Raw genomic sequence first — 461,373 nt, forward strand, 5'->3', positions numbered from 1 at the left:
TCTTTGATTCCTCCAATAACAGAACCTGCATAACTTCTACGTTTCATAATAAGTGGAAATGGATGTATTGCTAAAGGTTCTTCAGGAACTCCAACAGAGACCAATGTTCCATCTAGTTTTAAGAGATTAAAATAATTTCCCATATCTATTTTATTACTAGAAACAGTATTAATAATAAGGTCAAACTTTTCGGCGTTCTCTTCAAAAACTTTCTCATCTCCCGTATAGAGGAATTTATGCGCTCCTAATTTTGAAGCATCCTCTTGCTTATTCTTTGTATGACTAAGAACTGTAACTTCAGCACCTTTTGCGGCCGCTATCTTAACTCCCATGTGCCCTAGTCCCCCAAGCCCCATAATAGCAACTTTTTTGCCAGGGCCAGCTTTCCAATGAGTTAAAGGAGAATACAGCGTTATACCTGCACACATAAGCGGGCCAGCTTTTTGTAAATCAATATTGTCAGGAATCTTTAAAACGAAGTCTTGGTCAATTACGATAACATCAGAATAGCCACCTTGAGTATGGCCAGTACCATCATCAACTTCCGAACCATATGTCTGTGTTGCCCCTTGCTCACAATATTGTTCAAGATGATTTTCACAAGGAGAACAACTACGACAAGAATCAACAAGACATCCAACTCCAACACGATCCCCTATTTTATATTTTTTTACATTTGCACCAACCTCTCGAACAACACCAGCAATCTCGTGCCCAGGAACTAGAGGAAAAGGTGTACCTAGTCCCCACTCATCTCTTACCATATGAATATCAGAGTGGCAGATACCACAATACTTAATATCGATCACAACATCATTAGGTCTAGCTTCTCTTCTTTCAAAATTATATGGTTCAAGTGGCGCTTTAGGACTCTTTGCCGCGATTCCTTTTGATCTAATCATTACAGTCTCCTTGTTTAAGATGATCGCATTATACAAGGTAAGTGCTACCTAATAGATTAATGATTTTCTTAAATTTTATTCTTCGGATATAATTTAAACATGGCAAAGCTAAATGTATCAATTGAGGGTGTTAGGTATAATCTGTTTAATGATTTATACTATCGAATGATCAGAACATCCTGGTCTCGTTTTTTTCTAACTGCGAGTTTAATATACTTGATCATTAACTTTCTTTTTGCGTTACTTTACTTTTACTCTCCAGCAGAAATTTCAAATACTAATAGTAACTCGCTTTGGGATGCATTTGTCTTCAGTTTTCAAACAAGCTCAACTATCGGCTATGGTTACTATCTTCCTAAAAATGACCCTGCCCACTTCTTAGTGATAATCGATGCCATGACTGGTATCTTCTACGCTGCAATTATAACAGGTATGGCCTTTGCTAAATTTGCAAAACCTTCAGCTAAGATTATTTTTACAAATAATATTATCATCGCTACGTTTGATTCAGTACCGACTCTAATGTTTAGAATTGCCAATAGTAGGGATACACATATTATCGATGCATCAGTTAAGGTTGGGGCCTTAATTCCCTATGTTTCTAAGGAAGGCCATCATATAAGACGTACATGTAACTTAAAGTTGATGAACACAGAAAACCCGACATTTCTTCTAACATGGACAGTTATGCATCCCATCGATACAGAAAGTCCACTCTATGGCCTAACGTTAGATGAAATAAAAGAGAAAAGAATATCTTTTTCAACTTCATTTACTGGAATAGACAAAGTACTTACTCAAACTGTTCACTCTAACCACATCTACCTTGCAAAGGACTTACTCAAGGCAAAGAAGTTCAAGGACGTCCTCAAGCATGATCAAGAGGACTCCTATCAATTAAATTTAGATAATTTTCATTCGATAGAAGACTAGAATCTAATCCCAGCTCCAATGTAAAAATTGAATCCACTTTGATCAATTTGTTGTGAAACACCACTTTCATGTGCCATTGGTGCAAGCACGTAATCTCTTTGCTCTACTCCTACTTGTACAAAGAAATTATCCCAAAAAATGGCCTTCGCCTCAAGCGAGACACCGTAAGAATAGCCACCAATATCGTTAAAGTGATTTTCTTCATACTCTGTACCATTGTAGTAAGTTTTAGTATCAGATTGGACATGAACTAAACCTGCACTTATACCTGGACTTAACTCAAATCTAAAACGGGGAGTATCAACAAGTCTAATGGCATATTTCATACCAATTTGGATATCATTCAATATCGTAACATTTTTAGCTTCATAGACATCATATTGATCATCCTCTAGAAAGCCTCCTTCAGTTACACCAACATGTCGACCAGACATATTATAGCGACGATACGTATCGGCCAATTCAATACTAAAAGTTTGAGTAACAAGATACTCAATTGTTACTTTATGACCTTCTTTAAATTTTAAATTTTCATCTAATATTCGATCGAATTCATCATCATATAAATCGTAAAGAGAATCTCCATCATTTGAAACATTATAAGAGGTATCCATATCTGAACGATTTATCTTAGAATATGTTATAACAAATCTTTTTCTAATTCCGTCAAGGAGCGATTCCTCCTCTACTTCAAGCTCCTTTATCGCAATAGGCTCAAAGACAGCTTCGTTATCACCAGTTAATTCATTTAAGTGTGCGTGATTGATATTTAAGCTCTCACCAAAAACCTGAGGAATAAATAATAGAAATGATAAAAATATTTTTTTCATCTAATGCCTTGTTTTAAAATATTAATAGAATTCTGGTAGATCTAACTCTTCCTCAACGTATTCGTCATATTCTTTATCACCTTTTTTTGTATCAACTTCATATGACTTACCAAAAAAGAACTCTTCCATATCAAAACGATATTGATAAGTGAGCATAAACTGTGTTTCATCGAAGCTCTTTTGACCACGACCGAAATTCTCATTGAATTCGTTACGCTTTACTTTTAGCCCAAAAGTATGCTTCGACTTTTCACTTGGTCGATATTCAATACCTGCTCCATATTCGTTTTTCTGATAAGAGTAATTAAATTTTTTATCTTCAGTTTCAAAATTTCTTTCATCACCTTGTTTGTAGTAGGCATAAGCACGGGCCCTACCATCAACAATTTTGAAATGGATTTCACCAGTTGCTTCGATATCTAAATTGACCGAGTCTTGATTATAGATTCTCTTATAGGAACGACCGAGATTACGACTATCTTCTTCATTAAACTGATGAACACTCCAAGTATCACTTGCTTTTGCAACACCTGATAGAATTAATGTCGCACCATCATCTAAGACAAATGCTTTTCTAATTACTAAGTGCGCATATTGAATACTACCGTGCTGCCCGATAGAGTCATGGATCTTTTCATATTTTGCGCCAAGGGCCCTTAGAGCGATCTCAACACCACCAAATTCTTCTCTTTGATACCTTTTTTCAAATTGCATCCAGTCCAACTCTGCAAGCTCTAAATTACCGTTACTATCGGCCCTAAAAGTGAGTGTAACTGGCCCTTCATCAAGGCTTGAGTCTTTATACCAATTGCCAAGATTTGTCTTAACACCGGCCTCGGCCCCATATAAATTATCGGCCGCAAAAGACGTTGAACTAGAACAAATTAACAACGTACTTATAATAGATAAGCTTTTAAGTGATTTAATCATATGATTGATAAAGCAAGTAAAATGCCAATAAATCGCACAATAAATGTAGTATTTTAGCTTAGAATTGATCAAAAAATAGACGGCCGTCTGTTAATCTAAACAAAATACGAGCAGATGATACGTAATAACTTCGAAAAAATGGCACCTTCTTTGCTGTGTATATGACATATGCATATGAAATATAAAATTCTATTTATCTATACTCTTGGCCTATCATTTTTTGTCAATGCAGATCCATATACAGATATATTGCTTGGTAAGAATGTCGATAGCTACAAAATAAACGAGTATTATAAGAAGCATTATATTGAAGATAAAGAATCTCTTGTCGTGATAGGTTCTCATTATAAAGAGAGTGAAATGCCGATTGCCGGAACAGGTTTCACCATAGAAAGTGATAATAGGAAGTTTATTATCACAAATTCACACCTGGTCGACGGTGATAATAAATTCTATGTCTATCGTGGAGAGCTTTTTCCTGTACAAGAAGATAACACACTCTCATGTGCAAACGATGATGTTGCAGTCGTTGAAGTTAATAATAATATAAAAGAGATATTTGGAAGATATGATCTACATAAGAATTCTCTTTATACTCATGGAAAAAATAATTCGCCAAGAGGTCAACAAAAGTCTGAGTTTCATTTTGGAGAAAACAGAGAAATAAATTACAATAATAGACCACTCTTTGAAAATTCACTATCAGGAGAAACTCTCTCTTACGTACAGATCGGTAATATGTATGATCTTTCATGTAACTTCTATCCAAGCTCGCCTGAACACTACAAGGGCAATGCACTCTTTGTTCCTATTTCAGAAGCAATCAAGTCGATAACGACTGAAGCGATCCCATATAAGCAAAATCATCACAATCAAATTGGAATGATGAATTCAATTATGGATCTGATAACACATAATGAATGTCGAATAAATTTAGATTCAAAAGTAAAAGAGCATGAAAAAAGCCGTCAATCATTTTTAAGTAAAGCAATAATCACTCCCTCAAGCATTGTTCCAGGAATGAGTGGGTCACCACTATTACAAAATAACAACTTAACTCAAAGTAAGTATCAAATTGCAGGCATTGCCACTTCTTATGATCGAATCATGCAAAGATCGATCTTTACTTCGCATTCTAATATTAAAAGTTGTATCAAAAACTATTTAAATGGGAAAAGAGGACACTTAGATTCGGTAAGATTTAAGTATTCGACAAAGTATCAATCAACTTATCGTCAAAAGAATCAGGATAGACTAATTGAAGAAATCCCAAACACGCATGGTAAGGCCAATGGAGATCTAACTGATACAAAAATAAAAGAACTTTACGACCTATACCTAGAGAAAAAACAGAAGGATTTAAATATTGATCAAGATAATAGGTCAAATATACAAACAATTGAAATGTTAAAAGAATTTAAAGGTAAATTCAAAGACAATATAATTATAAGAGGTGGTAATGGTTACGGAAATGGTGGCGGGCCACTTGTATATAATTCATTAGAGTTTAGAGAGAGAATAATTATTCCAACGGGATTATCAATTGCAGGAAATTTAGTAATTGGCTTCAGGTGCAAAAATTCACATGAAAAAAGTGATGACAATTATATCTTCGCAAATTGGGAAGGCCTTGCATACAGTGAAATAGCAAAGTGTAAGGAAATCTACAGTAATGATAAAGTCGACTTAATAAAAATATTGAGAAAAAAGATTAGGAACTTTAAAAGTAATAAGGATCAAAACACAGAAGAAACCTTCTCAATTAGATCAGTCATTAAGCTTAAGAATGATAAGATAATACTAACGATATCTGGAAAGAATCATAACAAGAAATTTAAAGAATCAGTTGTCATTGATAATGATATTGAAAAATTTGTCCCAAGAATTGAAATCATATTAGATGAAGACAATACAATTATAGCTGATATAAAAGAACTCTTCTTTACGGATATGCTAAACGTCTCTAGGACAAGCAAGAATCAGAGCATTGAAGATGCTCTACTTAGGCATAACAAAGCTAGAGTTTTTTATAGCGTAAAAAAGAAAAACAGCAACAAAGGTAGTATACCTCTAATTAATAGCTGGAACTAATGAGTATAACTATTCACCCCTCACATTTAATCGATGCTGATATAGCACAATTAACGAAACTTTTTTTTGAACTAGAATATAAATCTGAGGATTCTTTATATACTCAAATCATGATGGCCTATTATCTAAACGATAAAACTAAGCTTCAGCGCTTACAAAACGAAGTAAAACCAAATTCTTTTTTACATGTTTTCTGCCTTTGCCGTATCGCTATTTTAGAAAATAAGTCTTATGAAATCGAGAATATTGAAATATATAAAAACTCTCCCTATATCGGTGATCTCTATTTTGCCATGGCCTTAATAGCAGCTCAACAAGACAATCATATTCAGGTAAAGAACAACTTTCTAAATGCCTATAACTGCTACACAAAAATCGGAGCAAATAAAAAATCACTAACGGCCCAGATGAATACAATAACAGCAGAAGGTAATATTGATCTAAGAAAAAGATTACTAGCAAATTATATCGAATCAGTTGATAAACTAATTGAACATGAATCCATAACAAGTGCAGCAAATATTTGTGTTAATATCGCTGATGAGTTTCATAAGATTGGTGCCCAACGTTCGGCCTATCGCTACAATGAAAAAGCATTAATGATTTTAGCTGATCAAAAGAACACTCTTCAATATGCACAAGCATTAACTCATCTTTGTGAATCGATGTTTTGTCTTGGGCAAAATATTAATGCGAACAAGGTTCTTGATGAGCTTCAATGTTACGACTTTATTGAAATCAAAGAAGCAATAAAGGCCATTGAAAATGTATATCTCAGCAAGAATAATACAATTAACAAAGCTCAACTCACAATGGCGTGGAGAATCAGACTAGAGAAAAAGACTTCTCCTTACCTACTTGGAGAAATAAGTGACCAGTTAATTCACCTTTTAGCTTACGGCCCATGTGACTTTAAAGAGATTATAGAGGAAATTTATCCGAATACAGATGAGCTTGATGCAAGAAATCGCTTAACGACCTTAGTATCTAGAATAAATAAAAAAATAGAAGGACTTATCATTTTCGATCAAAAGAATCAGCTGTTTTCTTTATCAAATAATGAAAAGATCATATTTGCTACACAGGAGTCTTTATCATGATCGATGCACTTCTTAGCAAAATTGATAAAGAAATATTAAATATTATCGATATAAAGTCTCTATCACATAAACAATTAGCTAATCTTCATTCGATAATTCGAAGCAAAGATAATAATTTATTAAACCGTACATTATTTTATCTTTTATCTGCTAAACTACATGGAGAAGATTTTTCAAAAGAAATTGAAGTCGATATAAACTCTTCATCAGATGATCCCAACCATGGACTAATCTCAAGTCTATTATTAAAAAACAAAGTCCCGCATGAAATTGAGATTAATGGAAAATTAAGTAAGAAAGAGAATGTTCTTTTAGACGCTTTAAAAGAAGCTAAGTCCAATAGACAGCAGCTAATAATAAAAATCTATGGACAAGATTGTGATTACCTTAAGGCCGAAACAAGCTTTAAATCATTATTATATCGTTTTAAAAAGAAACTCAATGGCGAGATCATCATATCAATAGATGGAACATACTCGATATCTATATAAGTACACTGAATATATAATATTAATGTATCATTGTACTTGTATTGTCTTGAGCAATGTATTCATTATTTGTCGTTGCCACCAAAGAAGTCGGAATAATTACCTTAAAAGTAGTACCTTGATCAGAAGAAGTAAAATCAATAGTTCCACTTAAGTAATCAACAGATTTTTTAACAATATACATTCCTATACCAGTACCTATTGACTTATCCTCATTGAAACGAACAAATTGCTCATAGACTTGAGACTTACTTTCACATGGTATTCCAACCCCATTGTCTGCGACTGTGATATAGAGATTATCAATATCATCATGAATTTCAACATTTACAAATGGAACATCTTTTTTAACATCATAATACTTAACTGCATTGATAATGATATTACTTAAAATTTGAAATACTCTAACTCTTTGGGAAGAGTGCCCACGAGATAGGTCGACATCAGTTGAAAAACGAATATTATTCTTCTCTATTAAGTATTCATTTGAAATTACGATATCAGAAATCATTGTCTCAAAATCAAGTTCTTCATTAGGATGTGTTGATACGTCTAGGCGTGCCAGTTCTAAAAGACTTGATATCAGCTCGGCCAAATGATTAACACGACTTCTAATCTTTTCAACCTTAAGTTTAACGTCTTTTTCGTTAAACCTGTTAGTTTCAATACTTCTTATGATCAAATCTGATAAAATACTTATTGTTGTCAAAGGTGATCTCAGGTCATGAGATGTACGGTAAGAGAACTGAAGAAGCTCTTCATTTGTTTGAGTAAGTTTCTTATTTGTTCGATCCAGTGCCAATAAATCGAAATAGTACATCGACGCCATTGCAAAAATAAGAAGTACAATCGCAATAACACTAAATCGAGAGATATCCTGTGAAATATTATTAAGCTGAACCTCTTTACTCTCCAATATGCGAATAACTTCCTTGGCCGCTAAATCGGCCTGTGTGTCATCAACACGTACCAGATAATCCCTTTCTTCGGCAGAAAGGTTCTTGTCACTATTTTTTAAAATTTCAAGATTGTTACGATATTCTTGTGCTGTTGAAAATAAATTTTCGAGAGACTCTCTTTCTGTATCGGATAGTTTATAATCTTTTGAACGAAGATAAGCTTCTTCGATTTCATTAAATTTTATGACAGCTTTTTTGTAATATGCTTCATTAGATCGATTTACATAGTTTTTAAAATTATGAATAAGGCCATTATATCCAAAATTGCCGACGACAGAAACGAAGAGGTCAATTCTCTGATTTAACTCAACTACGGCCTTACGGTTTTTACTAGAGAAGTAATAAGCACAGCTAATACCAAGAAGAATAAACATCAGAACTGACGCTAGAAACAACTTCTTTTTAAATATATTAGCGTTAATTAACAAATCCACTACCTTTATAAATTAATCATCTAAATGATAGATTAAGAATCAACCCATGTAAAATAATTCACTTAGATTTGAATCATCAAACAAATGGTTACTGCACAGAATTTTTGTTGCTAATAAAGGCATATTATTTATCCCTCTATCACGTACCTACTTGTGCAGCATTGTATGACTGAGCGCTTAAATGATACAATAGATGGAATCTAGAGTTAGGAATGATTTGAATGAAGAAGTACTTTTCCCTCCAAAATATCGCACTTGTCATTGCTTTGGGAGTGTTTATCGTAAAGCAGGCCCCGATAATTGCGAATAGTTTTAAAATTAAAGAAAGAAAGATCCAAACAAGAACTGTAAAGACAATTGAGCTTAATTCGAAGGCTTTAGAATTTCCTCCACAAAATAAAGTAGTAGCGTTTTATTGGATGACAACATGTGCTCCATGTAAGCTTGAAATGCTACGATTAAAAAAATCTGTCGAAAATGGTATAATTGCAAAGGATTCGATCTATGCTATCAACCCATTTGAAAGTACTGAAAAAATAAGAAAATACCTAAAGAAAAGTCCATATCCTTTCACTTTTATTGAAGATAATGATCTAGGTTATGATTTAGGAATACAGGTTACACCAACAACAGTTTTCTTAGATAAAGGAATAGTTAAGTCCTTCTCAACAGGAATAAGCTTTCTTGGAATCTATGAAGCAGAAAAATTTCTAACTAATTAAGCTTCTTTAAAGTGAATTCCTCTCCTTGTGTAAAGATAAGGATCTCTCCATTATCTTTGAATTCAAGTTTGATATGAGCACGCTGAAACTTAAATATCGTATTAGAAAATGCTTCAAAAGGGATCTCATTTTGAGCATCACTTGATGCTTCCCCTAGAAGAACTCCATCTTCATTTCTAAAAGTAAGCTTAATTGGAAAATCATTACTTCCGTATGTTCCATTATACTGATCAAGTATTTCTTTCTTAACTAAGATTGACTCTTGAATGACAGGAATATCAAAATCGTCGCCATAAAATCCGGCCAAAAGTGCAAGAGACATATCGTTAAAGTTAAATGCCAAGGCATTTGTTAGGTTTACCATAGCAATATCATCTTCAATATTATAGGCGGCGATAGATGCATAACCATCGACTCCACCTGTATGTCCAAAGAAGTATTTGTCAGCATATGGAAACTTCATTAAACCTAATCCATACTCTCCCTCGCCGATAAATTCTTTCATTTTCTTAAGAGAGCTTGAATTGATTATTTTTTCTCTAAATAATCCTCTAAGAAATGTTGCAACTTCTAGTGGTGTGGAAGCAATGGCACCAGCACCAAGAGGAACATTCTGATGAGTATTGGTTGCTTCTTCCCAGTTAGCTCTTTTGAAGTAACTAGTGACTTCATTAGATCGACGACTTTTAGCATCATAGACAAAGGTCTCCTGCAAAGAAAGAGGATTAACAATATAACTAGTTAGTAAGTTTGCATAAGTATCATTTCCTGCCTTTTGAGCAATATAGCTTAAGATGACATAACCAGTATTTGAATACTCATACTTTTCACCAGGCATAAACTCCAACTGATAGCGATAGAAACGCTCCATCATCTGACTTTCAGATTGGGGAGTTTGAGAGTATTCCTTGTAATCAGCAAGATCTGTCATATTTGGAATACCGGTACGATGGCGAAGCAAGTCCTCAATAGTGATCTTATCTGCCTTATCTATCTTTGGATAATAGAGAGAAAGCTTATCTGAAAGCTTTAATTTCCCCTCTTCCTCTAACTTTAGAATAATTGTAGCAGTATATATTTTCGAAACAGAACCTATGCGATAAATAGGATTCTTATTATTTTTATCAAAATTATAATTTTTATTATAAATGGACTTACCATCTTTTACTAATATAGCACTTCCTGAAACTACTTTCTTATTTTCTAAAACAGCAAAAAACTTATCTAATTTTTCAGTATTAATATTAGACTCCTGACCAAATTGACATGATAGACAAAAAATAAAAGTGACAAAAAGAATTACTTTTATGAAGACCTCTATTGAAATTGAAATTGAAATGCAAACACTATATCGGTCTAAAATTATTGATCTTTAAATATTAAACTCTAATCTAAATATTTATAATTATATAAAACGAAGATAATAAATAGCATTCTTTCTCATTTTAAATTTGACAGACTGCTTAGAAATCCGTACTAAATAATTCTCCAAGCAAAACTTTTTTCTTGGAGAACCTAATGAAGAATTCCCTACTTCTACTTATTTCACTTGTATTTACTTCTAACACTTCATTCGCATCTTATGACGGATACGATGATTACTATGGCGAAGACATTAACACAGTTGTCGAAACGATAACTTCTTGTCACGACAGAAATTTCAACAAAAAACTTATCGTTAAAAAAGTGTACTCAGATGTATCTGGAGAATCTCTATTTAACGAAATTTCAATTGATGGTAAAGCACTTGAAAAAATTGACTACAAATTCGAAAGTAAGAACTTTGTCGATCCATTAACTAATCTAACAAAAACAGGATATCTTCTAGAACTAAGACATCAGTCGGTCGACAATTCTTCGACACTGAGTCTAATTGCTTCAAGCTTAGATGCTCACCTCTACAACCCAACTTGGGAAAACTATGACCTAAGAGGAACGCTAAAAATTGCTTCAGTATACAATAACGAAACGAGCTACGATGTTCGTTGTAGTATTAAATCTGAAGTTCGTTACGGGACACCAGAAGAAATTGACGTACTTTTTGAAAACTTTGATTACGATTCTTACAATGACAGAAGATAGTAGTCACAATGCTTAAATATATCATTCTAACGATATTTATCACATCAATGTCGAGGGCCACGGTCCTCGACAAAGATGCTTTTCTCAACTGGGTCAAATCAAATGACTTTCAAACACTTACACAAGTTATTGAAAGTATCCCGGAGGAAGACTATCAAAATATGACATTGGCCTATAAGTCAGGGGCGCTACTACCAGCAGCACCAAATAAGCTAAGGCCTGTGATTTGGAATGAGAAAAATTCATTTGTTATTACCTTTTCAACATTTGAAGCAGATCAACACGAAGAAGATTCGATTGAGGCCATCGCTTGGAATCAAGAAGATCTCCGCTATGAGCTTCTTGTCTTAGACCTTAAAAACAAAAAGTGGCTCATAAATCAAGCCAAGTGCCTTGAGTGCCACGGGCAGCGTCCAAGGCCATTGTGGGGAGAATATCCAACATGGAACGGTTTTGTTGGCCAACGAAATGACTTAATGAATATCAGAGATCGTAAATATCTGAGTAACTTTTTAAAGAGCTCAGAGCCTCGCGGCGAGGCAGTAAGAAGAAAGATAAAGCGCGAAGGTGCACCATTTCCATATAGAGTTGCCACAAAAGAATACTTTGACCACAGAGAACACTCGCAGGCCGATCACAGGCCAAATATGCGCCTTGGACAATTATTTGCAAGGCACCATACTCTATCCATATACAATGATCTAAGAGATGCCTTAACACATACTGAATTGGATGCGCTCTTTAGAATAATTCAATCAAAAAGATACTGGTTAGAAGAAGAAAAGCTTAATTATTACTTTAATAAAGCAGGCCTTACTCTATCTGATCTGGACATTGCTCAAGTTGCCAATCAAGAAATAAAGACGACATGGGAGCATATCTATTTTGATGGAGATGCAGAGATTCTAGAGTACCTTACATGGCAATATTTGAATGATTCAAAAATGACCCTAGGAAATGAAGTTTCATTAGAGAAAAAATATCCTTTTCACTTCCCAAATAATCTGGATGTAAAAGAGACAATCAGCCTATTCGATACAATTACTAAATGGATACAGCTTGATTTTGAAATGACAGACAGAAACAAGAAGAGAAAGCGCCATCGTGTTGAATGAGTTAATTGTAACAAATGTATTTCTAACAACTTAGCTCTTACCACCACCATTAAGTAAGAAATAAATTCATGATTTTTAAAAACGTCACCTCATGTAAATGAGATAAATTCTGATATCCATTACCTTGCCTCCATAACAAAAAAAATAAAAATGGAGACGAGAAATGAAAAAATTAGCACTTACTTTATCACTACTACTTGCAACTCAAACTTTTGCCTTTAACTGTAAAAATGAACTCGCAAGAGATATTCAAATTAGAACAAAGTCTACAAGCTATCTCCCATCAAAAATACCTGGAGAGATGATTAAAGAGTGCTTCTCAAAGCAGAAGAACTTAAAAGAGAATCTTATTTATTGTGGATTTGCTGCCTATATCCCGGGTTCAATTATTGGTGTAGCAATAGGTGCAGGATTACCAATTCTTGCTCCAATATTTGCGGGAATTGTACTCGTGATGGAAAATGGAAATAAAGATAAGAATGGGATTTCAGGTATTGATCACAAGCGCCAACTTAAATTAAGTAGTCGTCTCTACAGTGTACTTTCAGGTAACACAAGAGATCTATGGTTAATTAAGAATTATCTTCCGGCCTATAAGCATGTTTCAAATGAAGACTTAATGTCTATTCTTACTAAGATGGATGAAGATGGAAGTCTTTGTAATGAGCAAGGCTTTAGAGATAGAGTTCACAAAATATCAGAAGCAGGACTTAGAGAACTTGAAAGAAAAAGTGTCGAAGTAGGAGTTAAGCTTAATTGGATGGATCTTCTAACAATTGATGGTGTTGATTCAGTTTTAACACAAGAATACAAAGAATGGTTTTTATACCGTTACACTTACTTTGATTATACGACTTTTGGACAAGTAATCGATAAGAAGAAACTAAAAAAAGCATTAAAAGAAGAATTTAAGGACCTAGGTTATCGTCCTAGACACCAAGGTCACTCAAATAGATAATTAAACTAATATATTGGCCCCTGTTTAAACTGGGGCCTTTCTTATTTCTTAGCAAGCGAATAGATATAATTCTCAAGATCTTTAATTTCTTTTTCAGTTAAGACATTCTTCCAACCAGGCATCTTCTGTTTATAACTAGAAACCAATAAGTAGAAATTAAAGTTAGGGATTTCTTTAGATAATTTTTGAAGATCAACTTTATCAACACCCCTTCCATTTTCACCATGACACTGAGAACACTTATTCATATAAATACGCCTGCCCCTAAGAACTGATTCGGCACTATAAATACGAGTCACAGGTGTTTTATTTTCACTCTCTGCCACTGGAACAACTCCATGCCTCATGCTCTTATTCTCAAAATGCTGACGAGACTCAGTGTTAACACTTGAGCATGAAGAGTAAGCTAGAAATAGCGTAAATAATAATATCAAATTTCTCAAAATCACCTCTTATTTCTTTTCACGTAAAATCATAAGACGACAAGGCGCGTGGCCTACCATGTATTCCGCAAATGAGCTTGAAAACAGCGCGGCCACTCCATGCTTACCTCTTGTTTCAATAATCATTTCGTCAATATTATTATCTTCAGCATATTCCTTCAGGGCAACCTTTGCTGAGCTAGCAAAAAGACATTTACCAAAGACCTTTCCCTTATAATCTTCGGAAACAATTTGATTAGAAAGACCCAGTAAGAGATCTGAAACAGACTTTTCAATATCACCCATTTGTCCTTCAAGCGGATAAGAAGCAAAATAGAAAGTATCTGCATAGACTAGTGTTTCAAAACCGTGCACGAGATGAACTTCATCCCAGCGATTCCAGTCGAAATCCTTTAATTGATTCTTATAGGCATTGATTGACTCATCAGTTATATCAACACAAATCATAAGCTTACTCATGGAACCTCCCTTTGTTCTGATATCGATATTATCTCTTTATACAATAGTACTCGAATATGACATACGTCACATTATAGATAAGAAGATCTTAATCTTTATTAATAAAACATAAACCTGAGTATTTAACTGATAGTAATGCCCAAGTATTTTCTCTTCATTAGTAAATGAAGAAAAAATACCTGGACAAATAGATATCTAACATTTGTCTATCGAGATAGTGTATTTAGCACTTCTTTATAGACATAAGGATTAGACTTAAGCTCAGAAATGACTTTCTGTCTAAGATTTAAAAGTTCACGACTCTGATTTGACCAGAAGAATTTATTATTAGAGACTTCATCAATTTCTGCAAGAGGTAGACGAATTTCTTGTTTATCTGCACTCACGAATACAATTTCTCTTCCATCAATAATAAATGGGAAATCAAAATTTTTGATAAACTTAGACTTACAACTTGTTGGATATTTTTTCTCTTTGAAATCGTAAAGACAACTTTGAAATTCTTCTGAAATATATTCATTATAAACTTGGAGGTTCTCATTCAAAGTTTCACTATAACCAATTTCCTGTGAATCACCTCGCTTATACTTAAGTATTTCATGAAGGATATACACTGAAAGATTCTTAGAGGCATGTCCATTACTTGAAATGAACTTATCTATTGCAGGCCATGTTTCATCATTAGACACGTTATTACCATAAAGATAGTTCTTGATATAAGGGAGTAACTGAGTACCAGATAACAATGCCTGCTGTCTTAAGGCCGTATCAATAACCTCTAAAACATTTAGAAATATTGACTTCACATAATTATTTTCACGCTTCTTACTGCTCGTTAGAAATTCCATAACCTTTTGCTTAGGATATGGTTTTTCATTGATTTGATCATAAATGTAGTAGTAATAATAAGTCTCTAAAAAGTAAGAGATATACTGATTAAGAGCTTTAGTATGATAGAGATTTAAAAGTTTTTCATTTAAAAAATTTCGACTCTTTGAAAAATCAAACTTTTTGTTTGTATCAAAAATGTTAATTTGCTTTGTTGGCAATGCGTTCTTAGCACCCACATCAGTTACATCTAATGCGTAATATAGAGAACTAAATGCTCTATCCTCATCTTTTGCGTTCGTTGATGCCGAGCTAAAAAACTTATTATACAGTTGTAACAAAGGAATATACTCACTATTAATTACGGAATCATAAGCAGTTTTAAAGTCATCATTTCTATCAATATTTGTTTTAGAAAGAATGTATTTATTATTTGGAACGAGGATACTTCTTAGCCCAGCTAGACAAGGTGCCAGTTCTTCCTTTGCTCCACCATAGTAGAGGTTTTCAACAATCCCCTCATAACTGTCATAACTACCACCAATTACAACATCAAAGCTACCTACATCATTTGGCTTAAATGCTTCTTCATTTCTTCTAATATCATCAACACAGTTTTGAAGATTACTATGACGGTAGCGAAAATCATCAGCAAGACAAGAGCTTAGCCTTGAATTTAGAAAGTTTTGACATGAGATCATTTTTTGAACTTGAGGATTATTATCCCTAAGAATATCTAACGCTACGGCCTGATTTCCTAAAACCTTATCAAGCTTTGTATCAAAATTTTGATACCAACTCTCATGTTTCTTATAATACTTTGCCAGGTCATCTCGTATAGCAATAACTTGTTTGAATATTTTCTCTTGGTTTTCAATCATTAGTTTTTGGTTTTGAAATACCTTTCCAAATGCTTCCATTATCTCGGCATGTCTTTGAGCATCAGGATCCATCCCTCCCCCACCAAGTAGTCCAGTGATTGCAGCAGTAGCATTCATAATAGACATTGGATCACCTGAGAAGGCAGCAATAACACTAACTGTCGCTTGAGAATATTTTAAAACATTATTTGCTCTTTCGAGATCTTTTCCCTTAAGACCAAGGTTTGTAGCAATTGTTAATGATACCTCAGCATATTGATAAGCCTCTACTGCAATATTTTTCCATTTCTCAACTGACGCCTGATATGAAGATTGAGAAACAACGACAACAGCGCCACTATTATCACCATTAGATGATGACTTAAGATCCTCTTCAACGGAGGCGATTGATCTCGATTTTGTTTTACTTGCTAAATCAGATAGAGACTCAACTAATTCATCAATTTTCTTGTCTCTTTTATGTAGGGCCTTTGCAAAGCTTTTAAGATTACTTTCAATTTTTCCTACACGACCTTCCAAATTATTGTATTTGTCTTTAAGATCGCCAATATCTGCTGCATTATTATTAATTTCAGAAGCAAGCTCAACTGTATAATCATGTAGCTTAACAATAGCTGGCTGTGCAATTTTTATGAATACTTCAGGCTCTAGATCCTGTTTTAAGGAGCTAAAAAGGTCATCATTTTTAATTAAATTCCAAAGCTCCTTTGTTCTCTTTTCATCATTTTCAATTAGAAAAACTTTACTTAAGCGCTCTTCATTAACAACAGCAAGTTTAGATAAAGACAACTCAATTGCTTCAAACATCGTTTCAGAGTCGAGACCCTTAATATGGTTATTTAATTTTCTAAGTTGGTTTGCACCATCGACAGCAAAACTCAAACCCGTCGCCGCTAAAGACAACGGTACAACTTGAACGAGGCCAAAGAAAGCACCTGCCTTAGATAAACCGCCACTAACTGTCTTAAAACCATTTTCAGCTTTACTATTTACTGAAATCTGATGATTAAATTTACCAATTAGATCTTTGAAAGATACAGTATCTTCACTTGCAACAACCTGCATAAGCTTTTGAGAAGCATGGATCTGTTGAAAGAATAATGCATAAGAAATGATAAATATAAGAGACTTCTTCATTTAGACTCCTCTTATTTGCAATTTTCTACATTATCGAAAGCATTACAACCAATAACTTTTACATAGAAATTAACTGCAATATTCTTAGGTCTAGTTTCAGTAGAAGTTCTTGCCACCAGTGATGCATCAAACTTATAACTTTGAGCTCGACCACCACCTTGTGCATTTCCTCGGTTTCCTTGACCAATATGTTGAAATACACCTGAACCAGAACTACCTACATCTCTACCGTGCGCAATCTGTATTAGAGTACCTGTAATATTTTGAAAAGCATCTTCTTGATATGAGCCAAGAACACGCCCCTCTTGAGCATCAAAAGAGCAAGCTTCATTTTCTTCAGTACACTTTGCTCCGTTATTATGCATTCTTAAAAATTTTCCTCTAGCATCAGGGATTCCATGTCCCAATAATTGATTTAGAGATAATTCCGGAAATGATTCTCTTAATCTTTGAAAGTCTTTTCCGCCGTCCATAAGTACCCATGCTGGCCCATGTATCGATCGGAATTCTTCTGGAGAAAAAATACTTGTTTTAATATCGCCGACAGAAAAAACTTCGACATTATTAGAAACTGAACTTAGAGAACGTCCATTAATAGAACCTCCGTTACATGATATAAGTAGAGCACACAGACTTGTAATAGTTAACAGCGAATTAAACTTCATTAAGACCTCCTTAGTTTATAGCCACTTATCGACAAGCGACCAATAAACTTTATTAACAATTAAATTAATAGATGAGATAAAATTGATGAGCCTTTTACAAATTCAATGGAAAACAGAATGATCTTAATAAAATACTGAGACTCGATTGATAAGCCTCTGAAATCACTCTACAGAAGGATTGGCACATGAACTAACAATCTTTAAAAATGTTTTATAGTTGAGTGTATGAACAAAAACACAACGTTGGACAAGAAGGAAGTTTATTGAATATTTATATAGAATCATCGAGGTAAAATACTCTTCTTTATAAAATTCCTACTCCATCATTTCCTCTCACACATATTGATATAAAAAATCTAGCAATTTCTTTTCATCACAACTATCAATATGGCCCAATGGAAAATCATATTTTCGATTTGTATAAGTTTGAAATACTAAGACTTTATTACCGTAAATACTTTTGATAAAAAAAGAGTCTAGATCCTCTAGTAAGAAAGTGTGTTTTTTAAAAAATGTTCCATTAAAAAATGTAATACGAAGATCATCCACTTCGATATAAAATTCTTTTTTTCCATATAAAAAAATATGAAAAGCTGTACCCAGTAATACAGCAAAAGAAAGAAGCGATAAGCTAATGACACCAGCTTGTTGAATTCTACTTAAGCTCTCATCATCTACAAGGAGAAAACAAAAGAGTAGCAATGTCATGCACATCGGTAACACAAAGACGAAGTATATGAGCCACTTTAGCATTATAGATTTTTTATAAAAAATTCTCATATAAATATCTTCCTAAAAAACCTTCATCTATAGTTTTAAAGTGTCATCCGCACTACCTGTTCTTGCAAAACGAACTTTCAGTTCCAGGTGTCTTTACGCATGACCAATGAAGAAGCACTTGTAATCTTATTTATCTTTTATTTTTAATATGACCTCTTTGAGAATATACTCCCACTTATTTCTAATCATATAATTCTCTCTAAGGTTAACACCTTCATATCGACTCGATGGAAAAAGCCAAAATAACGAAGATGAGATTGCTCCGTAGTTTTCTGTATATTGAATTTTTTTAAAATTGATTTGATCTTTTTTAGAGTAGATTCGAATGTCGTAATCACCTTCATATGTCCAATATGATGGAATAATTCCGAGAGTTAAAGCGCTAAATACAAGACCATACATTCCAGTCCCACTGCCATGGTAATAAAATGGCGAGAGAACCCTGACATCTACATAATAATCTGTATCAAATTCTATAGGATGCTCTCTATCAAATTCCTCTATCGACGTATAGCTTGCAGCTACTTTATCAAAATTTTCCTCTATATCACATTTTACAATATTGAATAAATTGATCTTTTTAACTACATCACATTCGTAACTATTTTTTACAGTACTCTTAATAAACCAGTTCTTATTATGCCAGGAGCTTTGATCACTAACATCATGTAATTTAACAAAACGAAATGTTACTGAACTTTTAACTTGTTCGATGTCTGTTAAATCAACAGACTTATATTCATCACCAGTATAGATAGTCGCACAACTTAAAAGTATTTGAGAAAGTAAAGAGAGAATAATCAAACGCATTATTTAATTATAACGTAGAACTGAAGTTGTTCACTAAATTTTATTTTGATCAATAGAGATAGGAATGGGTTAGTTTCTATGCATAGGATTTGCCCGACTCCTCCCATCCTGGTCGTCGCTGGATAGTTCGGCATTAAATACCGTCGTGGTATTTAACGCCTCCCAAACCGGGAGAATACATGTTTAAATCGAGCTTATCTTCAGGTAAAAAAAGAAAACCCAGGACAAGCCTGGGTTTTTCTTTTTGAATTTGGAGGACGAGACCGGATTTGAACCGGTGAAAAACAGTTTTGCAAACTGCCCTATTAGACCACTCTAGCACCCGTCCGCAGAATGATTTTAGATTTCCTATAATATGGATATTTTTTAATAAGTCAATTTAAATGCTTAAAAATATTGACCTGCCACTGATGCGGCAGGCCTATACTTAAGTATTAAAAAAACAGGATGCGTGGCCGTTAAGCTTCGCGGATAACGTACTTGTCTTTACCCTCATCAACCATTTCTCTTAGCTCTTTACCAACTTTGAAAAATGGAACCTTTTTTGGTGGTACTTTTACTACCTTACCAGTCTTTGGGTTACGACCTTCGTACGCTTTATAATTACGATTGGCGAAAGATCCAAAACCTCTGATTTCGATTCTTTCATCATTGAATAAAGCATTGATCATGTCATCAAAACAAATATTAACAACAGTCTCGGCCTGCTTGTGCGTTACATTTGCTTGCTTTTCGATTGCTGCAATTAAATCTGCTTTTGTCATTTTAATCTCCTCTCGATATGAGAACTCTTTCGAGCACAAACTCAATCCTATGATTTTTAGTTACCTCACTTATCGTCCAAGTCGCTAAAAACATTAGGAATATTTATTGTGCCACAAAAACTTTACTATCATTATACACTAGATTTTATTTCCTAACAGTATAACTACTTAAAATTACGTTTATTTTTACAGAATTTCAATGAAATGTAAGAAATTAACCTAAAATTAAAGAAGTCAACGAAAACTGGCGATTAAGTAAGTAGAAAATTAAGGAAATAGGCCAATGAAGGTAATATATTTAATTGTATTCTTATTTATCACATCTTCCTGTGTTCCACAGGTTGCGCGTCCAGATGGATTCTTTGACGACGTCAATAATATCGATACTTGTGAAGACCTATTCTTTCTTTTGAACGAAGGAAATGTATGTGCAAGTTCATGTGCTGAAGGAGAAGTCGTTGCAGACGAAGCGCAATTAGAAGAAATTCTGGCCGATGAAACCCTTGATGACTTTACTCGAGAAAATATTGAGGCCTCTGCAGGTGTTTGTATTACAGCACCAGAAGTGATTGCTCGTCCAAGTGACTCTGTATTCATTGATGACGACTTTTGTATTTGTAAGAATCAAAAAGTTGCCTCGGTAACAAGTGGTGCTTCATGTGCAGCTACTTGCCAGGAAAAGACGGCCACAGTTGCTACCCTATACGGAACAGTGACAGTTGGGCCAAAAATTAAAGACGACACTAAACTACAAAACCTCTTTGGTTTTTGTAACAACTCAATTGAAAATGGTGCTCAAAATCCACCTTCATGTAAATTAGTTGCAACAGATATTGATGGACGCCGTTACACGGCCGATCTTAAGACTTATCAAGGAACAAATATTTTTGAAGCAAATCTTGAGGCCACAACAGTAAACTTTGGTGAAGCTTATACTTTTCATATTGAAGAAACTGGAAGTGGTGTTGAGAATGCAAAAAGTGATTACGAGCAGTTCAAATTATTTGAGCCAGGTGATGATGACGAATACGAAGGTAATCTTAAGATAAAACTTATCTCACAATACACTTGTATGATTCGTGCGACGGCCACAAGCTCTAACTACGATCCAAGAGATCAAATCTACTTAGATACTGTTAGAAAACACTTCTACATGCCTGTTGACTACCCGACTCCATATCTTCCACCAGGTGTTTCAGATACAATCTTTTGTCACGACTATATTAAGACAGGGCAAAACGATGATGCTCCACAATTTCCACGTTTAGAGCTAGTGCCTGATCACTTTTCTCTGTGGGATATAAATGATGTGCGCTTTATTGCAGATGGTGAAAACCGCAAGGTTGATTTCCTAATTAAAGATCGCATGATTGAAATGGGCGCCAACGTTAGCGGGACTAAATCATACTTTGCACCTCTTGAAACATGTGTGGCACCAAATGTTAGCGTTGAAGACGGAGGCTTCCCTGAAGCCTGTTCAGGAGCTGAGTCAGGGCTAATTCAATCAGGGCTTGCTATGATTCCATTCTTTACTGACAATAGTGGACGCGCAATTTGTCCAGGATATACTGAATACAATTCAACAAATATTGAATTTAAGGCCCTTGGTGAAATTATTGGAACGCCAACAGAAGGCCTCTACTTTGCCAAAGGCCCTCGTGAAGTAATAGATCTTGGTGATGGTAATAAGCAAGAGATTAAGCCAGCTGACGTTATGTTTATTAGAGAAGGACAGCTGAAAAAAATCTGGTTTCATTTAACTAATGATGGAATTCACTACAAGCCTACAAGTGATACTCAGTCGCAACCAACTTACTTCTACTGGCCAGCGGATGAAGATGCACCATACGTTCAAAAACGTGGGTACCAGAAGCTTTATCAGGTAATGCACTCAAGTGAGTTAGCAAGTAGTGGTTACACGACATCAATTCCTACGACGATCAAACCACTTGATCGTAAGATGGGCTGTATTCCAGTAACAAGTAGTAATTAGAAACTAGAGAACTCTTTTAATGAATACATCAACACTTGGATCTAAGTAATCTTTATAAATAAAGTAAAGAACACCTGCTTTGAATCCAGTCGAAAAAACAAAGAAGATGAGCGACTTTACATAGCGAAAGACAAAGAATTCATCTTTTTTGATAAAGGCCCTCTTAAGAAAGAAGCTTAGAATGAAAAGAAAGATCACAGCGCCTAAAGCAAGCTTTAGCACATCCTTATCTTGAGTTAACTCAAATAAGTAAAGCAGTGCCTTATCATCTTTTACAAGACCAACAGCAAAGTTTACAAACCTATCGCTACTAGTAAAAAATTGCATCATTTGGTTTTGAGAGGCACTGTCACGAATCATTTGTGCCACTTGTGCATCAGGAACATTCTTAAATTGTGCATTAATCATCTTAATTGCACGTCTCATCATTTCGGGGTCGGCCTTTCCATTTTTAAGAGTAAGGCCTTGTGTTGGCATCGAGACAATATTAACCCCTTGCCCACCATTTTTTTCAATTTCTTGATTAAGAGTCTCAATTGACTCTTGAAGATTTTCGACGTCTTGAGATGAAGATGTTTTATCACGACTATCGTAATCTTCATCTCCATACGCAAAAACCCCATGTGTACTAAGAAGTACACACAGGGCAATTAAATATTTAATAAAACTAAACTTTGAATTAAGCGTTTGCATCTGCAGTTTTCGCCTGCTCCCCTCTAAATTTATCAAATAGAAGTACAACTGGTGCTGCAACGAAGTTAGATGAGTAAGTACCAACAACAACACCAAGAGTGATTGCCATAAAGAAATCACGAATTGCAAGACCACCTACAAAGAACATCGTTGCCGATACGAAAAGTGTCGTACCAGAAGTAAGGATTGTTCTTGATAGTGTTTCGTTAATTGCATTATTGATGTGTTCTTTAATATCACGTCCAACAAACTTCTGCTCATGCTCACGTACACGGTCATAAACGATAACTGTATCGTTCACCGAGTAACCGATAACCGCAAGGATTGCAGCAACTGTCTGAAGAGTAAACTCTGTTCCAGTTAGAGCAAATACACCTAGAATGATAGTTACGTCGTGGAAAAGAGCAACAATTGCACCTGGTGAGTATTTGAAGTCAAAGCGTAGACCAACATAGATCATGATTGCAAGAAGTGCCCAAAGCATTGCTAGGAAACCAGATTTTCTAAGTTCAGCACCGGCCTTTGGACCAACGATATCAACTTTTCTGATTTCAACACCATCTTTTTCGTACTTAGTTGTTAGAGTTTGAGAAACTTTTTCAGTAACTTCATTAAGGTTACCTTCGTTTGCACTAACTTTAAGTAGATATTCATTCATTTGAGGCTCACCAATCGTTTGGATTGTAACCCCGTTGAAGCCAGCGGCTTTCATTTCACGACGAAGCTCGTCTAGGTTTTCAGTTTTTTGGAACTTAACTTGGATCTCAGCACCACCACGGAAGTCTACCCCGTATTTCATTTTAGTACCGATTAAAACAAGAGAACCAATAACTAGAATTGCAGAAATAACCCCTGCAACTCCGAATTTATTAACAAAATTGAATTTTGTATTACTTTTTATAATTTCAAACATCTTAAACTCCAATCCTTAAATGCTTAAGTCCTGACCTTCAACTTTATTCATATAGAATTCAAAGAAAAGCTTTGAAACAAAGTAAGAAGTGTAAACAGTTGCAAAAATACCAATTAATAATGTAACAGCGAAACCTCTAATTGGACCTGTACCAAAGTTTAGTAGACAGATACCAGCAAGAGCTGTCGTGATGTTTGCATCAATAATTGTCCAGAAAGCAGAGTTAAATCCGTTTTCAACAGCTTTATAGAAACCAACGTTATTTCGAATTTCTTCTCGAATACGCTCGTAAATAATGATATTGGCATCAATGGCCATACCAACAGTAAGAGCGATCCCTGCAATACCTGGAAGAGTCAGAGTTGCCCCAAGACCAACAAGCATAGCTAGAATAATAAGAACGTTTAGCGCAAGTGTTGTAACAGCGAAAACACCAGAGATTCTGTAGTAAACAAGAATGAAACCAAATACTAAAACACAACCAATGATTGCAGCAAATCTTGCTTTATCAATTGAGTCAGCACCAAGTGATGGACCAACAGTTCTTTGCTCAAGGAAGTCAAGCTGAACAGGAAGGGCACCAGCACGAAGAACAAGAGCTAAGTCTTTTGCTTCTTTAAGTTGCTCATTGTAACTCTTACCACCAAGAGAGATCGTTGCACGGCCACCAGCAATTTTACCATTGATACGTGGAGCAGAATAAACGTTACCATCTAGAGTAATCGCCATTAAACGTCCAACGTTTTCACCAGTAACATCTGCAAAGATTTTTGCACCACGAGACTTAAAGTTAAGTCCTACTTCTGGGTTGTTGTTATTTTGTGGGTTAAATTGAACTCTCGCATCTTCAAGGTCTTCACCTGTAAGACGAGCAACAGATTCGATTAAGTATGGAACAAGCTGAAGAATATCACCTTTAGCGTTTGTAACTCTTTCAAATGCTAGAACGTGACCTTTTGGAAGATCAGAAGCAACGATTTCGTTAACTTTAGAAACGTAGTCAGAGAACCTGTCACCTTTCTTATAATCAACACCTTGCTCTTTAGCTTTTGATACCCAACCTTGAATTGTAATAGGAGCAACTTCAGAGTTTACCATTTTAAATTCAAGCTTAGCTGTTTTACCGATTAGCTCTTTTGCTCTTTCGATATCTTTAACACCTGGAAGCTGAACAACGATACGGTCTTTACCTTGAGAGATAATCTCTGGCTCAGTAACACCGAATTCATCAATACGGTTACGAATAACTTCGATTGATCTTTTTACTGATTGATCTTCGATATCAGTCTTAACTTTTTTCGTTAAGGCAACAGAGATTGAATTTCCAGTATCCTTAGTTACTCTTAGGAATCCATTGTATTGCTCATGAATAATATCCTTTAGTGTCTCAACATCAGTAGCTGATCCTAGGATAATCTCTTGGCGTGGATCCAGTTCATCAGATGAATCTAGGTCACCAATCTCAAAACCGTTACCAGTTTTGTCTTTGAAGCTAAATTCTAAACGGCGCGCGTATCCTTTAACCTCGTCTTTGTAGACCTTTTTGAAGTCAATTCCTAAGATCATGTATAGACCACCTTGAAGGTCTAGTCCTAAGTTGATCTTAGACTTAACTGGAAAATTGTCCGTTTCTTTAAAATTGAATGCAGTAGGTACAATCGAAATACCTGAAATGATCGCTACGATAAGTAGAAATACGAAGCGATACCACCAGCCTCTTCTCATTAGATTCTCCTAATCCTTGGGTTTCTTTTGGTTTTCTCGAATAATTGAGTTAAATAAACTACAAAAATTATATGAGATTAACTACTTAAAAACAATATTAAGAGAATATTAATTTCAAAAACTTACGATTGCTTCGATTTTCCCGACTCAATTACTTGGTCTTTTTCTTCTTCAGAATTATTAGAATTCTTAATTTCGGCATCACCTTGCGCTGCAACGCTAGCTTCTGGTGACTCTGTGATTTGTGATGCCACAGATTCCTCTTTGTGAGAATTGGTCTCTGCAGCATCGTTGACGTGATCCATTAAATCATCTTTGGCCTTTTGAAATTCGCGTAGTCCCTTACCTAAACCTTTTGCAAGTTCAGGAAGTTTTTTAGGCCCGATAAAAATCAGGGCAAAAACTAAAATAATAAGTAACTCACCAGCTCCAAAGCCACCAAACATAATTACGCCTCTTTTTTATTAGAAAGGATACTTTCTTCAAGTCCACCAAGTTGTGAACGTAGGATTTTAATACGTGTACCTTCAGCAACTTCAAGGTCCACAACTTTTTCAGTCATCCCTACGATTGTACCAAAGATTCCTGATTTTGTGTAAACACGATTACCTTTTTCAAGTGTATCAAGCATTTTCTTTTCTTCTTCCATTTGTTTCTTTTGTGGTCTGAAAACAAGGAAATAAAAAATAGCAACAACAGCAATAATTGGAACAAAGTTCATCGCTGAGTTAGCTGGAGCAGCAGCTGCGCCACCTTGAGCATAAGCATTTGATATAAAAAGTTGTAACATTTGTTTCTCCTAACTTTTATTTTTTCTTTATTGGCCTGAGGCCCATTTTCGTGAAGTGTATCTGTTATAAAATTCTTTATAATAATCGTCAAACCTATCCGCTAGAATTGCTTCTCGTGCATCTTGAGTCATCTTAATCATGAAATAAAGATTGTGATAAGTGATCAGGTTACCAGAAAGAAACTCTCCAGTTGTGTATAGGTGTCTAATGTATGAACGTGAATACGTTTTACAAACTTTGCAATCACAACTTGGATCAGGCGGAAGTGTATCCTCTCTAAAACGAAGATTCTTAATATTAAGAGGTCCATCGTGTGTTAGAAATTGTCCGTTACGTGCATTCCTTGTTGGAAGAACACAGTCAAACATATCAATACCGGCGCGAATCCCATTAAGAATATCAAGAGGCTTTCCAACACCCATTAAGTATCTTGGTTTTTGATCAGGCATAGTGTGAACAAATCCATTTAGGAAATCAACCATCTCTTCGTTCTTTTCACCAACCGAAAGTCCACCTAGAGCAAGACCAGGAAAGTCCATTTCTTCAAGGCGCTGCATACACTCAGTACGAAGATCATGATGTAGGCCACCTTGAACAATACCAAAAAGTTTTTGGTAGTCGCGAAGCTTATAATCAATACAACGCTTGGCCCATCTAAGAGTTAACTCCATACTCTCGCGAAGAGTTTCTTTCGTTGCAGGAAGTTTAGGGCACTCATCAAATGCCATGACGATATCTGAGCCAAGGCCCTTTTGAATCTCCATACTCTTTTCTGGAGAGATTAGATGTTTTGACCCATCAATATGTGAAGAAAAAGTTACTCCTTCTTCTGTGATCTTATTAATGTCTGAAAGGGAAAATACTTGAAACCCACCTGAGTCTGTAAGAATTGGACGATCCCAATTCATAAAACCATGAAGGCCGCCACCTACTTTTTCAATTAGCTCATGCCCAGGTCTTAGGTATAAGTGATAAGTGTTACCAAGAATGATTTGAGCATTCATCTCGTAAAGATCTTCTTGCCACATACACTTAACAGATGCACGAGTTCCAACAGGCATAAAAATTGGTGTTTTAATCTCACCGTGCTCTGTTGTTATTGTTGTTGCGCGGGCCTTACCGCTATAACCTTCAACTTTAATCATATTCACTTACCTTAAAATTAACATCGCATCACCATATGAAAAGAAACGATATCCCTCTTTAACTGCAATATTATAAATCTCTAATGTTTTCTCTCGGCCAATTAGCGCACTCACAAGCATAAGTAGCGTTGATTTAGGAAGGTGAAAGTTAGTTACCAAACCATCAATACTCTTCACATCAACTCCAGGGTGTAAAAAGATTGAAGTATCCTTCATCTCTCCCGGAGTATAATTATCGACTCCATTTTGCCAAATTGTTTCAAGAGTTCTTAAACTCGTCGTCCCAACGGCAATGCGCTTATTAGCATTTTTTATTTTTTCAAAATTAACTTTATCAACAAAGTAATTTTCAGAGTGCATTTTGTGATCTTCTAAATTATCAACTTTAACTGGAGCAAAAGTACCAAGACCAACATGTAAAGTAACTTTGGCAATGTCATGGCCTTGACTTTTAATCTGCTCTAATAGCTCATCAGAAAAATGCAGTCCGGCCGTTGGAGCAGCAACACTTCCTAATTCATTGGCAAAGACCGTTTGATAATCTTTCTTATCTTGTTCGTCTGACTCTCCCCCACGAATATAAGGAGGAATTGGAACAAGTGCATTTGCATTTAAGTAGTCAATAAGATCATTGCCAACAATTGAAGGAGCGATCAAGAACTCACCTTCAATATTATCGACAATTGAAATCGTCAGACCGTTAGCGAAAATATACTTGTCATCGGCCTTCTTCTTGCCACGCGCTTTCACAAGTGCACGGTAGTGGCCATTATCATCGGCTTCAACTGTTAGAAAGAAAACTTCAGCGTTACCACCACTTTCCTTGTGACCTTTTAGACGACAAGGGAAGACCTTGCTTTGATTTAAAACCAAAGTTGTTTCTTTCGGTAGAAAGTTAATTAATTCATTGAACTTATGATGAGAAATTGTATCTGTTTTACAATTGTAAACTAATAATCTTGAGTGATGACGTCCCTCAATTGGGCGCTCAGCAATCTGTTCTTTAGGCAGATCGTAGTCGTAAGATGACAGCTGCAAATCGTCTCTATTTACTTTATTTACTTGATTCATAGGTCCCGATAGTAGCGTGAAATTAGGTAATCGTCATCATGTAAGTTTTTCAAATCACAACTTTCTTATATTCAAATGTAAAGAAAACTGCAAAAACTTACAAAAAGCAAAAGAGAGGGAAATTTGAAGTTAAATCTTACGCAAATCGCATTATTTTCAGCGCTACTTTCAACAAATTCGATGGCCATTAATAAAGTTATTTATGGAAACGATAACAGAGTTGATGTTCACGAATCAAATAAAGAATTCCTAGTTGATAGTGTTGCAGCAATGGTTCCAAGCTATGCTTTTTTGAAAGATGAAAAAGGAAAGGTTGCAGATACAAAACTTCTTAGATTTCCTACATTAAAATACCATAGAGGTTACCCTACTTGTGGTGACATGAGATTTAGAGATCAGCCTACGATTGCAAGTTGTAGTGGCTTCTTAATAGGAAAGAATCTTCTTATGACGGCCGGACACTGTATGATCTCAGGTGGAACAGAAGTTTCTGACCAAGTAACATCAAAGTGTAGAGATAATAAATGGGTATTCAATTATAACTCAACATCAGTAAATAAAGATGGGCAATTAGAAATTAAAAAGAATGACGTTTATGGTTGTAAGCGCGTTGTAGCGGCATCTTACACAGGTACACTAGATTATGCAGTTGTTGAACTTGAACGAGAAGCGACAGATAAGAAGCCACTAACTCTAAACATGTCAACGAATGCAACAGCAAAAGGTACAGATATTTATGTGGCGGGCTACCCTACGGGACTCCCTCTTAAAGTTGCAGACGGAGCCAAGATTATCTCAAACCCAATTTACAGCAAAGAGATCATCACAGACCTCGATACTTTTGCAGGTAACTCAGGATCTCCTGTTTTAAATAAGAAAGATGAGGTTATTGGTATATTAGTAGCTGGTGAAATCGATTATGCCTTTGATTTTGACAAAGGTTGCTATAAAGTAAACGTATGTAAGAAGCAAGGTGGAAAGTGTGAACGTCAATCATCTCCACTTGGAGGCAGTGGCGAAACTGTTACAAAAGTTGTCTCTGCTTACACTGATTACAAATTAAAAGAAGCTTTAGGGCCTTATATCTTTGAAGAAGGCGCTAAGAGCGAAGAAGAAGTGGAAGAAGTCATTGAAGAATACGAAGAAGAATACGAATAATATTAAAGCTAGAATTACTAAAGAAGAAATCAACTCTTTCGAGATGATTGATTACACGGGCCAGATTCATTTAATTGATACTGAACAAAAGGCCCAAGATATTTCTAAAAGATTTCAAGAATTAAATCAAAAATACAATTGCACGGGCCTTGATACTGAATCAAGGCCTTCTTTTAAAAAGACCGACAATTTTCGCATAAGTCTTATTCAAGTTTCATTTGAAGATGAATGCTTCCTTTTTCGTTTAAATAAGATTCAATGCCCTGACTATCTAGTCGAATATTTAGAAGACGAGAATCTAATTAAAACAGGGGTTGCGGTTAAAGACGATTGTCGTGATCTTAAGAAGCAATACCATATCAACGCAAAAGGCGTTGTCGATGTTCAAGACCTTGCAAAAGCGCAAGGCTATATTACTCTTGGTCTACAGTCCTTAACGGGAATTCTCTTAGAGAAGAAAATCTCTAAGAAGGCAAAGCTAACAAATTGGGAAAATAACAAATTAACAGATGCCCAAATTCGCTACGCTGCAACTGATGCTTGGATTTCATTAAAGCTCTATCAGGCCCTTGATAAGAAAGACTAAAATAAATAAGAATTTCTATTCACAGTCTTTCATTAAAGATTCATCTTCTTTGGTAATGATAGACTGTATGAAACTTCTAAGGATATTGATTATATCACTATTATTCTCTAGTGCTTATGCACAAGAAGACTCAGACAATCAAAGCGGCCCATACCGTATGGATAGCTTTGGAACAACAAACCCTTATGAAGAAGCGGCCAATCAAGATGAACGAAAAATTCGAAGGCCATCATCTGAAGAGATCTATAAATATAAGTACGAATTAGAGCAAAATCCCAAATGGCAGGACATCGAAGAACATTGTGGAGACCGTTGCATCTATCCGGACTCTCGTGGTAAGTAATTTCAACAACTTAAACTAGGTAAATTATTTCCTAAATTAATTAAAGATCATTCATTCTATAATTTATTTAGAATGAAACTTGTTAAGTCCGCAATAATATTAACATCTCTTGGCCTCATCCTAACTTCTTGCTCAGGTGGAGCAGAAGGTGCAGATGGTATCCAGGCAGCTCCTGTTGGTCAGGCGGCTCCCAGCGCAATTTCAACGGCCCAGGCCGTGATTACGGGCGCCTTACCGCAAAATGCTCCAGCAGTCTCATGGACTAATCCAGCAAGTTTCGATCATATCGACTACACTCTAGGAACAACATCGGCTGGTTCCGAGCATACGGCCTGGACAAATATTGGCACAGTAACAAATTACACGCACACAGGTCTTGTTGGATTAACAGAGTGCCAAGCTTACTACCCTTCGGTGCGTGCAGTAAGTGCAACAGCACAAACCTCGACGACTCTAGCAAGCACTAGCTTCTATTGGGACAACACGGCACCAAGTGCTGTTGGTACACCAGACGTTTCAGCAGATGACGCCACGGCCGCATCGTCTACGACAACAACTTGGGTAGCAGCAACAGATAACTGCCAAATCGATCATTATGAAATTGCAATCGGAACCAATCCGGGCTTCACAAATATTCAGAACTGGATCAACATCGGCAATGTTACAAGTTATAAGCTAGTTAGTGGTGTTGATGGCGCTAGCTTCTCACTTAATGAAGCAACTAATTACTATATCTCATTAAGGGCCGTTGATGGTGCAGGTCTAAGTATCACACAAAACTCAGTGGCCTTTCAGGTTTTCAATCCAGCAACATCCCTCCCTAATATGGTTGCAAGACTAGATGCTAGCGACTTAAGCTCCATCCTAGACAACACGGGAAAAATTGCGAGCAATGGTGCATTCAATGGAGTTGTCGAAGATTGGCTTGATATTTCCGGTAGTGCCAATACACATAATTTTTATCAAAATGGAGGCGCTCCAACTTTTGATGGCGTGGATAATCATGTTGTTTTTAATGGAACTAATCAGTATCTAACTGTTGCAAACCATGCAGAGCTAAATACGGCCACGACTAATCAAAGAAATATCACAGCGTCTATTGAGACCTCTGCCGATATCACAAGTCTGCAAATTATCTACGAGGAAGGCGGGGCCAGTCGTGGAATGAATATCTATATTCAAGGCGGAAATCTGTACTGTGGATTCTGGAATATAAACGATGACGGAGACGGTAGCCAGCCATTCATTTCTGTCAGCGCGCCGATAGCAATAAATACCATTTATCATATTACTTGGGTTTTTGATTACACAAATTATACGGGAGCGGCCGGGCCTGATGGTGATCTCACTTGTTATATAAATGGAAGCTCAATCGGCTCTACAACTTCAACTTCACTCCTATATGCTCACTCGGGGGCAATCTCTTTAGGTTCATACCTTAGTGATAGCTACACCCATACAGGATCTCTTAGTGGAAATGGTGGCTATTTTAACGGTGATGTTATGGAATTTATGCTCTTTAATGATCCACCTGATGCAGCAACAGTGAACACAATTCATACATATCTTGAAGATAAGTGGAACTAGGCTAGCTCAAATCATAATCATCTGATATAAATTCCTCATGAATTTAAGTGTTTTTGATATCTACTCAATCGGAATTGGGCCTAGTAGCTCGCATACAGTAGGGCCTATGAGGGCCGCTAAAGAATTTATGGATAAACTCGTTTCAATGGGTTTATTTGATGAGACGCAAGTCGTTTCGACAGCACTCTATGGATCTCTTGCCTTAACAGGTAAAGGACATGGCACAGACAAGGCCGTCATTCTAGGACTTAGTGGTTACACTCCTGAAGATATCTGCCCAGATCAAATTGATCGCATCTTAAATCTAGCTCACGACCAAGAAAAGCTTACTTTCTTTGAAGGTAGAGATAACGCAAAAGTGATCTCTTATATTCCACGTGAACATATCTTATTCCATCGCAAACAAGCTCTCGACTTCCACTCGAATGGAATGTGCTTCCAGGCCATCGATAAAAATGGACGTGAGTTATATAAGAAAGTCTACTTCTCAATTGGTGGTGGCTTCATCGTAGCTGAAGGCGAAAATAACGAAGGCGATATTTTCTCTCAACACACAAGCAAGGTTAAATATCCATTCACATGTGGAGATGAACTTCTAGCAATCGCTAATGAAAATGATATTTCAATTTGTGATTTAATTAAGACAAACGAAACATCATGGCGAAGTGAAGAAGAGATTAATAAAGGCCTTTTAGAAATTTGGCAGGCAATGGATAATTGCATAAGTAGGGGCCTTAAAGCAGAAGGACAACTTCCAGGTGGCCTTAAAGTAAATAAACGAGCAAAGAAGTTATACGAAGCTCTTTCGAAAAAAGACTGTGAGAAGAACCTTGATCCCCTAACGATTATGGATTGGGTAAATCTCTTTGCTATTTCTGTTAACGAAGAAAATGCTTCTGGTGGAAAAGTTGTGACAGCACCAACAAATGGAGCGGCCGGAATTATTCCAGCAGTTATTAAATACTATCTTAAATTTGTTAAGGACGCTTCAATTGATAAAGTTGTGGACTTCCTTTTAGTCGCCGGTTGTGTCGGGATTCTCTATAAAAAGAATGCTTCGATTTCAGGTGCAGAAGTTGGTTGTCAGGGCGAAGTTGGTGTTGCTTGCTCAATGGCGGCAGCAGGGCTTGCACAAGTACTTGGTGGAACAAACGAACAAATCGAAAACGCCGCAGAAATTGCAATGGAACATAACCTAGGACTAACTTGCGATCCAATCGGTGGCCTTGTGCAAATTCCATGTATTGAGCGAAATGCGATGGGTGCAGTAAAAGCAATTAATGCGGCCAGAATGGCCATGCGTGGGGACGGAAGTCATTTTGTGAGTCTTGATAAAGTTATCAAAACCATGAAAGAAACTGGTGCTGATATGCAAACGAAGTATAAAGAAACAAGCCGTGGAGGCCTTGCTGTTAACGTCACTGAGTGTTAATTCAGCTAGTTAGACAGGTTACTTCTTTCACACGTCAAGATAAACACTTTCATTTTAGTGACCCTCATCATACAAAGACCTACTTTTATATAGAAAATTAGGGAGAGAGTCATGAAAAAATTCTTAATTCCTCTTATGCTACTTACACTGTTTACAGGTTGTAAGGAAGTTAAAGAGGCCATCAAAATGCCAGAAAAAATGGATAAGCTTGGTGAGACGACTGACGGTATGAGTGATACAACATCACAGCTATACTCACAGCTTCGTTCGGCACAGTCTTCAGTTGAAAGACGTGATGCTTTCGCACTTATCTTAAATGACAATATTGAAATGGGTCAAAAGCTTACAAATGCTGCAAAATTCTTTATGGCATTTGAATACAACCTTTATACAGGAATTAAGCCTTACGATAATTTAGAAATTCGTGACATGCTTTTCTATGATGCAGTAGAAGAGTTTTACAAGAATATGGCCTCTGTTTATGAAACAGATATTAAAGGTGAATTCAACGTTAAAAAAGCAATGAAGAAAGGTAAGATGACTCCAATCCATACAGGAAAGTGGTCACTAAAAAAACGTAACTACGAGCAATCTTTCTATGCTGTAGCTGCGGCCCTTCACAAGGTTCACCACCGTCAAACTTTCAATGCAAAAAATAATGGTTTTGCTGAAATGTCGATGTACACACTTATGAAAGATGCACTTATTAAAGACTCTCAAGGTGCAACACTAAGTAAGTCAGAAGAATATATCGTAGCAGGTCACAACCGTGAAATTTCAATCGCGCTTTTAAAAGCACGTATTGATATCATTCTTGCTCTTGCAATCAATGATTCTATGGATGCTGACGAAGCATCTTTTTGGCCAGGACTTCTTCACGTTATCTCAGGTGGAAAACTTGGTAAGTTAGAACTTCCTTCAACTTTTGAAACTTCAAATGCAGCAACGATGCACGAAGCGAATAAGAAGATCGAAGAAGCACTTAAGTGTTATGACTTCCTTCTATCAATTGGTGTTAAGCACGAGATCGATAAGAAAGTTAAAAATATCTTCGATAACGTTGAACTTCCAGAGCTAGATAATATCCAAGCTCAAAATGATAATATTCAAGAGTACAGAGAATATATTCAACAAATTCAAAAAATTGATTAATTCAAATAAAAGAAAAGGCCTCGTTTGAGGCCTTTTTTATTTTTTAAGATATGCTCTACTTAATATATCTCTCATCACTTTCTTACACTCAGGCTCACTTGACTCTCCTAAGGTATTAAAAAGCTCACTCTTATCCTTATCATTTTTTATTAAGTCTGAATCTAGAATAGATGCAATAGACCTTCCCTTACAATCCTTTGCGGCCAATAAAAGATTATGACTAAGAGTATGATCTTCAATTTTATACTCATTATTCTTTAAGAGATAAGTTAGAAACTTCTGGCTATTCATAACCACCATAAAGTTTAATAAACTTCCTGGGTGACATTTTTTGTCTTCATTTAATTTACAGATATAACTATCATATTCAGAAATCTTACTAGGAAGAAGATGAAGGATAATATCCTTTCGATCAAACCTTGTCGCAAAATCAAAAACGACCTTTTCATTCAGCCATGCGTACTGCTTATCATCAGGCATTCCACTATCGTAATATTTAATAAACTTACTCGAATCTTTATCTCTTAAAAGTGTTATGAATTTTGCTTCTTTAATAAATCCAAATCCAGAATAAACGATATATGAATTATAATTTATGTGATTAAAGCTTGAGATAAAGTAGAAAAGTAAAACAGTACCTATCCCAAGACTTGATGAGAGCTTTAAGTTAAGGATCAGCTGCTTCTTTAAACTTGTTTGTAATAAGCGAAACTTCTTATGCTCGTTATATGGCCTATCATCTTTATAAACTCTTACAAATGTATGAATGATAAAAAAGCTTAGAAATAGTGGTAAAATCCAAACTGCTCTATCTTCAGAAATAAAAACACCTAGGAGAAGCATCGAAGTACCAATAAATATAATATTTAGAAATAAAAAAGGAATATTAGTTAAAGAAATAAGAGGATTTCTAAAAAGTCGATTAAATTGATGACGCTCTTGAAAGGCAAAAGTTCTTACAATAAATGAATTAGCAAAAAATATAAATAATAGGATAGTAGATAATATAACCTTTTCATCCTTCATATCGTTTTGAGAAGAATTTAATAAAAGGTAATTGGCCATATAAAGACCTGCTATGATGCTATAAAAATAAGAGAAGATAAATCCAAAAGCTTGAAGCAACATTTTGTGAAACAGACTAATTGGTAGAGTTAAATTGTATAGACTCCCAGTCAACTTATGCGGCGACCTAATGGTCTGAGAACGACTCTTATTTAAAACAATCGAAATAAAAATAACTGAAAATGCAGTAATTGGTAGAATATTTAGTTCAAATTTTAAATAAACAATCCAAGATGAAAATAGACAAAGAAGAAAGAATAGAGTTTTAAGAAAAAAGACATTCTTATTCTCTTTGATATTATTAATAACAAGATTTCCAAGAACACTATGCTGCTTCATAATCGACAATCCCATGAGACCTAATTGTAAGAACTCTATTACTGTTTAATGTCGTATCTTCAGGTATATTTGTTGCCATCACAACACTTCGCCCAGATGCACATTCTTTTGATAAAAGCTCCCCTAACATCTTACGTGCCTTTCGATCAAGAACGGCAGTAATCTCATCAATTAAGATAAGAGGTGTTCCAGATGCGATGGCCGCAATGATTTGAACACGAACCTTCATTCCAGTAGAAAGCTCATGAATGCACTTATCTCGATCTAACTCAAAATCAGCTAATAGTCTTTTTTCTTTATCGATATCATAATCAGGATAAAGAATTTGGTAATTATCTAAAATGAAACCAACACGAGAGTTTTCATCAAAATCAAAATCATGTGAGTTAAAGAACATTTTCTTGAAGATCTTTGAACGATTGTGTGTTGGGGCCATATTAAAAACATTCACATGACCATTTAGTGGATTGTAGGCACCTAGAACAAGATTGATAAATGTACTTTTACCGGAACCATTCTTTCCCAGTAAAATAACAAACTCACCGGCACCAACTTTTAAGGAAACATTCTTAAAGATAACTTCGCCATCAGGGAAAGTATAATCTAAGTTCTTAATCTCAACTAATGGACTATTTAAATAAGCGTCCATATGCCCTCCATTCAATTATAAATAATAATTGTACTGGTGGTTCAAGTAGATACAAAAATCAACTAATTAGCGTGGTATGACTTCCTCAAATTATAGGCAGCCTATTTCTTAAAGTGGTCAAGAAAACCCTGTGGGGCCTTGGCAAGCTTGCGCTCTTCATAGTCAAAGAAGACTAGGCCATTTTTAGCATAAGCGATAAGACGATCACCGCATGTGAATTTATATAGAAGGTCAAAGCCGTACTCACTAATATCTTCGACAAACATTTCAACCTCTAAAACGTCCCCATGGAAAGCCTCTCCACGGTACATATAAGCAGCATCAGCTTGAATTAGTGACTTACCAAAGCAATTTAGTTCATCATGACCAAGGGATTTAAGAAAGCGCAGACGCCCTTCATGACAAAGTGTTGCCACAGCATCATTTCCCATATGATTTCCATAATTGACGAAGTTAATTGTTAGCTCAATTTTAGTTTTAAAATCAGCTTCTCTTTGAGGTGTCGATAATTTTATACGTGCCATGGATAAATTTTAACTAATTAAACTTACTCACACAAGATATAAGAATTTACTATTGGGCCGAAGAAATATTATATCCTTCTTTTTTAGAGAGAAATTTTGCCAAAAGCTCATGCCTATTATTAACGACCATTGCCTTAATAAGCACTTGGTCATTAAGCCAACGGAAGTCTCTATCCAGAGGCATTCCTTTATCATAATAAGCTAAAAAATCATTTGGACGATGCTTGATAAAAACAAAAGCATAGACAGGTTTTGCCATATGAAAATACGAAAGGAGCTGCTGCGTATTCATTGATGAATAACGAAAGTACCTGAGCATAGAAAGACAGAAGAAGGAAATAATGAGTGAAAGACAGCAGATCATAAAGCTTCTTTCAAACCACTTTTTTAGTGCTTTAGTAGGAAATAGAAAATCACCAAAGAGCTCTCGCGAATCGCCAGTAAATCGAAGCTGATATACTAATAGTGAAACAACAAGCACAATGCTTACATTTGGTGAGTAAGGAATATAATCAAGTAAGACGATAGTAATTAGAAGCGCAAGACTAATAAAAAAGAAAAGAGAAATTAACGTAACCAACATAAGCAGGCCCTCGAAAGAAACCAACTCTCCTAATGCTAAGTGACGTCTGTAGAAACCCAATTGAGCTTTCATAAAATCCTCTCTAATAAGAGTTTATCGCTACTCAACAAATGTTCTAAATACACCTATTTATCGTGCTTTTGAATCCTTATAAGTCAAAATTATGGCCATTAAAGTGGCCATCTCGATAGAGCTTATTTGAGAAAGATTAGATAATTCAGGAATCTACGAATCTTTGATTTCAGTGAAGATTTTTGCTTTTGCATAATTTAGAAGTTCTTCATTCTCAAGGATATGATTCGACCAAGCATGAAATCCATGTGAGAACTCTTTGAAAGTTACATCAACTCCTTCTCTCAATAACTTCTCATAAAACATTAAACTGTCATCGTAGAGAACATCATACTTAGCGGCATAGATAATTGTTTTAGGAAGGGCCTCAAGCTCATCACTATAAAGAGGAAAAATCGCAGGGTCTTTCATATGCACTTCACGATTTGAGATTGCATAATCCAATAGCTTTAAAAGCATAGATTTAGATAAACCACTTTCTTCGCCACTCTCATATCGATTTGCCGACGTCGTTTCAAAATCACTTTGATAATGACCTGTTAAGAGATGTAAATCAGAGATTTTAAATGCATTACTACCTAAATGATTGTTTGCCAATGTAACTAATGTCGCAAGATTTGCACCAGCAGAAGTACCAGTTAACGTAAAACTCTTTATACCTTTAAGATGAAGATCATTTAAAAGAGCGAGGCACCAATTTGTGATTTCAGGAATACTTGATTCTGGAGATAAAGGGTAATCAGGACAAACGATATAGGAAGAGTGTTCGTGGAAATCGAAAAGGGCCTGACAAAATTGAGCACTAGTATACTCATGGCCAGTAACATAGCCTCCTGAGTGTAGATGAATAATACAATGAGCTTTAGGCTCGCCCCAAACTAAGCAAGTATGGTCATTGAGCTTTTGAATAGAGCAATTGACAAGATTCTTATACTCGCCTTCAATAAGATCCATGGCCCGACGAAGCTCATCCAGCGTAATGCGAGAGAAGCGTTTAATTCCCACATCAAAGAATGATTGCATTGATGAGAGTCGTTTTTGATGAATGAATTCAGCTATTGATTTGGACAAGGTCTAACCCATTACATTTACAAGGAAAAGTATTTATTAAATAAAGTATATAAATAAAATTCCGATAGTTAAAATTAGTAAAACTATGATCAGCATTTTAATCAAAGAAAGGTAACAAGGCCAATGAAAGCAATATCCTTACTCATTTTGTTCTCTATATTAATGGCCGTAAAAGTAAGTGCCTACGACACCTTAGCTATAGAGGGACAGTCGCCTAATAAGACTCAGACACAGGATTTGAAGGCAAAAATCTTTGAAATTGATGATGACGGAATGGGCCCAATAATCCCAAAAGAATATGAACGCAGTCGCTATCCAGCAAGCATTCCAAGCGATGATGAAAATGGTCATACTCATGATAGTGATGGAAAATATAAGCGTCCATTCAAGTAAAAAAAATATCAAACAATCTCCACAATAATTACATAAAAAAACCAAAGTACAGTTTCATAATCAACCAAAGAGCTTAGAAAAGCCTAAACACAAACAAGAGGTATGATATGAAATTGATTCCTATGACTTTAATCGTTCTACTGCTTAGCACGTCTACATTTGCAGCGAGAGATAAGGGCGAGAGAAAGTCAAAAAAGACAGAAAGTCATCAAATGAGTAAAGAAATGAAAAAGGATAAGAAATCCAAAATGAAGCATCGTATGGAGCGTACACCTGCCTCAAGCGATGCAAAAGCAGATGCTTCTCTAAACAACATGCACTACTTAATCTACGAGTAAGAGCAAGGTTAAAAGAGAGGCAAAAAGAGTTATAAGATGAAGACACTCACATACATTATAATCACACTTGCAATTCTTGCTTTCGGCTTTGAAGTTTATGGAGAGCGCTATACTGCTATTGTTGATGAAAATGATCCTTCAGTTCAGCGATTGATTCACGGAGAGGAGCAAAATGCAACTCAGGACCGAAAACAATCTCGTGAAGAGAAGAAACAGAGAAATCCAGCGTCTGAGCAAGAAATACAAGAAATGAATGATGATGATTACAGAGGAAATGAATACATGGAGCGCCATGCCAGACCTCCTCTATATGATCGTCAATATAAATAAGATATTGAAATCTTTTCAATATCTTATTTTTTACAATTAGGTTGTGTACAATATAGTTTTGTGATACATATTACTTATCAAATAAATCAAAGGAGATTGAAATGAGTATTTATGATTACAAAGCTATTGATATTAGAGGTAATGAAAGATCACTATCTGAATTTAAGGGAAAAAGCTTATTGATCGTAAATACAGCAAGTAAGTGTGGCTTTACTCCTCAGTATGAAGGACTTCAAAAGCTATACGATAAGTATCAAGGAAAACTGGAGATCTTGGCCTTCCCATGTAATCAATTTGGCAAACAAGAGCCAGGAAACTCAGAGGATATTCAATCATTTTGTGACTTAACTTTCAAAACTTCATTTCCGCTTTTTGAAAAAATTGATGTTAATGGAGATAACACACACCCACTATATCAATATCTTAAAGATGAATTACCAGGACTACTTGGTAGCAAGAAAATAAAATGGAATTTCACAAAATTCTTAGTAGATAGTGAAGGCCATCCTGTTAAGAGATATGCACCAATTGATAAACCAGAAAGTTTAGAAAAAGATATCGAAAAGAGCTTTAAATAATGAATGATGAAGTTCTATTAATCGACAATCAGATTTGTTTCAGCCTCTATCGACTAAGTAAACTCATTACTAGTCAATATAGGCCATATCTCGATGAGATCAATCTTACATATCCACAGTACCTTGTCATGCTTGCCTTATGGGAAACTGACAAAGTGAATATGTCTCAGCTTGGAGAAAAGCTTTCTCTTGATAACGGGACTCTAACTCCCCTGATTAAGCGCCTCATTGAAAAGGGCCTAGTTGAGAAAAAGAGATGTATTGAAGATGAAAGGATTGTCTATATCACAACAACGACAAGTGGAAAGAAACTAAAGAAAAAAGCAAAATCTATTCCGCAAAAGCTTCTTTGTTCAAATAATGTTGATCTAAAAGAAATACAGAAGCTAAAGGCCGAAGCAGATAAAATATATAACCAGTGGAGTACACATGAAAAATGAAGAAATTATAAAAGCACTTAATTGGCGTTATGCCACAAAAGTTTTTGATAAAACAAAAAAAATTACAGATGAGGACTTACACGTTTTAAATGAATCTTTAAGACTTGCGGCCAGTTCATTTGGACTACAACCTTGGAAGTTCATTTTAGTAAATGATGAGGCTACACGCCAAAAGCTAAGAGAGCACTCTTGGGGCCAATCTCAAGTAACTGATGCCTCTCACTACGTTGTTCTTGCTTACCTTACAGAGTTAGATGAAGAATATGTTGAAAAGTTTGTGCAATCAATTGCTGAGCAAAGAAATGTAGAACGTGAAAGTCTACAAGGATATTTTGATGTTATGAAGGCGGCATTAATTGATGGGCCACGTTCAAAAACGATTCCAGAGTGGTCACAACGCCAAACATATATTGCAATGGGACAGCTTCTAATGACTGCGGCCATTCAAGGTATTGATACATGTGCAATCGAAGGGATCGTTCCAGAAGAATACGATAAGATCTTAGGGCTTGAAGGGACAAAGTATAAAACTCTTGGAACAGTAGCGCTTGGTTATAGATCAGATGAAGACAAGTACAAGGATCTTGAAAAAGTACGTTTCTCTTTTGATGAAGTATTCAAAGTAATCTAATTAATAAAAATCAGCATCATTTGAGCTATACGGGTGGATTCTCTTATAGTTTTCACCCTGCTCAATATGCGCCTTAATATTTTCAAGATTCCATTTAAAAGTATTCGTTACACTTCGCTTAGTGATGAAGTGAAAGATTTGTTCCCATAAAAAGAACTCAAATTTTGACGGAGCACTTGCAAGTTCATGGCGACGAATATAGCCAGAGCGAAAAGTTAATGACGTCTTATTGTCACCAAGCTTCTTGTAAAATTGTTCAACAAGAAACTCTCCCTTCTCGTTGTAATTCATAAAATCCATAAATTCGTTGAAGTTATAGGCCCTGATCTGCTTGTAGTATTCGTTTTCACTTTTTGAAACCATTGTTGTCGTTTCGTCCCAAAAAGTCCCCTGCTCACTCTCTCTTCGATAACAGCGTCGAGTGAAACCAATATCACTTTGCTTTAACTTCTCATTCCACGGACACTGCGAATTTGGGCAAGAAACAATCTTATAGAAGTAGGTCGACCACTGACGTGCGTGTTCATTTTTTGAGTTATAGTCCCACACAGCTTCAATTGGAGCGTTAATCTCAACTGTATACTCAGCGTAATCAATAGGCCTCGTATACTCTTTAGCATTCAGGGTAAATGATAGTGCAAAGTGCACAAATATTAGAATAATCCTCACTGAACTAGTTTACTGGACGATGCCACAGCGGGTCAATATCGAGCAAGATTTTTCATTGCCAATCAAATTCTAAGTGATTAATATATCTAAAGAATTCAAGTGATTTCAATGTGCCTAGGTGGTGAAATTGGTAAACACGCACGGTTGAGGGCCGTGTGCTTTCGAGCTTGCTGGTTCAAGTCCAGTTCTAGGCACCATTTCCAAGACAAATCCAAATATCATTTTTTAATACATAACTTGCTTAGTTAAAAGCAAGCGTAGCTTGATGGTTTTGGAGGCGTCAATTGCCACGATGGCAAATTGATGCCGAACAAATTCGAGGGGTCAGGAGACCCCGAAGAACAAGGCCAGTGCATACCACAAAGAGAGCTACAGAAGCAGGAGCCGAGAGTCGGCCAAGTCCAATGCATACTAAATAACAGTGTACCGACATAACAAAACCAATAGTGAGCTTCACACTACTCTAAATTAAAAAAAGGCAGTGAATGTATAAAATTATTACTTGTTATAGCAGCATAGTTCTTAACTCTAACTTTACAACCATCCTCATGACACAAATAAGATAGACCAATCTTACTAGATCCTCCAAGTTCCTTAACAACATCTTTTAAAAAGTCTGAATTTACTTTTACACCAAAAATGACTTTTGTAAGTTCAACACCGAGTTCGTCAAATGTTACATATGTATCAGACGTGCTTGAGATATATCGATATTCTTTTTCATATTCCCACTCAATACTTTTAACCAAAGGATCAAAAGAGAAATTATCCCCAAAATCTTTAACGTATTTTACTTTCTCTATTTTAGGAGGTTCATTAATATCGAACTCCAAACAAATCCCCTTAAAAGAATTTGCGTAATGCGCCCACATCAAAATACTTTCACAATCTTCAGTTAAACAAAGTATACGATCACTAGAGTTACTATCTACAGGCTTATTGTCATTTATAACGATATTCCCACCTTTATCTTTATATATAGTTTTATCTGATCTAAAGGTTCCCTCAAAGGGATCATTTAACTGACAATACGTAGATAGGTATATTTTTTTTTCTTTTATAATGTCTATAATACGATTTTTCTTTATACTAAAATCATCGGCACAAGAGTCTAAACCAATATACTTATATAGCTTCATAATTCCTCCAATCTTATTAAAAATAAGTAGACATCATTATAAATGTACATTGAAAGATTAGAGGTAACGATTTTTTACTAAATTAATTTTTGATATTAAATAGAATCATACTTATAATTATCTCTACTAAAATTATTAGATAATTATAAATTCATTCAAAATAATAGCTAAAGTAAGATAGTGACTTAATTAAGCAATACGTAAGTGAGTTCAAAAGATAGTATCAAGTATGACACTATAATTTATGAGAACGAAACATGGCATAATCTATGCGGTAAGCATAGATCATGTGGTTCCTTTTAGACTTTTCTATTAGCAGTCCCAATATCTTCAAGATAGAACTTTAGTCTTTGCTCAATTTCCTCAAGGGCAGCAAGGCGAATTTCAATGGCCGTATTACATGAGCGGCGAGTTTTGATAGATTCAATCCCCTCCTTAGATGGGATATTCATGACTGGTCTTTTTTCTTGTTCTTTTTGTAAAGCGACCTGTTCTTCGAATTCTTCGATAAGCTTATTTAGAGGCGTTGGTGCTTTAGCTGTGCGCTCTTCTTCTACTGGAAAATTTTTAGCAGCAGGGAACATCACTAGAACATCGTTTTCTGATTGTGGATTTGTATCAATTAGTTTCATTAAATTTAATTCCTCATAATAAGCATTTATAGCGTTCAATTGCCGTCGCTATTTATAAAGCATAACCTAGGCCAAGAATAATTGGGATAAGCTATGTAAATTTGGAAGGTTACAAAAAATGAACGTCAATTATTTGGTCAGGCAAGGTGTTCATTAGACAAATTTCTCTCGCAATATCAAACACTTAGTCATATTTTATTTAGTCCCCAACTTGCGAGATATCATGAGCGTGGTACAATATTGGAGTGAAAAGAATCAACTGTATGCAATGCAAATATTATTTTAGTACTTGGGACAAGGACGCTCCTCGTGGATGTCGTAAATTTAATATGAAATCCACAAATATGCCTTACATCCTCGTTCGCCAATCAAGTGGCTCGGATTGCAGCTTCTTTGAACAAAAAGAACACTTGAAGAAGAAAAAGAGTAAATTAGACGATCTTAATGACCCAAGCCTGTGGTAATCGACATATATCAAATTAGTATAACAACTATTCCATAATATTATTTCTAATATAAATAAAAACATCATATATAAGCCTCATCAATCAAGTATGTGAGGTGCAAAATGAAAAAAGAGATCCTATTAACGTCATTAATTATGATGAACCCTGTAGCAAACCTACAAGCAAAAGAGATTACTGAAGTCAGAACACAAATGCTTTCAAGTTATGAAACCCTGGCCAATTTATCATTTGAATCTAATAAGTCTTTCGACGGTCATTATTGGACATATAACGATGAACTAAACGATGCCACTAAACACTATCGTAAATTTAAATGGGCAATCGAAATTAGAGACAATAGCGATGAGACGATGACTCATACTGAAGATGAATTAAAAATGGAGTATTTTTTAGTTCTCCATCAAGTATTTGAAGATGGATATATCCTGAGCTCTGAAAATGACTACCGTGTTGATCGTTTAACAAGTAAAAGGTTCAAGCTATATAACTGTGACTCATCACTTAATTGCCAAAGTGATTACGCCAATACAGAAATGATTCTTGAGAATATCGGCGGTGAGAAAGTTCTTCTCATTAAGAATCTTAAGAATGTATTTTCACAAAATAATTATGAAGACGTTTTCTTCGTTCAAACTAAGTAAGTAGAAAGAAATTTGTGAATTCAAAAGAAGTTCTAGAATATTTGTTAACTCCCCTTGATCAATCTCAAGGGGATGTCTTTAAAGAAGTTATTTGTGAGATCGAGCAATTAGAGATTCGTTTAATTGCATCGATGAATCCTAATTGGGCCAAGCTTGCTAAATCTCGTCTGCTCTCTTCAAACACTGCTTCAAAAGCAATTGATAATAGCTTAGCAAGATGGGATGAGGCCAATCGTTACATCAGCGAATGTATACAAGATGAAAAGACGCTTAGCTTTGAGATCATCACGAAAATTAACTCCATCTACAATGCTAAGAATTCACAAATCAGAGAAACTCCTATCTACGGGGGTGGTATCGAGTTTATAAGGCCACAGTATCTAAAGGAAGCAAAAGTGCTCCTTATTGATAACCTGTTAAATGATGTCGATATGTGCTTTTATGAGAAGGCCTTTCACCTGTATCAATGGATCGTAAGTCTTCATTTCTTTGATAACGGAAATGGTCGAACTTCAAGGCTATGCGCTGATTACATACTCATGCAAAACGGAAAGCTTCCTATATGCTTCCAGTCGAGTGTACGCTCTCATGTGGCCCAAATGCTTGAGGACAGGAAGGTGAACAAAGAAGATAAATTTCTTAGTTTCTTAAAAGCAATAAAGAGAAGCTATGAAATTGTCTTAGAGATTTGAGTCTGGCAGCTCAATACCTTGCTCATAATAAGTTGGCCCGGCCTCTTGAATCATTCCACCGCCAAGACACACTTCCTCACCTTCTAAATTCGTATAAAAGACAATTGATTGGCGTTTGGCAATAGCACGCTGAGGAGTATCAAAGTCAACTCTAACAAAGTCTTCAGAAACTTCAGTGATCGTACACTCTTGATCTTTTTGACGATAGCGAATCTTGGCCTTAAGCTTCATTCCAACTTCAGGCATAAATTCCTCATCAACCCAAGATAGATCTGTGGCAGTAAGATAGTCAGCATAAAGTGCACCGTGTTTTTCGCCGCGTTCAACGATAACGACATTGCGCTCAGTATCTTTACCAACAACAAACCAAGGCTCACCTGGCCCACCAAGGCCTAGGCCCTTTCTCTGGCCAATTGTATAAAAGGCGCTACCACTGTGGCGGCCAACTTTAGTTCCATCAAGAAGTTCGAAGTCGCCTTCTTTGATATGGATATAATTTGAAAGGAAGTTTTTAAAATTTCTCTCACCGATAAAACAGATTCCTGTTGAATCTTTCTTATCATGAGTAATAAGGTCATACTTCTTTGCAATCTCTCTTACCTGTGGCTTTTCAATGGCACCAACTGGGAAAAGAACCTTATCTAGAACTTTTGATTTGATTGTGTAGAGAAAGTAAGTTTGATCTTTGTTATTATCAAGGCCTTTAATAAGTTTAGACTTACCGTCAATCTTCTTTGTCTGGCAGTAGTGCCCAGTTGCAAGAAAATCTGCACCAAGCTCCATGGCCTTATTGAAGAAAACTTTGAATTTAATCTCACGGTTACAAAGAATATCAGGATTAGGTGTAAAGCCCTGTTCATATTCCTCAAGAAAGTTTGCAAATACGTTGTCACGATACTCTTTTACAAAGTCCACAGAGTAGTATGGAATATCAAGCTTTTCACAAACGGCAACAACATCTTCAAACTCTAGAGATGCTTTACAATTTCCGTTTTCGTCCTGCTCTTCCCAATTTTTCATGAACATGCCAATGACGTTATAGCCTTGCTCTTTTAACAAAGCTGCACATACAGAAGAATCGACTCCTCCGCTCATTCCGACAATGACTGTTTTACCGTTACCTACATTTTCCATGTGCCTTATTTAGCACATTTAGGGGTTATAGGTCTAGTGCCCATGAAGCAATGGCCATAGCAATATTGTTAGTGGCGTGATGTAAAGTCTTAATATTGAGTGCGTTCACATGATCTGCCGGAGTATGGATGCGAGAAGCATTTGAATCACTCTCCCAATTTTGGGTAAAGACCACACTTGGGATATTAAACTTTTGAAATGACGTATTATCACCGTAGACGAAATCATATGGCGTTATGCTAAAATCCACACGAAATGTCCCCTCGGAAGACTTCGTATAGAATCTTTGAGCAATAGACTTTTCGGCCTTATGAAGACCTGAGCTAGCAGGAGAATAATAGAGTCTCATATTCCCAAGCTTCTGCTCTTTATCTTGAGTGAGAGTATCGTAACCAAGCATAACCAATTCTACATAAGAATAGACCCTGATGCCCTTTTCAAGATTTAGGTTTTTTACATAGTCATATGAACCTAAGAATCCATTTTCACCATAATCGAAGAAAACCACTCGAACTGTTTTTTCAAGATCGAGCTCGGCAAGAATATTGATTAAACTCAAGGCCGCAACAACTCCAGAAGCATTATTATCAGCACCTGGTTGACGTCCTTTATTTACAACTGCAAAGTTTTTTAGATCATAAGCGGCCGTATCGTAATGGGCCCCGATGACAATAACATCTTGAGGATTTTTTAGCCCCTTCTTTTCCCAAACAATATTGTATCCATTAACAGACTTAAGGCCATCCACCTGCTGAACTCTTTCATTCGTAAGCTTTTGCCACTTTCGTAAATCTTTTGGACTAAGCTTATCTTTTGTGGCCTCTAAATCCTTTTTAAATAGGGATTTTGCATATTCAACATCTGGAACAAATTTAATTGTCTTAAGAGATGTATTTGTTTTTCGAACATTAGTTTCAATATAGCTAATAATATAATCCTGTGCCGTTTTATGACCACTAGTTCCCACAAAACGATTAGGTCTTGTCTCTTTAACAAAGCTATTAATTAGGGTATCGATATCTTTTTCTGAATTTTTAGATACGGCGTAATAAAGAGAGCGTAATTTCTTAGGAGACCTTTTACTTTTAGAAAGTTTATACGTGTCTTTAAAATTTTTAAATTCTTTTGCTGTCACAGAAAGTGACATCGATAATGCAATAATAAAATACTTCATTTAAAACCCTAGTTCTCTTTTTTTCGGACGAGATTGCGCTTCTTCAAGCTCTTCTTTTTGCTTCTTATTTAGCGGTAGACGGTAGAATTCACCATCGATGAATTGTCCAGTTTGAAAAATTTTTGCGTGACCAATTACCTTAGCACTTGGTCCATTTTTTGTTAAAAAGATAAAATGATCTCCTCTAAACAATATGCCTTCTGACTTGTCATCGAGATCAAAATATATATTTCCATTATTTAAAATATAGAGATTTCCTTTATATCCTTTACCTGTCGAGCTAATTCGACAATAACATTCCACAGGCCTAGATGTGTCAACGACTTCATAATTAACAAAGTGATTGCCAACGATACGCTCAAACGTTAATTCCTTTGCCTTTGCAACGTAAATAAAACCACGAGACATATTGATAGAAACAATTTTACTATCTGGAAGCTTTGGTTTGTTATCAAAAGTTTTATACTGTGTTTGTCCAAGATAATATTGATGCTGGCCTTTATGCTCACCAACAACACTATCGTCATCGTGAAGATAGATAGTGTTCTCTTTGATAAAACTTCGAGCAATATAACGATCAGTTAACTCGATAATTTCTTCATTTGAATAAGCTTGTGAGCGAAGTACTGCTCTTTTTTCAAGTTCAACTCGTGAAATTGTTTTTGAATCCACAAGTTGGCCAATCTTATCAACCTCTGCAGTCTTTAGATCTGCCAAAGGAAGTTTCAAATGAGACATTACCTCATTACTAACCTGAGTTAAGAGATGACAGTCATTTTTGACAGTATCGTTTGGTGCACTTAGCACAAATCGATTTTGAACAGGGATTACCTTACTAAAATGTCCTGTCGCAATCTTTGTGGCCTTAAGAACAGATAATTTTGAATAGAGAGTCTCAAGAACGAGAGTTGCTTTATCAATTGTTGGATTACACCAAATACCTGCAACACGACTCTCTAACAATTTAGAAATAACGCGCTCTTCAAAGGCTCCAGAAGCACTCGTAACATAAAAAGGAATTCCAATTAGTCGACAGATATCCCTGATTTTCTCTTCTGATTCACTTGCCCAAGGACTAAAAATTCTATTGATCTTCTTATTCCACGAAATTTTCTCATATTGTCTAAAGGCCTCTAACTGTTCCTCATCGCCCCTTAGCTCTTCTAGCAATTGCCCTTCAGGAGTAAGCTTTGTTTTAAACTGCTCCAGTAAAGCTTCATCTTCACTAGTGATTTTTTCAAAAAAAGAAATATTGACTCCAATACACTCATGCCCCTGCTTTTTTAAAAGCAGCGCAGTAACGGCCGAGTCAATACCGCCATCCATCCCGACGATAATCCTCTCTTTTTTCATATCTTTCTTAGCAAATTGCATAATTAAATTATAAGTGATTTTAGAAATTTAAACAGGGTAAATTTAAATTTATCAAAAACTTTATCCCACCAAAAGGCTCATATATTCATTGACATAACTCAACGCAAAATCAGATAATATTCATTCACGACGCAATAACACACGAGGACACAACACAAATTATGAAAACGAGTAAGGGTAATAGTAAAAGAAGCAAGAAGCTAAAATTTATTGATATCTTTTCAGGCGCAGGAGGATTTTCTTGTGGACTTGAAATGGCAGGTTTTGAGTGTGTCATGGGAATTGACTTCAACAAACACGCCATGGATACATTTGCACATAATCACAAAAAGGCCTATCCATATTGCGGCGACATTTCAAAACTAAGTAACAAAAAAATTAAAGAAGTTCTTGGTGACACTGAAGTTAATCTTGTTGTTGGTGGACCTCCATGCCAAGGTTTTTCAACTGTTGGCCCGGGAAACCCAGACGATATTAGAAATAAACTTTTTCTTGAATTCGTAAGAGTTGTGAAACTAACTAATCCAGAATTCGTTGTTATTGAAAATGTGACAGGACTACTTGCTAAGAAGAATGAATCAACATTAAAGGCAATCTTTAAGAAATTCAATTCCCTTGGATACAACCTAGACGTTAAGGTTATGAGTTCTCAAAACTATGGTGTACCTGAAAAAAGACGCCGTACAATCTTTATTGGAAGTCGAGTTAACGAGAAAGTAGAATTTCCAAAAATTACTCACGATACAATTGTAGCAAAAACATATCGCCCACCAGTTACTGTTGGTGAGGCCCTAAGTGATATTGAAACGAAAGCTGGCCATGTTTTAAATCATGACCTAGATAGTGCTAAGATCAAATCTAAACTAGATTTAAAGCGCATCAAACGTATTCCAGAAGGTAAAGGAATTCGTTACGAAAAAGACGAAAAAATGTATCTTACTCCATCGCTAAAACTAGGTGTTGATTGGAAAACAATGCGCGAGGGGCGATTTAGACAAACAAAGTACCAGAGACTTGATTCGAGAAGTGTATCTCCAACAATCATGACTCATCGTCATAGTTATTACCACCCTACAGAGCATCGCTACCTAACTCAAAGAGAAGCGGCAAAAATTCAAAGTTTTCCAAATGACTTTGAATTTTGTGGGCCAATCTCTGCTCAGTGGAGACAGATTGGAAATGCTGTTCCTCCGTTAATGGGTAAAGCAATTGGTACAGCAATCAAGAAGATGCACAATGCTCACCTTAAATCGACAGAAGATGGAAAAGTAAAAAAGAAAACAAAAGTAAAATCAATTATTGAAGATGTTCGAGGAGGAGCATTTGTCTATCGCTAGAATCTCGACACTACTTTTAATTCTACTAACCATATCATGTGCGACAAGCAATGATTCAACAAAAGTAGGCCAATCTAATTGCCACGTCAAAAGGGCCGCAATTGATCTTGGCTCAGGTTCGACAAAACTAGTTGTAGGACTCGTGGATACCTGTCGAGCGATGGTAGAAGGAATTCTCTTTGAAGCACAAAGAGCAGTACCTCTTAAGGATCAACTACAATCTTCAAAAGACAATAAGTTTAATGAAGAGATGCAAAATCGTCTAAGAGATGTTTTTGATGAGTTTAAATATCTAGCAAAAAATGAAGGCGCCGAAGATATTAGAGCTGTTGCGACTTCAGCATTTCGAACATCAGCAAACGGTGATGATGTTGCAGATCAATTAAAAGAACAAACAGGTGTAGACTTAGAGATTATCTCTCAAGAAGATGAAGCCAAGTTTGCTTACTCTGCAGCTCTTTCAAAACTTAAGTCAATGAATGTTTCACAAAATCCTCCGATTGCCATCTGGGACATTGGTGGTGGAAGCATGCAAATCACAAAGCCAATTGATAAAAAAGGTGAACAAACACAGGTGGCCCTTTTAAAAGTTGCATCTGTTACTTTTAAAAATCTTGTTTTAAAAGAGTTTTATCCAAAAGGGACTAAGACGCCAAACCCACTAAAAGAAGAGCGCGCTCTTAAAGCGATGGATCTGGCCAGAGTAACAGCAAAAGAACAATTATCTGACTTTGGAAATCTAAAAGACTATCAGGTTTATGGAGTTGGTGGTGTTCACTACTTCAGCATTGGTGGCCAATTTAAGAAAGCGAATCGCGTTTACAACCAGTCAACTCTCCTGGCCAAACTTCTGGAAAGAGCAAAGCTTACTGATAAAGAGATAGACAGCAAGTATGCATCGACAGACGTGACAAATATGGCACTAGTTCTAGGTTTTATGCAGACTCTAAAAGTTGATGAAGTAAAGCCTATCAAAGTAAACATGGCCCATGGACTTCTAATCAACCCTACTTTCTGGGAATAACTCTAATAACGATTTGTAAAAATACATAGATTGCCTTCATCGATAATAATCGGCGAAGGCCATTGCTGCTCCTTAGCAATATCCATCAACCATTTATTTGCATTACCTTTTGTGACAATTGTAATTTTTTTCTCATAACTAATTTCTAAGATTTGATTTAATACATAGTCATAAGTTTCTTTAGAGAAAGGATCGTACAGATAGTAAATATCTGCTTTCGGTATAGAAAAAGACTTTAAAGACAAATCTTGAACTTTAAAGGTTAAGCTCTCATCTAAACCTAAATTTTGGCAGGCATTATTTGAAACCTCTACTCTGTGATCTACATACTCATAGCCAACAAATTCAAGATCAGGTCTAAGAAGAGAACAAACAAGCCCTACTCGTCCATAGCCTGAGCCAAGATCAACAACAGTATCTCCAGCACTAGCATCAATTCCCTCGAGTGCTAAGAGTATTGTAGAATAGCCCGATTGAACTCCTACTCCGGCCCTTTGATATAGACGTTCTTTCGTGGTTGAATCATAGGTCATTTCTTGATCCAATTGATAATTAAGTTCAAAAATGTCATCGAGATTATCAAAAGTACGGTATAAATTAGGACCTTGATGGCCCATCTGCTGTATTCGGCCTTCCTGATCTTTTTCTTCTTTAATAAAGTGTGTACTCATTGTATTCAAAGATTGAATCAGAAATTCTTTTTGTTCATGGCCTCTTTTATCAATGATTGATTCGATTACGTGTGCTTCAATCGACTTAGAGCGCTTCTTAATTTCTTTTATTTTCTCAGCTCCACTCTCAACAAGAAATTCTCTTAAAAAAGAAACTGCCTCCAGTTCATCTTCAAATAATGGAGAGATAAAATCTTTATAAGAAGTCTTTTGTCCATTTCGCTTATCTTCTTGTTTCTTGAGCCAGAGCTCATCTTTAAGAAAGTCCATAATGGTGACTAAGAGTGCCGAATTAGTGTAGAGGCCAGCTAATTGAGTTGGCGTAAAATCACTTGTATCACCTTTCTTGCCTTTTAATAAATGTAAGAACATTAACTGAGAAACTCTCATGTTGCCTCCAATGTGTTTAACTGAAACGATCATGGTTGCAAAGCATGAGCTAATTAAATTAATTTAATGATAACTTTATAATGGCCCTAAGTAAAATTAGTGGCCATTACTAGAGTTTGTCGCTTGTGTGAGATTGTAGAATATACCCCTTTGAAGTATTAAATTTTCAGGAGTATCAAATTCAGCAAGTTTAGCATCTTTGAAAACAAGAATTCTATCACACTCTTTAATTGTATCGAGCCTGTGAGCGATAAAGAAAGACGTTTTACCTTCCATTACATTGTGAATTCCATCGTGTAGAATCTTTTCAAAGTAAGGATCAACATGGGCCGTGGCCTCATCAAGAATAAGAATATTTGGATTCTGTAGGCATACACGAGTCAACGAAATAACCTGTTTCTCGCCCGCTGATAAATTCGATCCACCATCTTTTAAGACACTATCAAGAGAAAGCTTCGAGTAATCCATAACCTTACTCATTCCTGTTTTATCACAAATTGAAAGAATGTCTTTATCTGTCAAATCAGGGTTTACCGAAAGATTTTCTCTAAGAGTCCCATCGAAGATAATGACATCTTGAGAAACAATTCCAATCTGATCACGGTAGTGATCGATATCTAAATCTTTAAGATTTTGACCATCAATTAAAACATCACCTTTTTGATAGTCATAAAGGCGAGAAAGAACTGCAACCGCCGTCGTTTTCCCTGAGCCAGTTGGCCCAACAATTCCAATTTTTTCACCTTTATTGATCTTGAATGAAACATCATTTAGGGCCGTACTAATATCATTATAGCCCATCGTCACGTTCTTAAATTCTACTTCACCGTTTATTGTATGATGTCTATCGTTTCGTTGATCAAAGACCTCTCTCTCTGTTTCAACATCAATAAAGTTTGCCACACGATTAACACTTGTAAACGCTGTAATAATATTTGCCATTTCTCTAAAAAGAGAAAGAACAGGCCAAAAGAAGCGCTCACAATAACGTAAAAGAGCAATAAACAGGGCAAGAGAAAGCGTTCCATCTAAGTAAGCGCTTCCACCAAACCAAACAAGAATAAGAAGTGGTAGTCCACATAAGAATGATAGCATCGGCATTGTAAGCGCATAGTATGTATTGGCACTTAGCTGAACTACTTGCTGTTCATTTACTGCTGATTTGAAATTGTCATAAGACCAGTCCTCGACACCAAACGATCGAATCACGTGAATACCATCAATATACTCAGAAAGCTTTGAGTTAATATTTGAAGAGTACTTACTGATGGCCCTATTTAGAGAGCCAATTTTATCTCGCGTAACAATTAGAAAAATAACTGCAGGAATCATTCCTGAAATAACCATTAAACCGATTTTGAAGTCAGTGATAAGCATCGCTGTTGCCGATGAAATAATCATTAAGATCGAGATGGCCAGGCGCCCTAGAGAGCTTGTAAAAAACTTCTCAATCCCTTCCACATCATGAGTCATTCTCGTTACAATTCTTCCCTGAGGCCAAGAATCAAAAAATTTAAGTGGTAAGTGAGAAAGCTTTTGAAATAGTCGATCTCTAATCTTTAAAATAACATAACTTGTTTGCACGATTAGATAACGACGGCCAATATAGTGAATAAGGACACCACCTAGCTCAAGTGCTAAAACATAAAGGGCCCACTTTTTTGCAAGTTCCCACTTTGATTTTGCTAGACCTTCACCAACAAGCACCCCTAGTGCATGACCAGAGAGCATTGATATAACAGTAAACATAATTAGCATCAGTATTGAGACAAAGATCTTAAGACGATAACCTTTTGCAAATCTGAAAAGAAATGCTGTCGTCTTTAAGGCCGAATGTCCTTGTTCCTTATGCTTAGCTTCATCTTGATCATCTTGTGCTAAAAATTGTTTTGCATCACTCATTATTTAGTCCCTGCTTCTGCACGATCTAAGTTAATCACCTTCTCGCAATATTTGAGAGTCGATTCTCTATGGGCAACCCATACGAGAGTTGATTCAGGCAGGTATTTATTAATATTTGATAGAATAGTTTCTTCGGTAACTGTATCAACCGCAGAAAGACAATCATCCAAAAGAAGTATCTCAGGCTTTCTAACAAGTGCTCGAGCAAGAGTTAGTCTTTGCTTTTGACCACCTGAAAGATTTACACCCCACTCTCCAAGTTGTGTATCTAGTCCATCATCGAAGTTTTCAATATCACTTTTTAAACCTGCAATTTCTAAAACTTGCCATAAAATTTCGTCATCAAAATTTTGATCCATTAAAATATTATTACGAATAGAGTCCGCAAAAAGGAATGACTTCTGATGAACCATTGTAATATGTGATCTTAGAAATTTATGGCCATACTCAGTAAAAGGACGTCCAAAAAAGGCGACATCTCCCCTTACATCTCTCTCTAGTCCACTAAGTATATTGAGCAGAGTTGTCTTTCCTGTCCCAATCTGGCCAATAATTCCAATACGCATTCCACGCTTAACTTCAAGATTAATATTAGAAAGGATGTCATTTCCTTCTTCATATCTAAAGCTTAGATTCTTTAAACTAAATACCGTATCACCAGTAAGTTCAGGCTCAACTTTCTTATCAAGTAAATACTCTTCCTTAAAGTGAGTATAAATCTCTGCAAGACGTCTTAGAGAAGTAAAAGACTTTCTCCAATCAGATATAATGTAGCCAAGCTCCATCAATGGCTCTTGTAAAAGATGAACAAGTCCTTGGATTGCAACGAACTCTCCTACTGTGATTTCGCCTTTCATAAGAATAGTGAAACCATAAGTAAAAAGAATAACGTATGTTGCCAACGAGGCCATTCCCGAAGAAGGAATATAGAGCATTGAAGTGTTATTGGCATCGAGTCTCATTTTTCGATACTTTTGTGCACCAGCAAATAATCTCTTATACCAAAAGAAGGCCGTATTCCCTAGCTTCTGTAGTCTTACTGTAGAGATGGCCTTTGATGTTTCATCATTAAAATATGAAAGATAATCTTGTGCAACATCGTAGCGCTCCATTTCGATAGTCGAAATATAGCGAACAAGAATTGGAACGATTAATAGTGCTAAGAAAGAGATAATCGTGATTTGTACATTAATTAAAAATAACGAGATAATTGTAAATACACCTAAAAAGAGCACATCTGCAGCTCCTACAAGTGTAAACCCAAAAACAAAGCGCGCTTGACCAACATCACTATTGGCGGCACTCATTAGAATTCCTTTTGGATATTTATTAACAAGAGTATCCATTGAAAAATATTGAGCATTTTGCCAAATATCGTCTTTTAGAAAACCACCTGCATGATGAGTCTGGCGACCTAAAAAAATACGCCAACCAACACGGCCAAAGTAGAGCATAATTCTAGAAAATAGAACAACTGTAAAAATAAAAAAGAATTTATGCTTTAGATCGTCACCTGTAATGAAGTAATCAATTGTCCAAGAAGGCATGGTTTTATGCGTGAAGAAATCCACCACATCCCCCATGGCACGTGAGTAAAATACCTGACAAAAGTTACAGACTACTATCGAAATAATCCCTAGGAAGTAAACTGATTTTTTGCGGCGTAAATAATTCAACCAAATTTTATAATGCATAGTCATTGCAAAGTATTATATGATTTATACATGAGATTTCATATTCTTTTATTTTTAATATTTTCTGTCACAGCAAACACTTATGCCGAACTCGCAGAATTCGACTCTGGCCCAGGTAACGCTAAAATATTTAGAATTGATGCTCTTGAGAATTACGTTAAAAAGATTAGAGAAGAAATCACTCGCATTGAAAGTGGCATGGATGACAAAATGGGCAAGGAGCTAAAGTCTCTTAAGGCCCAGATCGAAGAACTCAAAAATAAAGAAACTAATTTGGATGGGCTTAAAGTTATTGAAGAGCGTCTAAATAAACTTGAATTAAAACATGCTGACGATGTAAAGAAGATGCAGGCAGACTTTAGAAATCTGCAGCAGAATATTGATCAGTCACTCTTAGATCTATCAAACAAAATTCTTCAACGTATTCAGGTTTTTGAAAAGTACCTTCAAAAGCCTTAGAAAAGCTAGTGAGAACAATGACGGTATTCATTCTCTGTTATCTTTAACTTCTTAGCAATTGTAGGTTGAGTTAAATAAATTGAGGTTAATCTTCTTTCGTTAGAAATATAGGAAGATCCTTTTCTTAATTCTTTATCTAAACATAATTCACTTCTTAAACTATCAACGTCAATACCACTATGGGCCACCACTTCTGCACTAAACCAATCTGCGAATACCTCATCAAGTTGATCGCGCTGTTTTCCAGGTAGAGGATAAAGAGATCGATTGCATGTAGGGTTTGCCAAGAGATTGTCTCCAACTTCTTTTGTTAGAACCTTATTTTGAACTAAGAAATTTAATTGAGAATCATCTCTAAAGAGCGCTCCTGCACTCGTTGAATTTCTTAAGCATTTCTGAATCGAATCAAAAGGATTTTTACTCTTATAAAAACCAGAGAAACGACAGCTATCAAAAGAATGAGCAATCTCGTGTGCCATTAAACTCACTAAGCTTGCACGATACTTGGGAAAAGCAAAATTTAAGCCTTCAAGGCCGATATTAATTTCATTACTCTTTGGATCATAGGCAAATCCCCACTCTAAAAAATCGCGAGGAGCTTGGGCAACTTTAGTGCCAAGGACTTTTTTGGGAATGAAAATCTTAATGTTTTCCACTTTCTCTTTTATTTCTTTGAATGCCTTAGTATCACCCAATTGAATTTTCAAAACAGAAAGTGCACTCTTTTTAGCTCTTCTAAAACTATCTTCTAAAAGGAGAATTTTCTTCTTTGTATAAAGCTGTGAAAAGACATCAGTTAACTCTTTATCCAAAAGATCTTGAATGGCCTTTGGCCTTTCATTAAATGTTCCAGAAGATAGAACAATATTTTCGATATAATAAAAACGCCACTGTTTCGCGACATTTACAGGATCGTTAATATCGAGTTTTCGACGTTTGATCCAACTTGTAACAACAGGACTCTTCTTAGCAATTAAACTACCGAGGGCCTCATCTGCAACTGCTGCTATTGGCCTTGAATTAGCAAGATCAACTTTAAGTTTTGCGATTTCATTATAAATAGATTCATCTTTTTCAAAGCTAACCTTCTTACAATATGATTTGAAGGTTGGGTTAGCATATAAACTTACAGCAATAAAAAAGGGGAATAAAAACTTCATTCCCCTATTATAACTTAAAAAAATTAAATCGATTGTATGGACTTATTTACCGGAAACCACTGATTGATCAAAGTGATTAGAGCGCATTCCACAGTCGACTAAAATCCCTGCAGCATTAATTCCACTTGATACATTAGATAGTAAGAAAACAACTGTATTTGCTACTTCTTGAGTCTTAAGTGCTTCCTTTCTCATCGTTAGCTTTTCAGCAAAGATATAATTATCAATATAGCCTGGAATCCCTGCGGAAGCAGAAGTCTTTAATGGACCTGAACAAACGCTATTAAATCGTACACGCGAAAACTCACTAAAGCTCTTAGCTAAATATGAACAAGTTGTTTCAAGCATTGACTTGATTGGTCCCATGTATCCATATGAAGTCGCTTTTGTGTCAGAAATCGAAATTGTTACCACCGATGCATCTTGCTCAAAAAGAGCAGAGAGTTCATTTGCTAGTTGCACTAGTGAAAAAGAAGAAATCTGTGTTGCCTGTGCAAAGTCTTCCCATGAAGTTTCATGAAATGGCCTTGGCTCAGTAAGATTTGCAAAAGCAATTGAGTGAAGCATTCCATCTAGTTTTACTTCATCATTTTTTAAGTTAATTGCTAATTCTTTGATTTGAGCTTTATCAGTCACATCAACAATATAGCTTTTTGAATCAGGAAAAAGCTTTGTAAGTTTTGCTTGATGCTCTTCACTTTGAACAGTGAATACGCAACTTCCTCCATTATCAATTATTGTCTTAGCACTGAAATAAGCAACACTTTTCTTATTTGCAACACCAGTTATTAGAAATAATTTATTTTCAAAATTTAAAAAACTCACTTTATACCTTTATACTTTTGCACATGTAAATTCGATTGAAAGAACGGCCTTACCAGCAACCTTAGTCTTTCCCTTGAAATAGAAAGCGTTAGAGATTTGTTCAATAAGCTCAACTTCCATCACTAGCTCATCACCAGGACGAACCATATTTTTGAATTTTGCATTTGAAACTTTAGCAACAACACCAAGCCCACCATCAGCACCAGCGGCCATTAAACATGCACCTGATTGAAAAATTGCCTCTTGTAAAAGGACACCTGGCATAATTGGATTCCCAGGGAAGTGACCTTTAAAAAAGTCCTCTTCACCAGTCACCTGATAACTTGTTACGATCTTATTGCCTTCTTTTTCGATAATCTTATCAACAAAAAGAAAAGGTTCTCTTTGAGGGATTAAGTCCTTAACATTTAAATCACTCATTAAAGTCCACCCGTTACTTCTAGAGAAGCGCCAGTGATATAGGCAGCTTCACGTGAAGCTAAAAATTGAACTGCATGTGCGACTTCAGAGACTTTTCCAAATCTCTTTAAAGGCACTTGTTTCTTATACTCTTTAACTTGTTCAGCAGGAAGGTCAGCAATAAGCTCAGTTTCGATAAAACCAGGACATACGTTATTAATTGTAATCCCCTTCTTACCAACCTCTTTTGAGATTGATTTACTCATTGCAATTTGCCCCGCTTTCGATGCAGCGTAATTGGCCTGCCCAGGAAGACCAAGACTACCACCAACAGAGCTCATATTAATGATTCGCCCGTATCTCTTAGATAAGTAATGGTTAACTGCTCTCTTTGTCATTAAGAAAGTTCCAGTTAAGTTTATATCAAGTACTCTTGCCCAATCTTCATCAGGCATAATTGGAGAAAGATTATCTTTCCTAATACCAGAGTTATTAACAAGAATATGGATTTGCTCGAATTGCTCGTTCATGCGGTTCCAGAAAGCTTCAACATCTGTAGCATTAGATACATCAAACGCTTCAAGAAAAAGGTTTTCTCCTAACTCTCCAAGCTCTGCTTTGAAGTTATTTGCAGCATCATGATTTCCAGCATAAGTAGCAACAACACGTGCCCCACTTTTTAAGAAAGCTTCAGTGATCCCACGGCCAATTCCGCGTGTTCCACCAGTAACAATTGCAACCTGATCTTTAAAATCAAACATATAATTCCCTTTTTATTCTTTTGAACTATCTAAATAAGTATTTAAGTCATGTCCTACGATAACACCGTAGTTCGCGGCCCCAAGCCAACCAGACATGATAATTCCAACTGAACCTGCATGAAATAGGCCCTTTATTTCATTTGGAAGTTCTTTAGAAACAGCAAGTCCTTCAAACTTTGTTCCAAACGAAGACCCAAAGTGGTGATGTGTATACTTCTCTACAGTACGCGGAGAAGAAACATTCACATGCTCTATCTTATCTTTAAAACCTGGGACTAATTTGTCCATTGTATTAATAGCATTTTGAGCAAGATATTCTTTGCGTTCTTTATATTCATCATCTGTTAAATGCATCCAATCTTCATATCGAGCATTGATACTTGATACAACCGCATACTTCTGCTTCATATGTTTTCTCATATCTGGATAATAGATAGAGAAAGTCTGAGAGTAAGCTTTAGGAGACAACAGAAGATCAGTGTCAAATTTGTCAGAGCTTGAATAGAAAATCAGCTCACCAATATTTGGGATCGACTCTCCTTCTTTTAGTCCCATAAAGACCTGGCAAGAAGATGAGTTAACTCTTACGGCCTTCGCGTCCTTTGCAAACTTTTCTGAGTATTTAGCATTTGGAGTCATCTTGAAGATCGTATTATAAAGGGCCGAGTTAGATAGAACGGATCTTGAAAGAACGCTCTCCTCACCGATACGAACACCTTTTGCAATATTGTCTTCGACTAGGATTTCATCAACTTTTGCATGAAGTTTAATATCCACTCCATTGGCAAGAAGTTCATCTTTCATCATACCGATAAGCTTATCAGTACCACCTCTAAAGATATATGCACCTTTATTCATGAAATTTGAAAATACAATCCCGAATGTAATGGCCTCATCTTCAAGAGTCGAACCATTCGCGTATGCAATGGGCTCAAGCAGGAAGCGAACAACATCATTTCTTCCCGGAAAGTATTTTTCAAATAACTGGCCGTTTGTCATGGCCTCATCATCATAGAAATTCATTGCACGAAGCTCATCAAAGAATCCTACAACGTACTCACGATCAAGATTGAATTTCTCAACCATGATGTTGATATAGTCTTCTTTCGTGAAATCTGTATCAATTTCAAATTGTGGATTGATAAAACGAATTTTATCAACACGCTCAATACAATCGGCGATATCTTTTGACCAATAACGACGACAAGTCTTAATCATCCCAACAGGAAATCCGTGAAGAGAAATATCAAAAATATGCCTTTCACCTTCATTCGTTGGTCGTCTAAACCAAGTAGCAAAACCACCTAGTTTGTTATGGGCCTCAAGAAGAAGAACTTTTCTTCCATCCTTGGCCAGTTTATTAGCTGCCGTCATCCCCGCAAGCCCTGAGCCCACGATGATGACGTCATAAAATTTTGTAATCGGATCTTTCTTTTTCAGTAATGCCATTTTAACTTTCTTTTAATAAATTATTTTTTTAGTACCATTGTTGATAATTTTTTTGTTTTTGGATTTATTACATAAACGATAAATGCGATAGTTCCATTATCATTGATACGTGGAGCATGAACAAATGGAGATGTTGTTGCATCAACAACTTCGTAATCAACACCATTGATAGAAAGAGCATCTCCTTCTCCAATAAGCTTAGACCACTGTCCATTTACATATTTAAAGATTGCAGCAACACCTGCTTTATCATATCCACGAATAACGATGTCACCATTAGAGTTCATTGCTGGTGCAAATCCGTCAAATTTAGAAACCATCTCACCTAGAGATAGAATTGGCATAATGATTCCATTAGTAGAAGCAAATAGCTTTACACCTTCATTTGTTTGCGCCCATACAGCAATGTCACCTTTTTTATTAACTGTGTATTGGTTTTGAATCGCTTTAATTTTTGATGAAGGTTGTCCATCTCTATCTTGCATAACAATTTGACGACTACCTTTTTTGATATTGTATAAGTAAAGGCGATCTGGTTGAGACTCAGCAGTTGACTTCCCCATTCTAACTTTTGTTAAAACATAATTGCCAGCTGTCACAGGAGAGAAGATATAACCCATATCATTTGTAAAACTTGTAAACACATCTTTTTGCTCATCTAAAGTTTTAATCACAACTTTTGCTTTACTTGTCCCAAAAGAATGACGGTAGATAAGTGTGTCTTCACTATTCATTGCGACACCAGAGACACCAGTAAACATTCCTTCAAAGTTTTCGTGCTCAAGTCTTTTACCTGTTTCAAGGTTAATCGTATAAATTCCTGTGTGCTCATAACCATTATTAGGTGCAAACACGACATGATCTTGACCAGAAGCTGCATCATTGAAAAGATAAAATTCGCTAATGGCCTCATCACCATTTCCTGCAAATAATTTTACATTGTCACTATTGTCACCACATAGAATTCCATATTTTGAAATTCCATTATCCGCACCACTTAGAGAGAAACAAACCTTGCCTGAATTCTCTAGTCTTAGTGAAGTACTAATCCAAAATGTTTGATCAGGTAGGTTAAGATTTAACTCACCACTACTTGCTAGTAATTGATAATTTGCTTGTGCACTGAACATTCCAAATGCGGCCAATGCTATTTTAAATAAATTCTTCATAATATTTACCCCGAGATATGTGAAAGTGTGTGTTATTAAAGGCATTATCATACCTAAGAGGCCACATTTCGGCTAGAAAATGGGCGAAATTTTTTGGGCCAAATGACTAAAAATAGGTTAGATTTGACACATGTCGATCCTTTGTAACTTAAAAAACATCAATCTTGCCTTTGGGCAGAAAGTCATTTTCAATAACGCACAATTCTATATTGAGCATGGTGATAAAATAGGTCTTATTGGCCTAAACGGAATGGGAAAATCTTCGTTGCTAAAGATTATCAATGAAGAGCTTACACCGGATTCGTGCACTCCACCCTTCACATTTGAAAAAGCAACACAGGCACAAGGGCCGACCTTAGAATTTAATGTTTTCAAAGTCGATCAAAACTTCACAATTCCAAGTGATGATATCACTATTGCTGATTATTTTTATTTTCAATATCGTGATCTAAAAAAACTAAATGATGACTTAGTCTCTCTCGACTTAGCTACTGAAGAAGGACTAGCGAAGCAAAACAAAATAATGGAAGAGCTTGAGCATAGGAACTACTGGGAGCTTAAGAATAATTTTGAAAGTTATATCAAGGCCTTTGGCCTAACAGATCTGCATGCCAAAGTAAAAGGTCTCTCAGGTGGAGAGCAAAAAAAGATTCAGCTTAGTCTAGGCTTAACAGCAAAAGAGAACCTCATTCTTTGGGATGAGCCCACAAACCACTTAGATTTTGAAACAATCGAACAATTTGAAGATGAAATCATGAAGTCAAATAAGACTCACGTTATCATCTCCCACGATAGGTACTTGCTTTCAAAAGTTACAACAAAAATTTTCCATATTCACGCTGGAATTGTTTCTCCATTTAAGGGAACATATGCTCAATATCTCGAGTTCACAGCGGCCCAGGAAGAATTGAGAGTCAACTCTTTAACAAAGTTAAAAAATTCTCTTAGGCGTGAGACTGCGTGGATGCGCCAAGGAATCAAGGCCCGTGGTACTCGTTCAAAAAAGCGTGTCGAAAATTTTAACGACCTATCAAAAGCAGTGCAAAAATTAAAAGATCAGGCACGTAGTCAACTTGATCTTGCAATGAATGATAGTAATCGAAAAACGAAACAACTCGTCCAATTCAAAGATGTCTCTTTTGGTTTTGAAAATCATGAACCACTCTTTAAAGACGTAAACCTATCTATTTTTAAAGGTGATAAAATTGGTGTCCTTGGAGAAAATGGAGTTGGGAAATCGACTCTCATGAAGCTTGTTGCTGATCGCTTAACAAATACTTCAGGAACAATCAAAAGAGCTGATGATTTGAAAGTTTGTCTTTTTTCACAAAAAAGAGATGAATTTGATTTAACAAAATCACCATTTGATCTACTTGGTGAAGGTGAAGACTTTATTCATTTCAAAAGTGGCCGCTCAATCCACGTCGCAAGTTATTTTCAAAACTTCCTTTTTGATCGTGGAGAGCTGTATCGCCCACTTTCAAGCTTTTCAGGTGGTGAGCTGAATCGTCTTCAACTCGCGCTAAATCTAAAAAATGAAGCCGATATTTGGATTTTTGATGAGCCAACAAATGACTTAGATATTGAATCAATTGAAATTCTCGAGCAAAAACTTTCTGAATTTCAAGGTACTGTAATTATCATATCTCACGATAGATCTTTCTTAGAAAATATCACTAATCGAGTGTGGTTAATTGAAAATCAATCAGTGACTAAATTTTCAAGCGGATTTACATTTGTTCGTCCTTATCTTGAGGCACGAGAAATTGAGAGAAACCTTGAAAAACAACAACAAGAAGAAACAAGGCCTAAGGCCAACCAGGTAATTGAAACACAAGTTATCAGTGAAATAAAACCAAATGTTGATACTGATAAAATTGAAAGCGAAATTATGGATATTGAGGAGCAAATTGCTAAAATTGATGAGCTTCTTTCTCGATTTGATTACTCTAATATGGATGATGAGAAGAAACAACTAATTGCAGGCCTTAACCAAAAAAAGAGTGTTCTCAATGAAAAAATTGAAGAGCTATTTGAGCTATTGTCTTAGATATTAATCCACTGCCTTACAAGCTTGGCTATTTTCTATAGGAAGTGGCCAAAAGAGCTACCTAACCTACTGAATTCTTTATGATTTAATTGATCTGCTATGATCAAAAAGTACTAAAAAAGTAAGTAAATTAACCGATAAGAACTTGGCTAATAAAGCGGAACGTAAACAGGATAGGAACAAGTTTGAGACTAAAGGAAATTTCGGCCATCGTCATATTAACGTTGGTCTTAATATTAACAAATAAGAATTCCAAAGACGAAGGTCTTATTAGCTCAAACAACCCGACATCAACAAATAAAATCGTAAATGATCAAGAAAAGAATTCAAAACGTACATTAGCATCCACTAGCTCAAAAGTTTCAAATACAGGTCAAATTAAGAATATTGAATCAGCTAAGGTAAAATTACCAAACACACCTGAATATGTAAGTGAAGAAGCAGAAATCGCTTACATCAACAATCGCCCTCAGGACCAAACAAATACTTCTGTTGGTTATACAGCGCTTAATTCAGAATCAGTTAAAAGCTCTCCATCAAAGAGCACTGGTACATATGACTCGAATTCTTTTGACTCTAGTCCATCTTATGACAATACAACCAAACAAGAAGAAAATGAAAATGACTCTGGTACAGTAAGCTTTTACAACCAAGTATCTACGATGGCCCAAAGCGAAGACACAGAGACAAAGGCAAGCTCTAGCTCGTCGTCTTCTAGTAAATCGAAATCGAATCCATATATTCCACCAACTCCAAGACTACAAGGACTAGTTCCACCACTTAATGGAGTCATTACACATACGACTTTCTTTACACGACAATTTAGTGCGTATGCAGCAACAACATGTACGGATCCAAAGGTTGCAATATTTGATACGGTAACGATGTCAATTCTAGAAGATAATCCAATTGATCTAGAGACAATATCAACTTCGACTCAATTTGAATTTAATATAAGTGAACTAGAGTTAGACCTGACTGCTCCTGCTCGTTATAAGATCAAACTACTAGGCTGTGATATTGAGCTAGAAAAGATTGTAACAAGTTTCTATAAGAATCAAAATATTACTGCTGCGACAACAATTTTGGCACAACTACCTGCAACGAGTATCAACTATTCAACTGATGCAAGCTTTACTAAGAAACTAGAAGCAGCAGAAGAGGCCCTAGCAAATACGCTTGCTGATAATCTTACTAATTTGGAAGATGCCTACACGCAGATTGAAAGTGATACTGAAATACAGTCGACTTTTAACGAGTTAACAGAGGGTGAAAACTTAGATATTTTAAAAAGCTCTAAGCCTAAAATAAAGAGTATTTTATACGCAACATTAATGGATGAAGGCCTTTCTTCTGAATTCTCGGCCCTTGCTGAACACTGGGATTCGACTTATCAAATTGCTTACGAATGGTTTGTTGACGGCGTTTCAAGTGGAACAGGAAACGTATGGAATTACACTCCTCCATCAAATACACTTCCTAAAGCAATTATTACGTTAAAAGTTGGAAAAAAACAAAGTGATAACGATCGCGTTGATACAACTCTACCATTCCATGAGAAAAGTTACGAGATCGACATAAATCAAGTTAATGATGCGCCAACTTTAACAACGCCTCAAACAATTAATACGACAGAAGATTCTGGCCTCGATTTTAGTCTAACTGAAGGTGTTGATCCTGATTCGTTCTCGCTAACTTATTCAATAGTGTCACGGCCGACAAACGGAACTCTGACTTGTGATCCAGGGACTACGAGTTGTACATATACTCCTAATTTGAATTTCACTGGCATAGATAGCTTTACTTATAAGGCCAATGATTCCGAGCTTGATTCTAATATTGCAACAGTAAATATAAATGTTGCCAACGTTAATGATAGACCGACAATTGCTGCAAATGAAATTTTTACTGCAACAGAAGACACTGCTTTAAATTTCACATTAAGTGATTCAACTGATATCGACAACTCAAGTGCACAACTAAGTTATAAATTAATCACACCACCAAGTAATGGTATCCTTTCAAACTGCTTCACGACGGGCAGCTATACTGCAGACTTAACTTGTACATATACACCAAATGCAGATTTCAATGGTAGCGATACATTTACTTATATTGTCAATGACGGTCAATACGACTCAGTTGGGCAAGCAACCGTTACGATTAATACAACTCCAGTAAATGACGCTCCTACTCTGAGTTCAACACAGTCCCTAGCAACAGCTGAAGACACACTAGTGGCCTTCACATTAAATACAGGTAGTGATATTGATGCCGACACACTCACTTATAGTATCGTCTCAACAACATCAAACGGTGTTTTGACTTGTACTGGTGGTATTTCAAGAGATTGCCAGTATATGCCCGCATCTAATTTCAATGGTGTTGATTCTTTCACATATAAAGTAAATGACGGAAATCTTGATTCAAATATAGCAACCGCTACAATCACAATATCATCGGAAAACGATGCTCCACTTATAGGTAATGATCAAACGATTTCAACTAATGAAGACACACTTGTAAGCTTCACACTAAACAATGCTACTGACATTGATATGCCTACACAGACTCTCCAGTACAAACTTATTACAGGACCAACAAATGGTACTCTTTCAAATTGCTTAACGACTGGAAGCTATACAACAGATATAACTTGCGATTATACACCAAACTTAAACTTTAATGGTACTGACACATTTACATATCGAGCAAACGATACATTAGTTGACTCACCAACAGAGGCAACAGTTACAATTAATATAACTGCTGTTAATGATGCTCCGGTGTTAGTGGCAACTCAAAGCGTTTTAACAAATGAAGACACACTAATTAACTTTGATCTAAATGCAGCTACAGATATTGAAAACGATGCTCTTACCTATACAATCGTTTCAACGACTGCTAGCGGAAGTCTTGTTTGCGACCAAGGAAGTTCAAGATCATGTACTTATACACCAAGTACAAACTTCAATGGCCAAACGACATTCACTTATAAAGCAAGTGATGCCACTGCTGATTCAAATACTGCAACAGTAACAATTGATGTGAATTCAATCAATGATGCACCAGTGATGGCGGCCAACCAGAGCTATTCAACAGATGACAACACTCCACTTAGTATTACTTTATCGAATGCGACAGATGTGGATGGTGATAGCTTAACTTATAAGATTGTCTCTCTCCCTACAAATGGAGTACTTTCGGATTGTATTACGACAGGAAGTTATGGAACTGATCTGACTTGTACATATACATCTAATGTGAATTTCAATGGTACAGATTCATTCACATTCATTGCAAATGACTCAACTACGGATGCTCTAAGTACTGCAACGGTATCAATTACAGTTTCAGATAAAACACCTTCAGCGCCACCTTCAATAGCACTAAGCTCGGCCCTTTATACTTCTTCTACAAGTAATAATCTAACAGTAAGCTCATGTAGTGATATTAACTTTGTCCTAATAAATGAAGGAACTCAGCCTACTGAAGCAGATAGTGCTTGGCAGTCTTGTACAACGACGGCCTCAGCAATTACATACACACTGGCCAATACAAACCAAGGTCTACACACACTTAAGGCATGGTCAAAAGATGTGAATGGTAATGTATCAACGACATCAACTGATATCTCTGTTTTTTATGATACACAGGCCCCAGCGATCTCAATTGCGACAATAGCGAATCAAGCTGGATCAAATAGCGTAACACTTTCTTGGGATGTAACTGAGGATAATATTTCTGCGGCCCAAACTCATACAATCGACTATTGGAATGGAAGTAATTGGGTGAATATCACTTCATCACTAAATGCAAGTGTAGGCCCACTTACAAATACAACATTCACTCAAGCATGGAGTGTTCCAAACCTAAATATTGAAGATGCTAAAGTAAGAGTTTCTCTAAGTGACCTAGCGGGTAATACGAATACAGTCGAATCTAATATCTTTTGGATTGACTCAACGGCTCCACAGATTGCGCATGACTCATTTACATCGTATGGACAAAATTCAACAAAAACATTCACATGGACACTTACTGAAAAGCATATTGATTCTGTTGCAAATAATTTTTCACTAAGATTTTACGACGGTAGTGCTTGGCAAAATCTGACAGCGGTAACAGCTGTTACAAGTGAGAATATTTCAAAGAGCTACTCTGCTGATATTAACTTAGGTCCAGAGGTCAATAATGCAATCTTTGAAGTTAGTTTCACAGATGCGGCCGGACATAGCACAACGGTTCAGAAGAATTTTGTTATTGATGGGAGCGCTCCTACTGTCTCTTCAATATCATTAAATGGTGGTGCGACGACAACAGGAAATAATAATATTCAAGTCGATCTCGTTGCTACTGATACTGCTTCAGATATCACATATATTTGCCTTAAATATGATGATACAACTGCACCATCAAGTATCAATGATGAATGTTTCACAACACTTCCAGAGGCCAAAAGAGCACAAAATATAACGATTACAAGCGCTGATAATTTATATGTGAGAATCGGTTTTGTTACAAATAGTTATAGTGTTTACGCTTGGGCCGCCGATGCGGCAGGAAATATTTCAACAAATACACAAGTTGTAGGTGTTGATACTGATTCAATTAATTATCTGCCTGGTACACCTCCAGAGATTTTCAATATCATTGCAACAAATACAAATACACCTAGCTCACCTGCAAGCTTATCTCAACTTCAGGCCCCTAAAGATAGCGATATTTATGTAAAATGGAAGGCCATCGATAATGAAGGACTAGCAACTAACCCTATCAGTATCTACTACTCATATCTTGATGGAACAGAAGAAAAGTACCAGCTTCTTATGGACAATATTGCAAATATTCAAGGAAGTGGTTGTACAATTACGGCCCAAGAAACAGGTTGTATCAGACTTACAGGACTTTCTCCTACGGACGCTGTTTATAAGATCAGAGTTGTTGCCCTTGATAGCGATGGTAGTGAAACCTTTATGACATCTGCACCTCTAAATGAATCTAATTTTAGAATCATTGCGGGAAGTACAGAAAAAGGTATTGGCGGAAGTGGGCGTTCTGTTATTTTTAAAGATGGAAATTCAACATATGAGATTGATCTATTCTCAACGGTAGTCACTGATCGTGGAGATATTTTCTATCGTGACATTGATGCAGGCCTATTATGGGTAGATCCTGCCACAGGAATTATTAAAGAATTATTACCAACAACAGGTACACCAAGTGGAGATGGCGGATCAATTGAGAATGCCACAATTGGCTTTGCAAGTGCCATTACTCTTGACTACAACAATGGGCTTCTCATTGTCGATAAGGGCAGCATTAGACGAATTGATATGAATACGACTCCTTGGCAAATATCGACTCTAGTAGGTGGAGGATCGAACTCTAATCCAGGAACAAGTTTTGCACCAAGTGCTATCGACATTGCAAGCTTTCATCGCTTTCTAGGTACTCTAGTTCCTCTACCAAATGGCGACCTCTACTTTAGAAGTACTTCAAGTAATACTGATCGCAATTGGTTTCACTTTGATGCAAGCGAAAATATAGTCAATCGTATCCAAATCGATGGTGTCGGTATCTACAATGAAGACACTTATAGTTGGTCAGGAAAAAGTGTGACGAATATGGCCATCGCCTATAATGCGGTAAACTCGGCTCTTGAGCATATGCATGTAAGTGTTCATAAGCCTGTCACAGGAAATACGCATTACCGTGTCGCTAGACTAGACTACGCATCGGGTACACCAACAACGACATATAATGCCACAGCACCTTATGATATCTATACAGGTTATCGCTCAATTTACAAAACAGGCCTTGATGGAAAAATCTATTTTGATTACAACCATGGCCGCAACCTAATGCTCTATGATCATGTAACAAATACGTATACGAGAGTTCTTGGTACTGATTCAACATCGAGCACACCATGTGCAGATGGAACGGCAGCGACTTCATGTCCAATAGACCTTCAAGGTTACTTTGTTAACCAACAAGGTAAAATCTATTTTAATGATCACGGGCTAATTAGAACATTAGATGACAGTGGTAATATCGTTACCCTAGCAGGTCAATTTTCTTCTTCAGGTGATGGTGAAAGTGCTCTATCAGCTCGTATTTCGGCTTCTTGGCAAATTGATTGGGGTAAGGATAATGGCCTAGATAATACAATAGTTGTCGGTGATTACGTTTCAGGAACATACAGAGAATTTACAATTGGTGGAACCATCGAAACTATTGTTGGTGGCTATTCAGCGAGATCTTATAGCTTCTCAGTTGATCGAACAACAGGAGATATTTTTGATGATGTTGGTTCAGGTGTAAATCGCTACAGCAGAACAACATTAACCAATACTCGAGTTATTGGAAGTGGTGCCACTTGGTACTTTGATGCTGCATCCGATGGACTAGTCGGAACAGATATTAAATTTGACTGGTATAATGAGCAAATTCTTGGGGTGGCAAATGGCGAGCTTATGCTTCACAAGTCACGTTATAACGGATCAACGACTTCTGATGCATTTATAAAGCTATACGATATGAATGATAGCTACCGTCAGTCTCATTTTGCAGGTATGCCAGATACGGAACGTGGAAATTTCTATAGTGCAGCTACTCCTCTAGCAAGCTCACGTGTACCAACATATGGTGGTATGGTAAACTCACATTATGACTCAACTCTTGGTTGGATGTTTAAGCAAACAAGTTCTGCTCGAGTTATGATAAAAGGTGGTGACGGAAATATCGTTGACTACACGATGTTACCAAGAACAACTAATGGTTTCACACACGTTCGCTATAATTCAAAAGAATACTACTATTACTGTGCAAGTAATAAAATGTGGCAATATAATTTTACGGATGATATCGAAACTGAATTAAGTTGGGATGCGCAAGTTGATTGCTATACATCACAGAGAAAAATTCTCTACAACCCAACTAATCATTCTGTACACTTCTTAGTCGTTCAAAATGGATTATTTGCAGTTGCAGAGTATTTTCTTTAGATATTTTTTTCTTTACGAATCATTGCCATTGCAACTTTAACACCATCAACGGCAGCAGATGTTATACCACCTGCATAACCAGCTCCTTCACCACAAGGGTATAAACCTTTATGAGAATCTGATTCAAAAGTCGCGCGACTTCTTTTTATAGTTACAGGTGCCGAAGTACGAGTCTCCGGTGCCAATAAAAGGGCATCATTATTTACAAACCCCTTCATTTTCTTATCAAAAGACTCTAGTCCTTCACGAAGACCTTGAGCAATAAACTCTGGAAGAATAGTTGTTAAGTTATGTGAAAAGATTCCTGACGGACAAGATGTCTTTGGAAGATCTTTAGAAACACGGCCATCAAGAAAGTCTTGTACTCTTTGTGATGGAATCTCTTTTCCAGATGCATTAGCAAGCGAAGCTTCATAGGCTTTCTTTTCAATTTCACGTTGAAAATAATGACCATTTAATACATCATCAAGACCAAAATCTTTTCCTGCATTTACAGAAACAACAAGTGCAGAGTTTGACCAAGGCGAGTTTCTTGCAAAGTTACTCATTCCGTTTACAACAATCCCATCAGCATCAGTTCCAGAAGATAAAACGTAGCCACCTGGACACATACAAAAAGAGTATGTTCCTTTATCAACGTTCTTGTTGTGGTATGTAAGTTTATAGCGAGCGGCACCTAGATCTTCTTGAACAAAGCGCCCATACTGAAGAAAGTCAACTTGCGAGCGGCGATGCTCAATACGCACACCAACAGCAAAGTCCTTGGCCTCCATCGCAACTTCTTTTTCTTTTAAATGATAATAAATTTCTTTAGCAGAGTGACCTGTAGCTAGAACAACGTTATTACTCTCAAGTATTCTTCCATCACTCAGTTTAACACCGGCAACTTTCTTATCATCCTCAAAAAGTATTTCATCCACCTTCACATTGTAGTGAATCTCACATCCTTTTTCTTTAAGATGATCAGTGATTTGTTTGATTAGCCCACGAATCTTATTAGATCCTAAGTGCGGGTTAGATACATAGGCCGTCTCAGGAGGCGCACCAAAATCAACAAAACGATTCATGACATATTGTACGTAAGGTGACTTAATACGCGTGATTAATTTCCCATCAGAGAAAAGTCCCGCTCCACCTTCACCAAAACAAACATTATTATCATCGTCAAATTCATTGTATCGCCAAAAACGAGCAATATGCTTCATACGATTATGAGCACGATCTCCTCTTTCGATAATGATCGATTTAATTCCATATTCCGCTAAGCGTAGTGCACAAAATAGGCCAGCAGGTCCTGCACCAATAATAATTGGTGTCTTGGAAAAGTTATCAAGAAAGTTAAACTGCTCTCGATACGCAGCAAACTCTTCACCAGGATAAATAATTTCAACTTTAAAATTATAGATTGGTTTTTTACCGCGATTAGCTCCACGAGCATCAAGGGCCTTGTTATGGATTCGATAATCAGCGAAACCAGGAAAGTTTTTGTTTAGATAAAACTCTAGGTCTTGATCGTAGTCTAATTTAAAATTCGTAATTTTACTCATTCGTACTCTTTCTTTCTCTATATGATAAAGTTATGTGTTAAAATAATCAGCGTATATTATAACCTATCTTGCCCAAATTAAAGGATTAACATGGCCAAAATTTCCCAAATAATCATTGGTGACGAGCTGCTAAATGCAAAAATTAATGATCTTAACCTGCAAATACTTGCAAAAGAGATCGCTCCTCTAGGCTTTGACTTCAATAAGTGCACAATCCTAGGTGACAAATTTGATCAAGTAACTCAAGAAATTAAGAAACAGGCCGCTGAGAATGACTTTCTTATCATCACAGGTGGGCTTGGGCCAACAAAAGATGACTTAACAAAATCCATTGTGGCAAATGCACTAGGTGTTGAACTCGTTGAAAACCTCGAAGCAGAAAAGATAGCAATTAGGCAATACGAAACATTTGGCAGAACGTTTTCACGTGAAGTGAGCAACTATCATATGCTGCCAAAAGACACCTCTCCTATTTATAATCCATCTGGCCTTGCTCCAGGAATTCATGCAAAGTTAGGAAAATGTGAGATTTTTTGTACACCGGGTGTTCCTCGCGAATGCCAAACGATGGTTAGAGATAGTATTGTGCCACTTCTAAAAAACCGAGCTGAAAGTGGTCACGAACTTTTTGTGTGCCGTACTCACAGCATTCCAGAAGAGACAATCTTCTTTAAGCTTTGCCCTACACTTTGGGAAGACTTGGAAGAATTTGGAAAAGTTAGCTCACTTCCAATCGTCTCAGGAGTTGATATTACAATTAATCTTAGGCCACAATTTCAAAATGAAGAATCACGTCAAAGAATTAGAGATATCATTGAAGCAACAGAGTTAAAAAATAATATTTGGACTTATGGCCTTCGTACAATCGAAGAAGTTATTGTTGAAGAAGCAAAAGCGAAAGGACTCACAATTGGCTTTGCAGAAAGCTGCACAGGTGGACTGGCCAGTTCAACAATCACAAATGTATCAGGGTCATCGTCTGTCTTTTTAGGTGGAGTCGTAAGTTACGCTAATTCAGTAAAAGAAAATATTATTCACGTTAAAAATGAAACACTAAAAAATCATGGTGCCGTTAGTAACGAAACAGCAACGGAGATGGCCGCTGGTTCTCGCAAGGCCCTAGGTGTTGACATTGCAATTTCGTATACTGGAATTGCCGGCCCAGGTGGTGCGACTCCTGGCAAACCTGTTGGAACAGTATGTATCGGCGTTGCCACAAAAGATGGTGTATCAGCGCAAAGATATGAGTTTCGCGGAGATCGAACTCGTTTGAAAAATAAATTCTGTCAGCAAGGTTTGATCCTACTACTTGCAAAGGTACGCGACCTTTAAGGTACGCGCCACCTTTTCAGGATTTCAACATCTTGCGATCATGAGTACTTACACTAAGTGGGATTTCAAAAACACTCCTTTTTAAAGAAGTGCTAATAATATTAGTTAAATTACTTGAAAACCTTTGTTCATAAAAAGACACCTCATCTGTATACATAAAGTGTGGCCTATAGTTTAACAAGCGAGCTTCAAAACTTGTAAAGTGTAGAGAACTATATGGATAATCAATACATCTTTCTACAATATTTACTCGAAGAGGATTTTGATAAATATAACGATATACATTTTGTAAATAGTCCTGATTGGAGACGATGGTCCACTTATAGCGATTACTGAATTTATGATTTATTACACTAGCATTTCGACTAATTAGCTTTGAGAGTTTGAGATTAAAATACATCATAAACCTATCAAGATTCTCATTAGGAGTTGTAACGAGTAAGTGATAATGATTATTCATTAAAACGAAACAATTTATTTCAACATTAACATTTTTCCGAGCATAAATTAATGCCTGCTTAGCTAAATCCCAAACATGATACATTGGTAGAGGAAAAGGAACTTTATTATTAGTTCGAGATGTTACGTGATAAGGAAACTCATTTTGTCTTATTAATTTAGGTCTAGGCATTCAAACGTTCTGACGTATCAGACATGACAAATAAATAAAAACGACAACATTTTATTTTTTAATTCAATTACGAAACTTGGTACGCGCCACCTTTTCGAGATTCTAGAAAGTTATCTATTAAAAAGGAGAAATCTTCGTCAAAAACCTCACAAGAATTAAAATTACTAATATAAAAAGATTCATTCAATAATCAATACTAATTAGAAGCAACGAAATATAAAGTTTAGGGTTAAGTATAGAAGAAATTAGAAACTAAGTGATTAAAATCTCGAAAAGGTGGCGCGTACCAAAAAGGGGGGCAGCTCAGTGAACTGCCCCTCCCCCCATCTCAGCGCTAGCTTTAGGCAGCTTTCTTAATTTCTTCCATTTCCATGATTAGGGTTGAAATTCGTTTACCTGCGCCCTGTAAACGTCCGGCCAGTAACCTTGATAGATTGAGTATCAAGAGTGAAAAGATTCGAGGATTGGTTTTGTACAGGCCGAATATGTCCGAGTAGTTCATGACGAGAACATCTGTATAATTATCTGATTGAACAGTTCCATAACGTTTATTTTCTTTAAGAAGTACCATCTCACCGAAGAGGTCTCCCTTTTTACAACGAGCAATTTCTTTATCGTCAGCATTAAAAACTTTTGCTGAACCATTTAAGATAAGGAACAACTCCTCACCACTATCGCCATGTTTAAAAACATAGTCGCCAGGTTTTAGCGTAAGCACCTTACAGTGCTCACATATTGTCATAATTTCGTTGTCATATAGGTCAAAGAATAGCGGACAACCTTTAACGATTGATAAAACACTCATTTCTCTTCTCCAAATTTAAAGTCAGCTTAAAATTCTTAGCTTTATTAAGCTACATTCTTCTTATCAGAATCAACTTTCTTAATAGGAGCGTCTTCACGCATGTATCTCTCGATACTTTGAAGAACTTTTAGTACACCTTGCATTGTACTCTGCTCCTTAGCATTACCACGTTGAAGGTGATACCAAAGGTTCTGCATTGAAGTTTCAACTTTCTTAAAAATCTTGTAACGCTTTTCCGGTAGTGGGAAAAGAGTGTTTAGGAAAGTTAAAATTAGAGAAAAGAAAATCCCCGCAATCGATGTCTTCATCGAGAAGGCAACGTTGATAACGAAACGAGTAAGGTTATCTGAAGATTTTTCAATATTATTAAAGTCAATGGCCGCAATCTCAGGAAGGGCCATGGCAATACCAATGAACGTCCCGAAAACCCCAAATACAATAAAAAGGTTTGGAAGAATATCGATCATACGTGAAGCACCATCAATAGGGATCTGTCCGTAAAGCTTAGTCCAATTTCTATCATCACTCATGATACGGTCAGTAAGCTCTGTATAATTAGGAGGAACTGTTGATTTAAAAACCGAACTCTCCCCATGAATTGAAGCAATTAGACCGTGCTTAGAACCAATATACTGGTTAAGCGAAATACTTGAACCTTCAGAGCTATCGATCTCTTTATCGATTTCTCTTTGCTGTTGTTGCATGGCCTCTTTTCCATCATAGTGACGATTTTGAATATTTGCATTATTACTGAAACGAAGAGCGTTATCAGGAAGGGCCGCATTTACTCGTCCTAGAAGATTCGACATATAAGAGTCGATATCATCAATTGGTATATTTTTTTGCTTATCATCATCAATGGCCGCATCAAGCTCGCGAGTAAAACGAGAGTAATAAGCATCATCGTCCTTACTGTGGCGATAAGCTAAGTAGCGGAATACTAGGGCACAAACTAAAAGCCCCATCATAAATTCGATAAGATATGTACCGAAAAACCCTAAAACTATCTCAATCATACGTACCTCTTTGTTAGGTCTACCAATCCTCGACTATTGGTATTCTATTTTAGTTCTGGAGACAATTGTAATAACCTCTCCATCGCTTTTGGATCATCTTTAAGTGTAAAGCTCAGCTCAACACGTTGTGACTGTTTACAACTATAGTCACCACACTTCATGTCTTCGTTTGCAAGTGGAACTGCGTAGCTTGCAGGTTTTCTCTCTTCGACGATGAAACCTTTTGGCTCAATAAGTTCAGCTGCAATCGACTCACGTTGTCTCTCAATAACCGTATCTAATAGAACTGGTCTTGAGAAACCATAACCAATCGACTTCGTCACATTTCTCATATAGAACTTATATGGATAGCTCATTCCATCACTATAGATATAGTTAGAAATTGCTAGTGCACGTCGTGACGACAGGTTTAAGTTATAGTTATACGAATAAGCTTCTGCCATCATAGGATCTAGTGCCTTACCAGCAAATAGTGGTGAAGCGTGACCTTCTACGTTGAAACTATCAAGCTGCTCTCTAACTGTATCATCAGCAAATAAAACTTCTGAGTACAGTGGGATTAGATCTTTTAGCTTCTTCTTCGCATGAACACTCAGTCTTGAAGAACCAGTTTCAAATAGTAGGTTCTTATCCATTAGAAGTGTTACGTTACCAGTTTTAGGATCAACCGCTGCATCAATATTATTATTTCTAAATTTATCAGCTAGGTTTCTCGCAATATTTGCACGTAGATTCTTCTTCTGATCTTCAACTTTCTTCGCAATTTTCTTAACTTGTTTCATGAAGTCTTTCTTATCGTTAACTTCAGCAAGACATGAGTTAAGTTTCTTGTTAGCACCATCAAGCCCGTTACCAAGTTCAGTAACCTTCTTATTAAGCGCACTTGAACCAGTCTCACAAGCATTTAGGTCTTCACCAAGAGATGCGATTTTACGGCCAAGATTTCCATTTTCATCATTCTTATTAGCAAGGGCATTTTGTAGATCACTAACTTCTTTTCCAAGTCCTGCAACCTTCCCTTTTAAGTCTTTATTTTCGTTATTAAGTCCAGCAAGCTCACCTTTTGCTTTACCAAGGGCCTCTTTAAGTCCACCGTTCTCTTTTCCAAGACCTGCAAGTTTACCTTGGGCCTTACCAAGAGCTTCTTTTAGGCCACCGTTCTCTTTTCCAAGACCAGCAAGCTCTCCCTTAGCTTTTCCAAGAGCGTCTTTTAGACCACCGATCTCTTTACCCATACCAGCAAGTTTTCCTTGTGCCTGACCAAGAGCTTCTTTTAGACCACCGTTCTCTTTTCCAAGACCAGCAAGTTCCCCCTTGGCTTTTCCAAGAGCGTCTTTAAGTCCACCGTTCTCTTTACCAAGACCAGCAAGTTCTCCCTTAGCTTTTCCAAGAGCTTCTTTAAGTCCACCGATCTCTTTCCCCATACCAGCAAGTTTTCCTTGTGCCTGGCCAAGAGCTTCTTTTAGACCACCGTTTTCTTTACCAAGACCAGCAAGCTCACCCTTAGCTTTTCCAAGAGCGTCTTTAAGTCCACCGATCTCTTTACCCATACCAGCAAGTTTTCCTTGTGCCTGGCCAAGAGCTTCTTTTAGGCCACCGTTCTCTTTTCCAAGACCAGCAAGCTCACCCTTAGCTTTTCCAAGAGCGTCTTTAAGTCCACCGATCTCTTTACCCATACCGGCCATCTTACCTTTAGCTTGACCTAGGGCCTCTTTTAAACCACCGTTTTCTTTACCAAGACCAGCAAGCTCACCCTTAGCTTTTCCAAGAGCGTCTTTAAGTCCACCGATCTCTTTACCCATACCGGCCATCTTACCTTTGGCCTGTCCAAGTGCTTCTTTAAGACCACCGATTTCCTTACCCATACCAGCAAGCTTACCTTGAGCTTGTCCAAGGGCCTTCTTAAGTCCACCGATTTCTTCACCCATACCTTTCATCTTACCTTTTGCCTGACCTAGAGCTTTCTTAAGCCCTCCATTTTCCTCAGACATACCAGCAAGCTTACCTTCAGCTTGGCCAAGTGCTTTCTTAAGGCCACCAATTTGTTCGCCCATTCCTTTCATCTTACCTTTGGCCTCACCAAGAGCTTTCTTAAGCCCTCCGTTTTCTTCTGCCATACCAGCAAGTTTACCTTGAGCTTGTCCTAGTGCTTTCTTAAGTCCACCATTCTCTTCAGACATTCCCTTAAGTTGACCCTCGGCCTGCCCTAGAGCATCTTTAAGTCCACCATTTTGTGCCATAAGAGATTTATTATCACCTTCAAGTTTACCAACCATCGCCTTAAGACGATCAACTTCACCAGCAAGCCCCTTATTCTTAGCGTCCCCTTGTGCAAGTTTTGATTGAAGGTTTTTGATATCACCTTTTAATCCTTGATTGTTCTGCTGAGAACGAGCAAGGTTTGATTTAAGTCCATTAACATCATCGTTAAGACCTGCGATTTTTCCATCACGAGCGGCAACATCAGCATTAAGTTTTTTGATTTGAGAATCTTTTTGTGCTGTAAGTGAATCCATCGCTTGCGCATGCTTACCTTTTAGATCTTTAATTTGATTGTCATATGCAAGCTTCTGATCTGACTTACTTTTTTCAAATTGTTTTGTAAGATCAGTAAGTTCACGTTTGTGATCAGCGTTAAGCTTTGCAATCTGTGACTGCGCATCTTTTTTAACACCTGCTAATTGCTTTTCTTTTGACTCCAGCTCCGATTGGAACTTCTTGTTTAAATCAGCAATTTTAGACTCATATCCAGCTTTTTGTTTGGCTTCAGATTTCTTATGCATTTTCTCTAGATCAGTAATTTTCTTAGCATGATCTGAGTTAAGCTTTGCAATTGTCTCTTGTGACTTCTTGATTGTTCCAGCAAGTTGAGCTTCTTTAGTATCAAGTTCTGACTGATGCTTTTTATTAAGATTTGCAATCTGAGACTCATAACCCATTTTTGTGTCTTGTTGTTGCTTCTGGTGAGACTTTGTTAAGTCATCAACCTTCTTAGCATGATCCGAGTTAAGCTTCGCAATTGTCTCTTGTGATTTCTTGATTGTACCAGCAAGTTGAGCTTCTTTAGTATCAAGCTCTGATTGGTACTTCTTATTAAGATTTGCGATTTGAGTCTCATAACCCATTTTCGTATCTTGTTCTTTCTTCTCATAAGCTTTCGTTATATCTGTAACTTTCTTTGCGTGATCTGCATTAAGCTTTGCAATTGTCTCTTGCGACTGTTTCTTTTGTCCTGCTAATTGTTGATCTTTAGAAGTAAGCTCTGATTGGTATTTCTTATTTAGGTTAGCGATCTGGGTTTCGTAACCCATTTTTGTATCTTGTTGCTTCTTTTCATACGACTTAGTAATCGTATCTACTTTTTTAGCGTGATCAGAATTAAGCTTAGCAATCGTATCTTTTGATTGTTTAATCTGACCATCTAACTGTTGTTGTTTAGATGTAAGCTCTGATTGATGTTTCTTATTAAGATTTGCAATTTGAGTTTCATAACCCATTTGCGTATCTTGTTGCTTCTTTTCATAAGATTTAGTTAAGTCATTAACAGTCTTTGCATGATCAGAATTTAGCTTTGCAATCGTCTCTTGCGACTCTTTCTTTTGACCTGCTAATTGTTTTTCCTTAACATCAAGTTCACCTTGATATTTCTTATTAAGATTAGCAATCTGAGTTTCATAACCCATTTTAGTGTTTTGCTGCTGCTTTTCATAAGTCTTTGTAAGGTCAGCAACTTTTTTCTGGTGATCCGAGTTTAGACGAGCAATCGTCTCTTGAGAGTCTTTTTTCTGACCCGCAAGTTGCTTATCCTTTGTATCAAGTTCTGATTGAAACTTTCTATTCATATCAGCAACTTGTTTCTCATAACCTGCTTTTTGTTGCTGTTTTTGTTGCTCATAAGACTTTGTTAAGTCCGCAACCTTATTCTGGTGATCAGCATTAAGAGTTTTAATTTCATGCTCTTTTGTTGAGATGATATTTGCATACTTCTTATTTAGGTTATCAACCTTAAGCGTGTGATCTTGATTAAGCTTTTGAACTTCTTGTTGCTGTTGCTTTTTCTGTTCAACAATTTCTTTCTCTAGCTTTTCTTGGGCAATAATACGCCCTTCAATCTCACGATTGGCCTTAGCAATTGCTTCTTCATTTTTGCGCTTAACTTGTTGAAGCTCTTGAATTTTCTTTGTATCTTCTGTTACTTTTTGAAGAGTATTTGCTAGTTTTGATCTTACTTTTACAATCTCATTATTAACAAGTTTGTTTTCAGCTTGTTGCTCCTGAACTTTCTTTTGTTCAACTTCTAGCTTTGTTTCAAGCTTTGACTTAACTTGAGTAATCTTCTTAATATCTTCAGTTTGCTTAGTAATTTCTTGTTCAAGCTCTTTAAGTTTCTTTTCTTGTTGAGTTTTAACTTGCTCTACACTTGAAAGAGTTTCTTCGATTTTCTTCTTCTGCTCTTCAACTTGTTTCTTTTTCTTATCTAACTCACCAACTTTTGAGTAAAGAATATTATTCTTATCTTTTGCTTTTGCAAGCATCGAGTCGCGTTCTTTAATTTGTTCTTCAAGATCAACTAATGATTTTTCTTTGAACTCTAAAACAGTTTTAATTCTCTTTTGCTCTTCTTCTTGCTCTTTAATCTTCTCTTTTGTTTGCTCAAGATTCTTAGAAAGCTTTTCATTCTCTTGAGACTTCTGCTTCATCTCTTTAACGATTTGCTGAATTTTCTTCTCAAGCTCTTTTTCTTCCTTCTTTTGACGCTCCATCATTTTTGATAGCTTATCAAGTTGGGCCTCTTTAGAACGTAGATCATCTTGATTCTTACGAATTTCTTCAAGACGCTTCTTCATTTCTTTTGCTTTTTCGTTGATTTCTTTCTTTAATTCAGTATTTTCACGAGAGATCTTTTTTGACTTATACTTTTCTTTATCAAGTTGTTGTCCAACTTTTTCAACAATTGACTCTTTCTTTGTTTGGTTCTCAACCATTTCTTCCATGATCTTTTTATTCTTTTCAAGTTTCTCAACAAACTTAGAAAGCTCGACCATTTTTTGATTGATCACGTTCTTATAATCAGTAACCTCAGTGATTGATTGCTCAATCTCATTCTTGGCCTTCATTTCTTTGATTTTTTGCTCTTTGGAAACCATTCCTTCAAGTTGTTCTTCGTGTTTCTTCTTTTCCTGCGCTTGCTGCAAAGATTTAACACCAACTTTAATCATGGCGAAAACGAACATAACTAGGAATACAACCGCAACGGTTGTAAACATATCTGAGTATGAACTCCAGATTGACCCGTCGTCTTTTCTTTCTTCTCTTTTCATAATCCTACCCTCGAACAGCTATTAGAATAGCGATTTCTAAAGTTTATTAAAGAGAATGGCCTCTAAGCCGTTTAAATTTCTGTCTATCTTAAATATTTACACGAACTTAGCTTAGTCTATGAGCATTTTTGGGGCCAAAAACCAACTTGCAAGATGAACACCAAAAGTGACAAGTATTGTGGCCAACATAAATAATTTTGGCCATTGCCAAGTATCTGAGTCAAATGCTCAGATGGATTTTAGAGATTTTCAGCTCTAACCTCCTAATAACTCATTTTATTATGATTTTACTGCGGCATATTTTAACCTTACTTTATATTAATCTTAAGTAGTTACGTGATTGAGACGATAACTATTTGGGATAGTAAATGAAGAAATACACGGAACAGTTTAAATTCATTCTGATGTTTACGCTAATGCTTATGATGGCAAGTTCATGCGTACCTCAGGCAGCTAATAATCGCTCTACATCTAGCAGTGAAAACGATGGTGTGGAAACAGAGATCAACGATCCAACGTTCGCTGATTCAAGGGCCTATATTCAATATGCAGGTAATGTCTATGATGGCGTATTTGAATTGGATAATTACTTTGATGATAAGCTGACATTAAGGGGCCGTGGAATTCATAATTATGTGAAAGTAAATCTTAATAAGACTTACTGTGCTGTCGTTAACTTCCCAGGTATTGAGAGTGGTACACCACTAGTGGCAGTTGGTTTTCCACAATACACAATTAACGTTTCAGAGAATTCAAAAGAATACTTCTTAAGATTTACTTATCGCTCAATTGATAAGTCTATTACTCAGAGCTATTGTGACAATATTGATGTTCAGTCATTTATTGTAGGTAAGGCCCTAAATTCAACGAAAGTAAAATACGATATTGATGAAATTTGTCCAACTTGTTCAAATATAACAACAACGTCAAGTTCACTTCTATTAACCACAAGTTCAGGGGATGACCTTACAACGGCCCTTGGAAATAATATTTCTTTCAAACTATTCTTCACTTATATAGGAACACCTGACACAGGAAATTTGTGTTCACAAGATTCACAATGTAGTGGAAATGGTAGTGACTACTGTTGTCTTAATGGACAATGTGTTCAGGATTTATCGGAAAAAACACAGAATATTCCAAGTACTGTTTTAAATGAGATTGATCTTAACCCATCTGCTATCTATAACTATCCAAATTACTATAATATCTGTACGACAGGTTCTGTACCTGGAACTGACCCAGATGAGGATTATACGCCAGATGAAGAAGCGGCCATTCGCTTTAATCGCCTAAAGCAACTATTTCAATGTACCACTCCATTTGATGGTGAGCGAGGTATCTGTACAACAATTTATGAAGGTGCTCGTACTGATCTAGAAGAAAACTACGAGACAAATATTGATGATACAAATTTTGCTTCTACCTATAAAGGAACAAAGCCTTTTGCAAACTCTGTTCATGAAGTACGTTATCAAAATGGAATCATCTATAAAGAAGGTGCTGCTATTGTTCCTGGAACAGTGACAATATCAGGAGAGAATGACAACTTAACAGATACAACAAAACTTAAAATTACAACTCCATATAGTGAGACGAATAAGTACAAGAACTTAGAGATTGATGCCTATACTGATGTTTCATGTAAACGAATCAATAACTTCCAAGCACAATGTTATAAAGTATATAAGCAGGGACAAAATGAAGGGATGGCAACAGACCACTACCCTGGTACACAACGATTCCAAATTCCTTATTATGCAAATTTAGGAAATAAGCTAGTTGTTCAAGTTGATGAAGTCACAAGAACACAGAATTCTTCATGGACACTTTCAATTGGATCAATCAATGAAGTTGTCTTTGGAGACAATTATATTGTTCAGGACTCACAGACTGTTAAGATTACATTTTATGTAGACCTTAGCACTTATCCTACCATTCTAACTTCAAAAGAAGCTGCTCAACAAGAGATTGCGACATACTGTAAATGTTCACTTTCTCAATGTGCACTAGAAGAAGTAAGAGATACAAATGACGTGGTTGTAAACTACCAATGTTACCTAGTTTCAAATCAACCACAAGCTCCTTTACAACAATCATTCTATCTCTCTGCAAAGACGGCCCCGCAAAGGTATTTTGACAGCAATGGTGTTTCTAAAAAAGACCTAACGCTTACTGATGTTATTCTTGAACCAAACCTTGCTCAAGAAGGAACAGCATTTGCCTATGCTAACGGTGATAAGTCAAAGCCAAACAATCTAACGGATTACGTTGGTTTTAGTGAGATTTATGGAAGCTTTGATCTGACAAGTACAGCTGCCAAAGCAGCAAAAGAAATCCAAGTAAATGAAGGTATAACTTATGATATCTTCGTTTCAGGTGGAAACTACTCTAGTTGTTCATCATGTGGAAATGATTACTACGCTTCAAGTTTAAAGTATCTTTCAAATGAATTTATAAATGGCCCAGCAGGATATCAACCGGACCTAACAACATCATCGCGTACAAAAACAACAAAATATCGCTCTGATGACTTTTTATTTGGACGTGCCTGTTTTGTACCAGCAACAATGCTTGCTTGGACTCATCAGCCATATGAAGATCAGCAAGATCAAAGATTAAATCGCATGAAGGCACAGCACTTTATGGTTGCTAATGGCTATGACCGCGACTGGTATGGATTCAACTACGGATCTGTTATTGGATCATTTGATGGAGTCAAGTGGTTCGCAGTTGGTTCAAAAAGAAGAATTAAGGCCACAAGTAATAAACTATTCTTAGCAATTAATGCTAAGTTTGCAGATCAAACTGTTGAAAACAGCTACTCTGTAACAGTACAGGATTCAGTTATTAATGGTAGTTCAAATATTCCAACTACTGACTATGCAACAGATGGTGCAACTTGCCAGCAGGTTCATGCCTGTAACACAGATAATGAATGTGTCTCAGCTCTAGGTTGGGATTACGCTTGTGAAAATATATCAACTCTATCGTCACCTTTTCCAAATTTTGACGTTAACGGAAATGAAATCCCACAAGAAAGTGATATTGATCGTCTACTATCTTTAAGTGGAACTTTTTCTGGTGGAGTTAAAAGATGTGTATACAGAGGACGTGGAGCAGCTTGTCTACCAGAATATAATAATGTGAACAACTCGTCTCAATCTTACACGACAGTCGGTTCGAAGAGACTTCACGGTTGTTCATTCAACAATCATTGTCAGCCACTAGAAGGTGCCAATAATGAAAAGTTCAACAATCGTCTTTCTCGTAAGGCAACTTCCCTAGCATTTCAAAATGGTCAAGTTGATTCAGATGAAGATCTTGTTTCAACAGTAGGTCTTGAAGCACCAGCACTTGGCCGTCCATTTAACTATATTGGTAATGAAGCACCTAATTCTAATGCAAAGAAGAATCTACTTCTTAATAATGTTCAGGGACTATGCCTTCCTGGACGTGATGCAAATCTAGAAGATGTTGTCGTTTCAATGGATCGCGAATCAGTTCTAGTACCAGACTTTATTGGGAATATGGGGAACACTGTTACAGATCTACAAAATAATGTGAATCTTAATACTTACCTAAGCTGTCCAACTTTCGATACGACAGGAGACTATGTTGCCTTTGACCGCATTAATAATGTGAGTACAAGAACATCTGACTTACAACTTCTTTCTCGTTCTCAAAACCTAAGTACTTACTTCTTAGAGATTTTTAATGGACTGACAAATAATAATTTACTGAAAGATCTTGAAGATGAAGATGCACCATATGTTGACTCACAGGCACTACCTGTTAATGCATGTCTAAGAGCACCAGGTTCAACTTGTTTTACAGATTTAGATTGTTCAGCTTCTAAATTTGTAACAGATAATACAAAAGGTGTATCAATCGATGATCTAATCACGGCCACAAGTCAGTATGAACTTTCTTTCTGGCAAACAGAACAAGTATGTTCACAACCAGCACGTGTTGGTGATGATGACTATGACATAAGAAATAATCGTTGCTGTACTCAAATGGGAAATACATTTAAAGTCCCTACTCTTGATATCTTTGGAAGACCAATTTCAAATGATTCAACAATCACAAATAGTGATGGTGTTGATCTTACAAGAGTACCTGGGGCAGAAATTGGAGCAAAAACTTCAACACGCTTCTCAGGAAATGTTCTAACAGAATATGAGAGAGAAACAGACGGGCTAAACACAATGACGATGGCCACAAAGGATGCAGGAATTCCAGAAGCTAGTGCCTACTCACAATTTAAAGCACTTTCAACATATGGAAAGAAAATGTGCTGTAGCGAAAACTGGGTTCGTAGTTTCAATAAAGAAGTTAATGGTGGTGGCCATGAGTGGGGACCAAATAAAATGCAAGCACACGGCCAGGACTCACTTGAAGATTTCAAATGTTACAACTACGCTGATCAGTCAAAGCAAAACTGTAGTGCAACTCAAGCGCAAAATACATCAAGTTGTTCTTTAGTAGATATTCCAGACGCAATCGGTGAAGATATCACAAAGTGGCTTGGATATTTTGAACTAACAGGTATTCCAAATATTGTTATTAAAGATCATATCTCAGGTGTAGTTGATATGAGTGATAACAAATGTAGTAAACCTATTTACCGTGATGATACAGCAGCTCCTGAATATGGTGTTGACGGTTATATGATTGCAGATACTCTTGACTACGAGCCACTATCAAAAGCTAACGAATTTAAGCCAGTATTTGAAAGTGATGAGTTTGCTTGTTGTATGCCAGCGGGAACACAGATGCAGGCCGGTGATGATGCTAATCTATGTTGTACAGGTTATATCAATCCGCAAAATAACAAGTGTCAGCTTAAAAATTATTCGAACGTATCAGCATATACAAATCGTTTTGTATCAAGTGAGCTTCAAAATCTACCAGATTCAGATTTTGAACCACTAACAGGACATATGAAAGATCGTGAAAAGTTAGCAATCGTTGCATGTCAGCAGAGCATGTGTGCTGATGGTTATGTTGGTTTTGGTCTTGCTCATGGACAGTATGGACTTCCAGAAGAGACACTGGCAGATGCAGATGCCGCTGGTGTTGGTAACGTTAAGCGATTCATGCAAAACACTGACAATGATAATGAATTAGGTCGAGTGGATTATTTCCTAGAAGGTCTAAAGTGGAATGCACACGTGTATTGTCTACCGGCCAACGTGGCAGCTGAGCTACAAGGCTCAACACCAGCTGTTCAAGTTCTTAACTGTAATTAAATTTAATATCAGCAATAATCTTAGCGAGGAGTGCCTTGGCCGCTCCTCTATTATCTTTTGCTATATAAGGATGAATTTTTAAGCTGAGACTTAATTGGCCATTAAACTCCATTGCAACAATTCCTACTGGAAAATTTTTAGATCCAGGAGTCGTTGCAAACCACACTTCATCTTGACCAAGAGATTTATAACTTTCATCACTAACATCCCAGGCGCCAATATTAGAGAATGTTCCTAGCCAGAAATTTTTAGTCGCTGAGTTTCGTGAAAGTTTTGCCATGTAATTACGGCCAAATAAAACACCAATATGATGAACCCACCATAGGCCAATGTGATTTAAAGTTTTTACTTTTTGCGAAAAGCCATTTCTAATTTCGTTATAATCAGAGTTCGCATTTAAGCGTAGTTGAACAAAAGAAGTATGATTCTCGTAAGGACTCTTCTTATTTACAATCCCTCTAATATTAATTGGCAGAAGCCATGAGTATCTTAACTCTTGTGCATCATCTTTTATGAGAGAAAAAACGTGGTGATTAATTAATTCTAGAAGAACAACATTTTGCGAAAGTTTCTTCTCCTTTAAGAAATCATTAAAGGCCTTAGTTTCCTCATGGTTAAGAACGCCTACCTCAAATTCATAATTATCTTTAGGTCTATTATCATTTTTCTCCTTCCAATCAGGAGCACTTGCAGGTGAAATATCCTTTGCTTTTAAAGCAAGCATCAGATGTTTCCAAAAAGATATTTTCTTATGATAATTAGAATAGACTGGAGTTCTCTTTGCTCCAAGCTGAGTTAAATAATAAGGAATTGAGGCACTTCCATCCATCAGAGAATGAGAGTATTCAAAGTACTCTGGTGAAAGAAGGTTACCGTCATGCCACTTAGCACGGCCAATCACACATTGATCGTTCTCTCCCCTTTCTTTTAATAATTCATACCAAACACCTACCCAGTCACGGCCAAAGTAACGTTTAGAAATAATATTAAAAGGCCATATCACAGAAGACTTCCTTCAAAACGAAAAGATCTCTTAGGCCATAGGCCCTGATTCTCATCACTGTGAATTTCAAACATATGTCCTGTGCTTTCCACAACAACGCCGTCAATTAGTGGCGAGAAGTGAATCTCATCCTGTCCCGTATATAAGTTACAGATATGATAATGACTCAACAGATGAGAATCTTTTAAATATTTAATCATAGCAGATATGATATCTTTTTTTGTATCGTTACTCATAGCAGACTTAAAACAGAGGTATTGAACCTCTAAGGTTTTTAAAATACCATTATCAACTTTGGGCCTTCCCATCATTTCAACAATATTAGTTAAAAACTTCTTTGCAAACTTTAAGTTATATAGCTTGTAAGATCGTCCAAGATCGCGATTGGCAATCATAAAGATTGAGACTAAATCACTGCCATCAAATACACCGTAATAGGCATTACCTTCTTGATCATCGAGCTCCTCCATAAGGTCTAACTCATGGGCCTCTTGTGTATAGAAAGTTGAAAAATCAGAAAAAGGGATTTCTCTTACATCAAAAAACGTTGGATTAAAGACTGCAGGAATCACAACAGAATAGACGTGATAATTATTGATATAGCGGTAGTTATAACCTCGCCCTCCCTTTGTTAAGGAAGCTATGGCCTTTTCATTATCCGATAAGATCGCGGTGTAGGCCATTTCACATCGAAGATCTTCGGCCAATTTAGGAAGAGCAGCAATGACATCAGCAAAACATTTACGCCACTGTACCTTTGCTCTTCTTCCTCCTTGAGGAGAAACTCTTAAATCACAAAAATATGCAACAGGTCGATAGTCACCATCGATAAATCGTAAGTGTCTTACAATTGTACCAACACCACAAATACTTAAGTCTTCATTTAGAAATAAGAAGGTCCAGAAATGGTTTCCTTTTCTTTCGTAAAACTTGAAGAAGTCACTGCCACGATCAAATGACAATGCTTCATCACCAGTTTCCATATGAATATCTTTATAAAAGTTTAAGATCCCTTCGTTATCTTCTTTAGTCGCCAGCCTAATATGTGAGTAAGGGGCAACGACCTCTTCCAAGGTCAACATACAAACGCTCCTTGCTAGCCAGACTAGCTATAAGATTTAACTTTTTTAATTGAGCGAGCTTTTAGTAGTCTCTTTAAAAGGAACATTACGATGCGACCAAATGATAAATGGACATTCATCATTGTTCCATACTCAATAACTTCATCATCAGGCTCACTCATACCAGGTAGCATTTTAGTATAGCCTTTATAAAGTCTAAACGGGCGTATTGTATTATAGATCTCACCAAGTTTTGGCTTGGCACTTGAGTATGCATAAATATAAAAGTTACGTCCCATGCGTGATGCTTCAATATACATCATAAGCCAGAAGTAAACTCCTAGCAGTCGACAACGTTGATAGCGTGACATCCAAAGTGCTGTGGCTTCGAATAAATCATTTTCAAAATCTGGAACATCTTTTTTTAATTTTGCTAGGGCATCATCAGGTAAACTTTTTACGACACGAGAATCACTACCTAGTGCGAAAGTAAAACCACCACACATTAGCCCGTGTTTATTAAACAGAGCAAATGTCTTATTTCTAGCAAGAAAATCTAAAGGAAATTTAACACCAATTCTTTGGTAAGCGAGTTGTTGAAACTCTTGTAATTCATCAAGTTCGTTAATGCATCTTAGTTCCGAGCGATAAATACGCTTAACTCGGCGCCCCGTTCCAACAATAACACCTGGCAAAACAGCTAATTGTCTAATCATTACTCTCTCCTGTTAGAGTTGATGGGGACATCTTAGGAATAAGCTTAAGCATCAGTAAAATCTCAAAAGATTATTAAAATTTCCCCAATTTCATCCTGCGCACTAATAATACCTATAAAATTGCGCGCTTAGAAAGGGCCATGAGAAATCTTATTCAATTTCTAACAACATTTTTGGCCATTTCCGTCAAAAAAATATTATTTGCAATAATTATTAGTGTCATAGTGCTACCTTTCGAATTTGTACAAGTGTGAATAATTTCAATAATTAATGCCAAGTACCATGACTTGCGCAGGCCTCATTGCTATTTTTCTCCATTCACAAAAGGAGCCCAATGAAGACAATAATGTCCCTACTACTATTAAGTTTCATGGCCGTTTCAAGCTATGGAATGCAAATTAATAAATCTGCTTTTTCTGGCAAGAATTTCTGGTACATCGATCAAATCGATCGAGTTGAGATTATTACAGATCTATACAAGCAAACAAAAGCTGAATACGCCCTGTGGGAAGTGAAGAAGAAGCGCATCGGTGTTGACGGAGATAAGATATTTAAAGAAGCAATTGAAGCTGAGCAAACAATTGCTGACGTTGATGATGCTGTTTCACAAGCAAGAAGTAATATGGAGTTCTACGATCGTGCAAGAAAGTTAATTGCTAACTTTCAAGATACACACTTTGGACTAAGTACTCATATTGCAGCTCCATGGATTGTATCAGGTTTTAATACAAAGTTAGTTGAAGCTAGCGGAAAAGTAATCATTGCCTCAAAATACGGTAAGGTTATTGAAAAATCAGTTATTGAAACACAAAACTACTACATTAATAAGATCGAATTAGGTGATGAGCTAATCAGTGTTGACGGTGTAAAAGTAAGTGATGCAATTGATGCACTTATGCCTTACATTGACGCATCAAGTCCTGCCTTTGCAAGATCAAGAGCTGCTGCAATGTTAATTGAGCGCTACTTTCTATTTCCAACAAGGCCATATTTTGACATTGAATTTAGAAGTGCAAAAACACAAGAGACTCACAAGGTTCGCCTACCTCTATACTACTCTGGTGATACTAGTATCGTAAGAAAGAAAGATATTTCATTCTACCTTGATCAAAAAGGTTTCTTAAAGTTAAAAGAGCTTCGTTTTAAATGGGATAATCAACAGAGAACTTTTGTAAAAGACACAAGTCTAAAAGTAGATACTTTACCAGAAGGCCTTCCAAAAGGTGCTATTGAATTAGAAAACTGGACATCAGCAAATGGTGGTGGAAGCCCTATCGTTCACTCTGCTCTAATTCTTAAAGATGCAAAAGCATATGCTTATATGCAGGTAAACTCTTTTTCAGTATCAACAGTATACTTTAAAGGTGAGCAGCTTTCTTTTATCGAAGCACTTAGAAAAAATATTAAATTCTTTAAAGCACAAAACTTAGATCTTATTTTAGATATTAGAAATAATGGTGGTGGTAATGGTGGCTACCCTGCTCAACTTCTTTCTATGCTAACAGAAGCAGATAAAACATACCCAAATGCTACTTGGGCCTCAGCAGTTACTCGTTATATGAGACAACTAATTGAGTACTACGGTGTTGAAGAAATCTTTAAAGACATTGATGGAAGTGATTGGACAATGCAATCTGATGCTTTCTTTGAAGCTGCAAGTGAAGGAAGAATGCTTTCTCGTGCAACTCAGAATATTGATATTACAGCTGACCCACAAGTAGGTGGATATGATGGAAAGATCGTTGCTCTAGTTTCACCAAATTGTATTTCAGCGTGTGATATTACAAGTATTCTACTGCAAGGCTCAAAAAGAGCGAAATTAATAGGTACTCATGCAAACGGTACTGGTGCAGGATACCGCTCAAATGACGTGTATAACACGCAATTTAAGGACCGCTATAACGTGTTTTCAACACAGATCCCAAATATGCTATTTGGATACGGTGTTGAAGGTCACCAATTTGGTAATCTCTTAGGAATTGACTCTGCTTATGAGTTAAATTCTGAAAACGTTCCAGTTCAGGCCGATATTAATTATGTTGAGACAAAGAAAGACTTAACTAATTACATGTCAGGTTGGATTGAAAAAGCAATTGAAGTTTTAAACCAATAAAAAACATAGGCCACGCTATTTGCGTGGCCTTATAAACATTCCGATTTCTCTTCGATGCGAAGGAAGATGACAGACAGAGACTTCATACTTCTTATCAGCAGTAAATACCTTTATCCAATCATCAACCTTTTTAAGATCATTAATTACAGGTGTCTTAATAGTTAAGAAAGCACCTTTAATATTCTTATAAAAGTCCATTATACGACGCGACTGATTCGTATTTAAATCTCCATTCAAGTTTAAATCTGAAATGAGCCAGTCACAGTGCTTTGGTAGCTGTGCCCTAGTCACATCAAAGACACTCTTTTTAATATGTGAGAATTGATCTCCAAATTTTTCTGAAATAATTGGATCCATAAGCGCCGGATCAACTGAGACAAGCTTGGCCCCTTTTTCGAGGACATAGTATGAGATTCCACCTGGAGCACTTCCTATTTCCACAATCTGATCTTGCGCACTAATCTCTTCTTTATAAAGCCTAAATGCTTGGCACGCCTTATGATAGGCCCTAGCAGGAACCTCATCAGAAATTTCACTCTCCGTTAAAGAGAAGGTATCGACAGGAGTGATAATAGTATCAAAGTGCCAAAATTGATTTTCCCCCACTCGAATATACTCACCATCAAGAGGGATCTCATTATATTTATCGATAAAAGTCGCCTGTCTACGTGCAAAGGCAACAGGCTTTTTAATAAGCTGTGTTTCGTAATTATCTGGCCCCTTCATGCTAACAAACTCTTTGTTAGAAAAGCTTAGGTGAAGCTTGGGGTGCTTTAGCTTAATTTCTTCTAAAAGAAGATCTTTAAGTTTTGGATGATAGAAGAATAAGTAAAATGTGTTCATAAAAGCTATAGTAGCATGAATAGATAGCTTGGGATAGAACAACTGGCTTCTTAATAGAATTCTAATAAATAGGCATCTTCTCGATTTTTAAAAATGTGGCATAAAATGCCAAGAAATTGGGACGCCCAAAACAAGGGCGTCCACAACGTTATACATCTTATAAAGATGCTGGTGATCTTAGATTTTCTTTAATTTGAAACTGCGTAAAAATATTCTCTTTATTAACACCTTCAGAGTAGAAGTTTTGATAAGGAATATTCCCATTTAAATTTGCACTTACACTACCTTTATTAGGATGTGATCCAAATAGACGTGTCAAAAGATGATCATTTTTAATCTGATTATTTACATTATATGCAATATCTTTAAAACGCCACAGCGGTAGTTCATGCTTATATTTTGCAAATAACTGTTTAGAACCAATTTCCATACATGCTGCAATCATTGACCTTCTCTTAGATGGCCTAAAAATATATTTCCAACGATACTTCTTCTCACACTTCTTTTTAATCTCAGAAGTGTAATTGCCAGTCGACCACTCCTTTAAAAAGTCTGCATACGAGTCATATAATTTATGACGACAGCTACTAAATAGTGAGCGAAGCTTCACGAAAATATTTTTCGATTTTCCTCCACACGCTTCTTTGAAGACATTGTAGATTTCATCTGAATTACGATTTAAAAAATTAGCTATATTTGAATTATCCATCGTAATAGTTGATGTAAATTCCGCCGGAGCTCGGACTTGATAATTATCAAACATCGAGACAAAGTTTCCATAGCTATTTGTACGGGCCCTAACAAGATCCCTCATTTTATCTTCTGTCTTTGACACTGCCCAACTATAGTCCTTATTAACCTTACTTTGCTGATCAAAAGTCATCGTAAATACGTTACTGCTGAAGATATCAAAGTCTCGTCTAGCATGAATCAGTTCTTCTTCTGACTGATAATTTATATTCACTTTCTTCGATTCAACACGGTCATTAGAAACTAATTGATCGTAACCAATAAGCTTACCTAAGACGGCCCCAAGTAATTTAGAGAAAATATTTTGAGTATAAGATAGTCTTTCATAACGATGAGAGAAGAATTTATAAACTCTCCCATCCTTAACAACCTCAGTTGACTCAGTTTGAGAGTTCTTTACTCCACCAATGATGAAAGCAAGATACTTCGATTCTTTTAATTCCTTCTTACGGTTTTCATAAGAAGTAATATTACTCGCAAGTGTTGAGTAATTAAATTTACCAAAACGCACAACGCCTTTAAGCTCATTTAATTTCTCACTATTGTTTAAATCATCAACATATAAAGACATATATGCTTTATATGACTTCTCAAAGCTATAATTAAAGTCATAACGAAATAAAGTAAGTCTAATTAGATTTAAGAAATCGGCCATTAAAGTAATATTGGCACCTGCAGAGATTAACTTTGAATCCTCAGCGCTTAATCGAATCATCTCATTGGCCTTAGCATTATCAGCTGGCCCTAGACGTTGAATCTCAACAGTTGATTTTCTTTCGTACTTTGCAAGAGCACCAGCAGCGACACCAATTCCTTGATAAGAAGCAGTGGCGGCTGCACCAGCAGCAAATGTAAGCGCATCTTCCTTTTTGATAAAATCATAATCACCAAGTTTAGAAAAATTCTCCGGCCTTAAATACTTATACATAAAAAAGAGACGATCAAATTTTGTTTGAAGTGCATCCTCTACATTATTTGCAAAGTGATTAAATCTCATTGTTCTCTTTAGGGAAAGATTACTATAAGACTTTAAGACAGATGGAGATATATTAATGATCCCCTTTTGTTGTAGTGCACTTAAGAAGTTTCTAGCTGAAATTTCAATAACCATCTCATCATTAACGAGGTAGCGATCTTCATCAAATAAGGAAGGTGCCGCACTTCGGTTAAAGAGAACTTTAAAACCATGAAAATCTCCAGCATGGCGCCAACCGACAAGATTAACTCCACCAAAGAAGCCATTGGCATCATGACTTAGACGATCACCTATTGCCTGATAATTGGCCTGGTAATTATCATAGATTTGTCGGTAAATTGGCGAGATATCGGCCAAGTCCGTACTTGAAAATTCTGTTTCTAATTTATGATTATCAACCGAAAAATTAGAAAAAGTAACAGCTTCAACGACATCATCTTGCGCAAGAGCAATCGACGTCTTTGTATTAAATAAAAATGTGAAAATTAAGAGAATAAGTGTTTTCTTCACTCTGTCCTCTGTATTACTTTTTAAGTTCACCACGTCCCCCTTTAGTGATTACCCAATACCCAAGGCTCACTAGCGGAAAAGAAACGGGAACGAACGTGCAATACAGATTCTTTTAGCCTAAAAGGGATTCTACGTTCATTATTCGACACGACGCAAGAAATTCTTATTATTTATTGTCATTCATCAAGTTTTGAATAGTTACCCAGAATTTTTAATAGATTTTACTTATCTTAAGTTAATTTTAATTTAATAGAATTATTAGGAGATAGTGCCGATAATAAAGACAAGACAAAAGTGATGACCTATTGCTATGGTCAACTTAAGTAAACTAAACAAAAACAAGGAGAATTATAATGGCATTTGAAAGTATTGATGGAAAGCAGGTTCCAAAGACTTCTTTTAAAATTTTTAAAGATGGTGGCCTAGTTGACCTAACATATGATGAAGTATTTAAAGGTAAGCGAGTTGTGGTTTTTTCACTACCTGGTGCATATACACCAACGTGTTCATCAACTCACCTTCCTCGTTACAATGAGCTTGCTGGTGCAATAAAAAAAGAAGGTGTTGATGCTATCTACGTCCTATCTGTAAATGATGCATTTGTTATGGATGCTTGGATACAAGATCAACATGCAGATGAAATTGGTGTCTTACCAGATGGAAATGGTGAGTTCTCTAAAGGAATCGGACTATTAGTAGATAAGTCTGATATTGGATTTGGGGCAAGAACGTGGCGCTACTCGATGGTGGTAAATGATGGTGTTGTTGAAAAATCATTTATTGAACCTGATAAACCAGGTGACCCATTTGAAGTGTCAGATGCTGATACAATGCTTAAGTACTTAAACCCAGAGGCGAAAGCACCAGAGGCAATTGCTATTATCACACGTCCAGGTTGTCCACACTGCCACCGCGCTAAAGAGCTTCTAACAGAAAAAGGGCATAAGTATAACGAGATCATACTTGGGCAACATACTTCTAACCAGTCACTATTTGCTATCACTGGGCAAACGAAGGTTCCACAAATCTTTATCAATGGAGAAAGAATTGGTGGACGAGATAAATTAGAAGAATTAAATGAGCAAGGAAAGCTTTAAATAAAAAAGGCCGCCTATTGGCGGCCTTCTACATTATTAAATCAAAAATAACATTTCAAAATAAGTTGGCACTGGCCATAAATCATCCGGAATAATACTTTCAAGACGTCCACAGTGATCAGCAATCATCTCACTAATAGGCATTAACTCATAAGCTAATGAATGGGCCACTTTTTCTTCATCATGTACATCACTTAAACCTGCCAAGGCATTCTTAAGATTTCTATTTTGCTCAAAAACAGCTTCTAAAGAGAATTGTAGATCTTTTAGAATTTCTGTTTCTACTGACGCTTCGACTTTAATGGCCTTTGAAGCAGCAATTGATGCGGTTAACTTGGCCTTGTAATTAAGTGCCGCAGGGATAACTAATTGGTTAACCATATTTGAAAGAGTACCAAATTCGATATTACGTTTCGTGATATATGTTTCCAGAAGTACATTGTAGCGAGTATCGAGTTCTGATTCACGATAAATACCATGCTTCGTTAGAAATGCTGTCTCTTGTCTATCGACAAGAACATTTAAGCTATCAGCTGTTGTTTTTAAATTAGGAAGTCCTCTTTTTTGGGCTTCTTCAAGCCACGCTTGAGAGTAGCCATCACCGTTAAAAATAACATCCCAAGACTCATTGATAAATGTGTGACAAATATCAAGGAGTGCTTGATCGATAGAAACACCATCACGAATCTTTGCTTCTAGAAGATTATTTGCTTCTTCTAAAACTGCAGTTACGGCACCGTTTAGAATTGTCAGAGGAAAACCAATTGATTGGTCTGAACCACAGGCACGGAATTCAAATTTATTTCCAGTAAATGCAAATGGTGAAGTACGGTTTCTATCAGTGTTATCCTTTGGAAGCTTAGCAAGTGCACCTGCACCTAGATCAAGAATCGTTTGTGACTCAGGAGAGAATTCCTCACCTTCTTTAATTGCTTTAAAGATTCTTTCAATTGTTGAACCAGTAAAGACAGAAATAATTGAAGGAGGGGCCTCATTAGCACCTAGGCGGTGATCATTACTGTGAGAAGCAATTGCGGCCCTTAAAAGTTTAGCATGGCGATGTACTGCTGCAATAACAACAGAAGTAAAAGCCAAGAAACGATAGTTTTGATGTGGTTCACTTCCTGGGTCAAGAAGATTAATTCCCGTATCACTTGCTAGTGACCAGTTAAGGTGCTTTCCTGAACCATTGATACCGGCAAACGGCTTTTCATGTAAAAGCGCAACAAAGCCATGACGAATGGCCACATTTTCAATCATGGCCATTACCATGTGATTATTATCAGCTGAAACGTTAGCATCTCTAAAGATTTGAGCAAGCTCAAATTGTCCTGGTGCAACTTCATTATGACGAGTTTTTGCAGGAATTCCTAGTTTATGAAGTTCATAATCTAGCTCTTCCATAAAAGCGAGCACACGCTCATTGATGGCCCCAAAATAGTGATCATCTAATTGTTGATTCTTTGTTGAAGGAGCTCCAAAAAGAGTACGTCCTGTCATCACAAGATCTTCTCTTAAATTATAGTAATTCTTATCAATTAAAAAATATTCTTGTTCTGCACCACAAGTTGCAATGACTCGTTTAACATTCGTTTCACCTGATAGGTGAAAGAATCTCTTTGCAGTTTCACCCAGGGCCGAAACTGAACGAAGAAGTGGTGTCTTCATATCAAGGGCCTCGCCGTGATAAGAAACAAAGGCAGTTGGGATACAAAGAGTTTTTGATTCACCTGTACCAATTAAAAACATTGGAGATGTTAAGTCCCAAGCAGTATAGCCACGAGCTTCGAAAGTAGAGCGAGATCCACCATTTGGAAAAGAAGATGCATCTGGCTCACCTTGAGTTAGCTGAGACGCTGATAACTTTTCAATAGGTCTTCCAGTTGAGTAGTCAAAATCTAAGAAAGCGTCGTGCTTTTCAGCAGTTGATCCAGTTAAAGGTTGAAACCAGTGACAAAAGTGAGTTGCACCTTTATCAAGGGCCCACTTTGTAACGGCCTTTGCAACGATCTCGGCCTGGGCCTTAGAGATATGAGAGTTTGAATGTATCGCCTCGTTAATTTCTTCTTTAATTGAATCAGGGATTTCCTCTGCCGTTTGAATATCAAACGTATTTTCACCATAGTAGTCTGTTACTTTTTGGTGCTTACCTGATTTGTCTCTGGGACGTAGAAAATTTAAACCTTGAATTAGATTACTTGGGACACTCATTTACTTCCTCTCCGTGGCAGTATAGATGGATAACTCCCTATATTATAAGGACTAAAGAGGATTTGTGTCCAATGAAAATTTATTTCTTGATTGTGATTGCTTGAGAGTAAACTTGCGTTTTAAACACCTGATTATGATCAATTTCGGCCGCCTTGATTTTGGACATACAAAGTACACATCCTGCCATTAAAACAAAGATCATTTTTACGATTGCTTCATATGCATCCGGTGGTAACATTGCTAACTCCAAAAGTTTAGGCTAATTTAATTGACTTAATATTAGAGCATAATGGCAAAAGAAATGCTGATGAGCAACAAAAAATTCATGCGAAGTACATTTTTATACCTTGGCCAAGAGGAGCTACCAGAAGGCTTCATGGCCGACAAGCGCAATGACTTTAGACTGAGTCGTTATTGTTTATCTTCATTAACTGGCCTTAAAGATATATCTATTATCAATCACTTACATTTAGATAATCATGACAATATGCTAGTCTCAATTAGTCATACGAAAGAGCTTGCGGCTTGTGCGCTATGCATAAATAAAGATGTTAAGTCAGTCGGTATTGATATTGAGTGGTCTGATCGAAAAATGCGTGAAGGAACTTTTAAGTATTTTGTCTCACATGAAAGAGAACTAAATATACACTCTCCTCTTGAGATCTGGTGTATTAAGGAAGCGGCCTTCAAGGCCTACTCACCTTTTCATGATGATGAAAATGAGAAGATATTGGTCTTAACTGACTTTGAGATTTTAGAAAAGGGAGTTCTTAAAGGGCCCAAGGACAATAAGCTTGTCTATGAAATCATCGAAGAGAAATATCAGGGCAGGCCCTTTAAGCTTGCCCTGAGTGAATATTAAAATAAAAAGCTTTCTAATTTCTTTTCATCTTCGATATTAATTTCTTTAATCTCTCTAAGACCGTTTCCAAGAGTAACTCTTAAAGTCATCAACTTCCCTGTGCGAGCAATTAAGAAATCAACTTGATCATTTTCTTTATACATCTCGGCCATTGTATCGTAGGCCTTCTTATCAAGTCTTAATGAGTTAAGAGCAATAAGTTCATCTCCTGCATTTAGTCCTGCTTTATACCCACAACTTTCTTGGCGAATTGACTTGATGATAAGCTTTCCACCTTCTTCGGCCACTGTTGCACCAATATCTAGCTTAGGAGTTGTCCACTCAACACTAGCACCCATGCGCTTTAAGTAATCTTCAAAATCAATTTCTTCAACACCTTCAACAAGAAGTCTAAATTCATCGCTAATATTTTTAGAAACAAGTCCTTCTAGGATTTCGAAGAAGCCTTCTTTTGTAATTCCCACAGCAGGTCTTTCTTTATAATCCGCCCATAGAGCACGAACAAGATCGTTGATTCCCTTTCCTTCATTCTTCATCAGTGTATTAAGAATAAAGAAAACGAGCCCACCTTTTAGGTAATAGCTAACAGATGAGTTTTTAAAGTTTTCACCAGCACGGTAAAGTTTAATCCAGGCATTGAATGATGAATCTTCAAGAGAGTGATAACCACGCCCAGGAGTGCCAAGGTAATTGTTAATATTCTTCTTCATACACTCTAAGTATTCTTTTAGAGAATAGAAGCCACTGCGATAAGTGATAAGCTGATCAACAAAGCTAGTCATCCCTTCCGTTAACCAGTGCATACGAGTGTAGTTTTCATTTTTATAATCAAATGGCCCAAGCTCAACTGGACGAATTCTTTTTACGTTCCAAAGGTGAAAGTATTCGTGAGCAACAAGTTCCATATACTCTTTATAGCCTTTCTCTTTTGCTAAATGGAATGGACAAAATTGTAGTACCGTCGAGTCTAAGTGCTCAAGTCCACCAAAGCCACTTGGACTTAAGTGAGTGATAAAATAATAGTGATCGTAAGGAAGCTCGTCCCCTACTATCTTTGCAGTCTCTTCAACGATCTTCTTAATATCATCATTAAGCTTATCCATTACTTCTTGTGAAGATTGAGCATGAGCAAAATCTCCATAGAAAGCAATATGGTGTTCTTTATTTTGGTGCATGAAACCATAAGTCTCATGGCATCCAATTTCAATTGGAGTATCAAGAAGCTCATCAAAGTCTTGCGCTTCATAGATAAAATGATCTCTTTTTTCAGAAATATCTTTTAAGGCCGTTGTTACTTTTGACCAAAGTGGATTAATTTTAATTTCTACATGTGACTTACCACTTTGCCCCTCAATGCCAAGAAAAACACTTGGCCCATGTAAGAAGGCATGTGTGTTATCAACATGAGAAGTACGCACAGTTAATTCATGACAATAGATACTATAGGCAATTCTTATTTTTCCATCTTCACCAAATGAAGTCGATTTAAAACTTGGGTGAGTAAGATCAACTCTCCACTCATTCTTTGAAACTTGTTCATGGAAAAGACGTTGTCCTTTCGAATCTTCAACCTTGATTTCTTTAATATGACGAGAGTACTCTCTCATTAAATAAGAGCCTGGCGACCAAGAAGGCATAAAGAAGCGAACTTCATTTGAATTTGCATCCAGCACTGCATCTAAAGAAATATTAACTAAGTGAGTGTGGGGATTTGGAATATCGATTATATATTTAAGCATTTATCGCTCCTTTCATAAGCTTTCGTATTCTACCAATTTATTTCAAGAAAAACCTCTTGAAAAGGATTCGTTTAATTGCTAAAAGCCCTCTAACAACACAATTTAATGGAAAATCTAATGGAAAATCAATCTGACAACGCACAGCAGTCTGAGCATTATAATATTGACCGCTCACAAGTTGTACTACCACAACTTACTTTTACTCAAGTAGCACAAGATCAACTCAATCTTATGCTTGAAAATGATTTCACACTACAAGGAAAGTACTTAAGAATCCTTATTAGTGGTAAAGGTTGTGAGGGATTTAAGTATTCAATTGGGTTCCATAACTTAAATGATGATGATTTTCTAATTCCTGTCCCTTGTATGGATATCGAAGTTATTATTGATCCATTTACGGCATTTTATCTTGGTGAAACTTTAATTGATTACCAATTTAATTATATCAATGACGAAGAAGGTTTTGTTGTAACTAATAAGCAACAAGAAGAATTCCAAGGCAAATTCTGGCGTAAAGATAAAACAAAGATTCCTCCTAAGGCAGAGGCCCTGTAAGCAATGGACTATCGTTACCTAAAGGCGTTTACTCTTACGGCAAAATACTTAAGCTTTTCAAAAGCTGCCGCAGAGTTGAAGATTGCTCAATCAGCAGTTTCAAGACAAGTAAAACTCCTTGAAGAATCGATGAATGAAGAGCTTATTATTCGTTCAAGTAAGAAAGTTATTTTAACAAAGAAGGCCAAGCAACTTCTAAAGTCTATCGACCAATTTGAAGATAGCCTTGGTAATATCTTTGAAACCACTCAAGAGCGTCCTGTACATATCGGGATTCTTGATGGACTACTAGTTAACTGGTTTAACCCTATCCTTGCAAAGTATGCAAAGAATTATAAAAGAGATATTTTCATTCACGTTGCCGATAGCCCAGCACTTAGACGTGGGATTGAGGATGGTATATACGATATTATCTTCTCAACAGATAATTTCCAATCAGACCTAACGTCATCTTTAAAATTATTTGAAGAAAAATTTGTGATCATCTCAAATGAAGTAATCAATAAGAGGAAGCTTCACGAGTATACGTGGATTGTTTTTAGTGAGCTTGACCACCTTCATAAATTATCAACAAAGGCGCCACCAAAGAAGATCGTTGTGGACTCTCTAGAGAGTATCAAGGCACTTGTAAAGCATGGTGTGGGGATTGCTGTTGTACCAGATCATACATTATCGAAGCACGATAATTTTACGACAGAGCAAGTAAGTGGACTAAAGAATATGAATATCTATATGACTACTTTAAGCTACAAGAATCAACCGGCATTTCTAAAAGAATTTATTAAGATTTTAAATACGAAATAAAAAAGGCGAACATTTAGTTCGCCTTTTTTTTATTTTCTTTTGATGTCTTTGATTCCAACAACACCAATTAGGAATACTTTGTTTGAGATGAAATGAAGAGTTTTAGTTCTTCTATTTTCAAAATTAAAGAGCCAATCTTCACCAACTCTTTCTACAGATGCAGAATACTTTTTACGACTATCATTTACTCCACTATAAAGAGTATCGATTTCGATATCACCACCATCAGAAGGGTTTAAGTTACTAACAGTGATCTTAACAACATCGCGATCGCTTCTTCTTACAAGAACAACACCTTTCATCACTTGTTCGAGAGAATATGTTTCATTTCCAATGATTTTTCCCTTATCAGAGAATTCTTTTTTATAGACTGATGTCACCTCTCCCATTTCTTCATCAACGTTAACACCTAGATGATAGAAGCTCTGATCCTCGTCATTTGTGATATGAACAAGCTTAACCTGAGCGGCCATTAGTGATGTTGTTGTGACAACTGTTAAAAGAAGTAATTTCATCAATGATTTCATATTCATCTCCCTCTCAAATTGATACGGCATATTGCCATTAATCACTTGTTAATGGGAGAGAAAATTTTACAACTATGTAAGAAAGACAATTCTTCAAACATTAGCCATAACTAATAACACGTATTAGACTAACTTAAGGTGTTAAAAATAATAGGCCCACCAACGTGCTTAAACTCATCATCACGAAGATTTTCAAATTCGTAACCCGTTAAATGGTCGTGTAATATTTTCAGGATATACTCATTAATATTCTCAATTTGATCAAGTCCAAAGGTTTGAGCAAAGCCTGCAACCTTTTGGGTAATGTAATCATTTTGAAAAATACCTGAGCTAAGGTTAGATTTCTTAGAAAATTCTCTAAACTCTTCAATTGAAACACCCATTTTGCGAGAGTCATCTTTGTCAAACTTATCAAGACTGTAGTTAATAAGAGTTGAGAGGATGATGGCCTCAAAATCAATTGAGTTAATATCGTAGTTTAAATAGAAGTTATCAGAAAGCATGCCATCGTCTTTAAGAGATAAATAAGTCTCTTTAAGTGTTTTAATAAAAGGCATCAACTCAATTAGAAGCTTACACTTGCTTTGTAACTTTCTCCAGACTTCAACATTGTTAACAACAACAATCTTATTGTCATTGTCACGATACTTCACAAGATCACTAAAGAAATCATCTAGAAATAAATCAAAAGAAGCACCTAAAAAATTCTCTTCAGTATCTTCAAAGAGATGATTTCTTAGCGCCTTTTTCACATCCTTTTGCAGAATGCGAATGAGCGAATTTCCAATCTTATAAATATCAGTAAAATCAAAGTACTCAAAAATACTTTCATCAGCAAAGTTTCGGATATCTTTAATATAAGACATTCCAAGAAGGATTAATTCTCGGTTCTGATTCCCAATACGAGTCATAGCAACAGGGCCATCTTTTAAAACCCCATAGTACTCCATACTTGCATTAAGCATGCGAATAAAGTTGAAATGTAGGTAGCTAAAGCGCTTCTCATCTTGAACCTTATTCAGCTCCTCGTGAATACTTGCAGCATTCTTTTCAAAGGCAATAATCGAATTTTGGTGAAGTGTTTGAAGTTTACCTTTTGTCGAAATATTACCAGTTAGAGGCTGTTTTTTGTTAATGAATAAATCAATATGGCCAACAGAAGGAAATGGGTTAACCACTTGTAGGGCCTCGAAATAATCAACGAAGCCAAAGTCTCTTAGCCTTTCTTTCTTATCTTGATACTGATTCTCATTGTAGATCATATAGTCTTCAGAAATCATTTTAAAAAGATGCTGGTAAGCAGCTTCAACACCAACTTCAGTATAAAGGTCTTTGATAAGTTGGCGTACTTCATCGACAACTTCATTATCTTCATCAAATTCGAATAAAAGAAGATTATCTTCAGTTAGAAAGTAGTTGTCGTGATCATCTGGATAGAGAGGATCTTCAACATCGAAAGTCCAAACATTGAAGCGTCCCTTAAGAAATAAAATGAACTGATCTGATTTTACAAATTCATAACGAATTTCTTCATCAGGACACTTAGCAACTGTACTTACCCATGATGTGAATTCATTGATATCAAGTTCATCTTTTGTCCAAAGGTCAATATCATAGAAAGTTTCTCTTTGCTCTTTAGACAGAAGCTTAAGAGCGTGAGATTTGACTTCAACAGGCAGGGCCTTAATTGAGACATAAAGTGGCTGAACAGGTAGCTTTTCAAGGCTTTCTCCTTTAGAGATGTAGCTATTAACTAACTCCATCGAAGTATAGGCCTTAGACTCTTTAAGAATTAAAGAAATAACGTCAGTAGTCGCTAAATTATTACTCTTATTGTCTTTCTTATTGTCGCTCATTTTGTCCACCAATATTGTCAAATAAGCCTTTAATTTAAGCTATTTAACTTAAGTTGTTAACCTAAATCTAAAGTTTGTACTGCGATACAGTAAATTACTAAAAATATTAAGAAGAAAAACACCTTCTAACACGAAAACATGATATTCGTCATATTATTTCCCCTATAACTTATTTAATTTAGATATATGAAGTGATAAGATTGGTTTAACCAAGAAAAGGTATAAATTATGGAAAAGAAACAGTGTGTAGATTGCCCATCAAGAGAGTTAGGGATTTTCTGTGGGTTATCAAATGAAGAAGCCGCTAAAGTATCACTTACTGCATCTTCATTAAGGTTTAAACGTGGTGAAAAGCTGTTTTCGCAAGGAAACCGCCCAGCAGGTATCTACTGTGTACAATCAGGAAATATCAAGCTGACAAAAACAGGCTCCGATGGAAAAGAGACAATTGTGAGAATTGCTCAACATGGAGATGTTATTGGCCACAGATCACTATTTACTGCTCAAGACTTCAATGGAACAGCAACGGCCATTGATAATGTTTCCGTATGTTTTATTGATAAACCAAGTTTATTAAAACTAATCAATGATAAACCAGCAATTGCGCTAGAACTTATTAATAAGTTAAGCCGCGACATGGGAATTGCAGAAGAGCGCTCAAGTGCTTTCCATCAAAAAAATGTTCGCGAGAGAATAGCTCAACTTCTACTCGATCTTGCTAAGACTCATGGTAACGTGCTTATCAATGGTGAAATTCAAATCGAGCTAAAGCTTACAAGAGAAGAGATGGCCACAATGATTGGAACGGCCAATGAAACTCTAATTCGTATTATTTCTGAATACAGAAAAGACGGTCTTATTGATCAAAATGGTAAGTTAATCATTATCAAGGATGCCGCTGAATTAGAGAAGAGAGCTGAAGGCGTTTATTAAAGTTTTACTATTTTAAGTTTATAAAAAAAAGATAACTAACAAGAATGTAGAGATGGATATCCAAAGTATCACAAGCAAGAGACAGGCTTGCGAGGCACAAGTGTGCCTTCACTGCTCTGAAGAAATTGCCCCTGGTGAGCTCATCACTAATGAAAGAGATGGCAAATTAGAAAAGTTTTGTTGCTATGGGTGCATGAGTGTCCACTCTCTTCTTCTTAGTAATAACCTTGAAGATTTCTATCGCTATCAAAATGAGCAAGGCTCTCAGGCCAATAGCCTAAAAGAGCGCCCTACGACATCTGCCAATAAATTTGAATACATGGATAGCGAAGCTTTTATTCGCGAATACATTACAATTGAAGGAGATAAGCTTAAAGTTCACTTTCTACTTGAAGGTGTCCACTGCTTTGCTTGTATCTGGTTAATTGAAAGAATCTCAAAACTTGAAAACTCAGTTATTGAGGCCCAGGTTAATATTGGAAATAATTTAGGTAGTTTCACAATTGATACAAAAAGACCGTATTCAATTGCAAAGCTTGCTGCAACTCTTGCGCAACTTGGCTACACTCCTCACCCGTTTAATATTGAAAAAGATCAAGAAAAGAAATTAAGTGATCGTCGCGATATTCTTCAAATTGGAGTTGCAGCTTCGGCCATGAGTAATATCATGATCTACGCTGTTTCAAATTACGCCGGGGCAACTGGAGATTACGTAAAATTATTCGATGGAATAAGCTTTGCATTTTGTCTTCCAGTGATTCTTTATAGTGCTAGGCCAATCTTAGTTAATAGTGTCAGTGCTATTAGACTTAGAAGTACTAATGTCGATATTCCACTAGCAATGGCAATTGTCTTTGGCTTCATACTGTCGGCAATTAATTTCTTTAGAGAATCTGGACCTGTATACTTTGATTCAATCACAACACTTATATTTCTGATTTTACTGTCACGCTACTTTGTAAAGATGTTGACTCAAAAATCAATGTCGACAAAAGGCATCTCCTCTCTATTTCTAAACACTGGAGTTAAGAAGATTGTTGGCGATACAATTAAACATGTCTTCTCTAATGAAGTTGAGGTTGGTGATCAAATTCTTTTTGAAGAAGACGAAAGAATTATCTACGACGGAAAGCTTGCAAGTGAAAAAGCACTAATTCTAAACTCAATTAATACAGGAGAGAGCCGCCCACTTGTTGTTAATAAGGGAGACTTCATAGCAGCAGGTGCTGTAAGTTTGAGCAATGACCTCAAACTTGAAATTAGTGCAATTGGAACGCAAACAAAACTAGGTAAGAACCTATCAGCAATTGAGAATAATACAATCGTAAAAAACCCTGCCAATGTATGGGCACAAAAAATTTCACGCTACTTCACAATTGGAATTATCGTTCTAAGTATCGTGGCACTTATTCAAGGTCTTTATACTGGAGACGTTTCAAAATCATTTGAAGTCATCCTAGCAATTTTAATAGTTGGATGTCCCTGTGCCTTTGCTATGGCCACACCAATTGTTGTTGCGACTAGAATTAATAAGCTTAAGTCGTATGGTATCTATGTTAAAAACGAGCTAAGCCTAGAAGAGTTAAATAATGCAAAGAATATTATCTTTGATAAGACTGGTACTCTTACAAAAGGAAAGTTTGCAGTAAGTAGTTTTACAAATCAATCTGATCTAAGTGATGAAGAAATCCTTGCTTTAACATTTACTCTTGAAAGAGCGGCCCAACACCCTATTGCTTTTGCACTAAAGAAATATTCAAAACAAAAACTATCAAATACTGATCTCTCTAAGTACGAAGATATAGTTGCTGAGGTGATTACAGGAAAAGGTGTTAAGGCACAAATCGAAGACACAACTTACTTTATTGGCAAGGGCATACTTGATGCAGAGATTGCCCTTTTTGCTGATGAAGTGATTATTGCCACTTTTAAAATTGAAGACAGCATCAGACCTGAATCAAAAGAGCTTGTGAACTTCTTGCAACAAAGAAATATTGATATTCACCTATCAACTGGTGATGCTTCAGAGATGGCAAAAAAGATAGCGAGAGAAGCTGGCATCAATGAGGCAAGTCTTTATATTGAACAAAGCCCGGAACAGAAGCTAGAGCTTGCTAACAGACTCGAAAATGTTGTCTTTGTGGGTGATGGTGACAACGATGCTCTTGCCATGATTAAGTCTAATGTATCAATTGCAATTGGTGCACAAGCAGACATTGCCCTTAGAAGCTGTGACATTTATATGCCACAAGAAGACTTAAACCTCATAAAGGTCTTATTTAAAGTTGCACGTAATGTGAAAGGTACTTTACGCCGTAATATTATGTTTGCAGTTACTTATAATATCGCAGGAATAACATTGGCGCTAATGCATATCATTACTCCACTGCATGCGGCGATTTTAATGCCAATCAGTTCATTAACAGTTCTTCTTTCAAGTACACTTCCGTTAATTGGATTTGATAAGAGAATGTTAAAAAATAAAGGAAAAAGCTGATGGAAGTCATTATCGTTCTACTACCGATTGCAATATTCTTAGCAGTAGGATTTCTGTTGTTTTTTATTTGGGCGACTAAAACGGGTCAATATGATGACTTAGATACGCCTTCTATTAGAGTTTTATTTGAAGAAGAGAAAAATAATATTGTTCACAACCAAAAAAAGGAAGAATGATTATGAGCATGAGTACAAATGCCAATCTAGAAGAGTTCTCGTATAACGATAAGATATCGAAAGCTTTTCTTATGGCGACAGTTTTCTGGGGGGCGATTGCACTATTTATGGGTGTCTTTATTGCTTTCCAATTGGCCTATTGGAAACTTAACCTAGGTATAGAATGGACAACTTTTGGCCGTCTAAGACCACTTCACACAAATGCTGCGATTTTTGCATTTGTTGGAAACGGGATGTTTCTGGGAGTTTACTATTCAACTCAAAGATTATGTAAGGCAAGAATCTTTTCAGATTTCTTATCTTGGGTACACTTTTGGGGATGGCAGCTGATTATTGTTTCAGCAGCTTTAACTCTACCTCTAGGGATTACAACAGGGAAAGAGTATGCCGAGCTAGAATGGCCAATTGATATTGCCATTGCAGTTATTTGGGTAGTCTTTGCTGTTAACTTCATTGGTACGCTAGTTAAAAGACGTGAACGTCATATGTATGTGGCCCTTTGGTTCTACATAGCAACAATTGTAACAATTGCTGTTCTTCACATCTTCAACTCTCTTTCTGTTCCAGTAAGTTTTTTAAAGTCTTATCCAATTTATGCTGGTGTACAAGATGCGATTGTTCAATGGTGGTATGGGCACAACGCTGTTGCCTTCTTCCTAACAACTCCGTTCTTAGGGATCATTTACTACTTCTTACCAAAAACTGCTAATCGTCCAATCTATTCATATAGACTTTCGATTATTCACTACTGGTCTCTAGTATTTATTTATATTTGGGCAGGTCCTCACCACCTTCTTTACTCATCTGTTCCAGATTGGGTTCAAACACTTGGTATGACTTTCTCAATTATCCTATGGATGCCTTCATGGGGTGGGATGATCAACTTCCTTCTAACACTAAGAGGTGTTTGGGATAGAGTTAGAACTGAGCCAATCTTAAAGTATTTTGCTACGGCCGTTACTTTCTACGGTATGGCAACTTTTGAAGGTCCACTACTTTCAATTAAATCGGTTAACTACATCGGTCACTTCACTGACTGGGTTGTTGGTCACGTGCACGCTGGTACAATTGGTTGGAACTACATGCTAATTGTTGGTGTTCTATACTACTGTGTTGAAAAACTATGGAAGACAGAATTATATTCTAAGAAAATTGCTAACGCTCAATTTTGGTTAGCAACAATTGGTCTTCTACTTTATATGATGTCAATGTGGGTAGCTGGTATTACTCAAGGATTAATGTGGCGTGCAGTTGATGCTACAGGGAAACTTGTTTACCCTAACTTCATTGAAACTGTAATCAAAGTTATTCCAATGTACTGGGTACGTGCATTTGGTGGTGTATTCGTTCTACTAGGTTTCTTCTTAATGATCTTCAACCTATGGATGACTTATAAGAAATCAAAGTATGTAAACAAAGACAAAGAAGAATCAGAAGAAGTATTTAAAGCGGCACCTATTTCAGCTCACCCTGAAGATGCAAATGCTGAAACTCACAGAAAGCTTGAAGGGCTTCCTGTTACTTTTACTGTTCTAACTTTAGTTGCAATCCTTGTTGGTGGAGCAATTGAAATTATTCCTTCAATGCTTTCAAACAAATTTGTCGAAGTAGACCCTAGAGTAAAACCATACACTCCACTAGAGCTTCTTGGTCGAGATATCTTTGTTAAAGAAGGATGTTACGTTTGTCACTCTCAACAAATTCGTCCAACTGTTTCTGAAAAGCTACGTTATGGAAATCCTTCAACTGCAGCAGAATCTGTATACGATAGACCATTCCAATGGGGATCACGTCGTATCGGTCCAGATCTTGCACGTGTAGGTGGAAAATATAATGATATGTGGCACTACCGTCACATGATTAATCCACGTGAAGTGACAGCAGGCTCAATCATGCCTAACTACGACTGGCTAACTAAGAAGAAAGTTAACTTCAAAATGCTTCCAAAGAAAATGGATGTTATGGTTGCACTAGGAACTCCATATAGTGAAGACGAAGTTTCGAATGCTATTGATCTTGCAATGGAGCAAGCAACTCAAATCACTAAGGGATTAAATGAGTTTGGTGTACCAATGAAGATGCAAGATAAAGAAATCATCGCACTTATTGCGTATCTACAAAGACTTGGAATTGACACAAAAGAAACTAAGTCAGAGGAATAGAGATGAAATCTGAAGTAATGCAAAATATGCCGTGGGAATGGATGCCAGCAGTGTCGCTATTCATTTTTGCGGCCATCTTCTTAGGGGCCTTCTTCTGGTCAATGAGACCGGGCTCAAAAGAGCTTTATGAAGAAGTTGCCAACAATGCACTTTCTGACGGCGAAGCAGTCGTTAATGAAAACAAAGGAAGCAACAATGACTAACGAAAATAATAAATCGAAACAGGAAAATATCGTACTTGAGGATGAGAAAGATCTTGTTATGGATCATGAGTACGATGGTATTCAAGAGCTCAACCACCCGCTTCCAAGTTGGTGGACTGGGGTTTGGGCCCTATCATTCATTTTCTCGATACCTTACTTTATGTACTACGTACTAATGGATGGACCAACACTGTTGGATACATACAAGGTAGAGATGGCTGAAATGCAAAAGATCATCGATGCAGAAGCAGCAAACACTGCCAACTTCGATATTCAAGCATACGACAGCTACGTGGCCACACCTGCAGCAAAAGAGCTTGGTAACACTGTTTTTATTGAAAACTGTGCTGCCTGCCACTTAGATGATGGTGGTGGGGACATCGGTCCAAACTTAACAGATAAACATTGGATTAATATTACTAAACTTGATCCAGAACAAATCTATAAGTTTGTTGTTCATGGTAATGAAGATAAAGGGATGCCTGCTTGGGGAGATATCTTAAGCAAGGAAGACATCATGGCCGTTACTGACCACGTATTAGCACTGCAAGGAACTACTCCTGCAAAAGCGAAAGAGCCACAAGGTGAGCTACTTAGCGAATAAAATTAGAATTTGAAAGAGAAAGAAATGGCAAAGAAATCACAATTTGAATTACACGAATCAAGACTTGGTACAACTGACGACAGTGGACACAGAGTCTTCCTGTTCCCTGAAGAAGTTAAAGGGATCTGGAAAACCAGGCGTGAGATATTCTATTGGTTTCTTATTTTTGTCTATCTAGTCTTGCCGTGGATATATATTCAAGGAGAACAAATGATTCTCCTTAATATCCCGGCCAGAGAATTTTCATTCTTTACATACAAATTTTATGCCCACAATGCGCCTATTTTAATATTTGTGATACTCGGTTTTCTTTTCTTTATCGGGTTTATCACAAGTATTTTTGGGCGCGTTTGGTGTGGTTGGGCATGTCCACAAACAGTCTTCATTTCATCAATTTTCCTCAAGCTCGAGGCCCTAATTGAAGGAAAGCCAAGAGCGAGAAAGAAACTTGCTGAAGGCCCTTGGACAAAAGAGAAACTTATTAAAAAATCTCTTAAGTGGATTGCTTTTCTTGCAGTCTCACTACATATCTCACATACATTTTTGGGATATTTCGTAGGTACTCATCACCTACTATCAATAAGTTTTCAAAACCCAGCTGAGAACTTCACACTATTTACGATCATGCTTCTCATCACAACAATTGTCCTTCTAGACTTTGGTTGGTTTAGAGAGCAATTTTGTATTATCGCTTGTCCATATGGAAGAATGCAGTCTGTAATTATGGATGAGAACTCACTAGCAATTCTTTACGATGAAAGACGTGGAGAACCAAGACGTCAGCCAGGAATGAAACCTGAAGAGCATGGTGATTGTATCAACTGCTATGCTTGTGTAAAGGCCTGTCCAACAGGAATTGATATCAGACGAGGTGTTCAACTAGAATGTATCGCTTGTACAAACTGTATTGATGCATGTGACGACATCATGTTAAAAACGAATCGCCCGACAGGACTCATTCGTTACGACACTCAAAGTAATATTGAAGGAAAAGGGCGCCATATTTTCTCAATTCGAAATATTAGCTACCTAGTTGTTCTAATTGGTCTACTAATTGGATTTGTTTATAGTGTTTCAATGTCACAAGGAATCACAACAACAGTCCTTAGAGGTCCAGGAACACCATTTACAGTAAGTTCACCAACGACAACAAGAAACCACTTTCATATTGTAATTGAACAAAGTGGTGAGATTGTTGAAAGAAATATTGAAATTGCAGTTGAAGGGATTAAAGAAGGCTCTTACGAAATGAAGATGCCGAGAAATCCATTCATCTTCAAATCAAACCACGAAAGAAAAATTGTCTTCATTGTTTTTAATAATGATGTACTAACTAACGGAAGCTTAAAGTTTAATTTCATTATAAAAGATCTCGACACAAATGAAGAGATCAAAAAAGAGGCGGTTTTAGTTGGACCAACTAAGTAGTCTGCAGGGAATTTCACCTTATGTAATCATAAGCGCAGGTCTGACAATGGGACTTGTTGCAAATTTCCACTGTGTGGGAATGTGTGGTGGAATTACCATGGCCGTCTCTAAGTCCTTTAGTCAAAATATGTCCTACCAAGTAGGCAGACTATTGGGCTACATGGCCACAGCACTGGTTATTCCGGTGCTTGGCTTTACAATCCTTGATATAAAATCAAATCCATACCTCATGCTCTTTTCAGGGCTAAGTATTGGATTGATCTTAATCTGGATGGGACTTAAAAGACTTTTTAAATTTTCAAATTTCAAATTAGCTCAAATAGCCTCTCAAAAATTACACAATCTAAATGCAAGGCTTTGGCCAAAGATATCAAAGAAAGTAGGAAATAAACCTCACCTCTTTAATTTTTCAATTGGAGGTATTAGTGTTCTACTTCCATGTGGGCTATTATGGGCGATGTTAGCACTTGCAATAAGTGCGGCCTCTCCAACACTTGCGGCACTCTTTGTGTTCTTCTTTTGGCTAGGAACACTACCAGGACTTCTCCTTGGGCCAAGTGCGATTAGGAAAATAAAATTTCCAACTCGTATTCAAGCTGGAGTCCCTTACTTATTTTTAATTATTGGAACTGCCACAATTGTCTATCGTGTGTATATGATGTGGAGTCCAGCGGCAGGAGCGCCAACATGTCACTAAAAAAAATGATAACAAAATTCTTTCAAGACCCAGAATACTATGCATTTAACTTTCTGATCTTTACAGTCATCATCTTATTTCCATGTCTACTAGTTGCTTTAACTATTAAATACTGGTCTTAGTATACGTATCCAATACATATATTTATGGAATGACTGTATAGTCAATGCTACCGACTCCACCATTACGACTAGCATCGGCACCAAGACCACCTGATGCGTCAGCTAAACCGAGCCAATTATTCGTTCCACAATTTACATGGATGCGACCACCACCGCCACCTGAACCGCGGAAGCCAGTCGTATTTGATCCACCAATTGTTGATATATTTCCACTACCATCACAAGTAAGGCCCTTTACATAAACCGAACCACCAGCACCAGAGCCACCTGTTGCACCAGAGAGATTTCCGTTAACACCATTTGAATCGACTGCAGCAGAGATATTTACATTAGCATCTGAAACTAACCAGATGACACCACCACCAGCACCACCACTGTAATCTCCCGAGTCATCACTTCCACCACCAGAGCCCGGAGTATTTGGCTCAGTTGCACTACCATATGTAATTCCACTATTGGTACAATAACCATCACCACCGGCACCAGCGTGTCCTCCCGCTCCGGCCGGATTATTTCCACTAGAACAGGCAAGTCCACCTGCCACTCCATATCCATTATGACCAATTCGGCCAGGAAGCTCCCCTTTACCAAGAGAAGAAATAGAAGCATTCACATTAATATCACCAACAGCGTAGACATCAGGAAGACCAGCTTCAACAGCTCCATCAAAAGTGACAACACCACCTGAATGGATTTGAGTAATATCCTTACTTGCAGAAATTAAACTAGAAGTTGCTGTTGAGAAATTCCCACTAATATCAAAACCTACATCAGTATTATTTCCATAAACTCTAAGAGTCATCGCTGTATCAAGAATAAAGTTTCCGGCACCAGTAAAGCTTTGTACACCACCTAGAGTTAGGTCGTTACTAACGGTACAAGTTGAGGCAAAGTCACCTGTTGTACAAATTGAGTCCTGATCCATTAATGATACATAGAATGAACCTTCATCAATTCCACGATCATTATTTTTCATATCAATTGTTCCACCATATTGATAGACACCACTAATGTCTGTCATCGTAATAGCAATTCGACCCGCGCCACCATGTCCACTTGAAGATCCACTTGCAGAACCACCTTGAGCGGCCATTGATCCATTTCCAGTAATTGAACCAGTATTGATCCAAATTGAACCACCAGAACCACCTGAACCATAGTTTCCTGATATATAAGTACCATTTCCACCATTAGATAAAATAGCGCCCGTAAAATTTGTTAAGTTTGAAATAGAAAACTTAACGGCACCACCACCGTCACCACCGGCAGCATGAGCATGACGTCCACCACCAGAACCGAAATCAGTTGGTGCAGTTTCATCTCCATAAAGATTACCCCAAGTGTTGGCACTATAACCTTGGCCACCAATACTTCCGTAACTAGCAGCACCGCCATGATTATTTCCACCACTAGAGTCTTTACCTCCACCAGGTCCAGATGTACTCGTATAACCTCTTTGTGAAACATCAACTGTTCCTGCAAGATCGAGATTTGTTGCAATAAAATCTGCAAGGTTAACCTTCATCGTGGCACCGGCTTCAATCGTTGCATTTCCAGAAATATCAAAAGTGTACTTGTCACGATTTTGAGATTGAATCGTTGCACCAGATTTTACAAGCAGATCTCCAGTAACGTTAATATTTGTAGCGCTATCATAGAGATAAATATCATTATTTATAGTTAAGTTACCTGCAAAGAGATCACTCGGTAGCCACTTGGCATTGTTAATTTCACAAGTCGTTCCACTTGTTCCAACATCACAGAATTGGTCTAATGTTGTATAAGCTAAATATAAAGTTCCAAAATCACCTGGATGAGTTGAAGTACCAGGCCCATAGTTGAATATTCCAGAAAATGTATTACTTGAAGTAGTGATATCAACTGATAAGCGACCACCTGATCCTGAACCAGCACCACGTCCACCAGAGTTACCACCTTTGGCCTGAATATCTCCTGTACCAGTAAAGCTTGTGTTAGCAGTAATCCAAACGGAACCACCCGCACCACCACCACCAGCGTAAATACTTGCACCTGCACCAGCATTTCCGTCGGCCTTAATCTCACCATCGACATTAACAGTATCAGCAATAATTTTGATGGCACCACCACCATTACCACCTCGGTAATTTCCAGATGAACCACCACCTGAACCAAAAGTGATTGGAGCAGTTAAGCTACCATATGGACTATTACCACCAGCAGTTGATGTTGCGTTTTCACCATTACCACCATTTCCACCGTGCGCCCCGCCCCCAGCTTCATCATTACTATTTGTGAGTCCAGGCGATGGCCCAAAACCTTCTTCAAGGCGATTTCTAGAACCATAGTAACCGAGTCCAACAGCACTTATTAGGCCACCAGATTGAAGATCAAAAGCAGATGTTTCAAGAAGAGATAGGTTCGCATTAATTGATGATCCATTCGCAATTGTTATGGCCGTGTCGGCCGCAATTGAAATCGATCGAAGATATTCTGTATAAGAAATACTTGAGCCAGCTTGAAGGCTTAGACTTCCAGTTAAATCGATTGAGAAATTTCCATTATGGCCTTGAATTGCAAGCCCTGCACTTGGAGATAGAATAAGATTCGCACCAATAAGAGAAATATTATTTCCTAATGGCTTAGTTGCAGCAATTGTACAAGTAGTTGCAAAATTACCACTATCACAAATAGCATCATTAGTTGAAAGTCCTAAGTGAAATGTTCCAGGGCCTCCGTGCTTACTACTAGAGCCACCATTAGTATTAACAACACCTGTTAGGTTATAGTTGCTACCTGCAAGTTCAATTGAAAGCCTTCCACCAGAACCACTACCACTTCCGTAGTAATACAATTTACCTTCACCACCAGAAACAAGAATATTTCCACTACCAATAATTGAATTGGCCGCTTGAATCCAAACAGAACCTCCGGCACCACCACCTGAAGCATAAATAGAAGTAGTTGCTCCGTCATTTCCTTGTGCCAGGATATTACCATTTAGAATAATATCGTTGGCCACAATCTTAATGGCCCCACCACCATTACCACCAGAAATATTCTTAGAAGCTCCACCACCTGAACCATAGTCAACAGGATTAGTTTCACTACCATATGGAGATTGTCCACCTAGCGTTGCTGCTCCTTCTCCGTTTCCACCAACAGAGGCGTGAGCACCACCACCAGCTTCATCTGTATTATTTGAAAGTCCAGGAGAGATCCCAAATCCTTCTTGATAACCAAGACCGGCACCACGATAACCAAGCCCTTTTGCATTGAGGCTTGATCCTGCTTGAAGTTCAAGTGTTTGGGCCTCAAGATTTGTGAGATTAGCTAGAACCATTGCATTTGCTTCTAATGTCACATTTCCATCTGCAAGCAGTTCAATACCACGAGCATTGGCAATATATGTAATACGAGAATTTGGCTTAAGAGTTAAGTTACCAGTTAGATCAACTGCGATACCAGGGTTAAGGCCATCAACAGAAAGCGAGACACTATCTGCGATCTCTAAGTTATTTGCAGTAATCGTATAGTTTGCACCAATCGTCTTATTTTCATTTATATAACAAGTTGAAACCAGATCACCACTATCACAAATTGAAGAAGGATTTCCTAGAGCTAAATAAAATGTTCCATCTCCGGCCCTTTTCTTTCCAATACCACCTGACGTAAAAACATTTCCAGAGAAGTCATAAGAAGAACCATTATACTCAATGGCAATTCGGCCACCAGAACCACTTCCTGCACCAAAGCTATAAACCTTACCAGCACCACCAGCAGCAGTAATCATCCCCGATCCAGTAAAAGAATTGCTTACTTGAAGCCAGATTGAACCACCAGCTCCACCACCTGCCGCATAGATTGAGCCAGAAGCACCGTCTGTACCATTGGCCGTTAATGAGCCATTAACCGTTAGATTATCTGTAATAATTTTAATGGCACCACCACCATCTCCACCATCGTAACCATTTGATGCCCCAGCACTAGAACCATATTCAATTGGAGCACTAGCTACACCGTAGATAACGCTACCACCAGCTGTTGAAGCATTCTCTCCGTTTTCTCCAACAGAAGCGTGGCCTCCACCACCTGATTCGTCAGTACCATTGCCTAAACCTGCAGATGGCCCCTTCCCATCAGCACCACCATCACGTCCACCAGTGTATCCTCGACCATCTAGATTAATCGCACCACCAGTTTGGATATCAATAGATGTGGCCGTAAGTTCTGTTATATTGGCCGCAAGTGTTGCGCCAGATTCAATCACAAGATTACTTCCAATATTAAGTTCAATACTTGTAGCATCAGGAGTTTGAACAAGAGCACCACTTTGAAGAGTTAAGTTTCCTAAAATCGTATAAGTTACATTGGCCATGAGTGTTTGAGTATCATTGATATAACACGTTGTTAGAACATCACCGCCACCACTACAATTTGGATAAATATTTGGGATATTTACATAGGCCGTTCCCTCTGCAACTCCACGTCCAGCAAGGTGGCTAACATTTGCATTAACAGTTGCCTGATTTGCAATAATTGAAATTCGTCCTCCAGCACCATTGGCAGCGGAGTTGGTATGACCAGAAGTTCCACCAGTTGCCGTTAGTGTTGCAGCTAAAATTAAGTTATCAGCAATTAGCCAAATTGAACCACCTGCACCACCACCTGAGATATCACTATTTTCTTGGCCATTGCCACCATTAGCAGAAATTGTTCCAGAAATTTCTAAAGTATTTGTAACGCTTAACTTAACGGCACCACCACCGCTTCCACCAATACGTGAACCACCAGCACCTCCACCTGAACCATAATCGACAGGAGCACTGATTGAACCATATGCAGGAGCACCGGCCGTCCCTGCGTTACCATTGAAACCATCTGTAGCATGACCACCGCCACCACCATTATCATCTGTTCCAATACCGCCAGCAGGTCCTCCACCATTGCCCATAGCACGACCACCAAAGTAGCCTTTACTATTTACATTAATGGTACCAGTGATCGTTGCATTAGAAATAGTTGAATCTGAAATATTAGCGTTTAGCGTTCCGGCCATATTAAAATTATTAGCAATAATATTACTAATGGCCGTCATTGCATCCATTGATAAAAGCCCACCAGTAGCAATTGTGAAATCTCCGCCAGCATTATTAAAAGTGAAGTCAGAGTCAAGGCCCTTAACACTTACGTTTCCGGTTGTATCAATTGTTAAATTTCCGCTTGTGAGATTTATGTCTCCACCAATAACTTTAGAAGTATTGATAATACATGTTGAAGAAAAATTTCCACTATCACAAAGTTGATCATTGCTTGTAAGACCTAAATAGAAGCTACCATCTGATGCGCGAGTACCGACACTTCCGCCAGAAACACCAATGGTTCCATTAAATGTATAAACACCAGTGTTTTGATAAATTGCTAATCGTCCAGCTGCTCCAGCACCTGTCCCTTGTGCACCATCGATTGCACCAGCAGATCCACCATTAACAGAAACACTACCGCCACCAGTAATTGTATTTTGAGAAATAATCCATAGCGACCCACCAGAGCCACCAGCTCCTTGGTCACAACAAGTTTGAACACCTGCTCCACCTTGAGCAAGTATATTTCCATCAATATTTAAATTTGTTGTTATTATTTTTACGACACCACCACCGGCACCACCTGATTGATCATCACCAGCACCACCGCCAGAACCGAAATCAACAGGTTCAGTTCTTGAACCATAAACAGTTGTCCCACCACTTGAGCGGCCATCTCCACCAGCTCCAGCGTGTCCAGCACCACCTGGATCAGCACTTGTATTTGAATGTCCTAGACCACCTGAAGGCCCACTTCCATTTGCAGCACCACTTGCTCCACCAGCATAACCTTTACTTGAAACATCAATACTTGCACCTGCCTGGATATCAAGAGTAGTTGTACTTAGAAGAGTTAGGTTTGCAGAAATTTTTCCACCAGATTCAATTGTGACATTTCCATCAACTTGCATAATTATTTTTTCAAGAGCATTTGAAGAGATGTCTCCTCCACTTTGAATAACGAGATTTCCTGGAATATAAATAACTGTTGAATCCGCCATTGTTTGTAGATCATTTACATAACAAGTTGTGTTTACATCTCCTCCACCTGAACAAACAAGGCCAGTTCCAGATGAAGCGATTGCTGCTGTTGTGAATGTCTGGGCCTGCTGCCCGATCGTATTATTTGAAGTATCAATATAACAAACCGTTAAACTATATTGAGTCGAAGGATTAAGTGACGATATATTTTGAGTTAAGTTTGTATTACCAAAGTCAATTCCTGCAGAACAATCACTAGGGGCAATTGCTCCCGTCACAAGGTGATACTTATATGTTTGTAGATTTGTTGTATTGATAACAGCGTAGCTTAAAGCAATATCATAACTATTAATTGTATCGAGATTTAGTGAGTGTAAGTAGCTGGAAGTTTTTGAGAAGTTTTTAGATTCAGCACTTGAGGTATTTCCGGCACTATCAGTAACTGTTGCACTTACGGTTACAGCTCCATCTGCTTGAGAGCTAAAATCAAAGGTATCGCTCCAATTGCCTCCTGTACATGCAGTTGTCTTGGTTACGACATTTCCACTTAAAGTCACGCTACCATCTTCTGTACACGTTCCTGATAATGTAGCACTTGGGCCAAAGACTTCACCTGCTGTGTTTGTAATAGTCACACTTGGAATTGAAGTATCATAATTTATTGTCGCACTAATGGGATTATCATTAATATACTCACCAGTTGTAGCGGTCCAAATATAAACAGTTCTTGATCCATCTGCTCCTGCTGAAAAGGTAAAATCAGTAGGCTCAGTCGTCACCCAACTACCGCCACTACAAGTAGAAGTATCCGCTGGCTTTGTAGACTGTGATTCAGATAAACACCACATCGTTGCATAAGTATCATTACCAATGCTAAGGCTTACTGTTAAATCATTTGAGTCACTCGTTGCCATCGTGATTGTAGGATCAGGCATCGAAACATTTTTTGTCAGAGTAATCGTTTCTTGAGCAGAGGAGTTTCCAGCGCTATCAGTATAGACAACATCAAAATCCAGACTGCCATTAGGGATTGCTGATGTATCGACATCAACGCTCCAACTCCCACCAGAACAAGTAGTTGTTGCTGTTATTGCATTTGATAAATGAACTTCACCACCATCTTCACTACAAGTTCCCGCTAAAGTAAAATTCGTTTGATTCGTTTCATCAATAACAGTAGCGGGAGGAGTTGTGATTGCAGTAGATGGTGCTACGGTATCAACTTCAATGGTTCCAATAATAGGATCTTCTGAAACTTCATCACCACTATTTGCTGTCCAAACATACAGGTCGCGACTACCTTCTCCAGGAGAAAATGTATAAGTCGCAGGAGGGGCAGGTGTCCACGCTCCTCCGTTACAAGTTAGTGTATCTGTAGGCTGAGTTGTCTGAGATTCTGAAACACAATACTTTGTAGCGCCACTTGTGTTGGTGATATTAAGCCCAACAGTTAAGTCATTACTAATTTCGGGGCTACTAGAGTCTGAATCCAATAAAGAAACTGTCGGAATTGTGATTGCTCCATCACCAACGATAGAGTACTTAATTTTCGAACAGGAGCTAAAAGCTATTGCTAATAGAAGGAGAAAAACGTGCATCGATATCAAACCTGTTAAATAATTTTACTTACTCAAACAAGTTTATCGACATAAAGTTAATTTTCTTAACAATTTTTAGTATTTAGCAGAATAAACTCAAGAAGCCATTCATAAAGTCCTGTAATATTAAGCTCTTACAAAACTACTCTATTGAGAAGTGAAATTCTTGCCATGGCCTTGATTTGACATGGCGTAATTCCAAACTGCCAACTTCGAAGGCCAGCTAAACTACTTACACTCTCGCATGCGCTGAAGTAGTTCACTATCCTGTTCTTGAATTCGAGGTCTTAAATACTCAACAATTGAAGAGTTTTCTTGAAGGATACGAACTAAGCGACATAGAAAGACATTATCTTCTGGGCTCTCAACAATTGACCAGCCATCAACGACATTATTTGTTTCATAGAAAAATTTAAAAAAGAGTTCTTTGTACTCAAGTTTTACATTCTTTCCGGCCTGAGCAATTAATTGTTCGCCAAGCGCTTTATCATGAACAGAAAATCCCCACGTCAGTCGATCACCACTTCCAAGATCTAGCGTTCCTTCATAAGTTTTAAAGAAGACACCTTTCTTTGTGATTCGCACTAATTTACCCGAGCGAGTCCCATCAGACTTTGGATAATTTAAAATTCCCCAACCTAGAAGACCTGCAATAATTGCGAGAATAAAAAGTGTGAAATAGATTTTCTTCTTCAAATGAACAACCTCGTTAAATAATTGATAGCTCTATTGTAGCCATTTACATCCTTAGTTGTAAAAAACTTAATATTATTAACGCATCTTTATACCTCTTAAGTTTGATCTAGCGTCTGTGTGCGTTAAATTTCAACAAAGCCAATGAGCGAGGTTAAATGTGTTCGACTTCATCGATTTAACAGATACCCAGGCCGTTATTCCAATTCTAGGCCTGTGCCTTCTGTTATGTCTTGTGGTAGCACGTTTTACTAAATTTATAGGAATCCCTAAGGTCAGTGGTTTTATTATGCTAGGGATTATTCTAGGGCCATATGTCACAGGCCTAATCACTCACGAATTTCTTGAAAAAACTAATTATCTTTCTGACCTTGCTCTAGGCCTTATTCTCTTTAATATTGGCGGGGAATTTAATAAGTATCTCTTAAGGCGCTTAAGCAATGAAATCATTAAGGAAACTCACCTTAAAGTTTTTCTGATGTTCTTGATTAGCAGTGTTCTCTTTGCCACTTGTCTTGCTATTTTTACCGGACTGTCCTTTACAAATATTTTTATAATATCCTCCATGCTTGGAATTATAAGTATCGAAGCGGCTCCCCCTACAACGGTACTAGTAATGAAAGAATACAACACACATGGCCCAATTACTGATGCTATCATGATTCACTTGGCCGTTGTCACTGGACTAACAATTGTAGGGAGTTTATTTTTGACTTCAATTTTTGAAGCAACAGACCTGTGGCCTTCCTCTGCCTCTGCTTATCAGTCACTACTTTCCATGGCCAAAGAAGTGATCGGATCAATTGCAGTAGGAGTTGTACTGGGACTTCTTCTTACTTGGCTTGAAAATTTTGAGAATAAGATTGGTAACTTTCTCTTTTCCATCATAACAATGATTCTCTTTGCTCAAACACTCGCTTATTTCTTAAAGTTGAATGTTCTCTTAATATCGCTAGTTTTAGGTTTTACTGTCACCCAGGCTTCTTCAAAAGGTCGCCTCATTCATACGACAGTTAGAGATATTGGAAGTTCACTCTATGCCATTTTCTTTGTCTTTGCTGGCACCCATATCAATATTGCAGGGCTTATATCTGATGACGCACTCTTTGTGATCATGTACATCGTCATTCGAACACTATCTATTTTTGTGGCCCATCGCTTCTTTGCAAAGCGAGTAAAAAGCAATGATTACAGTATGTTAGGTCATTGCCTCTATTCACATGCTGGTACGGCCATAGCTATTGCCATGACTATTCAAAGAATCCCCCATATCACAAGTGGTATAATCTTTCAGACCATCATTTCCAGTATATTCATCTTTGAAATTGCAGGGCCACTTATCCTCAAAGAGGCCCTTAAACGCAGTGGAGAGGTCTCTTTAGAGTCCCTGAGTGATGGGCAGTATAGTTATGGACAGGATCGCCGATCAATCTTCAAAATCACCAAAGATTTTATCTCGAACAGTCTGTCAGGACTAAAAAAATAGTTTTGTCAGGATTAACAACCTGAGTTAAGATGCACATATGGATACGACAATTGCAAATAATGAAAAAAACGATGTGGAAACATCGACTAAAGATATAGCTGAACAAGTTTCACAAGAAGAAAACGATACAAAAGAAGAGATAACGAAAACAAGAAAAGACCTACATATGCCACGTAGGATTTTTCACTTTTCGATGGGCCTTATTGCGGGAATGATCTATAAGCATTTTCTTACTCACGCCCAAGCTGTTCACATCCTTGGTATTGCTACATGTGTATTCTATATTCTTGAACAGATAAGAATTAACTATCCAGAAAATAAATTAATGAAGCTAGGTAGCCGCTACCTTTTACGTGCAGAGGAACAACTTAAAGAGTCAGCTTCCATGCCGTATCTTATGGGCCTACTTCTTACAATCTTAACTTTTCCAAAAACGATTTCACTAGTGGCCGTCTTCACTCTTGCTGTTTGTGACCCATTAAGCGCAATCATTGGAATTCGTTTTGGTAAAACTAAATTAAAAGCGAATCGCTCCCTTGAGGGAACTTTGGCCTTCTTAATTGCCACACTTGCCATTCACCTAATGGTGCTTATAAATGTCTATGAGTTTAATATAAAGATAGCACTCGTTTCAATCTTCAGCTCCCTTGTGGTAACAGCAGTAGACTTTATGGATTTTAAAATTGATGACAACCTAACGATTCCACTTTCAACAGCTGGAGCGCTTTGGTTATTTATGGCAATTTTTCTTTAGAAAGGTAAATAGAAAGGTAAATAGAAAGATAAGTAGAAAACTACTAGAAGAACTTTAAAAATTTCTTCTTCTTTATTTGCACGCGACGATAGAAAGCTTCATTCTTAGCCTCATGCTTCACTTCCACTAGTCCTTCTCTAATAAACTCATTGAGATAGGCTTCGAGGACTTCCATATTTACATCATCAAGAAGGCTTAGATCTTCACTCTTTATTGAAATGAGAAGATTTTCCATATTCATCCATTCAAAGAATGATATATTCTCCAGAATAATCTCTTTTGCTAAATCGATTTCATCGTCCTTGAATGTATGCTGCATTTTAGAATTCACTTTTAAATTCTCCTCGCTCCATCTATTATAAAACATATGGAAAATAATACTAGTCGAACAAATGTTGGTACAAATCTCCCGATTGATTCTATTGAAGTCGGCAATCCTAAAGCGCAAAAAACTCTTTTAGTCCTACACGGTTTTGCCCAAAACAATGAACAAATAAAAGAAAATATTGTCGATAAATTTTCATCAGAGATTATACAGAACTTTCGTATTCTTATTCCAAATGGGATTTTTCCAATTCCTAAAATTAGACCTAAAGAAATTACTTATCGCTATAGTTGGTATTTCTACGACCACACAAGACAGAAATATTATATTGATATGAGTACACCAATCCAGGCCCTTGGAAACTATCTTAAGGCCAACGCAATTGACTTTAAGGATGTCATAATTATTGGATACTCTCAGGGAGGCTACCTTGCGCCAATTATGGCAAGCTACCTCCCCGGAATAAAAGCTTCAATTGCAATTAATGCAAATACAAGAGTTGATAAGCTTGGAGAAAACCTAAGCTTTGATCATCTTTCAATACATAATGAAGGTGACCCCGTTGTTGAATTTCAAAACTCTCATAATAGCTTTATTGAGCTTAAAAAGAAGATTTCTAATGCTCAATATGTAAGCTTTAAAATTAACTCTCACGAAATTGCGCCTGAGAATATTAGAGCTATTGAGACCTTCTTATTAGAAATCAAATAGTAACTTTAAGAACTCTTTTCGTGAATTGATATCAACGGCACGAGATGTATTGAAGACAACGTGCCCTTCTCCCTTATGAAATTTAATATCCCACATGGCCTGTGATGAATAAGGAAGAATACTGTAGCGTGAATCCACAATTGTATTATCTTGGCCCCAATGTAGATAACCGCTAGTGAAGCTTCTAAACCTCTCATAGTCATAAGGAAACTTCTGAGACTTATAGTGCTTTAAAAGGTTTTTAATCTCATTTTCTTTAACAATCGATGCACTCTCACTTTTTGGATAAAGCTTAATCTTACCAAAAGGAATACTTTTAACAGCATAAAACTTTGCTTGATCTTGATCGACGACAATTCCTCGCCATATGACATTATTAAAAATTGTCGGCTTAATCATCTGCCTTTGTGTTTGTTCATTAATAAGGCCCTTAGACGTTAGGAAATTAGTAACTCGCTCACGTTGATAAAAACCAAGTGACATAAAAGCAATGACATAAATAATGGCGGCATCATTAAATTTTAAATTCTTTGTTCGAAGACAAAGAATAACAAGAATAACGAGCGGGATAGTACAAAGTGGATCAATGACAGCAACGGTATTTAGCGCCACTCTTGTTGAAGAAAGTGGCCAAAAAAGCTGAGTTCCATAATTTGTGAATGAATCAAGAAGCCCATGGGTTGCATAAGCACAAAACGTATAAAGGTAACTTCTTTTCACTGGCACACGAAATAGTTTAAGAAATAAACTAACGATTAAGGCCCCTATTGGTATAAAGAAGAGAGAGTGAGTGAAATGCCTGTGAAACTGAACATGAAATAGAGGATCAGAGGATGAACGAATTAAGACATCTAGGTCAGCGGCCATCCCAGCAAGAGCACCCCATAGAGCTATCACCTTTAAACTAGGCGTTTCTTTAGATTCATTAGAGTCACTACTATCTTTTGTTTTTTGACGCATTTTTGCTTTAACTTTGGCCGCTCCAAGAGATGCCATCGAACCGAGCACTGCCTGTGATAATGGGTCCACTAAAATCCTCACTTTATGTATTCACCAAGAGTATGTTACCATAAATTAATGAAATTTTTAAAAGACCAAGCACTCCTTGCTGGCATAAAAAATATTTGTATACTAACAGGCGCTGGCATCTCTAAGGAGTCGGGATTAAAGACTTTTCGTGACCAAAATGGGCTCTGGGAAAACCACGACATCTACGAGGTAGCCTCCCCCTTGGCCTTTAACAATAACCCCAATTTAGTTCACGAATTCTACAACCAAAGAAGACGACAGTTACAGTCAGGTGAAGTTCACCCAAATGATGCCCACATAGCACTTGCGGAGCTTGAAAAGACAGGAAGTTTTCATACAACGGTTATCACTCAAAACGTCGACAATCTTCATGAAAGGGCCGGCTCAAAGAATATCTTTCATATGCATGGCCAACTTCTAAAAATTCGCTGCAAGAAAACCAAGAAAATCTATGAATGGACTAAAGACCTTACCATCGAAGATCGCTGCCAATGTTGTCATACCAAAGGAAATCTTAGGCCACATATCGTTTGGTTTGGTGAAGTCCCGCTTTTCTTAGATGAAATTCAACAGGCACTACTCAATTGCGATCTATTTGTCTCAATAGGTACTTCAGGGCTAGTCTACCCGGCCGCAAACTTTGTTGCTATTGCAAAAAGCGCTGGTGCTCATTGTTTAGAGATTAATCCACATCCGACAAATAATGCTGAGCTCTTTGATGAAACAATCGCAGAAGTTGCAACGCAGGGCGTACGTCACTTCGTGGAATCCATGCTTGCCATCTAGCATGCAGAAATTACATATCTCATAAAATCACTTTAATTTTCGTTTTCCCTTGGCTATAAGTGGGCACTCAATGCTATTGGAGAGATAAATGAAATCAGTGATTTTAACACTAGCGATGCTGTTTGCAGTTACATCAAACGCACAAGCTTCAAGTAATATTAGAGAAATTTGCGAAAATGCTTACTATGCCACTGGCTATACTAAGCTTCATCAATATAATCTCATCGTCAACTGGGCCCGTATTTCGGATCACGCCCTAGTTGATCTTGAGAATATTATCTACTCAGACTACTTCAAAGTTCTAGCTGAGAAAGATCTAGGTAATAACAAATCAAAATATACTTTAAAAGAAAATGGAAAACTAAATTCATATCAATATGAAGCGGCCCTTAGTGAACTTGCAAAGATCACAGGAAATAAAGCTTCATGTGTTTATGATCTTTAATCATTAGAGGGAAAAAATATGAAAAAACTATTACTAGCAGCGACTCTTTTTATTTCAGTAAATGCAAGCGCAAACCAAATCAAAATTTGTGCAATGGAAGCTCAAGAAACTTGTAAAGAGTTAACAAACAAAGAAGACTTCTACACATGTTTCAATTCAGTACGTGACTACTGTATTGATAACTACATGTACCAATCAGGTAACAAGTCAATGCCATGGTGTTTTGATGAGTGTGCTCTTGTTCAAGACGAAGCTCAAAGAAACCTTTGCTACGAAACTTGTACTGAAAAATAATTCATACAATAAAGTATAAATAAAGAAGGCACCCAATGGGTGCCTTTTTTTATTCAATTTTATCTTTCAACGATAGCAACAACGCCCATCCCACCTGCTGTACAGATTGAGATTAGTCCACGTCCGCCGCCTTTTTCTTGAAGCATTTTAGCAAGGCCTGCAACAATTCTTGCACCAGTTGCACCAAATGGGTGTCCAAGAGCAAGAGAGCCACCTTTAACGTTTAGCTTTGAGCGGTCAATTGACCCAAGCGCTGAATCTAGGCCAAGCTTTGTTTTACAGAACTCTTCATCTTCCCAAGCTTTCAGTGTACAAAGAACTTGAGCAGCAAAGGCTTCGTGAATTTCATAGAAATCAAAATCTTGAAGAGTAAGTCCTGCACGCTTTAAGAGCTTAGGAACGGCATAAACAGGGGCCATTAAAAGACCTTCTTCTTCGATGAAATCAACTGCTGCCGACTGACAAGTAGTAAAGTATGCTGAAACCTCAAGGTTATGCTCTTTTGCATATTCTTCTGAACATAGGAAAACACAAGAAGCACCGTCTGTTAAAGGAGTTGAGTTGGCCGCAGTAAGAGTTGCCTTCTCAGACTTTTCAAATGCAGTCCTAAGAGATCCCATCTTTTCGACAGTAGTGTTAGCTCTAAGAATTCCATCGCGCTCTAGGCCTTTAAAAGGCACAACAAGATCATTATAGAAACCTTCATTGTATGCACGCTCAGCATTTTGATGAGACTCCCACGCAAGTTGGTCTTGGTCCTTACGAGCAATATGCCAACGCTGGGCCATAAGCTCACAACTTTGTCCCATTGAAAGACCTGTGCGAGGCTCCTTAACCGCAGGGAAAGATGGTTTTAGATCGGCCGGGCGAATACTTAGTAAAGCCTTCACGCGCTCACCTGTTGAGCGAGCATAATTTGCACGGCTCATAGCATCTGAGAATTTTTTTGAAAACTCAACGGGGATATCACTATTCGTATCAACACCACCAGCAATTCCACACTCAATTTGTCCTGTAGCAATTTTCATTGCAATAATATTTGATGCCTCAAGTGATAGGCCACACGCTTTTTGAATATCAGTTGCAGGAGTGTGAAAAGAAAGTCCTGACTCAATTGTACACTCACGTGCAAGAGAGAAATCATAAGCATGCTTACTAACAGCTCCAAGAACGACCTCACCTACTTCTTGGCCTTTTAGGTTCATCTTATCTACTAAACCTTTAAGAGCAGCTGTCATAAGTTCTTTGTTAGATACACCTTGATATGTCGTTCCAGACCTTGCAAATGGAATACGTGATCCCGTGATAATACAAACTTTTCTTTGTTCCATTAGTTTTCCTTTTTATAAATTTGCCTTTTCAATTTATTAGGCTTTTTAGTTCGAAAATTATTTTACGATAACTGCTCAAATGAAAAAATTCATCAAGCTCTAGGAGTATCGAATTCAATTTAAGTTTTTCTTTTGCCTCAATAGACTTGAGGATCTCAACAACATACTTTTCAATGACTATAAAACATATCGCTAGAGGAGATAAATTTGATGTGTACACATCAGGAAATCCTACACCATTTAGAGAACCATGGTGCTGGCGAACTATAACATCAATTCCAGTTGGAATCCCTGAAATCTCCTGCAAGAGAGTTGTCGTCATATTAGCGTGCTCTAACACAAGCTTCTTTTCTTCATTTGTTAAATCCACGAAGGCCATATCATCAAGAGAGTGAATCTTTAAAAGTTTCTCTTCACGTAGAAGGATGTCGTGGAAAAAACAAATATAACAAACTTTATCCATCGTTTGCTTTAGTTGTTCTCCTCGCCCCCATCCTAGATTTGGAATGATTTGATAAAAGAATAAACTAGTTAGATAGTTTCTTTTAAACGCATAAGTCGTTTCATTCTCTAAAAGAGAGCGAAGAAGTGTTGAAAGTTTCTTAGAGCCGCTTACAGTCTTTGTCATAGCTACAATAGAAGTCTTAGCAAGCTTTACTGTTTGTGGAGTGATTCCAATTTCATTTAGAAGGTTTTGTGAAATTTCAAAAGTATCACTACTAATTTCCATGATTTTCTTATCTTCTTTAAAGGCCTTCACAACCTTTGTTAAAGACTGAGATAAGATTTGTCCCATTAATTTCTCGAAATCTTCTTTTTGTACAAAGAAGTGCGAAAGATTATTATTTTCATAACGTCTTACGATATCTTTATCAAGAACGTCATTGGCATAGATTCTTTTAACAAAATGATCCACACCAGTTTTTGTCATTTTAATATAAATATCACAGCATGGATTTGAGAGCTGATAGAAATTTGCAATTTCAACACTAACAAAATCAGGCATCTTTAAATGTCTTAACTCCTCATCTGTAATATTTAAACTCTTAATTAGTTGAAGACTAATATCTCTGAGAGAAAATCTCGATGGTAGAGAGACAAAGCTCCCATAATCAATTTCCATCTCACCTAAGATAACAACAGGCTTTTTTATCGAGTGATCAATGATAAAATTTATCAAATTTTGACCGCCAACAATATTACGTCCTTCGCTATCGACATAGCGATTCTCACAAACGATCCCGTCATAAGTTGCTAATTCATCCGCATTCGTAATTAGTGATGAGTTAGCAAGACAATCAATTTCAAAAGAGTACTCATTTGTTAAGTACTCTCTCACACTTGATTGGATGCGCTCATCTGAATGGATAATTAGCAATTTTCTCATTAAAATGATCTTCTTTTAAAAATAAAGTTAAAGATTAGTCCCCAAATCCCAAGAGTTGCCACTAAGTGAACAAAACCGAAGACAAAGCTTTTTACAATTTCTAAATTAAGTTCGGCCCCAAGCGATAGCATATCTGCAAGGCCTGAGATTTCACCAATTCTTGGAAGCATCCAATAAAAGATAAAACCGAATATTGAAGAAAGGTTTAGCCCCGAAAGAGCTGGATTTCCCGCCTTGATATAAGTATAAACACCAACAGATGCCAGAACATAAAAACAAGTTAGTAGAAGTGTTCCAATTTTATTAAAGAATAAACTGAAGAAACAACTCACAAACATAATAATCAAAATCTGTAAGAAGTGAGGAATTAGTGAAGCAACCATCTTCACCATTGAGAAATCCACACCCTTTGGCACAAGATCATTTGATAGAAGAATAACAACCCCAATTATCAAAATGAAGATCAGATAAAGGAAACTTAAAACGGCTCCACCAAGCATACGATTGATAACATATGAAGAGCGCTTAATTGGCAGTGCTAAGATTTGAGAAATTACTCCACTTTCTAAATCACTACGAAAGATATTTGCCGAAATAAGAGCTGCGACAAGCTTTGCACTAAGACTAATAATCCAAATAACAACTGTCATACTTGCGGTTGCTAGATATGTACTAAAACCAGATTCTTGAATTTCAATTTGAAGGGTATTACTTAGCACTCCTCCTAGATACATTACAATAACAGTCATAATGAATAGAAAGATTACTGATTTATTTCGAACTTCTTTTTCAATTGTATTTTTAATAAGCGTTAAATTAAACATGAACTTCCCCACTTTCCTCTTTAGTCCCTTTAATAAGAGTATAAAAACGATCCTCTAGAGACATACCACCACGTACTTCATCAATAGGCCCCTGGGCCTTAACTTGACCGTGATTTAAGATAATCACCTTCTTTGCAAATTTCTCAACTTCAGAAAGGATATGAGAGTTAATTAAGATCGTCTTACCTTTGCTCGAAAGCTCAAGGCAGATATCCTTCACATCTTTGATACCGATTGGATCAAGCCCAGAGAATGGCTCGTCTAAGATAATCAAATCTTTATCAGCAACAATAGCAATACATAAGCCTACTCGCTGCATTTGGCCTTTTGATAATTCACTAAGCTTTTTCTTGCCTAACTCTCCAATTGATAGTTTTCCTAAAGCTTCTTGAATTCTTTCTTTTACAAGAGACTTTTCAACTTGGTGAAACTCAGCAAAGAACTTAAGAGTTTCTTCAACAGTGAAGTAGCTATAGAAAGTAAATTTTTCAGGTAAGTAAACTAGACGAGATCGAGACATAGGATCATTTGAATCAATATCATAAATCGAAATATTGCCACTATCTGCACTTATAAGATTTAGCATACACTTTACAAAAGTTGTTTTTCCAGCACCATTTGGCCCTAAAAGAGCAACGACATCTCCATGTTCTACAGTAAGAGAGAAGTCCGATAATGCCTTTTGGTCTCTATAACTTTTAGAGACATTCTCAACGTTAATTACGCTCATATAGAAATCCTTATTTTTCGAGAATTGTTTTTGAGTTAATACTTCTTGGCCTTTTATTTTCATCAATGGCCACGTATGTGAAAATTCCATCCGTCACTCTAACTCTTTCTGTTTCAAACTTGCGAATAACCCAAGCTTCAACTTTAACAGCAAGAGATGTATTTCCTTCTCTTACAGTTGAGCAGTAACAGCATAAGATATCCCCAACTCCTACTGGTTGGATGAATTTCATTGCTTCAATTGCGATAGTTGCCGTACGGCCATTACAGCGCTTTCCAGAATAGATTGCACCGGCGATATCCATTTGCGAAAGAACCCAACCTCCAAAGATATCACCATTGTGATTTGTATCACAAGGCATCGTTAGCGTGCGAACACATAGTTCTCCTACTGGCTCATTTTCACTATTTTTTCCCACCATTTATATCCTTTTAAAGTCAGTTATAATAATTAAAAATATATCTATAATTTTAGAGTAAAAGGTCATTCAATGCTAGAAAAGAAAGAATTGCAACTCATTGGACAAGCTGTTGTTATAAGCAGTGTTATTGTGGCGGTATTAAACGGAGCGTATCTGTCTGGTATTTTCCCACAAGATGGAATGGTTTCAAGATTGCTAATTCTCTTAGGCGGAAATTTCATCAAAGGTGGCTACATTCAGTGGCTAACTTACATGGCATTCTTCTGGTCAATTTCAGAAATAAAAGAACTAAAGGCCCAAATTAAAGCTGAAAAGTCTTATTTTAAGGCCAATCTCCTTCCTACTGATGAAAAACATTTACTCATGTCTGACGATGTCATTCAAATCGGACAAAAAGTTAAGGACTTTGAAAAGAAGTATTCGAAAACTTTACTCACACAGCTCATTAAAAATTCTTGTGCTAAGTTTCGATCAACGAAAAATATTTCCGAAGTTCTAGAGGTCATTAATATTATAACCGACCTACATCGAGACAACTCAGAAACTGAACAGTCTAATATTCGCTATCTCCTATGGGCCATTCCTTCTCTTGGCTTTATTGGTACTGTACTTGGTATCTCAAGTGCTTTAATGCTAGCAAACTCCAAAGACATGCAACTGATTACTTCAACTCTTGGTGTTGCCTTTGATACAACACTTGTTGCACTAATCCTAAGTATCATTCTTATGTGGCTCTTTCACGATTTGCAAAAAGCAACTGATCAATTTCATATGAAAACAAAAGAATATGTAATTGAAAACTTAGTTAATAAGATTGAGATGTAGGAAAGCAAATAATGCGCCAAAGAAAGTCCATAGACGTTTTTAATATTTCATTTCTTGATTTACTTTCAGGAGCACTTGGAGCGGTGATTATCCTCTTCATCGTTGTTCCAAAGAATGAAGCACCTACAACAGTAGAAACTCCAAAAGAAGTTTGCGTTGATAATTCACAGGCACTTTCTCAATGTGAAAAGCTTGCTCAGGATCAAAAGAAAGTGATTAAAGAGCTAACAGCTCAAATTACCCCACCGCAGGCCAAGCCAGAACCAAAACCAGAACCAAAACCGACTCCAGCTCCAACGGTTAAGAATGCTGATGTAGGTTTTAATTTCAAAGGCAAGAGAGTGGCCTTTCTCATTGATGTTTCAGGATCAATGGCAACAGATGATCGTATTGGCCAAGTTAAGGCAGGCCTTAAGATGCTTATTGCTTCAATGGGAAAGGACTACTACGTCGATATCATCTACTTTCCAGGAAAGAATCGCAGTTCTCAGTATGCCCTATGGGGCGTTCTCCAAGATCTTAGAGATTTAAAAATCAAAGAAGAAGTCTATGAATTTCTAGCAGGACTTAGGCCACTTGGCGCTACCCCGACAAGAGCGGCCCTAAAATATGTTATCGACCAATATCCACAACTTACAGATATTGTCTTATTAAGTGATGGCTCTCCAACAAAGTCAGGCCGAACAACTTCACCTGATAGTATTGAAGATATTGTTAGGGATATCACCGACAAAAATAGACTTCGAAAAGTCCAAATTAACGCTATTGGTGTGGGGGCCACTAACTTCAGTAAGTCCTCAAATTTATATAAATTCTTAAAGAATTTAACAGATGCCAATAACGGTTTTTTCTATGGCTTCTAAAGTTGGCAAAAATTGCTAATTTTGCTAACCATAGATTTTATCGGATTTTTTAGCTAAGTAGTTGATATAAAAAGATTAACTACCTAGCAACTTCAGCTACTTACCCAAAATTGTCATAATAGTGTCAATGAACATGGCACTTAAACCAACATTTCGTCAGCACATTGTCAGAGTCTTGTTAAGAGCAAGCTTTTCGGCACTCTTTTTTGGAGCGACTCTCCTCTTCACTTCATGTGCTGGGCCAATGAACCCATTCGGAAGTGACACTCTTTCAATAATTAATGATGGGGATACATTCGAAAATCTCGAGGCCTTTACTAATATCTTAGATAACCATTTAAATTTTGATAATGTTGGAACAAGTACAATTGGAATTGAGTTCTTTCCTAAAAAACAAAATCGTCATGCTGTTTATGATCTTTATATTAAGATAAATTCTACTCGTGGAAAATTGAATCCAGAAAATATCGTTATCTTTTGGAATGGAAGAAATATTACTTCAAGCTTTAAAAATAATAATAAAGTTATCTATGAAGACGATCAAAATATCATCTATAAAATCAATCGCCTGAGTCTTCCAGCAAGACTTGAAACTGATATTAAAATTGGTTACCAATATCGTGGAGAGATTCGCTCTCTATACCGTTATGAAGAACCATCATGTAAGCAATTTACAACAGCAAATAACAACACAACAATTACAACAACAGATCCATTCAATGTTAAGGATAGCTTCATTGATCTTGTAAAAAATGAAGCTAAAAAAGTTCATACAAACCCTTCAATGCTACTTGGAATTATTGCCCAAGAATCAGGGTTTAACTATCGTTCAGTAAGTTCTGCAAAAGCAATTGGGCTTACACAAGTAACAGATGCAGCAAGCCAGCACGTTGTTAAGAAATACGATAAGTGGAAAGTTGATAAGAGAATTGAAAAGCTTCCATATGGACTTGTAAAATTCATGGTTAGGTCAGGAAAGATTAATCAAAGAAATGACTGGCGACTTAATCGTAAGAAGTCTGTTATTGGTGGCCTTGAGTATATTGAATATTTAAAGAAGTACTGGCGTGGAAATATCGATCTTGTACAAAAGTCATATCCAAAAATCAAAGACCTTAAATCATTTGAGAAAAGCCAACTTTTCACAGACCTAATTCTTGCCAGCTATAACTCTGGCCCATTTAGAGTTAAGTCACAACTAATCAAATTAGAAACAAATTGGCGTAACTCTGATCGCCTACAAGAAGCAAAGAATTATATTAATCGCGTAAATAGTTATTGTTATCACTTTACTCAAAATGACACACAAGGAGTCATCAATGAAGATCAAGCCATTAATCTTTAATATTTATGCATTTGTATTTATTGCAATTGCAGTTAGTATCCCAGTTCAGGTCATGTTCCTTTATGGTCATGGTGCAACTGATATTGGTGCCATCTGGTCGAAAATGACAGTCTTTAACTTTATGGTTATGGCCTCTTGTTTTCTAAATGCGTACTTTTCATTTACAGCGCAAGATGACATCAAGTGGAGCTTTCCATTATCGATTGGCTTTGTTTGTTTAAATAACTCGATTGTCCTAGTTTATGGAAATGACTTTGAAGCAGCTTCAGTTATTCTATCAACTTTTGCATATATCCTAATGACTTCATATTTTATTCTTAGTCATGAAACGAATGTTATTAATTCTCCTGCTGCTCAGTGGTGGAAAACAGCAATTCGTTACCAAGCACCACTACCAACAAAGGTATCATCAACTGATATTCCAATTAATCTTGGAGAAACTTTTGATATCTCAAGAACAGGTGCTTATATTTCGTATAATACGCCAACTCAAAAAGATATCTTCAATTGTGGAGACACTTTTACTTTTAATATCGGAACAGATTTAGAACTAAAGGCCAAGGTCGTTAGAAAATCGAATGCTGTTGGACGCTACCCAGAAGGAATGGGGGTACAATTTGTTGAGCTTGGAGTTAGCGAAAGACTTCAATTAGAGAAGCTTTTAACAAGCCTTAGACAAAGTGTAGATGAAGAAAATATGGATAGTGATAACGATTACGAAGAGTATAATAAGGCCGCTTAGTCGTCCCCTAAGTAGCTAAAATAACGAGCTTGATTTTTAAATTGGCAGGACCTCACCGAGGTCCTGTTTTTTTATTGGGACTATATTTCGGGTAAATTCTACAATCTCCTACCATCTGTTCATAAATTACCGTAAAAGCTAATTATGTTACGTACCACTCTAATAATTTTAGCAACATCACTCACTATGGCCCAGGCAATAAACCTCAAAGGCCACGGTGATACGAAAACACAAATCGATCAAGCAAAATTCAGAAAGCGTCTTTCTGATTTGATGAAAAAAGGAAAGAGAACTCTTTATTATAAAGAAGCACGCCTTTACCTTTTTAATAATATCTACGCCTATAATAAATCTGGATCCGATAATAAGTTTCTAAAAGACCTTTACTGCGGAAATGAGTACGAAAATAATGTCGATATTCAATTAGACTCTGAAAACCTACCTGATGGTAATATCATCAACACTGAGCATACATGGCCGAAGTCTCGATTCTTTGACTATGGTGAAACTGTTGAACACGGTAAGAACGAATACGATGATATGGTTGCGGATATGCACCACCTTTTCCCAACAGACTCTTTTGTTAATAGTATGAGGGCCTCATATCACTACGGTGAAGTTGACGACAATAAACTTCAAGACTGTGGTGAATCTAAATTTGGAAAGAATAAGAAGTATCCAAATATGCCGCTTTTTGAACCACCTAATGAAGTAAAGGGTGATATCGCTCGTGGGCTATTCTACTTTGCAGTAATGTATGAGCTTCCAATTGATGATCGTGAAGAAGCATTCTTGAGAGCTTGGGACAAGTTAGATCCTATCGATGAATTTGAGAAGTTTAGAAATGATGAAGTTGAGAAGTATCAGGGCAACCGAAATCCATTTATCGATTACCCTGAATTAATTGAACTACTGACGGACATTTAATTTCTTACTTGATCTTCGCTGCCATCTCGCTAGCAGGATCCTTAGAGTTTCCATTTAAACGACGATCTAAGATCATTTTGAAATGAGAATATGGGTATGCGCCTTTAACAGGGACACCGGCCACAACAAAACCAGGAGTGCCACTAAAGCCCAATTTATTTGCACTTGCTACGTCCGCAGCAATCTTATTCTCGACACGTTTTGAGTTTACTAATTCCTTAATTTTCCCAATATCTAATTTCATTTCTTTAATTAAACTAAGGAAATATTTTTCACCATGACGAATCTTATTTTGATTCTTTAAAATTGTTTCATGAAAGTCGAAGGCCTTTTGGCCATATTCAATTCTAATTGCTTCATAGTATTTTGCGGCCAATCTTGCATTTGGATGAATTGAATCAATTGGCAGGTGGCGATAGACAAAGGCCACATCATCTTTATACTCATCAAGAACTTGTTTTACTGTCTCAAGGGCACGATAACAGAATGGACACTGAAAATCAGAGTATTCATAAATAACCACTTTCGCATTAGGATTACCAATGATTAAATCTTCACTATGCTTTTCGACTTCAATAGGGTCTTTAAATGCGGCCTCTAAGATTTCCTGTTCTTTCTTATTGCGATCTTCAAGGGCCTTCTCTCTCATTTGAGATGCCATCTTCTGAAGTGTTTCCATAAACAATTGCGGGTTCTTCTTCATCACTTCAGTTAAAATCTGCGGATTTTCCTCAAGAGTTTTTTGCAGATCGCTCGCCGATTGCTTCGACTGACATGACGCTAAAAAAAGTGCCACGCAGGCAAAGAGAAGTGGAATGGTTATACGCTTAGACATAATGGCCCCTTAGTAGTTGTTCATATTAACTAACCTTTCGTTATATTATGGCCAAGCTTTATTCAATCTTCGTTAGAGTTATGTCAATTCTTTGAAAAAAAAAGGGCCTTTGAAAGGCCCTTAAATCATTTTTTATTCTTATTGAGCAAATTGTGGACGCAGCTTATAGCCGATACCTCGAACCGTTTCAATTAAATTTTCATTAAATTTCTGACGTAATTGAAGAACGTGTGTATCTACGGTACGAGTTGATGGATAACACTCATAACCCCAAACCTTATTTAAAATCTCATCACGAGATAGAGCGCGATTTGGATTTTCCACAAGAAGCTTTAGGAAATCAAACTCCATTTTAGTTAGTTCGACTAAGTTTCCATCCCAAGTAACTTCTCTTGTATCATTATCAATCTTAAGTTTTCCAAGAGTTAAAACACCTTTAGTATCAAGATCCTTAGCTGTAGCTCCTTGATCTCCAATACGAAGTTGCACACGAATACGAGCAAGTAGTTCACGAGACTCAAATGGTTTAGTCATATAGTCGTTTGCCCCTGACTCAAGGCCAACAACTTTATCAATCAGATCAGTCTTAGCAGTAAGAATAATCATAGGTGTATTATTATTGTTAGAACGAATCTCTTTTAGAAAATCAATCCCCTGTCCATCTGGAAGCATCCAATCTTGGATAATAAGATTAAAACCTTTTAAATCAATCTTTCTTGCTTCTTCTAAAGTTTGTGCCCACGTCGTATCAAAGCCTTCCATTTTAAGAAAATCAAGAATTCCCTTACCTAGTGAAACATCATCTTCAACTAATAGAATCTTATCCATAATTACTTCCTTTTAGGTAGAGTGATAATAAACTTCGTCGGCTTCTTAACCAACTCAATTTTTCCACCCCATTCATCAACTATATTTTTAATAATATTTAAACCTAAGCCTGTACCTGAACTTTTAGAGCCCTTAACAAACTCACTTGTTAGAGTATCAAGGTCTCTTGTAATCTCTCCACCATCACCGACTTCAACAACAAAGAATTTATCTTTTTCATAAATCTTTAAGTAGTGCTCTGGCGCACCATGAATAAAAGAGTTCTCAACGAGATTTTTAATGAGAATTTGAAACCAATAATAATCGACAAAGATCGTATCTTTCACATCAATCGATAGTTCTATTTCCTTATCATAAGTTTCCTTAATAGGAATAATTGTATCATAGATAAGATCTTCTAAGTGCTCTAGCTTTTCATAACTAAAAGTTAACATTCCTGAGGCATTAGAGCCTTGCAGGTAGTGCTTAGACTTTTCTGTTAGACGTTGAAGGCGATATACTTCTCCAGCAATTCGAAGAAGATCTTCTTGCTGTTCTTCATCCAATTTATCAATTGAGCGGTTCATTTTTTCAACAATTAAAAGAAGAGAACTAACAGGAGTTCTAAACTCGTGTGTCAAAACTTGAAGTGCCATTTTCTTACGACTCTCCTCAACCTTATCATCCTTGATCTTACTGAATAGTAGCCAAAGAATAATGAAGAAGATAACCATGATCCCGGTAAATGATGTCAAAGTCGAAGTAGAGACAGTCTGTAAGAGATGTCTTGTGTTCTGTCGCCAACAAATTGGACCGTCGTTGTAGACACACCACTTACCTGCACGTGCTCTTGATATTTGATAAGGCGTTTGATCGAGAAATCTTTCAATGGAATCATTTGAGTAAAAGCGATACTCGAGAACATTGTATTGGCGTGGATACTTTATTCGTGCCAATAAAAAGTTCTTTGCTAGAATAGTTCCTTCCTCATTAATAATATCTTGTAGAGTTTCCTGAGAAAGACTTGCAAGTAGACCGTAGATTCCACCGAGTGGCCCGATTTCACGTTGAAGTTGTGCAAGTTCTGAAACATGGAAGTAAGAAAGTCTACGCCTTACCCATGACGTCTGAGACGCCTGGCCTGTGGCCAATTGATATTGAAATAAGAGGTATGCGTAACTAACACCAGATTCATGAATATAAGGTGGAGATTTCACAAACCAGTTAGGAATATTTCGAATTCTTCCACAGCGGATTTGTTCCCAGACACCTTTTTTACGTGTTCCCGTAAGCTGAGATTGAAGAATCTCGATATTTGAACAACCTTTTGAACTTGAAAGTAGAGATGCATCAAATTCTTCAATAGCAAGTGAAGGATTAAGTAGCTGGAACTGCTCATCTGAGTAATACAATGATGAGAAGTTAACGATGGCGTATGGTGTAATTGTAGTTTGCATCTTAACTTTTAGCTCATTGATCTCATCAATTTGATACTGGCTAGCAAATCGAGGAGCGAAAGTTTTTAAAACAAAACTTCCTGAAAAGAAGGCCACAATTAACGCCGTGAATATAAGTACAATATAAGGTTTCATTAAATCTAAGTAATCCCAGCATTTACAATATTAAACGTATCGTTAATAATTGTCCTAAATAAGTCAGAATATTGTCAATTAATCTTATGGCACACAGCAAGACCAACAAAAGGACGTCAAATGCTCATTCTTGGAGTTGATTTAGAAGGTATTAACGAAAATCTAACGCAAAAAGGTGTAAACCTTGAAGTTGACCGCGTTACTGAAATTGGAGCAGTCCTTTGGGATACACGCATCAACTCTCCAGTTAGAATCTTCTCTGAACTAATCGACGAGAAAGACCGCTTAAAACTTACGGAAGAAGTTATTGAGCTAACAGGAATTGATGAGCAATTACTCGCTGAATGGGGCCGTAAAGGTGATGAAATCAAGATGGCCCTTGAAAGAATCGCACTTCTGATGAAGAAGGCCGACTATATGATGGCCCATAATGGTGCAAAGTACGACAAGCCAATGCTTACGGCCATGTTTAAAAGACATGGTATTGAGATGCCAAATAAAGTTTGGATTGATACTCAAGAAGACGTTGAGTACCCAAGAAAAATTACTCATAAATCAATGGCGCTTCTTGAGCACTCACATGGATTTATTAATCCATTCCCTCACCGCGCCGTAACTGATGTTTTAGCGATGTTAAAGATTGCTTCTCACTACGATTATGCACGTATGGCAAAGCTTGCTAGTGCACCTAAAGTTAGAATCGTAGCGGAGCTTAAGGCACCGAATTGGAAGAATCGTCAAGAAGTTGAAAAATTCAATACGATCAAGCACAAGGTTGCTCGTGCAAGATTCCAGTGGGACCCAAATGAAAAAGTTTGGTCAAAGATAGTTTCTCAAGTTCATATTGATGAAGGAAAACTTCTTTATGACTTTGATTGGAGACTTTCATAAGATATTCCACTCGAGCACTACCATCATATAAATTTCGACCGGGAGTGAATCCACATCCCTTGAAGTCTGGTGGCCATATGGAAGAAAGCGGCGAGCCTCAAACAGCTCGCCTAAGTTCTAGTGAAGCTTTTAAAGATAGTGAAGATTATCTGTATGCGATTGATTTGGTAAATCAAGGATATTTCTGGGAGGCCCATGCCTACTTAGAATCCTTATGGAATGAGCATAATCGAACTGATGACTTTGCCATTTTATTTAAGGCCATCATTAAAATAGCAGCAGGGCTATTAAAATTAGAAATGAAGCAAGAAAGTGCATTTAAAACTCACTTTGAGCGCTGCCTTGAGCTACTTAATGAATTAAATTACGAAGTTTTTTGCGGAATAGAAATCGAAGATCTAAAAGTCTTGGTTTCTCATATGCTCGGCGAATCTTTCGAAAGCACCCCAGAGTTCTTTATCAAACTCAGGCTTTAAGTTCTTATGATCCATGGCCTTTCTCATACAATAAAGCCACTCATCTCGCTCAGCAAAACCAATCTTAAATGGAAAATGACGCTTTCTCATACGAGGATGGCCGTACTTTTCAATATAAAGACTAGGGCCACCTAACCAGCCAGATAGAAACATAAAAAGTTTCTTATTAGCACTTTCAAGTGAGCTTGCGTGAATAGCGCGACACTTGGAAGCCTTTGGGTCAGTATCCATGATCTCATAGAAGTTATTAACAAGTTCTTGAACGCCCTCGGCGCCACCTAATTTATGATAAGGAGTCATTTTTAATTTTCGAATAAGGAATTCTGGTAGTTTGATTTTCATAAATAAAAAAGGGAGTCGCTAATACGACGACTCCCCTCTTTATATATCACTAGTTTTGGATATTGTTAAGTAGGCGATAAGCTTCAATACGTCCAGACTTAGCTTTTGTGATAAGTCCTGCATTTGGTACTGAAGTTGAATAAATTCTTTCTTTAATTTGAGAGAAAGTTAGCCCTTCTTCTTTTGATAGTAGAAGTCCAAGTACCCCAGAAACCATTGGCGTTGCCATTGAAGTTCCAGACATCTTCTTATAACGATCACCTGGTACAGTTGAAAGAATATTTGAACCTGGTGCAAATACGTGAACTGTATCTTGTCCGTAGTTAGAAAAAGATGAACGGTTACCTTTACCATCCATTGCACCAACAGTGATTACGTTTTCAACATCGTAATTTGCTGGGTAAGTTGGTCTTGCATCGTTGTCAGCTGAAGAGTTACCAGCAGCAGCTACGAAAAGAACACCTTTATCACGTGCATTTTGAATCGACTCTTTAAGTGCTTCAGAGTACTCTCCTCCACCCCAAGAGTTTGAAAGAATTTTTGCACCATTTGCAACAGCGTAGTCAATTGAAGAGATTGCATCAATTGTTTCCCCTGAACCACTGTCACTTAGGAATTTAATCGACATAATTTTAACATTTGCCATAACACCCATGATACCAGTTCCATTGTGACGAGCACCAATTACACCAGCACAGTGAGTACCATGAGAGTGACCGTCCATTGGATCACCGTCTTTATTTGCAAAATCGTATCCATAAACATCATCAACAAATCCGTTTCCATCATCATCAATTCCGTTTCCAGCGATTTCACCTTCATTCTTCCAAGTGTTAGCTTTTAGATCAGCGTGAGTATAATCAACACCTGTATCAATAACTGCAACAACTAGATCGCGATCACCTGTTTCAACATTCCATGCAGCAGTTGCATTGATGTCTTCACCAGCTTTTCCTCTTGAGAACCAACCACTAGAGTTGCGTCCGTCATTCATTAATCCCCATTGCTTAGAAAATTGCTCATCGCGATTTTCTGTTAATGAAGCATCATCATGTTGAGGAGCTGAAAAATCATTTAAGTTAATGATCCAGTTCTTCTCAACATACTCAACTGCTGGGTCTTGAACAAGGCCTTCAAAATTTTGCTTAACAACAGCAAAAGTACCAAAGCTTAGTTTTCTAACCTGAGCATCTGCCATATTCGTGTTAACAAGAGACTCGAAACCTGGCTTTAGTTTTACAATGTAACCATTGAAGTTTTGAGCTGAAGCGCTCAGCGCACATGTCATACCAAGTGCAAGAAATAATTTTTTCATGAGTTATCCTTATGTTCATCCGTGATCAAAAGTAATTCGGTAAAAAAAATGATTTCATTTTAATTTTCTTAAGACAAGTTCAGATTACAGGGTGTAAGAAGTTGTTACAATACCCGACTTTTCACATTGGTCTTTTAAACCTTTTCCTACTTTATTGATTTAGGTATTATGAAGGGCAAATTATAAAAGGATTATAAATGTCAGATTCGACTGAAACGAATAACGTTCAAAATAAAAATGAAAACCCGTTCATCAACATTCTCTGTAATGTTGTTATTCCATCGGTGATACTTACAAAATTTTCAGGGCCTGAAAAACTAGGCCAAGTAAATGCTCTGATCATCGCCCTTGCCTTTCCTCTTTTATATGGAGCATGGGACTTTATCTCTAAAAGAAAGTTTAACTGGATTGCGGCCATTGGTCTTGTGAGCGTTCTTCTAACAGGAGGAATCGGCTTATTGGAATTAGATCGCACATGGATGATTGTAAAAGAAACTGCTGTTCCACTTGTAATTGGACTTTTTGTACTTGCTTCTCAATTCACAAAGAAGCCACTTATTAGAACTTTATTTGAACAAATTTTTGATATGGAAAAAATCCACATGGCCTTTGAAGCAAGAGGATTACACGACGACTTCAAACAAAAGATTCACATTGCAGGATTCTACTTTTCTTCAACATTCTTTCTGTCAGCATTTTTAAATTATGTTCTTGCGGCCATCGTCCTTAAAGGAGCACCAGGTACAGTTGAGTTTAATGAGAGCTTAGGAAGAATGACAGCACTTAGCTTTCCTGTGATCTCTGTGCCAACTTTAATTGTAACAGTTATTATTATTTTTACTCTAGTAAATTACATCAAGAAACAAACACAGCTTCCATTAGAAGAAATGGTAAAGCAGCAATAATAAATATAAATGAGGGATTATGAAATTTAATCAACTTGGAAATACAGATATAAAAGTTAGTGAAATTTGTCTTGGAACAATGACATGGGGTGAACAAAATACCATTGAAGAGGCCCATGAACAACTTGATCTAGCGCTCGACTATGGAGTTAACTTTATTGATACAGCAGAAATGTATCCAGTTCCTGGTCAACAAAGTACATACACAAAGACAGAACAATTCATTGGAAAATGGGATAAGATGCAAACTCATAGAGACAAGTTTATTCTTGCTTCTAAAGTTGCTGGCCCTGGATCAATGGATAGCTACATTAGAAATAGTGACATTAGAAAGATCGCCTTTTCAAAAAGTGATATTAAAACAGCTTGCGAGGCCTCTCTAAAAAGACTTAACACTGAATATCTAGACCTCTATCAAATTCACTGGCCATCGCGTGTGACAAATTTCTTTGGCCGTCTAAATTACGAGCATATCACTCCTGAGATTGAAGTGAGCTTCAATGAAAGAGTCGAGGCCATGGATGAGCTTATCAAAGAAGGAAAGATTCTTCACTGGGGATTATCAAATGAATCACCATGGGGAGTTATGAAGTATCTTGAAGCGGCCAAAGAAACAAATATTGCACGCCCAGTTTCAATTCAAAATCCATACTCTCTACTTAATCGTTCATTTGAAGTTGGTCTTGCAGAAATAGCAATTCGTGAGAAAGTCGGACTACTTGCTTACTCACCACTTGCTTTTGGCGCGCTCTCTGGAAAGTATCTAGATGGAAAGAGACCTGCAAATTCTCGCCTAACTGAATACGGTGAGTACTTCACACGCTACTCTTCAGAACATGCACAAAATGCAATCAGAGCTTATGTCGAACTTGCTAACGATGTTGGACTCTCTCCTGCAACTCTTGCTCTTGCCTTTGTGAACAAGCGTGAATTTAATACATCAAATATCATCGGTGCTACGACAATGGAGCAATTAAGAGAGAACCTTGCCACAAGTGAAGTGACTCTTGATAGCGACACTCTGAATCGCATTGAGGAAATACACAAGGTGTTTACTATACCTTGCCCATAAGACTGGCACTTTCTGCCACTCACTCCACTAAGTTCTTGATTTAATTTAATTTGATAAAATCTAGAACAAGAACTTATGTGGAGGCGTTCATGTTTTCAAAATTTAAGCAAAAGAGTGAATTCGATCTTGGCAAACAGGAGCTTGCAAAAATCTTCTTTGAATTAGAAGAGTTTGAAGATGCACCTCTTAAGATGGCCCTTGCTAGTTATGAAAACTTAAAAGCAGGAACAAAATCCACAGAAGACTTCTTCTACTACCTAATTGAAGACTCAATTTTTACTTCCCTATACGCTACATTCTATGAACGCATTTTCATGGCCATCAATCAGTACCCAGAACGTGCACTTGAATTAGTTGAGAGCTTTAGTGCAGATGCAGATGAGAGGGAGCAAGTTATTGCAACTCAAACTCAGCAGCACCTGGCCTTTGTTGAAAATTTTGGTATGTGTAGCGGATGCGGTTCATGTGAATACCACCAAGACGTTGCCGAATTAATCGCCTATTATCAAAAGGGTGATATCGACTTCTTTACTGAGTTATATATCGGCATGCAAACAATCCAATTTGCCATGGAATACTTTCTTTACGATTATATTCCAAGTGATCCTAAACTTGTTAAGCTTACGGCCCCTGCCCTAATGCAAAACTGGCGTGAATTGATCTACAATTACGCTAAACTTAAGGCGCGTGAGCTTTAGGCCATAAACTTACAAGTTCTATCTTTAAGCTAGATAAAATTGCATAAACTAAAACTCCTTAATATCATTAATAGGATTATAAAAAGGAGTTTATAATGAAAGTACTAATTAGTTTACTAATGCTTCTGCCTGCTTTCGGTGCAGGACTTCAAATTGGAAATGATCTAGCTTCCAACCCTGTTGAAGGGAGTATCCGCTTAACATGTAATGACAGAAATCAGCACCAAATTCGCTACGTAAATTGTAGTGCAAATTACTTAAGCCCATCTGAGTTTTCAAGCTTTGTTCTAGACAAAGGTGAAAGAGTTGATGCAGATGAAGTAACTCTATACTACAAGGACCACAAGGGACGCAAAAAATCGAAGTCATCTTCATTTGATGCTGAAAAAGGTGAAAGTTCAAAGAAGTTCAATCTTTGGATCTACACTCTACTTCAAAGGCCACTACTTAACTACTACGGTGAAAATGAAATCGAGTACAAGCTAGAAAAAAATGGACGCGAAGTTGCTACTGGAAAGTTCATTGTTAATGTTGAAAAACAAGACACAAAGTACTGCCAAAGTGCAAGCTACTGGTCAAGCAATATGGATGACTGTCGCTTCCCACAAAACTTCTGTGCTCGCTACTTCCGCGACTACAACTACTGCCAATAAGCAAGCAAAATACAAAGCCTCCAGTCCGGAGGCTTTTTTTATTCTATAATTTCAATTTTAAGTTTTGAGTTTTTGATATTCTTAATCTTATCGACATTCTCAGTAATCTCCCCCAGCTTTATGAGGCCAGCAGAGTAAGAAAAATCTTTATAGAATATCGCAACATTCCCCCATGGAGCATAGTAACAGATATCCCCAACACGAGGCTTATACCCCGCAGGCTCACCTTCCACAGAAAGCTTCTTTGGGAGATAGAAGATCTTCTCATTAGAAGCATAGTCTTCAACATCGACTTCAAGAGGTAGTTGATTAACTACTTTAGTGTTTTCAAGAATACCTTCAAATTCAAGGTCATCCACTTTGATTCGTATCTTCACTTTACTTCTTACTCCTAATGCTCCTAAGCCCATCCTTATATTGCTTATCACTAACTTTTTCCATCCAAATGACATTTTTACCATTCTTCTTTTCTTGTAAAGCCAAGTGAGTGACTGTATTTTTATTATCTGCTCCATGCCAATGCTTAACTCCTGCTGGAGTCCATACAATATCACCGGCCTTCATGACTCGCGCTTTTTCACCCCATTGCTGAACAACTCCCTGTCCCTTTGTGACAACAAGAAGTTGTCCTTTTGGATGAGTATGCCAAGCAGACCTTGCATTTTTTGAAAAAGTCACTTCACCGCCAGTTAAATCTGAAGTGTCATGAGTTTCAAAAAGAGGTCTAAGAAGTACATTACCAGTAAAGACAGGAGAGCTACTATCAAACTTAATGGTCTTATTAGTTGGTGTGATTTCCATAAGTTTCTTTTCGCCTTGAGCTTCTCCATTGGCATTTGTAATACCTGAACAGCTCACAAGCCCTAGAGACAAAATTAAAGTTAAAACAAATCCATTTTTCATGACTGACCTCCAAGATTATTATGCGATGACATTTTCAACAACTTCATCTTCATTTTTATTAAAAACGGTTTTTACAAATAAGAAAGTAAGTATTGCAGAGACAAACCAGAACAAACTACTCATTGAAAAGACTACAAATGAACCACTTTTATCGTAAAGAATTCCTCCTGCAAAAGCTCCTATTCCAGCAGCTGTTTGCACTGAAGCAACATAAAGACCACCGATTGATTCCGTATCATCAGGTGCAATCTTTGTCCCCCATGTCGACCAACCGACAGGAATGGGAGCAAAAGAAATACCCAATAAGAAAATTAATACTCCGGCCTCGATAGCACTGGTTTCATTAAATGCGAGGGCAAGTGAAGCGAGTGCAAGTAATAATGGAAAAACACTTAATGCAAAAGTTAAACTTCTTTTTACTATTTCAGCGGCAATAAATGTTCCAATAAAATAGGCAGCATCAAAGAGAAGGAAGACTAACGAAATCCCCTTTACATCAAGGCCTATTGTATTTTCAAGATAGGGTCTCATATATGTGATCGTTGCAAATCGCCCACAAAAAGTTAAAGCGACAGCAAGTAAACCGACTTTGACCGACGGCCTTGATAAAGTTTTAAAAATTGTTTTGAACTTAACCTTAGAATTTGCCGCCAGAGTTGGCATACTATTAAAAAGCCAAATCATTGAGATAATTGCTATTAATGAATCAATGAGAAAAATCGTACGCCAGTGCAAGTATTGGCCAAGAAAGCTTCCAAGAGGTGCGGCCAGCATCGTTGAGAATGAAGCTCCTCCAAAAATAATTGAGAGGGCCTTAGGAAGATTATCCTTGGAAACAAGACGTGTTGCAAGGGCAGCGGCCATTGACCATATTCCACCGAGAGAAATCCCTAAAAGTCCTCTACCGAAAAGAAGAATCACAAGATTAGGGGAAAGCGAAACGATAGCAGATGAAATAGCAACTAGTGCTGATAAGCTTATCAGTAAGTTTTTACGGCCAACCTTTCTAGTCACATAAGATATCGTTAAACTCGTTAAAACTGCAAAAATTGAAGTAACAGTAATGGTTTGACCAGCAAAACCTTCACTTATAGCAAGATCCTTGGCCATAGGAGTTAAGAGGCCTACAGGTAGAAATTCTGCAATCATGACACTTGAGATCCCAAGAGTCATGGCCCAGATAGCTCCCCATGAATTTTTATTTTGATTTAACACGAATAATTGATCTCCACATTGAATTATTATTTAAATCAATTATGGGATAAATTATTGTTTCAATAAATGACACTATAGTTTATGAATCATTAACTATCACTTACTAATCTTTCATTAGAAGACGTGGCCCAGTACCTTCCTCACCAAGTTCATCATCAGGGTTACGTAAAGGACAATCTTTTAAAGACAAACAACCACAACCAATACAATATCCAAGCTGTGACTTTGTTCTTTCAATTAACTGAAGACGTTCGTCTAAAACCTTTTGCCAACTACGGCCAAGTTTCTTCCAATCACTAGCTGTGAGATTCTCTTTATTCTCAATGCTTTTAAATGCTTCTCTTATCTCTTCTAGACTTAGACCAATACGTTGTGCAACCTTTAGATAACTAAGAATACGAAGCTCACGACGATGAAAACGCCTTTGATTACCTTTATTACGATGGCATCTTAGTAAGTTCTTTGACTCGTAAAAGTGAATCGCAGAAATAGAAACTCCACTTCTTTTACTGAGTTCTCCAACAGATAAATATTCATTTAACTCGGCCATAAAATCTCCTATTGACCTCAAGCTAACTTGAGGTTTTAGAATATTAACACAATTTAACGTCAATATGAAATAAAAGGAGATTGAATGAAGAACGCACTAGTAACAGGTGGAGCTCGCGGGATCGGAGCAGCGACTGTAAGAGCTTTAGCTGCTGATGGACACAGAGTATTTATCAATTATGTAAATAGCGAAAAGATCGCGCAAGAGCTTGCAAATGAAATCATTTCTAAAGGTGGCGAAGCTTACCCAATTCAAGCTGACGTACGTGACGAAGCTCAAATACAGGCCATGTTTGATAAAATTGAAAAGGATCATGGACCGGTTTCAATTCTTGTATCAAATGCAAATATGAACTTTACAGCAAAGCCATTTCTTGAACAAAGCTGGGATGAGTTTGCTCAAAAACTTAATGATGAAATGCGTGCTTCTTATATCACAGCAAAGATTGCAGCAGCACAAATGAAGAAGAATCGCTTTGGACGCTTGATCTTTATTTCAAGTACTCTCTCTGAATCACCTATGCCTTCATTCATTGCACATGGTTCAGCAAAAGGAGCACTTGATAGCTTTAGCAAATATCTAGCACAAGAGCTTGGGCCTCATAAGATTACATCTAATATTGTAGCTCCAGGTTTTGTTGAGACTGAAGCGACAAAAGATGCGCCAAGTGACTTTAAAGACTATCTAGCTTCTTTAACGCCGACACAAAGAAATGCTCAGCCAGAAGATGTTGCAAACACTGTTGCTTTTCTAGCGAGTGAGAAAAGTTCACACATAAATGGCACATACCAACCGGTTTGTGGTGGCGCATACCTACCATAACTTCCAAATAAAAAGGCCCTTGTTATAAGGGCCTTCATTTTAATTAAAGATTAGAATTTACAAAATCCCAATTAACGAGATTCCAGAACGCATCAATATATGATGGCCTTGCATTTCTGTAGTCCACATAATAAGCATGTTCCCATACATCAATTGTAAGAAGAGCTTTTAGACCTGAAGTCATAGGAGTCTCAGCATCATCTGTATTTACGATTTCAAGTTCTCCACTCTTGTTCTTCACTAACCATGTCCAACCAGAGCCAAAATTGGTTGCAGCAGTGTTAGAAAATTCTTCTTTAAATTTATCAAATGAACCCCATTTTGCATTAATCGCTTCTGCAACAGCACCACTTGCTTCTCCCCCAGCATTTGGTGCAAGACAATTCCAGTAGAATGAGTGATTCCAAACTTGAGCTGCATTATTGAATAGTCCACCTTTAGAGTTCATAATGATTTCTTCAAGTGACATATTTTCAAACTCAGTTCCAGGGATGGCCGCATTAAGTTTTGTTACATATGCGTTGTGATGTTTGCCGTAATGAAAATCAATTGTTTCGGCCGAGATATGAGGTGCTAGTGCATCTTTTGACCATGGTAATTCAGGTAACTTATGTTCCATTTTAACTTCTCCTTGATAATGTACGTTTAAGCATACGTCATAATAAGACCTCAACCTAGGTTGAGGTCAAGAAGTCTGGAGACTATTTTAAATTATCCTGAAAGAATTTTGTGATTTTTTCAAACGGGATAATATCTTTCTTATCATAAAGATCAACGTGGTTCACACCAGGCATAACCATAAGCTCCTTTGGTTCAGCGGCTGCCGCATAAGCGTCCTTACTGAAGTAAAGTGAGTGTGCCTCTTCCCCTGCAATAATGAGAATTGGACGAGGTGAAATCTCATTAACATAAGTTAGCAAAGGAAAGTTCATAAATGACAGTGGTGAAGTTGCTGACCAACCAGTTGTCGAGTTAATTGATCTAGCGTGATAACCACGATCTGTACGGTAGTAATCAAAGAATCTCTTTATAACAATATTATCATCTTTAGAAAGAGTCTCTGGTAAATTACGTGGACCAACAGTTGGTGCATCTTTTTCAAAGTCAGCATATCTTTGATTGCTTAAGGCCTCTAGTGCCTGAGTGCGAGTTTCTTTTGTTAAAGTATTCCCAACTCCATTTGCCATGGCCGCCGACATATCATACATACTTGTTGTTACAACCGCTTTAATTCTCTTATCAACGGCCGCAGCACTTAATCCGAAACCACCAAAGCCACAAATTCCTATCACACCTATTTTTTCACGATCGACGAATTCTCGCGTACCAAGAAAATCAACAGCTGCACTAAAGTCTTCTGTGTTAATTTCTGCTGATGCTAAATTACGTGGTTCACCACCACTCTCCCCTGTATATGAAGGATCAAATGCAAGAGTGACAAAACCCTTCTCGGCCATCTCTTGAGCATAAAGTCCAGAGGACTGTTCTTTGACAGCACCGAATGGGCCACTAACAGCAAGTGCTGGTAACTTTTGAATTTTAGTATTCTTTGGAATATAGAGGTCTCCAACAAGTTCAATATTATAGCGATTTTTAAAAATCACCTTCTTATGTTCCACAAGTTCACTCTTTTTAAAGGTCTTATCCCATTCTTTAATTAAGTTCATTTTATCTCCTTTCTTAATTTTTTGGTTTGAGCACGCCGCCAAGAAGGCCAAGCTGCCAATAACCATAAACTTCGATACATTCTTTAGATTCAAGACTTCCATCATCAAGCTCCTTTTGTTTATAAATGGATTTTAGGCTAGAAAATTGTTTCGATAAATGGCACAATACTTAAAGAATCATTAACTAAGGGTTACTAATGAATAAGGACCAATTTGACGGGCTCATTGCTCTAAAAGTCGTTGCTGAAAAGAGAAGCTTTAGTGCGGCCGCTGAAGAACTACAAGTTTCTCCCCCAGCAATTAGTAAAATGATTTCAAGTTTGGAAGAAAAAATGGGAGTAACACTTCTTACTCGAACAACAAGAAGTGTTAGTTTATCTCAAGCGGGGCGAATATTTCTTGATCAAGCAGGGCCAGCGATGGAGCAGATTATTACTGCCCAAGAAAATGCAAAGAGCTTTGGTAAGTCGACAACTGGTACACTTAAGTTAAATATGCCTGGAGTTTTTTATCCTTATTATATTTCTAAACATATAAGTAGCTTCTTAAAAAAATATCCTGATGTCACAATTGATATCTTCTCAGATGATCAGGCCACAAATATATTCGATGAAGGTTTTGATGCAGGAATTCGCATTGATGATATCTTAGCTAAAGACCTAATTGCTTTAAAACTTTTTGGGCCAATTGAGTTTGTCGCCGTCGCTTCACCAAAGTACTTAAAAGAAAATGGAACTCCGAAGCACCCTAAAGATCTTTTAGAACATAATTGTGTTCGCCACCGTTTTGGAAGTGGTAATAGTATTTATGAGCGTTGGGAGTTTGAAGAAAAGAATAAAGAATTTAGTGTAAAAATAAATGGGAATATTATTTTAAACAACTCGGAAAATATTAGAGAAGCGGCACTTTCAGATGTGGGAATTATCTACACTGAGCGCGGTAATGTTCAAGATTATATCAATAAAGGAAAGCTTGTTTTACTTCTTGAAAAATATATCGCAACAAGCTCTGGCTACTACCTCTACTATCCACATAGAAAGCATATGTCCCCGACCCTTCGTGCATTCATTGACCATATGAAAGAATTAAAAAATAAGAAATAAAAAAGCCTCCAGTACGGAGGCTTTTTTAGCAGTTGCGAAACCAAAGGTGCATGGCACCCTTACACGCGGTAGAGAGAAGCGGCCCAAGTAAACCCAGCACCGAATGCAGCACTTGCCACAAGCATCCCTGGCTTTAGAACACCTTCTTTCATTGCATCGTGCATTCCCAGAGGAATTGTCGCAGCAGTTGTATTTCCATATTTTTGAATTGTATTGAAAACTTTCTCTTCAGGAATTCCCATCACCTCTGCAACTTTAGAATTGATTCTTAAGTTTGCTTGATGGAATAAGAAAACATCAACATCATCAACTGTTACACCATTTTTGGCCATAAGTTTTGAAAGTGCTTCAGTCATTCTTTTTACAGCATGAACAAAAACTGTCTTTCCATTCATTTGTGGATAATGAAGTTTTTCATCAAACATTTCTTGAGAAAGTCTCTCTGTTGAATCAAAACCAGTTCCTGCAGCAGGAAGCCAAAGCTCCTTAGCATATTTTCCTTCACTATGAAGAGAAGCATCGATAAAACAAGGCTCAGTCTTCTTATCATTAACTTCTGTTGCACTCATAACAATTGCACCAGCACCATCACCAAAAAGAACAGAAACATTGCGTCCATCTGGAGTTTGGTCTAGACCTTTTGAATGCACTTCTGCACCAACAACAAGAATATTCTTATTTGATCCACTAACGATAAATTTATCAGCAACAGTCATGGCATAAAGAAAACCAGAACACTGTTGACGAATATCGATCGCAGGAATTTCTGAAAGACCTAGCTTATCTTGTAGAAAACAACCTGTTCCTGGAAAGTCAAAGTCAGGAGATAAAGTTGCTAAAATGATCATGTCGATATCTTCTTTTTTGATACCAGCATTTGCGATGGCCTCTTCACTTGCCTTAAGTGCAAGATCTGAAGTTGAAGTCTTTGCATCAACCCAGTGACGCTGCTCAATTCCTGTTCGCTGAACGATCCATTCATTAGAAGTATTCATCATTTCTTCGATATCTGAGTTTTTAAAAACTTGCGGTGGTACGTAAGAACCCACACCAATAATTTTACTTGCCAAAACACCCATAGTATTTCCTTTTCATAAATTTTCTTACATCTGAACTGGTGAATGATATCTTTTCAATTTAACACAAGATTCGCATATGCGATAGAGAGCAGACTTACAATTTTATTTTTCTTAAATTGCCCCGATACAATTTTTATGGGCCAATTCTTGCTCGGTTTTTTTATTGGCCAAGATATGTTTTCTTGTTAACATAGAACTATTCCAAGGAAGGAATTAAAATGACTAAGCTTAGTCACCTTATGGTGTTTATTTACATTCAAATGAGTTTTAGCGCATCTGCTGCATACAACTCAACCCAACTGACGAATCACTCTTACTACCCAGAGGATACAGCGCAGTTCATCTCTAATACTCTTAAAAAAGCCAACAAGAACAGTTTAAATACTTCTCTTAAGATAAAAGAAAAGCTTAGAGAAATATTGGTTTCTGCTCATATTAGAACACCAAATAAAAATGACTTACTTGCAGCTGATTGCTCAGGTAAGAAAAATTGTTATCTTCAAAGAACGCCAAGAAATTACAAAGAAGCTAGAAAGTATCTTTTTGGTGATATCTATTTACAGACTTCATCAAGAGGTCTCTATGTAAAAGATGTTTACTGTAACCAAGATGTCACAGAAAGAGATGGTGTTGGAAAAATGCAAATTCCAAATCATCAAGTAATCAACTGTGAACACAGCTGGCCACAATCAAGATTTAATCCAAGAGAAGATAAGAATACGCAAAGAAATGATTTGCACCACCTTTTTCCAGCAAACTCACGTGCTAACTCTTCTCGCAGCAATCACCCATTCGGTGAAGTAATTGGTAGAGTTGTTAATTCAAATTGTCAGGATTCTCACATTGGAGAAGTAAACTACGAGAATGAGACAACGACTTCATTTGAACCACCAGAAGAAATCAGAGGTAATATTGCAAGAGCACTATTCTACTTCTCAACTCGCTATAATCTTCCAATTGATGAGGCCCAAGAATTCTATTTAAGAAAATGGCACAAGGAAGACCCTGTTGATACTTTTGAAGAAAGTATTAATAACAGAATCTATGAAATTCAAAATAGTCGCAATCCATTTATTGACGACGAAAACCTAGTTGATGCAATTAAAGATTTTTAAATTTTCCATTATCGCATTAGTACTCACTTCATGTGCTACGAAGCAAAAACCAGTGAAGCCTCTCACTCAAAGAGAGAGGCAGCTACTCTATTATAAGAAACTTCGTGCGGCAAAATGGGAAGAAATCACTAAAAAGCGCAAACAGCAAGAGCGCAGCTATCACAGAGACACTAAAATCACGATTAAAACGAAAAGGCAGAAACCTGCTCCTAAAAAAGTTTCACCAGTAATTCCTGTTGATCCCAATGAGCAGAGAATCGAGATTGAACAACTAATTTCATTCCATTGTATTAAAGAGAGAATGGATAATTGTGATGAATTATCGACTAAAATTTATGAGAATTGCCTCCAAGAGTTTAACCCTGGAGACAAGAGACTTACATACTGTGTAACAAAAGCACTAAAGTAGAGATTAGTTACCTACCTTCTTATCAGAATTATCTCCAGACTTTTCAAATTCTTCTAACTCTTTTTCTGCTTTCTTTCTAAGTTCTTCTTGTTTTTTCTTTAAGGCCTCTTTCTGCTTACGTCTCTCCGCGAGATCACGAACTACATTTACTCGTTCAGCACTAGGCCCACCTGCTTTCCCAGCTTTTCCTCATCATCCTCATTTGTCTTTTCTGTTTTCTTTGGCTTTGGCCTTGAAAAATGCCAATAAGCCTTCACAAGCTCTTTGGCCTCTTTTTCTTCTAGCTTTAGTCTTTCTTTTAAATTCATTATTACTCCTTGCCAAAATATTTTGGTAGTCATCAGTACTTATATTTGGCCATATGAATCAATTCACATCAACTTAAGTTAGTTATAGATTTCCAAACTCAGTTAAAATTAACTTTGTGTTAAGTTTTTCAATTATTTTTAAACATTAGAGTCTGCTTATTGAGTAAAATAAAGATCAGATGTATAATTCTAGAACATGAAGAGTTTAGTTATAAATACCATTGTAAATGCGAGTGTCGATGAAATTCTGAATAATTTCAATGCAGATACTATGCAAGAAGCAACACCTCCATTTATCAATTTGGAAGTCCCACGCTTTGATGGTAATTCAGTTTCTGATCAGACTCATCTAATTACTTCGATCCTTGGCCACTACCAATCTTGGGTAATCGAAGTCACTCAAAAGAAAGAAACTTCTGATGGGATCATTATTCGAACAGAGGCCATCGAAACTCCATTTCCTTTCACAATGTGGATTCATACTTATCATATTCGCGATATTGGAAATGGGAAAACTAAGATCACTGATAATATCAAATATAAAACAGAAAATTTTGCATTTGATTTACTCATTTACCCAATTATCTATTTCATTATGTACTACAGAAAGCCAATCTTAATGGATAAGTACAATAAAGAACTAAATATCTAAACTATGGCCAAGAGAAATCATTGTCAAAAATGCCAACGTCCACAAGGGCTGTGTCTATGTCACACAATTGAAAATGTGACATTAAAAAATAAATTGATTATTTTCCAAGATGAAAAAGAGGCCCTTCATCCGTTCAATACAGCGAGGTTGGCCAAGCTAGTTGCACCTGATATTGAACTTGTCTCAAGTGAAAATATCACAGAAGAACGAATCCAAGAAATAAGAGAGACAAGGCCATTTCTACTTTTTAAAAATGAAAATTCAATCCCATTAAATGCTGAAAATATTCACTTACTTCAGAGCAAGAATATCGTCGTTCTTGACGGTACGTGGAAGAAGGCCAGAAAAATCTATCATACTTGGCCGGCCCTAAGTGAGCTACCATGCTATCACCTCGAGCTAGATGATCAGAAAACAATCTATCAAAGTATTCGAAAGTCATGTGGTGAAACTCACCTCTCTACACTTGAGGCCATCGCTGTAACTCTTGAAGTCCTTGGTGAAATAAATGAAGTACAAGTTAAACAATTTTTAGCGCCATTAAAAGAGCTTATAAAACAGCAAGAAGCCTTCCATCAAAGACCTAATTAATGCTATCATGATTCAATGAAAATGATTCTAAGCCCTCGAATTAGCGATCTTGATCAATGTCCATATTTAAAAGAAGAGATGGAACAACATGAGTTCTTCTTTAGTTCAGAGTTAAGTGATACCGAACTAGACTTTCTACTTGAGCGCGGCTGGCGTAAATTTGGTCAATTCATCTTTAGACCTTTATGCCCAAATTGTCAGAAATGTATTCCAATACGAGTCGAGTTAAAAAAATTTTCCCTCACAAAAAACCAGTCAAAATTTTTAAAGAGAAATCATAACAAAGGTTTACAGGTTAAGTTTTCGCCGCTGCTATATAGACAAAAGCATTTTGAAATCTATCGTCTGCATGGACAAAACCGCTTTGTCGACAGTATCGATGCTACAATTATTGATAACGAGCTACTATTTAAGGAAACGTTTTATCGCTTTACAGGAACTCAACTTCTTAGCGAAATATTTTTCGAAAATAAACTCATCGCTTTTGGAATTTTGGAGCAATCCCAAAATGCTTTAAGTAGCGTTTACTTTTGTTACGATCCGAGTTTTGAAAAAATGAGTCTTGGGCATCTAGGCGCCCTTGCTGAAATTATCCATGCAAAGAATATGGGACTTGAATATTACTATCTCGGTTACTGGATTGAAGAAAACGAATTTATGAAATACAAGTCTCGATACATGCCTTATCAGCTCTATGACTGGAGTTCGAAAAGTTGGGAGAGCTAATCGACGATATAGCGAAAAGTTAAGTTTATTCTTTCATCAACTTGCTTTGCCGTTTTATTGAGTTGATGTTTCCAATTATGTTGAAGTGCTCCTTTCATAATCAAAAGACTTTTATCTTCCAAATTAATTTCAACTTTTTCTATAGACTTATCAAAACGATGCTTTAAAACAAACTTACGAGACTCTCCGAAAGATGCCGATGCAATTACTGGATTTCTTCCAAGGCTTGCCTCATCGTCACTATGCCAAGCTGCATAGTCGGATCCATCTCGATAAAGGTTACAGAGACACCCATTGAATTGATGCTTCGTTATCTTTTCGATCTCTTCTTTCAAAACACTAAGTTTGTCATTCCAGTCGATACGGGGAAGCTTTACACCAGAATAACTATATTTCTTACCATCACTATACCAAGCATGGAGCCTTGGTATTGCATGTGTTTTTCCATATAGTGTGATTTCACCTTCTTGCCATTTAATTGAATTTCTCAAGTCATCAAATTCAATCTTAGTCTTTGCAAAGAAATTAGGATAGTAAATCGCAGTACCGCCTTTTAGATCGTAAACGACTTCTTCATTTTCATTTGTACCAAAGAGATCAAATTGATTCATCTATTTCCTAAAATTACCTAAAATTCACTAGAACTCACTAGAACTCACTAGAACTCAAAGTTAAGCAACCCTAAGTAAGCCGTGGCCGCATCAAACTTATACCCATCAATATTATATAAAGAATAGCCTAATGTTAAGTATGGGTTCCATGCTGCAATCTTAAAATCCATTCTCACACCAAGATCACTAATTGTTGTATCTAAATTATAGCATTGGCCACCATCACAAAAATCAGTCTCTCCATAGTTGAACGAAGAATAAGCACCAAGACCAAACCCACGAGTAAGCATATATGTATAAGATAAATTCACTCCTGCACCCGAATATTCAATCTCATTTAAAATATCATAATCAAAACCATCTTCTAATGTAATAGAATCTGCTTCCATTGTACGGATTGAAAGGCCAATACGAAATTTATGATTATTTATTTTTTTAACGCCACTAACAGCAAGCTCACTACCAACTAAGTGTAAATCTGCGCCATAATAATCAACAGTCGAAGAAATAGCACTGATTCCTAGTTGAACCTTTAGGTTATCTTTACTGCTTTCAAGCTCAGGGGCAATCATCACTTTAGTACTATTAATATCATTATGTAGCTGTTGAGTTGTTGCATCTAACTCCTGCTTTGGTGCTTCGACAACTACTTCTTGTACCTGCACTTCCTCTTTTTTAGGACTGAGTGATTTTGCGATTTCCTTTGCAAGCTCTTGCTTTACAAGCGAACGCATCTGTTCATCTTTGATTGTCGCATTGATTTTTTCAACTTGAGTATTATACTCTTCTAAAGATAGGCCAAATGTTTGAGTAGATAATGCCAAAATAAATATTAAAGATAAAACTCTCTTCACTTCTTCCCCCATGCTCTTATTTCCATATATATAAGCAACCTAGAGGCCAAAAAATTTCATACAATTCTAGCAACTTAGAAATAAGCATTGCACATTTTCTAAACAAAAAGACTAATCTTAGAACAATTTTAAATATTGAGAGCGAAAAGATTCTAAACGCCACGAAAAAGACACGGCCAAAAAAGCGTAAAAGATGCCTAAGTATCTAAAATTGCAATAAATCTTATATAATACTAAGGGTATGAACTTAATTTCGATAAAATACTCTTATAAGCTGAGGAGATCGCTATGAAAATGGCAAGCGGACATTTTATAACTATAAAGAAGTTAATTATAACTCTTGTATCATGGTCGATGCTTTTGACTCCGATGGCCTATGCGCAAGAACAAACTGAAGTAAACACACAGGCCCAGTCACAAGAACAAGTCCAAACTCAAGCTGAACAAGAAGACGGCCGCACAGAAGTTCAAAAAAAATCTGACCCGAATTACTGTTATCACGATGGTACAAATCAGAAGTGTGATGGAGGTAATGTTTATAATTGTCACCTTGAACAATGTGTAAGCGCTAATGATAATAAGAACTACAATATGGAATACCAAAATTGTGGGATCGATGAAAAATGTCAGGAAGATCTAAAAGCTGATGCAAAGCTTTTTACAAATCATAAGACAAGTGGACCAAAAGGAGCATCTGATACGATGAGCTACCTTGCTGCCGCTGCACAAGTAGGTCAAGGATGTGTTCTGCTTTTTGGTGGAATGTGCCAGTCAGATGGAATTGGGGCCATGCTTTCAGGTGCAATAATTCTTGCGGTAGCTCTTATGTCGGCCATGGGTGATGGTTATAAGAAAAAATTTAAAAGTTATAAAGATGCTCTTGCTAAACTTGATGAGAACGATGAAAAAGCATGGAACCACCAAACACAAAGAGTTGCTCTAGAAACAGAAGTTCAACTTTTAAAAGATATGGAAAAGGCGGCCCAGGATAAAATGAAGCATCATAAGAGAATTATGATGATGATTACAATCTCAACAGCGATTGCGGCCATCTGTGCTGCACTTACAATTTTTGGCTGTCCAGCTTCAAATCCGTGTACCTACTGGGTACTAGGGCTAGGAGCAGTGGCCCTTATGCTAGAAAACCAGGCCCTATCGACAGCAAAGAAGGCCCACAAAAGTGCAAAGAGCGCCAGAGAAAAGACAGAGGTTGTTCTTAAGAAGCTTATGGCCCGCTATAATAACCAATACAACCCTGCTTCAAGCCAGAAGACATCAGTTGCTAGTGCTATGGCCACACCAGGTGCTCAAGGACTTGGAATGAATAATAACCAAGAAACATTTGATGTTGATGAAGTGAAGTCAGAAAAACTTAAAACAATTCCAAAGCTTGATATTAAAATGGGATCTCTTGGAACGACTGGTGAAACTTTTGCAAATACAATTGGACTTAGTGAAGTACAAGGCGGATACAACAAAACAAAGAAGACTGGAAATTCTAAATATGTAAATGAGGCCCTTGATAATAATGCCGCTAAAATTAATAAAGCAGCTAATCGCGTCCTAAAAGCACTGGCAAAATCAGACAAGACAAACGATAAGGCCAAGAAGGCAATCAACGCGATTCTTAATCCAGCAGCGAATAAAAGATATCTTGCCGATACTCTTGCTGGACACGTATCCCCTGTTCAAATGGCACTGAATTACAGAAGGGCCGGTGGGACAAATGCATCAAGAGATATTGCAAAGAACTCTCAAGAGCTTGAAAAAGGAACAGGAGAAGGACTTGCTGTAGCTTATGACCCAGCCTCTAAAGACTATCTAAATAAACTTAAAAATCAATTAAATGGTTTTGAGAACTTACTTGATAGTGATGATGGTGTTATGGCGCTTTCTAATTATGACCCTACAGTAAATGAAGACGCTGTTGAACAATTAAATGACGACGAGATCATTGAAGATAAAGGAACAATCCACAAGGACTCAAAGCTGTCCCTGTGGAAAATTATTTCAAATCGTTACAATGTAATTAAATTAAAAAAGACACTAGAATAATTGATTAGGCTTCACAGCAGCTGTCATCTCTTAGAGACTGTTGTGAAGCTTTACTAGCTTCTATCTCATCACTTATCCTCTTAAATTCCTTTAAAAAGATATGCTTAAATTTTACCATTTCGTAATTAGCTGAAACCCCATGGCGCTTCTTAGGATCTTCATCAGGAATCCCTACTTGTACAGGGTATCTAAGTGATAAGTAATCAGCAGGAAGCTCATGAACTCCTACACCAAATGGTAAAAACTTATTTCCATTTGTAAGAACAGGTCTTCCACAACTTAACGCTTTCAAAGAGAAGTGAGGAAATTTATCTGTTGTATCGATCAGATACTTAGTACCTGCTAAAAGAGGAGCTAACTCACCTGAACAACGATCTCCAAAGAAAAGCTCCGGATGCTTTTGCGCATACATCCCTAAGTGATCATGCTTTCCGATAAACTTAAACTTCTTATCACCGTAAATATCGATGATCTTATAAACTTCAGAGCTCGTCAGAGGCTCACAGTTAATTAGAAAGTAGTCTCGATTAAACATTCCTTCAGGAAGGATCTTGTAATCTTTTAATGCAATTGCCGGTGTAACCTGAGTAGCATTTGGAAACTCTTCTAAAATAGCTTCTTCATTAGACCAAAGAGTATTGGCCCTTTTTAAATATTTTCTCTGCTTAGTACGAGTGAAGGCCTTAAAGAAGAATTCCTTGAATGAAGACTTCTTTTTAATTGAATTGATATCTTCAACAAAATAAGTGAATAAATAAGTGTCATCACACATTTTGATTTCTTGAGAAAACCCACGAGAAAGATTAACGACTAGATCAACACTACATGGAATAAAAAGTCCTCTTGCAGCTCCGTGAACAAGGTGAGATTTATCAACTAAATCTTCCCAAGACTTAACAAAGCGATTTAAGAATGTTGAATGAATCTTTCTTTGTTCAACAGGTCCTAGAACTTGACCTTGTCTATGAACAAGAGTGTAGAGCTCAACGTTATCACCGATAACACCCATGATGGTTTCTAGACACTCAATATAATAATCTCTTTCAATGACAGCATCACAGCTAACAACAACTTTTAACATATATTTTCTCTATACCTATTTTTTAATATCTCTAAAGTATTTTGCAGTTTCTTCAATCCCTTGCGCAAAAGTAACTTTTGGCAAGTATCCTAGTTTCATAACACGATTAATATCTGGTCTTCTACGTTTTGGATCATCTTTTGGTAATTCTTGATAAGTAAGTTTTGAAGAAGACTCAAGTGCATCAACGATTAACTCTCCAGTTTCCTTAATTGTATACTCATCAGGGTTTCCAATATTATATGGCATGTGATCCCCAAGCATTAGAACGTGATCGATTGCATTTGCAAGATCAGTTACATAACAGAAAGAGCGAGTTTGACTTCCATCACCATAAACAGTGATATCTTCTCCTTCAAGCGCTTGGTTAATAAAGTTTGGAATAACACGTCCATCATCAGGGCGCATACGAGGTCCATATGTGTTAAAGATACGAATGATTCGAGTATCGACTTCGTACTTTCTGTAATAAGTCATAGTTAAGGCTTCAGCGTAGCGTTTTGCTTCATCATAACAGCTTCTTGGCCCAATTGGATTAACATGACCAACATAGTCTTCAACTTGTGGGTGAATCTCAGGATCACCGTAGACTTCAGAAGTTGATGCTTCAAGAAATCTTGCACCATGATCCTTAGCTAGCTCTAGCAAATACTGAGTTCCAATAGAGTTTACCATCATGATTTCAAGAGGAATGACCTTGAAGTCAATTGGAGAAGCAGGAGAAGCCAGAGATAGGATATAATCAAATTTCACATCACCAAAGTCAGGAAGACCCTTGATAATATCCCATTCTGTGAAGTGAAAGTTTTCATACTTAGATAGAAGCTCAATATTTGACTTTGAACCAGTAATAAAATTATCTAACCCATAAACAGTTGCACCTTTTTCAAGATAAAGCTGAGCGACAGTTGAAGGAACAAAGCCAGCAGCACCTGCGATTAAAAAATTCTTCCCCTTATGGTCCATTGGTAATTGGTTCATCTAAACTCCTGATATATTTAATTTACTTGTACATTTAATTCGTGTTTTCTATTGGCCAATTGTAGCATCGTCGATCCGAGCAGTAAAAATGCTCCACCTAAAAGCTGAACGACAGTAAGTCTTTGATCAAGGGCTACCCAGTTGATTATGACTGCAAAAAATGGAAATGACATCTCTGCAATTGTACAAACCTTAGCTGAAACTTGGCCAAGCCCTTTGTAGTAGAAATACATTCCAAAGATCCCCGAGATCAGGGCCAAGATACTAACTTTTCCCCATAGCTCAATTGGAAAATTGAGCCCTGTGCCACTTGCTATCATAAAAGGAATAATTGCCATTAATCCTACGACAAAGCGCAAAGACATAACTTCTTTTTCAATCCAATTGCTCTTCATAAGATACTTGCCAAAGACAGTCGCACTCCCCCAACTAATAACAGAGACGAGGGCAAGACAAAGTCCATACAGAGACGAGCGATCAAAACTAACCTGGCCAGCTTTAATTAAATTAATGGCACTATTAATGTCTTGATAACTAATAAGTATCGCACCAAATAAAGAGACAGCTGCCCATAATAGAAAACGCTTTGTGATGCGCTCTTTTAAAATAAGATAAGCAAGACTTATCGCTATAAATGGTTGAAGTTTTTGTAATAGAATAACAAGCGATGGATTTAAAAGAGCAAATGACTTTGTAAAAGTTAGTGTTGCGATTGCCGAGCCCATGGCACCAATCATAAAAAAGCAAAGCATTTCAAATGGCTTCATTTTCATGATCTTCTTTCTGGCCATATAAAGTGTTGGCAAGAAGAGGATTGTTAAGAAAAGGTGCTCACCAAATACAATGATCTCACTACTATTGTACTTATAAAGCAGTGGATAACGAATAAGCGTATCCAGCGCCCAAATAAAGCAAGCAATGAGAATAAAAACTAAACCTTTCACTTCGTAAAGTACCCACTCATGAATTCATCAAAAACTAATTTTGCGCGATCTGCGGCCAATTGCTTCTTAACTTTCTTGCGGTTTTTTCGATCACGTCTTTGTTCCTTTGTTAAAGTAACAGGAGGAAGAAGTCCAAAGTTAATATTTGAAGGCGTAGGTTTTGGTACAGTCATAATATAATTAACTAAGGCACCTAATCCAGTCTCAACAGGAAATTGTTTAACTTCCTCACCTCTTAACTTCTTTAGTAATTGAAGTGCCACATACTGTCCCATTGATGCAGATTCAGTATAGCCCTCAACACCAGTGATTTGACCAGCAAAGTAGATATTTGGGATTTTCTTAACACTTAAATCAAAATCAAGCAGCGTTCTTGAGTTGATAAATGAATTTCTATGAACAGAACCTAGGTGCAGGAAACTTGCATTTTCAAAACCAGGAATCTTTCTAAATACTCTTGTTTGCTCAGGGTATTTTAGACGAGTTTGGAATCCAACCATATTAAAGGCCGATCCAAGAAGATTCTCACGTCTAAGCTGAACACATGCATATGGAAGAGATCCATCTGGAAGCTCAAGTCCAATAGGCTTCATGCATGAGAAGCGTGCTGTATCAACTCCACGCTCTGCCATGATATCAACAGGCAGGCATGATTCGAAGAATTTATAATCTTCAAAATTTTGGGCAGGAACTTTTTCAGCAGCAACAAGCTCAGCAACGAATGCTTCATACTGCTCTTTATTCATTGGTGCGTTTAAGTAATCAGCTTCCTCTCCTTCTTCCTCACTAACCGGCTTGTGGCGGTCTTTGTAGTAAAGTTTTGAATAATCGAGGCTGTCTCCGTCAACAACAGGTGCAATAGCATCGTAGAAGTAGAAATCATCATTTGAAATATTCTTTACAATCCAATTAGAAAGACCTTCTGTTGTCAGAGGTCCTGAAGCGATAATACACGCATCAGCTTGATATTCGGCCATAAGGGCCTGTGGATCAGAAGCATCTTGAGCTACAATAGTTATTTTCTCATTTGCGTGAAGACGCTCAGTTACTTCGGCCGAAAAACCTTCACGATCTACTGCAAGAGCATCTCCAGCAGGCACGGCGTGCTTTCTTGCAGAATCAAGAATGATTGAACCAAGGGCATCCATTTCATATTTTAGAAGTCCATGACCAGAAGCTGGACTCATTGATTTAAGTGAGTTTGTACAAACTAATTCGGCAAAAGAATCAATTTTTTGTGCTGGGTTTTTCTGGATCGTCTTGTTTTCAACAAGAATAACTTCAACCCCATGACTAGCTAAAAAGTTAGCAGATTCACTACCTGCCATACCCGCACCAATAACAATTACTTTATGTGAATTAGACAATTTCAACCTCTTCAATATACTTAAATGATGATATAGACCTTATATATGCAAACATGCTATAAAGTCCATTAATTACCAGTATTTAACTAATATTATTAACATAGAGACGACGCAATGCAAATAGTCATTCATCAAACTGATCACACCATTGGCAACTTTACACAAATTTACAAATACATAGAGAATCTCGTTCATTCTCAGGACTTTCAAAACAAAATTCACATCTTCCCAGAAACGTATTTAACAGGCTATCCGCTTCAAGATTTAGTTCTACAAAAAACATTTATTCGCGAATATCACGAATTACTTGATGCCCTTAAGCAATTATTTTCTAAGATCAAATTTGAGGATCAAACAGCTCTTCTAATTGGCGGAATTCGCTATGACTTTGATGAAAAAACACAGATCCCTTCACATATCTACAATGTGATATTTGAGGTCACAAAAGATGCCAACCTGAATGATATTTATAAGAAATGTCTTCTGCCAGCGTACGATATTTTTGACGAAACAAAATACTATACACCTGGAGACTCTGCGACAATTTGGAGTCTTGGTGACTATAACTTTGGTCTATTAATCTGTGAGGATATGTGGCACTCGAAACAGTATTCGATAGACCCACTTCAACTCCTTATGGATAAAGCTCAAGGTAAATTTCTAAATGGTGTTATCAACTTAAGTGCTTCACCTTGGAATATTGAAAAGGAGCAAAAGCGCCTAAAGCGTGCAAGCGAGATATCGAAAGTCTTCAATGTGCCTTTTTACTATGTCAATAAAGTTGGAGCAGAAGATGAGATCATCTTTGATGGTGCTAGTTTTGTTGTTAATGAAACGACTGTTGTGGCCAAGGCAAAGTCTTTTGTTTCGGATGTGATGGAAGTTGAAGTAGGGCCAGCAGTAGAAATGAAAAATCTTGGAGATGCACCTCAAGGTGCCCACTCTTGGGAGTCTCTATTTGGTCCTCAGATAGAAGAAACTGTAAATGGAGCAAGGCTAAGACCTCTTACAGAAGAAAATTTAGATGCTATTTTAGGAGCAATTAATTTAGGTCTTCAGGACTATGCCAGAAAGTGTGGTATGAATAAATTCCTAGTGGCCCTTTCTGGAGGGATTGACTCTGCACTTGTTCTAACACTAGTGAAATTATTCCTTCGCCCAGGTCAAGAAGTTGAGGCCATTTACATGCCTTCTAAGTTCTCAGCAGGACTTAGCTGGGAAATCAGTGAGGAGCTATGTAAGAATCTTGGTGTGAAGCTTCACAATGTACCAATCAAGTTTCTTCACTCATCAGTGCAAAATTTATTTCAAGACTCTCTAGACCCATTAACAGGGCTAGCTGATGAAAATATACAGTCTCGTTTAAGAGGGGCACTACTCTATGCTCGCTCAAATCAGACAGGAGCAATGGTAATCAATACTTCTAATAAATCAGAAATTGCTGTTGGCTACTCGACTCTATATGGTGACTCAGTAGGTGCCTTAAGCATTCTTGGGGATCTGTATAAAAGTGAAGTATTTGCTCTTTCAAGACATATTAATAAAAACTTTAATAATATCATTCCAACGGCAGTAATCGAACGCCCTCCAAGTGCGGAGCTTAGGGAAGAACAAAAAGATGAAGATTCTTTACCTCCATACGATACCCTCGATATGATATTGGAATCATACCTTTCTTATCGCTACGATATGGAAGATCTTCTTAAGCTTGGGTTAAACAAAACTGAAGTTGAAAGAGTCATCAAACTAATATTAAATAGTGAGTATAAAAGGCAGCAGTTCTGTCCTATTTTGAAACTTAAAGATAAAAGCTTTGGTTTTGGGAGACGCGTGCCGATATGTAAGAAGGTTGATTTTAATTTAGTCTAATAGGTTTAGGGAGATAAGAGAAAATGAATAAGACTTTTGAAAAGGTAATGAGTTCTTTCGACGATGTAAAAGCAATGGTTGATAATGTTATTACAAATAAATCGGTAAAAGAAGTGGAAAAAAATGTGATGAACTTTATTGGTCAAGTTGAGAAAGAAGCTCGCAACGTTGTTGATAAAGACGTTAGAAAAGTTGTTCTCACACTTCAGAAAGAAAAGAAAAAAGTTGAAAAATTTGTGGACACAACAATTCAAAAAGAAGTTAAGGCCGCAAAGAAATATCTCGATGGACACATCAAAGATGTTCAAAAGCTTCAAAAGAGCCTTGATAAATATCTAAAAGATGAAATGAAAAAGGCCAAGAAGACGGCAACTAAAAAAGTGAAAGAAGCCGAGGCAACAATTAAGAAGAAGGCCAAAACGGCCAAGAAAGTAGTTAAGAAAAATGTTGCTGCTAAAACAGCGGCGGCAAAGAAAGCTACAACAAAAAAGGCAACGACAAAGAAAGCTGCTCCTAAGAAAGCCGTTGCAAAAAAAGCTGCCCCAAAGAAAGCAGCTGCAAAAAAAGCGGCCCCAAAGAAAACGGCCAAGAAAGCTACACGTAAATAGCACTCGACACATATGAGGGAGCCTAATGCTCCCTCACATAGCCCACAAGGTGGATGTCATGGAAAAGAGTCTCAATTCTCATATTCAAAAACTACTTCCGAAGTTTAAGGCATCTAAAAAAACTGAAATTGACTACCTCTTGCCAAAAATTGCAACGATGCAAGAAAATGAACTCCGTCAGGTCCTTCACAAGATGGCCGGAAGCTTCTCTTGCTATAATTTCCTTAAAATTGGTGCTTCTTTAAAGGCTTTTGAGCTAGACCAAGATCTTGACTCAAAGCGCGACCTTGTAAAAAAAGCTCTTGAAGAGATCCTAGCTGAACTATAGTCCAAATACCTATTTTTATTAACAATCCCTTTCTTTTTTGTGATAATGCCCAAATACTAAAATTTGAATAAGGGAATTTAATTGAAGAAACTTGAAAGAAACTTAGGACTCTCGTCAGTTATCTCTATCAGTATTGCCTCAATGCTTGGATCAGGGATCTTTGTTCTTCCAGGACTCGCATTTGAAGTAACAGGCCCATATGTTTGGATCTCATACTTACTAGCTGGACTTTGCGTTCTTCCGGCCGCTCTATCTAAGTCTGAACTTGCCACGGCCATGCCAGCTTCAGGTGGTACATATATCTATATAGAAAGAACATTTGGCCCTATGGCCGGAACAATTGCAGGTCTTGGCCTTTGGATCTCGCTGCTTCTTAAAGCAGCTTTCGCATTAATGGGTTTTGGTGCCTATCTAGGGGCCATTAGCTCAGGATTTGACTTAAAAAACTTTGCCCTTATTCTAACGGCCATCATCACGCTCCTTAATATTGTTGGTGTTGGTAAAGTCAGTGGATTACTGATTGCCGTCGTCATTCTTTCGACAATAGGCTTAACAGTTTTAAATATTGGAACCCTTTCAACGGCCCAGGTTATTACAGGGATTCCATTTTCGTTTACACATATTGATACGATCTTAGCAGCAGCTGGTCTTGTTTTCATTTCATACGCGGGTGTAACTAAAGTTGCAGCAATTGCGGAAGAGATAAAGACGCCAGAAAAGAATCTCCCAAGAGGTATTCTTCTGTCACTTTTAATTGTGACACTTCTTTACTGTGTTACAACACTTGCCCTAGCTAAATACTTACCACTAGAGCAACTCAAAAATAATTTAAGACCAATCTATACCCTAGCATATGAATTTGGTGGGAAAAATTTCGGTCTGGTTATGGCGATTTTGGCCATTCTAACGATGACTTCAATGGCAAACGCAGGCCTTTTAGCAGCTTCTCGTTTCCCTTTTGCCATGAGCCGTGATCACCTTATCCCAAGGCTATTTGGACATCTTCATCGAAAATTTCTTACACCAGTATGGAGTATTTTGGCCTCAGGACTTGTCATCGCCTGTGCCATCTACTTTTTAAATATTGCTAAGATCGCAAAGCTTGCTTCAGCATTCATTCTAACAATTTACATGATTGAAAATATTGCTGTTATCGCTCTAAGAGAAACACATATCCAGTGGTATAAACCGACTTACAAATCACCACTATATCCGTACGTCCAAATTTTCGGAATTCTTTCAACTCTATACTTACTTGTAATGATGAAAGACTTGGCCGTGATTGGGCTGGTTTCAATTTCAGTTCCAGGAATTTTGATTTATCTCTTCTACGCTAAAGGACGTGTTAACCGAAAAGGAGTTCTTGGTATCAGAGGAAAGAGAACGGACCTAGTAAATGAGGCCCAATTTCCTGCTCCAGCAATGTCGGAAAAATTAAGTCTTGATCAAGACGCTAATGTTGTCGTGGCCCTCATTGGAAATGAGCGATCACCAGAGATGCTCATTGATATGGGGACATCACTTGCGGGTGGAGAAAATATTGAAGTTGCTCACCTGACAGAGGCACCTGAGCAAACTGATCTTAATGACTTTACTGATGAAGACCCAAAACTTAGGTCTTTAAGACGTCGAGTTATTGCCATGGCCATTGAGAAGACAACACCAATTAACTTTGATCCAATTGTTACCCACGATCTATCAAAATCAATCTTTGAAATTGGCCAAAGACTACACTGTAATTGGCTATTCATGGAGTGGAAAGGACGCCTACGTGATACATTCACAACACAAAGTCCCGTAGCATGGCTAAGGTCTCATTTAAATTGTCACCTCGTTATCTTTAGAGACAATGGTGTGAGGTATATGAGAAAGATTATGGTTTTAATTGACCAAAACTCAAATGATGTCACACTAATTCAGGCGGCCCAACAAATTGCAGAGGCCCATAAAGCAGAGATCACATTTATCTACTTAACCGACAAAGACCTTACAATTGAAGAGACCTCTCAAGTTGAGAAGTATATTCGCCTTATTAGTGGTGATATGAATGTTAGAACAACTGGACACATTATAAAGTATCACGACAAAGTCGATACTCTAGAAACGATTACAGTTGAATATGACCTGCTCGTTTTCAACTCAAATAAGAAGCATCGTTGGTTTCATGTCTTTGGTACAGAAGATGACCAAATTATGGCAAAGGCTTCATGTTCAGTTCTTGGGATTCATACAGGAAACGCGAATTAAAGTAGCTCAGACTTTGGAAGGCTTATAGAGAAAGTCGTATATTCAGAGTCTGGGTCATACGTTAAACTTCCACCGTGATCCATAATAATTTCACGGCTAATATTTAGGCCAAGACCTGTTCCCTTTTCTTTACTTTTAGTTGTATAGAAACGATTAAAGATTTTTTGAGCTATATCTTTTTCAATCCCTTGCCCACTATCTAATACCTCAAGGATAACGTGTTGAGCATCATCTAGAAGATTAATTTCAATCCATTGCTCTTTAAGTCCAGCAATCGCATCGTGAGAGTTGTTAAATAAGTTGATTAAAACTTGAATAATCTCTGATGAGTTAATATTCACGAGATCCGAATCAGCATCATTTGAAAAAACGATGCGAAGACTTTCGTCAACAAGCCCTGTTTTAAATAATGCAATAGAGTCATGAACAATCGATGACAAGCTTGTCATCTCACGCATTGAGCGATCATCTTGAGAATAAATATTGAGAGAGCTAACAATATTTGCAATTCGATTTTTTTGCTCACCAATTGAGCGAATTTTCTCTAATAATTGCTCTGAACTAATCGTTTCACCACGTCGCTCAATGGCCTGAACCTGCAGTTCGATGATTGCTAATGGATTATTCACTTCATGAGCTATATTGGCGGCCATTTGTCCGAGGGCCGTCCACTTACTCATTTTATCAATTGTTGCTTTTTGAGAATCAATTTCGCGGTTACGACGGAAGCGTTCCGTAACATCGGCCGTACGATCAAGAAAGTAGTGACCTAGCTGATTGAAGTCATGATACTCCATTGAGCATTCAAAAACTGACTCCTCATCATCTCCCATTTCCATAAAAACAGTATCAGTGATAATTTCACCGACAGATTCTTTTGCTCGATCAGCACGTTGATAGAATTTCTTAAGATTTTTTCCACTTACAACATCTTTAATATTTAGCCCAACGAGAGGCTTTCCATTCCAAGTCGCATCCGCTTTTGAAACGTAGACAAAGTTATAATCCTTATCAAAGACAGTGAAAATATCAGAACTTTGCTCAACCATTTCTCTAATAAAGAAATTTGTCGAGCTAGTAGTAAGATTAACTTCATGCGGGCGAATCTTAGATAAAACTCTCTTATTGCCTTCATCGTCAATAAAAGGATTAAATTCGACATCCCAAGTAATAGCATCTCGATTAAGTCGATTCGTAAGTATAATCTGCTCTCGGCCAAACTCTCCGTTTAGCGCTCTTGCAAAACAATTCTTAACTTTTAAAACTTCAGATTCGCTTAAGTGACCTTTGTAGTAATCATAAACACTCATTCCAAGATAATCTTCAGAGAATCCAAAAAGAGTTGTTGAAACAAAGAGGAAACAAGCATTTTCATCAAACACAGCAACTCGAACATTTTGCTCTTCAAAATTTCCAAGCTTTAATAAATCGATCAGTTGCTGTGTGTTCATATAGTTTCTGTTTGTTTTCTAAACGAATTTTACCACACAATAATTCTTCTTCCCCTTCTTTAGAATTAAGCAAGACTCACTTGCCAAATCTGAGGTAGTTATCACGTGATCAACATTAGCATTCTTAATGTTATTGATGGCAACACCGTTTTGAGTGACCATTTTTCTTGCCTCTCCCTTTGATTTAAACAAAGGAGTTGCAGCAAGCATATCTAAGTAAGTAATTTCACCTAATTGCGATTTTTCAAGCTCAATCGAAGGAACATCATCAAAAATACCCGCTAACTCTGCATCAGTCGTATTTTCAATAACCTTACCAAAGAAGAAGTCTGTTGCTTTCTGTGCCGCTTCTATCCCTTCTTTACCGTGAACTAAGCTTACGATCTCTTCGGCCAGTCTTTTTTGTGCTGCTCTTAAATGAGGCTCTGTTTCAACTAACTTCTCGTATTCAGCAATTTCTTCTAAAGTTAAAAACGTTAAAGTTTTTAGATATCTAATTACTGAAGAATCATCTGAATTAAGTAGGAATTGGTACATCTTGTATGGAGATGTCATTGTTGGGTCAAGATAGATTGCTCCACCTTCAGACTTACCAAACTTCTTTCCATTGGAATCAGTTAGAAGTGGAATTGTCATACAAAATGCAGGCTTCTGGTGCATCTTACGAGTAAGATCCATTCCTGCAGTCATATTCCCCCACTGATCTGCTCCACCAATTTGTAAGCTTACATCATATTCTTTATTCAGGTGAGCAAAGTCATAACCTTGAATAACTTGGTATGTGAACTCAGTATAGCTAATTCCAGCTTCTGAGCTAATTCTCGACTTTACAGAGTCCTTTGCAAGCATTTCACCAACACGAAATCTCTTACCAACATCTCTTAGAAACTCGAGGAATGAAAACTTTCCAATCCAGTCAATATTGTTAACCATTGTGGCCGCATTCTCACCTTCAAAATCTAATAGCTTTTGAAGCTGTGCCTTTTGACCTTCAAGGTTTTGAAGAACTTGATCTTCTGATTGAAGATTTCTCTCATCACTTTTCCCAGAAGGATCACCAATCATTCCTGTTGCACCACCAACTAGAACGTAAGGCTTATGACCTTGTCTTTGAAGACGCATCATTGTAACAACTGCAAACAAATTCCCTAATTGAAGAGATCTTGCCGTTGGATCGTAACCACAATAGAATGAAATTTTCTTATCATTTAAAATTTCTTTTAACTCTTCGTGTGAGTATTGATTAACAATTCCTCTTGCTTCTAATTCTTCAAAAAAATTCATTACGCTAGTCTCTCTTTAATAATTGATACTGGAGTAAGTGCCACAACAGTTTTTAAATCTGGCCCATGAGCTCTACCTGTTAGGCATACTCTCGTTCCCATAAAAAGTGGCTTCCCTTTAATTTTTAATTCTTTCTTTAAGTAATCCATCCACTCACCAACTTGCTCTTCAGTAACGTTAGTCGTTTGATCTGCTAGTTGTGCCTTTAGGTATTCCTTAATCTGTGGAGTTGTCTCCCACGAAATCGCTTCTTCATATTGTGGATCTGCATCGACACCAGCATCAAAGAAAATTGGCAGGTGCTCATTAATATTGCTAAATAGCTGGACCTTGTCTTTCATAAGTCCTGCAAACTTAATCTTCCAAGCTTCATCTTGCTTATGGTATTCACTTCCTTCAGCAATGAAGCGATCAAAACCAGCAGCAATATCTTTGTCATCTAACTTTCTTAGCCACTGCTCGTTGAAGAAATTTAACTTTGCAATATCGTACATTGCTGAAGACTTAGAAAATCTTTCGTAACCAAATTTATTACCAAGTTCATTTACATCAAAAATATCTGTCTCTTCAGGATGTGACCAACCAAGAAGACAAAGGTAATTTGCAAGTGCCGCAGGAAGATAACCTTGATCCTTATACTGAGTAACCGAAGTTGCCCCATGGCGCTTCGAAAGCTTTTGACGATCGTGACCAATAAGTAGTGAGACGTGACCAAACTGAGGAGGTGTCACACCCATTGCATCGTAGATCATAAGCTGGCGACATGTATTGTTTAAGTGCTCTTCTGCACGGAATACGTGAGTCATCTCCATCTTTGCATCATCAACAACACAACAGAAGTTATAAACAGGCATTCCATTCGCTCTTAAGATAACGAAGTCCCCTACCATATTTTCTGGAAATTTAACGTGACCCTTTACAAGATCAGTGAACTCCCAAGTTTTTCCAGGGTTCTTAAAACGAATTACATATTCTTCACCCGCATCAATTCTCGCCTTAGCTTGGGCCGGGTCAAGATCACGATATTGTCCGTGATAAGCATGTGGGTCTTTATTTTCACTTGCTGCTTTTTCAGTTAATCGCTCTAATTCAATACTTGTTAAGAAACATGGATAAGCTAATCCACGATTAATAAAGTCCCAAGCAATGTCTTTATAAATATCAAGTCTTTCAGACTGACGGTATGGACCAAAGTCTCCACCCTTATCAGGACCTTCATCATGCTCGATTCCCATCCATTTAAGGTCAGCAATTTGCGCTTCTTCATACTCACGCTTTGATCTTTCAAGGTCAGTATCTTCAATTCTTAAGATATATTTTCCACCATTTGCCTTAGCAAAAAGGTAGCTGTAAAGAGCAGTACGAGCGCCACCGATGTGAAGGTAGCCAGTTGGAGAAGGTGCAAAACGAACACGAACAGTCATGTAAATTCCTTTGGGTAATTAAATGTATTTTAAATTAATGTAGTTGAGCGATATTATAGCTTTTTAAATAGGAAAAGACACTTTCAAAGTCGCACTTTTTGGGGAAAAACACTTGATATTATAGACTATTTAGAATCGAGTCCACGTGGTCAACATTCTTTAAACGCTTGGACATGGAACGTGACACGATGCAATTCTCGCCATAACAAGTATTCGTAATATTTTTGAAGCAAGAACTAAGTAGTTGAAAGTAACGTGGCGTTCCAACAACAATACGGCCAGAGCCATCTTCCTTGGAAACGATCTTATCCGCATGAAGCTTAAGACACTCATCGACACCGAAAGTTGTATACTCAAGCAAATATTGTTTACGTGCCTTTAGGTATTTATTCGCAAGCTCAACTTTGGGATGTGAAGCATAGGAGCTTAGTCCAAAGAGCAATTGACAGGATACGAATAAACTCATTAACTTAGTCATAAATTGATTCTAACAATATATTTTCCTTTAGCAATGAGAAATAAATGCGCAGAGAAATTGAATTAAATTCCAACGGACTTGATACACTTGATGATTACTTAGTTGAGTGCGGCCGCTTATTTGATTTCCCAAGTTTCTATACGAATAATATCGACGAACTCTACGAATTTATCCAAACTTATACTGATAAAAACTTAAGTTTATATTGGTCAAATACAAAAGATGCGCAAAATAAATTAGGCCAAGATTTCTATCGTTTAAAAGAAGTTTTTGACTTGATTAGTTCACAATATAGCGAATTTCGATTTTATGTTAATGAGTAAGATAACTCGTTTGTCCTGAATTAACTTCTATCACTGAAGTCCTATTTCCATGTGAAACAATAAGCTCAGCGCTTGTATCACCATCTATTAAATACCCTTTATAAAAGTATAGGTCATCTCTAATATGGATAAAGCTCAAACGTAAACCACGCTGAATATTATTTGAATGAACCCAAAAAGGGCCTTTTTCTTTAGTTCTTAAATAAACTGCAAACGTATTAATATCTTTTGCATAATTAATTTTTACTTTCTGATTACCTAGAAATTCTTTTTCAAAAATCGCCAAACTTGAGTTTTCACAACGAGCAGGTGAAATAAGACAGTACTTTGATACAAGGGTTGTAGCAGGTGTTCCAAAAAGGCGAAATCTTAAATGAACACCGTCGATATTATAATGAGTCGAAACCTCTTGTTCATTTTTTATATTTGGATTTGAACTAAAAGGGGCCACGGCAAAATCCCCTTCAATATCAAATATACTCGGTGCCAGCGTCGCTGAAATCGTGACAAAGTTTTTATCAGAAATAATATCCTTAAAATGAGAACTCTTGAAGAACTCCAATGTTTCAACAACTTTCTTAGAGCCAATTTTCATATTTTTTAATTCTTTCTTACCAAGAATTGGCAACACAAATGTCCCTAAGGAATAGCCTAGGTTTGCTATAATCGCTCCATAATAAGGTGTCGCCATTGTCATGATATTCTTTACTCGATGACGAATCGGATCTTGGGCCTCATCCATACTCTTAAGCCAAAACATCGTAATAAGGCCACCTTGGGAGTGGGCAACGATTGTAATTTTTGAATTACTATGTTCAAAGTTCTTATGCATGTAGGAATCAAAACTTTGGATAAAGTCTTCAAGATTTAATTTATTATTTCCTGTGTCGTATTCAAAAAAATGAGAGTTGATACACTCATTGGGGTGATATTTTTTTAAGTACTCGGCCCAATGGCCAAAAGCACCCTTATTGCTTGCGATCCCATGGATAAAGACCACATCGTGACCTTTATGAGAGTCACTAGTGCTACAAGTAGCACTAGCATTAATTGAAAATAGAAATAAAAAAGATAATACTAAAAATCTCAATTTACTCCATACCTTCTGGGTAGATCTGAATTGCATGATTTAGAGTCGTTTGTACCCAAGCATATTCTCTTGCAATAAGTGGTGCATTTAAGAAATCTTCTTCACCTTCTTTCACAAGATCATAGTCATATTTTGGCATATTTTCATTTGGATAAATTGAATCACGAACGTAGAATACACCTTTTGAAGCGCATCCAACTTCCTCGTAACGTTTTTGAACAGCATCTCCCTTTTCCATCACTTTTTCAGCATTGGCCAAGTACTTAGCACGCCAAGAATCAGATTTTGTTTTCTCGGCCTTCTCTAACCAGTAGTCACGCTTCTCTTCCATAAAAGGTTTAAAAGATGAAACAAATGGACATCCCTTTGTATCAGCATTGTCATTGTAGCCAAAAATATAATTAGCGTGCCAGAAACCCTTATGGTTATAAATGACAAGAACTGGAGCATTTCTTTTATGAAGAGCTTTTTTAATTCTTTCAACAATATCTGCTGGAGCTTTTGCAACAGACCACTGGTCTTTATCAGCATCAACATGAAGGACTTCTCTTTTAAACTTTGGAAGCTTGTACTCAACAGCATTTTTCCCAATAGTATCTGTTAAATCAATCCAATTAAATTGTGTCCCATAAGATCCATCTTCATCATTTACATCTGTTACAACACGCTTGCCATCAACTTTCTTAAAGTTACCTTTTGTAAAACGGTAATCCTTATTTGAGAACATCACAGAACTTTTATTAATTCTTCTGATATTATCCGTTCTCCAGTTATCAATTTCGTCTTGATTAGTTTTATTAGTCTTTAAAGACATATAGTAACGTTCAGCAAAATCAACTTTATTATCACCTTCAAGATTATTTAGGCGGTTGTACCACCACTCAACAACACCAGTATGTGACATATATAGACATGAGCCAGCATCCTCTTGTGAAGGTGCAGCAACAACATATTTCATTAATTCGTTAAAACCACCAGCAGTCACTTCATCTTCAATGAAAGAATTAGGATTAATTGTACCTACATAATCCTTTGGAAGTGATTGATAAGTTGAGATTTCGGCCTGAGCTGACAATGTAGAAATGGCCGCAGCAATTGCGAGTAAAGTTTTAAACATATTCCCTCTTTTAAATTTAACTTTTTTCATGTGTGAAGAGTGAAATGCTAGCAAACTTGAATCATAATCACAAAAATTAAGACGAAATGAAGCGATGCGCATGCATTAGCTGCGCATCAAGTATTGAATATTTTGTTTTAATATTTTTTATTCGTTTGCTTGCTACTATGAAAGATAAATAACAACGGATGCACCAATTGCAGTGACCGCTATAAGAATCCAAGTGTTCATAGCAGAGCTTCTCTTCACTTCTTTACGATTCGTTACATACTTCTTATTGCGTTTATTCTTATTAGACTTACCCATTACATCCTCCATAAATAATCACAGGCAAAGTATTTTATACAAATTTTATAGCGTTAGCATAGACCGAGTGCTCCACTCGGAGAACAACACTTTAAAAAAGTATTTTCTACCTAGCGACAAAGCGAGTTAAATCACCAAAATAACTATGATATTATAGTTCTATGACGGGAAGAAAATTACTTGATCAACTTATTATTGCATTCTTGCTACTGACAACGATGGCCACAGTTGGCGTCTTCGTTTACACCAATGTTATCTACAAAAAAGAGCTACCAAATAGTGCTACAGAAATGCAGGCGCTTAAAGATGACTTCAAACAAATCAATTTCCCAACAACTTATGTTCTAGATAAGATTACAGTCAACCTAGACTCGGCAACTCGCCGTCTTAGATTTCTTGATGTACAAATCAACCTTGTCCTCTTCACTCAAGACGACTCTCAAATACTCGATACGATCAAACCACAAATTTATGACATCATTATTGATGTCGCAGCATCAATTGAACCTGATGAACTAAACTCTCTTTCAGGGAAATTAATCTTTGAAGGACGAATCAAGAAACGTATCAATCAATTAGCAAAAAAGAGCGTCGTTAAAGAAGTATTTTATTCAAAATTCGTTGTTCAATAACCACGAATTATTTTTCTATGCTATAGTGTAAAAATCATGAATCTATAATCACTTAGAAATCCATTTCTTTATTTCAATCGACTAACCGAGGTGATTATCGTGAACACTTCTCACATTTAAAATTCATTTTTTTCATTCACAAATTTTTAAATTGAGAGGTCTCCATGCGATCTTATCTACTACTATTCTACCTAGGATTAGGACTTCCTGCATATGAAGTACGATTTCTAGCGAGAAGAAAAAATATCGAAAATGTTTCAACAGAATATGACTTAGCTGAGCGTAAGCAAAAACTTAAAAAGAAAACACGACTTTATAAGAAAGGTAAACGTCGAAATAATCAACACTACCGTCAAAAGCATTTTGCGCTTAAAGGCAGCCATTCGAAGGATGCACGTTATAGTAATGGAAATAAATTAAGAAGAATGTTTATTAATATGTAGCTCTAAAATGTTATAAGGCCCGCGAGGGAAGCGGGCCTTAAGACAACAACACATGGGAATTTAAAAAAGGAATTTTTAAATTACTCGCAACGGCCTTCATTTACATAAATGGCCTTTGCACGATATAGTTCACACGAATTTGGAAAGCTAATAAACGCATCACCGTCGATACCGCTAATGGCACCACAAACAGGAGCGAAGACTTCAGGGCATACGTTAAGCTGTCTAGGCTCATCTACCCAATTCTTACAGTTAAGAACTGCTTCAAGCTTGTACTTACCTAGTCCAGCTTGCTTAAGAGCAAATTGTCCATCTTCACAGCTTTGAGCTTCAAAGTACTCATTTACTAATTCGATTTCTTCATTTTGCTCAGTGATAATAACTTTGAAGATTCTTCCTCTAAATGATTGAGAATCAATAAGATCACCATTAAGAATAATTTCTTTTGCACTTACATTCATTGCTAATACTGCAAGAAAAATAATTGAAACTAATTTACTCATAATCCTACTCCCTAAACCTTCTAAAAAAATTCAAAGTCTTATCTTGTGAAAGGAGTTATAGAACAAAGAATAAATTAGTAGAAATTATATATAATAATCATTATCCATAATTATATGTTATACTTGATCCTATAGAACCACCTAAGGTACTGAAATTATGAACATAGACTATATTTCTATTCCTACACTGCGTGTTTTCATCGAAGTTTATGAGACAATGAATATGTCTCAAACAGCAAAAAATCTTGCGATGACCCAACCTGGGGTGTCTCAGCACATCAAATCCCTTGAGGGACTACTGCAAATCTCCCTTTTTGATCGTATTAATAAGAAGGTCTTACCAACGGAGCAGGCCCACAGGCTCTATACGGAGTGTCGCCAAATTCTTGAGAATCTTGAAAGCGCCCTCGCAGACGTTTCGGCCAAAAAGAATGTTTTAAAAGGTACTTTACATATTGGGATGCCAATTGAGTTTGGTAATAACAGACTTATTCCAATCATTGCTGAATGGCTTAAGTTACATCCCGAAGTCTCCTTGCAAATTAACTATGACCACGCCGCTAGACAAAGCCAGCTTCTTTTAAATGGTGGCCTAGACTTTGCGATCACAGACAGTTTCAACTTTCCAAAACAAATTGCGACACGAAACCTATCAAGTGAAAGACTTATTCTTTGCTGCTCAAAAGAGTATGCGAGCTCTCACGGCCTAAGCGAGAATACGAAATTTAAAAAGGCAGATGAATTAGACTTTATTGCATACCTAGAAGGCTCACCTGTTATCACAAGCTGGTTTAAATACCACCTTAACAAGAACTTTAACAAACATCCAAAAGCGCAATTAATGGACGTTCAAGGTGTTCTGCGCCTAACTCTTGCGGGAGTAGGAATTTCCGTTCTTCCCCTACACGTTATCGAACGCTCAGATAATAAATCAAAGCTCATGCTCTTTAAGGGAACAAAAGATCACATGATTAACGAGCTAAACCTTGCCTTTTTAAATGCTAGAAAATTAGGGCCAGTGGCCTCAAGTTTGTTTGAATTCTTAACGGAGAATATTTAGGAATAAAAAAAGGCCGCTAAAAAGCGGCCTTGATATAAAAAATTTTGGTTTGAATTATTGATTCATTCCTGGAGCTGTAGACTCGTCAGTAGTCGTAACGTTTGACTCTTCGTCTTTTAATCCATTTAGGTATTCTTCAACCTGAGCCTTAGTTACTTTACCCTCAGCGATAAGCTTATCTCTTAATCTTAGGTCTAAAATTTTCTCTTGTAACGCTCTTGAAAGTCTCATTGAATTTCCTTATTTAAAAAATTAACGATTGATATATTTATAATAATGTAGCTTTATATCATGTGTTATTTGCTTTGGAAACCCCTAAAAATATCAGGGACTTAAAAAGCTTATTGCCAAAACCTTGGTTCATCTGGATTTGGACGCTCCTCATCATCAACTAATCTTAGGTGACTTTTCTTTTTCTTGCTTGTCGATTTCCCACCTTGCTTAGTTGCAATACGAGAGCCTTGAGAGCGTACGTAATGACCTAGGGCCCTAAAACCTAAAACAAATACAGCACCGAAAATCATAGAAGCAATATTTGCAAAGGCCTGTGCACCACCTGGAGTGAAAAAGCCTTGGTACACATTCATCCCCGCAAGGATTAAACAGAAGTACTTGGCCTTTACCGGAATGATCATAAAGAATTGAAAAATACGATCAGGGTAAATACATGCGTAACTCACACACATTGCAGATGATAAGAATGCCATTCCATGAAATGGATAATTTATCGTTGCACCACCCATAAAGAGTGCAAAAATAGTGTATGCAAAAGCGTTAACAAGAGCTGCAATCACAAGATACTGTAGGTACCTCTTTGCTCCCCAACGCATCTCAAGATCACTTCCAAGAAACCAAAATAGAAGCCCTGTAAAGACAACATTAAAAAGACCAGTATTCACAAAAGGATATGTAAATAACTTATAAATGAGACCGGCCTTTAGCGCTGAAACGTTGAGCCCTAAAGTATTAACTAATGAGATATTAAGAAATTGTGCAAAGACTGCGCTTATAAGAAAGGATGCGACAATGATCCCGATGAGATACTTGTTTACCTTTGTTAATGGCGGCAGATAAATATTTTGCATTCTTTCTCCTTACATTTTTTGAGCAATCTCGATGAGAACTCCACCAGTTGATTTTGGATGAATAAAGTTCACTAAACAATTATTCGCTCCAGGGCGTGGCGCTTCATAGAGAAGATTATAACCTAAGTCCCTAAGCTCTTGTGACTTTTTTGCAACATCAGGAACGCGGTAACACATATGGTGAATCCCTGGACCTTTTTTCTCAAGATACTTGGCAATTGGGCCTTGACCATCAATCGGCTCAAGTAATTCAATATGAGCATTTTCATCAATATGAGCAAAAGAAGTCGTCACTTGCTGATCTTCAACCACTTCTCGGTGGTTAAATTCTAAACCTAAGTCACGATAAATTTTTTCGGCATTATCTAGATTCTCAACTGCGATCGCAATGTGATCTAGGAAACAATCTTTATTAAACATGATTTCTCCACTTTTCTTACTTAGTAATTTTCAAGCATTATAGAAAAGTCCGAAGGCTTGAGCAACCTTACAAGTTACTATTAATAACTAAAGATCGCTCAAGTTAAATGGTGGTGAATCCAGAACATCCTCACCTGAACAGTCTGCAGGAGTCGTTGGAGTAGCTGGCTCTTGAGGTGTAATTGGTGGCTTACAAAGACCGTTTACACAATCACCAAAAGTTGGAACTGAATAACATCTCTTCTCACAAGAAAGAGCATTATTCGGGTCGTTGACACGAATGAGGTAACACTGTCTAACGTATTCGATACGACAGAACTCTTTCGAGACACAACTTTGATTTGGAACCTTTGAACAAAGAACTTGTTCGAAGTCATTATTAATATGATCACGACATGTATTAGTCGTTCCATCACAACAAAGTGACGCACAATCAAAATCTGAATTACAACTATTTCCAGTAGGAAGATTTCCTGTTGAATCAAAATCATCACTACACTGCCCTACAATTGAGCGAGAAAAACAACGATTATTAAAACAACACTCTCCTGAACCACATTCACGATTTGCACTACATGACTTTAGAGAATTAAAATCATAACCATCTTTAGCACCAAGGCCTGTCTTTAGTAATTGAAGCTTAATCTCTTTTGTTTCAGCAATTTGAACTTCAAAACCATCTTCCATTGTAAACAGCTCAATTGTCCCTGTTACGTTACAACTTGAAACCGTCTCACCAGTTGATGCGTTATAATTCTTAGCTCTAATATTACAACCATCCATATAGTACGTATCACCAGCAGCATTTAGAGTTTGAACAGAACGGTTAGAAAATGGAGATTGAGAACCTAAGTATTGAATCCCAGTTGTTTGATAATTAATCTTTCCTGCACGTGGGAACAGGTATGCCTGAGTTCCTGAAGCAATATTCGTAAAATCTGCAGCACCAGAAAGTGGTGCTTTAAAAATTGCACTTGGAGTCGTTCCCGACTGATAAACAGCTGCACCTTTAATTTCCCACTCATCTTCGTTATGAATACGATATGGGCCACGGTAATCATAAGCTCCCCCACCTAAAGCAAGAGCAGTGCCTACGGCCGCAGGATGATTCACACCAAAAAGGCTTTGAAACATCGCTGAGTCTTTCTTATCAGGAAGACACTTATATAAATTAGTCTCTAAAGATTCATTTGCAAGAAGATTACCTTCAATATCAATTTGCTCAAATACAGGTGTATTTGTTTTAGAAACTGTTTCAGCATTTACGATTTCATCGTACCAAAGAGTTTGATCCTTAATTTTTGCATATGAGTAAAGGCACACATCCCCTGCTTGATTACAGTAAGGATGACTAATAGAAGATGTAAAAGTTGGATCGTCTTCTAAACGTAGACCACGACAGTAAAGACCTGCATTAGTTGCATCACCTTCAACATCTTCGGCCGTATCATTATCATAATCATTGTAGTCAAATAGATCATAAAGAAGTCTGATGTCGTTAAACTTCTTATCTGCTAAATCAAATGTAATAACATTAATAGTTGAAAACTCAGTAATCCCTGAACCAGGAACTTGACCAACAACACCATCTAAAACAATTGGTGTTCTCTCTCGTCCAAAATAGAAGCGTCCTTTCACAACACGATTCTTAAGGGATGAAATATTTAAACCAGTAAGGTGGAGCTTCCCTCTAAAATCTTTAGGAATTGAAACTTTCTTTTTAAAAGATCCAGTATTTGGGTCAATGATTTGAGTAATTTCAACGGCAGTTGTATTAGGAATACTTGTGATAGTCTCATTATCTCCATCTGTTGCATTATTTCCACCAGATGATCCACCACTTCCGTTATCTCCACTTCCAACTTCTTCAGATGGATTCTCTACAATGTCACGCACAGAACGTGGCTGCTCCATACAAGAAACAAAAAGTGAAAGTGTGAATAGGTAGACTAAGACATTCTTCATCATTAATTTGGCCTTAAGTTAATAATCTTCACTCTACTTATCGAAATCAGAGAAAATTAAGTTAACCCTAAGTAAATATTAACCTCGAACTTGAAAAATCTGCCGATAAAGCGCTAAGGAGCTGAATTTACGAATAAACTCGTAAATCAGCTGCCTTAAATATGTGCAATTTGGAATTAGATAATGAAGAATCTAGGCTTTTCTAAACAAGGAAACAAGAACCCCTGTTAGCACGTCTTGAATCAGAGTTAATAACAGACAAATTATATAAATTAATTCAATCGCTATCCCCGTCCCTGGCGCGTAATTAGTAACGACTTGAGCAATCCCTGCAATAATGAATGTCAGAACAAGAAATCCTAAATATATAACGCCCAAAGATGAAACCTTATTCTTTGTAATAGTAAAGTTAGACTCACCTTCTTTATCAAAGAGAATTGCTGTCATGGCCACGTAGCTATAAAAGTAAGTCACATAGAAAAATGGAATAATGAAAAAGGCCAGACCAAGAATCATAAGAATCGAAGTTAAGAAGCCATAGAACATATAAGTCGGGATATCCCACAGTACTTTTGAAACTCGGTATGGTAATTTTTCGAAAGCAAAGAAGAAGAAATTAAGAATAAAAACCGACTGAATAATTGTACCAAAAACATTTACCGCGGCCACCGTAATTACCGTCATGTCATCTTGAGCATTAAAATATGCTAGGCCATAAGCCTTTAATGCGAATGATAAAAAGAATAGTGGTAAATAATGAGGAAGATTCCCCTTCATTGCGCTTACTGCTTCATACATTGAATCAATAAAAGAAAGGTCCTTACTATCTTCGTTAGTGACTTCTTCATGATGCATATCCATTTGCATCCTCCCTATAAGTTAGTCTTGAATATATTCAAACGTACGCTTTGCATGATTCTTTCTCACACCAGGAACTTTAAAAAGTTGCCCGTGAAAAGAAATATACACACCTGCTTCTACTATTTTAGCAGCATATAGACTTTCTGTAACATTTTGAAAGGCATCACTATCAACAAAGCCCATAGGCTTCATCGCTCCAGTGAAAATGATTGGAACTTGCAAGTTTTTTGCGCCGTCAAGAGCGTCATAAACAAATTGTGCAGACTTTGCCATGGTATCAGTTCCATGCAACACGATTAGAGGAATATTTTTCTCCAACTGCGCCTTTATTGTCTTAAGCAAAACCTGACGATCATAATCAGTGAAATACAGCGAGTCTTTATTGATAATATTCATTATGTGAAGCTTCGTATAAGGAAGCCTTAGACGGTCAATGATAGTCTGGCGAATAAAAGAATCTCGATTCTTTAATGAACCATCGCTCTCGCTATAGGACTTCTCTATTGTTCCACCTGTTGAAATTAATTGAATATCTTGAACATGGTTTTCCATGTACTTCCCTCGCTATAAAAATGAATTCCTATCTTATACCTAATTTTTTCAATGATTTTAAGAATTTAAGTAATTTTTTTACTCTTAACCCTTGACGCTCATCATTTTGCTCCCATCTTTGGGTCGTAAGAACAATTATCTACTTGATTATATATGAAGGAGTATCAATGACTAATCGCACAGGACAAATCTCTGTTGCAACAAGCGACATTTTTCCAATTATTAAGAAATGGCTTTATTCAGAACACGATATCTTCATCCGCGAGCTGATTGCCAACGCAAGTGATGCCATCACAAAGCGCGCCACACTTGCACGTCAAACGGGAGATGAGCTTCCTACTGGAAGAATTTCTGTAAAAGTAAATAAAGACGCTAAAACAATCACGGTTACTGATAACGGGATTGGAATGAGCGAAGAAGAAGTTGAAAAATACATTGCTCAACTGGCTTTTTCTGGAGCTGAAGAGTTCGTAAAGAAAATGGAAGAAGTTGGCGGCGAATCAGATAATGATATTATCGGTAAATTCGGACTTGGTTTCTATTCAGCATTTATGGTTGCAAAAAAAGTTGAAGTTGACTCTCTTTCAATGACTAAAGGCTCAACAGCAACAAAATGGTCTTGCGAAGGTGATACAGAATACACTTTCTCTGACTCTGATAAAAAAGAAGTTGGTACAACGATTACACTTCACATTGCTGAAGACTCTGAAGAGTTTCTAAACAAGTGGAAACTAAATGAGACTCTATCTAACCACTGTGATTTTATGCCATATGAAATTGCATTATTAGATGAAGCAAATAAAGAAGATACTGAAACAATTGTAAATGACACAAAACCTATCTGGAAGCGTGATCCTAAGGAATTAACTGATGAGGACTACAAAGGTCTCTATCGTAAATTATTTCCAATGGACGGAGAGCCCCTATTTTGGATTCACCTAAATGTTGATCACCCATTTACATTAAACGGGATTTTATTCTTCCCAAAATACAACCCAATGAAGCCAGTTGGTGATAAGAATATTCGTCTATACTGTCGCCAAGTATTCGTTTCTGATAACGTAAAAAATATTATTCCAGAGTTCTTAGGACTTCTTAAAGGTGCTATTGACTCTCATGACATCCCACTTAACGTATCAAGATCATCTCTACAAGGTGATCCAAATATTAGAAAGATTTCAAATTATATTGTTAAGAAAGTTGCAGAGGCCCTAAAACTTCTTAATAAGAAAGATAGAGCAAAGTATGAAAGCATCTGGAATGATATTGGGCTATTTGTAAAATACGGTTGTGTTTCTGATGAGAAATTTGATGATTTAATGCGTGAGCGAGTACTATTTAAAACTAATGAAGGACAATTTGTTACACTAAACGAATACCTTGAATCAGTACCTGCTGACTACGCTGAGAAAATGGCCGGAAAAATTCTCTACTTTGAAAAAGATGCGGCCAACCAATCTCTTCTAGCTCAACTTAAAGAAGCTGGAATTAAGGCCTTAGAGACAGATAATCATATCGATCCACACTTCATCCAACACTCGGAAATGAAGAAATTCAAAAAGGGTGAAGAAGAAGTTGAAATCAAATTTGTAAGTGTTGATTCTGAAATAGAAAACCTACTTGCAAGTGAAGCAACTTCTGAAAACGACATTAAAGTTAAAGAGATGTTTGCGAAATTCCTTGGTATTAAACTAGAAGAAAAAGAAGGTGAAGCACCGGCAAGTAAGGGACTTGAAATTGGCCGCATGGCAAATGCTCAAACACCTGCATATTTTAAAGTTGATGAGTCGATGAAACGCTTTGCTCAAATGACTCAGTCAATGGGTGGCGATCACCAATTCCCTATTAAGAAAACACTTGTCGTTAATACGACAAATCCACTAGTTCAAAGTGCATTCAAGATCCACACAAGTGGTAAGAATGAAGACCTAGCAAAGAAACTTTGTCAGCATGTTGAAGACCTAGCGGGTATCTCAAGTGAAGGACTAAAACCAGAAGAGCGCGATCTATTCGTAAAGCGTTCTCAAGATCTTATTAGCGAATTATCAAATCACATAAACTAAAAGTACACGCCACCTTTTCGAGATATTAAGAAGTTAAGAGCTTAATATTTAGAAAAGGTGGCCTTTCGCTCTATATAATTTTCAAAACTTGCCCTATCCAGACTCTTTTCGTTTATAGTCGGCCAGACAAAATAATAAAAGAGGATGACGAAATGAAGAGATTACTTCTTACAACGATCACTTTTGCAACAATTGTAAATAGTGCACAAGCAATGCCAAGTCTAATGAATGAAGATATGCCATCAACATCTGTTGCGACAGCTTTCACAGTGGCGCCAATCGGACTAGCAATTCAAGCAGTAGGTTCAGTAACTCATGCTACATTTTTAGCATCACTTGCGGTTTTTAATCCGTCAGAAGCAGTTCAAATGACTAAAGAATCTTTAGGAATTTATAACAGAGAAGAAATCGAGCGTGCTATTGAAAGAAATGACCTTGATATCATCGACTCTTTGAGAGAGATGGTAAGAGAGGACCTAAAAGCTGGTGGACAAATTGAAAGCCTTGATCAACTTTCAGATAGAGATGTTGATCAACTTATTAATGTAGCACTATATATACCAAACGAATCTGAAGAATAATTTGAGGAAAGCAATGAAGAAACTAACTTTATCAATTCTAATGGCATTAACAATCTCTAATCCGGCCAATGCCCTGGAAACAACAAGAGATTTTCTAGACACAAGCTCAATGGTAACAACTGGTTGGGTTTATGCAGCAGGTTTATATACTGAAATGACTGCAACATTAGGTTTTCAAACTTCTTTTGCAGCAAGTGTATCTTCTCTACAGGTTACAGCAAGAGCGATTAACAATCTTAATCGTGAAGAAGTTGAAAGAGCAATTGAAAGAGATGATCAAGATACGCTTGATTCAATTAGAGATCTAATTAGATATGAATTAGAAGAAGCTGGTGAAATCTCTTCAGGAGATGAACTAAGTAATGAAGAAGCAGACATTCTTCTTTATGTTGTTTTAACAAAATAAAATTTCAAATAAAAAAAGGCCAGTTCGAAACTGGCCTTTTTTCTATCTATCCTCTGCTTTAAGTTATCTTTTAAAATGCTGCATTCTTCTCATCAAAGCTTCTTGCAAAAGTTTCAATTGAAACAACATTTGTACTTTCATCCATACCGTCTGCATGTTTAAATGCTACGTTCTTATTATGTGCACTCATTGCATTTCCGTTTGTATGTGATCTCTTTTCATATGTACGAGAATTTTCTTCTCTTTCAAGCTCTTCTTTACAAGAGATACAACAAGTAGCGATTGGTCTAGCATGTAATCTTTTGATAGAGATTTCTTCTCCACACTCTTCACACTCTCCAAAAGTACCGCTTGCAATTTTTTCTAGAGCACGATTAACTTTGTTAAGTAGAAATTTATCTCTTCCCATAAGCTTTAGCTTTAGTTGAGCATCTCTCTCATTAGAAGTTTGGTCGATAATGTCACCGCTAGTCTCGTTAGTTAATACTTGCTCGACACTTCCTGTAGTACTGACCAGCTGATTTTTAAGATTAATGAATAAGTTTTTGAAGTGTTCTTTTTGTTCAATGTTCATAGTATCTCCATTCAATCTAAAAATAAGTAGTCCATTACGTCTTACCTAAAGTTTTCTTCCTGATAACTTTAGAGAGATTCCTTTCTCTGCTTATTATAAAGCAATGAGCGTGCCAATTTTGAAGGCCTTAATTCGGATAAATTTTATGGAATTCGTGGTGTAAAAATGAATTTTGGGGCCAGACTGACTTTTTAAGGCCAGTATTGGCACCGTCAGAACGCACCAGTCCTCAATTTTAGTTGAGTTTAAACGAGTTTATCGTCTCGAGAGATAATCAAGCGTTCATCATCGATCATCTTTGAATAGATTATCATGACTTCCTGGTGTGCTTCTAGGGCCTGAGACTTTGGAACTTTTTTCTGGATAAAGAAAAGAATATCTTCTCGGATGCTTTTAGGAAGTTTTGCAAGAATCCCCTGTCGGTCTTCTTCCCTTTCTAGCTTTAAGGCATTTCCTAAGCTTTCAACTTTTACTTCTCTTAAGAACTCGCTCATCATCTGTGGTGTGATAAATTGCAGATCTTTTAAACGATACATACTCGCACGTAATTTATCTGCTAATTCAAAGTCCATCTTTGTGATATTAGAAATAAGAGTTTCCTTCTCTTCTTTATTCATTAAAGAGATGGCCTCAAGAATTGCTTCAAAGCCCGACTCTTTAGAACCTTTCGACATATGGATTATCCTTCATTAAATGATTCTTTACATAGTCGGCTACACCATCATCTACGATACGAAATTCGAAGTTTGGAAGTATTCTTCTAAACTTATCCATATCTGCTTGAGTGTAGTATTGATATTGATTACGAAGATGCATAGGCATATCGATAAATTCAACGTTTGGCTCACGTCCCATTGCAATGAACGTTTGATTCACGAGATTAAGAAAGCTATCGGCTCGACCTGTTCCAATATTATAAATACCAGAGTGCTTCGCCATCTCCTTCTCAGATAGCTCAATCATGGCATTAACAACATCTTTAACATAAACAAAGTCACGAAGCTGCTTACCATCCTCATACCCTTCTTTGTGCGACTTAAAGAGCTTAACCTTTCCAACTTCATTTATCTGTTCGTATGCTTTATGGACAAGAGAGCGCATCTCTTCCTTATGATACTCGTTAGGGCCATAGACATTAAAAAATTTAAGGCCAAACCAATGTTTTGGACGATCAGTTTGATTTAGAACCCACTCATCAAATAATTGCTTAGAGTAACCATAAGGATTTAGAGGGCGAAGCTTTCCAAGCTCCTCCTCTTTGTCTTCATAGCCAAGCTCACCGTCACCATAAGTGGCCGCAGAAGATGCATAGATATATGGAATATTTAAATCACATGCCAGGTCAAAATAGAACTTTGAATGACCAACATTATTAGTCATCAGATAATCCATATCCATCTCAGTTGTGGATGAGCAAGCACCCATGTGATAGATACAAGAAATCTGCTTATGAACTTCTTCTAATTGAATGTCGATAAACTCATCAGCATGAAAATATTCAGCATATTTAACGCCTTTTAAATTCTTCCACTTCTGATCATGATCAAAGCGGTCGACAATAATGATATCATCACGTCCGAGCTCGTTAAGCTTTGCAACAAGAACACTTCCAATAAATCCAGCGCCTCCTGTAACTAAGATCACGCCTCACCTTCTTTGCTCTCTAAACGCATTAGACTCGTTAGTGAAATTCCGCACATTGTAAGAAGAGCTAGAAGTTTATAACTATCAAGTCGTACATAGAGTTTATGATAACCTCTAAGCTTCTCTTCAAACACCTGATACTCTTCATCAGTGTGAGTGTAATTTGATTTTGCAATCTGAGAGTCGCGAATACCTGGTGATAGTTTAGTTGTATAAACGATGGCCAAGACAAGTGTTGTTAGGGCAATAAACTTCATCACCATTGAAGCCTTCCCTTTTTTCTTATAAAGAAAAGCTGCGATGATCAAAAGAATAGCAAAAATCATTTCAATAATATTGAACGATGTGAAGATAATTCCACCAAGAGTTCCTGCTTCTTTTAGAGAGCTAACATTTCTAAAAATACTTGGAGCTGCAATGAAGTCGATAAAGACGGTTGCAAAAAACCATGAAAGGCAGACGCCAAAAATTAAACTTAATAATACGTGTTTCTTTAGTAGTGATTTCATAAAGAAATCATACCGTCTATTTCATGTGATGACGAGAAAGATATGGGTGAACAATTAACGCAACAGCTAAAATACCCAGTTCAAAAAGTACGACTAACGGCAGCCAAAGTCCCATCATTGTAATGACATCAGGAGGAGTTAACATAGCAGAAACGACAGCGAAGCCAACATAAACATAACGTCTCATATTAGCTAGGGACTGCTTTGTTACTAGGCCCATAAAGCCTAAAATAAGAAGTACATTTGGTAGTTGAAAAATAAGGCCAAGGAAAACAAGAACCTTACTTGAAAGAACGAGGTAATCTTTTAGACCGATTGTTGCTTCAACATTTTGTACACCAAAGCCCATGAGGGTTTGAAATGTTAGTGGAAAAACGATGAAGTAACCAAAGCTTACGCCTATAGCAAACAGGAAGAGCCCAATAATAAGAAATGGCCTAACGGCCTTTTTTTCATGATCATAGAGACCTGGAGAGATAAATTTCCAAACCTGATAAAACCAAAGAGGACAAGAAAGAATAACACTTGAGTAAAATGCTACTTGAAATTGAGAAAGAACCTTATCAAGTAGTCCAAGATAGACAACCTTTCCCCCTCCAAAATCACCAAGAGCATCTCGCAGAGGCTTCAATAGAACTTCCTGGATGAGGTCACCATAGGCGTAGCAGGCCACGAAAGATATCAAAATTATGATTAATATCTTTATAAGTGCAGAGCGTAACTCTTCTAAATGGTCAATTAAACCCATCTCTTTCAAAACTTACCCTAGTTTTCCATCCATACTTAAAGTAAAATAAATTAATACTAATAATTTAACACAGTTAGAACGAATGAAATACCCATTATTAATTTTTATTGTTAATTTTATGATAGCTCTTCCAACACAGGCAAAGACGATCTTGCTCTGTCTTGGACAAGAAGAAAGCTACTATGCCAAAAGGTTTGAGACAGGGCCCCGCTATCACTTAAATCAAATTATGATTAATGAGATTTCATCAGTTGGTAATCCGCAATTTTCTAAAGGTTACTACAATAAGTTTTGTTCTGATCCGAGTAAATCACCGACGCTTAAATTACTTAAGGCCATGACAACTGGCCAAAGAAATATTTTCGACTTCAAAGAAGAAGACGGTGGAATTGGTGTTAAGTATTCGATGTCGACTTATAATGAGTTTCGTCTAAAGTCGATTAAGATCCTAATGGATTATCTCGCAAAGATTCAAATCCAAGCAAGTAGTGCCGATTGCCTTGAGTCTAATATTCCTGGCCTAAAAGAGTTCTATGCTCGCTATCGCTATCTTGAAGGAGAAGTAAGCTTAGAGACTTTAAAAGGATCTAAAGAATCTCTTTTAAAGATTTATGATGCTTTAGAGAATGTCGATGCTATCTTAAAGAAATGCCAAAAACCTAAGCAAACTCAAACTAAATAAAGAATACACTAAGCTGAGAATCTAGCGAAGAGACTTTACTAATGAAATCTTGCGCCTCAGGAGTTTGTTCATCACCAATGACATAGAGGTGGTGACCAATTAGGCCTTCGACAGATATCTTTCCGAGTTTTTCAACCATTGGATAAATATCCTCTAAAAGAAATTGATATGGTCTTTTTCCAGCAATCTTATCTTTTTTGAAACCATTAAAGGTAACTGCGGGAATAACCTTTTCCTCACGATTTGATTTAAACATCGGAACAATATCGGCCAGGCACGAACCACAGCCACCAGCGGCCTTTGACAGGTTTGTAATCGTAAGAGGATCACTTGCTCCCCTTTCAATTAAAGCTGCGACTTCTTGGCGACTAACACCAAAACAGCGACAAAGTGTATTTGTCGTATCAATGGCCATAAGTTGATTAGGAGAGAAATAATTTAAAACTTCTTTGAAGAAGCTAAATAGCTCAAGAGAATGACTCGAATTTTCACTTAGAGCTTTTTCGATTTCAAGTATTAGTTGTGACTTTGTATTCTTCGTCTTTTCAAGAATCGTCATGATGACATCTTTTAGTGCACTATCATCACTTTCAACAAAGTACTCTCTTACTTCATTGAGCTTAGAAAACCTAAGCTCAACTCGACAAGGATCATTAATTTTTAAATCTGGTGCAATTAGGCTTGTATTCACAATTAAGGATGAACCTCGTAACTTCTAAGAGTAAGAATCTCAAAGCCACCTTCAGTAACTAAGATTGTGTGTTCAAATTGGGCAGACCATTTCTTATCTCTAGTCAGAACTGTCCAACCATCTTTAAGAACTTTACAGTCCTTTGTTCCAAGGTTGATCATTGGCTCAATTGTAAAAGTCATACCAGGCTTCATTTCTGCGCCCTTACCTCTTTTTCCAACGTGAACAACTTGTGGATCTTCATGGAATTCTCGTCCAATACCATGTCCACAATAATCTTCAACAATACCGTATCCGTGATCGTGTGCGATCTCCATAATTGAAGCACCGATATCACCAATATGGCCACCTGGACGAACTTGCTTAATTCCTTCCATCATACATTGGTAAGTTACATCAACAAGTTTCTTCACTTCATCAGAAACATTACCAACTAAGAAAGTCTTATTAGTATCACCGTGGAATTTATTTAAGTATGTTGTCACGTCGATATTTAATATATCACCGTCTTTTAAAACATCTTTTGTACTTGGAATTCCGTGGCAAACGACTTCATTAAGTGAAGTACATACCGACTTTGGAAAACCGTGATAATTTAATGGCGAAGGATACGCACCATTTTTAATAATATACTCGTGACAAAGATTATTAAGCTCTTCAGTGCTTACACCTGGCTTTACGAATGGTTCAATATACTCAAGAGTAGAAGCCGCTAATTTCGACGTTGCTCTCATTAATTCAATTTCGCGTTTCGACTTGATCGATATCATGGTTTTTCCTTTCGCTTATTCTAAGTACTTAAATATACATTCCTTTTAACATAGTTTGACCCACTAAAGAATAGACAAAGTTAAAAATTTTACAATTTACAACACGCTAAGTACCTAAAATGGCATAATGACGCGAAAGAATTCAGAAATTAGGACTAATAAATGAAACAAATTATCGCCATTTTCCTCTTAACTGTGAACGTATTCTACGCTCATGCCCAGAGCAAAGAAGACAATAGGTTGTTCCATTCTACAATGACTCAAATCAATGAGATTCAAGAAAGAATAAACGATACTGACTATGACCCACAAAAGCTTGGGTACAATATTCGTGAACTAGAAAAATTAATCAATGCAAGTAGTGATCTCGTAAATGTGACTATCGATTATAGCAAACTCATTTATCGACAATCAATTGATCATAAGCCAATAAAAGGTTCTGATTTATCAATCATTGGTAATCTAATGAATACAGTCGCACTCATTATGGAGAAATCGAGTCTTTATACTGTAAAAGACCTTTCTAATAAACGCTCGTATTCTGAACTTGAGTATGCACAAATCAAAGTGACAAACCTACTTGCAAAACTAAACTACGTGAACCTCTACTTAGTAACTCACAATATTTTTTATGAAATCAAAACAATCAAAAAAGTTACGAAAGAGATTATTAAGATTCTCGACAATGAAAAACAAGTTGAGATTCTTAAGCAATTTACAAAAATTGCAAAGAGTGAGAAATTCCATGAGGAGTTACAAGAAGACCTTAGAAACTTTCTTGATTATCACTACTACTATCTAAAACTTTTAAATCCTGACCTAACAAGAGGTGTTGTTCTTGTAGAGAAGTTTGAGATCGAAAAACATTTACTTGGAAAGAGACTCCCTGCAATTGAATTTAGCAGTATTGGCGATTGGTTTATTGAAATCTTTAATCGTACGACAAACTTTATCTCAGGGCTATTTGGTAACCTTGTTGGAAAACTGCGTTTTCGCCATGGTCATATGTATGCTAACGAACGAGCACTTGATTACCTAGAGACGGTACTAAAGCCGCTAGATATTATTGCAGAAAAAACACCTTTTGCTGCAACAGACTTTTTTATTCCAGGACACTTTGGTCATATTGCCATTTATCTTGGTACAGAACAAAAGCTTAAACTAGCAGGACTATGGAATACACCATTTATTAAAAAGTATCATAATGATATTCGCAGAGGAAAAACAATTGTTGAGTCGATTCGACCAGGAAGTCGCCTTGTTTCCCTTGAAGACTTTTTAGAAATTGATGAAATCACAATTATTCGTGAAAAAGGAATTCTAGAAAATAAGTGGGCAAGAGAGATGGTGTCAAAGGTTGCACTAGAGCAACTTAATAAGAAGTATGATTTTAATTTCGATGTCACAACTCTTGATAAGGTCGTATGCTCAGAGGTTCCATACCATGCTTATGGACACAAGAGATGGCCAACAAGTTATATCTTAGGAAGAAATACTATTTCTCCAGATGAAATTATCGAAAATGCTTATCGTAAAGGATCGGGTATTGAATTTGTTGCCTCAATTAAGGCCAATAAGAAACATCAGCTATTTAGCATTACTAAAAAAGAAATGGGAGATAATCTTGGTTTTATCTACGATGAATCAAGAGATATGTTCAGAAAGAAGATAAAGTCATGTCAGTTAATTAAAGTTGTTGATCATGATCAGCGCTCAACGATAAATGGCCGTTATCGCACTTATAAGAAGTGTAAAACGATCAAGAAAGACTTAATTTACAGCGGATTCTAGCAAAGCAAAGAAAAAGTTGATAGATTAAGGGTATGAACTATTACTTTTATCGACCAGAAATTTCGAGCTATCAAGGTGAGGCCTTTCGCGTTAAAGAAAGGCAGTCACTAGGCCAACTTGGTATCAAGTGCGTGGACACACCTATTGAGATCCCAGAGGGCGAAAGCGTCATTGTTATCTCAACGAGCTATACGAATAATGAGAGTATTGTTAAATCACTAGAGCACGCCAATATTGTCCTCTGGATTCATCCAAACTCGGGCTATGATAACTTCTCACTTGAGTTTGTGAAAAGAGCAAAATTCCCAATTGTTTTAGGAAATGAGATTAGAGCAAATGCAGTAGCGCAATTCTACCTTCAAGCATTACTCAATCATCAAGGACAAATTCCTTACAGACGCCAATGGGATGAAGCACGAAGCTATAATCGAGAACTCTTGCACACAAAGAAAACTCTAATCATCGGACGTGGACCAATTGGTGCAAGACTTGGCAATGCTCTTGAAACATTGAATGTAAAAGTTAGCTATTACGATCCATACCAAAATAAGCAGCAAAATAACAAATACCTAAAAGAAGAACTGACAAAGTCAGATATCATCATCATGGCATGTTCATTGAATAAGACTTCTTACCATATTCTTAATGAAGAGATGTTTACTTTATTAAAAAAAGACACTCTTATTATGAATGCGGCCAGAGGAAAATTAATTGAGCAACAGGCCTTAATAAACTTTCTAAGTAATAATAAAGATGCTCATGCAATTATCGACGTCTTTGAGAAAGAGCCAATAGACTTTAATCAATTTAAGCAACTTTCTAATATAACTCTAAGTTCCCATATTGCAGGAGTGTACAAGGGAATTAACGATGCTATTATAAAGTTTGAAAAGCGTGTGATTCGTGATTACCTACACGATCAAGACCTTGACCTTTACAAGACAGCACTACTAAGCTCTCGTGTTAAAGGCGATTTTTTAATTTAAATTTAAGGGAATATATATGAGTGACAAGAATGAAACATTATTAAATGACTACCTTTGCCCTCCAGGCTTTGGTGTATTCACAGTTAACACAGCAAAAGAGAGAAAAGATAAGCTAACTCAAGTGCTTTATAAAACGACTGAAGATGCCGCAATCAGATCGGCATGGAGTAATGAACTTAACAAACTTTCTAACGTAAAAGGTTGTGCAATTCTTGGTGTCGCATCCGACTGTGGAGGAGGGATCCAAAGAGGTGCAAACTGGGGACCTTTATTCTTAAGAAACACATTAATCGAAGACCATTTAGATACTTATAAGCAATGTTTTGACCTAGGTGATATCAGAGTTATTCCTCACCTTCTGCATGACAAGTACTTAAATGATGAAACAATAAAGAGTGCACAAAATGCATTGTACGGTGGAAAGAACTTAAGTGTCTCTCCACTAAGTATTGCCAAAGCAAGTGTTGATGAAGTCTTTAAACATAATAAGGATTTAAAAATCTTCAGTATCGGTGGAGATCACTCAGTAAGTTTTCCACTAGTAAAATCATGGATCAACAATAGAAGATCACTTGGAAAGAAAGTAGGCCTTATTCACTTTGATGCACATACTGACCTGTTAAGAGAAAGACTTGGTATTGATTATTGTTTTGGTTCTTGGCTAACTCATGTTCTGGATGATCTTGAAACACCAAAGCATTGCTATCAATTTGGCATTCGTTCAACTGGAAAATCAAAAGAACACTGGGAAAGTGAATTTGGACTCAATCAGTATTGGGCAAAAGACGTTAAGGAAATAGGAGCAAAAGAATTAGCACTTAAAACAGTAGCAGAACTTAAGGCCCAAGGAATTGAAGAAATTTATATTAGCTTTGATATTGATGCCCTCGATGAAAGTGTTGCCAGCGCAACAGGCACACCTGAACCAGAGGGACTGATGCCACACGAATGTGCTATAATGATAAAAGAGTTTACTAATGCCTTTAACCTAACTGGTGCAGACATGGTTGAAATTGCTCCACTTGTAGGCTTAAGCGAAGAAGGCTCTCGAACAACACTTGAAGTAGGGGCCGCAATGAGTGCTCTTATGATGGAGGCCATGATTAGTGCCAATAATTGAATTCCCACCAGTCGAAGTCGCAGATGAGCAAGGGCTACTAGCTATTGGTGGAGATCTCCACCATGACTCCCTTTTATTGGCGTATCAAAATGGAATCTTTCCATGGCCAATATCTCAAGAGTATCCCCTAGCTTGGTTTTCCCCTCCACAAAGAGGAGTTATTCGCCTTGAAGACATTCAAATAAGTCGTTCTCTTATTAAGTTTATAAAAAAGTGTGACTGGACTGTTACCTTTAACAAAGACTTTCTATCTGTGATCAGAAACTGTCAGCAGATTCACTCAGACTCCATTGAAGGAACTTGGATTACTGATGAAATCGTCGAAGGCTACTTTAATCTTTTTCATCAAAACCTTGCTTATAGTGTCGAGGTATGGAATCAAGAAAAAGACCTAATTGGAGGACTCTACGGCGTAAGCATGGGACACTTCTTAAGTGGTGAATCAATGTTCTACAAGGAATCAAATGCTTCAAAGATCGCATTATTAGCAATTCTTCATGTCGTCAAACAATACACTATTGCATTCTTAGATACGCAAATGGTGACTCCAATTACAAAGTCCTTTGGTGCAATCGAACAAGACCGAAGTCTATTTATCAATCAAATAGCTCCGCTATTTGCACAAACACCACTTGTCTTTTCAGAAAATGAAATTTTAGTACGTGACCTACTGAAGTCTTTTTAACTTTATATACAGAGCAACTCTTTTGATAAAAATTGCAAGGCGCCATCTATTTCTATAAATATTTTTTGAAAGAATCATTTTATAATTTCCTCTTCACTAATTCCTAAAGCATTCCACTCACAAGCAATTTGTGAAAGTGCAAATTTCTTCAATCTTTTAGAGAAGTATTTTAAGTTTGCCATTGTTGGTGACATTAAGTGAAATCGATCTAACATACCATCTTCTTTAATATACGATAGGATTGAAACTTCACCAGATGAAACCTGAGTTGTAGCAAGAAAAATTCCAGATTTAGTTATATTTGTATCAGTATCACTTTCATTTCTAATAATAGGATACTCTTCACAAATTTTTATAATATTTGAATATGTATTTTTTAGTTCTTTTAATCGAATTAAAAGTAATTCGTAAGTTGTTCCCTTTAGGGCCAAGAATTCCGCTTTTGCCAGATCATTGTACTCATAGAAAGGCTCATACTTTTTGATATTGTATTGATAACCATAACTTTGTAGTGGCATAGACTTAAGAGAGAAGCCTAAAGCAGCAAGATTAGAATTAAAATAATTATCTAAATTGAGAAAGAATTTATTCCCCTCAACTGTCGCTAAAATATCAGTAACGACATCTTGATAGTCATGAATACGATCTCTAACATCATAAACCCATTTGCGATCTTCAGTATTAATAAGTTTTACAAGATCTTCTTTCGTTTTAATATCAGTTATATTAATTAAGCCTGAAAGAGTTTCAACTTGATGATTTAGGATCTGATAAACTTCATTGAAAGAAGAGCGATTAAATACTCTTTCTAAACATTTTAAATTTTCAAGTGCACAAAAAATTTCATAAATAAACATGCGATGAATTTTCACAGCACTACTATTAACTTTGCTTGTAATGTACTCGCAGAGTTCGAGAGCAAGAAGAGATGTAATATTCTTTAGAGGAAGATCAGACTCTAATAAAAGCGAAATAGCCTCATCAACTCCCTTACCTTCGATATTCTTTTCTATTGATTTTGATTTATTAAAATCAAAGTCAAACGCAACATCATCGATATGATCTTCATCTATATTAAAACGAATTTTAGAATCTGAAATTGACGAGTCAAATTTTCGAATAGGAACTTCAATTTCTTCCCCTGTAACACTTAAAGGCGCAAAGTAATCAGAGCAAAGTTCGACCTGAGATTCATCTAGAAGATGATTATCCTTCTCTAAATAGTACTTTGCTTTAGGAGAGACAATCTCATATTGTATGCGATCTGTTTTGCGATAAAAATGTACACCATAGTTACGACTAACTTCTGCTTCAAACCAAGTCATTGACTCAAATAAGTGTCCAAAAGATTGTGCCGTTTGCCCATAACTTAAAGCTAGTGCATAAAAAATTCGTTTATGATCATTTAGATTTTGAAATTGATAAATTAATAAGAAACGAGAATTTAAAAGATTATATTTATCCTTTAAGTCGTTAGCATTTAGAAGATCAATACAAGATAGGCCAGTAAAGACAATATGCTGATCATCAAAGTGTGCCAGCATTAACATTGAAAGCTCGGCCTTTGACTTAACTTGAACTATATCTGTTACTTCAAAAATATTCATCTATTTAGTTTTCCAATTACTCTAAAGTGAATCTTACATCATAAGGAAAAATCGGCGCTGAATTCTCTTCTTTAGGAGCACAGCTTTGTTTCTTTCCATTTGACCACACCCAATTATATATCTTTTGATTGAATGTGTCTGCCCCACTATCATATTCAATATAACGATAATATGGTGCTCCCGAATTGGATGCACTAGATAATAATGTTATCGCTGCAGGAAATGAAGCAGCAATTTCATTATCTCGACAACCTCCAATTAATTTTCTTTGATCCACAACGAATTTACCTTTACTATTTCTCACGTTGCGAACCCATGTCTTTAAGCGACAATCAAAATAGTAACCTGTATGAACAGCATTTTCAAAAGCAGTTAAGAACTCAAGTTTCCAATGTTTATCTTTCTCTTTTTGTATATTGAAAGGTCGAACATATTTACGACATAGACTGAATCGATCAAGGTGATTACGATAAAAGTCGATAAAGCGTTTCGAAAGCCCTTCTTCTTTTTGAAAAATATCAAGAGCATCATCATAAACTTTTCGGCAAGATGTTTTTAGTGTTTGAAGTTCATCATTAGAAAATAGATGACCAGAGTTTATAACATACTTCAGCGCGCGATTTGGAAGAATTGGAGACTCAAGACGATAAGCACCCTTTAATTTTCGGCCGACATCATTTCTTCCCATTGAGTTTTCAATAAATGCTTTGGCATATCCCCAATCCACATATTTTTTTAGAGTATTTAGGCCCTGTACTTCTTGAAGAGACTCATCAAGCATACTTTTTGCAACAAGAATAACTTCAGACTCCCAGTCATCATTTAGGTCGCATAGTCCTGTTAAACAAGACTTCAAGATATACCCTCCGATTATTTGTACCTGAACAGTTTCTTCTCGTGGAAAACTTCCATCAACAAGGTATTTTAGATCACCAAAAACAGCTACACGTTGAGGTTTTCCATTACGCCCAAGAAGTCTTGGAATCACGGCCCAAGAAAAATTTGGAGTATGAACTTTAGAAGTATAATCATTCCAGATGTCTTTTTCTTTACATAATTTTCTTTCTTTAAAAATTCGTCCACTAACTAAATCGAGCTCAAAGTTAACTTCACTATCACGGGGCGTCGTAATAAAAACGTCTACAAGTTTAGTACGCATATCCATACGAGGTGCAAAGTCGAAGAATAAGTGAGGAACAACTCTACCTTCATAAGTTAGATAATTAAAATTCCCCTCTCCTGCAAACCAAGTAGGCTTAACTTGCGATGTGGGAAGGACAATTTTTTTTGTTGCACAACCTACAATAAAAATTGCAAGTAAAAGAAAAATGAATTTAGTAGTTTTTTTGAATTGACAAATATACACGTTATAGTCCAAAATCGTTAAACACAAATAGCGGTTCGGTGTTGGAATTGGTAGACAATCTGGATTTAAAATCCAGTGGGGGCAACCCCGTGCGGGTTCAAGTCCCGCCCGAACCACCATTTCCTTTTCTTAATTATCAACGGATACATTTATTTTTTCAAGAACTTAGACTGATCTAGTCTGTTTTTTTAATGTGCATTGCGAAATAGTTGATTAAGCTGCTTTTTTTGCTTCTTCATTATCGTTGAGAATATCAATCATACACTCTCCGATAACTTCCATAATTGCGTCTGAAACAGACTCAAAACGAAGACCAAAGCCTCTTGGACGATTCTTAGATGCCCTCATGATTGTGAAGTCAATAGCGACAGCGCGGCCAAAAATCCCCTCTGAGATATAAATCGTTCCACGAGTATTTTTGTCAAATTCTTTCTCAAACTTAGTCACTTCAACAAAGCCACCACTTAGTGATAAGTTAGTAAGGTATCCCTTATACTCTTTTTGAACACCAACAAGCGAGAATGAAACTAGTTCTTGTAATTCGACACGATACTCAGTTCTTTCGATTTGATACTTATTATTTTCAGGATTTTCTTTATCTTCAAATATTAGTTGTGCTTGTGTATTAAGCTCAAGACAGTCTTTTGCTGCAACCCAAGGTGCACCTGCCTTCTTTTTAACAAGAGTGGAAGACGTAACAATCTTCTTTTCAAAATCAACAAGCATTTCATCAAAACGTAAAGGACCGACAACGCCAGCTCCTGTATCGTATTGCCATGTTTTCTTATTTGAAATTTCAAACGACTTACCGTTCTTAAGGCCTTCTATATTCAAGCGATCAAGTTCTTCATCATCAGCTTGTGCACGTGTTGCAATTTCAAGCCCTCCACTAGAGATATCAAACTCACCAGTGGCCTCTTCACTAAGATCAATTTCAACCGTACGATCTTCGTCTTCTAGTACAAGAGAGTCACGAGGAATGAGGTTAATCCTTGGAGTACTTGGAGTGTTATCTTCGCTAACAACTTCTTCAATTTCAACTGAATCATTTACGGCCGAAATTCCAATCTTGCTATCTGTGTATGATTTAAAATTTGCTAACTCTTGTTCAGCGACTTCTAACTTAGCATTTAAGGCCTTGGCCTTAGCAATAACCTTTGAAAGATTCTTTCTTGCTAATTTATTTTCAACTGCAAGATTTTTATATTTTATTTTAAGAGCATTAAACTTTGATTGATATTCTTGAGTATTAGTATTTCCATCCTCAAGTTCACGCGTTGTTGATAGAACTTTTGTAATCTTACGATTTACATCGCTAATTAAACTTGTTTCATCTAACACAGACTCTAATTTTGTAAGAATGGCCTCACTACGATCACCACTCGAAGAGCCAACAAGTTGCGTGATATCACCGATTCTCTCTTCTACAGAGGAAATTTTCTCACTAAACTCTTCTCGAAGTTGTACACCAATTGCAGAAACTTCTTCTTTTACAATTTTTGAAATTGCATCTAATAGATCATTATTATGATTATTCTTAATTTCTAATTCTTCCAATTTAATACTGTATCCATTTGGTGCCGAAGCTGGTTTTTCAAATGTCTCAGGAGCTTGCTTAAGAGCATCTGTAATTACACGAGGTAAACTCATCTTAGACAACTCAACCCATTGAGACTTTTTAACGTCAAAACCAAATTGGTTTGAAAAAACGATTCCAGAAAGCGCTTCAATATAGAGATCATTAAGATCGATCTCTCTAAAAGTTGTGAATGTGTCTGCAATGAAAAGTTTCTTCAATACTTCCTCTACTATTCTTTCTAGTATATCGGTAAGATTTAAACTAAAATTTAATAATATTAGCTATTTACTCTGTTTTTGTTTACAAACTTCTATTTGAAACCAAATAAGGTATTGATTTTTGGATAATTACAATAAAAACCACTTACAAAAAAAAGAAGAAAAATTGGCCGATTTAATAGGCTTTCAAACAGAAGTTATTGAAATCATCGAAGAACTTTTAAATAAGAATAATTTAAAATCTTCCGAAGAACTCTACCTATGTGGCCTAAAAGAAGAGGCCATTAATACCTCACTCTTAGACTTTTATGAAATTCTACAAAAGCTAAATGAATTAGAGAATTATAAAGAATTCACAGTATGTGATATTGGCGCATCCTATGCAAAGATGGCATTCGTGGCCAATCACTTCTTTCCAAATATTAAAGTCATTAGTATTGAACCAGTCAAAGAGCGCATCGAATATGGCCTCGACAAACTCAAAGACACAAAACATATTTTTATCAACGATGTCTTTAAAGAGGAATTAATTAAAAACCATAAAATTGATTACTTCTTTCTCTATTTTCCAGTTGGTAAAATTCTTGATGATATTATCACCCAACTTAATGCTCCTGTCGTTGCTATTGAGTCGCATGGCGAACTTCTAAACCGTTTAGGACATAGCTTTTCTCAAAAAGAAGTCCTAACAAAACTAAACTTTGCCCGTCACAATCCTCATAGCTATCTTTTTACAAGGCCATCAGAATCAAGCTTATATAAGGCATTTAAAGCGTTTCAAAAAAAAGAAGATGAAGTTATCATCATCAACGATCAAAGGCCATGGTTAGCAGACTCAGAAGGCCTAGCCCACTACTTTGATGAGAAAGATAAAATTACCCTTGAGCTTAAGTGTCCACTTCGAACAATTTTCTTTAATGAAGATTTAGAGACGGCCAACTCTTGTAACTTCTCAAAACCGATACAACTTCTCATTCAAAAGCGTCGAGCAAATGAAAAAGTTGATGGTTATTTAATTCGAAAAATATTTTTGGATGGGAGTTTTGAGCTGTCTTCAGGTGAAATAAAAAAGGCACCCTAAGGTGCCTTTTAAATATTTGCTTAGATGTTAAGTGGTTTTTTATCAAAAGCATCAAGAGCAGCTTCTTTGAATGCTTCAGAGTAAGTTGGGTGCGCATGACAAATACGTCCAATATCCTCAGCAGCAGCTCTAAATTCCATTGCCACAACTGCTTCTGCAATTAAGTCAGCAGCACGAGGACCGACAATGTGTACTCCTAAAATCTCATCTGTTTCTTTACAAGCAAGTACTTTTACAAAACCAGCTGATTCGTTTGAAGCACGAGCACGTCCACTTGCTTTAAATGGAAACTTCCCTGCTTTATATGGAGTCTTATTAGCTTTTAGCTCTTGTTCTGTTACACCAACTGAAGCAACCTCTGGCCAAGTATAAACAACACCTGGAATTAGATTGTAGTTAATATGTGGTTTTTGACCAGCAATGATTTCAGCACAAACAACACCTTCTTCCTCAGCTTTGTGAGCAAGCATAGCACCTGTTGTAACATCACCAATTGCATAGATATGAGAAACGTTAGTTCTTAAATGATCGTCAGTGATAACACGCCCACGCTCATCAAGATTTACACCAGCATTTTCAAGACCAAGATTGTCAGTATATGGACGACGCCCAACTGCCATTAGACAGTAGTCACCGTCTAATTTGATTTCTTCATCGTTCTTCTTATTCTTAGCTTTTACGATTACTTTTTCGCCCTTTCTAACAACTTCAGTTACACCGTGACCAGTATAGAATTCCATACCTTGTTTCTTAAGAACTTTAGTCATCTCTTTTGCACAGTCTTTATCCATTGTCGCAAGAATTGAATCTGCATACTCGACAACAGAAACTTTAGAACCAAGTCTTAAAAATACTGAACCAAGCTCTAGACCAATAACACCACCACCAATTACGATGAAGTGCTTTGGAAGTGTTTCAAGCTTTAGGGCCTCAGTTGAAGTGATAATTCTTTCTTTATCAATTTCAATCCCAGGAATTGTCGCTGGCTTTGAACCAGTTGCAATAATGAAGTGTTTGGCCTTAAGAGTTTCCTCTTTCTCACCTGAAACTTTAAGAGTGTGAGCATCAACGAAAGATCCAAACCCATGGAAAGTCTCAACTTTATTCTTACCCATTAAGTAAGTAATACCACCAGAAGTATCTGCAACAACACCAGCTACACGCTCTGCCATCTTCTTAATATCGGCCTTTACTTTACCTGTTGTGATTCCGTGTGCTTCAAATTCATGAGTTGCTTCATGAAATTTCTCACTTGAATCAAGCCATGCTTTCGATGGAATACATCCAACGTTTAAGCATGTTCCACCAAGTGTATTATATTTTTCTACAATTGCTGTCTTCATACCAAGTTGCGCGCAACGTACGGCACTGATATATCCACCAGGGCCTGAACCAATAACAACAACATCAAATTCTTTACTCATATATAATCCTTAATCTTCTTTAATATACTTATTAGATGTCCAGTAGCATTCTGGCCGGATCCTCAATCATCTCTTTAACCATCTTAAGGAATGTTACTGATTCCTTACCATCGATGATTCTGTGGTCATAAGAAAGTGCTAAGTACATTACAGGGTGAATAACAACCTGACCGTTTACAGCTACTGGTCTTTCAACAATATTGTGCATTCCTAGAATCGCTGATTGTGGAACGTTAATAATTGGAGTTGAAAGCATTGAACCGAAAACACCACCATTTGTGATAGTGAATGTACCACCAGTCATTTCATCTACTGTAAGCTTTCCATCACGCCCTTTAAGAGCAAGTCTTCTTACTTCTTTTTCAATTTGAGCAAGGCTTAAGCTTTCTGCGTTTCTAATTACTGGAACAACAAGACCTTTTGGAGTAGATACCGCGATACCAACATCTGCATAGTCGTGATAGATGATATTTTCACCATCAATTTGTGCATTAACACCTTTGATTTCCATAAGTGCTTTTGTACATGCTTTTGTGAAGAAAGACATGAAACCTAGTCCGATGTCGTGCTTGTCTTTGAAAGCATCTTTATATTTCTTACGAAGCTCCATTACATTGAACATATCAACTTCGTTGAAAGTCGTAAGCATTGCAGTCGTATTCTTTGCTTCCACAAGACGCTTAGCAATTGTCTTACGAATACGCTTCATTTTTACTTCTTCTTTTGCTCTACTTGCACCACCCATTGGAGCTTGAACAGCAATTTCCTGTGCAGGAGCAGGCTTTGCAGCGGCAACTGGAGCAGCTTTTGGAGCAGCACTTGCGTTCATTGCATCAGCCTTAGTGATACGGCCATCTTTACCTGAACCAGCAACTGAACCAGCATCAACACCTTTTTCTGCAAGAATTTTAGCAGCTGCTGGAGATGGATAATTCTTATCCCCACCCGAAACAGGAGCACTTGCCGGTGTATTTGGAGTTTCAACTGTTGTAGGAGCATCATCACTTGAAGCTTGTGTCGGAGCTGCAGATGTATCTAACTCAGCTACAACAGCACCAATTTCAAGTTCAGCACCTTCTTCTGCGATAATTCTAATGATACCACTTTCTTCCGCAGGAAGAGGAAGTGTTGCTTTATCTGATTCAACTTCAACTAGTTCATCACCTTCACTAACATAGTCACCGTCAGCTACTAGCCACTCACCTAGAGCAACTTCTGTAATTGATTCACCAATTGGTGGAATAGTAATTTTTACGATTGCCATTTTCTTTTCCTTATTTATTTAAATGCATTCTCTACAATTGTTTCTTGTTCTTTCATGTGTACTGAAGCGTATCCTGTCGCAGGAGATGCCGAAGCTTTTCTTGAGATACAATCAATATCTCTAAAAGTATCGCGCCAGCGATTTAAGTGCATCCATGCTCCCATATTTGAAGGCTCTTCTTGTACCCAACGATGTGTTGCGTTTGGATACTTATCAAGGATCGCCTTAATTTTTTCAGTTGGAAGAGGATATAATTGTTCAAGACGAACAACTGCAACATCTTTACGATCATTTTCTTGTTGGTACTTAAGTAGATCGTAGTAAATCTTACCTGTACAAAGAACGACCTTCTTAACGTCTTTTGGGTTCACCCAAGTATCATCAAATACTTCTTCAAACTTACCAGTTGTGAAGTCTTCAACTTTTGACTGACATAGAGGATGTCTTAAAAGTGACTTCGGAGTGAAAACAACAAGAGGCTTTCTAAACTCCCACTTAAGCTGACGTCTAAGAGCATGGAACATATTTGCTGGAGTTGTAATATTACAAACAACCATATTCTCTTCAGCACATTGCTGTAAGAACCTTTCTGGACGACAAGAAGAGTGTTCAGGTCCTGCTCCTTCATAACCGTGAGGCAGAAGCATTACTAAGTTACACATTCTTCTCCACTTACTTTCTGCTGCTGAAATGAACTGATCAATTACGATTTGAGCACCGTTAGTGAAGTCACCAAATTGTGCTTCCCAGATATTAAGAGCGTGAGGTGTTGCTTGCGAGTAACCATATTCAAATGCAAGTACCGCATACTCAGAAAGAAGTGAGTTATAGATATAGAAGTTTCCTTGACCTGTCGTAAGGTGCTCAAGGCCACAGTATGCTTTATTTGTTTTCTCATCAAAAACTTTTGCGTGACGGTGTGAGAATGTCCCACGAATAACGTCTTCACCAGAGAAGCGTACATCGTTACCTTCAGTTAGGATTGAGCCGTACGCAAATAACTCAGCAAGTGCCCAATCAATTTGACCATTTTCAAAAGAAGCCTTTCTTTGATCAAGAAGCTTTTGTGCTTTTCTTAGAGTTTTAAATCCTTCAGGAGTCTGCGTGATTGATGAAATAATATTCTCAAGTGTCTTCTTATCAACACTTGTATCAGGTGAATTAGTAAAATCCTCTAGAGTTGAAAAACGAACGTTCTTCCACTGCTGGTGAGGCCCTGGAACTTTCTTAGGAATTACATTTTGCTTAACATTGTTAAAACGATCCGAAAGAAGGTTTTTGTATTCTTCTTGCATTTCTTTTGCCACGGCCTTATCAACTGCACCGTGACTAGCAAGCTCTTCAATATACATTTCACGAGGATTCTTATGCTTTGAAATCATCCCGTATAATTCTGGTTGAGTATACTTCGGCTCATCACCTTCGTTGTGTCCGTGCTTACGGTAACAAACCATATCAACGAAAACATCGCGCTTAAATTTTTGTCTGAACTTAACTGCAAGCTCACATGCGTAAACAACGTCTTCTGGACAATCACCATTTACGTGAATAACTGGAATATTTAGCATCTTAGCAACAGATGTTGAGTAGTGTGATGAACGGGCATCTGTAAAGTCAGTAGTAAAACCAATTTGGTTATTAATAACAAAGTGAAGAGATCCACCAGTGCGGTAACCTGGAAGCTCAGACATTTGAAGTGTTTCGTAAACAATCCCTTGTCCCGCAACGGCCGCATCACCGTGAATAACAATTGGGATAATCTTGCTCTCATCTCCATCGTAAGCAATATCAATCTGAGCACGAGCATAACCAGTTGCTACTGGTGAAACTGTTTCTAAGTGTGATGGGTTTGGAAGAAGCTTTAAGTAAACTTCGTTATTATCTTCAGTCTTAGTTACTGAAGTGAAGCCCATGTGATACTTAACATCACCATCACCTTGACCAGCAAGTTGCTCAAGAGAGTTTCCTTCAAATTCAGAAAAGATATACTCATAAGTTTTCCCTAGAGTATTAGCTAGAACGTTTAGACGTCCACGGTGTGCCATACCAATAATAAATTCTTTAGCACCTAGTCTTGCACCTTCGTTAATAAATGCATCAAGCCCTGGGATTGTCGACTCTCCACCTTCAAGTGAAAATCTTTTTTGTCCCGTATATTTTGTTTGAAGAAAGTTTTCAAAAACATTTGCTTCATTCAATTTGTGTAGGATTCTTTTTTTCTTATCAACATCGAAATTTTTGTTCAGGTAAGTTGTTTCAAACTCTTCTCTAAACCAACGTCTCATCTCAGTATCAGTTGAGTGCATATACTCAACACCGATCTTTCCACAGTAAAGCTTCATCATGTGGTCCATGATATTTTTTAGAGTCGTAGCACCAAGGCCAACAAACTCACCACAAGTGAATACTTCGTTTAAATCAGCATCTGTTAGATCATAGTCTTGAAGAGAGATACGTGCATGACGATCTAGTCTTGGACGAATTGGATTTGTATCCGAAAGAAGATGTCCTCTTGATCTAAAAGATTGAATTAGCCTGAATACGTTGAATTCTTTACGTAACTTCTCATCACTTACTTCACCACCGGCACTTGTGCTACCTTTACCGGCACCGAATTCAAAACCTAGAAAAAAGTTGCGCCAACTTTCTTCTACTTCCATCGGGTTTGATTCGTATTGTTCGTAGAGAGAGTCAATGTAAGAAATGTCTGAACTTGATAGTGTTGAAAAGTCGAATTTATCCATTTGATTTAAATCCATTTTACCGCTTTGCGGCTATTACAAAATTAATAATTTAGGCACGTTAATATACCTTATATCTTAACAGTTCGTGAAGTTTTCTTTTTGCACAGGCAAGCTTTGACTAGATAAAAATCAAAGTGATAAAGTTCGATCAACTACCCAACTTTTCACAGGAGAAATTATGGACTCACAAAAATATATGAGTGATGCAATTAGAACAGAATCAAGAGATTTTGATGCGATGAACACACGTCTAAATGACGATGGAATTAAGAGACTTCTTCACGCTGGAATTGGTCTTTCGACGGAAGCTGGAGAATTCCTCGATGCTCTAAAGAAGCATATATTCTATGGTAAGGAGCTTGACCGAGTAAATCTAGCAGAAGAGCTTGGTGATCTTTTCTGGTACATGGCCATCGTTGGTGATGAACTTGGGATTAAATTTGAAGATGTAATGGAGCGCAATATCACAAAGCTTAAGGCGCGCTACGGCGAAAAATTTAGTGAAGAAAAGGCCGACAATAGAGACCTAGATAGCGAAAGAAAAATTCTTGAGGAACAGGCGTTTAATTAATGAGAATTAACAAAATCTTTATATTTGGAATGGGCCTTTTATTAGGCCTGTTAACTTCATGTCAAAGTGAAAAACTGCAAATTTATAGTGCCACTGGCCCGACCATGGGTACGACATACCATATCAAGTATCTTGCACCTAATGGATTCGACGAGGATTCGGTAAAAAAAGATATTGAGATAAGATTAGATGAAGTCAACAAGGCCATGAGTACTTACATCAATGACTCAGAAATTTCACTCTTTAATAAAATGGCCAAGAGTGAAAAATTCTATCCAGGCCCAGACTTTAGCAGAACTCTAAAGCACGCCCTAGACGTTGCAAAGAAGACTGATGGTACATTTGATCCAACAATCGGAACGCTTGTAAACCTTTGGGGATTTGGTCCAACTGGAAAACGCAAGATTCCTTCAAAAGAAGATATTGAAGAGGCCAAGAAGAAAGTTGGTTACGAAAAGATAATCTTTAAAGATGGCGTCTTAACAAAAAGTATTGATGGTGTGTATCTTGATTTATCTGCTTCGGCCAAGGGTTACGGTGTTGATGCACTAGTTGAACTTCTACAGGCCAAAGGAATTAAGAACGCTCTTGTCGAAGTTGGCGGTGAAGTTAGAACAATGGGCGAATCTCTAACACGCCCGTGGCGTATTGGTGTTGAGTCCCCTAGTAATAAAGATGGTAATCCAGTTGTGAAGGTTGTGAAAATCAAGAATGTTGCCTTAGCAACATCTGGCGACTATCGAAATTTTTTCAAAGAAGGTGGCAAGCGCTACCAGCATACAATAAATTTCAAATCAGGTTCACCTGTTGAATCTCAACTTGCTTCGGTTAGTGTTATCTCTGAGACTTGTATGGATGCGGATGCTTGGGCAACGGCCCTTATGGCCATGGGTGCAAAGAAAGCAATTGCTTACGCTAAAGAAAATAACTTGAAGGCGTTCTTCATCTATCGTTCTGACGATGGTTCAGCAAAGTATTTAGAGACATCAACGCCAGGATTTGATAAGGTGACAGAGTAATCTAATCGGATATTTTTCTATTGGAGAATTTTATGGATGCTAACATTAAACTATTCCTAATTACTTTCGCTGTTCTTGCTCTATCAATTACAGGAATGGCCGTTGGTGTAATTATTTCTAACCGTAAGCTACAAGGCTCATGTGGTGGACTTGGAAAGCTGATTGGTGAAGATTGCCAATTCTGCGACAAGAAGGATGAGTGTACAGAAAATCCAGAGCAGGCCGAAGACTGTCTAAAAGCTTAATCTAAAATACAAATCAAATATGCATAAAGGCCCCATTTTGGGGCCTTTGTTGTTCATAGATAGGGCCAAAAAGCGCCCCTTTCCCATACGACACCACCCACAAATCTCTAAGTAGCTGATTGTACGTGTTCAATTTTTGGCACAGTTCATGCTTTTACTATAGCAACAAAGCTCTTAAACAGGATGTTTAAAGCTGAAGGCTTCAGGAAGAACGAACTTAGCGGAAAAGAGGCCATTATGAAAAGTACATTAAGGAGAGCACTTTACATCACTTTAGGATTAGTTATGTTATCGATAACAATCCAAGAGAAAGTTCACGCAAGAACTATGAAGAGAATCACGCCAGAGCAGATCCAAAAACTAGATCGCGCTATGGCAATTGAGACCTTCAATGGTGAATTCCTCGACATCACAAGTGTTGCAAAAATTAAAAAGACTTTTGGGAATCTAGAAGGATTTAAAGATGGTGCACAAATCCAATTAGCAAATGGAGATGTACTAACTGCAAGAGATATTCGTTTTCTATATGTAGAAAGACTCAAGCAACAAAAGGAGAAAAGATTAGAAGTGGGGCGTACTCCACACGACGAAGAATAGTCGGAAATATTTTGGGAATCTGTAACTAATTTGCTACGTCTTCCTTAGTAGCAATGACCAGTAAGACATCCGGGTCGCTCGAAAGAGCGGCCCTTCTTTTTTTATCTGCAATAATTTTACGCCCATTTGGCAGCATCAAATAGATAATGCGAAACCCTGCTTCAGTCACGATCTTCTCATATTCAAGGTAGTCGAGAACTGTAACTGATAGGTCAGTAAGAAGCATCTCTTTGCTCTTAACCATCGCTTCAAAACAAAAAACTCCCCCACTATTCAAACGCTTAAAGACATTTCTTATATACTGAGAAATTTCATCTTTAGATTGTAAGTAATGAATTTGGTGAGCATCTAAAATAAGATCAAATGAGCGCTCGATCTGATCTAACTTGAGACTAGATAAACACTGAAATTCGAAATTGTTAAAATTTTGGCGGGCCTTATAAATGGCCTCTTCAGAAATATCGATGCCTAATAATTGAGAGAAATTGAAATTGGCCAAATTTAGACCTTGCCCACATCCAACCTCAAGGACTTCAATTTTATCGCTCTCAAACTTTACAAGAGTGAGGGCCTTTTGAACTAAGTCAATAAGAGTCTGAGATTTGAGAAAGTGATCGCTTTCTTTATGGGCCTGATTAAATTGATTCACAATTTAATATAGCGGCCCCATATCTTTAAAGTCACCATCAAAACCAGTTGAGAAAAAGAAATCATTAGGAGAAAGCCCTAACTTTCCACTAGGAGGAAGTTTTCCACCGAAATAGATTTGCCATCCCTTAGGATTTTTATCATAGGTCATTGGAGCTGGTTTAAACTTCTCAATAGCATAAACGCTTTTAAGAAGCTTGTAGATGAACTCCGAACAATAAAGCTTATCATCATCCCAAAGATAATCGTGATCAAAGTCCATTCCAAGAAAGATTGACTTGTAATTTTCAATTAATTTTCTTTTCTTTGAGAAATTAATATGCTTTGGACGAATAACGTGTGGGACCTTATTCGAGTATGCTAGAAATGATTTTAGTGGCAGGTGGTGAACGCTTCCAAGAGATTGAGCAACATAAACTTGAGAACCTAGTTTTAGAACAATTCCAGAGTGAGAAAATGGGCCACCAGTTTCATTTTCGATCAGCTCACAACTGAAACAGTCCATATCTAACAAGATCACATCACCTGTTTGCAGATCACTTAATGGCAGTGCCACAGTTTTAAGGCTTACAAAAATAGAAATTAACACCAACAAACGTCTAAAATTCACAACCAAACCCCTGTAATAACAGAAACTTAAACGATAAAACAGCAATTGCCCTACTATTAAAAACTTAGGCTTTGCTGTTATACTAAGTAAGTAACTAGATTGATAGCCTAAAAAAGCAGGAAAAGTAAAAATGAAAGGCATTATTTTAACACTCATATTTTTAAGTTTTGCACTTGGACACTTCGAAGTCTTTGCGACGACAAACTGCCCGACAGGACAGGTTTTCAACGCTAGTTTGAATCGTTGTATGTATACAGAGGGTTCAATAAAGAATCGAGATGAGTATCAGGATTGTGACTCTAAATCGAGTGAGAGTGAACGCAATGCTTGTATGAAAGCAGCGGCCGATGCCAGACAACAAAAAACAATTAATGAGCTAAATGCTGGACGAGTTTCCGATAGTGATGTTGAAAGTAAAGGTAAGGGTAATTTAATAACTGGCTTTGCAGAAGCTTGGGGGATCGTTACAGGAGTTACGGCCCTAGTAGTTCCTAAGTTCTTTAACGGAGAAGATGCTGCCAAATCAACAACAAATGAGTCGGCTCCAGTAGACCCAAAGGTAGAGCCGAAAGTAGATGCAAAGGTAGAACAATCAAGTGGCGCTGATACAAATTCATCAGAAGTATCAAAAGATGAAAACCGTTCAAGCTGTAAGTCTTGTATGCTGGTTGGTGCGATCTCGGCCTATAGCTTCTATCAAACAAAAATCAACAAAGAAGACGTAAAGAAGAAAACAAAAGAGTTTAAAGAAGAATACGAAGAAATCTCAAAAGACCCTGAAACAATGAAGAATGCTCAAATTGCGGCATTTGATATGCTAGAAAAAGAACAAGAATATTTAGCAGATGTTTCTTCAAAACAGGCAAAACAATATAAAACACTGGCCCTAGGATATACAGCGGCAGCAGCTGTTGCAGTTTATGAGACATTTTCATCATTTGGGACAAGCTGTATGAACCAATCCCCAGGTGAAGCTGGTGGCGCTTCGAAGTGGAATTTCAGCGATATGGCAAATGGCTTTCGCTCGATCACTAATAATCCATGTACAGTTATTGTGGCCTCAGCAGTAACAGTCCCTGCGGCACTTACTGTTTCAAATCAAGCAAAGAAGAATAATAAAGATGCCAAATCGAATGTTGAGCAGATTAAGATTTTAAAAGAGAAGTATGTAAAGAGTGTTGCTTCATTTTGTCCAGATGGAAGAGATAGCTTAAGCAACCCTGCTTGTTACTGTTATACAGCACAAGGAAATAAGAATCCTAACCGCGAGAAATCTAAGACATGTCAGGACTACTGGAATAAGTATTCTGGATCATATGTAGCATCAGCTGACTCATCACGAGCAGCTCAAAGTACGAATCCACAAGGCTGTTTCTATGTTGATGGAAAGTTTGATCGCGAGTGTAATTGTCGTAAGCTAAAAAATAATAAGGGAGAAAATGCTTGTAAGAAGATTACGGTATCCCCTACTGCTTTAAGTTCACTTGGTGGACTTGATGTTACGGAAGCAATCAAAGCGGCCAATGCAACAACTCAGGGTAATGGTGGAACTTACAATGCTTCAACGACTGATGCACAAGCTGCCATGGCGGCCAAGGCGATGGATGCAATCAAAAAGAAGCTAGAAAATCCATTTAAGAAAAGTACAGGACTTGGACTTAGTAAGATTAGTGATGAGCTTGCAAAACAAGCGGGCCGCTATGGTGATAACAACAATGTATCAATCTTTAATGGTAACGGTGCAAGTGAAGCATTCGCTCGCTTAAGACCAACAGAGCCTTCATTTCAAGACGCAGTTGAAAATGTCTCGGCCAAGCTTCCAGCCAAGGGACTTGCAGCACCAGCAAAGAAAACTGTTAGAAAAACAACAAATAATAATACTAATCGATGGAAGTTCGATGACAACTCTAGCTCACAAGTTTTAAGTTTTGGAGCGGGAGCTGGTAATGGAGAATCGAACAAAAAATATGACTATGGTGATAACGATATTATCAAAGATAAGTCTGTTTCAATCTTTAAAGTTATCTCACATCGCTATGTTCAGTCAGGACTAAAGAAATTATTCTCTGAATAATAATTGGAAAATATATGAACAAGGTAGACAAGGAAGTCTTATTCGGAATGACAAAAGATCATCTCATTTATGATGAGAGCATCAATCGCTACTTCCACAAAGATTCATTTGAAGACTTTAAACGTTTCAAAGAAGATGCGCTAAAAGATGGTGTCGATTTCTATGTCACAAGCTCTTTTCGATCTTTCGATGACCAACTCAGAATCTGGAATGAAAAGTGCGCCGGCAAACGCCCAATCTATGATCGCACGGGAAATGAACTAGATCACACAAAACTCTCCCCTTCAGAAATTGTAAACGCTATTATCAACTGGTCGGCACTTCCAGGAACTTCTCGTCATCACTGGGGAACAGAGCTTGATGTTGTGGATGGCAATAGCTGGCCAGAAGGTTATCACATTCAATTAATTCCAGAAGAGTTTACACAGGGTGGACCATTTGCTGATTTTAGTAAGTGGCTAAATACAAAAATTGAAAATAACGAGAGTTATTCTTATTATAGGCCATATGTAGAAGATCTTGGTGGAGTTGCTCCAGAGGCATGGCATATAAGCTACAGTAAGGTTTCATCCGAGTATCATCAAGTTTACACTTACGAGCTATTTTGCGAATTATTAGAGCATGAAAAAATGAAAGAGCTTACTTTCTTAGATGAAGTAAAAGCAAGCTCTGAAAAAATTTTTCATCATTTCTTTAAGCTTTTAAACTAAGCCCTACCGCTTTTAACCAATCAGGATCATGGCCCATAAGTTTTCTTTCTTTTAGATCAAACAGTCCTGCGGTCATTTTAAATTTTGTATACACCTTACCTGTATCATCAAACATCTCTTGCTCGAAAGTTAGAACCTTACTATTAACAAAGCTTGTGGCCTTTGAGCGAATCTTTACATTTTGTCTTAGACGAAGTTCAGACTTAAAAGTGATGTTGATATCTAAAACGACAGGACCTCTTTTTTCACGCATAATGCGATCCATACCCCATCCATTCTTTGTAATCATGTCCCAACGGGCCTGCTCAAAGATAGTCAAATAGGTTGCATTATTCATATGACCAAAAGTATCGAGATGCGTCTCTTGTACTTGAAATTCGTAAATTCCCTCTTCGATATTAAAGTCTTCGATTGTATGTGCTCGTTGTGAAGTCATTTATTACACCCCTTATATACTGCTAAGTTGTTAATTTCTTTTCAATGGCCACAATCATGGGCGATCGTAAAATATGATTTTACATGGCCCGCCCCTAAAAATGAACATATTTTTAAGCACTTATCTTGTGCAACACCCCTCAAATCCCTAAATCATGCTTAAATACTCAACTTTTCGAAGAATTTAACCGATTAGAACTTATAATTTAAGTAAGGCAAACCTAACTTTCGAGTCACTTATGAGCAAGAAAACAACTATTTTAAATACTTTTACCTTAACTCTTCTAGCGGCTGCGCCACTTAATATGAGCTACGCAGGCACTGTGAATGTTGATTGTCCTGATCCAAGCACTGGTCAAATGGTGCCATTTGATATGCCATCGGATGGGCGACAAGAGATACCACAGGAAGAGATTGATAACTTTTGTGGCCAAAAGCTAGCAGAGTTTCAAAAAGATAAAGAACTTGCAAATGGTTTGGCCAATGACGGTTCTGAACCAAATCAGCCAACTTCTCCTCCACAAGATGAAGGTGACGTAGCAAGTGATAGCGCAAAACATAAAGACTGGAATGGCTGTTTACAAGAAATGATGGCCAAAGAAAATAAATCTAAGATCGAGGCTTTCAAAGCTTGTTCTAAATCTGTAACAACTCTTGATTTTAAAAATGTTGAACCTGACTTTATTGGTAGTAGTGGTGCAATTAAGTGTCAAAGGGCCTTTAAGGTTTCAGGAACAAATGGAAATGCGAATTGGCAAGATGTTGCTCAAGAGGTTTACCGAAGTGGTAAAGCAAATTCAATTGACTATACAAAGGCCGTAGCTGTTTTCATCTATGCTAATAATTCATCTGAGGTTGATGGCAATGTTATTTCTGCCGCAGTTAAAAATGTTACAGCATGTAACCAAATTGCCGCTGCATTTGGAGAGAACCTTGAAGAGGATCGTCAATCAGAAGATCAATACTCAAATCCGGAGAAACTTACTTCAATTGATGGACGTATCACTTGTCGCCTATCAGGACTTGAAACCATTGACTATGACGAGTGTTCTAACTTAGTTCTTGCTCATAATGCTGCACAACTTGGAAAGACTGCAAATGCAACTTTCCAACAATTTCAAGCGCAAGACTTTAGTACAAAACAGCAAAATAAACTAATGAATATGGATGCGTCGGAAAACGTGACAACAACTGCCCTTAAGTCACAAAAAGATGGTCTGGCCAAGCAACAAACGATGGCCGAAACACGTCGTACAATTGAAGTTGCAAGACTAGGAACGATCTTAACGATGACTTCTAGTATTCCGACTAGTGAAACATATTTTGAAACAAATGAACTTTGTAAGAGACCAGTTGAACAGGCACTTTCAGGAATTGCAGAATATATAATTAATGACGGTGGTGCAGGATCAATGGGCTCACCAGAACAGATTTGTAAGCTAAACTTTGGTAGTAAGAAGTTTTCAATTCTAAGAAACGGTGAAGCGAAAAGAGCTGGTAACCAAATCGCAGCTGAAGCTGGGGTTGATGTGGCGAAAGAACAAATGGCCGTAAGTCAGCTTGGTAAACAACAAAAAATGATTTCAAGTGCTATTGGTAAAATTGAAGGAATGGAGACAATGGAGCTTCCAGAGGACTTCTTTGAAAACCAAGATGTCTATATGGAGTTTTGTCAGGCCAACCCTGCACATGCACAATGTCAGTCAGGTTGGGCAAATACAGTTAATGTCCCATCATTTGGTGACTACTCGGTAGGTGGATTTGGTACAAATCAGGCATACCAACACACAGAACAAGATCAAGCGGTAGCTGCAACTGCCGCAAGTACAGATGACCCAACATCAGCAGGTGTGGATACATCAACTGTTGTGAATAAAGCGAAAACAGGCGGAGGACTAAAAGGTAATTTTGGGCCTGTTGCAACCGTATCAGAAGGTGGTCAAATCGCTCAAGGTGCCGGTGGTGGAGGTAGTTCACCAGGCGGTGGAGGCGGTGGCGGAGGTTCATCTGCTGGAGGTGCTGCGCAACCAGAAGCTCTATCTGGAGCTGGCGGAAGCGGGCTTAAAGGTATCAGCTATGTTGGAGGTCGTGGACCAAGCTTTGTTGGTGGAAGAGGAACGGCTTCAGTTAAGAAAAAGAATAATGGTAATCCATTTAGTAATATGTTTAAGAAGAACCAAGACCGTAATCTAAGTTCACTAAACTTTAAAGGTAAGTCGGCAATTGGTGCAAAGACAGATGATATCTTCCAGAGAATTTCGACGGCATACGACAAGGCCAACGATGCTGGAAATCTTCTGAAGTATGAAACAAAAACTCTTGAATAAAGAACACTTAGAAAACTCATAAAGTTACATATTCTAGACACTGGGGCCAATTTTTTGGCCCCATCTTATTTTCCTCTATTAGATTTCAGTCATTTAGAAACAATAAATTTGGCACGAAATGTGTATATGTATAAAGTAACCGGTCGACGAGATGTTGATGCGTCACAACGTAGACAAGATGAATTATAGAGTGCATATTTCAGGGACGAGATATGATTATTCAAGGGAAGAAACCACTAAAATGAATACAATTCAAGAAATTCTATTAAGCGAACTTACTCAATCAAGAAGCTACTTAGAAAGGATTCTACATGCTGTATGTGAATTGAGTGAAACACACCTCGATGCTAAGGCACGCCTTATTATTGAAGAGTTTAGTACTGAATACGATAAATTAGTAAGCGAATTACTGATTCCATCTCACTTTGGAGACCTTAGTCTTCTCCACCAGAATAATTTTCGCCAAGGTCGAGAAAACCTAAGGCTTATGAATAATTTGATCGAAAGCTTCATTGCTCTCGCTCCAAAAAATGACGATGAAGTTGTTGGTGTGATCACTCGCCTAATCAATCTTTCATATAAATACACTAGAGAACTACACCTTATCTTAATTGAGCGCTCGTCACTTGATGTCGCCACACCTCGTATGGGGCTTTTAAAAGCAATTGATATAAAAGAGAAGAAAGAAATCATTGTTGCAAAAGAGATTATTAAAAAAGGTCCTTTCACACTTATTGAAGGTGGAAGAATCGATGAAGATGATGATGAAATGGAGCTTGAAGAAGACTTCACTCCACCACTATACTTTCTAGAATCACTTGAGATTCTAAATCTTGCCCACTCTAAAACTGCACCAATTCTTGGAATGAATGCTAAAAGAGAAGAGAAATACGAACAGTATATTACTGAAGCACATGTCTTAGTTTCTAAAAAAGATCTCGCTGGTGCTCTTGAGTTATTCGATAAGGCCCGTGGTCACAAAGAAACAGCGGAAGTACTGACTCTTATGGGTTGGGTAACATCTCAAATGGGAAATATTGAAGATGCGAAATCACTTTGTCTAAAAGCAATTGAAATCGATCCAGAATATGGTGCTCCTTATAACGATCTAGGAACACTTCTATTAAATGAAGGTCATATCAATGAATCAATCAAATGGTATGAACTTGCAAAAAAAGCACCAAAGTACACTAATCGCGAATATCCATATATCAATGCAGGGCGCGCTTACATGCAGCTAAATAACTTTGATAAGGCAATGGAAGAATTCGAGGTTGCTCTAAAGCTAGTTCCAGAAAATCAGGAACTGCGTCATACAGTAAGCAAAATTCGCTCTAGTGTAACGAAACAAGAAAATGTCGAAAAGAGTCACGGTTTTGAAAAGTTCAAAGTTGATTTCTCTGGCCGCCAAGGGGATAATGATAACCAACCAACACAATAATTTTTAACGGTATGGATATCACTTATGGCAACAGTTTCAGCAAAAGAGCTTGGAAAATTCTTAGCAAAACACCTTAATACTTATGAGTATAACGACTATGGCCCAAATGGCCTACAAATCGAAGGTCGCTCAGAGATTTCCAAAATAGCATTTGCTGTTTCGGCCCAAAGAGATTCAATTGCAAAGGCCTGTGAATTTGGTGCAGATGCAATGATTGTTCACCATGGATTATTTTGGAAATTTCATGGCGTCAGAACTATTACAGGAAGTTTCGCAAAAAGAGTAAAGCCTCTTATTCAAAACGATATCAATCTATTTGGCTACCACTTACCTCTTGATGCTCATCTCGAAGATGGAAATGCAGCAGGTATCGCCAAAGCAATCGGACTTAAAGACTTAGGTCCATACGGTGACTACAAAGGCATGCCTACAGGTGTTCAAGGTAAATTCGAAAAACCATTAAAACCAAACGAACTAAAAGAACTATTAAAGAAAGTTCTTAATCACGATATCATTCACAGTGAGCCTAATGATGATGAGATTTCATCAATGGGAATAATTACAGGTGGAGCAAACTCTGACTGGCGCTACTGCGTGCGCGAAGGGCTTGATGCTTATCTTACAGGTGAGATGAGCGAGCACGACTGGCACGAATCACGTGAAGAAGGAATTCACTTCTTCGCTGGAGGCCATAATGCGACAGAAAGATTTGGTGTAATTGCTCTTAAGAAATTAATTGAAGAAACATATGGGCTAGAGTGTATCTTTATTGACTCCCCTAACCCTGCTTAAGCATCCGCGAAATTGTTTGCCCAAAGGCAAACTATAGTTCGCGGTGCTAGCTCCCCACTCTTTAGCTGAAAAACTAATCGAGAGCGAGGGTCCACGCCCGAGCAGTTCGCCTCAGGAGCAATTATTTTCTTTTTAAAGAAAGAGTAATCGTAAACTTTGCAACTGGCTCATCACCTGAAACATCAGGACAAGTTGCAATAATATCTAGTGGTAGATTGTGACGCTCTTCACTTGCTAATACTTTTTCAACAAAAGCATCAATTTCTTTTCCCTGAGAACAAGTAAAGACCGTATCCCCTTCTGCTCTTTTTAAGAACTCTGCATGGAACTCTTTGAAAGCAAGTGACACTCTCTTTCCCTTATCCATCGTCTTCTTCATTGCTGCAAAACCGCCAGCAAGGTCTGCCCCACAAGCAAGGGCACCAAAGTACATACTATTTAAATGATTCTTAGAGCGACGAGAAAGAGGAATCTTGATAGCTGTAACTTCATCACTAAGCTCAAGTACTGTTGGTCTTAGCCAAAAAATCATTGGTACTTTTGTTAAACCAAAGAGTCTAACAAATGCAGTATTTCTTAAACCTTCAGGTAATTTATCTAAAACCTTTTTCATTACTTATTTCCTTTTAATTCAAGTGTTCTCTGATAAGCACGCTCTATTGCACGATTAAACATCTCCTCCATTCCCGATTCTTTAAAAGATTCAAGGGCCTCATAAGTCACACCATTTTTTGATGTGACATTATTGCGAAGAGTTTGCGCATCATTGTTTTGTGAAAGCATTCGACCAGCACCTTCTATTGTACCCGCAATCATTCTATGTGCAAGCTCGCCGTCAATTCCACGTGCCTTCATATCCTCAATTAAGATACGTGCAATTTCAAAGAAGTATGCAGGGCCAGAGCCAGAAAAAGGAGTAATCGTATCGATATCGTCTTCATTGTCGAAAACGGTGTTAATCCCACTTGAGTTAAAGGCCTGCCAGAAAGCATTCCACTTATCTTGATGAACACTCTTTGACTTATAAAGTGCATTTACCCCAAGACCTACTTGGGCAGGGGTATTTGGCATAATTCGAATAATTTGATCAGATAACAAATTTTCAGTTAGGGCCTGAGAATCACTTCCCGCTAGGAGTGAGACAATCGTTAGATACGGATGTGTTAAGAAGTCAATTTCAAGGGCCACTTGCTTAAGTTGTTGAGGCTTAAAACAGGCCCAAAGATAATCAATATGAGTATTTCGTAACTCCTCTAGGTCTTTTATCCAAGTAGCACCAAAATCCAGTGCAAAGCTCTTTGCCTTATCACCACTTGGTGTAAAAACAAGGAATTCACAATCATCAGAATTCTCGATGAAACCAGGGATTAGAGCGCGGGCCATATTACCCGCTCCTAAAATTAAGTGACGATACTTCATTACGAGTCTAACTCCATCGGTGCTCCATGCCTCATGATATTTACAGCGTAGCTTCTTTCACATGAGAATAGATGGAAAAGATCAAAATATGATCCATTAACATAATCCTCAAGTGGTGAAATAAAAGATGTCATAACAAATTGGCCATTTTTTTCACCAACAGCAGAGTTAAACTCTTTAATTGATTCAAGATCACCGTCACAAATAACAACATCAAAATTTTCATTTAGCAGAGTGTGCATCTTTTCTTTGCTAACGTGATAACAATCAATATTCTTTTTAGAGAAACGATTCTTCTTAAGAATATCTATTAGATAATTCCACCAACGATAAGCTTCAGCATTTGAACAAAGAATTGTTACACCTGTACCAGTTGTTAAAGACATAAGAACAGCAAAGAATGTTTGCATATTAATTTCTTCATTTAAACTCAAATAAAGTGCACGGTCTTTATTACAATCAAATACAGAGTAATTGATTTGTCCTGGAATATAACGGTTATCGCGTCCCTTATTTAAGAAATCAAGATAGTCAACTTCAAGCCATTTCTTAAGATCTTTAAGAGCATGTCTCTGTTCTCCAAACGTCCCAGGAAATAATGGACCAAAATTACTAATGATTTCGTCTAGTGCTGAAAGCATTTTTTCACGTCTAACAAAGTGGTCAGAAGAAGAGCTACGAGATACAACTGGTTCGTAATCACTTCCGTTATCAAAAGTAGAAGTCTTAAGTTCTTCAGAGTTACTTCTTACAAAAAGACTTCTTAGGTAATCAACTCCACCTGCCTTTGGCCCTGTCCCCGACATCTTGAAACCACCAAAAGGCTCAATAGCAACGCGAGCACCTGTAATAGGTCTATTAATATAGTTATTTCCGATAAGCATTCGCTTTGTTAGGAAATCAATATCATCTTGTGATTGAGAGAAAACACCACCTGTTAGGCCATACTCAACACTATTAAAGATATTCAACGCGTCTTCGTAATCATCGTATGCAACGACATGGATAACTGGAGCAAATAACTCACGAGAAGCAAAACTATCTTTTTCTAAAGCACGTGACTTTGGAAGTTCGATAATTGTTGGGCCTACACAGTAACCTGGAAGATTTTCTTCTGAGCGGTTAACGTGGACAACTCCACCGTATTTATTTGCCTCTTCACTTGCTTCTTTGACTTGAGCAATGAGACGATCTTTTTCTTCTTGGCTCACTAGTGGATTAATGAAACTTGCAAAGTCCGTTGCTGGCCCAACGTAAATATCGTTAGCAGCTTGCTTAAGGCGAGCAACTAATTTGTCTTTTACTTCTTTATGAACAAGAACACGTGAAGCTGCAGAACATTTCTGACCAGCGTGCGCAAAGGCAGAATAAAGAATACCTGATACTGTCTCATCGAGCTCAGCATTATTTGTTACAATAACAGCGTTCTTGCCACCCATTTCAGTGATAACACGAACTGGATAGCTCTTGCCTGTGTTGCGATTCTCATAAAGTCTTTTTGCACAAGTCTTTGCAATATGAACACCGACAGGTTTTGAACCAGTAAAGATAACACCTGCAATACGCTTATCCTCAATTAGTTTCTGACCAACAGTCTCACCAACTCCAGGAAGATGAATTAGGGCATCTTTAGGAACACCCGCTTCATGAAATAGCGCCACAAGCTCACAAGTGATAAGAGGAGTTTGCTCTGCTGGTTTTAGGATAACAGTTGATCCAGTAAGCAAGGCCGAAGCTGTCATCCCACACGGAATTGCTAGAGGGAAGTTCCATGGAGCAATAATGGCAAATGGGCCACGGGCCTTAAACTCTTCATTATCTCCTACTTCAGCTAGCCTTCTAATATAGAAGTTTAAGAAGTCGATTGCTTCATCGACGTCAGCTAAAGCTTCACCGATGGCCTTACCTGATTCATGCATAATTAGTGCAGAATAGTAATTGCGACGCAGATACATCATCTCTGCAGCTCTTGCCATGACGGCCGCTCTTTCTTGCCAAGAGGCCTTTGACCACTCACCTTCGTAGAAAGAATTATCAATTGTATCGATTGCTCTTTCAGTATCGTCTAAATTGGCAAAAGTAATTTTACCAACGACACTCTTTCCATCAGATGGAGAAAGAACAGATTCAGACTCTCCACTTAGAGCAAAGTCTGTTGCATAGTCTTTACCTAGTTCAAACTTTTCAAATTCACTTCTAAAATACTTCAGTTCTTTTTCAAGGTAAGTTTTTAGAGGTGGACAGTTACTAAATTGCCCATGAACCTGAGTTAGAGTTGAGTCTAAATTTAGAAGACCTTCATTCTGGTGCTTTTTAAAGATATCATTTGGCGCCATAAGCTTTGCATTCTTCTTATGACTTCTCATGATTGTTAAAACTCCTACTTGTGAAGAGTTTTCCATAATACGACGAACAAGGTAGGCCATCCCTACGATAAGTGAACCAATTGGAACATAATTTCTTACGGCCCATCCCATCTTTGCCATAGCTGTCGAAAGTGCTTCATAAGTCATGTGAAGACATTGGTGCTCAATTTCATCAATTTCTTTAAACTTAATTTCTCTTAAAGCTTCAGCGTATGAGTGATCCGCAAAGTTGTGAGAAGCAATACAAAGCTTGATATGTGGGAAAGCTTTGTAAATCTCATAAATCATCTGTCTAAAATTAATATCTGTTTCTTCTTTGTTTAAGAACTCTGGAGCATTATGTCCATGGGCCTCGGCCTCTACAGTTTCAGCATCCCAGTATGCACCCTTAACAAGGCGGATTGGCATAATCATGCCACGCTCTTTTGCAAGCTCAACAACGTCTTGAAGATGGTCATAACAATCACGAAGATACGCTTGAACAACAATCCCTGTATCTGCATAATCTTTAAGCTCTTCAGTCTCAAGAAGAGCTTTCTTATAAATTTCAAAAACGATATCACGATAGTGATAATGTTCAGCATCGATATTAATAAATACCTGTTGCTCTTTAGCCGTCTTTAAAATTTTAATAAGCCTTGGGGCAACTAAGTTATAAGTGTAATCAAAAGCTTCAGGTTTGAAGTCTGAGCAAAGGGCAGAAACCTTAATTGAAACGTGTGCTCTTAGGATACCTGCTTTATTGCGACTACCTGGAGTAATGTGCATGCTAAAACCATTAACAAGATTTAAAACCTCATTCATATAGTTATCAGCTTCTGATTCAGAAACAACTAATTCTCCGAGTTGGTCTAGAGTTACATCTCTTCCCGTATTAAAGATTGCTGCAAAATTCTTTTGTGCGCTTTCAATTGTCTCACCAGCAATAAATCTCTTTGCCATAAAGCGAACTTTGAAACGTACAATATTGGCCAGCGCCTTGGCCGGAAAAATGCGAACGGCCAGAAGAACAAAATAAAATAGAACCACTAACTGTGGAGGAAGAGGTTGGCGATCCCCCTTCAAGTCTAATCTTTTTGCTTTCTTAGAATCAAGAATAAGTCTTCTCAGAGACTCTCTTAGAATTCGCTTTACCTCTTTTCCTTCTTTATCATGATCTAGAGAAGGAAGAATTGCTAAGAACTTAAGCAGGTGAATTCTAAGAAGTGCATAATTTGCAGTAAGACCAAGAGCGAAGTCAGAAATCTTTTCAAAGAAAACGGGTTTGTAATCATTAAGAAAAGAAAGAAGCTTCTTAGTGATCGTATCTGACATTTCAGAAACAGGCTTATCTTCAATTTCACTTAGTTTAGTTAGTCCATAACGGTGAGTTATAATATTACTTACACCTGGAAAATCAGCAATTTTAACACTCATCACTTTTGTAACGTGTGCTTTAAACTTTTTATACTCCTCACTCTCTTCACCAACAAAGTTATCGAGTAAAAATATCTCATTTGCTAATTTAATATTACATAGACGAAGTACTTTTTCGTCCTTATCAATTCCCAATAAGAATTGAACTCCTTCAAGACCAATTTGAAACTTGAATGAAGAATCAAACTCTGTCCAAAATAGTAAATCTTTCTTAATCGATTCTTTGATTTGTTGGCCATCCAGTATAAGAGGCCCAAAATGATCATAATAGTCTAAGCGAAATGTATCATTTAATTGTGTGCTTTTAACCACAGGTAGCTTCACATTAACTCCAAATTAAAGTGTGTTTCTTAACGAAAAGTTGATTTCTTTTGTCATTTAATTATCAGCGGGTATAATAAACTAAAGTAAAGGTTTAAAAAACAAAATTCACACATTTAACCCATAGCAATAAATTACTAAAAATTACTTTTGAAATGACCTTAAATTTGGGAAAATAAATATATGAATGAAGAGATCTTATTTATCGATGACGATGAGAATATTGCTGAGCTCTTTGCTCTTACCCTAAGCCAAGGTGGCCATGAAACTTTAGCACTAAGCGGCGAAGTTGACGTAGAGCACTACTTTGAAAATATTAGCGACAATCTTAAAATCGTCATTGCAGACAAGAATATGCCAGTAATTAATGGTGCAGAAGTTGTGCGTCGTTTTGAAAGCAGTCCGAAGGCCGGTACTTTAAAGTATATTATCATCTCTGGTGATGAAGAACTGGATAATGACGAGCTTCAAGGTAAGGTTCACTTCATTAAAAAGCCCTTTAAAAAAGAAACTCTATTCTCAGTAATCGAGGACATTATTTAAATGCGCAATTTGATTTGTTTATTAATCACACTTCTTTCTGTAAAGGTATCTGCCGTCACTTATACGATGGATGACCTACGTGTGCTTTATAAAGACAAGTCTCACCGTGAATACATGAAGCACTTCTTAGACGTAAGGCCGTCTCAAAGAGATTTTGAGTGGAAGAAGATGACACGTGAAATGGCAACTTCTTACGTTGAAGACTTAATAACAAAGAATGAAATTAATAGTACTCAGTTCAAAATTATTACTAAATATATCGAGAATAAAAACTTAAAGGCCTATGCCTTTTTCACTCTGGCCTATTCAAAGTATGCCAGACTTTATTTTCAAAAGTGTAATGACTGCCAAAAGGATTTAGATACATATATATCTCACTCTGCACGTTATCCTGATATTGATTTTGATATCTATAAAACACTCTCAAACTCTTTACAGAGTAAATACGATAACCTCGTTAAGGCACCCTTAAAAAGTAACGATTCAATTTATTACTGTCGAGAGGAGCAAGGTCAAAAGGCATTCTTACAAATTATTGTTAAAGAGATTTCACGAACAGATACAAAGGCTTCAATTATTGAGAAGGCAAAGGATATCTTTAATCCGGACTGCTTGAATGGATTCGCAAAGAGTGATTTAGAATCTCTACTTAAACCTAGTGACTACAATAGTGAAATCATATTTCTTACATTCAATGCATTCGACAAAATTGATGAGCAGCTAAAATCTGTTTTTCTAACAAACTATCTCCTAACAAATCCAATTCCTGGCCCGGTGATGAATATGGCCTGGAACAAAATGGAAGAGCTATCGGCCAATTACGACAGCAGAAAGAAGGTTTTAACTGATCTTCTAAAATACCACCCCCTAAGAGGTGAAATTTTTCATCGCAGAAATGGGAAGGCCAGCACCAAAACGAAAGTTATCATCAAGAGATTCGCAAAGAATTTTCCAGAGTACATTGAAAACTATGCTCAGATCTGCCTCAGTTTTTACGACGGTAAAAAGAAATTTCCTCGTGGAAATCCTGCTAGATACTGTGATGACTTCATGAATGAGGACGTTGCAGGCCAGTGGCTAAGCGATGAAGTCCGACTTCAATACTCTGGTGCGAAGAAAATCAAGTAGTTATATCCAGTACATTCTACAACTCGCCGCACAAAGACTTGCCTGATAAGGCCAATTATGGGAGGATGCCCATATCAACAAATAATATTAGGGAATTAGGGAAATGAAAAAAACAATACTAGCACTACTACTTGCATTGCCGATATTTGCAAATACTGGTGAGCAAGACCAACAACCTGCTCCTCAGCCATGCCTTGAGTTAACTCAAGAAAAGCTTATTGGGCTAGAGAGTAAGCCAGGAAATGAACTAGTGTTTATCTCTAATAAATGTTCATATGCAGACTTCTCAAAAGAGCTAAAAGAGAAGCTACAAAGTGCTATTGTTGGTGATAGTGAAACTAGACTTCAACTTCTTTTAAAAGACGAAAAAATCAATATCATCATGGACACACTTGCCACAGATCATGTTGGTTCAACTCGTTTCTCATATGAAGACACAAAGAAGATCGAAGATTTCTATTCTTCGACAAAAGCTGACTCATTAAAGCAGTCTGGAAATCTAGAATCTTTTAGAGAAGAACAATCTGACGACTTTTACTTAGTGTTATTTTTTAATGCCGAAAAAGATCGCCTAATTGTTATCTACAAGAGACTAACAGAAGCTCCTGTTAAGCCAGGGCCGACAGAGCCTTCTGAACCAAATGATGGTTCATCAGACGATCTTCCTTCTGAAGAAGTTCAATAAATCAAAAGGCCCTTGAAGTCATTTTCAAGGGCGCAAAATTTCATAATATAAATTTAAATAGAATTATAGAATTAAAAATTTCTTGGCATAGAGACTTGCGGCCAAGTCTGCATTATTACGATTTCGATTTTCAACTCGGTAGCCGATAAAGACACGCTTTCCAGCTTGAAAGCGATAAGCTGGAGTAAGCCTTACAAACTTATCCATATCACCTTTGTAGACAATAAATTCTTCACCAGGCTTTAGGTCCTTGGCATTGATAAGAAGTGATCCGAGATCGATACTCTCAGCACCCCAAGAAACCTTGATCTTTTTAACCTCACCTTTTTCACTTGCAATACTTCTACCCTTTTCATCTTTCTCATAGGCAAGGCCATTGAACATTTTTGAAATCTCAGATGCATCTGGGTGATTTGTAATCGAAGCCGGCAGAGTTGCTCCAGAACTTTGAAGATTATTTAAATCAATATTAGGCGCTGAACGTCCAGTGATATCAACAACTGTTGCTTTTGCTTCAGGTTGTGTAAAAGTAGAACTACCTGTTGAAGAAGTTCCTGCGCCACCTGTGGCAAAGTTTGATCCACCACCAGATCCGGCACTTGCAACATTTGCGATCGGATAATTAGCTGCTCCGTTTGTACCTCTTCCTCTTCTACTTCTTTCAATTGGCTCTAGAGTTTCAGCATCATAACGTTGGTACTTATCTTGATTTTCACGCGCTATCTTTTCTCTCTCTCTTTTTAGTCTTTTCTTTTGTGCTTCTAGAGCACTTGCAAGAGAGCTCCCCGCTTCTCTTAACGCCTTAACTGAAGCAACGATATCTTTTGTTGCCTTTGAAGCATTATTAGACTTTCCACGACGTCCAAAAGTTAGAGCACGATTTTGACTCGGCCCTATGGGCTGAGTTGAGCTATTCATGGCCGCCTGTTGTTCAGGTACGGCATCCATCATTTGTTGTTGAATTTGCTGCACTGACTGCTCTTGTGGAGCAGCTGTAGGTTGAGCAGGAGCTGGTTTTGACTTGTCATTAGAGGCAAGACTTGTTGACACAGCTTCGGATTTTTCCGTTGCAAAGAATTGAGAAACTAGTGAGTCTTGTTGATTCACAGATGCCTGATTTCTTCCAGTTTTTACAATTTGAACGATATTATTGTAATCATCGTCATCAAGATTTTTCTTAAAATACGCTAGATCATCGTCATTGATTTTACCTTCAATAACATCATTGGAAACTTGGTTTCCAATAATTTCTTTTAAAAAAGTTATTTCCTCATTATTAACATTTTCACTAGCGATCAATCTTTTAAGGGCCACAATCGCTTTTTGAGTATCAACTTGACAGCCTCTAACAGAGTATGGTGCTTCATCAATACAGACTTCTTTACATAAAGGAGACACTTCTTCGTCTTTCTTCTCATATGCTAAGAATAGATTTGATAATGTATTATTATCGGTATTGATATCTTTTATTGGACGATCTTTTATTTTACAAAAGTAATTAAAAGAATCGACATTTTCTAATGTTGGTAAATCGAAATCAAAATTATCATATTCAACACCAGTTAATGATTCATTTTGACATAGGCCAATAACTTGGCTCGTAAACTGTTCACACGATTTATCTAGTTCGGCCTGAACACTTGCTGTATTACCCTCAATTGAGCTCTTTCGAACAAAAGTAGACGAACACGAATTTGAGCGGAAGTGATCAATTGTTTTCTTTCCACCACCTGAGTTTGTATTAAAGATTTCTAAATAATCCGCAAACATTTCTTGTGAAAAATTTGTTCCCTCATATTCAGGAAACATTTCACTAATCATTTGCGCATCACAATTATTGACTAAGGTGTCATGAAGTTTACAATTAAGAGTAAGATCTGGATTATCATTTACCGCGATAGTTTCAGCAAGATCAAAAATAATACTTTTTAAAGCTTTCCCATTTTTTTGGCGAAACATCTTACGACTAACATCAAAGTCAGTGTCTTGATTTTTTGAAATACATTCACAATACGAATCAGAGTTTAATTCTAATCCAATTGAGCTCTTACAAGACTCACCTACCTTTGCCTTCACTCCGCCAATGCTTTGTGAAATTTCCTCAATAGTGCTTGATTTAAAAATTGCGACAATTCCACTTCTACACTCACTGTGAGCATTAAGAGTAAATAAGAATATTAAAAGAATTCTAAATATTTTCAATGTCTAAATCACCTTATTGATATCGGCATATTTGGTTCTTCTTTCTTTATCTGATTAAGTGATTTAACTGGATATAATTGATAGCGAGAAGACTTTAGTCTTTTCATTGCAGCTATATATTCATTCGAAGACTCAGATTTATTTTTATAATTCTTCTCTAAATATTCATAAACATGATACATTGGCCCCTCAAAAACTCGACCTTCTCTTTCAATTCGAATAAATGCATTTGGATCAAGCCCACCATATGGAGACTTCATAATATTTCCCATCGCATGACCAACATTTCCACCTTTAATCATATAGGCGAAGAAGTTCTCACGAAATGGCCAACAGTTCATAGATAAAACGTATCTAAAAAAGAAATCTTTATGATCACCATCTTTATAAGTCTTATCAATATGTTTCATAACTGAACGATACGATGGATCGATTTCGTTCGGAACTGCATAGGCATCGCAAACCGTTCGTTTATCAGGCTTTAAAATTTCATCGATATTATCAGGGAATATAGGATAATTAGGATTTGCTCCATGACTTCTTACATTTTGTAATTCGACAATTTGTTCAATATTATTCGTATTTTTAGAATCAAGAGTATTTGGAATAGCATTCTCTAAACAATCAGGTGTTGCCTCATTTGCAGAGTCCTTTCCACTTGCAGCAAATATACTTAACTGCGTTGAAAGTGCTAAAATAGAAAATAAAATCAACTTCCTCATAAACTAATCCTTTGTGAACTAATCGGAAGCAAAATATTTGACTTTAGGGTTTAGTTCACAAAATCTTGCATAATTTCAATAACTTACTTGAGTGAACCTATTCACTAAGTAATTGAAAACACGTCATTACTAGAGATAACGCCTCAGCTATTATTATAAATGAACTAGAAATTAAGAACAAAGAGAGGGCCTAAGCACTTGATTGCTCATAAATTGGGCCCCAATAAAATTTGGCAACTCGATTAGCTTCTACGGCATTGGTAATGTTATTGGCATATCAGGTTCTTCCTTTTTAATTTGCTCTAGAGATTTTTTCGGAAACTTTGCAATATACCTAGGATGTTTAAGTCGTTTCACAATTGGCAGATATTCAATTTTAAAGCGCTCAGATTTTGAATAATTTTTTAGAAGATGATCATAGACAATATACATTGGCCCTTCAAACATCTTCCCCTCACGCCAGATACGTATAAAAGTATTTGGATCAGCTCCACCAAATAATGGATGCATCATATCACCAAACAAGAGCCCGATACCTGCCCTAGTATTAGCTTCATTACCAGACGTAAAGTAATCAAACATATTTTTAGAATAGTGCCAGCAAGGTAGAACTAAAAGATACTTAAAGAAGAAATCAGTATCATCACCATCTTTATATTTCTTTGTAATATTGTCACGAATGTCTTGAAAAAATGGATCCGTAGGATTGGCCTTAGCATAGAAATCGCAAACAGTTCTTAAGTCAGGACTTAAAATCTCTTTTATATTTTTAGGTAGCTTTGGATAGTTATAATCATAATTGATAATAGGCCCAATCGATTGAGAATTTGATGAGGCAAGCTTTCGTACATTCTTAACATTTAGAGCATCAAGTGTTTCGAAACTTCCACCTAAGCATTCAATTGAATTTGGACTTTCAGCTTGAATGATTGCGCAATTAAGCGCAAGAAATAGATAGATAAAATTTCGCATGATATGTCCCCTCTTTGTACTATCTATGCTCATCGGGTGTTACGCCAATGGCCAAAGAGGAAATTTACAGAATCAAATAAAATCAATTGCCTAGAAAGCTTAGAGATTTGTGAAAAAATCCAAAGTCTCAGGATTTGCCACGGCCTGAACATTATCAAGAGCACGGCCATTGATAAGACGACTTACGGCCATCTCCATCTTCTTTCCAGAGCGAGTATATGGAATTCCCTTTACTTGGATTACACGTCTTGGCATATGCCTCGGTGTTGTATTTTCTCGTATGCGAGTTTTAATAAATTTACAATCTTCCTTAGTAAGTTCATGTCCATCTTTCGTTACGACAAAGAGCCATACCTCAACATCGCCGTCGACATTCTTTCCAACACAAACTGAATCTTCAATAAAGTCAATCGTCTCCGTTTGACGGTAAATCTCAGCAGTACCAATGCGGACACCTCCTGGATTAAGAGTCGCATCAGAGCGGCCAAGAACCATCGCACCACCAGCCTCAGTGATCTTAATAAAGTCACCGTGATGCCACACTCCCTTAAACTCCGAGAAGTATGCTTTGTTGATACGCTGACCATCATCATCGTTTAGGAAGTAGATTGGGCGTGAAGGAAAACTTTGTAGACAAACTAACTCACCTTCTTCACCAGCAGGGACTTCCTTTCCGCGACTATCAAAACAAGTAACATCCATTCCTAGACCAGCACATTGTAGCTCCCCTCTAAAGACAGGAAGGATTGGGTTTCCTAAGAAAAAACAACCTATAATATCTGTACCACCAGAAATACTTGAAAGTTGAATGTCTTTTTTAAACTTCGTATAAACATAATCGAATTGTTCAGGAAGAAGAGGTGCACCTGTAGAAAGAATCGTTTCAAGAGATGACATATCATATTGTGAAAGATCAATTCCAGTATCTTCTAGGGCCTTTAAGAATTTTGGGCTTGTTCCAAAAATATTTAGCTGCTCTTTTTCAATAATTGAAATGAAATCACCAAAAGTTGGATAGCCCGGCGAGCCTTCATAAAGAACAACAGTAGATCCAAAGTAAAGAGAAGAAACAAGCCAGTTCCACATCATCCAACCACAAGTGGTGAAGAAGAAAATTGATTTGTCTTCCTTAAGATCCGAGTGAAGGCCAAGCTCCTTAATATGATTAACGAGAGTTCCACCGACACTATGAACGATACACTTAGGCTTACCTGTAGTCCCAGAAGAGTACATAATATAGAGAGGGTCGGAAAAGTCACACTCAGTATACAATATCTCTTCTTCAATTGGTCTAACCACATCAGACCAGCTAACGCCTTTGTGTATTGAACTTGCATCAAGGCCTTTCCCCTTGAAGTCAACAACGATTACTTTTTCAATTGAGTCGACAGCTTTAACAACAGCATTAATCTTATCTGTTAAGTCAAAATACTTTCCACCATATTCGTAACCATTAACAGTAACAAGAACTTTTGGTTTTGATTGTCCGAAGCGGTCAATCACACCTTCAACACCAAAGTCACATGAAGTCGATGTAAAAACACCACCCAGTGAAGTCGTCGCAAGCATTGAAACAACAGTTTCGGCAATATTTGGCATATAGCAGGCCAAGACATCACCTTTTGCAATATGTGGTTTAATCACATCTTGCAAACCCGCCACTGTATTTTTTAAATCTTTATAAGAAGTTTTTTGAGTTTGGCCGCTTTCTCTCACGCTACTTAAAGCGATAGATATGTCACGGCCATTTTTTAAAAGATTTTTAGCGAAGTTAAGTTTAACTTTTGGAAACCAACCGTAACTTTCGAAACTCAAATCAGTACATACTGGTTCGAGATCTCCCGTATAGTCGATATCAAAAAACTTAACGAGTTCTTTCCAAAAACTCTTTGGGTTTTCGACAGAATATTTGTGAAGTGAGTAATAAGACTTACAGTCCAAGCCTTGGGACTTATTAATTTGTCTAATAAACTCCATCATATTTGATGATTGGATACGTTCACTACTTGGCGTATATAAAATTTTATTCACTTCTTAAAACCTCAAAAAGTTTTTAAATAAACTAAACTAGTCCCTTAAGGATTTCAGCACTCTCTGCTTCAACTTTTGCGTGTAGAGAATTACCGTGAGCATCCATTGTTACAACAACAGGAAACTCTTCTACTGTTAATTCCCAAATCGCTTCAGGAGAACCAAGGTCACGCCAGTAAACATTGTCTACTGATTTGATTTTTTCAGCTAAAACCTGTGCTGCTCCACCAATACCATGGAAGTATACACATCCGTACTCGCGACAACCGTCAAGAGTCTTCTGCCCCATTCCACCTTTACCAATAACACCAAGGATTCCGTGGTCACGCATTACTTCCCACTGGTATGGTTCCTCACGGATTGAAGTCGTTGGTCCTGCGGCCTTAACTTCATATGTACCATCTTTGTTTTCTAGTACAACTGGACCACAGTGATAGATAATTTGGTTATTTAAATCTACTGGTGGCTTTGTTCCTTCGTGAAGACGTTTGTGAACAGCATCGCGTCCAGTAAACATCTTTCCTGAGATTAAAACCATATCTCCTACTTTAAGTTCTCTAATTTGTTCTTTTGTAAATGGATAGTCTAAACGTTTCATGTTCTAACCTCTTCCTAGTATAACCATTTATTGATTGTATTATTTGCTTTAAGCGAAACGCCCTGTCTTCTAAATGCCCAGCACATATAAGAAACTGAAACAAAGAATGAAGCAGGAAGACGGTTAAGGTCTGTTACTTTACATCCTAGAAGAGTTGTTTTTCCACCAAATCCCATTGGCCCAATACCAAGTTTATTTGCTGTTTCAACGATGTCTGCTTCAAGTGCAGCAAGCTCAGGCTTAGAGTTTTTATCATCTAGCTTTCTTAGGAATTGATCCTTAGCGGCCACATGTCCAGTTCCTCTATCACCACCGATACATACACCTAGAACACCTGGTCCACATCCCTTACCTTGTGCTTTTTGAACACAATCAAGGATTGCTTTTCTTACACCATCAAGGTCACGGCCTGCATTTAATTCAGTATTTGGAAGTGAGTATTGTGCACCAACGTTCTCACAACCCCCACCTTTAAGCATAAGCTTAACGTCAAGATTCTTTGACTTGTGTTGCTCAAACTTAATTACTGGGTGTCCACCACCAACATTCATACAATCGTTCTTACCAGTTAGTGAATCAACAGAGTTTTGTCTTAGGTATCCAATCTTAGTTGCTTCAAGAACGGCTTTTTCACATACCTTTCTGAATGCATCCTGATCAAAGTCTCTTGGATGATAAACCTTGAATACAATTGTTCCAGTATCTTGGCATAGTGGCTGAGATTTTTGCTCTGCCATTTTAATATTTGCTTGAATGATATTCATTGCATATTCGGCCGTAGTATTCTTTTCTTCTCTATGAAGAGCATCAAGAACAACACGTTGAATGTCGTCAGGAAGAACAGTTGAAGTAACTCTAATCAGTTCAAGTAGTGAGTTAAAAAGGTCCTTAGTTGGGTTTGCTTTTTTTGCTACTTTCTTAGTCGCTTTCTTTGCTACTTTCTTAGTCGCTTTCTTTGCTACTTTCTTAGTCGCTTTCTTAGTCGCTTTCTTTGCTACTTTCTTAGTTGCTTTCTTTGCTACTTTCTTAGTTGCTTTCTTTGCTACTTTCTTAGTTGCTTTCTTTGCTACTTTCTTAGTCGCTTTCTTTGCTACTTTCTTAGTTGCTTTCTTTGCTACTTTCTTAGTTGCTTTTTTCTTTGCTACTTTCTTAGTTGCTTTCTTTGCTACTTTCTTAGTTGCTTTTTTAGCAACTTTCTTCTTTGCTACTTTCTTCTTGGCCATGGCCATCTCCTTAATCTATATAGAAAAAATTTCCAAAATCATGTGCATATTTTTGAGTAATCATTCCATAACCTGGATAGTTTACTTCATCTAACTTAAACTTCTTCCCAAAGCCTTTAACTCCCCAAGAATTCTTAAAGTAATAAACACCCTTATATTCGAATTCCTGCCAAGAGCCATCTTCCATCTGCATTCTAGTCTTCACAACAACATCATCGTCATAACCAACAAGAATCATCGAATGGCCCCCGCCTTTTTCTCCCGAAATTCGACGATCACGTGTTCCAACTTCAGGATAGCCAACAATGCCTGCATACCATTTGCTCTTATCACGTTCTTGAATCTCAAGAGTCTGAGTCTTTTTTGCATTCCAAGATCCATAGTACAACTTAGTTCCTAGAATAACTGACTTTCCTTGACTTAACCATTTCTTAATTTTGGATAAGTCTTTCGACATGTAAGACTTCTTTCTTGAATAAAGATCATTCACTAAAGTGTCTCTTAAATAAATTGCCTCTTTTCTAATTGGAATAAAATCAGGATCAATTTGAGCAATATCATAATCAGTCATTTCAAATAAACGAGGATCACGCTGCCCAAGTAAACAAGACTGTAGATACTTTGGAAGCTCTACTAAATGGCCACAAGTTTGTTTGGCCATAGTGATTTCAGGATAGTCATCTTCAAGAGATGGCCATTTCTTGCGAGAGTAAGGCCAAGTTTTTTCGTAAACAACTCCCCAATCAAGAATAGCACGCATATTTTTAGATGTTGTTGAACCTTCCCAACTCTTATCCTTCATTATGAGATATTCCATCCACTGCTCAGACAAATCGAGCTCAACCGGTAGAACCCCATGCTTACGAATTAGTAAGTGCTCAACAATTCCAATTGCACTAAACATAGTGCATGTACCACGGGAGCCTTGAGACTTAACGGAAGTCTGTTGGCCAATTAATGCATGGATATCACTTCGCGATGGAAGCTCAGATGCTTGGGTGTATAGTGCACCAAGTAGAATTATTAAATTCAATAAAATCGATCTAAGGTGTGTTGTGTTCATGTATGAAATTCTGACTCTTTAGCTCGGCTTTATCAAGATGCAATGCAAGGTTCCTGGATACTTTTCGGGATGCGTGGCATGAAGTAATTATGCTAAGCATCCCGAAAAGTATCCAGGAACCCATACCAACAAACAGATTGCCTAATCGCCTTTCTAAAGGCACATTATACGCATGATTTCATTGGCAGGATTAAACGACAAACAACGCGCGGCGGCTGAGACCATCGAAGGCCCAGTACTAATTTTAGCAGGTGCTGGAAGTGGTAAAACACGTACAATCACCTACCGAATTGCGCATATGGTTGATAACCTGCATATTCCTGGAAAACAGATTCTGGCCGTTTCATTTACAAATAAGGCCGCAAAGGAAATGAAAGAAAGAGTTCACGGCCTGCTTGGAAAGAATAAATCTAAAGGAATGACTTTAGCGACTTTTCACTCACTAGGTCTGAAAATTCTTAAGAAAGAAATTACTCATTTGGGTTACCATAAGAACTTCTCGATCTACGACCAAACAGATCAAATGAGTATCATACGTGAAGGTCTTAGACTTTATCACGATAACAAGGGCTCATTTAAGAAAGAAGTTATTCAGTCTAAGATTGGAAAGCTTAAAAACGAAGGGATTAAGCCTGAGGACTTTGCTGATTCGCCATTCTTTGATGGAGAAGATCCTTATGATCACGCAGTTAATTTTCTCTACGAATTTTATCAAGAGAAGCTTAAATTTTATAATGCCATCGACTTTGATGATATTCTTCTTCTAACAGTTAGGCTCTTTGATGAGAATCCCGAAATCGCTTTAGAATATTCAAATGGATTTAAGTACATCATGGTAGATGAGTACCAAGATACAAATCCACTTCAATTTAGACTTATTCGACACTTAACTTGTGCCCACGATAATCTGTGTGTTGTTGGTGACGATGATCAAGCAATCTATTCGTTTCGAGGTGCCGATATTTCAAATATCATTGGCTTCGAAAGAGATTACTCTCGTGCAAAAGTTATCAAGCTAGAGCAGAATTACCGCTCAATCTCACCGATCCTAAAACTTGCTAACGCTGTTATTCAAGAAAATACAGATCGTCGAGACAAGACACTGTGGTCAGATAAACCAAGTGATCACAGGCCTATCCTTTGGGAGCTTGAAGATACAGAACACGAGGCGGAAATCATTGTTGAAGATATTATCTCTCACCAATCTAAAGGTGGGCATTTAGGTGACATCGCAATTCTTTACCGTTCAAATACACAAGCAGCACCAATTGAAGAGCAGCTAAGACTTTCTCAGGTTCCCTATACAATTATCGGTGGCCAAAAATTTTACGAGAAAAAAGAAGTAAAAGATATCATGGCCTATCTTTCGGTCATTAAAAATCCTGCCGATCAAATGGCGCTTCGAAGAATTCTAAATGTTCCAAATCGTGGAATCGGAATGAAGACTTTAGAGAAATTTCTAGAAGAAAGTGAGGCCCATCAGATCGATCTGTTTAGTGCAATGAAAAATGCACCTGAACTTGCGGGTACACGAGCGGATAAGATTACAACATTTATTAATTTTATTGAAAGTGCAAAAGAGTATTTTGGAAGACTACCTCTTAGTCAGGCAATCACAAGTCTTACGGATGATCTAAAGTATTTTGAATATATCGACAAATGCTATGACCAAGTTAAGCAGGCTTCACGTAAAAAAGACGATATTCACTTCTTCATAGAATCAGCGGCGCGTTTTACAGAGAATTTTAAGGAGCAAGCTACCCTAGATAAATTCATGGAAAAGCTTATGCTTCAAGATTCTCAGGATACAAAAGATGAAGACGAAGATGATGATGTAAGAAAGAATGAAGTTACGATGATGACTCTTCACTCATCAAAGGGGCTTGAGTTTAAACAAGTTTATATGGTTGGAGTCGAAGAAGAAATCCTTCCGCACAAGAAAACAATTGTTAATGGCGAAGGAGACGCAGAAGAGCGTAGACTTTGTTATGTAGGGATTACTCGCGCTCAAGAAAAGCTTATCATGACAGTGTGTAAGCAAAGAAAAATATACGGCAATATGCTAACACGCCATCACTCACGCTTTCTATGCACTGATGATGCAAAAAAATACTTTGTTAAACAAGACCGTCAAAACTTCGGTCACCTTGAAACTCAAGAAGAAGTCGACGCCTATAAGAAAGATTTCTTTTCAGGACTTATGAATCTTCTAGATTAAAATCAATGATAACAGTATTGGAAGAGTAACCTGGGATAAGGCTAAGTAGTGTTTCAAAAAATCCCTGTTTAATCGTCACACGCATCTTACTTACCTTGCGACAATCATAACTTCTTTGCTTAAAAATATCTCTAATTCTACGCTCTTCAATACCAAAGCCAGAAATATTTTTTGAAACACGATAATCAAGCTTATCGTCTGCTTTTGCCCAAATACCATTTGGAGAAGCACAAAATTGACTATTGAGCTTAACTCCACTTGATGCACAAGAAGTAATGAACAGTATAAAAGGGAGAATGACAAATCTAGTAAACTTCATACTCATTCTCTCCAATATCAGTGGCCGCCTTAACTTCAATTTGCTTTTTGGAAAAAAGGCCAAAACTTAAAAATTTTATAAATTGATCAAGTGGAGATTCAATCTCTTGAATTTCAACACGTGAAACATACTCACTTCGACGACGAAAGAAATCATTACCTAGTTTTATATGATGCTGTTTCGGAAGTGATCCATAAAACATATTTTGAATTTCGTGATTTGCTTTTAACGTAATGGCCTCTCGATTTGCATGTTTTGAAATATGCAAAAGCCTCTCACCATCTCCACTATAGAGGGTGCTAGAGCAAGACGAAAGAAAGAAGGCAAAAAGGCCCATTACGATTATATTAATATTAATTTCCCTTGAAGTCTGGGTTTCTCTTCTCTTTTAGAGCTGAAAGTCCCTCAAAGTGATCATTCGTTCTTTGTGCAATTCCTTGGTATGCACTCATTAAATTGAGATGAGACTCAAGATCATCGTGCGCAGCACGCTTCATTGCTGTCTTTGTCAATTGTACTGCAACTGGAGCATTAGCAGCTATTTCATTTGCAAAAGCAGATACAGCAAGCTCAAGGTCCTCACCTGTTACGATATTATTAACAAGGCCCATTTGCATGGCCTCTTTAGCAGTATAAATACGGCCCGTTAAGTACATCTCCATTGCTTTTGTGTAACCAACTTTTCGAGTTAAAAAGAATGGCCCACCATCTCCAGGAACGAGAGAGAGCTTACAGAAAGTCTCACCAAATTTCGCATCATCGCTTGCGACGGCAAGATCACACATCGCTACAAGATCACATCCAGCTCCAATTGCACCACCGTGAACCATTGCTATAATTGGTTTTTGAAGCCTTTCAATAACTCGAGGAATATTTTGAATTCCACGTGAGTAACGATTTCTGAGCTCAAAAGACTCACCTGCAAACATTCCTTTGCGAGCAATCATTGCTTTAATATCACCACCGGCACAGAAGTTGTCGCCTTCGCCTCTAAGAACGATCACGCGAATATCTGGATCACCATCAGCGAATGTTAAAACTTCAGTAAGAGAAGCAATCATTTTATTAGTGATAGCATTTGCCATCTTAGTATTATCAAGACTTACCCAAAGGGTTGCGTCTTTCTTTTCAATTTTTAAGTGTTCAAATTCGTAGCCGTAAATAGACATTACTTCCTTCCTTTATAAGCTTGAAAAAACTTAGACGGTGCAGTGTGACCGATTTTAGAAATAATAAAAGAGCTAGCATCATGGAGTTTATCCATATCCACGCCTGTATCAAAACCAAGTTTATGTAAGAGATTAACAACGTCATCTGTTGCCACATTCCCACTTGCACCTTTTGCATATGGACAACCGCCAAGACCTGCTGCAGATGAATCAAAAACCTCAATCCCCTCTTCTAAAGAAGCGTAGATATTAGCGAGGGCCATCCCCTCTGTATCGTGAAAGTGCATTGCCATCTGTTTTAAACCAAAGTGATCTTTAATTAGTTTTGTAATTCTTCGCACTTGGTTAGGGTTAGCGACACCAATAGTATCCCCTAATGATATTTCGTAACACCCTAGATCTAATAATCTTTGGATTCCATCAACGATTGATTTATCTTTTATTTCTTTTTCATAAGGGCAACCAAAAACTGTTGAAAGATAGCCTCTAACTTTCATTCCTTCATCAAGAGCGGCCTTTGCCACTTCAATCTGTCTTGCATGGGCCTCTTCAATAGTTGCATTGATATTCTTCTGGTTGAAAGTATTCGATGTTGCAGTAAACATACTAATCTCTTTCACCCCAAGACTCTTTGCAAGCTCTAGTCCCTTTAAGTTGGGTACTAAACAAGGAGTTGCAATCCCCTTATCTTCAGTGATTTTTAATACCTGAGGATACAGCTCTGCTGCATCCTGCATTTGAGGAATCTTATCAGGACGAACAAAGCTTGTTACTTCAATTGTTGAAAGTCCTGTCTCACTTAAAAGCTTGATAAACTCGAGCTTATCTTCTGTGGCGACAAAACTTTTTTCATTTTGTAATCCGTCGCGAGGTCCAACTTCAACAATCTTAATTTTTTTAGTCATAGTTAATCCGAATTAGTTTAATTCTACGAGGTCAACTCCACCATCAATTGTTTGGCCTTCTTGAACTAGTATAGCATCAATCTTACCATCACGAGATGCCTTTACAGTATGTTCCATTTTCATGGCCTCCATAACAACTAGAGCATCACCAATTTTAACTTCTTGTCCTGCTTGAACAAGAACCTTAAGAATTTTCCCAGGCATTGGCGAGCTCATTTCATGGGCCTCACCTGTAGCAGCCCCAGAGCGCTTCGCAACACTTCGTGAAAGTTCAACACGCTTACTATTTACAATATAGGCATTCTTTTGCGTTAAGATATGGAATGGAACTTCGTTAATCCAAAGAGCATCTTCTTCAATATCAACAGTACAAGTAAAGCCTTCAAAACGTACAACAAGAGTACTCACACCTGAGAACTTGAAGAAAGCTTCAAAAGTATTTTCTCCAAAGTCATAAATTCTCTTTTCACCTTGGTCACCGCTCATTCTAAAAGAATCAAACATGATATCATCTTTTAAGAAATCGTGAGCAAGAGCAGCAGCAATCTCTTCTGCATAAACTTCAGCAGGTGCAAGATCTGCTTCATAAGTTTTTACAAAGTGAGTATAAGTGTTACCAGCAAGGAATGCCTCATGCTTTAAAATTCTTACGAGATAGTCATTATTTGTTGTTAAACCTTCAAATGGAAGGTGATTAAGACCTGCAATCATTGTTCCTACAGCTTCATTTCTTTCAGCTCCCCAAGTAATAACTTTTGCAATCATTGGGTCAAAGTTAACAGTGATTGAGTTTCCATTCTTATAACCAGTGTCTAGACGAATCCCCTCAATTGCATCCCCAATATATTCAAGGCGACCAATTGCTGGCATAAAGTCATTATCAGGATCTTCTGCATAGATACGACATTCAATAGCGTGCCCGACTTGCTTAATATCATCTTGAGTAAACTCAAATCTCTCACCACTTGCTGCCATAAGCTGTAATTCGACAAGATCATATCCTGTTACCATTTCAGTGACAGGGTGCTCAACCTGTAATCTTGTATTCATTTCAAGAAAATAGAAGTTTTCACCGTCAAGAATTAATTCAACAGTACCAGCACCATGATAATCGATGGCCGTTGTAATCTTAACAGCTGCATCAGTCATCTTTTTACGAAGCTCATCACTTAGGGCCAAAGAAGGAGACTCTTCAATAATTTTTTGGTGACGTCTTTGAATTGAACATTCTCTTTCAAAAAAGTGAAAGTGATTCCCGTGAGTATCACTCATTACTTGAATTTCAATATGGCGTGGACTTGTTATGAATTTTTCAATCAAGACAATATCGGAACCAAATGAGCTTAGGGCCTCTCGCTTACAACTTTCAAGTTCAGCAAGAAAGTCTTTCGAGTCATTAACAACTCTCATCCCTTTTCCACCACCACCGGCAGATGCTTTAATCAGTACAGGATAGCCCATTTTATCAGCTTCAGACTTTAAGAATTCAGGTTCTTGATTTTCACCATTGTATCCTGGAATAACAGGCACACCGATTTCAATCATCTTGTCTTTAGACCCTTTCTTATCTCCCATAAGAACAATATGCTCAGGAGTTGGTCCAATAAACACAAGACCTGCATCAGTTACTTTCTGAGCAAATATTGCGTTTTCAGATAAGAAACCATAACCAGGGTGAATTGCATCACATCCACTATCTTTTGCAATTTGAATGATCTTATCCATATTCAGATATGTTTCACTAAGAAGTTTTCCTTCTAAGTAATAAGTCTCATCTGCAAATTCTCTTTGAGGAAGATTTCTTTCTTCAAAAGTGTAAAGAGTTACTGTTTTAATTCCAAGAGTGCGACAAGTTTTGATAACTCTTAGTGCAATCTCAGCGCGGTTGGCGATTAATACTTTCTCAATTTTCTTTATAGTTGCCATATATAACTTACTTCCAGTTTGGTTTTCTTTTTTCAAGTAATGCTGTCATACCTTCCTGACCTTCATCAGAAATTCTCTGCTTAGCAATAACTTCACAAGTGTAATTCATTGTTGCTTCATCATTTCCAAGACGCTCTTTAACACCAAAAATTAACTTCTTTGCAACTCTCTGTGCATTTGGTGCAACTTTAATGAGTTCTTTTGCCATATTGACGATATCTGCATCATAGTAGCGATCAAGAGAAACTCTATGAATAAGGCCAATTTGTAGAGCACGTTCTCCATCAAATCTCTCACCAGTAAGAAATAGGTGGCGAGCATTTGACTCTCCAATTTTTGCCATAACAAATGGAGAAATTACCGCAGGAACAAGTCCAAGATTAACTTCCGTAAGACCAAATTTTGCACTCTCACTTGCGATGACAAAGTCACAACAAGCAACAAGACCAACTCCACCACCAAGGGCAGCGCCATTTACTCGGCCAATGACTGGCTTAGAAAGATTGTTAATGGCATGAAATAGTCCCGCTAACTTTTTAGAGTCCGCAATATTTTCTTCCATTGAATAGTCTTTCATTTTTTTCATCCAATTTAGATCAGCTCCTGCGCAAAATGATTTTCCGGCACCAGTAAGAACAACAACGCGGACGCTATCATCATTTTCAAGTGCTAGGAACTCTTCTGTAAGTGCTGCAATCATCTCATCATTGAATGCATTATGTACTTCTGGGCGATTTAGTGTGATGAAACAAATCCCACTTTCTTCACCTGTTTTTATCTCTTTTGTATATCCTGTCATAAAAAATCCTTCTTCTATTTCACTACATTCTAAAGACACCAAACTTAGTCTCTTCAATTGGAGCCTGTTTGCTTGCTTTAATTGCCGCACCTAAGATATCACGAGTTTTATGAGGTTCAATCACACCATCATCCCACAGTCTTGCTGTTGAATAATATGCGCTTCCTTCATTTTCGTATTTATCTAAGATAGGTTGTTTAAACTTCGCTTCTTCTTCGGCCGTCATCGGCTTTTCACCTTTTGCAACAAGCCCGTCTTGACGAACAGTTGCAAGTACACCTGCTGCTTGCTCACCACCCATTACTGAGATACGAGCATTAGGCCACATCCATAAGAAACGAGGAGAATAAGCACGACCACACATACCGTAGTTACCAGCACCAAAAGATCCACCAATCACAACTGTAAACTTTGGAACATTAACAGTTGAAACGGCCGTAACCATTTTAGCACCATGCTTTGCAATTCCTTCAGCTTCATATTTAGAACCAACCATGAAACCAGTAATATTTTGTAGGAAAACTAATGGAATATTTCTTTGTCCGCAAAGCTGAATAAAGTGAGAACCTTTAATTGCCGATTCAGAAAAGAGAATACCGTTATTAGCTACGATCCCAACTCTTTCTCCACAAATCTTTGCGAAACCACAAACCAGTGTTGGCCCGTATTTCTCTTTAAACTCATGAAAGCGTGAACCATCAACAAGGCAAGCAATGATCTCTCTAATATCAAATGGCTTCTTCGTATCACGAGGAAGAATTCCGTAAATATCTTCGGCATCATACTTTGGCATTTCAAAATTGAAGTCATCTTCGTTTTGCTCAAAGTTTATATTTTCAAGAATTGATCTTGTAATTGCAAGAGCGTCGTCTTCGTCTTCAGCGAAGTGGTCAGCAACACCAGACTCACTAGTGTGAACCTTTGCCCCACCAAGAGTTTGAGCATCAACTTCTTCACCTGTTGCAGCTTTTACTAGAGGAGGTCCTCCTAAAAAGATCGTCCCATTATCTTTTACAATAATTGATTCATCCGCCATCGCAGGAACGTAAGCTCCACCAGCAGTACATGAACCAAGAACAACAGCAATTTGTGGAATCCCTTGGGCAGACATTTGGGCCTGATTAAAAAAGATTCTTCCAAAGTGTTCTTTATCTGGAAATACTTCATCTTGCATTGGTAAGAATGCTCCACCAGAGTCCACAAGATAAACACATGGAAGGCGATTTTCCCTTGCCACTTCTTGCGCTCTTAAGTGTTTCTTAACTGTCATTGGAAAGTAAGTTCCACCCTTAACAGTTGCATCATTGGCCACGAACATACACCAAACACCGTGTACTTTACCAATACCTGTTACGATACCAGCACTTGGAATATCCATTCCATACATGCCGTTTGCAGCAAGAGACGATAATTCGATAAATGGAGATCCTGCATCGAGGATTTTATCAATACGCTCACGTGGTAATAATTTTCCACGAGAGTGGTGACGAGAAACAGATTTTTCTCCTCCACCCATATGAGCATGTTTAACTTTGTTTCTTAATTCTTCTACATTTGAAAAATGAAAATTGAAATTCTCTCTAAAGTCATCACTTGATCGATCGACCTTAGAAACGATAGGTAGCGTCCCTGAAATTGTCATAGAAATTGCCTCTAACTTTTGTAATAAAAACTGAGCAATTTTATCTATTTATGAGGGATTTTGACAAGGCAAGGCACGTTATAACGCGCCTTGCATCGGCTTATTCTAAGAAATTATTCTGATATTTCTGCTGCATTGAGAAATTGAGAGTAGATACTATCCTCAGAACTTACTTCTGAAGCCTCCGAGGCAATTGAGCGACCTGCGTTATCCAGTTTTTTAATCTGATCTGCTTCTAACTGGGGCCCCTCTAATTCAGGAAGCATTGCTACCTCAAATAGTGCATCTTTTGATTGTGAAAGGATGACGTTCCCATCATCATCATGGCCAATGAAGTATGTCTGACCATCTGCTAGGACAACGCGATTGCTACCTTTTGAAATTGCATCAGCAACTAGCTTACGATCTTGCTTTCCTATTCGATTATCTGATACCGATAGTACATCTGATCGTGTATTACTAGATAAACTAAGTCCTGATACCATATCTGCTGCGCCAAGGGCAGCTGAGATTGAAGATGCTGATCCAGAAGTTCCAGCACCTGCTATTGATGCTCCACCACCACGGCCAGAAGTTGAACCAACAGAGGCCCCTCCTCTTACACTAGATGGTGCTGCACCAGAGTGAGAATATGCAGAAGAACTATTACCAAAGTGACCTAATGCTCGCTCATCAGCAAAATTTTGCTCACTAGCAATACTTCTTTCTTTTCTCTTTGCGCTTTCTTCATTAACTGCAAGTGCATTTTTTGCAACATTGGCCAGTTGTTCTTTTAACTCTTTAAGTTGCTTTCTAAGCTCTTGCGCTTCTTGATCGTCATTAACACTTGATGCAAGTTGATTTTCTATTTTCTCAACTTGATTTTCGATCTCTCTCTCGACTCTTTCATGTTTTGTTTCATTTACTTGAGAAGCAGTATTTGTTTGCACCTGAGCAACTTGGGCCTGTCCCATCGTAGTCATTTGCGAGCTTTGTGCCATCCCAGTATTTTGTGTATTTGTATACTTCTTATTTAGGTACTCTGCCGTTTGAGAAAAGGCTCCATCATCGATAGCATCTGCAGATACATTTTCTATATTCGAATTTGATTTAGAATTATTATTAAACGCATTTGCTAGGCCACCCTTCTCATAGGACTCTCTAACTGAAGCAATTTGCTGTCCGTGACTTCCACGAACTTCATCAAAAACGAGTGCAGGGTCATAAGTTGAAGTAAAGTTACCATACCCACCCGCAATAGTTTGTGGGATCTCTCCTTTATTAAAAGCTGAACAATAGAACTCTGCTGTTTCAATATCATTTCCACCAAATGACTCATTCGCCTCAGTAAATTCAACTGCAGATACACTTTTCATTACATCATCAAAATTTGAAGGATCACAAGTATACTCAAGTTCTTCAATACGACTCTCACACTCACTAATTACTTCTTCTTTCAAATCTGTTAAGTGATTCATAAGAGAATCAAAGATAAAGCTCTTAGTATCAACACCTTGATTTTTAATTTCTTTTAAGGCCTTAGTTACTTGCTCAAAATCATCTGCGTCACGAACCATTGATTTCATAAATTTTGAACCAAAGAAGGATACGTATTGAATTAGAAATTGATCCTCTTCTTCTGCAGTAAAGACTTGATTAGCATAATCAAGTCGACCTTCTTTACCATCAGTTTGATAATAAAGGGAGCGACTTAACTTATCTGACTTTGCAATTTCTCTTTCTCTAAAACTATAAAATTCACGACTAAAGATTTTGTTATTATAAACATAAGCTTTAAGATCATCTTTATAATACTTCGAATATCCTTCACCACTAATTCTTTGTTCATTGAATCTTACAATGAAAAGATCAATGAATTGGTTTCTTTTACTACCGCCATTACCATCGAGGGCAACATTTTCTGCTGCAATTCTTTCATCGAAATATTCATCGATATCAGTATTAGACCTCGTAAACAACTGGTTAAGGCGCTTCTTAGCTTCTCCTTCAGCATTTGACTTCAAGAGGTTATCTAAATTATAGCCAATCTTCTTATCAATTGCGTTTCTAACCTGCGGGCCAAAGCAAGATTCGATCTTCTGACTAATTTTATCGATATCACTCTTTGAACATGTGAATCGATCAAAGTTTTGATCTGTATCGGCCAGCTTACGACGATAACGCTCTAGTCGGCTTGCATTATCTCTAATGAGATCAAGTAGGTTATAAACTCGACTTGCAACGATGGCAGAATGAAACTTACTCTTATATGCTTCATCTGAATTAGGTACTAATACCTGTTCTTGAGTTACAGTAGCTGTAACGTTACTTACACAACCACAGTATTGTTCAACATTAATTTTCTCTTTAGCACCTTCTTGAAGGTCAACACTATATAAAGTGTCTCGACATGCATTACCATAACGAGACATACTGATTTCCATTTTTGTCACTTGATCAATTTGATTATCAGCTGGAGATGAACTCTTACGATCACCAACACAGCCAGACTTTGCAAGAGACTTCTCCATTCCCACAAATGGATCACTTGTACCAAGGATACGATTCTTTCTAATCTCATTGAATGTATTTTCGTTGTGATCTACCTGTTCAAGAAGATAGATACCAGCATCAGCAATAACCGTATCGACCTCACTTAACATTAGTAAGTTTTGTTGAAGTGGTGTAGAAAACGAACCTCCAGCGACTCCTAGGATAGCGGCTGCTTGAGTTGTGTTCTGTAGTGTAAACAATGTCGTAGTAATAAATATTTTAATTAATTTCATTTCCGTCCCGGATACCTGATCCAATTTGTCTATCGGTGGCATTAAGAATTCTCTTAAGTGACCAAAATTTATTGTTCACCTTCCTTTCTTCAATATATTATGGACGCTAAAAATATATTTTCTAAACACACTACAAATAACTTAATTATGAGGTGAGCAAACTCACTGAATTCACGTGTACAACTGTTTAAAAATAAATAAATAGCGACTAAACAACAAAATCTCCTTGCGCCAATAATAGTCGTCGTTTCAACACTTTCTATTTTCAAAAAAAAGTAAAAAAAAAAAAAAAGACCAGCTATTGCTGGTCTTTTCTATATGTGAATTTATTGATAATTCTATTCGTTGATTTCTGCGGCATTTAAGAACTTAGTATAAATACTATCCTCGCCAGGAACTTTTACTTCTTCACCTTCAGAAGCAATTTCACGCTTAGGACCGTCTTCGGCCTTAGGAGTAGGAAGTTGAGGTCCTTCTTGCTCAGGACTCGTCACACCAGCTAATACTTCTTCTGCTGTTTCAGAAAGAATCACATTTCCATCTTCATCATGACCAATATAATAGACACGGCCATCGGCAAGAACAACACTGTTATTCCCTTCAGCGATAGCTTTTGCAACTAAGCGTTGATCACTTTTAGCAATATTATCACCTGCTACTGCTCCTGAAGAAGCACGTGAAGAAGAGCCTGCTGTAAGTCCTAGTCCACCAGTTGCACCTAGTCGATTGATCGCACTAATTCCTGTACCGGCCGATGAAGAACTGCCTCCAGCTCCAGCAGAAAGATTTGAAGGAATACTCGATCCACTAGACGCCTGCTGTACAGCTCTAGTATTTCCTGCAGGTGCCGCATCTCGACGACCTCCACCAAAACCACTACTTGCAGCTATATTAGACATTACTTTATTTCTTTGAGCTGCAATACGCTTTTCTCTTTCAGGATCATCTTCATCAATAGGTTTTTCAGACTTTGCAGTTATAGCAGTATTAAGCTCTGCTATTTGTGCTTTAAGTGCAGCAAGCTCAGCTCTAAGCTCCGCACTCTGACTCGCTTCATCAGTAGAAACAGCTGTAGAGTTTCGGTTCTCTTCAAGCTCTTTCGCAATTGCCTCGGCTTCATCCTCAACTCTTGTTTTCACATCTTCAAGAGACTTAACAGATGTTGACGGATTTTGAATCATTGATTGCAGAGAGTTGTTATCAATAACATTCGAACTTGCAAAACTATTAGATGGTAATGAAGAGTTTGAACTATTGTAGCTTTCAAGAAATTGCGCAGCTTCATCAAAATTATACTCGCTTGAACTTCCATCATTTGCGACACCTGAGTCTTGTCCATTATTAATAATATCACCAGCAGTATTAGCTCTTTCAACAAAGCCTCCGAGGCCTCCATCTAATTTTGAATCGTCGTCACTCTTTACTTTATTAGTCCCAAGGCCAGTCGTTGGATCATATGAGCCTTTAATTTGCTCTAAGACTTTTTGTGAGTCCGAAACAACAGAGCTAGCAAGCTTGGCCGCATTCTCATTGGTAACACCCATATCTAGGGCAAGACAATACTTTCTTGAATTCAAAGAAACGTCTTCACTATTTGTATCATTAATCGCAACGAATTCTTCTAAAGAAAGAGAAGACATAATCTCTTTAGGACTACTGTTACAATCCTTTTCAAGGGCCTCAATTTTTTGACGACATGTTGCTCTTAATTCATCTTCGTGCTGATTTCTAATTACGTTATACATATCTCCCATCACTTTAGCGCCTTGATCATTTTTCGTTTCAAGAGCATTTAGAGCGTTTGAGATTTCAGATAGAGATGCCTTTGAAGAACCATCAAGTAGTCGTGGTAATGTTTGACTGGAAATTGATGTTGCAAATTGTAACATTAGCATATCTTCCTGAACTTGAGAGATATACATATTATCGACAAAAGAGCTTCCCCAACCATAACTTTTATTTTCTAAATTGGCCTTTGCTCTTAATGTTTTATCCGTTACATCAAGTTCCTGCTTTCTAAAATCTTGATAAGCTCCATACATAACAGGATCACTATAGATATACTTATTTAAGCGTGCCACATATGAACGAGGAAACCCTAAAGGTCCTCTTTTATGCTGGCTATATTCTAAGATAAAAATATTTGCGAATTCTTTTAGCTTTTCTTCATCAGTTGTGAACATCTGTCTTTGTCCACTAACATTTTTATCAATGTCTTCAAAGATTTGCTCGAAGCGATTCTTAGCGCGAGACTGTCTAGACGAGTTACCAAGAGCTGGAATCGTTGTCATAAAGTGTAGGCCAATCATATCATCCGAAGAATCAAGTTCCAGTTTCTTATCAATAGCATCACCAAGCCTTCCTGCAAAACAAGACTTAAGCTTATTACTTAGGTTTTCAATATTCTGCCCAGAGCAACTATACGGGTCATTCACATAGCTGTGCTTGTCAAATTCATCAAAACGAACTCTTGCGCTCTCTAAGAAGTCTTTAAATTCTTTGACTCTGTGAGCGACAACTTTTTCATAAATATTATCAGAGAAGTTATCAATAACATCCTTCTGACCTAGCTCTTCTTCTTGTTCATCAGAATGAGTTATCTTATTTGCGCAATTACAGAATTTTTGAGGGTCAACTTTTGGTGTTATACTAAATGGATCTTCATCTATTGTTAAATAGTCATCAGAACAGCCTTTAAAACGGCTATCAAGCTTAAACATAAATGACTCAAGGAACTCACCATTCGTCCCTAGACGATTCTCAGAAATTGAATCATCACCAGTACAAGGCCTGTAGGCTTCATCAAAGCGAAAAGCAGTCGCATTATTCCAAGGATTGCCTCCAACGGCCACTGCAGAACTATGTGGATATTGTACTTTTTGCTTAAAAATGAAAGGAGAATTCGATAATCCCTTTAGTGATTTGTCACCATCGTCATAATTCAATTCGATTAGATTATCATAACTAAAGTCGTCCATTGGATCTTCAATACGACTCATAAGACCAGTTTGAAGGAAGCTTGCACTGTAAAACATCGGAGGAACTTTACTTCTAATTCCATCCCCACCTTCAAGCTCTCTAAGCTGTAGACGCTTAAGACGAATCGACTTCTCAAAATCATTATTCGTTTCAGCGATGTTATAGACTTGTTGAACAAGGACTTGTTGAACAGGGTCCACAGCATTGAATTGCCCACTTGCATTCACAACCGCATTACCAACCGCAGCGCCAAGCATGTCACCACTTTGATCAGCCACTCCACTAATAAGACCTGATTGTCCATTAGCAAAGCTTGAGTTAATCGTGAATAATAGGATAATCGATGATTTAACAACTTTCATTTCTTCCTCACATAGATTAATCTTCTTAATTTATCGGTTAATAAGTTTTATTTCTTTACTTAACCGACAATAAAGTTGACCACTCCCCTCTATCATTTTCACTTGAGAAAGGGTGTGAGTGAATAATTTTAATAAATTAGGTGCAAGATAATTTTTAGACCGACTTTAACTAGCTGATATCAAAGAATAATTTTCAATTGTAAAATTACTATTCACCAAAAACTGTGCAATTAATTGTGCCAATAAAATTTGCTTTTTAGCAAAGTCCTGGCCCAAACTCTTCCAATTTGTTTAAGTGAGAGTCAATCGTCGCATAAGCATACTTGTGTAGTCTATCAGGAAGATCAGGATATATTGATTGAAAAATCTCTTCACGACTCTTGCCTTCTTCCAAGCAAGCACGGATTTGGTTTTCTCTTTCGATTCGATGATCAAGAGTTTGCTTAATTTTATTTGTTCCACCAAGACAAATTCCATGTGAAGGCATTACAACTTGTGGATCTAGATTGATTACATTAGTAAGAGAGTGAAAATATTCTCTCATATCAGAGCCTCGCCCACTTATTGTAACTGTTCCAATCGTTTGGATTAGATCAGAAACAATCATCCATGCCCCGTCAGCTCTTAAAAGAGAGCTCTGACCAAAAGCATGGCCACCAGTCGTAACTAGCTTTACTTCATGGCCACATGACGTTGTCACAATATCGCCATCTTCATAGAACTTTACTTCATGGCCATCAAAATAATCCTGCCCAAAGTCTCCTAAAAGATGTTCATAAGTACCTTCGGACATAGAAAAAGGTAGTTTTAATATCTTTGCTAATTCACGACTAAACTCGTGATGATCAGGATGGTGATGAGTAAGAAATATCTCACTAAGATCATGTTCCTTTAGCCCATAAATTAGCTTTTTTAGTTCTTCTTCATTCTTAGGAGATGGATCGATAACAATTTTCTTTCCATTATCATCTCCAATGACAAAACAATTCGTACGATTTGCTGGAGGAAAAGTATGTGAAAGAGGCATGTATTGACGTAGGCCAAATAAAGGCTCAATCATTGGAACCTGCAAATCTCCATCATACTTCAAGTTAGCATCAAGGAAATCGACAGAATTAATATCGCGATCAAGGTCTTTAAGAATTGTAATCATAGGAGGAACAACTAAGAGATGTCCTTTCTTATATTCAGTAAAGGCCTCGTGACAATTCATCCACGTTGCCTTGGCAATTTCTCCCTCGTCAAAGTGAAAATTAATTTCTTCAAGGGCACTCTTATCTTTAATAAAAACCTTGAAGTAATAATTCTCAAATCGATGTGGATTAAAGTCAGGAGTGACTGCTAAAGCGTATTGCTTAACATCAAGTATGTGACCTGACTTTAATAGTTCATCAATATTTATATGAAGCTCCTCTTGGATCTCTCTTTTAAGAGCAAAGAGAAGGTAATCATCTCCACCATTGAGCACATCCTCTTCATCAACTTTTCCTCCAGGAAAAGAAGAATAGCCGGGAAATGCTCTCAGATAGTTTTGTCTCTTCATGATAAGGACTTGGTCCTCACAGATAAATATTGCTGAAACTGATTGCTTCAATTGATCTCCAACTCTTTAAATACTCTTTGCGCATTAGTATAGCGAACTTCTCTGTAACCTTTAATATTATCGAGAAGCTTAAGAGCGTGATATTGACTATTCTTAGCTTCAATTTTTTGAATACCGTTAAATAAGTAATTTCTTACCTTAGAACCAATCTCTCTTTCTTTTGCATGCCAAGCAGGCAGCACAGAACGTAAGATTCTAAAGTGTCTCATAATTTTTAATTGCCAATCTTTTGGCGAAATATCAAATTCAATCTTCTTTCCAAAGATATCAAATGAAGGACGGTTTATTCTCTCTTTAGTATAAGACTTTCCAAGGAAGCTATAGATACTCTCTTCCATTTGCTTTAAAAAAGGTGAAAGCATTAAGTGAGCAACCATGACTTCATCTTTAACGATAAATGTCTTAGCAAGAACACGTGTAGCAAGAACTTTATTTTCTTCATCAACAATAGTTCCCACTGCTCTGGCCCCAGAAATAAACTCAGTCGTCTCTTTACCGCGATTATAAATATACTGATCGTGAATGATCTGAATTAAGTCCTTGCGACTCATCCAGTTAATATCAACAATTGCTTGATCAAGATGTTGTCTAAATTTATTAATAATATAAGTAGAATTATGCCAAGGAAGTAGTGACTCCCTTACGGACTCGATTGCTAAATCGAGAGGGTCCTTATTCTTTACGACAAGATTCTTATACTTAGCTTCAAAAGCTTCAGTTCCAAGAGACGCCATTTCTCGTCCAAGCTTAAACGAAGCGATATTATTTTCAATTTCAGCAGGCTTCATCGACTTCTTTAAGGCCCCAAGAAGATCATCTTCACCAAATGGAACAAGACCTAATTGAAATGCATAACCGAGAATCATACTTGAAGCATAGACCGCTTTACCAAAGAAGAGGTCACACCACTTCTTAAGAGGAACCAGAATAATTCTGTCATCACCTTTACTTCTAACTTTTTCAATAAGCTTAGCTCTAGTTAAACTTTCTTCACTCTCCCCCTTATCAAGAAGAATTGAAAGAGGCACTTGATACGAATCATCAAAAATTGCAACAGCATTCTCAGTCTTTAAAAATCCCAGTTGCCCAATACCATCTAAAAGGTCAGGACTTAAAAGTACATCAGAACCACCACGAGGAGTTACGGCCCCCATTGATTTATCTTTATGACAAATTGACATATGTCCCGTTACATTTCCATTTCTTTGAGCAAGGCCCTTTTGATCCATAAATTTAAAATCCAGATCATCACGGCCGGCCATTTCAACACATGCATTTGCAATAATTTTAGAGATCGTTGTAATCCCCGATCCACCGACACCAGTTACAACCATTCGCCAAGTGTCACCACTAGCAATTACATCAAATGTTTTCTTCGTTTCAAATTCTTTCAGATCATATGTTAAGTGAGAAAGATCACTGTCACGATACATTGTTGGGTGATAACCTTTGACCACAACTTTTTCAAAACTTGGACACGCCTTCATTTTTGTACAATAACTATCGGCCACACAAATAGTAGGGTCAATTGCCATCTTAGTACCATATGCATCCATAACCTGAGTTAGGCCAGGACAACCTGTCTCTTCAATACAAATACGGCAGTCTTCACAGGCCGAAGTATTAATTTGATAAAAAGTCTTTTGCGCTAGCACACCCTTATCTTTAATTTGTCCTCTCTCTTTAGCTCTTACCTTTGCTTGGTAAGTAAGAGAACATTCTTTATTTGAAATAATAATCTTAACGCCTTTTTGTACAACAAATTCACGCATAAGGTTTTGGTAAAAGTAGCGATCAGAAGGGTTAACTTCCTTGGCCACCTTAACACCAAGATTTTGCACGATGTTTAGCATATCTTGCTTAGGTCTCTTACTTCCCTCAACATTAATTTGTGATGCAGGAGTCATCTGATGTCCTGTCATGGCCGTATTATCATTATCTAAAAGAATGTAAGTAATATCATGATCAGCTTGAACTGAGTTTGAAATATCAGTTAGGCCAGAGTGAAAGAAAGTTGAGTCACCCATCAAGACAACAGAAGGGTTCTTTGTGAAAAGATCCATCCCCGCACCAAGAGCACCACCTTGCCCCATTGCTGATAAATTATGCATTTCTCCAAATGGCGGTAAAAATGAAAGTGAATAGCAACCAACGTCACCATGAGTGATAAGGTCAATATCTTGGGCCTTAAGCCAGCGACGAAGGTCTTTTAAAAGAGAAAGAGTCTCACGGTGAGGACAACCTGGACAAAAAGTAGGAAGTCTCTTTGGAAGAATCTCTCCGAAATTTCTTTCTTCGAATGCCAATGATTTACATTGGCCAACTTCAAGATAGTCTTTCAGTGTTTCAAGTTTTTCACTGATGATTTCATAGCTAAGCCCACCAAATGCAGGAAAGCCATCACCATTTTTAAAGTCCTTTCCTACGATATCAAGAATAAGTCCATGTTTCTGACAAAGAGAGCGAATCTCCCCCTCTAAGAAACCTCGCTTTTCTTCAACCACAACAAGCTTCTTCAAGCCCTTTAAGTAAGGTACTAAGATGTCATCAACAAGTGGAAATGAAGAAGCAACTTTATATAAAGAGAAGTGATCAAGATACTCACCTTCTTCTAGGCATTGCTTAAGGGTTTCGAAAATCACACCGCTTGAGATAAAACCAATATCAGCGTTAACATTTCCAAAAACTTGATCAAGGGCCATCTCTTTAAGTACACTTTGAAGTTTTGGAAAGCGCTCTTTAATCATACTCACATCAGCAAGTAGAGAATTTGGTGGAACCATTACATTTTTTTGAAGATCAAAAGTTGAAGGATCGATATCGATTAAATTGCCATCAATCGGGGCCTCGTCAAAGCACTCAACTCTTCCACCACCTTCAGCAAGAAAAGTCGTTAGAAGTAATCCTTGATATAAACTTGTTTTAGAAGAAATTTCTTTTGCCTTAGCAATCCAGTCTTTTAACTCTTTAGGATTTGAAGGTTCTAGAAAAGACATATGAAGATGCTTAAAAAGATATCTTGAATCAGCTGCAGTTGAAGTGGACATCGACCAAGGGTCATCGCCAACACAAATAACAGTAGCAGGATAAACTTCCTTTCCATCGACTATCTTAGGTCTTGCAGGATTGGCAAAGTTACCAACGGATAAAGCATCACTTGCAACATGAAGTCCCATTGATTTCATGGCAACAATACAGTCACGTCCCGCTTGTTTTACTCCACTGGCCATAGCTGCTGCATTGGCCTCCGAGTTTGCAATAACAACACGGATACCTTTTTCGTGAAACTCTTTTTTCTTGCTATATAAGATATTAAAATAATCTGCTAACGGTGATCCTGGATATCCAGTATAAAGATTAAAACCAGCTTCAAGAGCACCTTGAATGATTAGCTCATTCCCATTGAGAATTCTATATTGACTCATAATTCCTCTAAATTTAATTGAGGTGCAAGTATAGAATTTTTATTATGTTTTTTGACGAACCAAAGCGTCATTACTCAATAGTAAACACGATTTTTTTAGTATAAGTATTTTGAATCTTCTGAGGCTTGAATTGCCATTGTTTTGCAACACTTAGTACTGCTTCATTGAAAGCTGTGTAATCAGCAGGTTTTAAAATTTTGACATCCACAACTTTCCCGTCAACACCAACAATAAGGGAGATAGTCACGGAGCCACCAATCGCAGCTCTTCTGGCAGATCGCGGATAAATAGGGGCCTCGAAATGAACTATTTGGTTCTCAAAAGTATTATTTGTCACAACCTGTTGCTGCTCAGACTTAGAGGACTCCTCTTTGGCCTGAACACTTTTTCGTGGCTTTTGTTCAATCTTTTCAACTTCTTTTTTATTTTGCTTTTCTTGTTTTATAGCATGGGCCTTAATCTGGACATCAATACCAATGCGCTCGCGCCTCATCTGCTGCTCACCTTTTCTTATATTTGAAAAGAATATAACAGCATGAGTCACTAGACTTAGTGCAAAAAAGAAAAACCATAAACGATGCTTCATGCACATATCATAATGCATCTTGCTCCATTTGGGAAAAATCGTTAGTATCTTTCATACACAAATCAAACAGCTAATATAAAGAAGGAAGTTTTTATGAACTCAAAAATTTCTCCAGAAAACCCTCTTGGGGTCCTGGCCATTGATCATCTCGAATTCACATGTGATTCACTTGATACGGCCACAAAAGATTTATTCTACACATTTGGTTTTTCTAAAACATATGAAAAGCAAAGTGAAAGCAAAGAGCTATTCACTCAGGGACAAGTTAGATTTCTTTTAACGGCACAAAAAGGTGGCCATGCGCAAGATTACTTCAAGGCTCACGGTGAAGGTGTTTCAACAATCTCATTCTTAGTTGAAGATTGTGAGCATGCTTATAGGACAGCAATTGAGCGTGGTGCTGAGTCACTTCAAGAAGTTGTTATCACTGAAAATGAGCATGGTATCTACAAAAGTGCTCGCATTAAAGGCTTTGGTGATGTTGCCAATGAGTTCATTGAAAGACCTCGCACATTCTTTCGTCCAGGGTTTACGAAACTTGAAGAAGATCCAAAAGCGCGCCCTCTAGGTTCACGTGTTGCTCGTATTGACCACTTAACGAATAACGTTCCAAAAGGTGAAATGAAGAAATGGGTTGAGTTCTATGACCGTGTTTATGGTTTCAAAGTAACTCGCTACTTCGATATTAAAGGTTCAAAAACTGGACTTAACTCAGAAGTTGTTCAACTTCCAAAAGGTGAAGTCATTATTCCAATTAATGAGCCAAAAGAAGCTGGTGGAAAGGATCAAATTCAAGAGTTTCTTGATCGTCACAACGGTGCTGGAGTTCAGCACATTGCTTTAACTTGCGGTGATATTCTTACAACTGTTAAAGACTTAAGAGAAAGAGATATTAAATTTCTTGATATCCCTCATTCATACTACGAAGGTATTGCTGGGCGTGGAATTAATGTTACAGAAGATCTAGTAGAGCTCGAAGATCGTCAACTTCTAGTTGATGGTGATGAGGAAGGATACCTAATCCAAAACTTTACTGACACTTATATTGGTCCACTATTTTTTGAATTTATTCAAAGAAAAAATCACAACGGTTTTGGTGAAGGAAATTTCCAGGCCCTCTTTGATGCTATTGAAAGGGACCAAATCGCAAGAGGATACCTGGATTAGAATTTAATTACTTAATACAATTGAAGATGCTTTGTTTCTCATAAGACTTCGAGGCAAAGCATCTTTTATCAATTGTCATATCTGACCAAGCTTTATAAGCACGATCGCGAATTGAGTTAATCACATCTACAAATCCTTGAAGGACTTCATACTCTGACTTATCAGAGCACTCGAATAAGAAGTTTGAACAAATAACTTCTTTAGAAATGATAATATCTTCTCGCTCTGTATTGATTACGATATGGGCCTCATGAAAAGGGCGAAAAGATTCAATTACGTGCGCACGCACATCTCTTGGTGAAACTTCTAGAGCAAATGACACTTGCAGCACCATTAATACTAGAATTACTTTTGTTAATATTTTCATTTTCCACTCCGGGATTAAATTTTTAAGATGCGGCAATATAGACGAAAAGCTAAAGGCAATGTTTATTATTGAAAGTATTTCACGTAGCGTCATTGGAAACTGATATTTTCCATTAGATTAAACTAATATATTGATTTCCTTTATCTAAACTACTGATAATACGTCAAAAAATGACTCAACTAGCCTATTCAAAGGGCCCCTCATATCCCTACAATATTGGTTTAATTAACTAAAATTTAAACAACACGACACAACTTCAAAGAAAGGATACTTATGTACAAGTTAATCGCCATTTATAAAATTCCAAACGATATCGATGCATGGGAAAAGCACTATGCGCAAGTTCATACTCCACTTGTAAAGAAAGTTCCAAGTATGAAAGAGCTTCGCTTAAATCGCATCACAGGGACTCCTCGTGGAGCAAGTGATCTACATGTAATCGCAGAAATGGTTTTTGAAAATAAAGATGACTTTAAAGTAGGAATGAGTTCTGAAGAAAATATGGCGTGTGGAAAAGATCTATTTAATTTCGCTAAAGAGATTGTTTCAATTCACTTCGCTAAAGAAGAAGTAATCACTCTTTAATAAGGAAAGCTTTAATGAGTAATATACTTTGTGAATTTCCATATAACGACCACGAGCATATCGCCCTAGTTAAGCTTAATCGCCCAAAGGTTTTAAATGCTCTTTCAACAGACCTAATGCGAGAGTTAGTTGATAAGCTTTTCGAACTTGATGATAACCCACAAGTTCGTGTCATCATCCTTACTGGTGATGAACGCGCATTTGCTGCTGGTGCAGATATTGCACAAATGGTTGAAGCGACTCCAATTGATCAAATCAATGACAACCGCTTCCGCTCATGGCAACAGCTTGCTCAAATAACAAAGCCAATCATTGCGGCCGTAAATGGTTACGCTCTAGGTGGTGGATGTGAGTTAGCAATGCACTGTGATTTCATTATTGCTGGAGATAGCGCAAAATTTGGCCAACCAGAAATTAGCATTGGCACAACTCCTGGTGCAGGTGGAACACAACGCCTAACACGAGCTCTAGGAAAGTCGAAGGCAATGATGCTTTGTATGACAGGTGAAATGTTTGGTGCAAACCAAGCACTTGACTGGGGCCTAGTTGCAAAGGTTGTCCCTAGCACGACTCTACTTCAAGAAACTTTTGAAACGGCAAAAGAAATCGCAAATAAGGCACCAGTTGCAATTAAGTTAATCAAAGAATCTGTAAACAAGGCCTTTGAAATGTCACTTAGTGATGGTGTTGATTTTGAAAGACGCAATTTCTATTTAACTTTTGCAAGTAGTGACCAGAAAGAAGGTATGCGTGCCTTCTTAGAAAAGCGCTCACCAGAGTACAAAGGAAATTAGAATGTCTGAATTTAAGAATATTATTATCGAAAAAGAAGCCTTCACAGGTATGATCACAATTAACCGTGAAGAAGTTTACGGCGCACTTTCTCGTGAAGCAAAACTTGAAATCATCAAGGCCATCAGAGATCTAAACCGCGACAGTGAAGTTGGCTGTATTATCCTTGCTTCAAAAGGCAAAGGATTTTGCACTGGACAAGATTTAAATGATCGCACAGTGCAAGCTGGAGAAAAACCAGTTGATCTTGGTGTAACACTTGAAACTGAGTGGAACCCACTGGTTAATGCAATTAAGTCATCTAAGAAACTAGTAATTGCTGCAGTTGAAGGTGTCGTTGCAGGAGCCGGTGTTTCCGTAGCACTTGCATGCGACTTAATCGTAGCAAAACCAGGAATAAAGTTTGTTTCAGGTTTTTCAAAACTAGGTCTTTGCCCAGATGCTGGATCAACTCATATGTTCACTCAAGCACTTGGCCCTAAAAAAGCAATGGAATACTTCCTTTTTAACGCTCCTTTAACAAGTGAGCAATTAGAGAATGCAGGACTTATTAATAAAGTAAGTGAAGAAGCATTAACAGATGCAAAAGCATGGGCCGGGCAAATTAATGCCATGGCACCTCTTTCAGTAAAAGCGATAAAAGAGAATATCAATGTTGCAATTGATAGCACTTCAAAAGAATCGATGGAGCGCGAAACAGCTTACCAAAGATTCTTGGGAAATAGTGAAGATTATAAAGAAGGCCTAACGGCATTCTTTGAAAAGAGACAAGCAAAATTTTTAGGAAAATAAGAAGGAGGCCATATGGCAGCAAGAGAATACACTCAAGAAGAACTACAATTATTTGAAGACATTCAAAATGGTAAGAAATTTGATAAGGGAGATGAGCTTCCTCCACTATACAAGAAGGCCCTAAGAAACCTTCTATGGATGCAACACGATTCAGAATATTCTGGGGCGCTTGGATATGCACCATGGATTGAAAAGGCACCAACGATGCAAGAAAAAGTTGTTGTTGCTCAAATCGTTAAAGATGAAATGAGACATGCTTCAGTTTGTTACAGACTTCTAAAAGGTCTTGGTGAAGATGTTGACTCACATATCGAAAAGTCAGAACTTGGATTCAAAATGCCAGAAGACGAAGCACAAATTGGATTCCAAAGATTAAAAGATGACTACCGTGTAAATATCTTCTACTACGGTATCAATTTCTGGGAAGACTTTATTCTATTTAACTTCCTAATGGATAGAGCTGCTGGCCACCAACTAGAAGATACTCTTGATTCAAGCTACCTTCCTTGGAAAAAAGGAATCGAAGGAATCTATAAAGAAGAAATCATGCACCTTGCTCACGGTGACAAATGGATCAAAATCCTTGCCGAAGGTGACAACAAAGAATTCCTACAAGAAAGACTAAATATCTGGTGGCCAAGAGTTATGAACGTATTTGGTTCAACAAAAGGTCGCTCAAATGACCTATATGTTAAGTTAGGACTTAAGAAGAGAACAAATGCTGTTGTTCGCGATGTTTTCGTAAAAGAAGTAGAAGAGCTTTGTGAACAAGCGGGCCTAGTTCTTCCTATCTACGACGAAGATGCACAACCACAAAGGCAATAATTGAATGAATATAAATAGTGTACTAGTTATTGGTGCAGGAACTATGGGGCGAGGAATCGCCCAATGGTTTTGCCAACACGGTGTGAAGGTTGAATTAGTAGACCAGCACCTTGAAATGGCCCAAGCAAGTGGTGATCTTATCACCTCTTCGTGGGACAAACTTGAAAGCAAAGGTAAATTTGACTCCGCTGAAATCACGGCTTTTAAAAAGAATTTAAATATCGTTGAGATGAATGAGCACCAAATCGATCACGACCTTGTGATTGAGGCCATTGTTGAAAACTTAGATATTAAGAAAAAAGTTTTTGCTCGTCTTGATGAGATCATGAGTGAAAAAACGATCTTTGCATCAAATACTTCATCTATTCCAATTACTAAAATGGCAAAAGACTTATCAAAACCTCGTAAAGAAAAATTCTTAGGTCTACACTTCTTCAATCCTGCAACTTTAATGAAGTTAGTTGAAATTATTGAAACACCATGGAGTAGTAAAGATCAGGCCCATGCCCTTTATGACTGGTTTGAGCGCTATGGAAAAAAGCCTGCATTATGCAAGGATTCTCCTGGTTTTATCGTTAATCGTGTTGCCAGAAATTTTTACGGCGAGAGCTTTCACCGCCTAGAAAACTATAATCAAGAGCAGGTCGCAGAAATTGATCGTGTCATGAAAAATGTAGGTGGATTTAGAATGGGCCCATTTGAGTTAATGGATCTTATCGGAATTGATGTCAACTATGATGTCACTCAATCTGTGTGGGCGTCATACTATTATGAACCACGTTTTAGGCCACACAAGATTCAACGTGAAATGGTTGATAGTGGCCGTATTGGACGCAAAGTTAAAGAGGGGTTCTATCGTTATGAATAAAACTATTTTAGTAAGTGATAACCACCCTCTGTACAAGAATGTTCTTGGAAGTGAATATCCTTCAATTGTTGTTGATCCGTATAGCATCAACACACTAGATGGTGTTGATTTTGATGAGACTGATTTAATTGTTGATCTTACTTGTTTTGATCGCAACTCAAAGATGGACCTATACGAACACTTAGATATTGTCTTTGATGGCCCAATCGTTTCAGATCTAACGGTCAACTGGGGCGAGTATTTAATTGGTCAATACGAAAATGTACTTGGCGCTGTAGCAGCGGCCTTCTACTCTCCAAAAAGCTGTTTTGAATTCTATATGAAAGATGATTCTATTGAAGAAGCTGCATTTGATGTCTTCAAAAAACTCGGTTTTGATCTTGAAATCGTCAATCACATTGGAATTGGATTCACATACCCTAGAGTTATTTCACAAATTATTAATGAAGCATACTTTGCTAAAGAAGAAGCCTTGGCTTCAAATTCGGATATTGATAAGGCAATGAAATTTGGTGTGAACTATCCCCTAGGTCCATTTGAATGGGCCGATAAAATTGGAATTGAAAAAATCTTAATTCTGCTAGAAGAATTACGTGAAATCACAGGAGATGCACGTTATCGTCCGTCTCGCCTACTTAGGATGAATTTATGACACTTAAATATAGAGATGCGTATCTTGTCTACGCAAAAAGAACACCTATTGGAAAACTTGGTGGAAGCCTTTCTCATCTAAGAGTTGATGATATGCTAGCGACACTTTTTCGTGACTTCTCTCAAAGCTTTGATTTTGACATGAAGGAAATTGACGATGTTATCGTTGGCTGTGCAAATCAGGCCGGTGAAGATAACAGAAACCTTGCTCGTATGTCTGCTCTCTTAGGAGGCCTTCCTTACGAAGTTCCAGGTGTAACACTTAACCGTCTTTGTGCATCATCACTCGATGCAATTATTGATGGTTGGTCGCGCATTAATTTAGGAATGGCCGATTGCCTTCTTATTGGTGGTGCTGAGAGTATGACAAGAGCACCTCTTGTTATCTCTAAAGGATCAACTCCATTTGGGCGTGATTCTCAAATGTTTGATACAACATTTGGTTGGCGATTTCCAAATAAGAAGATGAAGGAGATGTTTCCTTTACTTGGCATGGGAGAGACAGCTGAAGAAGTTGTGGCGAAAATTGGAATTTCTCGTGAAGACCAAGATAAATTCGCACTTGCATCCCACCAAAAAGCTTGTAAAGCATGGGAGAACGGAGAATTTAACGATGAAGTTCTTCCTGTTGAAATAGCGATGAGAAAAGAAACAATTACTGTTTCAAAAGATGAAGGTCCTCGTCCATCAACAACTCTAGAGGCCCTAGCAGGACTTAGAGCAGTATTTAAAAAGGATGGTTCAGTAACGGCCGGAAACTCTTCAATGATGAATGATGGTGCAGCATGTGTGGCACTTGTTAGTGAAGAGTTCTTAAAACGCCACAACTTAACTCCTCTAGTGAAATTAACAGGAGCAGGTGTTCGCGGAATCCACCCAAATATCATGGGCCTTGGCCCTGTCGCTTCAACTCAAAGATTAATGGAAAAATTTGGAAAGAAGATTTCTGACTTTGATGTTGTAGAACTAAATGAGGCCTTCGCTTCTCAATCACTTGGTTGTATTCGCGAGCTTGGCCTTGATGAATCAAAAATAAATTTACGTGGTGGAGCAATCTCTCTAGGACACCCTCTTGGATGTTCTGGTGCTAGAATTGTGACAACACTTACTCATATCATGAAAGACAATGCAAATCTTAAGCAAGGTCTAGCTTCAATGTGTGTTGGTGTTGGTCAAGGTGTCTCTCTAAGCGTGGAAAATTGTAAATAGGAGTAAATATGAATGAAGTAAAATTATATATCAATGGAGAAATCCGCCCTTCGTCATCGGGTGAAATGGTTGATTCAATCGACCCATCAAATGGTGAATTTGTAGCGAAGGTTCACATTCCTTCGACACAGGATCTTGAAGATGCAGTACAAGCAGCAAAGAGCGCCTTCTATAATAAAGAATGGCGTGAAATGACTGCGGCCCAAAGAGGAGAAATCCTACTTAAAGTTTCAGAGCTTCTAAAAGAAAGAAAGCGTGAGTTCATTGAACAAGAAATCAAAGACAGTGGTTCAACTTTTAGAAAAGCTGCCGCTGATCTTCACAACACAGCAAGTTTCTTTAAGGTAATGAGTAAGGTTGCGACAAATTTTAAGTTTGAACAATTAGATGAAAAAGCAACAAGAGCGGGCTTTTCTAAAAATACTCGTCGCTATGAGCCTGTTGGTGTTTGTGCACAAATTATTCCATGGAACTTCCCTCTTGTTATGGCCGGTTGGAAAATTGGTCCAATCTTAGCGACAGGATGTACGACAGTTCTAAAATCAGCAGTTGAAACTCCAGTGACAGCAATGATGCTAGCAGAAGTTCTAATTGAAGCAGGCGTGCCTAAAGGTGTTGTCAATATCGTTACGGGTGGAGCAAAAGAAGGACAATATCTTGTTAATCACAAGGATATCGCAAAAGTAGCATTTACAGGATCAACGGCCGTTGGGCGTGAAATCTTAAAGCAAAGTGCAAGTGAAATTAAGAATACGACAATGGAGCTTGGTGGAAAATCGGCAAATATCGTTTTAGACGATGCTGATCTTGATATCGCTGTTGATGGCGCTCTTTACGCATTCCTATATCACTCAGGTCAAGCTTGTGACTCGGGAACTCGCCTACTTGTTCAAGATGGAATCTATGATGAGTTCATGACAAAGTTCAAAGAAAGAATTGCAAAAGTAGCAATTGGTGCAACTCCAGAGAAGACAACAGGATTTGGACCAGTGGTTTCAGAGAAACAATTTAACACAATCATGGGTTATATTAATAAGACAAAAGAAGAAGGTGCAAAGCTGATCTATGGTGGTGAGCGTATTACTGAAGGTGACTTTGCCAAAGGTTACTATATTCAGCCGACAGCTTTTGAAATCACACCAGACAATACAATTTGGCATGAAGAGATCTTTGGGCCAGTTGTAGGTATTACTAAATTCAGCACGGAAGAAGAAGCGATCAAGCTAGCAAATAACTCAATCTATGGACTTGCAGGAGCTGTATGGTCAAAGAATGAAGAGCGTGCTCTTAATATTGCCAAAGAAATTGAAGCTGGTACAGTTTGGATAAATGAGTATCACTTATTAAATCCAGGAATGCCATTTGGTGGATTTAAACAATCTGGTGTTGGACGAGAAATGGGTGAAGAGGGAATCAAGGCCTACCTTGAAGTTAAACACCTATGGGAATCTGATTGTAATACACGCGAAGGTAAAATGTGGTTTGATGCCCTATTTTAGATAAAGAAAAGGCCTTCATAACGAAGGCCTTTTTTTTATTTGTATAAAACTTTTAGTGCAATATCTCCAAAGTCATCGTAAATCGAGAATGATTTTTCAAAGTGACTTTCTTTAAACACAATATCCAAATTAGAATCAATACATGTTGTGATAAAATCACGTCCGTAGATTTCGTAACTACGATTTAAGAAAGGTTGAAATTCACAAATTCTCACCCTTGGGTATTGATAAGGAACACTTTCATAACTTAAAGCAAAGTACTCACGATACTTAAGAAAGTCCTCTCCTATTCCAGCTAACCTCGTAAAGACATAGCTAATATTGCGATTATTAAATCTAAAAAGTTGAGATAATTTTTGAGAGTGCTGTGCCGTTCCTGGGCGAAAGACTGGTTCATCACAATATTGAGTGTCATCAGAGTTGTAATTTGCGATATTAAATTTCTTAATCACACACTTAATTGGTGTTGCGATCGTAAGGGTTGACCCCTTTCTACCATGCATGAAGCGCCTAAATGTTTTATCCTCATTAACTGATCCGTGCACAAGGCCAAGAACATCACCAGTTCTCGTATCAACGACACCGGCCCCCATAGAATCATCACGAATATTACAATTTTTCATCGCAACGGCAGAAGATTCTTTGTTATTATTTGGGAATAAAACATTATTATTTGTTTTACGGCAGTTGTATCTCATACGGTTAAGTTCATAACCTGTATTATCAAGTTTCTTTTTAACGAACCAAAGTTGATAATAGCTAAAATCACTCATCTTATTTTCAGAAACAGCGGCATAGTCTCCAGGAATGGCCTCCTTGAGTCTAATAGTTGTAAAGTTTCCGTTGTAAGTATTTTGTTCGTTGAATTGAGATTGATCTTCTAGAATTTCACCACATTGATAGACGCGGCCGTTTGTTGTTTTTGCTGCAATTGAACTACAGCTGGCATCGGTCACACAATGAGAAGGAACAACCATGTGCTGCTCATCGGCCATATAGCCAGTACAATACTTAGGAAACTCACTTGAACTATTAATAAATAGCACAAATGAGTCAGTACACTGACCCTCTTCGAAACAGTCGAATTTAACCTTTGTTGAGGTCTCTAATTTCGAGGTCTGTCTCGTAACATTCTTTTTAGCACCATCTTCTCCACCTGGAGTTCCACATGAACACAGAACAAGTAGTGAGATGATTGAAAGTGTTATTGCCTTAAGCAAAGTTCGTCTCCAAAAACTTCATTTAGTCCGATTTTTTACCATAAATAGGATACCCAAATATGATATTGTAAATTATTCAAGAATCCTCGACACACAGTGGCAAAATCGACGATTTTAACGTATTCTTGTTAAATATGATGATCGTAAGCGCGTGCTTGGCCGGCAAAAAATGTCGATATGACGGAGAGCACAAAAAACAACAACTTATAAGTGACCTCGTTGCTCAAGGCAAGGCCATTGCTGTCTGTCCTGAAGAACTAGGAGGCCTTCCCACTCCAAGGCCACCCGCAGAGAATGTCGATGGAAAGCTCATCACTATCGATGGAAATGATGTCAGCATCAACTATGAGCTTGGGGCCCAAAGATCTCTAGAAATTGCACTAGAAAACTCATGCACAAAGGCACTGCTAAAATCAAAATCACCAATGTGTGGTGCTGGACTTGTTTACGATGGGAATTTTTCAGGAAACCTAATTGAAGGTGATGGCGAATTTACCAAGAAGCTAAAAGAGAACGGTATTCAAGTTGAGGCCATCGACTAATCCAAAGTTTTCACACATCTAACAAAGCTGTAACATCTCAATTAATAAATCAATTAAGATAGACCTACTAGAACACTAGGAGGGTCTAGATGAATGAATTAGAACTAAAGAAATTTCAAGCAAGAAATTTACAAGGTCGAATGAAGCACCTTAGTCATCAGCTTGAATACTTAAAAGTGAATCCAGAAGACTGGGATAACTTTCAATCAATCATTAATATGAAATTTAATCATCTCATCAATGATTCAATTTCTCTTGGAAGTATTGAAGCGGCAAATTATCTTGCCCTATTACAAAATCATTTAAATGAAAATTTTAATAATGAGACTATTACTATCGTAAAAGACCAATTTGATGAAGTTCTCGATGCTCTAGATGGCCTTGGTGTTGAGCTTTTAATCAATACTGAAATGCAATCTGAGTTTACGCATTAGTTAAACTGTGGTTTGTGCTTCTGCGGATGCACGCAAACTCGTCGGCTTCGGCTCCTGCCTCTCGCCGACATACCGTCCATCCTGGACATAAAAAAGCCCCGCATTCGCGGGGCAATCCTTTTGCAGTAATTATAGTGGTTTTAATTAACCAATTAGTTTTAGAGCTGCAGCACCTTGAGAGTTAGACTGAGCAAGTACTGAAGAACCAGCGTTAACAAGAATATCATTCTTAGCTTTCTTCGCTGTCTCAGCTGCATAGTCAGTGTCTCTGATACGAGAGTTAGCAGCACTTAAGTTTTCTGAACTGATCTGTAGGTTGTTAATTGTAGAATTTAATCTATTTTGCTTAGCACCTAGCTCAGCTCTTTGTCCTGCAATACTTTCGATTGCAGAGTCTAGGTTTGCAAGAGCAGATTGAGCACCCTCTTTCGAGCCAACTTCAAGGTCTGCTACACCTAGGTTTTCCAGAGAAGAGTTCAGTACATTCGTATCGAATTGAATTCTATCTTGGAAATCATCATTATTAATACCGATTTGGATATCAAACTTATCACCAGCACCAGTTAGAAGTTTCTTTCCGTTAAACTCAGTAACTTCTGAAATTCTTTGGATCTCTTGCTTAAGGTTTTGATACTCAAGATCAGTAAATTGTCTCTCAGTGTCACCTACTGTGTCCGATGCTGATTGAACAGATAGTTCTCTTAGTCTTACTAAGATGTTTGATACTTCATTCAGACCACCTTCTGCGATTTGAATCATTGAAATACCGTCATTCGCGTTTCTTTCTGCTTGATTAGTTGATCTAATTTGCCCTTTTAATTTCTCAGAAATCGCAAGACCTGCAGCATCGTCAGCTGAACGTACAATTCTTGTACCAGATGAAAGTTTTTCTAAAGATTTTGATTGAGCGTTGTTGCTTAGACCTAATGATCTTTGTGCAGCTAAAGACGTTACATTTGTGTTAATACGCATACCCATTGTGATACCTCCGTGATCTATTTCCCCCCCGTACTCAGGGTTGTCCCGACCATTGGAACAATGAGCATACTGCTCTTGTGAATTTTATTAACTTTTTAATTAAGTCTTCTGACCTAACATGAATCTTCTCGGAGGTGAAAATGAAAGCTTTAGGAAAATATTAAATTATTTTAGATTTTTTTTTACATTTTCTAAAATTAAGGAAAGTTTCGAAAATCATTAATTTTTTTGGACTCTATAATGATAAGTACATAAATAAATTAAATGATTTACCGATAATAAGCTATATGGAAGAAGGGAAACCGCTCATTTTTCTTGAGCCTCTTACTGAAGCAGTAAAGAAGCTAAAAGAGTCTATTGAGGCATCTGCAGAAGCAGAGGGTATCGAAATATATGAAGTTGAAAGTCCCGAGGAATATAATCAACTAATCCCAACTATCGGCCAGTCTTTAACGATTGCCTGTAGTCCTAAAAAGACAGCTCAATGTATTCAACCGCTAAGAAAATTCATTCATAAAAATAATGTAAAAGTACTTCTGATTAACTCGAAAGCTGTGCCTCCTAAAACTCTAGAAAAATTTAGAAAGATTGGATTAACAGAGTATATACAAGAACCTGTTCCTGCAAAAACGTTAGAGTATAAAGTAAATCTTATATTAAGATCTTTAAAGAAGGCCGAAGAAACAGCAGAAATGGAGTTTCGAAGTGGTGAAGATAAAGCAGCACTCGAAGAAAGAAATTATGAAGATAAGAAAGAGGCCGAAAGAAATAATAATGGTGGGCACTTAAAGGGAAATGTTTCAAAGGCAGCTCCTCAAAAAGCTAATAAGGATGTCTTTGATGATAGTACATATGCAGATTATAGTGATGATGACGAAATTAAAGAACAAGGAATGTCATTAAAAGACTTAAGTGCACACCAAAAGCAAAATAATCAAGAAGGTGGCCATCTTAAAGGCTCATTAGAAAAGAATAATAAGGCCGACAACACTCCTGAGATAAATTTTGAAGAGGATCTCTTTAAAAGCCTTGAACAGCAATCAAGTAAATCAAATAAGGATCTAGGAGGAAGTCTAAAAGGACAAGTATCCCCTACTTTAGATGACTATGATGAAGATAAAGACGACTTTGATGAGGACCTTTTTAAAAGTCTTGATAGTGTAAAAAAGAGTTCACAAAACTCAGGCCAGCAAAGTGGACAACTTAAGGGGAGTTTATCTCCAACATTAGATGACATTGAAGACGATGATTTCGAAGACGATCTTTTCAAGAGTCTTGATACTGTCAAAAAATCAGCAAATAAAGCCGATGACCTTGGTGGAAGCCTTCAAGGTAAGCTATCTCCTACTCTTGATGATATTGAAGACGAAAAAGATACTGACGAAGACCTCTTTGCAAGTCTCGATAAAGTTAAAAATGCGACAAATAAATCGAATGAGAAAGATGGTTCACTTAAAGGTAGCATCTCCGCAACATTAGATAATGTAGAAAATGAAAAAGATACCGACGAAGACCTCTTTGCAAGTCTTGATAATATAAAAAAATCAAACTTAAATGATAGCAAAACGAGCAGACCAAATCTTAGTGGAAAGCTTACTCCTACACAAAGCGATACTGATTATAGTGATGACGATTTTGATGATGACTTATTGAAAACATTAGAAGAGCTACAGTCAAATAAGACCACTTCTAAGGGAAGAGATCAACAAGGAATGCAGTCTTCATCTAATGATGAACTTATTGATAACGAGAAAGGTCTCCAAGGTAAATCGAAAGACAGTGCCGATCTGGCAATGAGTAAGAATAATGGTTCTCGTGATAATCAGACAAATAATAGAGACAATGAAGATCTATTTGCTTCTCTCGATGCGCACTCTAAAGAGAAAAATAAAAAGTATGAAAATGTACATAATTTAGATCTTAATTTAGATAACAAGGCCGAAAACGAAGAAGTAACAAGACCTCCTGGACCAACTATTGAATACGAAAAGAAGGGTGATCTTGGCGAGCAAACTATTGATTACTCAAACCTTGATAAACAACCTGAATACGAAGGTGGTTCGAAAGAAGAATTAGAAATAAAATTCTCCGAATCTCAGGATGTGCTTGCTGCTAAAAAAAGAGAAGAAGCAAATCGTCTAGCAGAACAATTAAAGATTCAGCAACAACAAGAAGATGCAAGAAAAAAGCAGGAAGAAGAAAGAAAAAGAGCACTTGAAGCACAACAAGCAAAGGCACTGGCCGATGCTGAAGCAGAGAGGCTGAAAAATGAACAAGAAATTGAAGATGCCCTAGGCGCAATCTTTATTCCAGATCCAAAAGATATGAACTTTTTTATCGAGGCGATGAATTTTGTTATTGATGGTGACGCAGTAAAAAGCTTCACAAATGAATATATAAATACTTTTTGCATTGGAACTGTCGTCATTTATAATATTCAAAATGAGTGTATTCTAGGCAATGAAGATGTTGATGATCGCTTCGAGGCCATAAAGAATGTTTTAAAAGCAAAGAGAAAACCTAGTTGGAATGATACAACATTTCAAAGTGAGCTGCTCTACTATCACATACCAATCATAGAAAATGGAAAATACCATAACTTCATTCTATTTCTGACTTCCAAGGGTGAAATTGCAAGATCAAATGAAAATCCAAAAAGAGTCGAACAATGTCTACAAGTAATCAAGGGAAGCTACCTTAGTGGAGAAGATCGAGCATCTAAGAAGATTGAATCAAAAAAGAGCTCATCCATTACAGAATCTGTTAGTGGTCTCTTTAAAGGAATCTTTGGAGGTAAGAAATGAGGGCATATTTCTTTATCAAATTAAGTTCACTAAAAGACATTAAAACTTTTCCTTTTTCACTCTATGTCTACAACTTGAAAGATAAAACATATAATTTATCACTAAAGGCCAATACTCCATTAACAAATGATAGTTATGAACTACTACGTTATATTGAAGATAGTAATAAAGGTAAGATCGCAGTAAAGCTTTCCCAGAGAATGACTTATTTGGCCACAGTTGGAGAACTCGATAAGATTGAACCAAGAGTTATTGAAGAAACAAAGCAGAAGATTGAAATTTTAAAAGAGTACGAAGACATTATTGAGGAACAAAGGATAAGCGAACATATCGCACTTCCCCCTCTTCGCAGTATGGTCTCAAAAGCAATCGATAAGGATGACTTTCTACCTATCATACTTAGGGCCCAAAAAGAAATCATGCTTTTTTCAATTGATATAAGCCACACTGTATCTCTTGCACGTCACTTTGCAGGTGTGCATATGAATAAAGATAATCTGACAAATAGAATCGTCGCTCTCAGTTATTTCTTTGCGAAGAAAATGATGATTGATAACCCACAAGATCTTGCAGACCTAGTATGTGCTTCATTCCTAGCAAATATTGGCCTTACTCAAATATCGCCTAATATCATTCATGGCAATCAAACTGAAATCACTCACGATCAAAGAGAGCAATATTACAAACATGTTAAATTTAGTCGTATGTTTATTGATCAAAGCGGTATTAAGTTAAGTGAAGAGTGTAAGAAACTCATTGATACTCATCATGAAAAATATGATGGTTCAGGAATGCCCGATCAAATATCACAAGCAGGCCTTGGCCTAAGCAGTGAGATCCTTGAGTTTGTCTCTCACATCATGGAATTTAGCTACGGACTGATTACCGGAGAAAAAACATCTCTAAGTAGTGTTGTTTATATGATTGATGCTGGAGCAGGAGTTAGAGGACTCAATGTCAATTACAGCGGCCGTATAAAGCCTCATGTAACAAGCATACTATCTCTTTAATTATTAGTTATTAATTAAATGTTCCGTACGGAAGTGTATTTCTTCCCATCCAAGTGTGAAGATTCGCCTGAATACTCGTTTCATTATCATTTTTATTATCCATAACTTCAATCTTAGCGAAAGTTAACTGAGTCGTTCCAGTTCCCTTTCCAAAATCGAGATTATACATACGAGTCCATGTTCCAGTATTTATAAATGTCTTACCATTAGAATAGGTACGACAAATCGGCTCATGCGTATGACCAACAATTAGCACATCTGTATCTTCTGCTTGCTGTAGATAATCGAAAGTCAGAGATTCGTAATCTTGAAAGAGTGCTAATTCCTTAAAGAATAGTTTTAACCAATCACCAAAATTATCACTTATCTTAAAAAGATAAATTGAACGAACCATGATGAAATAGATAACGTTTGCGAGCATAAAGCGCAGCGTGAAAAATGTATCGTAAATAAGTCCATTAATTAAGAACTTATTGATAGGTCTTACAGCATTTACGTGATCTCGCTCCTCTTTAAACTTATTGATTACTCTTGTGACGTAATAAGATCCCCACGGAGGATTAAAATAGCGCTTACCAGACTCATCTTCGATAATACAATGCTCTTCATCAAAGGTATGAGCAATCTCATACTCGTGGCCATGCTTAAGAACAACTCGATCAGCAGGACGATACTCATCATTTAGGTGACGTATTTCAAATTTTGATCGTATATTTTCGTCAAAGTAAGATAAAACAAGATCCTGTAGTGATTTAAAAACAAGCTCAGCATCGTGATTACCTATAATGAAAGTAATTTTCTTATTCTTTGTTTTCAAAAAATCATTAAGGGCCTGCATAACTTCTTTATGGGCCTCAAGAATCATTTTTAATTTTTTTAATGAAGACTCTTCAGACCAAAATTCGTCATCATATACCTTGATATAAGGAACGGCCAAAAGATCAAAGAAGTCTCCATTAATAATTAATTCAACTTCTTTATTTGAATATTCTTCTTTACTAAAATATTCGAGAAAATCCACAAGTTCTTCATCGTAGTGAAAATCTTCAAGATAGTTTCTTACACCATCAACATACTCGCCTGCTCCGAGGTGAACATCAGAGATTACAATAATGGTTTTCTTTGAATTATTTTTGCGAAGGAATCTCATATGCCGATTTACCTATATTCAAGACGATTTTTTGAAAAGCAGGATCTAGTGGAACGAAGAAAAATCTTTTCTTGGTATTAAAATCAAATTCAACACTTACTTCCATGTCTGACTTTACTGTAATAAATTTTAAATTCTTATCAAACTCATCAACAAACTTGCCGCGAATCGGAGTAAGGGTTTTATTTTGAACAATAACTGCAACTCTCCCATTTCTCATTTTTGCAGGGGAAATTACTTTGTAATAACTAGGCATGGCCGTAACTATAAATGCCTCGGCCCTCTCCATTCTCTGTTGTGCAAATACTTCTTTTGTTAAAAAGAAGCTAAAAAAAATTGAGAAAAGAAAGAAGCTTAATCGTTTATTATTCATATTTATATTGTAACTATTTAATATTTTATAGATTATAGCTGGCAAAGCTTACCTAGTAATCATCATTTACACGCTGAAAGTGATGTCATTTAAGATTCATACCGATGAATCTTGTATGATAAACGCAATAAAGAAAACATTTACAAAGAATACTGAAGAACAAAACCTACCATTAGTGGACTTTTCTGATCCAGCACACCACTGGATCGTTTCAAATCCACATATTTTTAGATTCTTTCAAGATATACTTGGACAACTCGATGAAGAAGAATGTGAGAGCTTGGCCTCATATGGACAATTAGTTTTTCTCGAAAGCCAAGGAATGTACTCAAGTGTTATTCCTTCACATGGAGATAAAACATTTGTTCTTATTTACCCTCAATTACTAAAATTGATTCGTTCAGCAGATAACGAAATGGCCCAAGCAGTTATCTTCCATGAATTAGGTCACCTCTACTATCGTCATTTTACAATGAGGTCACAAATTGGAGAGATGACAAAACAAATTGAAGCAGATGAGTTCTCTATTCGTCATGGCCATGCTCTTGGACTATTTAATTTCTTAAAGGGTATGCCAATTACAACGGAAGTTAGCCAAAGACTAGAAATGATTCGTTTAAGAACTTAATTTCATCTCTTATTTTAGCTGCATCTTCAAATCGAAGATCCTTTGAAGCTTCTTTCATCTCTAGCTTAAGCTCAGCGATACGCTTCTTAATTTCTTCAGGAGACATCGAGACTTCTTTAGGTCCACTCTTCTTACCTTTCTTCTTATTTCCTCGAAGAGTCTCGATAACACCACCAGATACCTCTTTCAAAATAGTTTGAGGAGTGATTCCATTGGCCTCATTATACTCCATCTGAATAGCACGACGCCTTTTCGTTTCACCTATTGCTCGCTCCATCGATTTTGTCGTTTGATACGCATACATAAGAACCTTACCATCACTATTTCGAGCGGCACGTCCAATTGTCTGAACGAGTGATCTCTCAGATCTTAAGAAGCCTTCCTTGTCTGCATCTAAAATTGCGACAAGAGAAACCTCAGGTATATCAAGTCCTTCCCTTAATAAGTTAATACCAACAAGAACATCAAACTCCCCAAGTCTAAGATCGCGAATGATTTCAACTCGCTCAATTGTATCGATATCACTATGAAGATACTTCACTTTAATTCCACTACCATGATAGAAATTAGTTAGCTCTTCAGCTAACTTCTTCGTTAGTGTTGTGATTAAAACTCTTTGACCTTTTTCTATGATTTTTCTTACTTCAACAAGGAGGTCATCAACCTGATTGGTAGCATCCCTAACTTCGATAATTGGATCGAGAAGGCCAGTTGGTCTAATGATTTGTTCAACAAACTCACCGTGAGTTCTCTCTAACTCATAATTTCCAGGAGTCGCTGAGACATAAAGAATATCGTCTAACTTTGTCTTAAATTCTTCAAAGTTTAAAGGACGGTTATCAAGTGCTGATGGAAGTCTAAAGCCATAATCCACAAGATTTAACTTCCTTGCTCTATCTCCCCTATACATCCCTCCAACCTGAGGAACAGTAATATGGGACTCATCAATAATCATAAGAAAGTCTTTTCTAAAAAAATCAATGAGAGTCGGAGGAGGATCACCAGGCTCACTTCCTGTCATATGGCGCGAGTAGTTTTCAATACCAGAACAAAAGCCCATCTCTTCAAGCATTTCGATATCAAGAAGTGTTCTTTGTTCAAGTCTTTGCTTTTCTACCAGTTTATTTTGTTTTTCTAATTCCTGTAGTCTTTCACGAAGCTCAACTTTAATAGTCTCCAAAGCATGCTCCATTCTTTCCTCTCCAACAACATAGTGAGACTTTGGATAGATTGTCACCTTCTGTAGTGCTTGTATCTTTGTTCCTCTTAAAGGATCAACAATTGTAATACTCTCAATCTCATCATCGAAGAACTCAACTCGTACAACATTAGAATCCTCGTGGGCCGGAAAGATTTCAACGATATCACCACGAACGCGAAAGCATCCACGAACAAAGTCGATATCATTTCTTTCATATTGAATTGCAACAAGTGACTTTAAAAATTCGTCGCGATCTTTTTCATCTCCAACAAAGAGAGTCTCTCTCATATTCGCATACTCATCAGGGGAACCAATCCCGTAAATACAACTAACAGATGAGATGATAATCACATCATCTCTTTCCAGTAGTGAACGAGTTGCCGAGTGGCGAAGTTTATCGATCTCATCATTTACTGATGAGTCTTTTTCAATATAAGTGTCACTTCCAGGAACATAGGCTTCTGGTTGGTAATAGTCATAATATGAAACAAAGTATTCAACAGCATTATCGGGAAAGAATTCACGAAACTCTGCATAGAGTTGAGCAGCAAGAGTCTTGTTATGGGCGAGAATAAGAGTTTTCTTTCCTAGCTTTTGGATAACGTTGGCCATGGTAAAAGTTTTTCCAGAACCTGTTACACCAAGAAGTGTTTGTTCCTTAGTGCCGCTTGTAAGCTTCTCTACAATTGTTTTAATCGCCTCAGGCTGATCTCCACAAGGCTTAAACTTCGATTTTAAATTAAATACATTTTCACTCATATGCCTATTTTATCTTATTATCATAGTTTAAAACAGCGAAATTGAGTTATCATTAATATAACCAAGTTAGTTTTTGTAAACTCGATAGAAAGTTTATATGATAGTAAAAATTCGAATTGTTATTAGGGTTTATTATGAGTGTAGGTGAAACACCTAAAGGTGAAAAAAGAAAGATCGCGATCATTGAGACAGCAATCGATCAGATGGCGCACAAAGGTATTGATGGTGCATCTTTTCAAAAGATTGCAAATACACTTGGAGTTAGCCAGTCTGCAGTTTTTCACTACTTTAAAAATAAGTCTCAACTCTTTCTTGGAGTTCTCGACTTTATCGTTACAAAGAACCACGCTAGAGTAATAAGCACAATTTGCGAAGAAGATACTTCTTTAACTAAACTAAAAAAGCATTGTCTTGCTAATTTCCAATGGCTCATTGACCGTCCCAATGAGGCCAAAACGATTCTCTATCTTTACTATCGCGCTTCTATCGACAAGAAGGTTTCACAAACTGCTGCCAACCTCATTCACACCGGTAGACAGAGGATAATCGACCTCGTTCGTAGCGCTCAAAAAGATGGGCAGCTCGCAAAAGACCTAAACCCTGAGCTTGCTGGTCAGGCCATTCATGAATTTCTAACAGGTGCTATCATCCAGATATTAAGCCTTTATAATGTAATTGATCCAAAAAAAGAGGTTGAAGCCTACACAAAAAGGCTTGAGACGATAATTAACCGACTAAACAACTAAAGAATAGCGTAAAATTTCCGAATAGCTATTGGTGAAGATTCTAATATCTTGTGTATTTTCCATTCTAGTAATTCTTAGCTTTATTCTTAGTAAAGACGAGGTTGCACGCCGCTCAATTGCAAGTGTAAATAGGCCAAATTCTTGTCTCGAGGCCATTTCTGAATTTGTTAATTTTGGAGCGGATCCTAAGTATGACACAAAGGTTGCACAAATCATGACTTATCTGAAAGATAAGTATAAGGGGATCAACCTTTCTTATATTCATCGTTCAGGACTAGATCGTAAGATAGAAGATGGCCACTTAGTTTTCACTACTTTAAGAGGGAGTTTAAAAGTTCCTCTTAATCAGCAGCATCTTATTAATGCCGATAAAGTAAAGGCGGTAACTCCCCTTTCACAACTGAGCGACTATCATCAAAAGCAATATGAGAATAATATTTCAAAACTTTATAAGTATCAAAATGATATCAGCACTATTATTTATGAAGCTCATAAGAAAGATGAAAAAGAAATAACAGATTATCTTCTAGGTGAATATCAACGAATCAATACTCTTATCAAATTCTACCGTGGAGAATTAAATTACGTCCCATATGCACAACTTGGAGATAACCCTTATAAGTTACACGAGCCAGTTCATGTAGACTCTCAAGGAAGAACAAGAACTCTTGTACATTTTGATAACTCGAGCTCAACGAGCAACTCTATCTTTAATATTTCTGCAAATGAGAGTGAAGAGATAACTTACCAAACGATGTTTGCGAACTTTTTAAATAGCTTAAACTACAATCAAAACTTTCTCTCACCTCAAAGAAGGATCAAAAAGATTCAAAGCTTTACCTATATGGATGATAATGAAGTGAAGGCATCCTTTCATATGATTGATGCTATCAGAGACTATGAATCACGTCCTGAACTAGTCAGTACCGTGAGAGACTTTCTTTTTAATGAATATAAGAATCGTCTAAATATCGAAGACCAAGACTTAGATAAGCTTAAAGAAATAACGGAGCAGTTAGAAAGTCGTACAATCGTTCTTGCAGCAGCTCGAAACTCTCAGATAAAATATTCATTTAAAGGTCATGATGATTCTGGTATTCGCTACCTATCTAGAGAAAAAGATTCGATCGATATTTCGGGAACAATTTCAATTACTCTTTCAAAAGAAGTAAATCAGAAGCTTCCTCTTGAGATCTTTACTGGCCATGAGGTAGAAAGACAAAGAGGTGAAATAATAGCCGAAATTGGACGTTTTGCAGTAGATGGGAATGATTCCATTTTCAATGCAAATGACTTAATAGCGGCCGTTACATTTGCGGCACAGAAAGTAGAGGGCCTTGATCGCATTGTCATAGAAGCGGATAAAATTAGGGCCCGTTCATTTAAGCGCTGGGGCTTTAAACCAATTCACGAGCGAATCAATTACGAAGGAAACACTGAGTACATTATGGAAGTTACACCAAAAGAGTTACTCGAAAATGTTGAAAAAAGATATTTTGAAAGTCTTTGAAAAAAATAAAGCGCTTGCAAGTTACCCCACAAACGCTTATTTCACACACACAACACAAGAGAATAAGTTCAAAAGAACCTTGAACTTATAAAGCTATTAATTAAAACAGCTCTCAATTTGATTTTTTACTTCAGTTTTCTCTGCCCCGTTCTTGATTGAAATCTCTTGAACAATTAGGTCTCTACACTGCTCAAGCATTTTCTTTTCACCGAACGAAAGATTCTTCTTATTCTTTAATAAGAAAAGTGATCTAAGGACATCAGCAATCTCAATAAGTGAACCAGTCTTCACTTTTTCCATATAGTCTCTGTAACGACGGTTCCAAGTTGAATTATCAACTGTTACATCATGATCATTAAGAAGCTCGTAAACTTCACTGATCTCTTTTTCGTCGACGAGTACTCTAATTCCATCTTTGGAATTCGTAGGAACCATTACAGTCATTCCATTAGCTACAACTTTAATGATGTAGAATGAAAGACTTTGTCCTCCTACCTCGCGATCTTCGATGTCCACAATTTGTCCCACACCGTGGCCAGGGCAAACTGCGTAATCTCCAATGTTAAACATTTCTACCTCCAAGGGTATTTTCTCTCCCATTGAATATACTACGACGCAGCATCAGCCTCAATGAGCCTTGTAAGATTTACATATGATCTTTGAATTTTAGACAGTTCGTTGTAGAGAAACGTCCCAATAATTTCAACTACTTATATTTAGCTGAGTTACGATAAAGAGGAAGCATGATCTCAAAAGTCGTATTCTCCTCTTTATTAAGATATTTAATGTGGCCATTCATCGACTCAACGATCTGAGTACTAAGGGCCAAACCAATGCCCATACCGGCTTCTGGCTTAGTTGTATACATATATGCAAAGAGCTTCTTCTGATCCTTAAGATCAATCCCTTTACCTGTATCAACAATATGTATGATCAATTGGTTTTCACTATTAGATTTATAGCGAATCGTAATTCGCCCTCTTTCCATCTCTTCAATTGCATCAACAGAATTGGAAACAAAATTTGTGAGTACCTGAAGAATCTGAACTTCCTTTCCCCAAATCTGACAACCTTTACAGTCACCTTCAATATTCAAAGCAATATTATTTGCACTACATTTATGAATAACAAGCTCTTGTAGCTGATCAAAGAGCTTATCTACATTAATTGCACTATTGTTTAGATGATTAGAGTTCTTAGATAAAAGCTTGATCCCTTTAATAATTTGATCAATCCTTTGGGCCTGATTCTTAATCATATTAAACTTTTTCTTCTCTTCTTCATCAGCAGTGTTCTTCTCTAGTCTTTTCACACTCCACAGAAGTACAGTAAGAGGATTATTAATTTCATGAGCGACATTGGCCGCAAACTCACCTAGATTTGCCAGACGATAATTATTAACAAGCTCAACATTCTTTTCTTCAAGCCTCTCATCACTTCGAATTTTTAAAACAAGGATGACGAGGAAACCAATAAGGCAGATAGTTAAACCGGTAAGAGAAGCTAGGTAAACAGCACGCTTAAAGTCAAAAGATTTGGTGATATCGCCATAGACATAGGCAGAGATTTGCCAAAACTCACTTTCAAGCTCTAAGTTCAAGTCACTGAGTCGCTCTAGAATTAGAATTGAGCGAGCAATCTCCTTAAAGTCATTTTCCGTAAATTGATAGCCATCTACACTCTCGGCCCTCGTAAGAACTGTCTCAATAATACCACGAGCAGACGTGAGGATTTCATTTGCAACCTTCAGGTAGTCTTGAAATGATTTCGTTTCATACTCATCTAAAATAAAAGCTTCACTCTTTAGTGCACTAATTTGTCCAAAGCTAGCATCAATTCTTAAATAGGCATCTTCGAGATTATCAATTGTTGGTGAATCTTTAAATTTTATAAGTTTTTTATGAGTGTCATGAATAGCGTAGGCCACATGAAAATAAAGTCTAGCAACAACTCTTGAGTTAAAAAGTCTGTGCTCTTCCTTATCAAAAATTCGAAGCCCTGCTCCAAATCCAGCAGAAAGCATCAAAACGAGAATAATTAAGAAGCTATAGAATAAATGCTTATTAGAAAGCTTACTCATAGACAAATTCGATCTCATTTATCATCCAAATCCAGTCAGCTCCTTCTTCAGTAATCTTATCTTTTGAAATAACCCCTAAGTCTTTTCTAATAATTCTCATAGGGCCAAGCTCTGAATTTTCAAGCCACTTCCCATCCTGCTTATACATAATATAAGTCGTTTTAGAACGTTCAACATTTCTTTTAATATGAACTTTATAAAGATTAATGGCCTTAAGTTTCACGGACGTAGCTGTAGGCGCAAAATAAACAAACAGACTCTCAAGAGAGAAAGCTGTTACCTTTATCTTCTTGTGCTGTTGATATGGATCAAAAAAATCAAACTCAACACTTGGGATTTTAGTGAAGTAATCAACCTTCACAACCTTGTCTTCGGTATGAAGTTTTTGATTTAAGATTGCAATTTTTTGTCTAGGTACTTTAGCAATCACGCTAATACTAAAAAACGTAGCGATTAGTAGCAAAATTTTCATAAATAATTTTTATCACGATTAAGTCGATTTGACCAAGTATAAAAGAAAAATAGAAACTAATTAGCGATAAAGGGGCAACATGATTTCAAAAGTCGTATTTTCCTCATTATTTAGGTATTTGATATGGCCGTTAAGAGACTCAATGATCTGTGAACTAAGGGCAAGTCCGATTCCCATACCTGTACCAGGCTTACTCGTGTACATATAAGCAAAAAGCTTCTTCTGATCTTTAAGATCAATCCCCCTACCGGTATCGATAATATGAATAAGCAACTGATCTTCAAGATTAGTTTTATACTTAATCGAAATTTTCTTATTATTCATTCCCTCCATTGCATCAATAGAGTTAACAATAAAGTTTGTGAAAACTTGAAGAAGTTGAACCTCTTTCCCCCAGACCTTACTTCCTGAGCAACTCCCTTCAATATTCAAAACAATATTATTAGCGACACATTTATGAATAATAATCTCTCGCAGGTGTTCAAAGAGTTCTTCAATATCTATTGGGCTATTATTTAAGTGATTAGAATTTTGAGAAAGAAGCTTTATCCCCTTAATGATCTGATCAATCCTCTCGGCCTGACCTCTAATCATCGCCAAGCTTTTCATTTCCCCATCGCTGTTATTAACTTTTTCAATTCTTTTTACGCTCCACAATAAAACCGTGAGTGGATTATTGATCTCATGAGCAACATTAGCGGCAAACTCACCTAGGTTTGCGAGTCGATAATTATTAAGCAGCTCAACATTTTTTTCTTTTAGCTCTTCATCACTCCTACTCTTTAAAATAAGCATGATCAGAAAGCCGGTCAGACAAATAAATAGACCAATTAAAGAAGTGAGAAAAACAATTCGATTAAATTCAAATGAACCTGCAGCATCCCCAAATACATTTGCAGACAACAGCCATGACTCACTCTCTAGCTTTAATGTTAGATTATTCAAGCGCTCTAAGATGATTAGAACTTCATCAATTTTATTCAAGTCACTAGCAACATAAGAATATCCCACATTTGACTCAACCTTAAAAAGGAGTGCTTCAATCTTTTGTCTAGCAGTATTAAAGCTACGGTCGACTTCAGAGAGATATTTCAGAAACGACTCTGTATCATATTCAGCAAGAGAGTAGATTTCACTCCTATAGGCCATTGTATGACCAAGGATTGCATCGGCCCTAAGAAAAGCGGACTCAAGGGCTTCAGAACTTGGACTCTTTTTAAATTCTTCAAGGTTCTGGGAAGTGGCATGAATACTTGCGACCACTTGAAAATACAATCTCGAAATAACACGAGCATTAAACAGCTTAGGCTCATCTTTATCAAAGATACGAAGACCGGCCCCTACTCCTGCAGCGATAACAAATATAAAAATTACGATGAAACTGTAAAATAAGTGTTTATTCGAAAATTTATTCATAGATGAAAGAAATCTCATTAATCATCCAAATCCAATCTATTCCTTCTTTGGTAATTTTATCATTCGGAATTATACCTAAACCTTTTCTGATAACCCTTAAAGGACCTAAGTCAGAGTTTTCCATCCAATTTCCATCTTGCTTATACATGACGTAAGTTGTTTTGGCCCTCTCAGTATTTCTTTGGATAATAACTTGATAAAGATTAATGGCCGTTAGCTTTACTGACTTTGCATCTGGAGCAAAGTGCTTGAAAAGATTCTCAAGAGAGAATGCCAACGCTTTATTCTTTTTATTCTTTTGATAGGGATCGACGAAGTAGAATTCTTCACTTGGAATATTTGTAAAATAATCAACTTTTGCAATTTTAAGCTCTTTATGAAGTCGTTGATTCATTATTTTAATTTTTTGTCTTGGGATCTGAGCAAATGCCGAAATCCCGAATAATGCTAAAGACAGTACAAGAGTTTTCATACGTAAACTTAACACGACAAATTCTCTTTATAAACATAAAAAAGGCCTTGTCATAGACAAGGCCTTCTCTCATTATACTTTTAAGATAAAAAGATAATTAGAAACGTGGACAAATTTCATCTTTTTCGAAGAAATAAGCAAGTTCTCTTTCTGCAGAAGCTAGAGAGTCAGAACCGTGAACAGCGTTTTCACCGATTGACTTAGCATATAGCTTTCTTAGAGTATTTTCAGCAGCTTCAGCTGGGTTAGTAGCACCCATGATTTCTCTGTTTCTTTCAACTGCGTTTTCACCTTCTAGGCACATAAGTACAACTGGCGCAGAAGTCATGAAAGCAACAAGCTCACCAAAGAATGGTCTATCTTTGTGCTCAATATAGAAACCTTCAGCTTTCTCTTTTGAAAGGTGAGTAAGTTTAAGAGCAGCGATTCTTAGACCTTCTTCTTCAAATCTCTTAATGATGTTACCGATGTTGTTATCAAGAAGCGCGTTTGGCTTAACGATACTAAAAGTTCTTTCCATTTTAATCTCCTTAAAATTATCTTGCGGAAAATTTCCTAAATTCTTTAATTAAAGGTTCTTTAAAACCTTCTCCATTGTCTCACCAAGTTCAGCTGGAGAACGTGATACAGTTACACCACACTCTTCAAGAATTCTAAACTTAGCTTCAGCAGTGTCATCACCACCAGAGATGATTGCACCTGCGTGCCCCATTCTCTTACCTGGAGGCGCTGAAGCACCAGCGATGAAAGAAACAACTGGCTTACTCATGTTCTTTTGAATCCAACGACCTGCATCTGTTTCTGCAGAACCACCGATCTCACCGATCATGATAACAGCATCTGTATCTGGATCTTTTTCGAAAAGCTCTAGTACGTCGATGAAGTTAGTTCCGTTTACTGGGTCACCACCGATACCAACACAAGTTGATTGTCCGATATCTCTTTGAGTTAATTGGTAAACAGCTTCATAAGTAAGAGTTCCTGAACGAGAGATAACACCAACACGACCTGGCATGTGGATGTGACCTGGCATAATTCCGATCTTACACTCACCTGGAGTGATAACACCTGGACAGTTAGGACCAATTAGTCTTGATTTTGAACCTTTAAGAGCTGCTTTTACCTTAACCATATCTAGGATAGGAATCCCTTCAGTGATAGCAATGATAAGTGGCATTTCTGCATCGATTGCTTCAAGGATTGAGTCAGCTGCGAACGGAGGTGGAACCATAATCATGGCCGCATTCGCTTCCGTCTTATTCATAGCTTCTTTGATTGTATTGAAAACAGGGAAACCTTCGTGAACTGTTCCACCTTTACCTGGAGTTACACCACCAACAAAGTTAGTACCGTAATCTCTTGATTGTAGTGAATGGAAAGTACCTTGCTTACCTGTAAAACCAACAGTGATTAGTTTTGTATCACGATTAATAAGAATGGCCATTACGCCTCCCCTTTTGCTGCTTCAACTGCTTTCTTTGCAGCATCAGCTAGATCTTCAGCAGCGATAATTGCAAGATCTGATTCATTTAATATTTTCTTACCTAGAGCAACGTTTGTTCCTTCTAGACGTACTACTAATGGAACTGTAAGTTCTAGTTCTTTTGCAGCTGCAACAACACCTTCAGCGATAATGTCACATTTCATGATCCCACCAAAGATATTAACTAGAATTGCTTTTACGTTCTCATCTTGAAGAATTAGAGAGAATGCTTTTTGAACAGTTTCTTTTGTTGCTGATCCACCAACGTCAAGGAAGTTAGCTGGCTCACCACCGTGTAGCTTAATGATGTCCATTGTACCCATTGCAAGACCTGCACCGTTTACTAGACAACCAATATTTCCATCAAGCTCAATATATGCTGCACCAAATTCACTTGCTGCAAGTTCTTTATCACTTTCTTCAGTTGGATCTCTTAGTTCTTGAACCTCTGGATGCTTGAAAAGAGCGTTTGAATCAAAGTTTAACTTTGCGTCTAGTGCTAAGATATCACCTTGCTTAGTTTTTACTAATGGGTTGATCTCTGCAATTGAACAGTCATACTTCATGTATAGATCGTAAAGACCTTTAAAGAAAATTGAAGCTTCCTTCACTTCTTCTTTTGTCTTAAGACCAATTCCGTATGCAAGCTTTCTAGCAACAAATGGAGTGAACCCAGCTGCTGGATCGATTGCTACTTTAATAATTTTCTCTGGAGTATTGTGAGCAACTTCTTCAATTTCAACTCCACCTTCTTCAGAGGCCATCATTGTAACTTTACCAGTTGCACGGTCTAGAACAACACCAGCATAGTACTCATGCTCGATGTCACATCCTTCTTCGATGAATAGTGTGTGTACTTTCTTTCCTTCTGGACCAGTTTGGTGAGTAACAAGAGTCTTACCTAGAATATCGTCAGCGTGTAAGCGAACTTCTTCGATTGACTTTGCAAGCTTAACACCACCTGCTTTACCACGCCCACCTGCGTGAATTTGAGCCTTAACAACCCAAATATTTCCACCTAATTTTTCTGCAGCAGCAACTGCTTCATCAACAGTCTTCGCTACTTCACCTCTAAGAACCTTCAGGCCCATATCTCTCATTAAACCCTTGGCCTGGTACTCATGTACGTTCATTAAAACTCCTAAGTTTTTTGTCTATGAAATATTCATGATTTTACTGGCTTATAATAGAGGGCAAGACCATATCTTTCTAGGTGAGTCGTGTCATTTTCCCCAAGTTTTTTGTGCATTAAATGATTAAGATTTAGAACTGAAGATTTATTCACAATATAACGCTTACAGTCTTGTAGCAATTTCTAAACTTTCGCACAATTATGACATGGAAAACATACTTATTAGCCCTGGTAAATTTAGATTAGACGGTGGTGCCATGTTCGGCATTATTCCAAAACCATTATGGAACAAGGTTCATCCTGCGGATAATGACAACCGCATTGACCTCGACCTAAGACTTTGGATCATCAAGGACCAAGATCGCATCATTATAACAGATACGGGAATTGGCGATTATCACGGTGAAAAGTTTGATGAGCAATTCGATGTTCGCCAAGAACACTCTCCTTTAAAGAAGGCACTTGCCGACAAGGGAATTGATTGTGCAGATGTGACAGACCTTGTGATCTCTCACCTACACTTCGACCATGTTGGTGGGATGGTATATAAGGATGAAAATGGTGAATTTGCACCGGTCTTTCCAAACGCTACGATTCACCTTCACAAAGACCACTGGGAATATGCACTTAATCCAACGTTAAGAGATAGTGGCTCTTTTCATAAGCAATACTTTAAAGAAACAATTGAAAGGTTTGATAAAGCTGGACGTGTTCACTGGCTCACTGGAAAAGAAGGTGAAATTTTAAAATTAAGTAATGATAGCCTTCGTTTTAAGTGCTCTTATGGCCATACTCCTCACCTTATACACCCATATACAAATGAATATATCTATCTTGCCGATCTAATCCCAACATCAAATCACGTTCACGTGCCTTGGGTAATGGGCTATGACATTGCTCCTGGGCAGACGACTGTTGATAAGATTGAATTTCTAAAGATGATTGTAGAAAAAGATCTTCGCGTAATTTTTGAACATGACCCTAAATATGCCAGTGCAAAGATTACGCAAAATGAGCGCGGAAAGTATATTCCAGTAGACTTAGAGTAGCTTTTGAATTTCTGCTTGAATATCATTCTTTGAAGACTGAAAAATCACGCGGTCATCATCCATAAACTTTCTTAGGTAGAGACGCTTTTTCTTATTTAGCATTCCATAGCGAGACAGCTTATCAGTAAGCTTCACACTCCAAGCACTTATATCTTTACCCAAAGAGTGTATTTCATTTTCAAGTTTCCTCTCTTCACTAGAAAGTCTTGCATCATTAAGATCATAATTCGATAAAATAATACTCTGTAACAAAGGTGCAATATTTTTTGCATATCGTTGCTTAAATTCTTTATGGGCCAACCATCCACTAACCTGACTAAGAGAAAGACGATAGTGAATAGACATCGAAGAAATGAGGGCCTCTAGTGTTCTAAGCTTTTCATTAATTGCAGCAATATTCTTTTTTGAAGCAACAGTCTTCTTTTTCTCAACTTTTGTAATTTGTGCAATATATTTTTCACGTGTTTCAGGAACAAGGAATACTTTCTTTTCTAAAACTTCACGGTTTGAACCAGTCCCAAATTTGCTCTTAATATTATCCAATAGTCCAAGATAATCGTAAATGAAAGTTACAGCATAAGAACCAGGTATGAAGTTTTGTCCTTCCTCTAATGTTAGATCCTTAAACTCAATAATTCCGCCTTCACCAATATTATGGGCCTTTACAAGAACATCCCCACGATGTAGCTCATCAGGTTTTCGATGAAGAATGAGCTCAACACTTACTCTCCTTTTAAATGGAAGCTTTATATAAAGAGCAGACATATCCTTATTAACAATTAAATGTACATCATTTGCACTAACAGGCTTCTTAAATTCATTTAGTGCACTAATAGAGATATTTTTTAACTCAACTTCTTTCACTTTAGGGCCTGCGGCCATGTAGAAACTGATAACCACAACAACTGTGATGATAAAACTTGCAATAACTGTTGTATAAATTGGAAACTTACTAGGTAACTTAATGTCTGCTGCGACATCAAGTTTCTCGCTACTATCTTCTAACTCACGTTCGAAATCGTCCTCATCTTCAATCTCTTCCTCTAAAGGAGGTGGAGTATCATCCTCATTGTAGTCATCAAAGAACTTCGCTTCGTGTATAGGAATCTCAGGAAGATCATGATCTTCATCTAAAACCTTAGACTCATAATAAGATTGGGCCTCATTACGGGCAACTTGAATGACTGCAAAGACAGGCTTCCAATTCTTGGCCCCTTTGCGCCAGCAAAGTTGATAGGATTTAATTAGACCTTTATCATAAAAGTCGATAATATCTTGAGCGTTGAATGGTCCCTTATTTTTGCCGGACTGATTAATATACCAATTTTTTTGCATAGTTATACTTTAAAGGAAGTTACATGGGCTGGAAAGAAATAGATGACAATCTTAACAAAAGAAAATCACAATCTATTGCCACTCGCTTTAAAATTGATGACTTTAATTCACAGCAAGCTCTTCTACTAAGTGAGAACGACCTTGGTGTTGTGAGAAACGGTGGCCGCCGCGGCGCCTCTCACGGGCCAAAAGTAATCCTTTCTCAGCTAAAGAAATTTGCCGATCATAATAGCCTCAGTGAGCTTGGAATAATAAGTATCGCCAACCAAGGACAGTTGGACTTTGATAAAATGCAGGCCCAATCAATCGAGAAAATAAAGAAGATAAAAGCAAAGAAATTAGTTCACCTTGGTGGAGGCCACGACCATGTCTATCCTCTTGCCATGGGTGTTGAACTAAAGAATCCACTTCTAATCAATATTGATGCCCACCTTGATACAAGAAGTGATGATGTCTATCATTCAGGGACTCCATTTCGCCAAGTGGCCAATCAGAAAGAAGTCAAAATTTTGCAAATTGGAATTCATCAATATGCAAACGTGCCTCAAAATTATGAAGGTATGAAGATGGATATTATCGATACGAAAAAGCTCAAAGAGTTATCTCTTACTTTTAGCGACACTAGCTTTATGAAAGAGATCTACGAAACACATGATGGTGATATTCTCTTTAGTATCGATGCAGACGCTATTGCAGCTAGTGATATGCAAAGTGTGAGCGCTGTAAATCACGACGGAATCCCTCTTGAGTTTTTAAGAAAGCTTGTTTCTCAATATAAAGAGTATACAGCGAGTAAAAAACAGATTTTAGGAATTTACGAATACAATCCGTTATTTGACGAGTTATCGGCAAAGGACGCACGCGCCCTCGCCTCACTCATTTATGATTTCTTAGTTTGATCTTAATTGGATAGTTTTCTTCAAGTCAGTTTGTGGGTCATTGATTTTAATGACCTTCTTTGAAATATCCCATTTTGGATTATCAACTTTCTTAGATCCCTCTTGAGCTTTATATTCCCAAGGGTAGTCTCCAATAAATTGATTTTTCTTCTTATCAAAGATGACAGCGTAGTAAATATCTATTAACTGGAAAGTACCCGCTGAACCTGCGTAATAAATTATCAATTCATAATTATCACCAACAGACTTAGTCTCAGTAACTTTACTTTTTCCAGTACGTTTTGTGATTTTTGCCTTAAGTGTTTTCGAATCTTTTTTCTTAAGCCAGAAGTCACCTTTAATATTTACAATTGACCAGTCACTAACACCAGCGCTAACAATTGTTTGAAATAGAAATGTTGTAATTAATAGTATCTTTTTCATTATGACCTAAACGGTTTCTTTACAGTCCAATGCCAATCGTCGCCATCAACGATCTTTCCATCTGTATCGATTGGTTTATAAAAAATATGGCGTTGTCTTTTCCAACTTTTCGCAATCTTCTTACGATCACTTGCATTGTTTTCATTATACATTGGGTTTGGCTGTCTTAGAAGATTTCCATCAACTTGAACATTTAACTCCCAATTATCTTGATTTGCTCTAAAGTTATCTCCCCAAGCATCATTCGTTGGAAGCATCCAGTTTGCATGGTAATGGTAAACATGATCAACATCTGGCTTTGGCTTAAAATTGGCCGTTCCAAATTTCATATAAGCATCAATGGCCGTATCAAACTCTTGATTTCGACCAGGAAGCATCATTTGTCTCCAATTATCTTCATTATGGTTATACATCGAGAATTGCCATGGATCTAAAGCAATATCGAGAGCAGTCGTACTACCTTCTTTACCAGCACGAGATGCATCTTCATTCGAGTTACGAACACGATTATCAATAACCTTCATGATCATCATCATTTCTTCAGGGTGTCTTTCACCACCATTGATATCACGAACAAGGATTCCAGCTTCACCTTGAGCAGTAAAGATCATAGCGGCAAAGTGCTGCTCTTCCGGTCTTAAATAACGGTAGAGGTTTTTAAATATTTGCCCACGATTTTTTAAAGAACCCTGACGTGTAATTGAGTTTTGGATACTCCTAATACATTGTCCAAGCTTTGACTTAGTATTGCTATCGCTTGAAGTTAATGAATTACGGTTTTCTAAGACCTCGCAACCGGCCTTCCACTTTTGATTACTTGTAATAATATTCTTAGGCTCTTCAAAAATTTCGCCAACATAAACAGGACGGTTTTCAGATAAAATATCACTACCTTCACAAGGCTCAATTGGAGGATTCCCTACTTCATCAATAGTACGGTTTAAGCGGATATAGTTGTAGGCCGTTGCCATATCAAGGGCCTCTTTAAGATATCGTTTCGTTACATGATAAGTCTTATCTTGCTCAACTCCGTCGACTTCAAGTTTAATTCGATAGGCCCAATTATTTTGACCAACAATACGAACCTTTATACTCTTATCACTTCCTCTCTTTGGGGCATCAATTCGGTGGGAGTAACCTGTTTCAGGATCAAGAATATCAAATGAACGGACAACATCGAATTGAACATCCGTCACTCCTTCGTAATTCTCATCTGTTACAAGAGCATAAGTGCTTGAAATTGCGACTATGCTTAAAAATAAAATCAACTTTTTCATCAACTTCCCCATAAGTTTAACGCGACAATAGTTATTGTAACACGTTGCGAAGATATTAATGAAATATGGGCGAAATCTGCTTGTTTATACAAATTTCGCTACCAATTATTTAAGGCATAATTCTCTGGAGATCTTTCTTATCAGTTAATCCGTACTTCAAAAAGTAGACTAAATCGCTTTTTTGCGAGTCATTGATACGAATCAATTGATCTTTAAGGATCATGTCTGCTGCATCTTTCTTTTTAAAGAGCATATATTGATTTGTTTCAACAAACAGATTCTTTCCAAAATTCTTCTTAAAAGTGCTTACTAACCAAGAGCTGTCATATTGATCAATTGCCGTAACACCTGTTCGGTAATGTTCAACAACTTCCTCAAGGCTCCCGTATGCACCAGAATGAAAGTAAGGAGCAGTTAAAGCAATATTTCTTAATGGTGGAACTCTAAATTTATAACGATCACTTTCTCGCTTGGTTACAAGAAAACGTCCTTCATCATTTCTTCTCGGATCGTTCTTACCTGGCCCTATCTGCGGCGAAGCTACTGCTGCAAACATATTCGCACCAAGAAGTGTCCCTGTATGACATCCAATACAGCTTCCAGTTTCAAAGAATACAACTGCACCACGCTTGGCCTTTTGATTAAGAGCAAAGCGATTACCATTTAAGTACTCATCCCACGCCGTTTCATATACTGCAAATTCATGTGTTTCAAAATGGGCAATGGCCTGACCAAAGTGGCCAATATTAAGTTCAGCTTTTGGAGTCCTTGGATAGGCTTCTTTGAACAACTTTTGATACTTAGGCATCTTTAAAAGTCTTCCCATAACGATCTTCCAAACTGCTTCTTCATTTACGGCGTTGGCAATGTCATTGCTTCCCTTAACTCCTCTCATTTCTTCATGAGAAGTAATTGGAAAAAGAGCTTGCGCAGCAAGGGCACTTCCAAGATTTTCAGTAATATCCCATCGTTCAGGATAATCACCATTTAAGGCTTCAACTGGAGTTGTGTAAACATCCCAATCTTTACGATAGTGAACTCTTCCATCCCAGAACATAAATTCGATATTCTTATCACCTAAGTTATAAAGAGGTTGTGAATTTCGTGGAATAGCATGGCCTTTAGCAATCATGCGCTCATTACCGACCCAATTTCCACCTTCACCTATTCCAACAGGAAGCTTATCACCACTGCCAAATTCAGGCATATGGCAATCTGCACAGCTAATATTGCGATTTCCGGAAATCTCTTTTTCATTAAAGAGCTCTTGGCCAAGTCTAAAGAGCTGCGGTTTTTTTCCCACAGGCTTTTCAACGGCCTTCATAGAAAAACGCTCAATATAGCGCTTTAGCTTAATATCAAGTTGATCGCCCTGGGCCGCAAACGCGCCCAGAACCATTGTGAGGATAAATAATTTTTTCATTTTGTGTGTGTCCCAAAAAATTAATTTTCAAAATACTAGAAAAGAGTGTTTGATACGTCAAACTTTAAACTTCCTAAATCTTGCACGACTTAAACTTATCTTTAAAAAGAAGAATTAAATCGTGTGGCATGAGTCCAAAAGATAAAAGCGTGTCATTAAAGCACTTAAGTTTAACTTTTCCGTAATTCTTTTCAATCAACGCCTTTAGTCCTCTAATCTTTTTTAATCCGTGGTAGTAAGCAGTAGCTTGCCCCGGAGATCTAAACGCATATCGCTGAAACTCAAGGGCGGCCATCTGCTTTGAAACCCCTAGCTTATTATGAAAAACCTCCACAACATCAGCTTCAGTTGCCAAGCCTAATTGAACACTAGGGTCTAGAAAATAACGAGCGATACGCCAAAGCCTCATTTCAAGGCCTGCAAACTTCTCTTCTAAAGTTAGGTAATCATAAACAAGATCTTCCGCGTATAATGCCCATCCCTCAACATTCACAGAGTTCATTGCATAACGAGCACGAATTAGAGAATTCTTTTCTTCAAGCATACGACTAAATTGTAAATCATGCCCAGGTCTGCCCTCGTGTGCAGTTAGAATAGTTGCAGCACTTTCATAAGAGAAGTCATCAAAAGGAAGACTTCCTGTTGAAGACGTTGGTACTACAAACTCAGGTTTAATACTTCCATCGTTTCCAATTAATGGTGGAGGATTTAAGTGAGGAACAGGTTGCGCTCTCGATTCTGCATCCCCGGCCATACGAATCACTAATTTCTGCTTTGGTAGCGAAACAAGATCATTATCTGCAATAATTTTTTCTAACTTATCTGCTGCATTTTCATAAAGCTTTTTAACATCATCAAGTTTTGTTACCTGCTTCTTCTTTAAGAATGTAATCACTGTAAGAGGATCGTCTTTTATAAGATTATTCTTCTTCGCAATTAGAGATGCTAAATTCTGGTATTCTTTATAAAGCTCATCAAAATCTTTCTTTCCAATTTTAATGAGTTCATCCGCACTAATATCAACTCCTGCATCACCTAGAGCAACTTGATATAGTTCTTTTGGTAAATTTGGATTTTGTCTTGCGTGTGGAAGAATTTCATTTCTTATAAATGCATCATACTCAAGGATTTGCTTTTGAAATAATTCATATTCTTTGTGCCAGTCTGTACGGCCACTTAATTCTAGTAATTGCTTTACACCAGCAACATAGGCAGCAGAATTTTCTAAGTTCTTTGTGATCTCCCCAACAAACGGATAAATCTTATCTTTATAAAGAGCAAGATAGCGCTTTTCTTCACTAAGCATCCCCATAACATAAGAATTCTTACCTTCTTCAGACATATAATATTTAAAGCGATCAACTCCTGCTTGCTTTCTTTGCTTTGGAGATTGAGGATTAATTAATCCAAAAAGTGATTGGTAGATTGATTCTGAAACATTAGAAGCAGCGATAACACCTAAGCGTCTTGAAGTATCAACTCGATTCTTCATTCTCTTGATAACACTTAAAAGAATTTCATAGTCAACTTTAAGATTACCTAATTCTGTTTCCTCTTCTAGTTTCTCTAGTTTTTTAATCCACTTAATAAATAACTTATCATAAGCTTCATCCAACTCCATGCGAGGGTTTGTCCCTAACTTATCATATTGTTCATATCCAAATGATGAACCGATTTCAGGATTTAAATCAGAAAGAGCAAATGTAAATTCTTCGGCCAATTTATCTGACGCTTCTCCCCAGTCTTTTTCGTTTTGAGAAAAGCATGAAGAAATAATTAATAAAGACAGAAAGATTAAGTGATTAAACTTTTTCATTATGGCCCTTGGGTAAATATTTAGATTAGAAAAGTTTAATAGTTGGGTATTGGAGTGTCTAGGTTTGGTATTGGGTTTGTTGGTTTGCTGGATTACAGGAATTGCTAACTTCGCTGCGCAAAGTGTCGCGGCTGGGTGTCTGTAATTTAAAAGTCGCTAACTTTACTTCGTGAAGTGTCGCGGTTGGGTGGTAATTTGGTAAGGGTGTTTTCTAGATTACAAAGTTGGTTCACCTGACCTCCCATACTGGTCGGTCGGCGTTGTTCAGCGTCATTTTGCCATCGTGGCAAATGCCGCTTCCAAAAAAAAAGCCGGATCACTGATCCGGCTTCTTAAAGAGAGACATTTTTGACGGAGTGAAAAAATCCTTTCTTCTGCTCCAACACACACACGTTTATATATAAGCAAGGCCCGTGCCAACTTTTCAAAACCACTGACGCAGCGAAAAGGTACTAATAGTACGTATTTTCATAAAATGGTGATGTCATATTTATGACTGACACACATTGTCTTTGTGTTGTTAAATTGACTTTACTGACTTCAAGAAACGAGACAATTTCATCATCCCAATATCACAAGCTTCAGTTTCATCTTCTGCGTTAAAAACTTGATCCACGTGTTTGAAAATCTTTTTTGTTTCTTTATAGACGATTGCAATATCTGCATTGAATCCACGAGATGTTTTATTAACTTCAATTTGACCAATGAGATTGTCATTATTTTGTAAAGTTACATAAAAATCTTTCGGATAATCATTTTGTTTCATATACTTGATGTATCTAATTCAAAGGAGAAAGACAATGAAATTTATTATTGCTGGGCTCCTCTTTTCTAGTATGACATTTGCAAACTGTTTCGAAGTTAGTAACGCAAATACGAAGATAAAGTGGGAAGCATACAAGACTGCAAAAAAAGTTGGTGTAAAAGGTGAATTTAAAAAATTCGACATCAAGACTACGAAGAAACAAGGTTCTATTGAGGATCTAATTCGTGGCGCACGTTTTACAATTGACGTAAACTCTGTTCACACAAAAGATGCTTCTCGTGATGCAAAGATTGAGAAATTCTTTTTTCAAGATATGAAAATCTCAGGTGTTGTTAATAAAGTTGATAGCAACTACCTTTATGTAGATATGACTTTAGGTGGAAAAACAATCAAGGTTCCAATGAAATACGATATCGAAGATGGTGAGCTAGAGGCAGAAGGAACAATTGATGTTCTTGATTTTGCTCTAGGAAAAAACCTATCTGCTATCAATAAAGCATGTCTTGCCCTTCACGAAGGGAAAACTTGGAACGATGTTCAAGTTTCTATTGAATCTAAGTTCTCAAAGTGTAAATAATATACTCAATTGTGGGTAAAGAAAGTGAACCTTCACTAACTTCACCCACATCTTTTTGTGATTAATTCAATTAACTATCATACTCCCTCTAAGTTCAGGGTCGAACCCTATTTAAGTAAGCTTGGAGGCATATTTGAAAAAGATAGCAACATTACTACTTTCATTGGTCATTAATATAACCTATGCGCAGGTCAATGAAATCTCAATCGAAGAAGCTTCTTTTCTTGATTCCCTATCAAAGAATTTTAAACTTCTTTATTTAAACTCTACATACGCAGAGATCAATTCAAAAGATAGAGATGGTATTACAATGGATCACCTCTTCTACTTTCGTTTAAACCTATCAAAGAATCAGAATATTCGTTGGGTTCCTGTCTACACTCAATATATAGGACAAGAAGGAAAGAAAACACTTCAAGGAGAATACGCTTACTCATCATTAAGATGGTACGTAAACAATATCCTAACTGAAGATAAGCACGGAATTAACTTAAACTTTCAAAACCGAAATTATATTTTTGATGGTGAAGATCGCAACAGTGGATACGACTCATATCATAGGGCCTATTTCCTATCATCAAAAACAGTCGCTAACGGAAAGCTAACTTTAGAAGCGAATACTTACTTGCAGGTTTACAATAAGAATGGAAGGAATCCTAATGCAAATGCATGGCGTACAATGTTTGGAACTTTTGCTTTTTACAACTTTAATGACAACTGGTCTCTTGGCTTTGGTGGCGAGTGGTATACTGACCACAGAGATGGTGACAGAAAAGCTGGTGACGATCGTTTCGTAGCTTGGCTACCTTATTTAAGATATGCCAAGGGTGATGGATTTGTTGAACTTTATGCAACTTACACTGCGGCCCAATCAGGTGACAATGACCATGCTCTTATCATTGACGACTTTCACAAGCGTGGAACAGTTACATTGGATATCGGTTATTACTTCTTTTAAATCTTAACAGAATCTCAACTTTGCAAGTGGAGTTGTTATTGTTATTTTCATTGAGAACACAAGAACAATATCCTCTCCACTTAATTACAATTGCATAGAGTAATCAGGTCTAGAGAACACACTTCGCGGCAAGGCCCCTGAATCTTGCCGCGATTCCAAAATAAATTTTCTTCTTTTCATTCGGTCAATTAATTGTTACTACAAATAAAATTTAGATATATCTGTAGGGGGATATTGAAATTGATTTGCTAGAACATTCGCTTCTGGTGTGTCGCTATATCTTTTATCCAACTACTATATATAACTTTTCATAGAATCAGGTACGCGAGCCTGACTTCTATTTCTCTAAGTATCTGGCGTGGCACTTGTGCCACGTCTTTTCTTTTCCTAATATTCAAATCTTAACAGAAACCAAACTTTTCTTTTGAGTCTTTGGTTGGTACTTAACCAGCATAAATAAAACTCGGAGATTATTATGAAACTTGTTATCGCACTTTTTGTTACACTTACAGCATTTGCTAATACTTACCAACTTTCAAACACTGTAGCTTCTGAAGCTAGCTATGACTACAAAGCTCTAGAAACAATTACACTTACAGATGTTGAGCACCTAAACTCAGACATCTTTGCTAGAACTGTTACTTTTAGAGCAGTACTTAACGGTGAACTAAAGTCATTCACTGGAAAGATCGTTGAGCGCGAAGTTGTTGGTTCAGATTACCTATACAAAGTTCAAGGATCTCTAGACAGAGACGTTGTTGCTAATGGTTACCAATGTGACGAATTTGAAGCATTCAACTATGTTTTCGATGCGCAGCTTGAAGTTAACTTTGAAGCAAAATACAGAGAAGTAAAAATCACAAAAGTTTCACTACTTAGAGAGTACAGCTACGACATCTGTCACGACAGAAAAGAGTCGACAATTACTCCATACATCCTAAAGTAATTCAATACTTCTAAGCGACACTCCGGTGTCGCTTTTTTTTGCGATGGGCGCAAGCCCTAGCAACAGCGATGGACGAAGTCCTAGCAGCGACGAGCGAAGCTCTAGCAGCGACGAGCGAAGCTCTAGCAGCGACGAGCGAAGCTCTAGCAAAAGCGATGGGCGCAGCCCTAGCCACCGGCGAAGCCGCAAAACAAATTTTGAAATGATATTTAATTCTTTAAGGCTTGCTTCGGATGCTAGCGTAAGACGAGGGAAGGCGTAGTTTGCTACGCCGACCGAAGTCAGGCGCAGCAGACGGAGTGAGACCTAAAGAATTAAAAGAAGCCACCGCCCCAAGGGCCGCCCTTCTTGCGAGGCTTTTTCTTCTTGCCACCAAATCCAGGAAGATTAGGCATTCCACCTCCCCCCATTCCTGGCATACCAGGCATCCCCGGCATCGCTCCACCTTTCATCATTTGAGAAAGGCCACCCATCATCTGCTCCATCTGCTTGAACTTAGCGATAAAGTCACGAACCTGTGCTTCTGTATTTCCAGAACCACGAGCAATACGCTTGATGTGAGAATCCTTCATGATCTTATAATTGTCGCGTTCCTTTTTTGTCATCGAGTTGATGATAACGCGCATTCTTTTCATTTCATTTTCAGCAGGTGTTAAATCCCCTACTTGTTTAAGCATGCCCCCCATTCCAGGGATCATCTTCATGATTGATGCCATTGAACCTAAGTTCTTCATCATATCCATTTGTTTCATGAAGTCGTTTACAGAGAACTTTCCTTTCTCTAAACGTTTCATCATGCCTTCAGCATCATCTTTGTCTATTGCAGCTTCTGCTTTTTCAACAAGAGTTAGAACATCTCCCATATCAAGAATTCGTCCAGCCAGACGATCCGGATGAAAGAGTTCAAGGTCTTTCATTTTCTCACCTGTAGAGATGAACTTGATTGGAACTCCAGTTACGTGCTTGATTGAGAGTGCGGCACCACCACGAGCATCAGAGTCCATTTTTGAAAGTACGACACCAGTAAGCCCTACAGCTTCGTGGAAGCTCTTAGCAACGTTTACGGCCTCTTGACCAGTCATAGCATCTGCAACCATAAGAACTTCAGGATTAAGTCCCTCAAGGCTTTGACGAACTTCTTTGATTTGTCCCATTAGCTCTTCATCAACGTGAAGACGTCCGGCCGTATCAATGATAACAATTTCTTTACCGTGCTCTTTTGCATAGGCCATTGCCTCTGCTGCAATATCTTTCGGATGCTTTCCTAGATCAGAATCGAACCAGTCCATATTCATTGACTTAGCAAGAGTAATTAGCTGATCTTTAGCGGCAGGTCTGAAAGTATCGGCAGGAACAAGAAGAACGTTCTTTTTTTCTTTCTTTGTTAGGAAAAGTGAAAGCTTACCAGAGAATGTTGTCTTACCTTGACCATTTAGACCAACAACTAGAATTGGAGTAATACCGCCTTCAACAAAGTTAAGCTCAGTATTTGTGTCTCCCATCGTTTTTGCAAGTTCATCGTGAACGATTTTAATGAACTGTTCTTCAGGATTAACACCTTTGATAACTTTCTCACCAAGAGCTTCTTCTTTAACGTTGTTAATGAAATTCTTTACAACCTTAAAGTTAACATCAGCTTCTAGCAGTGCAGTCTTTACAAGTTTTAGAGTATCCTCAATATTGCTTTCAGTAATCTTTCCCTTACCCGAGATATTCTTAAACGCTTCTGAAAACTTATCACTTAAATTATCAAACATTCTTGTCGTCCTTATTTTATTTTATTCAAAATTATATCTAAACATTCACTTGGGTGCGTGGCCCAGTAGTCAGCACTATGCTCACCAAAGCCATCTTTAGTTATCCCACTCTCCCATAGAGCGCCAATTGATTCAACCCCAAAGCCCTTTGCTCCTTGAGTATCCGTGTAGCTATCACCAATCATAAGAATCTTATTCTTTGGCATATCTTCAAGCATCTCACTTAACCCCTGCGGGTGTGGCTTAGGAGTCGTATCATCAAGACATCGTAACTCTAAAAAATGCTGAAGGACATTTTGGTCGTCTAAAATTCTTAACGTTGATCTGCGATCACGTGCCGTCCAAACATAGAGTTGAAATTCGTGATCAAGAAGATCTAAAATTAGTCTCTTCATTCCATCAAAGAGTTTGTAGTTATTGCTCTGCTTTGCCGTCACTTCTTTCCAAGTCGTCATGAGCTTGTTTCTTTGTAGTTCAGAGTTCACAGGATCAAGACCAAACTGATTTGCTGTGTAAACAAGATCTGGCCCATATTTTGAACGGGCCTCTTCGATCGTGACATCACGATTTAAAATAATCGTCATCATCTCGGCCACAGCGCAGATTACGGCCTCTTTAGATGAAACTAAAGTACCGTCGCAATCAAAAACAATATATCCTCTTGGATTTTCAAAAAACATTAGTAATTATTTCCAAATTATTGAAATATGTTGACCTAATTCTAGCTACTTGCTAAATAAACGCATGGCCAATAATCGCACTTTTTCACCATCTCTTCAAGCTAAGATTGACACTCTAATGGCACGTCGCCCAAAGGTCAAACTTGGTAATATTTCATTTGATTCACCACTTCTACTTGCTCCAATGAGTAGTATTTGCACAGCTCCATATCGTTTATTGATGGAAGAGCTAGGATGTGGTGGGACAGTAAGTGAATTGGTGAGCTGTCACGGGATTAACTACAAGAATGAAAAGACGGTGAAAATGCTTGAGATTCACCCACGAGAGAAGAATATTGGTCTGCAGCTATTTGGTGAAGATGGAACGGCCATGGCCGAAGCCGCAAAAGTGGCCGAAGAAAGACAGCCGAAATTTATCGATATCAATATGGGTTGTCCTGTTCGTAAAGTTGTCACAAAAGGCGGAGGATCTGCTCTTTTAAAAGATACTTCTAAGCTTGGAAAATTCTTCAACCAAATGAAGAATGCAATCGAAGTACCTTTAACAATTAAGATTAGAACTGGTTGGGATGAGAATTCAATTAATGCTGGGGAAGTTATTCATATTGCAAAAGAAGAAGGTGTTGAATTCGTTGCTATCCACGGTAGAACAAGAACTCAGGCCTATAAAGGATTAGCAAATTGGGATCTTTTAGAGAGTATTGCTGAAACATCTCCCCTGCCAATTATTGGAAACGGAGATCTTCACTCGGCCCCTATGACAAAGCAGCGCCTAATGGCAACTCGCTGTCAGGCACTGATGCTTGGACGTGGACCTCTTAGAAATCCATTTATTTTTCTCGAGAGCTTCTTAAACGAAGATGATGATATTACATTCACACCAAGTGACTATCTTGAAGTTATCGAAAGATTCCGTGAATACATGGAAGAGTACACTGATCGAGAAAGAACTGTTCTTATCACACTTAGAAAGAATATCGTTTGGATGGCCGCAGGCTTTCCAAATGTAACTCACTTTAGAAATGTCATGTTCCAAACACCTGATATCGAAGAAACGATGAAGGTAACTCGCGAATATTTCGATGCCATAAAAAATGATCACAAGAAATTGGATCTAACTCAAGCCTTCATGGCCGGCGGACACGGCTAAGACTCCGAAATCACTTCTCATACTAAAGTTTTCCACTTGAAATGTCGAAGAGGCGTTAGTGGAGATAGTGTAAATTACTTTATACTTAAGTTAAGAGATGAAGAGACTTTTTAAAAATATTTTCAATACAGTGCTTATCGGTACATTGGCCTTCAATGCGATGGCCTCTGATATGTGTACAGATCTTGAAAATGAAATCTCTGCCATCCATGAAAAACAAGATCAAATGAAAAAAGATGATAAGGCGGACTCTCCAACACTTATCGAACTCAAAAAAATTCGCGATGCTCAAATGGCACAAGTCGTGGCCTTGAGATCATTAAAGAAAATTCGTAATGAATACCTAAGCTTTAAAAAAGAAGCCGAGGTACTTGATGTCGCTAAACTCTTTGATACTAATACTGCACAGGCGCTAAAAGAGCTTGAAACACACACTCAAGCTGTGACAAAGTATGCAGTCATTCACTCGACTGTATCGGCTTTAGCAAAGAAGCAAGCTGCAAGTATCGCTGAGAATAACAAAGAAGAAAATGCTTTCGTAAAACTCTTTAATCATCTTAAAGATGGAAATGGGAAGGATCTCTACTCTTATGTTAAATCTGCGTGTCGTGGCAGAGATGCAAGCGTACAAAAAGAATGCGAGGTCTTCAATGATTTCACAGGAAACTTTGAGATGGATCAAGGCTATGAAGATATGGCCAAGGATACAATCAATAACTATGGTGTAATCTTACAAAAAATTTATGCTGGAAGTGCAACAGAAGATGATGCAAACAATTTCTTAGAAGCTCACCTAGAGGCCCTAAAGGACGATACTGTTAATGTTGCATTAACAACGACAAAAGAAGGAACTCCTTCTATAAAAATCAACACTTCGGGCAATAGCTTAAATTTACTTTCGCACAACGATCAATTAAAGCATTACTACGAAAATACAATTTTAAAATTATACGAAGACACTTTTGATCATAACGAAGATCCAAATATCTTTAATACTGAAAAAGGTTCTTATGCTTCCTTCTACTTAGATAGTGGTATCTCTGATCAGTCATTTAGTGACTTATCTTCAGCACTGAAAAGTCTAAAGAGCTGTCGAGTGAAAATTAAAGAGTGTGACGCGAGCAAAGACTTAGAAAAAATAAAAACTGCTATCAATGAATCTAGAGCGGCCATTGGTAATTACAATACACTTGATAGCATTTCACTCTACCCTAGCGAGGAAGAGAAGAAGGCCGACGAAAAAAGAAGAGATGATCTTAAGAATAAAATTCATTCATTCTTAAAAGATGCTAATGATAAAGTATCTGCCTTAAACAAAACAAGTAAGAGTAATCATAACTTTGGTGAAATTTTAGCAGATAATCTTGCAGAGCTTTGCCCTGGAACTCCGGGTGGTTCAACGACAGATATTTTATATGGCTGTGTTGAAAGTGAATTAAATGACGAAGCTTTAAGTCAAAAGATAAAAGAGCGTGAAGAAGCGTTGGGTGACGTTGAGAAACAGATTGCAGCAATTTTCACAACAAGACCAATGAAGGACTTAGAAGTTCTAAAGGCCCTTAACTTAAAAACTTATAAGCTAAACTGTAGTGGCTTTAAAGAAGCTAATATCTCTTGTATGCCAGCTCTTGAAACGGGTAATGAAGGTATTTCGATTCTCACAAAACTAAGTGATGGTATCGATGATAAGATTATTACAGAGGATTACTCTCGCTACTTTTATGGTGAGCAAGAGCCTAATGATTTTCGCATGACTGATCGCTACCTACTAGATTACTGCCATGAAAAGAAAAACAAGCGCTGTAATGGAGCTGTTGTCGAAAATGGTGCAAGTGGAAATGATGAGGATAGCCGTGGGGACGAGTTTGATTATGCCTGTCGAGCTCTTCATGTTCGAACGTGTAACCTAAAAACAAAATCATTTGCCGATAGTAGTGTTGAACTTAAAAGTAATGAGTACTTCGACTGGGACCCTGTCTCAGAACGAATGGTCAAGCGCCAGCACAGAAAGAGCTTCTGGCCTCAAGTTGCGATGTATGCTGCTCAGAATTCGTATGCCTTCATTGGGCCAATGATCTCTACTCAGCAATTAAGGGCCCAACTTCCTGGATACATTTACACGGGCCGAGTTCAACAGCAACAACTCGCCTATCAACAACAGTACTATGATTGGTACATGGAAAAGCTTGATCTCTCTAATCAGAGAATGTTTAGTGGAAGCTATAATCCTTTCTATAGCTCTTACGACTTCTACGCCAATTATGGCTATGGATTTTAGAATCTGCTAAAACACACAAAAATTTGTCGTCTCATTCAGTTCGCTCCCTTACCAAAGTGCTAAAAATGCTCCTTATTTCAACAAGTTATCTATAAGTAGGTATTTCTTACCTTTTCTTTAATATCAACAGGTTAATATAAAGAAAGGCATCGAATTTCACGAAAAGTAAATGGGTAGGAAAATGTAAACCAATGAAATTTAAAGTAAGTTTACTCACATTCATAAGCACATTGATGCTCCTTACTTCATGTATGGAAGCGGCCAACAATCGCCGCTCTAATCTAGATTCAAACGACTCAGAACAAGAGTCATCAGATTATATTATCGAAAATCCTACGAATCCTTCTTGGTACGCCAAAGGTCAGTATGTCGATGGTGCTCTAACACTAAATTCCAGCGACACAGGAAGTATTTATCTTGTTGGTGGCATTGTTAATAATTACATTGTTTCACAAGAAAAAAAGAATTCAGTGTTCTGTTTAGTTGGTTCTATTAATACTGCTAGCTCTACAGGAGTGGATAAGAAGTCACAAGTTAGATTAATGGCCACGCCAATTAAATCAAGTAAATCACAAGAAACAAGCTTAAGAATTAATGTTGCCAATGCTGGTGATAATGCTGCTTTTTGTGGTGGAGATAATATCGTAAGCTACACAAGCTCTGGATCTTCAGTGCTAGTTGACGCAAACGAGGCCGCTTACAGCCTTGCTACAATTTGCCCAGAATGTTCAACAAGTTTTACAACTATTGCACTCACTCTTCATGAGTCGGTAGCAGGTGTTCTAAAGCACTCACCTGTTCCAAGTACTTCAGTTAGCCTGTCGAATCTTTCTGTCACAATCAATGTTAATGGCTCATCAACAACACCTGGTGGTAGTTGTACAAATACTTCATGTCAACAACAAGGCTATAACTGTTGTCTAAACGGACAATGTGTAATCGACGGTGAAGTTAGACCTGAAACAGATCAAAATAGTTCAGAATATAAAACAGCTCTTGCTGAAATCTTAGAAGATGCAAATAGTTTTAAAAATTATCCAGAACTCTTCTATGTCTGTCCTATCAACGTTAATCCGGGAGAGGATGACGATGATTCAAACGATGGCGATCCTATTGATGATGCAAATCAACAGCTATTAAAAGATATCGAAGATTACAAATGTCTTCTTGGCCAGCTCGATAGCTGTGATCCAAATCTTGATAGTGTGCGTGTGAAAGTATGGCAAAAATGTGGTTGTTCATTTGAGCCAACGTATATTGGTGGAGAACTTCAACTAGACTCTCGCTGTATTGACTACGGCCTAAAAGCTGAAAAGGACGCCAATGGTAATATTTTAAATATTCAATGTGATATTCCAGTAATTGAAAATGAAGACAGGCCATTTCAAAACCTATCAGTTTTAGTTTCTGGAAAGAGTGCTCCTCACCGCTTCTTCTCTCTAGCGGGAACTCCTTATGATGATTTATCAGAGATTCCAGAGGGAACAAATCAAGAAGGCGATACATTCTACTATCTTGATGATGCAAACAAGGCAGGCCCTTTAGAAACGTCATATAATATGAACGCTGTTATTGGTCAGATGACACTTGATCTTCAACAAGCACAACCGGCCAAGGCCTTAGATGTCGAAGTTGATAAAGTTTATATTGTCTCGGTAACAAGTGGTTACGCTACTCCTTGCCCTTACTGTCAACAAGATGCTTGGCAAAAGGTCTTTAGCTCACAGCCAGAGACAGCAAAAGGCTATGGGTTAACTTGGCGAGGGTATACAACTGATCGTGCCCAAATCGGCAGTAATACAACTTACGGAAATTATGAAGATACAATTTTTGGACGTGCTTGTTGGGTCCCTCCGACTATGCTACCGAGTTCACACATAAGCTATGCAGATGCAGGTGTGCAAAGAAGAAACCGTCTAGAAACTCAAGCGGCAATGTATGTAAACGGTTACCAAAGAGATTGGTATGGTTTTAATCAAGGTGCCCTTATTGGTTCATTTGATGGAGTATCTTGGTTCTCTGTCGGAGCAGGAAGACGTGTACGTTCGACAACGCAAAAACTATTCTTAGCAATTAATGCTCCTTTTGCGGATCTTGCTCAAAACACAAATTATACAGTTTCTGTTGTCGAAGATCTTGGTGGTCAAACGGCAGCAGATTATGACTGGGACTTCTCAAAAGATCCTTCGGCCGCAGGTCAAGGGTACGGGGCAAGTTGCCAGTATATGCATGCTTGTAATGTTGATAGCGATTGTGTTGCAAAACTTGGATGGGAATATGCCTGTGCTCAGGTAACAGATGTGAAAACCAATTGGCCAAAATTTGATATTGATGCATTTGAAAGAAATAACTATTCAAGAGAAGGAGTTTCTCTCTCTTCTATTTTAAATACAAATATTAGTAGTGGTCAAAATAAGAGATGTGTTTACCGCGGGGCCGGCTCACTATGTAAATTAAGCCCGACAACAAATGTTAAAAAGACAACACACTCAAAACTTTTAACTTGTGCTCCAAACTTCTACTGTGCGGCCCTGGACTCTGCAAGTTTTTCAAAAGAACTAATTCGCTCACCTAATGAGCCGACAGCAATCCTTTACGGACAAGCTGCAAGTATTCTTGGACGACCAATCTCTTACAGTAACCGCGGCGAAGAGCTGCCGACAAATATTCAACAAGCAATTGCTGCAAACCTTTCAATATATGCAGCTACTGGTACCTATGGGCCAGGAGATGTGGGCCTTTGTGTTCCAGGGCGCTCAACAGATACAACTAATGGATTTGAAAGTCGTCACGAGTCTGAAGATAATAAGAATCGTACTGATTATATTTCTCAAATAGCTTCTTGTAATGAAGATGCTACAGGCTTTAATCGTACCCGTTCATGTCCAGTATTCGACACAGACGGAAACTATGTGACTGTAGAAGATGCTACAATCAATGTTCCATCAGTATTACAAAATATGTGTTCAGCGGCTTCTGTTGATACAGATGAAACATCATCTTTCAAATCAATTGAAGCTGGTTTAATTAAAGATATCCTTCAGCTTCAAACGGAAACACTCGCGGCCAACGCCTGTATTAGAAGAGCGGGAGCTGTTTGTCATACTAACTTAGACTGTGGTCCAAACCGCCTTCATGCTGATGTGGCAAGAGGACTCTCTCCTTCTAGCTTTGGTGATACAATCGCTGAGCAAAAGTACTGGGAAGAAGAACTCGTTTGTGGCCAAAGTCAACAAGAGCCTCTTTTAAATACGATTCTTGCGGGTAGTTACTATAACTATGATATGGGTCAAAACCGTTGTTGTCGTGAAATTTCAAAAGACTTCACGATGTACACACAAGTCGAGACAAATACATCATTTCCTGGTTATGACTCACAAAATGAGGTTCTTAATACGAGAACAACATCAAATGTATCTCCTGATGCAACAGGACGCTACTCTCGTTACTCAGCATCTGAGACATTTAATACAAGCTCAATTGAGATGAAAGTAGAACCGGGAGTTCTTCCAGATAATGGTCAGGCCCTTATTATTAATGAAACAGGACGCTCAAATTGCTGTGGTGGTGGTTTCATTAGAAAGTTTGAAGATGGAACAAATAACTGGACAGCTGGTGGACGCCTAAACCTTTCACCAACAAAGCTAGCTTGCCTTAACTATTCAATGAAGTCATGGCGTGAAGAGCTTCAACCTCTTTACCGTAATAACTGGCTAATGGAATACTCTTTCATGAGTGCTATTGGTGGTTACCGTACTTATAATGGAGAAGTAGGACAACCATTTGTTTGGCTAAGACCAGGTGATCCTATTGGAAGTATTCAGGCAAATATTAATGCTGACTCTACAGCAGTACCTGAAAACATTAATACAACTTCACCTATTGATGGCCGTATTAGCTTCTACCCTGCCGATGAAGAAGGAACTCTATTTAATACGAAGATAGCATTTGGACTTTACCAGAATACTGGTTTTAATGACACATTCAATGCCCCGTATTCGCCAGTGGTTGTTAAACCGGCAGGATTCAATAACCCTATTGCCCCAGCACTTGGAGCTGATGATCTTGAGCAACAAACGCTTGCGATTTACATCCCTGACTATGTTAATGGTGCATCGATTAACGATGTTATCCTTAACTATATTACTGATCCAGATGCGACGGACTTTTCAGACCTTTCAACACACGATGAAGCAGCAATGACTGAAGTTGTCTGCCCAAGTGTAGCAGGTGCCGAACTAGCACTGGCCTCAATTAGTCAGCCGGCATACTGTACTGTTACTGAAAATAACTTAAGATACATGTTCTTTAGAATTAATAATGATCTTCTGTCTGCTCCGACACCAATGCAAATTGGATGGGTATCATTTAGATACAATTTCCCTGCGAGTGCTTTTGGGACAATTCCAGGAGGACAAAAATACTACGAAAGTATCTTCGAAAGATATGAGTTACTAGGTGTTCCACAAGTTACTTATGAGGCCATTCGTTGTAATGATGAGAAGGCCAATCCTGCGGCCCACACTTCAAATGAAGGACGACTAGTTGAAGGTATCTATAATGAAGTAAGTGATCCGTTCTTTACTGATCCAGATAGAATTCCTGCAACAGATCCAAATATTGGAACAGCTGATGCAATTGATAATCAAGTATATTACAAAACAGATGGTTCAACGATTGCCCTACCTCAGATTTTTGCGGCCAACGACTTTAAGTGTTGTTCAAAGCTAGGGACAAACGTTACAGACCCAGGCTCAATGTGTTGTTCAGGCTTTGGTGTCTTAAATGAAGATAATACTTATGAGTGTCGTCTACCTAGTGGGACAAATATCAACACTTATCTAAACTTATTTATCTCATCTGAAGGTATCGTAACAGAAAGTGCGGATATGTCACTTGATCCAGAAAAGCATTATGATCTAAGAACAGGATTTCCACTTGTTGAGGGTGCCAATGCTGATCAAGTAAAATCTAAACTAAATCAAATTGGTAACCGCTTCTGTCAACTTGGAAAAGTAAGAACAGGTAGCGCCTTTGATAATTACTATCCTCAACCGGCGGCCGGCTACTTTACTGAAGACACTCAGTTAAAAGGTTATAACTCAATTGTCGACTCAATGGATGACTTAACTGCTGATGACGCTAACTACTCAAGCTTTATTAAAGGTTTCCGTTGGAATCATCACTTCTATTGTGAATAAGTTTCATACACTGTTCATTTAATAGACAGTAGTTTCTTCAAACACAACGAAAATTCAATATCTTGCCCCTTCTGTTTTTTGGCACACCTATTGCTTTATACATAGTATCTAAACTTAAGAAATGAAAAACCAAATGGGGAAACTATGAAAAAGCAAAATCTATCAACACTGATTAAAGTTGCCATCTTCACTGGATTAATTCCACTTTCTGCTTATGCAAATATTTGTACTATTGTAGAAAGGAAGTTTGAAAGAAAAGGTTTTGAGAAGATTAGTGACTTCGATAAAGACTTTCAAGAAAGATACAATAAATACAAGGATAGATGTGATCTAGAAAAATATAAGATTGCTGAAGAGAAGTTTCAAAAGAAACAAACAAATATCGAAAAAGATGAAAAGAAGCATGCTGACTTCATTAAAGACCGTGAGTCAATTGAGCTTTCAACAGAAGATCTTAGAGACTACTATGATAACTCACCTATTATCGCATACCGTGCATCACTGAAATATAAAGTATTCGAAGGTAATAAAGAAATCTATCTTCAAAAAGTTTCTGATGCTGATGCCATTTGCCAGAATATCCTTGGTGACAAGAAAGCTAAAGCAAAAAGTGCACTTGTTTCTATCGCTGAAAAAGAGCATATGGGTCAAGTTCAAACACCTCAGGATGTAAGTGATCAGCTAGAATCAAGATTTGATGGCGCTGGCTCATCTGCCGCATTTAAGATCACAAAAAGAGGTATCTTTGATCTTGGAGACAATGTTGAATCAGGAACAGTTACAGAAGACTTTGAAACATCAAGAAAAGAGCGTATGGAGTTCAATGCTGATCTAAGAGTTCTACAGGCCAATGGAAGCATCTCAACATTTGCAAGTGATATTAGAGCACTAGAGTTTACTAAAATTGAGTGTGTTAATAATCCTGTAAACGACAAAGATACTTTAGAAGACATTAAGACAAAGACGACAATTGAAACAAGAGTAAACTCTGCAAAAGTTGATAGCGATGAAGATGAGCAAAAAGTAGTTGTAAAATTTGAAGCACAAGAAAAACAAAACTTTATGGCCCAAAAAGGTAATAGTGATCGTGTTAATCCAAATCAACCAACGATCAACGATATCAGAAGAGGCGAAACTACAGAAAAGTATACAGTAGATGATCAGATTGACTTTATCCTAGGTGGATCAGTTAACTCAAGATCACAATAATAAATACCCCTCCCCCCTTTAAAGGCCCGCATCATGCGGGCTTTTTTGTTTTGAGAAATATTCCAATTCCATATACAATTTAGATATGAAAAATTATTACAAAGTGCTTCTTGTTGCCACAATCAGTCATTTCTCATTGGCCCTAAGCCCTCCGCCTCCTCAGGCGCAAGTTATTGAAGAAGTAAAGTTTGAGCCGCATATGGTGGAGCATCTTATAAAAGGCTGTCCAGAAAACTCTGAATGTAATTCACAAATGGGAAAAGTATCAGAAGACTTTAAGCAAACTTTTTTAAAGGATAGCTTGATCAAGAAGAAAGAATTCGCAAACAAATATGGTCTGCCTTTCACTTTCTGGACAACTCTCCCTAAAGATAAAAATACAATTACCTATCAATCAAAGTGTAGTTTTCATCATCCTCAGAAAGATAAATTTGGAAAAATTGTAAATGACAGGCAGCCTATTTATGAAGGAATTAGATTTCTAAAGAGCACGAAGGAGCTTTCAAACAATCAAGATATCCTACCTAATATCATGTTAAGGCAAGGGCAAGATAAACCAACGATCATCCCACGCCACTCTATTCCATTTTATACAAATGGAGCGGCCATTTACTTTCAACAAGAGTATCGCGGGGTTGATTTTAAGTTTAAAATAGAAAATGAAAAGGTCTCCCTCTTCACAGATAAACTTCAAAACTATGAGATACAAAGTGGAGCTTGCAGCGAAGAGCTCTTAACTAAGTTTAAGGAAATTAATAGTCAAAAGCTCTATCAAAGTGCATATTGTAAGCTTATCTATGATGCAAAGGCGAAGAAGTACTTTCGCTATATTTTTGGATGGAGCTGTTAATTGCAACAGAAACAATTAGAAGAAATTGAGCTTTGTGTTTACAACCTAGAAAATCTATTTATAAAGGATGCCTTTGATCATCCTCCAAACCTAAACTACTTTAAATCACCACTAAATCTCAATCAATTGCGTACAGTTTTTAGTGAAATAAATGCTGATATTTATGCTCTAACGGAGATTGGCTATATTGAAAGTCTTCATTACTTTAATGAAAATTACCTTTCAAATGAGTACGAAATTTATCACAACCAAGGAAACAGTGATCGAGGAATTGAAAACGCCTTCTTAGTTAGAAAGGGCCTGCCTTTCTATTTTGAGCATCTCTCTCACACTGATAAAGAGATTGATTTTATCTTGCACGATGAAGATGAAACAAATTACTTTCTATCACGTGACTTCTCTCACTTAAGAGTATTTAGCGATAAAGAGAAAACAAAACATATAATGAGTCTTTTGAATGTTCACTTAAAGTCCCAACGTGATGATTCCGGCCATGACTTTAGATCAGTTAGAAGAAGAAAGGCCGAGCTTGAGTTACTTGTTCACGTCTATAAACAAGAATCTTCACTCTTTAAAGAAACCCCTGTCATTTTATGTGGAGACTTTAACGGTAATGCTTCGAATGAAAAAACAGATGAAGAATTTTTATCACTATACTCAGAAACAAATCTTAAGGATGTACTTGGAATTTTTGAATTACCACTAGAGTACCGAACAACATTCTATCAATTCGTTGGCCAAGCGGCCCACCCTCTTCAACTTGATTACCTCTTTATTGATGAAAGATTTAAAAATCAAATTGCAGATGCTGCTGTCTATCGCTACCGCAACTCAGTTGGAAAGGTTTTAGGCCCGCCGCGCAAACGATCGGATATATGGAATAATCCCTCTGACCACTACCCTGTGTACGCAATTTATAAACTATTGAAATAAGATTCGAGAATTGATGATTTACGCGATGCAATTGCAAGGATGAAAAAGATCATTTAATAAATTCTCTATGCATCAAATTAAACAACACATCTTAATCTGGCTTTTTGCGTTACCTACTTTTGCAGCTTCTGTTGTTGCCATCAGTGATAACCAAATTGATATCAATCATATTGATCTTAAGGATCATCTTTTTTCTAATCGCCAAGAAATCGAAAATGGTAAAGATAGCGACGCTAATGGAAAGATTGATGATCTTAATGGTTGGAATTATATCCAAAACTCTGGAAAGGTTTTTGATGACGGCCTTATTGGAACTTTCGACCCAAGAGTTTTTGAATACTATGAAATTAGAAAGAAGAAGACACTAAAGACGGCAACTGAAAGTGAACTTAAATGGTACACGGAAATTAGAAAAGACGACGAGTTTATGGAAAGCAGAGATGAGTTCTCTTCATATACGCACGGCTCTCATGTTGCATGTCTTGCAATGAACACAAAAACTTTGCCGTACGAGCTAAAGTCAGGAGATCTCCAGTATCTTCCAATTCGCTACTTAGGAGATGATCCGAAAGGTCTATTTGCTAAGAAGGAATTTATTCCTAGCAAATATAGTAAGTCATATCTAAAGATTAGAAATATCGAAAGATACTTAATGTACTATGAAAACTGGATGATTTCTAAAATGAGAGAAACTGTTAAGTACTCGTCTAAGTTTTCAAATATCTATCACGCATCTTGGGGACAAAGCTGGGAGCCGGCCTATGATATGATCAACGGGCTCTTCCAAGATGAATTTAATTTAAAAGAAAAAGAAGTTAATGATAAATATGAAAAGCTAATAACTCAAATGCGTGATAGCTATATGAAAGGACTGATGGACAAAGGTCTAGAAGTGGTAAAAGCATATCCTAAAATGCTTTTCGTATTTTCTGCTGGAAATAAGAAAGACGATACGGACTCTTTATTGCATTATCCATCTTCAATTATTGCAGAAAACGTTATTTCTGTTGCCGCAATTGATGAACACAATAAGGATAAGGCCTATTTTTCAAATTTCGGAAAAAAGACTGTGACAATCTTTGCACCAGGAGTGGCAATCAATTCATGCTCACCAGGCGATAACTATGTTCCAATAAATGGAACTTCTCAAGCAGCTCCACAAGTAACAAACACGGCCGCAATGATTTATGCCATGGCGGACTTTTACAATAAAGATATTAATGGATCTTTTGTAAAAGACATACTGGAAGACTCGGCCAAAAAACTGAGTACTTTAAGCAATCTTTGCACAAGTGGTGGACTACTCGATCAACAAAGCGCTCTAAGCCTTGCACGTTACTATTTAAAGTAAAACCTATGCTAAATTTTAGCTGAAATTTCATACGGAATGAGCATATTTTGCCTAAACCTCTTATCTATTTTGACGATAAGAATAGATAAGAGGTGGATCATATGAACAAATTAGCAACTTTAATCTTACTATCTTCATTAATGAGCTGTGCGAGTAGTACGCACCAAACTGAATCAATTGAAAGCAAAATTGCAGGCTTTGAAGATCGCTCAGATAGTGAAGTTAATCCAATCCCTTCTTATAAAATTAGAAGCTTTAAAAAGAAGAGTCGTGGCCCAGCGAGTGTTGGTCAAGAACTGACTAAAGATATCTCTAAGCTTGATAATAAGAAAGTCTACTTTCTTTCGCTTTATGAACAATACTTAACATTCTCTGATCTCTACCCTAGTTTTAAAAAAGACGTTAAAACATGTGCTTACTTTCATCAAGAGTTTAGCTCATATAATGACAAACCAAAGACTTGGAGTTATCAGCTAAGAGAAGATATTGATGACAATATTGAAAATGTGGTTTGGCACCTTCCATATGATGGAGAGAGAGCAACAAAAGCAACTCTTCCTCTTGCAATGAAAGAACATATGGATCGTACATATTACGAAATATCAAAACTATGTGACAATGGTTTCTCTGATAATTACTACGTTTTTGAAAACTATATTTCGTTAGCAAAAAGTAATAAAGTTTATGCAGGAACAAGTGAAGGTGCAAACTCACTAGTTAAAACAAGTCTTGTTTTTAACAAATTACTAATCGACAATCTTTCAACAAAGAAGAAAGTTAATATCGGTCGTGGACTAGCTTCAAAATCAGAAGATATTGAGTATACGGAAATTTCTTTTAGAAGAATGCAAGCACTTTGGTTTTAGGAATCTTTAACTAAATTAGGCCTTACCGACCTTTTAATTAACTTTAAGTAGAACCTATGATGTTCATATGAAAGTTCTACTTTTAATTCCCCTATTCATTATTGCATTGCTATCTTGCAATCAAGATCACCCCAAGCAGGGCCGCTTATCAGAGATAACAAGAAATTTTTACGAAATCCCTTCATTCTTTGATATCGAGATTGTCTCAATTGATATACAAAGTGAAGTCTTAGATCAAAATTACAATTGCTACGAATATAAACTTGATATCAACCTTAAGGCAAAAGAAGACCTACTAACCCTAAGACCGAATCGTCCATTTGGAAAGTATCGAATTAGAACAACAAAGGGTGAAGAGTTCATTCCCATCACAAATACAAAAGTTGAATTAGAAAAAGAAATTAGATACTACGAAGAGCAAATAGATCAGGTAGCTCTTATCAGTCAATGTGTACGAATGCGAGGTAAGAAATGTATTCGCTACAGAAAGGTGAAGGCCTCTCGTCGCCATAAAGAAAGTATGATTGATCGAAAAATAGCATCAACGAAGAAGTTCTTTCCTTTCGCAATAAATAAGAATCAGAACACTATTGTAAAAGAGCTACCCATTGTTGTTTGTAAGAATGAATTAACTAATAAGTGGAATTAGATAACACCAGTTAAGAGTAAATAAACCTCTCTAACATTTGCACGAACCACAGATATTGATGTCATCATATCCGAATAATAGATATGCTTTCTTCCATCTTCATTGTGATGAACTTTCGCAAAATCTTCTCTTTCAGTCATAAGGTGCCTCTTGAGTTCACGAGTACTAACAATGACCTCATTAATTTCATCTTCAGTTGCAATCTGTCCTTTATAGACTGAAATACTTCTTTGATAGAGAGATTCAACTTCTGAAAAGTAATTTAGAAGACGATCGGTTTCATCTGCTGATAGCTTCCAATTTTCGTAATACTTTGTAAGCATAGTTGTAAGCTTATCTAAGCTATCTGCTAATTGTTCGAGGTCAGAGGCGATCTGCATGAGCTTTATAGCATTGCGACTCTCAACTTCCTCTGCACCATTAGCAATTACTTTTGAAATAAAATCATTAATTTCAAGTTGAATATTATCAATAATTTTTTCGTAATCTTTAATTTTTGCCAGAGCACGGGCCCCCTTAGTAGGACTTTCAATATACTCGTGGCACTTCTCAAACATTCTTGAAACAATATCTAAAAGCTTACCAATTTCAAGTTCGACTAAAACATATGCCATTGTCGAAGAAATATGTCTTCTTTCGCCAAGGAATTTTAACTTTGGACGATCCTTAAATTTCGCATCCGGATACATTCCCTGAATAAGTTCCGCCACAATATTCTTAAAGAAGAAGTAATTAAGGATTGCCAGTGAAATAACAAAGAATTGCCCTATGACAACAAGACTAACCGTTCCAACTGTTGTTTCAACATTATGATCAATGATCACAATTAATAAGAAACTAGCAAATGTGGCCACTAAGTAATGGACTAATGGATGGAGGGACAAACGAATTGCAAGAGGTCTTGCAACTTTTCTTGCCGTATTAAAATTTATAAAAAATGAACTTAGTGTTGAGGCGCAAATAATTGAAAAGCAAATACTAACAGGAAAAACTTTTGTGAAGATCATGACCACTGCGATGGCCAATGTCATCGTTTGGCTTCTTAAGATGAACGATACTAAAGTTCCAAAAACAAATCCAATTAGAAGGTTTGTAAATAAAGAATAATCAACAAATCGAACAACAATATCTTGAACAAGATCCCAAGTTAAAAGAGAGACAAGACTCTCATGCATTACCGATACACCAAGAAAAAGAAATGCTAGTCCAAATAGGAGCTTTGTTAGCTTTCTCACAAAGCGTTGTGTAAATACCAGACCAAGAATAAGAGCAAAGGCCATAAGATTCAGACCTATCTCCTGTCTTGAAAGCATTAGAATAAGAAAGATCGTAACGGCCCCAATGACAGAGCCAAAAAGCATAGGAATTACTCGATTCTTTTTAATCAAGTTGGCATTAACAAGACCTACCGTCACGATATTGGCCATTGTTGGTGAGAATGCTAGTAGACTCAGCCTTGCACCATTCCAGAAATTGACGACAAAGTTCTTTCCATCAATATCTGAAGCAATATGTTTGATAGCACCAGAACCCAGACTCTGAATACCTGCAGAGATAATTCGTTGTCCGTAATAAAATATAGCGAGTCCTGAGATAAAAAATAAAACCGTTTGCAAGTATTCCATGACTTATTAAATATAAATCCTTGTAAGATTTAAGAAGTGGCCTTGGCCACCCAGATAGGGATAATAATGTAGAGTATTGTATCTCGGATCAGATAAAATAGGAAAAAATAAATAAAAGCTTTTGGGCCTTTATTCCATAATCCTTCAATCCCCAAGTATTGAATCTTCTTAGACATTGCCACCATAAATTTTGTTTTACCATAGTGGGTAATGAAGAATGAAATAGCACCATCGACCTTGCGATCAAATGCCAGGAAAGGAGCCTTTAGTCGCTCCAGTAAGGACTTTAGAACAGTTTTCTGCTCTGATTGCTTATTCTTATCTACTTCGTTTGCATTATTAGTAACTGAGCTCATGATAAGCACAAATTAGCAGAGAAAAACAGTGGTGAAAAGGATTTTAGGAATCTTTGAACAACTATTAATGACACCATATAGAATTTCTATTGGCCCCGAATCAAGATATATAAGATAGTAATATTATGGAAGAAGATATTGACTAATACACTCAGACAATACAAATTAGCACAATATCTAACAAAAAGAATTAAGACGAATAAAGAAAAACAAGGTCTACAATTCCATGACACTTTTGGGTACCGATTTGGGTAATCTAAGTCACAGGGATTATAGACGACACAGTGCAAGGAAGATTTTTTTGCTACAAAAAATACACCTATTAAACATTCAAACTAAGAGTGAAAATATACCTACTCACCTGCTAAAAATGCCAGGTGCGTTTGTTCTTATTACATGTCAAAGAACAATCATCCTAACAACTACTGAATTCAGTGATGAAGACAGACAACTAGGACAATACTACTTTGGAAAGAAGGCCTATCACTTTCTACTAGAAACTATTTGTGGCCTACAAAGTAAGCTTAAGGGTGAGAGCGAGATCGTTGCCCAATTCAAAGAAGCATTCTCAAATTATTTAAAAGAAGATATTCGCTCTTCTCTAATTCTTAGAGTCCTTGAAAAACTATTTAAGGATGCTAAAGAAGTAAGAAAAGAGCACTTAATTAAGATTGGTCAACAATCTTATGCAGGTATTACAAGAAGAATCATTCAATCAAAATATGACTCTGGAGATGTTCTAATTTTAGGATCAGGACAATTAGCAAGAGATTCTATTAAGCACCTAATGAAAAAGTATAATGTTTATATTAGTGCTAGAAACCCAGAGAAAGTACAAGATATCATTAATGATTTTCCAAATATCAATATCACTGCTGTTGGCTGGAAGGATTATAACGAATACTTCAAGTTTAATAGCTATGTGAACACTATCGGATGCTCAGGAAAGATCTTTGCTGAAGAGTTCTTTGCTGGCCACTGTCCAAATAACTCAATCTTTGTCGACCTTGGCTCACCTTCTGTAATTGACACAGAATTTGACAAGAAACAGGGTGTTTATCGTTTAGGAGATATTCTTAATCACGGTAAAATGCTAGATGAAGAAAAGATTGAGAAACTAGACCAAGCGAAGATGGCCATTGAATCTCTTGTTGAGAAGAGAGCTAAGCACTTAGCTACAGTACGCGCAAATCTTTAGTATTAATTAACTCAAAAGCACCGTTATCTAAGTCGATCTGTTATCTACAGTAATTTACTGTAGGAGACGACATGGAGATTAATAGCTCAAATCGAATCGGACATATACCGCTTAGTACACTTAAGTGGATTCGAAAAAACTCAATTGTATTCGATAAAGAATTTATTTCTTTAAGAATGCTATTGCTACTTAGTCTACTCATCAATATTACATCCTTTGCACTTCCAATTGTTGTGATGCAAATCTATGATCGAATGATACCAAATCATCGAACAGCAACAGCGATTATTTTATTACTTGGACTAACTCTATTCCTAATGGCCGAAGCAGCTCTGAGATACTTACGCTACTATATTATTACCTTTGCAGGTGCCCGATTTGAAAGTAAACACTCACAAGAGCTGATTAAGAAAACAATTACAGATTCAGATTTTTATAATGTTGGTGTATTTCAGTATTCCTTAAAAGAGATTCAAAGAAATAAGTCATTCTTTGCAGGACAAGGGATAATTACATTAACAGAGCTACCATTCTTATGCCTCTATTTTGGATTCCTTTTTTATATAAATCCATTTATGGCATTAATTCCATTTTTTACACTGTCAGTTTATATGATGACCTCACTCTATTCTTTAAAGAGGATAACTAGAATAATCCAACTCAAGCACATAACTGATATTGATCAAAATAACCTACTTTATAAAATTCTCGATAATCTTACTGTGATTAGAAAGTTTGGTAGAATTAAACTATTTAACAATCAATTTAAAAAGAAACAGGCAAGAGTTGCTAAAAATAATTATCAGCTTAATTGCTATGAGCAACAGTTAATTAACCTCGGTCAATTAACAACACAAATTACATCTGTTGCCGTTCTAGCATTAGGAGTTTATCTAGTAAGAACAGGACAAATAGGAATTGGATCACTTGTTGCTTCACTTATTCTGGCCAATCGATGTGTAGCACCAGTCACAAAAATATTTCAAGTATTTAAGAAAGTACATGAGGCTAAAGTCATGTCTGATGTAATTATTCATCCAACAAGTTCAGCTCAAGCAAAAGAAAAACAAAAGCTAGAAAGTGTTTATTCGATGGTTATCCCTATTTATATAAGAGGTAAAAAGCACGAAATTCCATTCATGAAGGGCGATACTATTTCATTAAAATATCAAGACAAAGATACAAAGGAATTCTTATTTGCACCTAATTTGAAGGCCATCACAAAAAAAGTTTATATAAATGACTATAAGTTATCAGATGTTGATGACTTAAGTCTTTACAAGAAAATTGCAATCATAAACGCAAAGCCAAATATATGGAACGGCACAATTAGAGAGAACATCACTTCTTTTGGTCTAGTCGATGAAAAAAAGGCCCAAAAATTCATTAACATTTTGGGGCTTGGTGAAATAATTCGAAATCTTCCAAACGGACTTGATACAAAGCTGACATCAGAAGTTGAAGATAATATTTCTGATGAAGTAAAATCATTAATCTATATAACCAGACAGCTTGCACTGACACCAGAGATTATTGTTTTAAACGAATTTGAAGCAGGAGTAGATAGAGAAAACTATATTAAGGTATTCGAATATATTGCAAATATTAGAGAGTCACGAATTATATTTATCAATACCAGAGATCAAAACTTACTTAAGTTATGTAATCGAGATCTTTTGAATAATCGCATTGGCGAAATAGATACTTACTTGGCCTAGGGAGAATTATGTCGAATATAAAAATGATATTTCATAATTTAATGGAGCTTAAGTATCAAGATAATTACAGCGAAGACGTCAATGAAATTTTGATGTCTTATCGGCATATGAGAGAAGTTGATCTTATTAACTCACTAGCATCGATTGGGTTAAAAACTGAAAAGCTAAAAATCAATCTTAAAAATATTGAAAATAGTGCGCTTCCATGTTTACTAGTTGCGGACCAATATATTGAAAACTTTTGCAACAACGGAGATCATCTTATACTTAGCTATGACATCCACCTAGAACAACATTATCTAATTAATGATCATGACTTAAAGAGACAAGTAGACATCGAAAATTTCTCTATCAAGTATGCTCTATTTATTAAACAAATTAACCATAACGAACTCGATAACGAAGTAATTTTTAGAAATACAGAAAAGAGTTTCCCAAAATGGATCAAGGCTTTACTTCTTCGTTTTAAGAAGGAATTCATTACTGTAATTTCTATTTCACTACTTAATACAATAACAACAATAGCATTAGCGCTCTACGCAATCATTATATATGACATAATGATTGATGCAAGAGACATGTCATTTTTCATACCGGCAACAACAGGTATTATTCTACTACTTGCAATAAACTTCACTGCTCGAAATATTCGATCAAATATAATAACCTGGTGTGTTCAGCGACTAGATTATATTCTCGAAGTTGCCATACTTGAGAAAGTATCAAATATGTCAGATCATCAAAGGGAGTTAGAGAAGATTGACTTTCAAAACAATCGATTTGAAGAGATTAGAAACTCAGTAGAGTTTTTATCATCCGAAAACTTTTTAAAGTTAATTGATATATTATGTAATACCCTACTCATCTTTCCAATTATCTTTCTTTCTTGGCAAGTTGCTTTACCTACTCTAATTTTAGCTCCTCTCTACATTTTTATTTATCTATACAATATTTCAAATATCAGATTGAAGCAGAAAGAGTTTGATAGTTTAAATGAGAACAAGAACAATCTCGTTGATGAACTTAAAAGAACTTCAGAAGAAATATACCTTGAGAATCTCTTTCCAGTCTTTAGCACTCGCCTATCCTCACTTAGTTCCAACTCATGTTACAGAGAACATAAAACTAAAATGCATTCACAGAAAACATACCTCTTCTCATATTGTTTTATGGTTGGTGTTGCAATTATCTCAATAGCAATTGGTCTTAATTTAATTTGGAATCAAGGCCTAGAAGTAGGAAGTTTCTTTGGGTTAATGTTCTTACTATGGCATCTCTTAACACCAGCTCAGAAACTCTTAGAACTGCTACAAAAAACAGATACCGTTAACTCTTCATTTAAAAAGCTACATTATCTCCTATGCTCAAAAAGTGAAACGAGGACATACCGATCAATTGAAGATCTCTACACTAAAAATTTTGAGATTCAATTCAAATCTGTATCATTTCAATATCCTGACACTCTAGAAAATATCTTTGAAGATGTGAACCTTACAATAAAGCAAAATGAAATCTATGGTATTCATGCAGGCATAAACTCAGGAAAAAATGCTTTTATAAAACTACTTAATAAAACATATCTACCAAAATCAGGTTCAATACGAATAGGAGGAATTGATCACCGCCAATTTGATACTCTCTATTTGAGACAATATATCCTGACTTTAAATCTCAAAAAGTCCTTGTTGAAGGACATGAGTATTTACGAAAATATAAAATACATTAACCCGCTTATTTCACGTGAAGATATTATGATACACCTAGGTATCTTCGGTGTTGGTGAGTTACTTGAAGAAAATGGGCTAACAATAGATACTCCTCTTAGCGGTTCAATGAAATTGAAATTATCAAACGAGCTCTATTCGACTATTGTTCTAGCGATACCATTTTGCACTCAAGCAAAAGTAGTTCTTATCGAAGATATCCCTTCAAATATGATTAACGAACAATTTAAATTATTAAAGAAATTCTTGAAACTTTCTAAAGGTAATTTCTCTGTTATTTTCTGTAGTGAACATAAAGAGATACTAAAAGAAACAGATAATATAATTTATATGGCACCTGGCTCAAAACTTTCGTCTGGAAAAAAAGAAGAACTTCTAAATATCCTCGAAGAAAGTGCACTTGTGTAGAAAGATGTAAGGAATGAGATTTATGAAAGAACAAAAAAAAATATCTCTTAAAAATATCTCGGATTATGAAAAGCAATCCGACTATATTGGACAAGACATTCTGCTAGAAGAAGCAAGGGTACCACTAGCGACAAAATCGATGATCCTACTCTCTTGCTTTACTCTTATTGCTTTTTTTGCATGGATATCGTTTTCGACGGTAAATGAACTTGTAAGTGGTAATGGAATCATCGAATCAACTCGAAATATTATCACTATTCAACATAATAAGTCAGGAATACTTAATGCACTCTATGTTATGGAGGGACAGTATGTAGAGGAAGGTGAACTCCTTTATACACTTGTTGATGATAAAACAAAGAAGAAGGATAACACTCATTATATACGTTCAAACACAAGAGGAATCATAAGAAGCGTTATGATAGAGGCCATTGGACAAAGAATTTCAACAAGACAAAGTATAATGAGACTAGAGCCTATCGCTGACAGCGTCACAGCATCTATTGAAATCACTCCCGATGATATTAACTCTATTCAAGATGGAATGCCTGTTCAGCTAAAGTTTAAAGTTGGCAACAGGTATGAAACAATCCTAGGAGAGATTACATCGATCTCTTCTAATACATTTTATTCTAACAATGGTAAGGCCTACTACCAGGCCAAAGCACTTCTCTTTAAAAATCACCTTGGAAGAGACCCTAATAAGAATTTAATTTTACCAGGTGTCAAAACAAGAGCGGATATCTTTATAACGGAAAGAAGTATTCTGTCTTATTTAACAAAACCTCTAGAGTCCTCACTTAACTATGCATTAACAGAGAGATAATTATGTTTAAAAAACTACAGCAGGCCATTCAGGACAACATGTCAGAAGCAAGTAGCAGTGATAAGTCTCACATGCCAGAACATGAGACGAAAAAACCTAAGATACTTATCATAAGCAATAATAAATATATCACTGAACGCTTGATGCAAGTATTGGACGACACTTATGATATTATACAGCGAGATAAAGTTGAAATGATCATTCAAATCTTTGCAGATGTAAAAAAAAATGACGTTGATCTTATTCTCTTCTATGACTCAAGCTTAAGTAAAGACTTATCAATCTTTTCAATGCTAAAAAAGTACCCCAGATTCTCAAGTGTTCCAATAATAGTCTTGGCACAAGAAATTACAGAAAAGAGAAAGTCACACTATTTAAGCAATGACTTAAATGATTTCATTGATCTTCAAAGTTTCTCTAACATTAAACAGTTAATTAACTCAAAAATAAAACTTCAAGCTAAGATAAAATCTATTATTAATTATTCTCTCAACCACAATAGTGGGCTTGATATCGTATCAAACGCACAAATGCACATAAGAACACTAGCTGATGTTGCCGGATGTGCAAGAACATTAAAGCTATTTACAAATTCATCAATTACTCAAGAAAGGGCATTTTTTGAAATTATTCTAAACTCTCTTGAGCACGGTCAACTTAAGATTGATAAACTCGAGCGAGAGAAAATAAAGGCCAATGGGGACTATGAAAGTTATCTTGATATCCTATGCAATAGAAATAAAGAGCCTGTTATTGTGACATATGAAAAGCTAGAAGAGTCCTATCGTATCTCTGTCATAGATGGAGGAGATGGTTTTGAGTTCAAAAAATACCTAAAGGCCAACCTTAGTAACTCTATCAAAGAATCTGAAAAAGGAATTGCTATTGCCAATAGTACTAAAGGAATCGAGTTAAATTATATTGTTCCAGGAAATATTGTTGAAATTAATATTCCACATCAGGAAAAGTTCAAACTTTGGCACTAAAAAAAAGGCCCGTTATTAACGGGCCATTATTTTAAAGATTTTCTAAAGCAGAAAATAAATCGACAACCCCGCCCGTTAGGATATCTCCATCCATCGAAGACTTGGCCGTTACACTATTCATTAAAACATTTTTTAATTCAACTGCTGTTAAGTAAGGGTGTCTTGAAAGTACTTCTGCGGCTACACCTGTTGTATTAGGAGAAGCCATTGAAGTCCCTGACATATTTCCGTAGCGATTTCCAGGAGTCGTTGAATAAATTGAAGATCCCGGGGCCGCAACATCAACACTTTTAACACCATAGTTTGAAAAATAAGAAAAGCGACCATAGCGAGTTGATGAAGCTACAACTAACATCCCTTCACTTTCATAAGAAGCAGGATAAGTTAATTTTGTATCAATATTTTGTGAGCTATTACCAGCACTAACAACAACAAGAGTGTTATATGTTTTTGCGATATAATCAATTGTCTCCTTTACCAGCATTCCACCTTCATTATGTGACTTACCAAAAGAGCAGTTAATTACTTTTGCACCATTCTTTGCCGCATAAAGAAAGCTTTCCGCAATATCGACATCTGTTTCATCACCATAGCTTGGAACTGAACGAAGTCCCATAATGCGAACATTTGATGCGACACCTGCAATACCAACTCCATTATTTTGTGTTGCTGCTATTGTTCCTGAAACGTGAGTTCCATGTGAATGACCATCCATCATATCCCCTGTTGCATTCCCTTCACTATCACGCTCAAGTGTATTGATTCCGTGAACATCATCGATATAACCATTACCGTCGTCATCAATTCCATTGCCAGGTATTTCCTTAGCATTGACCCACATTACATCCTTAAGATCCTCGTGGTTATAATCAACACCTGTATCAACAACTGCGACAATAATTGGAGCATTAGATTGTGACAATCCACTATCCTCATAAACTCTATTAACACTCATGCCATGCTTGTCAGCATCTTTAAATGCCCATAACTTTGAAAGTTTTGGATCATTTAAAACAGAGCTATAAATCTCATCTCCTTCTTCAATTGATTCTGACTCAAAAGATTCAACTGGCATTGGAAGAGGCTCACGTTTTGAGAAAGTATCAAATTGTGCATCAAGAATATTTTGATGCGCTCTTAATTTATTTAAAAGTGACTCATCCCCATTTGTATAAAGAACATATGTGGATTCAAAAAAGTAAACTGATTTATTTATTCCCTTAAACGCCGGAATATCTTTACCATTCTTTAACTTTACAATAATGCGTTTTGGGTTGATGTTAAGAGACGATGCCTTAGCTGTGATGTTAAGGAAAAAACCTAATAAAATTAGGACTGTTCCTATTAAGATCGATCGATTCATTTGCAATTCCTTTTGCTAATAAAATTTCAATGACTTAAGTGTATATATAAAAAAACGATATAAAAAATGTCTTTTTCTTACATTTTCACTCGGAGATGGGACCAGTTTAGTTAAAAATCAAAGAATAGACTCATCGCGCATGCTTGGTTTTAATGACAATTTCATGACAAAAAAGTAAGTTATCTAATGTATTTTACGTTCACACCATAAACAAGGATTTATTTTGAAATACATCATCGGAACACGTGGCTCACTATTGGCCCTGACTCAATGTAATCAAGTAAAAGATCAACTTGAAGAACTAACTGGTGACGAGTTTGAATTAAAGGTAATTAAGACTCAAGGTGACCAGATTGTTGATAAGCCACTTTGGCAACTCGAAGGGAAAGACTTTTTCACTAAAGAATTAGATGCGGCCCTACTACAAGGTGAAATCGACTTAGTCGTACACTCATATAAAGATCTTGGAAGTGATAGACCGGAAGGAATAAAGCTAGCAGCAATATCGAAACGTGACTATGCTTACGATATTCTCCTAATTAAGGAAGAGACTGTTAGTAAGTTAATGGCCAAAGAACTAACAGAATTTGTTGTTGGAACTTCTTCTCCACGTCGAATTGTTAATATTGAAAGCTCTTTATCGGAGTTCTTACCTTATGGAGACAATGTAAAAGTATCAACAAAGATGCTTCGTGGAAATGTAAACTCACGTATTCAAAAACTTAGAGATGACAACTACGATGCGATCGTTCTAGCAATGCCTGGTATCGAAAGACTTGCTATTACAGAAAGCTCAAGAAAAGAGCTTGAGGTTCTACTTTCGGGAATGACTTATGCTGTTCTACCTCACAGTCAATTTCCAGCTGCCGCTTCTCAAGGAGCTCTTGGAATTGAATGTTTAGAAAACCGTGATGACAACGGAGTACTAGAAGAAAAACTTTTTAAGCTTCAAGACAAAGATACAGTAAGTGAAGTAAGCCGTGAGCGTAAAGCATTTGCAAGCTATGGAGGCGGTTGTCACCTTGCAGTTGGTATCAATGTCACAAAAAAAGGTGATTATTATATTCATACGCATAAGGGAAAAGTTGATGACAAGGTAATCTATGAAAGACACCTTGAAGGAAGCTTCCCTGCACCAGCCTCTAAGGCAAAGGCATTCATTGGCCTTCCGCATGCTGACCACAGAGAACAAGAATATATCTATTGTGAGCTAATCCACAAAGAGGCCCTAAAGAATGCACGCGTTCCAAATAACGACGTTCTTCTTTCTGCGCGCTATGGTGTAAGCCTTCTAAAGAATCACGGTAAAGCTGTTTATACTGCTGGTACTTCAACTTGGAAGCTACTTGCTCAAAATGGCCAGTGGGTTCATGGATCATGTGATGGCCTAGGAGAAGACACACTAGACAAGATTCGCAGCTCAAAAGCCATTGAAGTTTTAAATGGCCCTAAACAAGAGCTAACAATCTTAACACATAAAGACTCTTACTCTGACTATGGACAAGTATTTGAATCATATGAAAAGAGCAATAAAGAAATTCGTGAAACATTCTTAGATGAGCTTAGACAGTGCGATGTATTCTTTTGGACTAGTTACTCACAATACAAAACTTATGTTGAACACCTTCCAGAGTTAAAAGACAAATTTCATGCTTGTGGACTTGGTAAAACATTTGAACAACTTTCAAAAGAAGGCGTTACTGTTCGTCCATTCGCGAGTATGGAAGAATTTAAAGCTTGGCTAAAAAAATAAATATAAAAGGATTACATATGAGCAATATGCACACAGAAATTTTTGAAAAAAGTAAGAAGATGGTTCCAGGTGGAGTTCACTCACCTGTTCGTTCATTCAAAGGAATGACATCAACACCAAAATTCTTTAAAAGCGCTAAAGGTGCTTACTTTACAGATATCGAAGGTAAAGAATATATCGACTTTTGCATGAGCTTTGGGCCACTCGTTCTTGGACACCAAAACGAAACTGTAAAAGAAAAACTAACTGAGGCCTTAGGTCGTGGCTGGAGTTATGGTGCTTGTGAACCATATTCAGTTGATCTAGCTGAATACCTACTTTCTCGTCTTACACATGTTGATCAAATCAGATTTGTAAACTCGGGAACAGAAGCAGTTATGACAGCACTTCGTCTTGCACGTGGTGTGACAGGAAGAAATAAAATTATTAAGTTTAATGGTTGCTACCACGGTCACGTTGATGCCATGCTAATTAAAGCGGGATCAGGACTTGCTGGTGCTGCTGAGTCTTCTTCTCTTGGTGTTCCAAAAGGTGTTGCAGATGACACTCTAATTCTAGAGCTTGAAGATCTTGAGGGTGTAAAGAAATGCTTTGAAGATCACAAAGATGAAATCGCTGCAATCATTGTTGAGCCACTTCCGGCAAATAATGGTCTCTTAATTCAAGACCAAGCATTCCTTGAAGGATTAAGAGAGATCACAAAAGCAAATGATGCACTTCTAATTTTTGATGAAGTAATTTCAGGCTTCCGTGTTGCTTTTGGTGGTATGGCAGAACTGACTGGAATCACTCCAGATATCGTTACTTACGGTAAAGTAATTGGTGGTGGTCTTCCAGTTGGAGCAATTGCGGCCAAGAAAGAAATTATGGAACACCTTGCTCCTGTTGGTGGTGTTTACCAAGCTGGAACTCTAAGTGCAAACCCACTTGCAATGGTTGGTGGACTTGAGACACTTAAACAAATGACAAAAGAGAGCTACCAAGAGCTTGAAGATAATACTCTAAGAATTGTAAATATCTTTAAGAAGTGGCTTGCTGAATATAACGATGGTCAATTTTCAAACTACAACGTAATTCACCACTCTTCTCTATTTTGGATCGTTCCAGGAGATAAGATAAAGTCAGTTGGAAATATTCCAGGCAATATTGGTGAAGACTTTGTTCCACTATTTGAACTTCTTCTTGAAAAGGGAATTTACCTGTCTCCAAATGCATATGAAGTTGGATTTGGTTCACTTGCACATAACGAAGAAGTTGCGAAGGATTTAGAGAACAGACTTTGGAACTAAAGAAAGCTTCTTCTCCATTCTTTTTAATCTCAACGATTACGACGGGACTAATTGGGCTCTTTGGCCTGTGGTGGCTCTTTTTAATTTTTAAAATGAGTGATCGCTTGGCAAAACTTAATATCACAGAGGGCCCAGACATAGGCTCACTAATTAAATGGGAAGGAATTACGTTTCTGGTCCTTATTCTCATTCTAGTGAGCTCTCACACTCTCCTCTTTATCAGAGACCAGAGAAAGAATCGCTCGATTGCAGCTTTCTTTGCAGGGCTTACGCATGAGCTTAAGACTCCCCTTGCAAGCATAAAACTTCAATCTGAAGTCATTAAAGATGAAGTTGAAAAAGACTCAAACCAAAGACTTCAAAAACTTACGACTCGCTTAATTGACGATACGATTCGACTAGAGAATCAAATGGATAAAATCCTACAGCTCTCACGTATAGAGCGAGGTGGAAACTTAAATTGTACAGATATTGAAGTAGGTCATTTCCTAGAAAATATTATTGAGAGTGGCTACCAAAATAAATTGAATGTTACGGTAACTAAGGAAGTAAAAAACATTAGCCTTCAAGCTGACGAGTTTGCTCTAAGTATCATTTTCAAAAACCTTTTAGAAAATACTATTTCACATACTGATTCGAATGAAGTTGAAATTACGATCAGTACTAAAGGACAGGCCGTAAATATCAGATATCATGATCGCGGCAGTTTTAGTGGTGATGTCAAAAAGCTTGGGAAGCTTTTCTACAAGCACCAATCGACGAAAGGCTCAGGCATAGGCCTATACCTTTCGAAGAAATTAATTGAAACGATGAAAGGTCAATTTAATATAACTTTAGATAAAGGCTTAATCTTCGATATTCAATTACCACTATCAGAACAAAGTGACGGAGGTAAAGATGAATAACTTCGGAAAGATTCTTGTCGTTGAAGATGATAACAATCTTGGTGATACACTAAGTGAATACTTAGGCGACATCGGTCACGAATGCCGACTTGCAAAGAATGTTAAAGACGCTCGTTACTATTTCGAAGACTTCAAACCAAATATCATTCTAATGGATATTGGACTTCCAGACGGAAATGGGATTGATCTTGCTAAAGACTTTAGAAAGCTTAGAAAAGACTTCATTCTTCTTTTCTTATCTGCTCTAAATGATCCTCAAACAAAAGTTGAAGGGTTTGAAGCAGGTGGCGAAGATTATATTACAAAGCCATTTGCTCTAAAAGAGCTAACGATAAGACTGGATCGACTACTAAGCTTTAAGACTAATATCGACTCCCTTGAGGAAGAAATTCTTATTGGTGATTTAAAAATTTGGCCAAAGCGATTTGAAGTACAAGATGGCGACGGCAAGATACTAAATCTAACACAAAAAGAGTGTGCCATTCTAGAAATCTTACTAAAGAAAAAGAATGAAGCTGTTGAAAGAGATTTTATTATTGATGAAGTATGGGGTGAGGATAAATTTCCATCACAACGTACTGTAGATAACTATATTGTTAAACTTAGAAAATGGGCCGAGAGTGACTCAAAGAACTCACTTGAGATTCAAAGTGTTCGCGGAATTGGCTACAAGCTTATTATAAAGGAATAAAAATGGGATTATTTAACGATCGCAAAAGTGAAAATGGAAAAGAATTTGTACCTGTATGGTTTATGAGACAAGCTGGGCGCTACCACGACCACTACCAAGGTATGAAAAAAGATCATACATTCATGGAGCTATGTAAAAAACCAGAGCTTGCATGTGAAGTAACAATGGGCCCAATCAATGACTTTAAATTTGATGCGGCCATTCTATTCTCAGATCTACTCTTCCCTCTAGAGCAAATGGGAATGGGCCTAGAGTATGCTCCAGGACCAAAGCTTGAAAAAACTCTAGAAACTGTTGCAGATGTAAAAGCACTTAAATTCTTAGATAGTGCAGAGAACTTTTATAAATTCCAAGGAGAAGCATGTACTCTTCTTAAAGATGCTCTACCAAGTAACAAGACACTTCTAGGTTTCGTAGGTGCTCCTTTCACTCTTTATACATATGCAGTTGAAGGATCTCATGCTGGTGCCTTATACAGCTCAAAAATTGGTCTATATGACGGACGTTGGGATGCATTTGTCGATCTACTTCTTCCAGAACTACTAGGAGAAATGAGAGCTCAGGCCATTGGTGGCGCAGACGCAATGTGTCTTTTTGATACAGCAGCCGGTGAGCTTAATTTTGAAGATTACACTCAAAAAGTACTACCAGTACTTAAGAAAGTAACTGCTGAATTCAAAAAAGAATTCCCAAATAAGAAAGTAATTTACTACTCAAAAATGACTCACCTTAGATACCTACAGGCGATTGAAGATGACAATATTGATGTACTAGGTATCGATTGGCGTCATGACCTTGGTCATGTTTTAAATACTCTAGGAAATGACTATTATATTCAAGGAAACCTTGAACCAGCTTATCTAGGACTTCCATGGGAGACTCTTGAGAAGAAGTGGATGGACCTATATGAGTCAGTGCAAAATGCTAATGCGCCGATGAATAAATGGATTTGCGGTCTTGGACACGGATGCCTTCAGTGGATCGATCAAGAAAATGTACGTAAAAGTGTTGATTTAATTCAAACAAAATTTCAATATTAATTATTTGGGCGCAAAGCGCCCAAACTCCCTTCCTAGACGTCTTCTCCAACATCTGTGTAAGAAGATAACAGAATCTATCTCTATTTTAATTATCTGATTGGCCCTAAAATAATTTAGTTACAGTTATAAAATAACCAAGGAAGGTTAGATGAAAATTACACGCAAGATTTGTGTTCAGTTACTAGCAGGACTCTCACTACTTACAATTAATACTCATGCGTTTGAGCACAACTACATCGTGACAGGAAAGGACTTATTCCAGTCAACGCAAAGTCTACACTCGAATCTGCAAATTGATATTATTAAGGTTGAAAAAGACCTTGTTATTGCTAAGACAAAAATTATGAGCGAGCAAGCTGAGATCTCTCACCTTGCACACGAAGAGCATCAAAGATGTGGTGGTTTCTTTGCGTTTCAAACGAAAGAAGAAGCACTTCAATTCGTAAAAGAACAAAAAGAAAACTCAAATATTAATGCATTCTTAGCTGATTACACAATCAACCAAGAAGATCTTGTTAGATCGGCCATTGCAAATGCAAAAGAAAGCTCAATAAGAAGTGTTATTGAAAAGCTTTCTAGCTACAATAACAGATATTATAAATCTGAAACAGGTGTTGATTCTCAACAGTGGCTTAAAGATCACTGGACAAGCCTAACATCACACCGTTCTGATATTAGTGTTGATTTCTTTAACCACTCTTCATACCCACAACCATCAGTTATTGCGACAATCAAAGGTAAGAGTGATGATGTTATTGTAATCGGTGGTCACGGTGACTCAATCGCAGGTTGGTGGGGACGCACAAACGCTCACGCACCAGGTGCCGATGATAACGCTTCAGGTGTGGCAACGGTTACTGAAGTTTTAAAAACACTAGCTCAAAGTGGTTACCAACCTGAAAAAACAATTATGTTCATGTCTTATGCTGCCGAGGAAGTTGGTCTTCTTGGTTCTAAAGAAATTGCACAAACTTTTAAAAGACAAGGTAAGAACGTTGTTGGTGTTATGCAACTTGATATGACAAACTTCAATGGTTCAAACGATGACATCACAATCATCACAGATTATACAAACGAAGCACAAAATAACTTCCTAGGTTCTCTATTAGATAAGTATCTTCCAGAACTATCTTGGGGACGTGATACTTGTGGTTATGCTTGTTCAGATCATGCTTCATGGACTGCTCAAGGCTTCCCTGCTTCAACACCATTTGAAACTCGCAAACGTGAAATGAATGGAAAAATCCACTCATCTCGTGACACTCTAGATAATATGGGTGGAACAGCTGATCACGCTCTAAAGTTTGCGAAACTAGCACTAGCATTCACAATCGAACTTGATAGATAGGATATCTCTCGACTTTGATCAAATAAAAAAAGCCAGCTTATGCTGGCTTTTTTTTTATTTAAATTCAATCGATAGTGGACAGTGATCACTTCCCATAACATCTGGCTGATGCCAGCAGTTTTTCACACGAGAAACAAACTCATCAGTTGACCAGAAGTAATCAATACGCCAGCCTACATTCCTTGCACGACAATCTCCGCGGTAAGTCCACCAAGTGTAGTGGCCATTCTCTTCAGCAGAAGTGTACTCGCGAAACAAATCAGTAAAGCCCTGGGCCTTAAACTCATCCATCCATTCGCGCTCAATAGGAAGAAAACCAGTCGTCTTTGTATTTGTCTTTGGATTTGCAAGATCATTTGCCGTATGCGCGGTATTATAATCTCCACAAATCACAACTTCTTTTTTCGTCTTCTTCTTTAGAGCTAATGCTTTATCAGCAACAGCACGACAAAAGTTTAACTTATATGGAACTCGAGCGTGATCTCTTTGTCCATTTGGAAAGTAACAATTAAAAAGAATGTAATCATCAAATTCAGAAATGATCGTTCTGCCTTCACAATCGAACTCAGGAATTCCAAGCCCTATCGTGTGCTTAACATTGATCCCCTTTCGAACCCAAGTAGCAACACCTGAATAGCCCTTCTTTTCAGCAGGAGCAATTAGCACTTCGTGGTTATCAGGATTATTTAAGCGATCACTTAATTGTTCAGGTAATGCCTTCGTTTCTTGAAGACAGATTACATCTGAATTATCTTCTAAATACCAATCGTAAAAACCTTTTTTTTCGCAGGCCCTAAGACCTGCGACGTTCCAACTAGAAATTTTAGTCAAAACTAAGCTCCTAAGATCGAGATACCAGAGTCAACGTAAAGAACTTGTCCAGTAACACCGTTAGCAAGACGAGAACCTAAGAATACCGCTGCTCCACCAACATCTTCTTGAGTAACATTACGACGAAGTGGCGACTTCTCTTCAACATCATTTAGGAAACCTTTAAGCCCTGGAACACCAGAAGCAGCAAGAGTTCTAATTGGACCTGCTGAAATACAGTTTACGCGAATTCCTTCTGGACCTAGATCATCTGCAAGATATCTCATTGTTGATTCAAGAGATGCTTTGGCAACACCCATTACATTGTAACCATTAAGAACCTTAACTGATCCGTGGTAAGTAAGAGCGATAACTGAACAATCTTTTGCCATAATAGGCTTTAGAACATTACACACACCTAGTAGTGAGTATGCTGAAATATCTTGTGCCATCTTGAAACCTTCACGGCTTGTTTTATGGAAACGATCTTTAAGATCAGTTTTATCAGCAAATGCTAGAGAGTGAACGATTACATCAACCTCTCCCCATTTTTCTTTTACGATTTCCGCCATCTGAGTCATATGATCTTCATTTTGAACGTCTAGTTCAAATGTAAACTCTCCACCGATTTGTTCACTTAGTGGCTCAACTCTTTTTTGAAGTGCTTCATTAAGATATGAAAACGCAAGACGTGCACCTTGTTCTTTCATTTGTGTTGCAATTCCCCATGCAATTGACTTGTCATTTGCAAGTCCTAGGACAAGAACTTTCTTTCCTTCTAAAATTCCCATTTATTACTCCATTTCTATTTAGTTATTTATTATTTAATAAATTTGTATCCGACAGATCGGATACTTATTATATGTTTTGGTTCCTTAGGGTTCTCTTCAAAGTATTTTCTAAAACGTACAATGAAGTTGTCAATGGTACGAGTATTTGAATCCTTTTTGTAGCCTAATAATTCAAGTAACTCACCGCGCGTAACCACTTCACCCTCATTTTGCGTTAAAAGTGTCAAAATCTTCACTTCCTGCTCTGTTAGAGTATATTCCTCTCCCTGGCAGAGTGCTTTAAAGTCAGAAAAGTGTATTTCATTGGCCCCAAATTTATATATAGTGACTTCCTTTTTTGTCCAACTAGAGCGCTTTAAAAGACGCTTTACTCGCAAGATGAACTCATCTAAGTTAAAAGGCTTCGATAAGTAATCATCAGTACCTAAATTAAAACAGCGCACTTTTGATTTCGAGCTATCCTTTGCCGAAAGAACAAGAACTGGTGTTTTCTCATTAATCTCTCGTATTTGCACAAGAATATCCTCACCACTTATTACCGGAAGCATGAGATCCAAGACAACTAAGTCAAACTCTTGATCCTTATAAAATTTGATTCCCAAATCTCCTCGATTTGCATGAACGACTTCATAGCCTTCTAATTCGAGGTTTAAGATAATACCTTTCGCAATATTTTGCTCATCTTCAATAAGTAAAATACGACTCATTTAACTAACCCTATTTTTAAATAATAACTTTAATGTCATCCCCTGATCGACACCTTCACTTTCAGCGCTAATGCGTCCTCCATGAATTTTCATAATTTGAGTGGCCATATAAAGTCCGACACCACTTCCCTTTGATGACTTTCCAACTTGGTAGAATTTTTTAAAAATATTTTTCAAATCTTTTTCTTCTACACCATCACCATTATCAACAAAGAAGAGTTCACTAAAACGTTTCCCTTTTTGAAAGATGATCTCCATTGTCTTCACTTCTTTGCTATTGTAGCGAATTGCATTAGTCAAAATATTCATTAATAGAATATCAAAAAGCTTGCTATCAAATTCGATTGATTCTTCATTATCAAGATGTACAAACGATATATCAAGCTCAGAGAAATTATGACGATTACGATGAACAAACTCTTCGATTGTCTGGCGGATATTGATTTGTCTTAAATCAGGCTCGACTTTCTTTTCTTCGAGACGCCCAAGTTGAAGGATTTGCTCAATATTATCACCAAGTCTTTCAGTATCATGTCTCATAATATCGAGATATTCCAACTGCTTTTCTCTCTCAAAGCTATGGCGTTTTAAAGTATCAATAAAGATTGCAATCGAAGCAACGGGAGTCTTTAGTTCGTGAGTAAATCCATTAATAAAGTTTTGCTGCATACGATAGAGCTGGCGAAGTTTTTGGTAATAATAAAAAACCATACTAAAGCCAACGATAATAAGTGAAACTAAAATAGACAGAATTAAGATCATTACCCATGTTTCAGTTTGTTGGAACTGAACAAGAGGAATATTCGACTTCTTAACAAAGTCCGTTAACTTGGCATTAACCTCTAAGTAAGAAGAAATATAGAGATATAAAGAAATACCTAAGGCCACCAAGCTCGATATAAAGATAAAGAGCGGGTGAATAAAAAATGGACCGCGTTTAATAAGTGACATATTGCAAATATTAGCAATTATTGGCACTATTAGTTAAGAAAATAATAAAAGAATTTCTATCGAGGACAACTATGCAAGACATCGCTCAATTTATTGACCACACTTTATTAAAGCCTGAAGCAAGTAGCCTACAAATTAAAAAGCTATGCCAAGAAGCTAATGAGTATGGCTTTAAATCAGTTTGTATAAATCCAAGTAATATCCTCGAAGCAAAGAAGCATATTGACCCAAGTAAGTCACTTATTTGTACAGTTATTGGTTTTCCACTTGGCGCCATGACGACAGAAACAAAGGTTTTTGAAACTAAAGATGCCATCGAAAAAGGTGCTGATGAAATTGATATGGTTCTAAATATCGGAAGGCTAAAAGAAGGTAATCTTGAGTACGTTGAACAAGATATCGCCGCAGTGGTTAAGGCGGCAAACGGAAAAGTTGTAAAGGTTATCTTTGAAACATGTCTTTTAAATGAAAAAGAAATTCGTTTAGCGGCCAAAGCATCCATAAGTGCTGGTGCTAGCTTCATAAAAACATCAACTGGATTCTCAAGTGAAGGAGCTAATCCTGAAGTCGTCTCAATAATGATTGATGAGGCTCAAGGAAAATGTGAAGTTAAAGCCTCTGGTGGGGTTAGAAGTCTTGAGGATGCACGTAAATATCTAGAAATGGGTGTAAAAAGACTAGGAACGAGTTCTGGTGTCGCGATCATGGAAGGTGAAAAAAATATCACAACTTCTTACTAATGTGTAAGTTTGCATCTTAGTATGCTATTGATAGAAGTAGATGAGAGAGAGGGACTCACACAAGGAGTTTTCATGAAGTCTATTTTGCTATCAGCAACTGTAACTTTAGTTTCAATCAAGGCGTACGCAAGTCTGCCATGTGAGCAACTCGACCAAAACCTGGCTTATGAAAACACTCGCGAATTCATAAGTATCAAAAAGAAAATCACAGAAAATTCTCAAGTAAATGACGACATTCGAAATCGAATTAAATCACTTATTAAGAACACGAGAAATTACTACTTCAAATCAGGATGCCAAAACCTAAGACATCAGCAGCTTGGGATTTTATTAGAGCTTAATGAACTGAAGAAGTTATAAGATTTTCTTTACCCTTGCCTACCTACTATTGCGCCAAGCAAAGTGCCACAATGACTTTAGAGTCATTTAGGCCAAGGCCAGGAAGGGTTATATGGAGAGAGTCACACACCAATTAACAATTTCAAAACATGCAAAAAAGCGCCTGCTTGAGCGCCAAATTCACTTTAGCGAAAATGATTATAGCCGCTTAAATGAAGCTGCTCATAAATTGAAGTTAAAAGGCGTAAAGGAATCCTTAGTTATTACTGACGATGCAGCCTTTATTCTCGATATCGATCGCTACTGTTTAATAACAGCAGTAAATAAAGACGAACTTAGTGATAATATTTTCACTAAAATTGATGCAACAATGATCTTATAGCTCATTCCAATAATTTGTTGGTAATTCACCTTTTCGAGCTAACTCACTTGCAAGGTTTGGAACCGCACCGCCAAATACTAACTCATCATTTTCAATTTCAAGAACTGAAGTCGTAAGGATATTATTTCCTTCCATATTATTGACTTCCAGCACTTGCGTAACTTTTCTACGGCCGTCATCAGTACGTCCTAATTGAATAATGAAGTCAACTGCTGTCGAAATATACTTTCTAACAACATGATAAGGAAGATCAAAGCCTGCCATTAAAAAGAGGGCCTCTACTCTTTGTAAACATTCCACAGGAGAATTGGCGTGAATCGAAGTCATACTTCCATCATGTCCAGTGTTCATTGCCTGAATCATATCAAAAACTTCAGCTCCCCTTACCTCACCAATAAAGATACGATCTGGTCTCATACGAAGTGTATTCTTAACAAGTTGGCTCATCGAAAGCCCCTCTTGTCCACTTGTTAGCCCGGCCTCTAGCCTTACACAATTTGTATTAGGAACAACTAACTCGAGAGTATCTTCGATTGTAATGATTCTCTCATCAGGAGAAACTTCCTTAAGAAGCATATTCATAAATGTCGTCTTACCTGAACCAGTTCCACCAGAGATAAGAATGTTTTTCTTGGCCTTAATAAGTGATTTGAAGAAAGGAATATATTTTTCATTAATTCCAAAAAGCTGAGAGTGCTTATCGAGTTGGAAATTATTTGAAAGATATTTTCTAATAGTGATTGAAGTACCTTGAGATGCATATGGTTCACTAATAATATTGATACGTGAACCATCTGGAAGTCTTCCATCTAAGATAGGATTTTCGTTTGAAAATTTCTTCTTATTAAATAGTGCCACTTCATTTGAGAAATCGAGAATATCTTTCTTATTAAGAGGTACGTTAAGTCCAATAAACTCTCCTCCTCTTTCAACAAAAACATTCTTTGTTCCATTGATTACAATTTCAGAAATCCCCTTTTTCGTTGAAAGGTCTTCTAACATTTTCCATACACTATTTTCTGCCATACTCTTCCTTCTTCATACTGAACAAAACTGACTTACACAGTCTTAGATGCAATTAAATCAGTATCTCCAATACTTAAGGCGTAATTAATTATATTTTTTTGTAATTGATACTTTTGATCAGTAGCAAGCATCGACTCTATTGTATCAAAGCTTTGTTTCGCTCTAATTAATCCAAAGAGCTTCTCCTCTCCTAAATATTTTAGAAAGTGAACAAGCATAAGGATAAGGATATCAATGCGGATATTACGATTTTTTGAAAGAGATAAAAGCTGATCAATTCTTCTATCCGGAAAGTATGGATGATCTTCAATCTTTTCAATATCAGACTCATAACAAGATACTTTTAAATACATTCCAAGTGAAATTAGGCGCGAATACCCACTTACTGTTTTGTCACGAAAACGAGATTCTATTTTTTTAATATCTTCGATCTCTTCAATAACGACAGCATGCGGATGATTGCTATTATAGAGAAAGTTCATATAGTAGGCCAAGAGACGATCACGAATACCGTGCCAGCCATACTTCTTCACAAGAGAAGTTAAATCTGTTTCTTCACCGCCATTTAAAATACGATAAAGAATCCTACCCATAGCAGGAGATTCAAAAATAAATCTTTGCAAATCGACAGATGTGTTACTTGAACTTGAAACATCACTTATTAGTAACTGACAAAATCTATCGGGAAGCTCTACATAATCTAATTCCATAAAACTATGATAAATGAGATTTAGATGAGATTCCAGCTTTATATTAGTAAGGAGCTCCTGTTATAATGGATCTATGAAAACACCTATTCTAGAAGAATTCAAACTCAAGGCAATTGATAAGGAAGAAATTAAGACGGCACTTAAAACGTACCGAGTTGGTCATCAGCCTCTCTATCTCGATGCATCGAAATTACAGAGGGATCGACTAATAAAGCTTCTTGGGCTTTTATCAAATGTTTTAGAGGAGCAAAATCTTTCACCAAAATTCCCTTATCCTTTCTATGTGATAACGGATGTTGAAGATATTTGGACGCGCTTTCCAATCTTTAAATCTCTTGAAGATCTACCAAAGTACTATCAATTTGAAGCGGCAAGGCCAACTAATAAAGAGCAAAAAGTCTTAGACTTCATTGATATCTCAGCTTCAAATATAAGAAATGAAGATGTACAGTTATGTCTTGATGAGTTTGGACGTACAATTGCATCCCAAAGGATAATAAAAGCACTTGCAAAAGAAGGTGCAAAACTTGAGAAATTAATTTTAATCTTGGAAGACGAAAATGTCAGATAACGATAACAACGACTTAAAGAAAATTGACCAACATATTAAAAAAGTCTTAGGTGATGAATTTGCACCAATTCCTAAAAAGCAATCTTCTGGTAGTGAAGAACATAAACTGACGAATTTTCTCGATATTGAAAAGAATCGCATTAAACAGCTAAAGGACTTCTTTCAAACGAGAGTTCCAAATGTGATTGAATTGAATCAATTTGATGAGCTCATGCAAGAATTGGTTGAATATAATGACCAACTTCGTGCAAAAGTGTTAAAAAAGACAGTTCTAAAAGACTCAAAGTTTAGTCTAAACTTAAAGCAAATATTTAATAAAACTTTTATCGAATAGGAGAAGTGAATGAAGAAGTTTTTTATGATGGCGCTTATTTGTGCATCAACACTGGCAATGAAACCAGCTACAGTTGAAATTTCGGGTGAAAATGGTGGCCGTTTAAATGGTAAAGCGTGGTCGTCAACTGAATTAAAAGACAAAGTTCACGTACTCTTTTATGTTGATCCAGATGAAAAAGATTTAAATAACCATGCTTCAGAAGCACTAGCTCGTGAAAAGTTTGACCGCACTAAATATGCCTCAGTTGCAGTAATTAATATGGATGCAACTTGGCTTCCAAACTCAATCCTAGAGGGTGCTTTAGAAGATAAGCAAAAGAAATACCCAGATACAATTTACGTAAAAGATCTTGAAAAAGTAATCGTAAAAAAATGGAAAGGAATCGTAAAAGATGACGATTCGAATATCCTTGTCTTTGATAAAAAAGGTAGCTTAGTTTACAAGATCAATGGCAAAGCAAGCGAAGCTCAAGTGAAAGAGATGATTACAATTATCAAAAAGAATATGTAGTGGTAGGTGCGAAAGCACCTACTCTTTTATAACTGTCGTGGAGTTCATCAAGACAGGATAATTTTTTCTAAGTTTCTTCCCATTTTTTAACAGATAAGGCCACTCAACAACAACTTCACTTACCTTCTCGTCACCAAGGCCAATATGTATATAAGATGTACTCTGAGGTTGGAATTGGCCAAATGATGGATAATGCTGACGAGTATATGTATTACCTTTATTCGTATCAGCTATGATTTTAGCTCCATAAGCTTCTCTATTTGAATTCTTTCCTACTAATTTTAGCTTTATATAATTCTTCTGTGGTAGTCGATTTTCAAAAAGATATACTCTAGGCTGAATTCTAAAATCACGAGTATTTGTCTGAATCGTTAAGATATCCATTCGTCCATCATCATTAAAATCAAACACTACTGTTGAGCTAGGGTTAACAATATCAATACCAAGATCCGGGCCTCGGTTAACTAACTCATGATCTCTTTCTTGCACAAAAGACACAAGCCTTGAGTGAGGAGGAAACCCTGAATTATCAACGAGTAGATCAATAAGGCCATCATTATTCAGATCAGTCCAAAGTCCTCTCATATCACCTTGGTTCCAATTCGCCTTCGCCTCATCATTTGTATACTCTGTACGAATAAATGAAATACTTTTAAGCCCTTTATTAGTTAAAATACTTGAGCGATCACGAGACTCTAAGTCCAGAGAGTGCGAGATTTCTCCCATGGCAATATCATAATAGCCATCATTATTATAATCGCCACAAATTGCAAAAGTTGAATTTCCGCCATTAAAGCGGCCACCACTTGTGATAGCATCCATACTATATCCGGAGCTCACTCCTGCATCAGTATAGACGATACTCTTTCCACGCTTTGTGGAAAGCCACAACTTATTTGGATGGCCTGCAGAATTACTTGTTAAAATGTCTGCGAAACCATCATTATTTATATCGCAAATACTTGAAGAAAATGTAGGGGCCACATTAATATAAGTATTGCCTCTTTCTTCTAATTCACTTGTTAGTGCTCCCGAGATTTCAGAAATTTTTCCATTCTTATAAGTAAAAAGTCTGTTTTCGATTGTTTTGCCCTCTTCGTTGCGATCAAACCAATTGGCAACAAAGAAGTCTAAAAAACCATCATTGTCATAATCAAAGATATTTACGTTAGAGATTGGCGCTATAAAATCAAAACTAGTTTCACTAAATTTTCTAAAAACAATTCCATTATTTCGCGATGGACTACCTTTGTAAGAAACAAGTGGCTTTTTCGTCAGTGCTGACTTTTGATTATGAATTCCCGTAATTACATCTACAATGCCGTCCTTATCGAGGTCTACAAATTGCATGAATGTAACCTGAACATCATCTTCAAAGTAAATATTCTTAGCTTTTACAAATCCATCGTCTGTCGCAAGATAAAATTGAGGAACAGAATAATTCCCATTTAAAAAGACAAGATCTTCTCTTCCATCACCATTTATATCGTAAACATAAACACGTGATGCCTTAATACCATCAAGACCAAGCTTTTGAGTTACATCGACAAATTTCGAACTTGCCTTTGTTGGCCCATAGTTAAGTTTGACTTGTTTTGCTTTCGATTTTTTTTCTTTCTTTTTAAAGACCTTACTTGAACATGAAGTAGCAATTAGGGCCGAAGAAAGTAGGAGTAAAGAATATTTCATATGAATATTCTAATAGGCCCTAGCATTTTTTACTAGGGCCTAAGAGATTATTTTTTAATTGTAATGAGAAATAATTAGAAATTAATGATATCTAGGCCGTATCCATCATTTGCACAAACTTGATCAGAAGTTTCTTTAACAACTTTGTCATCGTGTGAAGTCATTGCCTTAAGATTTGTCACAACTACTGCTCTTGCATCTTTTAGTGCAACACGAGCAAGGTTAAGAGCATAGTCTTTCTTATCTTGTTCGATCTTATCACTATTAAGAATTGAAGTTGTACGAGAAATTACAGCAAGCATTACATAAAGATTCATTGCCATTTCAGCAATTCTCTTTTGTGGAAGCTCGTTACCGATAATATTCTTACCATACTTCATAAGAGTGTTTTCAACTTGAATCGCGAATTGACCAAGAAGAGAGTTAAACTTCCCTGCTTCTTTATCAAGTTTTGCGTGATGCTTAGTAATTAGTCGCTGACCAATCATCTTTGATAGACGACCTTTAGCAAAGTTAGTTAAAACACCTACAGACTTAATTGGATCTTGAAGAGCTTTTGATACATCAGCTGCTTTTCCAAGAGCTTTCATACTTTCAGATGGATTTCTAATACCAGAAAGAGCAAGGAAGATTCTTAAAATTTCGTTTGTTCCTTCAAAGATCATATTAATACGAGAGTCTCTCATAATTCTTTCATATGGATACTCTTTCATATAACCGTTACCAGCAGCAATCTGCATTCCTTGGTCAACAACTTCCCAAAGAGATTCAGAACCATAGATCTTACATACAGCAGTCTCAAGGTAGTAGTCGTTAAGACCTTTACACATATTACCAGTTGTCATGTATACGATTGACTCTGTTGCATAAATTCTTGCTGCCATAAGAGCAAGTTTATCTTGGATAAGACCAAACTCAGCAATTGGTGCACCAAATTGCTTACGACCTTTAGCATGCTCAGTAGCAAGCTTTAGGATTGTCTTCATTCCACCTACACATCCAGCACCAAGAGAAAGACGTCCAGAGTTAAGAACGTTCATGGCGATTTTGAAACCTTTTCCAAGCTCACCTAGAATATTTTCTTTTGGAACGATTACTTTATCGAAGTATACTGCACGTGTTTCAGATGCACGGATCCCCATTTTGTTTTCTTTTTCACCAAATGAAAGACCTTCCATTCCTTTTTCAACGACGAAACAAGAAATTTTTTCTTTAATTTCACCGTCTACCTCATGATCTGTCTTACAGAACACAGAATAGAACTCTGCAGTACCTGCGTTAGTAATCCAAAGCTTTTGCCCTGTAATTGTATAAGTGCCGTCACCGTTATCAACGGCCTTTGTCTTAATTGAATAAGCGTCAGAACCTGATCCTGGCTCAGTTAAACAAAATGCTGCTAACTTTTCACCTGAAGCGAGTTGTGGAAGCCACTTTGCTTTCTGCTCCTCAGTCCCCTCGTTTAAAAGTGCACGGTAACCAATAGATTGGTGAGCACCGATCATCGTTGCAACTGCGCCATCAAAAGAAGCAACTTCAGCGAAAACGCGACTATAAAGAGTGTAGTCAAGACCAAGACCACCAAGATCTTCATGAACACCCATCCCAAAAAGCCCAAGCTCAGCTAAACCTTGCATTACTTCTGGTGGGATCACACCCTCATGATCCATCTTCTCACCGTCTAAAGTCCCCTCACAGAACTTGTTTACAGCGTTTACCATCTCACGACCAAAGTCTTGCTGCTCATCAGTAAAACCTGGGTATGGAAATACATTGTCTTCTTTAACTTCACCAAAGAATAGATCTCCAACAATGGAGTCCATCATTTGCTTTTCTTCACTCATCATTAAGTCCTTTTTTAAAATCCATCTATGTGGGTAGAAAATTGATTGACTGGAATTCCCTGACATTTTAGCACGACATTCGTCAAATAATCAAAGCAAACACTTACTTAAGTTTAACCGACATTTTAACTCGGTCAAAAAGCAAGAAAATTCTTACCGAATATATCAATGGTTGATGCTTTGGGTAAACAACCTTAAAATACTATAAGGTATTAAAATATAAAAACTTTCAAGAAGAAACTTAATGACGAAAAAGAAAGGATTCTTTTCTAAAATTAAATCAAAATTATCCAAAGATCAGGATGATGGGGAATTTATTGAGCATGAAGAAAATCTTCATGACGGTGAAGAGTATGAGTACGAGGAAGAGTACGAAGAAGAGGACAACGGCGAAGTCTACGAAGAAGACGTCGACATTCCCCTACCTCCCGCACCAACCCCAGACGCAGACCAGGTCTTAGAAGACCCCACTCTAGAAGTTTATATTGACGATCTAGAAGCTCACTCCGAAGAAGATGCCGGTTTTCTTTCTAAGCTAAAAAGTAAGTTAACTAACAAATCAACTAACGAAGCTGATGAAGAAGCTGACTCTGAAGATAGTGACGAAGAAGACGAAACTGAAGGATCAGAAAATAAATACAATGTCATGCAACGCATGCTTGATAAAATCAAATCAAAGACAGAAGACTTTGACTTATCAAGAGTTGGAAGTGGTCTTGGAAAAAGAACAAAAGGTCAACCAACTGGCGCACAATACTTTCTTCCTAACCTATTAAGTAATGAATCGCGCCCTAAGATTCATCATTATTTTTTAATTCTTTTAACTTGTGCCTTCTTATATCAAATTGGTAAATTTGCGGCCCTTTTCTTAAATGGCAAAGACGGTGGCGCAAAATTTCAAACAGATTTTAGTCGCCCTAATACTTACGATCACAATGCATCAATTGCTAATATTAGAAACTATAACCCATTCAATATTCAAGAAGATGAAAACGAAAAAACTGAAACAAAAGTTAAACGTCCGAAGAATGTTGTTAAGATCTGCCTTGCTGCTGATCAAGAATCAAGACTTGGTTTCAAACTCTTAAATACAATTGTTCTTCAAAACAGTGCCAAGTCTGTAGCAAGTGTTTCTAACCGTGGAAAGGTAGAAAATGTTCGTGTTGGTGGAAAGATCAATAATATAGCAGAGATTGGAAGTATCACACGTCAAAAAGTTATCTTTAAAAACTTAAGAACTGGTGAATGTGAATTCATTGCAAACGTTGACGAGAAGGCCAAGCGCTTTGCTCGCAAGGCCAACACTAAAATTCTTCCACCAAGTAGCGCCAAAGACGTAATGCCTGAATTTAACAAGGATATTAAAGTTGAAGGAAATAACTTCAAAATAAAGAAGGAACTACGTGACTCTCTTTTAAGTAATATTGGAGATGTTCTAACGCAGGCCAAGGCCATTACAATTAAGAATCCAGATGGATCCCTATGCTTTAAAATGACAGAAGTGAAGCCAGGATCAATCTATTCATATCTAAATGTTCAAAACGATGACATAATTTGTGAAATCAACGGTGCAAAAATCGAAAATATGAATCAAATTATGGGAATGTTTGGAAAAATTAAGTCTACGGACTATTACGAACTCGGTATTAAGAGAAACGGAGTTCAACAAAGCTACAACTACAATTTTGTCGAATAATTATAGGGATCATGGATGAAGAAACTATTTTTAAATCTCTCAGCGCTATCTTTACTTTGTCTTGCAGCAGACCCTGCTCAAGCACAGTTTAGACAATTCAAATCAAAAACCAAGGTTAATCGCGATGCGAATCCTTCGGCAGCTAGCCTACTCGATAGCAGCAATGCAGAGTCAGGAAGTGATGCATTTGGAAGAACTGCAACTCAGCCTAAGAAAACTGATGATGCTTACGTTAACTTAAATCCAGAGACTGCTTTTGGTCCAGAGATTGTTACAAGTTTTGACTTCGAAGACACTTCTCTTCAAGACCTAACTAAGCACATGCAAAAACTTACAGGTTTAAATCTGATTATCGACAAAGACCTAAAAGGAAAGATTTCTATTTCTGCACCAACACCTATTACTGTTGGTGATGCATGGAAAGCATATTTAGCAGCACTGAATATGAATGGCCTAACGATGGTTAAATCTGGTGCATTCTACAAAATTGTACAAGCTAGAGATATTCGCTACATCCCTACTAAAATCTACACAGGTAACTATGTTCCAGAAACAGAAAACTACCTAATGAAGATTATTGCCCTTAAAAATATTGATTCGACAGAAGTTTCACGCTCGTTTAGACCATTTATGTCTCGTTACGGACGAATCATTGAAATCAAACAAACAAATACTATTATTATTCAAGATACTGGTTCTAATATTAATCGTTTAATGAGTTTAATTAAATTCATCGATGTTCCTGGCCACGAAGAAACACTACAGATCATCCCTGTTAAGAATACTTCGGCATCAGAAATTGCAAAGCTACTTGATAAGATTCTAAAAGATGATACTTCTAAGAAAACTGCCTCAAGAAGAAGCTCTGATGGTGGTGGACAGATCATCTCAAAATTAACGGCAGAGCCACGTACAAACTCGATTATTGCCATGGCAAACTCAAGTGGAGCAAAGAGACTTAAGGAACTAATCAATAAGCTAGATGTTGAATTAGTTGCTTCTAATAACGAACAAATTCATGTTTACTACCTCTACCACGGAGATGCTGAAGATATGTCTAAGACACTATCTGAGCTAGTAAGTGGATCAAAATCGAATTCTTCAAGCTCAAGAAGAACTTCTCGTTTTTCTAGAACAGCAACTGAAGATAATAACGAATTATTTAATGCAGAAGTTAGAATTACTGCAGACAAGTCTAATAATGCTCTTGTTGTAACTGCCTCTCCTACTGACTGGCTTACACTTGAAAAAGTTATTAAGAAACTAGATCAACCAAAAGACCAAGTATTTATCGAAGGTCTAGTGATGGAAACAAATATCTCAAAATCACGTGATCTTGGTGTCTCTATCGTTGGTGCATACGGATCAGGTGCTGCAGACCGTGCTGGTTCAATTCACGGAACTTCAGGTTCTGTTCTGACACAACTTATTTCTGGAACTTGGACATCAATTGGTGGTCTATTTGCCGGTGTTGGTCTAGGAAATGAAATTGAAACAGAGATCAATGGTCAAACAGTGAAAATTGATTCAGTAAACGCACTTATTTCTGCAATTGCAAGTAACGGAGACACAAACGTACTCTCTACTCCTCAATTATTAGTTCTAGATAATACAGAAGGTATTTTTGAAGTTGGTGAAAAGATTCCTGTACCTAAAGAGAGCCAGGCATCTAATGGTTCAACAACGACTTCACTAGACACACAAAATGTTACTTTAAAGATGAAGATAACTCCTCAAATTAACAAGGTAACAAGATATATCAAACTAAAAATTGACCAAAACTTTGAAGATTTCTCAAGTAGGGCCCTTCCTTCTGGTGTAGCATCAGTTGGTGTTGGTACAGTCGTAAGAAGTGCTGTAACAACTGTAACTGTTCGTGATCGCGACACAATTGCAATGGGTGGTATGATGAGAGACAAGACAACTGATTCAGTAAGTAAAGTTCCTCTACTTGGTGATATTCCAGTTCTTGGTTGGCTATTTAAGAATACGACGACACAAACTGAGAAACTAAATATGCTAATGTTCTTAACGCCAAAAATTCTTGATAACTATCAAGAAGATATTGCGAGTACAGTTAAAGAAAGCTTAAATCGTCGTGCTTCTCACCTAAAAGAGTTCCACGGTGAAAAAGATCCATTTAAGTCGACTGCTAAAGGTCTTTACAACAAGGCCCAAAAACAAGAGCAAGGTCCTCTTTATGATGAGCAACGTAACAAGTACTACAAGCAACAAAACCAAGATAGCGTGATGAATGACTCTGTTATTGAGCCTGGCTACAATGATGTCGTTCAAAAAGTAAATGCGAAGAAATCAGCTCCTAAGAAGGCTCCTGCTATAAAAGTAAAGTCTTCAGATAAAGAAGTTGTGATTAAGAAGTAATTTAAAAAGGCTTGATGTAAATGAGAAACCAAATGCTAGAAACATTTGAACACGGTAAAGAAAAGATTGGTGAGCTTTTAATTAAGCACACCTCTCTTACACGTGAGCAGTTAGATGAAGCACTAGAGATTCAACAAGAATCAGGAATGCTTATTGGTGAAATTTTACTTAAAAAGAACTATATTCACCCTCACGATATTACAAAAGTAATTTGTCACCAAATTGAAATACCATACGAGTCTGAAATTGATGTGGATACAATTGATCCTGAATTAATTACGAATATTCCAATTAATTATGCAAAGACGCAGGAGCTTATCCCAGTAATGGAAACTCCCCGCTTTGTTTCAGTAATTATTACGGATCCATTTAATTTTGATGCCATCAATGACCTAAGAGAAATTTTTAAAAAAGATATCCATATCTCAGTTGCCCAACCATTAAAAGTTAATGACGCAATCAATCGCGTGTATGAAAAAGCAAATAAGAATATGGTTCAGTCTCTTGAAGACGAATTTGATGAATCACTAGATCTTGACGGTCCGATTGATATCCTAGATGCTGGTGCGGATGAAGCCCCTGTTATTCGTTTTGTTAACTCGATTATTTTTAGAGCAGTAAAAGAGCGTGCAACAGATATTCATATTGAGCCGTATGAAAAAGAATCAATTTATCGTTTTCGTATCAATCGAGTTATGACGGAAGTCTTAAGACAACCGCTTAAAACACACTCTGCTGTAGCTTCACGTATTAAAGTTATGGCAAAACTTGATATTGCAGAAAAACGTCTTCCTCAAGATGGCCGTATTCCAATTAAGATGGCCGGTAAAGATATCGATATCCGTCTTTCAACGGTACCAGTTCAAAATGGTGAGCGTATCGTTATGAGGATTCTTGAAAAAGACAATAATATCCTTCAACTAGACCACCTTGGTTTCCACGGTAAGGTTCTTGATGATCTCGATGCCCTATCGCAAAGAAAAGATGGAATTGTTTATGTATCAGGTCCAACTGGTCACGGTAAATCGACAACTCTATTTGCGATGCTAAGTCGAATCAATACACCAGATCGAATGATTATTACAGTTGAAGATCCGGTGGAATACGAAGTACCTGGTATTTCTCAAATCCAGGTAAACCATAAGATTGAACTTTCATTTGCTAAAGCACTTCGTGCCATTCTTCGTCAAAACCCTGATGTTATCATGGTTGGGGAAACAAGGGATTACGAAACTGCAGAGATGGCGATACAAGCTTCAATTACTGGTCACTTTGTACTATCAACGATTCACACTAACGATGCATCGTCAGTACCAAACCGTCTGATTGATATGGGAGTGCAACCATTCATGATTGCCTCTTCTCTTTCTGGTGCTCTTGCGCAAAGACTTATTCGAACACTATGTAAGGAGTGTAAGAAGCCAAAAGATATTACTGACTTTGATCTAGAAGTACTAGGAATAGATAAAATACCTGAAGGTGCAACTGTGTATGAGTCCGTAGGTTGTCCAAGTTGTGACAATAAAGGCTACTCAGGTATGACTGTTGTCGCAGAACTTTTAATGATTAATGATGAAATTCGCTCACTTATTATTAACTCTGCTCCATCAGGGCAGATTAAAAAAGTTGCACAGAAATACGGGATGAAAACTCTTAGAGATGATGCCATTGAGAAAGTTATAATGGGAATCACTTCAATTGCAGAAATGAACCGTGCAATCAATATTGAAGGCGAAGACGAGAGTCAGGAACAATAAAGAAAAAGTAAAAAGAGTAAGAAGACATGGCCATATTTGATTACAAAGGTATCGATCGTACCGGAACTGAAAAGAAAGGTAATATCACAGCTGAAAACGAACAGGCGGCCAAGGCCAAAATTCGTGCTAAGGGTATTATGCTTACTGCGATAAAAGAACATAAGTCTTCTAGTAAGTCTTCTTTTGAGCTAAATTTCGGAAGTACCGTTTCAATCAACGACCTCTCACTTATGACAAGACAATTGGCCACTCTTGTTAAAGCAAAGATTCAAATTGTTGAAGCCTTCAATGCACTTATTGAACAGTGTGAGAACCCAAAATTAAAAGTTGTTCTCTCTGAGATTCGTCAAAAAGTAAATGAAGGTAGCTCCCTTGCCTCTGCATTCTCAGACTATCCAAAAATCTTTGACCATATTTATGTCAACATGGTTGAAGCCGGTGAACAGTCAGGTACATTAGATATTGTTCTACTTCGTCTTGCAGAATTTACAGAAGCGCAAGTTAAATTAAAAAATAAAGTTAAAGGTGCCATGATGTATCCAATCATCATGTTACTAGTTGGAGCCCTTGTTATGGGTGTAATTTTAGTTTTAGTTATTCCTAAGATTACAAAGATTTTTGTTTCGATGAAAAAAGAGTTACCTCTGCCGACAAAAATTTCAATTTGGCTATCAGGATTTTTACAACAATATTGGTGGGCCGTAATAATTGGCGCCTTTGGTCTTTATTGGCTATTTAATCGCTATATTAATACAAAGAATGGCCGCGCAAAATGGGACTACGTGACTCTAAAGCTTCCAGTATTTGGTTCACTTATTACAATGGTGAACGTTTCACGCTTTGCTTCAACTCTTGCAACACTTTTAAATTCAGGTGTACCAATTCTTGCTTCAATGAAGATTGTTAAAAACCTAATTGGTAATGTCCATATGCAAGAAGCAATTGAAAGCGCTCGTATTAATATATCGGAAGGTTCTTCCATGGCAGCGCCCCTTGCACAATCAGGATACTTCCCTATCATGGTTACACATATGATAAGCTTAGGTGAAAAATCAGGTGAACTCGAACCAATGCTTAACATCATTGCGGAAAACTACGAGGATCAGGTAGAATCTAAATTAAGTGGGTTAACATCTGTACTCGAACCTATTATGATGGTCGGCATGGGTGGAGCTGTTGCTTTCATTGTAATGTCAGTTGTCGTTCCAATGATGGAGCTAAACTCAATCAATTAAGCTTTTTAGAGGATATAGAAAAGAAGACATTTAAGGAGATTTTAAATGAAGTACAATTTTTTTAAACGCCAAGTAATGAAGAGTCAGGCCGGGATGACATTAATTGAAATCCTAATTGCCCTTACTCTAATTTCACTTATGGGGACATTTATTGCAGGTAAAGTTTTCGACTCACTAGAAGAAGGTCGTGTAAAGTCTGCTAACATTCAAATGAAATCACTAGAGTCACTACTGAAAGACTTTAGAAGAAAGTGTAACTTCTACCCTACAACAGAGATGGGATTAGACGCACTTATCAACAAACCGTCTGGCGGACGCGAGTGTAAGAATTATCCACCAAATGGATTTATCGATGCGGATGAAATCCCATTAGATCCATGGGATATGGAGTATGTTTATACTTCAGATGGAAAGACTTACAACATCATGTCTTATGGTAATGATAACGAAGAAGGCGGAGAAGGTTTCGCTGCCGATATCTACTTAAGAGACAATAAGTAATCTAAAATAAATTAGGGAAACTATGCATAAGGCACATGGACAATCAGGTTTTACATTAATTGAAATTCTGGTATCCATGGCCTTAGCTTCCCTACTTCTTTACATGGTTGCAGGATCAACCTTTTCCTCACGCCGCAACCTAGATGATACGATTGAAAATGTTGAACGAGTTATTCGCTTCTCAAGTGATGAAGCGAGCTTAACAAATAAATTTCTACGCGTTGGTTTTGATTTAGAAGATATCGACCAAAAACTCTCTTTAGAAATGGCACAAAGTAATGACTTTGTAATTGATATGGATTCAACAAAGAATTACGATGACATGACTGATGAAGAGAAAAAAGAAGCAAATAAGAAAGGTCGCTTCATGCCTCTACCGGACTTTGATGCTAATGACTTCCGTCCAACGGGCGGTGTTCGCATTGTTGCAGTTGGCAGCACACTAACACAAAAATTACACATAACTGGCAAACCATATGTCTACTTTTACCCCACAGGTGAGAAAGATTCTGTTATAATTATTCTTGCAACTGAAGATGAAATGGTCGCACTATCAACAGAGCCATACAGTCAAGTAATCAATCGTGAGTACGTGGCCTTGGAAGATGTTAACTTCTCTAGTGACGACTTTATTGAAAAACTAACAACAAAAGCAGAAGAACTTTATAACGAATGGTTAAGCAATTAAAAAATAATTCTGGATTTACCCTCATAGAGGTTCTTATTGCACTTGCAATATTCGCTGTCTTTATAACTTCATATATCACTGCTCAAGGCCTAAATATTACAGATTCGATGGAGATGCGAACGGAGATAACTCTTCGTGAATATGGAATTGAAAAAATGAATGAGATTCTGGCCTACCCACCGGAGCTAAAAGATAGTATTACGATGAAGCCTGAAGTAGGGAAATTTGAAAGTAATGAAAATATTAGCTATAGCGTTGAATGGAAGAATTTTACGGTACCAGACTTCGAAAAGATAACGGGCTCTGAAACACCAGATGATGGTGACGATAGCAATAACTCAATTCAAAAACAAATCTTTGGTGTTGTTAAAAAGAACCTTGAAAAACTTATTTGGCAAGTTAGTGTCACTGTTAAAGATGATACTACAGAAGAAACGTTTACAATAAGTACGTGGCTTTCAAATGATAAATATAAAGTAGAGATAAACGGACTCTAGAAGATGAGAAGTTTTAAAACCGATCATATTCACAACAATGAAAAGGGCTTCACATTAATTGAAGTTCTTATCGCTATCGCTATTTTATCAGTACTCATGACGGCCATTTATACAATCGTCGACAGCAGTGTTAACACGAACGATCGTGTTACTAAAGAAGACCGCGAGAGACTACAGTTAGAAATTGGAATGATGAGAATTGAAAGAGATATCGAACTCATCAACTCTCCTCTTTATTACGAATCGTCTAAAGCAGAAGATAACAAAGCTTTTGCAAAAATCTACAATGCCTCACAATCTCAATCGGGATCAAGGCTTGGAGGATCGTCTCAACAGCAACAGCAGCAACAACAATCAAGTAAATATGTGATGACTTCTCATATATATCAGAATAAGAATTTTGATAACTTATCGTCAGGAAATGTTCCAATTCCAATTTTACAAAATGAAGAGAAAGGTTCACTAGTTTTTCTATCTTCAGCAAACAGAAGACTTATAAAGAATATGAAGCAATCTAACTTAATGTGGGTACGCTACCGAGTGGTAACGACATCGACAGAGGGGCAAGAGGAAGAAGAAAAAAATACAGAAGCTCCATATTCCCTAACGAGAACAATCATTCCAGTTGATATTTATAATACTGAATTAGATTGGGAAAAAGCAAAAGAATATCCAGTAATAGAAAACTTAAGAGACTTTTCTTTCGAATTCTATAGTCCAGAAAAAGAAAAGTTTGTTTCATCACTTAGAGAATTAAATAAATTAAGAAATACTCCACGTCTTATTCGTATGAATATCGATTACGTCTCAAAGAATGGAGATGAAATACAAATTAATCGAACAATTAGAGTAATGTGGCCAGAATTTGATGCAGCAGCAGACTTAAAGGAAAAGTATGACTTTAAAAAATAAGAAGACATTACTTAAGAATGAGTCTGGTATCGCCATTATTATGGTAACGACGGCCGTTGCAATTCTAACTGTTCTACTTGCTCAATTTACGTATGAGACAAAACTAAACAAAATCAGAATTGAAGGTCAAATCGATAAAGTACAAGCTAAGCTAAATGCTGAAGCAGGGCTTCATTACGCCTTGTCTGTCTTAAAGGTATATAGAGAAGCGTGGAACAAACTTGAAGATAACACTTCCCTTCAATCGACAATTTCTAAGAGTGATATTGAAGCTATTGCCACACAACCATTCGTTGTGCCAATTCCGGTTACGACTGAATTAAGTGCTCTTCAAAAAAATGCTATTGCAGAGTTTGAAAAAGAATCACTAATACAAGGATCAATTTCAGTTAGTCTTAAGCCTATAACAGGATTTCTTAATCCTAATACCCTAAGAGTAATCAAACCAATGAATGGAAGCTCTTCACAATCTTCCTCTGAGGCAAGTGGCCAACAGAGCTCGACAATAACACCTCATCAATTCATGGAGAAAACTTTTACAGAAATGCTTGAAACAACATTTAGAAATGAGATCGAAAATAATGAAGACTTCGCTCTTCACTACTCTAATCTTGATCCGAAACTACTTGTTAAAGAATTAAAGTACTTTGTTTCTGGTAAAGAAGATTATGATGAGCCAGAAAAAGCAGATATCCAGAGAACTTATCAAAACCTTGGTGTTGAAGCCAAACATGCTGCATTTGAAACAGCAGAAGAGCTTTACTCTCTTGCAGGCTGGGATGATGAGATCGTAAATCTTATAAAGGATCGAATTTCAATTCATAATGTTTCCGTAATTAATGTTAACGAAATTACAATCAATCAGCTTAAAGTTTTATTTCCTGAAATGTCTGACGTTGCTCTGGAAGAATTCTTTAAGTACCGTGATGGTGATGAGGAAAATGGAACTTCACCAAGTTCATTTAAAAGTGACAAGGACTTCAAAGAACTTATTACAAATCGTCTCGGAGCTGTCGAAGCATCAGACTTTGATAAAAGAATTAAAGAATTTGCTGACGCAGATATTATCATTGGTACAGGTGGTAAGCTTTTCAAATTAGAATCCATCGGTATGTATGCCGACACAACGTATAAGTTGACTGCTTTTATCGACTTACCAATCAAACCTCAGGCACCAACAACGACATCACAAGGACAATCTGGCCAACAAGCAGGTGGTTCACAGAATCCAGATGATGATGACGACCAAGGTAGTGGACAACAACAATCAAGTACAGGTCAACAAGGGCAACAGTCTTCAAGTAAGTACTATCTCCTGCGTCCAAGAGTTGTTGAGATACGCACCTACTAATGGCAAATTTTTCATTCAAAAAAAAACAGCAAAGTTATTGAAATTTGGTAAAATAAATTTATGAGTATTTTAGTAATAGACTGTGGTGCCTACAGTATTAAATTTGTTGAAGGCCGAGTACACAAAAAAAGATTCATTATTGATGATATTGAAGAAGTTCTACTCGAAGATGTTCGTGGGCCAAGTGACCAAGAAGTATCGATTCATGAACTTCAACAAAGAATCATCTCAGGCTTTCTAAAAGACCAGCACTACAATGGTCGAATCATTACTCAACTACCAAATGAATTCTTAACGAATCGCTATCTTGATCTTCCAGCTAAGAGCAAGAAAGATGCGGAACTAATGATTCCTTTTCAACTTGAAGAGGACCTACCATTTAATATCGCCGATACTCACTACATTGTTAATCTTTATAAAAAGATCAATAGTCAATTTTCAGCAATTGTTCAAATTGCAGAAAAGAGTGTCTTTGCGACTTATCGTAATTTTCTACAAGCCTACCATACTGTTCCATCAAACTTAACGTCGGAACTTAGTGTTTATCAGAGCTTTGTTGAAGAAAAGAAATTAGAATCAAATGTATGTATTTTAGATATTGGTCATCAGACAACGAAGGCCTACCTAATTTATAACGGTATTATCTACACTCACCATATTTCATATGTTGCTGGTTCGGCCATTGATGAGGCCATTTCAAAGACTTACAATATTGGGGCAGCAGAAGCACGTATTTTTAAACACGAAAATAGCTTCTTTCTAACGAAGTCACAACTTGATAGTGTAACAAAAGAGCAGCAAGACTTTGCTCTTATGATGCATCATACTTTTAAAGACCTACTTTCTCAAATCGACCGATGGCTACTTGGACATAGAGTAAAAACAGGTCAAAGTATCGAACATATCTACTTAACTGGTGGTTGTGCCAATATCAAAAATATTGATAACTATATTACAGAAAGACTTCACGTAAGTGTTTCACAATTTATGACACCAGGTCTTGAGAGAATGGTTTCTGCACAAGAATACAACTCTCTAACACTCGCCTACACAATGGGTGCTTCAAATACATACAGAGAGCCTGCAAAAAACTTTTTTACGAAAGAATTTGCTTCTGCACTTAAAGATGGAATTAAACTAGAAAATACAATCTTTACTTTCTATCGTCTTGCTATAGTTTGCCTAGTTTTATGTGCAGGATTCTTAGTGGAATCACTCTACTTCGTAAATCAAGAAATCAAGTCAACAGATCGTGAGATCAAAAAGCTAATTAAATCGAGTAACTTGAATATTACGCAAAAACAGGAAAGATATCTTAGAAAAACTCCTGAGAAGCTAACAAAGATTATTAAACAAAAAAATAAAGCAATTGATGTTGATTTAAAAGTTTTAGCAAAAGTTCCAAAGACTAGTGCTCTTGCTAACCTACACACAATTACGAGTGCGATAAAAAGAAACGAAGAAGTATCATTAACTAAGTACAAAGGTGATCTAAACTCAGGTTTTGCACAATTTCAAAGTAAGAGTGATCGAGATACAAAACAATTATTAAAAGTCCTTAAAGGACTTAATGTTGACGATGCCAATATTGATGAATCTAATAAAGATAAGATTACTATTAGTTTTAAAGGTAAATAATGACACAAAAGAGCATGTTTAAAGAAATTGATGTCGCTATTGATAAGCAAATAGAAGAAGCTAGAAATTCTGGTGTATTTCAATCATTTGCAGACCAACTACGCTCTTTCTCTGAAACTGAGCAAAAAATTATTAATCAGTTCTTATCTGGACTAGTTGTTATTATTCCTGTCATAGCTCTACTTGGTGTCTTTATCTTTAGGACAATGAAAGTCAGTGATCTGAACACAAGAAAAGAATTAGAGAGCGCTATTGTGAACTTTAAAGAAGGCAACGTAAAACTTAAGGCCCAAGAAGGGCCTATTGTAATAAATGATGCAATCTACGAAAAATCTGATTTCGTAAATAAATTAACGGATGCGACTTCGAGATTAAACTTAAAAGCAAATCAAATTAATGTTGATGGCTTTCAAAAAGAAAACTTAGGTGGTTCAATCAATCGTATTGAAACAAGTATTATGATTGATAAATTTACTAATAAGGCTTTCGTTGGCTTACTAAACGAACTACACCGAAAGTTTAAAGTTATCATAACAGAAATCGATCTTGAAAAAACAGCTGATGGTAAATTTGTTTCAGGCAAATTTCTTGTCGAATTTTATGCAAAAGTTAACTAATACATAATATGGGTATCCAGAAGAATAATATGAGTGAAGAAGCAGTACAAACAGACGTATACAAGATAAATAAGAAAACAATTTTTCTAATGACGATCCTTGCATTCTTATCCCTCTTTCTTGGATTCATTTTCAATTTTTCAGTTGAAGATAAAGTAATGAGTCTCGTTTATGATGGACTTAGAAAGAATCGAAGCTGCCCTATTTATTATCAGAACGCCTCTCTTAGCTATTTTCTTCCAGGTATTAACTTAAAAGAAATCGATATCTCATCTCGATGTTTAAATGCTCCATCAGGACTAACTATTTCAGAGGCCGATATTTCTTTAGGACTTCCAAGCTTTGCACCAATGGGTCTTACATTTAATACAGAGATAAGTAAGATTTCGGGATTAAATAATAATATCAATATTAAATCGATTCACAATTTTTCAACTCAATACATTAAGATAGAGAATTCTGTAATCAGCTTTGAGGCCCTTGGCCCGCTAATGAATGCATTTAAAATAGATGGAACGATCAATCTAAACGCACTTGTTAGTACAGATTTAAAAGCAATAAAAGATCTCGATATTTATTTAACATCAAAGGATTTTACGATTCCGGCCCAAGTCATTCAAAGTTTTGAATTACCTACTCTAGCAATAAAAAATCTTTCATTTAAAGCACATGCTGAAGATGGAGGGGCCGTTGAAATCCAAGAGTTAATCATTGGAGATAGCAACTCACCTATTCGTGCCAATGCAAGTGGAACAATTTCTCTAGATAAAAGAAATATTAGAAATTCAAAAATCGATCTCGAAGCACAGGTTAAATTTACACCAGAATTTATCGAAAGTTTTGCGATTATCAACCTTCTTCTAGGCAATGGTACTCCTGACGAACAAGGTTTCTACCATATGAAAATTGATGGGACTCTTGGACGTCCAAACACGCCGAAAATGATTAAGCGCTAGTTGACTAAAGGCCAACTTTAAAGCATCTTAATTCAATGCAAAATCAATCACTACTTAAGCCAAAAGAAGCAAGGCAGCAAATTGAAGCTGACCTAAAGTTATTTATCGATCAAAATAATTATCACAATTTCTTCAGTGAGATATATGATTATTCGTTATTACCTGCAGGAAAGTTATTTCGCCCTCTGCTCGCTTATGCCACTGCAAAAGACTTTGGTATAGACTTTAGTAATCAAAAGCTTGAGAAGTCAATTAAGAGCTTCTCATGTGCATTAGAAATTCATCATACATATACACTTATTCATGATGATATGCCTTGTATGGATGATGATGAATATCGTCGTGGCAGACTTTCAACTCATGCAAAATTTGGCCAATGGCAAGCACTACTGGCCGGAGATGCACTACAATCTCTAAGCTTTAATTTAATAAACAAAATACAAGTTAGGAATAAATACGAAATTCTAAATTATGCTCATTGGTGTTTAGGCGCCAAAGGTCTAATTCTTGGCCAGGCCCTCGATTTAGGCCACCATATGACAGAGAGTTTTAAGAATTTAATTCTTACTCATAAGCTTAAGACGGCACGTCTTATTCAACTCTCAATTGTTGGGCCATACCTATTTAATGACGATGCGGATTTAAAAACAGCAAAGGCACTACACCGCCTTGGACATCACATGGGAATAGCATTTCAACTTCTTGATGATCTTTGCGAATTAGAAGATGAAGTTTTAAGTGAACATGAGGAAGCTGTAAATCCTTGGAAGACACGATCGCAAGAATGTTTCAATGAATTACAATCTAATCTAGAATATATGAAAGTATTTTTTGAAAAGTACGCGTGCGAAAATATCCGTTTAGTGTACGGAGAATATCTTGGAAAGATACTTAGTATTATTGAACCAAATCAAAGAACAATAACTGGTCACTTAGATGTAGAGACAGGCGCTAGGCCCGCCTCTTTAGATCCAATTATTTCTTTGTTGAATACTTTGACTCTTTAGGTTCAATTGATTCAGGATGCTCTTCGCTTGCTCTAGTTTATCTAAATCAATATTGTAATTTACAACTTTTGATTTAGAAGACTTTGCAGGCTTAGTATTTAACTTCTTCTTTGCAACAGCACTGTCTTTAGAAAGATCTAATTGACCTCTTAAAACTAGCTTAGCTTTTTCAATAGTCATCTTTTCTTCAAATAGAAGGCCTTTGATTTTTGCCAGCATTTGAATATCTTTTTGTTCAAAAAGTTTTTGACCAGTAGAAGAAACGAGAGGTGAAATTTCATCAAATTCACTTTCCCAAAATCTTAATACGTATGGCTTTACACCAACGATTGAGCAAACTTCATCAAGTTTAAATAACGATTTTTGTGGAATCGATAATGTTTCTAGCATTTAAAATCCGTTTTCACTCTCGTAGTCATCATCAGTATCATTTCTGAATGATGTTAATGCTTTCGGTGTTCCTTCCTTAGGAGCAATTGAAGTGTCTTCCTTACCTTTATCATCGATACGGTGAACGTAGCGTCCAGTAATATCTTCTTTTAGCACCTGTGAAGGTTTAAAAGTAAGAACACGTCTTGCTGAAATTTCCATCGCCTCACCTGTTTGTGGGTTACGGCCAACTCTTGATGCTTTATCGCGAATTGAGAAGTTTCCAAAACCAGAAATTTTTACTTTTTCCCCGCGGGCCAAAGTATCTTTAATTACCTTAAAAACTAAGTCAACAAGGTCAGAAGCTTCCTTTTTAGAAAACCCTGCTTCCTTATAAACTCGTTCGACAATATCAGCTTTAGTCAAGCTCATTGCATTCCTCCATGAATCAAAAGAACCTTTATATATTAATAGGTTAGCAGAATTATGAATATTTCACAAAAAAAATTTTGTGGGAAATATATTTCATTTTAATAACTTAGCCTTTTTCGGCGTAAAGATGTCAATTAAGCCAGTTTTAAGAAAACATTAAGTTGAGTAGCTAAATAAATACCATGTATTATGTTTATATCAACTTCTTCTTGTCAAATTGGCGTATTGACATGAACAATCCCCAGCACAAGTTTTGCACTTCTGCTGGGGATTTTTTTTATCAGACTATTTCACTTAGATTATTAAGACTTCTTTTTAACTGCTTTCTTCTTGGCCTTTTTCTTTCCAAGTTTCTCTTGATCTTTAGCAATCTTTTTTAGGAGCTTTTGCTTTTCCGCATCTTTCTTCTTAAGCCAGTCAGTTAATTTAGTATCAACATCATTTAGCTCTTCAATTAGCTTCTTGGCAACAAGCTTAGGTGACTTCGCAATTTTTGTATACTCATTAAGTTTTTTCGTTTCATCCTGAATAAGTAACTTGCGTTTTTCAACTTCATCTTTTGTCATACGATAAATTGGCATATCTGCTAGATAGTCAGCATAAACGTACTTCTTTTTATCAAGATACTCTACGAAAGACTTTCTGTTTTTCGACTTTGTCGCCTTTTCGTATTCTTTATTTTTGATGAATTTGATAATTTCATTATTCTTTGTAATTGAATCTTTCAGATCAAGGCAAAGAAGTTCATAACGACGAGTAACAACCTTTAACCTTTCACCAGTGAAGATTTCAATAATCTCTTCAGCTTGATCAAAGATCTTTACCCCTCTTTCTGAAATTAGAGTGTAATTTGGAGACAGAGTTGAAGTTGCACCAATTGTATCTTGAATTTCTTTAAGTGTTGCTTCTTGGCCCTTCTTTAAAAGAAGTTCAATATTGATTTCATTATCCACAGAAGCATCAACGAAATCTTTGATATAACCGCTATCAATGAATTTTGTCAGGTGACGATAAATCTTCTTAGCATCGTAACCACGAGGAAGTTCAGTAATAAAGAACTTTCCACCTTTTTCTTCAATCGACATTTCAAACGTAAGTTTTCCAGTCTTCTTATCAACATGAATTGGTAGAGAATAATTATGAACGTAAGGTTTTAACTTCTTCACCTTACCAGTTTCAATAAATGAAATCATCGACTTAATAATATCTTTGTGATGAAAACTTGGAATCGTCGAAGAGAAACCTGTACCAATCCCCTCAGCTCCGTTTAGTAACATAAGAGGAAGCTTTGGAAGAAGCCCTACTGGCTCCATCGAACGTTCATCATAATTTGGAACCATTTCAACTTGGTTCATATCATCAAATAGTAAGAGATCAGATACCTTACCTAGCTTACATTCGATATACCTTCCAGCGGCCGGATCAGTTTCCATCCTCTCTCCGAAGTATCCTTTCTTATCAATAAGAGGATAGTTATTAGAGAAAGTATAATCTTGGGCCATATTTACAATGGCCGATTCAATCGAAGCAGGTCCGTGCGGGTGAAGAGTTAAAACGAGACCAGTGGCAGCTGAAACTTTTAAAAGTCCTTTCGACTGATTTTTCCAAAGCGTATAAAGAATACGTCTTTGACCCGGTTTAAGGCCATCTTGAAGATAAGGGATCGCACGATCCATTAATGTATAGATCTGATACGTGCGGTATTCATCTCTTACGATATCTTCTAAGTTTACTGATTCAAGTGAATGAAGATAAGTTTCTTGCATTATTTATTTCCTTCCAATTTCTTTTTTAATCAAGGTAATCAATCATGTCGGCCAGACCACCAGTTGCAGCTTTTTTTGCAACGGCCTTCTTTGCCTTTTTCTTAGCAGCTTTCTTAGCGACTTTTTTTGCTGGTTTTTTCGCCGTCTTCTCAGTTTTTTTCGCAGCTTTTTTAGCTACTTTCTTAGCTGGTTTAGGCTTAGTTACAACTTTATCTTCAGAAATTGCCTCTGACATAATCTCAGACTGCTCTTCATCAAGTAATAAATCTTTTCTAAGATTCGTATCTTTACCAAAGCAGATATTTAACATCTCTTTAGCTTTTGATTTTTGATCAACGATAATTTTTGTATATTCATCTTTTGATAAAACATACTTCCAGGCTTCCGGTGACATCTCACCAAGCCCTTTGTTTCGATGAATTTCTTTTATTCTTACTTCTCCAGAATTTCTAAACTCTTCTAGTTCTTTATCTGATTCGAAATACAGAGTTTTCTTATCTGTCACGACTTCAAAAAGTGGCGCTTTTGCAATTTGAATAGCACCCATTTCAAATAATTCTGGCCAAAATTGGTAGAAGAAATTTGTTAGAAGCGTATTGATGTGCCCACCGTCAACATCTGAGTCGGCAAGGAATACGATATTAGAATAACGAAGTTTCTTCTCATCAACCTCTTGTCCAAGAACAAGACCGATTGAAGCCATGATATCTGAAAATTCCTGATTATTTAAAATGTCTTTGATACCTGCTTGGGCAACGTTCATAGGTTTACCACGAAGAGCAATCCCACCTTGGTACAGTTTATTACGAGCAGATCTTAGACCGCCAATGGCCGAATCCCCTTCACAAATAAAGAGTGTACATAAATCACGTTTTTTTCTTTCGTTGGCATCAAGAAGTTTTTCAACTCTTTGTCTTTTTTGCTTACGGCCCTTAGATGCCGCTTCTTTAAGAACTTGATATTTGTGACGAGACTTAGCTCTTTCAATAACAACTTCAAGATAGTCTTTGTTTTTTCTCATGAATTTATCAATAGACTTTGCCATTAATTCTTCAAGGGCCTTTTCAAGATGTGCATCACGAACTAACTTACGTTTAGTTTGCGATTCAAACCTTGGATTTGGCATTGTCACACCAAGAACAAAAGTAAGACCAGAAAGAATATCATTATCAACTAACTTAATTTTCTCTTTCTTTGCCTGACGTTCTAACTTGTCTTTAATCGCATTAATGAAAATTCTTCTTACGCGATCGTGGTGGAAACCACCATCATAAGTAGGAGTAGAGTTAACAAAAGAAATAAATTTCTCTCTTTCTTCACTTCCCTTATCAATAGTTAGAGAAAGAGACATATCAATCTTTCCCTTAACCTTTTTCTTCTTAGTATTTACTGTTTCGTAGATATAGGCTGCTTCACCAAAATCATGCGCATTCTCTTCATCAATTCTTTGAGCTAGTTGGAAGAGACCTTTTTGATAGTGATACTTCTCACCATTAAAGTAGAAAGCTAGCCCTGGATTATTGTAAGCAAGGTCAATAATTCTCTTTCTCAGAAGGTTTTCATCAATCTTATTATCTTTGTATACTTCTTTTGACAGAGTTACTTGGATTGATACACCAGATGCACCTTTGAAGGCTTTTGGTTTTGATTGAGTAATCTTTAGGGCCCCGTCGATAAACTTCGTCGTCTGCTCTTTCTTAGAGTTATAGTGTTTAATTGTAACAATAAACTCATCTGCAGTAAGACAAGTTGCAGCAGCACCAAGTCCGTTCTGTCCTAAAGTTCTGTGTAAGAAGCCTTTCTCATCTGTTTCTTCATCCTTAAACTTAGAACCAGTTCTAAACTCAGAATAAACCTGCTTGACTTTATTTAATGGGAAACCAATACCATTGTCGGCAACAACTACAGTTTTCCCATCTTCACTAAGAGAAGTGTGAATTTCTGTAACGTGCCCGCGGTAATACTCATCAATACAGTTATCTAAAAGCTCTTCAATGGCCTTTGATTTTGCCTGATGAAATTTAACGGTTTTGAAATCTACTGACTTATCTTCGTAGACATATGTTTCTAAATCTTCAATATCATTAGAACCAAAGACGAGCGTAATACGGTTTCGACAGTGCCACCTTTGATCTTTACTCTCAATGACGGCGTCTTTCGTCTTACCTTTACGATTAACTTTTTCAATGCTGCGTCCCATGCTTAAATTTTCCCCTATCTTAGCTTCGTGCTATAATGAATTTACTATAAAGAATAAGGGAAACTTAAAGGCCTTGAAAGTTACAACGCGTCAACCATTGATAATTACAGCAGTTTTTTACTTGATTTTGGTATTTTCAAATCTTGCTATCGCCTCTGATTTCAAGGGGATTGATGCTGATATCAAAGAAATTTTAGTTGATAAAAAAAGAATTTATCGAAAGGCCATTGTTAAGACCCAAGAAAACAAACAAAGTTTAGATTACCAAATATATGGAATCCATCCAAATAAATGCAAAGTCGCTTTAAGAAAATTGTCGCGCTACGAAAAATTTAATGAATATATCGACCTAGTAAAACTATCAGGTTATTCAGAAAAGAAAAAAGAGATCTATCTGTATCTCGACCATACTCTCATGCCCTTTCCGATGTCGCTAAATTTTAAAATTCCCCGCATCACAAAACCGGGTGCCTATCCATTTACATTTGATAAGGGATTCTTAAAAGGACTAAGGGGAGAAATCAATGTGAGACAACTTTCGGATGGTAGATGCCTCTTCTTTTCAAAAAGTTATTGGAAGGGTGAAAAATCTTCGATACCAGACACTCTCTTTGAGATGTTTTCAGAAACCCTTGGAGAGCTTGCGATGGAAAAGTTATTTCGTGTATCTCGCCGACTTTAGTTCTTCTATAAAAATTTTCTCTCTTATTTGCCAGAAACGCTGTTTCTTTCGCGCAATCACGAATTTCGGTTCTCTAAAATACTTTCGATCCTTTAAGATTTTATCAAGATCATCAATATAATACTTAAGCTCAGGTGTTTTTAAGTGTTTCTTCACAAAAGCATGATAGAAGGCCATCTGTTGCGACTTACTATTTAGCTGATAATATTCTTTTAAAGACTCTCCGTTCACATCAAAGTAGCTGACTTCAAGAGAGCGTCCCTTCTTACCTTGATGTTCACTAAAGATCATCTCTTCCACACGCATAATATGGGCATCTTTAAGTTGCATTGCCTCTTTTAATTTCTTATCAGCGTCACGTAATTCATGTGAACAATGTACACATTCATGAGCACTAATATCATTACTTTGTCCGCAATTATCACAGCTTTTAAATCGAAAAAGAAAGCCACACTCTTGGACAGTCATATTACTTTCATCAATATGGATACCTTGGCACTTTCGGCCATAGTGTTCAGTAATACAACCTTCACTATCAACCTTGCCCCAAAAGATATTAGCATGCCCACAATCAGGACACATCACCTGCACTTCTTGAGTTTCTCCATGTGGTCGGATTTCACCGACTTCAGGTTTAAAAATATCGTGGTCAAGTCCAGTATAATCGAGAATTAAACAGTCTTCTTTTCCTTCAAAAAGTCTTAGACCTCGTCCAACAATCTGTTGATAAAGACTAATGGACTCTGTTGGACGAAGGATTGCAATCAAGTCCACATGAGGAGCATCAAACCCAGTTGTTAAAACAGAGACGTTTACTAAGAATTTTATTTTTTGATTCTTAAAATCATCGATGATTTGGTCGCGAACTTTTTGATCAGTTTCACCTGTTACAATGGCACTAGAGTCTTCAGGTAAAAAACTCAAGACTTCATTGGCATGCTTTACTGTAGAAGTAAAAAGCATAACCCCATTTCTCTCTTTTGCCTCTTGGACGATATGCTTAACAATCCCTGGTGTAACACGAGCGCTATCGTTCAAAATTTTCTCAATTTCTTGAGTTAAAAATCGTCCAGAATTCTCATTAACTTCAAGTTTTGAAAAGTCATAGCAAGCAACAGGAGAATCAATTTTAATTGGCCTAGTTAAATAACCATTTTTAATCATATAACTAAGTGGCAACTCATAAATACAATGCTTAAAAAAGCGCTCTTCTTTTGTCCTTAGAATTTCATGATAGTGATAGTTATAAATCCATCCCATTCCAAGGCGATATGGTGTTGCCGTAAGGCCAAGAAAGAAAACCTTTTGGTTTACTTCTTTTAGTTTGTCAAAAACCTGTTGATATTGAGACTCTTCTTCTAGCGAAATTCGATGGCACTCATCAATGATAACAAGAGAGAAATCTTTGAAGAAATCATCAGTAGCACGGGCAATAGATTGAATCGAGCCGAAAATAACCTTTTCGTCCTTATCCTTTCTATTCATAGAGGCTGAAAAGATTCCCGCTTTTAAATCATAGGACTCATACTTAGCATGATTTTGTTCTACTAACTCTTTTACATGGGCCATCACAAGAACACGCCCACGTGCAATACGCGCAAGTTCAGCAATGACTAAACTTTTTCCAGCACCTGTTGGGAGAACAATAAGAGAAGGATCAGCACATTTTCTAAAGTGAGAGACCACTCTCTCAACAGCTTCAACTTGATAATCCCTGAGTTTAAATTTCATTGACGTATTGTATACAAGAATATTTGAAATGGAAAAAAAGTGGCCTATTGATTTTAATCAACATCAAACAATTAAAGAGCATCCCCACTCGATGACTCGCGAAGTCGAAAACTTATTATTTAATTTAAAGTGTAAAATGATTACTGTTTGATGTTGTTGAAAGTGACTTAGGAATACTTATTGAAACACTAGTCCCAACACCCTGTTTACTAGATACAACTACATCACCATACATTTTGGCCAATAAATTTCTTGCAATTATCATTCCCTGGCCACGTCCAGTTTCCCCTTCAGTACCCAATACCTGCTTTGACATGCTAACATTCATCCCCTTTCCTTCATCAATGATTTTAAACACGAAAAAATCATTGATCTCCGAAATAGAGATGATGATCCTTCCATATGGAAATGAGTATTTAATTGCGTTATAAAAATAATTTGCAAGAATATTATATGTAAAGATTGGTCTATTAATATAAAAGTCACTACTCTGAGTACTTACTTCAGTAATAACATCTAGATTCTTTCGTAAAATTTTATCTTTGAAACTATCAACTAAATCATCAACGACACTAGATACATTCTCAATTGAGTAATTATTAACAATATGGTCTTCATCTATTTCATTTTGAAGTGCATTATTAGCGATAAGATTTATGATTTCGATGTGTTTCGATATTGTTGTTGCAACCTTAAGATCTTTTTCATCCTCTAAAGTTCGTAACAACCTTTCACATGAAAGTTTGATTGTGACGATTGAATTATTAATGTCATGGCCTAAAGCACGAACTAACACACTCTTTTGTTTTAGCGACTGATCAAGTTGTTCATTTAACTTTTTAAGTTCGTAATTTTGTTGATCTGATTCTTCTCTAAGCTCATTAATTAGATTTATATACATTGATTTTGCGGCCAAATGTGCAAATCTCGTTTTAAGAAAAAGACCAATTGTAGAAACAATATTCAGCTTTTGACTTGGAGATATCTCCATTGTCATTGAAGAGTTTTCAATCCTTAAGCTAACAACTTTGGCAGGTTCTCGACCAATTATCATTGGAAAGTTCCTATAAACTTCTGCATAAATCTTGAAAAATAACGAATGCACTTTCGGTGCCGAAGCTTCTTGGACAAGTCTAATATTTTTACCACGTGTCGATACATTCAAAGTAACGCCTTTGAATAAATATGTTAAAACCAATTTAGATTGAATGTTATAAAGGCTTTTAAGAGATAAAATACTAAAGACTAAGTTTTTAAATACACTTAGTTTTTCTGAATTTAGTCCATCATTGGCAATAACTCGAATAACTTCATCCTCATCAACTTTTTGTAGAAGAAGATCTGCATAGTCATTTAAAAACTTATAAGAAATATACTTATCACAAGTATTTTCATACTTAGAATATAATTCATTGAATGGAGCTTTATCGACACCAAGCTTTGTGACTGAATCTATAATCAGACGGGCCATTAGCTTGGAGCATTTAAATTCGTACATGAAAGTTAAGTACCAAAACTATTCAACAAATTCACTCCATAAATAAATTTTACACAGTTTATTGGCTTGTAAATAAATAATACCTATATTAGCTAATCTCATAAGTAACTGAAATAACGGGATAAATTAATTTGCAGTATAGATCCTCTCTAGTCGTACTACAATTCTCAAATGGAAATTCAACTAAAAATTATTCACAAGCAAGAAATGTTTAGTAGCGCTAACAAAGCACTGCTTCAAAAGGCCTTTCTAATGTATCAAGAAACATGGGCCGAAATCTTTAAGATTCAAGATAACTTTTGCTCAGATACATTTCTAAGGCAAGAGCTTCATATTCTGCTTTTAGACGCTGATAATAATGTATGTGCTTACTGTGCAATGAGTAAGCATGACTTCTCCATTCCTTTATTTAAACAGCAATCATACTTTAGAGAAATTCCAATGAAAGGCATCAGGGCAATAAAAGAGCTGGCCATAAGTAACGTCTACAGTATTGAGTTACTAACAATTTCTCCGAGTTATCGTAAGAAAAGACACCACTTAGACTTCTACAGTATCTTGCGACAAATTCTAGTGAATATTACAAGAGATATTCAAGCAAAACATGTTATTGCACCAACTGTAAAAACTAATAGCGCAAGTAAGGAAGGTCAAAAGCATGGGGATATTATCTGCGCCAATATTATTTACAAGGGACTCTTATGTAATCTTCTATATTTTAACGAAAAAACAGCTGTCGATATAAATGATGAAATTCTTAAAAGAAAAGTTAACAAACTCTATGATGAGTATAGAGATTCAGTTCTATTTTTAAAGTTTCCAGATGAGGAGGAAAATTATGAATCATTTAGAAAGTTTGCTTAATGAATGTGTTACTCAAATAATCGAAGAAGTAAGAGCAATAAAGTTTGAAGATGAAAATGTATACGCCAATTGGCTAGCGCAAACTTACTATTATACCTCTGTCTCTGAAAGTATTTTGAGAACGAGTGCAAAGCATTGCAAGTCTGAGGAATTATCAAAGCGTTGGTTAGAGCATGCTGATGAAGAGTCTGGACATGAGAACCTGGCCCTTAGTGACTTAAAGAGTTTAGGTTATAACATTTGTGATTTTCAGGAGTATGAAGAAACAAAGATCTTCTACCAGTCACAGTTTTACTATGCCAATACATATGGAGGTGAAAGTGTTTTTGGTTGGGTCTTAGCACTAGAGGCATTCGCAGCAAATCTTCCTCAAATAATTGTTAATAACTTAATTCAAAAGTATGGAAAATCAGCGACAAGATTTATGAAAGTACATACAGATGAAGATATAGAACATATCAAAAAGGCATTAGAAGCAGTTAATCAACTACCAAACAAAGATATCATTATAAATAATATGAAAGAAACAACTAAACGTTATATCAGGTTATTACAAGCATGTGAAAGTAGTGCTCAGACTCTTAGCAAAGCATCTTAACAAATAGGCCCTACTACAATTTAATGAAGTAGGGCCTCTTTTATAAACTAAGCAATTTTACTTAAATCATTCTCATCACCTATCGTTGCCTCTTCCTCATAAAAGCGAGGTGGTTTTTTTAAGACCAGATATAGGTTGGTCAACAAGTAGGTTTTTATCAATTCAAGGTAACCTGACGTAGAAACCTGTACTAGGTCCTCTTCATTTTCGTAATCGATTAAACTATTGCAAAAATTTTGGTACTCAATATTATTTGCCCGACTCATTTGAAACATATTTGTTTTAAATCCCATCTTCTTGCATGGAGACTTAAGAACAAAGCGATACGGGTCAATATTGCACTCTGTAGGGTCCTGAAACCATTTTTTGATGTAGAACTCTTCAAGAAGTTTTACAACGTTAATATAGTCCTTTGGTGGTTTCTTGATCTGACTCTTTGGAGATGGCCAAACTTTACGACTTATCTTATCAAAGGCTTCAATTGCAGCAGGAGTCGCTGATATATTAGTCGTATAAAAACATTTATGCTGCTTAAAATACTCCAGCTTATTAAAGCATGCCATCATGGCCATCGCTTCATTACCAGTATAAGAATTTGCAATCATAATTCCGACATGAAGAATATTTACATCACCATCTTCAATAATATAATTCATTAAAAATGAAATATCTTTTCCACGTGTATGAACTATAGAAACAATAATATGACTCAAAAAACTTTTAATCTCATCGATATCTTCTAGCTGAAGGTATCTAATATTTACTTTTTTCTTAGAAGTATTATTAATTTCTATAATTGAACGATACAAACGTTTTAAATTAAAATCATCCAAATACAGGCCTGGCCTGAAATATGTTTTGAAGGAGTAGCTCCCCCACTTTACCTCATTCATAAGTGCTCCCTAGGCAGCTTTCTTTACTTGTTTTCCTTTCTTACTCTTTGAACCAGCATTCGTTAGTTGAAATTCATACTGGTCAAAAAACACCCCTAAATGATCCGTATGTGGTAGGCCACAGATAACTTTATAAGCTTCGTTGGCCATGAGAACTCCAGATAACCAAACGACAGGCGTAAAACTAGGCCTTGTTGCTTCCTTAGTTACAATCTTATCAACGAGGTCTTTAGAAATATATTTGTATGGAGAAAAATGACTGAAGGTAAAATCAACCTCTTCTCTAACTGCCTGGTTACATAGTTCAGGCGTTAGATCCTCAACCGCAGTATTCTTGGTACATAAATCGAGATACTCTTCCCAGTGGGGAGAATCCGGAGTCATTACAAAGACTGATGCAAATGGAGTGATCCAAGCATCAACGATTGTGATATTTTTTCTGCGCGCTGCTCTTTCTAGAATTAATGAGTAAAACATTTCATCCATTCCATTGATAACAATATCAACGTCATCTAAAAGATCTTCGATATTATCTTTTGTAACACCTTCGTTAAATGATTCGATTTTTAAATTTGGATTTATACTTCTGAATTCTTCTTCTAAGACATCGACTTTATAGCGATCATAGTTCTTTGCATTACAATGTATTTGACGATTTGAATTATGGGGCTCGTAACGATCAAAGTCAGCAATTTTAATTTTTCCTATTCCCATACGAACAAGAACTTCACTAGCGACACCTCCCATGCCACCAACGCCACAAACTAAAACTGATGCTCCTTGTAATTTATCTTGATCCTCTTGAGTAATTAAACCAATATTTCTTGAAAACATCTCTACCCTCCAGTTAACGTGAGAGTATAAGTTAAAATGATTTTTTTGGAGAATCTGGGGAGTTACAAATGGGGCATTTTCAGAGCTCAGCAAAAATACTTGGCACACAATAGTAATAATTAATACTTATGAGACTGATTTACGACTTTGTATTTTGACCGTCTAGGAAAAGAACGTTTGTAAAATCTGTATCTTCTTGAGAAATATTTTTTATTAACTCAATTGATGTTCCATTTCCTAAACTCGATGAAATATTAACCTTGAAGCCTAGTGCGTTGGCAGTATCCATAATGATACTCATTCCATGTCCAGAACCCTTCTCACCATTAGTCCCCTTAGTTGAACCAATTAGACCAACATTTCTTTTGATAAGCTTAAGTTTTTCTTCTGGAATACCTACACCAAAATCAACAATTCTTAGACAAAGGTTCTCATCACAAACAGAAGCTGAGAAAACAATACTTTCATTCTTATGTGAGAATTTGATCGCATTATACATAATATTAGAAATTAGGTTATTTTGTAGTGCGATTTTATTTGTATATAAAGTTAGGTTTTGATCAATTTTAAAGTCGTGAATAATTCGAACACCTTTTTGGATAGCAATGTCGTCATACTCTGTTACTGCTTCGATTAAAAGGTCATATAAATTATTTTCTTGAAGCTCAAAAAGTTCACCATCAATATGTGTCGTAACAATTGAGTTTTGAATAATTCCCTTAACTGAGTTTGAGAATTGATTAATCTTATTAACCGCTTGCTCATAATCACCATTCTCAATTCTTTTCTTAGCTACTTCAAGACTAAGAAGTTTATTAGCAACATCATGGTGTAAGGTACGATTACTTAAATTCAATTCTGTATTTAATAGCTCAAGGTTCTTTCGATACTCTTCAAGCTCTAAATTTTGCTTCTCAAGTAGATTCGAATACTCCACATTTTTTAGAATAACTTCGTGAAGTTTTTTCTTTGTGAAGAAGAAATTGTAAAGCAAGTTCGGAATGCTGACCTTAGCGAAGGCCGCATTACTAACAGAGAATACAACTCGGTCATCTACGACAAGATACTTCACTCTTGAATATGTACGACACCCAACGAAATTAACTGGAATCGTTTTGAAAAGTTCAACATACATATTTATGAATTCATGAAAGATCTGAGATGAATCTGAAAACTCAAAGATAATTTGAAAAGAATCTGAGCTAAGTTTCTTTGTATCAATTTTGATATTGGTATAAAGCATCTTAAAAGATAGCTTTAAAAAGAACTCATAGAGTAAGCTATAACTAATTACATATGTAATGATGTCAAAAAATGGTTTAATGATTCTGTTTGAAACACCGGTATTACTAATAATTTCTGTATAGTTCGGGTACTTTTCAGAGAAGAAGACTGTGATATCTTTAAATTCTTGCCAGCTTATACGCGACTTTACATCTAAAAGATCTTTGTCTTTGACTGGAAGCTCGGCAATAAAATCTTCAACGGAATCCCCCATCGACTTTACACCATCAAAATATGCGACTAATGCCTTATTACTAACTTCCAACCAATTACACCTTATAAAACAATAAATACTGATTATCACTACAAGAATTAAAATGGCAACTTAAGTTATTTCTTTAACTTTACACCACAATATATATTGTAACCTTTGGCCAAGATTCTTAATAGCGAAGCAGAAGTTGCCGAGAACCTAAACTATTTGAAAGTATTTCTATTTAGATTGGATTAGAATTATATACCTTCGAAGCATTTTTGTAATAATTCACCATACTCTCTCGTAGCGATCTCAAGTAAATCACTTGAATTTTTAGGAGCATGGTAATTGTCCACAAAGTGTTGATAGACATCTTTGCGATAAGAGTCAGGGAAGTTCTTATCTTTGATATTAAAATCTTTGCCCTTTACAAAGATTGTATTGGGCGTAAATACACTCGCAAAGCTTGAAATTTTTAACGTGTCTTTAAAATGAATATCGCCATCAGGAAAAAGGCGATCCTTAATTCTCTTAAGGCCTTTCTTTCCAAAGCACGTATTTTTATAGCTATTAATCCCGTGGGCCATATAGATATCTTGAAGCTTACTCTTAATTCCCAAGATGAGATCCGAAGCGGTATAACCAAAGAATTCATGGGCAGCAATATGAGCATTAACTCCAGGAATATTTTGAGAGAACCAACGCTGGGTATTCTTAAGTGCAATATCAGATCGTGTACGACTCCCCTTTATTAAAACATCAAAGTCCGCATGCATTAACTCATGAAAAATAGTCGATGCTAAGATAGTGAACTGATACTCTTGTCCAGTTGGAAAATCAGACGAGCTAACAATTCGATCTCCACGCCAATTCTTTTGTCGTAAAACAATCGTGTTCGTTTTGTCGTTATATGTGGCCTCTGCACCACTTTTATTCATTAACCATTTCTCAAAAACATTTGGTTTTCTGACTCTAATCTTTCTTACAACATCATCTAAGCGTGAAAGCTTCAATCCTAATTCATTTTCTAGTGAGTTAGAAAAATCAGATATTGCTACCGGAGAAGAGGCCAAGACATAAGTTGAAAGTAATAAAGTGAGTATCGATTTCATATCCATAATTAGACCCAATAAGCCTTAATAAGACTAGTTATGTAAGAAAAGATAAGAGTTTTAAGCGTGTGATATTACGTTGCTACCGTGGCCATCACGTTTATTATCTAAATGTTCTGATACTTGGTTAACAAAAGGGATCTTTACAATTACCTTTGTTCCACTCTTCATACTCATGAAGCTAATTTCACCGTCAATTCGTTTGATGATGTAGCAAAGTATGCTAAGGCCCATTCCACTGCCCAGTTCGTTACGAGTACCACTACTCGATCTCACTTTTGAGAAATTCGTTACTGATGAAATAATATCGTCAGAGATACCGCCCCCTGAATCAATAACACTAAAGTACACATGAGTTTTATCGTGAATCATTGAGAGGTAGACTTTTGAACGTGGCTCAGAGAACTTCAAGGCATTAGAAACAAGATTACCTAAAATCGAGTTAACTAAACTCTCCTTACTAATGGGTAGCGAAGCTTCGATATTTTGATGGGGATAAGTGACAACCAACTGAACTCGCTTCTTGTTAAAGTCGTCTTGGTAGTGAGAGACAACAGACTTTACTATTGACGAAAGCTCCACATCATATGAAAGATTATCTTTATTAAATTGCTTACGAATCTCTGCTTTAAATTTGATGAGCTCACTTAAACGATCATAGGCTAACTTTACATAGGTCAAGTTCTCATCTTTTAACGCCCTTGAAAGACTTAAAGACAGAAAATTTAAGTCATTTGAAGTATCATGAATAACGGCCTTATAAACTGCATTAATAAGCTTTAACTCTTCTTGTAATTTATAATCACCATCAACTTTCTTTTCTAAGATCTTAACCAGAAGCCCTAACATGATTGCAATATAAGTGATGACGCCCGCACTCCAGCCCCAAGTCCCAGAGCCCTTTATTTCAAAGGTAAATGGATAGGAAAATGTGACTATTCCTGCGATAGCAAAAATAGTAAAATAGAAAAAATTCACAACATACTTTATTCGTTTACCAAAGTAGGCCAATGCATAGATACCAGGAGTGAAACTTCCGATGGCCACAGTAAGGGAATAATATTCAGACTCAACCCCAGCTAAATACAATAAAAAGCCAGCAATGCCACTTAAAACAAAAAGACTCATCAACTCAACTCGATACTGGCTTAATCGATTATTTAGAAAGAAATTACATATCAAATAAAGTGGAATGAATTTTAAGCCAAAGAATATGACGTCGAGTTCCATCCACTGAGCACAATAAAAACGTGTAGCATAGAGGAAGAAATTAAAAATTAGGGCCATTTTAAATTGCTGGTAGTCACTTTCTTTATCCACCATTGCAACAACATAAGTACTGACAACGCACAGAAGTAGAAATGATAAGAGTACGATATATAGGGCCGTCATATTATCCATACATCAAAACTAACATAGTGGAATATATGAACAATTGAAGAAAGGATAACTTAGCTTAACTTTTATTCGAAATTAGCTAATAAAAAAGGCCAGCTATAAAGCTGGCCTCTTCTATATGTAAATTTATTACTTTAATCCTAGTTACCCACCAAAATCGTCAAGCATGATATCGTCGCGCTCAACCCCTAGGTCAAGAAGCATATCGATTACACACTTGTTCATGATAGGAGGACCACATAGGTAGTACTCACAATCTTCTGGAGCTGGGTGCTTAGCAAGATACTCATCGTGAAGTACTTGGTGAATGAACCCAGTGTAACCTGTCCAATTATCTTCCGGTAGTGCATCTGAAAGAGCAACGTGCCAAGTGAAGTTATCATTTTCGGCCTGTAGACCGTCGAAGTCTTCAACATAGAACATTTCTCTAACTGAACGAGCACCGTACCAGAAAGTCATCTTACGTTTAGAGTGTAGTCTCTTTAGTTGGTCAAAGATGTGTGAACGCATTGGCGCCATACCAGCTCCACCACCAACGAATACCATTTCTTTATCAGTGTCACGAGCAAAGAACTCTCCGAATGGACCAGAGATTGTAACTTTGTCACCTGGCTTACAGCTAAAGATATAAGAAGACATTTTCCCTGGAGGAGTTCCCTTAGGAGCTCTTGGAGGAGGAGAAGCAATACGCACGTTAAGCATAATGATTCCCTTTTCTTCCGGGTAGTTTGCCATCGAGTAAGCTCTGATAGTTTCTTCGTTTACAGTTGAATTATACTGCCAAAGATTGAAGTGATCCCAATCTCCACGGTATTCTTCTTGTACGTCGAAGTCTTTGTAATCAATTGAAAGCCCTGCTGGTCTTTCGATTTGAATATAACCACCAGCTCTAAAAGGTACAGACTCACCTTCTGGAAGCTTAAGCTTAAATTCTTTAATGAAAGTCGCAACGTTATCATTTGAAATAACCTCACATTCCCATTTCTTAACACCAAAGACAGACTCTTCAACTTCAACTTCCATATCAGTTTTGATACCAACCTGACATGCAAGTCTTAAGCCTTCACGAGCTTCTTTCTTTGAGATATGTGATAATTCAGTTTCAAGAATTTCACCACCACCTGCGTGAACGTGAACTTTACACTGACCACATGTACCCCCACCACCACAGGCAGAAGATACGAATAGTTTTTGATCGGCAAGAGCGTTAAGTAGTTTACCACCAGCTGGGATATGAACCACTTTCTCACCATTGATCGTTAGCTTAACGTCACCACTTGATACTAGCTTTGATTTAGCAAAAAGAATTACTAAAACAAGAGCAAGAACCACAACGGTAAACATTAAAACACCAAGAATAATTGCATTCATAATATTTCCTTTTTATTACTTACCGTTACTAAAGTTGGATTCCTGAAAAACTTAGGAAACCAAGTGCCATTAGACCTACAGTGATAAAAGTGATCCCAAGACCTTTTAGTCCATCTGGAACATCACTGTACTTCATTTTTTCTCTAATACCTGCAAGAGCAGCAATCGCTAGGGCCCAACCGAAACCAGAACCGATACCGAAAACAACAGACTCTCCAAAAGTATAATCTCTTTCTACCATAAATAGTGATCCACCCATGATGGCACAGTTAACAGTAATAAGAGGTAGGAAAATCCCAAGAGCGTTATAAAGAGCTGGCATAAATTTATCTAGGAACATTTCTAGGATTTGAACCATCGCCGCGATAACACCGATGTAACAAATTAGACCTAGGAATGAAAGATCTGTACCAGAGATCCCTGCCCACTCAAGAGCATTTTCTTTTAGTAAGTAGTTATAAAGTAGGTTGTTAATAGGGATTGTAATTGTTTGTACAACAACAACCGCTACACCAAGACCAATAGAAGTCTTAACCTTTTTCGAAACTGCTAGGAATGTACACATACCTAGGAAGAATGCTAAGGCTAAGTTTTCAATGAATACTGCTTTAATAAATAAACTTAAATAATGTTCAAACATATTTCACCTACCCTTACATTTCTTCTACTTGATCTTTCTTCCAAGTACGTAGTCCCCAGATGAAAAAACCAATTAAGAAGAATGCAGATGGTGCAAGAAGTGCCATACCATTAGTTTGGTACCAACCACCTTCTCCAGTTGTTGCTAAAATAGATACTCCAAATAGCTTTCCTGAACCAAGAAGCTCTCTAAAGAATCCAACAAATACAAGTACGATTGAATAACCGATTCCGTTACCAACACCATCAAAGAATGACATGATTGGAGGGTTCTTCATCGCATATGCTTCCGCTCGTCCCATAACGATACAGTTTGTAATGATTAGACCAATATAAACTGACATCGATTTAGCAACGTCATAAACGTAAGCCTTAAGAACTTGATCTGTCACGATAACTAGTGAAGCAATAATCGTCATCATTACGATAATACGAATTGCACTAGGAACGTGATTTCTAATAAGTGATACGAATAAGTTAGAGAAAGCTGTAACAACTGTTACCGCTAAACACATAACTGCTACTGACTCCATTTTTGTCGTAACCGCTAGAGCAGAACAAATACCTAGGATTTGAAGTGCAATTGGGTTGTTCTCAAATAATGGAGAAACTACTGTTTCTTTAAAATTCATTATTCACCCCCACCTTGTGTGAATTTGTCAATGAATGGTCCAAATGCATCGTCACCCATCCAATAGCGAACAGTTCCTGTTACACCATTAGCTGTAAGAGTTGCACCTGAAAGTCCATCAATATCAAAGCTGCTTGCTTTATTAGCTTCACCTTTAATAACTTGAATTTGAGGTTTACCTGCATCACCAAAGATTTTCTTTCCTGGCCATACTGATCTCCAGTGTGGGTTATCAATTTCACCACCAAGACCTGGAGTTTCACCGTGAGAGTAGAAACCAATACCTTTAACAGTATTAAGATCTGTCTCAAGAACTAGGAAACCGTACATTGTTGACCAAAGACCTTTACCGTGAATTGGGAAAACAACAGACTTAGTTGTCTCACCATCTTTTACGAAGAATACTTTAGAGTATTTCGCACGGAACTTGATTTTTCCTTTGTCCTCAGATGCAGGAATTGCGTAGTTCATTTTTGGATCTTTAGCAGCTTTAACAGCATCAAATTTAGTAACATCCATATCTGTTACGTAGTCACCAGTTTTAAGATCAACTAGTTTCTCTTCGATTTGCTTATAAGCTTCTAAAATTTCTTCTTTAGTAGCAGTCGCCTTTACAAGACCTGCAGTCATAAGAAGGTTTTTCTTAACGTCTAAAACTTTATTCTCATCTTGAAGTGGCTTTAGTGAAACCGCTGACCAAGATACGACAACTGAACAAACAACACATAGGATTGTTGCTACGATCAGAGTTTTTGCAGTACTATCATTACTCATCACTGCCCCCTTAAGCCGTTTTGTATCCGTTTGCACGTTTTTTGATATTTCCTTGAATTACAAAGTAGTCAATTAAAGGTGCAAAACAGTTTCCGAAAAGGATTGCAAGCATAGTACCTTCTGGGAAAGCTGGGTTAATAACACGAACAAGGATAACCATGAAACCGATTAGAGCACCATAGAACCAGTGTCCTTTGTGTGTCATAGAAGCTGATACTGGATCAGTTGCCATAAACACTGTACCAAAAGCAAAACCACCGATCACTAAGTGCCAAAGTGGAGTTACTGAGAACATCATATTTGTATCAGAACCGATAGCATTTAAAATTGCTGAAGTAACAACTGCTCCAAGAACCATTGAAAGCATAATTCTCCAAGAACCGATACCTGAGATGATTAGAACTGCTGCTCCGATTAAACAAGCAAGAGCTGAAGTCTCACCCATTGAACCTGGCATAAATCCTAAGAAAGCATCTTGCATTGAAGTTGTGATTGCACCAACACCACCAAGAGCTGCCTGAGAAAGAGCTGTTGCTCCAGTGAAACCATCTACTGCAGTCCATACTGCGTCCCCTGAAATTTGTGCAGGATATGCAAAGAAAAGGAATGCACGAGCAGTAAGTGCTGGGTTAAGGAAGTTTTTCCCTGTACCACCGAAAACCTCTTTACCGATTAAAACACCGAAAGAGATCCCTACAGCAACTTGCCATAGAGGAATTGTTGGAGGAAGAGTTAATGGAAATAGCATCCCTGTTACAAGGAAACCTTCGTTAATCTCGTGACCTCTAACGATTGCAAATAGTGCTTCCCAGAAACCACCAGCGATTTGAGTCACTAGGAAAATTGGGAAGAAGTATAAGAAACCGTGAAGTAGGTTTGCAACTAAGCTTTCTGGAGAGAAACCTGCACCAAGCGCCATGATGATATCAGCACGCCAACCTTCAGGAGTCATACCAGCCGCTGCAAGAGCAGAGTTAGCCTGGAAACCAGTATTGTACATTGCCATAAACATTGCTGGAATAAGAGCAATAGCAACTGTGATCATTAATCTTTTTAAGTCAAGTGCATCTCTAACATGAACTGAACCTTTCGCTACTCCACCTGGAGTATAAAGGAAAGTATCGATCATTTCATAAACAGCATAAAACTTTTCGAATTTCCCGCCTTTAGCGAAATTATCATGTTGAGAATCTAGAAGTTTGCGCAACATTGTAATTATCCTTCTTTCTCAATAGTAGTTAAACTTTCTCTTAGAGCTGGACCAAAATCAACTTTACCAGGACTTACGAAAGTACATAGTGCTAAATCTTCTTCATCTAGCTCTAAACAACCAAGCTCTACAGCGTAGTCATTGTCTTTTGTAACAAGTGCTCTTAAAAGTTGAGTTGGTAGCATATCAAGAGGCATTACCTTTTCGTATGACCCTACTGGAACCATTGCTCTATCAGAACCATGAGTAGCAGTTGTGAAATCGAAAATTTGCCCTGGCTTTAACCAGTGTAGGAAAGTACGCTTAACAGAGAATTTATTAAGACCTGGCTTGTGCCATCCTAAGAACTCTCTTTCACGACCTTCAGTAAGTAGAGAAATTTGGTTGTGGAAACGACCTAGGTAAGAAAAACTTCCAACCATTGCGCGACCGTTGAAAACCGAACCAGAAACAACTCTCACCTCACCTTGTCCAACTTTTCCTGAAGTAACTTCACCTAAATGAGCACCTGGAACTGTTTTAACAAGAGTTGGGTTTACAGATGCAGGACCTGCAATTGAGATAATTCTTTCAGTTGAAAGTTCACCTGAAGTGAAAAGCTTACCGATTGCGATTACATCTTGGTAACCAATCGACCAAACAATCTTCTTAGCGTTTACAGGATCAACAAAGTGAATGTGAGTTCCTGCGTTACCTGCTGGGTGAACACCAGCAAATTCCTTCACTTCAACTTTAGTCGTTGAAGGCTTTGGAATATTAACTCCAGCTGCTTTACAAACAAAAGTTCTTCCATCAGTTAGTTTTGAGATAATCTCAACACCATTCGTGAAATCTTCGCTTGCTTCAGCAATTACTACTGCTGGATCAGCTGCAAGAGGATTAGTATCCATTGCAGTTACGAAAATAGAGTGTGGCTCAGAACCTAAAGCTGGTGCCTTAGAAAATGGCCTTGTTCTGAAAGCTGGCCATAGACCTGACTCAACTAAAAGAGCTTGAACAGCTTCTTTCGTTAAATCTTTTACTCCAGTCCCTTTAAAGTTTTCAAATGTAACTTGCTCGTTACCTGAAACTTCAATTACTAAAGTTTCAAACGCTCTTCTTGCACCACGGTTAATTTCAATAACCTTACCGCTGATAGGTGCTGTATAAAGAACACCTTCAACTTTCTTACAAGAAAATAACGCCTGACCTTTTTTAACCTCGTCACCTACTTGAACAAGCATAGTTGGCTTCATTCCAACATAGTCTGGCCCAGTAAGAGCGACTTTAGTCACTTGAGGTCCTACCTCAATCTTTTGTGATGGCTTCCCACTGATAGGAAGATCCAATCCTCTCTTAATGTGAATCATAGCGACAAATCCCGTTATCTTGGTTTGTTAACAATAAAATATTTATGAAATTATTAGTTTTTTAACAGAAATACATAAAGTTGTAACCCTAATTTTAACTAATCACACCACCGCACTTAGCGACCATGACGCGTTAAAACAAAGGCTATTTAGTCGACAATTATCGACCACAACACTTCTTAAATTTCTTGCCTGAACCACAAGGACATTGGTCATTGCGTCCAACTTTAGCACCATCTCTCTTAACCTGCGCTACGATTGGCTCACCGTCAACGAAGAACCAGTCTCCATCAACCTTAACAAATTCAGAACGCTCATAATGCACATGGTCTTGGCCACCTAAACCAAAAGTCGCCTTAAACTCAACCATTCCCCAGTCATCTCTCTCAGTTCCTTCTGCAGTGTCAACGATCTCAAGACCCTTCCACTCAGATTGTGATGACCACGCCTTGATTTCATTTACATCCATATCATCTCTGTGATCAGGGTGAGTTGAATCAACGATGAAATCAATATTGCCGATTGTATAAGCAAAGTAACGTGCGCTCATAAGTTGAGCTGCAGTTTGGGCCTTGGCTTCACCCTTAACAATTGCTTCACATGTCTTTGTATCAAGACCAGAATTACTCATAATAAACTCCATTTAATATCGATATAATAAGTCGGTAAAATTTGTGTTTGTTTCATCAAAATATACCTTGCTTTCTAGTAGTCGACTAGAAATAAATGTAAAATGCTCTCTAAGCATTTTCTGGTATTTTGTACGACTTCGACGAATGGCATATTCATCTTTAAACTCAAGATCTTCGATCTGGCGATCGAGTTCTTTATCCGTTGGAACTGTTAGATAAAAATACTTTAACTTGGATGCAAGAATTGGCAGACAATACTCTAATTCCTCATCTGTGAGATATTGAAATACACTTGTGCAAACACCAAGATCAAAAGATTTCTTACTCTTCTCATTCTTGCGACACCAGCTAACAATATCCATTCTCTCTAACTTAAACTGAGTTGATTCAATTTTGTTTATTTCACGCTCTTTTACAATTTTGTAAGCGTATTCACTGGGCTCAATTCCATGGGCCTTATATGGCTTAAACTCGTCTAAAAGTGCCTCAAATAAATGACCAAGGCCAAAGCCTAAATCAATAATAGAATTGATATCAATATACTCTAATCCAAATAAATTTTTAATATAGCCAACGTGCTGCTCGACATTGCCTATTCCATCCATTTGATCAGCTTCTTCATAATTTACATCCCAATAGTCCTGGGAAAAACCAAGAGAACCTTTTTCTTTCATTTTATTTAACCTTTAGTGTCTTTCCGATTAAGTATGCATTCGAAATAAATCGGTAGATACCCACAGAGAAAATTGCCCCCCAAAGAAGCAAGAAGGATTGATTTTGATAGCTCAAATACGCCAGTGGCACAAAGCACGTAAAGAAGGCTATCACCATGTGACGACCTAAGAAATCAAAGCGATTGATTCCAAAGACTAGCCCATCATAGACATATGCAATTGAAACAGGAATTTGAGCAATGGCCAAGAAATAAATAATGCCTTTAATCGTTTCATGAATACTTTCATCGTACGTAAAAAGTGAAATTAATGGGCCATTGGCAAAAGTGAAAATGAAACAGAAGATAATTCCAATAATCCCCCCCATAAAAAGAAGCTTATGAAAGATATCTTTTAAGTGCTCATGGCCTTCATTTTTGAAAAGTGTCCCACCTATAATATTTCCAGAAGTCGCGACTCCATCAGTAAAGAAAGATGCAAATAACCATAGGTTGAGAATAACCTGATGAGCAGCGAGGGCCTTTAAAGAGATTGAGCTCGCAACTTTTGTGGCCAAGAAAAAACTTAGAGTTAAAAAAGCCGAGCGCATAAAAACATTGATAGAACTTTTTCCAATATGAAAGGCATCCGCTAACATGATTTCTTGTTTTAAAAACAAATGACGAATTTTTTCGTGAGTCAGAATAAAGTATAAACTTATTAGAAAGCCTACAGCATTAGCAAAAATCGTAGCGGCCGCAACGCTTGAAAGCCCCATATTAAGTTGATAGAGACCTAGGTAAGACAATACAATATTAATCGAAGTTGCTACCCCAATGATTCCTAAAACGATATTAACTTTCGCCATTCCTCTTAGAACTGATAAGGCCGACATAAATAAAAGAATAAATACATGGCCATATAGTCTGGTTAAAAAATAGTCATCACATAAAGAATAAAGATCCTTCGTGACACTCAAAAATTCATAAACATAGTGGCGTGCGGGAACAAAAATGAGAATGAGAAAAAGTCCAATCGAAAAAGCGATTAGGAAAGTCACCTTAATAAGCGAAACTACATTCTCATACTCACCTTTAGCTAGTTTTTGAGAGATTGCTTGGATTGGTGCATGGACCAAGAAGTTAAACATCCAGGTAATAGATGAAATAACCGAAACACCAATGGCCATCGCGGCCAGCATTTTTGTATCAAAATTTCCAACAAGTGCAGTATCAACAATTGAGCTTAGAGGCTCAAGCATTGATGCGAGTATGGAAGGGATAGAAAGGGCCCAAAGGCCCTTGTATGTTAACCAGTTGCGGTCCAAAATTTTTACTTTGTAAATTTTAGTATTTAGTTACTGCAGAGAAGATTGCAATAAAGATTAACGCAAGGATTAAACCAAGACCTGCTAGACGGTTTGATTTCATACGTTTTGCAAGGATTGGCCCAAGCGCAGAAACTGCAACCCATAATCCAACTTTTACTTTTACCCATACTGGCCAACCAGCACCGTGGCTAACACCGATACGAGCAAGAAGCCCCATACCACCTACGAAAAGTAGGAAACTTGCAATCCCAGATGTAATTTTAAAAAGCTTTCTGTTTTGCGCTTCAGTACTTACAAATTGTGGTGCAAATGCAGCAACCATAAGAACAACCATAAACACGTGAAGTACTTTGTAAAATTCATAACTCATTTCTTTTCTCCAATTCTCTCTTCAAGACTCGTCATTCTATCATTTAATATTGTTAAAGTTTTATTAACTTTTGCTAGCTCTCTTTCTAGCATTAAATCTTCTCTATGTAGACTTGATTGCATCCCTTCTACATTTCTTTTTAAGACTTGTACACGTCTTCCGATCGTAAGAAATTGTCGACCGAGCATGACATTTGCAAAAATAGCGGTATAAGTGGCAAATAGCCCTGTACCAAAGATCATAAGAACGACAGCAATAATACGCCCAGCAAATGTGACAGGAGTAATATCACCATAACCAACAGTTGTTATTGTCGTAAACGCCCACCAAACAGCATCCCCAAGTTCAATAACTTTTGGGTTATGCCCTTTTTCAAGATGTAGAAAGACGAAGGCGAAGATAATAACGCCAAGGTTCCCCATGATTGTAATAAACCAGAAAGCAACAGTTTTGAATAAATAAATAAAGCGTTCAACAAATACGCGAAAGCCTGTGCGCAAAACTAACCTCTTCTACAAAATTTTAATTTAATATATAATATTTAATATGAGCTATTTTGGAAACAGCAATAAAGGAGAAAAGATCCTACGCGGTGCATACAACTACTACCGCAAGGATAGTCTCTATGCTGAAGAAACATTTGAAGTTTACCGCAGACCAAAACTCCATCAAATCTACTTTGAAGGAGAAATGCTGGCGCGTGTAATGACTGGTGAGCTCTTAAAAATCAATGTCGCCTACACCGTTGATAAAGAGTACACACCTGTTAAAGTTCAAATTATTAAAAGCCTCGGGGAACAAATCTCAAAAGAGATTTTCTTATTTGATCATTCAACAAGTGAACTCAAGTACCAATTTGATTGCGATGGTGAAGTTAAGCTAGAATCTATTACGACTTCTCCAAAATTCTATGTCACAACACCGCTGAGCTGCTGTAGTATGCTTTTTCTTTGGTCAAAGAAATTTGATTCCGTTGGAAAGAATTACTATTCGTTCTTTTCCACTAATAATCAGTGGAAATACGAAGGTCCAATCATTAATAACAATATTGTTGTTGAAAGAGCAGCTCAAACATCAGAGTCCATTAAAATTGCAGGGGCCACTGTGACAGCTGTTCAGTACAAATTATTTGAGAAATTAGATTCTGATGATGCCAAAGATATGAAAGTTGATCCTGAATTCTTAAGCATCTGGTTATCCCAACACCAAACAATTCCTTATATTATTAAAGACAAGCAAGGAACTAATATAACGATAAAGTATCTTAACAACCTCGATCGAGGCTAAGAATGAAAAGGCTGTGGACAGGATTATTTCTAATCGTTTTGACATCTTCTTGCGCAGGTAAAATTTGGTTAGAAAGCACTAAGCCTGACTCGAAAGCTATCAATAGCATCCTGTCTAAAGAAAATGGTGAAAGTTCAAATTTAAATTTAAAACTTAATCACTCCGACAAAGTAGAATTCACTCATAACTTTAGGCCTTGTTGTGCTTTTGGTACTAATTTCACAGTGGCCCTCTTATCAATACCTATCCCCTTTTTTAAAGAGACAAATACGGTCAATTACGATTCTCTTGGAACCCATATATACAATATAGAAAAATTTTCAGCAGAAGAGATGGCCTCAATCGGTAAAAGAACGCCAGAGGTAAATGGCCTAATTTATACAAGAAGAGGTGGTTTGATCGATACTGCACATATCAGAGATACTGCAGATGTCACGCTTACGCTCTTCTATAAAATTTATCCTAGGCTTGGAACAAATTTTGAAATTGAGTTACCTCGAGAAATTGGTAAACGATCAATTCTTTTCAATGCTTTTGATACAAGTAAAATGGAAGGAAAAGATAGAATCTTCCTAAGCTCTGCACTAGCGGCCAAACTTGCTTACGAGATGGCAGTTTCACACGAATTTGCCCAGTGGCATGGTTATAGGAATGTCTCAATATTTCCAGAGGAGCAATCAGCTTACTCACCAGAAGATCTCTATTCAAATATACTTGGTGCAAAACTTGCTTCGGCCCTAATCAACGAACAGCTCATCTTTTCAAGTATTCAGTATAATTTGAATATGACTTCTTGGCTTGAGCAAACTTTAAAAGAGTTAGGGCCTGTCGATAAAGAAGAAACTCAAAGACTTCTAATGACGACGAACAAAATATGGTGGGATCAAGATATTAGATTACCTGATAAGTTCATGCTGAGAAAAAGGGATTATAGCTTATCGTTAAGGCTCTCTCCTCTTGAAATTCCGACTTCTCCGCTAAAAGATCCAGCGACACTTGAAATTAAAGAATTTTTTAGAAATTACAACTTAGATAAAATTGCAATTCTTAAGCTTGAAATTGATCCTTCATTCGAAGATAAATTTAATCATGTTCCAAAACATATTTGGAATAAGAAGCTAACGATTAAAGACCTTAGAAAGATTGCTCAATACGATAAAGAATTTGACGACAATTACCTTAAGAATAATTAACTTCAAAAAACGTATATAATATAGATCTATGAAGAATAATCTACTTTCACCTATTCTCGCTTTACTCTTGTTGGCAACTTCATGCGCAAAACTTCCGGCCAGCAGAAGTGAAATTAAAAAGAAAAATAATACACATATTTCAAAACAATTATCACCATTCATGTCTGATGGTTGCTCAAAGTGGCCAGACGGAACAATTTCAAAACCCGATGCATGGTTAAAATGTTGCTTTATTCATGACCAGCACTATTGGCTTGGTGGAACTGAAGCACAGCGATTTAATGCAGATCAACAACTAAAGGCATGTGTAAAAGAAGAGTTTACTGATTGGATGTCGATAGTCATGTACCTTGGAGTGCGTATTGGAGGAGGCCCTCAATACCAGACCTCTTATCGTTGGGGCTACGGTTGGAACTACGACAGAGGCTATATTCCTTTAACACAGGAAGAAATCGATTATGCAAAAACAGTCGCTCCAAAAGAGTTCGAAGATATTAACAAATATATAAGGAGAACAAATTAATGAAGCTCATCATCTCTCTAATAATTCTCCTAAGCTCTTTAATGAGCTTGGCCCAAGAAATGCCAGTTAATAAAGTAAGTGAAGAAAAACCTCGCTATTTTCCAATCTGGGGAGAAGAAGCAAAGAAGATGGGCTACACACTTCCTCGAGCTTATGGAATCAATATTTCAAGAATTGAGCACGATGAAAAATTTGGTGTAAAAAAAGCAACTCTAAACGGTGAAAATTTATTTGATGCACTCCCTGTAACAGGAGATGTAAAAGTCGATACAGAAACAAAAATAAATATGATTCGTACAGACTTCTGGCTTTTACCATTCTTTAACTTATATCTTGGGATTGGTCAGATTCATTCTGATGTACAACTTGAGTTTAAAACTCAATTGCCAATCGTTGGTGCCCAACAACATAAAATTCCATTTAAAGCGACTGGGACAGTTGCAAACCTTGGAGGAGTTCTTGTCGCTGGTTACAATAATTGGTTTGCAATGACTAATGTTAACTTAACTGACGTTATCATTGAAGATGAATTAGATGTGAGTCTTTATAGTATTGCTTTCCGAGGTGGATACAACGCTGGCAAACTTCAAATTTTTACGGGCGCTATGTATATTGATAGTGATATTAAAATCACTGGCTCACGCCAAGATATTGTCCTCAACGTAAGCCTTTCTTCATATGGATGGCACGGACTTGCGGGCCTCAATTACGAAATCAATCGTGAATTCGGATTAACCACAGAACTTAGCTTTGGCGATCGTTACATGTATCTTTTAGAATTTGGCTACCGTTTCTAAGTCCTAATCAAGGGTATTAACAAAATCTTTAGAAGCTTCAAGAGCATCCTTAAAATTTGTGCGATGAATTTGATATGGCTCCATTTGCTTTGTTAGCTTGGACATAGTCGAATTCTTCCACTTCTTAATACGAGAATCAATAACAACAACCGCTCCTGCATCCGACTCAGTTCTTAAAAGTCTTCCAAGCTTTTGATGAAGGTTTCTTGTTCTGTGTGCAAGATAGTAATCTTCAAATTCATTACCGATATTAGTTTCATAGTACTCACGACGAAGACGAATAACTTGCTCCATTGAAAGATCAGGGATTTTATCAATGAAAACAAATCTCAGAGCATCACCTGGAACATCAATCCCCTCTCCAAACGACTCCATTCCGATGAGAATACCATTACCACTTTCTTTGAATTCTTCCACAACATTGGCACCCATTCCTTGAACGAAAACAGGTAGCTTGCCCTCAAATTTATCCAGCATATATTCCACGGCCTTTTCAAAACGAGCGCGTGCAGAGAATAGTAAAAGGGTTCTACCATCAATATCCTCAATGAATGGTGTTAGACGATCACAAATAGTCTTTACAAAATCTTTGTCATAAAGCGATGGTGTATCGTCACACAAGAAAACTTTTGTACGATTCTTATAATCATATACTGAAGGTAGATAAAGCCCTGTTCTAAAGCGTCTTTCAGGCTCACTATAGAGGTAGCCCGTCGACCACTCCATACCACGACTTCCCTGATCTCCATGCTCATTACCAAGAGTTGCAGAAGTATAGACAACAGATGATGAGGTCTGCAGAAGCTGGTCATGTAAGATACGCCCAGTGTTGATTGGGCCTGCAGTTAGTAAGAAGCCTTGTTGTTCATGATACTTCATTGATAAAGAATGAGGCTGCGATGAGCTTTCAATCTTTAATAAGACAGCTAGAGCATTCATCACATCTTCAAGCTGACCGACAAATGCTTCAAAACGAGTCCAAGCAGTAATTTCACCTTGGCCTTGCATATCACTTGCCTGCCAACGAATTGTATACGGATATAATCTTTCATAAACTGATTTTAGAAGATAGAAAATACTCTCCAGATGGTGGAAGACACTTAAGCGAAGTCCTTCTTTTTCTGTTGGCATAATCATTGGAAGCTCATTCCAAAATTTATCTGTATAGCGAGGCATCTTTTTAAAGATCATCTCAAACTTTTCTGGAAGCTCAAATAAGTGATCTCTAAGCATAGAGGCCGTATCAATTGATAACATTCGAAGAGACGAAATCTCTTCCTCTTGATTTTCTTCAATCATTGTATTGATTAAGTAGAAAAGAGAACCTAAACCTTGTAGGTTTTGAAATTGTTTGTGAAGACTTTCAAGATCACTTTGTGCCACTTCTGCAGAAAAAGCCTTTGTCGCCTCACCTTCAATTTTATGGGCCTCGTCCACAACCACGTAAGCAGGTCTAGGAAAAGACTTTGTCCAAGAAAACATCAAAGCGTGGTTTCCGATAATAATATCAGCTTCCTTAGCGTCTTTTAAACCTCGAATATAAGTACAGTTGGCGTAGAATGGGCACTGCTTACTTGAGCAAGCGCGGTAATCTACGGCCAAGTCTTTTTGAGCTTGCGTAAAGTTTTCAAGCTTCATACGAAGAACAAATGGGAGATCATCTTTAGAGATCATATGTTCAAGCGCACTATTTGAATTGTGATAGAAAAGAGATTCAAAATAGATATCTGCAAACTTATCTTTTATGTCATTACTTTGAGAAAAAAGGTCTTCCTCATTTTGTCTTTGAGTAAATAGAAGTTCGCAAAAGTGGTTACTTGAACCAATGAGCTGGCGAATCTTCAGATCTTTTGGTGAAACTCCTAAAAGTTTATGAAGTGCCGGAACATCTTTATTCATGGCCTGGGCCTGAAGAGTCTTTGTCCCTGTAGCAACAAGAACTTGCTTCTGTTCACTTAATGCAAATAGTGCACTTGGCACTAAGTAGCCAAGAGTTTTCCCCGTTCCAGTTGGCGCTTGCACCATGGCGTGAATATGATTCTTAAAAGATTGGCCAACTTTAAGCGCCAGATCCTCTTGTGACTTACGATAGCGATAGCCATTGAATAATGTCGAAACCTTCTCTTCATTGCTAAAGATATTTTTTACGTTTTGCCCGTTAAAAGTTATATCGAAATTTTGCTCATACACCTGCTTATCTTCAAGTGTTTTAGGATATGCCCACTCTAGGGCCATCTCAATATGAGCTGCTGGATCAAAATCTATCTGCTCAGAGATTTCAAATAGCTCTTCTTCATAAAGACATAGAAACCTAAAGAACCAATAATCATGAAGTGAGTACTTATGCATTATTGACATCATGAAGTTATATTTACCGGCATCTTTCTTTGTCATAAGTGTTGCGACAATTACAACTTTTAAAAGATCAACTGAATCCTGAAACCCTCGGTGTAATTCTTTTTCAGCTAATCCAAAACCAACAATAAAGTTTTCAAGTTTAAGTGAAGACATATGAGGGAAAAGGAGTGAAAGAAAATAAAGAGAGTCTTGCCAACGGTGACCTTCTCTAAAATCGAGTGTTTCAAAGTGATGGTCTAAGAAGCCGGCCTCAAAATCTGCGTTATGAGCGAGAATGTCGTGGCCATCTAACTCAAGAACTTCTCCAATAACATCATCAAGAAGCGGAGCACGCTTTAGCATTTTGTTATCAATACCTGTGAGTTTTTGAATGAACTTCGAAATTTCAAAACTAGGACGACATAGTGATTCATATTTATGAACAAGTTTAGTTCCTTCAAACTGAAGAAAACCAACATCAATTATTTCATCAACACTACAATCTGCACCTGTTGTCTCGATATCAAGAAGTGCCCATTTGCCTAGTGTGTTATTTTCTGTATTCATCGTATCCATGCTTCTTTACTGCTCCCATAGGCCTTCGCCTTTATTTAACTTAACATTGTTAAATCGTATTGATAATCACCTTTTTATGCCTTATTCTAGGCTACATATTATTAATAATTTCATTACGTAAGGGTGCGCCATGTCTTCAGCGACATTTTTTCAAATTCAATCATTTTTGATCCTATCTTTAATGATTTATGGAGTAACCCAGAGCAAAAAACGCCAGAAGCACGTTAAGATAATGTCTGGAGCGATGATTTGGGATGTTATTTTAATTCTACAAATTGAATTAAGCCGCAGTGCAATTGATAAAGCAATGGAAGTATTCCAATCGCAAACAGCTCTAAAGATTCACCTATTCTTTGCGGTTTCAAGCGTACTTCTTTACATCGCAATGGTTATCTCTGGCCGTATGATTCTAAAAGGTAATTCTAGCTTTATTAAAAAGCACCGTTACCTAGGTATTACTACTCTAGCGTTTAGAATTTTAACTTTTATCACAAGCTTCTATGCAGCTTCTAAAGTTGTACTATAAGAAAACGCAAAATAATAAAGCGAGTTATTTATGTTATTTGAACAAGTAAAAACAATCATCGAAGAAAATATCAAAGATTCACAAGTAATGATCTACGACCTAACTGGTGGAGGCGATCATCTTGGTATCACAATCGTGAGTGATGAATTTAAAGGTAAAATGCTTTTAGCTCAGCACAGAATGGTCATGGATATTTTAAAGCAAAAGTTAAGTGAAGACTTACATGCGGTACAGCTAAAGACGCTAACTGTTGAACAGGCAAAAAATCAGGGACTAATCTAGTCCCTGTTCATATTTTTTAAATAAAAATCAAATTGATTATTTCTTAGTGGTGATCATCCATCATCGCATCATCAAAATCTTTGCATGCAATTGCAAGTGACGCTGGAAGAAGGGCCCAGAAACCAACTAAACATAGTGCTACGAATACTTCTAAACTCATATTTTATTCCTTTTAATTAAATTTCTTTGAAATCTAATGACCATTATAGGTCATTTAGGCTTTCCTGACTAGAAAATTCGACTTCTGGGGTTTGCCCCTTATCGATTTCAACTTCCATAATCCTCTGAAATCTCTTAGAAATCTTTCCAGTTGTTATATTAATATTATTTACATCTTTAGTAACCGTCGCTAAGTGCTTAGTTAGATCGCCCCATCTCTTCTCATAGAGGCCAAAATCAACTCCTAGCTTATTAATCTCTTCGTGAAGAATCGACATATACTTAGATCGCTCCATATTCATCAGAACTGATTGAACTGTTGTTAAAGTGGCCATAAAAGTTGTCGGTGAAGCAATCCAAACATTCTTCTTTTGAGAGTAAGCAATAATATCTTCGTGATAGGCATGGATCTCAGCAAAGATTGCTTCTGCAGGTAAGAATAAAACGGCCTGCTCAGAAGTTTCCCCCTTAATAATATATTTTGAAGAAATATCATCAATATGCTTTTTAACGTTCTTCACAAATTCACGACGAGCAACAGTTTTTTCCTCAACCGATCCCTCAAACATTCTCTTAAAATTCTCTAACGGAAATTTCGAGTCCACACAAAGTCTTCCAATTGGCTCAGGAAGATCAAGCATGGCATCCACAAGCTTGTCATTTGATAGCTTAAACTGAAGTTTGTAGTACTTATCACCTTCTCCAAAGACAGACTTAAGAAGAGAAGTTAATTGAACCTCACCAAAAATCCCACGTGACTTCTTATCTGTTAATACCTCTTGTAGACTTACAACATTCGTTGAAAGAGATTCAATTTTCTTTTGGGCCTCATCAATTTTAGCAAGACGAGCAATGATTCCAGTAAAAGTTTCGTTAGTTTTTTTGAAACCTTCATTTAAGTTTTCTTGAACCTTATTATTAATCTTTTCAAGCTTTTCTTGAATAGCATGATTAGTCTTATCAAATTTCTTTTCAAGATCTTGAGTTAGCTGATCCTTAAAACTAAACATGTCTTTATTAAGTGCGCCCTTTGTCTTCATTAAGCGCTCTACAACGATCTCTCTAAGATTTGAAAAATTCTCCGCAAGCTGATTATTATTTCTAAAAAGCGTCTCTGTCATATCGTCTTTTTGAGAGCGAATAAGATTTGTCACTTCATCAAAATTAACCGTGTGTTCTTTCTTAAAAATTAGAAATAAGAAAGCTAAGATTACAACTTGTAAAACGATGACAATAATTATTGGAGTCATTAATTCTTCCCTTCAACTTTTGGCGTAACATATTTTTGGGCCTTTTGCTCTCGCCCTTTCTCTTTAATGAACTGTAGTCCATCAATCCACTTGCCTTGCACACGAACACCCCAGTGTAAGTGTGGAGCACTAGAACGACCAGTATTACCACTTAAAGCGATGACTTGACCACGCTTAACTGTTTCACCTTGCTTAACCTTGAATTTTGACAAGTGGCAATACATCGTGATGACACCTGCACCGTGGTCAATAAAGACGGCATTTCCATTAAAAAAGAGATCTTTAACAAGAATAACTTTACCATCATTCGAAGCTTTTACAGGAGTTGGCCTTCTGGCACGCATATCTGTTCCCGAGTGCCAGCTATTTTTCTTATCATTAAAGACACGACGGTTTCCATAATAGGCAGTAATTTTTGAGTTTAGTGGCTTAATAAACTCTTTATCAGTTAATGACTTTTCAAGTTCAGCAGTTGCATAGGCTTCTTTTTGTAACTTCACCTCTTCCTGCCAACGCTTAACATCCTCAGGAGCTAAATCCACGTGTTTTTTAGAAACCTTAATATAAGACTTCTTATACTCAAATGGCTTAACTTCAAAAGTTGCAATATGATATTGAACCTCTTGTCCGTATACTTCAGACTTTAGGTAACAGTGAACCGAAGTTGGTGCGTTTGTCTCTTCACCGTCTTTTGTTTCAAAATACCAATACTGCGGTGCCCAGACTGTTTCAAGCGTATTCCCTTTCACATTGTGGCCAAGTGTCTCTTCGCCACATAGAACGCGAAATTTCTCGCCAATGCTTGGCAATTGCAAGACGATTTTATTGACCTTACCGGGATAGGCCACACGCTGCTCAACTTCATAAGTACCAAGCTTAGGTAATGGCTTAATTCCAGCACATGAATAAATAAATAGAATAAAGAAAAATAGTAATAGCTTTGTGTGTTGTCTCATAAGAAAATTATGGCAAAGAAGTCACGTTTTTTAAACGCCTATTGCTTTAAAAGTACTAAAAATCAGGGTATAAACAAATATATTTATTTCGAAGGGGTAATTTAATGGCGATTATTAAGCCGCAAAATGCAAAAGGTACAAGAGATTTTGGTCCAATTGAGTCATCAAGAAGAAATCATATTTTTGAAACAATTAAAAAGAGGTTCCAATCTCACGGTTTTATGCCACTTGAAACGCCGGCCGTTGAAAACCTGAACGTACTTACGGGAAAATATGGAGAGGAAGGAGATAAACTTCTTTTTCGTGTTCTGAACTCAGGAGACTTTTTAAAGAAAGTAAAACCAGAAGATTTAGAAGAAAAGAATCTATCAGCTGTTTCGAGCAAAATGTGTGATCGTGGCCTTCGCTACGACCTAACAATTCCATTTGCTCGTTATGTATGTGCAAATCTTAATGAGCTGGCCCTGCCATTTAAACGCTACCAAATTCAGCCTGTATGGCGAGCTGATCGCCCTCAAAAAGGTCGCTATAGAGAGTTCTATCAATGTGATGGAGATATCATCGGAACAGAATCACTACTAAGTGAAGTTTCTCTAGTTGAGGTTTATCACGATGTATTTAAAGATCTAAAAATCGACGGTGTTGAAATCGTTATCAATAACAGAAAGATTCTTCAGGGTATCGCAAGTGTTCTTGGAGTTAGTGACAAACTAACTGATATGACAGTTGCCATTGATAAGCTCGATAAAATTGGTGCTGAAAAAGTTGGTGAAGAACTACTTGGCCGCGGATTCAATGAAGATCAAGTAAGTCGCCTCTCTACTCTACTAACACTTGAAGGTGACTCAGATAAGAAGCTTTCAACAATTAGAGAGTTCCTTGGTGCTGATGAAATTGGTAAGCTTGGCCTAGAAGAGCTAGAATTTGTTCTTTCAAACGTAAGAGAGCTTGGTATTGAAAACCTAGTATTTGACCCTACTCTGGCCAGAGGACTTGATTACTACACTGGCTGTATCTTCGAAGTTAAGCTAGTTGATGGTTCAATGGGAAGCATCGGAGGCGGTGGACGCTACGATGACTTAACAAGTATGTTTGGTCAAAAAGAGAAACTCTCAGGTGTTGGTATCTCATTTGGAGCAGAAAGAATTTATGATGTGATGCTTGATCGCGGCCTATTTGATGATTCAGTATCGAATATTGACTATTTAATTACAAATATTGATAGCAATTATACCCTAGAGTATCTAAAGCTAGCTAAAGAGCTTAGGGATAAAGGAAATCGCGTAGAAATTTACCCGACTACTGCAAAGCTAAAAAAACAATTAAACTTCGCCAATAAAAAAGGTGTTAAATGTGTAGTATTCTATGGTGAAGAAGAAAAACAAAATAATACGATCAAATTTAAAGGTATGAGAACAGGGAAACAATACATTCTCTCAAGAAATGAACTACCAGACATAAGTATTATAGAAAAGCACGAAAATACATTTGATGAAAGTGAATGCGAACCAATCATAGAATAAAAAAGCCACTCTAAGAGTGGCCTTTTTATTTCTAACGAAATTGATTCGTGTCGATTATCCTAGGATATCGTATGGACGAATTGTCTTTCTACCGTTAGCTGTACATCTCTTTTGAGCTTGATCAACTAGCCAGTATACGTACTCGTTCATTGCTTCAAGAGCGTCTGAAGATACGTTGTATCCTTTACCCTTAAGTGCTTCTTTAGTTTTTGAACCAACTAGTAGCATTTCTCTTTTAGATGCTTTCTTAGCTGTTTTCTTAGCTGCTTTTTTTGGAGCTGCTTTCTTTGCTGCTGCCTTCTTTGGAGCTGCTTTTTTCGTAGCTTTTTTCTTTGCCATTTTAAACCTCGTGTTTAGTGTTTTTAATGAAAAATTTGTAATAATGTAATTTTAAGTACCTGGCCTAAACTACGTCAATAAAAAAAACGGAATGCCTCTTTAATTTGTCGATAAATAGCACTAATCTCAACTAAATAAGTGGGTAAAATGGTCACCTTTGCACCGATTCCAAGCTTAAGCTAATCTTTAGTGATGGATAAACAAGCTATTAAAATTGCTTCAGAAAAAAGCAATAAATTTATATTAGCGTTTGAGAATATTACAAGTAATACAAACGTCTACGATACAGAAAAAAACCAAATACTGATGTTGGAATCACCTAGTAGTATTTGTGCAATTATTCCAAAGAAAACATGTGCTAGTGGGCACAAAATTAATCTCTACATCATTCAAAGCTCGCAGGTCCCAAAAGGTCAGCTAAGCGATATTACGAAACTTAGCAATGTCATAAAGCTTTCGAGTGAAGTCGTGGAGATTGAAGAGTATGGCCCTGAAGAAAATAAAGTTGTTTTTCGTTTACTAGAGGACAACATGAAGGAGCACAAGAAAATTGAAGCAGTGATCTTGGAAAGACAAGAGCGCTTCAATGAACTTTTAAATCAATATAGAAACACACACGAAGAATAAAGAATAAGAGACAGTTACGGAATTGAAGAAATGAATAGAGAAGCATTTTTTAACGACATGGAAGTTTTAGTAGTCGAGTCCATAGGAAACGCACGCGTGGCCTATGAGAATGCATTTAAAACTCTGGGGGTCCAGAGAAAGAATGTTCGATTTGCTAAAACTTTTGAAGATGCACTTAAAGAGATGAAAAGCTTTAAGCCTACTCTTGTATTCTCTTATGAAGTTCTAGCGGAAGGACGCTATAACCAAGTTCTTAAAGAGCACTTAAAAATACTTCCAAATCGTACAAAGAATAGTTTTATTCTCTTAACACAAAATGACTCTATTGATGCCATTTCAAGAATCGCGCAACAACAAGTCGATCTTGTTCTTCCGATTCCTTTTACAGTCGATAGCATCAAAGCACTTATGGAAGAACTTTACAAAATGAAGTCTTCCCCTAGTGAGTATAGACAGTTAATCAATGAAGCCTACGAGTATGTTGGTTCAAAGCATGACAAGGTTTTTGAGATCACGCAAAAAGCCCGTGAGCTATCAAAAAATCCATTTGAAACACACTACCTTGAAGGTCTTTGCCAGTTTAAAGAAGAAAAGTATGATGAGGCGATAAAGTCACTTGAACAAGCCTATGCTCTAAATTCAACAGACTTCAATACATTAAAGTTATTCTTTAAAGCGTATAAGCACCAAAAAAATTATTATATGGCACTTCAGTATTCATTAAAACTTCATGCTGCCTACCCTATTTCTCCAGATATGCTAAGAGATCTATCGATGGTTGCAGTTGCAGCGAGAAAGCATGAGCTTATCTTAAACTACTATGAGGCGTATAAGAAAGTGAATGAACCATCTGATGATATTAAAGATGCCATTGCTGCAGCTCTTGTTATCTATGTTCAATGTGAATTGGATAAGATTGATTTCGATAATACTTCAATTCAAGAACTTCTAAGAGACAAGAAATATAAGGATTCATTAAAGCTCTTAGAAGAAGCTTCAATTATCTGTACGACAAAGCCTGCAATTTTAGAGCGTATGCTAGTGGTTCTGGCCCATACGCCAGACAATAAAACGACTAAATTTATTCAAGTAAAACAAAAAGAGAAGTTTCCAAAATATGAGAATGCACCGTTGATGGATGCCCTTGTATGTGACAAAGATTCAACTGCTTCTCAATCATTAAAGATGGCCATTGATACACTAAACAGCGGCTATAAATCAGAAATCCTTTATGAAATCATCATTAAGCGCTCTATTGAGATGAACCGAAAGAAGGAAAGCACCCAAGAGTGGTATGAGCAGGCCATTAAAATCTTTCCAAATATGAAGGTCAGGCTCGATAAATTTTATAATGCTTAATGTAATTTCGAACACTTCGCTCCGCGCCGTACTATAAAGCCCTTTGCATAGGCCCACCAAAATTATATAAGAATAGGAAATTTTTGGGGGTATTTATGTTTAGAGCAGTAATCTTGCTAGCTGCTATTGTTTACTTAACTAGTACAATGGCGCAATTTCAAGCACCACAAATTCCATCTCATACACAAGCTCAATGTGTTGAGAAATTATGTGCAAATAATCCAGGTGAGTGTAGTTCAAGAACAGAGCATCGTATGATCTTTGATGCATGTTCAAGACAACTAGACTTAGGATGTATTGATTTATCAATGAAGCTTATTTCAAGCTATGAGCAAAATGAAATTGAAGAGATGGTTTCAATTGCTCGCTCTTGTCAGTATGTATCTGGATATGCTCATCAAACAGCAATGAAGAATATGTACCGTTATGATCGTGATGAATTCTCAGAGATCACTTTTATTAACTCGAGACTTTGGCTTGTTCAAAACTCTTGTTTAGCAAGTGCTCTTTCAAGACTTCACCCAAGAGACTTTGATAGTCTTGAAGACTTAAAAGCGATTACAAATCAATGTACTGGAACTTTTGATGTAGCCTGTTTTGAAAAGCAGTGTAAGTCAAAATATTCATGTAACGATCAAGAAGAGGTTGTTGATGCACTTAGAAGCTGCATCTCAGGACCAAGTAAAGTTGATCGTCGCAGACTATAAAATTTAAAGATTAAAAAATTAAAAAAATAAATACACACAAGAACACAACACACAGGTTTTTTTAATGATTAAAATTATAATTAAAATAGTGGCCATCACGATGGTGGCCACGTTTTCTAAGGCTCAATTTAACAGCTCAATCCTTTTTAGCGGGCGTCTTGCAAACTCATGTCAATTCGTAAGTGACCAAGCAGTCCTTGAAGTTGTCGACTCACTAATCACGGCCATCAAAGATATCAATGATGAGCGCTACCGTTGTCAGTCAATTTATGCCAACTCAAAGGCCTTCCTCGCCTCTTTAAATGAACAATACCGATCAAGCTCTAGTGAGCTTTCAATTATTGACTCAAACCTTGAGACCATTTCGAGTGAAGTCTATAAGCTTGTTACAGCTAGCTCATATACGGGACAATTTGATCAAGAAATTCTAAGTCTTCAGCGCAGACGACAAGAACTACTTGATGCGGATAATAACCGTAATAATGGAATTGTTGATTCGCTTAGTATGGCCACAACGATTCTTGATGATCTTAGAGCGGCACCAGAGTGTGATGAGGATCTTGGCACAAAAATGATTCGTCCAACGATCATGCTTATGGGTCAAGTTGCAGGCGCACTTTATCCTGGATCGAACCTTTTTACGGCAGCGGCCTCAACAGGTCTTGCCAATATGGTGGACAGTCTTGTTTCATACGTTCAATTTAAAGGTAATGATGCTAACCAAGCTTTAGAAGATCTCTATAATAATCGTAACTACTACGTCTCTTACAAGTGTGCTTATAAGAATATCAATGCAATGACTTGTAACCTTCGTCGCAAAAATGCAACAAGAGAAGAAGCAAAGTGGCTGTACAATTATATTAAGGAGCTTGATACTCCAACAAAAGATTTTGAAAGAGTAAAAGACTTAAGAAAGCACTACCCTCGTCTTCAACGAATCCTTAGTGAACTTCGTGATATTTACGAGACAGCAAACCAACAGGATACAATTGTAACGATTGCCACTCTACAAAAAGAGCAAGCAAAACTTAGACTCTATCAACCAAATCCTTACGAGATTGAAGAGTGGAATGATAGCTATCAAAATATTCGTCCATGGGCAGAGTGGGCCCATATGCTGACTTGGTATACAAATATCAACTCTAAACTAAAAGTTTATTGTCGAGAGTTCCAAGATGGTAAGTACTGGGTAAAAGAAAATAGTGACTGTCAGGAAGCTGCTATTGCACGTGATGAAGATCGTACGCAATATATCCAAGAAGTAATTAAGCCGGCCTTAGCTGACCTTGGTGCCGATAAGGAAAGACTTTCTGAAAAGCTTAGAAACTCAGTAAACGTTGAAAGACTTTATAAAGTAATCGAAGCCGAAGATAATTGGCGCGACAACAAGAAGGACTTCTCGATTTCTGAAGTTATTCAAATCTTTGAAGAAGACCTAGAAAACACGACAACAAGGCCAGAGGCAACGTCACTGTTTTCAATTAGAATTAAGAAAGCACTAAAGGCCCTTAAGGCACTCGTTAATTTTGAAAATGTTGTGACAGACACACAAGGACTAACGCCAGAAGATTGTGATATCGACAATCCAACATGCCAGTGTGACAGCTTCAAGGACCTTTCTCAAGCTGCTTATACGTACCTTGCAAATAACCTATCTGATGGTGATGTACTTTCAGTAGAAACAATTGATGCAAGTTTTTACAACTATATCAGGACAGTTGAAGAATTCTTCTTATATGGCCTTCCATATGCTGAATCTCCTGAGCTTACATACCAAGATAGCTTAAACTACTCGAAGTATATTTTCTTAGTTCCAATTTATCGTGGAATGCAAGAAAGCCTTCTTCGTGGAGATAATGTGGGAGCAAGTAATATTCCACTAATGAATACAGCACGTAAAAACTTTGAAAAAGTTTTCGCAAAAGAGATTATCAAGGTTCTAAACAAGAATGTAAAAGTCGCCCTTGATAAAGGAAGCCGTGACGATATCTACCGTGACACTCTCCACTCTTGTGCCATCTACTACCCGATGATTAAACAAAAAGGTATGGGCCTAAGAGCAAAGTATGTTCTTAAAAGGTGTAAGGAGCTACTGGATAAAAGTGGCGGAATCCCGTACCTCATCCAAGGTACAGAGCGCTTTTCAACAAAGAATGAAGCTTACAAAAACCAGTGTTTCTATCGTGATTACGAAGAGGCCGTAAGCACAAAGAAAGCAGAAATCGCTCGTGAACTTGATCAAAGTGGTGATTTACCAGAATTATAATATTGCCAACCCCACCAGGGTTGGCTATTATCTTTCTACAAAATATCTCAATTGAGGGCCTTTAGCTCAGCTGGGAGAGCGCTTCGCTGGCAGCGAAGAGGTCAGCGGTTCGATCCCGCTAAGGTCCACCAAAACAAAAAAGCCCACTCGCAAGAGTGGGCTTTTTTGTTTTTATGGATCTTTAGTAATTGATCTTACTGCTCTGGCGGTTGCCTACAGGATGTAGGTATGTCGACGGAGGCAGGAGCCGGCAGTCGACTTCTATGCGTGCTTGCCAACTCTCTTATAAAAATGTAGCCGAGAGCGCCCCCCCTACAATCATCCTTACCAATTTTACCAAGAAATAAAGTGTAGATGAGCATATTTGGTTCCAGTTCACTTTTCGTTGGCTGAGCGTAAAGAAAAAGCACCTGGAACTACAGTTTTATAATAAAATAAGATATGAATGATATCTCTTACATCTGGAAGGAAAAAAATGATAACTCCACTTCAAATAAAAGACAAAAAAATTAATGAGATAACTGAAGCAGAAGCTGTCTACATAATGCTCAATTGTAACGGTTCAAGTGGATATTGTCCCGATAACTATAAATATACCCTCAGGTCTGTTTCAGGAAAAATGCTCCAAGAAATGGAAAGTTGCCTGGCGACAAATAATACAAGTAATTTTCCTCCAATCTTACTTGCATGCGCAATAACATCACAATATGCAAATGTTTTTAATGTGAAAGGTTGTCCAAGAGGTTCAGGTCGCAACGCAATGAGTGAACTAAAGTATGCATTCAAGCACTTCACGACTGGAATGAATTCAAGTAGTGAGGAGCTTAGCATACTAAGAGACTTAAGGAATGGAATGTTCCATAGAGGTATACCTATCTCAACTTACAATAGTAATAATAAGAGATTTATACAATTTACAGATGATAAAAATGAATTAATTACTCCATCAACTGAAGAGTGGAATGGTGATGAAGAACAATTCTCAACGGACAAGCATGTAAGCTACGTAAACAAAAATAAGTTTTTTGAATATGTCAGACAAATGAAAAAGGTTATCTATGATAAATATCAAAATAACGAATTAGACCTAATGGTAACGAGAGAAGCTTTACTCGTTGAATACTTAAATTTAAGCGAAAACTAAAGACAGAGTAATATACTCCCCTTTGTCTTTATCCAAAATATGAATAATTGAACTTGAGACTAACATATTTCAGATATCGTTAAATAATAATCAACTTAGTAATTCTAATAAACTCCAAATGAAGTATAATTCAACAAAAAATTACTAGAGGTATGGAGAATGATTGATAACGAAGAAGTAAGAGAATACTTAAAAAAAGCTATTGAACATAACTATTCTGACTTAGGTTACTGGGCCCGTGAAAATCACATTAACTCTGGCTATTTTGATAAATTTGACATACTAGATTCTAAATACGCTGGATTAAGTAGAGATTTAATGTTCTGTATTATGGGCCATTGTGATGATGAACTAGACTTAGAAGAGATTCCAAATACAAAATTTGCGAGTATGAAGGATTTTCTTCAGTATATAGAATGGCTAGTTAATTTCATTAGGTCAAAAATTGTTGAAATAGAAGAGTGCCAGGCTGAATATGAAGAGCAAGGAAATAGATCCCCTATCAAAAGTGGAATAGTTCCTACTCCTATAGTTGGTGCAGTAAAATGTGGATATAAATTTCAAAATATATTAAGTACTGCAGTAGATTTAATTAAAAACAATAGTATATTCAAGTCAACAGATGCGGATGATCGCTTTGATCTGGTTGTAAAAACACTACAAAACCTCGAGGAATTCTCTAAGGTTTTAAAAGAAACTCGTAGAGCTGATAGAGGTCAGAAACGTCAGTGCTTTGACATTAATGACGAGTATGATGTTCAAGATCTATTATACTCAATCCTATCAATTTATTTTGATGATGTTAGAGTCGAAGAGCCACTAACATCATTCTCAAAAGGTAAAAGTAGATGTGACCTATTTATTCCAGAGATTAGTACACTTATAGAAGTTAAAACGACCTTAAAGAAATCAAGTAAAGATATTAGTAGTGACTTTAAAAATGATATTCCAGACTACCTTGGGAGTGGGAAGTGTAAAAGATTGATACTTTTTACATATGATCCTAATTCAATCGTTAGCAACAAGGGAGCTTTTAACGACTTAAAGAAGATTGGCGTTGATGGCTCTGATTGTGAGATTATTATTATATTTACTTAATTGTGTAGATATTCAAATAAAATATGGAGCCATCATGAGTCTAGTATATGCAAAGAAACTCTCTTCCGGTGAGATATTTTTTATATCAGATACAAAGTTCACTTACCCTGAACCTCAAACAAATAATGAAGAGAAAGTTTCTTCAGCTACTGAGTTTTTTGGAGGACTTAAGACAATAATCTTACATGGGGGGATGACTGTTGCATTCGCTGGTGAAGTCGAGTATGCAAAAGTAGCGATTGAAGGTATTTACGAAAAAGATGTTAACTTGTGGGAGTTAGAACCTACATTAGAATATTTTAAGCAATTTGCAGATGCATCTAATGGAGAAACTGACTTTTTGTTGTCATGCTATAAAGAAGATATGACGGCTAGTTTGTTCAAAATTCAATCGAATAATATTGAAGAGATGCAAGTCGCTTGGATTGGTGATTTTGATGGCTTTGAGGAATTACAAAACAATATTCAAAACTCTCTTCAAAGAGATGTTGAACAAGGGCATAGTGAAGCCTATATCATCGGTCATAGTGAAGAGAAACAAACTACGGCCGGAGTAAGAGAAGAGATTGCTAAAATTTATCCGTCTTTTTTAAACACTGTAAATAGTGAGAAATGTTCAACAGTTTCAGGCTCAACAACCATATCATGTACTAGTAAAATTGGTAATCGCTATGTTGAGCATCATTTTATATCTGGTCCACCAAAAGAAGCAACAAGTGGGAATGGTGCAATATATTTTGGCAATGCTAGCTCTGGCAGTCATTATATCGCTTCAGGAAGAGAAGTTAACTGCCCTGTCTATCCTGTAACGTTTGATATGGGAAAATTTGGTGTTATATATAGTCCTACAAAATGTTTTACACCTCAAGTTATTAAATATACTGATAAGTCAAAGTACGAAGAAGCTTATAAGTTAGAGCTTCAAGATGTTGCCAAGAGAATAGATAGTCTATATAACCGACTTTATGGACACTAAATGTCAAAAACTATCATAAATTTGAAACTTAGCTATATCGGTTCGATATAAAGGAACGAGGATCCACCATTTATTCTTCTCTTTAATTTAGATATATTACAAACATATCAAACTTAAATAATCGAACAAACAAGGCTCTTTATGGAAAGAACATCAAGGCTTTACTAGGGTGAGTCCTCTAAGTTTAATTACGTAAATACTCATATTTTAGACCGTATGGAATGCCTATCAGATTATCCTTTATTCTTACTAGATGATCTAAAGTTTCTTTTACTTTTTTATCGTCATCTTTAGAAGTAAAAGCTCGAACAACTTTTTTGTTAGAGTCTACTAGGATAGTGTTGAAACTGCCTACAGAGTCTTTTTTAGGGATAAAGTTAATGGGAACTTCTTCCATTGGTGACTTTTCTACATCAATGCGATTTGCTTGTGTAATACTATATCTGAAATATGCACTATTCCTATCCATTGAGTCGATCTTGTTAATACTTCTAATAAGATATTTTGGTGTTGCAAGCCAATCTGTTTTGTTTTCGAAGTCAAAAAATCCAGAATTATCTCGTAAATATGTATTAACATAATCCAACAACTCCTTAAGGCTATGAATACTGTAGAGGTTTCTCTCCTTACCTTCAATCTTAATCATAGGAACCTTATTATCTGGGAAGGAGTCGTTACAGATTATGTGAATGATTGTAATCACTGATTTTAAGTAAAGCTCTGAGGCGTGTCTCAAAGAGAAGCAAATTGGAAGAGCTTCGAGCATTGTTGTCGGAAAGTTGTGTTCTAGGGCATGTTCAGCAAAGTTTTTATATTGATCAGCGACAGCTGAAAATCCTTTATCACAGTGTTCTTCTATTGGTAGTATGAAATCAAGCACATCCTCTCCTTAACGATATAACTGAATATAGCTACTAATCTAGTTATTGTTAATAATTATTGCTGGGCGAATAGTTAAAGTGTTGAAGTTACGAAGACCAAAGCCAACTCCCCAACAAGTATCCTTGCCAACTTCATATTTGGTTCCAGGTCACTTTTCGTTGGCTGAGCGTAAAGAAAAAGCACCTGGAACTACAGTTTCACTTTTATTGTGTATAGATTGAGTATATGACGATTTGATCTTGGGCTAATTGCCAACAACCGGACAGAATAGATCAACAGACTTTAAGACTCTAACTCAATTAGGCTATTACTCTCTCGATTGGGTTATCATGAATAAAAAAACGATATATAATTGTACAAATAATAAAAATTATTATTAATATAATTATTTTAAAAAGCTTTTTCAACACAGTCTCCTCAATATTTGGTTCCAGGTCACTTTTCGTTGACCATACGCAAAGAAAAAACACATGGAACTACAGTTCCTTGCCAACTTAACCAAGAAATAAAGTGTAAATGGATGTATAACACTTAATAAGTTACCATATCTTAAACAATATAAAACTAGGTAAAAAAAATGAATGATCAAACAAATCGCAAGAAAGACCCCTTAGAGGGTGTGACTTTAAAGATGATGTTAACAGATGTTATCAATCTCTTTGGCTGTAAAGAAATCTATGCAATGACAGAGATCAATAGTTTCAATGATGAGCCTCCCATGTTTAATAAAATTTTAAAATTTATTAGAAAAAATCCATGGGCCATTCAAAAGATTGAGAAGATGTATCGTGGGAATTTAGAAACGATAGAAAAAATGAAGCGCGATGGAACGGTATCAAAAAAAGACCTTGCACTTGGAAGTGGTACTGGTGGGCGTAAGACAAAATACTGAGAGGCATAATAAGAATAATCACTAGGAAGTGTTTCTAATATCTAAAACCACATCAATTAAAGATTTTCGCCCGCTAAGCCGACTATTGAACGTTAATAAAGTGAGGAGAAAGCGTGGCTTCAACAGTTAAATCAAAAGTTATTGGATATGGCTCATCTAAGGTAAAGGGAAAAACTAGAGAGTACACATTTCTTGAATTTGAAGATGGTACCAAACTTAAGAATGTCGTCACAACTACATATATCGCTGACCATATTTGTGTAGGTGAAGAAATTGAAATTTCTTATATGAATGTTAAAAAGTTTCAATTTATCATTGGTGCAAGATCTAGAAGAGGTGAACTAATGTTGGCCTCAGATGACTCCATGATTATTACGGCCGTTGCATTTTATTGTATTCGCGACAGCTTCCTCATCTCAACCTTTGTAGGTTACTGGATTGGAAAGCTTTCTTTAATACAATACGAAAATATTCAAATAGCGATAAGGCACTTTGCTTACTTTGCCATTGCTGTTTGTTCAATCTACTTATATAAGTTTATTAAGTTCACAAAAGATTATAAAAGTGGAGTTGCTGCATTAGAGGAAAGTTCCAAACAAGTACAGGCGGCATAACTTAATATATGTCTAGAAATAAGAATAAAAAGAATAACCTAAAACAACAGTACCGCATTCTTCATGACGAGGCCGTCAAAAATGGTGAAGACTATTACAGAGACCCTGTTACAGGCGGTATTGTTTCAACAGAAGTACGCCTTAAACGCATGAGAAAATGCTGTAAGTATGGCTGCCGCCATTGCCCTTGGGGCTTCAAGAAAAGAAAAAGTTAGTGGATCAAGAGTTCTAAGCAGTATAGAGCTATCCTATTTTAATTAAGTTTCAAATAAATCAATATTCAGGCCACAAACAACTTCTGTTCCAGATTCCTTAATGTCATCTTGAGTGGATTGAATTAGCTTTAAAATTTTCTCCTTCAGAGGTAAGAAATCTTTTTCATCAATCGTAAATGTAGAAGAATAATGAATATTATTAGGCTCTTCTTTGGCAATGATGTCTAACACTTGTATTCTCTTTGCCATCTGATGAGGTGTGTTTAGCCAAGACTCAAATGGAAGGTGTATAGACTTTCCGCTAAAGATGTAGTTTTGATCATGTTTTTCAACTAGGCCAAGCTTTTCTAAGTAGATAAGAGTTGATCTAACTTTTTTCTCACTTAGTGCAAAGTGATTGGCCAGATTAGGAATTGTTTGTAACTTGGGACAACTAGTCGCGATGTGTATCGCAGACGGTATCCATGAGATAAAATAGTCTTTATATTGCTCATTTTCATCGTCAATAACCATTGAATTGACTCTAGAAGCTAGATTACCTGCTTCCTCAGCAATTTTCTCGCCCTTATACTTCAAGTAACTTTTTAGTTCGTGAGTTGAGGCCCTAGCGTAGCGAATTAGATTTAAGAAATATTCTGTTTCAATTTTGGAGAAGTTAAAAAATACACTTAATTTATACGCTTGATCTTCACTTAGATCGGCCTTTTCCTTCAATACCTGCGATAGATATGCAGCTTGGCAACCAATTGCCTTTGATAACTTTGCCTGAAGTCCCCTTTGTGCATAAGCCTCGAGAATCAAGTAACGAAGAAATTTATGATAATTTTTAAACTCGAATATTTCCATTTACGAAGAATAGTATATTAAAAATAAACATTCAAGGGACAAAATGTATATAAAAAATATATACACATATTTTATTGCTTGTTAAATCTACTCCTGTTCAATATCAATTGAAACTATTTTTCTAAAGGGAGTACTTATATGAAACTAAAAATTGAAATCATCGCTTTTATCTTAATGGCATTACATCTAATTAACCCAGTATTTGCAGGCCCTATCGTTAGTGCTGGCCCTATGGCCCACCCAGCGATAAGCACAATGCATATTGATAACTCTGTAGCAGGTATCGACTTTCCAACTGATGCACCGGCTCCTCAATACGATTACGTTCTATCACTTTATAATGGAGTTAGAATTCCAGTTTATACTGACCATGCCGAGTTAGTTCGCGCAGAAGCAGGTACAGATTATCCGACAGATATCCAAGCACCATATTGGACGAAATTTCAAAGAGTCCTAGTATTAGAAAGTAAATTTCGCTACCCTGTTAGACTTACTTTTGATGTTAATGACAACCTATTATGGAAGCTAACAAGCGGTGAAGTTATTAATGTATCTGAAGTTGTAAAAATTGTGAAAGCAGAAGCTGGTATTGATTACCCTACTGATGTTCCATACTTCTTCAATCGTGACTTCTATGTTGCAGTTATGATTGATAGCACTAGAATCAAACTTTAAAGATATATCGATTGGCCGAGAAGAGCTCCTTTTCGGCCAAATTCAACAACACATATTAAAACATAAAAAAATAGTACCCATTCACAGTACTTTTATTCTCATTTACCCATTTAAATAGTTATTGAAAAAGCCAGTTTACTGGCTTTTTTATTAGCTCCCCAAGACAAAAAGCATGTAATATCAGAATCTTAGTAACTTCCCATTATATATTTAAAAGTAATTTTTTTTACTTTTATACCGAAAAGAAAATATGTTCTATTTTATAAGCCTTCTTATATTTGCCATCTCCTTACCTACTCATGCAGGTGATCTCGATACCTATTACGAATTAGAGTTAGAAATTAATCGACTTCATTCTCAGTTTAATAAGAATCAAGAAAAGGTATCAAAGAAGAACACTCTCTATCATCGCATGCTCAAACCCCAAGAAACGGCAGCAGAAATAGCAAGACTACAAAAAGAGAATAAAGATATTATAGAAAGATTAAGACCATTAAAAGAAGAGTTTCAGGCATTAGAGAGTAAGCTCATCGTTAGATCAGTAACGGGTGAACTTAAAAATATAAATGCTGTGAAGGATAAGAATCTTTGCCTAAATAATGAACTCCTCTACTTTTCAACTGATCGAGAATTTGAAGGGTGGAATTTAAAGTATGGTAGCAGCGAAAGAAGAATCTCATACTACGCTAATAAGAGCACATATATTAAAAGCTGTCTGGAGAATCGACCTGAAGACTCGGTAGTCGAGGTCGATTATAACTCACAATCACTTTGTGATAAAAGTAGCGACCTCTTAAAGTATGTTGGAACAAAGACAAAGTATAAAACCTACATTAAAGAAGGCCTTGTCAATGTCGATGTCTCACTCTACCTAAAGTTTGACGGTAATGAGAAAGACAAAGAAGAATCAATGGCACTTGTAAGAAACTCAATGCCTTGTGTGAAAGATTTTTACGCAAGACACGGGCTAAAGCTTAATGTCGATTTAAAAGAAGAGACTGGCATCATGGATCGATTCAAATGCGATCACACGATTACCATCTCTAAGGAACACAAAAGGCCTACGGCCAAAGAATGGGCAACTCATAAATTTGCAAACGTTGCAAATATTAATGATCAAAAAAGATGTAAGCTTTATATCCATGAACTCGCCCATAATTTGGGATTAGCTGATGCATATAAAGATAGAAGATGTCCTGATCGAAAAATCATTTTAGATGATAAGAATATTATGGGTGATGGACCAAGTGGTTACTCACCATATCAAGCCGAGTTAAATGGTAGCCAACTTAGAACGATCTTATCCCCACTTTGTGATTAAAGAGGAATTTCAATTCTAAAAGTTGTTCCACCCCCAGAATTAGAATCAATGGTAATTGAACCACCATGCTCCTTGATGAAATTATGAGATAGAGATAAACCTAATCCACTTCCTTTTCCATACTCCTTAGTTGTAAAGTATGGTTCAAAAATTTTTCGTTTATTCTCTTCACTAATCCCTGCACCACTATCAGAAACTTCAATAACGGCCTTATCGTCACGACTAGTGAGAGTTACTTTGATCTGCTTTACCTCACTCTGCTCAAGAGCATCTCTAGCATTGGTAAGTAAATTCATCACAACTTGTTGTATCTTCCCAGGACTTCCTTTCACCTGTAACTCACCTAAAGAATTTTCAAATGACACGCTAATCCCATAGTGTTCATATATCTCTTCAATCATAAGTATACAGTCATTTAAGACTGCAGATAGATCAAATAAAACTAATCCTTGTCCATCCTTGCGAGAAAAATTCCTTAAGCCTTTAACAATATTTTCAATCTGTGTTGCTGACGATTCTATTTTCTCTAATGACTTTACGATATAATCTTTATGCTCACTAGATTTGAAGTTCTCTTTTTTTAGTCGGGCAAGGTATCCCTTTATAATTGTTAGTGGCCCATTAATCTCATGGCCAACACCAGCGGCTAGTTCCCCAATGGCCGCAAGCTTTGAACTGTGAGTAATCACTTGATCTTTATGTTGTAGTTCTTTTAATTGATTAACAAGTTTTCTTTTAATAGGAATAAGAATTTTAAAAAATTCGTAAATTAATAAAAGAATGATTAATGAGAATAAAAGCAGCTCTATTTTACTTAAATTTAATATTTTCGTTTTAGAATAATCTGCTGACTCAAAAACTATCTTATTCATATTTTTTAAAAATAAATCTGTATCTTTGACAATCTCTTCAAGGCTTTTCTTTTGATTCTCACACAAGTTTACGATACAGTTAATATTCCTATCAATACTACTTAAAATAGGATCGAGATCTGCATACTGCTGCTTAATATTTGGCGTAAATGCAGGAGCTATTCCCTTATCTTCACTACCGTTTTTCAAATCCTCATGAGTAGAAAACAGTAATTCTTTTGTGACAAGGATCTCTTTACTTACTTCACTCCTTGGCTCAACACTAGTATTAAAAGAATAAATTAAGGACTGCTTAGCAAGTCTTTGACTTAGCATACGTTGGCGACCAGCTAAGTTAATAACCTGGGAGTAACTTTCCTGTTGAAGAATGAAAAATTGCATTAAAGCTTGAGCAATTATAGTGAATAAGACAATCGATACGAAAGCAATAAGATACTTATATGTAATTCCTCTTTCATAATCAATCTTCATTAACCTCTTACCTCACGCTGCTAACTTACTTGCGACCTTTGTTTGATTATCATAAATATTCTCTAAATCAAATTCCTCCCCTAAGGTTGCAATCGTTGTCCTAAGACTTAACTGAGATTCGAGAAGAGTTTTAAAATGACTTGATGCCTTTTCTTCACCATGATTTAAAATAACAAGCTTAGGTGAAATACGTGATTCATTTAGCCATCCGATAAGATCTAAGTAATCACCATGCGCTGATAATGAATCGATATAAAATATACTAGCTCGAACTGGAAGTCTCTGTTTATGCATATGGAGTTCTTTTTCACCATCAATTAGAATACGACCTTTCGTTCCTTCAGGTTGGAAGCCAACTAAAATTATTCCACTATCTTCATCCACAATATGCTTCATTACATGATACACAACTCTCCCACCATCAATCATCCCTGAAGCACTAACGATAATACGAGGTCCAGACTTTTCCATAAGGGCCTTTGAATCTTCAACATCTTCGATTTCTTCAAATGTATCAGGATAAATATCGATATCCTCTGTTACATTATCTTTGACATGACCCTTTCGAAAACAATCATTAAATATACGGTTAGCTTTCTTAGAAAGTGGGCTATCTAAATGAACAGCTACACTAGGGATGGCCTCTTCATTCATCAATTCTTTAATAAGATAGAGAATATCTTGTGTACGACCAACTGAGAATGCGGGTATAACCGCAACTCCACCGCGCTTTAAAATTGTATTTAGATACATTCCTAAAACTTCTTTTGCAGGAATACGGGCATGTAGCCTATCTCCATATGTAGACTCTAAAACAAGATAATCAGTTTCACAGATAACTTGAGGTTCGTTTAAAAGGATATTTCTCTTATGCCCAACATCTCCAGAAAAAACGATTGTTTTCACTTTACCAGTAGCTGCTCTATAGCGGACTCGAATAAAGCTTGCTCCAAGAATATGGCCGGCCCAGAAAAAAGTAATTGCAATATTTTTAGAAACTGTCAGCTCTTGTTCGAAATCCACAACTTCAAAGTGTTCAAGAACAGCTTGAGCTTCCTGCGTTGTATATAAAGGAAGGGCCGGCTTGTGTCTTGAAATTTTTTTTCGATTTGCATATTTAGCATCTTCTTCATGAATACGGGCCGAATCCATTAATAAGATCTGACAAAGCCTAAATGTTTCCCTTGTACAATAAACCTTACCTCGAAAACCATCCCGATATAGACGAGGTAAAAGGCCGGAATGATCAATATGTGCATGAGTTAAAAAAACTGCACTTAGCTTACTGGCACCATGATACGACATCCAATTGCGTTCACGATTTTCCTTGGCCCCTTGGTAGAGTCCATAGTCAACAAGATACTGCTCTTTATAATCCTTCCCAACTTTTAACAAAGTTTTAGATCCAGTAACACCACCAGCTGCTCCAAGAAAAGTAATTCTCATCGATACATCCTTTTTATAATTAAATTTCGTGTACTACCTATCGACGTTTTAATAGTTAAGAATGTTTAATATTGATAAAAGAAAGGTTATCATAGTTGAGTATTCAATACGACTAACAAAAAACTCACAATCACTTTGCAGAAATTAGACTCGAAACAAACTTAAAAATTCTTTTTGAGACATATACTTAATTCATAGGAAATCAACTCAAGGAGAATTATATGAGAAATGCCAAAAAAATTAATCTATCAACAAAAGGGTCAGTTTAATACTGACCTTTTTTTATATCATCACACCACGATAGATTTATAATTTCATTCTTTGAGCGACTTCTCTTTGATAAGGATCATCTGAGGAACTAAGAGCAGAGATCACTCCTTGTCTATTTTCAACTGGTTGGTTTTGGCTAAGTTTCCACTGCCCTTCAAGAGAGGTTACTTCAATTTTAATTCCAATGATTGCGGCCAGAAGCTTTTGTGTATAATCACGAGGAGCATCTTCAACCTTCCAAGGATTGTGGCCTCCTTCTTCCTGTTCATTAGTAAGCATCTCAATCGAATTAAGAATCCACTCCTTATCTTCAATAAATGAAATTTTTCCACGAGCATGAACAACAATATAGTTCCATGTTGGAACAGCTTTACCAGTCTCTTTCTTAGTTGGGTAATGATTAGGAGAAATGTAACAATGAGGGCCATTGAAGGTAGTTACAACCTCACTGTTATCAAGTGTCGATTTCCAAAGAGAATTTGCTCTTGCAATATGTCCAAATAAGAATAGCTTCCCCTCTTCTTCGACAACGCAAAGTGGAAGATGATTAACCTCAATCCCTTCAGTTCCGTTTGATATCAGATTCGCAAATGTCGTCTCCTTCATCTGCTTTATTAACTCGGTCCTATCTTCCTGCTTGAATAGCTTTGGTATATGCATTCTACTACCTCTAATTCATTTATTAATGCTACAATGATAACTCAATAAACACCGGAGTTAAAATGCCTTATATCCTAAGTCCAATTATTACAGAATCAATGCCTGGAATGTGGTTTGAAGGTCAAGGCTATAAGCGAGAGAATATTTACTCGATAAATGATCCAAAAGGTCCTCCAGTAAATTATGATGCTCATACTTTAAAACCACATAGTCTCACTCATATGGAAGCACAATCTCACACTATGAAAAATGGGATGAGCGTCGATGACTATTTTAAGAAGCAAATAAATTCATTTTTTGGGCCAGTAGTTGTCGTAAAACTAAAAGGAAAAAACTGGAAACCTGTAGAAGGCCTTGATGGTATTTACCATTGGGAAGTCTCACTAAGTGAGCTTAAGTCCGAGCTTGGAGATGAGATTCCATGCAAGTTGATTTTGTCAGTCGAAGAAATGCCAATAAACAAATCACAACTGCACGACCCTAATTACGTCTTAACACTTTCACAAGAAAGTGCTGACTACTTATTACAAAACCCTAACTTTGATATGTATGGTACTTCTTGGAAGTCTTCTGACTTTTGTCCAGGGAGCAGAAATAGGCCGATTCATAATACACTTTTTAAGCAAGCTGCCATTTTTGAAAATTTAAAACTAGACGACGTGCCTGCTGGAAAGTACTTCTTTTCAGGCTTTCCACTCCCACTACACTTAGCTTCAGAGTCACCGGTATGTCCGGTTCTCTTCAAGAAGGATGAAATTAATTTCTAAGATCACTTCTCTTATAAGCGTCATCGACAAAAACTTCGACTAAAGCATTTAGTGCATCTGTAACAGTAAAAATACCGTACACACGATTTCTATTATTAAGTACAATTGCTGAGCCAACTTTATTACTTGATAGCTGATAAGCTACTTCACCTAAGCTATCGTCCTTGTTAACAGCAAGAACAGATTCATTCATGAAGTCTTTAACTAAAACTCCATCACACCAGCTCTTTCCATAAATTGACATAACATCTCTTTCTGAAATGATTCCCACAATTTGATTCCCGTCACTTACAGGAAGATGCCTAATTCCATTATCTTTCATAATCTTAAAAGCGATATCGATACTGGCATTTTGATCAACAACGTGAACTGCGGGAGTAGTAAATTCTTCGACTGATATATGCTTCATACATGCCTCCTAAATTAAATTTAGATTAGCACAATGGACTAATTGGTAACTGACAAGTGTCAGTTTTTACGAAAAAAAATCTTAATTTTTGCCTTAACCTCAAGAGAGTTCTCGTCAATTTTGGCAAAAAATGGACATTAAAATCAAAAAAATTGGCCCTTGGTTAACTCACGTAACTATCTAGAATAACTGTATTATGTGATTTAAAACACAGTTTTTATTTATACGTTTGCCTTAGGTAGAAAGATTAAATACAATTTTTATATGTTAGCTAAGAAGAGGGTCTTGGTCGCCGAAGATGAACCGACATTAAATGATATCTACGTGGAAACCTTTGAGTCATTTGGTTATGAAACCATAGGTGTCAAAAATGGTGAGTTGGCCTTAGACTATGCAAAACATAATCCTGTCGACTTTGTCATCACTGATCTAAAAATGCCAAAAATGGATGGCCTAAAACTTTTGGAAGAAATTGGAAAGCTTAATGCTCCTACACCTCCAGTTTTAATTATTACAGGCTTCATTGACGAATTAAATGCACAAAGAGCAAAGGAGCTAGGTGCTGTTGATCTTATGACGAAGCCATTCGACTTCGACAAAGTCATTCTCTATATTGAAGAAAAACTAAAGCAGCAATCAGAATCCTAAACGCCCCATTCCTTAGAAAGTTCACCAATTCTCTTTTTAAATAAAAGCGAGAGAATCATTGAAACGATAGTAAGTCCTATTGCAAGTCCCGCCCATAAACCAGCTGCTTCCATTCCGTGTTGATAGCTTAAATAAATCCCAACAGGAATTGCAATTAGCCAATAACCACAAAACGAATAGAGCATTGGTTGCTTACTCATACCAAGCCCTCTTAAGACTCCCCACATTGCGACTTGTAGTCCATCAGGTATTTGAAATAAAGCAACATATAAGAATAGTCCTGATCCATAAAGAACAACGGCCTGATCAGTCGTGAAGAGTCCCATTAAGAATTCATGAAAGAAGAAATAGCATATTGCCGTTATGACCATATAAGTTACGGCCATAAAGATACACCCATAGGCATAATTCTTAATCATCTCCATATCTTTTCTACCAAGAGCGTAGCCGACCTTAACCCCTGCCGCGCCATTGATGGCAAGAGGAACCATAAAAGTTAGTCCCGCAATTGTTAGAACAATATTGTGAGACGCTGATGCAACAAGACTCATGCGTCCAACTAAGACAGTAACAGTTGAGAACATTAATACTTCAATAAAAGTTCCAAGACCAACTGGTATTCCAAGTTTTATCAATTCCTTAAAAGACTTCTTACTAAAATGCGTTTCAATTGGAAGTACTCGATAAGCATAAACATAAATAATTAAAGCTAGAATAAAGCGAGTTACAACAGTTGCAATTGCCGCACCTTTTATTCCCATTTCAGGAATAGGTCCAATCCCAAACATTAAACAGTAGTTCATAATGAGGTTAACGACATTCATAAAAATGATAAGAGCATTGGCAAAAATTGTTTTATCAAAAGCTTGAAGATATTCCTTAATCATTTGAAAAATAAGTGCAGGAATAATCGAGATATTTACCCAATAAAGATAAGTCTTAACAAGAGGTACGATCTCTTTATTCAAACCGATATAGTCAACAAAGTAAGTAAAGATATAAAGGGCCGTACAAATAACACTTCCTAAAAGAAGCGCTAAAGTCATTCCACTTCCCCATACGCCATTCTCGTGTGGATTTGTATCAGCTCCACGCATTCTTGCCGTAACTGCACTGACAGAAAATAACGTTGAGATCCCAATCATTATAAAAGGAGACAACATACCTGCTGCAACACCAATAGATGCTACTGCTGATGTTGAATAGCGTCCGGCAACAAAAATATCACCGACGTTAAAAAGCATCTGCCCAACCTGGCCAATTACAAGTGGAATAGTAAAATAAATAAGTTCTTTGAGTCTCTTACTCGTTGTTGCAACTACCATAATAGTTAGAGGTTATACCTTAATTTTTTAATAGATGGCATATAAAAATTGTAACCAAATATACTTTAAATCTCGGCCAAATCTTCGTAAAATATGAACACAAAGGAGTGCTTGTGAAAATTGTTTCAAATGCAGCGGAAGCTTTATCGATAGTATATTCTAATTCAAATATTTTTATTCATGGTGGTGATTCTACGCCACAGGCCCTAATTGACGGGTTACTTGAAAATGCTCATAAATTAAAAGATGTCACACTTACTCACCTACATACTCACGGTGATGCGAAATATGCAAATGAAGAATATTGTGAAAACTTTAAAATTCTCAATCTCTTTGTTGGCGGAAATGTGAGAAAACATATCGACTACCAAAGAGTTGATTATCTTCCATGCTTTCTATCTGAAATTCCAAACTTATTTCGAAGCGGTAGAATTCCTCTAGACTTTGCACTTATTCACGTCAGTCCTCCAGATCAACATGGGCACTGCACTCTAGGTACATCTGTTGATGTTGCAAAGGCTGCAGTAAGTAGTGCAAAAGTTGTTATTGCTCAAATTAATCCACATATGCCTCGTGTTCATGGTGATGGCTTTATTCATATTAGTGATATTGATTATGCGATTGAAATTGATCACGAAATTGTCGGCCATCAAGAAGTTTGCTTGAGTGAAGAGGATTTAAAGATAGGACAGCTCACTTCATCTCTTATTGAAGATGGCTCAACTCTTCAAATGGGAATTGGATCAATTCCTGATGCAGTTCTGGCTAGTTTAAAGAATCACAAGAACCTAGGGATTCATACAGAGATGTGGTCAAACGGGGCTCTTGATTTAATTAAAAGTGGCGCCGTAAATAATTCATGCAAAAATGTTCACCGTGGAAAAACAGTTAGTGCCTTTATTGTTGGAGGCAAAGATGTACATGATTTTATCAATGACAACCCAAGCGTTATTCAACTTGAAGCGGACTATGTAAATAACCCAAGTATCATTAGAAGAAACCCAAAAGTATGTGCGATCAATAGTGCCGTTGAAATTGATCTTACAGGACAGGTCTGTGCAGACTCAATCGGCCATCGTATTATCTCTGGAGTTGGTGGCCAGATGGACTTTATGAGAGGCGCCTCACTTTCTGAAGGGGGTAAGCCTATTATTGTTATCAACTCACGAAGTGCTAAAGGTTACCCCAAGATTGTTCCAACATTAAGGTCAGGAGCAGGTGTCGTAACAACTCGATCACATATGCACTATGTTGTTACAGAGTATGGTATTGCTGATTTATACGGAAAGAGTCTTAATCAAAGAGCACAAGAGTTGATTAGAATTGCTCATCCTGATGATCGTGAGAATCTTGAAAAGATGTGGCATGAAACGCACTGTAGAAAATAATCTACAGTGCACTCACTGGGGATTGGCATAATAATTCTACCATACCACTCCCCTCATATTTTTCTTTTGCTACTTTTAGATCAACTCTCTTAAAGATCATATAAGAAATAAATGATCTAAGATTTAATAAGAATGGATTCTCTTGTCCATGAACAGATACATATGCATCCGAGACATAATTTTCATAAATTTCTCTAAAGCCAGGTGAGTCGATAACAAGAAGCATGACACAAATTGCGATAGCTTCCTTACCCTGTTCAACACCTTGATTGATCACTTGGTTTAGCTCATCAACAGTATCAAAGGTATGTTTTGAAATTTCTTTAATCTGCTCAGCGAGTAAGTTGATACAGTGTTCACCACATGTCGTAATAAATTCTTCTTTTGAACCAAAATGATAAAGAACTGAAGAGACATTAATCTCGGCCTTCTTTGCTATATCTCTTAAGCTTACGCCGTAGACACCATTTTTTGCCATTAAAGGAATCGCAACATCAATCAAATTCTGTTTAGTCTTATTCATCTAGCTACTACCTTTTGTTAACTTACCGTCAATTTGAATAAAATTCTTGATTCAATTTAGTTAACATGTTAACTATATAGTTAACACATTAACAAATTTGGAGTAACAATGTCAATAATAAAGAGTGAATATGTACAGGAAAGTATTATCGGACGCATGATTCGCACAACTCGAATCCTCGATAAAATGATCTCTGAAGAAGTTTCGTATTTTAAACTTACAAAGCCTCAATTTGATGTCCTTGTCATCCTACACTTAACAGATCAAGAATCAGTTACGACTACAGAGTTAGCAGAAGAGCTTCTAGTATCGAAGGCCAATATCACGGGAATCGTTAAAAGACTTGAAGCGGCCAATCTAGTCAAGAAGGCCATTGACGAAAACGATACTAGGTCAAAGAAAATTACACTTACTGAAGAGGGCCTTGAATTAATCAATAAAGTACTTCCTCGCTACTTCAGCATGGGCCAGGAACTAGTTTCAAGATTTTCTCAAGATGAGAAAAGTAAACTTTTATGTCAGTTGGGAATGATTGAAGAGTTTTATCAGTCAAAAAGATAAAATAAAAAAATCTTAAAGAGAATCTAAAGAGACAGAATATACAGGAGAACCACACTCATGAGAAGGATCAAGACTTATATTGTCTTGTTTGGACTTGCTAGTAGCGTAAGCGCTGCTCAATACAGTTTAAACGAACAATCAGTAGTTGAACTTGCAGTCAAAAGAAATGAAAATGTTGGTATTGCAAGACAAGAATTAGAACAGGCCAAGGAAACACTAAGTAGTGCAACATCTAATCTATTTCCAGTCCTTTCAATATCTGCAGGCTTAACGAAAAATGATGGTAAAGGTAATATCATGCCTCACGGTTATGATTGGAATCACAATGCAAGAGTTCAGCTCACACAACCTTTATACACTTTTGGAAAAATCTCTAGTGGTGTCGATATTGCAGAATCTGCAAATAAGATCGGAAAGTTGAGAACAGTTGTAACAAAGGCTGAAGTTGAGAATGCAGCAAGACAATTATACTACAGAGTTTTATTCAACCAAGAGCTTGTACGAATAACTGAAGATTCATATAAAAATGCAGTTAAAAATAAAAATGCGCTTGAAGAACGTGTTTCTTACGGACGTATCTCGCGAAATGATAATATCAAAATGCAAGCTGACCTTGCCAGTAGAAAACCAAATTGGATTATTGCAAAGAAAAACCTTAAAAATGCAATCTTAGACATCAAAAACTTTCTGGCCTTACAACCAGAAGATGACGTAAAGGTAGTTGCTGATAACTTTAATGCTAAAGATAAAATTGCAACGATACCCTCAAACTTACAAAAGCTTGATGAAACAGTTGATGTAAAGATTCTTAAAGAAAGCATTCAACTATCAGACTTCTCTGTTGAGCTTGCCAAGAGCCAACGTCTTCCCGACCTTGGATTATTTGTTGCCTACTCTCCTCTTACTTATCGTGTTGATAAACCATTCTCAGGAGATATCTCACATAACCAAAATGATATTTCATTTGGTTTACAGTTTACGTTTGACTGGGATCTTGGAGGAAGTAAGAACTCAGAAGTAGCTATAAAAAGAAGTGATGCGAATATCGCGCGCTTGAAGTTTAATCAACTAAGAAGAGAAATTAGAACTCAATACTTAAAACTTGAACAAGACTACGAAGGCCTTCAAGAAAGATTTGATGCGGAAGCTGAAGCTGTAAAACTAGCCTCTTCATCTTATAAAGTAGCTCTTAGCTCTTTTAAGTCTGGTGGAGTATCACAACTTCAGCTCAATGATAGTGAAATTCAACTTACTCAACACCGTCTAAATCTTGCTCAAACGAAATTACAACTAAAGGTAACTCGTGCTGAGATGGATCGTCTTCTTACGAGTACAGGAAAGGGAGATAAATAATTATGAAGCAAATAATCTTCGTTTTAATAGTTGGTCTTGTTTACGCAGGTAGCTTATTTGTTAAAGATTTAGACCTACAAAGAAAGAAAGGTAAAGAAACTGCGACTATGTATACAATTCGTGCTGTTTCAGGAACTCCAGTTAATACAACAAAGGTTACGAGAAGGGCCTTCTCAAACTTTGTCATTGTAACAGGTAGTAATATTGGCCCAAGAATTCATGCATCAGTTGCACCAAAAGTGGCAAATCTAATAAAGCCAGGAGCACTTGTTAGTATTCGCGTAAAAGATAAGAAAGTATACGGAAATGTAGTTTCGGTTGATGCCAAAGCTGATTATCTTTCGGGCCTGCATAAAATCGTTGTATCTTTTGCAAATAAAAAGATTCCAACAAATCTCTATATTATGAATATCGAAACACACAAATTAGAAAATGCTTTAACGATTAAAAGAGAAGCTGTTTCAGAAAGAGGTGGTTCGCATAACGTATTCATCGTTAATGATAAGAATATCGTTACAAAACGCAATATTGAAGTAAGTGATAGTAACGAAGACTTCTATGTTGTGAAAAGCGGACTAACTGAAGGAGACACTATTGTGCTAAGTGATCAACGTTATCTTAATGATGGCGAAAAAGTAAATATCATCAAAGCACTAGTGGATCAGGATTAAGGAGTTAGAAGATGATCGAAATATTTGTTAAACGCCCTGCCACAACAATCATCTTTATTGCCATCTTTATGGTAATGGGACTGGTTTCAATTGGTAACTTAATTATTGAACCGACACCTAAGGTTGAGCTTCCACTTATTACAGTACAGACGGTCTATGCTGGTGCATCACCTGAAGAAATCGAATCACAAATCTTAAAGAAGATTGAGGACGAAATTTCAGAAGTCTCTCAAATTAAGAAAATCAAATCAGATGCACGTGACAGTTTTGGTATTGTTATCATTGAGTTTGATATTGAAGCAGACGCTAATATCAAATCAATTGAAGTAAAAGATAAGGTTGAAGCAATCTTAAACGATTTTCCAGATGGAGCAGATCGTCCAATCATTGCAAAGTTTGACCCATTAATTCAGCCAATTGCAACTCTTGCTCTTTCAAGTACAAAGCATGACCTTACTCAAGTATATGAGTATGCTGATAAAAAACTTAAGTCTCGCCTATCATCTATCAATGGTGTTGCCTCTGTTGACATTTTTGGTGGACGAGAAAGAGAGATCAATATTGAGTTAGATAATAACCTTCTTATTCAAAATTATCTGTCAATTGAGGATGTTCTTGCGGCCATCTCTAGAAAGAACCTAAATATCCCAGGTGGATCAATAAATACGACAGACTCTAAGATTAGTGTTCGCTTCGTTGGGGAGTTTGCCAACGTTGACGAGATCAGAAATCTAGAAGTTGTTTCCCGAGAGGGACAAGTTTTTAAGCTTCAAGAAATTGGAAATGTTTCAGATAGCTTTAAAGAAGTTGAAACGATGGCACGCTTCAATGAAAAGGAAGTAGTCGGTCTATCAGTACTTAAGCTTTCTGATGGTGATGCTATAAAGATCGTTGAGAACTTAAAAAGCTCTCTTGAGAAAGTACAAAGTGAGCTACCTGATGGGATGCAACTTGAACTAGTCGTTGATACAACTCGAATTACACTAGATGATACAAAAGGTACAATTAACTCGATCTTCATTGGTATTGGTTTAACAATTGCGATTCTTTTAACATTCCTGGGAGACTGGCGTGGTGCCCTTATTGCGAGTATCGTAATTCCGACTTCAATTATCTCAACACTTTTCCTTATGGATATGTCATCGTTTTCAATTAACGTTATGACACTTCTTGCATTCGGTACATGTCTAGGTACCCTCATTGCAAACGCTCTTATCATTATCGAAAACGTTTACAAGCATCTAAAAATGGGAAAAGACTCTCAGTCGGCAGCCATTGATGGGACGAAAGAAGTATTACTTGCTGTAATGGCCTCTTCAGGAACAAACCTAGTTGTATTTACTCCACTGGCCTTCATGGGTGGTGTCGTTGGTAAGTTCATGCTTCAATTTGGTATGACTGTTGTATTTGCAACGATCTTCTCGATCCTAGCATCTGTTACGTTAACACCAATGCTTTGTGCCTTACTTCTAAAAGACCCTGATACTTTAAAAGGACCTTTCCCTAAGCTCGCAGGTCTTGTCGATCGCTTACTTGCTTGGGCAACAAAACAGTATCGTTGGTTCTTTGATAAATTTATGAATTGGCCTATTACTTCAATTATTGTCCTAATGGCGCTTTTCTTTACAATTGTTTATCCGGCAAAACGTGTTGGTAATGAGTTCCTTCCAAAGTCTGACCGTGATGAATTTAAGGCATTTATTCTTATGCCAGATGGTTCACCAATTGAAAAAACAGCTCAGATCACTCAACAGGTTGATGAGATTATAAGAAAGTACCCAGAGGTTGTTTCAACTCTTTCAGATATTGGTTATGACGGTGAAGAAAGATCACGTATTACCGTCAACTTAACTTCAGCAACAAAGAGAAAAAGAGACTATAAAGAAATCATGGATGATCTACTTCCAAAGGTATCTAATATTCCTGAAGCAGAAATTACTCTAACAGGTGGTAGTCGAAACGCTAGTAATGATGGTGATATTACAATAAACGTCACAGGAGATAATTTCGATAATATGATTATTGCATCAGAAAAAATGCAAAAGATCATGAAGGACTCAGGATACTTTAGTTCAATTGAAAGCTCTTACCGAATTCCAAAAATGGAGATTCAGTTTATTTCTGAACCTCAAAAAGTAATTCGTCAAAACCTATCAAGCTCGCGTCTTGGGGGTACAATCCGTGCACTTGTAAATGGTAATGATGATGCCGTTTATAAAGAAGGTGGTGAAGAATACGATATAAATGTAACTCTTGCGCCAGAATTTAAAAGAAATATCTCTGACTTTGATAAATTTCTAATTCATGGAAAGGATGGACTTATCCCAATCTCAAGCCTTGGTAAGGTTCAAGTTGTCGAAGCATCTTCGCCACTTAAAAGACGTGACAAAGAAAGAATCATTCAGATCAAGGCCTTTGTTGTAAAAGGTGTTGTTGGTGCCATCATGGGAGATCTGGGCCAGCAATTCAGTAAGGCAGAGCTACCACAAGGGACTAAGTTCATGTTTGCAGGCCAAGCAGAAAGTCAGAAAGAATCTCAACAAGAGATGGGAAAAGCCTTCATGCTAGCAGTAATCTTAACTTATATGCTACTTGTTGCGATCCTAAACTCATTTGTATTCCCAGTGTCAATTGGTTCAGCGATTCTAACATCTTTCCTAGGATCTTTTTTAATGATGTTCTACACGGAGCAGACGATTAATATTGGTTCCATGATGGCCATTGTAATGGTTGTAGGACTTGCCGTTAACAACGCCATTCTTATGATTGAATATACTCAGCAAAAGCTTGATGAAGGTGTTGAGATTAAGGAAGCATTATGGTTAGGGGCCGAGGAAAAACTGAAGCCTATTCTAATGACTTCTATTGCCATTATCGCTGGTACAATGCCACAGCTCTTTATGATCGACAAAATGAAGTCGGCCATGGGTGCGGTTTTGATTGGTGGTATGCTAGGTTCAATCTTCTTTACATACACACTCGTTCCAACGATTCACTTAGTGCTATATCGAGTGAAAGAATGGCTCTCTAAGCTATTGAAATCAAATGCATAATTTGAAAAAAGGCCTCTTAATTAGAGGCCTTTTTTACGTCTAAACTTAGGACATCTCCTGTAAATCTTCCCATCTTGAACAAACTCATCCTTAAAAGTGCTATAAATGTTCATTATTTTATTTAGCAACAAGCGAGAATTAAAGATGAGATCAATAATCCTTACCTCAGTTCTATGTTCAGGAATTTGCCAAGCTATGCCATCACAGGGTGTCGTTAAAGTATCTGACGGTGCAAGGGCAAATTGTAATGAGAAGAAGGACCTCTATCGAAATAAGCTTCAAGCATATAAAGTTAAAAATTATAGTTCCAAGCAAATTGGAGATAATATTGAACTGACATTGAACATTCAAATGCTCCAATGTAGTCAAACAGATAAAAGCATTGCCTTTAAAGAAAAGAACATCTTTGATCTATTCACTTATAAAACATTTCGCAATATCGAAATGGAAGTAAGAACAAAGAGTGCTAATATTCTTTTCTATCAAGATGGTATTTATAAGAAACTTTCACAAGTTGATATCATAGATAACCAAGACCTTTCTAAAATTACTGCGAGCTTTAACGTTAAAGACCTCTTAACGAAAGAGAAGTATGAGAAATACTTAAATGGAGAAAAGGTTATCACTAGCCTAGACTTCAGTTTAAAAAGGTTAATTGAAGTTTCAGGTAATGACTTCAATGGAATTTACGATCAGAATTACGGTGGTTTTAGAGTGTTTTTTGAAATTAAATAATAAAAAAAGGGCCTCATAAGAGGCCCTTTCTATTTGTCTTATTTTTGATTCATACCTTTGTACTTATCTTTTGACATAGTCGTTACGTAGGCCGCAACATCTTTAATGTCTTGAGCTGAAAGACCACGAACCTTTGTCCACATCATAGAAGTATTCTTAGTTTTTCTCTTCTTTGATTGAATCGCAGTAACTTGCTCAGCAACGTAAGCAGCATCTAGACCAGCAATTCTTGGACCTTTAACAATTGCAATTTTACTAACATCTGCAGCTTTCCCCATACCATCAGCATTGTGGCAAAGAGCACAGTTAACTTTCTTGTAAATTGCTTTACCTTTAGCAGCATCTCCAGCGTAAGCACTTACACTTAGTAGAGCGGCAACAACAGTGATTTTGAATAAATTCACAATATATCTCCTTTATATTTATAGCGTAGCTATACTTTATGCAATTATCGTCAAATCGTCAGTAAATTTAAAAGAAAATATACCCTTGGGGCCATTTGTTGAGCTATACTCTCTTGCACACAGTGGCAAGTTAAAGAAACTCAAAAGAAACTTAAAAGAGAGTAAAAATGAACACAAGTGTCATAAGCCTAATTTTAGGAACAATATGCATCGGATTAGCACCTATTTTTGTTAAAAATCTCAGTGGTGACCTTTCTCCGAGCATGATTGGCGCTCTTCGTTGTTCAATTGCAGGTTCAATTCTTCTTATTTACCAACTTCTTATTAAGAAAAATTATATCAAGGACAAACGCTTCTATACTATGACGGCCGTCATAGGTTTCTGCTTTGCTATGGACTTATTTGTTTGGCATCGATCAGTTCACTTAATTGGTGCTGGCATGTCTACAATTTTAGGCAATACCCAAGTTTTCTACTTACTTGTTTTTGGCCTTATCCTTTATAAAGAAAAAATAACACTCAAAAAGCTACTAGTATTTCTCTTTGCTTTCTTTGGAGTATTTCTCATTCTAAAAGGCCAAGTTCAATTCTATCAGTCAGAGGAATTCTTTTGGGGAGTACTCTTTGGTCTGACAACAGGGTTGTGCTACTCACTTTATACAACTTCAATTAAGAAAACGTCCCTTATGACATTTAAGACGAAAATCACTGCACTAGAGATTATCACCTACTCTTCTCTTGTGACTGGAGCGATTCTCTTTATTACCGCTCAATTTGAGCACGGCCACAAAAGCCTAGCTCTTGAGCATCTGCCTTCTGTATTTGGGCTTGCTATTCTTTGTCAGGTCATTGGCTGGTCATTAATTAGCTATGGCCTTAAAAGTGCCCCACTTTCTGTTTCAGGACTTATTATTTTATTACAACCAGTGATTGCTAAGACTCTAAGTATATTCCTTTTTAATGAGCCATTCTCTTCACTTGAAATAATTGGAGCTGCAATTCTCTTAACGTGTATTTACCTAGGAACTCACCTTTCGCGTCCAAAGAAAACGAAATCAAATGACAATTGAGGCCAATCTTTATAACATTTCATAAATAATTTTAATTAGGTATGGTTTAAATGAAGGTGATCTCTTTACTTGCTCTAGTGAGCATTTTTCTTATTAGTTGTTCAAATAATAACGAGACAGATCTCCTTGTCCCAAAGGATAAAGAAATTCACCAAGAGGCAACTAAAAAGGCCCTTAAAGAGATTGAAAATAATAGTGTTGTCTTCTCCCAACAACAAGCAAACCATTGGAATGGGAAGAAGAAAGTTGATTTCAACAAAGATATTAAACCAATATTTGATAATCGCTGTGTTGTTTGTCACAGTTGCTACGATTCACCTTGCCAACTAAAACTAACTTCCCGAGAAGCCGTTGAAAGAGGAGCCTCTAAAGATAAGGTCTATATGGGAGAGCGCTTAATCGTTGCTTCGCCAAGCCGACTTTATATCGATGCAAACTCAACTAAGCAGTGGAGAGATAAAGGTTTTTTCTCAGTTTCACATAAAAATCTTAATAAAAACGTCATAGCAAAGATGATAAAGTTAAAAGAGGTTGTGCCTCTTCCGGAGACAAAGATTCTTCCGACAAGCTTAGACTTCAGCCTAGAAAATGATCGTTTTTGTCCAAAAGAAGACGAATTTGAAAACTACGCGAAGTCTTCTCCTTTTGGAGGTATGCCATATGGACTTCCTGCACTAACAAATAAAGAGAGTGAGCTAATTACAACTTGGATAGCCCAAGGCTCAAACTTCAACAAAGAAGCTCCCCTTTCAAGAGAAGAACTAAAAAAAATAAAAGATTGGGAACTTTTCTTAAACAAGAAAAGTAAAAAACATCAACTTATGGCGCGCTACCTTTATGAGCACCTTTACCTAGCAAATCTATATTTTAGTGAAAAAAATGAAACGAATTTTTATAAATTAGTAAGATCTAAAACACCAACTGGAAAACCAATCAAAGTCATTGCCTCTCGAAGGCCATTTGATGATCCAAAGGTTAAGAGAGTCTACTATCGACTAGTGAAACAGAAAGAGACAATTGTCGATAAAACGCATATGCCTTACCTCTTTGATAAAGAGAGAATGAATTGGTATAAGAAATTATTTATAACACCAAAGTATCAGGTAAAAGAACTTCCTAGCTACCAAGCCCTAGAAGCAGCAAACCCATTTTTAACTTTTAAAGATTTACCTGTAGAATCACGTTATGAGTTTCTTCTTAAAGAGTCTCAATACACGATTTCTAACTTTATAAAAGGTCCTGTTTGCCGCGGTCAAATTGCCCTTAATGTAATTCAGGATCACTTTTGGACTTTCTTTGTAAACCCTAAGCTTTATAAAAACCGCAATAATTTTCCACTTACAAATGAGCTAGAGCGCATGAGTCTTCCTGCACAGTTTGCAAATGTGGGTGGTGTTCAATGGTTCAAGTATAAAAATGAAGAAGAAAAATATCTTAAAAAGAAGTCAGAATTTATCGATCAAAACTCCTCTATCCTAAATCTAAATTCTATTTGGAATGGCGATGGAAACAATCAGAATGCAGCATTAACTATTTTTAGACATTTTGATAGTGCGACAGTTTTGAAAGGACTTGTTGGTCAAAATCCAAAAACAGCTTGGGTCATTGATTATCCACTCTTAGAAAGAATTCACTACCTCCTGGTTGCTGGCTTTGATGTATATGGGAATTTATCTCATCAACTCAACACTAGACTTTACATGGATTTTTTAAGACTTGAAGGTGAATTCAACTTTCTAACATTACTACCTTCAAAACAAAGATTGAAAGAAAGAGAACTATGGTACGAAAGAGCTTCTGGTAGAGTTAAAGAACATATCGTAGGACGCTATGCTTGGATAAAGAAAGAGCCCGCAATTTCATATAAGACTAGAGACGCAAAGAGTGAACTATTTGAACTATTAAAAAATAGACTAGCTCCTGCTTTAAATAAGAGGTTTGAAGTTAAAGATGATAATCTCAAAAGCTTAATGAATAACGAAGAGATGAAGAAGACTGCTGTAAATCTCTTTTCACAAGTATCTTTTATCTTGATTGAGGATACTAATGAAACATATACGTTAATTCACAACAATGCTCACTACAATATCTCTCACCTCTTGAAAGAAGGAAGTCAGAGAATTACTGAAGAAGATAACTTCACTGTAACAAAAGGAACTGTAGGGAGTTATCCGAATACTATTTTTAAACTTAAAAAATCTCAACTACCGAATTTTGTAAATGCAATTAAGAATACTACTTCACAGGCAGCTCATAGCAGGCTTCTTGATAAGTATGGTGTGAGAAGAAGTGATAAAAGATTTTGGCCAACACTAGATAAAATTCATGAGATAGCCTTTAAAACAAATCCTATTGAATTTGGTCTTTATGATTTAAATCGATTGGAAAATCGCTAAAGACATCAAAATTTAGTTAATTTTTTAAAGTAACTCTCCGACAGTTATGCCATGGATAAAGTATTAATTTCTTGGGCAGGAAACGATGAAGTCGAATCCTTCTCCCCGTACTGTGCAACTATAAATAGAATTTTTTCATTTCTAAATATCGACTTTAAGTTAAAAACAGTCCATGTGAACTCTCAAATTCAGGGAGTGCCAGCTAAGATGAGCAGTCTTCCTGCTATTATTGATGGCGATAAGAAATACTTAGGCATTAGAAATTGTATCAACTACTTCAAAGACTTGCGTGGAGAATCTGAGCTTTTTCTTTTAAACAATGAAGAAGCAATGCAGGCCCAGCTCTTACAAGATTGGTGTATAAATTCATTATGGGCAAGTATCGTTTACTTCTCATACAAAGATACAAAAGGGCTTAGCGCTATGAAGAAAAAATTCGCTAAGCAGGCCAAGTATGTTCAAGATATAGATGAATCACCAGAAGATGTTATTTCGTCAGTAAAAGAAATTATAGTAAAGCGTATCTCAGAGTATGAAATCTTTCATAAAGATCAAGCATGTGCACTTGATTATTTTGAATCACAGATTACTTATATTAACGAAATACTGGGAACGAAGAATTTTATTTTTGGCAACGATATCAAGTATATCGATATATTACTCTATTGCCATCTGAATCGTATTCTCATTACTGGACTACCTCCTGCAGATCTAATTAAGCAGAAGTACCACCGTATCATCAGGTGGCTCCAACGAGTGGCCGCCCAAACACGTTCAAAAGATAATATCTACCCAACCCATCTAGAAAGTTAGCTGCAATATTTCAAATTATGCTCTTTTTCTATTAAACTTAGATAAAAGATTTTAAATGGAGACATTATGAAAAATATTGCCATCATCATGGCCATGGACTCGGAAGCAGCACCGCTTTTAGAGAAACTAGCTATCACAGATCAAGACAAAAAATTAGACCCAAATCTACCAATGAAATTATATCAATGTGAATATCACGGGCATAAGATTTCAGTTATTATAAGTGGTGAATGTAAGCACCATAAAGTGCAAAACGTAGGAACGTCTCCTGCGGTTGTCTCTACTCTTCTTGCGATCAGAGAACTTGGTGCAGAAATGATTATCAACGCGGGAACTGCCGGTGGCTTTAGAAAGCGTGGTGCAGAAGTTGGAGACGTCTACACGGCCGACACAACAGTTTTTCATGATCGCAGAATTCCTATTCCAGGATATGAAAACTACGGAATCTATAAGACAGCACATCCTATTGCTCAAGAATATGGAAAGCTTCTAAACCTAAAGACAGCAATTATTTCAACAGGAAACTCTCTTGATATGAGTGCTGAAGATGAAAAGTTAATTGAAACAAATCAAGCAGTTCTTAAAGATATGGAAGCTGGAGCTATTGCCTGGGTAGTTGATCAATTCAGTATTCCAACACTCTTTTTAAAGTCAGTTACTGACATTGTTGACGGAGAGCATCCAACAGAGGAAGAGTTCTTTGCCAATTTGAGATTAGCATCGGATAATTTAGGTAAGAAATTAATTGAGCTAATCGAAAAAATCTAAGGAGTGATTTATGAAATTACTAGCTGCTATGCTTTTTATCCTTCCAGCTTTAGCTGCACCATGTGCAGGACAAGAAGGTGAATATTGGATCAACAATGATGGAACACAAGGTGGATTCGTTGCTGATACAGCTTATGTATCAAAGAATGTTTATATTGGTGAGAATGCACAAGTTTGTGACAAGGCCCAAGTAACAGGATTTGCAAAAATCACAGGTAATGCAATTATTTCAGACTACGCTAAAGTTTGGGGTAATGCTCACGTGTATGAGAATGCAAGAGTTTATGATGAGGCGTCAGTTTGGGATAATGCTGAAGCTTTTGGCGAAGCTCAAATTTATGGCTTTGCAGGACTTAAGGGTAACGTAAAAGTTTACGGTAAAGCTCGTATGTTTGATGCTACTTACTCTTCAGGACGTTATTACTAGGAATATATATGAGAAAAATCTTTTTATTTTCACTGTCTCTTTTTCTAATTGTAGGCTGTAAGGAACAAACACAAGTTAAACTTCGTGTAATTGAAACCACTGACCTACACGGTTACTACAAAGACTACGATTATTATAAGAACGAAGAAAGTAAAAGATTTGGACTTGTTAAAACGGCTACACTTATTAAAAAGTATGCCACACAAGCAGATAATTATACGCTCATCGATAATGGTGATCTCCTTCAGGGGAATCCTATGGCCGACTTTGTGGCCACTCACGGAAAAGAAGGAGTTCACCCTGCTTTTAAACTCATGAATCATCTAAAGTATGACGTGGGTAATATTGGAAATCATGAATTTAATTACGGCCTAGAGTTTCTAGATGCCTCTCTTAAAGATGCAAAATTTCCTTATATCAATGCTAACGTTTACAAAGACGAAAATGGTAAGCCAGCATCGCCTTACTTTAAGCAATATGTAATTTTAGAGAAAAAAGTTAAGGACACAAAAGGTCTGCCACATAAGCTCAAAATTGGATACATTGGTTTTGTTCCGCCACAGATCATGGTCTGGGATAAGAATAATCTTGAAGGGAAAGTCGTGGCCCGCGATATTATTGAAGTCGCAAAAGAGCTTACGGCGAAAATGAAAAATGAAGGCGCTGATGTCATCATCGCAATTCCACATTCAGGAATTAGTACAGATGAATACAAGCTTTATGCAGAGGACTCAGTTTACTACCTAAGTCGCGTTCCTTATATCGATGCCATTGCCTTTGGTCACACTCATGCTCTATTTCCTTCAAAAGAATATGAAGGAATTCAAGGTATTGATGCGAAGAAAGGAACAATTAATGGAGTCGCTGCCGTTATGCCTGGGAAATGGGGATCACACGTTGGAATCATTGATTTAAAATTAAACTTTGATGGAAGTAAGTGGCATGTGATCGATGGACAATCCTCAGTCTACTCGATTTATGATAAAGAATCAGATTCAAGTGTAAAACCTGATCTTGAACTTGCAGAAATCATTGAAGATGATCACCAACGAACAATTAAGCTCGCAGGTGAAAAAGTTGGTTTCTCTAAGGAGGAATTTTATAGCTTCCTCTCACTAATCCAAGATGATGCGGCAACACAGATTGTCTCTAACGCTCAAATTGATTATGTGAAAAGAGCAATACAAGGCGATGCTAATTTAAGTGGGCTCCCAGTATTATCTGCAGTTGCACCTTTTAAAACAGGTGGCAGAAAGAATGATCCAAATGGATACACAACTGTTGAAAAGGGAAATCTGACATTGAGAAATGCAGCTGATCTCTACCTCTACCCTAATATGCTCTACGCTCTAAAGCTCACAGGAAAAGAAGTTAAATTGTGGCTAGAGTGCTCTGCGGGGATGTTTGCTCATATTGATCCAAACTACAGCAAGGACCAACCACTTCTAAACTGGGGAAGCTTTCGTTCATACAACTTTGATATGATTGACGGTCTAACTTACGAGATCAATATCACAAAGAGAAGACACTACGATGAAAATTGTAAGGTTTTAAATAAGGATTCATTCAGAATTGAAAACTTAAAGTATCAAGGAAAGGCCGTTACTGATGAGCAAGAGTTTATTCTTGCAACAAATAGCTTTCGTGCAACCGGTGGTAAATTTCCAGGTGCAGTAAAAGCCAATGTCGTCTTTAGTGCTCCAGATAGCAATCGCCAAGTTCTAATCAACTACATTAGAAAAGAAACGAAAGAAAAAGGTTTTGTCGATGCTCGTCCAAATGAGAACTGGAAGATCAAGCCAATAGCTAATGCAGACAAACTTAAGGTTTACTTTGAAACTTCTCCATCAGATAAAGCGACAAAGTATATTAAGAAGAAGTCAAAATTTAAGCTTAACCGTATTAAAGGCCTTGATGATGAAGGCTTTGCAAAATACTATATCATTCTTAAATAGACACACCGCTCTTAAAAATCACCAAGGCGTAAGTTACTGAATTTACGCCTTAACGTATTAATAATATGACATTTAAATCAAGATTAGATAAAATCTAAGGTCCGGGGATTATATTCTCAAACGATTTAAAAGGATTTTATATGTCAGTATACGTCAATAGAACATTAAATATGAAGAAGATCAAGGCCATTGGTTTTGATATGGACTACACTCTAGTTCGCTATAAAACAGAAGCTTTCGAAAAATTTGTTTTCGAACTCGTGCTTCAAAAATTAGTAGATGTAAAAAATTATCCAAAAGAAGTAACAGATTTAAAATTTGATTTTAACCAAGTTATTCAAGGTTTAATTATCGATCGTCTTCGTGGAAATATTTTACAAACAAACCGCTACGGAAAAGTAAAGATCGCAAAGCATGGTACAAAGCCAATGGACTTTCATGATCAGAATGAAATCTATGGGAATAGTATCATTGACCTAAACTCAGAACAGTATCAATCACTAGATACAAACTTCTCAATTTCAAATGGTGCAATGTTTGCAAACCTTGTTGATCTAAAAGACCAAGGCTTAAAACTTCCTGATTACGAAACACTATCTCACGATATCAAAGAAGTTATCGATATCGCTCACTCTGACAATTCTCTTAAAGGATATGTCGAAGAGCATCTTGAAGACTTTATTATCAAAGACCCAGAAGTGGCAAAACTGCTAGAAAGGTTTAAACGCTTTGGAAAGAAGTTAATTCTTATCACAAATAGTGAATGGACTTGGACAAAAAGACTAATGGAATACACGATTAATCCATTCTTAAAAGAGCATGAGAACTGGACAGACCTATTTGATATTTCAATCTGTCTTGCATGTAAGCCAAGATTCTTTAACGTAAGCAATATGTTTCTAGAAATTCAAACGGATACTGGACTAATGACAAATGCAGAAGGTCCTCTAGAGCAAAACAAGGTGTACCAAGGTGGATGGGCCGGAAAATTACAAAAAGATCTAGGCCTTGAAGGTGAAGAGATTCTTTACCTTGGTGACCATATCTATGGTGATGTTCTTACACTAAAGAAAACTTTCAACTGGAGAACAGCTCTTATCCTAGATCCTCTTGAAGCAGAGATTGAAGCGATTAGACAGTCAACACCAACACAAGCTCTTATCGATGCTGAAATGGAACAAAAAGAAAAGCTAGAACATGAGCTAAATAAGCTAGAGCTTTTAAAGCACGAAGATCCAGAAAAATATAATAAAGAAGATATTGGAAAGATCTTTAGCGAAATTGATAAGATCAACTCAAAAATCTCTCTGCAATTAGATGCTTATCGCCAATTCTTTAACCCACACTGGGGAGAAATGATGAGAGCAGGACTGGAGGAATCACGTTTTGCTGATCAAGTTGAAAAGTATGCATGTTTCTACATGGCAAAGATTACAGATCTTCTAGAGTACACTCCACGTACTTACTTTAGGCCAAAGAAAAGAATCTTGGCCCACGAAGATTCAACTATGCTTTAAATTTATATTGAACAAATTGTTGAAAGACACGGTAAACTTCATCACCGTATCCCCCGGCCATAACCCATGCTTGGGGGATACCTTTCGACTCTAATAATTCATTCATATACTTATCTCTTTCAAGACATTCTTCTAAACTTAGCTGAATTCCTTTAGCACTTTCCAAAATGTCTTTTTCATAAACATCTGCACCTTGAACTACAATACAAAGATCGTAATCTTCTTTGATAAAGTCCCCTACTTCTTTGAGTTTTACAAGATAGTCATCATCGGGAGTAACTGGGATATCAAGAGTGCTAGGAATATAACTTGAGTTAGTTTTATCAGGATTATCAAGTGGCCAACCATCCTTCATATGAATTGAAACACAATCAATCGACTCATCGTTGGCAACAATTTGTGCAGTTCCATCACCTTTATGAGCATCCATATCTACAACGAGACACTTACCAAGACCTTTTTCCTTTTGTAATTTTCTAATTGCAATAACGATATCGTTAAACATACAAAAGCCACCTGGCCCATCACTCTTTGCATGATGCATTCCTCCTCCTAAATGATAAGAAAAGCCCGACTCTAGAGCATTACAGGCAGCAAGGTATGTTCCTTCGCAATGAGAAAGAGCACGATTAATAAAATCACTTAAAGGTTTTACTGCAGCAGAAGGCTCGTAACGATGATAGCTTCCATCGTCATTAATAAGTTCATAAGCTTCAAGAACAAGTCCAGTAGGATCAAGTTTAGTACGAGCACAAAAGTCGCGATCATGGGCAAGGGCCAAGTCACTTAAAAAGAAATGTGTTGATTTTCTTCTTTCAAGAAATGGAGAATTTTTGAATTCTTCGAGGATTTTGGTTACTCTCTCGTCTTTTAAAGGAACGCCAATACCATAGTCAGTATAACTTCCAAGGGAGTCTTCCATGTAATAGAGTCGACTTTTTTCTGGATGGTATTTCATATTCATTCCTTTATTAACGAAACTTAGCTTGCTTGATTATCCTAATATTATATAGTTATACATTAAAATGGCCTGTAAATCTTACAAATTTAAGAATGTGACAAGGCCCTTTGCTATAGTAATCTATTAGCTTTGCTATAAGTATACGATTTTTTTGGGAGATTAAATTTCATGACAAATAGGACAATCTGGCTTCGCCATGAAACAAAACCATTTGAAGAGCGTAGTGCACTTACGCCCCAAGCTGCCCTAATGCTAAAGGAGCTTGGTCATGAAGTAATTATTGAACGCTCACCTAGTCGTATTTTTAAAGATGATGAATTCGAAGCACTTGGCCTTAAGATGATGCCTACAAATTCATGGATAAACTTTGCACCGGCAAATGCTTTTATCCTTGGTTTAAAAGAATTAGATGTTCACACTTTTCCATTAACTCACAGACATATACACTTTGCTCATGTTTACAAAAATCAAACAGGTTCAAAAGAAATGCTTGATCGTTTTATTCAAGGAGATGGAAAATTATATGACCTTGAATACCTAACAGACCCTAAAGGGAGAAGAATTGCAGCATTTGGGAAGTGGGCAGGATTTGTGGGAGCGGCCCTAGGACTTAAGAACTGGATTTGCCAACAAAGAGGAAAAGACTTTAATGACTGTGGCCCATTGAACTCATACTCATCTCAGCATGAGTTAATTAATGAGATATCAAAGGAGCTGGATGAGCTTGGTTCAAGGCCGAGAGTTCTTGTCATTGGAAACCGTGGACGTTGTGGCCGAGGAGCAAAAGAGTTACTTGAGGCTGTTGGTGTTGAAATGACTGGTTGGGGAAGGGCCGATACACAAGTGGCCAGACCTATTAAGCAAATTCTCGATTACGATATTCTAGTCAATTGTACTTTAAATAAAAAACCGGCCGAGCCATTTCTCAATTTAGAAATTCTACAAAATGAAAGAAATCTTTCTGTAATTTCTGATGTTAGTTGTGATCCTACAGGTCCTTGTAACCCTCTTCCGATATATCCTGATATTACGACAATTGATATTCCAACGTTTAGAGTTCAAGAGTTAGATCAGCTTTTAGAAGTTACTGCAATTGATCACCTTCCATCTCTTCTTCCAAGAGAAAGTACTGAAGAATATGTGGAGCAATTACTTCCTCATTTAATCAATTTACTTAATGGCGATATTGAAGATTCTCCGTGGGAAAACGCACTTGAGATTTTCTATCAAAAAACGATTGAGCTAGGCCTAGAGAAAAAGTTAGTCGAAGAGCCTCAGCTATTGATGTAATTTTCAATAGCTCTTACTTCATCGTAATTTTCAAAATTTTCGTATTTTTCATAGCCCTTAATAAGGTATTGGCACTTTTTTAAACAAAGCTGAGTTAACACTTCAATTCTCTCAGTTGAAAGCTGGCGATTTTCTTTGGCCCAGGCCATGGCCTTAACTCTCCAGTAATCCATTGCAAAGAACTTGAAGGATAGTTGATCATCATGACCTGCATGCTTAATTACCAGAGGCTCATCTAAGAAGTCGATTTCATACAAAGAAGTTATCTTAAGCCATAGGTCATAATCTTCGCACACAATAAAGCTTTCATTAAAACCATTCATCTCTTCAAATAATGTTCTTTCAAGTAAAACGCTTGAAGGTGAAATGACACAATTTTTTAAAGAGCGAATAAACATATCCCCTCCGACTTTTTGATGAGCTTTTTTTTGTTTTACAACTTCACCATCTCTAAGCCAAAGCTCCCCTGTATGGCAGAGTCGATGTTTTGAGCTATCTAGTAAGCTTAATTGTTTTTCAAGCTTGTCTTCTTTCCACTCATCATCAGAGTCAAGAAATGCGATATATTTCCCTGAAGATTTTTTTACACCTAGATTTCGAGCAGCTGAAACTCCTCTATTTTCTTGAAAAAAATATTTTATGCGAGAATCCGAGTAGGACTCAACAGTTTGCTTTGAATTATCAGTTGAACCATCATCAATAACAATTAATTCAAAATCTTGAAAACTTTGTCTTAAAACAGAGTCAATTGCACGGGCTAAGAACATGGCCCGATTGTATGTGGGAATGACGACACTAACTAACACTATTAATAATATCTTCTAGTACTTCTTTCGTAACTTTCTTCTCAAGAGAGTTTAGGACTCCATCTAATTGGTCATGATCTCTAGCACCACAAAGAACAGTGCTTAGTTCATCATGAGAAAGATTAAAGTGAATTGCAAAGTCTAAACCAGTAAGTCCGTGCTTTTCTAGTGCAGGTTGCATTCTTGCAACAATATCATAGCGACTTTCTTTATCCATGGCCTTCCACCATGGTGCCCATGAGCGGCAGTCACTTTTGTCAAATTTTCGATCCTTCGTCACTCGTCCAGTTAGGATTCCTTTATCAAGAGTTCCCCAGCTCATAAAACTTAAGTCATTTTCATTTACGATTGGGAAAATATCTTTTTTAACGTCTTGTTCAAAAAAGTTAAATTGTGATTGGATCACCTCAACTCGATCGACTTGTGACGCTAATTTAAACTCTTCGGCCGTTGTATTACAAAGTCCGATATGCTTAACTTTTCCTTCATGCTTGGCCTTTGCAATAACCTCAAGAGTTTTTCTGATATCCACTCTTTCATCAGGCCAGTGAACCATATAGAGATCAATATAATCTGAATTTAGATCTCTTAGTGATTGTTCAATCATTTTTTGAGTGACAACTGGATCATTAGTCATATCCACTCGTTTATTCTCGTGCCAAGTCACACCTGACTTAGAAACAATAAAAACTTTTTCACGATTATTTTTAAATGCTTCGCCAATTCTCTTCTCACTCTCACCAAAGCCATAAATCGGTGCCGTATCAAAGATCTTCACTCCACGATCAAAGGCGTATTGTAAAAGACTAATCGAATCTTCTTTACTAATATCACCAAATCCATAACCCGCGCCCTCTCCAGAGATACTGGCGCCACCAAAAGCAAATTGTCCAAATTGATCTAATATTTTCATAAGTCATGAATATCTATTTCGCCTAAATGCGTAAAGACTTGACGCACCGACAAGATAAACGTTATTTCCTAGTTATGGATTTACTTGTATTTGCCCACCGCGGCGAAGCTCAAACATTTTTAAAAGAGATGGATTTTAAATCACATCCAGACTTTAATGACCTCTACTTATGTGCAGATAAGAGCTACGGCTTAATTCTGACTGGAGAAGGCCCACAGAACGTTCTCATGGCCCTCACATATGCTATGGGTATCCTTAAAAACCAGGCAATTCAAATAGGTCAAATCATCAATCTTGGAATATGTGCTTCATTTAATGCTGATCTTAAGCAGGGTGAGATTTTTGAAATCAGAACAATCTACGGGCAAGAGGAATTCAAAAGTTTTCAATGCCAACAAAGCTCATCTAAGCTAGATCTTATCACTGCAAATGAAAGAGTTCTTGATAGCGAATTAGCAAAATCACTTTCACACTTTGCCCCTTTGGCCGATCGCGAAGCATGGGCCATCGGTCTTGCTGCAAAAAAATTTCAAACACCACTTAGAGTTTTTAAATTGATTTCGGATCACGTCACTGATGCACCTATTTGTGAATATATAAAAGAGCATGCCCAGGATTATTCCCAAGAGCTTTACCGCTACTTTATTGAGTCTTTTACAAGTGAAGAAAAATTACAAAGTGACGATCTTGCTCTACTAAATGATGATGCATTTTACTTTACACTCTCACTTGAGCGCGAAGTAAAAAATCTCGTACAACAAATTCTTATTAAGTATGATATGAGTTTAAGTGATCTTTTAAACTTAAGCACATTTAAAGATATTCAAGCATTAGAGACAACCCCAAAGAAGAAGGCCCTCGAGCTTAGAGACTTCTTAAAAGAGAAACTCTATCCGACTCGTACTAAGATTATTAGACAACTAGATAACTTTATCAAAGGAACAGGACTTGATAAAAATGAATTATCTTATGATCCTTCTCTTGAAAAGGTTGTGCTAAACCTTAGAACTAAAATCAATTCTGAAAAAGAAATCCTTGATCTACAAAAGAAGCTTTCAAAGATTGATTGGCAAAAATTCAACGCCCTTATGAATGGAGAAAAGCTTTGAAGATCGAGAAAATCTTTATCGAAGATTCAATTAAAAATTCTCTGATCTCAAATCAGCTTCCACTTAAGTTTCCAAAGGCTACAGTCCAAATAATCGAAAATTACGCTGATATTTGGGGCAGAGTTAAAAAGCCCTACTTACAAAAGAGAGATTCTCTAAATCTCTTTATTGCAAGAAAGCAAGGCCAACTTGTTAAAGAGGCTCCCAATGCCTACGGTATCTCAGGAGAGCCTCACTACTACTTTATCCACGCTTACAACTGTATCTATGAGTGCGACTACTGCTACCTTCAAGGTTATTTCAATACTCCTGACCTTGTTCTCTTTGTGAATCACGAAGAGATTATAAGTGAGATGCAAAAAATTGCTGAACAATCGGATGAGAATATGTGGTTTCACGCAGGCGAGTTTAGTGACTCTCTTGCCCTAACTCACCTAACTGGAGAGCTAGATTACTACCACAAATTTACAAAGAAAAATCCTCACTGCTACATTGAACTTAGAACCAAATCAGCAAATATAAAAGAGCTTCTAAAACTAGAGCCACTGCCAAACTTCATCACTTCTTTTTCTCTTTCGCCAAAGAATAAGATTAAGTCTCACGACCTAAAGACACCAAGTCTTGCGGCCCGCCTAAAGGCCATTAAAAGCCTTTATGAAGCAGGTCACCCCATCGGTATTCACTTTGATCCTGTGATACACAGTGAAAGTTTTGAAAGTGAATATGAAGAGCTAATTAGTGAACTAAGCAGTGTGATTCCCTTAAGTAAAGTAGAGTATATTTCCATTGGTGTTGTACGCTTTACGAAAGATGTCTATTCACAGGTCAAGAAGAACTATCCACAAACAACATACTTCCATTCAGAACTTACTAAGGGTGAAGATGGAAAGATTCGCTATCCAAGACCAATGAGAATGTGGATATTAGGAAAGATTAAAGATCTTTGTCTTAAAGCAGGTGCCTCTAAAAAAAGTACCTATCTTTGCATGGAAGAGTAATTAATCATTTAGATATTCAGGATAACTAATATATAGAATTTCAATTACAGACGAAGAAAAGCCTCGTTGTCTTTCGCGGTAATTACGATAGATCTCTCCAGGATTAACAACCTTTGCCTTCTTATCTGAATCTTTCATTATCCCAACTTGCGTCGCGGCCATCTCATCATAAATCGACTCAAGTTCAGAAAAGTATTCGTCATTCTTGCTTGATAAACTTCCAAGGGCCTTTAATAGAGTAAGTGACATTAAGATATTATCTTGTAAGCTATCACTTTCAAGACTTACAACTAATTTATTAACCATACTGCCCACAATCTCGGCCCTTTGGTTGTCAGTAATTTTACCTTCACTAGACATTTCAATTAGTGTTTCAAATAGAACTGTAATATTTGATTGGCGACAAACAAGTGGAGCGCGCATAATCTTTGCCATATCATCTTCACTTATCTCATCAACACTATCCAAAGCCTCTTGAGCAAGTTCAGGAAAGCGTTTTGCAATAGCTCTACCTTCGATATTTATTAATAAATCCATCGCACGATTAAGGAGACTCAAAACATTGCCGTCTTCTTTTGCGTAAAAGCCAGAATTTGGATCTATGATTTGAGCAGGAGGCATATAATCATTATAAGTCTGTTCACAATCAATATTGGCCTTTCTAAGCTCTTCTATTGAACCACTCAGCTCAGAGAAAACACCATTGTCCATACCGAGCCCAACCAACGCAACGACCTCATCGTCAGATCTTTTATAATCACTCTTTTCATGAAATTGCTTTCGCGGGACAAACTTTTTCTTTGGTAATTCACGGTTAGTGAAGGCCACCGGAGCATTCTGTGAATACTGCTCTCTTAGGGCCTCAGGATGGTATTCGTCATTGTAGTAAGTATAGAAATAGTAACCGAGGGCCATTAAGACCAAGACTGACAAAAACAATAATATTCGTTTTTTCAAATCTCTTTCCTCGAAAAAAGTTCTAACTATCTAGAATTACATTTAATAATAATTATATGATAACGATATTTCGCTGCTATGTCCAAACAACTTTGATTTTTTGCAGTAAAAACCATGGGATATTACGCAATTTGTACAAAAGTAGTTGCACTTTTACGACGTTATGTTTATATTCTACAACCTAATAACCCATATATTAATGTAGAGTTTATATAAATAAATAAGGATGAAGTGATGGCACGTACATGTGATTTAACTGGAAAAAGAAGACTTGTTGGTAACAAAGTTTCTCACGCTAAAAATAGAACAAAAATGACTCAAAAACCAAACCTACAAACGAAGAGAGTTTTTGATCCTGTAACTGGTGAAACAATTAAGCTTAAGCTTTCAACTAGAGCAATTAGAACTCTAGATAAAGTTGGTTCACTTTCTAAGTTCCTAAAGAAGTACAAGCACCTTTGGAACGCTTAATTAGATTTAACTTAAAAGTTATATAGATAAAGAAAAGGCCAGCATTAGCTGGCCTTTTTATTTGTGTGAATTTTAAAAATTCTTAGTATTGAACATCTACTTGATCAATAACAAATCCCCACTTCTGAACTGAACGGTCAGACTTGAAGATAAGCTTTAAAGTATCACCTTCAGCGAAGAAAGAAGTATAGTTCTCACCTGCTCCAGTAATTTTCTCAACTAGAACACCTCTTGCATCTCTAACTTCAATAAAGTCATAACGATTCTCAAGATCAAATTTACGAACTCTAACTCTCATAAACTTTGCACCTTCAACTGTGTAAGTTGTTTCAAGAGTTTGGTTTTCAGTATATGGATGTTCTGATTCAAAAGATGCAACATCTACAGTTTGCCAATCTTCTGGATTTGGTTCGTTTCTTTCAGGAATAGTATCTGTAAGAAGATTGTAAGCATTGATACGTCCAGCGTTGATTGTCTTACCTCTAAGAGCAGCAACAGGATCAGAAGTTACCATAACTTTATTTCTTACTTGTAGTGGAGTTAGTCCTTTATTTTCTGAAAGGAAAAGTCCGATTACACCTGAAACGTGTGGAGTTGCCATTGAAGTTCCTGAGTAAGAAGCATATTTACCGTTGATAACAGTTGATAGAATCTCGTGTCCTGGAGCACCGATGTGTACAGTTGAGCGTCCATAACAAGAAAAGCTTGCTAGTTCATCAGCAGCAGTTGTAGCTGCAACAGAAATTACGTTATCAACATTGTAGTTTGATGGGTAGTGTGGACGTGAATCATTATCTGTAGAAGAGTTACCAGCAGCAGCTGTGAATACGATACCTGCAGCATTTGCTCTTTCAATTGCTTCTTTAAGAGCTTCTGAGCGGCCACCGCCTCCCCAAGAGTTAGACATAATATCAACACCGATTTTTGTTGCATAATCAATCGACTTGATTGCCGCTTCAGTTGAACCTGAACCGCTATCTGTTAGGAATTTAATCCCAACAAATTGAACATCTCTCATTACACCAGCAACACCAATTGCGTTATGTGAAGCACCGATTGTACCAGCACAGTGTGTTCCGTGAGAGTGTCCGTCCATTGGATCACCATCGTTATTTGCGAAGTCGTATCCGTGAACATCATCAATATATCCGTTTCCATCATCATCAATTCCGTTACCTGGAATCTCACCTTCGTTTGTCCACATTTGATCTTTTAGATCTGGGTGGTTGTAATCAATCCCTGTATCGATAACTGCGATTTTAATTGCACGATCACCTTGAGTGATTTCCCAAGCTCTTAGTGCATCAACGTCAGCACCTTCTACACCTGAAACACCTCTTGGAGCATTAGAACCTGTATTTTTTAGACCCCAAAGTTGTCCAAATTTTTCATCTGCTGGCGTGTAGTAAACACCTTCATCTGAAGTTGTGTTATAGCTTAAGATTTCTTCTAATACATTTGTGTTTACGATTGGCTTAACGATTTTGTAGATAAAGTTTGGCTCTGCATATTCTACTTCTGCTCTTTCATTCATCTGCTTTGCAATTGAATCAATTGATACAAGAGACTCGTTAAATTTAACAACATAAAGATCCCCTGACGTAAGCTCGATACGACGGTCAAGTGAACTTCCATGTAATGATTGTCCAAAGAAACTTTCAACTGAAACATCTTTCTTTAGCTTAACAATTAGTTCACCTGGAACGTAATCAGCAGCTAGTGGAGAAAGTGCCATCGCTGAAACAACAGCTGGTGCTAAAAATGCGTTTAATCTCATTAGATCCTCCTAATCTTTTTATCTCCCTTCCATGGGAGACCCTATGCTAAGACTTTTAAATAATTGTCTATCAAGTAGTTTAGCACCCTTTCAGAGGCAAAAATTTCAAAAGATACAAAATATTGAAAATGTGAGAAAATGTTAGTTAATGATACACGGTAAAAGTAGCGACCCAGTCCTAATTAAAAGAATCAAAGTTAACGTTTGGACACTTCGAGATGAAGTAGAAGCAGCGGTAAAACTAAGGTACAAGAATGGTGAAAAGCCTAATATTGATGACCTTATTGAGACTTATAAAGATAAAGGTGAACTTCCAATCAATGATAGTATTGAAAGTGAAGAAGCAGCACTTGATCCACAAGCTTTGGCAGATGCTGCCATGTCTGGAGACAATGTTACTCCGATAAAAGAAACGAAAATCATCAAGCAATTTATTCCTGATTTACCTCCAGAAAAGGTCTACGTCGGCAATATTCTCCTATCTGAACTTTATATGGATGGGATGTATTTCTTTTGCGAAAGACAATTTACTCAGGGCCAATCAATTGTCGTTGATATTCAAATTCCAAATCGTATCATCCTAAATGGTGTGGTTGTCTTTTCTCGTAGCTACAACATGAAAAGTCGCATTATCTCTCAAACGAGTATGCCATTTAGAACAGGGATAAAGTTCACTTTTCTTAAAGAGGGTGAACGTACACTTCTTAGAAATTTCATCAAATCTATTGAGCCAGAAGTTAGAGAAGAGCCGGCGGCAGTAGCGGCCAGCAAAGAAAGTAGCTCAGGTGGCGATGACGACTTCGATCTCTTTGACGATCTCGAATAAGAATTCTAGAATTTCTTATGCAAAATATAAAACGTAATTACTTTTCAGCTAGTCTTGTCTCAATACTCTTTATTACTCTCCTATTTGGAGCAGTTATTAGTGAGTTTTTTCAAGCACCGGTTATTACATCTAAAGAACTTTCTAATCTCCAATTTCTTTTCACAAGTGATCAGATTGATAAGGTTGAGGATATTTCACTTCAATCAAACCTTGGACGATTTAGTCTTGCTAAAAATAAAAACCAATGGATTATTACGAAGCCTAGAAGAATCAATGCTAATGAAGCAATCATTAATAAACTTTTAGACTCACTAAAAAATGTAAAGATTAAAAAGATCTTTCCAAAAGATCCAATCAACCTTTCAAACTTCTCCCTAGATAATCCAACTTCAATTGTTACATTAAAGGGTGAAAATGGAGAAGATGAAACGATCTCATTTGGACTTATCAATCCTATCGATAACTCTACATATGTTGTAAGCGATAAAGACAATGCGATCTACCACGTTAATGCCGTTAAGTTTTCACTTGAGAAAATCGACCTTCCATCACTTATTGACTCACGAGTCTTTAGTTATGCTCCAAGCGATATCAGAGGTGTTAAAGTTATAAACTCAGGCAAACTACGTTTTGAATTTAGTCGTAATGATAAAGACATCTGGGTATCAGGAAATAAGGCCCTTGATGATGAAGCAGTCCAAGAGTTCCTAGTTAAGCTAACGAGTTTTAAATCAAATTCAATCCTTGATAAGCGTACTGAAAAAATGGACAGTGCAATTGAGCGCTATCTTGCTAAGCCATATTATAAAGTTATTGTAAAAATTAAAACTGGTGAAGAGATTGAATATGATCTTTCTTGGGTATTAACTAGTCTTCCAGATCTTAATATTGAGAAAAAAGAGAACTTTATTATACGAGCTTCAAATAGAGAGCACCCTTTCTTAGTAAGCAAAGAGTATCTAAATGTATTATACAAAAGGCTTAAATCTTTTAGACCAAGCCCTTTGAATAATATTATTTACTAGTCGATTAAATTGTTAAGAATTTGAGAAGCTGCGCCTTCAACTTCATCAATGACGTGTTGGATAGCTTTTCCAATGCGGTGGTGCTTGATTGGAAACTTAGCAAAAGGAATGAACATATAATATGTCTCCCCTTTACATGTCTCAAGAGCATTTAAGTCCTTAAAGATATTCTCATCGAAATCAATTTTAACTGTTTTTGCTCTTGTACAATTTCCAATAACTTCATCAAATTCTTCGAATTTTTTCCCTGTAGCGCTGAGGAGTCCCCCAACCTCAGCACTAAGAGATATTTGGTCGGACTGCGATAGACTTAAGAAGTTCTTATGACCTTCAATTGATACAAGGATTCCCTTGCGACTCAACTGAACAATCTGTCCATCAACAGGTTTTAATATTGAATTCCAAAATGAAAATTTTGCTTTTAAATTTGTGTTCATTCTAAAGTCGCGATGACTTAGAGAAAGATTATTTAATAGACGGTCATATACAAATAATTTGTAGATATCGTAATCAACCCATCTCATTGAATGGAGATGCATGAATGGACCGGCCTTATGCTTAAGAGAAATAAGAGTTTGCTTATTAACATCAAACCATAAGTGCTTAAGCCTTGGGTCTATATAGAAGTTATAAAGATCAAATAGAGTCGTCTCCATCTCACCTTTCTTATTAACAAGCCATACAGGAATTTCTTTGAAAGTTTCAAGCTCTTCCTTCACTTCTTCAATACTCATTGAAGAATCACCATTGATATGACGCTCTTTCATTGCACAAATTAATTTCGACCAATTCGACCAGTGTAAACTGTACGAACTATCATCAAATAGTTGAATTGATTCAAATAATTTCGGATCAGCAATGTAATCTTCTAGATTCTTAAGCGCACTCATGGCCTTCTCTCTTGTCAAAATTAGCTCAACATTCGTTGTATTCAACCAATATAGCAACTTAGTTAATAAATTCGAGCCTTATTAAAATTAGCCTTTATATTCTATTGATTTCGGGCTCTTAACTTAGAACGTTAGGCTTTTTCCAAGAAATTACAAAATTGCGAAATATTGCCTATTATTCTTGGTATTTAATGATTTTAGCGACTTAAGCTATAATATGAACATGAGAGCAGAGGATATATTCCGTAAATCACATTTGGCACTAAACTTGACCCCTTTTACGATTAGGGAGCTTTTTAATATTCCGACAACACCTTGTGATGTTTATATCTTCGAAGATGGTAAGTTTAAGCACAACCTCTACCGTGGAACATATGTTTCTAATGACACTCTTAAAGAGATGATTGAAAGAGGTCACACGATTGTTTTTGCAAGCAAAGAACAAAGGCAAGAACTAAAAGAGCTGCAACAAGATTGCCTCAGGCAAGTAACTCGCTCTTTTTCAATGGGTGATACTTATCAAAATTGTAAGAATCAACTTAATCTTATTACCATAAACCTTCGATATCTCTTTGAAGATCCTACTGATGATAATGCCCTCAATCTTCAGTATCAAAGCTTAAAAGTACTGGCATCTTTCTTGATTAAGAATCCAAAAATGCACGAAGCGCTCTATCGTTTTTTTGCGGCCCAAGGTCATCATTATATTTTTGCACAACCCCTACTTTCATCAATTTTTCTTGTAGGGATATTAAAGACATCTCAACTTTATAATGACAAAGATATTGAGAACTTTTTTATCACGAGTTATTTTAAAGATATTGGAATGTCTGCCATTCCAATTGATAAATATGACAAAGAGAACCTATCAGAGATGGATAAGGTACTACTTGCAAAACATCCAATAATTTCAGCGAGAATTTTACAAGGTCGTATTCAACTAAGCCCTGCTCACATGAAAGTAATAGAAAACCATCACACGTTCAGTATTCTAGATAAGTATGATTCAGATAATCAGTATCTAAAAAACTTAACAGTGACAGGTTTTGAAACAATCATGGTTAATATTTGTGATATCGTAGCGGCGATGATCTCTCCACGCCCATATAGAGAGGCTTTAACAATTTTTGATGCTCTAGAAAAAGTACGCACACATATTAGTAAAGACTACCCTCACGAGTTTAAAATTATCATTAACTATTTCAGGAATTTCTTTACAAGTTCAGTCAAGTAAAAAAAACTTTTCATTACGTTTCAAATATTTCAAAATAATAATTAACCAAGGAACCGGTTAATATATTTTTAATTACATATATTTAAATAAAACTATAGATTGCTAAATGATCCAGGGAGGGAACATGGCCAACGAAGTAAGCCCAGTTACGGGAATTATCGCAGAAGAAAACGTCTTTATCGATTTTGGTGAGCACGAAGGAAAATCAATCCTTGAAATTCAGGACACTCTACCTGATTATTACGAGTATCTCGTAAACAAAAGAGAAGAAGGAATCTGTACGATTCGTCGTAATCAAGATAAGTCCTTCAGACTTTACGTATCAAATACATTACAATAATCACGCAGGGCGACAATGTCGCCCTTTTTTTTTAACAAAATCTTAATAAACACCATATTTACCATGTGCTAAATTCAAGAAAACACTGAATTTAGGAGACACACATGATTAAGAGAATAATTGCACTTTGCCTACTGCTGGCGAGTTCAAGTACTTTCGCTTTAAAGATCAACGCAGCTGGAGCATCATTTCCATATGCTATTTACTCAAAATGGTTTTCTGAATACTCGAAAATTCATCCAGAAATTCAATTCAATTACCAACCAATTGGTTCAGGTGGTGGTATACGCCAACTTTTAAAAGAGACTGTTGATTTTGGTGCATCAGACGCACCAATGAAAGAAAAAGATAAGAAGAAAGCAAAATGGCCAGTTCTACACGTTCCGATGGTTCTTGGCGCCGTTGCCATTGCTTATAATCACCCACAAATTCCAGATGAGCTTAAGCTTGATGGTGCAACTCTTGCAGATATCTACTTAGGTAAAATTACAAAGTGGAATGCTGAGCAAATTGCAGCTCTTAACCCTGGTGTAACTCTACCATCTGATGACATTCTTGTTGTTCGTCGTGCAGACGGATCAGGTACAACGAAGAACTTTGCAGACTACCTTGTGGAAGTCAGCACAGAGTGGAAGCAAAGAGTTGGTACGGGTAAATCACTTCGTTGGCCAACTGGAGTTGGAGCAAAAGGAAATGATGGTGTAACTTCAATTGTAAGCAACACTAAAGGTTCAATCACATATATGGATCTTGCTCACGCTAGAAAGAATAATATTAAGACAGTGGCCCTTAAGAATAAGTCTGGTATCTTTATCAATCCAACTGTTGAGGCCGTATCAGCTTCAGCTAAAGAGTTTAAAACAACTGGAAAAGAGTTAACAGGTTCACTTATTAACAGCAGCGCTAAAGACTCATATCCTATCAGTGCTCTGACGTATATCCTTCTACCAATGGTAGAAAAAGACCAGAAAAGAGTTGAGATTTACAAATTCGTTGAATGGGCAATTAGTAAAGGCCAAAGTTATGCTAAAGAGCTTTACTATGCTCCCCTACCAACTGAACTTTCCAAAAAGGTATTAGAAAGGGTAAAATCTCTTTAATGAACCTACTTAAAAAATTAGGGCCAATTTCTCCTTCAAAACAGGATAAGTTGGCCTATATAACACTTCGCTTTTTTTCACTTATTGTCATTATTCTACTGATACTTATGATTGGTCAGCTTTTCTATGCCAGTCGTGAAGCATTTAGTGAGTTTGGATTTAAATTTATTTTCGATGATTTCTGGAATCCAATTGATGACGAGTTTGGGGCACTTCCATTTATCTTTGGTACTGTTGTTACTTCACTTCTTGCCCTTCTAATTGCAGGTCCTGTTAGTATTGCAGTGGCCCTCTTTATTACAGAATATTTACCTAAATCAATTTCAAGTATTCTAGGAACTTTTGTTGAACTTATTGCGGCCGTTCCAAGTATCATTTTTGGTTTATGGGGCCTCTACTACTTAGCTCCTTTTGTTAAAGACCTTCTAACTCCTGCCCTAAAGGCAGTATTTGGATTTTTACCTTTTTTCCAAGGCCCAAGTTTTGGGATTGGTATTCTTACGGCTTCAATTATTTTGGCCATTATGATTATCCCAACTATCACATCTGTTGCACGAGAGGTATTTCGTTCAGTTAATATACTCCACAAAGAAGCTGCCCTAGGGCTTGGGGCCACAAAATTTGAGATGATTAAAATTGCGGTTTTAAGGCCAAGCTTTTCAGGAATGGTAGGAGCACTAGTTCTAGGTTTAGGACGCGCCCTTGGAGAGACAATGGCCGTGGCCATGGTTATTGGTAACACTCCTCAAATCACTAAATCAATCTTTGCTCCAGCTTCAACAATGGCCTCAGTTATGGCAAATGAATATGCAGAAGCAGAAAGTGATCTACACTTATCCGCTCTATGCCTCGTTGGACTTCTCTTATTTGTCGTTACTTTTGCAGTTAACTTAGTAGCACGTACAATTGTATGGAAGCAAACAAAGGGAGCATCAAAGTGAAACTCTCAAAAAGTCGTGTCATAAAGAATCTAATTTTTAAGGGACTGTTAGTTCTTTCTGCTTTATTAGTAATTCTACCGTTAATTTTAGTTTTTATTTTCCTTCTTCAAAAAGGTTCAACTTCAATAAGTTTAGACTTCTTTTTAAATGATCCTAAACCAGTTGGAGAAATCGGTGGTGGTATGAGACATGCCATCCTAGGTACTCTTATTATGGTATCAATAGGTTCACTAATTGCGGTTCCAGTTGGAACACTATGTGGTGTCTACTTAAGTGAATACGGGAAAAGTAAAATTGCAACGGCCCTTAGATTTACAATCGATCTTTTAACAGGCGTGCCTTCAATTGTAGTTGGTATCTTTTCTTATCTAATATTTGTTGTAAGCTTTAAATCATTTTCAGCACTGGCCGGAGCATTTGCTCTAAGTATTATTATTCTTCCTATTGTGACTAGAACAACGGAGGAAATCTTAAAGCTAATCCCTAGACATGTTAGAGAAGCAGGACTTGCTCTTGGACTTCCAAGATGGCGAGTTATCTTCAATATTATTCTTAAAGGATCAAGAAATTCTCTCATGACAGGTGTTATTCTAGCAATATCACGTGCGGCCGGAGAAACAGCCCCCCTATTATTTACGGCATTTGGAAGCATGTACATGAGCTACAATGTAACAGGTCCAATGGCCTCACTTCCGGTACAAATTTATAACTACGCAATCAGTCCATATAAAGAATGGCAACAACAAGCTTGGGCCGGTTCGTTCACCCTAATTATTATTGTTCTTGGACTGAACTTAAGTGCAAAATTCTTATTCAATTCAAAGAAGCTTAAGAAATTCTTTGTGAGGAAATCATAATGGCAAATAGCGATATCATATTAGATGTAAAAAATATTCAAGCATGGTTTGGAGACTTTCACGCTGTAAAAGGTATTGATCTTAAGTACCATAAGAATACTGTCAATGCGATTATTGGCCCTTCAGGTTGTGGTAAATCAACTTATATTAGAACCCTAAATCGTATTCATGAAGAAGTCGAAGGTGCACGTGTTTCAGGAGAGGTTATTCTTGAAGGAAATGACATCTACGCTCCATCTGCCGATCCTGTTGAAATTCGCAGAAAAATTGGAATGGTTTTTCAAAAGCCTAACCCATTTGCGGCCATGAGTATCTATGACAATGTTGTCATCGGGCCAAGACTTTGGGGAAAGAAGAAAAAAAGTGAACTCGATGAAATCGCCTATAATTGTCTAACGAAAGCGGCCTTATGGAATGAAGTAAAAGATAAACTTCATCAAGAAGGAACTTCACTATCAGGTGGTCAGCAACAGAGACTCTGTATTGCTAGAACACTAGCGACAAACCCGCCAATCGTATTAATGGATGAGCCGACATCGGCCCTTGATCCAATTGCGACAGGAAAGATCGAAGATCTTATGAGTGAACTAAAGAAAGACTATACGGTAATCGTTGTTACACACAATATGCAGCAGGCAGCACGTATTGCAGACTATACAAGTTTCTTTATCCTTGGAGAACTTATTGAGCATGGACTAAGTAGTGATGTCTTTACCAACCCAAAAGAAAAGAAAACTGAAGATTATATCACTGGCCGTTTTGGCTAAGGAGCATTCAATGGAATTGACTGTTGAAACACTAAGAAAAGATATTACAGAAATGGCCGCAATTGTAGAAAAGATTCTACATGTTGCTGTTGATGAAAAATCAACAATGGAAAATCTCTATGAGCTTGAAAATGAAATCAATGAATTTCATAAGCTTGTGGATGATCATGTATTTAAATTTATCGCTCTTAAGTCGCCTACTGCAATTGATCTAAGAACGGCATTGGCCATCATGAAGATCAACTCTGAACTTGAAAGACTCGGAGATGAAGCAGTTAACTTAAAGCGCTACTTAATGCGAATTTCAAATAGAGAAAAACATTGCAGCATCATTCAAGCAGAAGTTTTTGAGATGGTAAGAAAGAGTTTAATTGCCTTTGCTTCTAACAATATTCAAATGGCAACAGATGTAATCAAGGCCGATCACGAAGTTAATTCTCTTCATAGAGATCTAGTGAAGAAGTTTTATCAACTTCTTAAAGATGGAAAGGCAGAAGTTGATGAAGGTTTTGCTGTCATTCGTGTTTCGAAAATATTTGAAAGATGTGGTGATCACGCAACAAATATTTGTGAAGATATAATCTTCTTAGAGTCAGGTAAAGACGTAAGACATACAGAGGATCAATAAGGCAAATAATGAAAGCACTAATTGTAGAGGACGAACAATCAATCGCAAAACTAATTGGGGTAAACCTTAAGGCCATAGGCATTGATTATGACATGGCAAATACAGGTAATGATGCCATCACTGCTATTGAGAATAATCAGTACGAGCTTTTTGTTTTGGATCGCATGCTGCCGGACCTTAGTGGTGTACAAATTTGTCAGTATATTCGAAATACTAAGAAGCTTAAGAATGTAGGAATTCTTTTTGTTACTGCCTTAACTTCTAGCGAATCCATTATTGAAGGACTTGATGCCGGTGCTGATGACTATATTACGAAGCCTTTTGATATTGGAATTCTAAAGGCAAGAGTAAGCAGTCTAAAACGACGAGTTGAAAGTCATCACACAAGCTCTCCAATCAACAACAAGAACACATATAACCATATGGGAATAAAAGTTGATGTCGATGGAGTAAAAACTATTATTGATGAAAAAGAAATTAAGCTGACAGTTTCTGAATTTAAAATTCTTTGTGTCCTAATCTCTTCTCCAGGTAAGGTTTTTACACGTAAACAAATCGTTGATCTTATAAAAGGTGAAAATATTTATGTTACAGACCGCACTGTTGACACTCATGTTTTCGCTCTTCGTAAGAAGCTTGGAAGTAAATCAAAAGTTGTTGAAACAGTTCGCGGGATAGGATATCGAGTAAAGAGTGAAGAATAACTTTTTTAACTTCCTTAAAATAAAGTTTCTAAATGATATCATCTTTTATCAAACGCTAATCTTTTGTTTATCCCTACTCTTTCTGGGCACATTCTTTATCATAAACTTTAAAGATAACTTTATTCACTCGATCGTAGATCAGGAATTACAGTCGCTACGCCAAGATGGTATTGCGAAAATGTGTGACAAACAAACAAAGAGAACACAATTTTATATTCTAAATGCAAATCGTACGATTAGATGTGCGGCCCCAAGCTTTAAGATTGAGGATTTTAAAAATATTATTATTGGCGAATATGATAGTGATGATCGATATATCTATCATCACCGTGTACTTCACTCAAAAGGAAAGAGCTATACTCTCTTTTTAAGGATTGAGTCTGATGCACTAAAACTAATTTCATCAGAAGTCTTTTCCAAACTCTTTATGGCGATGGGAATCTTAGGAATTCTCTTTATTGCAGGACAATTCTTTCTCTTCCGCCACTATTTTACTCCTCTATACGACCTCTTTCATATTTTTAGAATGAAAGGAGTTATTGATACTACTGATAGTCGTGATTACTGGGATTATATTGAGTCTAAGTCTATTAAGAACTTCAATAAGAGACGAAAGCTTCAAAGAGATCTCTTTAATACAAAACAGTATTATTCAGTCATTATTAACTCAATAGATGACCCTGTCGTTGTAACTGATAGTAAGGGCAGAGTTATTTTCTGTAATAATGCATTTAAGAAATCTTTTGCACCTTTTAATGGACGATATCGAGGCGTAGAACTTATTAGTATAATTAGAGACTATGACTTTATTAATCTTATAAGAAAGAATGGTTACCAGGCCAATCTGATCCATAATACTCAAATCGCCTTAACAAAAGTTAGTGGGAAAACGAACTCATTCCAGTTAAAGATTAGCGATATTGAATCTAAGAATAAAGACAAAGAGATTCTTTTCTACTTTAGTGATATTACAAAACTTCAAGATGTAAATAATATGAGACGTGACTTCTTTGAAAATGTTTCACATGAGATTAAGACACCTCTGACATCGATTAAAGGCTATACTCAAACTCTAAAGTCCATTAATACGGACGAAGATCAACAAGAGATTATGGATATCGTTATTCAAAACGTTGATCGCCTTGACGAGTTAATCAATGGAATTCTTTCACTATCAAAGATTGAAAATGAAGGAAAAATTGAAGTAGAAGAAATTAATCTTCCTTCGTTTATTAATGCTCTCATTAATGATCAACAGCTCAAAATAAATGCAAAGAATATGAGTGTAAATTACTCAAATACGGGAGCTGATACAATCGTTGCTAATGGTAAGCTACTATATCACTGTATTTCGAACCTCGTATCAAATGCGATTAAGTACTCGCGAGAAAGTACTCAAATTACTATTGAAAGTGGTCAAAGAGAAAATCATCGTTATATTGCAATTACTGATGAAGGTGTTGGTATACCAAATGATAAAATCGCAAGAATCTTTGAACGCTTCTATCGTGTTGATCAATCTCGTAGTATCAATACTGGTGGAACAGGCCTAGGACTTGCCATTGCAAAGCACTCTGCACAAAAAATGAAGGCATCAATCGAAGTTGATAGTATGGTAGATAAGGGAACAACTTTTACAGTGCTCTTTCCAATTAAATCTTAATCGATTTCAAACTTAATAGGTGCCTGCATTAGTTGACTTAGAACTTCTTCAACGTTTGCATCATTGTATAGAACTTCATAAAGTCCTTTAAAAATTCGTGCGCGAATTTCATATTTCTCAGCTAGTAAGAAAGCCGCTTTTGTCGTCTTATAACCTTCAACAACTGTACGTTGTGAATTGATAATATCAAGAGGCTTTCTCCCCTTAGCGATCTCAAGTCCAAAAGTTTTGTTACGAGACAGTCCACCTGTTGTTGTTAGAATGAGATCCCCCATTCCACTTAGGCCATAAAATGTTTCAGGACGAGCGTTAAATACCTTACCAAAGCGTAGCATTTCGACGATTCCACGAGTAATCATAGCGGCACGCGTATTGTGATTGTAGCCTAGGCCTTCAACGATACCACCAGCAATGGCCAAAACGTTTTTAAGAGCACCACCTAGAAGGACACCTTTTATATCGTAATTTGGCAGGGCCTTAAAATATGGAGTTTCTAATTTAGTGGCAACATCCATTAACACTTTTTTAGATCGTCCTGCGATTGTGACAAGAGTAATCTGTTTTTCCATAATTTCTTTTGCGAAACTTGGGCCAGATAAGAATGTGATATTGTCACGATAATGCGGAAAGAAATCATTTAGTAGATCATCACTTAACTCAAGAGTATCAGGATCAATCCCTTTTGAAAGACTAATTAAAGGAATGCCTTTACCAAGGTAGCTATTAAAGCGAACAAGGTTTTCACTAAAGAAAGTTCTAATTCCGTGAGTAGGTAACCCTGAAACAATAAGCTCTAAACTATCTTCTTCACTAGGATCTAGCTCACTCCAATCAAGGATTGCCTTAATATTAGCGTCAAGCTTAATACCAGGAAGATAGACAGAATTGATACGGTCCTCATTAATATCTTTATAGATATCTTCTGAGCGTACCTTTAAAATTACATTTTCAAATTTATTTGCCAGAATTGATGCAATCGAAGTTCCGAAAGCACCAGCTCCAACAACGAGAGCTGTTTTATATTCAAAGTTATCTTTTGTCATAGTGCTAGTATACCATGTAGGCGCCCGACTCTTTCATAAATCGTTAACACTTCATCAGAACTATTGCACTTTACATTGAATGTGAAAGAGATGTACTTGCCTGTTTTAGATGGTTTTTCATGGTGAGGCTTTTCTCCTACGGCCATGATTAACTCATCACGATTTGTCTCATTTCCAATAAACTTAAAATTATAGACTGCTGGCCACTCATATTGGTCATCCAATAAGGCCTTTAGTTTTGTTAAATCCATACTAATCAACTCCTACTTTGGCCATGTATCCTTAAAATCAATAGGACTTCCGTCAAAGTCTAAAACTTCAGGAACGATGCCATGGACATAGCGGAAGATATCAATAACTTCTCTAACAGCACCGTGTCCACCTTCTCTTTGCGTTACATAGTCACAATACATTTGAATCTCGTGAGATGCATGTGGCGTTGTTGCAGCAAATCCTGCTGCTTTTAGTAGAGGAACATCAAAGAATTCATCACCCATAAAAAGTACTTCTTCTTGTTTGAATCCAAGATCTAAGACTTTTTTAAACGCGACTCTTTTATCCTCGTCACCCAAGAAGGCAAAATCAAGTTTTAAGTTATTCACAAAACGCTCTTGAACACCTTTTGATGCACCTCCAGAAATAACACCAACTTTAAATCCTGCTTTCATAAGTAGTTTTAAAGCATAGCCATCCGAAGTATGTGATGAGCGATTAAAGCCCATTTCATCATCTTGGTACCAAACATGACCTGGAGTTAGAACTCCATCAATATCAAAAGCGAGTACTTTAATATCTTTTAATTTTTCTTTATATTTTTGAGCTTTTGTAAATAAATCCATTAATTATTCCGTAATAGCGTTTCTAATTCTTAATAGTCTTTGGATAATAACACCCGCTTGGTCTAGAGGCAGGCTTGTGGCCGCATCAGACTTAGCTTCACTTGGATTCGGATGTACTTCCATAAAGATTCCGTCTGCACCTGCTGCCACGGCCGCTTGAGCAAGAGTTAGAATCTGCTCACGCTTTCCACCAGTTGAAGTCCCTAGACCTCCAGGTCTTTGAACACAATGAGTAGCGTCGTGAATTGCACGAACACCAAAAGACTTCATGATTTGGAAACTTGCCATATCTACAATAAGATTATTGTAACCAAAAGATGTTCCCCTCTCAGTTAAGAGGATCTTATCCTTTGAAATAAATTCTTCGGCCTTCTTAACGATATTTCCTGTCTCTTCAGGAGATAGGAATTGCCCTTTTTTAATCTTAAGTTGAGCGTCGTATTTCTTACAAGCTTCAGCACCTGCTAAGATCATATCTGTTTGACGGCAAAGAAATGCTGGAATTTGAATTGTATCAACAACACTTGCAACAGCATCGGCTTGTTCAGCAGTGTGAAAGTCTGTGATTAATTGCACTCCATATTGCTTCTTCACTTTTTCAAGGATCTGAAGACCTTTTTCAAGTCCAGGACCTCTGAAAGAATCGATTGATGAGCGGTTTGCCTTATCAAAACTCCCTTTATAAGAAAAGTTGATTTCATCCTTTACAGGCTCAAGCATTTCTAAAAGACGTCCACAAACATCCATACACATTTGTTCAGACTCGATTACACAAGTCCCCATGAATAGATCAAATTTTTTATTTTCCATATTTATCTGCCTCTTTAATAAATTCACTAAATACTGGGTGGGCCGCATATGGCCTCGATTTAAACTCTGGGTGGTACTGACATGCAAAGAAGAAAGGATGATCCTTAATCTCAATTGTTTCAACGAGGTTAAGTTCAGGATTCTTTCCACTAATAACAAGACCACACTCTTTTAATTGTTCAACATAGAAGTTGTTAACTTCTAGACGATGGCGGTGTCTTTCATTAATTAGTTTTTCACCATACATCTGTCTTGCGCGACTTCCATCAAGAAGCTCACACTCATAGCTACCAAGGCGCATACTTCCACCTTTAGCACCATCGCGAGTTTGACCTTCCATATAGTGAACTAAAAGATCTCCACCAGCATTAAATTCTTCTGATGTAGCATCTGTTAATCCACAAATATTTCTAGCATATTCAATAATTGCAAGCTGCATTCCTAGACATATTCCAAAGAATGGAACTTTATTTTCACGAGCAAAACGAATGGCCGAAATTTTCCCTTCCGTACCACGCTCTCCAAAACCACCTGGTACAAGAATACCTTGTACATCTTTAAGAAGCTTATCTGCTCCTTCTTTTTCAATATCTTCCGAGTCAACATATACAGGAACAAGCTTTAGCTGATGAGCAAGTGCCCCGTGTCTTAAGGCCTCATCCAGAGACTTGTACGACTCTACTAATTCCGTATACTTTCCAACAACACCAATCTTCACCTCTCTTAGTGGATGATCGAAGTTATATGCAACCTTTTCAAGGTCATCAATCTTTGGCGATGAAGACCAAATCCCTAAGATCTTTGTGATCTTTTCATCTAGCCCTTGAGAATGGAAGTTAAGTGGTACTTTATAAATTGAATCCAAGTCTAGAGATTGGAATACATTGTCTTTTGGTACGTTACAAAATAGTGAGATTTTATCCATAATCGACTGATCAATCTCACGATCACTGCGACAAATAATAATATGTGGGAATAGACCTTGTGAACGAAGCTCTTTAACTGAGTGTTGAGCTGGTTTGGACTTTAACTCTCCCGCTGCAGATAAATAAGGAATTAAAACAAGGTGAACAAATAAAACATTTTCTTGTCCAACGTCATGAGCAAATTGTCTAATTGATTCAACATATGGAAGAGATTCAATATCACCAATAGTTCCACCGATTTCTCCGATTAGAATATCTGCATCCTCTGCTGCAATATGAATACGACGTTTAATTTCATCCGTGATGTGAGGAACAACTTGAACCGTCTTACCAAGATACTTCCCTTCTCTTTCTTTCTCAATGACCTCTAGGTAAACTTGACCTGTCGTAAAGTTTGATTGTTTTGAAAGTGTTAAAGAAGTGAATCTTTCATAGTGACCAAGATCGAGATCTGTTTCAGCACCATCGTCCGTTACAAAAACTTCTCCGTGTTGAGTCGGACTCATTGTCCCTGGGTCAACATTGATATACGGATCCATCTTAAGCATATTAATGCGAATTCCACGTCTTTCTAGTAAAGATGCAATCGATGCAGCTGCTAAGCCTTTTCCAAGAGAACTTGTAACTCCACCAGTAATGAAAATATACTTCTTTTGGCTATTTGCCATTTATCACTCCCTCCACGAATGGAATATCTTCCGGAGTATCAACTCCACATAATGTCATATCTGTAATTGCGGCACCAATTGTGTAGCCGTTATCAAGTAGTCTTAATTGCTCTAAACATTCAATCTTCTCATTAGTCGACTCACCTAGAGAGCAGAAATTCTTAAGGACTTCTGGTTTGAATGAATAGATACCAATATGTAAATACCAGTTTAGCCCCGGTGTCTTTTGACGATTGAATGGATGAGGGCTTCTTGTAAAGTAATGGCAAATATTTTTCTCTTTTGAAAAGACGGCCTTCACCTTATTTGGATTTAAGTAATCCTCATGATCATTATCAATCGACATCTCTTTTATAACAGTCGCTACATCAAAATTTTGAGAACTATGAATTCGCAATAGTTCAGTTAGTAAGTCAGCTTTAATCAATGGCTCATCACCTTGCACATTGATAACGAAGTCATACTTTTCATCTTTAAAAAAACGATCGTAGGCCAAGAAGATTCTTTCACTTCCCGACGGAACATCATCATCGACTCGAACCACATTGCGGCCAGACTCATTTAACATTTTTTCAATTTCATCATTATCCGTAACGACACAAACTTTTGAAC

The 461,373-nt window shown here is 36.9% G+C and carries 424 protein-coding genes, 4 tRNA genes and 1 pseudogene (2 of these 429 only partly in view); 215 read left to right on the forward strand and 214 right to left on the reverse strand.

The window, feature by feature from the left end:
* A protein-coding gene (locus tag ACMAYX_RS02355; RefSeq protein ID WP_412471483.1) for an NAD(P)-dependent alcohol dehydrogenase crosses the window boundary here: on the reverse strand, positions 1–902 show its 5' portion. Its footprint begins 151 nt before the window's first position; the window shows 902 of its 1,053 coding nt (coding positions 1–902); its start codon is at positions 900–902; its stop codon lies off the left edge, out of view.
* A gap of 99 nt (positions 903–1,001) precedes the next feature.
* On the opposite strand from ACMAYX_RS02355, the gene ACMAYX_RS02360 reads away from it, so the two are divergent.
* Positions 1,002–1,835: an ion channel gene (locus ACMAYX_RS02360; protein WP_412462664.1), complete on the forward strand. Its 834-nt coding sequence runs from the start codon at positions 1,002–1,004 to the stop codon at positions 1,833–1,835.
* On the opposite strand, the gene ACMAYX_RS02365 is transcribed toward ACMAYX_RS02360, so the two are convergent.
* Positions 1,832–2,665 carry a hypothetical protein gene (locus tag ACMAYX_RS02365; RefSeq protein WP_412471484.1) on the reverse strand — a complete coding sequence of 278 codons (834 nt, stop codon included), beginning with the start codon at positions 2,663–2,665 and terminating at the stop codon, positions 1,832–1,834. The two genes, ACMAYX_RS02360 and ACMAYX_RS02365, sit on opposite strands and share 4 nt — an antisense overlap.
* Before the next feature lie 21 nt (positions 2,666–2,686).
* Complete coding sequence (locus tag ACMAYX_RS02370; RefSeq protein WP_412471485.1) at positions 2,687–3,595, reverse strand: hypothetical protein; 909 nt, start codon at positions 3,593–3,595, stop codon at positions 2,687–2,689.
* 174 nt (positions 3,596–3,769) lie between these two features.
* On the opposite strand from ACMAYX_RS02370, the gene ACMAYX_RS02375 reads away from it, so the two are divergent.
* Genes ACMAYX_RS02375 through ACMAYX_RS02385 form a run of 3 tightly spaced genes read left to right on the forward strand, consistent with a single transcriptional unit; the run spans position 3,770 to position 7,277 of the window.
* Positions 3,770–5,686 carry a hypothetical protein gene (locus ACMAYX_RS02375; protein ID WP_412471486.1) on the forward strand — a complete coding sequence of 639 codons (1,917 nt, stop codon included), beginning with the start codon at positions 3,770–3,772 and terminating at the stop codon, positions 5,684–5,686.
* The gene (locus tag ACMAYX_RS02380; protein WP_412471487.1) at positions 5,686–6,786 is read left to right on the forward strand and encodes a hypothetical protein; all 1,101 of its coding nucleotides are present in this window, start codon (positions 5,686–5,688) and stop codon (positions 6,784–6,786) included. The genes ACMAYX_RS02375 and ACMAYX_RS02380 overlap by 1 nt, the downstream gene beginning before the upstream one ends.
* A complete protein-coding gene (locus ACMAYX_RS02385; protein WP_392991751.1) occupies positions 6,783–7,277 on the forward strand; it encodes a hypothetical protein in 495 nt (164 codons plus the stop codon). Before ACMAYX_RS02380 ends, ACMAYX_RS02385 begins: the two co-directional genes overlap by 4 nt.
* A 19-nt stretch (positions 7,278–7,296) precedes the next feature.
* On the opposite strand, the gene ACMAYX_RS02390 is transcribed toward ACMAYX_RS02385, so the two are convergent.
* On the reverse strand, positions 7,297–8,667 hold the full coding sequence (locus ACMAYX_RS02390) for a sensor histidine kinase (protein ID WP_412477727.1): 1,371 nt from the start codon (positions 8,665–8,667) through the stop codon (positions 7,297–7,299).
* Positions 8,668–8,888: 221 nt separating this feature from the next.
* On the opposite strand from ACMAYX_RS02390, the gene ACMAYX_RS02395 reads away from it, so the two are divergent.
* On the forward strand, positions 8,889–9,389 hold the full coding sequence (locus ACMAYX_RS02395) for a TlpA family protein disulfide reductase (RefSeq protein ID WP_412471488.1): 501 nt from the start codon (positions 8,889–8,891) through the stop codon (positions 9,387–9,389).
* Here the strand turns inward: ACMAYX_RS02395 and ACMAYX_RS02400 are convergent.
* A complete protein-coding gene (locus ACMAYX_RS02400; RefSeq protein ID WP_412471667.1) occupies positions 9,382–10,755 on the reverse strand; it encodes a serine hydrolase domain-containing protein in 1,374 nt (457 codons plus the stop codon). The genes ACMAYX_RS02395 and ACMAYX_RS02400 overlap by 8 nt on opposite strands.
* A 152-nt stretch (positions 10,756–10,907) precedes the next feature.
* On the opposite strand from ACMAYX_RS02400, the gene ACMAYX_RS02405 reads away from it, so the two are divergent.
* From ACMAYX_RS02405 to ACMAYX_RS02415, 3 genes are all read left to right on the forward strand, one after another.
* Positions 10,908–11,471, forward strand: coding sequence for a hypothetical protein (locus tag ACMAYX_RS02405; protein ID WP_392991746.1), 564 nt, complete (start codon positions 10,908–10,910; stop codon positions 11,469–11,471).
* A gap of 8 nt (positions 11,472–11,479) precedes the next feature.
* Entirely contained in the window at positions 11,480–12,586 is a 1,107-nt protein-coding gene (locus ACMAYX_RS02410) for a hypothetical protein (RefSeq protein WP_412471489.1), read from the forward strand.
* Positions 12,587–12,749: 163 nt separating this feature from the next.
* Positions 12,750–13,544, forward strand: coding sequence for a hypothetical protein (locus ACMAYX_RS02415; protein WP_103217394.1), 795 nt, complete (start codon positions 12,750–12,752; stop codon positions 13,542–13,544).
* Positions 13,545–13,585: 41 nt separating this feature from the next.
* Here the strand turns inward: ACMAYX_RS02415 and ACMAYX_RS02420 are convergent, their stop codons facing one another.
* The 8 genes from ACMAYX_RS02420 to ACMAYX_RS02455 form a co-directional block, all read right to left on the reverse strand.
* Positions 13,586–13,987 carry a c-type cytochrome gene (locus tag ACMAYX_RS02420; protein ID WP_412471490.1) on the reverse strand — a complete coding sequence of 134 codons (402 nt, stop codon included), beginning with the start codon at positions 13,985–13,987 and terminating at the stop codon, positions 13,586–13,588.
* A 9-nt stretch (positions 13,988–13,996) separates the two neighbouring features.
* Complete coding sequence (locus ACMAYX_RS02425) at positions 13,997–14,446, reverse strand: universal stress protein (protein WP_412471491.1); 450 nt, start codon at positions 14,444–14,446, stop codon at positions 13,997–13,999.
* Between the two features lie 206 nt (positions 14,447–14,652).
* A complete protein-coding gene (locus tag ACMAYX_RS02430; RefSeq protein WP_412471492.1) occupies positions 14,653–17,292 on the reverse strand; it encodes a hypothetical protein in 2,640 nt (879 codons plus the stop codon).
* A gap of 11 nt (positions 17,293–17,303) precedes the next feature.
* On the reverse strand, positions 17,304–17,957 hold the full coding sequence (locus ACMAYX_RS02435) for a hypothetical protein (RefSeq protein ID WP_412471493.1): 654 nt from the start codon (positions 17,955–17,957) through the stop codon (positions 17,304–17,306).
* A 333-nt stretch (positions 17,958–18,290) separates the two neighbouring features.
* A complete protein-coding gene (locus ACMAYX_RS02440; protein WP_412472251.1) occupies positions 18,291–18,665 on the reverse strand; it encodes a hypothetical protein in 375 nt (124 codons plus the stop codon).
* A gap of 198 nt (positions 18,666–18,863) precedes the next feature.
* Entirely contained in the window at positions 18,864–19,547 is a 684-nt protein-coding gene (locus ACMAYX_RS02445; protein ID WP_412471495.1) for a hypothetical protein, read from the reverse strand.
* Between the two features lie 251 nt (positions 19,548–19,798).
* Positions 19,799–19,875: transfer RNA gene (locus tag ACMAYX_RS02450), tRNA-Cys, on the reverse strand.
* Positions 19,876–20,005: 130 nt separating this feature from the next.
* Complete coding sequence (locus tag ACMAYX_RS02455) at positions 20,006–20,311, reverse strand: HU family DNA-binding protein (protein WP_021266755.1); 306 nt, start codon at positions 20,309–20,311, stop codon at positions 20,006–20,008.
* Between the two features lie 283 nt (positions 20,312–20,594).
* On the opposite strand from ACMAYX_RS02455, the gene ACMAYX_RS02460 reads away from it, so the two are divergent.
* The gene (locus ACMAYX_RS02460; protein ID WP_412471496.1) at positions 20,595–22,304 is read left to right on the forward strand and encodes a hypothetical protein; all 1,710 of its coding nucleotides are present in this window, start codon (positions 20,595–20,597) and stop codon (positions 22,302–22,304) included.
* Between the two features lie 3 nt (positions 22,305–22,307).
* On the opposite strand, the gene ACMAYX_RS02465 is transcribed toward ACMAYX_RS02460, so the two are convergent.
* The 7 genes from ACMAYX_RS02465 to queA form a co-directional block, all read right to left on the reverse strand.
* Positions 22,308–22,997: a hypothetical protein gene (locus ACMAYX_RS02465; RefSeq protein ID WP_412471497.1), complete on the reverse strand. Its 690-nt coding sequence runs from the start codon at positions 22,995–22,997 to the stop codon at positions 22,308–22,310.
* Positions 22,984–23,910, reverse strand: coding sequence for a protein translocase subunit SecF (secF, locus tag ACMAYX_RS02470; protein ID WP_412471498.1), 927 nt, complete (start codon positions 23,908–23,910; stop codon positions 22,984–22,986). Before secF ends, ACMAYX_RS02465 begins: the two co-directional genes overlap by 14 nt.
* Before the next feature lie 15 nt (positions 23,911–23,925).
* Positions 23,926–25,635 carry a protein translocase subunit SecD gene (gene secD, locus ACMAYX_RS02475; RefSeq protein WP_103217404.1) on the reverse strand — a complete coding sequence of 570 codons (1,710 nt, stop codon included), beginning with the start codon at positions 25,633–25,635 and terminating at the stop codon, positions 23,926–23,928.
* A 122-nt stretch (positions 25,636–25,757) separates the two neighbouring features.
* A complete protein-coding gene (locus ACMAYX_RS02480) occupies positions 25,758–26,081 on the reverse strand; it encodes a twin-arginine translocase TatA/TatE family subunit (RefSeq protein ID WP_412470692.1) in 324 nt (107 codons plus the stop codon).
* A gap of 2 nt (positions 26,082–26,083) precedes the next feature.
* Entirely contained in the window at positions 26,084–26,425 is a 342-nt protein-coding gene (yajC, locus tag ACMAYX_RS02485; protein ID WP_103217406.1) for a preprotein translocase subunit YajC, read from the reverse strand.
* A 27-nt stretch (positions 26,426–26,452) separates the two neighbouring features.
* Positions 26,453–27,571: a tRNA guanosine(34) transglycosylase Tgt gene (tgt, locus tag ACMAYX_RS02490; protein WP_103217407.1), complete on the reverse strand. Its 1,119-nt coding sequence runs from the start codon at positions 27,569–27,571 to the stop codon at positions 26,453–26,455.
* A 6-nt stretch (positions 27,572–27,577) separates the two neighbouring features.
* On the reverse strand, positions 27,578–28,642 hold the full coding sequence (queA, locus tag ACMAYX_RS02495; RefSeq protein ID WP_392991726.1) for a tRNA preQ1(34) S-adenosylmethionine ribosyltransferase-isomerase QueA: 1,065 nt from the start codon (positions 28,640–28,642) through the stop codon (positions 27,578–27,580).
* A 123-nt stretch (positions 28,643–28,765) separates the two neighbouring features.
* On the opposite strand from queA, the gene ACMAYX_RS02500 reads away from it, so the two are divergent.
* The 6 genes from ACMAYX_RS02500 (at position 28,766) to ACMAYX_RS02525 (ending at position 34,900) form a co-directional block, all read left to right on the forward strand.
* Positions 28,766–29,800, forward strand: a complete 1,035-nt coding sequence (locus tag ACMAYX_RS02500; protein WP_412471499.1) for a trypsin-like serine peptidase — start codon at positions 28,766–28,768, stop codon at positions 29,798–29,800.
* The gene (locus ACMAYX_RS02505; protein ID WP_103217409.1) at positions 29,772–30,386 is read left to right on the forward strand and encodes a 3'-5' exonuclease; all 615 of its coding nucleotides are present in this window, start codon (positions 29,772–29,774) and stop codon (positions 30,384–30,386) included. The genes ACMAYX_RS02500 and ACMAYX_RS02505 overlap by 29 nt, the downstream gene beginning before the upstream one ends.
* Before the next feature lie 85 nt (positions 30,387–30,471).
* Positions 30,472–30,729: a hypothetical protein gene (locus ACMAYX_RS02510; protein ID WP_412471500.1), complete on the forward strand. Its 258-nt coding sequence runs from the start codon at positions 30,472–30,474 to the stop codon at positions 30,727–30,729.
* Positions 30,730–30,801: 72 nt separating this feature from the next.
* The gene (locus ACMAYX_RS02515; RefSeq protein ID WP_412471501.1) at positions 30,802–32,316 is read left to right on the forward strand and encodes a hypothetical protein; all 1,515 of its coding nucleotides are present in this window, start codon (positions 30,802–30,804) and stop codon (positions 32,314–32,316) included.
* A gap of 37 nt (positions 32,317–32,353) precedes the next feature.
* Positions 32,354–33,748, forward strand: coding sequence for an L-serine ammonia-lyase (locus tag ACMAYX_RS02520; RefSeq protein WP_412472252.1), 1,395 nt, complete (start codon positions 32,354–32,356; stop codon positions 33,746–33,748).
* A gap of 111 nt (positions 33,749–33,859) precedes the next feature.
* Positions 33,860–34,900, forward strand: a complete 1,041-nt coding sequence (locus ACMAYX_RS02525) for a hypothetical protein (protein WP_103217413.1) — start codon at positions 33,860–33,862, stop codon at positions 34,898–34,900.
* Between the two features lie 36 nt (positions 34,901–34,936).
* On the opposite strand, the gene ACMAYX_RS02530 is transcribed toward ACMAYX_RS02525, so the two are convergent.
* The 5 genes from ACMAYX_RS02530 to ACMAYX_RS02550 all read right to left on the reverse strand — a co-directional run bounded on the left by ACMAYX_RS02530 (position 34,937) and on the right by ACMAYX_RS02550 (position 39,203).
* Positions 34,937–36,304: a hypothetical protein gene (locus ACMAYX_RS02530; RefSeq protein ID WP_412471503.1), complete on the reverse strand. Its 1,368-nt coding sequence runs from the start codon at positions 36,302–36,304 to the stop codon at positions 34,937–34,939.
* Positions 36,291–36,953, reverse strand: coding sequence for an ATP-binding cassette domain-containing protein (locus ACMAYX_RS02535; protein WP_412471504.1), 663 nt, complete (start codon positions 36,951–36,953; stop codon positions 36,291–36,293). The genes ACMAYX_RS02530 and ACMAYX_RS02535 overlap by 14 nt, the downstream gene beginning before the upstream one ends.
* A 101-nt stretch (positions 36,954–37,054) precedes the next feature.
* Positions 37,055–37,477 (reverse strand): thioesterase family protein, encoded by a 423-nt coding sequence (locus ACMAYX_RS02540; RefSeq protein WP_392991712.1) that lies wholly within the window; start codon positions 37,475–37,477, stop codon positions 37,055–37,057.
* Between the two features lie 49 nt (positions 37,478–37,526).
* Entirely contained in the window at positions 37,527–38,132 is a 606-nt protein-coding gene (locus tag ACMAYX_RS02545) for a hypothetical protein (RefSeq protein WP_103217415.1), read from the reverse strand.
* A 153-nt stretch (positions 38,133–38,285) separates the two neighbouring features.
* Positions 38,286–39,203, reverse strand: coding sequence for an alpha/beta hydrolase fold domain-containing protein (locus ACMAYX_RS02550; protein ID WP_412471505.1), 918 nt, complete (start codon positions 39,201–39,203; stop codon positions 38,286–38,288).
* 123 nt (positions 39,204–39,326) lie between these two features.
* On the opposite strand from ACMAYX_RS02550, the gene ACMAYX_RS02555 reads away from it, so the two are divergent.
* The 6 genes from ACMAYX_RS02555 to ACMAYX_RS02580 all read left to right on the forward strand — a co-directional run bounded on the left by ACMAYX_RS02555 (position 39,327) and on the right by ACMAYX_RS02580 (position 41,913).
* The gene (locus ACMAYX_RS02555) at positions 39,327–39,596 is read left to right on the forward strand and encodes a hypothetical protein (RefSeq protein ID WP_392991708.1); all 270 of its coding nucleotides are present in this window, start codon (positions 39,327–39,329) and stop codon (positions 39,594–39,596) included.
* Positions 39,597–39,703: 107 nt separating this feature from the next.
* The gene (locus tag ACMAYX_RS02560; protein ID WP_103217418.1) at positions 39,704–39,934 is read left to right on the forward strand and encodes a hypothetical protein; all 231 of its coding nucleotides are present in this window, start codon (positions 39,704–39,706) and stop codon (positions 39,932–39,934) included.
* A gap of 36 nt (positions 39,935–39,970) precedes the next feature.
* Entirely contained in the window at positions 39,971–40,264 is a 294-nt protein-coding gene (locus ACMAYX_RS02565) for a hypothetical protein (protein ID WP_103217419.1), read from the forward strand.
* Positions 40,265–40,365: 101 nt separating this feature from the next.
* Positions 40,366–40,842 carry a glutathione peroxidase gene (locus ACMAYX_RS02570; protein ID WP_103217420.1) on the forward strand — a complete coding sequence of 159 codons (477 nt, stop codon included), beginning with the start codon at positions 40,366–40,368 and terminating at the stop codon, positions 40,840–40,842.
* The gene (locus ACMAYX_RS02575) at positions 40,842–41,282 is read left to right on the forward strand and encodes a MarR family winged helix-turn-helix transcriptional regulator (protein ID WP_199177524.1); all 441 of its coding nucleotides are present in this window, start codon (positions 40,842–40,844) and stop codon (positions 41,280–41,282) included. Before ACMAYX_RS02570 ends, ACMAYX_RS02575 begins: the two co-directional genes overlap by 1 nt.
* Entirely contained in the window at positions 41,272–41,913 is a 642-nt protein-coding gene (locus ACMAYX_RS02580) for an NAD(P)H-dependent oxidoreductase (RefSeq protein WP_103217422.1), read from the forward strand. The genes ACMAYX_RS02575 and ACMAYX_RS02580 overlap by 11 nt, the downstream gene beginning before the upstream one ends.
* On the opposite strand, the gene ACMAYX_RS02585 is transcribed toward ACMAYX_RS02580, so the two are convergent.
* Positions 41,914–42,561, reverse strand: coding sequence for a hypothetical protein (locus ACMAYX_RS02585; RefSeq protein WP_412471506.1), 648 nt, complete (start codon positions 42,559–42,561; stop codon positions 41,914–41,916).
* Between the two features lie 133 nt (positions 42,562–42,694).
* On the opposite strand from ACMAYX_RS02585, the gene ACMAYX_RS02590 reads away from it, so the two are divergent.
* Positions 42,695–42,779: transfer RNA gene (locus ACMAYX_RS02590), tRNA-Leu, on the forward strand.
* A 261-nt stretch (positions 42,780–43,040) separates the two neighbouring features.
* Here the strand turns inward: ACMAYX_RS02590 and ACMAYX_RS02595 are convergent.
* Together ACMAYX_RS02595 and ACMAYX_RS02600 are read right to left on the reverse strand one after the other, a co-directional pair.
* Positions 43,041–43,721: a DUF2971 domain-containing protein gene (locus tag ACMAYX_RS02595; RefSeq protein ID WP_412471507.1), complete on the reverse strand. Its 681-nt coding sequence runs from the start codon at positions 43,719–43,721 to the stop codon at positions 43,041–43,043.
* A gap of 299 nt (positions 43,722–44,020) precedes the next feature.
* Positions 44,021–44,353, reverse strand: a complete 333-nt coding sequence (locus ACMAYX_RS02600; RefSeq protein WP_412471508.1) for a hypothetical protein — start codon at positions 44,351–44,353, stop codon at positions 44,021–44,023.
* Between the two features lie 245 nt (positions 44,354–44,598).
* Between ACMAYX_RS02600 and ACMAYX_RS02605 the strand changes: the two genes are divergently transcribed.
* The 3 genes from ACMAYX_RS02605 (at position 44,599) to ACMAYX_RS02615 (ending at position 46,153) form a co-directional block, all read left to right on the forward strand.
* Entirely contained in the window at positions 44,599–44,817 is a 219-nt protein-coding gene (locus ACMAYX_RS02605; protein WP_199177525.1) for a hypothetical protein, read from the forward strand.
* Positions 44,818–44,921: 104 nt separating this feature from the next.
* The gene (locus ACMAYX_RS02610; protein WP_392991704.1) at positions 44,922–45,461 is read left to right on the forward strand and encodes a hypothetical protein; all 540 of its coding nucleotides are present in this window, start codon (positions 44,922–44,924) and stop codon (positions 45,459–45,461) included.
* A 14-nt stretch (positions 45,462–45,475) separates the two neighbouring features.
* Positions 45,476–46,153: a Fic family protein gene (locus ACMAYX_RS02615; RefSeq protein WP_412471509.1), complete on the forward strand. Its 678-nt coding sequence runs from the start codon at positions 45,476–45,478 to the stop codon at positions 46,151–46,153.
* Here the strand turns inward: ACMAYX_RS02615 and mnmA are convergent.
* Genes mnmA through ACMAYX_RS02630 form a run of 3 tightly spaced genes read right to left on the reverse strand, consistent with a single transcriptional unit; the run spans position 46,142 to position 49,835 of the window.
* A complete protein-coding gene (gene mnmA / locus ACMAYX_RS02620; RefSeq protein ID WP_103217428.1) occupies positions 46,142–47,287 on the reverse strand; it encodes a tRNA 2-thiouridine(34) synthase MnmA in 1,146 nt (381 codons plus the stop codon). The two genes, ACMAYX_RS02615 and mnmA, sit on opposite strands and share 12 nt — an antisense overlap.
* Positions 47,288–47,312: 25 nt before the next feature.
* A complete protein-coding gene (locus ACMAYX_RS02625) occupies positions 47,313–48,461 on the reverse strand; it encodes a M28 family metallopeptidase (protein ID WP_103217429.1) in 1,149 nt (382 codons plus the stop codon).
* Positions 48,462–49,835 (reverse strand): hypothetical protein, encoded by a 1,374-nt coding sequence (locus ACMAYX_RS02630; protein WP_103217430.1) that lies wholly within the window; start codon positions 49,833–49,835, stop codon positions 48,462–48,464.
* 161 nt (positions 49,836–49,996) lie between these two features.
* Here ACMAYX_RS02630 and ACMAYX_RS02635 point away from each other — a divergent pair, with 161 nt between their 5' ends.
* A complete protein-coding gene (locus ACMAYX_RS02635; protein ID WP_103217431.1) occupies positions 49,997–51,172 on the forward strand; it encodes a DNA cytosine methyltransferase in 1,176 nt (391 codons plus the stop codon).
* Positions 51,159–52,196, forward strand: coding sequence for a Ppx/GppA phosphatase family protein (locus ACMAYX_RS02640; RefSeq protein WP_158246829.1), 1,038 nt, complete (start codon positions 51,159–51,161; stop codon positions 52,194–52,196). The genes ACMAYX_RS02635 and ACMAYX_RS02640 overlap by 14 nt, the downstream gene beginning before the upstream one ends.
* A gap of 2 nt (positions 52,197–52,198) precedes the next feature.
* Here the strand turns inward: ACMAYX_RS02640 and ACMAYX_RS02645 are convergent, their stop codons facing one another.
* The 3 genes from ACMAYX_RS02645 to ACMAYX_RS02655 form a co-directional block, all read right to left on the reverse strand.
* Positions 52,199–53,257, reverse strand: a complete 1,059-nt coding sequence (locus tag ACMAYX_RS02645; RefSeq protein WP_392991700.1) for a methyltransferase domain-containing protein — start codon at positions 53,255–53,257, stop codon at positions 52,199–52,201.
* A gap of 96 nt (positions 53,258–53,353) precedes the next feature.
* Positions 53,354–55,159 (reverse strand): ABC transporter ATP-binding protein, encoded by a 1,806-nt coding sequence (locus tag ACMAYX_RS02650; RefSeq protein WP_392991698.1) that lies wholly within the window; start codon positions 55,157–55,159, stop codon positions 53,354–53,356.
* Entirely contained in the window at positions 55,159–56,835 is a 1,677-nt protein-coding gene (locus ACMAYX_RS02655) for an ABC transporter ATP-binding protein (protein WP_392991696.1), read from the reverse strand. The genes ACMAYX_RS02650 and ACMAYX_RS02655 overlap by 1 nt, the downstream gene beginning before the upstream one ends.
* 48 nt (positions 56,836–56,883) lie before the next feature.
* Here ACMAYX_RS02655 and ACMAYX_RS02660 point away from each other — a divergent pair, with 48 nt between their 5' ends.
* Positions 56,884–57,312: a hypothetical protein gene (locus ACMAYX_RS02660; RefSeq protein ID WP_103217436.1), complete on the forward strand. Its 429-nt coding sequence runs from the start codon at positions 56,884–56,886 to the stop codon at positions 57,310–57,312.
* A gap of 5 nt (positions 57,313–57,317) precedes the next feature.
* On the opposite strand, the gene ACMAYX_RS02665 is transcribed toward ACMAYX_RS02660, so the two are convergent.
* From ACMAYX_RS02665 to ACMAYX_RS02690, 6 genes are read right to left on the reverse strand one after another with little or no spacing between them, the layout of a single operon-like run.
* The gene (locus ACMAYX_RS02665) at positions 57,318–58,472 is read right to left on the reverse strand and encodes a hypothetical protein (RefSeq protein WP_412471510.1); all 1,155 of its coding nucleotides are present in this window, start codon (positions 58,470–58,472) and stop codon (positions 57,318–57,320) included.
* A gap of 42 nt (positions 58,473–58,514) precedes the next feature.
* Entirely contained in the window at positions 58,515–59,297 is a 783-nt protein-coding gene (locus ACMAYX_RS02670; protein ID WP_103217438.1) for an enoyl-ACP reductase, read from the reverse strand.
* Positions 59,298–59,306: 9 nt separating this feature from the next.
* On the reverse strand, positions 59,307–59,717 hold the full coding sequence (gene fabZ / locus ACMAYX_RS02675; protein ID WP_392991693.1) for a 3-hydroxyacyl-ACP dehydratase FabZ: 411 nt from the start codon (positions 59,715–59,717) through the stop codon (positions 59,307–59,309).
* Entirely contained in the window at positions 59,717–60,457 is a 741-nt protein-coding gene (gene fabG / locus ACMAYX_RS02680) for a 3-oxoacyl-ACP reductase FabG (RefSeq protein ID WP_412471511.1), read from the reverse strand. The genes fabZ and fabG overlap by 1 nt, the downstream gene beginning before the upstream one ends.
* A 12-nt stretch (positions 60,458–60,469) precedes the next feature.
* Positions 60,470–61,906: a phytoene desaturase family protein gene (locus tag ACMAYX_RS02685; RefSeq protein ID WP_412462688.1), complete on the reverse strand. Its 1,437-nt coding sequence runs from the start codon at positions 61,904–61,906 to the stop codon at positions 60,470–60,472.
* Positions 61,907–61,926: 20 nt separating this feature from the next.
* Positions 61,927–63,075 (reverse strand): hypothetical protein, encoded by a 1,149-nt coding sequence (locus tag ACMAYX_RS02690; protein ID WP_412471512.1) that lies wholly within the window; start codon positions 63,073–63,075, stop codon positions 61,927–61,929.
* Between the two features lie 130 nt (positions 63,076–63,205).
* On the opposite strand from ACMAYX_RS02690, the gene ACMAYX_RS02695 reads away from it, so the two are divergent.
* Together ACMAYX_RS02695 and ACMAYX_RS02700 are read left to right on the forward strand one after the other, a co-directional pair.
* Entirely contained in the window at positions 63,206–65,125 is a 1,920-nt protein-coding gene (locus ACMAYX_RS02695; RefSeq protein WP_412471513.1) for an ABC-F family ATP-binding cassette domain-containing protein, read from the forward strand.
* A 185-nt stretch (positions 65,126–65,310) separates the two neighbouring features.
* Positions 65,311–72,135, forward strand: a complete 6,825-nt coding sequence (locus ACMAYX_RS02700) for a tandem-95 repeat protein (RefSeq protein WP_412471514.1) — start codon at positions 65,311–65,313, stop codon at positions 72,133–72,135.
* Here ACMAYX_RS02700 and ACMAYX_RS02705 read toward each other — a convergent pair.
* Positions 72,132–73,682 carry an NAD(P)/FAD-dependent oxidoreductase gene (locus ACMAYX_RS02705; RefSeq protein ID WP_412471515.1) on the reverse strand — a complete coding sequence of 517 codons (1,551 nt, stop codon included), beginning with the start codon at positions 73,680–73,682 and terminating at the stop codon, positions 72,132–72,134. The two genes, ACMAYX_RS02700 and ACMAYX_RS02705, sit on opposite strands and share 4 nt — an antisense overlap.
* A 90-nt stretch (positions 73,683–73,772) precedes the next feature.
* Here ACMAYX_RS02705 and ACMAYX_RS02710 point away from each other — a divergent pair, with 90 nt between their 5' ends.
* Positions 73,773–75,014: a CinA family nicotinamide mononucleotide deamidase-related protein gene (locus ACMAYX_RS02710; protein ID WP_412470706.1), complete on the forward strand. Its 1,242-nt coding sequence runs from the start codon at positions 73,773–73,775 to the stop codon at positions 75,012–75,014.
* Between the two features lie 16 nt (positions 75,015–75,030).
* Here the strand turns inward: ACMAYX_RS02710 and ACMAYX_RS02715 are convergent, their stop codons facing one another.
* From ACMAYX_RS02715 to ACMAYX_RS02730, 4 genes are all read right to left on the reverse strand, one after another.
* Positions 75,031–75,645, reverse strand: a complete 615-nt coding sequence (locus ACMAYX_RS02715; protein WP_412471516.1) for a transposase — start codon at positions 75,643–75,645, stop codon at positions 75,031–75,033.
* A gap of 340 nt (positions 75,646–75,985) precedes the next feature.
* Positions 75,986–76,450, reverse strand: a complete 465-nt coding sequence (locus ACMAYX_RS02720) for a cyclic nucleotide-binding domain-containing protein (RefSeq protein WP_103217448.1) — start codon at positions 76,448–76,450, stop codon at positions 75,986–75,988.
* Between the two features lie 44 nt (positions 76,451–76,494).
* A complete protein-coding gene (locus ACMAYX_RS02725) occupies positions 76,495–77,466 on the reverse strand; it encodes a hypothetical protein (protein ID WP_103217449.1) in 972 nt (323 codons plus the stop codon).
* A gap of 44 nt (positions 77,467–77,510) precedes the next feature.
* A complete protein-coding gene (locus ACMAYX_RS02730; protein ID WP_412471517.1) occupies positions 77,511–82,787 on the reverse strand; it encodes a hypothetical protein in 5,277 nt (1,758 codons plus the stop codon).
* Positions 82,788–83,155: 368 nt separating this feature from the next.
* Between ACMAYX_RS02730 and ACMAYX_RS02735 the strand changes: the two genes are divergently transcribed.
* Positions 83,156–88,042, forward strand: a complete 4,887-nt coding sequence (locus ACMAYX_RS02735) for a hypothetical protein (RefSeq protein WP_392991678.1) — start codon at positions 83,156–83,158, stop codon at positions 88,040–88,042.
* Here ACMAYX_RS02735 and ACMAYX_RS02740 read toward each other — a convergent pair.
* The 3 genes from ACMAYX_RS02740 to ACMAYX_RS02750 are packed head-to-tail and all read right to left on the reverse strand — an operon-like array spanning position 88,029 to position 90,822.
* Positions 88,029–89,045, reverse strand: coding sequence for a hypothetical protein (locus tag ACMAYX_RS02740; protein ID WP_412470709.1), 1,017 nt, complete (start codon positions 89,043–89,045; stop codon positions 88,029–88,031). The genes ACMAYX_RS02735 and ACMAYX_RS02740 overlap by 14 nt on opposite strands.
* Positions 89,042–90,127, reverse strand: a complete 1,086-nt coding sequence (locus ACMAYX_RS02745) for a hypothetical protein (protein ID WP_103217453.1) — start codon at positions 90,125–90,127, stop codon at positions 89,042–89,044. Before ACMAYX_RS02745 ends, ACMAYX_RS02740 begins: the two co-directional genes overlap by 4 nt.
* A 23-nt stretch (positions 90,128–90,150) precedes the next feature.
* The gene (locus tag ACMAYX_RS02750; RefSeq protein ID WP_103217454.1) at positions 90,151–90,822 is read right to left on the reverse strand and encodes a hypothetical protein; all 672 of its coding nucleotides are present in this window, start codon (positions 90,820–90,822) and stop codon (positions 90,151–90,153) included.
* Positions 90,823–91,156: 334 nt separating this feature from the next.
* On the opposite strand from ACMAYX_RS02750, the gene ACMAYX_RS02755 reads away from it, so the two are divergent.
* Positions 91,157–92,935, forward strand: a complete 1,779-nt coding sequence (locus ACMAYX_RS02755) for a S41 family peptidase (protein WP_392991674.1) — start codon at positions 91,157–91,159, stop codon at positions 92,933–92,935.
* Positions 92,936–92,950: 15 nt separating this feature from the next.
* On the opposite strand, the gene ACMAYX_RS02760 is transcribed toward ACMAYX_RS02755, so the two are convergent.
* Complete coding sequence (locus tag ACMAYX_RS02760) at positions 92,951–93,778, reverse strand: SAM-dependent methyltransferase (protein ID WP_103217456.1); 828 nt, start codon at positions 93,776–93,778, stop codon at positions 92,951–92,953.
* A 157-nt stretch (positions 93,779–93,935) separates the two neighbouring features.
* Positions 93,936–96,014 carry a hypothetical protein gene (locus tag ACMAYX_RS02765; protein ID WP_412471518.1) on the reverse strand — a complete coding sequence of 693 codons (2,079 nt, stop codon included), beginning with the start codon at positions 96,012–96,014 and terminating at the stop codon, positions 93,936–93,938.
* Positions 96,015–96,367: 353 nt separating this feature from the next.
* Between ACMAYX_RS02765 and ACMAYX_RS02770 the strand changes: the two genes are divergently transcribed.
* Positions 96,368–97,111 (forward strand): glutathione peroxidase, encoded by a 744-nt coding sequence (locus ACMAYX_RS02770; RefSeq protein ID WP_103217458.1) that lies wholly within the window; start codon positions 96,368–96,370, stop codon positions 97,109–97,111.
* A 36-nt stretch (positions 97,112–97,147) separates the two neighbouring features.
* Here ACMAYX_RS02770 and ACMAYX_RS02775 read toward each other — a convergent pair whose 3' ends face one another.
* Together ACMAYX_RS02775 and ACMAYX_RS02780 are read right to left on the reverse strand one after the other, a co-directional pair.
* Positions 97,148–99,322 carry a glutamine synthetase III gene (locus ACMAYX_RS02775; RefSeq protein WP_103217459.1) on the reverse strand — a complete coding sequence of 725 codons (2,175 nt, stop codon included), beginning with the start codon at positions 99,320–99,322 and terminating at the stop codon, positions 97,148–97,150.
* A 79-nt stretch (positions 99,323–99,401) separates the two neighbouring features.
* Positions 99,402–99,560: a hypothetical protein gene (locus tag ACMAYX_RS02780; RefSeq protein WP_158246831.1), complete on the reverse strand. Its 159-nt coding sequence runs from the start codon at positions 99,558–99,560 to the stop codon at positions 99,402–99,404.
* Positions 99,561–99,611: 51 nt separating this feature from the next.
* Here ACMAYX_RS02780 and ACMAYX_RS02785 point away from each other — a divergent pair, with 51 nt between their 5' ends.
* Positions 99,612–100,184, forward strand: coding sequence for a 4'-phosphopantetheinyl transferase family protein (locus tag ACMAYX_RS02785; RefSeq protein WP_412469644.1), 573 nt, complete (start codon positions 99,612–99,614; stop codon positions 100,182–100,184).
* Here ACMAYX_RS02785 and ACMAYX_RS02790 read toward each other — a convergent pair.
* Positions 100,181–101,923 (reverse strand): M61 family metallopeptidase, encoded by a 1,743-nt coding sequence (locus ACMAYX_RS02790; RefSeq protein WP_412471519.1) that lies wholly within the window; start codon positions 101,921–101,923, stop codon positions 100,181–100,183. The two genes, ACMAYX_RS02785 and ACMAYX_RS02790, sit on opposite strands and share 4 nt — an antisense overlap.
* 117 nt (positions 101,924–102,040) lie before the next feature.
* On the opposite strand from ACMAYX_RS02790, the gene ACMAYX_RS02795 reads away from it, so the two are divergent.
* Together ACMAYX_RS02795 and ACMAYX_RS02800 are read left to right on the forward strand one after the other, a co-directional pair.
* On the forward strand, positions 102,041–102,478 hold the full coding sequence (locus ACMAYX_RS02795; RefSeq protein ID WP_103217462.1) for a HesB/IscA family protein: 438 nt from the start codon (positions 102,041–102,043) through the stop codon (positions 102,476–102,478).
* Positions 102,479–102,481: 3 nt separating this feature from the next.
* Positions 102,482–103,282, forward strand: coding sequence for a LysR family transcriptional regulator (locus tag ACMAYX_RS02800; protein ID WP_103217463.1), 801 nt, complete (start codon positions 102,482–102,484; stop codon positions 103,280–103,282).
* Between the two features lie 29 nt (positions 103,283–103,311).
* On the opposite strand, the gene ACMAYX_RS02805 is transcribed toward ACMAYX_RS02800, so the two are convergent.
* Positions 103,312–103,809, reverse strand: coding sequence for a hypothetical protein (locus tag ACMAYX_RS02805; protein WP_103217464.1), 498 nt, complete (start codon positions 103,807–103,809; stop codon positions 103,312–103,314).
* Positions 103,810–103,937: 128 nt separating this feature from the next.
* Complete coding sequence (locus tag ACMAYX_RS02810; protein WP_412469645.1) at positions 103,938–105,665, reverse strand: DUF6178 family protein; 1,728 nt, start codon at positions 105,663–105,665, stop codon at positions 103,938–103,940.
* A 228-nt stretch (positions 105,666–105,893) separates the two neighbouring features.
* Between ACMAYX_RS02810 and ACMAYX_RS02815 the strand changes: the two genes are divergently transcribed.
* From ACMAYX_RS02815 to ACMAYX_RS02855, 9 genes are read left to right on the forward strand one after another with little or no spacing between them, the layout of a single operon-like run.
* Positions 105,894–106,598 carry a Crp/Fnr family transcriptional regulator gene (locus ACMAYX_RS02815; RefSeq protein ID WP_412470713.1) on the forward strand — a complete coding sequence of 235 codons (705 nt, stop codon included), beginning with the start codon at positions 105,894–105,896 and terminating at the stop codon, positions 106,596–106,598.
* 52 nt (positions 106,599–106,650) lie between these two features.
* On the forward strand, positions 106,651–109,095 hold the full coding sequence (locus ACMAYX_RS02820; protein WP_412462697.1) for a heavy metal translocating P-type ATPase: 2,445 nt from the start codon (positions 106,651–106,653) through the stop codon (positions 109,093–109,095).
* Complete coding sequence (gene ccoS, locus ACMAYX_RS02825) at positions 109,095–109,271, forward strand: cbb3-type cytochrome oxidase assembly protein CcoS (RefSeq protein ID WP_103217468.1); 177 nt, start codon at positions 109,095–109,097, stop codon at positions 109,269–109,271. Before ACMAYX_RS02820 ends, ccoS begins: the two co-directional genes overlap by 1 nt.
* A gap of 8 nt (positions 109,272–109,279) precedes the next feature.
* Positions 109,280–111,433, forward strand: coding sequence for a cytochrome-c oxidase, cbb3-type subunit I (gene ccoN, locus ACMAYX_RS02830; protein ID WP_103217575.1), 2,154 nt, complete (start codon positions 109,280–109,282; stop codon positions 111,431–111,433).
* Between the two features lie 2 nt (positions 111,434–111,435).
* Positions 111,436–111,636: a cbb3-type cytochrome c oxidase subunit 3 gene (locus ACMAYX_RS02835; protein ID WP_021267131.1), complete on the forward strand. Its 201-nt coding sequence runs from the start codon at positions 111,436–111,438 to the stop codon at positions 111,634–111,636.
* Positions 111,629–112,240 (forward strand): cbb3-type cytochrome c oxidase N-terminal domain-containing protein, encoded by a 612-nt coding sequence (locus tag ACMAYX_RS02840; RefSeq protein ID WP_158246832.1) that lies wholly within the window; start codon positions 111,629–111,631, stop codon positions 112,238–112,240. The genes ACMAYX_RS02835 and ACMAYX_RS02840 overlap by 8 nt, the downstream gene beginning before the upstream one ends.
* A 9-nt stretch (positions 112,241–112,249) precedes the next feature.
* Positions 112,250–113,668, forward strand: a complete 1,419-nt coding sequence (gene ccoG, locus ACMAYX_RS02845; protein ID WP_393022114.1) for a cytochrome c oxidase accessory protein CcoG — start codon at positions 112,250–112,252, stop codon at positions 113,666–113,668.
* Entirely contained in the window at positions 113,652–114,365 is a 714-nt protein-coding gene (locus ACMAYX_RS02850; protein WP_412471520.1) for a sulfite exporter TauE/SafE family protein, read from the forward strand. Before ccoG ends, ACMAYX_RS02850 begins: the two co-directional genes overlap by 17 nt.
* Positions 114,356–114,487 carry a hypothetical protein gene (locus ACMAYX_RS02855; RefSeq protein ID WP_255407611.1) on the forward strand — a complete coding sequence of 44 codons (132 nt, stop codon included), beginning with the start codon at positions 114,356–114,358 and terminating at the stop codon, positions 114,485–114,487. The genes ACMAYX_RS02850 and ACMAYX_RS02855 overlap by 10 nt, the downstream gene beginning before the upstream one ends.
* Before the next feature lie 22 nt (positions 114,488–114,509).
* Here ACMAYX_RS02855 and ACMAYX_RS02860 read toward each other — a convergent pair whose 3' ends face one another.
* Together ACMAYX_RS02860 and ACMAYX_RS02865 are read right to left on the reverse strand one after the other, a co-directional pair.
* On the reverse strand, positions 114,510–122,129 hold the full coding sequence (locus tag ACMAYX_RS02860; RefSeq protein WP_412471521.1) for a beta strand repeat-containing protein: 7,620 nt from the start codon (positions 122,127–122,129) through the stop codon (positions 114,510–114,512).
* 228 nt (positions 122,130–122,357) lie between these two features.
* Positions 122,358–122,825 carry a hypothetical protein gene (locus ACMAYX_RS02865; RefSeq protein ID WP_103217473.1) on the reverse strand — a complete coding sequence of 156 codons (468 nt, stop codon included), beginning with the start codon at positions 122,823–122,825 and terminating at the stop codon, positions 122,358–122,360.
* A gap of 157 nt (positions 122,826–122,982) precedes the next feature.
* On the opposite strand from ACMAYX_RS02865, the gene ACMAYX_RS02870 reads away from it, so the two are divergent.
* Together ACMAYX_RS02870 and ACMAYX_RS02875 are read left to right on the forward strand one after the other, a co-directional pair.
* The gene (locus ACMAYX_RS02870; RefSeq protein WP_412471522.1) at positions 122,983–124,308 is read left to right on the forward strand and encodes a cation:proton antiporter; all 1,326 of its coding nucleotides are present in this window, start codon (positions 122,983–122,985) and stop codon (positions 124,306–124,308) included.
* Between the two features lie 37 nt (positions 124,309–124,345).
* A complete protein-coding gene (locus tag ACMAYX_RS02875) occupies positions 124,346–125,062 on the forward strand; it encodes a diacylglycerol/polyprenol kinase family protein (RefSeq protein WP_412462701.1) in 717 nt (238 codons plus the stop codon).
* A gap of 43 nt (positions 125,063–125,105) precedes the next feature.
* Here ACMAYX_RS02875 and ACMAYX_RS02880 read toward each other — a convergent pair whose 3' ends face one another.
* Positions 125,106–125,393, reverse strand: a complete 288-nt coding sequence (locus ACMAYX_RS02880; protein WP_146037820.1) for a hypothetical protein — start codon at positions 125,391–125,393, stop codon at positions 125,106–125,108.
* Between the two features lie 36 nt (positions 125,394–125,429).
* On the opposite strand from ACMAYX_RS02880, the gene ACMAYX_RS02885 reads away from it, so the two are divergent.
* Complete coding sequence (locus ACMAYX_RS02885) at positions 125,430–126,098, forward strand: acyl-CoA thioester hydrolase/BAAT C-terminal domain-containing protein (protein WP_412469647.1); 669 nt, start codon at positions 125,430–125,432, stop codon at positions 126,096–126,098.
* Here the strand turns inward: ACMAYX_RS02885 and ACMAYX_RS02890 are convergent.
* Complete coding sequence (locus tag ACMAYX_RS02890) at positions 126,084–127,127, reverse strand: metal-dependent hydrolase (protein WP_412469648.1); 1,044 nt, start codon at positions 127,125–127,127, stop codon at positions 126,084–126,086. The genes ACMAYX_RS02885 and ACMAYX_RS02890 overlap by 15 nt on opposite strands.
* A 48-nt stretch (positions 127,128–127,175) precedes the next feature.
* On the opposite strand from ACMAYX_RS02890, the gene ACMAYX_RS02895 reads away from it, so the two are divergent.
* The 3 genes from ACMAYX_RS02895 to ACMAYX_RS02905 all read left to right on the forward strand — a co-directional run bounded on the left by ACMAYX_RS02895 (position 127,176) and on the right by ACMAYX_RS02905 (position 128,652).
* The gene (locus ACMAYX_RS02895) at positions 127,176–127,913 is read left to right on the forward strand and encodes an NAD-dependent deacylase (RefSeq protein ID WP_392991645.1); all 738 of its coding nucleotides are present in this window, start codon (positions 127,176–127,178) and stop codon (positions 127,911–127,913) included.
* An 88-nt stretch (positions 127,914–128,001) separates the two neighbouring features.
* Entirely contained in the window at positions 128,002–128,358 is a 357-nt protein-coding gene (locus tag ACMAYX_RS02900; protein ID WP_412462704.1) for a hypothetical protein, read from the forward strand.
* A gap of 18 nt (positions 128,359–128,376) precedes the next feature.
* On the forward strand, positions 128,377–128,652 hold the full coding sequence (locus ACMAYX_RS02905) for a hypothetical protein (protein ID WP_021266765.1): 276 nt from the start codon (positions 128,377–128,379) through the stop codon (positions 128,650–128,652).
* Positions 128,653–128,711: 59 nt separating this feature from the next.
* Here ACMAYX_RS02905 and ACMAYX_RS02910 read toward each other — a convergent pair whose 3' ends face one another.
* Genes ACMAYX_RS02910 through ACMAYX_RS02930 form a run of 5 tightly spaced genes read right to left on the reverse strand, consistent with a single transcriptional unit; the run spans position 128,712 to position 133,345 of the window.
* On the reverse strand, positions 128,712–129,983 hold the full coding sequence (locus ACMAYX_RS02910) for an acetyl-CoA C-acetyltransferase (protein WP_412462705.1): 1,272 nt from the start codon (positions 129,981–129,983) through the stop codon (positions 128,712–128,714).
* Positions 129,984–130,011: 28 nt separating this feature from the next.
* Positions 130,012–131,370 (reverse strand): hypothetical protein, encoded by a 1,359-nt coding sequence (locus ACMAYX_RS02915; RefSeq protein WP_103217483.1) that lies wholly within the window; start codon positions 131,368–131,370, stop codon positions 130,012–130,014.
* Complete coding sequence (locus tag ACMAYX_RS02920; protein ID WP_103217484.1) at positions 131,370–132,194, reverse strand: ABC transporter permease subunit; 825 nt, start codon at positions 132,192–132,194, stop codon at positions 131,370–131,372. The genes ACMAYX_RS02915 and ACMAYX_RS02920 overlap by 1 nt, the downstream gene beginning before the upstream one ends.
* A complete protein-coding gene (locus ACMAYX_RS02925) occupies positions 132,187–132,924 on the reverse strand; it encodes an ABC transporter ATP-binding protein (protein WP_158246834.1) in 738 nt (245 codons plus the stop codon). Before ACMAYX_RS02925 ends, ACMAYX_RS02920 begins: the two co-directional genes overlap by 8 nt.
* 10 nt (positions 132,925–132,934) lie before the next feature.
* On the reverse strand, positions 132,935–133,345 hold the full coding sequence (locus ACMAYX_RS02930; RefSeq protein ID WP_103217486.1) for an acyl-CoA thioesterase: 411 nt from the start codon (positions 133,343–133,345) through the stop codon (positions 132,935–132,937).
* A 69-nt stretch (positions 133,346–133,414) separates the two neighbouring features.
* On the opposite strand from ACMAYX_RS02930, the gene ACMAYX_RS02935 reads away from it, so the two are divergent.
* From ACMAYX_RS02935 to ACMAYX_RS02955, 5 genes are all read left to right on the forward strand, one after another.
* Positions 133,415–134,170 (forward strand): MotA/TolQ/ExbB proton channel family protein, encoded by a 756-nt coding sequence (locus ACMAYX_RS02935; RefSeq protein ID WP_103217487.1) that lies wholly within the window; start codon positions 133,415–133,417, stop codon positions 134,168–134,170.
* A gap of 11 nt (positions 134,171–134,181) precedes the next feature.
* On the forward strand, positions 134,182–135,033 hold the full coding sequence (locus ACMAYX_RS02940; protein WP_103217488.1) for a VWA domain-containing protein: 852 nt from the start codon (positions 134,182–134,184) through the stop codon (positions 135,031–135,033).
* 127 nt (positions 135,034–135,160) lie between these two features.
* Positions 135,161–136,378: a transglycosylase SLT domain-containing protein gene (locus ACMAYX_RS02945; protein ID WP_103217489.1), complete on the forward strand. Its 1,218-nt coding sequence runs from the start codon at positions 135,161–135,163 to the stop codon at positions 136,376–136,378.
* Positions 136,353–137,120: a PilZ domain-containing protein gene (locus ACMAYX_RS02950; RefSeq protein WP_412471523.1), complete on the forward strand. Its 768-nt coding sequence runs from the start codon at positions 136,353–136,355 to the stop codon at positions 137,118–137,120. The genes ACMAYX_RS02945 and ACMAYX_RS02950 overlap by 26 nt, the downstream gene beginning before the upstream one ends.
* Before the next feature lie 186 nt (positions 137,121–137,306).
* Complete coding sequence (locus ACMAYX_RS02955; protein WP_158246836.1) at positions 137,307–138,047, forward strand: endonuclease I family protein; 741 nt, start codon at positions 137,307–137,309, stop codon at positions 138,045–138,047.
* 4 nt (positions 138,048–138,051) lie between these two features.
* Here ACMAYX_RS02955 and ACMAYX_RS02960 read toward each other — a convergent pair whose 3' ends face one another.
* From ACMAYX_RS02960 to ACMAYX_RS02970, 3 genes are all read right to left on the reverse strand, one after another.
* Positions 138,052–138,882: a thioredoxin domain-containing protein gene (locus ACMAYX_RS02960; RefSeq protein WP_103217492.1), complete on the reverse strand. Its 831-nt coding sequence runs from the start codon at positions 138,880–138,882 to the stop codon at positions 138,052–138,054.
* Positions 138,883–139,020: 138 nt separating this feature from the next.
* On the reverse strand, positions 139,021–139,710 hold the full coding sequence (locus ACMAYX_RS02965; RefSeq protein ID WP_103217493.1) for a response regulator transcription factor: 690 nt from the start codon (positions 139,708–139,710) through the stop codon (positions 139,021–139,023).
* 2 nt (positions 139,711–139,712) lie between these two features.
* Positions 139,713–141,281: a sensor histidine kinase gene (locus ACMAYX_RS02970; RefSeq protein WP_103217494.1), complete on the reverse strand. Its 1,569-nt coding sequence runs from the start codon at positions 141,279–141,281 to the stop codon at positions 139,713–139,715.
* Positions 141,282–141,401: 120 nt separating this feature from the next.
* Between ACMAYX_RS02970 and ACMAYX_RS02975 the strand changes: the two genes are divergently transcribed.
* Positions 141,402–142,172 (forward strand): 3'-5' exonuclease, encoded by a 771-nt coding sequence (locus tag ACMAYX_RS02975; RefSeq protein ID WP_103217495.1) that lies wholly within the window; start codon positions 141,402–141,404, stop codon positions 142,170–142,172.
* 77 nt (positions 142,173–142,249) lie between these two features.
* Positions 142,250–142,648, forward strand: a complete 399-nt coding sequence (locus tag ACMAYX_RS02980; RefSeq protein ID WP_412470722.1) for a DUF309 domain-containing protein — start codon at positions 142,250–142,252, stop codon at positions 142,646–142,648.
* Here ACMAYX_RS02980 and ACMAYX_RS02985 read toward each other — a convergent pair.
* Both ACMAYX_RS02985 and ACMAYX_RS02990 read right to left on the reverse strand, forming a co-directional pair.
* Positions 142,571–142,990 (reverse strand): group II truncated hemoglobin, encoded by a 420-nt coding sequence (locus tag ACMAYX_RS02985; protein ID WP_392991631.1) that lies wholly within the window; start codon positions 142,988–142,990, stop codon positions 142,571–142,573. The two genes, ACMAYX_RS02980 and ACMAYX_RS02985, sit on opposite strands and share 78 nt — an antisense overlap.
* A 49-nt stretch (positions 142,991–143,039) precedes the next feature.
* Positions 143,040–144,305: a S8 family peptidase gene (locus ACMAYX_RS02990; RefSeq protein ID WP_392991629.1), complete on the reverse strand. Its 1,266-nt coding sequence runs from the start codon at positions 144,303–144,305 to the stop codon at positions 143,040–143,042.
* Positions 144,306–144,502: 197 nt separating this feature from the next.
* Here ACMAYX_RS02990 and ACMAYX_RS02995 point away from each other — a divergent pair, with 197 nt between their 5' ends.
* The 4 genes from ACMAYX_RS02995 (at position 144,503) to ACMAYX_RS03010 (ending at position 147,633) form a co-directional block, all read left to right on the forward strand.
* A complete protein-coding gene (locus tag ACMAYX_RS02995; protein WP_392991627.1) occupies positions 144,503–145,210 on the forward strand; it encodes a VC0807 family protein in 708 nt (235 codons plus the stop codon).
* 19 nt (positions 145,211–145,229) lie between these two features.
* Positions 145,230–146,282 (forward strand): aldo/keto reductase, encoded by a 1,053-nt coding sequence (locus tag ACMAYX_RS03000; protein WP_412471524.1) that lies wholly within the window; start codon positions 145,230–145,232, stop codon positions 146,280–146,282.
* Between the two features lie 89 nt (positions 146,283–146,371).
* A complete protein-coding gene (locus tag ACMAYX_RS03005; RefSeq protein WP_412471525.1) occupies positions 146,372–146,980 on the forward strand; it encodes a hypothetical protein in 609 nt (202 codons plus the stop codon).
* 95 nt (positions 146,981–147,075) lie between these two features.
* A complete protein-coding gene (locus tag ACMAYX_RS03010; protein ID WP_412471526.1) occupies positions 147,076–147,633 on the forward strand; it encodes a hypothetical protein in 558 nt (185 codons plus the stop codon).
* Between the two features lie 38 nt (positions 147,634–147,671).
* On the opposite strand, the gene ACMAYX_RS03015 is transcribed toward ACMAYX_RS03010, so the two are convergent.
* From ACMAYX_RS03015 to soxR, 4 genes are all read right to left on the reverse strand, one after another.
* Entirely contained in the window at positions 147,672–148,010 is a 339-nt protein-coding gene (locus tag ACMAYX_RS03015; RefSeq protein WP_412469657.1) for a cyclophilin-like fold protein, read from the reverse strand.
* A gap of 1 nt (position 148,011) precedes the next feature.
* A complete protein-coding gene (locus tag ACMAYX_RS03020) occupies positions 148,012–148,536 on the reverse strand; it encodes a cupin domain-containing protein (RefSeq protein ID WP_412470728.1) in 525 nt (174 codons plus the stop codon).
* Positions 148,537–148,554: 18 nt separating this feature from the next.
* Entirely contained in the window at positions 148,555–149,751 is a 1,197-nt protein-coding gene (locus ACMAYX_RS03025) for an MFS transporter (protein WP_412471527.1), read from the reverse strand.
* A 103-nt stretch (positions 149,752–149,854) separates the two neighbouring features.
* A complete protein-coding gene (gene soxR / locus ACMAYX_RS03030) occupies positions 149,855–150,301 on the reverse strand; it encodes a redox-sensitive transcriptional activator SoxR (protein WP_412471528.1) in 447 nt (148 codons plus the stop codon).
* Between the two features lie 84 nt (positions 150,302–150,385).
* Here soxR and ACMAYX_RS03035 point away from each other — a divergent pair, with 84 nt between their 5' ends.
* Entirely contained in the window at positions 150,386–151,123 is a 738-nt protein-coding gene (locus ACMAYX_RS03035; protein ID WP_393090596.1) for an SDR family NAD(P)-dependent oxidoreductase, read from the forward strand.
* A 43-nt stretch (positions 151,124–151,166) separates the two neighbouring features.
* On the opposite strand, the gene ACMAYX_RS03040 is transcribed toward ACMAYX_RS03035, so the two are convergent.
* Both ACMAYX_RS03040 and ACMAYX_RS03045 read right to left on the reverse strand, forming a co-directional pair.
* Positions 151,167–151,742, reverse strand: a complete 576-nt coding sequence (locus ACMAYX_RS03040; RefSeq protein WP_412462715.1) for a superoxide dismutase — start codon at positions 151,740–151,742, stop codon at positions 151,167–151,169.
* Between the two features lie 82 nt (positions 151,743–151,824).
* Positions 151,825–152,892 (reverse strand): alpha/beta hydrolase, encoded by a 1,068-nt coding sequence (locus ACMAYX_RS03045; RefSeq protein WP_412469660.1) that lies wholly within the window; start codon positions 152,890–152,892, stop codon positions 151,825–151,827.
* A gap of 95 nt (positions 152,893–152,987) precedes the next feature.
* Here ACMAYX_RS03045 and ACMAYX_RS03050 point away from each other — a divergent pair, with 95 nt between their 5' ends.
* Complete coding sequence (locus ACMAYX_RS03050) at positions 152,988–153,893, forward strand: LysR substrate-binding domain-containing protein (RefSeq protein WP_412462717.1); 906 nt, start codon at positions 152,988–152,990, stop codon at positions 153,891–153,893.
* A 59-nt stretch (positions 153,894–153,952) separates the two neighbouring features.
* On the opposite strand, the gene ACMAYX_RS03055 is transcribed toward ACMAYX_RS03050, so the two are convergent.
* Complete coding sequence (locus ACMAYX_RS03055; protein WP_412471529.1) at positions 153,953–154,972, reverse strand: 3-oxoacyl-ACP synthase III family protein; 1,020 nt, start codon at positions 154,970–154,972, stop codon at positions 153,953–153,955.
* Positions 154,973–155,190: 218 nt separating this feature from the next.
* On the opposite strand from ACMAYX_RS03055, the gene ACMAYX_RS03060 reads away from it, so the two are divergent.
* Complete coding sequence (locus ACMAYX_RS03060) at positions 155,191–156,087, forward strand: endonuclease I family protein (RefSeq protein ID WP_103217508.1); 897 nt, start codon at positions 155,191–155,193, stop codon at positions 156,085–156,087.
* A complete protein-coding gene (locus ACMAYX_RS03065; RefSeq protein ID WP_412462719.1) occupies positions 156,068–156,496 on the forward strand; it encodes a hypothetical protein in 429 nt (142 codons plus the stop codon). The genes ACMAYX_RS03060 and ACMAYX_RS03065 overlap by 20 nt, the downstream gene beginning before the upstream one ends.
* 146 nt (positions 156,497–156,642) lie before the next feature.
* On the opposite strand, the gene ACMAYX_RS03070 is transcribed toward ACMAYX_RS03065, so the two are convergent.
* Positions 156,643–156,804 carry a hypothetical protein gene (locus tag ACMAYX_RS03070; protein WP_158246838.1) on the reverse strand — a complete coding sequence of 54 codons (162 nt, stop codon included), beginning with the start codon at positions 156,802–156,804 and terminating at the stop codon, positions 156,643–156,645.
* A 196-nt stretch (positions 156,805–157,000) separates the two neighbouring features.
* Here ACMAYX_RS03070 and ACMAYX_RS03075 point away from each other — a divergent pair, with 196 nt between their 5' ends.
* From ACMAYX_RS03075 to ACMAYX_RS03085, 3 genes are read left to right on the forward strand one after another with little or no spacing between them, the layout of a single operon-like run.
* Positions 157,001–157,456: a hypothetical protein gene (locus tag ACMAYX_RS03075; RefSeq protein ID WP_103217510.1), complete on the forward strand. Its 456-nt coding sequence runs from the start codon at positions 157,001–157,003 to the stop codon at positions 157,454–157,456.
* 3 nt (positions 157,457–157,459) lie between these two features.
* A complete protein-coding gene (locus tag ACMAYX_RS03080) occupies positions 157,460–158,047 on the forward strand; it encodes a tRNA-uridine aminocarboxypropyltransferase (RefSeq protein ID WP_392991612.1) in 588 nt (195 codons plus the stop codon).
* A 15-nt stretch (positions 158,048–158,062) separates the two neighbouring features.
* The gene (locus tag ACMAYX_RS03085) at positions 158,063–158,773 is read left to right on the forward strand and encodes an arginyltransferase (protein ID WP_412470732.1); all 711 of its coding nucleotides are present in this window, start codon (positions 158,063–158,065) and stop codon (positions 158,771–158,773) included.
* Here the strand turns inward: ACMAYX_RS03085 and ACMAYX_RS03090 are convergent.
* Entirely contained in the window at positions 158,770–159,384 is a 615-nt protein-coding gene (locus tag ACMAYX_RS03090; protein WP_412471530.1) for an alpha-ketoglutarate-dependent dioxygenase AlkB family protein, read from the reverse strand. The two genes, ACMAYX_RS03085 and ACMAYX_RS03090, sit on opposite strands and share 4 nt — an antisense overlap.
* A gap of 47 nt (positions 159,385–159,431) precedes the next feature.
* Positions 159,432–160,238, reverse strand: coding sequence for a hypothetical protein (locus tag ACMAYX_RS03095; protein ID WP_392991608.1), 807 nt, complete (start codon positions 160,236–160,238; stop codon positions 159,432–159,434).
* Between the two features lie 288 nt (positions 160,239–160,526).
* On the opposite strand from ACMAYX_RS03095, the gene ACMAYX_RS03100 reads away from it, so the two are divergent.
* The gene (locus ACMAYX_RS03100; protein WP_412462722.1) at positions 160,527–162,293 is read left to right on the forward strand and encodes a hypothetical protein; all 1,767 of its coding nucleotides are present in this window, start codon (positions 160,527–160,529) and stop codon (positions 162,291–162,293) included.
* A gap of 4 nt (positions 162,294–162,297) precedes the next feature.
* Here ACMAYX_RS03100 and ACMAYX_RS03105 read toward each other — a convergent pair whose 3' ends face one another.
* Genes ACMAYX_RS03105 through trmFO form a run of 4 tightly spaced genes read right to left on the reverse strand, consistent with a single transcriptional unit; the run spans position 162,298 to position 166,666 of the window.
* Positions 162,298–163,374, reverse strand: coding sequence for a hypothetical protein (locus ACMAYX_RS03105; protein ID WP_392991606.1), 1,077 nt, complete (start codon positions 163,372–163,374; stop codon positions 162,298–162,300).
* Positions 163,375–163,389: 15 nt separating this feature from the next.
* Positions 163,390–164,355, reverse strand: a complete 966-nt coding sequence (locus tag ACMAYX_RS03110; RefSeq protein WP_412471531.1) for an NAD-dependent epimerase/dehydratase family protein — start codon at positions 164,353–164,355, stop codon at positions 163,390–163,392.
* Positions 164,356–164,372: 17 nt separating this feature from the next.
* Positions 164,373–165,299, reverse strand: a complete 927-nt coding sequence (locus tag ACMAYX_RS03115; RefSeq protein ID WP_103217518.1) for a DMT family transporter — start codon at positions 165,297–165,299, stop codon at positions 164,373–164,375.
* Complete coding sequence (trmFO, locus tag ACMAYX_RS03120) at positions 165,296–166,666, reverse strand: methylenetetrahydrofolate--tRNA-(uracil(54)-C(5))-methyltransferase (FADH(2)-oxidizing) TrmFO (RefSeq protein WP_199177528.1); 1,371 nt, start codon at positions 166,664–166,666, stop codon at positions 165,296–165,298. The genes ACMAYX_RS03115 and trmFO overlap by 4 nt, the downstream gene beginning before the upstream one ends.
* Before the next feature lie 114 nt (positions 166,667–166,780).
* Between trmFO and ACMAYX_RS03125 the strand changes: the two genes are divergently transcribed.
* The 4 genes from ACMAYX_RS03125 (at position 166,781) to ACMAYX_RS03140 (ending at position 171,718) form a co-directional block, all read left to right on the forward strand.
* Complete coding sequence (locus ACMAYX_RS03125) at positions 166,781–168,535, forward strand: NAD+ synthase (protein WP_412471532.1); 1,755 nt, start codon at positions 166,781–166,783, stop codon at positions 168,533–168,535.
* A 23-nt stretch (positions 168,536–168,558) separates the two neighbouring features.
* A complete protein-coding gene (locus ACMAYX_RS03130; RefSeq protein ID WP_412469666.1) occupies positions 168,559–169,143 on the forward strand; it encodes a hypothetical protein in 585 nt (194 codons plus the stop codon).
* Positions 169,144–169,201: 58 nt separating this feature from the next.
* Positions 169,202–169,471, forward strand: a complete 270-nt coding sequence (locus tag ACMAYX_RS03135) for a hypothetical protein (RefSeq protein ID WP_103217521.1) — start codon at positions 169,202–169,204, stop codon at positions 169,469–169,471.
* A gap of 81 nt (positions 169,472–169,552) precedes the next feature.
* Entirely contained in the window at positions 169,553–171,718 is a 2,166-nt protein-coding gene (locus ACMAYX_RS03140; protein WP_392991601.1) for an amino acid permease, read from the forward strand.
* Here ACMAYX_RS03140 and ACMAYX_RS03145 read toward each other — a convergent pair.
* The 4 genes from ACMAYX_RS03145 to ACMAYX_RS03160 all read right to left on the reverse strand — a co-directional run bounded on the left by ACMAYX_RS03145 (position 171,715) and on the right by ACMAYX_RS03160 (position 176,355).
* Entirely contained in the window at positions 171,715–173,169 is a 1,455-nt protein-coding gene (locus ACMAYX_RS03145) for an ATP-binding protein (RefSeq protein WP_412462724.1), read from the reverse strand. The two genes, ACMAYX_RS03140 and ACMAYX_RS03145, sit on opposite strands and share 4 nt — an antisense overlap.
* Positions 173,170–173,187: 18 nt before the next feature.
* Positions 173,188–174,453 (reverse strand): tyrosine--tRNA ligase, encoded by a 1,266-nt coding sequence (gene tyrS / locus ACMAYX_RS03150; RefSeq protein WP_392991597.1) that lies wholly within the window; start codon positions 174,451–174,453, stop codon positions 173,188–173,190.
* The gene (gene gltX / locus ACMAYX_RS03155; RefSeq protein ID WP_412471533.1) at positions 174,453–175,877 is read right to left on the reverse strand and encodes a glutamate--tRNA ligase; all 1,425 of its coding nucleotides are present in this window, start codon (positions 175,875–175,877) and stop codon (positions 174,453–174,455) included. Before gltX ends, tyrS begins: the two co-directional genes overlap by 1 nt.
* A 118-nt stretch (positions 175,878–175,995) precedes the next feature.
* Positions 175,996–176,355 carry a hypothetical protein gene (locus ACMAYX_RS03160; protein ID WP_146037823.1) on the reverse strand — a complete coding sequence of 120 codons (360 nt, stop codon included), beginning with the start codon at positions 176,353–176,355 and terminating at the stop codon, positions 175,996–175,998.
* Positions 176,356–176,399: 44 nt separating this feature from the next.
* Here ACMAYX_RS03160 and ACMAYX_RS03165 point away from each other — a divergent pair, with 44 nt between their 5' ends.
* Positions 176,400–176,678, forward strand: a complete 279-nt coding sequence (locus tag ACMAYX_RS03165; protein ID WP_103217527.1) for a barstar family protein — start codon at positions 176,400–176,402, stop codon at positions 176,676–176,678.
* On the opposite strand, the gene ACMAYX_RS03170 is transcribed toward ACMAYX_RS03165, so the two are convergent.
* From ACMAYX_RS03170 to ACMAYX_RS03180, 3 genes are all read right to left on the reverse strand, one after another.
* Positions 176,668–177,768 (reverse strand): esterase/lipase family protein, encoded by a 1,101-nt coding sequence (locus ACMAYX_RS03170; RefSeq protein ID WP_412471534.1) that lies wholly within the window; start codon positions 177,766–177,768, stop codon positions 176,668–176,670. The genes ACMAYX_RS03165 and ACMAYX_RS03170 overlap by 11 nt on opposite strands.
* Before the next feature lies 1 nt (position 177,769).
* Entirely contained in the window at positions 177,770–178,885 is a 1,116-nt protein-coding gene (locus ACMAYX_RS03175) for a hypothetical protein (protein WP_412462727.1), read from the reverse strand.
* Between the two features lie 165 nt (positions 178,886–179,050).
* Positions 179,051–179,191, reverse strand: a complete 141-nt coding sequence (locus tag ACMAYX_RS03180; protein WP_158246840.1) for a hypothetical protein — start codon at positions 179,189–179,191, stop codon at positions 179,051–179,053.
* A 161-nt stretch (positions 179,192–179,352) separates the two neighbouring features.
* Here ACMAYX_RS03180 and fliL point away from each other — a divergent pair, with 161 nt between their 5' ends.
* Positions 179,353–179,823 carry a flagellar basal body-associated protein FliL gene (fliL, locus tag ACMAYX_RS03185; RefSeq protein ID WP_103217530.1) on the forward strand — a complete coding sequence of 157 codons (471 nt, stop codon included), beginning with the start codon at positions 179,353–179,355 and terminating at the stop codon, positions 179,821–179,823.
* Positions 179,824–179,987: 164 nt separating this feature from the next.
* Complete coding sequence (locus ACMAYX_RS03190; RefSeq protein ID WP_412469670.1) at positions 179,988–180,266, forward strand: hypothetical protein; 279 nt, start codon at positions 179,988–179,990, stop codon at positions 180,264–180,266.
* A gap of 80 nt (positions 180,267–180,346) precedes the next feature.
* Here ACMAYX_RS03190 and ACMAYX_RS03195 read toward each other — a convergent pair whose 3' ends face one another.
* The gene (locus tag ACMAYX_RS03195) at positions 180,347–180,769 is read right to left on the reverse strand and encodes a hypothetical protein (protein ID WP_412471535.1); all 423 of its coding nucleotides are present in this window, start codon (positions 180,767–180,769) and stop codon (positions 180,347–180,349) included.
* Between the two features lie 157 nt (positions 180,770–180,926).
* On the opposite strand from ACMAYX_RS03195, the gene ACMAYX_RS03200 reads away from it, so the two are divergent.
* Positions 180,927–181,829: a LysR family transcriptional regulator gene (locus ACMAYX_RS03200; protein WP_103217533.1), complete on the forward strand. Its 903-nt coding sequence runs from the start codon at positions 180,927–180,929 to the stop codon at positions 181,827–181,829.
* Positions 181,830–181,883: 54 nt separating this feature from the next.
* Here the strand turns inward: ACMAYX_RS03200 and ACMAYX_RS03205 are convergent, their stop codons facing one another.
* The 6 genes from ACMAYX_RS03205 to ACMAYX_RS03230 form a co-directional block, all read right to left on the reverse strand.
* Complete coding sequence (locus ACMAYX_RS03205; protein WP_158246841.1) at positions 181,884–182,060, reverse strand: hypothetical protein; 177 nt, start codon at positions 182,058–182,060, stop codon at positions 181,884–181,886.
* Positions 182,061–182,170: 110 nt separating this feature from the next.
* Entirely contained in the window at positions 182,171–182,914 is a 744-nt protein-coding gene (locus ACMAYX_RS03210; protein WP_103217534.1) for a rhomboid family intramembrane serine protease, read from the reverse strand.
* Between the two features lie 9 nt (positions 182,915–182,923).
* Positions 182,924–183,334, reverse strand: coding sequence for a methylmalonyl-CoA epimerase (gene mce, locus ACMAYX_RS03215; RefSeq protein WP_103217535.1), 411 nt, complete (start codon positions 183,332–183,334; stop codon positions 182,924–182,926).
* 87 nt (positions 183,335–183,421) lie between these two features.
* Positions 183,422–185,302, reverse strand: coding sequence for a hypothetical protein (locus ACMAYX_RS03220; protein ID WP_103217536.1), 1,881 nt, complete (start codon positions 185,300–185,302; stop codon positions 183,422–183,424).
* Positions 185,303–185,491: 189 nt separating this feature from the next.
* Entirely contained in the window at positions 185,492–186,160 is a 669-nt protein-coding gene (locus ACMAYX_RS03225; protein WP_412471536.1) for a hypothetical protein, read from the reverse strand.
* An 18-nt stretch (positions 186,161–186,178) separates the two neighbouring features.
* Positions 186,179–186,712 carry an asparaginase domain-containing protein gene (locus tag ACMAYX_RS03230; RefSeq protein ID WP_412471537.1) on the reverse strand — a complete coding sequence of 178 codons (534 nt, stop codon included), beginning with the start codon at positions 186,710–186,712 and terminating at the stop codon, positions 186,179–186,181.
* 167 nt (positions 186,713–186,879) lie between these two features.
* Here ACMAYX_RS03230 and htpG point away from each other — a divergent pair, with 167 nt between their 5' ends.
* The 3 genes from htpG (at position 186,880) to ACMAYX_RS03245 (ending at position 189,762) form a co-directional block, all read left to right on the forward strand.
* Positions 186,880–188,775: a molecular chaperone HtpG gene (gene htpG / locus ACMAYX_RS03235; protein WP_103217539.1), complete on the forward strand. Its 1,896-nt coding sequence runs from the start codon at positions 186,880–186,882 to the stop codon at positions 188,773–188,775.
* 152 nt (positions 188,776–188,927) lie between these two features.
* Complete coding sequence (locus ACMAYX_RS03240) at positions 188,928–189,356, forward strand: hypothetical protein (protein ID WP_103217540.1); 429 nt, start codon at positions 188,928–188,930, stop codon at positions 189,354–189,356.
* 13 nt (positions 189,357–189,369) lie between these two features.
* The gene (locus ACMAYX_RS03245; protein WP_103217541.1) at positions 189,370–189,762 is read left to right on the forward strand and encodes a hypothetical protein; all 393 of its coding nucleotides are present in this window, start codon (positions 189,370–189,372) and stop codon (positions 189,760–189,762) included.
* A gap of 70 nt (positions 189,763–189,832) precedes the next feature.
* On the opposite strand, the gene ACMAYX_RS03250 is transcribed toward ACMAYX_RS03245, so the two are convergent.
* The 5 genes from ACMAYX_RS03250 to tatC form a co-directional block, all read right to left on the reverse strand.
* Complete coding sequence (locus ACMAYX_RS03250) at positions 189,833–190,336, reverse strand: TraR/DksA family transcriptional regulator (protein ID WP_103217542.1); 504 nt, start codon at positions 190,334–190,336, stop codon at positions 189,833–189,835.
* A 245-nt stretch (positions 190,337–190,581) separates the two neighbouring features.
* Positions 190,582–191,010 (reverse strand): FliG C-terminal domain-containing protein, encoded by a 429-nt coding sequence (locus ACMAYX_RS03255; RefSeq protein ID WP_412462730.1) that lies wholly within the window; start codon positions 191,008–191,010, stop codon positions 190,582–190,584.
* Entirely contained in the window at positions 190,994–191,980 is a 987-nt protein-coding gene (gene rfaD / locus ACMAYX_RS03260) for an ADP-glyceromanno-heptose 6-epimerase (RefSeq protein ID WP_103217544.1), read from the reverse strand. Before rfaD ends, ACMAYX_RS03255 begins: the two co-directional genes overlap by 17 nt.
* Positions 191,977–192,489, reverse strand: coding sequence for a DUF4149 domain-containing protein (locus ACMAYX_RS03265; protein ID WP_392991576.1), 513 nt, complete (start codon positions 192,487–192,489; stop codon positions 191,977–191,979). The genes rfaD and ACMAYX_RS03265 overlap by 4 nt, the downstream gene beginning before the upstream one ends.
* A 16-nt stretch (positions 192,490–192,505) precedes the next feature.
* Positions 192,506–193,237 carry a twin-arginine translocase subunit TatC gene (tatC, locus tag ACMAYX_RS03270; protein ID WP_233189707.1) on the reverse strand — a complete coding sequence of 244 codons (732 nt, stop codon included), beginning with the start codon at positions 193,235–193,237 and terminating at the stop codon, positions 192,506–192,508.
* A 118-nt stretch (positions 193,238–193,355) separates the two neighbouring features.
* Here tatC and ACMAYX_RS03275 point away from each other — a divergent pair, with 118 nt between their 5' ends.
* Positions 193,356–193,919 carry a hypothetical protein gene (locus tag ACMAYX_RS03275; RefSeq protein ID WP_412477728.1) on the forward strand — a complete coding sequence of 188 codons (564 nt, stop codon included), beginning with the start codon at positions 193,356–193,358 and terminating at the stop codon, positions 193,917–193,919.
* Here ACMAYX_RS03275 and ACMAYX_RS03280 read toward each other — a convergent pair.
* The gene (locus tag ACMAYX_RS03280; protein ID WP_103217548.1) at positions 193,912–194,610 is read right to left on the reverse strand and encodes a (2Fe-2S)-binding protein; all 699 of its coding nucleotides are present in this window, start codon (positions 194,608–194,610) and stop codon (positions 193,912–193,914) included. The genes ACMAYX_RS03275 and ACMAYX_RS03280 overlap by 8 nt on opposite strands.
* Before the next feature lie 2 nt (positions 194,611–194,612).
* Positions 194,613–195,380, reverse strand: a complete 768-nt coding sequence (gene map, locus ACMAYX_RS03285) for a type I methionyl aminopeptidase (RefSeq protein WP_103217549.1) — start codon at positions 195,378–195,380, stop codon at positions 194,613–194,615.
* Between the two features lie 162 nt (positions 195,381–195,542).
* Here map and ACMAYX_RS03290 point away from each other — a divergent pair, with 162 nt between their 5' ends.
* Genes ACMAYX_RS03290 through aat form a run of 4 tightly spaced genes read left to right on the forward strand, consistent with a single transcriptional unit; the run spans position 195,543 to position 199,962 of the window.
* Complete coding sequence (locus ACMAYX_RS03290) at positions 195,543–197,171, forward strand: YiiX/YebB-like N1pC/P60 family cysteine hydrolase (RefSeq protein WP_412469673.1); 1,629 nt, start codon at positions 195,543–195,545, stop codon at positions 197,169–197,171.
* A gap of 32 nt (positions 197,172–197,203) precedes the next feature.
* Positions 197,204–198,157: an NAD(P)-dependent oxidoreductase gene (locus ACMAYX_RS03295; protein WP_412471538.1), complete on the forward strand. Its 954-nt coding sequence runs from the start codon at positions 197,204–197,206 to the stop codon at positions 198,155–198,157.
* A gap of 16 nt (positions 198,158–198,173) precedes the next feature.
* On the forward strand, positions 198,174–199,277 hold the full coding sequence (locus ACMAYX_RS03300) for an arginase family protein (RefSeq protein WP_392991567.1): 1,104 nt from the start codon (positions 198,174–198,176) through the stop codon (positions 199,275–199,277).
* On the forward strand, positions 199,264–199,962 hold the full coding sequence (gene aat, locus ACMAYX_RS03305; RefSeq protein ID WP_412471539.1) for a leucyl/phenylalanyl-tRNA--protein transferase: 699 nt from the start codon (positions 199,264–199,266) through the stop codon (positions 199,960–199,962). Before ACMAYX_RS03300 ends, aat begins: the two co-directional genes overlap by 14 nt.
* 74 nt (positions 199,963–200,036) lie before the next feature.
* Here the strand turns inward: aat and ACMAYX_RS03310 are convergent, their stop codons facing one another.
* Together ACMAYX_RS03310 and ACMAYX_RS03315 are read right to left on the reverse strand one after the other, a co-directional pair.
* Positions 200,037–201,569: a hypothetical protein gene (locus ACMAYX_RS03310; protein WP_412471540.1), complete on the reverse strand. Its 1,533-nt coding sequence runs from the start codon at positions 201,567–201,569 to the stop codon at positions 200,037–200,039.
* A gap of 16 nt (positions 201,570–201,585) precedes the next feature.
* Entirely contained in the window at positions 201,586–202,935 is a 1,350-nt protein-coding gene (locus ACMAYX_RS03315; RefSeq protein ID WP_103217555.1) for a hypothetical protein, read from the reverse strand.
* Positions 202,936–202,967: 32 nt separating this feature from the next.
* On the opposite strand from ACMAYX_RS03315, the gene ACMAYX_RS03320 reads away from it, so the two are divergent.
* Positions 202,968–203,054, forward strand: a tRNA-Leu gene (locus ACMAYX_RS03320).
* Between the two features lie 94 nt (positions 203,055–203,148).
* On the opposite strand, the gene ACMAYX_RS03325 is transcribed toward ACMAYX_RS03320, so the two are convergent.
* Positions 203,149–204,732 (reverse strand): PilZ domain-containing protein, encoded by a 1,584-nt coding sequence (locus tag ACMAYX_RS03325; protein ID WP_392991562.1) that lies wholly within the window; start codon positions 204,730–204,732, stop codon positions 203,149–203,151.
* A gap of 166 nt (positions 204,733–204,898) precedes the next feature.
* Here ACMAYX_RS03325 and ACMAYX_RS03330 point away from each other — a divergent pair, with 166 nt between their 5' ends.
* Positions 204,899–205,813, forward strand: coding sequence for a hypothetical protein (locus ACMAYX_RS03330; protein ID WP_412471541.1), 915 nt, complete (start codon positions 204,899–204,901; stop codon positions 205,811–205,813).
* A 20-nt stretch (positions 205,814–205,833) separates the two neighbouring features.
* Here ACMAYX_RS03330 and lpdA read toward each other — a convergent pair whose 3' ends face one another.
* From lpdA to ACMAYX_RS03345, 3 genes are read right to left on the reverse strand one after another with little or no spacing between them, the layout of a single operon-like run.
* Positions 205,834–207,237 (reverse strand): dihydrolipoyl dehydrogenase, encoded by a 1,404-nt coding sequence (gene lpdA / locus ACMAYX_RS03335; protein WP_103216934.1) that lies wholly within the window; start codon positions 207,235–207,237, stop codon positions 205,834–205,836.
* 31 nt (positions 207,238–207,268) lie between these two features.
* The gene (odhB, locus tag ACMAYX_RS03340; RefSeq protein ID WP_412471542.1) at positions 207,269–208,501 is read right to left on the reverse strand and encodes a 2-oxoglutarate dehydrogenase complex dihydrolipoyllysine-residue succinyltransferase; all 1,233 of its coding nucleotides are present in this window, start codon (positions 208,499–208,501) and stop codon (positions 207,269–207,271) included.
* A 14-nt stretch (positions 208,502–208,515) separates the two neighbouring features.
* Positions 208,516–211,260 (reverse strand): 2-oxoglutarate dehydrogenase E1 component, encoded by a 2,745-nt coding sequence (locus tag ACMAYX_RS03345; RefSeq protein ID WP_233189685.1) that lies wholly within the window; start codon positions 211,258–211,260, stop codon positions 208,516–208,518.
* Between the two features lie 163 nt (positions 211,261–211,423).
* Here ACMAYX_RS03345 and ACMAYX_RS03350 point away from each other — a divergent pair, with 163 nt between their 5' ends.
* The 4 genes from ACMAYX_RS03350 (at position 211,424) to ACMAYX_RS03365 (ending at position 213,677) form a co-directional block, all read left to right on the forward strand.
* Positions 211,424–211,816 (forward strand): nucleoside triphosphate pyrophosphohydrolase family protein, encoded by a 393-nt coding sequence (locus ACMAYX_RS03350; protein WP_103216932.1) that lies wholly within the window; start codon positions 211,424–211,426, stop codon positions 211,814–211,816.
* Positions 211,816–212,835 carry an FAD:protein FMN transferase gene (locus tag ACMAYX_RS03355; protein ID WP_103216931.1) on the forward strand — a complete coding sequence of 340 codons (1,020 nt, stop codon included), beginning with the start codon at positions 211,816–211,818 and terminating at the stop codon, positions 212,833–212,835. The genes ACMAYX_RS03350 and ACMAYX_RS03355 overlap by 1 nt, the downstream gene beginning before the upstream one ends.
* 32 nt (positions 212,836–212,867) lie before the next feature.
* Positions 212,868–213,080, forward strand: coding sequence for a (Na+)-NQR maturation NqrM (gene nqrM / locus ACMAYX_RS03360; protein WP_103216930.1), 213 nt, complete (start codon positions 212,868–212,870; stop codon positions 213,078–213,080).
* A gap of 237 nt (positions 213,081–213,317) precedes the next feature.
* On the forward strand, positions 213,318–213,677 hold the full coding sequence (locus ACMAYX_RS03365) for a hypothetical protein (RefSeq protein WP_146037773.1): 360 nt from the start codon (positions 213,318–213,320) through the stop codon (positions 213,675–213,677).
* A gap of 25 nt (positions 213,678–213,702) precedes the next feature.
* On the opposite strand, the gene ACMAYX_RS03370 is transcribed toward ACMAYX_RS03365, so the two are convergent.
* Positions 213,703–214,326, reverse strand: coding sequence for a class I SAM-dependent methyltransferase (locus ACMAYX_RS03370; protein ID WP_158246789.1), 624 nt, complete (start codon positions 214,324–214,326; stop codon positions 213,703–213,705).
* 3 nt (positions 214,327–214,329) lie between these two features.
* Positions 214,330–214,935 (reverse strand): YiiX/YebB-like N1pC/P60 family cysteine hydrolase, encoded by a 606-nt coding sequence (locus tag ACMAYX_RS03375; RefSeq protein ID WP_158246788.1) that lies wholly within the window; start codon positions 214,933–214,935, stop codon positions 214,330–214,332.
* 130 nt (positions 214,936–215,065) lie between these two features.
* On the opposite strand from ACMAYX_RS03375, the gene ACMAYX_RS03380 reads away from it, so the two are divergent.
* Together ACMAYX_RS03380 and ACMAYX_RS03385 are read left to right on the forward strand one after the other, a co-directional pair.
* Positions 215,066–217,009: a hypothetical protein gene (locus tag ACMAYX_RS03380; RefSeq protein WP_412469680.1), complete on the forward strand. Its 1,944-nt coding sequence runs from the start codon at positions 215,066–215,068 to the stop codon at positions 217,007–217,009.
* A 14-nt stretch (positions 217,010–217,023) separates the two neighbouring features.
* On the forward strand, positions 217,024–217,719 hold the full coding sequence (locus tag ACMAYX_RS03385) for a M15 family metallopeptidase (RefSeq protein ID WP_412471543.1): 696 nt from the start codon (positions 217,024–217,026) through the stop codon (positions 217,717–217,719).
* Here ACMAYX_RS03385 and ACMAYX_RS03390 read toward each other — a convergent pair.
* Positions 217,703–218,155: an acyl-CoA thioesterase gene (locus ACMAYX_RS03390; RefSeq protein ID WP_103216924.1), complete on the reverse strand. Its 453-nt coding sequence runs from the start codon at positions 218,153–218,155 to the stop codon at positions 217,703–217,705. The genes ACMAYX_RS03385 and ACMAYX_RS03390 overlap by 17 nt on opposite strands.
* 238 nt (positions 218,156–218,393) lie before the next feature.
* Between ACMAYX_RS03390 and ACMAYX_RS03395 the strand changes: the two genes are divergently transcribed.
* From ACMAYX_RS03395 to ACMAYX_RS03405, 3 genes are all read left to right on the forward strand, one after another.
* A complete protein-coding gene (locus ACMAYX_RS03395; protein WP_103216923.1) occupies positions 218,394–220,481 on the forward strand; it encodes a hypothetical protein in 2,088 nt (695 codons plus the stop codon).
* A gap of 241 nt (positions 220,482–220,722) precedes the next feature.
* The gene (locus tag ACMAYX_RS03400; protein WP_158246787.1) at positions 220,723–221,922 is read left to right on the forward strand and encodes a tetratricopeptide repeat protein; all 1,200 of its coding nucleotides are present in this window, start codon (positions 220,723–220,725) and stop codon (positions 221,920–221,922) included.
* A gap of 24 nt (positions 221,923–221,946) precedes the next feature.
* A complete protein-coding gene (locus tag ACMAYX_RS03405; protein WP_412470741.1) occupies positions 221,947–222,714 on the forward strand; it encodes a Nif3-like dinuclear metal center hexameric protein in 768 nt (255 codons plus the stop codon).
* Positions 222,715–222,835: 121 nt separating this feature from the next.
* On the opposite strand, the gene ACMAYX_RS03410 is transcribed toward ACMAYX_RS03405, so the two are convergent.
* From ACMAYX_RS03410 to ACMAYX_RS03420, 3 genes are read right to left on the reverse strand one after another with little or no spacing between them, the layout of a single operon-like run.
* Positions 222,836–223,327: a PaaI family thioesterase gene (locus ACMAYX_RS03410; protein ID WP_103216920.1), complete on the reverse strand. Its 492-nt coding sequence runs from the start codon at positions 223,325–223,327 to the stop codon at positions 222,836–222,838.
* Positions 223,327–224,133 carry a pyrroline-5-carboxylate reductase family protein gene (locus ACMAYX_RS03415; RefSeq protein WP_103216919.1) on the reverse strand — a complete coding sequence of 269 codons (807 nt, stop codon included), beginning with the start codon at positions 224,131–224,133 and terminating at the stop codon, positions 223,327–223,329. The genes ACMAYX_RS03410 and ACMAYX_RS03415 overlap by 1 nt, the downstream gene beginning before the upstream one ends.
* Positions 224,133–228,239 (reverse strand): proline dehydrogenase family protein, encoded by a 4,107-nt coding sequence (locus tag ACMAYX_RS03420; protein WP_392991542.1) that lies wholly within the window; start codon positions 228,237–228,239, stop codon positions 224,133–224,135. The genes ACMAYX_RS03415 and ACMAYX_RS03420 overlap by 1 nt, the downstream gene beginning before the upstream one ends.
* A gap of 180 nt (positions 228,240–228,419) precedes the next feature.
* On the opposite strand from ACMAYX_RS03420, the gene ACMAYX_RS03425 reads away from it, so the two are divergent.
* From ACMAYX_RS03425 to ACMAYX_RS03435, 3 genes are all read left to right on the forward strand, one after another.
* Positions 228,420–228,779, forward strand: coding sequence for a response regulator (locus ACMAYX_RS03425; RefSeq protein ID WP_103216917.1), 360 nt, complete (start codon positions 228,420–228,422; stop codon positions 228,777–228,779).
* Positions 228,780–229,907 (forward strand): hypothetical protein, encoded by a 1,128-nt coding sequence (locus tag ACMAYX_RS03430; protein WP_412471544.1) that lies wholly within the window; start codon positions 228,780–228,782, stop codon positions 229,905–229,907.
* 103 nt (positions 229,908–230,010) lie between these two features.
* Complete coding sequence (locus ACMAYX_RS03435; protein ID WP_103216915.1) at positions 230,011–230,592, forward strand: hypothetical protein; 582 nt, start codon at positions 230,011–230,013, stop codon at positions 230,590–230,592.
* A gap of 63 nt (positions 230,593–230,655) precedes the next feature.
* On the opposite strand, the gene ACMAYX_RS03440 is transcribed toward ACMAYX_RS03435, so the two are convergent.
* The 6 genes and pseudogenes from ACMAYX_RS03440 to ACMAYX_RS03465 all read right to left on the reverse strand — a co-directional run bounded on the left by ACMAYX_RS03440 (position 230,656) and on the right by ACMAYX_RS03465 (position 239,403).
* A complete protein-coding gene (locus ACMAYX_RS03440) occupies positions 230,656–232,794 on the reverse strand; it encodes a hypothetical protein (RefSeq protein ID WP_412471545.1) in 2,139 nt (712 codons plus the stop codon).
* Between the two features lie 8 nt (positions 232,795–232,802).
* Positions 232,803–233,516: a hypothetical protein gene (locus ACMAYX_RS03445; protein ID WP_412470744.1), complete on the reverse strand. Its 714-nt coding sequence runs from the start codon at positions 233,514–233,516 to the stop codon at positions 232,803–232,805.
* Between the two features lie 249 nt (positions 233,517–233,765).
* On the reverse strand, positions 233,766–234,488 hold the full coding sequence (locus ACMAYX_RS03450; protein ID WP_103216911.1) for a hypothetical protein: 723 nt from the start codon (positions 234,486–234,488) through the stop codon (positions 233,766–233,768).
* Positions 234,489–234,587: 99 nt separating this feature from the next.
* A complete protein-coding gene (locus tag ACMAYX_RS03455) occupies positions 234,588–236,519 on the reverse strand; it encodes an acetoacetate--CoA ligase (protein ID WP_412471546.1) in 1,932 nt (643 codons plus the stop codon).
* A 31-nt stretch (positions 236,520–236,550) separates the two neighbouring features.
* Positions 236,551–237,980: pseudogene (locus tag ACMAYX_RS03460) on the reverse strand (FumA C-terminus/TtdB family hydratase beta subunit).
* A gap of 370 nt (positions 237,981–238,350) precedes the next feature.
* Complete coding sequence (locus ACMAYX_RS03465) at positions 238,351–239,403, reverse strand: C1 family peptidase (RefSeq protein WP_412471547.1); 1,053 nt, start codon at positions 239,401–239,403, stop codon at positions 238,351–238,353.
* Positions 239,404–239,575: 172 nt separating this feature from the next.
* Here ACMAYX_RS03465 and ACMAYX_RS03470 point away from each other — a divergent pair, with 172 nt between their 5' ends.
* A complete protein-coding gene (locus tag ACMAYX_RS03470; RefSeq protein ID WP_103216909.1) occupies positions 239,576–241,621 on the forward strand; it encodes an ATP-dependent helicase in 2,046 nt (681 codons plus the stop codon).
* On the opposite strand, the gene ACMAYX_RS03475 is transcribed toward ACMAYX_RS03470, so the two are convergent.
* The 12 genes from ACMAYX_RS03475 to ACMAYX_RS03530 form a co-directional block, all read right to left on the reverse strand.
* Entirely contained in the window at positions 241,602–241,940 is a 339-nt protein-coding gene (locus tag ACMAYX_RS03475; protein ID WP_412462746.1) for a hypothetical protein, read from the reverse strand. The genes ACMAYX_RS03470 and ACMAYX_RS03475 overlap by 20 nt on opposite strands.
* Positions 241,927–242,208, reverse strand: coding sequence for a hypothetical protein (locus ACMAYX_RS03480; RefSeq protein WP_146037772.1), 282 nt, complete (start codon positions 242,206–242,208; stop codon positions 241,927–241,929). The genes ACMAYX_RS03475 and ACMAYX_RS03480 overlap by 14 nt, the downstream gene beginning before the upstream one ends.
* 85 nt (positions 242,209–242,293) lie before the next feature.
* Positions 242,294–243,109 (reverse strand): enoyl-CoA hydratase-related protein, encoded by an 816-nt coding sequence (locus tag ACMAYX_RS03485; RefSeq protein WP_103216906.1) that lies wholly within the window; start codon positions 243,107–243,109, stop codon positions 242,294–242,296.
* Positions 243,109–244,014, reverse strand: coding sequence for a hydroxymethylglutaryl-CoA lyase (locus tag ACMAYX_RS03490; RefSeq protein ID WP_103216905.1), 906 nt, complete (start codon positions 244,012–244,014; stop codon positions 243,109–243,111). The genes ACMAYX_RS03485 and ACMAYX_RS03490 overlap by 1 nt, the downstream gene beginning before the upstream one ends.
* A gap of 12 nt (positions 244,015–244,026) precedes the next feature.
* The gene (locus ACMAYX_RS03495) at positions 244,027–245,940 is read right to left on the reverse strand and encodes an acetyl/propionyl/methylcrotonyl-CoA carboxylase subunit alpha (protein WP_146037771.1); all 1,914 of its coding nucleotides are present in this window, start codon (positions 245,938–245,940) and stop codon (positions 244,027–244,029) included.
* 7 nt (positions 245,941–245,947) lie between these two features.
* On the reverse strand, positions 245,948–246,739 hold the full coding sequence (locus ACMAYX_RS03500) for an enoyl-CoA hydratase-related protein (protein WP_103216903.1): 792 nt from the start codon (positions 246,737–246,739) through the stop codon (positions 245,948–245,950).
* A gap of 22 nt (positions 246,740–246,761) precedes the next feature.
* A complete protein-coding gene (locus tag ACMAYX_RS03505; RefSeq protein ID WP_103216902.1) occupies positions 246,762–248,381 on the reverse strand; it encodes a carboxyl transferase domain-containing protein in 1,620 nt (539 codons plus the stop codon).
* Between the two features lie 113 nt (positions 248,382–248,494).
* On the reverse strand, positions 248,495–251,146 hold the full coding sequence (locus tag ACMAYX_RS03510) for a hypothetical protein (RefSeq protein ID WP_412471548.1): 2,652 nt from the start codon (positions 251,144–251,146) through the stop codon (positions 248,495–248,497).
* Positions 251,147–251,484: 338 nt separating this feature from the next.
* Positions 251,485–254,487, reverse strand: coding sequence for a hypothetical protein (locus ACMAYX_RS03515; protein WP_412471549.1), 3,003 nt, complete (start codon positions 254,485–254,487; stop codon positions 251,485–251,487).
* Positions 254,488–254,743: 256 nt separating this feature from the next.
* Positions 254,744–256,081, reverse strand: coding sequence for an NUDIX domain-containing protein (locus tag ACMAYX_RS03520; RefSeq protein WP_412471550.1), 1,338 nt, complete (start codon positions 256,079–256,081; stop codon positions 254,744–254,746).
* Positions 256,078–259,515, reverse strand: coding sequence for a thiamine pyrophosphate-dependent enzyme (locus ACMAYX_RS03525; RefSeq protein ID WP_412471551.1), 3,438 nt, complete (start codon positions 259,513–259,515; stop codon positions 256,078–256,080). The genes ACMAYX_RS03520 and ACMAYX_RS03525 overlap by 4 nt, the downstream gene beginning before the upstream one ends.
* A 70-nt stretch (positions 259,516–259,585) precedes the next feature.
* Positions 259,586–260,101 carry a TonB family protein gene (locus tag ACMAYX_RS03530; RefSeq protein WP_158246786.1) on the reverse strand — a complete coding sequence of 172 codons (516 nt, stop codon included), beginning with the start codon at positions 260,099–260,101 and terminating at the stop codon, positions 259,586–259,588.
* A 93-nt stretch (positions 260,102–260,194) separates the two neighbouring features.
* Here ACMAYX_RS03530 and hppD point away from each other — a divergent pair, with 93 nt between their 5' ends.
* Positions 260,195–261,268: a 4-hydroxyphenylpyruvate dioxygenase gene (hppD, locus tag ACMAYX_RS03535; protein WP_412471552.1), complete on the forward strand. Its 1,074-nt coding sequence runs from the start codon at positions 260,195–260,197 to the stop codon at positions 261,266–261,268.
* A gap of 7 nt (positions 261,269–261,275) precedes the next feature.
* On the opposite strand, the gene ACMAYX_RS03540 is transcribed toward hppD, so the two are convergent.
* Positions 261,276–261,635: a hypothetical protein gene (locus ACMAYX_RS03540; protein WP_412471553.1), complete on the reverse strand. Its 360-nt coding sequence runs from the start codon at positions 261,633–261,635 to the stop codon at positions 261,276–261,278.
* A 273-nt stretch (positions 261,636–261,908) separates the two neighbouring features.
* On the opposite strand from ACMAYX_RS03540, the gene ACMAYX_RS03545 reads away from it, so the two are divergent.
* The 8 genes from ACMAYX_RS03545 to ACMAYX_RS03580 are packed head-to-tail and all read left to right on the forward strand — an operon-like array spanning position 261,909 to position 268,856.
* A complete protein-coding gene (locus tag ACMAYX_RS03545; RefSeq protein ID WP_103216894.1) occupies positions 261,909–262,220 on the forward strand; it encodes an EthD family reductase in 312 nt (103 codons plus the stop codon).
* 14 nt (positions 262,221–262,234) lie between these two features.
* A complete protein-coding gene (locus ACMAYX_RS03550) occupies positions 262,235–263,014 on the forward strand; it encodes an enoyl-CoA hydratase-related protein (RefSeq protein WP_103216893.1) in 780 nt (259 codons plus the stop codon).
* 1 nt (position 263,015) lies between these two features.
* Positions 263,016–263,804, forward strand: a complete 789-nt coding sequence (locus ACMAYX_RS03555; RefSeq protein ID WP_412469693.1) for an enoyl-CoA hydratase/isomerase family protein — start codon at positions 263,016–263,018, stop codon at positions 263,802–263,804.
* 12 nt (positions 263,805–263,816) lie between these two features.
* Complete coding sequence (locus tag ACMAYX_RS03560; protein ID WP_103216891.1) at positions 263,817–264,629, forward strand: Phenylacetic acid catabolic protein; 813 nt, start codon at positions 263,817–263,819, stop codon at positions 264,627–264,629.
* A 4-nt stretch (positions 264,630–264,633) separates the two neighbouring features.
* Positions 264,634–265,497 (forward strand): 3-hydroxyacyl-CoA dehydrogenase NAD-binding domain-containing protein, encoded by an 864-nt coding sequence (locus ACMAYX_RS03565; RefSeq protein ID WP_103216890.1) that lies wholly within the window; start codon positions 264,634–264,636, stop codon positions 265,495–265,497.
* Entirely contained in the window at positions 265,490–266,149 is a 660-nt protein-coding gene (locus ACMAYX_RS03570; protein ID WP_158246785.1) for a 3-hydroxyacyl-CoA dehydrogenase family protein, read from the forward strand. The genes ACMAYX_RS03565 and ACMAYX_RS03570 overlap by 8 nt, the downstream gene beginning before the upstream one ends.
* Complete coding sequence (locus tag ACMAYX_RS03575; RefSeq protein ID WP_392991511.1) at positions 266,146–267,357, forward strand: thiolase family protein; 1,212 nt, start codon at positions 266,146–266,148, stop codon at positions 267,355–267,357. The genes ACMAYX_RS03570 and ACMAYX_RS03575 overlap by 4 nt, the downstream gene beginning before the upstream one ends.
* 8 nt (positions 267,358–267,365) lie before the next feature.
* Positions 267,366–268,856, forward strand: coding sequence for an aldehyde dehydrogenase family protein (locus tag ACMAYX_RS03580; protein ID WP_103216887.1), 1,491 nt, complete (start codon positions 267,366–267,368; stop codon positions 268,854–268,856).
* A 35-nt stretch (positions 268,857–268,891) separates the two neighbouring features.
* Here ACMAYX_RS03580 and ACMAYX_RS03585 read toward each other — a convergent pair whose 3' ends face one another.
* Entirely contained in the window at positions 268,892–270,076 is a 1,185-nt protein-coding gene (locus ACMAYX_RS03585; protein ID WP_103216886.1) for a hypothetical protein, read from the reverse strand.
* A gap of 134 nt (positions 270,077–270,210) precedes the next feature.
* On the opposite strand from ACMAYX_RS03585, the gene ACMAYX_RS03590 reads away from it, so the two are divergent.
* A complete protein-coding gene (locus ACMAYX_RS03590) occupies positions 270,211–270,618 on the forward strand; it encodes a DUF523 domain-containing protein (protein ID WP_103216885.1) in 408 nt (135 codons plus the stop codon).
* Positions 270,619–270,707: 89 nt separating this feature from the next.
* Positions 270,708–271,052, forward strand: coding sequence for a hypothetical protein (locus tag ACMAYX_RS03595; protein ID WP_103216884.1), 345 nt, complete (start codon positions 270,708–270,710; stop codon positions 271,050–271,052).
* 144 nt (positions 271,053–271,196) lie between these two features.
* Here ACMAYX_RS03595 and ACMAYX_RS03600 read toward each other — a convergent pair whose 3' ends face one another.
* Positions 271,197–272,030 (reverse strand): flagellin, encoded by an 834-nt coding sequence (locus ACMAYX_RS03600; RefSeq protein WP_103216883.1) that lies wholly within the window; start codon positions 272,028–272,030, stop codon positions 271,197–271,199.
* Positions 272,031–272,317: 287 nt separating this feature from the next.
* Between ACMAYX_RS03600 and ACMAYX_RS03605 the strand changes: the two genes are divergently transcribed.
* A complete protein-coding gene (locus ACMAYX_RS03605; protein WP_412471554.1) occupies positions 272,318–274,834 on the forward strand; it encodes a cell envelope integrity protein TolA in 2,517 nt (838 codons plus the stop codon).
* Positions 274,831–275,844 carry an HD domain-containing phosphohydrolase gene (locus ACMAYX_RS03610; RefSeq protein ID WP_412469696.1) on the forward strand — a complete coding sequence of 338 codons (1,014 nt, stop codon included), beginning with the start codon at positions 274,831–274,833 and terminating at the stop codon, positions 275,842–275,844. Before ACMAYX_RS03605 ends, ACMAYX_RS03610 begins: the two co-directional genes overlap by 4 nt.
* Before the next feature lie 10 nt (positions 275,845–275,854).
* Here the strand turns inward: ACMAYX_RS03610 and ACMAYX_RS03615 are convergent, their stop codons facing one another.
* The gene (locus tag ACMAYX_RS03615) at positions 275,855–276,994 is read right to left on the reverse strand and encodes a metallophosphoesterase (protein ID WP_412471555.1); all 1,140 of its coding nucleotides are present in this window, start codon (positions 276,992–276,994) and stop codon (positions 275,855–275,857) included.
* The gene (locus ACMAYX_RS03620; protein ID WP_103216879.1) at positions 276,972–277,367 is read right to left on the reverse strand and encodes a hypothetical protein; all 396 of its coding nucleotides are present in this window, start codon (positions 277,365–277,367) and stop codon (positions 276,972–276,974) included. Before ACMAYX_RS03620 ends, ACMAYX_RS03615 begins: the two co-directional genes overlap by 23 nt.
* 115 nt (positions 277,368–277,482) lie before the next feature.
* Between ACMAYX_RS03620 and ACMAYX_RS03625 the strand changes: the two genes are divergently transcribed.
* Positions 277,483–277,995 (forward strand): M48 family metalloprotease, encoded by a 513-nt coding sequence (locus ACMAYX_RS03625; RefSeq protein ID WP_103216878.1) that lies wholly within the window; start codon positions 277,483–277,485, stop codon positions 277,993–277,995.
* Here the strand turns inward: ACMAYX_RS03625 and uvrB are convergent.
* The gene (gene uvrB / locus ACMAYX_RS03630) at positions 277,958–279,955 is read right to left on the reverse strand and encodes an excinuclease ABC subunit UvrB (RefSeq protein ID WP_103216877.1); all 1,998 of its coding nucleotides are present in this window, start codon (positions 279,953–279,955) and stop codon (positions 277,958–277,960) included. The two genes, ACMAYX_RS03625 and uvrB, sit on opposite strands and share 38 nt — an antisense overlap.
* Before the next feature lie 134 nt (positions 279,956–280,089).
* Between uvrB and ACMAYX_RS03635 the strand changes: the two genes are divergently transcribed.
* Positions 280,090–280,701 carry a TetR/AcrR family transcriptional regulator gene (locus tag ACMAYX_RS03635; protein ID WP_412469697.1) on the forward strand — a complete coding sequence of 204 codons (612 nt, stop codon included), beginning with the start codon at positions 280,090–280,092 and terminating at the stop codon, positions 280,699–280,701.
* Positions 280,702–280,732: 31 nt separating this feature from the next.
* The gene (locus ACMAYX_RS03640; protein WP_412471556.1) at positions 280,733–282,211 is read left to right on the forward strand and encodes an N-acyl amino acid synthase FeeM domain-containing protein; all 1,479 of its coding nucleotides are present in this window, start codon (positions 280,733–280,735) and stop codon (positions 282,209–282,211) included.
* A 96-nt stretch (positions 282,212–282,307) separates the two neighbouring features.
* Here the strand turns inward: ACMAYX_RS03640 and ACMAYX_RS03645 are convergent, their stop codons facing one another.
* The 8 genes from ACMAYX_RS03645 to sucC all read right to left on the reverse strand — a co-directional run bounded on the left by ACMAYX_RS03645 (position 282,308) and on the right by sucC (position 289,267).
* Positions 282,308–282,781 carry a CarD family transcriptional regulator gene (locus ACMAYX_RS03645; protein WP_233189682.1) on the reverse strand — a complete coding sequence of 158 codons (474 nt, stop codon included), beginning with the start codon at positions 282,779–282,781 and terminating at the stop codon, positions 282,308–282,310.
* Positions 282,782–282,917: 136 nt separating this feature from the next.
* Complete coding sequence (locus tag ACMAYX_RS03650; protein ID WP_412471557.1) at positions 282,918–284,291, reverse strand: sensor histidine kinase; 1,374 nt, start codon at positions 284,289–284,291, stop codon at positions 282,918–282,920.
* On the reverse strand, positions 284,284–284,763 hold the full coding sequence (locus tag ACMAYX_RS03655; RefSeq protein WP_146037770.1) for a hypothetical protein: 480 nt from the start codon (positions 284,761–284,763) through the stop codon (positions 284,284–284,286). Before ACMAYX_RS03655 ends, ACMAYX_RS03650 begins: the two co-directional genes overlap by 8 nt.
* A 60-nt stretch (positions 284,764–284,823) precedes the next feature.
* Complete coding sequence (locus ACMAYX_RS03660) at positions 284,824–286,197, reverse strand: sensor histidine kinase (protein ID WP_392991493.1); 1,374 nt, start codon at positions 286,195–286,197, stop codon at positions 284,824–284,826.
* A complete protein-coding gene (locus tag ACMAYX_RS03665) occupies positions 286,172–286,651 on the reverse strand; it encodes a hypothetical protein (protein ID WP_412471558.1) in 480 nt (159 codons plus the stop codon). The genes ACMAYX_RS03660 and ACMAYX_RS03665 overlap by 26 nt, the downstream gene beginning before the upstream one ends.
* Before the next feature lie 97 nt (positions 286,652–286,748).
* Positions 286,749–287,177, reverse strand: a complete 429-nt coding sequence (gene ndk / locus ACMAYX_RS03670; RefSeq protein ID WP_103216869.1) for a nucleoside-diphosphate kinase — start codon at positions 287,175–287,177, stop codon at positions 286,749–286,751.
* A gap of 42 nt (positions 287,178–287,219) precedes the next feature.
* Complete coding sequence (sucD, locus tag ACMAYX_RS03675; protein WP_021266725.1) at positions 287,220–288,095, reverse strand: succinate--CoA ligase subunit alpha; 876 nt, start codon at positions 288,093–288,095, stop codon at positions 287,220–287,222.
* Positions 288,095–289,267, reverse strand: a complete 1,173-nt coding sequence (gene sucC / locus ACMAYX_RS03680) for an ADP-forming succinate--CoA ligase subunit beta (RefSeq protein WP_103216868.1) — start codon at positions 289,265–289,267, stop codon at positions 288,095–288,097. Before sucC ends, sucD begins: the two co-directional genes overlap by 1 nt.
* 205 nt (positions 289,268–289,472) lie before the next feature.
* Between sucC and ACMAYX_RS03685 the strand changes: the two genes are divergently transcribed.
* Positions 289,473–290,315, forward strand: coding sequence for an MBL fold metallo-hydrolase (locus ACMAYX_RS03685; protein WP_412462763.1), 843 nt, complete (start codon positions 289,473–289,475; stop codon positions 290,313–290,315).
* Here ACMAYX_RS03685 and ACMAYX_RS03690 read toward each other — a convergent pair.
* The gene (locus ACMAYX_RS03690; RefSeq protein WP_103216866.1) at positions 290,307–291,650 is read right to left on the reverse strand and encodes a DUF4339 domain-containing protein; all 1,344 of its coding nucleotides are present in this window, start codon (positions 291,648–291,650) and stop codon (positions 290,307–290,309) included. The two genes, ACMAYX_RS03685 and ACMAYX_RS03690, sit on opposite strands and share 9 nt — an antisense overlap.
* Positions 291,651–291,673: 23 nt before the next feature.
* Between ACMAYX_RS03690 and ACMAYX_RS03695 the strand changes: the two genes are divergently transcribed.
* Positions 291,674–292,549 (forward strand): arginase family protein, encoded by an 876-nt coding sequence (locus ACMAYX_RS03695; protein ID WP_412469701.1) that lies wholly within the window; start codon positions 291,674–291,676, stop codon positions 292,547–292,549.
* Here the strand turns inward: ACMAYX_RS03695 and ACMAYX_RS03700 are convergent.
* From ACMAYX_RS03700 to ACMAYX_RS03720, 5 genes are all read right to left on the reverse strand, one after another.
* On the reverse strand, positions 292,541–292,972 hold the full coding sequence (locus ACMAYX_RS03700) for a hypothetical protein (RefSeq protein WP_103216864.1): 432 nt from the start codon (positions 292,970–292,972) through the stop codon (positions 292,541–292,543). The genes ACMAYX_RS03695 and ACMAYX_RS03700 overlap by 9 nt on opposite strands.
* On the reverse strand, positions 292,972–294,249 hold the full coding sequence (locus ACMAYX_RS03705) for a hypothetical protein (RefSeq protein ID WP_103216863.1): 1,278 nt from the start codon (positions 294,247–294,249) through the stop codon (positions 292,972–292,974). The genes ACMAYX_RS03700 and ACMAYX_RS03705 overlap by 1 nt, the downstream gene beginning before the upstream one ends.
* 109 nt (positions 294,250–294,358) lie before the next feature.
* The gene (locus tag ACMAYX_RS03710) at positions 294,359–295,672 is read right to left on the reverse strand and encodes a cytochrome-c peroxidase (protein WP_412471559.1); all 1,314 of its coding nucleotides are present in this window, start codon (positions 295,670–295,672) and stop codon (positions 294,359–294,361) included.
* 73 nt (positions 295,673–295,745) lie between these two features.
* On the reverse strand, positions 295,746–297,488 hold the full coding sequence (locus tag ACMAYX_RS03715; protein ID WP_412471560.1) for a DUF885 domain-containing protein: 1,743 nt from the start codon (positions 297,486–297,488) through the stop codon (positions 295,746–295,748).
* Between the two features lie 520 nt (positions 297,489–298,008).
* On the reverse strand, positions 298,009–298,254 hold the full coding sequence (locus ACMAYX_RS03720; protein WP_021266900.1) for a hypothetical protein: 246 nt from the start codon (positions 298,252–298,254) through the stop codon (positions 298,009–298,011).
* Between the two features lie 34 nt (positions 298,255–298,288).
* On the opposite strand from ACMAYX_RS03720, the gene ACMAYX_RS03725 reads away from it, so the two are divergent.
* The 3 genes from ACMAYX_RS03725 to ACMAYX_RS03735 all read left to right on the forward strand — a co-directional run bounded on the left by ACMAYX_RS03725 (position 298,289) and on the right by ACMAYX_RS03735 (position 300,735).
* Entirely contained in the window at positions 298,289–298,831 is a 543-nt protein-coding gene (locus tag ACMAYX_RS03725; RefSeq protein WP_158246784.1) for a YceI family protein, read from the forward strand.
* 133 nt (positions 298,832–298,964) lie between these two features.
* On the forward strand, positions 298,965–299,789 hold the full coding sequence (locus ACMAYX_RS03730; RefSeq protein ID WP_103216859.1) for a hypothetical protein: 825 nt from the start codon (positions 298,965–298,967) through the stop codon (positions 299,787–299,789).
* Between the two features lie 475 nt (positions 299,790–300,264).
* Positions 300,265–300,735, forward strand: coding sequence for a hypothetical protein (locus ACMAYX_RS03735; protein ID WP_412462767.1), 471 nt, complete (start codon positions 300,265–300,267; stop codon positions 300,733–300,735).
* Positions 300,736–301,049: 314 nt separating this feature from the next.
* Here ACMAYX_RS03735 and ffh read toward each other — a convergent pair whose 3' ends face one another.
* Together ffh and ACMAYX_RS03745 are read right to left on the reverse strand one after the other, a co-directional pair.
* A complete protein-coding gene (ffh, locus tag ACMAYX_RS03740; protein ID WP_392991479.1) occupies positions 301,050–302,492 on the reverse strand; it encodes a signal recognition particle protein in 1,443 nt (480 codons plus the stop codon).
* Positions 302,493–302,503: 11 nt separating this feature from the next.
* Entirely contained in the window at positions 302,504–303,172 is a 669-nt protein-coding gene (locus ACMAYX_RS03745; protein WP_103216856.1) for an HAD family hydrolase, read from the reverse strand.
* Between the two features lie 64 nt (positions 303,173–303,236).
* Here ACMAYX_RS03745 and ACMAYX_RS03750 point away from each other — a divergent pair, with 64 nt between their 5' ends.
* The 9 genes from ACMAYX_RS03750 to ACMAYX_RS03790 all read left to right on the forward strand — a co-directional run bounded on the left by ACMAYX_RS03750 (position 303,237) and on the right by ACMAYX_RS03790 (position 317,659).
* Positions 303,237–304,322: a tRNA dihydrouridine synthase gene (locus ACMAYX_RS03750; protein ID WP_392991477.1), complete on the forward strand. Its 1,086-nt coding sequence runs from the start codon at positions 303,237–303,239 to the stop codon at positions 304,320–304,322.
* Between the two features lie 97 nt (positions 304,323–304,419).
* Positions 304,420–306,600: a hypothetical protein gene (locus ACMAYX_RS03755; protein ID WP_412471561.1), complete on the forward strand. Its 2,181-nt coding sequence runs from the start codon at positions 304,420–304,422 to the stop codon at positions 306,598–306,600.
* Between the two features lie 191 nt (positions 306,601–306,791).
* On the forward strand, positions 306,792–311,801 hold the full coding sequence (locus ACMAYX_RS03760) for a hypothetical protein (protein ID WP_412471562.1): 5,010 nt from the start codon (positions 306,792–306,794) through the stop codon (positions 311,799–311,801).
* A gap of 144 nt (positions 311,802–311,945) precedes the next feature.
* On the forward strand, positions 311,946–313,010 hold the full coding sequence (locus ACMAYX_RS03765) for a hypothetical protein (RefSeq protein ID WP_103216852.1): 1,065 nt from the start codon (positions 311,946–311,948) through the stop codon (positions 313,008–313,010).
* Positions 313,011–313,095: 85 nt separating this feature from the next.
* A complete protein-coding gene (locus ACMAYX_RS03770; protein ID WP_103216851.1) occupies positions 313,096–313,860 on the forward strand; it encodes a hypothetical protein in 765 nt (254 codons plus the stop codon).
* Positions 313,861–314,793, forward strand: a complete 933-nt coding sequence (locus tag ACMAYX_RS03775) for an endonuclease/exonuclease/phosphatase family protein (protein WP_103216850.1) — start codon at positions 313,861–313,863, stop codon at positions 314,791–314,793.
* A 67-nt stretch (positions 314,794–314,860) separates the two neighbouring features.
* A complete protein-coding gene (locus tag ACMAYX_RS03780; RefSeq protein WP_412462773.1) occupies positions 314,861–316,144 on the forward strand; it encodes a S8 family serine peptidase in 1,284 nt (427 codons plus the stop codon).
* 101 nt (positions 316,145–316,245) lie between these two features.
* Positions 316,246–317,010: a hypothetical protein gene (locus ACMAYX_RS03785; RefSeq protein WP_103216848.1), complete on the forward strand. Its 765-nt coding sequence runs from the start codon at positions 316,246–316,248 to the stop codon at positions 317,008–317,010.
* A gap of 67 nt (positions 317,011–317,077) precedes the next feature.
* On the forward strand, positions 317,078–317,659 hold the full coding sequence (locus ACMAYX_RS03790) for a hypothetical protein (protein WP_392991468.1): 582 nt from the start codon (positions 317,078–317,080) through the stop codon (positions 317,657–317,659).
* Here the strand turns inward: ACMAYX_RS03790 and ACMAYX_RS03795 are convergent.
* Entirely contained in the window at positions 317,656–319,284 is a 1,629-nt protein-coding gene (locus ACMAYX_RS03795) for a PhoU domain-containing protein (RefSeq protein WP_412462774.1), read from the reverse strand. The two genes, ACMAYX_RS03790 and ACMAYX_RS03795, sit on opposite strands and share 4 nt — an antisense overlap.
* A 29-nt stretch (positions 319,285–319,313) precedes the next feature.
* Positions 319,314–319,640: a hypothetical protein gene (locus ACMAYX_RS03800; protein WP_103216845.1), complete on the reverse strand. Its 327-nt coding sequence runs from the start codon at positions 319,638–319,640 to the stop codon at positions 319,314–319,316.
* Positions 319,641–319,941: 301 nt separating this feature from the next.
* On the opposite strand from ACMAYX_RS03800, the gene ACMAYX_RS03805 reads away from it, so the two are divergent.
* From ACMAYX_RS03805 to ACMAYX_RS03825, 5 genes are all read left to right on the forward strand, one after another.
* Positions 319,942–320,838 (forward strand): hypothetical protein, encoded by an 897-nt coding sequence (locus tag ACMAYX_RS03805; protein WP_146037768.1) that lies wholly within the window; start codon positions 319,942–319,944, stop codon positions 320,836–320,838.
* Positions 320,839–320,909: 71 nt separating this feature from the next.
* A complete protein-coding gene (locus tag ACMAYX_RS03810; RefSeq protein WP_412469709.1) occupies positions 320,910–322,556 on the forward strand; it encodes an ABC transporter transmembrane domain-containing protein in 1,647 nt (548 codons plus the stop codon).
* Between the two features lie 8 nt (positions 322,557–322,564).
* The gene (locus ACMAYX_RS03815) at positions 322,565–324,688 is read left to right on the forward strand and encodes an ATP-binding cassette domain-containing protein (RefSeq protein ID WP_412471563.1); all 2,124 of its coding nucleotides are present in this window, start codon (positions 322,565–322,567) and stop codon (positions 324,686–324,688) included.
* A 22-nt stretch (positions 324,689–324,710) separates the two neighbouring features.
* The gene (locus ACMAYX_RS03820) at positions 324,711–325,514 is read left to right on the forward strand and encodes an HlyD family efflux transporter periplasmic adaptor subunit (protein WP_412471564.1); all 804 of its coding nucleotides are present in this window, start codon (positions 324,711–324,713) and stop codon (positions 325,512–325,514) included.
* A 2-nt stretch (positions 325,515–325,516) separates the two neighbouring features.
* The gene (locus ACMAYX_RS03825) at positions 325,517–326,500 is read left to right on the forward strand and encodes a hypothetical protein (RefSeq protein ID WP_392991461.1); all 984 of its coding nucleotides are present in this window, start codon (positions 325,517–325,519) and stop codon (positions 326,498–326,500) included.
* 31 nt (positions 326,501–326,531) lie between these two features.
* Here ACMAYX_RS03825 and ACMAYX_RS03830 read toward each other — a convergent pair whose 3' ends face one another.
* The gene (locus ACMAYX_RS03830; protein ID WP_103216839.1) at positions 326,532–327,863 is read right to left on the reverse strand and encodes a S8 family peptidase; all 1,332 of its coding nucleotides are present in this window, start codon (positions 327,861–327,863) and stop codon (positions 326,532–326,534) included.
* Positions 327,864–328,086: 223 nt separating this feature from the next.
* Between ACMAYX_RS03830 and hemC the strand changes: the two genes are divergently transcribed.
* From hemC to ACMAYX_RS03860, 6 genes are all read left to right on the forward strand, one after another.
* Positions 328,087–329,616 (forward strand): hydroxymethylbilane synthase, encoded by a 1,530-nt coding sequence (hemC, locus tag ACMAYX_RS03835; RefSeq protein ID WP_412469712.1) that lies wholly within the window; start codon positions 328,087–328,089, stop codon positions 329,614–329,616.
* Positions 329,617–329,633: 17 nt separating this feature from the next.
* On the forward strand, positions 329,634–330,905 hold the full coding sequence (locus ACMAYX_RS03840; protein WP_233189681.1) for a glutamate-1-semialdehyde 2,1-aminomutase: 1,272 nt from the start codon (positions 329,634–329,636) through the stop codon (positions 330,903–330,905).
* Positions 330,896–331,810: a sensor histidine kinase gene (locus ACMAYX_RS03845; protein WP_103216837.1), complete on the forward strand. Its 915-nt coding sequence runs from the start codon at positions 330,896–330,898 to the stop codon at positions 331,808–331,810. The genes ACMAYX_RS03840 and ACMAYX_RS03845 overlap by 10 nt, the downstream gene beginning before the upstream one ends.
* Positions 331,803–332,501 (forward strand): response regulator transcription factor, encoded by a 699-nt coding sequence (locus ACMAYX_RS03850; RefSeq protein ID WP_103216836.1) that lies wholly within the window; start codon positions 331,803–331,805, stop codon positions 332,499–332,501. Before ACMAYX_RS03845 ends, ACMAYX_RS03850 begins: the two co-directional genes overlap by 8 nt.
* A gap of 2 nt (positions 332,502–332,503) precedes the next feature.
* Positions 332,504–333,541: a uroporphyrinogen decarboxylase family protein gene (locus ACMAYX_RS03855; protein WP_103216835.1), complete on the forward strand. Its 1,038-nt coding sequence runs from the start codon at positions 332,504–332,506 to the stop codon at positions 333,539–333,541.
* A 148-nt stretch (positions 333,542–333,689) separates the two neighbouring features.
* Complete coding sequence (locus tag ACMAYX_RS03860) at positions 333,690–334,889, forward strand: M20/M25/M40 family metallo-hydrolase (RefSeq protein WP_103216834.1); 1,200 nt, start codon at positions 333,690–333,692, stop codon at positions 334,887–334,889.
* Positions 334,890–334,943: 54 nt separating this feature from the next.
* On the opposite strand, the gene ACMAYX_RS03865 is transcribed toward ACMAYX_RS03860, so the two are convergent.
* The 4 genes from ACMAYX_RS03865 to ACMAYX_RS03880 are packed head-to-tail and all read right to left on the reverse strand — an operon-like array spanning position 334,944 to position 338,148.
* A complete protein-coding gene (locus ACMAYX_RS03865) occupies positions 334,944–335,720 on the reverse strand; it encodes an exodeoxyribonuclease III (protein ID WP_392991453.1) in 777 nt (258 codons plus the stop codon).
* Positions 335,721–335,722: 2 nt separating this feature from the next.
* The gene (locus ACMAYX_RS03870; protein ID WP_103216832.1) at positions 335,723–336,490 is read right to left on the reverse strand and encodes an enoyl-ACP reductase; all 768 of its coding nucleotides are present in this window, start codon (positions 336,488–336,490) and stop codon (positions 335,723–335,725) included.
* A gap of 29 nt (positions 336,491–336,519) precedes the next feature.
* Entirely contained in the window at positions 336,520–337,197 is a 678-nt protein-coding gene (locus ACMAYX_RS03875; protein WP_103216831.1) for a response regulator transcription factor, read from the reverse strand.
* The gene (locus tag ACMAYX_RS03880) at positions 337,198–338,148 is read right to left on the reverse strand and encodes a sensor histidine kinase (RefSeq protein WP_392991450.1); all 951 of its coding nucleotides are present in this window, start codon (positions 338,146–338,148) and stop codon (positions 337,198–337,200) included.
* Between the two features lie 71 nt (positions 338,149–338,219).
* Here ACMAYX_RS03880 and deoC point away from each other — a divergent pair, with 71 nt between their 5' ends.
* From deoC to ACMAYX_RS03895, 3 genes are all read left to right on the forward strand, one after another.
* Positions 338,220–338,888, forward strand: a complete 669-nt coding sequence (deoC, locus tag ACMAYX_RS03885) for a deoxyribose-phosphate aldolase (protein WP_393090338.1) — start codon at positions 338,220–338,222, stop codon at positions 338,886–338,888.
* Positions 338,889–338,960: 72 nt separating this feature from the next.
* Complete coding sequence (locus ACMAYX_RS03890; protein ID WP_103216828.1) at positions 338,961–339,248, forward strand: hypothetical protein; 288 nt, start codon at positions 338,961–338,963, stop codon at positions 339,246–339,248.
* 91 nt (positions 339,249–339,339) lie between these two features.
* On the forward strand, positions 339,340–339,609 hold the full coding sequence (locus ACMAYX_RS03895; protein ID WP_103216827.1) for a TIGR02530 family flagellar biosynthesis protein: 270 nt from the start codon (positions 339,340–339,342) through the stop codon (positions 339,607–339,609).
* Here ACMAYX_RS03895 and ACMAYX_RS03900 read toward each other — a convergent pair.
* Entirely contained in the window at positions 339,604–340,635 is a 1,032-nt protein-coding gene (locus ACMAYX_RS03900; RefSeq protein ID WP_412469715.1) for a CpaF family protein, read from the reverse strand. The two genes, ACMAYX_RS03895 and ACMAYX_RS03900, sit on opposite strands and share 6 nt — an antisense overlap.
* 32 nt (positions 340,636–340,667) lie before the next feature.
* Complete coding sequence (locus tag ACMAYX_RS03905; protein ID WP_103216825.1) at positions 340,668–341,345, reverse strand: hypothetical protein; 678 nt, start codon at positions 341,343–341,345, stop codon at positions 340,668–340,670.
* Positions 341,346–341,418: 73 nt separating this feature from the next.
* Here ACMAYX_RS03905 and ACMAYX_RS03910 point away from each other — a divergent pair, with 73 nt between their 5' ends.
* Genes ACMAYX_RS03910 through ACMAYX_RS03920 form a run of 3 tightly spaced genes read left to right on the forward strand, consistent with a single transcriptional unit; the run spans position 341,419 to position 342,763 of the window.
* Positions 341,419–341,916, forward strand: a complete 498-nt coding sequence (locus ACMAYX_RS03910) for a hypothetical protein (RefSeq protein WP_412469716.1) — start codon at positions 341,419–341,421, stop codon at positions 341,914–341,916.
* Positions 341,906–342,250, forward strand: coding sequence for a hypothetical protein (locus ACMAYX_RS03915; RefSeq protein ID WP_103216823.1), 345 nt, complete (start codon positions 341,906–341,908; stop codon positions 342,248–342,250). The genes ACMAYX_RS03910 and ACMAYX_RS03915 overlap by 11 nt, the downstream gene beginning before the upstream one ends.
* 9 nt (positions 342,251–342,259) lie before the next feature.
* The gene (locus ACMAYX_RS03920) at positions 342,260–342,763 is read left to right on the forward strand and encodes a YtfJ family protein (protein ID WP_103216822.1); all 504 of its coding nucleotides are present in this window, start codon (positions 342,260–342,262) and stop codon (positions 342,761–342,763) included.
* A gap of 18 nt (positions 342,764–342,781) precedes the next feature.
* Here ACMAYX_RS03920 and ACMAYX_RS03925 read toward each other — a convergent pair whose 3' ends face one another.
* Complete coding sequence (locus ACMAYX_RS03925; protein ID WP_412471565.1) at positions 342,782–344,452, reverse strand: CRTAC1 family protein; 1,671 nt, start codon at positions 344,450–344,452, stop codon at positions 342,782–342,784.
* 74 nt (positions 344,453–344,526) lie between these two features.
* Positions 344,527–346,293, reverse strand: coding sequence for an acyl-CoA dehydrogenase family protein (locus ACMAYX_RS03930; protein WP_158246782.1), 1,767 nt, complete (start codon positions 346,291–346,293; stop codon positions 344,527–344,529).
* A gap of 244 nt (positions 346,294–346,537) precedes the next feature.
* Here ACMAYX_RS03930 and ACMAYX_RS03935 point away from each other — a divergent pair, with 244 nt between their 5' ends.
* From ACMAYX_RS03935 to ACMAYX_RS03995, 13 genes are read left to right on the forward strand one after another with little or no spacing between them, the layout of a single operon-like run.
* Positions 346,538–347,989: a hypothetical protein gene (locus ACMAYX_RS03935; RefSeq protein ID WP_412470768.1), complete on the forward strand. Its 1,452-nt coding sequence runs from the start codon at positions 346,538–346,540 to the stop codon at positions 347,987–347,989.
* Positions 347,990–348,004: 15 nt separating this feature from the next.
* The gene (gene gspD / locus ACMAYX_RS03940; protein ID WP_103216817.1) at positions 348,005–350,371 is read left to right on the forward strand and encodes a type II secretion system secretin GspD; all 2,367 of its coding nucleotides are present in this window, start codon (positions 348,005–348,007) and stop codon (positions 350,369–350,371) included.
* 32 nt (positions 350,372–350,403) lie between these two features.
* The gene (locus tag ACMAYX_RS03945; protein ID WP_233189680.1) at positions 350,404–352,128 is read left to right on the forward strand and encodes a GspE/PulE family protein; all 1,725 of its coding nucleotides are present in this window, start codon (positions 350,404–350,406) and stop codon (positions 352,126–352,128) included.
* 26 nt (positions 352,129–352,154) lie between these two features.
* A complete protein-coding gene (gene gspF, locus ACMAYX_RS03950) occupies positions 352,155–353,363 on the forward strand; it encodes a type II secretion system inner membrane protein GspF (RefSeq protein WP_103216815.1) in 1,209 nt (402 codons plus the stop codon).
* 45 nt (positions 353,364–353,408) lie between these two features.
* Positions 353,409–353,864, forward strand: a complete 456-nt coding sequence (gspG, locus tag ACMAYX_RS03955; protein ID WP_412462782.1) for a type II secretion system major pseudopilin GspG — start codon at positions 353,409–353,411, stop codon at positions 353,862–353,864.
* 22 nt (positions 353,865–353,886) lie between these two features.
* Positions 353,887–354,552 (forward strand): prepilin-type N-terminal cleavage/methylation domain-containing protein, encoded by a 666-nt coding sequence (locus tag ACMAYX_RS03960; protein WP_392991439.1) that lies wholly within the window; start codon positions 353,887–353,889, stop codon positions 354,550–354,552.
* Positions 354,537–355,049 carry a prepilin-type N-terminal cleavage/methylation domain-containing protein gene (locus ACMAYX_RS03965; RefSeq protein WP_392991437.1) on the forward strand — a complete coding sequence of 171 codons (513 nt, stop codon included), beginning with the start codon at positions 354,537–354,539 and terminating at the stop codon, positions 355,047–355,049. The genes ACMAYX_RS03960 and ACMAYX_RS03965 overlap by 16 nt, the downstream gene beginning before the upstream one ends.
* A 3-nt stretch (positions 355,050–355,052) precedes the next feature.
* The gene (locus tag ACMAYX_RS03970; protein ID WP_412471566.1) at positions 355,053–355,961 is read left to right on the forward strand and encodes a type II secretion system protein J; all 909 of its coding nucleotides are present in this window, start codon (positions 355,053–355,055) and stop codon (positions 355,959–355,961) included.
* A complete protein-coding gene (locus ACMAYX_RS03975) occupies positions 355,945–357,312 on the forward strand; it encodes a hypothetical protein (RefSeq protein WP_103216810.1) in 1,368 nt (455 codons plus the stop codon). Before ACMAYX_RS03970 ends, ACMAYX_RS03975 begins: the two co-directional genes overlap by 17 nt.
* Before the next feature lie 60 nt (positions 357,313–357,372).
* Positions 357,373–358,950, forward strand: coding sequence for a pilus assembly protein PilM (gene pilM, locus ACMAYX_RS03980; protein ID WP_412470770.1), 1,578 nt, complete (start codon positions 357,373–357,375; stop codon positions 358,948–358,950).
* Positions 358,950–359,567: a hypothetical protein gene (locus ACMAYX_RS03985; protein WP_412471567.1), complete on the forward strand. Its 618-nt coding sequence runs from the start codon at positions 358,950–358,952 to the stop codon at positions 359,565–359,567. The genes pilM and ACMAYX_RS03985 overlap by 1 nt, the downstream gene beginning before the upstream one ends.
* 29 nt (positions 359,568–359,596) lie before the next feature.
* Positions 359,597–360,523 (forward strand): type II secretion system protein GspN, encoded by a 927-nt coding sequence (gene gspN, locus ACMAYX_RS03990; RefSeq protein ID WP_412462785.1) that lies wholly within the window; start codon positions 359,597–359,599, stop codon positions 360,521–360,523.
* Between the two features lie 35 nt (positions 360,524–360,558).
* Positions 360,559–361,530, forward strand: a complete 972-nt coding sequence (locus ACMAYX_RS03995; protein ID WP_392991433.1) for a polyprenyl synthetase family protein — start codon at positions 360,559–360,561, stop codon at positions 361,528–361,530.
* On the opposite strand, the gene ACMAYX_RS04000 is transcribed toward ACMAYX_RS03995, so the two are convergent.
* The 4 genes from ACMAYX_RS04000 to ACMAYX_RS04015 all read right to left on the reverse strand — a co-directional run bounded on the left by ACMAYX_RS04000 (position 361,489) and on the right by ACMAYX_RS04015 (position 366,297).
* The gene (locus ACMAYX_RS04000) at positions 361,489–361,920 is read right to left on the reverse strand and encodes a MerR family transcriptional regulator (RefSeq protein ID WP_103216805.1); all 432 of its coding nucleotides are present in this window, start codon (positions 361,918–361,920) and stop codon (positions 361,489–361,491) included. The genes ACMAYX_RS03995 and ACMAYX_RS04000 overlap by 42 nt on opposite strands.
* Positions 361,921–362,325 carry an integration host factor subunit alpha gene (locus tag ACMAYX_RS04005; RefSeq protein ID WP_392858006.1) on the reverse strand — a complete coding sequence of 135 codons (405 nt, stop codon included), beginning with the start codon at positions 362,323–362,325 and terminating at the stop codon, positions 361,921–361,923.
* Between the two features lie 308 nt (positions 362,326–362,633).
* Positions 362,634–364,097: a DNA gyrase subunit A gene (locus tag ACMAYX_RS04010; protein WP_103216804.1), complete on the reverse strand. Its 1,464-nt coding sequence runs from the start codon at positions 364,095–364,097 to the stop codon at positions 362,634–362,636.
* A 25-nt stretch (positions 364,098–364,122) separates the two neighbouring features.
* Entirely contained in the window at positions 364,123–366,297 is a 2,175-nt protein-coding gene (locus ACMAYX_RS04015; protein WP_392991431.1) for a toprim domain-containing protein, read from the reverse strand.
* A gap of 73 nt (positions 366,298–366,370) precedes the next feature.
* Here ACMAYX_RS04015 and ACMAYX_RS04020 point away from each other — a divergent pair, with 73 nt between their 5' ends.
* Positions 366,371–366,979 (forward strand): hypothetical protein, encoded by a 609-nt coding sequence (locus tag ACMAYX_RS04020; protein ID WP_146037766.1) that lies wholly within the window; start codon positions 366,371–366,373, stop codon positions 366,977–366,979.
* Here ACMAYX_RS04020 and ACMAYX_RS04025 read toward each other — a convergent pair.
* Positions 366,953–368,710, reverse strand: coding sequence for a DEAD/DEAH box helicase family protein (locus ACMAYX_RS04025; protein WP_412469720.1), 1,758 nt, complete (start codon positions 368,708–368,710; stop codon positions 366,953–366,955). The two genes, ACMAYX_RS04020 and ACMAYX_RS04025, sit on opposite strands and share 27 nt — an antisense overlap.
* Positions 368,711–368,834: 124 nt before the next feature.
* A complete protein-coding gene (locus ACMAYX_RS04030; RefSeq protein WP_412471568.1) occupies positions 368,835–370,181 on the reverse strand; it encodes a sensor histidine kinase in 1,347 nt (448 codons plus the stop codon).
* 198 nt (positions 370,182–370,379) lie between these two features.
* On the opposite strand from ACMAYX_RS04030, the gene ACMAYX_RS04035 reads away from it, so the two are divergent.
* Both ACMAYX_RS04035 and ACMAYX_RS04040 read left to right on the forward strand, forming a co-directional pair.
* Positions 370,380–371,072: a hypothetical protein gene (locus ACMAYX_RS04035; protein ID WP_412469722.1), complete on the forward strand. Its 693-nt coding sequence runs from the start codon at positions 370,380–370,382 to the stop codon at positions 371,070–371,072.
* Positions 371,047–371,670 (forward strand): iron-containing redox enzyme family protein, encoded by a 624-nt coding sequence (locus ACMAYX_RS04040; protein WP_158246779.1) that lies wholly within the window; start codon positions 371,047–371,049, stop codon positions 371,668–371,670. Before ACMAYX_RS04035 ends, ACMAYX_RS04040 begins: the two co-directional genes overlap by 26 nt.
* A gap of 47 nt (positions 371,671–371,717) precedes the next feature.
* Here ACMAYX_RS04040 and ACMAYX_RS04045 read toward each other — a convergent pair whose 3' ends face one another.
* The 16 genes from ACMAYX_RS04045 to ACMAYX_RS04120 form a co-directional block, all read right to left on the reverse strand.
* Positions 371,718–372,563 carry a hypothetical protein gene (locus tag ACMAYX_RS04045; RefSeq protein ID WP_412470773.1) on the reverse strand — a complete coding sequence of 282 codons (846 nt, stop codon included), beginning with the start codon at positions 372,561–372,563 and terminating at the stop codon, positions 371,718–371,720.
* A gap of 9 nt (positions 372,564–372,572) precedes the next feature.
* Positions 372,573–373,397 carry a ThiF family adenylyltransferase gene (locus ACMAYX_RS04050; RefSeq protein ID WP_103216796.1) on the reverse strand — a complete coding sequence of 275 codons (825 nt, stop codon included), beginning with the start codon at positions 373,395–373,397 and terminating at the stop codon, positions 372,573–372,575.
* Between the two features lie 139 nt (positions 373,398–373,536).
* A complete protein-coding gene (locus tag ACMAYX_RS04055; RefSeq protein WP_103216795.1) occupies positions 373,537–374,946 on the reverse strand; it encodes an ATP-binding protein in 1,410 nt (469 codons plus the stop codon).
* A 188-nt stretch (positions 374,947–375,134) separates the two neighbouring features.
* The gene (locus ACMAYX_RS04060; RefSeq protein WP_412470775.1) at positions 375,135–375,989 is read right to left on the reverse strand and encodes a hypothetical protein; all 855 of its coding nucleotides are present in this window, start codon (positions 375,987–375,989) and stop codon (positions 375,135–375,137) included.
* A gap of 60 nt (positions 375,990–376,049) precedes the next feature.
* Positions 376,050–377,390, reverse strand: a complete 1,341-nt coding sequence (locus ACMAYX_RS04065; RefSeq protein ID WP_412470776.1) for a sensor histidine kinase — start codon at positions 377,388–377,390, stop codon at positions 376,050–376,052.
* A gap of 141 nt (positions 377,391–377,531) precedes the next feature.
* Positions 377,532–378,758 (reverse strand): NADH:ubiquinone reductase (Na(+)-transporting) subunit F, encoded by a 1,227-nt coding sequence (nqrF, locus tag ACMAYX_RS04070; RefSeq protein WP_103216792.1) that lies wholly within the window; start codon positions 378,756–378,758, stop codon positions 377,532–377,534.
* A 28-nt stretch (positions 378,759–378,786) separates the two neighbouring features.
* Entirely contained in the window at positions 378,787–379,398 is a 612-nt protein-coding gene (nqrE, locus tag ACMAYX_RS04075; protein WP_103216791.1) for an NADH:ubiquinone reductase (Na(+)-transporting) subunit E, read from the reverse strand.
* A 13-nt stretch (positions 379,399–379,411) separates the two neighbouring features.
* On the reverse strand, positions 379,412–380,029 hold the full coding sequence (locus ACMAYX_RS04080; protein WP_412470777.1) for an NADH:ubiquinone reductase (Na(+)-transporting) subunit D: 618 nt from the start codon (positions 380,027–380,029) through the stop codon (positions 379,412–379,414).
* On the reverse strand, positions 380,029–380,802 hold the full coding sequence (locus ACMAYX_RS04085) for a Na(+)-translocating NADH-quinone reductase subunit C (RefSeq protein WP_199177507.1): 774 nt from the start codon (positions 380,800–380,802) through the stop codon (positions 380,029–380,031). The genes ACMAYX_RS04080 and ACMAYX_RS04085 overlap by 1 nt, the downstream gene beginning before the upstream one ends.
* A gap of 10 nt (positions 380,803–380,812) precedes the next feature.
* Positions 380,813–382,018 carry an NADH:ubiquinone reductase (Na(+)-transporting) subunit B gene (locus tag ACMAYX_RS04090; protein ID WP_103216788.1) on the reverse strand — a complete coding sequence of 402 codons (1,206 nt, stop codon included), beginning with the start codon at positions 382,016–382,018 and terminating at the stop codon, positions 380,813–380,815.
* Entirely contained in the window at positions 382,018–383,361 is a 1,344-nt protein-coding gene (locus tag ACMAYX_RS04095; protein ID WP_103216787.1) for a Na(+)-translocating NADH-quinone reductase subunit A, read from the reverse strand. Before ACMAYX_RS04095 ends, ACMAYX_RS04090 begins: the two co-directional genes overlap by 1 nt.
* Positions 383,362–383,521: 160 nt before the next feature.
* Positions 383,522–383,992 (reverse strand): YchJ family protein, encoded by a 471-nt coding sequence (locus tag ACMAYX_RS04100; protein ID WP_199177506.1) that lies wholly within the window; start codon positions 383,990–383,992, stop codon positions 383,522–383,524.
* 12 nt (positions 383,993–384,004) lie between these two features.
* Positions 384,005–384,667: a class I SAM-dependent methyltransferase gene (locus ACMAYX_RS04105; RefSeq protein WP_103216785.1), complete on the reverse strand. Its 663-nt coding sequence runs from the start codon at positions 384,665–384,667 to the stop codon at positions 384,005–384,007.
* Position 384,668: 1 nt separating this feature from the next.
* Positions 384,669–385,973 carry an MATE family efflux transporter gene (locus tag ACMAYX_RS04110; RefSeq protein WP_412471569.1) on the reverse strand — a complete coding sequence of 435 codons (1,305 nt, stop codon included), beginning with the start codon at positions 385,971–385,973 and terminating at the stop codon, positions 384,669–384,671.
* Between the two features lie 19 nt (positions 385,974–385,992).
* Positions 385,993–386,346, reverse strand: a complete 354-nt coding sequence (locus tag ACMAYX_RS04115) for a SirB2 family protein (protein WP_103216783.1) — start codon at positions 386,344–386,346, stop codon at positions 385,993–385,995.
* Complete coding sequence (locus ACMAYX_RS04120) at positions 386,343–386,846, reverse strand: potassium channel family protein (RefSeq protein WP_392991408.1); 504 nt, start codon at positions 386,844–386,846, stop codon at positions 386,343–386,345. The genes ACMAYX_RS04115 and ACMAYX_RS04120 overlap by 4 nt, the downstream gene beginning before the upstream one ends.
* Before the next feature lie 46 nt (positions 386,847–386,892).
* Between ACMAYX_RS04120 and ACMAYX_RS04125 the strand changes: the two genes are divergently transcribed.
* The 4 genes from ACMAYX_RS04125 to ACMAYX_RS04140 are packed head-to-tail and all read left to right on the forward strand — an operon-like array spanning position 386,893 to position 390,146.
* Positions 386,893–387,633: a hypothetical protein gene (locus ACMAYX_RS04125; RefSeq protein ID WP_392991406.1), complete on the forward strand. Its 741-nt coding sequence runs from the start codon at positions 386,893–386,895 to the stop codon at positions 387,631–387,633.
* 2 nt (positions 387,634–387,635) lie between these two features.
* Positions 387,636–388,826, forward strand: a complete 1,191-nt coding sequence (locus ACMAYX_RS04130; RefSeq protein WP_412462791.1) for a DUF4056 domain-containing protein — start codon at positions 387,636–387,638, stop codon at positions 388,824–388,826.
* A gap of 28 nt (positions 388,827–388,854) precedes the next feature.
* On the forward strand, positions 388,855–389,349 hold the full coding sequence (locus tag ACMAYX_RS04135) for a hypothetical protein (protein ID WP_412471570.1): 495 nt from the start codon (positions 388,855–388,857) through the stop codon (positions 389,347–389,349).
* On the forward strand, positions 389,349–390,146 hold the full coding sequence (locus ACMAYX_RS04140) for a hypothetical protein (RefSeq protein ID WP_103216778.1): 798 nt from the start codon (positions 389,349–389,351) through the stop codon (positions 390,144–390,146). The genes ACMAYX_RS04135 and ACMAYX_RS04140 overlap by 1 nt, the downstream gene beginning before the upstream one ends.
* A gap of 3 nt (positions 390,147–390,149) precedes the next feature.
* Here ACMAYX_RS04140 and ACMAYX_RS04145 read toward each other — a convergent pair whose 3' ends face one another.
* Positions 390,150–393,059, reverse strand: a complete 2,910-nt coding sequence (locus ACMAYX_RS04145) for a helicase C-terminal domain-containing protein (RefSeq protein WP_412471571.1) — start codon at positions 393,057–393,059, stop codon at positions 390,150–390,152.
* A 130-nt stretch (positions 393,060–393,189) separates the two neighbouring features.
* On the opposite strand from ACMAYX_RS04145, the gene ACMAYX_RS04150 reads away from it, so the two are divergent.
* Both ACMAYX_RS04150 and ACMAYX_RS04155 read left to right on the forward strand, forming a co-directional pair.
* Entirely contained in the window at positions 393,190–393,585 is a 396-nt protein-coding gene (locus ACMAYX_RS04150) for a hypothetical protein (RefSeq protein ID WP_103216776.1), read from the forward strand.
* Between the two features lie 30 nt (positions 393,586–393,615).
* Positions 393,616–393,867: a BolA/IbaG family iron-sulfur metabolism protein gene (locus ACMAYX_RS04155; RefSeq protein ID WP_392991396.1), complete on the forward strand. Its 252-nt coding sequence runs from the start codon at positions 393,616–393,618 to the stop codon at positions 393,865–393,867.
* Positions 393,868–394,070: 203 nt separating this feature from the next.
* Here the strand turns inward: ACMAYX_RS04155 and ACMAYX_RS04160 are convergent, their stop codons facing one another.
* Together ACMAYX_RS04160 and ACMAYX_RS04165 are read right to left on the reverse strand one after the other, a co-directional pair.
* Positions 394,071–395,276 (reverse strand): DNA recombination protein RmuC, encoded by a 1,206-nt coding sequence (locus tag ACMAYX_RS04160; protein ID WP_412471572.1) that lies wholly within the window; start codon positions 395,274–395,276, stop codon positions 394,071–394,073.
* Positions 395,276–396,232, reverse strand: a complete 957-nt coding sequence (locus ACMAYX_RS04165; protein ID WP_103216773.1) for a M23 family metallopeptidase — start codon at positions 396,230–396,232, stop codon at positions 395,276–395,278. Before ACMAYX_RS04165 ends, ACMAYX_RS04160 begins: the two co-directional genes overlap by 1 nt.
* Positions 396,233–396,336: 104 nt before the next feature.
* Here ACMAYX_RS04165 and hisS point away from each other — a divergent pair, with 104 nt between their 5' ends.
* The gene (gene hisS, locus ACMAYX_RS04170) at positions 396,337–397,755 is read left to right on the forward strand and encodes a histidine--tRNA ligase (protein ID WP_412470779.1); all 1,419 of its coding nucleotides are present in this window, start codon (positions 396,337–396,339) and stop codon (positions 397,753–397,755) included.
* Positions 397,756–397,809: 54 nt separating this feature from the next.
* On the opposite strand, the gene ACMAYX_RS04175 is transcribed toward hisS, so the two are convergent.
* Positions 397,810–398,094: a hypothetical protein gene (locus ACMAYX_RS04175; protein ID WP_103216771.1), complete on the reverse strand. Its 285-nt coding sequence runs from the start codon at positions 398,092–398,094 to the stop codon at positions 397,810–397,812.
* A gap of 192 nt (positions 398,095–398,286) precedes the next feature.
* On the opposite strand from ACMAYX_RS04175, the gene ACMAYX_RS04180 reads away from it, so the two are divergent.
* The 8 genes from ACMAYX_RS04180 (at position 398,287) to ACMAYX_RS04215 (ending at position 406,271) form a co-directional block, all read left to right on the forward strand.
* Positions 398,287–398,721, forward strand: a complete 435-nt coding sequence (locus ACMAYX_RS04180) for a hypothetical protein (RefSeq protein ID WP_412469730.1) — start codon at positions 398,287–398,289, stop codon at positions 398,719–398,721.
* Between the two features lie 30 nt (positions 398,722–398,751).
* Positions 398,752–400,080 carry a tetratricopeptide repeat protein gene (locus ACMAYX_RS04185; RefSeq protein WP_146037764.1) on the forward strand — a complete coding sequence of 443 codons (1,329 nt, stop codon included), beginning with the start codon at positions 398,752–398,754 and terminating at the stop codon, positions 400,078–400,080.
* A 95-nt stretch (positions 400,081–400,175) separates the two neighbouring features.
* Positions 400,176–400,787, forward strand: a complete 612-nt coding sequence (locus ACMAYX_RS04190; protein ID WP_103216768.1) for a hypothetical protein — start codon at positions 400,176–400,178, stop codon at positions 400,785–400,787.
* A gap of 64 nt (positions 400,788–400,851) precedes the next feature.
* Entirely contained in the window at positions 400,852–403,053 is a 2,202-nt protein-coding gene (locus ACMAYX_RS04195; RefSeq protein WP_412469731.1) for a hypothetical protein, read from the forward strand.
* Positions 403,054–403,108: 55 nt separating this feature from the next.
* Positions 403,109–403,184 (forward strand) — tRNA-Ala (locus ACMAYX_RS04200).
* Positions 403,185–403,528: 344 nt separating this feature from the next.
* Positions 403,529–404,197: a hypothetical protein gene (locus ACMAYX_RS04205; RefSeq protein ID WP_412471573.1), complete on the forward strand. Its 669-nt coding sequence runs from the start codon at positions 403,529–403,531 to the stop codon at positions 404,195–404,197.
* A gap of 159 nt (positions 404,198–404,356) precedes the next feature.
* The gene (locus tag ACMAYX_RS04210) at positions 404,357–405,295 is read left to right on the forward strand and encodes a hypothetical protein (protein WP_412471574.1); all 939 of its coding nucleotides are present in this window, start codon (positions 404,357–404,359) and stop codon (positions 405,293–405,295) included.
* A 34-nt stretch (positions 405,296–405,329) separates the two neighbouring features.
* Positions 405,330–406,271, forward strand: a complete 942-nt coding sequence (locus tag ACMAYX_RS04215; protein WP_412471575.1) for a hypothetical protein — start codon at positions 405,330–405,332, stop codon at positions 406,269–406,271.
* Between the two features lie 184 nt (positions 406,272–406,455).
* Here the strand turns inward: ACMAYX_RS04215 and ACMAYX_RS04220 are convergent, their stop codons facing one another.
* Positions 406,456–407,151 (reverse strand): hypothetical protein, encoded by a 696-nt coding sequence (locus ACMAYX_RS04220; RefSeq protein WP_412471576.1) that lies wholly within the window; start codon positions 407,149–407,151, stop codon positions 406,456–406,458.
* A 579-nt stretch (positions 407,152–407,730) separates the two neighbouring features.
* Between ACMAYX_RS04220 and ACMAYX_RS04225 the strand changes: the two genes are divergently transcribed.
* The 3 genes from ACMAYX_RS04225 (at position 407,731) to ACMAYX_RS04235 (ending at position 408,874) form a co-directional block, all read left to right on the forward strand.
* A complete protein-coding gene (locus tag ACMAYX_RS04225) occupies positions 407,731–408,045 on the forward strand; it encodes a VF530 family DNA-binding protein (RefSeq protein ID WP_103216766.1) in 315 nt (104 codons plus the stop codon).
* Between the two features lie 113 nt (positions 408,046–408,158).
* Complete coding sequence (locus tag ACMAYX_RS04230; RefSeq protein ID WP_412471577.1) at positions 408,159–408,659, forward strand: hypothetical protein; 501 nt, start codon at positions 408,159–408,161, stop codon at positions 408,657–408,659.
* Between the two features lie 8 nt (positions 408,660–408,667).
* Positions 408,668–408,874 (forward strand): DUF5522 domain-containing protein, encoded by a 207-nt coding sequence (locus tag ACMAYX_RS04235; protein WP_412471578.1) that lies wholly within the window; start codon positions 408,668–408,670, stop codon positions 408,872–408,874.
* A 42-nt stretch (positions 408,875–408,916) separates the two neighbouring features.
* Here ACMAYX_RS04235 and ACMAYX_RS04240 read toward each other — a convergent pair whose 3' ends face one another.
* Positions 408,917–409,720 (reverse strand): TIGR02147 family protein, encoded by an 804-nt coding sequence (locus ACMAYX_RS04240; protein WP_103216763.1) that lies wholly within the window; start codon positions 409,718–409,720, stop codon positions 408,917–408,919.
* 138 nt (positions 409,721–409,858) lie between these two features.
* On the opposite strand from ACMAYX_RS04240, the gene ACMAYX_RS04245 reads away from it, so the two are divergent.
* Positions 409,859–410,395, forward strand: coding sequence for a hypothetical protein (locus tag ACMAYX_RS04245; RefSeq protein ID WP_392991372.1), 537 nt, complete (start codon positions 409,859–409,861; stop codon positions 410,393–410,395).
* Between the two features lie 250 nt (positions 410,396–410,645).
* A complete protein-coding gene (locus ACMAYX_RS04250; RefSeq protein ID WP_412470784.1) occupies positions 410,646–411,716 on the forward strand; it encodes a hypothetical protein in 1,071 nt (356 codons plus the stop codon).
* Here ACMAYX_RS04250 and ACMAYX_RS04255 read toward each other — a convergent pair.
* From ACMAYX_RS04255 to ACMAYX_RS04265, 3 genes are all read right to left on the reverse strand, one after another.
* Entirely contained in the window at positions 411,713–413,059 is a 1,347-nt protein-coding gene (locus tag ACMAYX_RS04255) for an ATP-binding protein (RefSeq protein WP_412471579.1), read from the reverse strand. The two genes, ACMAYX_RS04250 and ACMAYX_RS04255, sit on opposite strands and share 4 nt — an antisense overlap.
* A 12-nt stretch (positions 413,060–413,071) precedes the next feature.
* Complete coding sequence (locus ACMAYX_RS04260) at positions 413,072–414,505, reverse strand: MBL fold metallo-hydrolase RNA specificity domain-containing protein (RefSeq protein WP_412471580.1); 1,434 nt, start codon at positions 414,503–414,505, stop codon at positions 413,072–413,074.
* A 306-nt stretch (positions 414,506–414,811) separates the two neighbouring features.
* Positions 414,812–415,435 (reverse strand): FMN-binding negative transcriptional regulator, encoded by a 624-nt coding sequence (locus tag ACMAYX_RS04265; RefSeq protein ID WP_103216758.1) that lies wholly within the window; start codon positions 415,433–415,435, stop codon positions 414,812–414,814.
* Between the two features lie 62 nt (positions 415,436–415,497).
* On the opposite strand from ACMAYX_RS04265, the gene ACMAYX_RS04270 reads away from it, so the two are divergent.
* Positions 415,498–416,202: a hypothetical protein gene (locus tag ACMAYX_RS04270; RefSeq protein WP_412469735.1), complete on the forward strand. Its 705-nt coding sequence runs from the start codon at positions 415,498–415,500 to the stop codon at positions 416,200–416,202.
* Here ACMAYX_RS04270 and ACMAYX_RS04275 read toward each other — a convergent pair.
* Complete coding sequence (locus ACMAYX_RS04275; RefSeq protein WP_103216756.1) at positions 416,192–416,611, reverse strand: CBS domain-containing protein; 420 nt, start codon at positions 416,609–416,611, stop codon at positions 416,192–416,194. The two genes, ACMAYX_RS04270 and ACMAYX_RS04275, sit on opposite strands and share 11 nt — an antisense overlap.
* A 264-nt stretch (positions 416,612–416,875) precedes the next feature.
* Here ACMAYX_RS04275 and ACMAYX_RS04280 point away from each other — a divergent pair, with 264 nt between their 5' ends.
* Positions 416,876–417,259, forward strand: coding sequence for a response regulator (locus ACMAYX_RS04280; protein ID WP_103216755.1), 384 nt, complete (start codon positions 416,876–416,878; stop codon positions 417,257–417,259).
* Here ACMAYX_RS04280 and ACMAYX_RS04285 read toward each other — a convergent pair.
* Positions 417,256–418,584: an MATE family efflux transporter gene (locus ACMAYX_RS04285; RefSeq protein ID WP_412471581.1), complete on the reverse strand. Its 1,329-nt coding sequence runs from the start codon at positions 418,582–418,584 to the stop codon at positions 417,256–417,258. The genes ACMAYX_RS04280 and ACMAYX_RS04285 overlap by 4 nt on opposite strands.
* A 113-nt stretch (positions 418,585–418,697) precedes the next feature.
* Here ACMAYX_RS04285 and ACMAYX_RS04290 point away from each other — a divergent pair, with 113 nt between their 5' ends.
* On the forward strand, positions 418,698–419,972 hold the full coding sequence (locus ACMAYX_RS04290) for an acetyl-CoA hydrolase/transferase family protein (RefSeq protein WP_412471582.1): 1,275 nt from the start codon (positions 418,698–418,700) through the stop codon (positions 419,970–419,972).
* 1 nt (position 419,973) lies between these two features.
* Here the strand turns inward: ACMAYX_RS04290 and ACMAYX_RS04295 are convergent, their stop codons facing one another.
* The gene (locus tag ACMAYX_RS04295) at positions 419,974–420,495 is read right to left on the reverse strand and encodes a TetR/AcrR family transcriptional regulator (RefSeq protein WP_103216752.1); all 522 of its coding nucleotides are present in this window, start codon (positions 420,493–420,495) and stop codon (positions 419,974–419,976) included.
* A 108-nt stretch (positions 420,496–420,603) separates the two neighbouring features.
* Here ACMAYX_RS04295 and ACMAYX_RS04300 point away from each other — a divergent pair, with 108 nt between their 5' ends.
* The 5 genes from ACMAYX_RS04300 to ACMAYX_RS04320 all read left to right on the forward strand — a co-directional run bounded on the left by ACMAYX_RS04300 (position 420,604) and on the right by ACMAYX_RS04320 (position 426,868).
* The gene (locus ACMAYX_RS04300) at positions 420,604–421,056 is read left to right on the forward strand and encodes a MarR family winged helix-turn-helix transcriptional regulator (RefSeq protein WP_412471583.1); all 453 of its coding nucleotides are present in this window, start codon (positions 420,604–420,606) and stop codon (positions 421,054–421,056) included.
* Positions 421,057–421,113: 57 nt separating this feature from the next.
* Positions 421,114–422,409, forward strand: coding sequence for a TolC family protein (locus ACMAYX_RS04305; RefSeq protein WP_412469736.1), 1,296 nt, complete (start codon positions 421,114–421,116; stop codon positions 422,407–422,409).
* Between the two features lie 2 nt (positions 422,410–422,411).
* Complete coding sequence (locus ACMAYX_RS04310) at positions 422,412–423,080, forward strand: efflux RND transporter periplasmic adaptor subunit (protein WP_103216749.1); 669 nt, start codon at positions 422,412–422,414, stop codon at positions 423,078–423,080.
* Between the two features lie 11 nt (positions 423,081–423,091).
* Positions 423,092–426,133 (forward strand): efflux RND transporter permease subunit, encoded by a 3,042-nt coding sequence (locus ACMAYX_RS04315; protein ID WP_103216748.1) that lies wholly within the window; start codon positions 423,092–423,094, stop codon positions 426,131–426,133.
* 144 nt (positions 426,134–426,277) lie between these two features.
* Entirely contained in the window at positions 426,278–426,868 is a 591-nt protein-coding gene (locus ACMAYX_RS04320) for a hypothetical protein (protein ID WP_392991346.1), read from the forward strand.
* 38 nt (positions 426,869–426,906) lie between these two features.
* Here ACMAYX_RS04320 and ACMAYX_RS04325 read toward each other — a convergent pair whose 3' ends face one another.
* The gene (locus tag ACMAYX_RS04325; RefSeq protein WP_158246778.1) at positions 426,907–427,272 is read right to left on the reverse strand and encodes a c-type cytochrome; all 366 of its coding nucleotides are present in this window, start codon (positions 427,270–427,272) and stop codon (positions 426,907–426,909) included.
* A 167-nt stretch (positions 427,273–427,439) separates the two neighbouring features.
* On the opposite strand from ACMAYX_RS04325, the gene ACMAYX_RS04330 reads away from it, so the two are divergent.
* The 7 genes from ACMAYX_RS04330 to ACMAYX_RS04360 all read left to right on the forward strand — a co-directional run bounded on the left by ACMAYX_RS04330 (position 427,440) and on the right by ACMAYX_RS04360 (position 436,218).
* Positions 427,440–428,342 carry a DMT family transporter gene (locus ACMAYX_RS04330; protein WP_103216745.1) on the forward strand — a complete coding sequence of 301 codons (903 nt, stop codon included), beginning with the start codon at positions 427,440–427,442 and terminating at the stop codon, positions 428,340–428,342.
* Between the two features lie 77 nt (positions 428,343–428,419).
* Positions 428,420–430,738, forward strand: coding sequence for a fatty acid cis/trans isomerase (locus tag ACMAYX_RS04335; protein ID WP_412471584.1), 2,319 nt, complete (start codon positions 428,420–428,422; stop codon positions 430,736–430,738).
* A 51-nt stretch (positions 430,739–430,789) separates the two neighbouring features.
* A complete protein-coding gene (locus ACMAYX_RS04340; RefSeq protein ID WP_103216743.1) occupies positions 430,790–431,551 on the forward strand; it encodes a glutathione S-transferase C-terminal domain-containing protein in 762 nt (253 codons plus the stop codon).
* A gap of 66 nt (positions 431,552–431,617) precedes the next feature.
* Complete coding sequence (locus ACMAYX_RS04345; RefSeq protein ID WP_103216742.1) at positions 431,618–432,319, forward strand: 5'-methylthioadenosine nucleosidase; 702 nt, start codon at positions 431,618–431,620, stop codon at positions 432,317–432,319.
* 10 nt (positions 432,320–432,329) lie between these two features.
* On the forward strand, positions 432,330–432,746 hold the full coding sequence (locus ACMAYX_RS04350) for a hypothetical protein (RefSeq protein ID WP_412469739.1): 417 nt from the start codon (positions 432,330–432,332) through the stop codon (positions 432,744–432,746).
* An 8-nt stretch (positions 432,747–432,754) separates the two neighbouring features.
* Positions 432,755–434,701: a bifunctional 2',3'-cyclic-nucleotide 2'-phosphodiesterase/3'-nucleotidase gene (locus tag ACMAYX_RS04355; protein ID WP_412471585.1), complete on the forward strand. Its 1,947-nt coding sequence runs from the start codon at positions 432,755–432,757 to the stop codon at positions 434,699–434,701.
* Between the two features lie 140 nt (positions 434,702–434,841).
* Positions 434,842–436,218, forward strand: a complete 1,377-nt coding sequence (locus ACMAYX_RS04360; protein WP_412471586.1) for an HAD-IG family 5'-nucleotidase — start codon at positions 434,842–434,844, stop codon at positions 436,216–436,218.
* Here ACMAYX_RS04360 and ACMAYX_RS04365 read toward each other — a convergent pair.
* Complete coding sequence (locus ACMAYX_RS04365; protein ID WP_392991332.1) at positions 436,208–437,176, reverse strand: histone deacetylase; 969 nt, start codon at positions 437,174–437,176, stop codon at positions 436,208–436,210. The genes ACMAYX_RS04360 and ACMAYX_RS04365 overlap by 11 nt on opposite strands.
* Before the next feature lie 171 nt (positions 437,177–437,347).
* Here ACMAYX_RS04365 and ACMAYX_RS04370 point away from each other — a divergent pair, with 171 nt between their 5' ends.
* Positions 437,348–438,469 carry a saccharopine dehydrogenase gene (locus tag ACMAYX_RS04370; RefSeq protein WP_412469742.1) on the forward strand — a complete coding sequence of 374 codons (1,122 nt, stop codon included), beginning with the start codon at positions 437,348–437,350 and terminating at the stop codon, positions 438,467–438,469.
* Here ACMAYX_RS04370 and ACMAYX_RS04375 read toward each other — a convergent pair.
* Both ACMAYX_RS04375 and ACMAYX_RS04380 read right to left on the reverse strand, forming a co-directional pair.
* Positions 438,454–439,275 carry a glycosyltransferase family 2 protein gene (locus tag ACMAYX_RS04375; protein WP_412471587.1) on the reverse strand — a complete coding sequence of 274 codons (822 nt, stop codon included), beginning with the start codon at positions 439,273–439,275 and terminating at the stop codon, positions 438,454–438,456. The two genes, ACMAYX_RS04370 and ACMAYX_RS04375, sit on opposite strands and share 16 nt — an antisense overlap.
* A complete protein-coding gene (locus tag ACMAYX_RS04380) occupies positions 439,265–440,188 on the reverse strand; it encodes an aldo/keto reductase (protein ID WP_412469744.1) in 924 nt (307 codons plus the stop codon). Before ACMAYX_RS04380 ends, ACMAYX_RS04375 begins: the two co-directional genes overlap by 11 nt.
* A gap of 74 nt (positions 440,189–440,262) precedes the next feature.
* On the opposite strand from ACMAYX_RS04380, the gene ACMAYX_RS04385 reads away from it, so the two are divergent.
* Positions 440,263–441,297, forward strand: coding sequence for a hypothetical protein (locus ACMAYX_RS04385; RefSeq protein ID WP_412471588.1), 1,035 nt, complete (start codon positions 440,263–440,265; stop codon positions 441,295–441,297).
* Positions 441,294–442,295 (forward strand): SPL family radical SAM protein, encoded by a 1,002-nt coding sequence (locus tag ACMAYX_RS04390; RefSeq protein ID WP_103216733.1) that lies wholly within the window; start codon positions 441,294–441,296, stop codon positions 442,293–442,295. The genes ACMAYX_RS04385 and ACMAYX_RS04390 overlap by 4 nt, the downstream gene beginning before the upstream one ends.
* On the opposite strand, the gene ACMAYX_RS04395 is transcribed toward ACMAYX_RS04390, so the two are convergent.
* Positions 442,296–443,228 carry a hypothetical protein gene (locus ACMAYX_RS04395; RefSeq protein ID WP_412469746.1) on the reverse strand — a complete coding sequence of 311 codons (933 nt, stop codon included), beginning with the start codon at positions 443,226–443,228 and terminating at the stop codon, positions 442,296–442,298. It abuts the gene before it with no gap.
* Positions 443,229–443,486: 258 nt separating this feature from the next.
* Here ACMAYX_RS04395 and rpmB point away from each other — a divergent pair, with 258 nt between their 5' ends.
* Positions 443,487–443,723: a 50S ribosomal protein L28 gene (rpmB, locus tag ACMAYX_RS04400; RefSeq protein WP_103216731.1), complete on the forward strand. Its 237-nt coding sequence runs from the start codon at positions 443,487–443,489 to the stop codon at positions 443,721–443,723.
* Between the two features lie 82 nt (positions 443,724–443,805).
* Here the strand turns inward: rpmB and ACMAYX_RS04405 are convergent, their stop codons facing one another.
* Positions 443,806–445,500 (reverse strand): S8 family serine peptidase, encoded by a 1,695-nt coding sequence (locus ACMAYX_RS04405; RefSeq protein ID WP_103216730.1) that lies wholly within the window; start codon positions 445,498–445,500, stop codon positions 443,806–443,808.
* 148 nt (positions 445,501–445,648) lie between these two features.
* Here ACMAYX_RS04405 and ACMAYX_RS04410 point away from each other — a divergent pair, with 148 nt between their 5' ends.
* Together ACMAYX_RS04410 and ACMAYX_RS04415 are read left to right on the forward strand one after the other, a co-directional pair.
* Entirely contained in the window at positions 445,649–446,326 is a 678-nt protein-coding gene (locus tag ACMAYX_RS04410) for a hypothetical protein (protein ID WP_103216729.1), read from the forward strand.
* A gap of 17 nt (positions 446,327–446,343) precedes the next feature.
* Complete coding sequence (locus ACMAYX_RS04415; protein ID WP_103216728.1) at positions 446,344–447,351, forward strand: DUF4340 domain-containing protein; 1,008 nt, start codon at positions 446,344–446,346, stop codon at positions 447,349–447,351.
* On the opposite strand, the gene ACMAYX_RS04420 is transcribed toward ACMAYX_RS04415, so the two are convergent.
* Positions 447,348–448,241 carry a hypothetical protein gene (locus ACMAYX_RS04420; protein ID WP_146037760.1) on the reverse strand — a complete coding sequence of 298 codons (894 nt, stop codon included), beginning with the start codon at positions 448,239–448,241 and terminating at the stop codon, positions 447,348–447,350. The genes ACMAYX_RS04415 and ACMAYX_RS04420 overlap by 4 nt on opposite strands.
* 223 nt (positions 448,242–448,464) lie before the next feature.
* Between ACMAYX_RS04420 and ACMAYX_RS04425 the strand changes: the two genes are divergently transcribed.
* The 9 genes from ACMAYX_RS04425 (at position 448,465) to ACMAYX_RS04465 (ending at position 456,475) form a co-directional block, all read left to right on the forward strand.
* Entirely contained in the window at positions 448,465–449,475 is a 1,011-nt protein-coding gene (locus ACMAYX_RS04425; protein WP_146037759.1) for an HD-GYP domain-containing protein, read from the forward strand.
* 124 nt (positions 449,476–449,599) lie between these two features.
* Positions 449,600–449,815, forward strand: coding sequence for a hypothetical protein (locus tag ACMAYX_RS04430; RefSeq protein WP_103216725.1), 216 nt, complete (start codon positions 449,600–449,602; stop codon positions 449,813–449,815).
* 104 nt (positions 449,816–449,919) lie between these two features.
* A complete protein-coding gene (gene pstS / locus ACMAYX_RS04435) occupies positions 449,920–450,915 on the forward strand; it encodes a phosphate ABC transporter substrate-binding protein PstS (protein ID WP_103216724.1) in 996 nt (331 codons plus the stop codon).
* Entirely contained in the window at positions 450,915–451,856 is a 942-nt protein-coding gene (gene pstC, locus ACMAYX_RS04440) for a phosphate ABC transporter permease subunit PstC (protein WP_412471589.1), read from the forward strand. The genes pstS and pstC overlap by 1 nt, the downstream gene beginning before the upstream one ends.
* On the forward strand, positions 451,853–452,713 hold the full coding sequence (gene pstA / locus ACMAYX_RS04445) for a phosphate ABC transporter permease PstA (RefSeq protein WP_103216722.1): 861 nt from the start codon (positions 451,853–451,855) through the stop codon (positions 452,711–452,713). The genes pstC and pstA overlap by 4 nt, the downstream gene beginning before the upstream one ends.
* Positions 452,713–453,480: a phosphate ABC transporter ATP-binding protein PstB gene (gene pstB, locus ACMAYX_RS04450; protein ID WP_103216721.1), complete on the forward strand. Its 768-nt coding sequence runs from the start codon at positions 452,713–452,715 to the stop codon at positions 453,478–453,480. Before pstA ends, pstB begins: the two co-directional genes overlap by 1 nt.
* Positions 453,481–453,490: 10 nt before the next feature.
* The gene (gene phoU, locus ACMAYX_RS04455) at positions 453,491–454,108 is read left to right on the forward strand and encodes a phosphate signaling complex protein PhoU (RefSeq protein ID WP_392991318.1); all 618 of its coding nucleotides are present in this window, start codon (positions 453,491–453,493) and stop codon (positions 454,106–454,108) included.
* Positions 454,109–454,116: 8 nt separating this feature from the next.
* Positions 454,117–454,812 (forward strand): response regulator transcription factor, encoded by a 696-nt coding sequence (locus ACMAYX_RS04460; protein ID WP_103216719.1) that lies wholly within the window; start codon positions 454,117–454,119, stop codon positions 454,810–454,812.
* Positions 454,802–456,475 (forward strand): ATP-binding protein, encoded by a 1,674-nt coding sequence (locus ACMAYX_RS04465; RefSeq protein WP_412471590.1) that lies wholly within the window; start codon positions 454,802–454,804, stop codon positions 456,473–456,475. Before ACMAYX_RS04460 ends, ACMAYX_RS04465 begins: the two co-directional genes overlap by 11 nt.
* Here ACMAYX_RS04465 and ACMAYX_RS04470 read toward each other — a convergent pair.
* The 6 genes in view from ACMAYX_RS04470 to ACMAYX_RS04495 are tightly spaced (at most 12 nt apart) and all read right to left on the reverse strand, a layout consistent with a single transcriptional unit that may run on beyond the window.
* Entirely contained in the window at positions 456,472–457,518 is a 1,047-nt protein-coding gene (locus tag ACMAYX_RS04470) for an NAD(P)H-dependent glycerol-3-phosphate dehydrogenase (RefSeq protein WP_103216717.1), read from the reverse strand. The two genes, ACMAYX_RS04465 and ACMAYX_RS04470, sit on opposite strands and share 4 nt — an antisense overlap.
* On the reverse strand, positions 457,515–457,769 hold the full coding sequence (locus ACMAYX_RS04475; protein WP_233189678.1) for a DUF493 family protein: 255 nt from the start codon (positions 457,767–457,769) through the stop codon (positions 457,515–457,517). Before ACMAYX_RS04475 ends, ACMAYX_RS04470 begins: the two co-directional genes overlap by 4 nt.
* A gap of 12 nt (positions 457,770–457,781) precedes the next feature.
* On the reverse strand, positions 457,782–458,357 hold the full coding sequence (locus ACMAYX_RS04480) for a KdsC family phosphatase (protein ID WP_103216715.1): 576 nt from the start codon (positions 458,355–458,357) through the stop codon (positions 457,782–457,784).
* A gap of 3 nt (positions 458,358–458,360) precedes the next feature.
* Positions 458,361–459,167, reverse strand: a complete 807-nt coding sequence (kdsA, locus tag ACMAYX_RS04485) for a 3-deoxy-8-phosphooctulonate synthase (protein WP_412469749.1) — start codon at positions 459,165–459,167, stop codon at positions 458,361–458,363.
* Positions 459,157–460,761 (reverse strand): CTP synthase, encoded by a 1,605-nt coding sequence (locus tag ACMAYX_RS04490; RefSeq protein WP_412469750.1) that lies wholly within the window; start codon positions 460,759–460,761, stop codon positions 459,157–459,159. The genes kdsA and ACMAYX_RS04490 overlap by 11 nt, the downstream gene beginning before the upstream one ends.
* On the reverse strand, positions 460,751–461,373 hold the 3' portion of the coding sequence (locus tag ACMAYX_RS04495) for a 3-deoxy-manno-octulosonate cytidylyltransferase (protein ID WP_412471591.1). The gene runs 142 nt beyond the window's last position; only the last 623 of its 765 coding nucleotides appear in the window; its start codon lies beyond the right edge, outside the window; the stop codon is at positions 460,751–460,753. The genes ACMAYX_RS04490 and ACMAYX_RS04495 overlap by 11 nt, the downstream gene beginning before the upstream one ends.

This window comes from Halobacteriovorax sp. RT-2-3, from assembly GCF_047085075.1.
Classification (GTDB): Bacteria; Bdellovibrionota; Bacteriovoracia; order Bacteriovoracales; family Bacteriovoracaceae; genus Halobacteriovorax_A.

Coding starts and splice junctions, on each gene's coding strand:
- ACMAYX_RS03495 (WP_146037771.1), bottom strand. CDS start 245,940: ATGGCAACTATAAAGAAAATTGAGAAAGTATTAATCGCCAACCGCGCT.
- ACMAYX_RS04410 (WP_103216729.1), top strand. CDS start 445,649: ATGATACACGGTAAAAGTAGCGACCCAGTCCTAATTAAAAGAATCAAA.
- ACMAYX_RS03610 (WP_412469696.1), top strand. CDS start 274,831: ATGAGGGCATATTTCTTTATCAAATTAAGTTCACTAAAAGACATTAAA.
- ACMAYX_RS02910 (WP_412462705.1), bottom strand. CDS start 129,983: ATGGAACAAAGAAAAGTTTGTATTATCACGGGATCACGTATTCCATTT.
- ACMAYX_RS03945 (WP_233189680.1), top strand. CDS start 350,404: ATGCTAGAAACATTTGAACACGGTAAAGAAAAGATTGGTGAGCTTTTA.
- ACMAYX_RS03645 (WP_233189682.1), bottom strand. CDS start 282,781: ATGTTTAACATTGGAGATTACGCAGTTTGCCCTGGCCACGGTGTGGGA.
- ACMAYX_RS04045 (WP_412470773.1), bottom strand. CDS start 372,563: ATGAATGAGGTAAAGTGGGGGAGCTACTCCTTCAAAACATATTTCAGG.
- ACMAYX_RS03465 (WP_412471547.1), bottom strand. CDS start 239,403: ATGAACACAACACACCTTAGATCGATTTTATTGAATTTAATAATTCTA.
- ACMAYX_RS03105 (WP_392991606.1), bottom strand. CDS start 163,374: ATGTTAAAAGTTGTTGTTAGCTGTGATGCTGTCATTGAAAGAGATTAT.
- ACMAYX_RS02775 (WP_103217459.1), bottom strand. CDS start 99,322: ATGAGTGTCCCAAGTAATCTAATTCAAGGTTTAAATTTTCTACGTCCC.
- ACMAYX_RS04065 (WP_412470776.1), bottom strand. CDS start 377,390: ATGGATAATATGACGGCCCTATATATCGTACTCTTATCATTTCTACTT.
- ACMAYX_RS04190 (WP_103216768.1), top strand. CDS start 400,176: ATGTTTAGAGCAGTAATCTTGCTAGCTGCTATTGTTTACTTAACTAGT.
- ACMAYX_RS02570 (WP_103217420.1), top strand. CDS start 40,366: ATGAGTATTTATGATTACAAAGCTATTGATATTAGAGGTAATGAAAGA.
- fliL (WP_103217530.1), top strand. CDS start 179,353: ATGACGGGAAGAAAATTACTTGATCAACTTATTATTGCATTCTTGCTA.
- ACMAYX_RS03035 (WP_393090596.1), top strand. CDS start 150,386: ATGAAGAACGCACTAGTAACAGGTGGAGCTCGCGGGATCGGAGCAGCG.
- ACMAYX_RS03510 (WP_412471548.1), bottom strand. CDS start 251,146: ATGAAATTAATTAAAATATTTATTACTACGACATTGTTTACACTACAG.
- ACMAYX_RS04365 (WP_392991332.1), bottom strand. CDS start 437,176: ATGAAATACCATCCAGAAAAAAGTCGACTCTATTACATGGAAGACTCC.
- ACMAYX_RS04470 (WP_103216717.1), bottom strand. CDS start 457,518: ATGACAAAAGATAACTTTGAATATAAAACAGCTCTCGTTGTTGGAGCT.
- ACMAYX_RS03770 (WP_103216851.1), top strand. CDS start 313,096: ATGAAAAATTATTACAAAGTGCTTCTTGTTGCCACAATCAGTCATTTC.
- ccoS (WP_103217468.1), top strand. CDS start 109,095: ATGGAAGTCATTATCGTTCTACTACCGATTGCAATATTCTTAGCAGTA.
- ACMAYX_RS04360 (WP_412471586.1), top strand. CDS start 434,842: ATGTCAGTATACGTCAATAGAACATTAAATATGAAGAAGATCAAGGCC.
- ACMAYX_RS02580 (WP_103217422.1), top strand. CDS start 41,272: ATGAAAAATGAAGAAATTATAAAAGCACTTAATTGGCGTTATGCCACA.
- ACMAYX_RS04385 (WP_412471588.1), top strand. CDS start 440,263: ATGGATTTACTTGTATTTGCCCACCGCGGCGAAGCTCAAACATTTTTA.
- ACMAYX_RS02695 (WP_412471513.1), top strand. CDS start 63,206: ATGTCGATCCTTTGTAACTTAAAAAACATCAATCTTGCCTTTGGGCAG.
- ACMAYX_RS02970 (WP_103217494.1), bottom strand. CDS start 141,281: ATGAAACCTTATATTGTACTTATATTCACGGCGTTAATTGTGGCCTTC.
- ACMAYX_RS02770 (WP_103217458.1), top strand. CDS start 96,368: ATGGCATTTGAAAGTATTGATGGAAAGCAGGTTCCAAAGACTTCTTTT.
- ACMAYX_RS02755 (WP_392991674.1), top strand. CDS start 91,157: ATGAAGACAATAATGTCCCTACTACTATTAAGTTTCATGGCCGTTTCA.
- ACMAYX_RS04475 (WP_233189678.1), bottom strand. CDS start 457,769: ATGGATTTAACAAAACTAAAGGCCTTATTGGATGACCAATATGAGTGG.
- ACMAYX_RS03485 (WP_103216906.1), bottom strand. CDS start 243,109: ATGTCTATTTACGGCTACGAATTTGAACACTTAAAAATTGAAAAGAAA.
- ACMAYX_RS04270 (WP_412469735.1), top strand. CDS start 415,498: ATGCCTTATATCCTAAGTCCAATTATTACAGAATCAATGCCTGGAATG.
- ACMAYX_RS03080 (WP_392991612.1), top strand. CDS start 157,460: ATGGCCAAGAGAAATCATTGTCAAAAATGCCAACGTCCACAAGGGCTG.
- ACMAYX_RS02950 (WP_412471523.1), top strand. CDS start 136,353: ATGAAGATCAAGCCATTAATCTTTAATATTTATGCATTTGTATTTATT.
- kdsA (WP_412469749.1), bottom strand. CDS start 459,167: ATGGAAAATAAAAAATTTGATCTATTCATGGGGACTTGTGTAATCGAG.
- ACMAYX_RS03255 (WP_412462730.1), bottom strand. CDS start 191,010: ATGTCGAAAGGTTCTAAAGAGTCGGGCTTTGAAGCAATTCTTGAGGCC.
- ACMAYX_RS03040 (WP_412462715.1), bottom strand. CDS start 151,742: ATGGAACATAAGTTACCTGAATTACCATGGTCAAAAGATGCACTAGCA.
- ACMAYX_RS04100 (WP_199177506.1), bottom strand. CDS start 383,992: ATGAGTAATTCTGGTCTTGATACAAAGACATGTGAAGCAATTGTTAAG.
- ACMAYX_RS02520 (WP_412472252.1), top strand. CDS start 32,354: ATGAATTTAAGTGTTTTTGATATCTACTCAATCGGAATTGGGCCTAGT.
- ACMAYX_RS03050 (WP_412462717.1), top strand. CDS start 152,988: ATGAATAAGGACCAATTTGACGGGCTCATTGCTCTAAAAGTCGTTGCT.
- ACMAYX_RS04310 (WP_103216749.1), top strand. CDS start 422,412: ATGAAGCAAATAATCTTCGTTTTAATAGTTGGTCTTGTTTACGCAGGT.
- ACMAYX_RS03635 (WP_412469697.1), top strand. CDS start 280,090: ATGAGTGTAGGTGAAACACCTAAAGGTGAAAAAAGAAAGATCGCGATC.
- ACMAYX_RS04175 (WP_103216771.1), bottom strand. CDS start 398,094: ATGGCAAAGAAAAAAGCTACGAAAAAAGCAGCTCCAAAGAAGGCAGCA.
- ACMAYX_RS02710 (WP_412470706.1), top strand. CDS start 73,773: ATGGCCAAAATTTCCCAAATAATCATTGGTGACGAGCTGCTAAATGCA.
- ACMAYX_RS03350 (WP_103216932.1), top strand. CDS start 211,424: ATGGACTCACAAAAATATATGAGTGATGCAATTAGAACAGAATCAAGA.
- ACMAYX_RS03755 (WP_412471561.1), top strand. CDS start 304,420: ATGAAGAGACTTTTTAAAAATATTTTCAATACAGTGCTTATCGGTACA.
- ACMAYX_RS04215 (WP_412471575.1), top strand. CDS start 405,330: ATGAGTCTAGTATATGCAAAGAAACTCTCTTCCGGTGAGATATTTTTT.
- ACMAYX_RS04160 (WP_412471572.1), bottom strand. CDS start 395,276: ATGACTCCAATAATTATTGTCATCGTTTTACAAGTTGTAATCTTAGCT.
- ACMAYX_RS04490 (WP_412469750.1), bottom strand. CDS start 460,761: ATGGCAAATAGCCAAAAGAAGTATATTTTCATTACTGGTGGAGTTACA.
- ACMAYX_RS03505 (WP_103216902.1), bottom strand. CDS start 248,381: ATGACAATTTCAGGGACGCTACCTATCGTTTCTAAGGTCGATCGATCA.
- queA (WP_392991726.1), bottom strand. CDS start 28,642: ATGAATCAAGTAAATAAAGTAAATAGAGACGATTTGCAGCTGTCATCT.
- ACMAYX_RS02395 (WP_412471488.1), top strand. CDS start 8,889: ATGAAGAAGTACTTTTCCCTCCAAAATATCGCACTTGTCATTGCTTTG.
- ACMAYX_RS03110 (WP_412471531.1), bottom strand. CDS start 164,355: ATGAACCAATTACCAATGGACCATAAGGGGAAGAATTTTTTAATCGCA.
- ACMAYX_RS02405 (WP_392991746.1), top strand. CDS start 10,908: ATGAAGAATTCCCTACTTCTACTTATTTCACTTGTATTTACTTCTAAC.
- lpdA (WP_103216934.1), bottom strand. CDS start 207,237: ATGAGTAAAGAATTTGATGTTGTTGTTATTGGTTCAGGCCCTGGTGGA.
- ACMAYX_RS02375 (WP_412471486.1), top strand. CDS start 3,770: ATGAAATATAAAATTCTATTTATCTATACTCTTGGCCTATCATTTTTT.
- ACMAYX_RS02925 (WP_158246834.1), bottom strand. CDS start 132,924: ATGAGCGTAATTAACGTTGAGAATGTCTCTAAAAGTTATAGAGACCAA.
- ACMAYX_RS03785 (WP_103216848.1), top strand. CDS start 316,246: ATGAACAAATTAGCAACTTTAATCTTACTATCTTCATTAATGAGCTGT.
- ACMAYX_RS02965 (WP_103217493.1), bottom strand. CDS start 139,710: ATGGATAAGATTCTATTAGTTGAAGATGATGTTTCACTAGGTAAGGGA.
- ACMAYX_RS03840 (WP_233189681.1), top strand. CDS start 329,634: ATGAGCAATATGCACACAGAAATTTTTGAAAAAAGTAAGAAGATGGTT.
- ACMAYX_RS03820 (WP_412471564.1), top strand. CDS start 324,711: ATGAAAGAACAAAAAAAAATATCTCTTAAAAATATCTCGGATTATGAA.
- ACMAYX_RS02900 (WP_412462704.1), top strand. CDS start 128,002: ATGAAATCAGTGATTTTAACACTAGCGATGCTGTTTGCAGTTACATCA.
- ACMAYX_RS03310 (WP_412471540.1), bottom strand. CDS start 201,569: ATGAATATTTTTGAAGTAACAGATATAGTTCAAGTTAAGTCAAAGGCC.
- secF (WP_412471498.1), bottom strand. CDS start 23,910: ATGTTTGAAATTATAAAAAGTAATACAAAATTCAATTTTGTTAATAAA.
- ACMAYX_RS03725 (WP_158246784.1), top strand. CDS start 298,289: ATGAAATTTATTATTGCTGGGCTCCTCTTTTCTAGTATGACATTTGCA.
- ACMAYX_RS03220 (WP_103217536.1), bottom strand. CDS start 185,302: ATGATGAAGAATGTCTTAGTCTACCTATTCACACTTTCACTTTTTGTT.
- fabZ (WP_392991693.1), bottom strand. CDS start 59,717: ATGAGTGATTTAAATGTTAAGGACTTAATCCCTCAAAGAGAACCTTTT.
- ACMAYX_RS03060 (WP_103217508.1), top strand. CDS start 155,191: ATGACTAAGCTTAGTCACCTTATGGTGTTTATTTACATTCAAATGAGT.
- ACMAYX_RS03300 (WP_392991567.1), top strand. CDS start 198,174: ATGAGTGACAAGAATGAAACATTATTAAATGACTACCTTTGCCCTCCA.
- ACMAYX_RS03500 (WP_103216903.1), bottom strand. CDS start 246,739: ATGACAGGATATACAAAAGAGATAAAAACAGGTGAAGAAAGTGGGATT.
- ACMAYX_RS04265 (WP_103216758.1), bottom strand. CDS start 415,435: ATGCATATACCAAAGCTATTCAAGCAGGAAGATAGGACCGAGTTAATA.
- gltX (WP_412471533.1), bottom strand. CDS start 175,877: ATGACTGTTCGTGTTCGTTTTGCACCTTCTCCAACTGGCTACCTTCAC.
- mnmA (WP_103217428.1), bottom strand. CDS start 47,287: ATGGAAAATGTAGGTAACGGTAAAACAGTCATTGTCGGAATGAGCGGA.
- ACMAYX_RS04420 (WP_146037760.1), bottom strand. CDS start 448,241: ATGAGTGCGCTTAAGAATCTAGAAGATTACATTGCTGATCCGAAATTA.
- ACMAYX_RS02530 (WP_412471503.1), bottom strand. CDS start 36,304: ATGAAGCAGCATAGTGTTCTTGGAAATCTTGTTATTAATAATATCAAA.
- ACMAYX_RS03075 (WP_103217510.1), top strand. CDS start 157,001: ATGAAGAGTTTAGTTATAAATACCATTGTAAATGCGAGTGTCGATGAA.
- ACMAYX_RS04380 (WP_412469744.1), bottom strand. CDS start 440,188: ATGAAAATATTAGATCAATTTGGACAATTTGCTTTTGGTGGCGCCAGT.
- ACMAYX_RS04030 (WP_412471568.1), bottom strand. CDS start 370,181: ATGGCCCGTCTGATTATAGATTCAGTCACAAAGCTTGGTGTCGATAAA.
- ACMAYX_RS04350 (WP_412469739.1), top strand. CDS start 432,330: ATGAAATTACTAGCTGCTATGCTTTTTATCCTTCCAGCTTTAGCTGCA.
- ACMAYX_RS04080 (WP_412470777.1), bottom strand. CDS start 380,029: ATGAATTTTAAAGAAACAGTAGTTTCTCCATTATTTGAGAACAACCCA.
- ACMAYX_RS03910 (WP_412469716.1), top strand. CDS start 341,419: ATGAAAACACCTATTCTAGAAGAATTCAAACTCAAGGCAATTGATAAG.
- ACMAYX_RS02660 (WP_103217436.1), top strand. CDS start 56,884: ATGAGATTTCATATTCTTTTATTTTTAATATTTTCTGTCACAGCAAAC.
- sucD (WP_021266725.1), bottom strand. CDS start 288,095: ATGGCCATTCTTATTAATCGTGATACAAAACTAATCACTGTTGGTTTT.
- ACMAYX_RS03200 (WP_103217533.1), top strand. CDS start 180,927: ATGAACATAGACTATATTTCTATTCCTACACTGCGTGTTTTCATCGAA.
- ACMAYX_RS03925 (WP_412471565.1), bottom strand. CDS start 344,452: ATGAAATATTCTTTACTCCTACTTTCTTCGGCCCTAATTGCTACTTCA.
- ACMAYX_RS03620 (WP_103216879.1), bottom strand. CDS start 277,367: ATGAATAATAAACGATTAAGCTTCTTTCTTTTCTCAATTTTTTTTAGC.
- ACMAYX_RS03555 (WP_412469693.1), top strand. CDS start 263,016: ATGTCTGAATTTAAGAATATTATTATCGAAAAAGAAGCCTTCACAGGT.
- ACMAYX_RS04460 (WP_103216719.1), top strand. CDS start 454,117: ATGAAAGCACTAATTGTAGAGGACGAACAATCAATCGCAAAACTAATT.
- ACMAYX_RS03515 (WP_412471549.1), bottom strand. CDS start 254,487: ATGAAAGTTGTTAAATCATCGATTATCCTATTATTCACGATTAACTCA.
- ACMAYX_RS04330 (WP_103216745.1), top strand. CDS start 427,440: ATGAACACAAGTGTCATAAGCCTAATTTTAGGAACAATATGCATCGGA.
- ACMAYX_RS03355 (WP_103216931.1), top strand. CDS start 211,816: ATGAGAATTAACAAAATCTTTATATTTGGAATGGGCCTTTTATTAGGC.
- ACMAYX_RS03855 (WP_103216835.1), top strand. CDS start 332,504: ATGGGATTATTTAACGATCGCAAAAGTGAAAATGGAAAAGAATTTGTA.
- ACMAYX_RS03795 (WP_412462774.1), bottom strand. CDS start 319,284: ATGGAATACTTGCAAACGGTTTTATTTTTTATCTCAGGACTCGCTATA.
- ACMAYX_RS02665 (WP_412471510.1), bottom strand. CDS start 58,472: ATGAAGTTTTTATTCCCCTTTTTTATTGCTGTAAGTTTATATGCTAAC.
- ACMAYX_RS03830 (WP_103216839.1), bottom strand. CDS start 327,863: ATGAATCGATCGATCTTAATAGGAACAGTCCTAATTTTATTAGGTTTT.
- ACMAYX_RS04025 (WP_412469720.1), bottom strand. CDS start 368,710: ATGAAATTTAAACTCAGGGATTATCAAGTTGAAGCTGTTGAGAGAGTG.
- ACMAYX_RS03210 (WP_103217534.1), bottom strand. CDS start 182,914: ATGCAAAATATTTATCTGCCGCCATTAACAAAGGTAAACAAGTATCTC.
- ACMAYX_RS04245 (WP_392991372.1), top strand. CDS start 409,859: ATGAAACTAAAAATTGAAATCATCGCTTTTATCTTAATGGCATTACAT.
- fabG (WP_412471511.1), bottom strand. CDS start 60,457: ATGTTTGATTTTAAAGATCAGGTTGCAATTGTTACTGGTGGAACACGC.
- ACMAYX_RS02560 (WP_103217418.1), top strand. CDS start 39,704: ATGAAATTGATTCCTATGACTTTAATCGTTCTACTGCTTAGCACGTCT.
- ACMAYX_RS03590 (WP_103216885.1), top strand. CDS start 270,211: ATGATGATCGTAAGCGCGTGCTTGGCCGGCAAAAAATGTCGATATGAC.
- tatC (WP_233189707.1), bottom strand. CDS start 193,237: ATGGGTTTAATTGACCATTTAGAAGAGTTACGCTCTGCACTTATAAAG.
- ACMAYX_RS03045 (WP_412469660.1), bottom strand. CDS start 152,892: ATGGAAGTCTTGAATCTAAAGAATGTATCGAAGTTTATGGTTATTGGC.
- ACMAYX_RS03860 (WP_103216834.1), top strand. CDS start 333,690: ATGAAAATTACACGCAAGATTTGTGTTCAGTTACTAGCAGGACTCTCA.
- ACMAYX_RS04415 (WP_103216728.1), top strand. CDS start 446,344: ATGCAAAATATAAAACGTAATTACTTTTCAGCTAGTCTTGTCTCAATA.
- ACMAYX_RS02985 (WP_392991631.1), bottom strand. CDS start 142,990: ATGAAAATCAAACTACCAGAATTCCTTATTCGAAAATTAAAAATGACT.
- ACMAYX_RS03055 (WP_412471529.1), bottom strand. CDS start 154,972: ATGGGTGTTTTGGCAAGTAAAATTATTGGTGTGGGTTCTTACGTACCA.
- ACMAYX_RS03880 (WP_392991450.1), bottom strand. CDS start 338,148: ATGTCACTTATTAAACGCGGTCCATTTTTTATTCACCCGCTCTTTATC.
- ACMAYX_RS03180 (WP_158246840.1), bottom strand. CDS start 179,191: ATGGGTAAGTCTAATAAGAATAAACGCAATAAGAAGTATGTAACGAAT.
- ACMAYX_RS02735 (WP_392991678.1), top strand. CDS start 83,156: ATGAAGAAATACACGGAACAGTTTAAATTCATTCTGATGTTTACGCTA.
- ACMAYX_RS02445 (WP_412471495.1), bottom strand. CDS start 19,547: ATGCGTTTGATTATTCTCTCTTTACTTTCTCAAATACTTTTAAGTTGT.
- ACMAYX_RS03580 (WP_103216887.1), top strand. CDS start 267,366: ATGAATGAAGTAAAATTATATATCAATGGAGAAATCCGCCCTTCGTCA.
- ACMAYX_RS02625 (WP_103217429.1), bottom strand. CDS start 48,461: ATGAAGTATTTTATTATTGCATTATCGATGTCACTTTCTGTGACAGCA.
- ACMAYX_RS02885 (WP_412469647.1), top strand. CDS start 125,430: ATGGAAAATAATACTAGTCGAACAAATGTTGGTACAAATCTCCCGATT.
- ACMAYX_RS03275 (WP_412477728.1), top strand. CDS start 193,356: ATGATAGCTCTTCCAACACAGGCAAAGACGATCTTGCTCTGTCTTGGA.
- ACMAYX_RS03415 (WP_103216919.1), bottom strand. CDS start 224,133: ATGAAGTATCGTCACTTAATTTTAGGAGCGGGTAATATGGCCCGCGCT.
- ACMAYX_RS04050 (WP_103216796.1), bottom strand. CDS start 373,397: ATGTTTTCAAGAAATATTGGTTTAATTACTCAAGAGGATCAAGATAAA.
- ACMAYX_RS02815 (WP_412470713.1), top strand. CDS start 105,894: ATGGAAAAGAAACAGTGTGTAGATTGCCCATCAAGAGAGTTAGGGATT.
- ACMAYX_RS04295 (WP_103216752.1), bottom strand. CDS start 420,495: ATGAATAAGACTAAACAGAATTTGATTGATGTTGCGATTCCTTTAATG.
- ACMAYX_RS03380 (WP_412469680.1), top strand. CDS start 215,066: ATGAAAGGCATTATTTTAACACTCATATTTTTAAGTTTTGCACTTGGA.
- ACMAYX_RS03125 (WP_412471532.1), top strand. CDS start 166,781: ATGCAAATAGTCATTCATCAAACTGATCACACCATTGGCAACTTTACA.
- ACMAYX_RS04145 (WP_412471571.1), bottom strand. CDS start 393,059: ATGGATACGATGAATACAGAAAATAACACACTAGGCAAATGGGCACTT.
- ACMAYX_RS02725 (WP_103217449.1), bottom strand. CDS start 77,466: ATGATTGAGATAGTTTTAGGGTTTTTCGGTACATATCTTATCGAATTT.
- ACMAYX_RS02990 (WP_392991629.1), bottom strand. CDS start 144,305: ATGAAAAAATTATTTCTTGCACTTGGTATGACATGTGCGCTGAGCGCT.
- ACMAYX_RS03530 (WP_158246786.1), bottom strand. CDS start 260,101: ATGAAGCATCGTTTATGGTTTTTCTTTTTTGCACTAAGTCTAGTGACT.
- ACMAYX_RS04155 (WP_392991396.1), top strand. CDS start 393,616: ATGTTATTTGAACAAGTAAAAACAATCATCGAAGAAAATATCAAAGAT.
- ACMAYX_RS03085 (WP_412470732.1), top strand. CDS start 158,063: ATGAAAATGATTCTAAGCCCTCGAATTAGCGATCTTGATCAATGTCCA.
- ACMAYX_RS02535 (WP_412471504.1), bottom strand. CDS start 36,953: ATGGACGCTTATTTAAATAGTCCATTAGTTGAGATTAAGAACTTAGAT.
- hisS (WP_412470779.1), top strand. CDS start 396,337: ATGGCGATTATTAAGCCGCAAAATGCAAAAGGTACAAGAGATTTTGGT.
- ACMAYX_RS04300 (WP_412471583.1), top strand. CDS start 420,604: ATGTCAATAATAAAGAGTGAATATGTACAGGAAAGTATTATCGGACGC.
- ACMAYX_RS02715 (WP_412471516.1), bottom strand. CDS start 75,645: ATGCCTAGACCTAAATTAATAAGACAAAATGAGTTTCCTTATCACGTA.
- ACMAYX_RS03430 (WP_412471544.1), top strand. CDS start 228,780: ATGCGCAATTTGATTTGTTTATTAATCACACTTCTTTCTGTAAAGGTA.
- ACMAYX_RS04285 (WP_412471581.1), bottom strand. CDS start 418,584: ATGGTAGTTGCAACAACGAGTAAGAGACTCAAAGAACTTATTTATTTT.
- odhB (WP_412471542.1), bottom strand. CDS start 208,501: ATGGCAATCGTAAAAATTACTATTCCACCAATTGGTGAATCAATTACA.
- ACMAYX_RS02790 (WP_412471519.1), bottom strand. CDS start 101,923: ATGCTTAAATATATAATCGATATTCCAAATCCCCACACTCACTTAGTT.
- ACMAYX_RS02575 (WP_199177524.1), top strand. CDS start 40,842: ATGAATGATGAAGTTCTATTAATCGACAATCAGATTTGTTTCAGCCTC.
- ACMAYX_RS02835 (WP_021267131.1), top strand. CDS start 111,436: ATGAAATCTGAAGTAATGCAAAATATGCCGTGGGAATGGATGCCAGCA.
- ACMAYX_RS03600 (WP_103216883.1), bottom strand. CDS start 272,030: ATGGGTATGCGTATTAACACAAATGTAACGTCTTTAGCTGCACAAAGA.
- gspF (WP_103216815.1), top strand. CDS start 352,155: ATGGCCATATTTGATTACAAAGGTATCGATCGTACCGGAACTGAAAAG.
- ACMAYX_RS02630 (WP_103217430.1), bottom strand. CDS start 49,835: ATGCAATTTGCTAAGAAAGATATGAAAAAAGAGAGGATTATCGTCGGG.
- ACMAYX_RS02555 (WP_392991708.1), top strand. CDS start 39,327: ATGAAAGCAATATCCTTACTCATTTTGTTCTCTATATTAATGGCCGTA.
- ACMAYX_RS03705 (WP_103216863.1), bottom strand. CDS start 294,249: ATGAAAAAGTTGATTTTATTTTTAAGCATAGTCGCAATTTCAAGCACT.
- ACMAYX_RS04250 (WP_412470784.1), top strand. CDS start 410,646: ATGTTCTATTTTATAAGCCTTCTTATATTTGCCATCTCCTTACCTACT.
- ACMAYX_RS03695 (WP_412469701.1), top strand. CDS start 291,674: ATGGGCTGGAAAGAAATAGATGACAATCTTAACAAAAGAAAATCACAA.
- ACMAYX_RS03960 (WP_392991439.1), top strand. CDS start 353,887: ATGCATAAGGCACATGGACAATCAGGTTTTACATTAATTGAAATTCTG.
- ACMAYX_RS03690 (WP_103216866.1), bottom strand. CDS start 291,650: ATGCAAAAAAATTGGTATATTAATCAGTCCGGCAAAAATAAGGGACCA.
- ACMAYX_RS03570 (WP_158246785.1), top strand. CDS start 265,490: ATGAATAAAACTATTTTAGTAAGTGATAACCACCCTCTGTACAAGAAT.
- nqrE (WP_103216791.1), bottom strand. CDS start 379,398: ATGTTTGAACATTATTTAAGTTTATTTATTAAAGCAGTATTCATTGAA.
- gspN (WP_412462785.1), top strand. CDS start 359,597: ATGAGTGAAGAAGCAGTACAAACAGACGTATACAAGATAAATAAGAAA.
- ACMAYX_RS03400 (WP_158246787.1), top strand. CDS start 220,723: ATGAATACAATTCAAGAAATTCTATTAAGCGAACTTACTCAATCAAGA.
- gspG (WP_412462782.1), top strand. CDS start 353,409: ATGAAGTACAATTTTTTTAAACGCCAAGTAATGAAGAGTCAGGCCGGG.
- ACMAYX_RS02730 (WP_412471517.1), bottom strand. CDS start 82,787: ATGAAAAGAGAAGAAAGAAAAGACGACGGGTCAATCTGGAGTTCATAC.
- gspD (WP_103216817.1), top strand. CDS start 348,005: ATGAAGAAACTATTTTTAAATCTCTCAGCGCTATCTTTACTTTGTCTT.
- ACMAYX_RS02440 (WP_412472251.1), bottom strand. CDS start 18,665: ATGACATTGCTACTCTTTTGTTTTCTCCTTGTAGATGATGAGAGCTTA.
- htpG (WP_103217539.1), top strand. CDS start 186,880: ATGACTAATCGCACAGGACAAATCTCTGTTGCAACAAGCGACATTTTT.
- ACMAYX_RS02935 (WP_103217487.1), top strand. CDS start 133,415: ATGCTAGAAAAGAAAGAATTGCAACTCATTGGACAAGCTGTTGTTATA.
- ACMAYX_RS02595 (WP_412471507.1), bottom strand. CDS start 43,721: ATGAAGCTATATAAGTATATTGGTTTAGACTCTTGTGCCGATGATTTT.
- ACMAYX_RS04165 (WP_103216773.1), bottom strand. CDS start 396,232: ATGAGACAACACACAAAGCTATTACTATTTTTCTTTATTCTATTTATT.
- ACMAYX_RS03970 (WP_412471566.1), top strand. CDS start 355,053: ATGAGAAGTTTTAAAACCGATCATATTCACAACAATGAAAAGGGCTTC.
- ACMAYX_RS04235 (WP_412471578.1), top strand. CDS start 408,668: ATGTCTAGAAATAAGAATAAAAAGAATAACCTAAAACAACAGTACCGC.
- ACMAYX_RS04425 (WP_146037759.1), top strand. CDS start 448,465: ATGAGAGCAGAGGATATATTCCGTAAATCACATTTGGCACTAAACTTG.
- ACMAYX_RS02800 (WP_103217463.1), top strand. CDS start 102,482: ATGGACTATCGTTACCTAAAGGCGTTTACTCTTACGGCAAAATACTTA.
- ACMAYX_RS02370 (WP_412471485.1), bottom strand. CDS start 3,595: ATGATTAAATCACTTAAAAGCTTATCTATTATAAGTACGTTGTTAATT.
- ACMAYX_RS02840 (WP_158246832.1), top strand. CDS start 111,629: ATGACTAACGAAAATAATAAATCGAAACAGGAAAATATCGTACTTGAG.
- ACMAYX_RS03435 (WP_103216915.1), top strand. CDS start 230,011: ATGAAAAAAACAATACTAGCACTACTACTTGCATTGCCGATATTTGCA.
- ACMAYX_RS02460 (WP_412471496.1), top strand. CDS start 20,595: ATGAAGGTAATATATTTAATTGTATTCTTATTTATCACATCTTCCTGT.
- ACMAYX_RS04180 (WP_412469730.1), top strand. CDS start 398,287: ATGGATAAACAAGCTATTAAAATTGCTTCAGAAAAAAGCAATAAATTT.
- ACMAYX_RS02860 (WP_412471521.1), bottom strand. CDS start 122,129: ATGCACGTTTTTCTCCTTCTATTAGCAATAGCTTTTAGCTCCTGTTCG.
- ACMAYX_RS02705 (WP_412471515.1), bottom strand. CDS start 73,682: ATGAGTAAAATTACGAATTTTAAATTAGACTACGATCAAGACCTAGAG.
- ACMAYX_RS04105 (WP_103216785.1), bottom strand. CDS start 384,667: ATGAAAGAAAAAGGTTCTCTTGGTTTTTCCCAGGACTATTGGGATGTA.
- ACMAYX_RS04035 (WP_412469722.1), top strand. CDS start 370,380: ATGGAAATTCAACTAAAAATTATTCACAAGCAAGAAATGTTTAGTAGC.
- ACMAYX_RS03595 (WP_103216884.1), top strand. CDS start 270,708: ATGAATGAATTAGAACTAAAGAAATTTCAAGCAAGAAATTTACAAGGT.
- ACMAYX_RS04085 (WP_199177507.1), bottom strand. CDS start 380,802: ATGAGTAATGATAGTACTGCAAAAACTCTGATCGTAGCAACAATCCTA.
- ACMAYX_RS03745 (WP_103216856.1), bottom strand. CDS start 303,172: ATGTTTTTTGAAAATCCAAGAGGATATATTGTTTTTGATTGCGACGGT.
- ACMAYX_RS02810 (WP_412469645.1), bottom strand. CDS start 105,665: ATGAGCGACAATAAGAAAGACAATAAGAGTAATAATTTAGCGACTACT.
- ACMAYX_RS02545 (WP_103217415.1), bottom strand. CDS start 38,132: ATGAAAGCTCAATTGGGTTTCTACAGACGTCACTTAGCATTAGGAGAG.
- ACMAYX_RS03135 (WP_103217521.1), top strand. CDS start 169,202: ATGGAAAAGAGTCTCAATTCTCATATTCAAAAACTACTTCCGAAGTTT.
- ACMAYX_RS02380 (WP_412471487.1), top strand. CDS start 5,686: ATGAGTATAACTATTCACCCCTCACATTTAATCGATGCTGATATAGCA.
- ACMAYX_RS02980 (WP_412470722.1), top strand. CDS start 142,250: ATGGAAGAAAGCGGCGAGCCTCAAACAGCTCGCCTAAGTTCTAGTGAA.
- ACMAYX_RS04240 (WP_103216763.1), bottom strand. CDS start 409,720: ATGGAAATATTCGAGTTTAAAAATTATCATAAATTTCTTCGTTACTTG.
- ACMAYX_RS03130 (WP_412469666.1), top strand. CDS start 168,559: ATGAATAAGACTTTTGAAAAGGTAATGAGTTCTTTCGACGATGTAAAA.
- ACMAYX_RS04205 (WP_412471573.1), top strand. CDS start 403,529: ATGATAACTCCACTTCAAATAAAAGACAAAAAAATTAATGAGATAACT.
- ACMAYX_RS03625 (WP_103216878.1), top strand. CDS start 277,483: ATGATAAACGCAATAAAGAAAACATTTACAAAGAATACTGAAGAACAA.
- ACMAYX_RS04185 (WP_146037764.1), top strand. CDS start 398,752: ATGAATAGAGAAGCATTTTTTAACGACATGGAAGTTTTAGTAGTCGAG.
- ACMAYX_RS03665 (WP_412471558.1), bottom strand. CDS start 286,651: ATGAAAACTCTTGTACTGTCTTTAGCATTATTCGGGATTTCGGCATTT.
- ACMAYX_RS02540 (WP_392991712.1), bottom strand. CDS start 37,477: ATGGCACGTATAAAATTATCGACACCTCAAAGAGAAGCTGATTTTAAA.
- ACMAYX_RS02565 (WP_103217419.1), top strand. CDS start 39,971: ATGAAGACACTCACATACATTATAATCACACTTGCAATTCTTGCTTTC.
- nqrF (WP_103216792.1), bottom strand. CDS start 378,758: ATGAATGCAATTATTCTTGGTGTTTTAATGTTTACCGTTGTGGTTCTT.
- ACMAYX_RS03715 (WP_412471560.1), bottom strand. CDS start 297,488: ATGAAAAAGTTTAATCACTTAATCTTTCTGTCTTTATTAATTATTTCT.
- ACMAYX_RS03930 (WP_158246782.1), bottom strand. CDS start 346,293: ATGAGTGAAGAAAAGCAAATGATGGACTCCATTGTTGGAGATCTATTC.
- ACMAYX_RS04430 (WP_103216725.1), top strand. CDS start 449,600: ATGGCCAACGAAGTAAGCCCAGTTACGGGAATTATCGCAGAAGAAAAC.
- ACMAYX_RS03735 (WP_412462767.1), top strand. CDS start 300,265: ATGAAACTTGTTATCGCACTTTTTGTTACACTTACAGCATTTGCTAAT.
- ACMAYX_RS03090 (WP_412471530.1), bottom strand. CDS start 159,384: ATGAATCAATTTGATCTCTTTGGTACAAATGAAAATGAAGAAGTCGTT.
- tyrS (WP_392991597.1), bottom strand. CDS start 174,453: ATGAATTTTTTTGAAGAATTAGAAGCAAGAGGAATTGTTAATCAATAC.
- ACMAYX_RS04015 (WP_392991431.1), bottom strand. CDS start 366,297: ATGGGACGCAGCATTGAAAAAGTTAATCGTAAAGGTAAGACGAAAGAC.
- ACMAYX_RS03100 (WP_412462722.1), top strand. CDS start 160,527: ATGAAAATGGCAAGCGGACATTTTATAACTATAAAGAAGTTAATTATA.
- ACMAYX_RS04355 (WP_412471585.1), top strand. CDS start 432,755: ATGAGAAAAATCTTTTTATTTTCACTGTCTCTTTTTCTAATTGTAGGC.
- ACMAYX_RS02780 (WP_158246831.1), bottom strand. CDS start 99,560: ATGTTACCACCGGATGCATATGAAGCAATCGTAAAAATGATCTTTGTT.
- ACMAYX_RS02635 (WP_103217431.1), top strand. CDS start 49,997: ATGAAAACGAGTAAGGGTAATAGTAAAAGAAGCAAGAAGCTAAAATTT.
- ACMAYX_RS03020 (WP_412470728.1), bottom strand. CDS start 148,536: ATGAAAAATGGATTTGTTTTAACTTTAATTTTGTCTCTAGGGCTTGTG.
- ACMAYX_RS02895 (WP_392991645.1), top strand. CDS start 127,176: ATGAAATTTTTAAAAGACCAAGCACTCCTTGCTGGCATAAAAAATATT.
- ACMAYX_RS03790 (WP_392991468.1), top strand. CDS start 317,078: ATGAAAGTTCTACTTTTAATTCCCCTATTCATTATTGCATTGCTATCT.
- ACMAYX_RS02760 (WP_103217456.1), bottom strand. CDS start 93,778: ATGAACACATTTTACTTATTCTTCTATCATCCAAAACTTAAAGATCTT.
- ACMAYX_RS03920 (WP_103216822.1), top strand. CDS start 342,260: ATGAAGAAGTTTTTTATGATGGCGCTTATTTGTGCATCAACACTGGCA.
- ACMAYX_RS02955 (WP_158246836.1), top strand. CDS start 137,307: ATGGCCCAGGCAATAAACCTCAAAGGCCACGGTGATACGAAAACACAA.
- ACMAYX_RS03700 (WP_103216864.1), bottom strand. CDS start 292,972: ATGAAAAAGATACTATTAATTACAACATTTCTATTTCAAACAATTGTT.
- hppD (WP_412471552.1), top strand. CDS start 260,195: ATGAACTCAAAAATTTCTCCAGAAAACCCTCTTGGGGTCCTGGCCATT.
- uvrB (WP_103216877.1), bottom strand. CDS start 279,955: ATGAGTGAAAATGTATTTAATTTAAAATCGAAGTTTAAGCCTTGTGGA.
- ACMAYX_RS04260 (WP_412471580.1), bottom strand. CDS start 414,505: ATGAGAATTACTTTTCTTGGAGCAGCTGGTGGTGTTACTGGATCTAAA.
- ACMAYX_RS04345 (WP_103216742.1), top strand. CDS start 431,618: ATGAAAAATATTGCCATCATCATGGCCATGGACTCGGAAGCAGCACCG.
- ACMAYX_RS03160 (WP_146037823.1), bottom strand. CDS start 176,355: ATGACTAAGTTAATGAGTTTATTCGTATCCTGTCAATTGCTCTTTGGA.
- ACMAYX_RS02855 (WP_255407611.1), top strand. CDS start 114,356: ATGTCACTAAAAAAAATGATAACAAAATTCTTTCAAGACCCAGAATAC.
- ACMAYX_RS03650 (WP_412471557.1), bottom strand. CDS start 284,291: ATGAGTAAGCTTTCTAATAAGCATTTATTCTATAGCTTCTTAATTATT.
- ACMAYX_RS03545 (WP_103216894.1), top strand. CDS start 261,909: ATGTACAAGTTAATCGCCATTTATAAAATTCCAAACGATATCGATGCA.
- ACMAYX_RS03875 (WP_103216831.1), bottom strand. CDS start 337,197: ATGAGTCGTATTTTACTTATTGAAGATGAGCAAAATATTGCGAAAGGT.
- ACMAYX_RS03145 (WP_412462724.1), bottom strand. CDS start 173,169: ATGAACACACAGCAACTGATCGATTTATTAAAGCTTGGAAATTTTGAA.
- yajC (WP_103217406.1), bottom strand. CDS start 26,425: ATGTTACAACTTTTTATATCAAATGCTTATGCTCAAGGTGGCGCAGCT.
- ACMAYX_RS02465 (WP_412471497.1), bottom strand. CDS start 22,997: ATGCAAACGCTTAATTCAAAGTTTAGTTTTATTAAATATTTAATTGCC.
- ACMAYX_RS04320 (WP_392991346.1), top strand. CDS start 426,278: ATGAGATCAATAATCCTTACCTCAGTTCTATGTTCAGGAATTTGCCAA.
- ACMAYX_RS02410 (WP_412471489.1), top strand. CDS start 11,480: ATGCTTAAATATATCATTCTAACGATATTTATCACATCAATGTCGAGG.
- ACMAYX_RS04210 (WP_412471574.1), top strand. CDS start 404,357: ATGATTGATAACGAAGAAGTAAGAGAATACTTAAAAAAAGCTATTGAA.
- ACMAYX_RS03490 (WP_103216905.1), bottom strand. CDS start 244,014: ATGACTAAAAAAATTAAGATTGTTGAAGTTGGACCTCGCGACGGATTA.
- ACMAYX_RS02820 (WP_412462697.1), top strand. CDS start 106,651: ATGGATATCCAAAGTATCACAAGCAAGAGACAGGCTTGCGAGGCACAA.
- ACMAYX_RS03245 (WP_103217541.1), top strand. CDS start 189,370: ATGAAGAAACTAACTTTATCAATTCTAATGGCATTAACAATCTCTAAT.
- ACMAYX_RS03550 (WP_103216893.1), top strand. CDS start 262,235: ATGAGTAATATACTTTGTGAATTTCCATATAACGACCACGAGCATATC.
- ACMAYX_RS04115 (WP_103216783.1), bottom strand. CDS start 386,346: ATGAGTTATGAATTTTACAAAGTACTTCACGTGTTTATGGTTGTTCTT.
- ACMAYX_RS03450 (WP_103216911.1), bottom strand. CDS start 234,488: ATGCGAAATTTTATCTATCTATTTCTTGCGCTTAATTGCGCAATCATT.
- ACMAYX_RS03010 (WP_412471526.1), top strand. CDS start 147,076: ATGAAAGTACTAATTAGTTTACTAATGCTTCTGCCTGCTTTCGGTGCA.
- ACMAYX_RS03540 (WP_412471553.1), bottom strand. CDS start 261,635: ATGAAAATATTAACAAAAGTAATTCTAGTATTAATGGTGCTGCAAGTG.
- ACMAYX_RS04255 (WP_412471579.1), bottom strand. CDS start 413,059: ATGAAGATTGATTATGAAAGAGGAATTACATATAAGTATCTTATTGCT.
- ACMAYX_RS02425 (WP_412471491.1), bottom strand. CDS start 14,446: ATGAGTAAGCTTATGATTTGTGTTGATATAACTGATGAGTCAATCAAT.
- ACMAYX_RS03660 (WP_392991493.1), bottom strand. CDS start 286,197: ATGAGATTTCTTTCATCTATGAATAAATTTTCGAATAAACACTTATTT.
- ACMAYX_RS03800 (WP_103216845.1), bottom strand. CDS start 319,640: ATGAGCTCAGTTACTAATAATGCAAACGAAGTAGATAAGAATAAGCAA.
- ACMAYX_RS03720 (WP_021266900.1), bottom strand. CDS start 298,254: ATGAAACAAAATGATTATCCGAAAGATTTTTATGTAACTTTACAAAAT.
- tgt (WP_103217407.1), bottom strand. CDS start 27,571: ATGATTAAAGTTGAAGGTTATAGCGGTAAGGCCCGCGCAACAACAATA.
- ACMAYX_RS03225 (WP_412471536.1), bottom strand. CDS start 186,160: ATGGATATGCATCATGAAGAAGTCACTAACGAAGATAGTAAGGACCTT.
- soxR (WP_412471528.1), bottom strand. CDS start 150,301: ATGGCCGAGTTAAATGAATATTTATCTGTTGGAGAACTCAGTAAAAGA.
- ACMAYX_RS03560 (WP_103216891.1), top strand. CDS start 263,817: ATGGCAGCAAGAGAATACACTCAAGAAGAACTACAATTATTTGAAGAC.
- ACMAYX_RS02610 (WP_392991704.1), top strand. CDS start 44,922: ATGAAAAAAGAGATCCTATTAACGTCATTAATTATGATGAACCCTGTA.
- pilM (WP_412470770.1), top strand. CDS start 357,373: ATGAGTATTTTAGTAATAGACTGTGGTGCCTACAGTATTAAATTTGTT.
- ACMAYX_RS03250 (WP_103217542.1), bottom strand. CDS start 190,336: ATGAACATTGAACAAAAAGAACACTTCAAAAACTTATTCATTAATCTT.
- ACMAYX_RS03850 (WP_103216836.1), top strand. CDS start 331,803: ATGAATAACTTCGGAAAGATTCTTGTCGTTGAAGATGATAACAATCTT.
- ACMAYX_RS02875 (WP_412462701.1), top strand. CDS start 124,346: ATGGATACGACAATTGCAAATAATGAAAAAAACGATGTGGAAACATCG.
- map (WP_103217549.1), bottom strand. CDS start 195,380: ATGATATCGATCAAGTCGAAACGCGAAATTGAATTAATGAGAGCAACG.
- ACMAYX_RS03810 (WP_412469709.1), top strand. CDS start 320,910: ATGGAGATTAATAGCTCAAATCGAATCGGACATATACCGCTTAGTACA.
- ACMAYX_RS03995 (WP_392991433.1), top strand. CDS start 360,559: ATGCAAAATCAATCACTACTTAAGCCAAAAGAAGCAAGGCAGCAAATT.
- secD (WP_103217404.1), bottom strand. CDS start 25,635: ATGAGAAGAGGCTGGTGGTATCGCTTCGTATTTCTACTTATCGTAGCG.
- ACMAYX_RS03615 (WP_412471555.1), bottom strand. CDS start 276,994: ATGAGATTCCTTCGCAAAAATAATTCAAAGAAAACCATTATTGTAATC.
- ACMAYX_RS04040 (WP_158246779.1), top strand. CDS start 371,047: ATGAATCATTTAGAAAGTTTGCTTAATGAATGTGTTACTCAAATAATC.
- ACMAYX_RS03005 (WP_412471525.1), top strand. CDS start 146,372: ATGTTTTCAAAATTTAAGCAAAAGAGTGAATTCGATCTTGGCAAACAG.
- ACMAYX_RS03895 (WP_103216827.1), top strand. CDS start 339,340: ATGGAGAGAGTCACACACCAATTAACAATTTCAAAACATGCAAAAAAG.
- ACMAYX_RS04280 (WP_103216755.1), top strand. CDS start 416,876: ATGTTAGCTAAGAAGAGGGTCTTGGTCGCCGAAGATGAACCGACATTA.
- ACMAYX_RS03655 (WP_146037770.1), bottom strand. CDS start 284,763: ATGAAAATTTTGCTACTAATCGCTACGTTTTTTAGTATTAGCGTGATT.
- ACMAYX_RS02805 (WP_103217464.1), bottom strand. CDS start 103,809: ATGAAATCATTGATGAAATTACTTCTTTTAACAGTTGTCACAACAACA.
- ACMAYX_RS02430 (WP_412471492.1), bottom strand. CDS start 17,292: ATGAAGAAGTCTCTTATATTTATCATTTCTTATGCATTATTCTTTCAA.
- ACMAYX_RS03365 (WP_146037773.1), top strand. CDS start 213,318: ATGAAAAGTACATTAAGGAGAGCACTTTACATCACTTTAGGATTAGTT.
- ACMAYX_RS04125 (WP_392991406.1), top strand. CDS start 386,893: ATGAGCTATTTTGGAAACAGCAATAAAGGAGAAAAGATCCTACGCGGT.
- ACMAYX_RS03765 (WP_103216852.1), top strand. CDS start 311,946: ATGAAAAAGCAAAATCTATCAACACTGATTAAAGTTGCCATCTTCACT.
- ACMAYX_RS03905 (WP_103216825.1), bottom strand. CDS start 341,345: ATGGAATTAGATTATGTAGAGCTTCCCGATAGATTTTGTCAGTTACTA.
- ACMAYX_RS03445 (WP_412470744.1), bottom strand. CDS start 233,516: ATGAGGAAGTTGATTTTATTTTCTATTTTAGCACTTTCAACGCAGTTA.
- ACMAYX_RS04000 (WP_103216805.1), bottom strand. CDS start 361,920: ATGCTAGAAACATTATCGATTCCACAAAAATCGTTATTTAAACTTGAT.
- ACMAYX_RS04130 (WP_412462791.1), top strand. CDS start 387,636: ATGAAAAGGCTGTGGACAGGATTATTTCTAATCGTTTTGACATCTTCT.
- ACMAYX_RS03175 (WP_412462727.1), bottom strand. CDS start 178,885: ATGTTTAAAACTTTACTCGCAATTGCTGCGGCCATTTCTACATTGTCA.
- ACMAYX_RS02975 (WP_103217495.1), top strand. CDS start 141,402: ATGCTCATTCTTGGAGTTGATTTAGAAGGTATTAACGAAAATCTAACG.
- ACMAYX_RS04315 (WP_103216748.1), top strand. CDS start 423,092: ATGATCGAAATATTTGTTAAACGCCCTGCCACAACAATCATCTTTATT.
- nqrM (WP_103216930.1), top strand. CDS start 212,868: ATGGATGCTAACATTAAACTATTCCTAATTACTTTCGCTGTTCTTGCT.
- ACMAYX_RS03750 (WP_392991477.1), top strand. CDS start 303,237: ATGGCCAATAATCGCACTTTTTCACCATCTCTTCAAGCTAAGATTGAC.
- ACMAYX_RS02600 (WP_412471508.1), bottom strand. CDS start 44,353: ATGAAACTAATTGATACAAATCCACAATCAGAAAACGATGTTCTAGTG.
- ACMAYX_RS02435 (WP_412471493.1), bottom strand. CDS start 17,957: ATGAAGTTTAATTCGCTGTTAACTATTACAAGTCTGTGTGCTCTACTT.
- ACMAYX_RS02525 (WP_103217413.1), top strand. CDS start 33,860: ATGAAAAAATTCTTAATTCCTCTTATGCTACTTACACTGTTTACAGGT.
- ACMAYX_RS02785 (WP_412469644.1), top strand. CDS start 99,612: ATGGCAAAAGAAATGCTGATGAGCAACAAAAAATTCATGCGAAGTACA.
- ACMAYX_RS02905 (WP_021266765.1), top strand. CDS start 128,377: ATGAAAAAACTATTACTAGCAGCGACTCTTTTTATTTCAGTAAATGCA.
- ACMAYX_RS03345 (WP_233189685.1), bottom strand. CDS start 211,260: ATGGATTTAAATCAAATGGATAAATTCGACTTTTCAACACTATCAAGT.
- ACMAYX_RS02945 (WP_103217489.1), top strand. CDS start 135,161: ATGAACATGGCACTTAAACCAACATTTCGTCAGCACATTGTCAGAGTC.
- phoU (WP_392991318.1), top strand. CDS start 453,491: ATGGAATTGACTGTTGAAACACTAAGAAAAGATATTACAGAAATGGCC.
- ACMAYX_RS03410 (WP_103216920.1), bottom strand. CDS start 223,327: ATGAAAAAGGTTTTAGATAAATTACCTGAAGGTTTAAGAAATACTGCA.
- ACMAYX_RS04340 (WP_103216743.1), top strand. CDS start 430,790: ATGGATAAAGTATTAATTTCTTGGGCAGGAAACGATGAAGTCGAATCC.
- ACMAYX_RS02645 (WP_392991700.1), bottom strand. CDS start 53,257: ATGAGAGTTTCTCAGTTAATGTTCTTACATTTATTAAAAGGCAAGAAA.
- ACMAYX_RS03760 (WP_412471562.1), top strand. CDS start 306,792: ATGAAATTTAAAGTAAGTTTACTCACATTCATAAGCACATTGATGCTC.
- ffh (WP_392991479.1), bottom strand. CDS start 302,492: ATGTTTGATAATTTAAGTGATAAGTTTTCAGAAGCGTTTAAGAATATC.
- pstC (WP_412471589.1), top strand. CDS start 450,915: ATGAACCTACTTAAAAAATTAGGGCCAATTTCTCCTTCAAAACAGGAT.
- ACMAYX_RS03165 (WP_103217527.1), top strand. CDS start 176,400: ATGCGCAGAGAAATTGAATTAAATTCCAACGGACTTGATACACTTGAT.
- ACMAYX_RS03965 (WP_392991437.1), top strand. CDS start 354,537: ATGGTTAAGCAATTAAAAAATAATTCTGGATTTACCCTCATAGAGGTT.
- ACMAYX_RS03565 (WP_103216890.1), top strand. CDS start 264,634: ATGAATATAAATAGTGTACTAGTTATTGGTGCAGGAACTATGGGGCGA.
- ACMAYX_RS04095 (WP_103216787.1), bottom strand. CDS start 383,361: ATGATTCACATTAAGAGAGGATTGGATCTTCCTATCAGTGGGAAGCCA.
- ACMAYX_RS03890 (WP_103216828.1), top strand. CDS start 338,961: ATGAAGTCTATTTTGCTATCAGCAACTGTAACTTTAGTTTCAATCAAG.
- ACMAYX_RS03685 (WP_412462763.1), top strand. CDS start 289,473: ATGGAAAACATACTTATTAGCCCTGGTAAATTTAGATTAGACGGTGGT.
- ACMAYX_RS04150 (WP_103216776.1), top strand. CDS start 393,190: ATGTCTTCAGCGACATTTTTTCAAATTCAATCATTTTTGATCCTATCT.
- rpmB (WP_103216731.1), top strand. CDS start 443,487: ATGGCACGTACATGTGATTTAACTGGAAAAAGAAGACTTGTTGGTAAC.
- ACMAYX_RS02650 (WP_392991698.1), bottom strand. CDS start 55,159: ATGAGTGATGCAAAACAATTTTTAGCACAAGATGATCAAGATGAAGCT.
- ACMAYX_RS02745 (WP_103217453.1), bottom strand. CDS start 90,127: ATGTTGACCTTGGAAGAGGTCGTTGCCCCTTACTCACATATTAGGCTG.
- ACMAYX_RS02685 (WP_412462688.1), bottom strand. CDS start 61,906: ATGGCATTACTGAAAAAGAAAGATCCGATTACAAAATTTTATGACGTC.
- pstS (WP_103216724.1), top strand. CDS start 449,920: ATGATTAAGAGAATAATTGCACTTTGCCTACTGCTGGCGAGTTCAAGT.
- ACMAYX_RS02960 (WP_103217492.1), bottom strand. CDS start 138,882: ATGTCTAAGCGTATAACCATTCCACTTCTCTTTGCCTGCGTGGCACTT.
- ACMAYX_RS02720 (WP_103217448.1), bottom strand. CDS start 76,450: ATGAGTGTTTTATCAATCGTTAAAGGTTGTCCGCTATTCTTTGACCTA.
- ACMAYX_RS03190 (WP_412469670.1), top strand. CDS start 179,988: ATGCGATCTTATCTACTACTATTCTACCTAGGATTAGGACTTCCTGCA.
- ACMAYX_RS02995 (WP_392991627.1), top strand. CDS start 144,503: ATGTCAGATTCGACTGAAACGAATAACGTTCAAAATAAAAATGAAAAC.
- ACMAYX_RS02455 (WP_021266755.1), bottom strand. CDS start 20,311: ATGACAAAAGCAGATTTAATTGCAGCAATCGAAAAGCAAGCAAATGTA.
- ccoN (WP_103217575.1), top strand. CDS start 109,280: ATGAGTACAAATGCCAATCTAGAAGAGTTCTCGTATAACGATAAGATA.
- ACMAYX_RS03470 (WP_103216909.1), top strand. CDS start 239,576: ATGATTTCATTGGCAGGATTAAACGACAAACAACGCGCGGCGGCTGAG.
- pstB (WP_103216721.1), top strand. CDS start 452,713: ATGGCAAATAGCGATATCATATTAGATGTAAAAAATATTCAAGCATGG.
- ACMAYX_RS02365 (WP_412471484.1), bottom strand. CDS start 2,665: ATGAAAAAAATATTTTTATCATTTCTATTATTTATTCCTCAGGTTTTT.
- ACMAYX_RS03425 (WP_103216917.1), top strand. CDS start 228,420: ATGAATGAAGAGATCTTATTTATCGATGACGATGAGAATATTGCTGAG.
- ACMAYX_RS03815 (WP_412471563.1), top strand. CDS start 322,565: ATGTCGAATATAAAAATGATATTTCATAATTTAATGGAGCTTAAGTAT.
- ACMAYX_RS02480 (WP_412470692.1), bottom strand. CDS start 26,081: ATGTTTGGTGGCTTTGGAGCTGGTGAGTTACTTATTATTTTAGTTTTT.
- ACMAYX_RS04060 (WP_412470775.1), bottom strand. CDS start 375,989: ATGAAATCGATACTCACTTTATTACTTTCAACTTATGTCTTGGCCTCT.
- ACMAYX_RS03385 (WP_412471543.1), top strand. CDS start 217,024: ATGAACAAGGTAGACAAGGAAGTCTTATTCGGAATGACAAAAGATCAT.
- ACMAYX_RS02750 (WP_103217454.1), bottom strand. CDS start 90,822: ATGATTAGACAATTAGCTGTTTTGCCAGGTGTTATTGTTGGAACGGGG.
- ACMAYX_RS03395 (WP_103216923.1), top strand. CDS start 218,394: ATGAGCAAGAAAACAACTATTTTAAATACTTTTACCTTAACTCTTCTA.
- ACMAYX_RS02360 (WP_412462664.1), top strand. CDS start 1,002: ATGGCAAAGCTAAATGTATCAATTGAGGGTGTTAGGTATAATCTGTTT.
- ACMAYX_RS02415 (WP_103217394.1), top strand. CDS start 12,750: ATGAAAAAATTAGCACTTACTTTATCACTACTACTTGCAACTCAAACT.
- ACMAYX_RS03825 (WP_392991461.1), top strand. CDS start 325,517: ATGTTTAAAAAACTACAGCAGGCCATTCAGGACAACATGTCAGAAGCA.
- ACMAYX_RS03390 (WP_103216924.1), bottom strand. CDS start 218,155: ATGACTTCACAACGAGCACATACAATCGAAGACTTTAATATCGAAGAG.
- ACMAYX_RS03290 (WP_412469673.1), top strand. CDS start 195,543: ATGAAACAAATTATCGCCATTTTCCTCTTAACTGTGAACGTATTCTAC.
- ACMAYX_RS03870 (WP_103216832.1), bottom strand. CDS start 336,490: ATGGGAATTTTAGAAGGAAAGAAAGTTCTTGTCCTAGGACTTGCAAAT.
- ACMAYX_RS03975 (WP_103216810.1), top strand. CDS start 355,945: ATGACTTTAAAAAATAAGAAGACATTACTTAAGAATGAGTCTGGTATC.
- ACMAYX_RS03935 (WP_412470768.1), top strand. CDS start 346,538: ATGACGAAAAAGAAAGGATTCTTTTCTAAAATTAAATCAAAATTATCC.
- ACMAYX_RS04275 (WP_103216756.1), bottom strand. CDS start 416,611: ATGAAGCATATATCAGTCGAAGAATTTACTACTCCCGCAGTTCACGTT.
- deoC (WP_393090338.1), top strand. CDS start 338,220: ATGCAAGACATCGCTCAATTTATTGACCACACTTTATTAAAGCCTGAA.
- ACMAYX_RS03205 (WP_158246841.1), bottom strand. CDS start 182,060: ATGAGACTTTCAAGAGCGTTACAAGAGAAAATTTTAGACCTAAGATTA.
- ACMAYX_RS04225 (WP_103216766.1), top strand. CDS start 407,731: ATGAATGATCAAACAAATCGCAAGAAAGACCCCTTAGAGGGTGTGACT.
- ACMAYX_RS03070 (WP_158246838.1), bottom strand. CDS start 156,804: ATGAATTTAAAAGAAAGACTAAAGCTAGAAGAAAAAGAGGCCAAAGAG.
- ACMAYX_RS04010 (WP_103216804.1), bottom strand. CDS start 364,097: ATGCAAGAAACTTATCTTCATTCACTTGAATCAGTAAACTTAGAAGAT.
- ACMAYX_RS02385 (WP_392991751.1), top strand. CDS start 6,783: ATGATCGATGCACTTCTTAGCAAAATTGATAAAGAAATATTAAATATT.
- ACMAYX_RS03065 (WP_412462719.1), top strand. CDS start 156,068: ATGCAATTAAAGATTTTTAAATTTTCCATTATCGCATTAGTACTCACT.
- ACMAYX_RS03710 (WP_412471559.1), bottom strand. CDS start 295,672: ATGAAAAAATTATTTATCCTCACAATGGTTCTGGGCGCGTTTGCGGCC.
- ACMAYX_RS04480 (WP_103216715.1), bottom strand. CDS start 458,357: ATGGATTTATTTACAAAAGCTCAAAAATATAAAGAAAAATTAAAAGAT.
- ACMAYX_RS03195 (WP_412471535.1), bottom strand. CDS start 180,769: ATGAGTAAATTAGTTTCAATTATTTTTCTTGCAGTATTAGCAATGAAT.
- ACMAYX_RS04405 (WP_103216730.1), bottom strand. CDS start 445,500: ATGAGATTAAACGCATTTTTAGCACCAGCTGTTGTTTCAGCGATGGCA.
- sucC (WP_103216868.1), bottom strand. CDS start 289,267: ATGAACGTACATGAGTACCAGGCCAAGGGTTTAATGAGAGATATGGGC.
- ACMAYX_RS03240 (WP_103217540.1), top strand. CDS start 188,928: ATGAAGAGATTACTTCTTACAACGATCACTTTTGCAACAATTGTAAAT.
- ACMAYX_RS04195 (WP_412469731.1), top strand. CDS start 400,852: ATGATTAAAATTATAATTAAAATAGTGGCCATCACGATGGTGGCCACG.
- ACMAYX_RS03000 (WP_412471524.1), top strand. CDS start 145,230: ATGAAATTTAATCAACTTGGAAATACAGATATAAAAGTTAGTGAAATT.
- ACMAYX_RS02940 (WP_103217488.1), top strand. CDS start 134,182: ATGCGCCAAAGAAAGTCCATAGACGTTTTTAATATTTCATTTCTTGAT.
- ACMAYX_RS04370 (WP_412469742.1), top strand. CDS start 437,348: ATGACAAATAGGACAATCTGGCTTCGCCATGAAACAAAACCATTTGAA.
- ACMAYX_RS03575 (WP_392991511.1), top strand. CDS start 266,146: ATGACACTTAAATATAGAGATGCGTATCTTGTCTACGCAAAAAGAACA.
- ACMAYX_RS04140 (WP_103216778.1), top strand. CDS start 389,349: ATGAAGCTCATCATCTCTCTAATAATTCTCCTAAGCTCTTTAATGAGC.
- ACMAYX_RS03915 (WP_103216823.1), top strand. CDS start 341,906: ATGTCAGATAACGATAACAACGACTTAAAGAAAATTGACCAACATATT.
- ACMAYX_RS03985 (WP_412471567.1), top strand. CDS start 358,950: ATGACACAAAAGAGCATGTTTAAAGAAATTGATGTCGCTATTGATAAG.
- ACMAYX_RS02690 (WP_412471512.1), bottom strand. CDS start 63,075: ATGAAGAATTTATTTAAAATAGCATTGGCCGCATTTGGAATGTTCAGT.
- ACMAYX_RS03780 (WP_412462773.1), top strand. CDS start 314,861: ATGCATCAAATTAAACAACACATCTTAATCTGGCTTTTTGCGTTACCT.
- ACMAYX_RS03230 (WP_412471537.1), bottom strand. CDS start 186,712: ATGGAAAACCATGTTCAAGATATTCAATTAATTTCAACAGGTGGAACA.
- ACMAYX_RS04305 (WP_412469736.1), top strand. CDS start 421,114: ATGAGAAGGATCAAGACTTATATTGTCTTGTTTGGACTTGCTAGTAGC.
- ACMAYX_RS02515 (WP_412471501.1), top strand. CDS start 30,802: ATGAAACTTGTTAAGTCCGCAATAATATTAACATCTCTTGGCCTCATC.
- ACMAYX_RS04135 (WP_412471570.1), top strand. CDS start 388,855: ATGAAGAATAATCTACTTTCACCTATTCTCGCTTTACTCTTGTTGGCA.
- ACMAYX_RS03605 (WP_412471554.1), top strand. CDS start 272,318: ATGGAAGAAGGGAAACCGCTCATTTTTCTTGAGCCTCTTACTGAAGCA.
- ACMAYX_RS02795 (WP_103217462.1), top strand. CDS start 102,041: ATGGAAAATCAATCTGACAACGCACAGCAGTCTGAGCATTATAATATT.
- ACMAYX_RS03405 (WP_412470741.1), top strand. CDS start 221,947: ATGGCAACAGTTTCAGCAAAAGAGCTTGGAAAATTCTTAGCAAAACAC.
- ACMAYX_RS02920 (WP_103217484.1), bottom strand. CDS start 132,194: ATGTTTAATTTAACGCTTATTAAAAATACAATTGAAAAAGAAGTTCGA.
- ACMAYX_RS03475 (WP_412462746.1), bottom strand. CDS start 241,940: ATGAAGTTTACTAGATTTGTCATTCTCCCTTTTATACTGTTCATTACT.
- ACMAYX_RS03900 (WP_412469715.1), bottom strand. CDS start 340,635: ATGGCAGAAAATAGTGTATGGAAAATGTTAGAAGACCTTTCAACGAAA.
- ACMAYX_RS02930 (WP_103217486.1), bottom strand. CDS start 133,345: ATGGTGGGAAAAAATAGTGAAAATGAGCCAGTAGGAGAACTATGTGTT.
- ACMAYX_RS02915 (WP_103217483.1), bottom strand. CDS start 131,370: ATGAGAAAATTGCTAATTATCCATTCAGATGAGCGCATCCAATCAAGT.
- ACMAYX_RS03265 (WP_392991576.1), bottom strand. CDS start 192,489: ATGAAATCACTACTAAAGAAACACGTATTATTAAGTTTAATTTTTGGC.
- ACMAYX_RS03525 (WP_412471551.1), bottom strand. CDS start 259,515: ATGAGTCAATATAGAATTCTCAATGGGAATGAGCTAATCATTCAAGGT.
- ACMAYX_RS03295 (WP_412471538.1), top strand. CDS start 197,204: ATGAACTATTACTTTTATCGACCAGAAATTTCGAGCTATCAAGGTGAG.
- mce (WP_103217535.1), bottom strand. CDS start 183,334: ATGTTTAATAAAGATTGTTTCCTAGATCACATTGCGATCGCAGTTGAG.